General features: G+C 61.8%; 429 protein-coding genes, 3 tRNA genes, 1 pseudogene and 3 riboswitches (2 of these 436 running past the window's edge). Of the genes and pseudogenes, 262 read left to right on the forward strand and 171 right to left on the reverse strand.

All coding sequences use genetic code 11. The features are described 5' to 3' along the window. Positions 1–1343 carry the 3' end of an ExeM/NucH family extracellular endonuclease gene (locus BW967_RS00460; protein ID WP_076483076.1) on the forward strand. The gene continues 6580 nt to the left of window position 1, outside the view, so only the last 1343 of its 7923 coding nucleotides appear in the window; its start codon lies beyond the left edge, outside the window; it ends in the stop codon at positions 1341–1343. 75 nt (positions 1344–1418) lie between these two features. Here BW967_RS00460 and BW967_RS00465 read toward each other — a convergent pair whose 3' ends face one another. From BW967_RS00465 to BW967_RS00475, 3 genes are read right to left on the reverse strand one after another with little or no spacing between them, the layout of a single operon-like run. Then, a complete protein-coding gene (locus BW967_RS00465; protein ID WP_076483077.1) occupies positions 1419–3095 on the reverse strand; it encodes an ABC transporter permease in 1677 nt (558 codons plus the stop codon). Continuing rightward, a complete protein-coding gene (locus BW967_RS00470) occupies positions 3095–4045 on the reverse strand; it encodes an ABC transporter substrate-binding protein (RefSeq protein ID WP_076483078.1) in 951 nt (316 codons plus the stop codon). The genes BW967_RS00465 and BW967_RS00470 overlap by 1 nt, the downstream gene beginning before the upstream one ends. Continuing rightward, positions 4042–5145 (reverse strand): ABC transporter ATP-binding protein, encoded by a 1104-nt coding sequence (locus BW967_RS00475; RefSeq protein ID WP_217696362.1) that lies wholly within the window; start codon positions 5143–5145, stop codon positions 4042–4044. The genes BW967_RS00470 and BW967_RS00475 overlap by 4 nt, the downstream gene beginning before the upstream one ends. 94 nt (positions 5146–5239) lie before the next feature. Between BW967_RS00475 and BW967_RS00480 the strand changes: the two genes are divergently transcribed. Genes BW967_RS00480 through BW967_RS00500 form a run of 5 tightly spaced genes read left to right on the forward strand, consistent with a single transcriptional unit; the run spans position 5240 to position 10676 of the window. Then, positions 5240–6322: an ABC transporter ATP-binding protein gene (locus BW967_RS00480; protein WP_076483080.1), complete on the forward strand. Its 1083-nt coding sequence runs from the start codon at positions 5240–5242 to the stop codon at positions 6320–6322. After that, entirely contained in the window at positions 6319–7398 is a 1080-nt protein-coding gene (locus BW967_RS00485) for an MBL fold metallo-hydrolase (RefSeq protein WP_076483081.1), read from the forward strand. The genes BW967_RS00480 and BW967_RS00485 overlap by 4 nt, the downstream gene beginning before the upstream one ends. Next, positions 7392–7952: a histidine phosphatase family protein gene (locus BW967_RS00490; protein ID WP_076483082.1), complete on the forward strand. Its 561-nt coding sequence runs from the start codon at positions 7392–7394 to the stop codon at positions 7950–7952. The genes BW967_RS00485 and BW967_RS00490 overlap by 7 nt, the downstream gene beginning before the upstream one ends. A gap of 41 nt (positions 7953–7993) precedes the next feature. Continuing rightward, the gene (locus tag BW967_RS00495) at positions 7994–8974 is read left to right on the forward strand and encodes an ABC transporter substrate-binding protein (protein WP_076483083.1); all 981 of its coding nucleotides are present in this window, start codon (positions 7994–7996) and stop codon (positions 8972–8974) included. 40 nt (positions 8975–9014) lie between these two features. Next, entirely contained in the window at positions 9015–10676 is a 1662-nt protein-coding gene (locus tag BW967_RS00500; protein ID WP_076483552.1) for an ABC transporter permease, read from the forward strand. Positions 10677–10848: 172 nt separating this feature from the next. Here BW967_RS00500 and BW967_RS00505 read toward each other — a convergent pair whose 3' ends face one another. The 5 genes from BW967_RS00505 to BW967_RS00525 form a co-directional block, all read right to left on the reverse strand. Next, positions 10849–11676 (reverse strand): sugar phosphate isomerase/epimerase family protein, encoded by an 828-nt coding sequence (locus BW967_RS00505; RefSeq protein WP_076483084.1) that lies wholly within the window; start codon positions 11674–11676, stop codon positions 10849–10851. Positions 11677–11882: 206 nt separating this feature from the next. Further along, the gene (locus BW967_RS00510; protein ID WP_076483085.1) at positions 11883–12449 is read right to left on the reverse strand and encodes a DUF302 domain-containing protein; all 567 of its coding nucleotides are present in this window, start codon (positions 12447–12449) and stop codon (positions 11883–11885) included. Positions 12450–12495: 46 nt separating this feature from the next. Continuing rightward, complete coding sequence (locus BW967_RS00515) at positions 12496–13539, reverse strand: YeeE/YedE family protein (RefSeq protein WP_076483086.1); 1044 nt, start codon at positions 13537–13539, stop codon at positions 12496–12498. Between the two features lie 34 nt (positions 13540–13573). Then, the gene (locus tag BW967_RS00520; RefSeq protein WP_076483087.1) at positions 13574–13954 is read right to left on the reverse strand and encodes an ArsR/SmtB family transcription factor; all 381 of its coding nucleotides are present in this window, start codon (positions 13952–13954) and stop codon (positions 13574–13576) included. Positions 13955–14045: 91 nt separating this feature from the next. Further along, on the reverse strand, positions 14046–14417 hold the full coding sequence (locus BW967_RS00525) for a thioredoxin domain-containing protein (RefSeq protein ID WP_076483088.1): 372 nt from the start codon (positions 14415–14417) through the stop codon (positions 14046–14048). A gap of 123 nt (positions 14418–14540) precedes the next feature. On the opposite strand from BW967_RS00525, the gene BW967_RS00530 reads away from it, so the two are divergent. The 9 genes from BW967_RS00530 (at position 14541) to BW967_RS00570 (ending at position 22072) form a co-directional block, all read left to right on the forward strand. After that, positions 14541–15287, forward strand: coding sequence for a cytochrome c biogenesis CcdA family protein (locus tag BW967_RS00530; RefSeq protein ID WP_076483089.1), 747 nt, complete (start codon positions 14541–14543; stop codon positions 15285–15287). A 1-nt stretch (position 15288) separates the two neighbouring features. After that, positions 15289–15849, forward strand: coding sequence for a SoxW family protein (locus BW967_RS00535; protein WP_076483090.1), 561 nt, complete (start codon positions 15289–15291; stop codon positions 15847–15849). A 119-nt stretch (positions 15850–15968) separates the two neighbouring features. Beyond that, entirely contained in the window at positions 15969–16445 is a 477-nt protein-coding gene (gene soxX / locus BW967_RS00540; protein ID WP_076483553.1) for a sulfur oxidation c-type cytochrome SoxX, read from the forward strand. A 29-nt stretch (positions 16446–16474) separates the two neighbouring features. Further along, positions 16475–16894: a thiosulfate oxidation carrier protein SoxY gene (gene soxY, locus BW967_RS00545; RefSeq protein WP_076483091.1), complete on the forward strand. Its 420-nt coding sequence runs from the start codon at positions 16475–16477 to the stop codon at positions 16892–16894. A gap of 17 nt (positions 16895–16911) precedes the next feature. After that, positions 16912–17241 (forward strand): thiosulfate oxidation carrier complex protein SoxZ, encoded by a 330-nt coding sequence (gene soxZ / locus BW967_RS00550; RefSeq protein ID WP_076483092.1) that lies wholly within the window; start codon positions 16912–16914, stop codon positions 17239–17241. A 26-nt stretch (positions 17242–17267) separates the two neighbouring features. Next, positions 17268–18125, forward strand: a complete 858-nt coding sequence (gene soxA, locus BW967_RS00555) for a sulfur oxidation c-type cytochrome SoxA (RefSeq protein ID WP_076483093.1) — start codon at positions 17268–17270, stop codon at positions 18123–18125. 58 nt (positions 18126–18183) lie between these two features. Beyond that, entirely contained in the window at positions 18184–19878 is a 1695-nt protein-coding gene (soxB, locus tag BW967_RS00560; RefSeq protein ID WP_076483094.1) for a thiosulfohydrolase SoxB, read from the forward strand. A 3-nt stretch (positions 19879–19881) separates the two neighbouring features. Then, the gene (locus BW967_RS00565; RefSeq protein WP_076483095.1) at positions 19882–21144 is read left to right on the forward strand and encodes an NAD(P)/FAD-dependent oxidoreductase; all 1263 of its coding nucleotides are present in this window, start codon (positions 19882–19884) and stop codon (positions 21142–21144) included. 16 nt (positions 21145–21160) lie between these two features. Then, the gene (locus BW967_RS00570) at positions 21161–22072 is read left to right on the forward strand and encodes an MBL fold metallo-hydrolase (RefSeq protein WP_076483096.1); all 912 of its coding nucleotides are present in this window, start codon (positions 21161–21163) and stop codon (positions 22070–22072) included. Here BW967_RS00570 and BW967_RS00575 read toward each other — a convergent pair. Continuing rightward, positions 22069–23112, reverse strand: a complete 1044-nt coding sequence (locus BW967_RS00575) for a YeeE/YedE family protein (protein ID WP_076483097.1) — start codon at positions 23110–23112, stop codon at positions 22069–22071. The two genes, BW967_RS00570 and BW967_RS00575, sit on opposite strands and share 4 nt — an antisense overlap. A gap of 388 nt (positions 23113–23500) precedes the next feature. On the opposite strand from BW967_RS00575, the gene BW967_RS00580 reads away from it, so the two are divergent. From BW967_RS00580 to BW967_RS00610, 7 genes are all read left to right on the forward strand, one after another. After that, positions 23501–25255, forward strand: a complete 1755-nt coding sequence (locus BW967_RS00580) for a hypothetical protein (protein WP_076483098.1) — start codon at positions 23501–23503, stop codon at positions 25253–25255. Between the two features lie 62 nt (positions 25256–25317). Then, positions 25318–26970, forward strand: a complete 1653-nt coding sequence (locus BW967_RS00585; protein ID WP_175610401.1) for an ABC transporter transmembrane domain-containing protein — start codon at positions 25318–25320, stop codon at positions 26968–26970. Next, a complete protein-coding gene (locus tag BW967_RS00590) occupies positions 26967–29183 on the forward strand; it encodes a peptidase domain-containing ABC transporter (protein WP_076483100.1) in 2217 nt (738 codons plus the stop codon). Before BW967_RS00585 ends, BW967_RS00590 begins: the two co-directional genes overlap by 4 nt. Next, a complete protein-coding gene (locus BW967_RS00595) occupies positions 29180–30604 on the forward strand; it encodes an HlyD family type I secretion periplasmic adaptor subunit (protein WP_076483101.1) in 1425 nt (474 codons plus the stop codon). The genes BW967_RS00590 and BW967_RS00595 overlap by 4 nt, the downstream gene beginning before the upstream one ends. A 2-nt stretch (positions 30605–30606) precedes the next feature. After that, on the forward strand, positions 30607–31530 hold the full coding sequence (locus tag BW967_RS00600) for a response regulator (protein WP_083951834.1): 924 nt from the start codon (positions 30607–30609) through the stop codon (positions 31528–31530). 243 nt (positions 31531–31773) lie between these two features. Next, the gene (locus BW967_RS00605; protein WP_175610402.1) at positions 31774–34650 is read left to right on the forward strand and encodes a hybrid sensor histidine kinase/response regulator; all 2877 of its coding nucleotides are present in this window, start codon (positions 31774–31776) and stop codon (positions 34648–34650) included. Between the two features lie 8 nt (positions 34651–34658). Continuing rightward, positions 34659–35561 (forward strand): D-ribose ABC transporter substrate-binding protein, encoded by a 903-nt coding sequence (locus BW967_RS00610; protein WP_076483104.1) that lies wholly within the window; start codon positions 34659–34661, stop codon positions 35559–35561. 31 nt (positions 35562–35592) lie between these two features. Here BW967_RS00610 and BW967_RS00615 read toward each other — a convergent pair whose 3' ends face one another. Continuing rightward, positions 35593–36423, reverse strand: a complete 831-nt coding sequence (locus BW967_RS00615; RefSeq protein ID WP_076483105.1) for a glycosyltransferase family 2 protein — start codon at positions 36421–36423, stop codon at positions 35593–35595. A gap of 123 nt (positions 36424–36546) precedes the next feature. Beyond that, positions 36547–37752, reverse strand: a complete 1206-nt coding sequence (uxuA, locus tag BW967_RS00620; protein ID WP_076483106.1) for a mannonate dehydratase — start codon at positions 37750–37752, stop codon at positions 36547–36549. Positions 37753–37871: 119 nt separating this feature from the next. Between uxuA and BW967_RS00625 the strand changes: the two genes are divergently transcribed. The 7 genes from BW967_RS00625 to BW967_RS00650 all read left to right on the forward strand — a co-directional run bounded on the left by BW967_RS00625 (position 37872) and on the right by BW967_RS00650 (position 44247). After that, positions 37872–38636, forward strand: a complete 765-nt coding sequence (locus BW967_RS00625) for a GntR family transcriptional regulator (RefSeq protein WP_076483107.1) — start codon at positions 37872–37874, stop codon at positions 38634–38636. Next, a complete protein-coding gene (locus tag BW967_RS00630) occupies positions 38633–39610 on the forward strand; it encodes a TRAP transporter substrate-binding protein (protein ID WP_076483108.1) in 978 nt (325 codons plus the stop codon). The genes BW967_RS00625 and BW967_RS00630 overlap by 4 nt, the downstream gene beginning before the upstream one ends. A gap of 69 nt (positions 39611–39679) precedes the next feature. Then, positions 39680–40189, forward strand: coding sequence for a TRAP transporter small permease (locus BW967_RS00635; RefSeq protein ID WP_076483109.1), 510 nt, complete (start codon positions 39680–39682; stop codon positions 40187–40189). Beyond that, complete coding sequence (locus BW967_RS00640; protein ID WP_076483110.1) at positions 40189–41466, forward strand: TRAP transporter large permease; 1278 nt, start codon at positions 40189–40191, stop codon at positions 41464–41466. The genes BW967_RS00635 and BW967_RS00640 overlap by 1 nt, the downstream gene beginning before the upstream one ends. A gap of 9 nt (positions 41467–41475) precedes the next feature. Beyond that, complete coding sequence (locus BW967_RS00645; protein WP_076483111.1) at positions 41476–42540, forward strand: L-idonate 5-dehydrogenase; 1065 nt, start codon at positions 41476–41478, stop codon at positions 42538–42540. Positions 42541–42614: 74 nt separating this feature from the next. Next, complete coding sequence (locus BW967_RS19075; RefSeq protein WP_175610403.1) at positions 42615–42830, forward strand: YjbF family lipoprotein; 216 nt, start codon at positions 42615–42617, stop codon at positions 42828–42830. Positions 42831–42870: 40 nt separating this feature from the next. Continuing rightward, positions 42871–44247: a polysaccharide biosynthesis/export family protein gene (locus tag BW967_RS00650; RefSeq protein ID WP_394329250.1), complete on the forward strand. Its 1377-nt coding sequence runs from the start codon at positions 42871–42873 to the stop codon at positions 44245–44247. A 162-nt stretch (positions 44248–44409) separates the two neighbouring features. Here BW967_RS00650 and BW967_RS00655 read toward each other — a convergent pair whose 3' ends face one another. From BW967_RS00655 to BW967_RS00665, 3 genes are read right to left on the reverse strand one after another with little or no spacing between them, the layout of a single operon-like run. Then, positions 44410–46053, reverse strand: a complete 1644-nt coding sequence (locus BW967_RS00655) for a GMC oxidoreductase (protein ID WP_076483112.1) — start codon at positions 46051–46053, stop codon at positions 44410–44412. Further along, positions 46044–46565: a gluconate 2-dehydrogenase subunit 3 family protein gene (locus BW967_RS00660; RefSeq protein WP_076483113.1), complete on the reverse strand. Its 522-nt coding sequence runs from the start codon at positions 46563–46565 to the stop codon at positions 46044–46046. Before BW967_RS00660 ends, BW967_RS00655 begins: the two co-directional genes overlap by 10 nt. An 18-nt stretch (positions 46566–46583) precedes the next feature. Further along, the gene (locus tag BW967_RS00665) at positions 46584–47000 is read right to left on the reverse strand and encodes a hypothetical protein (protein ID WP_139327774.1); all 417 of its coding nucleotides are present in this window, start codon (positions 46998–47000) and stop codon (positions 46584–46586) included. Between the two features lie 405 nt (positions 47001–47405). On the opposite strand from BW967_RS00665, the gene BW967_RS00670 reads away from it, so the two are divergent. Both BW967_RS00670 and BW967_RS00675 read left to right on the forward strand, forming a co-directional pair. Then, positions 47406–49040: a SulP family inorganic anion transporter gene (locus tag BW967_RS00670; RefSeq protein ID WP_076483115.1), complete on the forward strand. Its 1635-nt coding sequence runs from the start codon at positions 47406–47408 to the stop codon at positions 49038–49040. A 343-nt stretch (positions 49041–49383) separates the two neighbouring features. After that, entirely contained in the window at positions 49384–49590 is a 207-nt protein-coding gene (locus BW967_RS00675; RefSeq protein ID WP_076483116.1) for a TOBE domain-containing protein, read from the forward strand. A 2-nt stretch (positions 49591–49592) separates the two neighbouring features. On the opposite strand, the gene BW967_RS00680 is transcribed toward BW967_RS00675, so the two are convergent. From BW967_RS00680 to modA, 3 genes are read right to left on the reverse strand one after another with little or no spacing between them, the layout of a single operon-like run. After that, positions 49593–50393 carry a TOBE domain-containing protein gene (locus BW967_RS00680; RefSeq protein ID WP_076483117.1) on the reverse strand — a complete coding sequence of 267 codons (801 nt, stop codon included), beginning with the start codon at positions 50391–50393 and terminating at the stop codon, positions 49593–49595. Positions 50394–50402: 9 nt separating this feature from the next. Next, positions 50403–51089 carry a molybdate ABC transporter permease subunit gene (locus tag BW967_RS00685; protein WP_076483118.1) on the reverse strand — a complete coding sequence of 229 codons (687 nt, stop codon included), beginning with the start codon at positions 51087–51089 and terminating at the stop codon, positions 50403–50405. Position 51090: 1 nt separating this feature from the next. Then, positions 51091–51798, reverse strand: a complete 708-nt coding sequence (gene modA, locus BW967_RS00690) for a molybdate ABC transporter substrate-binding protein (RefSeq protein WP_076483119.1) — start codon at positions 51796–51798, stop codon at positions 51091–51093. 84 nt (positions 51799–51882) lie between these two features. Between modA and BW967_RS00695 the strand changes: the two genes are divergently transcribed. The 10 genes from BW967_RS00695 (at position 51883) to BW967_RS00740 (ending at position 61821) form a co-directional block, all read left to right on the forward strand. Beyond that, positions 51883–52647: an ABC transporter ATP-binding protein gene (locus BW967_RS00695; RefSeq protein WP_076483120.1), complete on the forward strand. Its 765-nt coding sequence runs from the start codon at positions 51883–51885 to the stop codon at positions 52645–52647. A 75-nt stretch (positions 52648–52722) separates the two neighbouring features. Continuing rightward, positions 52723–53151 (forward strand): YqaA family protein, encoded by a 429-nt coding sequence (locus tag BW967_RS00700; RefSeq protein ID WP_076483121.1) that lies wholly within the window; start codon positions 52723–52725, stop codon positions 53149–53151. A gap of 214 nt (positions 53152–53365) precedes the next feature. Next, positions 53366–54661 (forward strand): extracellular solute-binding protein, encoded by a 1296-nt coding sequence (locus BW967_RS00705; protein ID WP_076483122.1) that lies wholly within the window; start codon positions 53366–53368, stop codon positions 54659–54661. Between the two features lie 65 nt (positions 54662–54726). Further along, positions 54727–55683: a carbohydrate ABC transporter permease gene (locus tag BW967_RS00710; protein ID WP_083951836.1), complete on the forward strand. Its 957-nt coding sequence runs from the start codon at positions 54727–54729 to the stop codon at positions 55681–55683. Between the two features lie 3 nt (positions 55684–55686). Continuing rightward, on the forward strand, positions 55687–56529 hold the full coding sequence (locus BW967_RS00715; RefSeq protein ID WP_076483123.1) for an ABC transporter permease subunit: 843 nt from the start codon (positions 55687–55689) through the stop codon (positions 56527–56529). After that, on the forward strand, positions 56529–57602 hold the full coding sequence (locus tag BW967_RS00720) for a sn-glycerol-3-phosphate import ATP-binding protein UgpC (protein ID WP_076483124.1): 1074 nt from the start codon (positions 56529–56531) through the stop codon (positions 57600–57602). The genes BW967_RS00715 and BW967_RS00720 overlap by 1 nt, the downstream gene beginning before the upstream one ends. Then, entirely contained in the window at positions 57599–58579 is a 981-nt protein-coding gene (locus BW967_RS00725; RefSeq protein WP_076483125.1) for an endonuclease/exonuclease/phosphatase family protein, read from the forward strand. Before BW967_RS00720 ends, BW967_RS00725 begins: the two co-directional genes overlap by 4 nt. Positions 58580–58920: 341 nt before the next feature. After that, positions 58921–59790, forward strand: coding sequence for a DUF3737 family protein (locus BW967_RS00730; RefSeq protein ID WP_076483126.1), 870 nt, complete (start codon positions 58921–58923; stop codon positions 59788–59790). Between the two features lie 3 nt (positions 59791–59793). After that, positions 59794–60948: a MalY/PatB family protein gene (locus tag BW967_RS00735; RefSeq protein ID WP_076483127.1), complete on the forward strand. Its 1155-nt coding sequence runs from the start codon at positions 59794–59796 to the stop codon at positions 60946–60948. Positions 60949–60975: 27 nt separating this feature from the next. Beyond that, on the forward strand, positions 60976–61821 hold the full coding sequence (locus BW967_RS00740) for an oxidoreductase (protein ID WP_076483128.1): 846 nt from the start codon (positions 60976–60978) through the stop codon (positions 61819–61821). Positions 61822–61920: 99 nt separating this feature from the next. Here BW967_RS00740 and BW967_RS00745 read toward each other — a convergent pair whose 3' ends face one another. The 4 genes from BW967_RS00745 to BW967_RS00760 form a co-directional block, all read right to left on the reverse strand. Continuing rightward, on the reverse strand, positions 61921–62688 hold the full coding sequence (locus tag BW967_RS00745; protein ID WP_076483129.1) for an SDR family NAD(P)-dependent oxidoreductase: 768 nt from the start codon (positions 62686–62688) through the stop codon (positions 61921–61923). Between the two features lie 85 nt (positions 62689–62773). Next, positions 62774–63151: a DUF2255 family protein gene (locus BW967_RS00750; protein WP_076483130.1), complete on the reverse strand. Its 378-nt coding sequence runs from the start codon at positions 63149–63151 to the stop codon at positions 62774–62776. 116 nt (positions 63152–63267) lie between these two features. Further along, on the reverse strand, positions 63268–64629 hold the full coding sequence (locus tag BW967_RS00755) for an MFS transporter (protein ID WP_076483131.1): 1362 nt from the start codon (positions 64627–64629) through the stop codon (positions 63268–63270). 4 nt (positions 64630–64633) lie between these two features. Then, complete coding sequence (locus tag BW967_RS00760; protein WP_076483132.1) at positions 64634–65314, reverse strand: dihydrofolate reductase family protein; 681 nt, start codon at positions 65312–65314, stop codon at positions 64634–64636. Between the two features lie 200 nt (positions 65315–65514). Here BW967_RS00760 and BW967_RS00765 point away from each other — a divergent pair, with 200 nt between their 5' ends. Further along, complete coding sequence (locus BW967_RS00765; RefSeq protein WP_076483133.1) at positions 65515–66489, forward strand: MBL fold metallo-hydrolase; 975 nt, start codon at positions 65515–65517, stop codon at positions 66487–66489. A gap of 30 nt (positions 66490–66519) precedes the next feature. Here the strand turns inward: BW967_RS00765 and BW967_RS00770 are convergent, their stop codons facing one another. Then, positions 66520–68190, reverse strand: a complete 1671-nt coding sequence (locus tag BW967_RS00770; RefSeq protein WP_076483134.1) for a carboxylesterase/lipase family protein — start codon at positions 68188–68190, stop codon at positions 66520–66522. 51 nt (positions 68191–68241) lie between these two features. After that, positions 68242–69789 carry a tannase/feruloyl esterase family alpha/beta hydrolase gene (locus BW967_RS00775; protein WP_076483135.1) on the reverse strand — a complete coding sequence of 516 codons (1548 nt, stop codon included), beginning with the start codon at positions 69787–69789 and terminating at the stop codon, positions 68242–68244. A 159-nt stretch (positions 69790–69948) separates the two neighbouring features. On the opposite strand from BW967_RS00775, the gene BW967_RS00780 reads away from it, so the two are divergent. From BW967_RS00780 to BW967_RS00810, 7 genes are all read left to right on the forward strand, one after another. Next, positions 69949–70587 carry a TetR/AcrR family transcriptional regulator gene (locus BW967_RS00780; RefSeq protein WP_076483136.1) on the forward strand — a complete coding sequence of 213 codons (639 nt, stop codon included), beginning with the start codon at positions 69949–69951 and terminating at the stop codon, positions 70585–70587. Between the two features lie 421 nt (positions 70588–71008). Next, positions 71009–71254 (forward strand): BufA1 family periplasmic bufferin-type metallophore, encoded by a 246-nt coding sequence (locus tag BW967_RS00785; protein WP_245826413.1) that lies wholly within the window; start codon positions 71009–71011, stop codon positions 71252–71254. A gap of 57 nt (positions 71255–71311) precedes the next feature. Continuing rightward, positions 71312–72169, forward strand: a complete 858-nt coding sequence (bufB, locus tag BW967_RS00790; protein WP_076483138.1) for an MNIO family bufferin maturase — start codon at positions 71312–71314, stop codon at positions 72167–72169. Continuing rightward, positions 72156–72896, forward strand: a complete 741-nt coding sequence (locus BW967_RS00795; RefSeq protein WP_076483139.1) for an HvfC/BufC N-terminal domain-containing protein — start codon at positions 72156–72158, stop codon at positions 72894–72896. Before bufB ends, BW967_RS00795 begins: the two co-directional genes overlap by 14 nt. Beyond that, the gene (locus BW967_RS00800) at positions 72893–73345 is read left to right on the forward strand and encodes a DoxX family protein (RefSeq protein WP_076483140.1); all 453 of its coding nucleotides are present in this window, start codon (positions 72893–72895) and stop codon (positions 73343–73345) included. Before BW967_RS00795 ends, BW967_RS00800 begins: the two co-directional genes overlap by 4 nt. A gap of 121 nt (positions 73346–73466) precedes the next feature. Then, positions 73467–74000 carry a sigma factor gene (locus BW967_RS00805; protein WP_076483141.1) on the forward strand — a complete coding sequence of 178 codons (534 nt, stop codon included), beginning with the start codon at positions 73467–73469 and terminating at the stop codon, positions 73998–74000. Positions 74001–74004: 4 nt separating this feature from the next. After that, a complete protein-coding gene (locus BW967_RS00810) occupies positions 74005–74646 on the forward strand; it encodes an NrsF family protein (RefSeq protein ID WP_076483142.1) in 642 nt (213 codons plus the stop codon). Here the strand turns inward: BW967_RS00810 and BW967_RS00815 are convergent. The 3 genes from BW967_RS00815 to BW967_RS00825 form a co-directional block, all read right to left on the reverse strand. Continuing rightward, entirely contained in the window at positions 74632–75453 is an 822-nt protein-coding gene (locus tag BW967_RS00815) for a bestrophin-like domain (protein WP_076483143.1), read from the reverse strand. The two genes, BW967_RS00810 and BW967_RS00815, sit on opposite strands and share 15 nt — an antisense overlap. 195 nt (positions 75454–75648) lie before the next feature. Next, positions 75649–76602, reverse strand: coding sequence for a DMT family transporter (locus BW967_RS00820; RefSeq protein ID WP_076483144.1), 954 nt, complete (start codon positions 76600–76602; stop codon positions 75649–75651). Positions 76603–76821: 219 nt separating this feature from the next. After that, complete coding sequence (locus BW967_RS00825; protein WP_076483145.1) at positions 76822–78639, reverse strand: bifunctional helix-turn-helix transcriptional regulator/alpha/beta hydrolase; 1818 nt, start codon at positions 78637–78639, stop codon at positions 76822–76824. A gap of 261 nt (positions 78640–78900) precedes the next feature. Here BW967_RS00825 and BW967_RS00830 point away from each other — a divergent pair, with 261 nt between their 5' ends. From BW967_RS00830 to BW967_RS00890, 13 genes are all read left to right on the forward strand, one after another. Continuing rightward, positions 78901–79179 carry an SH3 domain-containing protein gene (locus BW967_RS00830; protein WP_076483146.1) on the forward strand — a complete coding sequence of 93 codons (279 nt, stop codon included), beginning with the start codon at positions 78901–78903 and terminating at the stop codon, positions 79177–79179. A 227-nt stretch (positions 79180–79406) separates the two neighbouring features. After that, positions 79407–80474: an ABC transporter ATP-binding protein gene (locus BW967_RS00835; protein ID WP_076483147.1), complete on the forward strand. Its 1068-nt coding sequence runs from the start codon at positions 79407–79409 to the stop codon at positions 80472–80474. Positions 80475–80585: 111 nt separating this feature from the next. Then, positions 80586–81599 (forward strand): Fe(3+) ABC transporter substrate-binding protein, encoded by a 1014-nt coding sequence (locus tag BW967_RS00840; RefSeq protein ID WP_076483148.1) that lies wholly within the window; start codon positions 80586–80588, stop codon positions 81597–81599. Positions 81600–81612: 13 nt separating this feature from the next. Further along, positions 81613–83313 carry an ABC transporter permease gene (locus BW967_RS00845; RefSeq protein WP_076483149.1) on the forward strand — a complete coding sequence of 567 codons (1701 nt, stop codon included), beginning with the start codon at positions 81613–81615 and terminating at the stop codon, positions 83311–83313. Positions 83314–83510: 197 nt separating this feature from the next. After that, on the forward strand, positions 83511–84278 hold the full coding sequence (locus tag BW967_RS00850; protein ID WP_076483556.1) for an SDR family NAD(P)-dependent oxidoreductase: 768 nt from the start codon (positions 83511–83513) through the stop codon (positions 84276–84278). A gap of 57 nt (positions 84279–84335) precedes the next feature. Beyond that, the gene (locus BW967_RS00855) at positions 84336–85115 is read left to right on the forward strand and encodes a crotonase/enoyl-CoA hydratase family protein (protein ID WP_245826402.1); all 780 of its coding nucleotides are present in this window, start codon (positions 84336–84338) and stop codon (positions 85113–85115) included. A 75-nt stretch (positions 85116–85190) separates the two neighbouring features. Then, the gene (locus tag BW967_RS00860) at positions 85191–86240 is read left to right on the forward strand and encodes a TRAP transporter substrate-binding protein (RefSeq protein ID WP_245826404.1); all 1050 of its coding nucleotides are present in this window, start codon (positions 85191–85193) and stop codon (positions 86238–86240) included. After that, on the forward strand, positions 86237–86770 hold the full coding sequence (locus BW967_RS00865) for a TRAP transporter small permease (RefSeq protein WP_076483150.1): 534 nt from the start codon (positions 86237–86239) through the stop codon (positions 86768–86770). The genes BW967_RS00860 and BW967_RS00865 overlap by 4 nt, the downstream gene beginning before the upstream one ends. Then, the gene (locus BW967_RS00870) at positions 86770–88089 is read left to right on the forward strand and encodes a TRAP transporter large permease (RefSeq protein ID WP_076483151.1); all 1320 of its coding nucleotides are present in this window, start codon (positions 86770–86772) and stop codon (positions 88087–88089) included. Before BW967_RS00865 ends, BW967_RS00870 begins: the two co-directional genes overlap by 1 nt. Before the next feature lie 12 nt (positions 88090–88101). Then, positions 88102–88590 carry a MarR family winged helix-turn-helix transcriptional regulator gene (locus tag BW967_RS00875; protein ID WP_076483152.1) on the forward strand — a complete coding sequence of 163 codons (489 nt, stop codon included), beginning with the start codon at positions 88102–88104 and terminating at the stop codon, positions 88588–88590. Beyond that, positions 88587–90416, forward strand: coding sequence for a feruloyl-CoA synthase (locus tag BW967_RS00880; RefSeq protein WP_076483153.1), 1830 nt, complete (start codon positions 88587–88589; stop codon positions 90414–90416). The genes BW967_RS00875 and BW967_RS00880 overlap by 4 nt, the downstream gene beginning before the upstream one ends. Positions 90417–90423: 7 nt before the next feature. Then, positions 90424–91299, forward strand: a complete 876-nt coding sequence (locus BW967_RS00885) for an amidohydrolase family protein (protein ID WP_076483154.1) — start codon at positions 90424–90426, stop codon at positions 91297–91299. After that, on the forward strand, positions 91296–92906 hold the full coding sequence (locus tag BW967_RS00890) for an acyl-CoA dehydrogenase family protein (RefSeq protein ID WP_076483155.1): 1611 nt from the start codon (positions 91296–91298) through the stop codon (positions 92904–92906). Before BW967_RS00885 ends, BW967_RS00890 begins: the two co-directional genes overlap by 4 nt. A gap of 61 nt (positions 92907–92967) precedes the next feature. On the opposite strand, the gene BW967_RS00895 is transcribed toward BW967_RS00890, so the two are convergent. After that, the gene (locus BW967_RS00895) at positions 92968–93402 is read right to left on the reverse strand and encodes a MarR family winged helix-turn-helix transcriptional regulator (protein ID WP_076483156.1); all 435 of its coding nucleotides are present in this window, start codon (positions 93400–93402) and stop codon (positions 92968–92970) included. 149 nt (positions 93403–93551) lie between these two features. Between BW967_RS00895 and BW967_RS00900 the strand changes: the two genes are divergently transcribed. The 9 genes from BW967_RS00900 to BW967_RS00940 all read left to right on the forward strand — a co-directional run bounded on the left by BW967_RS00900 (position 93552) and on the right by BW967_RS00940 (position 101622). Beyond that, positions 93552–94628 carry a cupin domain-containing protein gene (locus BW967_RS00900; protein ID WP_076483157.1) on the forward strand — a complete coding sequence of 359 codons (1077 nt, stop codon included), beginning with the start codon at positions 93552–93554 and terminating at the stop codon, positions 94626–94628. Positions 94629–94630: 2 nt separating this feature from the next. Further along, positions 94631–95197 (forward strand): maleylpyruvate isomerase N-terminal domain-containing protein, encoded by a 567-nt coding sequence (locus tag BW967_RS00905; protein WP_076483158.1) that lies wholly within the window; start codon positions 94631–94633, stop codon positions 95195–95197. A 12-nt stretch (positions 95198–95209) separates the two neighbouring features. Continuing rightward, positions 95210–95905 carry a fumarylacetoacetate hydrolase family protein gene (locus tag BW967_RS00910; RefSeq protein WP_076483159.1) on the forward strand — a complete coding sequence of 232 codons (696 nt, stop codon included), beginning with the start codon at positions 95210–95212 and terminating at the stop codon, positions 95903–95905. Continuing rightward, positions 95902–96549 carry a maleylacetoacetate isomerase gene (gene maiA, locus BW967_RS00915; protein WP_217696363.1) on the forward strand — a complete coding sequence of 216 codons (648 nt, stop codon included), beginning with the start codon at positions 95902–95904 and terminating at the stop codon, positions 96547–96549. Before BW967_RS00910 ends, maiA begins: the two co-directional genes overlap by 4 nt. A gap of 44 nt (positions 96550–96593) precedes the next feature. Continuing rightward, positions 96594–97580 (forward strand): TRAP transporter substrate-binding protein, encoded by a 987-nt coding sequence (locus tag BW967_RS00920; protein ID WP_076483160.1) that lies wholly within the window; start codon positions 96594–96596, stop codon positions 97578–97580. Beyond that, positions 97577–98071 carry a TRAP transporter small permease gene (locus BW967_RS00925; RefSeq protein ID WP_076483161.1) on the forward strand — a complete coding sequence of 165 codons (495 nt, stop codon included), beginning with the start codon at positions 97577–97579 and terminating at the stop codon, positions 98069–98071. The genes BW967_RS00920 and BW967_RS00925 overlap by 4 nt, the downstream gene beginning before the upstream one ends. Next, positions 98068–99330, forward strand: coding sequence for a TRAP transporter large permease (locus tag BW967_RS00930; protein ID WP_076483162.1), 1263 nt, complete (start codon positions 98068–98070; stop codon positions 99328–99330). The genes BW967_RS00925 and BW967_RS00930 overlap by 4 nt, the downstream gene beginning before the upstream one ends. A 75-nt stretch (positions 99331–99405) precedes the next feature. Then, positions 99406–100617 carry a 3-hydroxybenzoate 6-monooxygenase gene (locus BW967_RS00935; RefSeq protein ID WP_076483163.1) on the forward strand — a complete coding sequence of 404 codons (1212 nt, stop codon included), beginning with the start codon at positions 99406–99408 and terminating at the stop codon, positions 100615–100617. Positions 100618–100881: 264 nt separating this feature from the next. Continuing rightward, entirely contained in the window at positions 100882–101622 is a 741-nt protein-coding gene (locus tag BW967_RS00940; protein WP_139327775.1) for a hypothetical protein, read from the forward strand. Positions 101623–101686: 64 nt separating this feature from the next. Here the strand turns inward: BW967_RS00940 and BW967_RS18640 are convergent, their stop codons facing one another. Then, positions 101687–101848, reverse strand: a complete 162-nt coding sequence (locus BW967_RS18640) for a hypothetical protein (protein WP_175610404.1) — start codon at positions 101846–101848, stop codon at positions 101687–101689. A 25-nt stretch (positions 101849–101873) separates the two neighbouring features. Then, a complete protein-coding gene (locus BW967_RS00950; RefSeq protein ID WP_076483166.1) occupies positions 101874–102599 on the reverse strand; it encodes an oligosaccharide flippase family protein in 726 nt (241 codons plus the stop codon). A gap of 498 nt (positions 102600–103097) precedes the next feature. Here BW967_RS00950 and BW967_RS00955 point away from each other — a divergent pair, with 498 nt between their 5' ends. Further along, on the forward strand, positions 103098–103970 hold the full coding sequence (locus tag BW967_RS00955; protein ID WP_076483167.1) for an EamA family transporter: 873 nt from the start codon (positions 103098–103100) through the stop codon (positions 103968–103970). Positions 103971–104062: 92 nt separating this feature from the next. Then, positions 104063–105712: an FMN-binding glutamate synthase family protein gene (locus tag BW967_RS00960; protein WP_076483168.1), complete on the forward strand. Its 1650-nt coding sequence runs from the start codon at positions 104063–104065 to the stop codon at positions 105710–105712. Between the two features lie 20 nt (positions 105713–105732). On the opposite strand, the gene BW967_RS00965 is transcribed toward BW967_RS00960, so the two are convergent. Next, positions 105733–106611, reverse strand: a complete 879-nt coding sequence (locus BW967_RS00965; protein WP_076483169.1) for a LysR family transcriptional regulator — start codon at positions 106609–106611, stop codon at positions 105733–105735. Between the two features lie 103 nt (positions 106612–106714). Between BW967_RS00965 and choX the strand changes: the two genes are divergently transcribed. Together choX and betC are read left to right on the forward strand one after the other, a co-directional pair. Beyond that, on the forward strand, positions 106715–107659 hold the full coding sequence (gene choX, locus BW967_RS00970; protein WP_076483170.1) for a choline ABC transporter substrate-binding protein: 945 nt from the start codon (positions 106715–106717) through the stop codon (positions 107657–107659). A 39-nt stretch (positions 107660–107698) separates the two neighbouring features. Then, positions 107699–109213: a choline-sulfatase gene (gene betC, locus BW967_RS00975; protein ID WP_076483171.1), complete on the forward strand. Its 1515-nt coding sequence runs from the start codon at positions 107699–107701 to the stop codon at positions 109211–109213. Positions 109214–109257: 44 nt separating this feature from the next. Here betC and BW967_RS00980 read toward each other — a convergent pair whose 3' ends face one another. The 4 genes from BW967_RS00980 to BW967_RS00995 all read right to left on the reverse strand — a co-directional run bounded on the left by BW967_RS00980 (position 109258) and on the right by BW967_RS00995 (position 114631). Then, entirely contained in the window at positions 109258–111180 is a 1923-nt protein-coding gene (locus BW967_RS00980; protein WP_076483172.1) for an alpha/beta hydrolase domain-containing protein, read from the reverse strand. A gap of 300 nt (positions 111181–111480) precedes the next feature. Beyond that, positions 111481–111554: transfer RNA gene (locus tag BW967_RS00985), tRNA-Gly, on the reverse strand. Positions 111555–111603: 49 nt separating this feature from the next. Further along, the gene (locus BW967_RS00990) at positions 111604–113628 is read right to left on the reverse strand and encodes an ASKHA domain-containing protein (RefSeq protein ID WP_076483173.1); all 2025 of its coding nucleotides are present in this window, start codon (positions 113626–113628) and stop codon (positions 111604–111606) included. A 160-nt stretch (positions 113629–113788) separates the two neighbouring features. Next, positions 113789–114631 (reverse strand): AAA family ATPase, encoded by an 843-nt coding sequence (locus BW967_RS00995; RefSeq protein ID WP_076483560.1) that lies wholly within the window; start codon positions 114629–114631, stop codon positions 113789–113791. A gap of 238 nt (positions 114632–114869) precedes the next feature. Here BW967_RS00995 and dksA point away from each other — a divergent pair, with 238 nt between their 5' ends. Beyond that, positions 114870–115292: an RNA polymerase-binding protein DksA gene (dksA, locus tag BW967_RS01000; RefSeq protein ID WP_076483174.1), complete on the forward strand. Its 423-nt coding sequence runs from the start codon at positions 114870–114872 to the stop codon at positions 115290–115292. Between the two features lie 136 nt (positions 115293–115428). Further along, entirely contained in the window at positions 115429–116571 is a 1143-nt protein-coding gene (locus tag BW967_RS01005; RefSeq protein WP_076483175.1) for an FAD-dependent monooxygenase, read from the forward strand. Between the two features lie 24 nt (positions 116572–116595). Here BW967_RS01005 and BW967_RS01010 read toward each other — a convergent pair whose 3' ends face one another. Next, the gene (locus BW967_RS01010) at positions 116596–117831 is read right to left on the reverse strand and encodes an Hsp70 family protein (RefSeq protein ID WP_076483176.1); all 1236 of its coding nucleotides are present in this window, start codon (positions 117829–117831) and stop codon (positions 116596–116598) included. A 79-nt stretch (positions 117832–117910) separates the two neighbouring features. Further along, a riboswitch (TPP riboswitch) is annotated at positions 117911–118006 on the forward strand. 52 nt (positions 118007–118058) lie between these two features. Between BW967_RS01010 and thiM the strand changes: the two genes are divergently transcribed. Genes thiM through BW967_RS01040 form a run of 6 tightly spaced genes read left to right on the forward strand, consistent with a single transcriptional unit; the run spans position 118059 to position 122597 of the window. After that, positions 118059–118862, forward strand: coding sequence for a hydroxyethylthiazole kinase (gene thiM, locus BW967_RS01015; protein ID WP_076483177.1), 804 nt, complete (start codon positions 118059–118061; stop codon positions 118860–118862). Next, positions 118859–119467 (forward strand): thiamine phosphate synthase, encoded by a 609-nt coding sequence (gene thiE, locus BW967_RS01020; RefSeq protein WP_076483178.1) that lies wholly within the window; start codon positions 118859–118861, stop codon positions 119465–119467. Before thiM ends, thiE begins: the two co-directional genes overlap by 4 nt. After that, on the forward strand, positions 119467–120264 hold the full coding sequence (gene thiD / locus BW967_RS01025) for a bifunctional hydroxymethylpyrimidine kinase/phosphomethylpyrimidine kinase (protein ID WP_076483561.1): 798 nt from the start codon (positions 119467–119469) through the stop codon (positions 120262–120264). Before thiE ends, thiD begins: the two co-directional genes overlap by 1 nt. Before the next feature lies 1 nt (position 120265). Beyond that, positions 120266–121189, forward strand: a complete 924-nt coding sequence (locus BW967_RS01030) for an ABC transporter substrate-binding protein (protein ID WP_076483179.1) — start codon at positions 120266–120268, stop codon at positions 121187–121189. After that, positions 121186–121884 (forward strand): ABC transporter ATP-binding protein, encoded by a 699-nt coding sequence (locus BW967_RS01035; RefSeq protein ID WP_076483180.1) that lies wholly within the window; start codon positions 121186–121188, stop codon positions 121882–121884. The genes BW967_RS01030 and BW967_RS01035 overlap by 4 nt, the downstream gene beginning before the upstream one ends. Continuing rightward, complete coding sequence (locus BW967_RS01040; protein WP_076483181.1) at positions 121881–122597, forward strand: ABC transporter permease; 717 nt, start codon at positions 121881–121883, stop codon at positions 122595–122597. The genes BW967_RS01035 and BW967_RS01040 overlap by 4 nt, the downstream gene beginning before the upstream one ends. Here BW967_RS01040 and xth read toward each other — a convergent pair whose 3' ends face one another. From xth to BW967_RS01055, 4 genes are all read right to left on the reverse strand, one after another. After that, the gene (gene xth, locus BW967_RS01045; protein ID WP_076483182.1) at positions 122598–123377 is read right to left on the reverse strand and encodes an exodeoxyribonuclease III; all 780 of its coding nucleotides are present in this window, start codon (positions 123375–123377) and stop codon (positions 122598–122600) included. Between the two features lie 60 nt (positions 123378–123437). Beyond that, positions 123438–123674 carry a hypothetical protein gene (locus BW967_RS18455; RefSeq protein WP_139327776.1) on the reverse strand — a complete coding sequence of 79 codons (237 nt, stop codon included), beginning with the start codon at positions 123672–123674 and terminating at the stop codon, positions 123438–123440. Positions 123675–124006: 332 nt separating this feature from the next. After that, positions 124007–124246 (reverse strand): hypothetical protein, encoded by a 240-nt coding sequence (locus BW967_RS01050; RefSeq protein ID WP_076483183.1) that lies wholly within the window; start codon positions 124244–124246, stop codon positions 124007–124009. Between the two features lie 63 nt (positions 124247–124309). Next, positions 124310–124522, reverse strand: coding sequence for a hypothetical protein (locus tag BW967_RS01055; protein WP_076483184.1), 213 nt, complete (start codon positions 124520–124522; stop codon positions 124310–124312). Positions 124523–124701: 179 nt separating this feature from the next. Between BW967_RS01055 and BW967_RS01060 the strand changes: the two genes are divergently transcribed. Beyond that, positions 124702–126297 (forward strand): peptide chain release factor 3, encoded by a 1596-nt coding sequence (locus tag BW967_RS01060; protein ID WP_076483185.1) that lies wholly within the window; start codon positions 124702–124704, stop codon positions 126295–126297. Between the two features lie 232 nt (positions 126298–126529). Then, positions 126530–127063 (forward strand): hypothetical protein, encoded by a 534-nt coding sequence (locus BW967_RS01065; protein WP_139327777.1) that lies wholly within the window; start codon positions 126530–126532, stop codon positions 127061–127063. 40 nt (positions 127064–127103) lie between these two features. Here the strand turns inward: BW967_RS01065 and BW967_RS01070 are convergent, their stop codons facing one another. Continuing rightward, entirely contained in the window at positions 127104–128264 is a 1161-nt protein-coding gene (locus tag BW967_RS01070; protein ID WP_076483187.1) for a deoxyguanosinetriphosphate triphosphohydrolase, read from the reverse strand. 72 nt (positions 128265–128336) lie between these two features. On the opposite strand from BW967_RS01070, the gene BW967_RS01075 reads away from it, so the two are divergent. Together BW967_RS01075 and BW967_RS01085 are read left to right on the forward strand one after the other, a co-directional pair. After that, positions 128337–128678, forward strand: a complete 342-nt coding sequence (locus BW967_RS01075) for a HesB/IscA family protein (protein ID WP_076483188.1) — start codon at positions 128337–128339, stop codon at positions 128676–128678. Positions 128679–128741: 63 nt separating this feature from the next. Next, entirely contained in the window at positions 128742–130349 is a 1608-nt protein-coding gene (locus BW967_RS01085; protein WP_175610406.1) for a hypothetical protein, read from the forward strand. A 332-nt stretch (positions 130350–130681) separates the two neighbouring features. Here BW967_RS01085 and BW967_RS01090 read toward each other — a convergent pair whose 3' ends face one another. Next, a complete protein-coding gene (locus tag BW967_RS01090; protein ID WP_076483190.1) occupies positions 130682–131677 on the reverse strand; it encodes a Hint domain-containing protein in 996 nt (331 codons plus the stop codon). Positions 131678–131825: 148 nt separating this feature from the next. Between BW967_RS01090 and BW967_RS01095 the strand changes: the two genes are divergently transcribed. After that, positions 131826–132605 (forward strand): SDR family oxidoreductase, encoded by a 780-nt coding sequence (locus BW967_RS01095; protein ID WP_076483191.1) that lies wholly within the window; start codon positions 131826–131828, stop codon positions 132603–132605. Between the two features lie 136 nt (positions 132606–132741). Further along, positions 132742–134265, forward strand: a complete 1524-nt coding sequence (locus BW967_RS01100; protein WP_076483192.1) for a hypothetical protein — start codon at positions 132742–132744, stop codon at positions 134263–134265. Positions 134266–134273: 8 nt separating this feature from the next. Here the strand turns inward: BW967_RS01100 and BW967_RS01105 are convergent, their stop codons facing one another. From BW967_RS01105 to ccmI, 3 genes are read right to left on the reverse strand one after another with little or no spacing between them, the layout of a single operon-like run. Further along, positions 134274–134504, reverse strand: coding sequence for a DUF1289 domain-containing protein (locus tag BW967_RS01105; RefSeq protein WP_076483193.1), 231 nt, complete (start codon positions 134502–134504; stop codon positions 134274–134276). Then, complete coding sequence (gene ruvX, locus BW967_RS01110) at positions 134494–134979, reverse strand: Holliday junction resolvase RuvX (protein ID WP_076483194.1); 486 nt, start codon at positions 134977–134979, stop codon at positions 134494–134496. Before ruvX ends, BW967_RS01105 begins: the two co-directional genes overlap by 11 nt. Further along, a complete protein-coding gene (gene ccmI / locus BW967_RS01115; RefSeq protein WP_076483195.1) occupies positions 134976–136520 on the reverse strand; it encodes a c-type cytochrome biogenesis protein CcmI in 1545 nt (514 codons plus the stop codon). The genes ruvX and ccmI overlap by 4 nt, the downstream gene beginning before the upstream one ends. Before the next feature lie 235 nt (positions 136521–136755). On the opposite strand from ccmI, the gene BW967_RS01120 reads away from it, so the two are divergent. From BW967_RS01120 to BW967_RS01150, 7 genes are all read left to right on the forward strand, one after another. After that, positions 136756–138000, forward strand: a complete 1245-nt coding sequence (locus tag BW967_RS01120) for a sarcosine oxidase subunit beta family protein (protein WP_076483196.1) — start codon at positions 136756–136758, stop codon at positions 137998–138000. A 78-nt stretch (positions 138001–138078) separates the two neighbouring features. Beyond that, complete coding sequence (locus BW967_RS01125; protein ID WP_076483197.1) at positions 138079–138402, forward strand: sarcosine oxidase subunit delta; 324 nt, start codon at positions 138079–138081, stop codon at positions 138400–138402. Continuing rightward, complete coding sequence (locus BW967_RS01130) at positions 138399–141353, forward strand: sarcosine oxidase subunit alpha family protein (RefSeq protein WP_076483198.1); 2955 nt, start codon at positions 138399–138401, stop codon at positions 141351–141353. Before BW967_RS01125 ends, BW967_RS01130 begins: the two co-directional genes overlap by 4 nt. Beyond that, positions 141346–141897, forward strand: a complete 552-nt coding sequence (locus BW967_RS01135; protein WP_076483199.1) for a sarcosine oxidase subunit gamma — start codon at positions 141346–141348, stop codon at positions 141895–141897. The genes BW967_RS01130 and BW967_RS01135 overlap by 8 nt, the downstream gene beginning before the upstream one ends. Before the next feature lie 144 nt (positions 141898–142041). Then, on the forward strand, positions 142042–142482 hold the full coding sequence (locus tag BW967_RS01140; RefSeq protein WP_076483200.1) for a hypothetical protein: 441 nt from the start codon (positions 142042–142044) through the stop codon (positions 142480–142482). A 60-nt stretch (positions 142483–142542) separates the two neighbouring features. After that, the gene (locus BW967_RS01145; RefSeq protein ID WP_076483201.1) at positions 142543–142722 is read left to right on the forward strand and encodes a hypothetical protein; all 180 of its coding nucleotides are present in this window, start codon (positions 142543–142545) and stop codon (positions 142720–142722) included. Between the two features lie 111 nt (positions 142723–142833). Then, positions 142834–143433 carry a superoxide dismutase gene (locus BW967_RS01150; RefSeq protein WP_076483202.1) on the forward strand — a complete coding sequence of 200 codons (600 nt, stop codon included), beginning with the start codon at positions 142834–142836 and terminating at the stop codon, positions 143431–143433. 94 nt (positions 143434–143527) lie between these two features. On the opposite strand, the gene BW967_RS01155 is transcribed toward BW967_RS01150, so the two are convergent. Beyond that, positions 143528–144892 (reverse strand): tryptophanase, encoded by a 1365-nt coding sequence (locus BW967_RS01155; protein WP_076483203.1) that lies wholly within the window; start codon positions 144890–144892, stop codon positions 143528–143530. A gap of 210 nt (positions 144893–145102) precedes the next feature. Between BW967_RS01155 and rarD the strand changes: the two genes are divergently transcribed. Then, a complete protein-coding gene (rarD, locus tag BW967_RS01160; protein ID WP_076483204.1) occupies positions 145103–145987 on the forward strand; it encodes an EamA family transporter RarD in 885 nt (294 codons plus the stop codon). A 41-nt stretch (positions 145988–146028) separates the two neighbouring features. Here the strand turns inward: rarD and BW967_RS01165 are convergent, their stop codons facing one another. Continuing rightward, positions 146029–146601 (reverse strand): LOG family protein, encoded by a 573-nt coding sequence (locus BW967_RS01165; RefSeq protein WP_076483205.1) that lies wholly within the window; start codon positions 146599–146601, stop codon positions 146029–146031. 116 nt (positions 146602–146717) lie between these two features. On the opposite strand from BW967_RS01165, the gene BW967_RS18880 reads away from it, so the two are divergent. The 6 genes from BW967_RS18880 (at position 146718) to BW967_RS01195 (ending at position 154992) form a co-directional block, all read left to right on the forward strand. After that, complete coding sequence (locus BW967_RS18880; RefSeq protein ID WP_108188564.1) at positions 146718–148022, forward strand: LysM peptidoglycan-binding domain-containing protein; 1305 nt, start codon at positions 146718–146720, stop codon at positions 148020–148022. A gap of 201 nt (positions 148023–148223) precedes the next feature. Beyond that, complete coding sequence (locus tag BW967_RS01175) at positions 148224–150035, forward strand: ABCB family ABC transporter ATP-binding protein/permease (RefSeq protein WP_076483563.1); 1812 nt, start codon at positions 148224–148226, stop codon at positions 150033–150035. Between the two features lie 112 nt (positions 150036–150147). Then, a complete protein-coding gene (locus tag BW967_RS01180; protein ID WP_076483564.1) occupies positions 150148–150792 on the forward strand; it encodes a tetratricopeptide repeat protein in 645 nt (214 codons plus the stop codon). 83 nt (positions 150793–150875) lie between these two features. Further along, on the forward strand, positions 150876–152156 hold the full coding sequence (locus BW967_RS01185) for an outer membrane protein assembly factor BamB family protein (RefSeq protein WP_083951888.1): 1281 nt from the start codon (positions 150876–150878) through the stop codon (positions 152154–152156). Between the two features lie 61 nt (positions 152157–152217). Beyond that, entirely contained in the window at positions 152218–153723 is a 1506-nt protein-coding gene (gene der / locus BW967_RS01190; protein ID WP_076483208.1) for a ribosome biogenesis GTPase Der, read from the forward strand. Positions 153724–153831: 108 nt separating this feature from the next. Then, positions 153832–154992: an amidohydrolase gene (locus tag BW967_RS01195; protein WP_076483209.1), complete on the forward strand. Its 1161-nt coding sequence runs from the start codon at positions 153832–153834 to the stop codon at positions 154990–154992. Here BW967_RS01195 and BW967_RS01200 read toward each other — a convergent pair. The 3 genes from BW967_RS01200 to BW967_RS01210 form a co-directional block, all read right to left on the reverse strand. Continuing rightward, positions 154989–157061 carry a sensor histidine kinase gene (locus BW967_RS01200; RefSeq protein ID WP_076483210.1) on the reverse strand — a complete coding sequence of 691 codons (2073 nt, stop codon included), beginning with the start codon at positions 157059–157061 and terminating at the stop codon, positions 154989–154991. The two genes, BW967_RS01195 and BW967_RS01200, sit on opposite strands and share 4 nt — an antisense overlap. Before the next feature lie 185 nt (positions 157062–157246). Then, the gene (locus BW967_RS01205) at positions 157247–157966 is read right to left on the reverse strand and encodes a Bax inhibitor-1/YccA family protein (protein ID WP_076483211.1); all 720 of its coding nucleotides are present in this window, start codon (positions 157964–157966) and stop codon (positions 157247–157249) included. 145 nt (positions 157967–158111) lie between these two features. Further along, a complete protein-coding gene (locus BW967_RS01210; RefSeq protein WP_076483212.1) occupies positions 158112–159071 on the reverse strand; it encodes an NADPH:quinone oxidoreductase family protein in 960 nt (319 codons plus the stop codon). Positions 159072–159443: 372 nt separating this feature from the next. Here BW967_RS01210 and BW967_RS01215 point away from each other — a divergent pair, with 372 nt between their 5' ends. The 3 genes from BW967_RS01215 (at position 159444) to BW967_RS01225 (ending at position 162076) form a co-directional block, all read left to right on the forward strand. Further along, positions 159444–159806, forward strand: coding sequence for a helix-turn-helix domain-containing protein (locus tag BW967_RS01215; protein WP_076483213.1), 363 nt, complete (start codon positions 159444–159446; stop codon positions 159804–159806). An 82-nt stretch (positions 159807–159888) separates the two neighbouring features. After that, positions 159889–160710, forward strand: a complete 822-nt coding sequence (locus BW967_RS01220; protein WP_076483214.1) for an inositol monophosphatase family protein — start codon at positions 159889–159891, stop codon at positions 160708–160710. Between the two features lie 28 nt (positions 160711–160738). Continuing rightward, positions 160739–162076, forward strand: coding sequence for an 8-oxoguanine deaminase (locus BW967_RS01225; RefSeq protein ID WP_076483565.1), 1338 nt, complete (start codon positions 160739–160741; stop codon positions 162074–162076). 62 nt (positions 162077–162138) lie between these two features. Here BW967_RS01225 and guaD read toward each other — a convergent pair whose 3' ends face one another. Beyond that, positions 162139–163425 (reverse strand): guanine deaminase, encoded by a 1287-nt coding sequence (gene guaD / locus BW967_RS01230; protein ID WP_076483215.1) that lies wholly within the window; start codon positions 163423–163425, stop codon positions 162139–162141. 128 nt (positions 163426–163553) lie between these two features. On the opposite strand from guaD, the gene mgtE reads away from it, so the two are divergent. The 6 genes from mgtE (at position 163554) to BW967_RS01260 (ending at position 169466) form a co-directional block, all read left to right on the forward strand. Continuing rightward, positions 163554–164933 carry a magnesium transporter gene (gene mgtE / locus BW967_RS01235; protein ID WP_076483216.1) on the forward strand — a complete coding sequence of 460 codons (1380 nt, stop codon included), beginning with the start codon at positions 163554–163556 and terminating at the stop codon, positions 164931–164933. After that, entirely contained in the window at positions 164930–165490 is a 561-nt protein-coding gene (locus BW967_RS01240; protein ID WP_076483217.1) for a 5-formyltetrahydrofolate cyclo-ligase, read from the forward strand. Before mgtE ends, BW967_RS01240 begins: the two co-directional genes overlap by 4 nt. 57 nt (positions 165491–165547) lie before the next feature. After that, positions 165548–166363 (forward strand): TIGR00282 family metallophosphoesterase, encoded by an 816-nt coding sequence (locus BW967_RS01245; protein ID WP_076483218.1) that lies wholly within the window; start codon positions 165548–165550, stop codon positions 166361–166363. A gap of 93 nt (positions 166364–166456) precedes the next feature. Beyond that, a complete protein-coding gene (locus tag BW967_RS01250) occupies positions 166457–168241 on the forward strand; it encodes an SLC13 family permease (protein WP_076483219.1) in 1785 nt (594 codons plus the stop codon). 8 nt (positions 168242–168249) lie between these two features. Continuing rightward, a complete protein-coding gene (locus tag BW967_RS01255; protein WP_076483220.1) occupies positions 168250–168621 on the forward strand; it encodes a hypothetical protein in 372 nt (123 codons plus the stop codon). A 104-nt stretch (positions 168622–168725) separates the two neighbouring features. Further along, entirely contained in the window at positions 168726–169466 is a 741-nt protein-coding gene (locus BW967_RS01260) for a YebC/PmpR family DNA-binding transcriptional regulator (protein WP_076483221.1), read from the forward strand. A gap of 159 nt (positions 169467–169625) precedes the next feature. Here the strand turns inward: BW967_RS01260 and BW967_RS01265 are convergent, their stop codons facing one another. Together BW967_RS01265 and BW967_RS01270 are read right to left on the reverse strand one after the other, a co-directional pair. Beyond that, the gene (locus tag BW967_RS01265; RefSeq protein WP_076483222.1) at positions 169626–171473 is read right to left on the reverse strand and encodes a TRAP transporter large permease; all 1848 of its coding nucleotides are present in this window, start codon (positions 171471–171473) and stop codon (positions 169626–169628) included. Between the two features lies 1 nt (position 171474). Continuing rightward, positions 171475–172047, reverse strand: a complete 573-nt coding sequence (locus BW967_RS01270) for a TRAP transporter small permease subunit (RefSeq protein WP_076483223.1) — start codon at positions 172045–172047, stop codon at positions 171475–171477. 558 nt (positions 172048–172605) lie between these two features. Here BW967_RS01270 and BW967_RS01275 point away from each other — a divergent pair. Beyond that, entirely contained in the window at positions 172606–174351 is a 1746-nt protein-coding gene (locus tag BW967_RS01275; protein ID WP_076483224.1) for an acetolactate synthase 3 large subunit, read from the forward strand. Between the two features lie 79 nt (positions 174352–174430). Continuing rightward, positions 174431–175000, forward strand: coding sequence for an acetolactate synthase small subunit (gene ilvN / locus BW967_RS01280; RefSeq protein WP_076483225.1), 570 nt, complete (start codon positions 174431–174433; stop codon positions 174998–175000). A gap of 47 nt (positions 175001–175047) precedes the next feature. Here ilvN and BW967_RS01285 read toward each other — a convergent pair whose 3' ends face one another. Further along, positions 175048–176334 (reverse strand): DUF3422 family protein, encoded by a 1287-nt coding sequence (locus tag BW967_RS01285; protein ID WP_076483226.1) that lies wholly within the window; start codon positions 176332–176334, stop codon positions 175048–175050. Positions 176335–176534: 200 nt separating this feature from the next. Here BW967_RS01285 and BW967_RS01290 point away from each other — a divergent pair, with 200 nt between their 5' ends. Together BW967_RS01290 and BW967_RS01295 are read left to right on the forward strand one after the other, a co-directional pair. Then, entirely contained in the window at positions 176535–177671 is a 1137-nt protein-coding gene (locus tag BW967_RS01290; RefSeq protein ID WP_076483227.1) for a metallophosphoesterase family protein, read from the forward strand. Further along, on the forward strand, positions 177668–180322 hold the full coding sequence (locus tag BW967_RS01295; protein WP_076483228.1) for an AAA family ATPase: 2655 nt from the start codon (positions 177668–177670) through the stop codon (positions 180320–180322). The genes BW967_RS01290 and BW967_RS01295 overlap by 4 nt, the downstream gene beginning before the upstream one ends. Positions 180323–180364: 42 nt before the next feature. Here the strand turns inward: BW967_RS01295 and fghA are convergent, their stop codons facing one another. The 10 genes from fghA to BW967_RS01345 form a co-directional block, all read right to left on the reverse strand. After that, positions 180365–181195, reverse strand: coding sequence for an S-formylglutathione hydrolase (gene fghA, locus BW967_RS01300; protein ID WP_076483229.1), 831 nt, complete (start codon positions 181193–181195; stop codon positions 180365–180367). Positions 181196–181205: 10 nt separating this feature from the next. Continuing rightward, positions 181206–182315 (reverse strand): S-(hydroxymethyl)glutathione dehydrogenase/class III alcohol dehydrogenase, encoded by a 1110-nt coding sequence (locus BW967_RS01305; RefSeq protein ID WP_076483230.1) that lies wholly within the window; start codon positions 182313–182315, stop codon positions 181206–181208. A gap of 17 nt (positions 182316–182332) precedes the next feature. Continuing rightward, positions 182333–182599, reverse strand: coding sequence for a metal/formaldehyde-sensitive transcriptional repressor (locus BW967_RS01310; protein WP_076483231.1), 267 nt, complete (start codon positions 182597–182599; stop codon positions 182333–182335). A gap of 163 nt (positions 182600–182762) precedes the next feature. Beyond that, a complete protein-coding gene (locus BW967_RS01315; RefSeq protein WP_076483232.1) occupies positions 182763–183761 on the reverse strand; it encodes a hypothetical protein in 999 nt (332 codons plus the stop codon). After that, positions 183758–184438: an ABC transporter ATP-binding protein gene (locus BW967_RS01320; protein WP_076483233.1), complete on the reverse strand. Its 681-nt coding sequence runs from the start codon at positions 184436–184438 to the stop codon at positions 183758–183760. The genes BW967_RS01315 and BW967_RS01320 overlap by 4 nt, the downstream gene beginning before the upstream one ends. Continuing rightward, positions 184435–185571 carry an ABC transporter permease gene (locus BW967_RS01325; RefSeq protein ID WP_076483234.1) on the reverse strand — a complete coding sequence of 379 codons (1137 nt, stop codon included), beginning with the start codon at positions 185569–185571 and terminating at the stop codon, positions 184435–184437. Before BW967_RS01325 ends, BW967_RS01320 begins: the two co-directional genes overlap by 4 nt. After that, on the reverse strand, positions 185568–185915 hold the full coding sequence (locus tag BW967_RS01330) for a hypothetical protein (RefSeq protein ID WP_217696364.1): 348 nt from the start codon (positions 185913–185915) through the stop codon (positions 185568–185570). Before BW967_RS01330 ends, BW967_RS01325 begins: the two co-directional genes overlap by 4 nt. Further along, on the reverse strand, positions 185912–186439 hold the full coding sequence (locus BW967_RS01335; RefSeq protein ID WP_083951844.1) for a nitrous oxide reductase accessory protein NosL: 528 nt from the start codon (positions 186437–186439) through the stop codon (positions 185912–185914). The genes BW967_RS01330 and BW967_RS01335 overlap by 4 nt, the downstream gene beginning before the upstream one ends. A 57-nt stretch (positions 186440–186496) precedes the next feature. Beyond that, a complete protein-coding gene (locus BW967_RS01340; RefSeq protein ID WP_076483568.1) occupies positions 186497–187138 on the reverse strand; it encodes a nitrous oxide reductase accessory protein NosL in 642 nt (213 codons plus the stop codon). A 112-nt stretch (positions 187139–187250) separates the two neighbouring features. Next, positions 187251–187694, reverse strand: a complete 444-nt coding sequence (locus tag BW967_RS01345) for a hypothetical protein (RefSeq protein ID WP_108188562.1) — start codon at positions 187692–187694, stop codon at positions 187251–187253. 207 nt (positions 187695–187901) lie between these two features. Here BW967_RS01345 and BW967_RS01350 point away from each other — a divergent pair, with 207 nt between their 5' ends. Further along, positions 187902–188519 carry a LysE/ArgO family amino acid transporter gene (locus tag BW967_RS01350; protein ID WP_076483236.1) on the forward strand — a complete coding sequence of 206 codons (618 nt, stop codon included), beginning with the start codon at positions 187902–187904 and terminating at the stop codon, positions 188517–188519. A 51-nt stretch (positions 188520–188570) separates the two neighbouring features. After that, complete coding sequence (locus BW967_RS01355; RefSeq protein ID WP_245826406.1) at positions 188571–189506, forward strand: DMT family transporter; 936 nt, start codon at positions 188571–188573, stop codon at positions 189504–189506. A gap of 49 nt (positions 189507–189555) precedes the next feature. Here the strand turns inward: BW967_RS01355 and choV are convergent, their stop codons facing one another. The 3 genes from choV to BW967_RS01370 form a co-directional block, all read right to left on the reverse strand. Beyond that, entirely contained in the window at positions 189556–190596 is a 1041-nt protein-coding gene (choV, locus tag BW967_RS01360; protein ID WP_076483570.1) for a choline ABC transporter ATP-binding protein, read from the reverse strand. Between the two features lie 8 nt (positions 190597–190604). Further along, positions 190605–191441 carry a choline ABC transporter permease subunit gene (gene choW / locus BW967_RS01365; RefSeq protein ID WP_076483237.1) on the reverse strand — a complete coding sequence of 279 codons (837 nt, stop codon included), beginning with the start codon at positions 191439–191441 and terminating at the stop codon, positions 190605–190607. Positions 191442–191509: 68 nt separating this feature from the next. Further along, positions 191510–192436 carry a choline ABC transporter substrate-binding protein gene (locus tag BW967_RS01370; protein ID WP_076483238.1) on the reverse strand — a complete coding sequence of 309 codons (927 nt, stop codon included), beginning with the start codon at positions 192434–192436 and terminating at the stop codon, positions 191510–191512. Positions 192437–192554: 118 nt separating this feature from the next. Between BW967_RS01370 and betI the strand changes: the two genes are divergently transcribed. From betI to BW967_RS01395, 5 genes are all read left to right on the forward strand, one after another. After that, positions 192555–193136 (forward strand): choline-binding transcriptional repressor BetI, encoded by a 582-nt coding sequence (gene betI / locus BW967_RS01375; protein ID WP_076483239.1) that lies wholly within the window; start codon positions 192555–192557, stop codon positions 193134–193136. Continuing rightward, positions 193133–194584: a betaine-aldehyde dehydrogenase gene (gene betB / locus BW967_RS01380; RefSeq protein WP_076483240.1), complete on the forward strand. Its 1452-nt coding sequence runs from the start codon at positions 193133–193135 to the stop codon at positions 194582–194584. Before betI ends, betB begins: the two co-directional genes overlap by 4 nt. Before the next feature lie 65 nt (positions 194585–194649). After that, positions 194650–196305, forward strand: a complete 1656-nt coding sequence (gene betA / locus BW967_RS01385) for a choline dehydrogenase (RefSeq protein WP_076483241.1) — start codon at positions 194650–194652, stop codon at positions 196303–196305. Between the two features lie 77 nt (positions 196306–196382). Then, positions 196383–197033, forward strand: coding sequence for a thermonuclease family protein (locus BW967_RS01390; protein ID WP_076483242.1), 651 nt, complete (start codon positions 196383–196385; stop codon positions 197031–197033). Positions 197034–197134: 101 nt separating this feature from the next. Then, entirely contained in the window at positions 197135–197374 is a 240-nt protein-coding gene (locus tag BW967_RS01395; protein ID WP_076483243.1) for an HP1242/YdcH family protein, read from the forward strand. A gap of 84 nt (positions 197375–197458) precedes the next feature. Here the strand turns inward: BW967_RS01395 and BW967_RS01400 are convergent, their stop codons facing one another. Continuing rightward, complete coding sequence (locus BW967_RS01400; RefSeq protein ID WP_076483571.1) at positions 197459–198856, reverse strand: helix-turn-helix domain-containing protein; 1398 nt, start codon at positions 198854–198856, stop codon at positions 197459–197461. Positions 198857–198911: 55 nt separating this feature from the next. Continuing rightward, positions 198912–200108: a multidrug effflux MFS transporter gene (locus BW967_RS01405; RefSeq protein WP_076483244.1), complete on the reverse strand. Its 1197-nt coding sequence runs from the start codon at positions 200106–200108 to the stop codon at positions 198912–198914. A gap of 268 nt (positions 200109–200376) precedes the next feature. Here BW967_RS01405 and BW967_RS01410 point away from each other — a divergent pair, with 268 nt between their 5' ends. Together BW967_RS01410 and BW967_RS01415 are read left to right on the forward strand one after the other, a co-directional pair. Next, a complete protein-coding gene (locus tag BW967_RS01410) occupies positions 200377–201909 on the forward strand; it encodes an acyl-CoA carboxylase subunit beta (protein ID WP_076483245.1) in 1533 nt (510 codons plus the stop codon). Positions 201910–201919: 10 nt separating this feature from the next. Further along, positions 201920–202345: a DUF6497 family protein gene (locus tag BW967_RS01415; protein WP_108188561.1), complete on the forward strand. Its 426-nt coding sequence runs from the start codon at positions 201920–201922 to the stop codon at positions 202343–202345. Positions 202346–202359: 14 nt separating this feature from the next. Here the strand turns inward: BW967_RS01415 and BW967_RS18650 are convergent, their stop codons facing one another. Then, entirely contained in the window at positions 202360–202536 is a 177-nt protein-coding gene (locus tag BW967_RS18650) for a hypothetical protein (protein WP_175610407.1), read from the reverse strand. Positions 202537–202835: 299 nt separating this feature from the next. On the opposite strand from BW967_RS18650, the gene BW967_RS01420 reads away from it, so the two are divergent. The 4 genes from BW967_RS01420 (at position 202836) to scpA (ending at position 208129) form a co-directional block, all read left to right on the forward strand. Beyond that, positions 202836–203228 carry a hypothetical protein gene (locus tag BW967_RS01420; protein WP_076483246.1) on the forward strand — a complete coding sequence of 131 codons (393 nt, stop codon included), beginning with the start codon at positions 202836–202838 and terminating at the stop codon, positions 203226–203228. A 322-nt stretch (positions 203229–203550) separates the two neighbouring features. Beyond that, on the forward strand, positions 203551–203760 hold the full coding sequence (locus BW967_RS01425) for a lipoprotein (protein WP_076483247.1): 210 nt from the start codon (positions 203551–203553) through the stop codon (positions 203758–203760). Between the two features lie 147 nt (positions 203761–203907). Further along, positions 203908–205914, forward strand: coding sequence for an acetyl-CoA carboxylase biotin carboxylase subunit (locus BW967_RS01430; RefSeq protein WP_076483248.1), 2007 nt, complete (start codon positions 203908–203910; stop codon positions 205912–205914). An 85-nt stretch (positions 205915–205999) separates the two neighbouring features. Further along, positions 206000–208129 (forward strand): methylmalonyl-CoA mutase, encoded by a 2130-nt coding sequence (scpA, locus tag BW967_RS01435; protein ID WP_076483249.1) that lies wholly within the window; start codon positions 206000–206002, stop codon positions 208127–208129. Positions 208130–208216: 87 nt separating this feature from the next. Here the strand turns inward: scpA and nhaA are convergent, their stop codons facing one another. Continuing rightward, positions 208217–209419 carry a Na+/H+ antiporter NhaA gene (gene nhaA, locus BW967_RS01440; protein WP_076483250.1) on the reverse strand — a complete coding sequence of 401 codons (1203 nt, stop codon included), beginning with the start codon at positions 209417–209419 and terminating at the stop codon, positions 208217–208219. Positions 209420–209640: 221 nt separating this feature from the next. Between nhaA and BW967_RS01445 the strand changes: the two genes are divergently transcribed. Genes BW967_RS01445 through BW967_RS01455 form a run of 3 tightly spaced genes read left to right on the forward strand, consistent with a single transcriptional unit; the run spans position 209641 to position 211833 of the window. Further along, positions 209641–210339 carry a TerB family tellurite resistance protein gene (locus tag BW967_RS01445; protein ID WP_076483251.1) on the forward strand — a complete coding sequence of 233 codons (699 nt, stop codon included), beginning with the start codon at positions 209641–209643 and terminating at the stop codon, positions 210337–210339. After that, complete coding sequence (locus tag BW967_RS01450) at positions 210340–211356, forward strand: endonuclease/exonuclease/phosphatase family protein (RefSeq protein ID WP_076483252.1); 1017 nt, start codon at positions 210340–210342, stop codon at positions 211354–211356. Positions 211357–211374: 18 nt separating this feature from the next. Further along, positions 211375–211833 carry a hypothetical protein gene (locus tag BW967_RS01455; RefSeq protein ID WP_076483253.1) on the forward strand — a complete coding sequence of 153 codons (459 nt, stop codon included), beginning with the start codon at positions 211375–211377 and terminating at the stop codon, positions 211831–211833. A 15-nt stretch (positions 211834–211848) separates the two neighbouring features. Here BW967_RS01455 and BW967_RS01460 read toward each other — a convergent pair whose 3' ends face one another. From BW967_RS01460 to cobU, 4 genes are all read right to left on the reverse strand, one after another. Then, positions 211849–214224: a methyl-accepting chemotaxis protein gene (locus BW967_RS01460; RefSeq protein ID WP_108188559.1), complete on the reverse strand. Its 2376-nt coding sequence runs from the start codon at positions 214222–214224 to the stop codon at positions 211849–211851. Between the two features lie 127 nt (positions 214225–214351). Continuing rightward, positions 214352–215137 carry an adenosylcobinamide-GDP ribazoletransferase gene (gene cobS, locus BW967_RS01465; protein WP_076483255.1) on the reverse strand — a complete coding sequence of 262 codons (786 nt, stop codon included), beginning with the start codon at positions 215135–215137 and terminating at the stop codon, positions 214352–214354. Then, positions 215137–216144: a nicotinate-nucleotide--dimethylbenzimidazole phosphoribosyltransferase gene (gene cobT / locus BW967_RS01470; RefSeq protein ID WP_076483256.1), complete on the reverse strand. Its 1008-nt coding sequence runs from the start codon at positions 216142–216144 to the stop codon at positions 215137–215139. The genes cobS and cobT overlap by 1 nt, the downstream gene beginning before the upstream one ends. Positions 216145–216150: 6 nt before the next feature. After that, on the reverse strand, positions 216151–216654 hold the full coding sequence (cobU, locus tag BW967_RS01475) for a bifunctional adenosylcobinamide kinase/adenosylcobinamide-phosphate guanylyltransferase (protein WP_076483257.1): 504 nt from the start codon (positions 216652–216654) through the stop codon (positions 216151–216153). A gap of 74 nt (positions 216655–216728) precedes the next feature. Between cobU and BW967_RS01480 the strand changes: the two genes are divergently transcribed. Genes BW967_RS01480 through bluB form a run of 5 tightly spaced genes read left to right on the forward strand, consistent with a single transcriptional unit; the run spans position 216729 to position 220629 of the window. After that, positions 216729–217307: a histidine phosphatase family protein gene (locus BW967_RS01480; RefSeq protein WP_076483258.1), complete on the forward strand. Its 579-nt coding sequence runs from the start codon at positions 216729–216731 to the stop codon at positions 217305–217307. Next, positions 217304–218101: a hypothetical protein gene (locus tag BW967_RS01485; RefSeq protein WP_076483259.1), complete on the forward strand. Its 798-nt coding sequence runs from the start codon at positions 217304–217306 to the stop codon at positions 218099–218101. Before BW967_RS01480 ends, BW967_RS01485 begins: the two co-directional genes overlap by 4 nt. Continuing rightward, positions 218098–219042 carry an adenosylcobinamide-phosphate synthase CbiB gene (gene cbiB / locus BW967_RS01490; protein ID WP_076483260.1) on the forward strand — a complete coding sequence of 315 codons (945 nt, stop codon included), beginning with the start codon at positions 218098–218100 and terminating at the stop codon, positions 219040–219042. The genes BW967_RS01485 and cbiB overlap by 4 nt, the downstream gene beginning before the upstream one ends. Beyond that, the gene (cobD, locus tag BW967_RS01495) at positions 219039–220016 is read left to right on the forward strand and encodes a threonine-phosphate decarboxylase CobD (protein WP_076483573.1); all 978 of its coding nucleotides are present in this window, start codon (positions 219039–219041) and stop codon (positions 220014–220016) included. Before cbiB ends, cobD begins: the two co-directional genes overlap by 4 nt. Continuing rightward, positions 220006–220629 carry a 5,6-dimethylbenzimidazole synthase gene (gene bluB, locus BW967_RS01500; RefSeq protein ID WP_076483261.1) on the forward strand — a complete coding sequence of 208 codons (624 nt, stop codon included), beginning with the start codon at positions 220006–220008 and terminating at the stop codon, positions 220627–220629. The genes cobD and bluB overlap by 11 nt, the downstream gene beginning before the upstream one ends. A 52-nt stretch (positions 220630–220681) precedes the next feature. On the opposite strand, the gene BW967_RS01505 is transcribed toward bluB, so the two are convergent. After that, positions 220682–222127: a cobyric acid synthase gene (locus tag BW967_RS01505; protein ID WP_076483262.1), complete on the reverse strand. Its 1446-nt coding sequence runs from the start codon at positions 222125–222127 to the stop codon at positions 220682–220684. A gap of 272 nt (positions 222128–222399) precedes the next feature. Beyond that, positions 222400–223041: a cob(I)yrinic acid a,c-diamide adenosyltransferase gene (cobO, locus tag BW967_RS01510; RefSeq protein ID WP_076483263.1), complete on the reverse strand. Its 642-nt coding sequence runs from the start codon at positions 223039–223041 to the stop codon at positions 222400–222402. Positions 223042–223080: 39 nt separating this feature from the next. After that, positions 223081–223301: riboswitch (cobalamin riboswitch) on the forward strand. Positions 223302–223378: 77 nt separating this feature from the next. Here cobO and BW967_RS01515 point away from each other — a divergent pair. The 6 genes from BW967_RS01515 to cobJ are packed head-to-tail and all read left to right on the forward strand — an operon-like array spanning position 223379 to position 230164. After that, entirely contained in the window at positions 223379–223747 is a 369-nt protein-coding gene (locus tag BW967_RS01515) for a DUF1636 family protein (RefSeq protein WP_076483264.1), read from the forward strand. A gap of 3 nt (positions 223748–223750) precedes the next feature. After that, positions 223751–224797, forward strand: a complete 1047-nt coding sequence (cobW, locus tag BW967_RS01520; RefSeq protein WP_076483265.1) for a cobalamin biosynthesis protein CobW — start codon at positions 223751–223753, stop codon at positions 224795–224797. Then, positions 224797–228033: a cobaltochelatase subunit CobN gene (gene cobN, locus BW967_RS01525; protein WP_076483266.1), complete on the forward strand. Its 3237-nt coding sequence runs from the start codon at positions 224797–224799 to the stop codon at positions 228031–228033. Before cobW ends, cobN begins: the two co-directional genes overlap by 1 nt. Positions 228034–228060: 27 nt before the next feature. Beyond that, entirely contained in the window at positions 228061–228690 is a 630-nt protein-coding gene (locus BW967_RS01530) for a precorrin-8X methylmutase (protein WP_076483267.1), read from the forward strand. A 2-nt stretch (positions 228691–228692) separates the two neighbouring features. Next, positions 228693–229430, forward strand: coding sequence for a precorrin-2 C(20)-methyltransferase (locus tag BW967_RS01535; RefSeq protein WP_175610408.1), 738 nt, complete (start codon positions 228693–228695; stop codon positions 229428–229430). Continuing rightward, positions 229427–230164 carry a precorrin-3B C(17)-methyltransferase gene (gene cobJ / locus BW967_RS01540; protein ID WP_076483268.1) on the forward strand — a complete coding sequence of 246 codons (738 nt, stop codon included), beginning with the start codon at positions 229427–229429 and terminating at the stop codon, positions 230162–230164. The genes BW967_RS01535 and cobJ overlap by 4 nt, the downstream gene beginning before the upstream one ends. On the opposite strand, the gene BW967_RS01545 is transcribed toward cobJ, so the two are convergent. Beyond that, positions 230137–230892 (reverse strand): cobalt-precorrin-6A reductase, encoded by a 756-nt coding sequence (locus tag BW967_RS01545; RefSeq protein ID WP_076483269.1) that lies wholly within the window; start codon positions 230890–230892, stop codon positions 230137–230139. The two genes, cobJ and BW967_RS01545, sit on opposite strands and share 28 nt — an antisense overlap. Between BW967_RS01545 and cbiE the strand changes: the two genes are divergently transcribed. The 11 genes from cbiE (at position 230891) to BW967_RS01605 (ending at position 241367) form a co-directional block, all read left to right on the forward strand. Continuing rightward, positions 230891–232081: a precorrin-6y C5,15-methyltransferase (decarboxylating) subunit CbiE gene (gene cbiE, locus BW967_RS01550; RefSeq protein WP_076483270.1), complete on the forward strand. Its 1191-nt coding sequence runs from the start codon at positions 230891–230893 to the stop codon at positions 232079–232081. The genes BW967_RS01545 and cbiE overlap by 2 nt on opposite strands. Further along, positions 232078–232404, forward strand: a complete 327-nt coding sequence (locus BW967_RS01555; RefSeq protein WP_097081562.1) for a cobalamin biosynthesis protein — start codon at positions 232078–232080, stop codon at positions 232402–232404. The genes cbiE and BW967_RS01555 overlap by 4 nt, the downstream gene beginning before the upstream one ends. Continuing rightward, entirely contained in the window at positions 232401–233186 is a 786-nt protein-coding gene (cobM, locus tag BW967_RS01560; RefSeq protein ID WP_076483272.1) for a precorrin-4 C(11)-methyltransferase, read from the forward strand. The genes BW967_RS01555 and cobM overlap by 4 nt, the downstream gene beginning before the upstream one ends. Next, complete coding sequence (cobA, locus tag BW967_RS01565; protein ID WP_076483273.1) at positions 233183–233908, forward strand: uroporphyrinogen-III C-methyltransferase; 726 nt, start codon at positions 233183–233185, stop codon at positions 233906–233908. Before cobM ends, cobA begins: the two co-directional genes overlap by 4 nt. Before the next feature lies 1 nt (position 233909). Then, positions 233910–234668: a precorrin-6A synthase (deacetylating) gene (gene cobF, locus BW967_RS01570; protein WP_076483274.1), complete on the forward strand. Its 759-nt coding sequence runs from the start codon at positions 233910–233912 to the stop codon at positions 234666–234668. A gap of 33 nt (positions 234669–234701) precedes the next feature. After that, a riboswitch (cobalamin riboswitch) is annotated at positions 234702–234920 on the forward strand. A gap of 68 nt (positions 234921–234988) precedes the next feature. Continuing rightward, positions 234989–235657, forward strand: a complete 669-nt coding sequence (locus BW967_RS01575) for an energy-coupling factor ABC transporter permease (protein ID WP_076483275.1) — start codon at positions 234989–234991, stop codon at positions 235655–235657. Then, positions 235657–235965, forward strand: coding sequence for an energy-coupling factor ABC transporter substrate-binding protein (locus BW967_RS01580; RefSeq protein WP_076483276.1), 309 nt, complete (start codon positions 235657–235659; stop codon positions 235963–235965). Before BW967_RS01575 ends, BW967_RS01580 begins: the two co-directional genes overlap by 1 nt. Positions 235966–235983: 18 nt before the next feature. After that, complete coding sequence (gene cbiQ / locus BW967_RS01585) at positions 235984–236718, forward strand: cobalt ECF transporter T component CbiQ (RefSeq protein ID WP_076483277.1); 735 nt, start codon at positions 235984–235986, stop codon at positions 236716–236718. Further along, the gene (locus tag BW967_RS01590) at positions 236715–237557 is read left to right on the forward strand and encodes an energy-coupling factor ABC transporter ATP-binding protein (protein WP_076483278.1); all 843 of its coding nucleotides are present in this window, start codon (positions 236715–236717) and stop codon (positions 237555–237557) included. The genes cbiQ and BW967_RS01590 overlap by 4 nt, the downstream gene beginning before the upstream one ends. Positions 237558–237611: 54 nt before the next feature. Further along, entirely contained in the window at positions 237612–240044 is a 2433-nt protein-coding gene (gene tcuA, locus BW967_RS18360; RefSeq protein WP_083951846.1) for an FAD-dependent tricarballylate dehydrogenase TcuA, read from the forward strand. A 6-nt stretch (positions 240045–240050) separates the two neighbouring features. Continuing rightward, complete coding sequence (locus BW967_RS01605) at positions 240051–241367, forward strand: cobyrinic acid a,c-diamide synthase CobB (protein WP_076483279.1); 1317 nt, start codon at positions 240051–240053, stop codon at positions 241365–241367. 31 nt (positions 241368–241398) lie between these two features. Here the strand turns inward: BW967_RS01605 and BW967_RS01610 are convergent, their stop codons facing one another. Beyond that, entirely contained in the window at positions 241399–242637 is a 1239-nt protein-coding gene (locus BW967_RS01610; RefSeq protein ID WP_076483280.1) for a urate hydroxylase PuuD, read from the reverse strand. Between the two features lie 159 nt (positions 242638–242796). On the opposite strand from BW967_RS01610, the gene BW967_RS01615 reads away from it, so the two are divergent. Beyond that, a complete protein-coding gene (locus BW967_RS01615; protein ID WP_076483281.1) occupies positions 242797–243288 on the forward strand; it encodes an ureidoglycolate lyase in 492 nt (163 codons plus the stop codon). A gap of 43 nt (positions 243289–243331) precedes the next feature. Here BW967_RS01615 and feoB read toward each other — a convergent pair whose 3' ends face one another. The 10 genes from feoB to BW967_RS01665 form a co-directional block, all read right to left on the reverse strand. After that, complete coding sequence (gene feoB, locus BW967_RS01620; protein WP_076483282.1) at positions 243332–245218, reverse strand: ferrous iron transporter B; 1887 nt, start codon at positions 245216–245218, stop codon at positions 243332–243334. Positions 245219–245223: 5 nt separating this feature from the next. Beyond that, entirely contained in the window at positions 245224–245523 is a 300-nt protein-coding gene (locus BW967_RS01625; protein WP_097081353.1) for a FeoA family protein, read from the reverse strand. A 301-nt stretch (positions 245524–245824) separates the two neighbouring features. Then, positions 245825–247261 carry a mannitol dehydrogenase family protein gene (locus BW967_RS01630; RefSeq protein ID WP_175610412.1) on the reverse strand — a complete coding sequence of 479 codons (1437 nt, stop codon included), beginning with the start codon at positions 247259–247261 and terminating at the stop codon, positions 245825–245827. Positions 247262–247294: 33 nt separating this feature from the next. Beyond that, entirely contained in the window at positions 247295–248056 is a 762-nt protein-coding gene (locus BW967_RS01635; protein ID WP_076483284.1) for an L-iditol 2-dehydrogenase, read from the reverse strand. Beyond that, positions 248053–249051: an ABC transporter ATP-binding protein gene (locus tag BW967_RS01640; protein ID WP_076483285.1), complete on the reverse strand. Its 999-nt coding sequence runs from the start codon at positions 249049–249051 to the stop codon at positions 248053–248055. The genes BW967_RS01635 and BW967_RS01640 overlap by 4 nt, the downstream gene beginning before the upstream one ends. 11 nt (positions 249052–249062) lie before the next feature. Continuing rightward, positions 249063–249893, reverse strand: coding sequence for a carbohydrate ABC transporter permease (locus BW967_RS01645; RefSeq protein WP_076483286.1), 831 nt, complete (start codon positions 249891–249893; stop codon positions 249063–249065). A gap of 3 nt (positions 249894–249896) precedes the next feature. After that, positions 249897–250769 carry a carbohydrate ABC transporter permease gene (locus BW967_RS01650; RefSeq protein WP_076483287.1) on the reverse strand — a complete coding sequence of 291 codons (873 nt, stop codon included), beginning with the start codon at positions 250767–250769 and terminating at the stop codon, positions 249897–249899. A gap of 197 nt (positions 250770–250966) precedes the next feature. Further along, the gene (locus tag BW967_RS01655) at positions 250967–252280 is read right to left on the reverse strand and encodes an ABC transporter substrate-binding protein (RefSeq protein WP_076483288.1); all 1314 of its coding nucleotides are present in this window, start codon (positions 252278–252280) and stop codon (positions 250967–250969) included. Between the two features lie 202 nt (positions 252281–252482). Then, on the reverse strand, positions 252483–253427 hold the full coding sequence (locus BW967_RS01660) for a sugar-binding transcriptional regulator (protein WP_108188558.1): 945 nt from the start codon (positions 253425–253427) through the stop codon (positions 252483–252485). Between the two features lie 17 nt (positions 253428–253444). Beyond that, entirely contained in the window at positions 253445–254101 is a 657-nt protein-coding gene (locus tag BW967_RS01665; RefSeq protein ID WP_076483290.1) for an HAD family hydrolase, read from the reverse strand. Positions 254102–254280: 179 nt separating this feature from the next. Here BW967_RS01665 and BW967_RS01670 point away from each other — a divergent pair, with 179 nt between their 5' ends. The 10 genes from BW967_RS01670 to rplI all read left to right on the forward strand — a co-directional run bounded on the left by BW967_RS01670 (position 254281) and on the right by rplI (position 263148). Further along, positions 254281–255294 carry a sugar ABC transporter substrate-binding protein gene (locus BW967_RS01670; protein ID WP_076483577.1) on the forward strand — a complete coding sequence of 338 codons (1014 nt, stop codon included), beginning with the start codon at positions 254281–254283 and terminating at the stop codon, positions 255292–255294. 74 nt (positions 255295–255368) lie between these two features. Then, positions 255369–256445: an ABC transporter permease gene (locus tag BW967_RS01675; protein ID WP_076483291.1), complete on the forward strand. Its 1077-nt coding sequence runs from the start codon at positions 255369–255371 to the stop codon at positions 256443–256445. After that, entirely contained in the window at positions 256442–257221 is a 780-nt protein-coding gene (locus tag BW967_RS01680) for an ATP-binding cassette domain-containing protein (protein ID WP_076483292.1), read from the forward strand. Before BW967_RS01675 ends, BW967_RS01680 begins: the two co-directional genes overlap by 4 nt. A gap of 141 nt (positions 257222–257362) precedes the next feature. Then, the gene (locus BW967_RS01685; protein ID WP_076483293.1) at positions 257363–258205 is read left to right on the forward strand and encodes a fumarylacetoacetate hydrolase family protein; all 843 of its coding nucleotides are present in this window, start codon (positions 257363–257365) and stop codon (positions 258203–258205) included. Beyond that, the gene (locus BW967_RS01690; RefSeq protein WP_076483294.1) at positions 258202–259596 is read left to right on the forward strand and encodes an aldehyde dehydrogenase family protein; all 1395 of its coding nucleotides are present in this window, start codon (positions 258202–258204) and stop codon (positions 259594–259596) included. The genes BW967_RS01685 and BW967_RS01690 overlap by 4 nt, the downstream gene beginning before the upstream one ends. A gap of 77 nt (positions 259597–259673) precedes the next feature. Beyond that, positions 259674–260765, forward strand: coding sequence for a Hint domain-containing protein (locus tag BW967_RS01695; protein WP_076483295.1), 1092 nt, complete (start codon positions 259674–259676; stop codon positions 260763–260765). 116 nt (positions 260766–260881) lie between these two features. Continuing rightward, a complete protein-coding gene (locus BW967_RS01700; protein ID WP_076483296.1) occupies positions 260882–261799 on the forward strand; it encodes a DMT family transporter in 918 nt (305 codons plus the stop codon). 135 nt (positions 261800–261934) lie between these two features. Further along, on the forward strand, positions 261935–262315 hold the full coding sequence (rpsF, locus tag BW967_RS01705) for a 30S ribosomal protein S6 (protein WP_076483297.1): 381 nt from the start codon (positions 261935–261937) through the stop codon (positions 262313–262315). Between the two features lie 17 nt (positions 262316–262332). After that, positions 262333–262560, forward strand: coding sequence for a 30S ribosomal protein S18 (gene rpsR / locus BW967_RS01710; protein WP_076483298.1), 228 nt, complete (start codon positions 262333–262335; stop codon positions 262558–262560). A 12-nt stretch (positions 262561–262572) separates the two neighbouring features. Further along, positions 262573–263148, forward strand: coding sequence for a 50S ribosomal protein L9 (gene rplI, locus BW967_RS01715; RefSeq protein WP_076483299.1), 576 nt, complete (start codon positions 262573–262575; stop codon positions 263146–263148). Positions 263149–263388: 240 nt separating this feature from the next. Here the strand turns inward: rplI and BW967_RS01720 are convergent, their stop codons facing one another. The 7 genes from BW967_RS01720 to BW967_RS01750 form a co-directional block, all read right to left on the reverse strand. Continuing rightward, the gene (locus tag BW967_RS01720) at positions 263389–264942 is read right to left on the reverse strand and encodes a Ppx/GppA family phosphatase (RefSeq protein ID WP_076483300.1); all 1554 of its coding nucleotides are present in this window, start codon (positions 264940–264942) and stop codon (positions 263389–263391) included. Positions 264943–264978: 36 nt separating this feature from the next. After that, the gene (locus BW967_RS01725) at positions 264979–267153 is read right to left on the reverse strand and encodes an RNA degradosome polyphosphate kinase (protein ID WP_076483301.1); all 2175 of its coding nucleotides are present in this window, start codon (positions 267151–267153) and stop codon (positions 264979–264981) included. Positions 267154–267204: 51 nt separating this feature from the next. Next, positions 267205–267879 (reverse strand): P-loop NTPase family protein, encoded by a 675-nt coding sequence (locus tag BW967_RS01730; RefSeq protein WP_076483302.1) that lies wholly within the window; start codon positions 267877–267879, stop codon positions 267205–267207. 1 nt (position 267880) lies between these two features. Then, a complete protein-coding gene (locus tag BW967_RS01735) occupies positions 267881–268996 on the reverse strand; it encodes an AI-2E family transporter (protein WP_076483303.1) in 1116 nt (371 codons plus the stop codon). A gap of 136 nt (positions 268997–269132) precedes the next feature. Beyond that, on the reverse strand, positions 269133–269429 hold the full coding sequence (locus BW967_RS01740) for a hypothetical protein (protein ID WP_139327779.1): 297 nt from the start codon (positions 269427–269429) through the stop codon (positions 269133–269135). Between the two features lie 130 nt (positions 269430–269559). After that, entirely contained in the window at positions 269560–269961 is a 402-nt protein-coding gene (locus BW967_RS01745; protein ID WP_076483305.1) for a hypothetical protein, read from the reverse strand. 224 nt (positions 269962–270185) lie between these two features. Continuing rightward, positions 270186–270677 (reverse strand): NYN domain-containing protein, encoded by a 492-nt coding sequence (locus BW967_RS01750; protein ID WP_076483306.1) that lies wholly within the window; start codon positions 270675–270677, stop codon positions 270186–270188. Between the two features lie 176 nt (positions 270678–270853). Between BW967_RS01750 and proS the strand changes: the two genes are divergently transcribed. The 4 genes from proS (at position 270854) to BW967_RS01770 (ending at position 275730) form a co-directional block, all read left to right on the forward strand. After that, entirely contained in the window at positions 270854–272191 is a 1338-nt protein-coding gene (gene proS, locus BW967_RS01755) for a proline--tRNA ligase (protein WP_076483307.1), read from the forward strand. Positions 272192–272378: 187 nt separating this feature from the next. Beyond that, a complete protein-coding gene (locus tag BW967_RS01760; RefSeq protein WP_076483308.1) occupies positions 272379–273014 on the forward strand; it encodes an outer membrane protein in 636 nt (211 codons plus the stop codon). A gap of 207 nt (positions 273015–273221) precedes the next feature. After that, the gene (gene thrS / locus BW967_RS01765; protein WP_076483309.1) at positions 273222–275168 is read left to right on the forward strand and encodes a threonine--tRNA ligase; all 1947 of its coding nucleotides are present in this window, start codon (positions 273222–273224) and stop codon (positions 275166–275168) included. A gap of 355 nt (positions 275169–275523) precedes the next feature. After that, positions 275524–275730: a cold-shock protein gene (locus BW967_RS01770; protein WP_076483310.1), complete on the forward strand. Its 207-nt coding sequence runs from the start codon at positions 275524–275526 to the stop codon at positions 275728–275730. 107 nt (positions 275731–275837) lie between these two features. Here BW967_RS01770 and BW967_RS01775 read toward each other — a convergent pair whose 3' ends face one another. The 5 genes from BW967_RS01775 to purU all read right to left on the reverse strand — a co-directional run bounded on the left by BW967_RS01775 (position 275838) and on the right by purU (position 279750). Then, positions 275838–276113, reverse strand: coding sequence for a helix-turn-helix domain-containing protein (locus BW967_RS01775; RefSeq protein ID WP_076483311.1), 276 nt, complete (start codon positions 276111–276113; stop codon positions 275838–275840). Between the two features lie 157 nt (positions 276114–276270). Then, the gene (locus BW967_RS01780; RefSeq protein ID WP_076483312.1) at positions 276271–276597 is read right to left on the reverse strand and encodes an arsenate reductase family protein; all 327 of its coding nucleotides are present in this window, start codon (positions 276595–276597) and stop codon (positions 276271–276273) included. After that, on the reverse strand, positions 276594–277277 hold the full coding sequence (locus BW967_RS01785; protein ID WP_076483313.1) for an ABC transporter ATP-binding protein: 684 nt from the start codon (positions 277275–277277) through the stop codon (positions 276594–276596). The genes BW967_RS01780 and BW967_RS01785 overlap by 4 nt, the downstream gene beginning before the upstream one ends. Further along, a complete protein-coding gene (locus BW967_RS01790; RefSeq protein ID WP_076483314.1) occupies positions 277270–278562 on the reverse strand; it encodes a lipoprotein-releasing ABC transporter permease subunit in 1293 nt (430 codons plus the stop codon). Before BW967_RS01790 ends, BW967_RS01785 begins: the two co-directional genes overlap by 8 nt. Before the next feature lie 303 nt (positions 278563–278865). Next, positions 278866–279750: a formyltetrahydrofolate deformylase gene (gene purU, locus BW967_RS01795; protein ID WP_076483315.1), complete on the reverse strand. Its 885-nt coding sequence runs from the start codon at positions 279748–279750 to the stop codon at positions 278866–278868. A gap of 256 nt (positions 279751–280006) precedes the next feature. Here purU and BW967_RS01800 point away from each other — a divergent pair, with 256 nt between their 5' ends. Together BW967_RS01800 and BW967_RS01805 are read left to right on the forward strand one after the other, a co-directional pair. Then, positions 280007–280675, forward strand: a complete 669-nt coding sequence (locus BW967_RS01800) for an SGNH/GDSL hydrolase family protein (protein WP_076483578.1) — start codon at positions 280007–280009, stop codon at positions 280673–280675. Further along, positions 280672–281304 (forward strand): hypothetical protein, encoded by a 633-nt coding sequence (locus tag BW967_RS01805; protein ID WP_076483316.1) that lies wholly within the window; start codon positions 280672–280674, stop codon positions 281302–281304. Before BW967_RS01800 ends, BW967_RS01805 begins: the two co-directional genes overlap by 4 nt. A 21-nt stretch (positions 281305–281325) precedes the next feature. Here the strand turns inward: BW967_RS01805 and BW967_RS01810 are convergent, their stop codons facing one another. Then, positions 281326–282276 (reverse strand): class I SAM-dependent methyltransferase, encoded by a 951-nt coding sequence (locus BW967_RS01810; protein WP_076483317.1) that lies wholly within the window; start codon positions 282274–282276, stop codon positions 281326–281328. A gap of 385 nt (positions 282277–282661) precedes the next feature. Between BW967_RS01810 and BW967_RS01815 the strand changes: the two genes are divergently transcribed. Then, the gene (locus tag BW967_RS01815; protein ID WP_076483318.1) at positions 282662–282892 is read left to right on the forward strand and encodes a hypothetical protein; all 231 of its coding nucleotides are present in this window, start codon (positions 282662–282664) and stop codon (positions 282890–282892) included. An 81-nt stretch (positions 282893–282973) separates the two neighbouring features. On the opposite strand, the gene tig is transcribed toward BW967_RS01815, so the two are convergent. After that, positions 282974–284308 (reverse strand): trigger factor, encoded by a 1335-nt coding sequence (tig, locus tag BW967_RS01820; RefSeq protein ID WP_076483319.1) that lies wholly within the window; start codon positions 284306–284308, stop codon positions 282974–282976. Between the two features lie 202 nt (positions 284309–284510). On the opposite strand from tig, the gene BW967_RS01825 reads away from it, so the two are divergent. Beyond that, on the forward strand, positions 284511–284876 hold the full coding sequence (locus BW967_RS01825; RefSeq protein WP_076483320.1) for a hypothetical protein: 366 nt from the start codon (positions 284511–284513) through the stop codon (positions 284874–284876). A 98-nt stretch (positions 284877–284974) separates the two neighbouring features. Here BW967_RS01825 and BW967_RS01830 read toward each other — a convergent pair. Continuing rightward, positions 284975–285058, reverse strand: a tRNA-Leu gene (locus BW967_RS01830). Between the two features lie 176 nt (positions 285059–285234). Here BW967_RS01830 and BW967_RS01835 point away from each other — a divergent pair. Further along, complete coding sequence (locus BW967_RS01835) at positions 285235–285516, forward strand: hypothetical protein (protein WP_076483321.1); 282 nt, start codon at positions 285235–285237, stop codon at positions 285514–285516. A gap of 125 nt (positions 285517–285641) precedes the next feature. Continuing rightward, positions 285642–286169: a Hint domain-containing protein gene (locus BW967_RS01840; protein WP_083951852.1), complete on the forward strand. Its 528-nt coding sequence runs from the start codon at positions 285642–285644 to the stop codon at positions 286167–286169. On the opposite strand, the gene BW967_RS19055 is transcribed toward BW967_RS01840, so the two are convergent. Both BW967_RS19055 and BW967_RS19060 read right to left on the reverse strand, forming a co-directional pair. Continuing rightward, positions 286166–287020: an NAD(P)H-hydrate dehydratase gene (locus BW967_RS19055; RefSeq protein WP_308811416.1), complete on the reverse strand. Its 855-nt coding sequence runs from the start codon at positions 287018–287020 to the stop codon at positions 286166–286168. The genes BW967_RS01840 and BW967_RS19055 overlap by 4 nt on opposite strands. 69 nt (positions 287021–287089) lie before the next feature. Then, positions 287090–287737: an NAD(P)H-hydrate epimerase gene (locus tag BW967_RS19060; RefSeq protein ID WP_308811415.1), complete on the reverse strand. Its 648-nt coding sequence runs from the start codon at positions 287735–287737 to the stop codon at positions 287090–287092. A gap of 160 nt (positions 287738–287897) precedes the next feature. On the opposite strand from BW967_RS19060, the gene BW967_RS01850 reads away from it, so the two are divergent. The 28 genes and pseudogenes from BW967_RS01850 to cysE all read left to right on the forward strand — a co-directional run bounded on the left by BW967_RS01850 (position 287898) and on the right by cysE (position 311108). After that, positions 287898–288236: a P-II family nitrogen regulator gene (locus tag BW967_RS01850; protein ID WP_076483322.1), complete on the forward strand. Its 339-nt coding sequence runs from the start codon at positions 287898–287900 to the stop codon at positions 288234–288236. A 61-nt stretch (positions 288237–288297) separates the two neighbouring features. Then, the gene (gene glnA, locus BW967_RS01855) at positions 288298–289707 is read left to right on the forward strand and encodes a type I glutamate--ammonia ligase (protein ID WP_076483323.1); all 1410 of its coding nucleotides are present in this window, start codon (positions 288298–288300) and stop codon (positions 289705–289707) included. Between the two features lie 134 nt (positions 289708–289841). Continuing rightward, a complete protein-coding gene (gene fabD / locus BW967_RS01860) occupies positions 289842–290771 on the forward strand; it encodes an ACP S-malonyltransferase (protein WP_076483324.1) in 930 nt (309 codons plus the stop codon). 81 nt (positions 290772–290852) lie between these two features. Beyond that, positions 290853–291590 carry a 3-oxoacyl-[acyl-carrier-protein] reductase gene (gene fabG, locus BW967_RS01865; RefSeq protein WP_076483325.1) on the forward strand — a complete coding sequence of 246 codons (738 nt, stop codon included), beginning with the start codon at positions 290853–290855 and terminating at the stop codon, positions 291588–291590. 192 nt (positions 291591–291782) lie between these two features. Then, positions 291783–292016 (forward strand): acyl carrier protein, encoded by a 234-nt coding sequence (locus tag BW967_RS01870; protein WP_013067402.1) that lies wholly within the window; start codon positions 291783–291785, stop codon positions 292014–292016. Positions 292017–292118: 102 nt separating this feature from the next. After that, positions 292119–292658, forward strand: a complete 540-nt coding sequence (dps, locus tag BW967_RS01875) for a DNA starvation/stationary phase protection protein Dps (RefSeq protein ID WP_245826407.1) — start codon at positions 292119–292121, stop codon at positions 292656–292658. An 83-nt stretch (positions 292659–292741) separates the two neighbouring features. Next, entirely contained in the window at positions 292742–293287 is a 546-nt protein-coding gene (thpR, locus tag BW967_RS01880; protein WP_076483326.1) for an RNA 2',3'-cyclic phosphodiesterase, read from the forward strand. A gap of 119 nt (positions 293288–293406) precedes the next feature. Continuing rightward, positions 293407–294669, forward strand: coding sequence for a beta-ketoacyl-ACP synthase II (gene fabF, locus BW967_RS01885; protein ID WP_076483327.1), 1263 nt, complete (start codon positions 293407–293409; stop codon positions 294667–294669). Between the two features lie 2 nt (positions 294670–294671). Continuing rightward, the gene (mltG, locus tag BW967_RS01890; RefSeq protein ID WP_083951890.1) at positions 294672–295820 is read left to right on the forward strand and encodes an endolytic transglycosylase MltG; all 1149 of its coding nucleotides are present in this window, start codon (positions 294672–294674) and stop codon (positions 295818–295820) included. A 195-nt stretch (positions 295821–296015) separates the two neighbouring features. Continuing rightward, a complete protein-coding gene (locus BW967_RS01895; RefSeq protein ID WP_245826408.1) occupies positions 296016–296372 on the forward strand; it encodes a hypothetical protein in 357 nt (118 codons plus the stop codon). Next, positions 296323–297669, forward strand: coding sequence for a DNA-packaging protein (locus tag BW967_RS01900; protein WP_076483330.1), 1347 nt, complete (start codon positions 296323–296325; stop codon positions 297667–297669). Before BW967_RS01895 ends, BW967_RS01900 begins: the two co-directional genes overlap by 50 nt. Before the next feature lie 142 nt (positions 297670–297811). Next, a complete protein-coding gene (locus BW967_RS01905) occupies positions 297812–298990 on the forward strand; it encodes a phage portal protein (RefSeq protein WP_076483581.1) in 1179 nt (392 codons plus the stop codon). 3 nt (positions 298991–298993) lie between these two features. Next, positions 298994–299227, forward strand: coding sequence for a GTA head formation protein, RCAP_rcc01685 family (locus BW967_RS01910; RefSeq protein ID WP_076483331.1), 234 nt, complete (start codon positions 298994–298996; stop codon positions 299225–299227). A gap of 10 nt (positions 299228–299237) precedes the next feature. Continuing rightward, the gene (locus BW967_RS01915; RefSeq protein WP_076483332.1) at positions 299238–299798 is read left to right on the forward strand and encodes an HK97 family phage prohead protease; all 561 of its coding nucleotides are present in this window, start codon (positions 299238–299240) and stop codon (positions 299796–299798) included. 27 nt (positions 299799–299825) lie between these two features. After that, positions 299826–301016, forward strand: coding sequence for a phage major capsid protein (locus BW967_RS01920; protein ID WP_076483582.1), 1191 nt, complete (start codon positions 299826–299828; stop codon positions 301014–301016). A 62-nt stretch (positions 301017–301078) separates the two neighbouring features. After that, positions 301079–301675 (forward strand): head-tail connector protein, encoded by a 597-nt coding sequence (locus BW967_RS01925; protein WP_076483333.1) that lies wholly within the window; start codon positions 301079–301081, stop codon positions 301673–301675. Next, the gene (locus BW967_RS01930; protein ID WP_076483334.1) at positions 301672–302010 is read left to right on the forward strand and encodes a head-tail adaptor protein; all 339 of its coding nucleotides are present in this window, start codon (positions 301672–301674) and stop codon (positions 302008–302010) included. The genes BW967_RS01925 and BW967_RS01930 overlap by 4 nt, the downstream gene beginning before the upstream one ends. After that, complete coding sequence (locus BW967_RS01935) at positions 302007–302414, forward strand: DUF3168 domain-containing protein (protein WP_076483335.1); 408 nt, start codon at positions 302007–302009, stop codon at positions 302412–302414. Before BW967_RS01930 ends, BW967_RS01935 begins: the two co-directional genes overlap by 4 nt. A 27-nt stretch (positions 302415–302441) precedes the next feature. Beyond that, positions 302442–302855: a phage major tail protein, TP901-1 family gene (locus BW967_RS01940; RefSeq protein ID WP_076483336.1), complete on the forward strand. Its 414-nt coding sequence runs from the start codon at positions 302442–302444 to the stop codon at positions 302853–302855. A 1-nt stretch (position 302856) separates the two neighbouring features. Then, positions 302857–303180, forward strand: coding sequence for a gene transfer agent family protein (locus BW967_RS01945; protein WP_076483337.1), 324 nt, complete (start codon positions 302857–302859; stop codon positions 303178–303180). A gap of 14 nt (positions 303181–303194) precedes the next feature. Further along, complete coding sequence (locus tag BW967_RS18460; protein ID WP_076483338.1) at positions 303195–303410, forward strand: phage tail assembly chaperone; 216 nt, start codon at positions 303195–303197, stop codon at positions 303408–303410. 42 nt (positions 303411–303452) lie between these two features. Continuing rightward, positions 303453–304034, forward strand: a complete 582-nt coding sequence (locus BW967_RS01955) for a phage tail tape measure protein (RefSeq protein WP_076483339.1) — start codon at positions 303453–303455, stop codon at positions 304032–304034. A gap of 9 nt (positions 304035–304043) precedes the next feature. Then, complete coding sequence (locus BW967_RS01960) at positions 304044–304676, forward strand: DUF2460 domain-containing protein (RefSeq protein WP_076483340.1); 633 nt, start codon at positions 304044–304046, stop codon at positions 304674–304676. Next, positions 304676–305563 carry a DUF2163 domain-containing protein gene (locus tag BW967_RS01965; RefSeq protein WP_076483341.1) on the forward strand — a complete coding sequence of 296 codons (888 nt, stop codon included), beginning with the start codon at positions 304676–304678 and terminating at the stop codon, positions 305561–305563. The genes BW967_RS01960 and BW967_RS01965 overlap by 1 nt, the downstream gene beginning before the upstream one ends. Then, positions 305560–306006 (forward strand): C40 family peptidase, encoded by a 447-nt coding sequence (locus BW967_RS01970; RefSeq protein ID WP_076483342.1) that lies wholly within the window; start codon positions 305560–305562, stop codon positions 306004–306006. The genes BW967_RS01965 and BW967_RS01970 overlap by 4 nt, the downstream gene beginning before the upstream one ends. 3 nt (positions 306007–306009) lie before the next feature. Continuing rightward, positions 306010–309933 (forward strand): baseplate multidomain protein megatron, encoded by a 3924-nt coding sequence (locus BW967_RS01975; protein WP_076483343.1) that lies wholly within the window; start codon positions 306010–306012, stop codon positions 309931–309933. After that, positions 309933–310178: pseudogene (locus tag BW967_RS19130) on the forward strand (DUF7742 family protein); the annotation flags it as partial. The gene BW967_RS01975 and the pseudogene BW967_RS19130, both read left to right, overlap by 1 nt. 111 nt (positions 310179–310289) lie before the next feature. After that, positions 310290–311108: a serine O-acetyltransferase gene (gene cysE, locus BW967_RS01980; RefSeq protein WP_076483583.1), complete on the forward strand. Its 819-nt coding sequence runs from the start codon at positions 310290–310292 to the stop codon at positions 311106–311108. Positions 311109–311170: 62 nt separating this feature from the next. Here the strand turns inward: cysE and BW967_RS01985 are convergent, their stop codons facing one another. From BW967_RS01985 to speB (BW967_RS02010), 6 genes are all read right to left on the reverse strand, one after another. Continuing rightward, positions 311171–311506, reverse strand: a complete 336-nt coding sequence (locus tag BW967_RS01985; protein WP_076483344.1) for a carboxymuconolactone decarboxylase family protein — start codon at positions 311504–311506, stop codon at positions 311171–311173. 137 nt (positions 311507–311643) lie between these two features. Further along, the gene (locus BW967_RS01990; protein WP_076483345.1) at positions 311644–312951 is read right to left on the reverse strand and encodes a pyruvate dehydrogenase complex dihydrolipoamide acetyltransferase; all 1308 of its coding nucleotides are present in this window, start codon (positions 312949–312951) and stop codon (positions 311644–311646) included. A gap of 11 nt (positions 312952–312962) precedes the next feature. Further along, complete coding sequence (locus tag BW967_RS01995) at positions 312963–314336, reverse strand: pyruvate dehydrogenase complex E1 component subunit beta (RefSeq protein WP_076483346.1); 1374 nt, start codon at positions 314334–314336, stop codon at positions 312963–312965. A 10-nt stretch (positions 314337–314346) separates the two neighbouring features. Further along, complete coding sequence (gene pdhA / locus BW967_RS02000; RefSeq protein WP_076483347.1) at positions 314347–315351, reverse strand: pyruvate dehydrogenase (acetyl-transferring) E1 component subunit alpha; 1005 nt, start codon at positions 315349–315351, stop codon at positions 314347–314349. Between the two features lie 131 nt (positions 315352–315482). Next, a complete protein-coding gene (locus BW967_RS02005; protein ID WP_076483348.1) occupies positions 315483–315779 on the reverse strand; it encodes an FtsB family cell division protein in 297 nt (98 codons plus the stop codon). Between the two features lie 198 nt (positions 315780–315977). Beyond that, positions 315978–316943 (reverse strand): agmatinase, encoded by a 966-nt coding sequence (gene speB, locus BW967_RS02010; protein ID WP_076483349.1) that lies wholly within the window; start codon positions 316941–316943, stop codon positions 315978–315980. A gap of 94 nt (positions 316944–317037) precedes the next feature. Here speB (BW967_RS02010) and BW967_RS02015 point away from each other — a divergent pair, with 94 nt between their 5' ends. Both BW967_RS02015 and guaB read left to right on the forward strand, forming a co-directional pair. Next, positions 317038–318018 (forward strand): TDT family transporter, encoded by a 981-nt coding sequence (locus BW967_RS02015; protein WP_076483350.1) that lies wholly within the window; start codon positions 317038–317040, stop codon positions 318016–318018. Positions 318019–318086: 68 nt separating this feature from the next. Next, positions 318087–319535, forward strand: coding sequence for an IMP dehydrogenase (gene guaB, locus BW967_RS02020; protein ID WP_076483584.1), 1449 nt, complete (start codon positions 318087–318089; stop codon positions 319533–319535). A gap of 60 nt (positions 319536–319595) precedes the next feature. On the opposite strand, the gene BW967_RS02025 is transcribed toward guaB, so the two are convergent. The 9 genes from BW967_RS02025 to BW967_RS02065 form a co-directional block, all read right to left on the reverse strand. Next, positions 319596–320153 carry a nuclear transport factor 2 family protein gene (locus BW967_RS02025; RefSeq protein ID WP_076483351.1) on the reverse strand — a complete coding sequence of 186 codons (558 nt, stop codon included), beginning with the start codon at positions 320151–320153 and terminating at the stop codon, positions 319596–319598. Positions 320154–320518: 365 nt separating this feature from the next. Next, the gene (locus tag BW967_RS02030; protein ID WP_076483352.1) at positions 320519–321595 is read right to left on the reverse strand and encodes a 2'-deoxycytidine 5'-triphosphate deaminase; all 1077 of its coding nucleotides are present in this window, start codon (positions 321593–321595) and stop codon (positions 320519–320521) included. 71 nt (positions 321596–321666) lie between these two features. Then, positions 321667–321744, reverse strand: a tRNA-Pro gene (locus BW967_RS02035). A gap of 91 nt (positions 321745–321835) precedes the next feature. Continuing rightward, positions 321836–325216, reverse strand: a complete 3381-nt coding sequence (locus tag BW967_RS18885) for a MerR family transcriptional regulator (protein WP_076483353.1) — start codon at positions 325214–325216, stop codon at positions 321836–321838. A 74-nt stretch (positions 325217–325290) separates the two neighbouring features. After that, entirely contained in the window at positions 325291–325593 is a 303-nt protein-coding gene (gene ihfA / locus BW967_RS02045; protein ID WP_076483354.1) for an integration host factor subunit alpha, read from the reverse strand. A 159-nt stretch (positions 325594–325752) separates the two neighbouring features. Beyond that, positions 325753–326727 carry a beta-ketoacyl-ACP synthase III gene (locus tag BW967_RS02050; RefSeq protein ID WP_076483355.1) on the reverse strand — a complete coding sequence of 325 codons (975 nt, stop codon included), beginning with the start codon at positions 326725–326727 and terminating at the stop codon, positions 325753–325755. Further along, entirely contained in the window at positions 326724–327917 is a 1194-nt protein-coding gene (gene plsX / locus BW967_RS02055; RefSeq protein ID WP_258223547.1) for a phosphate acyltransferase PlsX, read from the reverse strand. The genes BW967_RS02050 and plsX overlap by 4 nt, the downstream gene beginning before the upstream one ends. A 14-nt stretch (positions 327918–327931) precedes the next feature. After that, complete coding sequence (rpmF, locus tag BW967_RS02060) at positions 327932–328138, reverse strand: 50S ribosomal protein L32 (RefSeq protein WP_076483356.1); 207 nt, start codon at positions 328136–328138, stop codon at positions 327932–327934. Positions 328139–328325: 187 nt separating this feature from the next. Beyond that, positions 328326–328904: a YceD family protein gene (locus BW967_RS02065; protein WP_076483357.1), complete on the reverse strand. Its 579-nt coding sequence runs from the start codon at positions 328902–328904 to the stop codon at positions 328326–328328. 143 nt (positions 328905–329047) lie between these two features. Here BW967_RS02065 and BW967_RS02070 point away from each other — a divergent pair, with 143 nt between their 5' ends. The 3 genes from BW967_RS02070 (at position 329048) to BW967_RS02080 (ending at position 332291) form a co-directional block, all read left to right on the forward strand. Next, positions 329048–329524 (forward strand): outer membrane protein assembly factor BamE, encoded by a 477-nt coding sequence (locus BW967_RS02070; RefSeq protein ID WP_245826409.1) that lies wholly within the window; start codon positions 329048–329050, stop codon positions 329522–329524. Positions 329525–329637: 113 nt separating this feature from the next. Next, positions 329638–330411 (forward strand): GNAT family N-acetyltransferase, encoded by a 774-nt coding sequence (locus BW967_RS02075; protein WP_076483359.1) that lies wholly within the window; start codon positions 329638–329640, stop codon positions 330409–330411. Between the two features lie 59 nt (positions 330412–330470). Next, entirely contained in the window at positions 330471–332291 is a 1821-nt protein-coding gene (locus tag BW967_RS02080; protein ID WP_076483360.1) for an ABC-F family ATP-binding cassette domain-containing protein, read from the forward strand. A 107-nt stretch (positions 332292–332398) separates the two neighbouring features. Here the strand turns inward: BW967_RS02080 and BW967_RS02085 are convergent, their stop codons facing one another. The 5 genes from BW967_RS02085 to BW967_RS02105 all read right to left on the reverse strand — a co-directional run bounded on the left by BW967_RS02085 (position 332399) and on the right by BW967_RS02105 (position 337193). Beyond that, positions 332399–332800: a hypothetical protein gene (locus BW967_RS02085; RefSeq protein ID WP_076483361.1), complete on the reverse strand. Its 402-nt coding sequence runs from the start codon at positions 332798–332800 to the stop codon at positions 332399–332401. Between the two features lie 185 nt (positions 332801–332985). Then, entirely contained in the window at positions 332986–334344 is a 1359-nt protein-coding gene (locus BW967_RS02090) for an alanine/glycine:cation symporter family protein (protein ID WP_076483362.1), read from the reverse strand. Between the two features lie 278 nt (positions 334345–334622). Continuing rightward, entirely contained in the window at positions 334623–335150 is a 528-nt protein-coding gene (locus tag BW967_RS02095; RefSeq protein ID WP_076483363.1) for a bactofilin family protein, read from the reverse strand. Next, entirely contained in the window at positions 335140–336456 is a 1317-nt protein-coding gene (locus BW967_RS02100; protein ID WP_083951854.1) for a M23 family metallopeptidase, read from the reverse strand. The genes BW967_RS02095 and BW967_RS02100 overlap by 11 nt, the downstream gene beginning before the upstream one ends. A 260-nt stretch (positions 336457–336716) precedes the next feature. Further along, positions 336717–337193: a peroxiredoxin gene (locus BW967_RS02105; RefSeq protein ID WP_076483365.1), complete on the reverse strand. Its 477-nt coding sequence runs from the start codon at positions 337191–337193 to the stop codon at positions 336717–336719. A 90-nt stretch (positions 337194–337283) separates the two neighbouring features. Here BW967_RS02105 and BW967_RS02110 point away from each other — a divergent pair, with 90 nt between their 5' ends. The 6 genes from BW967_RS02110 to BW967_RS02135 all read left to right on the forward strand — a co-directional run bounded on the left by BW967_RS02110 (position 337284) and on the right by BW967_RS02135 (position 346364). After that, positions 337284–340613, forward strand: coding sequence for an AsmA-like C-terminal region-containing protein (locus BW967_RS02110; protein WP_083951856.1), 3330 nt, complete (start codon positions 337284–337286; stop codon positions 340611–340613). Between the two features lie 5 nt (positions 340614–340618). Next, positions 340619–341686, forward strand: coding sequence for a tRNA preQ1(34) S-adenosylmethionine ribosyltransferase-isomerase QueA (queA, locus tag BW967_RS02115; protein WP_076483366.1), 1068 nt, complete (start codon positions 340619–340621; stop codon positions 341684–341686). Positions 341687–341747: 61 nt separating this feature from the next. Next, on the forward strand, positions 341748–343067 hold the full coding sequence (locus tag BW967_RS02120) for an MFS transporter (protein WP_076483367.1): 1320 nt from the start codon (positions 341748–341750) through the stop codon (positions 343065–343067). Positions 343068–343253: 186 nt separating this feature from the next. Continuing rightward, complete coding sequence (locus tag BW967_RS02125; protein WP_076483368.1) at positions 343254–343820, forward strand: DUF924 family protein; 567 nt, start codon at positions 343254–343256, stop codon at positions 343818–343820. A gap of 118 nt (positions 343821–343938) precedes the next feature. After that, a complete protein-coding gene (gene lpdA / locus BW967_RS02130; protein WP_076483587.1) occupies positions 343939–345333 on the forward strand; it encodes a dihydrolipoyl dehydrogenase in 1395 nt (464 codons plus the stop codon). A 302-nt stretch (positions 345334–345635) separates the two neighbouring features. Then, the gene (locus tag BW967_RS02135) at positions 345636–346364 is read left to right on the forward strand and encodes a Hint domain-containing protein (protein WP_083951858.1); all 729 of its coding nucleotides are present in this window, start codon (positions 345636–345638) and stop codon (positions 346362–346364) included. Between the two features lie 97 nt (positions 346365–346461). Here the strand turns inward: BW967_RS02135 and BW967_RS02140 are convergent, their stop codons facing one another. After that, positions 346462–346836, reverse strand: a complete 375-nt coding sequence (locus BW967_RS02140) for a rhodanese-like domain-containing protein (RefSeq protein ID WP_076483588.1) — start codon at positions 346834–346836, stop codon at positions 346462–346464. A gap of 256 nt (positions 346837–347092) precedes the next feature. On the opposite strand from BW967_RS02140, the gene uvrA reads away from it, so the two are divergent. Continuing rightward, positions 347093–349966: an excinuclease ABC subunit UvrA gene (gene uvrA / locus BW967_RS02145; protein ID WP_076483370.1), complete on the forward strand. Its 2874-nt coding sequence runs from the start codon at positions 347093–347095 to the stop codon at positions 349964–349966. Positions 349967–350093: 127 nt separating this feature from the next. Here the strand turns inward: uvrA and BW967_RS02150 are convergent, their stop codons facing one another. The 8 genes from BW967_RS02150 to BW967_RS02185 all read right to left on the reverse strand — a co-directional run bounded on the left by BW967_RS02150 (position 350094) and on the right by BW967_RS02185 (position 356904). Continuing rightward, positions 350094–350402, reverse strand: coding sequence for a hypothetical protein (locus BW967_RS02150; protein WP_139327780.1), 309 nt, complete (start codon positions 350400–350402; stop codon positions 350094–350096). 199 nt (positions 350403–350601) lie between these two features. Then, a complete protein-coding gene (locus BW967_RS02155) occupies positions 350602–350793 on the reverse strand; it encodes a YgaP family membrane protein (protein ID WP_076483372.1) in 192 nt (63 codons plus the stop codon). A gap of 149 nt (positions 350794–350942) precedes the next feature. Next, a complete protein-coding gene (locus BW967_RS02160; protein ID WP_076483373.1) occupies positions 350943–351605 on the reverse strand; it encodes a Crp/Fnr family transcriptional regulator in 663 nt (220 codons plus the stop codon). A 68-nt stretch (positions 351606–351673) separates the two neighbouring features. Further along, on the reverse strand, positions 351674–352012 hold the full coding sequence (locus tag BW967_RS02165) for a hypothetical protein (protein WP_076483374.1): 339 nt from the start codon (positions 352010–352012) through the stop codon (positions 351674–351676). Positions 352013–352097: 85 nt separating this feature from the next. Next, positions 352098–352970 (reverse strand): 3-hydroxyisobutyrate dehydrogenase, encoded by an 873-nt coding sequence (gene mmsB / locus BW967_RS02170; protein ID WP_076483375.1) that lies wholly within the window; start codon positions 352968–352970, stop codon positions 352098–352100. Positions 352971–353001: 31 nt separating this feature from the next. Then, complete coding sequence (locus BW967_RS02175) at positions 353002–354045, reverse strand: enoyl-CoA hydratase/isomerase family protein (protein WP_076483376.1); 1044 nt, start codon at positions 354043–354045, stop codon at positions 353002–353004. After that, positions 354045–355190: an acyl-CoA dehydrogenase family protein gene (locus BW967_RS02180; RefSeq protein ID WP_076483377.1), complete on the reverse strand. Its 1146-nt coding sequence runs from the start codon at positions 355188–355190 to the stop codon at positions 354045–354047. The genes BW967_RS02175 and BW967_RS02180 overlap by 1 nt, the downstream gene beginning before the upstream one ends. A 214-nt stretch (positions 355191–355404) precedes the next feature. After that, a complete protein-coding gene (locus BW967_RS02185; RefSeq protein WP_076483378.1) occupies positions 355405–356904 on the reverse strand; it encodes a CoA-acylating methylmalonate-semialdehyde dehydrogenase in 1500 nt (499 codons plus the stop codon). Positions 356905–357053: 149 nt separating this feature from the next. Between BW967_RS02185 and BW967_RS02190 the strand changes: the two genes are divergently transcribed. Next, positions 357054–357998, forward strand: a complete 945-nt coding sequence (locus BW967_RS02190; protein ID WP_076483379.1) for a LysR family transcriptional regulator — start codon at positions 357054–357056, stop codon at positions 357996–357998. 111 nt (positions 357999–358109) lie between these two features. After that, on the forward strand, positions 358110–358604 hold the full coding sequence (gene coaD, locus BW967_RS02195) for a pantetheine-phosphate adenylyltransferase (RefSeq protein ID WP_076483380.1): 495 nt from the start codon (positions 358110–358112) through the stop codon (positions 358602–358604). Between the two features lie 125 nt (positions 358605–358729). On the opposite strand, the gene BW967_RS02200 is transcribed toward coaD, so the two are convergent. Beyond that, positions 358730–359806 carry an Mrp/NBP35 family ATP-binding protein gene (locus BW967_RS02200; protein ID WP_076483381.1) on the reverse strand — a complete coding sequence of 359 codons (1077 nt, stop codon included), beginning with the start codon at positions 359804–359806 and terminating at the stop codon, positions 358730–358732. A 304-nt stretch (positions 359807–360110) separates the two neighbouring features. On the opposite strand from BW967_RS02200, the gene BW967_RS02205 reads away from it, so the two are divergent. Continuing rightward, a complete protein-coding gene (locus BW967_RS02205; RefSeq protein WP_076483382.1) occupies positions 360111–360314 on the forward strand; it encodes a DUF1127 domain-containing protein in 204 nt (67 codons plus the stop codon). Positions 360315–360783: 469 nt separating this feature from the next. After that, positions 360784–361584, forward strand: coding sequence for a 23S rRNA (adenine(2030)-N(6))-methyltransferase RlmJ (locus BW967_RS02210; RefSeq protein WP_076483383.1), 801 nt, complete (start codon positions 360784–360786; stop codon positions 361582–361584). 96 nt (positions 361585–361680) lie between these two features. Here BW967_RS02210 and BW967_RS02215 read toward each other — a convergent pair whose 3' ends face one another. Continuing rightward, entirely contained in the window at positions 361681–362727 is a 1047-nt protein-coding gene (locus BW967_RS02215; protein WP_076483384.1) for a cytochrome-c peroxidase, read from the reverse strand. 169 nt (positions 362728–362896) lie between these two features. On the opposite strand from BW967_RS02215, the gene speB (BW967_RS02220) reads away from it, so the two are divergent. Continuing rightward, positions 362897–363862 (forward strand): agmatinase, encoded by a 966-nt coding sequence (speB, locus tag BW967_RS02220; RefSeq protein ID WP_076483589.1) that lies wholly within the window; start codon positions 362897–362899, stop codon positions 363860–363862. A 135-nt stretch (positions 363863–363997) separates the two neighbouring features. Continuing rightward, a complete protein-coding gene (locus BW967_RS02225) occupies positions 363998–365041 on the forward strand; it encodes a DUF475 domain-containing protein (RefSeq protein WP_076483385.1) in 1044 nt (347 codons plus the stop codon). A 73-nt stretch (positions 365042–365114) separates the two neighbouring features. On the opposite strand, the gene BW967_RS02230 is transcribed toward BW967_RS02225, so the two are convergent. From BW967_RS02230 to ubiT, 7 genes are all read right to left on the reverse strand, one after another. Then, complete coding sequence (locus BW967_RS02230) at positions 365115–367181, reverse strand: methyl-accepting chemotaxis protein (RefSeq protein ID WP_076483386.1); 2067 nt, start codon at positions 367179–367181, stop codon at positions 365115–365117. A 97-nt stretch (positions 367182–367278) separates the two neighbouring features. After that, entirely contained in the window at positions 367279–368274 is a 996-nt protein-coding gene (locus tag BW967_RS02235; protein ID WP_076483387.1) for a dihydroorotate dehydrogenase-like protein, read from the reverse strand. 12 nt (positions 368275–368286) lie between these two features. Beyond that, on the reverse strand, positions 368287–371919 hold the full coding sequence (nifJ, locus tag BW967_RS02240) for a pyruvate:ferredoxin (flavodoxin) oxidoreductase (protein WP_076483388.1): 3633 nt from the start codon (positions 371917–371919) through the stop codon (positions 368287–368289). After that, positions 371912–373552 carry an NAD(P)-binding protein gene (locus BW967_RS02245; RefSeq protein WP_076483389.1) on the reverse strand — a complete coding sequence of 547 codons (1641 nt, stop codon included), beginning with the start codon at positions 373550–373552 and terminating at the stop codon, positions 371912–371914. Before BW967_RS02245 ends, nifJ begins: the two co-directional genes overlap by 8 nt. 157 nt (positions 373553–373709) lie before the next feature. After that, on the reverse strand, positions 373710–374612 hold the full coding sequence (gene ubiV, locus BW967_RS02250; RefSeq protein ID WP_076483590.1) for a ubiquinone anaerobic biosynthesis protein UbiV: 903 nt from the start codon (positions 374610–374612) through the stop codon (positions 373710–373712). 2 nt (positions 374613–374614) lie between these two features. Beyond that, on the reverse strand, positions 374615–375592 hold the full coding sequence (ubiU, locus tag BW967_RS02255; protein WP_076483390.1) for a ubiquinone anaerobic biosynthesis protein UbiU: 978 nt from the start codon (positions 375590–375592) through the stop codon (positions 374615–374617). Next, entirely contained in the window at positions 375592–376137 is a 546-nt protein-coding gene (gene ubiT, locus BW967_RS02260) for a ubiquinone anaerobic biosynthesis accessory factor UbiT (protein ID WP_076483391.1), read from the reverse strand. The genes ubiU and ubiT overlap by 1 nt, the downstream gene beginning before the upstream one ends. Positions 376138–376272: 135 nt before the next feature. Here ubiT and BW967_RS02265 point away from each other — a divergent pair, with 135 nt between their 5' ends. After that, a complete protein-coding gene (locus tag BW967_RS02265) occupies positions 376273–377784 on the forward strand; it encodes a UbiD family decarboxylase (RefSeq protein WP_076483392.1) in 1512 nt (503 codons plus the stop codon). Next, a complete protein-coding gene (locus tag BW967_RS02270; protein WP_076483393.1) occupies positions 377781–378344 on the forward strand; it encodes a UbiX family flavin prenyltransferase in 564 nt (187 codons plus the stop codon). The genes BW967_RS02265 and BW967_RS02270 overlap by 4 nt, the downstream gene beginning before the upstream one ends. On the opposite strand, the gene BW967_RS02275 is transcribed toward BW967_RS02270, so the two are convergent. Both BW967_RS02275 and BW967_RS02280 read right to left on the reverse strand, forming a co-directional pair. After that, positions 378341–379603, reverse strand: a complete 1263-nt coding sequence (locus BW967_RS02275) for an NnrS family protein (RefSeq protein WP_076483394.1) — start codon at positions 379601–379603, stop codon at positions 378341–378343. The genes BW967_RS02270 and BW967_RS02275 overlap by 4 nt on opposite strands. Positions 379604–379700: 97 nt before the next feature. Further along, positions 379701–380621, reverse strand: coding sequence for a hydrogen peroxide-inducible genes activator (locus BW967_RS02280; RefSeq protein ID WP_076483395.1), 921 nt, complete (start codon positions 380619–380621; stop codon positions 379701–379703). A gap of 117 nt (positions 380622–380738) precedes the next feature. Between BW967_RS02280 and katG the strand changes: the two genes are divergently transcribed. Further along, positions 380739–382910 (forward strand): catalase/peroxidase HPI, encoded by a 2172-nt coding sequence (gene katG / locus BW967_RS02285; protein WP_076483396.1) that lies wholly within the window; start codon positions 380739–380741, stop codon positions 382908–382910. Between the two features lie 241 nt (positions 382911–383151). On the opposite strand, the gene BW967_RS02290 is transcribed toward katG, so the two are convergent. Genes BW967_RS02290 through rsxA form a run of 8 tightly spaced genes read right to left on the reverse strand, consistent with a single transcriptional unit; the run spans position 383152 to position 389633 of the window. After that, positions 383152–384156 carry an FAD-dependent oxidoreductase gene (locus tag BW967_RS02290; RefSeq protein ID WP_108188556.1) on the reverse strand — a complete coding sequence of 335 codons (1005 nt, stop codon included), beginning with the start codon at positions 384154–384156 and terminating at the stop codon, positions 383152–383154. Positions 384157–384170: 14 nt separating this feature from the next. Then, entirely contained in the window at positions 384171–384428 is a 258-nt protein-coding gene (locus tag BW967_RS02295) for an RnfH family protein (RefSeq protein ID WP_076483398.1), read from the reverse strand. Further along, a complete protein-coding gene (locus BW967_RS02300) occupies positions 384425–385156 on the reverse strand; it encodes an electron transport complex subunit E (protein ID WP_076483591.1) in 732 nt (243 codons plus the stop codon). Before BW967_RS02300 ends, BW967_RS02295 begins: the two co-directional genes overlap by 4 nt. Next, on the reverse strand, positions 385156–385815 hold the full coding sequence (rsxG, locus tag BW967_RS02305; RefSeq protein ID WP_076483399.1) for an electron transport complex subunit RsxG: 660 nt from the start codon (positions 385813–385815) through the stop codon (positions 385156–385158). Before rsxG ends, BW967_RS02300 begins: the two co-directional genes overlap by 1 nt. Continuing rightward, positions 385812–386912, reverse strand: coding sequence for an RnfABCDGE type electron transport complex subunit D (locus BW967_RS02310; protein ID WP_076483400.1), 1101 nt, complete (start codon positions 386910–386912; stop codon positions 385812–385814). Before BW967_RS02310 ends, rsxG begins: the two co-directional genes overlap by 4 nt. Then, positions 386909–388471: an electron transport complex subunit RsxC gene (gene rsxC, locus BW967_RS02315; RefSeq protein WP_076483401.1), complete on the reverse strand. Its 1563-nt coding sequence runs from the start codon at positions 388469–388471 to the stop codon at positions 386909–386911. The genes BW967_RS02310 and rsxC overlap by 4 nt, the downstream gene beginning before the upstream one ends. Further along, a complete protein-coding gene (locus tag BW967_RS02320; protein WP_076483402.1) occupies positions 388468–389031 on the reverse strand; it encodes an RnfABCDGE type electron transport complex subunit B in 564 nt (187 codons plus the stop codon). The genes rsxC and BW967_RS02320 overlap by 4 nt, the downstream gene beginning before the upstream one ends. A 20-nt stretch (positions 389032–389051) precedes the next feature. Next, positions 389052–389633, reverse strand: coding sequence for an electron transport complex subunit RsxA (rsxA, locus tag BW967_RS02325; RefSeq protein ID WP_076483403.1), 582 nt, complete (start codon positions 389631–389633; stop codon positions 389052–389054). Positions 389634–390025: 392 nt separating this feature from the next. Between rsxA and BW967_RS02330 the strand changes: the two genes are divergently transcribed. The 12 genes from BW967_RS02330 to proB all read left to right on the forward strand — a co-directional run bounded on the left by BW967_RS02330 (position 390026) and on the right by proB (position 398559). After that, the gene (locus tag BW967_RS02330) at positions 390026–391330 is read left to right on the forward strand and encodes an FprA family A-type flavoprotein (RefSeq protein ID WP_083951860.1); all 1305 of its coding nucleotides are present in this window, start codon (positions 390026–390028) and stop codon (positions 391328–391330) included. Between the two features lie 26 nt (positions 391331–391356). Beyond that, positions 391357–391644, forward strand: coding sequence for a ferredoxin FdxC (gene fdxC, locus BW967_RS02335; protein WP_076483404.1), 288 nt, complete (start codon positions 391357–391359; stop codon positions 391642–391644). Between the two features lie 63 nt (positions 391645–391707). Continuing rightward, positions 391708–391905 (forward strand): DUF362 domain-containing protein, encoded by a 198-nt coding sequence (locus tag BW967_RS02340; protein ID WP_076483405.1) that lies wholly within the window; start codon positions 391708–391710, stop codon positions 391903–391905. A 1-nt stretch (position 391906) separates the two neighbouring features. Next, entirely contained in the window at positions 391907–392401 is a 495-nt protein-coding gene (locus tag BW967_RS02345; RefSeq protein ID WP_076483406.1) for a SoxR reducing system RseC family protein, read from the forward strand. Beyond that, positions 392398–393486, forward strand: a complete 1089-nt coding sequence (locus BW967_RS02350) for an FAD:protein FMN transferase (RefSeq protein WP_076483407.1) — start codon at positions 392398–392400, stop codon at positions 393484–393486. Before BW967_RS02345 ends, BW967_RS02350 begins: the two co-directional genes overlap by 4 nt. Before the next feature lie 66 nt (positions 393487–393552). Continuing rightward, on the forward strand, positions 393553–393924 hold the full coding sequence (fdxD, locus tag BW967_RS02355; RefSeq protein ID WP_076483408.1) for a ferredoxin FdxD: 372 nt from the start codon (positions 393553–393555) through the stop codon (positions 393922–393924). Positions 393925–393981: 57 nt separating this feature from the next. Beyond that, positions 393982–394521 carry a peroxiredoxin gene (locus BW967_RS02360; RefSeq protein ID WP_076483409.1) on the forward strand — a complete coding sequence of 180 codons (540 nt, stop codon included), beginning with the start codon at positions 393982–393984 and terminating at the stop codon, positions 394519–394521. 297 nt (positions 394522–394818) lie between these two features. Continuing rightward, on the forward strand, positions 394819–395268 hold the full coding sequence (gene rplU / locus BW967_RS02365) for a 50S ribosomal protein L21 (RefSeq protein WP_076483410.1): 450 nt from the start codon (positions 394819–394821) through the stop codon (positions 395266–395268). 6 nt (positions 395269–395274) lie between these two features. Beyond that, on the forward strand, positions 395275–395544 hold the full coding sequence (gene rpmA / locus BW967_RS02370) for a 50S ribosomal protein L27 (protein WP_076483411.1): 270 nt from the start codon (positions 395275–395277) through the stop codon (positions 395542–395544). A gap of 189 nt (positions 395545–395733) precedes the next feature. Next, positions 395734–396273: a GNAT family N-acetyltransferase gene (locus tag BW967_RS02375; RefSeq protein ID WP_076483412.1), complete on the forward strand. Its 540-nt coding sequence runs from the start codon at positions 395734–395736 to the stop codon at positions 396271–396273. A 157-nt stretch (positions 396274–396430) separates the two neighbouring features. Then, positions 396431–397456, forward strand: coding sequence for a GTPase ObgE (gene obgE, locus BW967_RS02380; RefSeq protein WP_076483593.1), 1026 nt, complete (start codon positions 396431–396433; stop codon positions 397454–397456). Then, positions 397456–398559 carry a glutamate 5-kinase gene (gene proB, locus BW967_RS02385; protein ID WP_108188555.1) on the forward strand — a complete coding sequence of 368 codons (1104 nt, stop codon included), beginning with the start codon at positions 397456–397458 and terminating at the stop codon, positions 398557–398559. Before obgE ends, proB begins: the two co-directional genes overlap by 1 nt. Positions 398560–398750: 191 nt before the next feature. Here the strand turns inward: proB and BW967_RS02390 are convergent, their stop codons facing one another. After that, positions 398751–400127, reverse strand: coding sequence for a M20/M25/M40 family metallo-hydrolase (locus BW967_RS02390; protein WP_076483414.1), 1377 nt, complete (start codon positions 400125–400127; stop codon positions 398751–398753). Positions 400128–400362: 235 nt separating this feature from the next. Here BW967_RS02390 and hemA point away from each other — a divergent pair, with 235 nt between their 5' ends. The 4 genes from hemA to BW967_RS18465 all read left to right on the forward strand — a co-directional run bounded on the left by hemA (position 400363) and on the right by BW967_RS18465 (position 405048). Further along, positions 400363–401592, forward strand: coding sequence for a 5-aminolevulinate synthase (gene hemA, locus BW967_RS02395; protein WP_076483594.1), 1230 nt, complete (start codon positions 400363–400365; stop codon positions 401590–401592). Positions 401593–401697: 105 nt separating this feature from the next. Continuing rightward, positions 401698–402894, forward strand: a complete 1197-nt coding sequence (locus BW967_RS02400; protein WP_076483415.1) for a helix-turn-helix domain-containing protein — start codon at positions 401698–401700, stop codon at positions 402892–402894. 115 nt (positions 402895–403009) lie between these two features. Continuing rightward, positions 403010–404131 carry a flavodoxin-dependent (E)-4-hydroxy-3-methylbut-2-enyl-diphosphate synthase gene (gene ispG, locus BW967_RS02405; protein ID WP_076483416.1) on the forward strand — a complete coding sequence of 374 codons (1122 nt, stop codon included), beginning with the start codon at positions 403010–403012 and terminating at the stop codon, positions 404129–404131. A 344-nt stretch (positions 404132–404475) separates the two neighbouring features. Further along, positions 404476–405048, forward strand: a complete 573-nt coding sequence (locus BW967_RS18465; protein ID WP_139327781.1) for a hypothetical protein — start codon at positions 404476–404478, stop codon at positions 405046–405048. 244 nt (positions 405049–405292) lie between these two features. On the opposite strand, the gene BW967_RS02410 is transcribed toward BW967_RS18465, so the two are convergent. Then, a complete protein-coding gene (locus tag BW967_RS02410; RefSeq protein ID WP_076483417.1) occupies positions 405293–406039 on the reverse strand; it encodes a DsbA family protein in 747 nt (248 codons plus the stop codon). A gap of 189 nt (positions 406040–406228) precedes the next feature. Between BW967_RS02410 and BW967_RS02415 the strand changes: the two genes are divergently transcribed. The 4 genes from BW967_RS02415 to BW967_RS02430 all read left to right on the forward strand — a co-directional run bounded on the left by BW967_RS02415 (position 406229) and on the right by BW967_RS02430 (position 412366). Continuing rightward, positions 406229–407368 (forward strand): pyridoxal phosphate-dependent aminotransferase, encoded by a 1140-nt coding sequence (locus BW967_RS02415; RefSeq protein WP_076483595.1) that lies wholly within the window; start codon positions 406229–406231, stop codon positions 407366–407368. Between the two features lie 78 nt (positions 407369–407446). Further along, entirely contained in the window at positions 407447–408676 is a 1230-nt protein-coding gene (locus tag BW967_RS02420; protein WP_076483418.1) for an N-acetylmuramoyl-L-alanine amidase, read from the forward strand. 4 nt (positions 408677–408680) lie between these two features. Continuing rightward, positions 408681–409850 carry an RsmB/NOP family class I SAM-dependent RNA methyltransferase gene (locus tag BW967_RS02425; protein WP_076483596.1) on the forward strand — a complete coding sequence of 390 codons (1170 nt, stop codon included), beginning with the start codon at positions 408681–408683 and terminating at the stop codon, positions 409848–409850. Positions 409851–410092: 242 nt separating this feature from the next. Next, the gene (locus tag BW967_RS02430; RefSeq protein WP_245826415.1) at positions 410093–412366 is read left to right on the forward strand and encodes an ATP-binding response regulator; all 2274 of its coding nucleotides are present in this window, start codon (positions 410093–410095) and stop codon (positions 412364–412366) included. On the opposite strand, the gene BW967_RS02435 is transcribed toward BW967_RS02430, so the two are convergent. Further along, complete coding sequence (locus BW967_RS02435) at positions 412348–412932, reverse strand: sulfotransferase family protein (protein ID WP_076483419.1); 585 nt, start codon at positions 412930–412932, stop codon at positions 412348–412350. The two genes, BW967_RS02430 and BW967_RS02435, sit on opposite strands and share 19 nt — an antisense overlap. A gap of 224 nt (positions 412933–413156) precedes the next feature. Here BW967_RS02435 and recA point away from each other — a divergent pair, with 224 nt between their 5' ends. The 10 genes from recA (at position 413157) to BW967_RS02485 (ending at position 427174) form a co-directional block, all read left to right on the forward strand. Beyond that, complete coding sequence (gene recA, locus BW967_RS02440; protein ID WP_076483420.1) at positions 413157–414224, forward strand: recombinase RecA; 1068 nt, start codon at positions 413157–413159, stop codon at positions 414222–414224. A gap of 140 nt (positions 414225–414364) precedes the next feature. Beyond that, on the forward strand, positions 414365–417022 hold the full coding sequence (alaS, locus tag BW967_RS02445; protein WP_076483421.1) for an alanine--tRNA ligase: 2658 nt from the start codon (positions 414365–414367) through the stop codon (positions 417020–417022). Further along, the gene (locus tag BW967_RS02450) at positions 417022–417312 is read left to right on the forward strand and encodes a DUF1330 domain-containing protein (RefSeq protein ID WP_076483422.1); all 291 of its coding nucleotides are present in this window, start codon (positions 417022–417024) and stop codon (positions 417310–417312) included. Before alaS ends, BW967_RS02450 begins: the two co-directional genes overlap by 1 nt. An 87-nt stretch (positions 417313–417399) precedes the next feature. Further along, positions 417400–418200, forward strand: a complete 801-nt coding sequence (locus BW967_RS02455) for a class II glutamine amidotransferase (RefSeq protein WP_076483423.1) — start codon at positions 417400–417402, stop codon at positions 418198–418200. Positions 418201–418365: 165 nt separating this feature from the next. Next, positions 418366–419769, forward strand: coding sequence for a cysteine--tRNA ligase (gene cysS, locus BW967_RS02460; protein WP_076483424.1), 1404 nt, complete (start codon positions 418366–418368; stop codon positions 419767–419769). A gap of 139 nt (positions 419770–419908) precedes the next feature. Beyond that, complete coding sequence (gene cimA / locus BW967_RS02465) at positions 419909–421531, forward strand: citramalate synthase (protein ID WP_076483425.1); 1623 nt, start codon at positions 419909–419911, stop codon at positions 421529–421531. Beyond that, positions 421528–422289, forward strand: a complete 762-nt coding sequence (locus BW967_RS02470) for a squalene/phytoene synthase family protein (protein ID WP_076483426.1) — start codon at positions 421528–421530, stop codon at positions 422287–422289. The genes cimA and BW967_RS02470 overlap by 4 nt, the downstream gene beginning before the upstream one ends. A gap of 113 nt (positions 422290–422402) precedes the next feature. Continuing rightward, on the forward strand, positions 422403–425525 hold the full coding sequence (locus BW967_RS02475; protein ID WP_076483427.1) for a methyl-accepting chemotaxis protein: 3123 nt from the start codon (positions 422403–422405) through the stop codon (positions 425523–425525). A gap of 49 nt (positions 425526–425574) precedes the next feature. Further along, positions 425575–426645 carry a protein-glutamate methylesterase/protein-glutamine glutaminase gene (locus BW967_RS02480; protein ID WP_076483428.1) on the forward strand — a complete coding sequence of 357 codons (1071 nt, stop codon included), beginning with the start codon at positions 425575–425577 and terminating at the stop codon, positions 426643–426645. Positions 426646–426649: 4 nt separating this feature from the next. After that, complete coding sequence (locus tag BW967_RS02485) at positions 426650–427174, forward strand: chemotaxis protein CheD (RefSeq protein WP_076483429.1); 525 nt, start codon at positions 426650–426652, stop codon at positions 427172–427174. Between the two features lie 213 nt (positions 427175–427387). Here the strand turns inward: BW967_RS02485 and BW967_RS02490 are convergent, their stop codons facing one another. From BW967_RS02490 to BW967_RS02535, 10 genes are all read right to left on the reverse strand, one after another. Next, positions 427388–427783: a hypothetical protein gene (locus tag BW967_RS02490; RefSeq protein ID WP_076483430.1), complete on the reverse strand. Its 396-nt coding sequence runs from the start codon at positions 427781–427783 to the stop codon at positions 427388–427390. Further along, entirely contained in the window at positions 427780–428166 is a 387-nt protein-coding gene (locus BW967_RS02495; RefSeq protein WP_076483431.1) for a response regulator, read from the reverse strand. The genes BW967_RS02490 and BW967_RS02495 overlap by 4 nt, the downstream gene beginning before the upstream one ends. Beyond that, complete coding sequence (locus tag BW967_RS02500; RefSeq protein ID WP_083951898.1) at positions 428157–429026, reverse strand: CheR family methyltransferase; 870 nt, start codon at positions 429024–429026, stop codon at positions 428157–428159. The genes BW967_RS02495 and BW967_RS02500 overlap by 10 nt, the downstream gene beginning before the upstream one ends. 5 nt (positions 429027–429031) lie before the next feature. Further along, the gene (locus BW967_RS02505; RefSeq protein WP_076483433.1) at positions 429032–429499 is read right to left on the reverse strand and encodes a chemotaxis protein CheW; all 468 of its coding nucleotides are present in this window, start codon (positions 429497–429499) and stop codon (positions 429032–429034) included. A gap of 5 nt (positions 429500–429504) precedes the next feature. Then, entirely contained in the window at positions 429505–431811 is a 2307-nt protein-coding gene (locus BW967_RS02510) for a chemotaxis protein CheA (protein WP_076483434.1), read from the reverse strand. Positions 431812–431822: 11 nt separating this feature from the next. Continuing rightward, positions 431823–432188: a response regulator gene (locus tag BW967_RS02515; RefSeq protein ID WP_076483435.1), complete on the reverse strand. Its 366-nt coding sequence runs from the start codon at positions 432186–432188 to the stop codon at positions 431823–431825. Continuing rightward, on the reverse strand, positions 432185–432460 hold the full coding sequence (locus BW967_RS02520; protein WP_076483436.1) for an STAS domain-containing protein: 276 nt from the start codon (positions 432458–432460) through the stop codon (positions 432185–432187). Before BW967_RS02520 ends, BW967_RS02515 begins: the two co-directional genes overlap by 4 nt. Positions 432461–432640: 180 nt before the next feature. Beyond that, complete coding sequence (locus BW967_RS02525) at positions 432641–433618, reverse strand: glucokinase (RefSeq protein ID WP_108188554.1); 978 nt, start codon at positions 433616–433618, stop codon at positions 432641–432643. A gap of 1 nt (position 433619) precedes the next feature. Beyond that, on the reverse strand, positions 433620–434948 hold the full coding sequence (locus BW967_RS02530) for a GH1 family beta-glucosidase (protein ID WP_076483437.1): 1329 nt from the start codon (positions 434946–434948) through the stop codon (positions 433620–433622). Then, positions 434945–436024 carry a LacI family DNA-binding transcriptional regulator gene (locus BW967_RS02535; protein ID WP_076483598.1) on the reverse strand — a complete coding sequence of 360 codons (1080 nt, stop codon included), beginning with the start codon at positions 436022–436024 and terminating at the stop codon, positions 434945–434947. Before BW967_RS02535 ends, BW967_RS02530 begins: the two co-directional genes overlap by 4 nt. Positions 436025–436303: 279 nt before the next feature. On the opposite strand from BW967_RS02535, the gene BW967_RS02540 reads away from it, so the two are divergent. From BW967_RS02540 to BW967_RS02565, 6 genes are all read left to right on the forward strand, one after another. Then, positions 436304–437656: an ABC transporter substrate-binding protein gene (locus BW967_RS02540; protein WP_076483438.1), complete on the forward strand. Its 1353-nt coding sequence runs from the start codon at positions 436304–436306 to the stop codon at positions 437654–437656. A 58-nt stretch (positions 437657–437714) separates the two neighbouring features. Next, entirely contained in the window at positions 437715–438710 is a 996-nt protein-coding gene (locus BW967_RS02545) for a carbohydrate ABC transporter permease (protein ID WP_076483439.1), read from the forward strand. Beyond that, on the forward strand, positions 438710–439843 hold the full coding sequence (locus BW967_RS02550; RefSeq protein WP_076483440.1) for a carbohydrate ABC transporter permease: 1134 nt from the start codon (positions 438710–438712) through the stop codon (positions 439841–439843). Before BW967_RS02545 ends, BW967_RS02550 begins: the two co-directional genes overlap by 1 nt. Positions 439844–439846: 3 nt before the next feature. Continuing rightward, positions 439847–441493 (forward strand): alpha-glucosidase, encoded by a 1647-nt coding sequence (locus BW967_RS02555; RefSeq protein ID WP_076483441.1) that lies wholly within the window; start codon positions 439847–439849, stop codon positions 441491–441493. After that, positions 441486–442571: an ABC transporter ATP-binding protein gene (locus BW967_RS02560; RefSeq protein WP_076483442.1), complete on the forward strand. Its 1086-nt coding sequence runs from the start codon at positions 441486–441488 to the stop codon at positions 442569–442571. The genes BW967_RS02555 and BW967_RS02560 overlap by 8 nt, the downstream gene beginning before the upstream one ends. Positions 442572–442652: 81 nt before the next feature. Further along, positions 442653–444215 (forward strand): trimethylamine methyltransferase family protein, encoded by a 1563-nt coding sequence (locus BW967_RS02565; protein WP_076483443.1) that lies wholly within the window; start codon positions 442653–442655, stop codon positions 444213–444215. Between the two features lie 72 nt (positions 444216–444287). Here the strand turns inward: BW967_RS02565 and BW967_RS02570 are convergent, their stop codons facing one another. The 5 genes from BW967_RS02570 to BW967_RS18655 all read right to left on the reverse strand — a co-directional run bounded on the left by BW967_RS02570 (position 444288) and on the right by BW967_RS18655 (position 448996). Then, positions 444288–444821: a hypothetical protein gene (locus tag BW967_RS02570; protein WP_076483444.1), complete on the reverse strand. Its 534-nt coding sequence runs from the start codon at positions 444819–444821 to the stop codon at positions 444288–444290. Positions 444822–444897: 76 nt separating this feature from the next. Then, entirely contained in the window at positions 444898–446217 is a 1320-nt protein-coding gene (locus tag BW967_RS02575; protein ID WP_108188553.1) for an HlyC/CorC family transporter, read from the reverse strand. Between the two features lie 34 nt (positions 446218–446251). Next, positions 446252–447193 (reverse strand): site-specific tyrosine recombinase XerD, encoded by a 942-nt coding sequence (locus BW967_RS02580; RefSeq protein WP_076483445.1) that lies wholly within the window; start codon positions 447191–447193, stop codon positions 446252–446254. Further along, entirely contained in the window at positions 447190–448692 is a 1503-nt protein-coding gene (locus tag BW967_RS02585; protein ID WP_175610409.1) for a tetratricopeptide repeat protein, read from the reverse strand. Before BW967_RS02585 ends, BW967_RS02580 begins: the two co-directional genes overlap by 4 nt. A gap of 64 nt (positions 448693–448756) precedes the next feature. Then, the gene (locus BW967_RS18655; protein WP_076483447.1) at positions 448757–448996 is read right to left on the reverse strand and encodes a hypothetical protein; all 240 of its coding nucleotides are present in this window, start codon (positions 448994–448996) and stop codon (positions 448757–448759) included. Between the two features lie 223 nt (positions 448997–449219). On the opposite strand from BW967_RS18655, the gene BW967_RS02595 reads away from it, so the two are divergent. Beyond that, positions 449220–449765 (forward strand): shikimate kinase, encoded by a 546-nt coding sequence (locus tag BW967_RS02595; RefSeq protein WP_076483600.1) that lies wholly within the window; start codon positions 449220–449222, stop codon positions 449763–449765. Continuing rightward, on the forward strand, positions 449762–450337 hold the 5' portion of the coding sequence (aroB, locus tag BW967_RS02600) for a 3-dehydroquinate synthase (RefSeq protein ID WP_076483448.1). The gene runs 531 nt beyond the window's last position; only the first 576 of its 1107 coding nucleotides appear in the window; the start codon lies at positions 449762–449764; the stop codon falls past the right edge of the window. Before BW967_RS02595 ends, aroB begins: the two co-directional genes overlap by 4 nt.

Consider the following 450337-nt stretch of genomic DNA (forward strand, 5'->3'; position numbering starts at 1 on the left):
CGCTCAACTTCATGGTTGAGGGCGGCGACGGCTATCCGCTCAATGCGCTTGCCGATGCGCAACGGGTGAACCTTTACGATCTTGATGGCGACACGATTGCCGATGGCACGCGCGATGGCGCAGCGACTTTCGCCGATACCGGCACCGAGCAAGATGCCTTCGCCGAATATTTGGCCGCCCATCACGGAACGGCGGAAACCGCCTATGATGTTGCCGATGTCGGGCGGAACAGCGATCTGGGGATCACCAATCTGGCTTATGCGCGCCAAGATGTGCGGTTTGATACGGCAGACAGAGATTGGGCGCAGATCACCCGCACCTATGACGGCAATGATGTGTTGCGCGAAGAGGTGCGGGACTATGACAATGGGGATCTGTCGACCCGGATCTTTGATGAAACGGGCACCCTGAGCGTCACCCGCCGCGTGTATAACGATCCGGCCAGCCCGCTGGCGTCTTCGGTCAATACCTACAATGCGGAGGGGGAACGCGACAGTCGCACGATCAGCTATGAGAGCGGCGTTGAGGTGGTGACCACCTATGTCGATGGTGTTCGGGTCGCCCAGACGAACACCGACACGCTGAATACGCAAAGCTACGATCGGGTCGAGACCACCTATGATGCGGAGGGCCGCGTTGCTTGGCAGTTGGCGGTCTATGACAATGGGGTCGAGGTCGAGACGCAGTATATCGACGGGGTGCGGGCCTCTCGGACGACCACCGACACGCTAAATACGCAAAGCTACGACCGGATCGAGATCAGCTATGACGACGAGGGCCGCATTGCCTCGCAGGTGACAATCTACGACACCGGGGTAGAGGTGGAGGCGCTCTATGTTGATGGGGTGATCAGCACGAAATCGACCGTCGATGTGTTGGATACGCAAAGCTACGCGCGGATCAATTACAGCTATGACACGATGGGCACGCCCACCCAGACACGCATCCTTTATGATGACGGCCGGGTTACCGAGAAGGTCTTCATCGACGGGCAACTTGATCAGACCCAGACCATCGCCACCAATGGGTCGATGACCGTGCGGGGCAGCGCTTTGGATAACGTGATCACGGGCGATGTGGGCAATGATACGCTGAGCGGCGGGGCAGGGGCGGATAGCTTTGTCTTCTCGGGCAGCTTTGGGCATGATCGGATCAACGATTTCAATGCGGGCGAAGGCGATCTTCTCGATATGTCCGGCCTTGGGATCGGAAGCTTGGCCGCGCTTCAGGCTGCGGCGACGCTCAACGAACTGGGCGCTCACCTTGAGATTGATTTCGGGGCCGATACGATCTTGATGCGGAACTTCGGCTTGGCCGATCTGGACGACACTGTCTTCGTCTAAACTCACACGCCTAAACGCATCGCAGTGAAAAGCCCGCCGAAAGGCGGGCTTTTTATCTCTGCGGCTGGCGCTGGGCTAACCGATGTCTTCGGTGCGTCTTGCGGCAATCAACACGACCAGCGGCAAAAGCGTTGTCAGGCAGATCGTGACAAAGGCCATCGCCATGCCAAGCCCGACCGAACCTTGGTCGAATTGACGCCAGATAAACGTGGCAATGGTCTGATGCCCGACCGGCAGAATGAGCAAAGATGCCACCAATTCGCGCGCGGCAACCACGAAGACGAGCAGCATTGCGACCAGCAGATGCGGCCCGATCAGCGGTAGCAGGATGCGCCGCGCCATGGTCAGTTCTGACGCGCCCGAGACCCGTGCCGCCGCGTCCAGCGAGGGGGCAATCTGTTGCAATGCGGCGGTGGTGTATCGCACCGGTTGGGGCAGCAGCAACAACACATAGGCCAGCACCAGAATGGAAAGCGTATTGTAAGGGGTGATGGGCCACCACGGTTGGTTCCAAAGCAAAATCATCCCAAGCGCCACCACAACGCCGGGTGCGGCATTGGGCAGGGCGGCCAGCAAATCCACATAGAACCGCCCGCGCGCGCGGGTGCGCAGCACTACAAAAGCGGCAAAGGCACCAAGCAATCCGGTGAGGAGCGCCGCCACCAGCCCAAGACCAAGGCTCGTGAGCAGCGCACTGCGCGCCGTGGTGCTGGTGGCCAAAACGGCGGTGAAGTTTTGCAGCCCTAAGTTTTCTGGCGCGAGCCCGCCAGAAATGGTTTTTGCCAGTGCGGTGGCCAAAACCGCCAGCAAGGGAATGCCGGTGGAAACCAGCGCCACCGCGCCAAAGAGCAAAAGCGCAGGCAGCGTGGCGCGTCCAAGCGGGCGGCGGTCTGCTTGTAGCGGGCGCGATCCGGTGGTTTCAAACCCGCCGCGCGCAAGCAAGCGCCGCTGCGCCAGATAGGCTGCGGTCGCCATTGCCACCAGCACCAGCGCCAAGGTCGAGGCGCCGGGCAGATCGACCGGCCAATCCCCGATTGCCTCGTCAATCCCCGTCACCAAAACGCGAAAGCCGATCCGGGTGCCAAGCACGGCGGGCGTGCCGTATTCCTCAATCGCCATGGCGAAAACGAGGATCAAACTGGCCGCCAAACCCGGCAGAGCCAGCGGTAGGGTAACGCGTAAGAAGGCCCGCAAAGGGCCTGCGCCAAAGACCCGGCTGACATCTGCAAAGCGCCCGCCAATCGCGGCAAAACTGCGTGACAGCGCGAAGTAAACGACAGGAAAACAATGCAAAGCCAAAATGATGACGATGCCCGGCACCGAGAATAAGAGCCCGGCAATGTTTTGCCCCGTGAGTTGTTCAAGATACCCGCGCGGTTGCCCCGTCATCACCCAGCTCAGCGTGGCGATATAGGGCGGGATCATGAAGGGCACGAGAAAGATCACATCCCAAAGCGCCGCGCCGGGCAGCCGATAAAGCGCGCGGATTGCAGCCAGAGGAACCGCGATCAGCGCCGAGACAATCACAGTCCCCACGCCCATGATCAGCGTGTTAAGCGTGGCGCGCGGGAGCCGCCCCGCGCTCAGCACATCTGCCATGGCACTGAAAGGGGCGGCCAGTGAGCCCGCCCCGATCTTTGGAAAAATCGCCTGTAGCGCGATGAAGAGAAAGGGGGCGGCCACGATCACGGTGAGCAAAACTGCGGCCAGCGCGGTCAAAAGCCCCTGTGGCGCGCCTCCCTGTCTGCGCATCAGTTGCCGAAGCTCTTGGCAAAAGCGTCAAGCGTTTCGGCGCGTGCGCCATAAGCAGCTTCGGCATCAAAATCGAGCAGCGTAAGCTCGTTGATGCGCGGGCGTTTCGCCTCGATATCGGTGCGGGCAGGCATCAGGAAGGTGGCCGCGACCATCGCTTGGCCCTCTTCCGAGAGCATGTAATCAATGAATTGCTTGGCTTCTTCGGGCTGAGCCGAGCTTTGCAAGATCATCGCTGGGCGCGGCGCAACCACCGCGCCCGAGGTCGGGAAGATCACTTCAACGGTTTCGCCCTTCGCGGCGGCCGCCATCGAGATGTAATCGACCGCGCCGAAAACCGCGCCTTTGGCCCCTTGCAGCACCGGGTTGAGCGCATCGGCATTGGCCCCGGCCACAATCGCGCCATTGGCCGCCAACGCGTCAAAGATTTGCGCGCCAATCACGCCATCGAGCGCCGAAACCAGCTCAAACATCGAGCCCGATTTCGTGGGATCGGGCAGGGTCACCATGTCTTTGTATTCCGCCGTGGTCAAATCCGCCCAATCGGTGGGTTTAGGCAGGCCCGAGGTCGGATTCCATGCAATCGCCAGCGCCGAAATGCCCTGCGCCACGGCGTAGTCGGTTTTGAGGAAGTCGGGCACCATCTCGGCATTGGGGCTGGTGTAGGCCAGCAATTTGCCATCCGCCGCCATCGAGGTGGCAGTGCCCCAACTGGCGGAAATCACCACATCTGCGACCGGGTTGGCTGCTTCAGCCTCTAGCCGCGCCATCACCTTGCCGGTGGTGGCTTGGAACACATCGACCTTGATCCCGGTTTCTGCGGTGAACCCGGTCGAGAGCTTTTCGATCAGGCTCGCGGGGCCTGCCGAATAAACGGTGATATCGGCGAAGGCCGCTTGGGCGCAAAGGCCCGTGCTCAGCGCCACGGTGGCAAGCAGCAATTTCTTCATGGGGACGTCCTTTTTGACGGGGAAGAGGGGAACCAGCGCAGGCTCCCGTGCGAGATCTGCAAGCCGAGCACCGCGCCCGGTGCGGGGCGGTGCGGCAGCAGGAGTTGAATGTCATGCCCGCCGTCGAGCGCGAGTGTGGCCCAATGCCCGTCACCGCGAAAAAGCGTGCGGGTGACTGTGGCTGTCAGCATGCCCGCGCGGGGCTCGGTCACGCTTAGCGCGCGGCTGGGCAGTAGGACGGTATCGGTCTTTTCCGGCGCGGCCTCTGGCGGAGCCAAAAACGCGCCGCCGCGCAAATACCAGCCCTGCGCCCCGCGCTGCACGGGCAACAAGGCGCCAAGGCGTAAGAACCGTGCAATCGAGACAGAGGCAGGGTCGGCGACCAGATCCTCGGGCGCCGCGATTTGTGCGATCTGGCCCGCTTCCATCACCGCCACCTCATGGGCGAGCGAAAACGCCTCGGAATGGTCATGGGTGACGTAAAGCGCGGTCAGGCCCAATTCCTCGACCAGCCCAGCAATCTCGCCCACCATGGTTTCGCGCAATTCGCGATCAAGGTTGGAGAGCGGCTCGTCAAACAGCACAAGCGCGGGTTCGGCCACAATCGCGCGGGCAATCGCCACGCGCTGCTGCTGACCGCCTGAAAGCTCTGAGGGGCGGCGCTCGGCAAAGGCGGCAAGGCCGACCCGATCCAGCGCCCGTGCGACCCGTTTGGCGCGTTCGGGCGCAGGCATGCGGCGCATCTCTAACGGAAATCCGACATTGCCTGCCACGTTCATATGCGGCCACAGGGCGTAATCTTGAAACACCATGCCAAGCCCGCGCGCTTCGGGCGGCAGCGCGTGGCCCGCCGCGGCGACAAGTTTGCCCGCAAGGTGGATGGTGCCCGCATCGGGGACCAAAAGACCTGCCACAAGGCGCAAGAGCGTGGTTTTGCCGGAGCCCGAAGGCCCCAAAAGCGCCAAAACCCGCCCGGGAGCAAGTTTAAGGTCGATGTCCCGCAAAATCGGGGTGCCGCCCAACCGCAACGAAAGACCCGCCATCTCGAGAGCGGCGGGGGTGTCGACAACGGCGGTCGAAAGCGGGGGTTGCGGGGTCAAATCCATCACTGCAAAAAGTTAACGCCGCGCCATGACAGTTCCGTGACGGCGCATTGTCACAAAAGCTTCGCGGGGCAAAACTATCAGCAGCCCCATGGCTGCCCTATCGTTTCAAAACCTAAGCCGAAGCTTCGGCGATATTCGTGCCCTTGATGGCGTCAGCGCCGACATTCCAGAGGGCAGCTTTCTGGCTTTGCTTGGCCCCTCTGGCTGCGGCAAGACCACGCTTTTGCGCTTGATCGCGGGGCTTGATCGACCCGATGGCGGCAGTTTGCACATCGGGGAAACTTTGGTGGCGGGGCCAGAGCAGTTTATTGGGCCGGAAGCGCGTGGGCTTGGGATGGTGTTTCAATCCTATGCGCTTTGGCCGCATATGACGGTTGCGGGCAATGTGGCTTTTGGGTTGAATCGGCTTGGGCGCGCGGATCGTGCCACGCGGGTGGAGCGCGCGCTGCACACGGTTGGGCTGTCCGACATGGCGGGGCGGCGTCCGCATGAGCTTTCGGGCGGGCAGCGGCAGCGTGTGGCCTTGGCGCGGGCTTTGGCGGCGCGCCCGCGCGTTTTGTTGCTTGATGAGCCACTTGCCAATCTAGATGCTCATTTGCGCCAGCAAATGCTGGCGGAGTTTCGCCGTATTCATGCCGAGACGGGCTGCACGATGGTGTTTGTCACCCATGACCAGAACGAGGCGATGGCGGTGGCCGATCTGATCGGGGTAATGGATCGCGGGCAATTGATGCAGCTTGGCTCGCCGCAAGACCTGTTCCAGCGCCCCGCGAATGAAATGGTTGCCCGGTTTGTGGGCCATGGACGCACGCTGCCGGTGACGGTGGTGTTGCGCGGCACGCGGCGGTGTCGCTTCATGATCGGGGGATGTACCTTCACCTTACCCGGAATTGCGCCGCCCGGCCCGGCGTGGCTTTGCCTGCATCCGTCCGATTTGACGCTCAGCACCAATAAATCCGGGCTTGTGGCGCGAGTTACCGATTTGCGATTTGAAGACGGGTATCAGGTCGCGCATCTTTGGCTTGAGGATTTGCCCGAGGCCGCGCCTTTGGTCTTGCGGCTTGACCATCCCCTTGTGCTTGGGGCCGAAGTGCGGGTTACGGTGCGCGGCGGTTGGGTTTTACCGCGCGCGGCGGTCTCTACGCCTTCGTTTCAAACGGTGCCCGCATGAACCGATTAACGGCACTCGGTGGGTTTGATGCCAAGGGCCCGGCCTGCTTTCTGTTGGAAATGGGTGGGGCGCGGTTGCTTTTGGATCTTGGCATTGGCCCCGATCATGATGCGCGCCCCGCGATCCCGCTTGAAGGCTTAGGGCGCGTAGATGCCGTGCTGATCTCGCATGGCCATGCCGATCATGTCGGCTCGCTCGATTGGTTGGGTCGGCTTGGCGATCCCCCCGTTTATGCCACCGCACCTGTGCGCGCGCTGACGCGTGATCCGGTGTTGGCCGGGGCCAATCCGTTGCGCGCAGAGCAAAACATTGCAGGTCTTGCGGTTGAAACCGGTCCCGCAGGCCATGCCCCCGGTGCGGTCTGGATGCGGATCGGCGGGGCAGGGGGGCTGCTTTACAGCGGTGATCTTTGTGCCGAGGGCGGGCTTTTTGCGGCCGCCCCGCTGCCGCGCGCGCGGGCGGCAGTGTTTGATTGTTCCTATGGTGCGGAACCCGCGCAGCTTGCAGACCAACGCGCTGCAGTTTTGTCGGCCATCGCGGCGGGGCCATGTCTTTTGCCCGCGCCAACCGCTGGACGAGGGCTCGAGATCGCGCTTGCTTGCCTTGAAGCCGGGCATGCGGTGGCTTTGTGCCCCGAGACATGGCGGGTGGCAGACCTTATGGCGCAAAACCCCGACTGGCTCGCCCGCAATGGGGCCAATGCTCTGAACCGGCTTTTGCAACAGGCGCGGCGTTTAGAAGCCGCAGCCCCGCTGCATGGGGTGATGGTGGCGGGAGGGCCTAATTGCAACGCGGGTCTTGCGGCAACACTTGGCCCGCGCGCGTTGCAAGAAGGCGTTGCGGTGATCTTTACCGGCCATCTCGCGCAGGGGGCACCGGCTGCGGCTTGGGTGGCAGAGGGGCGCGCGCAACGGTTGCGCTGGAACGTGCATCCAAACCTTGCCACGTTGCGCAAGATGCTGGCTGAGGTGATGCCCGAAACGGTATTGCCCGCCTTTGCCCCCGCTTCTTTGCGCGCAGATTTGGCCGCCGCGCTGCCGGCCCCGTGGGCGCAGACCGGAAGCCTGACATGGTAGCCCTGCCGCCCGGCGCCTTTTGGCTGATGCGCCACGGCGAAACCGCGGCCAATGCGCAAGATATCATTTGCGGTCAGACCGATTTGCCGCTGAGCGCGCGCGGGCGCGCGCAAGCCGATCAGGCGGCAGCCTTTTTGGCGGATTTGCCAATGGCCCGCATCGTCACCACGCCGCTGCTGCGTGCGCGTCAAACCGCACAGGCTTTGGCGGCGCGCTGTGGGCTGGTGCCTGAGGTTGTCGAAGATTTGGCGGAGCGCAATTGGGGCGCGCTTGAGGGGCAACCACGCAGCGCCTTGCGGCGCGAGGAAACCCCGCCGGGCGGCGAAGCTCCCGCGGCGTTTCGCGCCCGCATTCGTGCAGGGTTTGCCCAGATCGACCGTTCCAAGCCGGTGCTGATCGTTGCGCATTCGGGCACGGCGCGCGAAATTCATGCGCTTTTATCTCAGGCCCCGCATCGACGCCTTTGGAATGCCGAAACAGTCCTTTGGCAGCCAGATAGAGAAGTTTTGCCAAATACTTGGCACTGTCACGATTGTTTTAAACCGGCGGGCTAGGAGGGAGTAAATTCTCCCCTCTCCAAGAATAGGAGCCTTCCATGTCCCATCTTCGCAACGCCACGATCGCGCTGTTTGCGCTCGCCACTCAGGCGCTGGCGCAGCCTTCGGGCGAGATCACGGTCTATACCTCGCAGCCGCAAGAGCAGATGGCGACAGTGGTGGCCGAATTCAACAAAGACTACCCCGATGTGACGGTGGAGATTTTCCGCACCGGCACCACCGAACTGATGACCAAACTGCAAGCCGAATTCGCGGCGGGCGCCACCCCCGCCGACGTGCTTTTGATTGCCGATGCTGTGGCGATGACGCAGCTTAAAAATGAGGGCCATCTGCTTGCCTATCAAGATGCGCCGCTCGCGGGCATCCCGGCGGATGTGGTTGACCCCGATCACACCTTCTTCGGCACCAAGCTGATCACCACTGGCATTGTGTATAACACCGATTTGGTCGCGACCGCGCCCACCAGCTGGGACGATCTGCGGGCCCCGGAAGTGGCGGCCCAAACCATCATGCCGAGCCCGCTTTATTCCGGCGCTGCGGTGATCCATGTCGGCACACTGACACAACAGCCGAACCTTGGCTGGGGCTATTATGAAGAATTGGCGCAAAACGGCGCTGTCGCGGGCCAAGGCAATGGCACGGTGATCGAGGCTGTCGCGCGCGGCGAAAAGGCTTATGGCATCATCATCGAATACATGGCGATGAACGCCAAAGCCAAAGGCTCGCCGGTTGATTTCATCTGGCCCGCGCAAGGCGTCAGCGCGATCACCCAGCCTGTGGCCATTGTGAACACCACCGACAATGCCGAAGCCGCGAAAGCTTTTGTCGATTGGCAGCTTTCCAAAACCGCGCAGGAACAATCTGTGGCGCAGGGGTATTTCCCGATCATCGAAGGCGTGGCGCCGCCCGCGGGTTACCCGGATCTGACCAGCCTCACGATTTTCCCGCTGGATGCCGACAAGCTCATGGCCGAGGGCGAGGCGAACAAAGAACATTTCGCTGATCTCTTCGGTGGCTGATTTTCGCACAAAGCAGATCCGGTTGGGCGGCCTCCATTGGATGGCCGCCCTTCTGGCCTTTTACCTTGCCGTGACCGCGCTTTATCCGCTGGCGCGGCTTTTTGCTTTGGCCTTGGGGCCGGGGGCGGATGGAGCGCCCTTTGGGCTGTTGCGCGAGACCTTTGCGAGCTTTGGCTTTCGCCGTGCATTGTGGAACACGCTTTGGTCTTCTGCTGGTTCGGTGGTTGTCTCGGTCTTGCTGGGGCTCGCCTTGGCGCTTGCCACCGGGTTGATGCGTTTGCCGGGGCGGGCCTTGGCGTCTTTCTTGGCCCTGTCCCCGGTGCTTATCCCGTCGCAGATCATGGCGCTTGGCTGGATTGAACTGACGGGGCCGGGCTCGCCCGTGCTTTCTCCGCTGGGCCTCGCGCCGCCCGCTGGTCGACCTAATCCGCTGTATTCCGGCGGCGGCGTTGTGTGGCTGATGGGGATCGAGCATATGCCGCTGGTCTTCATCGCCGTGCGCGCCGCGCTGCAAGCGATCCCGGCAGATTTGGTCGAGGCGGCGCGGATTGGCGGTGCGGGCACCGGGCGGATCATTGCGCGGGTGCTTTTGCCGCTCACCTTGCCTGCTTTGGTCGCGGGCGCGATGCTTTCTTTCGCGGCGGCGGTTGGGAATTTTGGTGTGCCCGCATTGCTCGGTATTCCGGGCCGGTTTTCGGTGCTGACAACGCTTATCTACCAACGGCTCAATGGCTTTGGCCCAGCGGTGATCGGCAAAGTCGCGGCGATTGCTGCTGTGCTGGTGGCGCTGGCCCTGGCCGCATTGGTGCTGCGCCACATCTTGCAAAAGCGCTGGTCGGTGCCAATGGCCTCTGGCGTGGGGTTTGCGGGGTTTGCGCCGGGGCGCGCGGGCTGGCCGCTTTCCATCGCACTTTGGGCGGGGTTGGGGGTGCTATGTCTCGCGCCGCTTTTGGCGCTTTTGGCCACGGCTTTGGTGCCCGCGCTGGGCGTGGGACTGAGCCTCGAAACCGCAACATTTGAGAATTTTGCCAATGTGCTGGCGAACTCAGCGGTGCGCCGCGCCTTTCTCAATTCTGTTTCAATCTCCCTCGCCGCCGCAGCGCTGAGCGGGGGGATTGCCATCTTGCTCGGCTGGCTCGGCGGGGTGGGGCGCAGCCGCGTGGGGCGCGTGCTTGGCTGGGCGGCAGATGCGGGCTTTGTGGTGCCGGGCACGGTGCTGGGCCTTGCGATGATCTTGGTCTATCTGCGCCCGTTGCCGCTTGTTGGCCTCTCGCTCTACGGCACAGCCGCGATTTTGCTGCTGGCCTATCTGGGGCGCTTTTTGCCGCTTGTTCTACGCCCGGTCGAGGCCGAAATTGCGAGCGCGGACCCTGCACTCGATGAGGCGGCGCGGATTGCGGGTGTGGGCGTGGCCCGCCGCATTGCCTTTATTGCCGCGCCCACGCTCGCCCCAACCGCCATCGCCGGGGCGCTCCTGATCTTTATGACGGCATTGAATGAACTGACCGTCTCGGCGCTTTTATGGTCTGCCGGGCATGAGACGATCGGCGTGCAAATCTTCTCGATGCAATATGAAGGCAACTCCACCTCTGCCGCTGCGATCTCGGTGCTGGCGCTCGGTTTGGTCGGCGTGCTTGTGCTGGTGGTGGATCGTTTCGGGCGTAACCTGCCGCGTGCCACCTTGCCGTGGCGCACGCCCTAACCGACCTGCGCGCAGACCACGCGGCCAGTTTGTGGGGCCGTCATAAACGTTGCTTGATAGGAAAAGAGCGAGAGCCACAGATTGGGCGCTCCGCATAGAAAACGCCGCGATGCCGCGAGGTGGTTGTGGTATTTTACCTTAAACGAACAAAGCCTTGCAGGGTGAAGTTGATCTAGCGCGCCAAGCCCAAGGCTTCGAGCCGCGCGACGGTTTGCGGCAGCCGCGTCCGATCCTCGCGGACTTCCAAAATCAAGCGCGGCGGTGTTTCCAACTTGGCCAATGCCTCGAACACCGGGCGCCACGGAATGCGGCCATCGCCGGGGTGCCAATGGCGGTCGGCGTAACCATCGGCATCTTGCAAATGCACATGGCCCAGCGTTGCCCCTGCTGCGGCAATGTAATCGACCACGGGGGGCGCGCCATAGCGGCCATGCGCCAATTCGGCATGGCCGGTATCAATCGAAACGCGTAGGTTCGGTTGGTTGATCTGCTGCACCAGTCGCACCCGCGCGGTGGGGTCGGTGTCATCGAGATTTTCCAGCATCACAGTGCAGCCCACATCGGCCGCCCGCGCCAGCACCGGGGCCAAGCAATCGGCCATCGCGTCGAACATCGCGGGCTCGATGAAAGGGTAATTGGCGCGGTTGAGCAGGTGCCAATAGGTGAAGGGGGAATGCACCACCATATGTGTGGCGTTGAGCGCCTCGGCCACGTTCACCCCCCACAACAGCCGTTTTGTGACCAGCGCACGGATTTCCTTGTCTGCGGTGGAAAGGTCGAGCCCCAAAAACGGCCCATGGATGCCGCGCGGCCCGGTGTGCGCGGGCAGCAGTTTTTGCCATTGCGCGATGAGTTCTGCGGTCTCCGCCTCGCTCATATTGGGGGTGACGAAGTCTTGGATTTCAATCGCGCGGCCCGCCTCGCAAATCCAATCGCGCAGCGGGGCGAAATGGTCGATCAACAGCGCGGTGCCAAGCAGGGGGAGGGGCGTCGCAGTCATGGGGGCCGTCCTTTGATTTCAACTTGATAGGAGCGCGCAGGACGCTTTGCACAAACTGGCGCTGAATGCACAGGAAGGCAATCAGTAGCGGCGCAGGCATCATCCGCTTGGCCGCGTTTCGACCAAATTGGTGATGGCGCGCGGCCAGAGGAAATTCTTCCAATGCACCGTAAGCATTTGCCACGCTTTGAAACGTAAGGCTGTGCTTAAAAATCCCCCACGGCGGCCTTGTCCATCAGTGATAGGATCGAATTGCGCACGGTCTCGGCCTCGGCGGCCACCGCATCGGGCAGCGGGCGGCCCCCGTGCAGCATGTAATCCATATTGAGCGTATAGAGCCAAAGCGCCCCGGTCTCATCCTCGACAAGGCTCACCCGGCAGGGCAACCAGGCGGCAAAAGCGGTGGAATAATCGACCATCGCCGCCGCTGTAAGCGGGTTGCAATAAAGGTAGACCTTCATCTTGCGCCAGTCTTCCCCCTTCATCGAGGAGACCTGATCGCCCAAGGGCAGGGCGCCCACATCGCGGATATTGAGATCCATCGCCAGCGAGCGGATCGATTCATCGACCTCTTCATAGCTAAGATCTTCTGCGACTTTGCGCTTCCAGACCATAGCCTCGGCAGGGTTGCCGTTTTTCGCAAGGTCTTGCACGAGGCCGAGGTAAAGCCCGCCCGCCGCCGGGTCAAAGCCCCGGAAGGTGAAGGCCGCCCAGCCAAGGCTGCAAAGTGCGACGACTCCCAAGAGGGCAAGGATATTGCGCAGGAAACTCATCTCTCTCCCTTTCACTCATACACCTCGGGCTCCCGCTCCGAGGTTTTCAGCCAAGCCGGAACCCGGTCATTAATTGCCGCAGGCCGATCAGTGCACCCAAGGTGATGGCGGCGAGCGTCACCGGGCCGGACCATGCAAGCGTGGCAAAGGCGGTGATGCCTTGCCCGACGGAACAGCCCATGGCGATCACCCCGCCCACGCCCATCAAGACAGCCCCGCCTACAAGGCGGCCCAATTCGCGGGGGTCTTCGCAGGCCTCCCAACGGAAAAGCCCGCGCAGGGCTGACCCTGCGACGGCACCGATCAAAACGCCCAAGACCGAGCCAACCGAGAAGGTCAGCCCGCCCCCGGTCGAGGTCATCAAGTAAATCAAGGTGCGGCCCACGGGGGCAGTGAACGATGGCCCTTCAATCGCCACCGCGCCAAGGCTGTCTTGCGCGAGCCATGTGGTACCGATGAAGCTGCCCGCCACGGCAAGCCCCGCCGCAACACCCCAAAAAACCATGCGCGGGACTTGCCTTAGCGGCTTGTGAAACAGCGCAACGGCGAGCGGCACGAGCCCCAAAACCATCACCACAACCCAGCCGGGCACGCCCCGCGTAGCAAGGTCGGCTACGATACCTTGCGGGGCAGGTGCGGCGATCTGCGGGAAGAGCTTTTGCCGCACTGGGCCGAGGGGCCCTGACAGGGTCATGAAGCCAGCAATCCCCATTACGATCACTACGATCATCGCGCGCAGATCGCCCCCGCCGAACCGTACCAAGGCCGAAAACCCGCAATTGCCCGCAAGCGCCATGCCATAGCCAAAGATCACTCCGCCCAAGATCGAAGCGAGCGGGTTCCACGCAATGCTGTGATAGGCGCTTGCATCGAGATCAGCCCAACCGAGCGCCGCAGCCCCTTGGGTGGCGAGAATGGCGGTGCCCAGCACCACCCCCCAAAGCCGCAGCCGCTTTTGGTCCCGGCCATAGGCGGCGCTTTCCAATGCGCCCAAGGTGCAGAAATCCCCCAGCCGGGCCGCAAGGCCCAGAACGATCCCGGCTGCCAGCCCAATCAAGGCCGCCAGCCCGCCGTAAGGCAGGTCCTCCATCACTCCTCCCTCGCTCCCCGCCTCCCCGCGGGGGTCAGCCCTCGGCCCGGTCTTGTGCCGGTACGCCGTAAAGCTTGCTCAGCAATCCGATCATCTCTGCGACCTTTGGGTCAAGCAGGGAATAGATGATCGTCTGTCCTTCGCGGCGTGCGCTAACCAACCCTTCAAGGCGCAACCGCGCCAGTTGTTGGCTCACGACGGCCTGCCGGGCAGCAAGGAGGTTTTCGAGTTCGGTCACGCTGCGCGGGCCGCGCAGCAGATGGCACAGGATGAGAAGGCGACCATCATGCCCCAGCGCTTTGAGGAAATTCGTGGCGGGTTCCGCCGCGCCGATCAGCCCGTCCAGCCCCTCGGGAAGGGGCCATGGTGGAGGGACTTCATCCTCAAATTGTCTGCGGGGTTCCGCCACGTTCATCCTACCGTCCTCTTGCTCCTTCCTGCCGCAGCGCGGCATGTTTCGCAACGGAAAACCGTTACCTACAACCTATCTTTGCGTTGCGTCATATCTACTCGCCTATATCTTCTGCGCCGGGGCTTTGCGCTTGTGCGATCAGCGCGCTGAGCATGGGCCAAAAGAAATCTTCCCCCGGATAGCCTTCGATCCGCCCGGTTTCGGTGCCGTCGTCGAGCAAGATGAAGGTGGGCGTGAAACTGGCCGGGCGTGCCGTGGTCAGCCCCTCTGGCAGGGGCGCGCGCAATTGCACGCGTGTGATCGGCGCCGCTTGCCCTTCAGCCGTAAGTGCATATTTGGGGCCGATCTCTTCTTCCCAACGCGCGCAATAAGCGCAGCCCGGTTGTTCGACCATCAGCAAGCGCAATTCCCCTGCACTGACGGCCAAGGGGGCAAGGAAGAACGCAACCGCAAGGCGAACGAGCATGTTGACAGCCTCATTAGAACATAGAAATATGCTAATAAATCCCCGCCACTTCGGCAAGGCGCGCTTTCAGGGAGGAGAGCGTTTCTCAAGGGGCTTTCAGAGCATGGTTTTTGGGAGGAGACGGTGCTCGATATCACCTTTGGAGGGGCAGCCCTAGCGGGACTGCTGTCGTTTCTGTCACCCTGCATTTTGCCGATGGTGCCGTTTTACCTGTCTTACATGACGGGCCTTTCGGTGGGGGAATTGCGGTCTGGGGGCGCTGTCGCTCCGGGGGCGCAGGGGCGCATCTTGATCCAAGCGCTGGCCTTCGCACTGGGGGTGACCACGATCTTCGTGTTTCTTGGGGTTGGGGCTAGCTTTCTGGGGCAGGCTTTTGGGGCCTTTAAAGAGGTGCTGAGCTGGGCGGCGGCCGCGATCTTGGCGCTGTTCGGGCTGCATTTTCTGGGTATTTTGCGGATCGGGCTGCTGTATCGCGAGGCGCGTGTGCAATCCGATATGAAGCCTACCACCTTGATTGGCGCCTATGTGATGGGGCTGGCCTTCGGCTTTGGCTGGACCCCCTGCGCAGGCCCGCCGCTTGCCGCGATTTTGTTTGTGGCGTCGGGCATGGGCGATCCGCTGCGTGGCGGGCTTTTGCTGCTGATCTATGGGCTCGCCATGACGCTTCCCTTTGTTGTGGCATCGCTTTTTGCCGGGCCGTTTCTGGGCTGGTTTGCCCGCCACCGCGCGGTGATGGGTTATGTCGAAAAAGCGATGGGGGTGATGCTTTTGGTCTTTGCGCTGCTGATCGCCACCAATTCCGTCAGCCTGATTTCGGATTGGCTTTTGAAGACGTTTGACTGGAGTGCCACGCTCGAAGGGGAGCTTTGAGATGAACCACTGGACCACGCTTGCCGCCGCCTTCGCCTTGGTTGCGATGCCCGCTTTTGCCTCCGATTTGGGCGATGATGGGCTGCATAAACCCGATTGGCTGCGCGAAACCTTCAAAGACCTGCGCGAAGACTTGGCCGAGGCCAATGCAGAGGGCAAACGGCTGATGCTGATCTATGAGCAGCGCGGCTGTATCTACTGCACCAAGATGCATGAAGAAGTGTTTCCGGTCCCCGCCATCGACGCGCTGATCCGCGAGCATTACTTCGTCGTGCAGCTCAACCTGTTTGGCGATGTGGAGGTGACAGATTTTGACGGCACCACTGCGAGCGAAAAAGACATGGCGCTGCGCTGGGGGGTGATGTTCACCCCGACACTGATCTTTTTGCCCGAAGAGGTGCCCGAGGGCGAAAGCGCCGCACAAGCCGCCGTTGCAATGATGCCCGGTGCCTTTGGCAAGGGCACGACCGAGGCGCTGCTGACATGGGTGAAAGACCACGGCTATGAGAGCGGCGAGAATTTCCAAAAATATGTCGCAAGCCGCATGACGGTGCAGGAATAGGCTGCAAGCCTTTGAAACTGTAGGGTATATATGAATATTCGCGAAGGCTAATATTTTTATTGCTCCAGTTGTGAAACCTTGGTTATCGTAACCTTAGGGAGAATTCAGGGAGGATGAAAATGACACGTCAGCTTGCGCTGGCGGTCGCAGTGGCTTTGGCTGCTGCGTCCCCAGCTATGTCTGAAACCTCACCCAATGATGTGCAATTTGACGGGGGCGCGGTGGCGCAATCGCTGACCGGTGTGCCGGGCGATCCGACCGCGGGCGTCAAGGTGATGACCACGCGTGCCCTTGGCAATTGCGTGGCTTGCCATCTTGTTTCGGCGCTGCCCGATGTGCCCTTTCCGGGCGATATTGGCCCCGCGCTGGATGGTGCGGCGAGCCGCTATTCCGAGGCGCAACTGCGCGGCATCATCACCAATTCCAAACATACGTTTGAGGGCAGCTTCATGCCCGCCTTCTACAAGACCGAAGGCTATATCCGCCCCGGCGATGCCTATACCGGCAAGGGGGCGGCTGAGCCGCTGCCACCGATCCTGAGCGCGCAGCAAATCGAGGATGTGCTGGCCTATGTGATGACGCTCACCGACGAGTGACGCGGCGCCCAAGCAACAGGGAGAGACCCATGAAACTGACACGACGCGACACGCTTTGGCTCGGACTGGGTGGTTTGGCGACAGCCGCGCTGCCGGGCGCGGGGCTGGCTGCCACGGTGGAAGAACTGACTGCGGGCTTCGCGGGCGGTGCCACACCGGGCACGGGCGGGATTACGTTGACCGCGCCCGAGATTGCTGAAAATGGCAACACCGTCCCGATCGAGGTGTCCGCACCGGGGGCGGTGGCGATCATGTTGATCGCGCCGGGCAACCCAGAACCTTCGGTGGCCACGTTCACCTTTGGCCCTGCGGCAGGCAGCCAGCGCGCCGCCACGCGGATCCGGCTGGCCAAAACGCAAGATGTCTTGGCGCTGGCGAAAATGGCCGATGGCTCGGTCGTGCAGGCGCAATCGACCGTCAAGGTCACCATCGGCGGCTGCGGCGGCTGAGGCAGGGAGGAAACACCATGGCAGACAATGCAAAACCGCGTGTGAAAGTGCCCAAATCCGCCGCGGCGGGTGAGGTGGTCACGGTCAAAGCGCTGATCAGTCACGCGATGGAATCTGGCCAACGCAAAGACAGTTCTGGCAACCCGATCCCGCGGTCGATCATTCACCGCTTCACCTGTGATCTGAACGGGCAAAACGTCATTGATGTGGCGATCAACCCATCGGTCTCCACCAACCCCTATTTCGAATTTGACGCGCGCGTCGATGCGGCGGGGGAATTTGTCTTCACGTGGTACGACGACGACGGCTCGGTCTACACCGAGACGAAGCCGATCGCACTGGCCTGAGCGGCATGGCGTAGGGAGGAAAGCCAATGCATCGCACAAGCATAATGGCCGCCGTTCTGGCGGTTGGGGTCGCGTTTCCAGCACTTGCGACCCCGGTCGAAGATACGCTGGTGATCGAAAGCGACGACGGGCCGGTTGAGATCGTTACCCAAACCACAGCGCCCGCGCATCTTCAGGGCGCGTTGGAAACGATCTATTCGGGCTGGCTGTTTCGCAATGACGAGACGCGCGATTTGGAGCGGGATGATTTCGACAATCCCGGCATGGTCTTTGTTGATCGCGGGCGCGACACATGGAACGCCGAGATCGGGGCCAAGGGGGAAAGTTGCGCCTCTTGCCATGGCGGGCCGGAAAGCCTGAAAGGGCTGCGCGCCGTGCTGCCGCGTGTCGACGAAAAGACCGGCGCGTTGATGACGATGGAAAACTACATCGACACCTGCTTGACCGAGCGGATGGGGCTGGAAAGCTGGGGATGGACCTCGACCAATATGAGCGACATGCTCGCGCTGATTTCGATGCAGTCGCGGGGCATGCCGGTCAATGTGGCGATTGATGGGGCCGCCGCACCCTATTGGGAGCAGGGCAAAGAAATCTACTACACCCGCTTTGGTCAGCTTGAGATGGCCTGCGCCAACTGCCACGAGCAATATTACGGCCATATGATCCGCGCAGATCATCTCAGCCAAGGGCAGATCAACGGCTTCCCGGTCTATCGGCTCAAGGACTCGGCGCTGTTGTCGGCGCAAAAGCGTTTTGTTGGCTGCGTGCGCGACACCCGCGCCGAGACCTTCAAACCCAATTCGCCAGAGTTCAAAGCCTTGGAGCTTTACGTTGCCTCGCGTGGCAATGGGCTTTCGGTCGAGGGCGTGTCGGTGCGCCATTGACCCTTGCGCGGCCGTTTGTCCCGAAGGCGGCCGCGCTTTCATCTGTGGGGAGAACCGGATGATTACCCGGCGCGAATTTCTTCAAGCCTCGCTGGCCACCTCAATGCTGTGGGGGGCTTCGGGCATCGGTAACTGGTCGCGGCTCGCCGCACAGCAGGCGCTGAGCCAAGACAAGCTTCTGGAATTTGACGATTTTGGCAATGTGACGCTGATCCATATCACCGATATCCATGCGCAGATGCGCCCGATTTGGTTTCGGGAGCCGGAATGGAACATCGGTGTGGGCGCGGCGCAGGGCCAGCCACCGCATGTGGTCGGCAAAGAGTTCTTGCAGATGTTCCAGATCGCGCCGCAAAGCCCCGAGGCCTATGCGCTGACCTATGAGGATTTTTCGGCGCTTGGTCGGGAATATGGCAAAATGGGCGGGCTGGATCGGGTGGCGACCGTGGTGGCGGCCATTCGCGCCGCACGGCCAGAGGCGCTTTTGCTTGATGGCGGCGACACGTGGCACGGATCGATGACCTCTTTCCTGACCAAGGGCCAGGATATGGTCAACGCCATGAACCTGCTTGGCGTTGAGGCCATGACCTCGCATTGGGAATGGACCTATGGCGCAGATCGGGTGCGCGAAATCGTGGAAAACGATCTGCAATTTCCGTTCCTTGGCGCGAATATCTTTGATGCGGAATGGGATGAACCCGCTTTTGAGCCCTATCAGATGTTTGAGCGTGGTGGTGTGCAGGTGGCGGTGATCGGGCAGGCCTTCCCCTATATGCCGATTGCCAATCCGCGCTGGATGTTCCCCGAATACAGCTTTGGCATCCGCGAAGAACGGATGCAGGAAATGGTCGATGAAGTGCGCGCCAAGGGCGCCGATCTTGTCGTCTGCCTAAGCCACAATGGCTTTGACGTGGACCGCAAGATGGTCAGCCGCGTGCAGGGCATTGATGTGATCTTGACCGGCCACACCCATGACGCGGTGCCCGAACCTGTGGTGATTGGCGAGACGATCTTGATCGCCTCTGGCTCCAACGGGAAATTCGTCTCGCGCGTTGATCTCGATGTCCGTGATGGGCGGATGATGGGTTTCCGCCACAAGCTGATCCCGATCTTTGCCGATGTCATTACGCCCGACCCCGAGATGGCGGCGCTGATCGAGGCGGAACGCGCCCCCTTCAAGGCGCAGTTGGAAGAAGAGATCGGCACCACCGAGAGCCTGCTTTATCGGCGGGGCAATTTCCAAGGCACGTGGGATGATCTGATCTGCGATGCGATCCGCTCCGAACGGGATGCGCAGATCGCGCTGTCTCCGGGGGTGCGCTGGGGGCCTTCGCTTTTGCCCGGCGATGCGATCACCCGCGAAGACATTCATAACGTCACCTCGATGACTTATGGCCAGTGCTACCGCACCGAAATGACGGGTGAGGTGATCAAAACGATCCTTGAGGACGTGGCCGACAACATCTTCAACACAGATCCTTATTACCAGCAGGGTGGTGACATGGTGCGAGTGGGCGGCATCGGCTTTACCTGCGACGTGGCCAAACCGATCGGAAGCCGCATCTCTGAGATGGTGCTGACCGATACGGGGGCGACGGTCGATGCCGCCAGTTCTTATACGGTCGCCGGCTGGGCCTCGGTCAACGAGGGCACCGAGGGGCCGCAAATTTGGGATGTGATCGAGGCGCATGTGAAAAAGCTCGGCACCGTGCGGGTCGCGCCGTCTGATACTGTCCGTGTTACGGGGCTATAGCCGATGCGCGGGGGCCTGACACGCCGCCGCATTTTGGCTGCGGGCGCGGGGCTTGCGGTCGGCTTGGTCGCGCCGGCTGTTCGCGGGCAGGGCCTGCCACGGGTGCTTGTTATCGGTGGGGGAGCGGGCGGCGCGTCATGTGCGCGTACCCTTGCCGAAGCGGGGGGCGTGGCCGTGACGCTGCTAGAACGCGCTCCCCGCTACACGACCTGCTTTTTCTCAAACCATGTGATTGGCGGGCTGCGTCCGCTTGAAAGCCTGCAATTTGGCTATGAGGGTCTGGCGCGCGCCGGGGTGCATGTTGTGATTGGCGAAGCGGTGGCGGCGGAGCGTTCGGCTCGGTTGGTGCGGCTCGCTACGGGTGAGGGGCTCACCTATGATCGGTTGGTTGTCTCGCCGGGGATTGATTTTGTCCCGGATGCGGTGCCCGGCTGGTCTGAAGACGTGGCCGAGATCATGCCGCATGCGTGGAAGGCGGGGCCGCAGACGCTTTTGCTCAAACGCCAGATCGAGGCGATGCCCGAAGGCGGCACTTTCGCCTTGATCGCGCCGCCAGCGCCCTATCGGTGCCCGCCCGCCCCCTATGAACGGGTGAGCATGATCGCGCATCGGCTCAACCAGGTGAACCCCACGGCAAAGATCCTGATCTTTGATCCCAAGGATCATTTCTCCAAACAGACGCTCTTTGAAAACGGCTGGGGCAAATACACCAATGGCATGGTGACATGGTTCGGCCCCGAATTTGGCGCAGCGGATATTGAGGTGCGCCCCGAGACGATGGAGGTTTTGGTTGAGGGGGAGGCTGAGAAGGTCGACGTCTGCAATGTGATCCCGGCGCAGCAGGCGGGAAAACTTACCCATCTTGCCGGGCTCACCGATGCGACGGGTTGGGCTCCGGTGGACCCGTTCACGATGCGCTCTTTGGCCGATCCCAACATCTGGGTTTTGGGCGATGCCAGCGCGCAGGGCGCGATGCCCAAAGGCGCTTTCGCCGCGCATTCGCAGGCGCAGATGGCCGCAGCCGCAATCCGGCGCGACCTTTTCGGGGCAGGGGATCTGCCTGATCATTACAGCAATATCTGTTGGTCCGTGCTTGCCCCGGGGGATGCGGTGAAGCTTGGTGGGATTTATGTGCCGCGCGCCGACGGTATCACCCAGACCGAAAGCGTTATTTCGGCGGCGGGCGAGGATGCTGCCACCCGCCAAGCCACCTATGAAGAGGCGCAAACATGGTATGGCGCCTTCACGCAAGACATCTTTGGTTGAGCCGGAAAGGAGCGCCATGATCGCCCGTCGCCGCTTTTTAATGACTGCCGCCGCAGTGCTTGCCGCGCCGCCGCGGCTTTGGGCCAATACCAGCCTAGAGCAAGGTGCTGTGCGCATTGATACGCTCTCGGACGGGTCTTTGATGCTTTCGCCCGGCTTTTTGTTTGGCGCGATGCCGCAGGCGGAATTGCATGAAATCCTCGCACGTTATGGCGCGCCGCTTGATCGCTTTGATCCGCCGTGTAATGTGACGCTCTACCGCGATGGCATGCATACGGTGCTGTTCGATGTGGGGGCTGGCCCCGATTTTCAGCCGACAGCAGGCAAATTGACCGAGGCGCTTTCGGTCTTGGGGCTTGCGCCTGAAGACATTACCCATGTGCTTTTTACCCATGGGCACCCAGACCATCTGTGGGGCGTTTTGGATGAGTTCGATGAGCCCGTTTTCCCCAATGCGCTGCATATGATGGGGCGGATCGAACATGATTTCTGGGCCGACCCCGAGATAGTGAACCGTATCGACGCACCGCGCCAAGGCTATGCGGTGGGGGCGCTGCGGCGGTTGCAGACGCTTGGCGAGATCCGCTTGCTGGAAGCGGGGGAGGAGGCTCTGCCCGGTATAAGCGCGCAGCTCACCCCCGGCCATACGCCGGGGCATATGGCGTTTCGTATCGAAGGGCCAAAGCCTGCGCTGGTGCTGGGCGATTGTCTCTCGAACCACCATGTCGCCTTTGAGCGGCCCGAATGGCTGACCGGCTCGGACCATGATCGGGAAACCGCCGCCGCAACGCGGGTCGCGCTGTTGGCGGAACTGGCCAGCGAAGAGATCGCCTTGATTGGCTACCATTTGCCCGGCGGGGGGATTGGTCGGGTGGAGCGGGCCAATGGCTCCATCGGGCAGGGCTATCGGTTTGCTTTGGACTTTTAGCGCTGATCCACCAGCCGGTCGGTCGCCATCGCGCCGATCCACATGCACAAAAGCGCAAGCCATGCCGTTGCTGTTCCAATGGAGGTGCCAGTGACCCCCGCGCCAATCGCGCAGCCGCCTGCCAGCATCGCCCCAAACCCCATCAAAACCGAACCGAACATGGAGCGCCGCATCTGGCTTTCGCGCTCGAAGCCTTGAAATTTTAACTCCCGCGTCAGCGCGGCGGCGAAAAACGCCCCAAGAAACACGCCGGGCACCAGCCCAACATCGAAATCGAGCTTCGGGGTGGGCTCGAGGAAAAACATCAAGGTGCTGGCCGAAGGCCCGGAAAACGTGGCCGAGGTGACGGAAACCGGCTCAAAGGCCACTTGCGACAGCGCGAAGGTCAATACCCAGCCCAAGGCCACGGCAAAGCCGACACCCGAGGCAAAGGTGAGCGTGGAAAAGCCGATCTGATTGCGCCGCGCCAGCCAAAGTGCCAGCGCTGCGCAACCGGCCCCGAGCCCCAAAGCGCTGCCTTTTGGTAACGAAAGGGCCGCGAAAAGCTCAAGATTATGTCCGCCCGGTGTGACCCAAAGCCCGGCCAGCCATTGCCGCAAAGGTGCGAGCCAGCCATGCAGTGCCATCTGCGCCGTGACGGCGAAAATCAGCCCCGAAACCACGGCGCGCAAATTGCCGGTGGCCGCCAGCACCAAAAGCCGCCCCGAGCAGCCACGCGCCAGCACCATGCCGACCCCAAACATCAGCCCGCCGATCACCGCCCCGGACCAGCTGCCCGCAACCGCCATCATCCGCGCATCTTCGGCGCGAAACAGCCCAAGCATTTGCGCCGATTGCACCCAGATCAGCGCGGTTGAAAAGGTGAGCAGCCAGACCGCGACCGGTCGGCCTAGGTTGCCGCGGGCAAAGTCGATCGTTGCCGCGCGCAGGCAAAAAGAAGACCGCTGTGCCGCAACGCCGAAAACCGCCCCTGTCAGCACCCCAAACAGGGCGGACAGGATCGGTTCTTCGATCCAGTCAAGCAGCGGCGTGATCTCCATGCGTCCTCCCCGACGCGGGTCTCCCTAAGTGGGCATGGTGGCGCAAAATGGCGGAAATGTCATCTCTGTGTACCGCGCAGCCAAAGGCGCGGCGGCGATGCGTGATCGACCACATTCGATTGTGCGCAAATGACGTTAAGCACGCTGCAAATAGGTGGTGGGTGCTTCATTTCACATGAGGTCAGGCGCGGTTTGCGTTGGAGCTTTTTGTAGTGCCTTCTTTTTAAATGTAAAATTTTGGCGTGTGCGTCGTGCGGGTGAAATGCGCTGTCGTGATCGCGGCTCTCTCTGCGGGTGGGGTTGGGACGCTATCGTTACGTCAATTTACGTTTTGACAACACTTCGGGCACACCCTTGAAGCGTAAGTACGAGTGATCGGGAGGGTGAAATGGCCAAAGTTGCCTATACCGAGGGCCTGAATGCCAAGCGGTATGACGCCGATGAAGCCGATATTGGCGATGGCGTGACTGCGGGCGCTGTTCAAGGGGATCGTCCCGCATTGATGGGCACCTCTGCCGCAGGTCCAAACGGCGGACATGCTGCGGAGGTGTCCGTGATGCGTGCCGCCGCGCTTGCCTCCGAAAGCAAAACCAGTTTTGTCAGTGAACCCGTAGCCCCCCTTTCCGTTTTGGAAACGGATATGCCGGGGCGGAGCTTTGCCTCCGCCGATATGGGGCCCGCGAATGCGTCTATTCGGCCGCTGAATGCACCGCCCATTGGCAATGCGCCGACCGCGCGCCTTGCGGATGGCCAGTCGGTGACGATGGATGAGGGCGGTTTCGTCACGCTGGATCCGGGGCCGCCTGTCTCTCCGCCTGCGATTGATCCTGAAACGGATGACCTTCCCTCGCAGCCCCAGCCGCCGTCGGACCCCGTTGTGGACGATACGAGCGATGACCCGACGCCTGCGGATGATCCTGTGCCGCCAGTGGTCGATGATGGGTCCACCCCGGTGATGCCGGACACCGATCCGGGGGAAGATGATCTTCCGCCCGGTGACACGGATGGCCCGGTCGATGATGGTGTCGACCCTGAGCCAGATACGGATGACCTTCCTCCGCAGCCCGAGCCGCCGTCAGACCCCGTTGTGGACGATACGAGCGATGACCCGACGCCTGCGGATGACCCTGTGCCGCCAGAGGTCGATGATGGGTCCACCCCGGTGATGCCGGACACAGATCCGGGGGAAGACGGTCTTCCGTCCGGTGACACAGATGGCCCGGTCGATGATGGTGTCGACCCCGTGCCAGATACGGATGACCTTCCTCCGCAGCCCGAGCCGCCGTCAGACCCCGTTGTGGACGATACGAGCGATGACCCGACGCCTGCGGATGACCCTGTGCCCCCAGAGGTCGATGATGGGTCCACCCCGGTGATGCCGGACACAGATCCGGGGGAAGACGGTCTTCCGCCCGGTGACACAGATGGCCCGGTCGATGATGGTGTCGACTCCGTGCCAGATACGGATGACCTTCCTCCGCAGCCCGAGCTGCCGTCAGACCCCGTTGTGGATGACACGAGCGATGACCCGACGCCTGCGGATGACCCAGTGCCTGATACGGATTCCGATGGAACTGGCGATGATCCCACCGCCGATCCGCCTGTCGATGATCATTCTCCGGAGGACGAGCCGGGGGATGGGGACACCGATCCCACCCCCAATGACAGTACTGGCGACCCAGAGGATGATGCCGGGTCTGATCCGGACAAAGGAAACGGTCAGGGCAAGGACGGGGACAAGAAAACCTATGTTGACCCGAACAGTGGCCGTGATGGTGCGGAGCCCGGCCCCGCCGATGTTTACAAGGTGATCACCGATGAGGATGGGGTGACCACGGTCACCTCGCCCACTGACAAGCGGGGCGGTGGCAAGACTAGCGATGATGGTGGTCTTGATCCCGACATTGATGTGGATGGGTTGTTTGGGGACTTCACCAATCTGGAGAAGGACGGGGCACCCGGGAACGGCAATGGCCGGGGGAATGAAAAATCGGCGGAGCTAGACGACCTGTCCATACCTTTCGCTGCGGATGGGGGCGAAGACAACGTCTTCATGGGCGACGATATGGACGGCTTCGATTCCGATGTCGGCTCGGCCTTGGATATGGCGCATGACCATGGACCGCATGTGAATTTTTTCTGAAGCCCGACCTTTCGGTTGGCGTGTGAGAGTGACGAGTGCAAAGGGTAGGTTTGAAGTGGGATGTGGTCCCGTTGGTCGTCGCGACGCTTCTGATCGTCGCGCTGGAACTGGTGATCCCGGTCACGGTGCGCCAGGTCTATGACACGTTCATTCCACACCAATCGCTCGACTCCCTGAATGTGCTGATGACCGCTGCCGTCGGCTTTTTGCTCGTGGATGCGTTTTTGCGCTGGGCGCGGGCAAATCTTCAGGCATGGCAGGGCGCCCGGCGGGCGCATGCCGCGGGCACCCGGATGATTGACGCGCTGCTGCAAGGGAATGTGGCGCCGAGCCGGAACAACATCGGCGGAAAGCTTGCGCTGATCAATCTGGTGCGCGGATATCATGCCGGGGGCGGGGGCAGTTTAGCCGTGACGCTTGCCGAATTGACGATGATCCCGCTGATGCTGGTGCTGATTGCGCTGATCGCGGGCAAGCTGGCGCTGGTGTCGCTTACGCTGATTGCCGTTTTCTGTGTGGTCATGGTGGTCGCGGGTCGGTTCTTGCGCGATGCCCGCGATGCGCGCCGGGCAGAGGATGCTGTCCGGCTTGATATGATGGTGGAGACGCTGGGGGCGGCGCAGTCGATCAAGGCGCTTTCGGCGGAGCGGGTCATGGCTGCGCGGCATGCGGGGCTAAAATACACCTCGGCGCGTTGGCAGTTTGAGGTGGGCCGTTTCCAAACGCTTGTTTTCGATATCACGCAAATCTTCGGCACGGTGATGATCTTGGCCGTGGTCTTTGTGGGCGCGGGGATGGTGCTTGATAAAGACCTGACGGTCGGTGCGCTTTTGGCGGCGATCATTCTTTCCGGTCGCTCGGTCGTGCCGATGCAAAAGGCGCTGGGCGCGCTGCATCGCAGCCAAGCGCAACGTAGCGAGCGCAAGCAGGTCGAGGCGCTGCTCGCCACCCCTGCCAGCGCTGCAGTGACGACCGTTTCTGCGGCCTTGCCCGAAAACGAGGGCAAGCTGGCGCTGCACGGCGTGCGGATCATGGAGGCCGAGGGGGAAGCGCCGCTTCTCGACACAGTCGATTTTGCCTTTCCTGCCCGTCAATTCAGCCTGCTGGATGGTTTGGATCATGCGCAGGCGATGACGGTGTTCAAAACGCTGTCCGGTTTGCAGCGGCCAGAACAGGGGGCGGTGCAGCTGAATGGCGCCGATCTGCTGCAACTGCCCGAAGCCTGCCGGGCGCAGCAGATTGCCTATCTGCAAGCTGAAACGGTGCTCTATCGTGGTACGATCTTGGAAAATTTGACCCGCTTCGGACAGGTGAAAATGTCCGATGCGCAATTCGTGATGCGGCAATTGCGGTTGGATGAAGATCTGAACGTGCTGCCGCGGGGCTTGCAAACCGTATTGCGGGGCGATGGCGGCGATCCGGTGCCGCCGGGGTTGCGCGAACGTATTGCGCTGGCGCGCAGCTTGGCGCCTCGGCCGCGGGTGATCCTGTTCAATCATGCGGACAGCGGTTTGGACCGACGCAGTTATACCGCGCTTTACGAATTGCTGGCCAAACTGCGTGGTCACGCAACGATTATCATGGCCAGCGATGATGAAACGCTGCGCTCGCTTGCGCAGCATTGCTTTGTTTGTGAGGGCGGCGGGTTGCGTGCGAACGAAGGGGTCTGCCCGCCGAGCCGACCGCAGACGCGCTATCGTGAGTTGCGGCTATGAGAGATTTGCCGCTCGATATGCTGGCGCAATTGCGCCATGGGGCGCCAAGCGAACCAAAGCTTGGGCATGCTGAAAGTGCGGCGCAATTGTTTTATGCGCGGTTGAAGGGGGCCGATTGGCACGTGACGCCAGACGCCGAGCCCTTGGCGCTTTGTTTTTGCATGCTGGTCTTGCGGCTCAAACCAACCCTGCATCCGCGCAGCTTGGCGGCAATCATCAATGCGTCCGCAGATCACGGGTTTGACCGCATGGCCTTGGTCAACACGATGGCCGCGCTGGGTTACCGCTATGATCGCGTGCGGTTGATGCTGACGGATCTGGATATTCGGGTGCTGCCGGCGCTGATTGTGGGGCGCGATGGGCAGGCCTTGGTCTATTATCGCGATGGCGATGATATCGCACTTTTTGATGGTGCGACGCGCCAGCTCGTCGATCCTACGCAATATCGGCAAGAGGTTGAGGTTTATCTGTTTTCGCGTCTGAACCCAGACGATTTAGCGACCTCTCAAACGCGCCGTGAGGCCACGCAGCAGGCATGGTTCCTGTCTTTGTTCAGCCGGTTCTGGCCGCATCTGCGCAGCGTGGTTTTGATGGGCATCAGCCTCAATCTGCTGGCGCTTTTGGTGCCAGCGCTGATCTTGGCCGTTTATGCCTTTGTGATCGACAGCGGCCAGATCGCGCCTTTGCAATATTTGGCGGCGGGCGCGGCGTTGCTTTTGGGCTTTGAGTTCACGCTGCGGCGGCTGCGCTCTCGGGTGCTGACATGGATGATGGCGCGGCTCGATTATCTTGTGGGCGTCAGCAGCTATGACAAGCTTCTGGGCCTTTCCGCCGAGGCGTTGAATACGGCGGGCGTGTCGTCTCAAATCGCGCGGATCAAGACCTTTGAGGCGGTGCGCGATTTTCTGTGCGGGCCCTTGATCCTCTCGGCGATAGAGCTGCCGGTCACGGTTTTGGCGCTGGTCGCCTTGTTCTGGATTGGAGGTACGCTCGCGGTGCCGATCCTTGTCGCCATTATCGTGCTTGTGGCGATTACGCTTATTGCACGGCGCGGCATTGCGGTGCGCATTCGCCAAAGCGCGGTCGAAGGCTCGAAGATGCAGCAGTTCATCTTGGATACCTTCACGCGACTTGAAAGCATTCGTCTTGATGGGCTGGCGGGGATCTGGATGGACCGGTTTTTGCATCTGTCGGGGCGTGAGCAATTTGCCATGCTGCGGATGAGCCGGCTTGCCGCCACGGCGGAGATTTTGGCGCATCTGACGGTGGGGCTTGCGACGCTTGGGCTGCTTTTCATTGGCACGAAGCAGATTTGGGCCGGGGAGCTTGCTGCTGGAGCCTTGATCGCGGCGATGATGTTGCAATTGCGGGCCTTGGCGCCCTTGCATGCGATTGTTGGGATGCTGCCGCGCATCGAACAACTCCGCAATGCCATTGAGCAGATCGACCGGCTGATGGATATGTCGGAAGAAATTGACCTCAATGACCATGAAGAGGTGAATGCGGCGGCGCTGAACGGACAGATCCGCATTCGCAATGTTTCGCTGCGCTATGGTCCCAAGGTGCCTGCGGTGCTCTCGGGCTTTTCTATTGATATTGCCGAGGGGGAGGTGATCGGGATCACCGGCGGCAATGGCAGTGGCAAAAGCACCCTGCTCAAACTGCCGCTGGGGCTGAGCACGCCGCAGCTTGGGGCGGTGCAATTGGGCGGGTTTGATATTCGCCAGTTCAATGCGGCAGAGCTGCGCGAGCGGGTCGCCTATTTTCCGCAGACGGTGGATTTGTTCAGCGGCACGCTGGCCGACAATTTGCGGATTGCGATGCCGATTGCCCGCAATGCCGATTTGGAGGCCGCGCTCGAAGAAGCTGGTGCCTTGAACCAGTTACGCAGCTTGCCCGATGGGCTGCAAACGGTGGTGGACCCGGCACGGCTTTCGGCCAGCCAACCTTTGTTGCGCGAGCGGATTGGCCTTGCGCGCGCGCTGTTGCGCCCGGCGCAGGTGCTGTTGATTGATGAGCGGCCCGCGATGGCACTTTTGGCCGGGTTGGATCGGGATATCGAACGGGTTTTGAAACAAAGCCGGGGTCATAAAACCACGCTTTTTGTCAGTTCGCGCACCGATTTTCTGCGCCTTGCGGATCGGGTGATTGCGATGACCGGCGACGGGCGCGCGCAGGTGGGCCCACTCGATAAGATTATGAGGACAGCATGAGCTATTCGGATCAAACTGCGCTGGCTGTTTCGGCCTCGGCTGGGGGGCTTCAACCTGCGGGCGGTGTGTCTTTGGGGGCCGCGAAAAGTGGCCGTCGCCGCAAGCGCAATATCCAGTTGCGCCATTTGGCCGAAAGCATTCGCCTTGAAGAGCGCACCGATGGGATTGGATTGCAGGCGGCGATTTGGCTTTGTGCGGCCATGTTGGTCGCCATCACCCTTTGGGCGGGGCGGGCAGAATTGCCGATTGTCGTGCAGGCTCCGGGGCAGATCATGCCCGCCAGCTTTGAACGTGAATTGGTGCATCGTGAAGCTGGGCGGTTGGTTGAATTGGCGGTGCGTCCCGGTGAAAAGGTGGCGCAGGGGCAATTGATCGCGCGGCTTGATGACGACGATCTGGTGGCGGATTTGCAGTTGCAGGCGCGCCAGCGGCTTTCGTTTTTGTTGCGGATTGAGCGCCTGACAGCCTTTGTAGAGGCGCGCGACCCCGATTTTCGCACGGGCGACCCGTCTGCGCCTTTTGCGGCAGAAGAGCTTGTTTCCGCGCGCAATGCATGGGCGGCGATGAAAACCGCGCTGCACGATCAGACCACAATCGTCTCGGAACAGCTGGCGAAGGCTGTGCGCGAGCAAGGCATCGTTACCAGCCGGATCGCCGCGCAAAAGGACCTGTTGGCGTCTATGGAAGACCTGCTTGGGCGTAAGGAGGTTCTGTTTGCCAAAGAATTGGTCGCTTATCCGGTGATTATCGAGGCGCGGCAGGCGGTGATTTCGGCCAAGGCCGAGCTGGAGGTTCTGGAGCGTCAGTTTGAGCGTAGCGTGAATTCGATCCGGGAGTTGGACGCTCGGCTTTTGGCGGTGACAAGCGAGCGGCAAGCCTCTGCGCGGCAAGACCTTGAGGTGGCGCGGGCCGGGCTTGCGGAAACCGATGTGCGGATTGCGACGCTCTCCTCTGCCATCGAGATGCGCCGCATTCGCGCGCCGATTGACGGCACGGTCAAGCTGCCAGAGCGGCTGGCTGTGGGCGATTATATCGGGGCAGGGCGCCCGATTGGCCATATTGTCCCGACGACGGATCGGCTTGTCGCGCGGGTTAGAATTCCGGCGGAAGATATTGCAAATATCGCGCCGGGGATGTCGGTCGAACTTAAAATAACCGCGCTAGATTACACGCGATTTGGGACGATCTCTGGTATTTTAGAGACTTTATCGCCTGCGGCCATGTTGGCCGAAAATGGGGCAGTCTACTTTACGGCGGAGGTTTCGCCTAATGTTGAATATATTGATTATCAAGGGCGAGAATTAAAATTGATTCCGGGAATGACTGTGGAGGCTGGTCTTATTAATGGGTCGCGAACCATTCTGGAATACCTTTTTAATCCAATAAATCAAGCGGTGTATGGTGCGTTTCACGAGGGTTGAATATGTTGGAAGCAGGATCAGAGAGCTTTAAGGTCGCCTCCACCATTATGGCGGTGGATGATGATCCTGTGGCATTGTTGATGATTTCCGAGCTTCTCAAGAAGCTTGGCTATCAAACGCTTACGGCCACCAGCGGTTCGGCGGCGCTTGAGATGATGGAGCAGGGCTCTGTGCCGCAAGTTTTGTTGCTGGATCGACAAATGCCCGGCTTGAGCGGCATGGATGTCGTCCATCACCTGAAAGAAAAGAAGCAGTTCGCTCGGATTCCCGTGATTATGGTGACGGGTTCAGATGATCCGAAAGAAATCCGCGAAGGCATTGATGCGGGGGTCTTTTACTACTTGCACAAGCCGGCGCATGTGGGCGTTTTGTCTTCGGTTCTGGCGGCAGCTTTGCGGCAGGCAAGCGAAAGCACCGCCCTCGTGCATGAAACTGTGCCGCAAGTTGGCTTTGACCTGTGCGAAGCCGCGAAATGGACGTTTCGCACCCCGCGCGAAGCCACGGCCTTGGCCGCCACCATCGCGAATTATTTTCCGGATCCTGATCGCAGTGTCGATGGCATTGGGGCGCTTTTGCTCAATGCGGTAGAGCATGGGATTTGCGCGATCGGTTTTGAGGAAAAGGGGCGGTTGCTTGAGGAAGGGCAGCTTTCGCAGAGCATCAAGGAACGGCTGATCCAGAACCCCGATACCCGCGCAACCGCCGCGATTTCGCGCCGGGACGATGGGATGATGCTGATCGTCGATGACCCGGGCGCGGGCTTCAATTGGAGCGAATTTACGACGCTGGACCTGTCGCGTTCAAGTGCATCGCATGGTCGGGGCATCGCGCGAGCAAAAGCCATGGCTTTCGATGATTTAAAATTCAACGAGGCCGGGAACCGCGCCATCGCTTTCATGCGGTATAATGCGACTTTTGAGTGGTGAGGCGGTTCGATGCCCTTTTCTGAAGGCCTTGCTGGCGCTGCGACAAATAAAGGAAAATACGCCGATACATGGTGGTTGCGTTGGTCCTTGGTCGCCGTATTGGGTGTGTTGACGATTGTTGGCTTGAATGTCTACTTTTTACGAGCCGATTACGAGGAATATGTAGCAGGTCAGAACGTTCATATTTCAGAAGAAATATCGAAGCAGCTTGAAGACCCTTTTCAAAAATCATCCGGGCGGGTTTTGGCCCTGCGTTCCCTCATTATGTCGTCGCATGAGGTGACCTTAGAAGAGTTTGAGGCGTTTTCTGCCGTAGCTGTCGCGCATGGGACCGATTTTGCGCATGGCTATGGTTGGCTGCCCAGTGCGGGGAGCGGGCCGATCATGATGGTTGGCAATATGCCGAACGCGCCAACATTCGAAATGAAAGACTTAAGCCCCCAAGTTCGGAAGCTATTGGAAGATGTTGAGGCCGGGCGCGGCCTTCAGCGTGATGTGCTTGTGGGCGGCGTTTTGGCCGAGCAAAGCGCGAATACCGATCTGGTCACGCTTTTGCGCCAAGTCTCCACCAGCTCCCATAACGGCGACGAAAAGGGGATTGTCTTTGCCACCTTCAGCATTCGGCGGTTCTTGCTGTTTGCCTCGCTGCCGCTGGAAAGCTGGATCACGCGTGTGGCACTGGTTGAAGAGAGTGGAGAGACAACGCTTTTCCGGCATGCACGGATGCCCGGTTTCAGCGCAGAAGAACCGCTGACCCTCACCGAAGGCCCGATGACGTTTTCGCTTGCGGTGCAATATGAAAACACGCCGTTTGGGACCTTTTTCGTCGAAGAGAAGCTCGCGAACCAATTGGTTTTTATCGCCATGATGGTGCTTTTGTCGGCCTCGGCTTATCTGACGCTGCGCCAAATCCGGTTGAGCCGCAAAGCGGCGCAAATCTCGGCCGAGGCGAATTATCAAAAGACCCGTTTTTTGGCGACGATGAGCCACGAGATGCGCACGCCGCTCAACGGGATCATCGGCATGTCGGATTTGTTGCTTGATACCAAGTTGGATGACGAGCAACGCAGGAATGTGCAAACGCTAAACCATTCGGCCGAGAACCTGCTGGCGCTGATCAACCAGATCCTCGACTTTTCCAAGATTGAGGCCCGCGAAGTGGTGTTGGACCCGCAGATCATGGATCTGGGGGAATTGGTTTCGAATGTGATCAATGCCGTTGGCGTGTTGGCCTCAGATAAACAGATCGAATTGGTGGCAATTATGCCGTTGGACGCCTGTATCTCGGTGCAGGTGGACGATATGAAGCTGCGCCAAATCCTGACCAATCTGATGTCAAACGCGATCAAATTCACCAATGAGGGCAGCGTCACGCTGCGGGTGGATGTGATCGAGAAAGACAGCAATGAGCGTGCGGTGTTCCGGTTCACCGTGGAAGATACCGGTGTTGGTATTCCGGCTGAGCGGCTGGAGACGATCTTCAAACCCTTTGAGCAGGCCGATAGTTCGACCACGCGCAATTATGGGGGCACCGGGCTTGGGCTTGCGATCACGCGCGAAATGCTTCTGGCAATGGACAGCGACATTCGTGTGCGTTCGGAAGTTGGAAAAGGGTCGGCCTTTGGGTTTGAACTGCGGCTTGAGGCCGACACCCACACCCCGGTATTGCGTAAGGAGCGCTGCATTCTGGGGCTGCAAAACATGCTGGTGGTGATGCCCGATACGCCGCGCAGGTTGGCAGCGATCATCGAGCTTGAAACAGTGGGCGCACAGCCGATCAGCGCGTTCACGGTCGATGCGGCGCGGCATGTTTTGGAGGGCGCGTTGGAACGGAACGAGCCCATCGGTCTTGTTTTGGCGGGCGATGCGCCAACCGCCGCTGCGATCCGCGCTTACTGCGCCGGGCGTGAAGAATTCTCCAAGATTAAAATCGCGATCGTCCGCTCTTCGGTGCGGAACACGCAACCCTTGAGCAAAGAAGAACAAGCGGCGGCGGATTTCTTTGTGGCCTCGCCGCATACGGCGGTGACCCTGACACAAAATATCGCCTCTGCCTTCCAGCATTGGTTCTTTAGTTCTGGCCCCGACACGGCGATGACCCAGCCGATCCAACCGCCGAAAGTGCGGTATGACGGGCTCCGGGTGCTGCTGGTGGATGACGACAAGGTCAACCAGATGTATGGCACCTCGCTTTTGGGCAAAATGGGCTGCGAGGTTGGTACGGCATGGAATGGGCAAGAGGCGATTGAGACTTTTGGCTCTGGGGCCGACTGGGATGTAATTTTGCTCGATTGTCAGATGCCGATCATGGATGGCTATGAGACGGCGCGAAAACTGCGCGAGGCAATGCAGGAGCGGCGGGTGAAGCGCCGTCCGATCATTGCGCTCACCGCCAATGCACAAAAAGGCGACCGTGAAAAATGCCTCGCCGCGGGAATGGATTCTTTCCTCTCCAAGCCTGTGCGCCAAGGCGATGTGGAAGCCAAATTCAAAGAGCTTTTGCGCGGCTGGAGAGCGAAATCCCCTGCAAAACCTGAAGCTCAAGAACCGGAAGCCCCGCCGCCACAGCCCCCGATGCTTGTGGAACCCATCGACGCGCAGAAGGTGCTGATCGACGATGACGACATACCGCCTGCGGTGCCCGTGGCGGAGCCGCCCCCCGCGCTGACAGGGTTAGAAACCCTCGATGAATTGGAGGGCAACGCCGTGCAAGCTGCGCCCGAAGCGACGAAGGAAGAGACACTCCCCGAATATCGCCCGCGCGCCGAGATCGTTGCCACTGCGGTGATGCTTGAAACGAAAGAGATGTTGGGAGAGGCTTTCGTGCAGCTTTTGCAGACATTCCTAGATGGTGTACCGGGGCAGTTGGGCGCGATCGACTTCGACATTGACGCCCGCAATTATGACAATGTCCGGCTCGTCGCGCACACGTTGAAAAGCTCTTCAAAAATGGTTGGGGCGATGGCGATGGCGGAAGTGGCCGAGTTGCTCGAAGCGGAGGCGCGCGCCGCAGAGCCATCGCGGATCATGGCCTTGTCTTATGCCGATGCCTTGCGGCGCAGTTTCGGCAATTTTGTACGGGTGCTTGATACCGCCCAAAACCTTGCAAAATCGGCCTAGGGGGGACCATGCGGCAGTTTTTCTTTGCTTCGGTGCTGGCCTGTGCAGCGGTTTTTGCCGCCCCGGTGAGGGCCGTTGAAATCTCGATCATCGTCAATGAACCCTCGAACGAGTTCTGGTTCGAAGAGGGGGAATTGGCAAAACGCTACGCGCGGAAACTGGGCTATGACGTGCGTGTTTTTGCGCATTCGGGTGATTTGACCACGGAAACGGCCTTGCTTCAGCGTGCAGTCGAAAGCGGCAGTGCCGCGATTTTACTGGACCCTGCGCATCTGGAAAATTCGGCCCGCGCAGTGGACGAGGTGGTCGCGCGCGGTGTCCCGGTTTTTGTGCTCAATGCCAAGCTGAACTCTGCCAGCGTTACGGCGCAATTTCTGTCAGACAACGAGGCTTGCGGGCGGTTGGCTGCGCAGCAATTCGTGACCGAAATGCAGGGGGCGGGCACATTCGTGCAGTTGGATGGCCCCGATAGCGATCTGAATTCACAACTGCGCCGCCAAGGGTTTGAATCGGTTTTGCCGGAATACCCCAAATTGCAGCGGTTGAAAGCGATGAGCGCGGGCTGGGACAGACAGACCGCGTTTCGGAAAGTCTCTGCATTGCTTGAAACCGGGGCGCATTTTGATGGCGTGCTCTCGGCCAATGATACGATGGCGCTTGGCGCAATTGATGCGCTTGCGAATTATGATCGGGCGCAATTCGTGATCATTGGCGGCTTTGATGGCACTTTCGAGGCCCAAGAGCGCATCACCCGGGGGGACATGAGCTACACGATTGCCCAACCCTTGGAGCAGATCACGCAAAATGCCGTGGATATGATGGACCGGCTCTTGAAGGGCGAAGAACTGCCCAAGGTCGAGGCCCCGTTCCTGTTTCCCTGCCATGTCATCGGTGGTGGGACAACGGGCTAAAACGCCGGAGATCAGCGGGGACTGTTCAGCTTTAAAGGGTTCCCCAAAGCGCCACGGCTGTGATTGCGGTGGCGCCTAGAGCCAGCCCGAGTGCCTGTAGCTTGGCCCGTCTTCGCAGTTGTTTCCTCAGCGCGGTAGTCTCGGCGGTGTGCTGCTGTGTTTGCGCTTTCAATTCAAAGACAAGGCGCTCCAGATTGGCGAGCGATCGCGAAATGGCGGCCTGACCGGTTGGTGTGAAGCCTTCACCAAAATCGAAGGAACTGCCGGTGGAGTTCTGCCCATGCGTGCCAAAATGCTGAACCTGAGATTTTGCGGCGCAGTAGATTTTCCGCCTTCCGCGCATGTAGGTACAGATGTCCCAATCATAACAGGTTGATTGGGGAACATGGCGCAGAACCTCGGCAACCACCTCTTGCGACCAAACGGTTCCTGCAAAGCCAATACTGTGTTTGACAACCATGTCGGTGGCATCCGTTGAGGCGTAGGCTGGATGGGCCGAGGCGTTGAGCAAAGACAGAATGCCCTCGGTTTGGGAAAAATGCGCGTCCACAAAGGTAAGCGCAGAAGAGGAAACGATCAGATCGCTGTCGCACAGAAACAGGCGCTGGTAGCCGCTCTGTGCGAAATGATTGAAAATCGCATGAACCGCGAAATCCGCACGACCGCTGTTGGTGGGCGAAGAGACGATCTGTGCCTGCGGGGCGAATTCTTGCGTAAGGTCGCTATGGCTGTAATCTGTGCTGCCATCATTGAAAATCACCACATCCGCATGGGTGAGACCGTCGAGTTCAAACACCGTGCTCATCGTGTCGCGCAGGCGATCAAGCCTGTTGAACGCCGGAACCGCGATCAAGGTTTTCATAAACGGTATCCTTCCCCAGCGCAGAGCGAGGCTAGGGGAGAGTAGGGGCCTTGCCAATATCCACAAAGCCGCGGCAGCGCAGGGTCTATGGCGCCCGCTGCCGCGCTTGAAGGATCGGCCTTCTTAGGCGCTCGCGCGCGTGAAGGCGTGGTAGAGGCCGCGCAGTTCTGCGAGGCCTTTCAGGCGACCAATCGCGGGGTAACCGGGCTGCGCTTCGCGGCCAATGTCATCGAGAATGTCTTGCCCGTGGTCGGGCCGCATCGGGATCGACCAATCTGTCCGCCCAGCGTCGCGCCGCCGCGCTTCCTCCGCCACCACGGCGCGCATCATTGCCACCATGTCGGTGTGCCCGCTCAGATGCTCATCCTCAAAGAAGGAGTTCATCACCGCCGTGCCCTCGATCCGGACATTGCGCAGATGCAAGAAATGCACCCGGTCCGCCAAAGCCTCAAAGATCTTCACCGGGTCATTGTCAGGCCGCGCGCCGAGTGAGCCGGTGCACAGCGTGACCCCGTTTGCGGGCAGATCGACAGCCTCTAGAATGGTGCGGTAATGCGCCTCGCTCGACATGATCCGGGGCAGGCCCAGAAGCGGGAAGGGCGGATCATCGGGGTGGCAGCACAACCGCATGCACAGTTCTTGCGCAAGCGGCGCGACCTCAGAGAGGAAGTCGATCATGTGGCGCTGCAATTGCGGCTCTGAAATCGCATCATATTCGGCCAGATGCGCACGCACATCTTCCAGCGTGAATCGCTCTGCCGCGCCCGGCAGACCAAAGACGACATTCCCCGCGATCAAGGTTTTCTCGGCTTCGGTCATCTCTGCAAAACGTTTTTGCGCCGCTTCAACCACTTCGGGCGGGAAGCTTTCGGCAGCGCCTTTGCGCGCGAGGATATGAATATCGAACGCGGCGAAGTCGATCAGATCAAAGCGCATGCAACGCGCGCCGTTGGGGCGCTCCCACGCCAGATTGGTGCGTGTCCAATCCAAGACCGGCATGAAATTATAGCAGATCACCTCGATCCCGGCGGCGTGCAGGTTCTGCATCGAGGTTTTCCACGCGGCGATATGGGCTTTCCAATCGCCTTGCTGTTTTTTGATGTCTTCCGACACGGGCAGGGATTCGACCACTTCCCAGTTCAGTCCGGAGGGGCGGCCATCGCGCCGGGTGGCAATTTCAGCTTGGCGGCGGGCAATTTCTTCGGGGGTCCAGACCGTTCCAGTCGGCACATGATGGAGCGCCGAAACCACGCCTTCGACCCCGGCTTGCATCATATCATCAATGCTCACACGGTCTTGCGGCCCAAACCAACGCCAGGTCTGACGCATGTCTTCTCCTCCCCTATGTCACCGCCCGGATGGGGCGTTCCTCGCGCTTTTCCTAGCACGCTGGGGAATGTGTTGACTAGTATGGAAGTATGGCGCATGGTCTGCCTCAGGAGGAGAGAATGACCAAGACGCGCCCCGACCCGGCACGCCTAGACCCGACTGCGCCTGTAGGGCCGCAGTTGGCGCGGCTGATCCGCTGGTCTATCGTTTCCAATGCTTTAGAGCCCGGTATGCGGCTTTCTGAATCCGAAATCGGCTTGCGCTACGGTGTGAGCCGCCAGCCTGTGCGGGAAGTGTTCATCAAACTCGCCGAAGAGGGTTTGGTGGAGGTGCGCCCGCAGCGCGGCACCTTCGTGCGCAAGATCAATATCGCCAACGTGCTGGATTCCCGTTTCGTCCGGGAAGCGATTGAGGCGGATATCGTCAAAGCCTGTGCCCGTGCGCCGGCCCCCGGTTTGGTCGAAGAATTGCGCAGCCAGCTCGAAGCGCAAAAACGCGCGCGCGGTGATGATCCGGCGGTTTTCGTCACGCTCGACGATCTGTTCCACCGCACCTTGGCCGAAGGGGCAGGGCGCCCCAGCGCTTGGGGCGTGATTGATGGGGTGAAGTCGCAGCTTGACCGTGTGCGCCAGTTGACCACCGCGCGGATGCCCGTCGATCACCTTGTGACCCAGCATACCGCCGTGGTGGAGGCGATTGACGCACGCGACCCGAACGCCGCCGAAGGCGCCATCCGCCACCACTTGCAAATGATCCTGTCGGACCTGCCCGCGATCCGCGAAGCCTGCCCGCAGTTTTTCGAACCTCAGGACAATAACCCTGACCTGAGCCAAAACCGGCCACTCCGGCCAGACCCCGAAGCGACCCAAGGGAGGAAACCATGACCGTCGCCAAATCGCTTAAGACCCTGCTGGCAGCCAGCCTTGCCACTGCAGCCCTTTCGGCTGCGGCCTTTGCGCAAGATGTCACGCTCAAGCTGGGTCACCCGGCGAACGAGCAAAACACCTGGCACCTCGCCTCGGTGAAATTTGCCGAAGAAGTCGCTGCGCGCACCGAAGGCCGTGTGGCTGTGGAAGTGTATCCGAACGAAACGCTCGGCAAAGAGATGGACGTCATCAACGGCATGCAGCTTGGCACGGCCGATATGACGATCACCGGGGAATCGCTGCAAAACTGGGCGCCGATGGCCGCGCTGCTCGCCGTGCCCTATGCCTATGGCTCGCTTGAAGAAATGGATGCCATCGCCTCGGGTGAACTCGGCGACCGGATCGAAGCGCAGATCGTTGAAAACGTCGGCATCCGCCCGATTGCCTACTTCGCCCGTGGGCCGCGCGATCTGACCTCGAACCGTCCGATCACCTCGCCCGCCGAGCTTGATGGGCTGAAAATGCGCGTGCCGAACGTGCCGCTGTTCCTCAACGTTTGGAAAGCGCTTGGCGCGAACCCGACGCCGATGGCCTTCTCGGAAGTCTTCACCTCGCTTCAAAACGGCACCATCGAGGCGCAAGAGAACCCGCTCGCGCTGATCAAATCGGCCAACTTCAACGAAGTTCAGAAATACATCAACAAGACCGAGCATGTGCGTTCGTGGATCTATCTGACGATTTCGGAACTTTCGTGGGAAAAACTCTCGGCCGAAGATCAAGCCGCCGTCATGGATGCGGCCGCCGCGGCGCAAGCCTATGAGCGCGAGCTTTTCACCGCGCAAGAAGCCCAACTCGTGGGGGAACTCGAAGCGCTTGGCGTGACCTTCGTCGATGTGGATGGCCCGGCCTTCGCCGCCGCCGCCAAAGATGCGGTTCTGTCCTCGGTTTCCGATGAGATCCGCCCCGAGGTTGAGAAACTCTTCGACAAGTAAGCCGATCCGGCATCATGAGCGGGGGGCGCATCGCGTCCCCCGTTTTTCGGACCGGGCAGGAGAACCCCGATGCAACGCCTCATAAAAACACTGAGCCTTGGCCTTACATGGGTGGCGCGTATCGCCACCGGGCTCGCTTTTCTTGTCATCATCATCGCTGTGGTGATCCAGCTTTTGGGGCGCTCGGGCGTGATCGACTCGGTGATCTGGTCCGAAGAACTGACCCGCTTTGCGCTTTTGTGGCTTGTGGCCTTTGGCGCCGGGCTCGGGCTGCGCTCTGGCGCGCTCGTCAATGTTGATATTTTCTGCGAGGCGCTGCCGGAGCCTTGGCCGTGGCGGCTGCGGCTTTTCTCGGCTGCGCTAACGGCGGTCTTCGCCTTTTCGCTACTGCCCTCTGCGGCCTTCTTCATGCGCATTGGCGCGCGCCAAACCGCGCCTGCCCTTGGCATTCACATGAACTGGATCCACGCCTCCGCGCTGGTGACGCTGGCGGTGCTTGGCACGGTCGCCACCTTGCGCGTGATCGGCATGCTCGCCGGGACGGAAAAGGGCCGCCCCGACAATCTGGAGGATATCTGATGGGCCTTGCACTTCTACTGGGCGTTTTCGTGCTCGGCCTGATTTTGGGCGTGCCGGTTGCGGTGACGCTTGGGGTGGCCTCGGTCGCCTATCTGCTTGAGGCGGGCATCCCGCTCGTGACGATCCCGCAAAAAATGTATGCGGGGATCGACACCTTTGTTTTGCTGTGCATTCCGGGCTTTATCCTTGCGGGGAACCTGATGAATGAAGGCGGCATCACCACCCGCATCGTGCGGCTGGCGCAAGCCATGGTGGGCTGGATGCGCGGCGGTTTGGGGCTGACCAACGTCGCCGCTTCGATGCTTTTTGGCGGTGTCTCGGGCACCGCTGCCGCCGATGCGGCGTCAATCGGGGGGATGATGATCCCCGGCATGAAGAAAGCGGGCTATCCGGTTGAATTTTCAGCGGCAATCACCGCCGCCTCTTCAACCGTGGGGCCGATCATTCCACCCTCGGTGCCGATGATCATTGTCGGCACGCTCTCGGGCATTTCGGTGGGCAAGATGTTCATCGCCGGTGCGCTTCCGGGCGTTTTGATGGGCGTTGCCATGATGATCACGGCTTGGATCATCGCACAGCGCCGCAATTTCCCGCGCCAGCCGTGGCAAGGCTTTGGCGAGTTGGGCAAAGCTTTCCTTGGCGCGTTTTGGGCCGTGTCGATGACGCTTCTGATCATTGGCGGCATGCTTTCCGGCTTTGCGACGCCCACGGAAACCGCCGTTGTGGCCTCGATCTACGCCTTCGTCGTCGGGGCCTTCATCTACCGTGGTCTGAAACTGAGCGCCGTGCCGCGCATCTTGATCGACAGCGCCGTCTCTGCCGCTTCGATCTTGCTCTTGGTGGGGCTCGCCAATGTGTTTGGCTGGATCTTGGTTTCTGAGCGCATCCCGCAGATGATCGCAGAAACGGTGCTGTCGATCACGACGAACAAATATGTGGTGATCTTGCTGATCAACCTCGTGCTGTTGTTCATGGGCATGTTCATGGAAACGATCGCGGCGCTGATCATTTTGTTCGTGCCGCTACTCGCGCTGGCGCAAGGTGTCGGCATTGACCCGATCCATTTCGCGACCTTCGCCGTGCTAAACCTGATGATTGGCCTCACCACCCCGCCGGTGGGGGTGTGCCTGTTCATCTGTGCAGGCATTGGGCGAATTTCGCTAGCGCAAATCACCAAGGCGATTTGGCCGTTCCTGCTTACCAACCTCATCGTGCTGATGCTCGTGTCTTACGTGCCCTTCTTCAGCACGTGGCTCCCCAATCTTCTCTCCAACTAGGCTTTCCTGATGACCCAAGCGCTCAACCGCATCGTCCGGCTGCATGGACAAAACGACCTGCGCCTTGAAACCGAACCCATGCCCACGCCCGGCCCGGGCATGGTGATGGTCGCTATTGGCGCCGTAGGGTTTTGCGGCTCCGATCTGCATTACCATTCCGAAGGCGGCATCGGCACAATCCGCGTGCGCGAGCCGATCATTTTGGGCCATGAGGCGGCGGGGACCATCGTCGCGCTTGGCGAGGGAGTGCCGGGCTTGGCCGAGGGCGATGTGGTCGCGCTGAACCCCTCGCACCCCTGCGGGGAATGTGAGTTCTGCGCCAAAGGCCAGCATCAGCATTGCTTGAACATGCGCTTTAAAGGCTCGGCCATGTTCTTGCCGCACGAACAGGGCTTCATGCGCGACCGCGTGGTGATTGGCGCGGCCCAATGCCACAAAATCGCGCAAGGCGTGCCAGTGACCGAAGCGGCGCTTGCCGAGCCTTTGGCCGTGTGCCGCCGCGCGATCACCCGCGCTTTGGAGGTCGCGGGCGATCTGACCGACAAACGCGTGCTGGTGACCGGCGCCGGGCCGATTGGAGTGCTCTGCGTTGCACTCGCGCGTCATTTCGGGGCGCGCGAGATCGTTGTCACCGACCTGCATGATGCCACGCTGGAGGTTGCGCGTCAGGTCGGCGCGACGCAGGTGATCAATGTCGCGCGCGAGGCCGAGGCTTTGGCGCCTTGGGGCGAAAACAAAGGGCAGTTTGATCTCGCCTTTGAATGCTCCGCCGCGCAACCCGCGCTGCGCAGTGCGATTGCCAGCGTGCGCCCGCTTGGCACCATTGTGCAGGTGGGGGTGATGGGCGACACGCCGGTGCCTTTCAACATGCTGGTGGCGAAAGAGCTTAACGTCATCGGCACGCACCGCTTTGATGCCGAGTTTGCGCAAGCGGTGGAACTGATCAACAGCCGCGCGCTCAACCTCGCCCCGGTGGTGACGCAGGTCTTCGACGGGGCCGAGGCGCTCGAGGCGATCAAGGTCGCCGCAGATCGCAGCTGTGCTGTGAAGGTTCAACTCGTCTTCACGCCCTGAACCTCCCTCTGCGAGAAGACATCGCGCCGCTCCTTCGGGGGCGGCGTTTTTGATTCATTAGGCGAAGGTGGCAAGTGGCTATCAATCCCGGCGGGACAGATCGCGTGGTGGTTGGCGACACGCCGGTCTCAACGCGGATGATAACCGCGCAGTGCCGCGGCGGATTGGTCGCTTTCTTTAACTATTATTGGGTTGTGCCGCATCGCGGCGAGATCGTACAATCAAGCCGATGGGCAAGCCCGCTGTTAGGCAAGATATCCTTGCGTAAGGTTCCCTGCGTCCGTAATTGAAGACTGGTCCCGCCCGAGCGTTTTGCGATTGGAGTTACACTTGCGATTGATCATGACCGCCCTGCTTTCGGGCACCGTTCTTGTTGGCCCCTTGTCGGGCTGCGGCGTCGTCTATCACAGTTCCTCCGTCTCGCCCGGGGTCTCGGCCGAGGGTAAGGTGCGGGTGTTGCCCCTCACCGCTGAATCGGTGATGGTGGCGAATGCGGCTCCCTACCAACCGCGCGAATTGCCAAGCTATTTTCGGCAAACGGCAGGGTTGAGCGGCTCGATGTCGGCGCCAATCGCGGCCCCTGACGCTGCGTTTGACCGTGTGACCCGCCCGGGTCGGCTCGACACCCGGTTGCCGCCGCCCGCGACCACGCCCAACTACCGGATCGGCATTGGCGACGTGGTGCTTCTGGCCACGCCGCAAGCGGGGTCGACGGTGGAACAACTGACCGGCATTCTTGCCGCACAAACCGCCCGGCAAGGCTATACGGTGCAAGATGATGGCTCGATCTCCGTGCCCACCGTGGGGCGCGTGCAAATTGCGGGCCAAACCGTGGATGACGCGGAAGCAACGCTGTTCCAACGCTTCCTCGACAAGCAAATTGATCCGACCTTCTCGCTTGAAATCACCGAGTTCAATTCGAAGAAAGTTGCGATCGGCGGCGATGTCTCCAATCCGGGGATCGTGCCCGTCACGCTGCAACCGCTGCATCTTGATGAAGCGCTCGCGGCCGTGGGCGGCGTGAAATCAGCAGATCTCGATACGGCGGTGGTGCGGATTTACCGCTCCGGCAAGCTTTACCAAGTGCCGCTCAAATCGGTCTACGAGAAGCCCGAAATCGGCCGGATGTCGCTTCTGGCGGGGGATAGTCTCTTTGTCGATACGGCCTATGAGCTTGATAAAGCGGCGGCCTATTTCGAAGAGCAGATCAAATTGGCCGAGTTCAAGCAGGCCGAACGGCAATCGCGCCTGCAAGCCCTTCAGACCGAGATCGGCCTGCGCCGCAGCGAATTGCAGGAGCGTCGCGATACCTTCGCGACACGGCTCGAACTGGGCGCTGAGGCGCGTGACTACGCGTACATCACCGGCGAAATCAGCAAACAGACCCGCTATGCATTGCCCTATGACCGCAAGGCGACACTGGCCGATGCGATCTATGATGCAGGCGGCGGGCTTGATGTCGCGCGCTCAAACCTGAAGGAAATCTACGTTCTGCGTGGCTCGAGCGATCCGATGGAATACGAGTCCATCACCGCTTGGCACCTTGATGCCCGCAATGCGGCGGCAATGCTTCTGGCCACCCGGTTCGAACTGCACGCCAACGATGTGATTTTCGTCGCGACCCAGCCCGTGCGCCATTGGGGCAATGTGGTGAATGCGATCACGCCTTCGCTGATCGTCTCCTCGGTGAATGCAGCTTCGAACTGAGTTTGGCAGGATCTGTTGTTGATGATCTGGACTGCCCATGGGGCAGTCCAACGTTTTTTCGCATGCCAATCATCCACATCCGAGATGTTGGTTTGCGCGTGTGATCGGGCCGGGATGGCGGATGAAGAACGAGCGCTAAAGGTTGGGGGGGCTTTGGCAGTTCTATGCCGCAGCAGCTTCCGCGGAGCGTAGGGCAAGGGCCATGATGGTCAGGGAGGGCGACTCCCCAAAGCCCGAAGACGGGAAAACAGAGGCATCTGTGATCCAAAGATTTTCGTGGTCATGCGCGCGACAGAGGGGGGTGACCACAGAGGTTTCGGCCTCGCGTCCCATACGTGCCGTGCCAAAAACATGCGTTGCAGAGAAAGTGTCTCGGCTGCTTGCTTCCTCAACAAGCGTGGTGTCGGCGGCGGCCAGAACGGCGCGCGCTGCCGTGCGCATGGCGCGCAGGCGGGCGATAGATTGCGCCGTCAGCACTGAGGAGATCCGCGCGATCGGTTGGCCGAACGCGTCGCGTAGTTGCGGATCAAGCTGAATATGCGAGCGCGCATCGGGAACCACTTGGCCGATGGCCCCAACCGCGATGGCCGCCCCAAAATTCTGCCGCATCGCCGCTTTTAGGTCGTTTCCAAAGCCCGGCAACAGGCGGTTTGCATAGGCGATCGGGCCATTGAGCCCCGTTTCGGAGGTGGTGTGGTTCAGCCGAAACCCGGCTCGCGCCCCCGGTCCCCACCAAATTGCATCGGCGGGAAGGCCAAACTGGCTGCGGATGGGCGCTTTTGCCAAGCCGACACTGCGCAGCGACAGGGTCTCCATGAAATTGCGCCCGAGTTGCCCAGAGCCGTTCGCAAGACCCTCTGCATGATCCCTATTTGCCGAAGCCAGCAAAAGCCGTGGCGTTTGGACGGCACCGGCTGCAAGAAACACCATCGGTGTTTCCACATCCTGTGCGACGTCCCCCACGATCACCGTTGCCCGTTCGATGCGCCCCCCCGGCCCGGGATGAAGTTGGGTCACCGTTGCATTGGGGATCAGCGTCAGGCGCCCGGTTGCATGCGCTCTTCGCAGCAAAGAGACATCGGTTGATCCTTTGTCGCCCAAGGGGCAGCCGCGCGCGCACTGGCCGCAATAATTGCACGGGGGGCGATCATCATAGGGTTCGGAAAGCGTGAAATGCGGATTGACCTGCCAGCCTTGGCCAATCTTTTTGCCCGCTTCCAACAGGACTTGGGCGCCGGGGCTTAGCGGATGCGCGGGAAGGGGGTAGGGCTGGCTGCGCCACCGACCGCCGTCTTCAGGCGTGCCGGCGACGCCAATCATCTGTTCGACGCGCGTGTAATAGGGTTCCAGATCGGCATAGCCGATCGGCCAATCTGCGCCGTCTCCGGTCAGGCTCCCCGCCCGAAACGCATCGGGGTGAAAGCGGTGCGCTTCGCCAACAAAATGCAAAGTGCTGCCGCCCACGCCCATTACATGGAAATAGCCTTCGTTCAAAGGCGGGCGGGCGCTGCCAGCGGGTAGGCGCCAAGGAAACCCCGCCTGAGACCAATCCGCCAGATCTTCGTCTTCTGGCGCGAGGGTTCCAAGATCGCCCCATGAAACCTGCGCCCGGCTACCGGATTTGACCGGAAACGGGCGGCGCTCCCAGCCCGGCGTATCAAGCGGATAGTCCACCACAGGGTCAAAGGCCGGTCCCGCTTCCAGCAAAAGCACGCGCAACCCAAGCGCACACAATTGCCACGCCGCCGCAGCGCCCCCCGCACCGGAGCCGATGACCACAGCATCGTGTGAACCGTTTAGCGCCATGGGGGGAGGTATCCCTCGGGTTGCGGGCTTGGGTTCAGCCCCAATCCCGCAAGGGACTCGGGCGTCGCATAGTAAAACTCCACCGCGAGCGCGCGCGCGATATGATAAAAACGGCCCGGGATCTGATTGTAATCCGCCGCCGACATATAGGTCAGAATCTCGGTTCTTTCGGCGAAGGAAAGCTGCCAGAACGGAACCTGCGCCAAGCCATCCATCCAGTTCAGCGCGATGATGAACAATTGTTCAAGTTGGCCATTTGCGGACAGAAAGGCCCGCAAGTCAGTGGCAACCCCGACCGCTGTCGCAGCGGGAGACAGGTCATCTTCGGGCAAGAACGTATCAAGCAACGCCCCAAGAGAGGCGAAAGCCGCCTCATCCGAGGTGTTTTGCGCCCGCGCCGTGGAGGGCACACCGATCAAAGCAGACAGGCCCGCCGAAAGCGCAAGTGCTAGCGCTTCGCGGCGGGTCGTCTTGTTTTGCGAAAACGGCGTATGAACCGTTTTGGGCGTCATCGGGCAGGCCGAGGGTTTTTAACGGTTCTGATCCGTGTTCATGTAGCTTGTTGTCGTGGTCGTGGTCGGCGATTTGGTGGCGCCAAGACCCATCTGGAAGCCGCGCTTGCAGATGTCATAGCTCGAGGTGATCGTCGCGCCAGAGGTGTTATAGGCCACCCCAATGTCACAGCCGAACGTGCCATCGAAGTTGTAGGTCACACCGCCCGTCAACGCGCCGCTATCACGCTTGTTGGTCGAGAGCGCTTTCAGGGTAATGCCCGGCGTGCCCGGAGCGCCGCCGCTGCCAAAAGTCCAAGACATCCCCAAAAACAGCGAGGGGTCATTATTGGTGGTCGTGACCGTCGTCGGGATACTCCCCCCGGCAGAGGCGATCGAAGCAACAAAGACAAACGGCGCCGCAAGCAGCAGCGCTTTAACATGGGAACCAGTCATGAGTGCCATCTAGATATTCCTTTGCGCCAATCGTGTTTGGGCTGGATGCCAAGGCGTCACGCTTTGCCCATAATTTGCGGTGCAACCCCATCCCCCAAGGCTTATGCGTAGGCTTTCCGTTTATTTGCGTCAAGTTTTGCCGATTGGGGCCTTTGTAAATGGGCGTTTCTGCCTATCGAGCGGGCACCCTTTGGGGCCAATTCTCTTCGGTGTCAGTTTGCCCTGCGCGCCGTGTTTCCGCTTCACGCGGGCGCTTTGTGCCCTATTGTCAAAACAGGGGCAGCAACCAGCGGCGCGCAAAATGAAAACCGATAGAAAACAAGTCTTTGATCGCCAAACGCTATATTTGCGGACCAAAAACAGCGCCAAAACTGGTGTGAAACGGTGCGTTCTTAGGATCAAGACATGAGCATGAGGCTCTTTGCATCGCTGCGCGGGGCAAGCCTGCGCCATGATCTGATCGCCGCGCTGACCTTGGCTGCGCTTGCTCTGCCCGAACAATTGGCAACTGCGCGTCTGGCGGGCTTGCCCGCGGCGCAGGGGATCGCAGTCTTCGCGGTCGCATCGCTGGTGATGGTTCTGGTCTCGCGGGACAAAGTTCTCTCGGTCGGTGCGGATTCGAGCATTTCGCCGATCATCGCCTCTGCGCTGATTGCGGCGACCGTGCCGGGGGCGGCGCCGTTGATCGCGGCGCTGGTCGGGGTGATCTTGTGCATCGTTGCTCTTTTGCGTCTTGAGGGGATTGCCCGCCTTTTGTCCATGCCTGTCGCGACGGGAATGATGGCGGGGATTGCGCTGCATATTCTTGTGGGCCGTCTGCCCATCGCGCTTGGGATAGAGATCCCTGCGCGAAGCCCCGTTGCGACGCTTGAAGCACTATGGCAGGCCAGCGATGCAATCCGCTTTGAACCACTCGCGTTGACGATGCTCGTCACGGGGCTGTGCGTTCTTGGCCGGGCGTGGAGCGCGCGCTTCCCCGCAGCGCTTGTTGCCCTGGCGGCCGCTGTGGCGATTGCCGCCTTTGCAGATCCAGACGCAACACTCTGGCCACGTGTGGAAACCTTTGGCGGCAGTTGGGGGCTGACGCCGCTCACGGTCTCGCCCGATGCGATCCTTTCTTTGCTGCCGGTGGCACTGGTGATCGCCTTCCTGTGTCTTTTCCAGACCACGGCGGTGCTGCGCGAGGGACGCGCGGATCAGCCCAAAGACCGCCGCAATGCGCTTGGCGCGCTCGGCCTGTCGAATTTGGCTGCCGCCGCGATTGGTGGCTTTGCGGTGAATGCCAGCCCGCCACGCACTGCCATCTTGCGCGACGCCGGTGCGACGAGCCAGTTTGCGGGGGTCATTGCCGCGCTGGTCGCGCTTGCGGTCATGGTTTTGGCCCCGGATCTCTTGCAACGGGTGCCCGCCGCCGCGCTTGCCGGGATTTTGGTCTTTGTTGCACTCCACATCTTTCCGCTGCGTAGCTTTGTTACGCTTTTGCGCCACAGCCGGATCGAGGCCGGTATTGCTCTCACGACCACGGCGCTGGTGACGGTGCTGCCTTTGCAAAGCGGGCTGCCACTTGCGATTTTGCTTTCTTTCTTGCACGCGACACTGCCACTTTTCGCAACGCAGGTCGTGCGCCTGTCGCAGGTTCCGGGCACGACAATTTGGTGGCACCGTCCCGAGGCCGATGCCGCCGGTCGTGTGCCCGATCTGCTGGTGCTTGGCATCACCGCGCCGATGAATTTCGTGACCGCAGAGGGGATCGTCGCGGAAATTCGCGCCTTCCTTGCCTGCAAGCCAAAGCCGCCGTCGCGGTTGGTTTTGGAATGTGCGGGCCTTTTGTCGCTCGATTTGACCGGGGCAGGGGCCTTGATCGCGTTGATCGAGGAATGCCATCGCAATGGCACGGCGGTGGCTTTGGCAAGGGTGGAGTCCGACCGCGCCTATGCGCAACTTGCCCAAGGCGGTGTGCTGGAGGTGCTGGGCAAGGACCGTGTCTTCGACAGCGTAGCGGAAGCCGTTCATGCGCTGGGGCCGCATGCGACTTTGTGAAGAGAACGCGCTAAGACATTGGGCTTGGCGGAGGGGGGCAGTGGCCCTTTTGTGGCCCTTATCACGCAGAAGCGAAATCCAGAGAAACTCGGTGTGCGCGCAAAAAAAACGCGATCGGGAGGTCAATGTGCCGCGTAGCATCATGGCCAGTTCGGGAAAGCGGGCTACGGCTATCTTCGAATTTGCGCCATCCAATCCCCTAGGCCGTCGCCTTACATGCTCCCGGAGACTACCCGGCGTTATGTAAATCCATCCTATATTGTCAAAGGTTTGCCGTGGGCGGAAAACGGATATGGGGCGATTGCGCCTCTGATGATTTGATGAAGTAAGAAAGGTTTTTTCGATGAAACTCAGCGCACGCAATATCCTTGATGGCACGATCACCGCGGTCGAGGTGGGTCAGGTAACGACGCATGTCAAACTCGACATCGGCGGCGCGACGATCACCGCTTCAATCACCAATGAAGCCGCAGCCGATCTGGGGCTGAAGGTCGGTGAAAAAGCCTGCGCGGTGATCAAATCGAGCGATGTGATCATCGGTATCGCCTAATCTTAGGGTCGGGCCAAGATCACATGGCTCGCCTTGAACAGCGCCGTGGCGGGAACGCCCGGCGCAAGCCCCAAAGCCTCGGCGCTGGAGTGGGTGATGACAGCGGTGATGGATTTGCAGGCGCCAAGGTCGATCACGATCTCACTGTTCACCGGGCCATCGGTGCGGGCCGCCACAAGCCCCGTGAGCCGGTTGCTTGCAGAGACGCGCCCCGGGTCGCCCCCCGCCGTCAGCATCACGAAACTTGCCTTGATCAAAGCAAACACCGTAACGCCGGGTGCAAGCCGCATCTCTGCCGCTGAGCGTTCGGTGATGACGGCGGTCAGGTGATGCCCGTCGGTGAGCGCCAATTCCACCTCGGCGTTGACGGGCCCCATCGTCACCCGTGTGACCGTGCAGCGGAAGGTGTTTCGGGTGGAGGTGTGCATTGTCATGCTCCAGAGTTTCTCCAAGACCTGCTCGGGGGCGGTGCAGACCCCGCCCTCCAGCGTTGTCAGCGCCTGCGCCAATGTGGTTTCCAGCTGCTCAAAACCCGCAATCAAGGCCCGTCCAGCCTCCGTCACCCGTGCATTGCCGCCCGTTCGGCCTCCCGGCGCAGCTTCGACCAAGGGCCGGTCAAACAGGTTATTGAGCGTGCCCACCGCATCCCAAGCCGTTTTGTAAGACAGGCCCAGTTCGCGCGCGGCCCCGGCGATGGTGCCCAAGCGCTCAATCGCGGCCAGAAGGCGGATCCGGTCTTGCCCGATCCGGGCCTCTCCGGGGCGATGCAAACTGAGCGAGGCGGTCAGCGGTCGTTCGTTCATGGCAAATCCTCAAACAAGCGGGGCTGGCTTCCGGCGCAGCACCAAAAGCACCGCAACAGAGACAAGGCCCAAAGCGGCAGACAGGACCAAGGCCCGGTGGAAATCGCCCACCGTGACGGCGTTATAGATTTCAAGTGAAACGGTGTTGGTGCGGCCAAGAATATTGCCGCCGAGCATCAGCGTGACGCCGACTTCGCCAAGCGCGCGTGCGGTCGCCATCAGCAGCCCCGCCGCCACCGCCCCCGCAATATTGGGCAAGATCACGCAAACGAAAATCGAGGCCTCGCCATGGCCCAAAGTGCGCGCGGCCTCAGCAAGGTTGGTGGGCAGCGCTGCGATCGCGGCTTGCACCGGTTTTACGATCATCGGTAGCCCGACGATCACCGAGGCAAGCAAGACGCCCGCTTCGGTGAAGACAAAGCCTTGGCCCAGATGCGCCTCGATCCACGTGCCAAAGCCGCGCCGCCCCAAGAGCAACAAAAGCCCAAACCCCAAGACGATGGGGGGGAAGACCATCGGCAAGGTCACCAGCACATCAAGCGCCCCACGCCCCCACCAACCGCGCCGCGCAAGCGCCCAGCCAAGGGCTACGCCAAGGCTTGCATGCACCAAAAGCGTGCCGAGCATGATCCGCAGGCTGAGCCCCAAGGGAAAGGCCAGCGCCGGATCGCCCAAAACCTCGGCGAACCCGGCCATATCACAGCCCGTTCGCGGCCATGATCGCCTTGGCCGTTGGGGTTTCGAGGAAGGCGGCAAACCCTGCGGCTTCATCGCTCAAGAGCCCGCAGGCAATTTCAATCGGGCTATAAAGCGCTGGGTCTACAGGCACATAGCCGCCGATGGCCGCGCCCGCGCCAATCGCATCGGTGATATTGAGAAATCCAGCCTCGACCTCGCCGGTGGTGAGATAGGCGGTCACCTGCGGCACCGTCTGGACCGAGATCAGCTTCGCGCCCACCTGATCGCCCAAGCCGGAAGCGGCCAGATATTCGCGCCCCGCTTTGCCATAAATCGCCGCCTTGGCATCGGGAATGCCGATCCGGGTGACGCTTGCTTGCGCAATGTCTTCCGCCGCGCGCAGGCTTTGCCCTTTGGCATAGGCCACCACCAGCTTGCCCGCGCCAAGCGGCACGAACCGGGTGAACGTGAGCCCCTCGGCCTTCGCCAAGACCTTGCGGTCGCCGCAGACCATCGCGATTTGCCCGCTTTCACGCGCCTGCCCAAGCACTTGGCCCATATTTCCATAGACTTGGCCGATGCTTTCGCCGCCTTGAGCTTCGTAGGCGGCAAAGACCTGCGCCATCGGGCGGCGGTAGCCCGCGCCAGAGGCCACAGTAAGCCCTTCGGCCCAAGCAGAGGTGGCACAGACCGTCAAAAGGGCGAAGATGGCAAGCTTCTTGCGCATGGATTTCTCCTGTCAGAACGTGGGGGTGGACTCGGGGAGTGTTTCGCTATGTAGTCAGGCTATACAGCGAAACGGAGCCTGCCCATGCCAAACTTCGTGCCAAGTCCGCGCCCCCTTCACGCCACCCTGCGACAGGGGCTTTCTGGCTCCCAGGGGCGGTTTTTACTCGATGTGGATCTGCGCATTGCACCGGGGGAATTCGTGGTGCTGACCGGGCCGTCGGGGGCGGGAAAGACCACATTGATGCGATTAATCGCCGGGTTGATGCGGCCCGAAAGCGGCCATGTCACGATGGGCGGCGAGACATGGTGCGACACGAAAGCGGGGGTGATGCGCCCGGTGCGAGATCGGTCCTTGGGTTTCGTGTTTCAAGATTACGCACTTTTCCCGAACATGAGCGCGGCGCGGCAAATAGCCTATGCGCTGCCCGGTATGGCCCGGGCGGAGCGCGCAGAGCGGGTGGATGAAATGCTGGCGCTCGCAGGGCTTTTGGGGCTTGCGAAGGCACGGCCTGCGCAGCTTTCAGGCGGGCAAAAGCAACGGCTCGCCTTGGTCCGCGCGCTTGCTAGGCGACCGAAACTGCTGTTGCTGGATGAGCCGCTTTCGGCGCTGGATCCCGAGACGCGGGCACGGCTGCAAGATGATCTGCGCACCTTGCATGCCCATTTTGGCGCCACCACGCTGATGACAAGCCACGATCCGGCTGAGGCGGCGCGCCTTGCCGACCGAGTATTACGGCTGGAAGCGGGACGATTGGTGCCGCTGCGCCCTCCGAAATTGGCGATCTTTCCCCGACCAAAGCAAACCGAGGATATTGGTTCGCACAAAGCGGCCTGTATCGGGGTATAAGCCGCGCAGCTTGATCCAATTGCCTTTGGCAGCCTGCCTGTGGTGAACGCGGTCACAATCACCACAGGACCCTAAATGCTTGCACTGATCGGATTGTTTTTCGCCGCGCTTTTGGCCGCGACCTTAGTGCCCGCGCAATCGGAAACGGTGCTGGTTGGGCTGATCCTTGCGGGGGCGCATCCGCTTTGGGGGCTGCTGGTGGTGGCGACAGCGGGGAATGTGCTGGGCGCGCTGATCAATTGGGGGCTCGGCCGCTTTTTGGGCCATCACGCTGGCGCGCGCTGGTTTCCGGTTTCGCCCAAAGCTTTAGAACGTGCGCGCAATGCCTATGCGCGTTGGGGGCATTGGAGCCTTTGGGGGGCTTGGTTGCCCATTGTCGGCGACCCGCTCACCTTTGCAGCGGGGCTGTTGCGCGAGCCGATGTGGCGGTTTTTGGCCGTGGTGACTTTGGCAAAAGGCGGCCGCTATCTCGTGCTCGCTTGGGCGACGGTTCAGCTTTCGTGACCTGATGGCAACGTGATCCAAACCGCCAGCCCAGCCTCGGCGCGATTGGCGATCTTGAGCGGTCAAAACCGGTGCCGATACAGCGGGATAGACCCGCAGCAGATCTGTCGCCGCCGTTGCACTTGGGTGGATTTCATCGAACCGTTACGCAAAGGTTAACATTCTGTCACTGCCTCGGGGCAGGGTCCGCGCGAACTGAACCTCGGAGAGACCCATGCTCAAAACCGTTTCCCTCGCAACGCTTGTTGCCGCCTTGACCACCACCTCGGCGCTGGCCCAAACCGAAATCAGCTGGTGGCACGGCATGGGGGGCCGAAATGGCGAAGTGATCAACGAAATCTCGATGAAATTCAACGAGGCGCAGCAGGCTTGTCATCTGACGCCGCTTTCGAAAGGCACCTATGAAGAGGCGCTGGCCTCGGGCATCGCCGCGTTCCGTTCGGGCGAACAGCCCAACATCTTGCAAGTGTTCGACGCGGGTGCCGCCACGATCATGGCTGCCAAAGGCGCGACGATTGCCGCTGAAGATCTGATCGTGCAAGCGGGCAAACCCTTCAACCGCGAAGACTTCATTGCGGGCGTGCGCAACTTCTACGCCGATGCCGATGGCAAATTCGTCGGCATGCCGTTCAACTCGTCGGCGCCGATCATGTATATCAACACCGAGGCGCTGGAAGCTGCGGGCGTTGAAGCGCCGACCACTTGGGAAGAGTTTGAAGCGGTTGCGCCGAAGCTGAAAGAAGCGGGCTATATTCCGCTGACCGCTTCGCAGTTGACCTGGATGTTCATGGAGAACTTCAAGTCCCGCAATAACCAGCAATTCGCGACCAATAACAACGGCTATGACGGGATCGAAGGCACCGAGATCATCGTCAATGACGACAACACCGTGATGATGTTCGACAAGCTCAAAGAATGGGCTGATGCGGATCTCTTTGGCTTCTATGGCGCGGGTTGGGCTGACAACCAAAAACCGTTCGAAGAGGGCAAAGTGGCGTTCTGGATCGGCTCGTCGGGCAGCTTCGGTGGCCTGCAAAAAACCGCCACCATGCCGTTCTCGGCAGAGTTCCTGCCCTATTGGGCCTCGCTTGGCGAAGGCACTCAATCCTTCATCGGGGGCGCGGCGCTTTTCGCGATGGCGGGCAAACCCGCGGAAGAAAATGCCTGCACGGCGGAGTTTTTCAGCTTCCTGACCTCGCCGGAAATCCAAGTCTACTGGCATGAAAACACCGGCTATGTGCCGATCACCACGGCCGCTTACGAAATGGCGAAAGCCGAGGGCTGGTATGACGAAAAGCCGGTCGCTGAAGTCGGCATCCAACAGCTGATGTTGCCGGGTGGCGAATGGACCAAGGGCTATCGTCTGGGCTTCTTCCCGCAAATCCGTTCCATCGAAGAGCGTGAATTCAACCGCATCTTCTCGGGCGAAGTAAGCCCGAAAGACGCGCTCGACACGATCCAAGTGGAAGCGAATGCGCTCTTGGCGAAATTCGCCAAAACCGCGAACTGAGCCCCATTCAACTGACTTTGGCTCCGGAGGGACACCTCCGGAGCTTTCCCCATTGAAAGACGCCGATGACCGCTTCGCCTGTTGTCCCTTCTCCGTTTTTGCGGCTGCGCCAGTGGTGGACGCGCCCCTCCGCGCATCCCGCCAAAGTCGCGCAGTTTGACCGCCCGCTGGCGCCTTGGCTGTTTGTGGCGCCGCAGCTTTTGATTGTGGCGATCTTCTTTTACTGGCCCTCGGTGCAGGCGGTGACCTCTTCGTTTTACCTAGAGGACCCATTTGGTTTTGGCGCGGCTTTCGTTGGGCTGGACAATTACCGCGAGGCGCTCTCCTCAACCGAATATCGCAATATCGCCGGGTTCACTGCGCTTTTCGCGGCCACGGTCACGGCGCTCTCGCTCGGTCTTGGGCTTTTGCTTGCGGTGAAGGCCGATGCGGTGATGCGCGGGGCAGGGGCCTATAAAACCGCGCTCATCTCCGTTTATGCCATCGCGCCGCCGGTTGTGGGGCTGATTGGTATGATGATGTTTGACATGCATATCGGCCCTTTCACCAAAGCCGCCGCGCTTTTTGGTTGGGAGATGCGGGTGGGGATTGATTACCGTGATACCGCCGTGGCGTTGATCACCGTCGCGGTGTGGAAGCAAATCCCCTACAACTTCATCTTCTTCCTGTCGGGCCTTCAGGCCGTGCCTTCAAGCGTGCGCGAAGCCGCGTTGATTGATGCGCGCTCGGGCTGGCGGCGGTTTCGCGATGTGACCTTGCCGCTTTTGGCCCCCACCGGCTTTTTCTTGCTGGTGATCAACATCACCTATGCGCTCTTTGATACCTTCGGGATCATCGACGTGATGGTGAAAGACAAACCCGCCAACAACCCGATCACACTGGTCTACAAAGTCTATCTTGATGGCTTCAAAGGCAATGATATCGGCGGTTCCTCGGCGCAATCGGTCATTTTGATGGTGGTCGTCGCCGCGCTCACTGTGGCGCAATTCCGGCTGATTGAGCGCCGGGTTCATTACGGATAAGCCATGCAACGTTTCAGACCTTTCGACCACCTGATCTTGCTTTTGGGCGCGGCCTTTCTGGTGACGCCCGTGGTCATGGCCTTCATGTCCTCGACCCATGCTGCAACCGAAATCCATATGAACGGGCTTTTCCTCTCCCCCGGCGGAGAGGGGATGGCCACCTATGAAAAGGTGCTGACGCAAAAAGGCGGCTTTACCGGCACCGTGACCGGCGCGCGGATGGTGATGAACTCCACCATCCTTGGCCTTGGCTTTGCGCTTGGTAAGGTGGTGGTGTCGATGTTGGCGGCTTACGGGCTGGTTTACTTCCGGTTCCGGTTCGCCACACCGATCTTTTGGATGATCTTCACCACGCTTTTGCTGCCGCTCGAAGTGCGGATCATGCCCTCCTATCAGGTGATGAGCCAGCTTCATGCGCTCAACACCTATTGGGGGCTGATCATCCCGCTTTTGGCCTCGGCCACTGGCACGTTCTACTTCCGGCAGTTCTTTAAATCGGTCCCCGATGAGCTGCTGGAAGCCGCGCGGATTGATGGCGCCGGGCCGGTGCGGTTCTTCCTAGGCGTGCTGGTGCCGCTTTCCCGCCCGATGATGGCGGCGATCTTCATCATCATGTTCGTCTATGGCTGGAACCAATACCTCTGGCCGATGCTGATGACGACGGATGAGCGGTTCTTCACCCTGATGCGCGGCATCAAGACGATCCTGCAAGTCTGGATCGGCAGCCAAATCCCCGATTACAACGAAGCCTTCGCCCTTGCGGTGCTGGCGATGCTGCCGCCTCTGGGCGTCGTGCTCGCGTTCCAGCGCCTCTTCATCAAGGGCCTGACGGAAAGCGATAAGTGATGGCCGAAATCCTTCTTGAACATGTGGGCAAAACCTATCCGGGTGGCACGCAAGCGGTCAGCGATGTGTCGCTTTCTGTGGCCGATGGCGAGTTTATCGTGCTGGTTGGCCCTTCGGGCTGCGGGAAATCCACGCTTTTGCGCATGGTGGCGGGGCTGGAAGACATTTCCGCAGGCACGGTGACCATTGGTGGGCGTGTTGTGAACCGGCTTGAACCCGCCGAGCGCGACATTGCGATGGTGTTTCAAAACTACGCGCTCTACCCGCATATGACGGTGCGGGAGAATATGTCTTGGGGGCTCAAGAACCGCCGCATCCCCAAAGATGAGATCGCCGCGCGGGTCGAAGAAGCGGCGCGGATGCTGGAGTTGCACCCTTACCTTGACCGCAAGCCTCGTGCCCTTTCGGGCGGGCAGCGTCAACGGGTGGCGATGGGCCGGGCGATTGTGCGTCAGCCCGCCGCGTTTTTGTTCGATGAGCCGCTGTCGAACCTTGATGCGAAACTGCGCGTCACCATGCGCGGCGAGATCCTTAAGCTGCAAAAGCGGCTCGGCACCACCGCGCTTTATGTGACGCATGACCAGCTCGAGGCGATGACCTTGGCGGATCGTTTGGTCGTGCTCAATGGCGGGCAGATCGAGCAGGTGGGCCGCCCGCTTGAGGTCTATCACCGCCCCGCCTCCACCTTTGTGGCCGCCTTCATTGGCGCGCCAGCGATGAACCTGCTTGATGCGCGGATTGAGGCCGGGCATCTGCGGCTTGCGGGCGTTGATCTGGGCCGGGTCGAGGGCGAGGCGCGGGCCGTCACGCTTGGCATTCGGGCCGAGGATTTGCAGCTTTTGCAATCGGGCGGGCTGCCGTTCCGCATTGATGTGATTGAGGAATTGGGCGCAGGCCGTGTGGTGCATGGCTTTGTCGAAGACCAACCCCTGTGCGTGAGCCTGCCCTCGGGGGCGGAACTGCCCGCGCAACTGCATCTGGGGGTGGCTCCCGAAGCGTTGCATTTGTTCGATGCGATCACCGGCAAGCGTTTGCCGCAATCGGTGCATCGCAGCGCAAAGGTGCGTGCATGATTTTTGAAAAGACTTCGGCGCTTGATGTCCCCACGCAGGCGCTCCGGGCAGAGTTTGTCACCGCTGCGCGCGCGGGCACAGCCCATGATGACCTCGCCCGCCAAGTGCCCGCCTTCACGCAAGTGGAGGTGGGCGGCACCGCCCCCAACGCGCCGCTCGGGCTGCCGCTTCGTGTCGCGGCGTGGAACCTTGAACGCTGCCTGTTCCCCGAGCCTTCGGCGCAAGCCTTAGCGGGGGCGGATGTGCTGCTTTTGTCCGAGATGGATTGTGGCATGGCCCGCACCGCGCAGCGCCACACCACAGCCGATATCGGCCAAGCGCTTGGCATGGCCTACGCCTATGGGCTTGAATTCCTTGAGCTAGGCTTGGGCTCTGAAATTGAGCACAGCTTTTGCACCGACACGTTCAACACGCATGGCTTTCATGGCAACGCGCTTTTGGCGCGCGCACCGCTGAACCATGCTTTCGTCTTGCGCTTGCCGGGGCAGGGGCATTGGTATGGCGATGCGGGCCAACCGCGTTTGGGGGGGCGCATTGCGGTTGGGGCTGAAATCGCCACGACGGCGGGGCCGATCGTATTTGTTTCCACCCATCTTGAAAGCGCATGCGATGCTGCGCATCGTGCCGCGCAAGTGGCCGCAATCATCGCGGCGCTTGATACCCATTTCCCCGATCGACCCGTTTTGATGGGGGGCGATTTGAACACCGGCAACCACATCGGCGGCGATTGGCGCGATGAAACGCTGTTCGATTTGGCCCGCGCCGCCGGGTTTGAGGTGCACGGCGGTCCGGAAACTCAGCCGACAACACGCCCGAGCCTGATCACCCGCTTTCCCGAACGCGCGATGAAGCTTGATTGGTTTTTCTCGCGCGGGCTGCGGTTAGGGGAAACACTGATCCACTCAAGCCTCGATGCCAATGGTAGACCGCTTTCGGACCACGACCGGGTGGAAACCACAATCGAGGCGCTGCTCTGAGGGGTTGGGATTGCGGGCCTAAGGCGCGGTTCAGATATGGCTGGGTAGGGCTGTGGAAATTCCACGGCCCAGCTTCCCCGCCTATTTCAACCGTCCTGTTCCTTGCCTGCGTCGCGTAACACGTTTTAAGCCGCGCCCGAACGCCCTCGCGAGCGGGCGCGGCTTTGGCCCTGATTTTTCACACCGATTGATGAGTGGTTTTCATGAACGCTTGTCTTGGCGGCCCTCTAATCGTCGTGGGGCATGGGCGCTATCTGTCAGACATCTTCAAAGGCGCGCCCTGCTGAAAAGGGCAGGCCCGCTCGGGTCATAGTCGCCGCATCTGAACAGAAAGCCACGCCATGACCGCGCAAGCCGCCTTTCCCGCCACGATCACGGACCAATATTTTGAAGGGGAGCGCCCGCTTTATGCGCTTCACGACACGGTGCTGGAGGGGCTGCGCATTGGCGTTGGGGAATCTGCGCTCAAGCATGGGCAGAGCCTTTTGGTGCGCAATAGCGAGTTTGCGGGCAAATATCCGTTTTGGCATTGCGATGGGGTGACGGTGGAGCACAGCCTGTTCCGCCCCGGTGCCCGCGCCGCGATTTGGTATTCCGAAAACATGCTGATGCGGGGCTGCACGGTGGAAGCGCCGAAGATGTTTCGCCGGATGCGGGGCCTGACGGTGGAAAACTGCCGCTTCCCCGATGCAGCGGAAACGCTTTGGAACTGCGAACAGGTAAAGCTGCGCAACGTCGTGCTGGATGGGGCCGATTATGTGCTGATGAACGGCATCGACCTTGAGGTGGAGGGGATGACGCTTCAGGGCAATTACTCCTTCCAAGATGCGCGCAATGTCACCGTGCGCAATTCGCATCTGGCCTCGAAAGACGCGTTCTGGGGGGCGGAAAATGTCACCGTCACCGATTGTGTGCTCGATGGCGAATTCCTTGGCTGGCATTCGAAAAATCTGCGGCTGGTAAACTGCACGATCCGGGGCACGCAGCCGCTTTGCTATGCGACCGACCTTGTGATGGAAAACTGCCGGATGGACGAAAACGCCGATCTCGCGTTTGAATATTCGACGCTGCAGGCAGAGATCACCACGCCCGTCACATCGGTCAAGAACCCGGCGGGGGGCCATATTCGCGCGCCGCGTATTGGCGAGGTGATCTTGGATGAAAATTGCCGCAACCCCGGTGCGTGCAAAATCGAAACCGCAGCGCACTAAGCCATGACCTTCGATTTTGACGAACTGGTAGAGCGGCGTGGCTCTGGTGCCGCCAAATGGGATGATACTCCCGCCGATGTGCTGCCGATGTGGGTGGCGGATATGGATTTCCGCACTGCGCCTGCCGTTGTGGAGGCGCTGCACGCCCGCGTTGCGCATGGGGTCTTTGGCTATGCGCATCTGCCCGGGGCTTATTATGACGCGGTCGCGGGCTGGCAAGCGCGCCGCCACGGCCACCAGTTTGCGCGCGAAGACATGCTCGTGACCTCGGGCGTCGTGCCTGCGGTGACGGCGATTTTGCGCGCGCTCACCCGCCCCGGCGACCGGGTCATTTTGCAGCCGCCCGTCTATAACTGCTTCTTTTCTTCGATCCGCAACATGGGCTGCGGGGTCGAGGAAAACGCGCTGATCCTGCGCGACGGCCGCTATGAGATGGATTTCGCCGATCTGGAGCGCCGCGCCGCGCACCCCGATTGCCGCGCACTTTTGCTGTGCAACCCGCATAACCCGGTCGGCCGGGTGTGGAGTGCTGAGGAACTGCGCCGCTTGCATGAGATTTGCGCGCGTCACGGCGTGACCGTGATCAGTGATGAGATCCACGCCGATTTGACGATGCCGGGGCATCGCCATCAATGTTATGCGGCGCTTGGGCCGGAGGTGGCGGCCAATTCCGTCACCTGTTTGGCGGCGAGCAAGGCGTTCAACTTGGCCGGGCTGCAAATTGCCACCATCGTCGCGCCCGATCCCGATCTGCGCGGGCATATCGACAAGGCGTTGAATGTCCATGAGGTTTGCGATGTGAACCCCTTTGGCATTGCTGCGACCATTGCGGCTTATACAGAAGGGGCCGCGTGGCATGCGGCGCTTGTGGACTATTTGGCCGAGAATAGCCGCTTTGTGGCGGAGTATCTGGCTACCCACCTGCCCAAATTGCACTACACCCCGCCGCAGGCCACCTATCTCGCTTGGCTCGATGCCCGCGCCTATGGCCAAAGCGCCGATGCGCTGGCCGCGCAGGTGCAAGAAAAAGGCCGGCTTCGGCTTACCGCTGGCACTGCCTATGGCGCGGCGGGCGAAGGCTTTTTGCGGCTCAATATGGCTTGCCCACGGGCGCGCTTGGAAGACGGGCTCACCCGGCTTGCCAAGGCACTCGGCTAACGATCCCCTCAACGGAAAGGACATATCATGACGGACACTCCCGTTTGGTTCATCACCGGCTGCTCGACCGGCTTCGGGCGCGAAATCGCTAAATTGGTGCTGGCAAAAGGCTGGCCCGTGGTGATGACGGCCCGGCGCACCGAAACGCTGGCCGAATTGGTCGAAGGGCATGAAGAGCACGCCCTTGCCGTGTCTTTGGATGTGACCGATGCGGCGCAAATTGCGGCGGCTGTGGAACAGGCCGAGGCGCGCTTTGGGCGCATTGATGTGCTCGTGAACAACGCGGGCTACGGCTATTTCTCGGCCATCGAAGAAGGCGAAGATGCCGAAATCCGCCGTCAGTTTGAGACCAATGTCTTTGGGCTCAATGCGCTGACGCAAAAGGTGCTGCCCGGCATGCGGGCGCGCCGCAAAGGCCATATCATCAACTTCTCTTCGATTGGCGGGCTGATTTCTTACCCGGCGCTTGGCTATTATTGCGCCACGAAATTCGCGGTCGAGGCGCTTTCGGAAGCGCTGGCGCAAGAGGTGGCCCCGCTTGGCTTGAAGGTCACGATCATCGAGCCGGGTGGCTTCCGCACCGATTGGGCGGGCCGTTCGGTGATTGAATCGCAAACCCGGATTGACGATTACGAGGCGACCTCGGGTGCCCTGCGCGATGGCCTGCGCGCGGCGTCGGGCCACCAAGATGGCGATCCGCAAAAGCTTGCCGAAGCAGTGCTGATGGTTGCCGCGGCGGAAAACCCGCCGCTGCGCTTGCTGCTGAGCAAACAAGCCTATGATCGGGCGCTTGAGCGCGTGGAAGAGATGCGCAAAAGCGCCGAGGCGTGGAAAGAGGTCACGCTCGGCGCGGACTTCCCGCCCGGCGCATAAAGTGGCGCGGGGCCATTGGCCCCGTATCCTCCAGAACCCAGACATAAAGAAGGGGCGCAGAGTGATCTCTGCGCCCCTTTGCTTTGGCTTGTGGCCCGATCAGAGGAACTGACCGTTATCCACTTGGATCACTTGGCCCGTGACCGCGCGGCCCATTTCCGATGCCAGATAAAGCGCGGCATAGGCCTGATCGCGCGGGTCGGTCGAGGGCACGGTGGTGTTGGTGTATTTGTCCGAAAACTCAAGCATCTCGCCGCCGCCCTCTTGCTCGCCCGCGGCCCAAGCGCGCGCGGCATCGGTATCGGTCACGCCCGGTGCAATCGCATTGACGCGGATTTTCGTGCCCGAGAGGCGAATGGCGATGTTCTTCGTCATCGTGTTGATCGCGCCTTTGGTCGAGGTATAGGCAACCCCGCAAATCGGCAAAATGCCGTTCACCGAAGAGATGTTGATGATCCGTCCTTCGCCGCGCGGCATCATGTGGTTCACCGCTTCGCGGCAATAGCGGAACGGGCCGACGAGGTTGATCCCCATGATCTTTTCAAAATGATCATCGGTGGTTTTTTCCACCGCATACATCTCACCGACACCGGCGTTATTGACCATGATGTCGACCTGACCAAAAGTCTCGATTGCGGCTTTGAAAACGCGGGCCGGGGCCTCTGGGTCGGCGGAGTCCGCCACAAGGCCAATCGCCGAACCGCCTGCGGCCTTGATGGCCGCGACAGCCTCGTTCACGCCTTTTTCGTGGCGTGCGGTGATCACGACATTCGCGCCTTCTTCGGCGAAAAGCGTGGCGATGGCATTGCCGATCCCCCGGCTGGCCCCGGTGACGACGGCGGTTTTTCCTTCAAGCATCTTTTGCATGATCTGTCCTTTCTTGGATATGCGCAGCCATCCGCGCCAAAGGGCGCGCTGGTGCTGTTTGAATGGGGGAGGCGTTCTGGCCCGCTTAGGCGCGGGGCAGCACTTCCAATGTGGCCGCTTGGGCGCGTGCCGAAATCATCGGCGCAAGGTAGCGGCTGGTGGTGTATTTCGCGCGATAGGCGGCGTCGATCGGATCGGTGAGCGCGAGGTCAACCGTCGCAAAGGTCACATCGACCGCCTTGCCATCAAGCACAATCTGCCCCGCGCCTTGCGCGCGCCCAGCTTGAAACCAGCTTGAACTTTCGCCCGAATAGGCGCGCACGAAGAGCCGCCCTTCCACTTGCACGAACCAAATATAGGTCGGCGTGCCGGGGGTCTTTCCATCCGCGCGGTAAGGCGCGATGCGGAAGGAGTCTGTCGCGGCGATCTGCGCTTGTTCCTCCGTGCTCCAAAGCTTACTCATGATATCCTCTTGTTTTTCAATGGCGTGGGGTCTTCGCCCGCCGCGTCTGAAACAGATTTAGGGCAATGGGCCGCACGGATTAGCGTGGCGTTCGTAACGGCGGCTATGAATGGGGCTCATGAAACCGGATGCGCTTTGCCGCGTAGGGCCGCGAGCGCGAGCACGCCCAGAAGGCTCAGCCCGGCGCTGGCCAAAACCGCCACATGCCAGCCCGCAAAGAAATCCGCCCCGTCGCGCCCCGCGATCAGCACCGAAACAAGCGCGATCCCGAGCGCGGAGCCCAAATAACGCGCGGTGTTATTGGCGGCAGAGCCCATCGCGGCACGTTCGGGCGGCACGGTGGCCACCGCCGCATGGCCAAGCGCGGTGTTCAGAAGCCCGTTCGATACCCCGGCCACAAAAAGCCCCGGCAGCACAGCAGCCCAACTGGCCCCGGGAGCCGCGCGCAGCATCAAAAGCTGGCCCAAGGTGCAGCCCAAAATCGCGCCAATCGCGCGTTGGCGGGCGGTGAGCCCTTTCGGCAAATAGCCCGTTCCAAGGGCGGCAAAAACCGTCACCGCCGACCAAGCAAGCAAGATCAAGGCCGCTTCAAAGGGCGTTTCGCCAAAGCCGCGCACCAGCACCGTGGGGACAAGCGACATCAGCGCCAGCACGCCCGCGCCTGACGCAAAGGCGGCGAGCGTCGCGCCCAGAAAATCCACACGCCCAAACAGATCGACCCGCAAGATCGGGTTCGGCACGCGCCGTTCGATGACCACGAAAATCGTCATCAGCACCACACCCGCAGCGGCGATTATCCCAACCGTTGGGGTCGCGCCCAGCCGCGCCTCGGTCAGTGCGTAAAGCAGCGCACCGAGCCCCAGCATCAAAACAAGGCTCCCCGCCAGATCGACCTTGGCGCCCGTGCGCGCGCTTTCTGGAAGCCGCGCGGCGGCAGCCAGCGCCAAACTGGCCGACACCAAAGCGAGCAGCCAATGCATCGCGGGCCAGCCGCCAAGGCGAAGCAAAAGCGAGGCAAGGATCGGCCCCAGCGCTACGCCAGCGCCCAGACCCGCCGCCCAAATCGCGGCAGCGCGTTGCCGGGCCGCCCCGTGATAGACCTGCCCCAAAAGACCCAGCCCGCAGGCCATGATGCCCGCGCTGCCCAAGCCTTGCAAAATGCGCATCGCAATCAGCATCGGCCCATTGACCGAAACCGCCGCCAAGACCGAGGCCATGGCGGTGAGCCATAGCCCGCCCAAAAAGGTGCGACGGCGCCCGGTCGTATCGCCCAAAGCGCCGGCGGTCAGCAGCCCACAGGCCGCGCCCAAGGGCATGGCGCTCATCACCCAAGCCTGTTCGGCCGCGCCAAGAGAAAGCGCCTGTGTCATCGCCTCGAGTGTGGTGAGGGGTTGGGTGAAGACAATGAGCGAAAGACAGGTGGCTGCCGCCACAATCACAAGCGGCAAAACGGGCGGGGCTTCAGCGTGAGGGGTCATCGGCTTAGCCCTGCTTCACACGGTGGCGCAGCCACACAATGCCATCGGTCAGCGTTTCGACTGAGATCAACTCCAAAGCCTGCGCGGGCAAAGGAGCGCGGTGGTCATAAATCGCCGCTTCCCCCGCAAGCCCGTCGATGATCGGGTAAAGGAGCGTGCTTGTTTCATCAATCATACCCGCCGCCCAAAAGGCGCCCTTGATCTCGCCTCCGCCTTCAAGCAACAGCCGCGTTACCCCAAAGGCGGTGCCAATCCGCGTTAGCGCTCCGGCGATATCCTCGCCATCGGGGCCGGAGGAAATGACCGAAACCCCGCGCGCCGCCAGATCATCTACATGCGCTTGGCTCACCCGGTCTGAGACCACCAGCACCAAATGCTCGCCATCCAGATCGCCGCTTTCGGGGCGCAGCCGCCCGGTGCGGTCAAAGGCGATCCCAAGTCGGCGGCCTGCACTGTCCGCGATGTGGTCTGCGCGCGGCTGCGGCGCGTCTTGCAGCTGCGGTTCCCCATGCGGCAGGTAATGCTCCATCGTGCGGCGCCCGGCGATCCAGCCCTCGGCTTCCAGCTTGGCGGCGACGGGGTCATAGACGGCCAGCAACTCCGCGACCGTATAGGGCCAGCGGTCGGGTTCGAGCCGACCATCCAAAGTGGTGAGCATGTGACAAATAATTTCGGGGCGGGACATGAGGGCCTTCCTGCGCCACCGCTTTGGGTGGCTTTGTTGATCGTAACGTCTTTGCGCTAGAGCTAGGCCGCTGGCCGGGAGAGGGGAATGCGCGAAAGCGGCTAGCTTCTATGAGCCCTACTCATCAATAAACCCGGCCTGTCCCGTTGCTGCGGTTTGCCAGCCGGCCTATCTCTGCCCCAACAACAAACAGGACGCCCATGCCCCGCAACCCCTACCATTCCGGCCCGATCACCGATCATTTTGATGGCCTTCGGTTTCATTCGCCGGGGCAACCCTCGCCGGATCGTTCGCTTTTGGACATTTGGCGCTGGAACCGGGCGGGCGAGCGCGCGCAATGGCCAAAACAGGTTGCCATTACCCCCGCTGTTCCGCCCGCGCGCAGCGAGGCGCCGCGGATCACGATGGTGGGCCATGCTTCTGTGCTGATCCAAGTGGCGGGTATGAACATTCTGACGGATCCGGTCTGGTCGCGCCGGGCTGGGCCTTTCGGGATCACCGGGCCCAAACGCACCACCGCGCCGGGGATCGCCTTTGACGATTTGCCCAAGATCGATGCGGTGCTGTTGAGCCACAATCACTATGACCACCTTGACCTTGCCACTTTGCGCAAGCTGCATCGCCGCGATGCCCCGCATATGGTGATGCCGCTGGGCACCGATGCCACGGCGCGCAAGGCGGGCAAGGCGCTGCGCATCACCACGGCAGATTGGCATGAAACGGTTGCGCTTTCGGGCGGTGTTTCGGTCACGCTCACGCGGGCCAACCATTGGTCCTCGCGCGGGCTGCGGGACCGACGCATGGCGCTTTGGGCCGGGTTTTGGATCAATACTCCCGCCGGGCAGATTTGGTTTGCGGGCGATACCGGCTATGGCGATGGTGCGATTTTCCGCGAGATCCGCGCGCGCCACGGCAGCCCCGATATCGCGCTCATTCCGATTGGCGCCTATGCGCCGCGCTGGTTCATGGAGCCCCAACATGTCGGCCCCGATGAAGCGGTGAAGATCTTTGAAGATGTCGGCGCAGGCCAAGCCTATGGCATCCATTGGGGCACGTTTCAGCTCACCGATGAGCCGCGCGAAGAACCGCGTGATTTGCTGGTGGAGCATGTCAAAGCGGCCGGGATTGACCCCGCCCGCTTCATCGCGCTCGATCCCGGGGCAAGCTACGGGTAACCGCGCGTGCACCCTGGGATGGCGTTGGGATCAGTTCAGCCCGGCGCGGGCCCAGAGCATTTGCCGGAACAGCGCCACCGCCTTGGCATCAATATAGGGGGCAACTTTCGCTGCCCGGTCGAGATGCATCGCCGCGCGGGTGGTGGTGTCATATTGCGGCCAGTTCGGTAGGCCGGGCGCGGCGGGCGTGCCGGTTTTCGCAAATTGCACCCACGCCTCTGACACGGTTTTGGCAAGCGCTTCGGCCTCGGTGCCGCCGCCCGTCATCACCTGCCCCGCTTCGGTCGCGACATTGTCGAAGACGAAGGGGATTTCCATCGTATGCGGCGAGAACAGCTTGCCCCCGGCAATCGGGGTCATCCATTCAAACCGATAGGCGTAGACCGGCGCAGTGCCTGAGGTGGCGCGCTGATCCAAGATCTCATTCGACAAAGCGCCCATCGCGAAATCGGAAAAGAGCCGGAACCAAAGCGCTGCCGGGGGAAGCGCCGGGAAATCGCGCTGGTAGCTTTGCAACAGCCAAGCCGCATTTTCGGGGCCGAACATTTGGTTTGCGCGCGCGGCGAGCCCCTCTGCATCCAGCGTGTAAGCGGCTTCGTCTTGCAGCATGAAAAGCGTGAATTCGGTGCCCGTTTGCCCCACCATCAGCGGCACATCGCGCGCGCTTTCGGCGGTGTCCGGGTCATAGATATGGCGCGTGATGAAGCGCCCATCAATCACCGGCCAAAAGCCCGAGGGGAAACCCGGCGCGGCGAAAGACATTGGCGTCTCTGCCATCACTTTACGCTCTGCCGCGAGCACGTCTTCCATCGTGACGGTGTTCAGCGCCTCTGGTGCGGTTTCTGAAATGCCAAGCGCGGCCAAAACCTTACGGGCGATCTCATCCGCGGCCTCAGCGGTGTGGAAGCGCGTCAGCGGGCCGCTTTCGACAATGGCGCGGTGAAACAGCCCCTTGGCCGAGGGCACGCCCAAAAGCGTGTTCACTTTCCAGCCGCCGCCAGATTCGCCAAAGATCGTGACCGTGTTCGGGTCGCCACCAAAGCCTGCGATATTGGCCTGCACCCATTCGAGCGCGGCGACCATATCTTTGACGGATAGGTTCGCGCTCTCGGCCCAAGCCCCACCCAAAATGCGCGAGAAATCGGTGAGCCCATGTGCGCCAAGGCGATGGTTCAGCGTTACCACCACCACATCGCCGCGCGAAGCGAGCCGCGTGCCGTCATAAATCGCGCAAGAGCCGGAGCCGCTTTGCCAGCCGCCGCCATGCAGCCAAACCATCACCGGCAGGTCTTTCGCGCCCTCAGGTGCCCAGATGTTGAGCGCGAGGCAATCTTCCCCGGCTTTGACGTAATCGGGCGGGGCAAAGGCAGGGGTGACGGGCGTGCCCGAGACAGGCTCCGGCCCTTGCGGGGCGGTATCGGCATGGCGGTCGGCAACAAAAACGCCTGACCACGGTGCCACCGGTTGCGGCGGCAAAAAGCGGTTCGCGCCGGAAATCGGTTGCGCATAGCGCAGACCCAAAAACCGCGAAACGCCCTTTTCCGTCACGCCTTGGACGAGGCCTTGACGGGTTGCAACGATTGGCGCTGCTTCGGTTTGCGCATTGGCGAAACGGGGGAGGCCTGCCGCCAAAATGGCGGCGCAGCTGCCTTGCAAAACGGTGCGCCGCGGAAGGTTTGTGTTTTGAAATGAAGGGGACATGAGGGGCTCCAGATAGAAAGCCGCCGCCCCGAAGGGCGGCGGTTGAGGGTGTTAGGGCTGGGTGCAGGTGTAGCTTTCAAGCGCGTTCACATCCCCGCCGGTGTAAGCGGCATAGGCAGGATAGGCGCAGATCGGCATTTCCCGTTCTGGCATCGAGGGGGCCTTGGCGGGCATCACCTCGGGCGCGGTGCCAGTTTCTTCCCAGTTTTCCAAAAGCGTCAGCGGGTCAAAGTCTTCAAAGGCCGGGCCGCCGCCGCAATGGGTCATGCCGGGCACCACGAAGAGCTGCGCGAAATCGGCCCCAGTATCGGCGCGCGATTGCTCCACCCAGCGGGTGATATCGGTGGCCGAAAAGACCGGGTCCGCCGCGCCTTGGAAGATCACCATCTTGCCCCCGCGGGCGACAAAGCTGCTCAGATAGGTGTCATCGGCATCAAAATACCCGCCCACATCGGCCACGGCCTCGGCCAGCGCGCCAAAGTCTTGGGTGTCGGGCACCGTTTGCGGCGGGGTCATGAAGACCGCCCCGGTCGAGGGCAGGGTGAGCGTTTCATGCAGGCCGGGGTGATCGGCGCTGCCAAGTTTCCACGCGCGCCAGCCCGCCGAGGCAATGCCCGGATCCCACGGCCAGCCGGTGTAAACGGCGTTTCCATTTAGATCTTTGGCCCCGCCCATGACCGCAACCAGCGCATCAAGCTTATTGTCGGGCAGTTGGCCGCGCAGCGCCTCGGCGTTGAAATCGCATTGGCCGTAAGCAGCCACGATGCCATCTTCCAGACCATCCAGCGCATCGCATTGCTTCAGGATTTCTGCCGAGACGGTGTCCAGTTCATCTTGCGTCAAAGCGGCATGAAGCTGGCCTTCGGGCGCGACCGGCAGCAGGTGCTGCACATCCCAAACGCCCCCCAAAGCCGCGCGCGACAGATGGAAGCCGGGGTTGCCAGCAACCACACCGGCAAATTCGAGCGGGAAACGCTCTGCCGCCATCATCGCCTCGCGCCCACCGTTCGAGCAGCCCATGAAGAACGACTTTTCAGGGAGTTGCGTATAATAGGCGCGGATCAACGTTTTGGCGGCACTGTTCACTTTCCCAATCGCCGCATAGGCCAGATCAATCCGCGCTTGTTGATCGGCGGTAAAATCAAGCCCAAGCCCGTTGTGGCCGCTGTCCATGCTGACGACGGCATAACCGCGTTGCAGCGCAGGCACCGCCGTCGACCCGGTCGAGGGCACCGCCCCCGTGGCCGGGGCAATAAACCCATCGGTGCCGCCACCGCCTTGGAACAGGAAGCGCCCGTTCCAGTCTTCGGGCAGGCGCAGTTGGAAGGTGATCCCATAGCGCCCGTTCACACCCTCGCGGTCTTCGATCTTGCCTTCGACAAGGCAATGCGCGCCCACCGCCACCGGGCGCGGCGAGCCGCCCGTCATCGCGCTCATCGGATCAGGGGGCAGGGTGCCCGCCGATTGTGCTTCGGCATTGGTGATTTGCACGCCATAAAGGTCAAGCCCGGCCAGCGCCGCGCAGCTATCGGCCAGCGCCGGGGCCGCGCAAAGCGCGCTCGTCATCAAGAGGGCACTCGTGAAAAGGGGGGGCTTCATGTCTCTCGTCCGTTTCGGTTTCATCTGTCAAAAGGGCCAAAGACCACCAAAGGCTGGTGTTTCGTGGCGGCCCCGCCTATAATTGACTTGCGGTCAGATAAATAGTGACCGCCGGTCATTTATCAAGCCCTAAAAGGATTCTTTGGGAGGAAATCCGCTATGACGCTGCCGCAAAACAAAAAAAGGGCCCGCTCTGACAGTGAGAAAGAGGCGCGGCGCACAGCGATTTTGGGCGCAACCCGGCGCAAGATCGACTCAGATGGTTTCGATAAGGTGACGATGAATGCGATTGCGCATGAGGCGGGCGTCTCCAAGGGCACGCTTTATCTTTACGCGCAAAGCAAGGAAGAGCTGTTCCTCGCGCTCTTTGTTGAAACGATGGAAGAGGTGGTGACCCGGATCGAGGACACCGCCACCGAAGACACCTTGGCCGAGGTGCTGACCCATGCGCCCGCCGAGGTGCCGTTGTTCCTCGCGCTGCTCGCGCGGCTTTTTGCAGTGATTGAGCCCAATGTCTCGGATGAGGCGCTGTTTGAAGAAAAACGCCGGATGCGGGAGATGGGGTTGCGTGTGGCCAATGTGATCGCACGGCTCACCGGCGCGCCCGAAGAGCAAGCGCGCGGGGCGAGTATGGTCTTGATGCTGACGATGCAAGGCGCGGCTCAATTTGACATTGCCACCCAGCGCGACCCCGAAACCGTGCCCGATGACCTGAAACAAGCCTTTGCGGTGCAGGCGTTCACGAAATCCTATTCGGTGGCAGTGCGGCTGATCCTTTGGGGGCTTACGCAGCCGTGAGGGGTGACCTTTGCTGGCGAGCGTCTTAGTTTGGCTGGCTAGGTATGCGCGGGGTGATGTCCACGCCCTCCGGTCACCGCGAAACCGGCGCGTTGGTCGCGCGTCCACCCGCAAGGCCATCGCAACCGGTTAAACTCTGGCGTTGTTGGCTCCGATAAAGCCAGCCCAGAGCCGCTCCGATTGTGGGGGCGCTCATGGTATTGAAATAATATCGTATTTTTGCTCCCGGGCCGTGCCGTTATCCCTCCGGTGATCACGGGTGCGTGAGCGCTGTAACGAATGCATGCCCCGCTACGAACTGTTCTTTGAAGGGCAAGGGAGCCTTTCTTCAGCAACAGGGAGATAGATCATGACCGCATCCACCTCGCATCGCCGCACGCAACTTGCTTTGGGGGCCACGCTGGTTTGCGCGCTTGGCGCGATGGCGGCCTTGCCTGCACAGGCCGAGGACATGGAAAAATGCTATGGCGTCGCGCTTGCCGGGCAAAACGATTGCGCCGCGGGCCCCGGCACGACTTGCGCGGGCACCTCGAAGGTCGATTATCAGGGCAATGCGTGGAAGCTCGTTCCGGCGGGCACCTGCATGACGATGGACCTGCCCGCCGATGCCGATGGTATGGCGCGCCATGGTGGGCTGATGCCGCTTGATCGCGACATGGCCTCTTAAACCTGCGCATAGGAGGCGCGGGACCCTCTGCGCCTCCCTTCCCTCGGAGGTATTTCCATGACCCATCTGCCCACCAAACTGCCCGCGACGGCGGGGCTTGGTTTCAAACCAGAGCATTTTGACCAGATCCGTGCAGATCGCCGCCGGGTTGGCTTTTTTGAAATTCATGCCGAGAACTATTTGGGCGCAGGCGGGCTGCCGCATGCGCAACTCGCCGCTTTGCGAGCCGATTACGCGCTTTCGGTGCATGGGGTGGGCCTGTCGATTGGCGCAGCGCGTCCGCTTGATCGGGACCATCTCGCCCGCGTGAAAGCCCTATGTGACCGTTACGCGCCAGAAAGCTTTTCGGAGCATCTTGCGTGGTCGAGCCACGACAGCGGTTATCTGAACGATCTGCTGCCGCTGCCCTATACCGAAGAAACGCTCGCCACCGTCTGCGCCCATATTGATCAGGTTCAGGACGCCCTTGGGCGCCAGATATTGCTTGAAAACCCAGCGACTTACGTATTGTTTGCCAGCTCAACCATCCCCGAGGCGGATTTTTTGCGTCGCATCGCTGCGCGCACCGGATGCGGGCTTTTGCTGGATGTGAACAACCTCTTCGTGTCGTGCACCAATCATCGCCGCGATCCGTGGCAGATGCTGGCCGACTTCCCCCTTGATGCGGTGGGTGAAATCCATCTCGGCGGTCATGCGGTGGAAGACCTGCCCTCTGGCCCGCTATTGATCGATGCGCATGGCAGTGCGGTCGCTGACCCGGTTTGGGCGCTTTATGCAGAAACGATCCGCAGGGCTGGCCCGCTGCCGACGCTGGTAGAATGGGATAATGACGTGCCCGCTTGGCCCGTGCTGGCGGCAGAAGCCGAACGCGCCACGAAAATTTTGCAACGCGAGGCCGTCCATGAGCCCGCATGAAATGGCCCTTGTTCGGTTTGGGGCGGCTTTGGCGGGGGGCGCGCTGCCGCAAGGGGTGACGGCCGATCCGCCAGAAGAGGCGGAGCGCCGCTTCAATGTCTATCGCAACAATGTCGCCGTCGGCCTTGGCGCCGCGCTCGTACAACGCTTTGCCGTTATCGCGCGTCTGGTGGGGGAGGCGTTTTTTGCCGCGATGGCGCACGAATATATTGCCAAGCATCCGCCGCAAAGCCCGGTTTTGCACGAATGGGGTGAGAGCTTTCCCGCATTTTTGGAGCATTTTCCCCCGCTCGCAGCCTATCCTTATATGGGCGACGTGGCGCGGATCGAATGGGCGCGGGGGCAGGCCTTTCATGCGGCTGACGCGCTGCCAATCGCGCCCGCGCAATTGATAGGCGCAGACCCAGAGCGGCTCCAACTGGCGCTGCATCTCTCAGTTCTCGTGCTGCATCTTGCAACGCCTGCTGTGTCGATCTGGCAGCGTAACCAGCCGGGCGGGGAAGGGGAACCCATTGGCCAGTCAGCGGAAATCGCATTGATCCTGCGCGATCGCGCCTTTCAGGTGCCCGTGCGCGCCATCTCTGCGCCCGAGGCTGCCTTGATTGCCGGGCTGAAGCGAGGTGAGACCTTGGCGCAAGCTGTGGCCCAGATGGATGATTTTGACCCAACCGCGCTTTTGCTCGAATTGATGCAAGCGGGCGCTTTATGTGAAAGGGCAGAGCCATGACCTTCGTTGCACGTCTTACCCAAGGGCTCGCCCGGTCTGCCGGGAAAGTGCCGCTGGATATTGTCGCGCTCGGGTTGCGGCTCTTTCCGGCGTTTGTGTTCCTGCAATCAGGCCGCACCAAGGTGGAGGGGGTCACCATAAAACCCGCCACCTATTTCCTGTTTGAGCATGAATATGCGCTGCCACTGATCCCGCCCGACATCGCGGCGGTGATGGCCACCACGGCGGAGCATTTGCTGCCACTGCTGATGATCTTGGGGCTTTTGACCCGGTTTTCGGCGCTGGGGCTGATGGGCATGACGGCGGTGATCCAGATATTTGTTTATCCGCAGGCTTGGATCACCCACGGGCTCTGGGCATCGGCGCTTTTTGCTTTGGTGGTGCTTGGCCCGGGGCGGTTTTCACTGGACCGCTTGTTTGGGTTTGAGCCCGCCTCCGGAGGGCGGTGAGATGGCGCTAGCGCTTGCCATGCCCCTCGCCACGACGCCTGTCGCCCCTGCGCTGCGTTGCCGGGAGCCACGCCCATCGGTTAGGTTTGAACAACGCGGCACCGCGCGGCCGGAGGACAGCATGGTCGAGCACGATGATTGGGAGACGCTTTTGCGTCGCGCGAATGCAGGCGACGGCGCCGCATTGGCGCAATTCCTGCGCGCGGTCTGCCCGTCGATCCGCACCATCTTGCGCGCGCGGGGGGCCGGATTGCCCACCGACCAGCAAGAAGACGTGCTGCAAGAGGTGCTTTTGGCGATCCATCTCAAACGCCATACGTGGCAGCCAGATGCGCCTGTGCGGCCTTGGGTGCATGCGATTGCACGCTATAAGCTGATTGATGCCTGCCGTCGGCGCGGTGCGGCGATCCATGTGCCGATCGACCCATTCGCGGAAACATTGGCAGACCCGCACCAGCGCGTGCCGCTTGCGGGGCGCGATGCCGAACAGCTATTGGCCCAAATCGACCCGCGTTCGGCGGCGCTTGTGCGGGCGGTGGCGATTGAAGGCGAAAGTGCCGAAGCGGCGGGCGCACCGCTTGGCCTAACCGGGGGCGCGGCGCGGGTGGCGCTGCATCGTGCGCTCAAGCGCCTGCGCCAGATCGTTAAAGGATGATGCGATGACCACGCCTGATCAGACCGATGCCTTTATCGCGCAACTGGCGGCGCAGCCGACCCCCGCACCCTTGCGCCCGGCGCGTGCTGTTGCGCTGACCCTTGCGGGGCTGCTGGCGGGTCTTTGCGTGCTTTACGCGATCCTTGGGCTCCGGGCCGATCTTGTCTTTGCGCTCGTGCATCCCTTGATCGCGGCCAAAACGCTCTTGCCGCTCATACTTGGTGTGTTGGCGCTTGGGGCGGTTTTTGCGAGCACGCGCCCTGCGCAGCGTGTTACGCTATGGCCGCTTGCATTGCCGCTGGTGGTCGCACTGGGTCTGTTTGTGGCCCGCGTGCTTGTTACGCCCGCCGATCAATGGAAGACGGAATTTTTAGGCCAGACCGTGGGGGCTTGCCTGCTCTCGATCTCGCTTCTCTCGCTCTTGCCGCTGGGGCTTGGGTTTTTCGCGCTGCGCCGCGGGGCGGCTACCAAGCCAACCCTGACCGGCGCATTGGCGGGATTGGCTGTGGGGGCCTTTGCCGTCGTTGGCTATTCGCTGCACTGCATCGAAGATTCCCCAATGTTCTACGTGCCTTGGTACGGGGTGGGCATCGCGCTTAGCACGGTTCTTGGGGCCGCGGCAGGGCGAAGGCTATTGCGTTGGTGATGCTGTGGCTTCGATCTGGTCTAACGCTTTGGACATACCTCCGTCCAAGATCGTTTGAAACGCGGCCGGTGCCACATAGCCTGGGCTGATATAGGGGTTTGACAGTGCCAAAACGAAGAAGGTGATCAGCCCAGTGTAGGCGGCGAAAGCGCTGATCAGCAGCAAATTGAGCCGGTTTGGCGGAAAATGGAAATAGGTGGTGGCCATCATCACAAGCCCAACCACCGCCGCAATAAAAAACATGGAATCCAGCTTTTCGCGCACGGCGGCCTCGCGTTGTTGGCGCAGTGTCGAGATTTCGCGCACATGCGACAGCAAAATCGGCTTCAGAGAGCGTTGCACCTCGGTCTTAGGATCAAGCGCGAGCACCGCTTCGTAACTGCGCTCCCAATCGTGCCACGCTTCAAGCGATAAGGTTTTGTCTTGTGCGAGCGTGGCCCATTCTTCGGTGACGACGCGGTGCGCATATTGTGCCAGCCGTTGCCGCAAAGCTTGTGTCGCCTCCGCATCGTAGCGGCGCAGATCATAATATACATCCGAGACCATCGCCGCCTCGCGCTCGGTCGCCGCATAGGTCTTTTGGATGTTGTTGAGTTCGGTGGCAAAAACGATGGCGAGCATCATCCCGTGCAAGGCAGCGATCCGGAACGTGACGGAATTGGCAAGGTCCCGGTGATCCAGATCGAGATTGCGCCCCAAAAGGAACCGCGTCACGCCATAACAGGCCAGCGCCAAAATCACGGTTGCAAGAACAAACACGGGGCCCGCCATCAAGCCAAACCCCGCCAAGAAGAAATCAAACCCCAAACCCGTCACTCCTTACACGCGCCAAAATTTGCGCTGCAGCCCGCGCAACCCGGGCCCGATTGCAGCGCCACAGGACGCATGCGGAGAAATCATCTGTTAGAAAGGGGCGGTCTGACAAGCGTGCCTTTTGGGGAAGCAGAGACTTTCCCGAATGGCTGGTCGTGACGCATGGCGCACAAGGGATGCCTCGGATCGTCAGCGCCGTAGCTGCACGGCGAACAGGCTGGCAAATATCAGGCATGCGCCGGTCATTTGCTGGGCGCTCAGGCTTTCTCCCAAAGCAATCATTGCGAAGGCTACGGAGAAGAGGGGAACAAGGTTCGAGAACATGCCAGCCCCCTCCGGCCCCGTGCGCCTTGCGCCGAAATGCCAGCAAGAATAGGCAAGGGCAGAAGCGATCGCCCCCAAGTAAAACAGGTGCAGAAGTGTCGTGCCATCCAGCGTTTGAACATTGGGCTGTTCGGCGAAAAGAACGACGACGGGCAGTTCGATCGTCAATGCCACAAGGATCTGCGCCATCAAAATGCTGATCGGTGCCGCACGAATTTCGAATTTCAGGCAAACGACGTTATACGCTGCCCAGCACAAAGTCGCTGCAAACATCGCGCTTAGGTGCCATGGATCGGCCCGCATCCCTCCTGCCAGCCCGCGCAAATCCCCCCCGCTTAACACCAATGCCACGCCTGCAAGGGATGCGAGGGCAGCCAACACCACAGAGGGCGCAGGCAATCGTCTGTATATGAGAGCAAGGATCATCAAAATCAAAACGGGCGACGTCGCGTAGCCAATGGCGGTGACCGAGGCGGGCACCGTTTGTAGGGATACCATCACCAAAGTGTTCGAACCGATGATGCCCAAAAGCGCCATCAAAAGAAGTGGGCCTGCCGCTTGGCGCAAGGTGCGCCAATCCCGTACCATCGGCCCGAGGGCCACGGGCAAAAGGCAAACCGCAGCGATCAGCCAACGCAAGAAGTTTAGCCATAACGGGCTGATATCCGTCACGGCTTGTTTGGCGACGACGAAATTGCCCCCCCAAATCGCGGCGGCGGACGCCAAGGCCAATGCGGCACCGATCCGACCGGGGGCCAACTTTATGCGCAGTCTGGTTTCGGGCTGGCCAAAAACGGTTTCGACGTCGAGCAGGCTCATACGCCTTGGTCCCTGTCGCAGCTGGCCGGGATTTCCCTTGGCGACCAAATGGCCGCCAGAATTGCATGAAACTCGACGGAAATAAAAACACTCATCCGCGCCTCTCAAATCGTACACTCGGATAGGCTACGTCGAGAGGCGGATCACGGTCATACCGCAAATGGGGGAAAGTGGTCTTGAGAGGCGCGGTTCCAGCCGTTGCGCCAATCGCTCTTACACTTAAGCGCGGGTGAGGTCGTCAAGGACCTCCAGCGCGTCTTGCCAATGCCGGAATAGGATCAGTTGCCCCGCATCGGGATAAACGCGGAAGTCGATCTGGGGATGGTTTCGGAGCATTTGTTCGACGGCTGCAGGAGGCACTTGGGGATCTTGCAAGCCGTTGAAAAAGATGACGGGGATCCGCGCAGTCACCGGGGCGATGAGCGCGCTCCAATCTTTCAACATCCCGCCGATCATCGACCTGACATAGGCGTCATGCGCTGAAATCCCTTCCGATAGGCCGACTTCGGAGCCAATGAGCAATGCCTCAAGAACGTCGGGGTCGCTATAGGTTTCCTTGTCGGCCTCAGAGCCGCTGTAAATGGCGTTGAGAAACCCTATTTTTCCGATCCGCCGGGTCAAAGCAAAACCTGTTTTCACCATGAAAGACAGAAGATGCGGCGTGTATTTGGCCCCACCGACGATGAACCGATGCCATTTGCCCATACCGTCGTAGGTCGTGTGGTCCAGATCGGGTAACATGCCCCCGCCACACAAAATGCCCGAGATCAATTCGGGGTTTTCATGGGCGAACGGGAACGCAAAATACGACCCGCCCGCAACGCCGACATAGGGGCAGCGCGTGACGTTTTCGGCCAATAACACGCGCCGCGCGTCACTGAGGAGCACCGCATCGTAGTCCGATTTGCGCGGCGCCGGGGTCGTGTGTCCATAACCTGGATAGATCGGGACGATGATCCGCAGCCCACGGCGGTGCGCAAATGCCTCTGCGGATGCGGGCCAGCGCGGCATCGCGAGCGCCATATGGGAATAGAGGATCGGTCGCCCCATTGGGTCGCCCAGTACAAAATAGTCTATGCGCCTCCCCTCAGGGGTGGTCAGGGTCTTGGAGGCGAACGAGGTCAGCTTTTTGACGCTGCGTCCCTTGCTTTCGGGCGCGGCATTCGGCGGAGAGACCTGCGAGATTTCCACAACCGACAGGGCCAGCCGCACAAGTTCTACCTGCGACCGGGTCTCCGTCTTGGACATGATCGTTTTTATTTGCGAACGGATCGTATCAAGCGAGCGCCCACGCTTTGTTGCGATCTCTGTCAGAGACCCGCAATCGACCAAGGCGTGCAAGACCTCTGCTTCGGCCTGCGTCAACGCAAAGGCATCGCGCAAGACGGCTTGGCCTTGCGCGGGAAATTTGAGGTCGTTTGCGGCCACAACAACAATCGGGGATTGGTCTGCCATAAGGAAACGTTGCAGCCGCAGGATCAGAAACCGACCGTCTTCCCCCGTGCGCACGCGCATGATTGCCGCGGTGTGATCTTGTTCTGCCGCTAGTCCGGCAACGGCATTGCGGATCGAGGCGATTTCGGTGCCGAGTATAGGAAGGTCCGTCAATATGCCGCCGTCGACCGCACCCAATTGCACGCGTGCGACGGTATTCACCGCGCGTATCCGCATGCGCCCATCAATCGCAAAGGCGGGGACGCGCCCGAAGGGACGCAGGATTCTCGTGATTTCTTCTTCAATATTTTCCGGCATCACCCGATCAAGCACCTCGCCTGCGCGGCGAAAATGCTCGGCGATTTCGGGGTCGTTTAGTAAAGTCGTGTTGAAAGCATCCGCACGTTTGCGCATTGGGCCAACGGCATCTTCCCAGACGTCGATGAGGGTCTCATAGTGCAAGGGATCAAGCGCCACATCATACAGTCGACCAAGCGCAGCATGCCATGTGTCATCAGGAAGGGAGCGAGCGATTTGCGGGATAGACCCCTCGCGCGCGGCTTCCGACTCAACGGGCCGATTTTCTTTTTGATCGAAATGCATGGGGTATTGTGCCAGTGGCACTCTACCCTGCAAAGGCAGGAATACCTTACTTGCAAATACTTATTTTAGGGCATGAGGAAGTCGTTAAAACATGAGGCATATTAACGCAAGGGCCGAAAAATATACGCCGCGCGGCTTGGAAAGCTTATCTGGGAGGCGGCCCCTTTTGAAGGAGACCGACGATTACGCCAGCCTCGTCAGTGCCCGTTGTCATTTGGCGTGATGGTGTCGTAAGGATGCTCAAACACTTCAGGACTGACAATGCGAACCCATTTTGCTGCCCTTCTCGTCCTCTTGATCGCGACCGGATGCACAGCCGGTTCTGGCGCCGTTGTCAAAGGTGCCGGACCAAATGATCTTCTGAAGCTGCGCGAAGGGCCGGGCCTTGAGCATGAAATCATCATCGGCTTGCCCGACGGGACGCGTCTCACCCGTCAGAACTGCGTCACAACTGATGGCAAAGTCTGGTGCCGGGTGTTCCTGACAGATAAACCGAGCGTCTCGGGATATGTCTCGGCGGATTATCTGGCGCATCGCTGAACCCGGTCGCCCCCGCGGCGCACGCTGGTCGCTGCGCCGCCCATCGGCGACTTAGCCTTGGCCTCTGTGCCGCATCGCGAAAATCTGGCACGGGCCACGGTGGCGGGGCTTAAAATGCCTGCGAAGGCTGATGATCTGGACTGACCCGCGCCCGAGGTGTTCGGTCATGCCAAGAAAAACCGTCAGGAAAGACTGGATTTCATGCGCCGAATGTTTAGCTTTGGCGCATGACAGAACGAGCCGCCCCCCCGCCGCCTCCTTGGCTTTCGATTGAAGGCGTCAGCCGCCGTTTCGATGGTGTTGCCGCGCTGAAGGATATTTCTTTCGCGCTCGGGGCCGGAGAAATTCTGTGCCTTCTGGGCGCATCGGGCTGCGGAAAGTCTACCTTGTTGCGCCTGATCGCGGGCGTGGAACGGCCAGAGACAGGCGCAATCACCTTGGCAGGGCAGGTTCTTTCTGGGTCGGGAGCGTTCGTGGAGCCCGAAGCGCGCGGCATCGGCTTCATGTTTCAAGATTACGCGCTGTTTCCGCATCTGAATGTGGCGGATAACGTGGCCTTCGGGTTGAAAGGCCGCCCGCGCGCCGAAGTGCAGGCGCGGGTGAACGAGGTGCTTACTGTCGCGGGTGTGGCGCATTTGGCGGATCGCTTTCCGCATATGCTGTCGGGGGGCGAAAGCCAGCGCGTGGCCTTGGCACGCGCGCTCGCCCCGCGCCCGCGGCTTTTGCTGATGGATGAGCCGTTTTCCAACCTCGACCAAGGCTTGCGCGAAACGGTCCGGGCCGAGACGTTGGCGCTCTTGCGGCAGATGCAGGTGGGGGCGATCATCGTCACCCATGACCCGAGCGAGGCCCTCGCCGTGGCAGATCGGCTGGCGGTGATGCATGCGGGGCAGATCGAAGCGCTGGACGGGCCGCGCCAGCTTTATCATGTTCCCCCAACACTTTATGTGGCGCAGTTCCTTGGCGCGGGCAATGTGGTGCCGGGCGTGGCGGAAAGGGGACAGATTGCAACGCCCTTGGGGGTGTTTCCGGCGCCCGACCTCGCGCAGGGGCAACCCGCACTTGCCTTCTTTCGCCCGCAAGCCCTGACGCTGTGCGACCTTGCCGAGGGGGCGGCGGCGCGCGTGCTGCGGCATGATTTTCTGGGGGCGCAGGAACGGGTCTTTCTGACGCTGGAAGAGGGGGGCGCGCCGCTACAGCTAGATCTGCCCGCGACCGCGCAGTTTCGCCTGCACGAGCGGGTGGGCTTGCGGCTCGATCCGGCGGCGGTCCGCGTCTTTGCGGCAGAGGGATAAAAATACGAGTATTAAAGTCAGAAATAATTCTTGATTGAATTAGTTGGTCATGGCATCGAGGGGGAGCCCGTTCCCGGGCGACACGACCTTTCCAGCCTTGGAGGCCTTGCCATGACCCTTTCCTCGCGTGCCACATTGCTGGCGACTGTGCTGTGCCTGCCCGCAGCCCTGAGCGCTGCAGAACTCAATCTCTACACCTCGCGCGAGCCAAAATTGGTTGAACCACTGCTGGAGGCCTTCACCGCCGAGACCGGAATTGCGGTGAACACAGTGTTTTTGAAGGATGGTCTGGCAGAACGGGTGGCGGCCGAGGGTGGCTCTTCCCCGGCGGATGTTCTGATGGCGGTCGATGTCGGCAATATGGCCGATTTCGTTGAAAAAGGGCTGACGCAGGCCATTACGTCAGAAGCCGTTCTCGCCGCCGTGCCCTCGACCCTGCGCGATCCGCAAAACCAATGGGTGGCGCTGTCGATGCGCGCCCGTGTGGTTTATGCGGCCAAAGAGTTGGACCTTGACGCAATCACCTATGAGGATCTGGCCGATCCGAAATGGGCGGGCAAAATTTGCATTCGCTCGGGCCAGCACCCTTATAACACCGGGCTCTTTGCCGCCTATCTGGCTCATCATGGTGCCGAGGCCACCGAAGCTTGGTTGAGCGGGATCAAGGCGAACCTTGCGCGCACGCCGGGGGGCGGTGACCGCGATGGCGCAAAGGATATTCTGGGCGGCATTTGCGATATTGCGGTGGCCAATTCCTATTATGTCGGGCTGATGCGCACGAATGAAAAGGACCCCGAGCAAAAAGCTTGGGGTGCGGCGATCAAGGTCTTGCTGCCCACTTTCGAAAACGGCGGCACGCATGTGAACATCTCGGGCGCGGCGCTTGCCAAACATGCGCCGAACAAAGCCGAGGCGGTGAAACTGCTGGAATTCCTCACCTCCGACGCGGCGCAAAAAATCTATGCCGAGGCGAATTTCGAATACCCCGTGAATGCGGGGGCAGAAGTGTCGCCGGTCGTGGCGTCCTTTGGCCCGCTTGCGATCGACCCGCTGCCGCTGACCGAAGTGGTGGCCAACCGCAAGGCGGCCAGTGCCCTTGTGGAACGGGTCGGCTTCGATAACTGAGGCCGTTCAGATCATGGCCGCGACCGATCTGATGCAAAGCCTGCTCCCGCGCAGGACATCCCGCCCCGCACTGGGGGGCGGGCGCCATTGGGTCTGGGGCAGCGGGTTCGTCGCGGCTTTGGTTCTGGCCCCTGTTCTGGCGCTTATCTGGCAAGCGCTTCAGGGTTCTGACGGGCTTTGGGCGCATCTTTGGGCCTATGTTCTGCGGCCCGCGCTTGGGCAGACCACGGTCTTATTGCTCGGTGTCGGCCTGATTGTCATCGTGCTGGGCACGGCATTGGCATGGCTGGTTGCGGCGCATGACTTTCCGGGCCGCAAGGTGCTGGATTGGGCGCTTTTGCTGCCGCTTGCCGTGCCCAGTTACATCATCGCTTTTGTCTATCTCGAACTGCTGCATCCGCTTGGCCCGGTGCAAGAGCTGCTGCGCGCGATTCTTGGTTATGATAACCCGCGCGACTTTCGCCTGCCCGATATCCGCTCCATGTCCGGGGCCATCTTGCTGCTGGGGTTGGTGCTTTATCCTTACGTCTATCTGCCGGTGCGGGCGATGTTTGCGATGCAAGCGGCGGGGCTTCTGGAGGCGGGGCGGATGCTGGGCTGCACGCGCACGCACCTGTTTGCGCGCCTTGCCTTGCCGCTGGCGCGCCCGGCCATCGCGGTGGGCGCCAGCCTTGCGCTGATGGAAGCGCTCAATGACATCGGCGCCTCTGAATTTCTGGGCGTGCGCACGCTCACCGTCTCGATCTACACCACATGGGTGACGCGGTCAGACCTGCCGGGGGCGGCACAGATCGCGCTGGTGATGCTGGTCGTGGTAGCCGCTTTGGTGGCGCTCGAACGCTTCGCGCGGCGCAAACAGCGCTTTGCGGGGGGCGCGCAGCGGATACGCCCGCTGTTGCCGGAACGGCTGACGGGTCTGCGCGGTTGGGCGGCGCTGGCGCTTGGCGCACTGCCCGTGGTTTTAGGCTTTGGCGCCCCGCTTTTTTGGCTGTTGTCAGAAGCGGTTGGGCGCATCGGGGAGGCGGGCATTTCCCCACAGCTTTGGGCCGAGATGCGCGCGACGCTTGGCTTGGCTGCGGCGGCGACGGCGGCGGTTTTGGCGGGCGGCATGGTCGTGGCCTTTGCCGCGCGGCTATGGCCGGGGGGCACCACCGCGACATTGGGCCGGTTGGCGAGCCTTGGCTATGCGATGCCGGGGACCGTGGTGGCCTTGGGCGTTTTGGTGCCTGTTGCGGGGCTGGATCGGATGATTGATCAGGGCGCGCAGATGCTTTTGGGCTTTGGCACCGGGCTTGTGCTGATCGGCTCCGGCGCGGCCTTGGTCTATGCGTATGTCGTGCGGTTTCTGGCCATGTCCGTGGGCGGGATCGACAGTGGGTTTGCGCAAATCCCCCGCGCGCTGGACCATGCCGCGCGCAGCCTTGGCGATGGGCCCGGAGCCAGCCTGAGGCATGTGCATTTGCCGCTCTTGCGCCCCGCGCTTGTGGCTGCCGCCCTTTTGGTCTTTGTCGATACGATGAAGGAGCTTCCCGCGACGCTGCTGTTGCGCCCGCTGGGGGTTGAGACGCTGGCCACCCATCTTTACAGCGAGGCCGCGCGCGGCACCTATGAAGATGGCGCGATCGCCGCGCTCGCCATTGTCGCTGCCGGGATTTTGCCGGTGATCGCACTGGCGCGCATCGGCCGCCGCAATGGTGCGGGGCGCAGGCCGTAGGCGTGCGGCCTCGGGCCCTCTACCAGTGCTGCCGGCGGGAAGTTCGATCCACAGCATCCATGCCTTTTGAGCCGTGCTGAGACGACATCCCTTTCCCTGATTGCCGCAAAACACCGCGCGAAAGCTTTTCCCAAAGTGTCTTGACATAAAGAGATGCATACTTATTGTTATTAACTGTAACAGTTTTGGTGGTGACGATGTTTGCAGGTTTCGAAGCAGCACTGGTCACGGGCGGAGGCAGCGGCCTTGGGCGTGCGACGGCGCAACGGCTTGCCGCCTCAGGGTGCCGGGTCGCGGTTTTGGACCGATCCGAAGAACAAGCCGCTGCCGTGGCCGCCGAGATTGGCGGCGTTGGGCTGACGGCAGATGTGTCATCCTCGTCGAGTGTTGCGGACGCCTTCGCCGAAGTGACAAAGGCGTTTGGAGCTGCCCCTAGGATCGTTGTGAATTGCGCTGGGATCGGCACGGCTGCGCGGATTTTGCCGCGAGACGGCGCTTTGCCGATCGCGCTTTTTGAGCGCACGCTGAAGGTCAATTTGCTTGGCACCTATATCGTCATGAGCCATGCGGCGCAGGCGATGGCCCCGCTTGATCCCGTTGGGGGCGATGGCGCGCGCGGGGTGATCATCACGACCGCCTCTGTTGCTTGGCAAGATGGCCAGATCGGTCAAGCGGCCTATGCCGCGTCCAAAGGGGGGGTGGCATCGCTGACCTTGCCCGCCGCACGAGAATTGGCCAGGCTTGGCATTCGCGTCATGTCCATCGCGCCGGGGCTTTTTGAAACCGCGATGACCGCAGGCCTGCCAGATGAGGCGCGCGCGGCGATCTCTGAATCCATCCCGTTTCCGCAACGCCTTGGCGCGCCAGAGGAATTTGCGCGCCTGGTCACGCAGATCGTTGAAAATCCGTTTCTCAATGGCGAGGTGATCCGGCTTGATGGCGCAGTGCGCCTTGCCGCGCGCTGAATGCCGTTTGCGACCGTTTTCCGGCCGCAGCCTCAACACCCATAAGAAGGACAGACCATGAACCGCCCCATGACCCGCCCACTTCTGGACATCGCCCTTGAGGGGCCAATCGCCACGTTGACGATGAACCGCCCGGGCAAACGCAACGCGATGTGCGACGGGCTTTTGGCCGAGATTGAGGCGTTTTTTGCGACCCCGCCGAAGGGCTTACGCGCGATCATCTTGACCGGAACCGAGGGCCATTTTTGTTCCGGGCTGGACCTTTCAGAGCATGTTCAGCGCGACGCCGAGGGAACGATGCGCCATTCGCGCAACTGGCATCGCGTCATGGATATGGTGCAGTTCTCGGGTGTGCCGGTGGTTTCTGCACTGTTTGGCGCGGTGATCGGCGGCGGGCTTGAACTGGCGACCGCGACCCATGTGCGGGTGGCGGAACCCTCGACCCGCTTTCAGCTGCCCGAGGGGCGGCGGGGCATCTTTGTCGGCGGTGGTGCCACGGTTCGGGTAGGCCGGATTTTGGGGGCCGACCGGATGTGCGAAATGATGCTGACGGGGCGCAGCTATAGCGCCGAAGAGGGGCTGCGGCTTGGTCTTGCGCATTATCTGGTTGGTGAGGGAGAGGCTTTGGCCGAAGCGCGCCGCTTGGCCGAACGCATTGCCGAAAACGCCCAGCTTTCGAATTTCATGATGATCCAAGCGCTCTCGCGGATCGACGATATGCCGCGCCAAGACGGGCTTTTTGCCGAAAGTCTTTGCGCTGCGGTCTCGCAGACAAGCCTTGATGCAGAAGAGGGGTTGCGCGCCTTTCTCGAAAAACGGTCGCCGAAGTTTAGGTAGGTCCGGCCTCGGGGAGGGGCACGGCTACCGACCGCTCGGCTTGGGAGGGCCGGGCGTCATTGAAGGGAGGACAACATGACCACGGGAATGACCCGTCGCGGGATGCTCGCGACGTTTGGCGCGGCATTGGCCACGCCCGCCTTTCTCCGCCGCGCGGCCGCTGCGGAGGTGACGCTGCGGCTCCACCATTTCATGCCCGCGATGACCTCGACCCAGACCCAAGTGTTTGAACCTTGGGCGAAAGAGCTGGCCGAGGCCTCGGACGGGCGGATCGAGGTGCAGATTTTTCCCTCGATGCAGCTTGGCGGCAAGCCGCCGCAATTGGTCGATCAGGTCCGGGGCGGCACCTGCGACATGGCTTGGACGCTGACCGTCTATACGCCCGACCGCTATCTGGTGGCCGAGACCCTGTCTTTGCCCTTCATGGCCACGAGCGCCAAACAAACCTCTGCGGCGATGCAGAGTTTGATGAGCGAATTTGGTCAAAACGAATATCGGGGCGTGAAGCCGCTGGCTTTCCATACCCATGCTGCGGGCAAGTTTCACATGTCGAAAGCGGCAGTTATGGGGGCGTCGGATATGAAGGGCTTGCGGGTGCGCAGCCCCAATAAGACGACGGGCGATCTCTTGGCGCGCCTTGGGGCGGAGCCCGTGTTCTTTCCGGTGACCGAAATGGTCGTGGGGCTTTCAAACGGGGTGATTGACGGCTGCTGTCTCCCCTATGAGGCTGTTCCCGCACTCAAACTGCATGAGCTGACGCATGAACATTCGGCGGCCGCTTCCGGGGCGCGGGGGCTTTATACCAACACCTTTGCGCTGGTGATGAATGAGCGGGTCTATGAACGCCTGCCCGATGATCTGCGCGGCGTGATTGATGCCGCCTCGGGGCCGGTGTTGTCGGACCGGATGGGCAGCAATTTCGACACCTCCGAGGAGGTTGGGCGGCAAGCGGTGCTCACGGCGGGCAATGCTATCCACGAGATCCCCGCAGAAGAGATTGCTCGCTGGCGCGAGGCTGCCGCGCCGATCCATGAAAACTGGACCCGCAAGCTTGAACAAGCCGGGCTGGATGGTCCCGCCATCATGGCGCGTGCCAATGCGCTTTTGGACGGGTCCACGTCATGACGCAGGCAGACACAATGTATGAAGTGCAGGCGCCGCCCTTGCGGCGCTCTCTTTGGCAGCTTTGCACCCTATCGGCGGGACTGGGTGGGGCGGCAATTTTTGCCGTTTCGCTCGGCGTCACGACTTCGGTCGTGATGCGCAATCTGGGGCTTGGCGGTTTGCGCGGCGATTTCGAGATGACAGAGATCGCCAGCGCGGCCTGCGCCAGCCTGTTTTTGCCTTTGTGCCAGTTGCGGCGCGGGCATGTGATGGTTGATCTGTTCACAGGCTGGTTGCCTCGCCGCGCGCGTTTGTCGCTGGATGGCGTTTGGACGCTGCTCTTTGCGCTGTTTTGGGCGGTTGTGGCCTGGCGGCTCTGCCTCGGGCTTGAGGACATGCGCGCCTATGGCGATCGCACCATGCTTTTGGGCGTGCCGGTCTGGTGGGTTTATTGTCCCGCCATCTTTGGCACCGGGCTGTCGGCGCTTGTGGCTTTTGATAGCGCGCTTTGCCTGCTGCGCGGGCGCGAGCCGCAAACGGAGTGCGCGTGATGGATCAGACCCTGATCGCGCTGGTGATGATTGCCGCGATGCTGACAGCCGTCTTCTTGCGTGCGCCGGTGGCGCTTGCGATGGGTGGAATTGGCGCGGCTGGCTATATGGCGCTCTCTAGCGCGCCCGCGCTTTTGAGTTATCTTTCATCGGCTTGGCCGGACAAGTTCATGTCCTATGAGCTCGCCATCGTGCCGCTTTTCATCCTGATGGGGAATATCGCCACGCGCACGGGCATTTCGGCACGTATCTTTGCCGCCTCAAACGCTTGGATTGGGCATTATCGCGGCGGGCTGGCCATGGCTTCGGTCGCGGGCTGTGCGATGTTCGGTTCGATCTCGGGTTCCTCGCTGGCGACAGCTTCAACCATGGCACGGGTGGCTTTGCCCGAAATGAGCCGCAGCGGCTATTCGGGGGCGCTGGCGGCCGGTTCGCTTGCCGCAGGGGGCACGCTTGGCATTCTGATCCCACCTTCGGTGGTGTTGATCATCTATGCGATGCTGACCCAGCAAAACATCGTCAAACTGTTTTTGGCCGCGACGATCCCGGGCACATTGGCGGTGATCGGCTTCACGCTGGCGATCATGGTCTGGGTGCGACTTTTCCCCGAGGAAGGCCCGCGCCACGCGCGTGCCTCGTTCAAGACCCGGCTGCGGGCCTTGGCGGGCGTGTGGTATGTGGTGGCAATTTTCGGCGGTGTGCTGGGTGGTATCTATGGCGGGCTTTTTACCCCTGCCGAGGGCGCTTCGGTCGGGGTGGTGGTGATCGCTTTGGCCGGCGTTCTGACACGCTCGCTTGGCCCCAAGGTGCTGCTCGACTGCCTGATCGACACGGCTGTTTCTTCCGCGATGATCTTCGCCATCGTCTTTGGCGCCGATCTGTTCAACGTCGCGCTGACCTTGTCGCGCATGCCGGTGGCGCTTGCAGATTGGGTGGGGGCGATGGGGCTCGGTGCGATGACCGTGCTTATGCTGATGATCGTCTTTTATCTTGTGATGGGCTGCGTGATGGACAGCCTGTCGATGATTTTGCTCACGGTGCCGGTCTTCTTTCCGACCGTGATGTCGCTCGATTTTGGGCTGACGCCCGAGGCGCAGGCGATCTGGTTCGGTATTCTGACGCTCGTGGTGGTGGAATTGGGCATGATCACGCCCCCTGTTGGCATGAACCTTTTCGTCATTCGCGCCATGTCGCGCGAGATTTCTTTGGGCCAGATCTTCCGCGGAACCACCCCCTTCATCGTGTCAGAGTTCAGCCGGATTGCCCTTTTGGTGGCTTTCCCGGGGCTGAGCTACTGGCTCGTGCAGATTATGAACTGAAAGGACCGCTGAATGAAACGCATCAAAACAAGCCCCGCCTCGGCCCCCGCGCTGAAGGATGCGAACCTGCGCAGGTTCATGGGCTACAATATGAAGCGCGCCTATCTAACCATCGATGCCGGGCTGCGCCCTGTGCTGGAGGGGCTGGGCCTGCGCCCAGCCACCTTTTCTGCCTTGGCGGTGATTGTCGATAACCCGGACATCACCCAGACCATGCTGGGCCAAGCGCTGCATATCGAGCGCTCGGGCGTGGTGCTGATCGTTGATGATCTGGAAGCCGCCGATCTGATCACCCGCAACAAGGTGGAAGGCGATCGCCGCTCTTACGCTTTGCGACTGACCTTGAAGGGCCGCAAGCTTTGGGCGCGTGCGCGCCAAATGGTCGAAGACCATGACAATCTCATTCTCGCGGGCCTGAGCCCGCAAGAGCGGACTTTGCTCAAAGACCTGCTCAACCGCATCGAGACCGCCCCCCTCGCAGAACCCGGAGAAACGACATGAATATCGTCACTCAGAACTGCACGCTCTCTGACGCCCATCTGCCACATAGTGTCCGGCTCGAGTACCGCGACGATGGCGCGATGATCTTGCGTTCCGCGCATCCGCTGGACCCGTCGGTGGCCTCAACCGGGGATTGGCTGCACCGCTGGGCCGCCGTGACGCCGGACCGGGTGTTTTTGTCGGAACGCGCGGGCGCGGGATGGCGCGAACTGACCTATGCGCAGGTCTTGGCGCATGTCCGGGCGATTGGTGCGGCGCTCTTGGCGCGTGGGCTTGATGCGAAAACCCCGATCGTGATCCTATCCGGCAATGGCATCGACCACGCGCTGATCGCCTTTGGGGCGCAATATGTGGGCGTGCCGGTTGTGCCGGTGGCCGAGCAATATTCCCTGATCCCCGAGGCCCATTCGCGGCTGAGCTATGTCTTGCGCAAGGTGCGCCCGGCGATGGCCTTTGTGGAAAATGCAAAAACCTTCGCCGCGGCCTTGGCGCTGCCCGATCTGGATGGGGTTGAGATCGTCGCCTCCCAAACCGAAGGCGCGGGGCGGGCCGTCACCCCCTTTGCCGATCTACTGTCGGCGGAGCCGGATATTGGCCTTGATATCGCCCATTCAAAGGTTGGACCGGACACGGTGGCCAAGATCCTTTTTACCTCGGGGTCGTCTTCCGATCCGAAGGGGGTTTTGACCACACAGCGGATGATGTGCGCCAATCAGGCCCAGATTGCCTCGGTCTTGCCGTTCTTGAAGACCCGCCCGCCGCGCATTCTGGATTGGCTGCCGTGGAACCATGTTTTTGGCGGATCGCACAATCTCAACATGATGCTGGCCAATGGCGGCACGCTTTGCATTGATCACGGCAAACCCACCTCTGCTGGCTTGCCGACCACGCTTGCCAATATCCGCGAGCGGATGGGCACGATGTCCTTCAATGTGCCGGTTGGCTATTCCATGCTGGTGCATGAGATGGAGCAAGACAAAGCCCTGCGTGAGGCGTTTTTCCAAGACCTTGATCTGATTTTCTACGCGGGCGCGTCGTTGCGGCAAGAAGTCTGGACCCGGTTGGAAGACTTCGCACGCGAGGTGAGCGGGCGTGTGCCGTTGATGATTTCAAGCTGGGGCCTGACCGAAACCGCCCCCGCTTGCGTCATGCTGCATGAGCCGGTCACGCGCTCGGGCCTGATTGGTGTGCCCTTGCCAGGGGTCGAGGTGAAGCTCTTGCCCGACCCGGATCTGCGCTGCGAGATTCGCGTGCGGGGCCCCAATATCATGCCCGGCTATTTCGAAGATGCCGAACGCTCTGCCGCCGCTTTCGATGATGAAGGGTTCTTTGTCACCGGCGATGCGGTGCGCTTTGTCGATCCACAGCACCCCGAGCGCGGGCTCGTCTTCGATGGACGCGTGTCAGAAGATTTCAAACTGACCACGGGCACGTGGGTGCAAGCGGGGCGGCTGCGGATGGAGGCGCTCGAACAGCTGCGCGACCTTGTGCAGGATGTCGTGATTTGCGGCCATGACCGGGGTGAGATCGGGCTCTTTATCTTCCCCAAGCCCGATCATGTTCATGGCGACAACACCTCGGAAGGGGCGGTCATCGACCCGGTTTTGCAAATCGAGATCGAGGCCGTGATGCGCGAAATGGCCCGAAAGGCGACGGGGTCGGCCAAGCGCATTTCACGCGCCCTGATCTTGGCCGAGCCGCCCTCGCTCAAGGATGGTGAGGTGACCGACAAGGGCTCGCTCAATGTGCGCAAGATCATCACCCGCCGCGCCGATCTGCTGGAGCGGCTTTATGACAACGAAGATCCCGGTCTGATCCGGGTGTGAGGCTGACATGCTCGATTTTACCAATATCCGCGCGATCGACTTTCATACCCATGCCGAAGAGCCCTGTGGCTGCCACGATGATGATGGCTATGACGATCTGCAATCTTCGATGGCGCAATACTTTGGTGCGCCTTGGAACCACCCGCCCACGATCCCGCAAACCGCCACGCATTATCGTGCGCAAAACATCGCTGCGGTGATCTTCCCCGTCGATGCCGAACGCGAGACCGGCTATCGGCGATATTGCAATGAAGAGGTGGCCGAACTGGCGGCAGAGCATTCTGACGTGCTGATCCCCTTTGCCTCGATTGACCCGCATAAGGGCAAGCTTGGGGCGCGCGAAGCCCGTCGGCTGGTGGAAGAGTTCGGCGTGCAGGGTTTCAAATTCCATCCAACGATGCAGGGCTTCTTTCCCAATGATCGCTTGGCCTATCCGCTTTACGAGGCGATTGCCGAAACCGGCAAGCCCGCGCTGTTCCATACTGGGCAGACCGGCGTTGGCTCTGGGATGCGCGGCGGCAATGGGATGCGGCTGAAATACTCCAACCCGATGTATATCGACGATGTGGCGGTCGATTTCCCTGATATGCCGATCATCTTGGCGCATCCCTCTTTCCCGTGGCAGGAAGAGGCGCTTTCGGTGGCAACCCATAAGCCCAATGTTTGGATTGATCTTTCCGGTTGGTCGCCGAAGTATTTCCCGGAAATCCTTGTGCGTTATGCTAACACGCTTTTGAAGGATCGGATGCTTTTTGGCTCTGACTGGCCGATGATCGCGCCCGAAAAATGGCTTGATGCTTTTGAAAAGGCGGGCTTTCGCGATGATGTCCGGCCCCGCATCCTCAAGGATAATGCGCTCAAACTGCTGGGGGCCGCGCCATGACCTCGTTTTCAGCTCCGGTGGAAGATATTCTTTTCGCGCTAGAGGTGGCGGGCGCGCCGCAATTGCCCGAGTGGGATGGCGATCTTGCGCAAGCTGTGCTCGATCATTTCGCCGCTTTTGCGCAAGGCGAGATCGCGCCGCTCGATGCGCTCGGCGATGCGCAAGGGTGCCGCCTGGAGGCGGGGCAGGTGCGCATGCCCGATGGCTTTGGCCATGTCTACGCCAATTACGTGGACCAAGGCTGGCACGCTCTGTCTTTGCCAGAGGCGCTGGGCGGGCAGGCGGCGCCCGCGCCCCTCAGCGGCGCTGTGTCAGAGATTTTTGCGGGGGCCTGTCATGCGCTCGAAATGGTGACGGGCCTTGTGCCGGGGGCCGCGCGCGTGTTGCTGCGTTTCGGATCAGAGGCGCAGCAGGCCAAGCATCTGCCCGATCTCGCTTCAGGTGCAGCGCTGGCGACGATGTGCCTGACCGAACCCGGCGCAGGATCAGACCTTTCGGCCATCCGCACCCGCGCCAAGCGGGAGGGGGAGGGCTGGCGGATCACTGGGGAGAAGATTTTCATCTCGGGCGGGGGGCAGGATATGTCTGAGAGCATCCTGCATCTGATCTTGGCCCGTACGGGTTCGGCCGAGGCGGGGGTGAAGGGATTATCGCTGTTTCTTGCGCGCTCTGGCGGGGCCTTTGGGGCGAATGGGATCGCGGTGGCCCGGCTTGAGGAAAAGCTTGGCCTGCATGCCTCTCCGACCTGCCATATGGTGTTTGACAAAACGGAAGCGGAATTGATTGGGGAAGAGGGGGCGGGGCTTACCTCCATGTTTACGCTGATGAACCATGCGCGGTTGGACGTGGCCTTGCAGGGCGTGGCCCATGCGGCGCGGGCGCATCGGATCGCCATGGCACATGCGTTGGAACGCCAGCAGGGCCGCTGCCCCGATGGCAGCCCCGCGCGGCTGGTAGATCATGCCGATGTGCGCCGCATGTTGGACCGACAACGGGCGCTTGAACTGTCCAGCCGGGCCATGTGCCAGTTGGCGCTGGTCGAAATGGCGCGTGGCACCCGACCCGAATTGCTTGAGTTCTTGACGCCGCTTGTCAAAATTGCCGCGACCGAGGCTGGGATCGAGGCGGCCGATCTCGGCATCCAGATCCTCGGGGGCTATGGCTATCTGACCGAATATCGCGTGTCGCAAACGTGGCGTGATGCCCGCATCACCTCGATTTACGAGGGCGCGAATGGCGTCCATGCCGGTGCCTTGGCGGGGCGGTTGTTGCGATGGAAGGGTGGGGCTGCGGCCACCGCTTTCGCAGAACTGGTGCGTGACTTGGCGCCAGAGGTTCCTGAGGTCATGCAAAAGCTCGCGCAGTGGCGGGAGATGCGATCCGAATTGCTGATTGCGTCAGATCCTGGGGCACAGGCGTGGGAATTTGCCCAGCTCTCTGCGCGGCTGCTCCAAACAGCCTTGTGGCATCGCATGGCGATGATGGCCGATCACGCCCACGATCCTGCGGAAATCCGCCGTCTGGCGGCGCAGCATCTGCCCACGTCTTCAAAAGGCGGGCGAGGTGTCGCGGTGGAACGTGCCCCAGAAACGGTCATGCTTTCCTGACCCCATGCGACACGGGCGGTTTGGCCTGTGATCCTTTGACAAAACCGCGACGGTGCCGATCTTACGAGGCGTCGTCGCGGTGGATTGCTTTGGTTAAAAGCGCGATCAGTTGCGTGCGCTCCGCCGCATCAAGATTGTCGAGCATCTGATCTTGTGCCCGCCGTACTGCGGGCCAAACCGTGCGCAAAAGCGCTGCCCCGCGGTCGGTGAGCTGTAGGTTGCGGGCGCGTCGGTCGGTTTTTGACACGCTGCGTTCAACCAGCCCGCGCGCTTCGAGCCGCGCAACCACGCCGCCGATCGTCACCCTGTCATAGGCAATTGCGGCCGCCAAGGTGGCCTGCTCGATCCCCGGTTTGCGCTCAAGTGTGGCCAGCGCCGCAAATTGCACCGGTGTCAGGTCGAACCCCGCTGCCTGCGTTTCTGCCGTAAAGGTCGCCACCGCCTGCTGTTGCATGCGGCGGATCAGGTGGCCGGGCAGGGTTTTGATCGTTTCCATCTTTTCCTTTTACGGCATGGGGTTGTGCGGCTCAAGCACGGGCTGATGCGAGACAAATACGATGACTGAGATTCATCATTATTGACACGTATACTTATAATTAGCATACTTACAAATATCGAATCGTCTTGGTTTAGGGAGGACCGACGATGCAAAACGCCATGCAGCCGGCGGAAAGTCCGGCGCTGCGTCAGCTTTATTCTGATTTCAAAACACAGCATCTGAACCCGCTTTGGACCCAGCTTGGGGATCTGATGCCGCGCCATCCACGCCCAAAAGCGCAGGCCCATCTGTGGAAATGGGCCGATCTTTATCCGCTCGCACAGGCTTCGGGAGAGCTTGTGCCGGTGGGCCGGGGCGGGGAGCGGCGCGCCATTGGGCTCGCCAATCCGGGGCTGGGCGGGGAAGCCTATATTTCGCCAACCCTCTGGTGCGCGATCCAATATCTTGGCCCGAAAGAGACCGCGCCGGAACATCGCCATTCGCAAAATGCGTTCCGCTTCGTGGTGGAGGGCGAGGGGGTCTGGACGGTGGTCAATGGTGATCCGGTGCGGATGTCGCGCGGCGATTTTCTGCTCACTCCGGGGTGGAACTTCCACGGCCATCACAATGAGACCGATCAGCCGATGGCTTGGATCGACGGGCTCGATATTCCGTTTTCATTCCAAAATGATGTGGGGTTCTTCGAATTTGGCTCGGATCGGGTGACCGATTATGCCACGCCGCAATATTCACGGGGCGAGCGGCTTTGGTGTCATCCGGGGCTGCGCCCGCTTTCGCAGCTTGCCAATACGGTCTCGTCGCCGATTGGGGCCTACCGTTGGGACTATACCGATGCCGCGCTGAGCCAGCAGTTGCTTTTGGAAGAAGAGGGGCATCCGGCGACGGTGGAGCAAGGCCATGCGGCGGTGCGATATGTGAACCCGACCACCGGCGGTGATGTGATGCCAACGATCCGGGCCGAGTTCCATCGCCTGCGTCCGGGCATCGAAACGCCGACCCGGCGCGATGTGGGCTCGACGGTGTTCCAAGTCTTTGAAGGGCGTGGTGCGGTCGCTATGGGCGGGGTAACGCATCAGCTTGAAAAGGGCGATATTTTCGTGATCCCCTCTTGGATCGCATGGTCGCTTCAGGCCGAGACGATGCTGGATCTCTTTCGCTTCTCGGATGCGCCGATCATGGAGCGGTTGAATTTTGACCGCAGCTTGATTGAAGAAACCACTTGATCATGGCGGGCGATTTGGACATGGCCCGCGCCGCGTTGATCGCGCGGCAAGGGACAGGTGCGCGTTATCAGGCGGCCACGGCTCCCGCGCGCGCCTTGGAACTGGCCCGGCTTGGCACGGCCTATTTCGCGCGGCGGCTCAATGGTCTCGAAGATGGGGCATTGGGGCAAGCCTCAGCGCGCGCGGGCTGGAGCCGGGCGCGGGTGGTGGCTTCGGTGGCGCTACAGGCGCGCGAGATTGCACAACTGCTTGAGGCCGCCAGCGGGCAGAGACCCGAGGATTGGGCCGAGACCGATCTCGCCGCGCTAGAACTGGCCGAAACCTTGCCGCCGCGTGCTCTGCGCCATCTCTTTGCCCATGCCGCGGTGCATCTGGAAGTGGTGTGGCGCGATCTGCCTGCGGATGCTTGGGCCGAAACGGTCCAGCTTTCCACCGGGGCGGTCGGGATCGCGCAAACACCGAAATTGCGCGCCGAGGTGCTTTGGCTTGGGGCGCTTGATCTCGCCAATGGCGCAAGGCTGCGCGACCTGCCCAAGGATCTTCAGGCCCAAGGCCTGCCCGAGCATTGAAAGGATACCACGATGACCAACCTGTTCCCGTCTCCCGAATGGCCCACTGTGCCGGTTTTGGGTGAAGGCGCCGCCTATCCGGTGCATCGGATCTTCTGTGTGGGGCGCAATTATGCCGCCCATGCCGCCGAGATGGGCGTGGCGGTGGACCGCGAGGCCCCGTTTTACTTCACCAAATCCGCGCTCACCACCACGGCTTCGGGGGCAACCATCCCCTATCCGCCGGGGACCGAGAATTTCCATTATGAAATGGAACTGGTGATCGCCATCGGGGCGCCCCTTTTCAAAGGCGACAAAGCCGCCGCAGCGGGTGCGATTTATGGCTATGCCTGCGGGCTCGATATGACGCGGCGTGATTTGCAGCTTGAGGCACGGGCGAAACAGCGGCCGTGGGATTTGGGCAAAGATGTCGAACAATCGGCCGTTTTCGCCCCAATCACAAAGGCCGCCGCCGTCGGGCCGATTGGTGGCCAACGGATTCATCTCACCGTCAATGACGAAATCCGGCAAGATGCGAAGCTCGACGATCTGATCTGGAAGGTCGAAGAGATCGTCTCCCATTTGTCCCACTACTATCACCTTGCGCCGGGCGATTTGATTATGACCGGCACACCAGCAGGCGTGGGTGCCGTTGTCGCGGGCGATGAAATCAAGGGCGGTATCGACGGGCTTACCCCCGTGGAACTGGTGATCGGAGCGGCAACATGATCAAGGTTCATGGCTATTTCCGCTCATCAAGTGCCTATCGGTTGCGGATCGCCTTGAACCTGAAGGGCGTGAAAACGGACTTCACTTCGGTGCATCTGCGCAAAGACGGCGGGCAGCAGAAAACTCCGGCGTTTCGGGCCCTGAATCCGCAGGCTTTGGTGCCGGTGGTGCAAGAGGGGGATTTCCGGCTGACGCAATCGCTCGCCATCATCGAATGGCTTGATGAAACGCAGCCCGGCCCGAAGCTTATGCCCGAGGATCCGAACCTGCGCGCACAGGTCCGTGCCTTTGCACAGGTGATCGCTTGCGATGTGCATCCGCTACAAAATCTGCGCGTGCTGGACTATCTCAAAGCCAATTTTGAGGCCGATCAGGCCGCGCTCGATGCTTGGTGTGGGCGTTGGATTCGCGATGGATTGGCCGCATGTGAGGCGCTTTTAGAGCAAGGCCCCGAGCACCCGTTTTGCTTTGGCGATCACCCGAGCCTTGCCGATATCTGCCTTGTGCCACAGGTCTTTTCTGCGGCGCGCTTTGGTGTCGATATCGCCGATTTGCAGCGCATCAACCGTATTTCCAGCGCCTGCGAAGCGCTGCCGGCCTTTGCACAGGCCCATCCAAAAAATCAGCCGGACCGAGAGGATTAGGGAGAGCCCCTCGCTCCGCAGGCCGTCATACAGGGAGGAGAGCTATGACATTTGCCAAAGCAAGCCGCGCCACAATTTTGGCCGCGTTGATGAGCACGGTCGCGCTTGGCGCGCAGGCGCGTGAATTGCGCATGGGGGTGATCACGCCGCCAAGCCATGTCTGGACCAAGGTGGCCAATCGCATTGCGGAAAAACTGCCCGAAGCGACCGAGGGCGGTCTGACGCTCGCTGTCTTTCCTGCCGGGCAGCTTGGCTCGGAACAGGAGATGTTTCAGCAAATGTCAGCGGGGCTTTTGGATGCTGGTCTGATGACCGCCGCCATCACGAGCCTGCGTGCCCCGTCGATGCAGGGCTGGTTCACACCCTATCTTTTCGCCGATGTGGGCGAAGCGGTGCAGGCGTCAAGCCTTCCCGCCGCGCAAGCCATGCTTGATGAGCTTCAAGCCGCGAGCCTGCATGGCATGGGCTATACGTTTGCCGGGATGCGCCAAATCCTGATGAAGGACGCCGCAGCCCAGTCGGTTGCGGATCTGAGCGGTCAGAAAATTCGCATCGTGCCCTTTCCGGCGATGAAAGTTTGGTGGGGGGCAATTGATGCGGTGCCGACACCTGTTAACCTGACCGAAGTCTATCAAGCCTTGCAAACTGGGCTGTTGGATGGGATCGACATCGACCTTGATGCGCTTGTTGGGCTGAAATTTGACGAGGTGGCAAAGGGGCTGACGGTTACCAATCACATGGCCTTCCCATCGGTGATGATGGTCTCAAACCCGACTTGGATGAGCCTCTCGCCCGAAGAGCAGGCGGCTTTCACCGCAGTGGTGGACGAAGCGCTTGCTTGGGGCGCGGATCAGCAGGTGGAGGCCGAAAAGGCCAATTTGGCAGCCCTCGAAGGCAAGCTTGAGATCGTGCATCTGGCCGACGGTGCCGCGGTTTTTGCCGCAGCCAACGACGCCGTGGGGCAAAGCTTCGCGCAATATCCGCTGATCGCGCAGTTTCAGGCCGAAGTTGCCGCGGAGCAAGGCAAGTGAGCCTCTTTGGCACGCTTTCTGACGTGCTGGTCCAGTTAGAACGCTGGGCCAGCCGCGGGCTTGTGGTGCTGTTCGTGGGGCTTATCGCCGTGAATGTGGCGATGCGCTATCTCGCGGGGCGGCCCCTTGTCTTTGCCGAAGAATTGGCGGCGATTTTGCTTGTTTGGCTGACCCTTGTCGCGGTGTCGATTTCGATCCGCGACAAGGCCCAGATTGGCGTCACGCTTTTGCTCAATATGCTGCCGCGTCGGGTGCAAATGTGGGTCGATCTGCAGATCTGGGCGCTGATCGCGATCATGCTGGCGCTGTTGCTGCAAGCGGGGCTTGGCTGGGTCACCTCGCCCTCGGTGGGGTTTGAGCAGGTGATCACCACAGGCTGGGCGAAGGCTCCTTTCTTTTGGATCTTTCCGATCTTCTGCCTGACGGCGCTGGTGCATGTTTTGGCGCATCTGAGCACGGCAGTCGCGGTCTTGCGGGGGGCATCCGCATGACCGGGGCTGTTTTTCTGGCACTTATGCTCACCGGAATGCCCATTGCTTTCGTGCTGATTGGGGCGACGCTGGCTTTCGTGGCTTTTACAGGCAACACACCGATCTTGAACGCGATCCCGCAGATCGCCTTTGGCTCGGTGGAAAATTTCGATCTGCTCGCGATCCCGCTTTTCGTTTTGTTGGGCGAGATCATGAATGAAAGTGGCCTGACCCGGAGGATTATCTTGGCGGTGCGGGTCTGGCTGACGCGCTTGCCGCATAACCTTGTGATCGTGAACCTGATCTCCAACCTTGCACTGGCGGCAATCATGGGCTCTGCGACGGCACAGATGGCAGTGATGAGCCGCGTCGTGGTGCCGGAAATGGAGCGTGATGGTTACGATCGCGGCTATGCGGCGGCGCTCACGGCCTCGGCCGGGCTTTTGGGGCCGATCATCCCGCCCTCGATGGTGTTCATCATCTATGGGGTGATCGCGCAGGTTTCGATTGCCGATATGTTCACTGCGGGGATCGTGCCGGGGATCACCCTTTTCGTTCTGATGATCGGCATCGCGTTGTGGCAGGCGGGGCGCAACCATGTGCCGCCGCCCGCAGAGGCGGGGCAGGTGCCTGTGTCGCGCTGGAAGGCCACCTTGCCGGGGCTCGTAACGATGCTGATCCCGCTCAGCATCGTGGGCGGCATCACCGCTGGCGTCTTTACCCCCACCGAAAGTGCGGCAGCGGCGATTGTTTTGGCGCTTGTCTTTGGCGCGCTCGTGTTTCGGGAATTGCCGCTGCGCGCGATCCCGAAAATTCTTGATCGCACCGTGTCCAACTCGGCCATCGTGTTGTTTTTGATCATGACCGCCAAGGTCTTTGGCTGGGTTCTGACCTATAATCAGGTGCCCCAAGCGGTGGCGGCCTTTATCACGGGGCAGTCCGATGATCCGACGATCTTCATGCTGTTGATCATGCTGGCGCTGACCGCTGTCGGGATGTTCCTCGACGGGATCGCGGCGCTGATCATCCTCACGCCGATCCTTTTGCCGGTTGCCGTTGGTCAATATGGGATCGACCCGATCCAGTTTGGCGTGATGATCTCGCTCACCTTGGTGCTGGGGCTGCTGACTCCGCCTGTCGGTACGGGGCTTTATATCGCGGCCGCGCTTTCCAAGGTCACGATCATGCGGCTTTCGCGCTTGGTGCTGCCCTATGTCGGCGCGGCGGTCTTTGTGATCCTTGCGACGATCTTTTTGCCTTGGATGGTCCACCCGTTTTAAGGCGGGCCATCCTCGCACCACCCATCCCATCATCATCAGGGCCCGACCCGTCGCGGCCACAGGAGGAGACTTGCCATGACCAAAGACCTTCCCATTTTGATCGCCGGGGGCGGCATTGGCGGCTTGGCCGCCGCCATTGGCCTTGCGCAAAAGGGCATTGCCACGCTGGTGCTGGAAAAGGCGCATCAGCTTGGCGAAATTGGTGCGGGCATTCAGCTTGGCCCAAATGCCTTTCACGCGTTTGATTATCTGGGCGTGGGCGATGCGGCCCGGTCGCTTGCCGTCTATATTGATAATCTACGGCTGATGGATGCGATTTCGGGCAGCGAGATCACCCGCATCCCGCTCGATGAAGCGTTTCGCACCCGCTTTCGCAACCCCTATGCGGTGATCCACCGGAGCGATTTGCACGCCGCCTTTCTGCACGCTTGCGAGGCGCATCCACTGGTGACTTTGCGCACCGCAGCGGAGGTGGTGGATTACGACCAAGATACCACAAGCGTCACGGCAACGCTGGCCTCTGGCGAGCGGCTGCGCGGTGCGGCTCTGATCGGGGCAGATGGGCTTTGGTCCAAGGTGCGCCAAAAGCTGGTGGGCGATGGCGCGCCGCGCGTTTCGGGCCACACCACCTATCGTTCGGTGATCCCGACCGATGACATGCCCGAAGATCTGCGCTGGAACGCAGCGACGCTTTGGGCCGGGCCAAAGTGCCATATCGTGCATTATCCGCTCAAGGGCTGGAAGATGTTCAACCTTGTCGTCACTTATCACAATGATGCGCCAAGCCCAGAGGCCGCCGTGCCGGTGGACCATGACGAGGTGCGCACTGGTTTTGCCCATGTCGCGCCCGTGGCACGCCAGATCATCGACCGCGGCCAGAATTGGAAGCGCTGGGTGCTGTGCGACCGTGACCCGGTGACAAACTGGATCGACGGGCGGGTGGTGCTTTTGGGCGATGCTGCGCATCCGATGCTGCAATATTTCGCGCAAGGGGCCTGTATGGCGATGGAAGATGCCGTGGCGCTGGCGCATTGCCTAGATCATCACGCCGGGTTGGATGCGGCCTTCGCCGAATACCAACGCCTGCGCGCCTTGCGCACCGCACGGGTGCAACTCCAGTCGCGCGAAATTGGCCAGCATGTCTACCACCCCGCGGGGGCCCACGCGGCGCTGCGCAACGCAGTCATGAGTTCGAAAACGCCTGAAAACTGGTATGACATCGTCGATTGGCTCTATGGCTCAACCGGGCTTGAAGGCGCGGTTTCCGCCGAAAGTCACGCCGCTTGAGCCGATGAAATCGGTCCGTCTCGACAGTGGATTGAGAACAGGATTCACCCTGGCTGTGGTGAGAGTCAGGGTGATGATGCGCCTTACTGATTGAGGCATAACCGCTCATTCTGTGTTCTTTGTTGTTCTCAAGGGGCTTCGCGCGTAGGTTGAATGCCGTTGGTGTTGCAAAGAACTTGCACCACAGACTTTCCCTGCTTTGCCGCAGCTATCGCGGTCGTGCTGGAAGATTTTCCAATGACCTCAAGCATAAGGGCGCGAATGATGAGCGTTGATTTCATGGACCAAAAAGAGGCCGCCTTGGCGCTGGCCGAAACCGTGCGTGTCGACTTGGTCGGGGCGCTGACGGAAACGGCCTTGGCCCGTTTCGCGGATTTCGACCTAAGTGATGATGCAGCAAAAGCTGCGGCACAAGCCATGGCGAGTGCCGAGCTTTCGCTGGCACTGGGGGGCGGCGTTGCCGAGGCGCTTGTGGCGCCTGAGGATTTGGGGGCCGCTGAGGCTTGGAATGCTGAAATCGGGGCACAAATTGCCGCCTATGCCGCCGAGGAAGGCTTGGGCGAGGCCGCGCTTGAGAGTTTGGTGGTCGACGCGCTCGAAACCGGGCTGTTGGCGATTGGGGATGTGCCTGAGGGCGATGTTCCGTTTTGGCCGGGGCCAAGCGAAACTTGGCAAAATCTCGCCCGCCCGGTGGGCGACACAGACCCGCCCGGCGGCACTGGGATCAAGCCGGTATATGACGAGGCCGCCCACCCGGTGATTGGCGACACCAGCCTCGTTCTTGATGCGATGGCCGAGGATTTCTTCGTCTTTTTCGAAACCAGTCTGGCCGAAAGCGGGGTTGAGAGCGACTTTGTGGACTTTGAAGGGCTTAGGTCTGTCGCGGATCATTGGGCGCAAACCGTCTGGGTCGCATGTGCGGAAGAGGGCGCGATTTCGGAAACCTTCTGGGCGGATCTAATTGAGTCGTTCTCAAGCGTCGTTTCCGGGGCACTTGAGGGGTAGTGTGCGGTCGAAAGTTGGTCTGGCGCCGCCGGCGACGAACAGTCTTCACTGCCTCGGTGCGTGTTCAGCACGCGGCTTTTGGGACCGCATCGCCGGAGGTTTCCAGGTCGATATTGAGGACATCGCGGATCGCGGTCACCGCATCGACCGCGTTTTCGCGCATGTAAAGCTCCACCTCATAGAGCTTGGTATCGACAAGATACCGATACCAAAACCCCTGAAGCACGTGGAACGCGGTCCCGGCGCGACCATCAAGGAAGCCATTCGCGATTATGGATTTCCTCACCGGTATTGATGCGCGCAGGCAGGTTGCGCCGCATCAGTGCAAAGCTCATCAAGATGGCAGCTAAGGTCGCGCTCAGTTGTAGCCCAAGAACCCCCAGCGCGCCGTAAGGCCAGACCCATGCACCGAGCGTGATCACCAAAAATACCATCAGTGTCGGTCGGAACAATTGCTCGCCGAGCCCGCCCAATACGACCTTTTGATGCCCTGATAGGATGCCACGCTGCACCTGCTGCCAACTGAGCGCAGGGACCAGCAAAATAACCAAGGCGACAACGATACTTTCCTTTGGGTCCCAAGGCCAAAGACCGGTTTTTCGCCCAAGCCACCACGCTGCCGCCGCCAAAAGAGCCAAGGTGAGGCTCACCAAGCCCATCAAACGATACCCCCACTGGGTCAGGCCAGCGCTTACGGTGGGTGTATTTTTTGCCTCCGCAATGGCGATCTCGCGCATCAATAAGGTAGGAAGGCCACCTGTAAGCGGGAGCGCCAAGAGCGTGGCGACACTGATCGCAAAAGCGAAAATCCCGAATTCCGTGACACCGAGCCCGCGCGAAAGAAGCGCTGTTACGATCAGGCCCATCCCGACCGAGGCAAAGCGAAGTGCGGTCAATCCCACCGCCCCGCGCAGGTATTTCCCGCCGCGTCCCAGCAGGCCAATCGTATTATGTACCGTTGCTGGCGTTTGAAACATTCATATCCTGTGCGTCTGATCGATTGATCTGCGTCCTAGGCTACACAGGCTCGCACCCAAGCCAAGGCATAGAACCGCATCTCCGAAACATCTATTTGGATGGAATCGCGCACCACCTTTGCGCTTCAATAGCTTAGATAAGTTCGCCTTCAGGTTGAATTTGAATTTATACCGATTTTCGACGATTTGTCACTAGAGCGCGGGGCCGAGAGGCTGGGCTGATCCACGGTTATTCCCGCGCGAATTGACGCATCATCCCCTTTGGGAGTGGCTTGCGGGGTCCGCATTCTGAGAATGAAGTTGCCCTCATCGGCTCTTCCCGCATAGGCTCCGCTTATCGACTGAGTGGCAACTAGGGTTCCGGGCACAGTGCCGCTGGACCGAGCGTTGCAGAGACCGGGGTGTTCCCGGCTGCACCCAAGGGACAAAAGCCCAGGGGAGGAGACGTCGAGATCAACCGCGCCATCGCCGCAAGGGCGGGCGCAAAAGGGGGTCTCTATGACGCTTGCCTCATTGCTGTTGGTTGTTCTGGCCTCGTTTCTCCATGCCAGTTGGAACTTGCTTGCCAAACGCGCGGCCTCGGCGGGGCCGGTTTTTGTGCTGGCCTTTAGTTTGATTGCTTGGGTGATCTATACGCCCTGGGTGGTTTGGCTGATTTGGCACGGTGGCTTCGCGCTCAGTTGGATGGGGGCGGGCGTTTTGCTCGCCAGTTCGGTGCTGCATCTGGGCTATAACCTGTGCTTACAGCGCGGCTATCAGCGGGCCGATCTTTCTGTCGTGTATCCCGTGGCGCGCGGCACCGGGCCGATGCTGTCCACCCTTGCCGCCTTTGTGGTCTTTCGCGAGCCCCCAACCAGCGCGGGTGTGGCGGGGCTGATCGCTGTGGTGGGCGGCATTGTCCTGATTGCCACGCAAGGCAACATCGCCGCCTTTCGCCGCCCCGAGGGGCAAGCGGGCGTGCGCTGGGGCCTGGCGACGGGCGGCTTTATCGCCAGCTACACGGTGACAGATGCTATGGCGGTGAAGATGCTGGGCATTGCGCCTGTTGTGCTCGATTGGGTGTCGAACCTGCTGCGGGTTCTCATGCTGTTGCCAATGGTGCTTGCGAACCCCGCGCGGGCGCGCGCTGCGATGCGTGGGCATTGGATCACGGCGCTGGGCGTGGGGATTTTGTCGCCGCTGTCTTACATTTTGGTGCTGACTGCGCTCACCCAAGGCGCGCCGCTGAGCCTTGTGGCGCCAATGCGCGAAATGTCGATGATGGTGGGCGCTTTGATGGGGATGCTGATCTTGCGCGAAACCGTGGGGCGCTGGCGGCTGATTGGTTGCGCGGTGTTGATTGGCGGGGTGATCTTGCTCTCTCAAGGCTGATCTTGCCACGCTCTGTGCTTGTTTCGAACCCAAAGCCGTGGTTCCAATGGGGTGAGCCGTTTCAACCGCTAAACGGGAGCCGCGCGCCTACCATGACCAACCTGCGCCTCAACGCCCGCTATATTCCCTTTGCCGCTGCGCTTTTGCTGACCCTGCTCTCTGCGGTGACCTTGCTGTTCACTGGGTCGGCTTGGGTGCTTTTGGTGTTTTTGCTCGCGGCTGGCTTCAGCGCGCTTGGGGTCTATGACCTGCGCCAGCCGCGCCATGCGATTTTGCGCAACTACCCGATCATCGGCCATTTGCGCTACATGATCGAAAGCGTCGGGCCGGAGTTTCGGCAGTATTTCTTTGAATCCGACCGCGACGAGGTGCCGTTCAGCCGGGAAATTCGCGGCCTAGTCTATCAGCGCGCGAAGGGGGTGGAAGATAAACGCCCCTTTGGGACGGTGGAATCCGTCTATGCCTCTGGTTTCAACTGGCTCACCCATTCGATCGTGCCGAAAACGATCAAGGATAGCAATTTCCGGGTGACGATTGGTGGGCCGGATTGCACGCAGCCCTATGAAGCCTCGATCTACAACATCTCGGCCATGAGCTTTGGGGCGCTGTCGGCCAATGCGATTTCCGCACTCAATCGCGGGGCGAAGGCGGGCGGTTTTGCCCATGACACGGGCGAGGGGGGCATTAGCCGCTATCACCGCGAAGGCGGCGGCGATCTGATCTATCAAATCGCCTCGGGCTATTTTGGGTGCCGCAATGAGGATGGCAGCTTTTCAGCCGAGAAATTCGCCGCCCAAGCGCGCGATCCGCAGATCAAAATGATCGAGGTGAAACTGAGCCAAGGCGCAAAGCCCGGCCATGGCGGGATGCTGCCAGCCTCAAAAATCAGCCCCGAAATTGCCGAGGCGCGCGGCATTCCGATGGACCGAGATTGTGTCTCGCCCGCCGCGCATTCGGCCTTTTCCAGCCCCCGCGAATTTATGGGCTTTATCGCGCAATTGCGCGAACTCTCTGGCGGTAAACCGGTGGGGTTCAAGCTGTGCATTGGCCATCGGCGGGAGTTTATGTGTTTGGTCAAAGCCATGCTGGCGACCGATATCGCGCCCGATTTCATTGTGGTCGATGGCAAAGAAGGCGGCACCGGGGCGGCGCCGCTTGAGTTTGTGAACCGGGTCGGCATGCCGATGCTGGAGGGGTTGCATTTCGTCCATAACACCCTGCGCGGGGCGGGGCTGCGGCGGCGCATCCGCATTGGGGCAGCGGGCAAGATCGTCTCGGCCTATGATATTGCGCGCGCCATGGCCTTGGGCGCGGATTGGTGCAATTCCGCGCGCGGCTATATGTTTGCGATTGGCTGCATTCAGGCGCAGTCGTGCCATACCAACCGCTGCCCGGCGGGCATTGCGACGCAAGACCCCAAGCGGATGTTGGCGCTGGATGTGGGTGATAAAACCGCCCGTGTGACGCGGTTTCACAAAAATACGTTGCATGCTTTGGGCGAATTGGTGGGGGCGGCAGGGCTGTCGCATCCGTCGCAATTCCTGCCTTATCATTTCATGTTCCGTAGCAAGAACAATGAGTTCCTAGACGGCAATGAAGTCTTTGAAGACCTGCCGGAGGGGTTCTTGGTCGATGGCTCAGATCATCCCGATTTGCAGGTCTGGTTGGATCGCTGGACCCGCGCCAGCCCCGAGACCTTTGTGGCGGAGCGGATGCCGAAAAACCGCTATGCCCTCTCATAAAGGGTCTTGATCGGGGCGATTTAACGGGCGCTTTCCTCAAGCAAAAACGTTCGCAAATGTGCTGCGGCAGGGTCATGCGGGCCGTGCTGCACCAGCAGATAGCCTTGATCGGCATTGGTGAGCGAGGCTCCGGCTTCCACCAGCATCTTGCGGCTTAGCATCGAGTCGATCAGCCCGCGCCAACCCAAGGCCACACCTTGGCCCGCGAGCGTTGCCTCGATCACCAGCGAATAGGTGTTGAAATGAAGCCCGCGTTCTTGCGCATCTGGCCGCGTTTTGCCCGTTTCCGACAGATAGCGCGTCCAGTCGAACCATTTGGCCGGGGCGAGGGTGCTATCAAGATGGATCAATGGGGCACGCTCAAGCGCCGTGCCATGGGCCTCGGCAAAGGCAGGTGTGCAGACAGGGACCACGCATTCGCTCAGCAACAATTCACACGGGCCTTCGATTTGGGCGAGCGCGCCAAAAATAACCGCCGTATCGCCGGGGCCAAGATCACGCAGTGCGGTGTGCTGGGTGGCAATGACCTGCAATTCCAGATCGGGGAACCGTTCTCGAAACCGATGCATCCGGGGAATGAGCCAGAGCGCAGAAAAGGCGAAATCGGTGTAAAGCCGCAGCACCCGCTTGGCCGGATTTTGACGCAACTCCCGCGCCAGCATATCGACCTGTGCCACCGCCGGGGTGAGAATTTCGGCCAAGCGGCGCCCCGCCTCGGTCAGTTCTGTGCCGCGATGTACCCGGCGCAAAAGCGGCACGCCTAACTCTTCCTCGGCGCGGCGCATTTGGTAGCTGACAGCCGGTTGCGTGAGGCTAAGCTGCCGCGCCGCCTCCGATAGGCTTCCGCGCGCCGCCACCTCGACAAAAACCCGTATCCATCCAACGTCAACTGGCCGCATGATCTATAAAAGCCCTTTATGGCAGGCATGAAGAAAACCATGCTTCACAAGGTCGCACATCCTCCATTTTCTTAACGTCATAAATAGCCAACAGGGAACCCCAATGACCATGAAATTCCATGCGCACGGCCTTGCGGCCGCCTCTGTGCTGTGTGCGCTTACCGGCCTTGCCCATGCCGATGAACTCTCTTGCGCGGCGATCCGGCTCTCTGATCCGGGTTGGACCGACATCACTGCCACCAACGGCGTGGCCAGCGTGGTGACTGAGTCGCTGGGCTATGCGCCCGAGGTGCGCACGCTTTCGGTGCCAATCGGCTATGAGGCGATGAAAACCGGCGATCTTGATGTGTTCTTGGGCAACTGGATGCCTGCGCAGCAGCATTTCATTGATGATCTGACGGCAGCAGACGCGATCGAGGTTCTGGGCCAAAACCTTGCCGGGGCCAAATTCACCCTTGCTGTTCCAAGCTATATGGCCGCGCAAGGTGTTGCGGATTTCGCCGATCTGGCCGCGCATGGGGATGCGTTTGATCACAAGATTTACGGCATCGAATCCGGGGCGCCGGCCAATGCCAGCATCCAGAAGATGATCGACACCAATGACTTCGGGCTTTCGGGCTGGTCTTTGGTGGAATCGGGCGAACAGGCGATGCTGGCGCAGGTGGAGCGTGCCGAAAAAGCAGGCGAGGGCATCGTTTTCCTTGCGTGGGCACCGCATCCGATGAACACCGCGCATGAATTGACCTATCTTTCGGGCGGGGATGCCTATTTCGGCCCCGATTACGGCGGGGCACAGGTCTATACGCTGGCCCGCAAAGGTTGGTCTGAGGCCTGCCCGAATGCAGCGAAGCTCTTTACGCAGATGCAGTTCGAACTTGAGATGGAAAACGCGCTGATGGGCGAAATCCTTGACGGGACGGATTCTAAAGTGGCGGCAACCGCGTGGTTGAAGGCGCATCCGGAAGCGATGGACCCTTGGCTTGAGGGTGTCACCACGCTTGAGGGCGCGCCCGGTGCGGATGCGGTGAAAGTGGCTTTGGGTCTTTGACCTCAGCAAATGCAAATCAGAAAACAGGCCAGACCAGATATGACCCAGCCGAATATTCTCATCTTGATGGTGGATCAGTGCAACGGAACGCTGTTTCCCGATGGTCCGGCCCAGTTTCTGCATGCCCCTAATCTGAGCGCGCTTGCCGCGCGCTCAGTGCGCTTTGCCAATACCTATACCGCGAGCCCGCTTTGCGCGCCGGGGCGCGCCTCCTTCATGTCTGGCCAACTGCCGTCGCGCACGCGGGTCTATGATAATGCTGCCGAATTCGCGTCTGACATCCCGACCTATGCGCATCATCTGCGCCGGGCGGGCTATCATACTGCGCTTTCTGGCAAGATGCATTTCGTCGGCCCGGATCAGCTACACGGCTTTGAAGAACGGCTCACCACCGATATCTATCCCGCCGATTTTGGCTGGACGCCCGACTACACCAAACCCGGCGAGCGGATTGATTGGTGGTATCACAACCTCGGTTCGGTCACCGGGGCAGGGGTGGCCGAGATCTCCAACCAAATGGAATATGATGACGAGGTCGCCTATAATGCCACGCGCAAGCTTTATGACCTGTCGCGGCGGCTTGATGATCGGCCTTGGTGCCTGACCGTCAGCTTTACCCATCCGCATGACCCCTATGTGGCGCGGCGCAAGTTTTGGGATCTTTACGATGATTGCCCGGAGCGCGACCCCGAACTGCCACCGATCCCGTTTGAAGACATGGATCCGCATTCGCGCCGCCTGATGGAAGCCAGCGATTTCCGCGCTTTTGAGATTACGCCCGAACATGTGCGCCGCGCGCGCCAAGGTTATTTTGCGAACATCTCTTACATTGATGAGAAGATTGGCGAAATTCTCGATGTCCTGAAGCGCGGGCGGATGGAGGAAAACACCATCATTCTGTTCGTCTCTGACCACGGCGATATGCTGGGCGAGCGCGGCTTGTGGTTCAAAATGAACTTCTATGAGGGCTCGGCGCGCGTGCCGATGATGATCGCGGCACCGGGTTGGGCGCCCGCGCGGATTGAGGCGCCTGTTTCGACGCTGGATGTTGTGCCAACTCTTGCCGGGCTTGCGGGGCTCGATATTGCCGCGCTCGCGCGCTGGACCGATGGCGAAGATCTTGCGCCGCTTGTTGCAGGCACGGGTACACGCGGTCCGGTGCCAATGGAATATGCCGCGGAAGGCTCGATTGCGCCGCTGGTCGCTTTGCGCGATGGGCGTTGGAAGCTGACGCTGTGTGACGCAGACCCACCGATGCTGCATGATCTGGACAGAGATCCGCAGGAGCGCACCAACCTTGCCATGGATACCGATTACGCCCCCGAGCTTGATCGTTTGACGCGACTGGCAAAAGCGCGCTGGGATCTGGCCGCTTTCGATACGGCTGTGCGTGAAAGCCAAGCCCGGCGCTGGGTGGTCTATGAGGCGTTGCGCAATGGGGCCTATTTCCCGTGGGACTACCAGCCGCTGCAACGCGCATCAGAGCGTTACATGCGCAACCATATGGATCTGAACGTCTTGGAAGAAAACCAGCGTTACCCGCGCGGGGAATAAGCAATCTGCGCGCGCCAAGTGGATGGCGCGCGCAGCTTTTGGGCTTAGTTGCCCGGATAGGCCGGAGCGGCGGAGATCACCATCTCCCGGTCGGCTTCCAGCAGAAGGCCCTGTGCAATCAACGCATCTGCGGCTTCTTCCAGTTGCGCGTGATAGGAGGCCGCATCAGCATAACGCGCGCTCACCGGCGCACGGCTATCAGCGTTCGAACCGGTTTCGGGGAAGGCCAGATAGCTGCCCGTCGTGCCGCAAAGTTCGCCCCCGGCAAAGCCTTCTTTGCGCAGGTTCCACCCCAGATAGCTGCCGAGCGGCACCGCCATCGGCAGTTCATGCACGCCGCCAATCGGCATGCCATCGGCATCGACTTTCGGCACCAGCACCTCATAGGTGCCACCGGCTTTCGGCGGTTGCACGCTGTAGTCACGCACTTCCAAACCATTGACCGGCGGCTGCGGGCGGGTGCCGTTGATCATCGGCATTTCCGCGGCATCGGCGGCCACCAATTGATCGCGACCGGCCGGATAGACCGAGGCGGGAGGTTCTTTTCCCTCCAAGACCCAGTCCTTCATCGCCACCGTCAAAGCGCGCATCGTCGGCTCTGCGCTCAGCGGGTTAGTCGGATAGGTGCAAGTCGCGGACTCTTTCGAAGCGGCCCCCCAAACGCTGAAATGCGGCGCGCCAGAGATCAAGAACAGCCGCACATTTTCCGGCATGGTCAGCGCCGTGCCATCGGGGGCGGTTGAAACGAGCGAGCCCCGCGCCTGCCAAAACTCGGTCGACGTGTCCGATTGGATCACTTTCGGGCAGGTGTTGGTCTCGGAGCAGGCCGTCAAGATGCTGCCGGTTTGCCCGCTCACCGGGTCGATCATATCGACATAGGTGAAGGGAAACTGATCACCCGGCATGTCATGGTCTTCATGCTGGCGCGAATAGCGCCCCGGCTGCGCGAAGGAATAGTTCACGAAGGTTTTGCGCGCGCCCGCGATATGCGCCATCACGCCATCAAAGACTTGCTTGCCATTCGCATCGGCGTTGAAGCCCTGATAGACGAAATCGCGCGAGAACCGCCCCGACTGCGAGATCCCCATATCAATCGTGTGCTCGATCGGCCCAACAGGCACCTCGATCCCCTCAGGCCCATTGCCGCGCAGGAAAGAGACGAGATCGGCCACCGCAACGAAGCCAAGCCCGTTGGGCAAGGAGTCTTTTGCGGGGTAAATGAACTCGTAGATCGCGCCCGCATCATAGCCCGCCGGACGGGTGATTTCGATCGTGTTCTCATCGACATAGCGGAACGTAAGCCCCTCGGGCGTGGTGCGTTCATCGCCCGCTTTGGCGCGCACGGTCAGCGTGGCTTTGGCCGGGTCCAGATCGGCGGCCGGATAGCTTAGCTTGCCGGTGCTGACAGCCTCATCCTTGTCAAAGATATATTCCTCACGCGAGGGGGCGGTGAAATCGGAAATCACCGGCGCGCTCATATGGGCGAGGTTATCGGGAAGCCCCGCCTGCCAGCCGCTCCAGACCACGGTGAAGCCTTGCTGCATCAAGAACCCGTCACCCGGATCGTCGATGGTGAAATCTTTGCCGATCTTTTGCACCGAGTTCAAAAGCCCGAACGACAGGTTCCGGCCACGGTTCGCGACCTCATAAAAGATCGTTTTAGCGCCTTTGTCGGCGTCAACGGGGGCAAGGATCGTCACGGTAGACGAAAATTCTACCAGACCATCGGCATTCACCGGCGCTTTGTCGAGATCGACGATCTTCGCACCACGTTCCGACTTCGGGTCCAAGGTGAAATGGGCGATCGCATCGATACGCTCATAAGCACCCACATCACCAAACACTCGGCCATCATAAGCCGGCGCGCGGCTGAGGATGTCGAGGCTGCTCACCTCGGCCAATGCCGGGAGCGGCAAAACCGTTGAGGCGAGCGCAAGCCCTCCGAGAACTCGGGTTCGATACAGCATAGCTGTCTGTCCTACTATTATTTTGAGGGGAGACATGCCAAACCCTGAATTCGGGAATGTATTTTTATTTATCAGGGTATTAGGCGGCATGGTGCGACATTGCTACGCCTCGTTGCGACGCGAGCACCAGTCCGTTTTGCGACAAAAACGCCGCCCGGACATTATGTCGCAATCGGGCGAGGGGGTCGTTTTCTGCATGGCAATTTGGGGCGGGGCCCGCCGGACAAGCGCAGGCCTGCACGCTCAAAGCGCCATAAAAAGCCAAAGCCGAAGGGGGTTTTCTATTATCATCGGATGGGATGGAGCGGGTGAAGGGAATCGAACCCTCGTCTTCAGCTTGGGAAGCTGCGGCTCTACCATTGAGCTACACCCGCATGAGCGCCCAGATATGCCAAGCATCCGGGCGCGTCAAGCATTGTTGCGCTATCCGCGACGCCGTCTGCGGCCACCGCCTTCGGGCGCGCCGCCTGCGTTAAAGCCGACATCGGGCAGGGTGACGACTTTGGCCAGTTCTTCAAACGGTGCGGTGGCGTGCGGGATCGCATTGGCGGCCACAAAATGCTCTTGGAAGCGCGGCTCAATCGCGGTTTCAATCTTCACGATGCGCTGCACCTGCGCCTCAATCGCGCGGCGTGATTTGCGCGAGCACAAAGCCATCCGCGCGCCTGTGCCAGCCGCATTGCCCGCCGAGGTGACGGCCTCAAGCGGCACATCGGGTATCATGCCCAGCACCATCGCATGTTTGGGGCTGATATGTGCGCCAAAGGCCCCGGCCAGAACGACCCGGTCCACCTTATCAACGCCCATTTCATCCATCAGCAGCCGCGCGCCCGCGTAAAGCGCAGATTTGGCGAGCTGAATCGCGCGGATATCGCCTTGGGTGACGGTAATGCGCGGCCCGTCTGGGCTGGCGTCATGGATCACATATTCATGCGTGCGCCCGGTCGCGCAGCAGCGCGCCGTACCCACCTGTTCGGCCGAGCCGATCAGACCCGAGGGGTCCAAAATCCCGGCAATGCGCATTTCGGCCACGGCTTCGATGATGCCAGAGCCGCAAATGCCGGTGATGGTGGGCGTGCCAAAAGCCGGATCATCGGACCAGAAGTCATTGCCGATGATGCGGAAGCGCGGTTCCTTCGTTGTAGGGTCAATCTCAATACGCTCAATCGCGCCCGGTGCTGCACGCTGACCCGAGGAGATTTGCGCCCCTTCAAAGGCAGGCCCGGTGGGCGAAGAACAGGCTAGCACGCGCTCTTTATTGCCAAGCAGAATTTCGGCATTGGTGCCCACATCGACGATCAGCGACAGATCCTCGCGCGCCTCGGGCGCTTCGCACAAAGCCACGGCTGCGCAATCGGCCCCCACATGGCCCGCGATCAGCGGCAAAATGTAAGCGCGCGCGCCGGGGGCGAGGGGGGCAAGCCCAATATCTGCGGCGTGTAGGTCCAGCGCCTCATTGGTAGCCAGCGCAAAGGGCGCTTGGCCAAGCTCGACCGGATCAATGCCCAAGAGCAAATGGTGCATGACCGGGTTGCAAACCACGACCGCTTCCACAATATCGCCACGCTCCACGCCCGCTTCGGTGGCGAGTGTCTCGGCTAGGCTACCCATCGCCTCTTGCACGGCACGGGTCATTTCTTCCGCGCCGCCTTCGTTCATCATCGCATAGGAAACGCGGCTCATCAGGTCTTCGCCGAAGCGGATTTGCGGGTTCATTAGCCCCGAAGAGGCGAGCACCCGCCCATCATCCAGCGCCACCAAATGCCCCGCGATCGTGGTGGAGCCCAAATCAATCGCCAGCCCGTAAAGCGCCGCCTCGCGCAGGCCCGGATAAACCGCGACAAGCCGCGGCGGGGTGCCATTGCCGGCCTCGTTCACTGCCGCGCTGATTTGCCAATGACCCTTGCGCAGCACCTTTTGCAGTTGTGCCAAAACCGGCAGACCGGCTTGCAAGCCCGTCAGACCAAATTGCGCCGCAAGTGCCTCAGAAAGCCGCTCAAAATCGCCCTTCGGTTCATGCATCGAGGGTTCGGGCACTTCGATGAACAGGGTGCGCGTGGCCGGGTCCATCTCCATCACCCGTTCCGAGGCGCTTTTGCGGATCACCTGACGGTGCACTTGGCTCTCGGGGGGGACGTCAATCACTATATCGCCTTGGATGCAGGCCTGGCAGCCGAGCCGCCGCCCTTCTTTCAAGCCGCGAATACGGTCATAGCGCGCCTCGACGGCGTTGATCGGGCTCAGCGCATCTTCGCCCACATGCAGCCCGTGTTTGGGGAACTCGCCATAGCCCGGCGCGACTTGGCATTTCGAGCAAATACCGCGCCCGCCGCAGACGGAATCAAGGTCTACCCCCAAAGCGCGCGCTGCCGCCAAAACCGGCGTGCCTTTCGCCACGCGACCGCGCTTGCCCGAAGGCGTGAAAATCACCAATGCATCGTCCGACATCGCCGCACTCCCCGTTTGCCCCCTCGTTCTAGGGCAGGGCGCGGCGAAGGCAAAGCCCCGCTGCGACAGCGTGCCGCGGCTTTGCGGCATCTTTGCATGTGAAGCGCAGCGTTTGGGGAGGCTGCGCGCCCAAAATCGTTCGCCGAGCCCTGTGCTTGGCTTAGCGTCCTTGGCGGCGGGCCATGAAGGCGAGCCGTTCAAAAAGCTGCACGTCTTGTTCGTTTTTCAAAAGCGCGCCATGCAGCTTGGGCAGCATATTGGCCGGATCAGCTTTGAGATCTTCGGGCCCCAAATCCTCGGCCAAAAGCAGTTTCAGCCAATCCAAAACTTCTGAGGTGGAGGGCTTTTTCTTTAGTCCCGGCGTCTCGCGGATTTCGTAAAACTGGGTCAGCGCCGCGCTCAACAGCGCCTCTTTGATGCCGGGGAAATGCACACCCACAATCGCGCGCAGGGTCTCGGCATCCGGGAAGCGGATGTAGTGAAAAAAACAGCGCCGCAAAAACGCGTCTGGCAGTTCTTTTTCGTTGTTTGAGGTGATGATCACGATCGGGCGATGCACCGCGCGGATGGTTTCACCGGTCTCGTAGACGTGGAATTCCATCTTATCGAGTTCTTGCAAAAGATCGTTCGGAAATTCGATATCGGCCTTGTCGATCTCGTCGATCAATAGCACCACTTTGCCATTTGCTTCAAAGGCTTGCCACAGCTTTCCCTTGCGGATGTAGTTCTTTACATCATTGACGCGCGCATCGCCCAACTGACTGTCGCGCAGCCGCGAGACGGCATCATATTCGTAAAGCCCTTGCTGCGCTTTGGTGGTGGATTTGATCGCCCATTCGAGCATTGGCAGACCGAGCGCTTGTGCCACTTGCCGCGCCAGTTCCGTCTTGCCGGTGCCCGGTTCGCCCTTGACCAAAAGTGGCCGTTCCAGCGCCACGGCCGCATTCACCGCTACCACCAGATCGGGGGGCGCAACATAGCTGTCGGTCGAGGAAAATTGCACGGAACCGGTCTGCACGGGCGCCTCCTGAAGAATGAGCGCAAAGCCTAGCCGCGCCTTGAAAATGGCGCAAGCGTTCGGCGTCTGCTCGCTTTCTGGGCAATGCAGAAATCATGCCGCGCTTGCACAACTGACGGCAATGGGGGCGTGACAACCCGCCTCGTCTGGGGTATGGGAGCGGCCAAGCGGCGCCGGGGGGGTGACGCCCCCTACGACCGAGGGCAAAAAATTGAGTGAAGCGATGAAAGCCGAAACATTCCTTCCCGACGATTACCGGCCGGCGGAAGACGAGCCGTTTATGAACGACCGCCAGCTTGAGTATTTCCGCCGCAAGTTGCAGGCGTGGAAAGCCGAGCTTCTGGAGCAATCACAAGAAACGCTGGATGGCTTGGCCGAGTCGGCGCGCAACGTGCCTGATCTGGCCGATCGCGCCTCGGAAGAGACCGACCGGGCGCTTGAATTGCGCACCCGCGACCGCCAACGTAAGTTGGTCACAAAGATCGACGCGGCATTGCGCCGCATCGATAATGGCGAATATGGCTATTGCGAAATGACCGGAGAGCCTATCTCTCTGAGACGTCTCGATGCTCGGCCGATCGCCACGATGACGCTCGAAGCACAAGAAAAGCACGAGCGCCGCGAGCGCGTGCATCGCGACGACTGAAGCCGGACCAACGGGCCCGGGTGAGGGCCTGATACGGCAACACGAATTGCAGACAGGTCTCACCGGTGCCCGCAAGGTGCCGGTGTTTGCATTTGGGAGGGCGCGGGCGGTGCTGATCGGACGACGCGTAACAGTGATGGGGGCGGGGATCGCCGGGCTCGCCGTGGCGCGGGCCTTGGCTTTGCGCGGCGCGCAAGTCACCGTTTTGGAACAAGCCGATGCGATCCGCGAAGTGGGCGCCGGCATTCAGGTTTCCCCTAATGGCGCCAAAGTGCTGCGCGCTTTGGGGCTTGGCGATGCGCTGGAAACCACCGGGCCGCGCTGCGAAGCGGTGGAACTGCTGGATGGCGAAACCGGCAGCCGGGTGATCCGCATGGATCTGGCGAAGCTGCGGCCGGGGGCGGAATATCGCTTCGTGCACCGTGCGCGATTGATTGAAATTTTGGCTCAGGGCGCGCGCGAAGCGGGCGTAGAGATCAAACTTGGCTGCAAGATCGAAGATGTCGATCTGGCCTCGGGCAAGCCGAAACTGCTGACCGCACGCGGCGAAACGCTAGAACCCGATCTGCTGATTGGCGCGGATGGGCTGCATTCGCGGGTGCGCCGCGCGCTCAATGGCGAGTCGCGCCCGTTCTTCACGCATCAGGTGGCGTGGCGCGCTTTGGTGCCCAGCACGGATGATGAACCCAGAACCGCGCAAGTGTTCTTGGGGGCGGGCAAGCACCTTGTGACCTATCCGCTTGGGCGTGGTTTGCGCAACATCGTGGCGGTGGAAGAGCGCTGGCGCTGGGTCGAAGAAAGCTGGAACATGCGCGACGACCCGCTGACGATGCTTGCGGCGTTCGAGGAATTCTGCCCGCAGGTGCAAGACTGGCTTGAGGCGATCAAAGAGCCGTGGCTTTGGGGGCTGTTCCGTCACCCGGTCGCGCGGGTCTGGCAAGGCCGGGGCGCGGTGATTTTGGGCGATGCGGCGCACCCAACGCTGCCGTTCCTCGCGCAAGGCGCGGTGATGGCGCTGGAAGATGCTTGGGTTTTGGCGCAGGCGCTTTCAAAGCATGACAGCGATGAGGTGGCCTTGGGCGTTTATCAATCCATGCGCGCGGCGCGCTGCAAGGCGATTGTCGAAGCCGCAAATCAAAACGCGCGCAATTATCACCTTTCGGGCTTCCAGCGCACTTTGGGCCATGCGGCCTTGCGCGCGGCTTCGCTGATTGCGCCGGGCCAAGTGCTCAACCGCTACGACTGGGTGCATGGCTACGACGTGACGACCGAGATCTAAGTCGGTTTGGGGGCCGCTTGGCCCTCAACCTTCCGCAATCGCGCGCGCAAGCCCATCAATCACTGCCGTAAAGGCGGCCCCACTCTCAAGTGTGGCGGCGGGGCAGAGCGCTTGCGCTTCTTCCCCCACCAGCCCCATCAGGCTTGAGCCGCCGACGAGGATGACCGCGCCGACTTGATCAGGCGTCACCCCGCCAAGGGTGAGCGTTTCGCGCAAAGCCTCGGCCAGTTGCGCGCGTGGGCGCGAAAGCGCTTCGGCCATCGAAGCGGCGCTGATATCGGCATATAGCCCGCGCTCAATTTTGCCCATGCGGATCATCGCGCCGTGCTTGCCCGCATTCGCCTCGATCTTGCCGCGCTCCACCGCAAAGGCCAGATCATGGCCCAACTCATCTTCCAACACGGTCGCAAGCCGCCCCACGGCGCGGGCATCCACGGCAAGCTTCACCATTTTCGCCACGGCGCTGCGCGTTTCGCGGGTGTATAGGAACGGGATCTTTGCCCAAGTCGCCAGATCGACAAAAATATCCGCGGGCATCGGCAGAAGCTCAGGGCCAAATTCGCGCCGCAATTGGCCGCCTTGACCAAGATGCACCATCGCATGGTCGAGCGAGATCGCCCGGTCAAAATCGGTGCCGCCGAGCCGGATGCCGTGGCTGGCCACAATTTCTACGCCTTCGGGCGCAGAGCGAAACAGCGAAAAGTCAGAGGTCCCACCGCCGATATCGACGATCAGCCCCAGTTGACCTTCGGGCAGGGCGGGATTGGCGAGCGCTGCGGCCTCGGGCTCAAAGCGAAAGCGCACCTCTTCAAAACCCGCCGCAAGGTAACAGGCGCGCAGATCTTCCTCGGCTTGCGCATCGCGGGCGGGGTCGGCGTGAAAATGCACCGGGCGACCAGAAAGCGCGCGGGTGAAAGAGCGCCCTGTTTCCGCCTCGGCGCGTTTTTTCAGCGCGATCAGAAATTCGGTCACCACCTGCGCCAGCGTGCGCCGCTTGCCGCCCACAAGCCGCGATTCATGAAAAAGCCGCGTGCCGAGCACCGATTTCAGCGCCCGCATATAACGGCCCTCTTCGCCCTCAATCAGCGCGGTCGCGGCGGCAGAACCAATTTGCATCGCGCCCTTGTCATCGGGAAAGAACACCGCCGTGGGCAGAACATCGCCGCCCGGTTCCAGCGCGATGCGGCGCACCGCGCCCGCCTCCCAGACCGCAACGGCAGAGTTTGACGTGCCAAAGTCGATGGCGAGCGTGTGGTCCATGAAAGCCTCCCGAGCAAGAAGCCCCGGCGCGTAGCGCGTTTTCTGCCGCTGGACAAGCCTTGCGCGCCGTGCATAGTGGGCACCGCGACAGGGGCGTCCGGGCGACCGGGCTGAGAAGCACCCTTTGAACCTGAACCAGATCATGCTGGCGTAGGGAGTCCGCAAACCGGCTTGCGGCCTTTTGCGCTGCGCTGCCGGTTCGGTCTCCTGCGTCTGTGGAGACCAAAATGGCACAAAGCGAACATCACGATTGGGGGCAGCACCTTGCCCAAATGCGGGCCACGGCACCGCTTGTTCATAACATCACCAATTTCGTGGCGATGAATGTGATGGCGAATGTGCAATTGGCGATTGGGGCCTCGCCCGCGATGGTGCATGCGCTCGAAGAGGTGGAAGAGTTCGCTGCGCTCGCCCCGGTGCTTACGGTCAATATCGGCACGGCTGATGGCGCTTGGGCGGCCGGAATGTTGCGCGCGGCCAAACTGATGGCGCTGCACACGCGGCCTTGGGTGCTGGACCCGGTGGGGGTTGGGGCCACCGCGTTCCGGCAAGAGCTGTGCGCGGGGTTGCTCGCGCTCAAGCCCACGGTGATCCGGGGAAATGCGTCGGAAATTTTGGCGCTGGCCGGGCAGGGCGGGCAGGCGCGCGGGGTGGATGCGGGCGATGGCGTCGCTGCGGCGGAGGCGGCGGCGCGGGACCTCGCGACCCGCACCGGCGGCGTGGTTGCGGTCTCTGGCCCGGTTGACTTTGTGACCTCGCCCACGCGGGCGGCGCGGGTGGCAAACGGCCATGCGCTGATGCCCCGTGTCACCGCTTTGGGGTGCTCGCTCAACGGGGTGATTGGCGCGTTTTTGGCCGGCCAGCCCGCGTTTGAGGCGACGGTGGCAGCGCTTGCTTATTACGGGCTTGCCGGGGAGCAGGCGGGCGCCAAGGCGCAGGGGCCGGGCAGCTTCCAACCCGCATTTCTTGATGCGCTTGCCGCACTCACACCGGAGCGGCTTACCACGGGCGCAAAGGTGCAAATCCTATGAGCGGGCCGATTTACGTGATCACCGACCCCGGCGCGCCCTTAGATCTGGCCACCCAAGCCCGCGCCGCCGCACTTGGTGGGGCCGCTTGGGTGCAGTTGCGCGACAAGACCGCGTCGGATGCAGATCTGCTTGCGCTCGCCCGCCAGCTTTTGCCCGAGATGCGCGCTTTGGGGGCGAGGCTTGTGATCAATGACCGGGTCGAGGTCGCCATTGCCGCCGGGGCAGAAGGGCTGCACATCGGGCAGGGCGATGGCGATGTGCAAGCGATCCGTGCGCAAATCGGCCCGGATATGATCTTGGGCCTGTCGATTGAAACGCTGGATCAGGCGCGCGCGCTGCCGCCGGGGGTGGATTACATCGGCGCCGGGCCTTTGCGCGCCACTGCCACCAAGCCCGATGCCGCCGCGCCAATCGGCTTTGATGGGCTGGCGCAGATCACCCGCGCCGTTTCGGTGCCTTGCTACGCAATCGGCGGGCTGGGGCTGGCAGATATCCCCGCGCTTAAAGCCGCAGGCGTGGCGGGGATGGCGGTGGTTTCTGCCGTCACCCGCGCGCCCGACCCGCAAGCCGCGACCCAAGCCCTTTTGCAAGAATGGAGGCTGTGATGATCCCCAATATTCTTTCCATCGCCGGCTCGGACCCCTCGGGCGGTGCGGGCATTCAGGCCGATATTAAGGCGATTTCGGCCAATGGCGGCTACGCGATGGCCGTGCTGACGGCACTCACCGCGCAAAATACCCAAGGCGTGCGCGCGGTGGATTTGGTGCGCCCCGAAATGGTCGCGGCGCAAATCGCTGCGATCCGCGAAGATATCCGCATTGATGCGGTGAAAATCGGCATGCTCGGCACGGCAGAGCTGATCACCGCCGTGGCCGAGGCGATCAATGGGCTCAGCGTTCCCGTTGTACTGGACCCGGTGATGGTGGCGAAAGGCGGGGACAGGCTCTTGGCGGCAGAGGCCGTGACCGCGCTGCGCGAAGTGATGTTACCGCGCGCCACGGTGATCACGCCGAACCTGCCCGAGGCAGCGGATCTTTTGGGCTGTGCGGTCGCGCAGAGCCGGTCTGAGATGCGCGATCAGGCGCGCGGGCTGCGGGTGATGGGGGCGCGGGCGGTCTACCTCAAGGGCGGGCATTTGGGCGGGGAGGCGAGCCCCGATTTGCTGCTTGATGGCTCTGGCGAGACATGGATCGAGGGGCTGCGCCTGCCCACCGCCAACACCCACGGCACGGGCTGCACGCTGTCTTCAGCGCTCGCCACCCAGCTTGTGCGCGCGCCCACGCTGATCACCGCCGCCCGCGCCGCGCGCGCCTATACCCACCGCGCGATTTGTGCGGCTGATGGGCTCTCAGTGGGCCACGGCCATGGCCCGCTAGATCATTTCTTTGCTGCAAGAGGCTGATATGAAAAACGTTTTAATCTTTGCGCTGGCCCTGTGTGCGGCGCTTCCGGCACGAGCGAATGAGCCGCTGACCGTGATGCTAGATTGGTTCGTGAACCCCGATCATGGGCCGATCATCGTGGCGAACGCGCGGGGGTATTTTGCGCACGCTGGGCTGGATGTGACGATTATCCCGCCCGCCGACCCGGCCGACCCGCCGAAAATGGCCGCCGCCGGGCAGGTGGATATCGCGGTGAGCTACCAGCCGCAGCTTTATCTGGCCCATGATGCGGGGCTTGGGCTCAAACGCGTCGGCACGCTGATCAATAGCCCGCTTTATTGCGTCATGGTCGATGCGGCGGGGCCGGTGCAAAACATGGCCGATTTGAAGGGCCGCAGCATTGGCTTTTCGCTTGCTGGCATTGAAGAGGCTTTGCTGCATCGGATGTTGCGGTTCAATGGTGTCGACCCGGCGCAGACCACGCAGATCAACGTCAATTTCGCGCTGACGCCGGCGCTCGTCGCGGGGCAGGTCGAGGCCGTTTCGGGCGCGTTTCGCAATTTCGAACTGCATCAGATGGCGGCCGCCGGGCATGAAGGGCGCTGCTTCTTGCCAGAGGAAAACGGCGTGCCGCCCTATGATGAGTTGATCTATGTCGCGCGCGCTGATCTGGCGGGGGATGCGCGCATCAGCCGGTTCTTGGCCGCCACCGCGCGCGCCGCGCAAGAGATTGCCGCCGATCCAGCGCAGGGCTGGGCGGATTTCAAAACCCACGCGCCTGAACTTGACGACCCGCTGAATGCCAAAGCCTGGGAAGATAGCTGGCCGCATTTTGCGCGCGATCCCGTGGCGCTCGATGCTGAACGCTATGCTGCGTTTGGGGCCTTTCTGGCCGAAAGCGGTTTGATTGCGGCGGCCCCTGCGGTGGAGGCGATCGCGCAATGAGCCTTGCGGGGCTGCAAGGCCGGGTGACGCTGGGGGACCGGGTTTTGGTCGAGGCGCTTGACCTGCGCCTTTACCGGGGCTGGACCTGCCTCCTTGGGGCCTCTGGTGCGGGAAAATCGACGCTCTTGCGGCTTTTGGCGGGCCTGCCCACAGCGGCGCAGCTTGAGGGCACCCGCCACGCGCCCGCGCGGATTGGCTGGATGGCGCAAAGCGATCTGTTGCAGCCGAGGCTTAGTGTCCTTGGCAATCTGCGGCTGATGGCGCGGTTGCGCGGCGAAAGCCTGCCCCCCGCGCGGGCGAAGGCACTTTTGGCCGAGGTGGGGCTTGCGGGGCGCGGGGCGGCTTACCCGGCGGACCTTTCGGGCGGCGAGCGGCAACGGCTTGCGCTTGCCCGCACGCTGGCCGAAGACGCGCCGCTGGTGGCGCTCGATGAGCCCTTCTCCGCGCTCGATGTTCCCACCCGCGCGATGATGCATGACCTCGCCCATGCGCGGCTGGCGGGCCGCGCCGTGGTGATGGTGACGCATGACCCGCAAGAGGCTTTGCGGCTTGGGGACCGGATTTTGCTGTTGCGAGCGGGGCGGCTCGAGGAATTGCCTGTGCTTACTGGCCCGCATCCGGTGGATTTGGGTGACCCGGCGCTTGCCCGCGCGGCGGCGGCTTTGGTGGGGCAGATGCGGGGGGCGGTAGCGTGAGGCGGGTGTGGCCCGTTTTGCTGCCGCTGATCGCGTGGCAGGCGCTCACCAGCCTTGGCCTTGTTGCGCCCTTTATTCTGCCCGCGCCGCTGGCTGTCGTTCGCACCCTTTGGTCCGAGGTTGCGCTCATTGCGCCCCATGCATTGGTCTCGCTGAGCGAGGTCTTGGCGGGCTTGGTGCTGGGCCTTGCCCTTGGTGTCAGCCTTGCGCTGGCTATGGCGCTTTCGGATTTTCTTTCAAAGCTTTGCGGGCCGCTTCTCAGTGCCAGTCAAGCACTGCCGGTCTTTGTGCTCGCGCCGATTTTGACGCTTTGGCTGGGCTACGGCGCGGGGCCAAAGGTGGCGATGGTGGTGCTGTTGGTGGTCTTCCCGGTTGCCTCGGGCCTTTATGACGGGCTCTGCGCCACGCCCGAACCGGTGCGCGATTTGGCCCGCATCACCAAGGCGCATCCGCTGCGTGCGCTGTGGTGGCTGCGGCTGCCGCACGCGCTGCCGCAGCTTGGGGCGGGGCTGCGCATTGCGGTGACCTATGCCCCCACTGGCGCGGTGATTGGCGAATGGGTCGGCGCCTCCAAGGGCCTTGGCTATCTGATGCTGATGGCCAATGCCCGGATGCGCACCGAATTGATGTTTGCGGCCCTTCTTGCGATTGTCGCGATGACGCTGGTTTTGAACCTTGCCACCAGCCGCATCTTGCGCCGTTTTGGGATGTGATCAGGCGTTCAGATCGATCCAGATCGGCACATGGTCAGAGGGTTTCTCGCCCCCGCGCACTTCTTTATCAATGCCGACTTCGCGCAGAAGGTCCGCCGCTTGCGGGCTCAGCAGCAGATGGTCGATGCGGATGCCGTTGTTGCGCTGCCATGCGCCCGCTTGGTAATCCCAAAAAGTGAAATGCCCCGGCCCGGCCACACGGGCGCGAAACGCATCGGTCAGCCCCAGATGCAAGAGCCGCCGAAAGGCTGCACGGGTCTGCGGCAAGGCCAGCGCATCTTCGCGCCACGCTTCGGGCTTAGCGGCATCTTCATCTTGCGGAATGACGTTGTAATCGCCCAAGAACACAAGCGGCTCTTCGGTGGCGAGCAGGGTTTGCACCCGCGCGTGCATCCGCGCCATCCACGCCAGCTTATAGTCATATTTCGGCCCCGGCGCGGGGTTGCCATTGGGCAGGTAAAGCCCGCAAATCCGCACCGCGCGGTCGCCCACAACGGTGGCCTCAATCCAGCGGGCTTGGACATCCTCATCGTCACCGGGCAGGCCACAGACCACATCTTCAAGCGGGAAGCGGCTCAGAAGGGCGACGCCGTTGAAGCCCTTTTGCCCATGGGTGACGATTTGATAGCCCAGCCCATCCAGCACCTCATGCGGAAAAGCCTCATCGGTGGATTTGATCTCTTGGAGCGCCACCACATCGGGCTCGGCCGCTTTTAGCCACGCCGGAAGGGCCTCAGCGCGCGCTTTGATACCGTTGATGTTGAAACTGGCAATCTTCATGCGGGCCTCCCTTTGCCCCTTGATAGGGGGCGGGGCCGCAGAAGGGAAGTGCGCGGCGGCTTAGAAGGCGCGGCGCGGGGTCGAACGGCGGGTGGGAGTGCTGGTGCGGCAGCAGCGATCATGCGGATCGGTCAGATCAGCGCAATCCCAGCTGCGGTTCTCCAAACAGCAGGCGCGGCTGTCGAGATGATCGGCACGGTCTCGGGCGGAGAATAAGGGAACCCCGCAATAGGGGCATAATACGGTTTCACGGGCCGCAGTGGCGGCAGTGACAGTGGTCGTCTGAGCCCTTCCCATGGCGCACTCCTTTCACGGATGCGTGAGCATGCGCCCCGCATCCAAACGCCACAACGTGTTCCTCCAAGCACGCAGGGCTAACCTGTCTCAGTTTGAGCCATAAGTGTGAATAAATCTATGATCGGGATCAATAGGCCTTTTTCGCACGCGTCAATCCCGCGCGCGACATTCGCGCCCGGGGGCAAAAATACAATCATCGCGAAGGTTTAAAGGGGGCCGTCGCGCAAGGCAACGCCCCGTGCCGCGCACAACGCGCGCACAAAGACCGATTCGCACTCCCTCAATGCCTCGCAAATTGCGGGGCGCGTGTCAGAGGCGGTGGCTTTGCCGAGCTAGGCGCGCTCGTGGTCGTGGCGGGGCTCGAACGCCTCGTCATCCGCACCCGGCCCATCAAACCCACGCGGATAGGGGTAGGGCCAAGGGTCTTTCCCCTCGGCCTGATGGCAACAGACTTTCAAGGTGAGATGGTCGCGGAAATCCTTGCGGTAAATCAGCGGGGCCCCGCAATAGGGGCAGGTGTGTTCCTCAAACTTGCCAAAAGGCAATTCGCGGTCAGGCGAACGGCTTGTCATGGTCTCCTCCCTCAAACGGGGCGCATCCCGTCTGCCAGGATGCGCCCAATCTCGCGCAGCGGCTCAATCGCCGCGATAGCCTTTCTTATAGGCGGCCTTTTCTTCTGGGCTCATGTGGCCATAGCCGTCATCGCTTGGCATGCCGCCCTTGCCGTTTTGATAGCCCTCCCGGCGTTCACGGCCCTTACGTTCGGCATCTTTGACGTTTTGGCGCTTGGCGGTATCCTCCTGCATCACGCCCAGCCCACCGTATTCGCGATAGTCGTCGTCTTGCATGGCTTTGCCTCCTCCTGAAGCGCTGCCTGCGGAGCACTGCCCCTTAGGCAGCATCTTTCAATCTTAGCGCGAGTCGTTTCCCGCACTATGACGCGGATCAAAGCAAAGGCCCAATTGTGACAGCTTTTGCGAGAATCGGCCCCATTGCCCCGCGCGCGGCCTTGCGGTAAAGGCGCGCCATGAGCAACGCACCCGTCCTCCCGCCCGAAATCGCCCGCCGTCGGACCTTCGCGATCATCTCGCACCCCGACGCAGGCAAGACCACGCTGACCGAAAAGTTCCTGCTTTTCGGGGGCGCGATCCAAATGGCGGGTCAGGTGCGGGCCAAAGGCGAGGCGCGGCGCACGCGTTCGGACTTTATGAAGCTCGAACAAGACCGGGGCATCTCGGTTTCCGCCTCGGCGATGAGCTTTGAGTTCCGCAACTATCGCTTCAACCTTGTCGACACCCCCGGCCACAGCGACTTTTCCGAAGACACTTATCGCACGCTCACAGCCGTTGATGCCGCGATCATGGTGATTGACGGGGCGAAAGGGGTGGAAAGCCAGACGCGGAAGCTGTTTGAGGTCTGCCGTCTGCGCGATCTGCCGATCTTGACCTTCTGTAACAAGATGGACCGCGAAAGCCGCGACACGTTCGAGATCATCGACGAGATCCAAGAAAACCTCGCCATTGATGTGGCGCCCGCCAGCTGGCCGATCGGGCAGGGGCGCGACTTTCTGGGCTGCTATGACATTTTGCACGACCGTCTTGAATTGATGGACCGGGCGGACCGCAACAAGGTCGCCGAAAGCATCAAGATCGAGGGGTTGGATGACCCGAAACTGGCCGAGCATGTGCCCGCCGAACAACTCGCGCAATTGCGCGAAGAGTTGGAAATGGCGCGTGAGCTTTTGCCCAAATTCGACCGGCAAAGCTTTCTTGAAGGGCATCTGACGCCGATCTGGTTTGGTTCGGCGATCAACAGCTTTGGCGTGAAAGAATTGATGGACGGCATGGGGGAATATGGTCCCGAGCCGCAGCCGCAACGCGCCGCCGAACGCCAGATTTCGGCGGAGGAGAAAAAGGTCACCGGTTTCGTCTTTAAAGTGCAGGCGAATATGGACCCTAAGCACCGCGACCGGGTGGCTTTTGTGCGCCTTGCTTCGGGCCATTTTACCCGTGGCATGAAGGTGATGCATGTGCGCACCGGCAAACCAATGGCCGTTTCCAACCCGGTTCTGTTTTTGGCGGCGGACCGCGAATTGGCCGAAGAGGCATGGGCCGGCGATATCATCGGCATCCCGAACCACGGCCAGTTGCGCATCGGCGACGCGCTGACTGAGGGCGAGAAGCTGCGCTTCACCGGCATCCCGTCCTTTGCGCCGGAACTGTTGCAATCGGTCCGCTCGACCGACCCGATGAAGGGCAAGCATCTTGAAAAGGCGCTGATGCAATTCGCCGAAGAAGGCGCGGCCAAGGTGTTCAAGCCCGCCATCGGCTCGGGCTTCATTGTTGGTGTGGTGGGCGCTTTGCAATTTGACGTGCTCGCCAGCCGGATCGAGATCGAATACGGCATCCCCGTGCGCTTTGAGCCCTCGCAATTCACCTCGGCGCGCTGGGTGCAGGGGCCAAAGGATCTGGTCGAAAAGCTCGTCAACGTGAACAAGCAGCACATCGCCCATGACCATGATGGCGACATTGTCTTCTTGACCCGCCTGCAATGGGACATCGACCGCGTGACCCGCGACTATGAAGGCGTGAAGCTGAGCGCGACGAAGGAAATGATGCAGTAGGGCAGGGCGTCACGGAATTTTTTCCTGACTGCCTTATTTTCTATATTTAGACCGTGCAAGAGTGGGGCCAATTAAAGGGGCGTCATATCGCCTTATTTTATTCATGGCGCTTCTGTGTATTGGTGCACGCGACGCGGTCCTGTTTTAGGGTGACAGATTTATGCTTAAGGCGTTACGGGATTTGGTTCAGGCCTGTTTGTTGAGCGAAAGTATTCGGCGAGCGGATGTTGATGTGATGTTGTGTCTTGCGGAATCCGATCCAGAAGCATTGCCGCCGCGCGTTTTGGCACTTTTGCATGAATTTGAGACACAGTTTGATCGCAATCCGGCGGAGCGGAGTGAATACCTCCTGCGATTGTCGCGGATGCTGGAAACGGCGCATGCGCTTTTGCGCCGCCACAGTGCGCTTTATCTGACGCCGCGCTTTTCCATGGTTGAACAGGTGCAAGCGCGCGCAAAAGACCTTTGTGAACAGTTGCGCTTGCATGTTCAGCAGTTGCCGTGGCTGGATCAGCGCCATCGTCGTCGCTTGCTCGACCGGATCGCCGCTTGCGAGTTGGAGGTGATGCGCGACCTAGGCGTTCTGGATGTGATCCGGGGCGGCAGCGCCGATCTTGACGAGGTTTTCACCGCCCTGCATTGCGAAGATGCGCAACTGCGTGCCTTGATGAGCGAACTGGAAAGACTTGCGCGCGACGCGACCTTTGAGGTTGCGGTGCTGGACCCTGTCACGCTGCCGCCGCAAGACTTGCCATCCCTGGCTTGAGAAAGGCGCGGTTTTCGGACGCGCCTTTCGCTGGCGGGATTTAGGCGCTTTCCACCAGCCGCGTGTATTCCTGAATCGCGAACCGATCCGTCATGCCCGCAACGTAATCCAGCACCACGCGGGCAATCTCGGTCCGGCCTTCTTCATTGCCTTTCGCAAGCGCCTTTGCCACATCGTCTTGCCAATCATCTGGCAACAGCTCGGGGCGCTCCAAAAACAGCGGGAAGAGCGCATTGACCATCCCCGTCACCCGTTTGCGTTCCACCACGACGGTCGGCGCGCGATACATGCGGGTGAAAAGGAAGCTCTTGATCGCTTTGATGTTTTGATAAAGCGGTTTGGAGAAGCGAATGATCGGCCCTTGCATATTGCGGATGTCATCAACCGATTGCGGCTGCAACGCCTCCAGCCGGTTGCGCGCCACCGCGATCACATCTTCCACCATCACCCCAAAGACGCGCCGCAGGGCCTCGTGCCGCCGCCGCATCGGGTCCAGCCCGGGGTAAAGCTTATCCACCGTGGCGAAGCACTCCCCCAGCACCGGCAGTTCGCACAGATCGGCTTCGGTAAAGAGCCCCGCACGCAGGCCATCATGCAGGTCGTGGTGGTTGTAGGCGCAATCATCGGCCACCGCCGCCACCTGCGCTTCAGCCGAAGCATTGGTGCCAAGCTCCAAATCCCACATCCCGTTCACGCCCGCCAAAGCATAGTTCCACGGCGGCTCCACCGGGCCATTGTGCTTGGCGATGCCCTCAAGCGTTTCCCATGTCAGGTTCAGCCCGTCAAAATCGGCGTAATGGCGCTCCAGCTTTGTCACAATGCGTAAAGCTTGGGCATTGTGATCAAAACCGCCATAGGGCTCCATCAAAAGCGCCAAAGCATCTTCGCCGGTATGCCCAAAGGGCGGATGGCCCAAATCATGCGCCAAAGCCACCGCCTCGGCCAGATCGGTGTTGAGCCCCAACGCCCCCGCAATCGTGCGCGCCACCTGTGCGACCTCAATCGTATGGGTCAGCCGGGTGCGGTAATAATCGCCCTCATGTTCCACAAAAACTTGGGTTTTATGCTTGAGCCGACGAAACGCCGAGGAATGGATGATCCGGTCCCGGTCGCGCTGAAACGGGGTGCGAAAGGTCGAATAGCTTTCCTCATGAAGCCGCCCCCGGCTTGCTTGCGGTTGGCACGCATAGGGTTGCAGCATCCTTCACCTCGCCTTGTCGTGGGCCCATGTCCTTCCTATACTTATAGTCAGCCCAACGACAGGTTCCAGCCCATGCTTTTGCCCCCCAAAGTGACCCCCCGCGCCTTTGAACGCCTTGCCGCCATCAATGCCAAAGAGCCCGCGCCCAAAGCTTTGCGCGTGGCGGTGGAGGGCGGCGGCTGCTCTGGCTTTCAATATGATCTGAAACTGGAGGCGACAGCGGCCGAGGATGATATCGTGATCGCGGGCGAGGGCGATTTGGCCGCGCAAAAAGTGCTGATCGACCCGGTCAGCCTGCCGTTTTTGCAAGATGCGGTGATTGATTACACGCAAGAACTGATCGGCGCGCGGTTTGTGGTGCAAAACCCGAATGCGACAAGTTCTTGCGGCTGTGGCATTTCGTTCTCCATGTAACGCCCCGCTTGCCCCAAAGCCCAACCCCCGCCAAACTTGACCCAAGCGGCAAGGGGCGGGCGGATGGTTCGGGCGAGTGAAATACGGGACGAAAAAACGCTGATAGCGTGGCTGGGCGCGCAGCCAAGGAAAACGCGGCAGCGCGAGGCTGTGGCGCTTGCCCATCGCGCGGCGATGCGGGTTTTACCGCTGCTCGTGTCAAGCTTGGGGGAGTATTGGGCGCGCAAACGTGATGTGACAGCCCTACCAGTTTTGCGCTGTGCTTTGATCTCCGGCGCCTATATGGGGCACCCGGCCCCGGATATCAAAAAGGCCGCCGCCGCCGCCGACTCCGCCGCCGCCGCCGACTCCGTCGCCGACTCCGCCGTCGACTCCTCCGTCGCCGACTCCGCCGCCGCCGCCGTCTACTCCGCCGACTCCGCCTCCGCCGCCTACTCCTCCGCCGCCTACTCCTCCGTCGCCGCCTCCGCCGCCGCCGCCGCCTACTCCGCTGACTCCGCCGCCTACTCCGCCGCCGCCGCCTACTCCTCCGCCGCCGCGGCATGGAAGGCGCTGCGGCAGGATGCCGCTGCGATCGAGGCGGGGGACTTGCCGCTCTCCGCCCCTCTTTGGGCCGATCAAGCACCAGATTGGTTTCAGAAGGCATGGCAAGCTGCCCAAGGCTGGTTTGCTACAAACCCCGGTCATGATTTCTGGCTCCGCTGGTATGAAGCCGCGCTTGCGGGCCGCCCGCTAACCGGGGATTGGGAAAGCCACGCGCAGCTTTTGACCGATATTGCGCTGATTGCGGATGAGGACTGGAAAAAGGGTGCGGAGCATGTCGCGGGGCTGATTGCGGAGATTGAGGCGCGGTATCAGCCCTCTGATTATAGTGGCAATCAGCCTTCGGAGGCGCAGCGTCTCTCTGATGCGCTTCCGTTAGAAGAACAGATCGAAGTCAATCCGGAGACTGGTTTGTACCGTTCTGTTCTGCGCCCGGTTGAGAACCCGGTCTTGATCAGTACGCTGCTAGATCGCTTGGGGGACACCCTTGAAGATGCACTAGGTGAGCGGAACTGCATCACGCGTGACTCACGCGAAGCTCGGGTGATCACGCGTGCGTTGGAGCGGTACCGAGACAATCCTCAGCGTCTCGAATCTGACTTCGCTGATTTGGTCGCGAATATGCGGAGGCAATTCGAGAAGGATGGTTTTCCTGATTATGGGGATTGCCGCGCACTCTTGAATGCGTTGGAAGAAATCGTTTTGGCGCTGCGAGCCAACCATCCCGGAGTTGCAGCCAACCGCCAAGCAATTGCCGCGCAAAAGATCGCTGAACTCGAAAAAGAAGATCGTGAGCTTATCAAAGCTGCTGAGCCGATACTGGCCGAGATAAGCGAACTCGAGTTGGCCGATGAATTTAGAGAAGATATTGCGGAGATTCTCGCCCCACGGCTGCCTGGGGTGTCGCGCATTGAGCCAGGGGGCAAAATGCCTCCTTTGCCAGGGGAAGTCAGGGTGTTTTCGCGTGTGGCGAAAATTTCTTTGGCTGGGCGGTTTGAAGAAGTGTGTTTGAAAATTGATTCCGATCCCAAATACAAAGGCGTTCGAATTGCGACGACTGCGGCTTCTGCAGCGGAGATCATTTATCGCGTCATCGCATTGGGGCTAAAGCTTTTCGGCGTGCTCTAACCCCTTGGCGCGGGCGACCAGCCCGGGCCGCGCCCGACCCCGTGGGGCTTCGACCGTTCGGTGCTGAAAACGCTCCACTGGAGCGTTTTCCGGGCGCACCTCACCCCACATGGGCGGGCGCATTGCAGCGTTTCAAACAGAACTGACGGCCCAGTTGTTGGCCCCATAAAGTGCCCAGCACATCTGTTCCAAAGCGCTCCCCCCGGATCAGGGGCGGCCCGCACCGCACACCCCAAGCCTTCCCCATTCACCTTGGCACAAATATCTGCGGGGTGAATTGGGCGCAGCCCAAGAGGGGGCGGCGAGCCCCCTGCGCGGCCTCCCAAGCGCCTTCAGTCTTTTTTGCGAAACAGCGCTTCGCGGCCCACCATATCCAGCAGGTCTTTGCCCGCCTCGGTGCCGAAATGGGGCGTGTGGGTCAGATCGGGCAGGCGGGCGCGGATTTCGGCGGTAAGCTCCTCGGGCATCAGGCTCAGCGTCGCCTCGCTCACCTGCAGGCTTTCGACGGGCACGCCTTCGGCATAGACGATCTCGTGATGGTCAAAGACCAGCGCATAGTAATCGACATAGCCGCCCTCGCGCCGCCAGACATGCTCGCCATCGACAAGGTGCTTTGCCTGCACCAAAATCTCGGCGGTGTCGCCCAGCCGCCGCTCGCCGCGCCGATAGAGAAACACCCGGTGATGCGGCGCGACGACCAGATCGCTTTCATTGCCCAAAGTGCCCGCCGAAATCACCACCGGCGCAAAGCTGCCCAAAGCGCGGAGCGTGGTTTTGGCCACAAGCCGCACCGGTTGCGGGCCGTTGTCGCGGGTCAGCACGCGCTCGCCGGGGGTGAGCGTCTCAATCGGCCGCTGCGCGCCGCCCGCCATGGTGATCAGCGTGCCGGTGGTAAAGGCAATGCAGACAAGGTCAGACAGCCGCACATCGCCCGGATCGTCGGTCGCTTCCAAGAGCGTGTAATCCACCCGCGGGATGATCGGCGAAAGCGGCAGTGCATAGAACTGATGCGCCTCTTCGTGGTGGATCAGCAAAATATCGACCGTATCGCCCTCGGGCGTGATCATCACATGCCGCGCCACAAGGCGGATTTGCTCGCCCGCTTGGCCCACCTCTGAGCCCGGGCAAATGATCTGCCCGGCGTCTGGGTCGGCAGAGAGCAGCAGCCGCAGCGGTTTGGCATCGCGGTCGAGTTGATAAACGTCGCCCGGTTCGCTGAGTGCCGCAAGGTCCAGCGCATCGCCATGATTGGCGCCCGAGGTGACCCAGATCAGGTCCGCCTCATAAACATGGACAACCTGCGGCGGCAGGTGGGGCGAGGAAGTCATGGCTGCTCCAACACGTCAGGCACGGTGCCTTTGGCGGTGTTTCGTCTGTTTCGGTTAATCAGCGCCTGCCCATAGGTCAAGATAAACCGGCTTTCGGGGTGGACGCGGGGGCGCGGCGGCTTAGTTGGGGCGCAAACAGGAGGGATCAATGGATCTGGGATTGAGCGGAAAACGCGCGCTTGTCTGTGCGGGCTCCAAGGGGCTGGGGCGCGGCTGCGCGGAGGCTTTGGCGGCAGCGGGTGTTGAAATTGTGCTCAATGCGCGTGGGGCAGAGGCGCTGGAGAAAACCGCGGCTGAAATCGCGGCAACCTATGGCGTGCCGGTTACGCCCGTGGCGGCCGATATCACCACGCCCGAGGGCCGCGCCAAGGTGCTTGAGGTCGCAGGCGCTGTGGACATTTTGGTCAATAACGCTGGTGGCCCGCCTGCCGGGGTCTGGACAGACTGGGATCACGCCGATTTTCTGGCCGCGATCGAGGCGAATATGCTCTCCCCCATCGCGCTGATGCAGGCGCTTGTGCCCGGTATGCAGGCGCGCGGCTGGGGGCGGGTGGTCAACATCACCTCGGCGGCGGTGAAAGCGCCGATTGCACAGCTTGGCCTTTCCAATACCGCGCGCACCGGGCTCACGGGGTTTGTTGCGGGGATGGCGCGGCAGGTGGCGGGCTCGGGCGTGACGGTGAACAACCTGTTGCCCGGCATTCACGCGACCGACCGGATGGTGACGCTCGATGGTCCGGTGGCGAAAGCCGAAGGGATCAGCCTCGAGGAAGCCGCCGCCAAACGCGCCGCTGCGATCCCGGCGGGGCGCTATGGATCGCCGGCGGATTTCGGCGCGGTCTGTGCCTTCCTGTGTTCCGCGCAGGCCAGCTTCATCGTCGGGCAAAACATCTTGGTCGATGGCGGGGCTGCAAATCAAACGATTTGAGACAGTTTGGGGCGGCAAAACCGCCCCTATGCCTTTCGTTTAACGCCGTCTTGGGGTTTCCTATGGGGCGCGTCTCGCTGAAATATCCATAATCCGTCGCCCTATGCGCCTCAGTCCGGTTTCAAAAGATTTGGCAATGAAAACGTCTCGGCTTCTCTTCGTTGGCGCGTTTGGTGCGCTTCTGTCGCTCGCGCTGAGCATTGCCTATTTGCGCCTTGGATTTGCGCAGGTTGACGGGCGCTTTTTGCCCGATGACACCTATTATACGCTTTCCATCGCGCGGAACCTGTTTGAAGGCCGGGGCCTTAGCACGGATGGAATTATTCAGACCTCCGGCTTGCAGCCGCTGATCGTGTTGTTTGAACTGCCGCTGTTTTTGCTGTTTTCGGACCCGAAAACGCTGGTGCTCGGGGCGGTGGTTGTCTCGGCGGGCTTTGGTGCGCTGACGGCGGCCTTGGCGGGGATGCTGGCCACACGCGAAAGCCGCACGCTTTGGCCGGGTCTCGTAACGGCGGCACTGGTTGCGGTGTCGCCCGGGCTTTCTGGCAACGCACTCAATGGGCTGGAAACCTCGCTCGCGGCTGCGCTTCTGCTCTGGGTGCTTTGGCTGGTGCAGGGGACGGACGGGCAGGGGTCTTTTGCGCGTGCCGCAATCATTGGTGGCGTTGCGGGCGCGGCACTTTTGGCGCGGATTGACAGTGTGCTTTTCCTGCTGCCAGCCGGGCTTTGGGGGCTTTCCCGGCTTGGGGTCTTGCGCACCGCAGTCGTGGCCTTTGTGGCGGCGGTCGTTGTGCTGCCTTGGGTGCTTTACTGCCTGCGCTTCGGCGCACCAGTGCCCGAAAGTGGCGCCGCAGTGCGCCAAATTGTGGAGTTTCATCACACGATTGAAAAACTTGGCCCGATGATGGGGCTCAACCGAATTGGGATCGCCCTTGATACGCTGCTTTCAGATCGTGTTTTGGGGATTGGTGCCATCATCGTTCTGGGCAGCTTGTTGGCGGGGCTGGCGCAGCTTTGGCGCGCACGGGCCATGAATCTCGGTGGCGTCCTTGCGCTTTCGGGGTTGCTTTATCTGGGGTTCTATCTGTTCTATTTGCCCGCCTTTTGGTTCTTTGATCGCTATTTGAACCCGGTTTTGCTGTTTTCGACGATCTTGCTGGTCCTCACCTTTGCCGCGCAGGTGGAGGCGCGCGCAGGGCGGGTCGTTGGTGCGCTTGCGCTTGGGGGTGTTTTGATCGCGATCAGTGCCTCAACCCATCTGCGCGTGCTTTCCAACCCGATGATGCTGCGCACAGATCGGGGGTACACGCGGCAGGTGGAAGGGATTTTGGACCAGCTTCCCGCAGACGCGGTCTTGGCGGCGATGCAATCCGGAGCCTTGGGATGGTGGGCGGAAAGTGCGCCCTATGCGGAAAAGCACATCCGGGTCATCAATCTTGATGGCGTTGTGAACCGTGCCGCGAAAGAGGCGATTGGGGCGCATCGGTTGGGCGATTATCTCGCGCAGATTGAGGCGACCCATTTTGCCGATTGGCCCACAAACGTTTTGATGCTGAACACCTATCTGGGGGCCGCGCCAAAGGTGCGTCTGGGCGATAAGGTCTTCTCAGGTCATCTCGGCGATAGCTTCGATCTGTATATGGTGGTTCCGGGCGCGTAAGCGCCCCCTTACTCGCTCTGCCGGGCTGCGCGCCCACCGCGGCGTTTGGCAAGGCGTGGCGCGCGGGCTGGCAGCTCTGCCATAATCGCGCGGCGTTCTTCGGGCGAAAGCACCGACCATTGGCCGATTTCGTCCAAACTGCGGTAGCATCCGATGCAAATCCGTTCCTCGCGGTGGATTTGACACAGCTTCACGCAGGGGCTTTGAATCTCGTCACGTTTCCAGACGTCATCCGTCATTGGCCTGTCTCCGAAGGTGCCCGAGCCGGTCGAGCGCGCCTTGCAAGATAAAGCCCGCAGCCACATGGTCCACCAATTCGGCGCGACGTTTTCGAGATAAATCCGCCTCAAGCATCGCGCGTTCGGCCGCGACGGTCGACAAACGCTCATCCCAAAAGGCAATCGGCAGGGGGGTGAGCTTTTCAAGGTTACGCGCAAAGGCGCGGGTGGATTGCGCGCGCGGGCCCTCGGAGCCATCCATATTCATTGGCAGACCGAGCACCAGCCCGACAATTTCGCGCTCCTCCACGATCTTCAAAAGCTCCGCCGCATCGAGCGTGAACTTTTGCCGCCGGATGGTGCGCAAGGGCGTGGAGATTGAGCGCAACCCGTCAGAGATAGAGACCCCAAGTGTCTTGGTGCCAAGGTCAAGCCCCGCCAAACCGCCAATGCGGGGCAGGGCGGTGGCAAACTCTTCGATGCTAGCACAGATCATTCGCTTACCCCGGCGGATTTGGCAGCGGCCTCAAGCGCGGCAAGGGCTTGCGCATCCTCGGCCAAGGCGGCACGGGCTTTGGCGAGCATCTCTTTCGCCTCATCCGTTTTGCCGATGGTGGAGAGCGCGCCAATCGCGCGAGTCCATTCCTCCACGCTGCCGCCTTCTTCGTTAAGGCGGGTCACGAGGCGCTCGACCATGCCTTCGATCATCGCTTGTCGATCCTCGGCGCTCATTTCGCCTGCGGCTTGCACCTGCTCGGCGCTTGGGCCGGGCATCATCGGCGCGGCGGGGGCGGGGTCTTCCACTTTTTCGCCCAAAGGTGTGGCGGCAGCGGCCTCGATCCGCGCAAGATCTTCGGCGCGGTTGGCGAATTTCTCGCGTGCCTCGCCAGCGATGGCCCCGGCACGCTCCGCCTCGCCAATGATCCGCAAAGACGAGATCAGTTTTTCCCAATCGTCGATCGTGCCGCCTTCATTGGCCATCCGCGCATTGAGCGCCTCGACCATGCCGCGCACCATTTGCGCGCGCTCTGCCGGAGGCATATCTTGCGCGGCGGCCAAATCTTCGGCGGTCGGGCCGCGCGGCACCGGCATCGGTGCGGTGTAATCATCCTCGCCCGCCAGCCATGCAAGCGCGTCGATATTTTGCATGATCAGCGGCACCCAAGGATCTTCGGGGGCCGAGACGCGCAAAGCTGCATCCCACAGCCGAAACGCACGGTCTGGGCGCTGGTTTTGCCCCATCATCAGACCAAGGTAGAAAAGCGCGCGCGCATTGGTGCGGTCTTTGTCGAGCGCGGTGGCAAAGGCGGCTTCGGTCTCGGGGGTAATGATGCCTTGGCCTGCCGCGATGAACATGAACTCGCCCAGACGCGCGTAATCTTCTGCGGTGGCGCTGTCGCCTTTGAGCGCGATCAGCCGCCGTTGTGCCTCCCATCCGGCATGATAATTGCCGACCTGCATCTCGTTCACGGCGAGAAGGTCAAGCCCGCGAATATCGTTGGGGCGATCTTGCACGGCTTTGCGCAGGCGCTCCATAAGTTCTTGGAACTCTTGCGGAACCTCCGGCGTCGGGCCGCGCTCGGCCAAGGCGACCTTTTCCGCCTCTTCTTGCGAGGGGCGGCTTGTGTAGCTGTCATTGGCCGCCGCAATGCGCTTCGCCATCGGCTCATCGGGCATGCCATTTGCCCCCAGCCAATCATAAAGGAAGAAGGTGCCCGCAAGGGCGGCAACCACAATCCCAGCCATCGCAACGGTCAACCCGCGCGGCGCTTGCCCGCCCGCTTGCACCATTGCGGCTTGCGCGGCGCGATCTGCTTCGAGCAGGCGGCGCGAGATTTCGATTTTCAGCCGATCCGCCTCTTCTGGCGCCAGCACGCCGCGCGCGCGGTCTTTTTCCACCTCGGCCAATTGCGTGCGATACACCTGCATATCTTGCACGGCAGCGGGCACCTCGGCCCCGCGCGGGCGCAACAGCGTGATCGCAAGGGCAAAGGCGATGGCAGCCACCAAAGTGGCGCAGATGATCCAGAACAGCATCGGGTCTCCTCTTCTCCGCTTTCCCCTTAGCGGTTTCGAACCGTTCCAGAAAGAGCCAAGCGCGCGGGGCGCTCCTCACAGCCCCGTTCCTCACAGCCTCGTGTTCATGCTGCACGTGCAATGTCGCTTTTTTCTCTCGGATGCCGCTTGAGGGGGGCTTTCGGGGGGCAGGGAGGTTCATCTAAGAAAAAACATGCGACAGAGTCGCCACTGCTTCCCAACCCAGAGAGGGCCGATGAGACGTTATTCGATCTTCGCCGTTGCGCGCGAGGCGCTGCGCTACCATTCCGGATGGGAAAAGGCCTGGGCATCGCCTGAACCGAAAAAACGCTATGACGTGATCATCGTCGGCGCGGGTGGCCACGGGCTGGCCACGGCTTACTACCTTGGCAAGGTGCATGGCATCACCAATGTGGCCATCATCGAAAAGGGCTGGCTTGGCGGCGGTAACACGGGCCGCAATACCACGATCATCCGCTCGAACTATCTGCAAGATCCGTCGGCGGCGATCTATGAAAAGGCGCGTTCGCTTTACGAAGAGCTGAGCGCTGACCTGAACTACAACGTAATGTTCAGCCCGCGCGGCCTTTTGATGCTGGCGCAGTCCGAACATGAGATGCGCGGCTACAAGCGCACCGTCTATGCCAACAACCTGCAAGGCGTCGAAACCCGCTGGATCGAACGCGATGAGGTCAAAAGCCTCGTGCCGATCCTGAACATCGACGGGCCGCGCTACCCGGTTCTGGGCGCGCTTTATCAAGAACGCGGTGGCACCGCGCGCCACGATGCGGTGGCTTGGGGCTATGCCCGCAAATGCTCGGCAATGGGCATGGATATCATCCAAAACTGCGAAGTGACCGGCGTGCGCACCGCGCGCGGCAAGGTTGTGGGCGTGAACACCACCAAAGGTGAGATCGATTGCAACAAGCTCGCCATGGTCGTTGCCGGCCATTCGAGCGTTCTGGCCGAAATGGCGGGCTTCCGTCTGCCGATCGAATCCGCCGCGCTGCAAGCTTGGGTGTCTGAGCCGATCAAACCGACCATTGACGTGGTGGTGATGGCGAACCTCGTGCACGGCTACATGTCGCAATCCGACAAGGGCGAATTGGTCATTGGCGGCGGCACCGACGGGTTCAACAACTACACCCAACGCGGCTCGTGGCACCATGTCGAGCAAACGACCCGTGCCTTGGTGGAAACCTTCCCGGTGATCTCGCGGCTCAAGATGCTGCGCCAATGGGGTGGCATTGTGGACATGACCGGCGACCGCTCGCCGATCCTGTCGAAAACCCCGGTCGAGGGCATCTATGTCAACTGCGGCTGGGGCACCGGCGGCTTCAAGGCGATCCCGGGTTCGGGCTATGCGATGGCGGAACTTGTCGCCAAAGAATATTCGCCCTTGGCCGCCGATTTCAGCCTCAAACGCTTCAAAGAAGGCCAGTTCATCGACGAGAGCGTTGCCGCCGGGGTGGCGCACTGATGCTGTGCTGCAACCCGACTTCTTTCCACTTTGCCGGGGCGCAAAACCCGGCGCGCGTCATCAAGAAGGCCCGCTGACATGCTGACACTCACCTGCCCCTGTTGCGGCGTGACCGTCGAGGAGACCGAATTGGCCCCCGGCGGCGAGGCGCATCTGAAACGCTTTGGCCCCGGCTCGTCGGACGAAGAGTTTGAAACCTATATGTTCGCCCGCAAAAACCCCAAAGGCGTGCATTTTGAGCGCTGGCGCCATGCCTATGGCTGCGGCAAGTGGTTTTTGACCGCGCGCTGCACTGCCACGCTTGAGGTTTTTGGCTCCTATCCGGCGCAAACGACCGAACCCCCCGCCGAGCTGATTGCCAAAATCAAAGAAAAACGCCCCGGTTGGGAGGGCTACAAATGAGCCAACGTCTGAAAACGGGCGGCCGTCTGATTGACCGCTCGAAGGAACTGACCTTCACCTTCAACCATTCCCGCTACAAAGGCTATGAGGGCGACACGCTTGCCTCGGCGCTGCTCGGGGCTGGCAAATCGCTGTTGGGCCGCTCGTTCAAATATCACCGCGCGCGTGGGCTTGTGGCCTCGGGCGTGGAAGAGCCGAACGTGCTGTTGAACCTCGGCAAAGGCGACCGGCTGGAGCCCGATCAGCGCGCCACCACCACCGAGCTGTTCAACGGTGCTGTGGCTTCGAGCCAAAACCACTGGCCGACGCTCGCTTTCGATGTGGGCGCGATCAACGACTACGCCTATCGGATGCTGCCCGCGGGCTTTTACTACAAGACCTTCATGGTCTCCACTTGGGCGTGGCACAAACTCTTTGAGCCGATCGTACGGCAAGCGGCGGGCCTTGGCGCTGCGCCGACCAAAGCCGACGCGGACCGCTATGAACAAGCCTATGCCTATTGCGACGTGCTGGTTGCGGGCGGCGGTGTTGCAGGCCTGATGGCGGCGCTGAAAGCGGCGGCAGAGGGCAAACGCGTTCTCGTAGCCGAGCAAACCGCGCATTGGGGCGGGCGTGCGCCTGTCGATGGCGGTGAGATCGACGGCATGGACCCCGAGGCTTGGGTGAAGAAAACCCTCGAAGCCCTTGGCAAGATGGACAATGTCCGTCTGATGACCCGTACGATGGTGGCGGGGCTTCATGACCACGGCTATGCGATCCTTTACGAACGTGTGGCTGACCACACCCCGGGTGATGGCCGTCCGCGCCACCGGTTGTGGCGTGTCCGCGCGGGCCTGACCAAAGTGGCTTCGGGCGCGATTGAACGCCCGCTGGCGTTTGCGGGCAACGATGTGCCGGGCGTCATGCTCGCCTCTGCCGTGCGCGATTATATCGTCAACTGGGCGGTTTCTCCGGGCAAGGAAATCGTGGTTGTGACCAACAACGACGATGCCTATCGCACCGCGCTTTGTGCGCTCGATGCCGGGCAAAAAGTCGTTGCCGTGATCGACGCGCGCGAAATGGCCAATGGCCCGCTCGTGCAGGCGGTCAAAGAGCGTGGCGTGAAAGTGCTTGAAGGCCATGCGATCTCCAAAGTGCGCGGCAAGTCGGGCGTTGTGGCGGTGGAAATCTGCCGTCAAAACGGCACCGGCAGCGTTGAAGATGTGCTGGGCTGCGATTGTGTGGCGATGTCGGGCGGTTGGTCGCCGGTCGTGCACCTTTATTCGCATTCGGGCGGCAAGGTGATGTGGGATGAAGCGGGCGCGATGTTCCGCCCCGATCCGGCCCGTCCGCCGGTGGGCGACAAAGGCCAGCCGATTGCCGAAGTGGTCGGTTCCGCCAATGGCGCGCTGACGCTTACCGCGCTTTGCGCCGAGGCTGGCATTGCAGGTGGTGCGGAAGAAGAACACCCGATCACCCCGGTTTGGATCATGCCCGCCAAGGCTGGCAATGATCTCAAATTCAAATCCTTCCTCGACTTCCAAAACGACGTGAAGGTTTCGGACGTGCAATTGGCCGCCCGCGAAGGCTATGCCTCGGTTGAGCATACCAAGCGCTATACCACGCTTGGGATGGCCACCGATCAAGGTAAGCTCAGCAATATCAACGGTCTGGCCGTGCTTTCTGATGCGCTTGGCCAAGCCATTCCGCAAACCGGCACCACCACCTTCCGCCCGCCCTACACGCCGATCTCCTTCGGCGCGGTCACCGGCGAAGCGCGCGGCGAAATTTTCCAACCGCTGCGCAAAACGCCGATGCATGGCTGGCACGAAGCGCATGGCGTGCATTGGGAGCCGGTGGGCCTGTGGCGCCGCCCCTATACCTACCCGCGTGCGGGCGAGGGGCATCGCGACAGTGTCAACCGCGAGATCGTCAACACCCGCACCAATGTGGGCCTGCTTGACGCTTCGACGCTCGGCAAAATCGTCGTCAAAGGGCCCGATGCCGGCAAATTCCTCGACATGATGTATACCAACATGATGTCGACCCTGCCGGTCGGTAAATGCCGCTATGGTCTGATGTGCTCGGACAACGGCTTCCTGATCGACGATGGTGTTGTCGTGCGTCTGGCCGAAGACACTTGGCTGTGCCACACCACCTCGGGTGGGGCGGATCACATCCACGGCCATATGGAAGATTGGCTGCAATGCGAATGGTGGGATTGGAAGGTCTATACCGCCAACCTGACCGAGCAATATGCGCAAATCGCCGTGGTCGGCCCGAAAGCGCGCAAGCTGCTTGAGAAACTCGGCGGGATGGATGTCTCGAAAGAGGCGCTGCCCTTCATGACCTTCAAAGAAGGCGAGCTTGGTGGCTTCCCGGTGCGGATCTACCGGATTTCGTTCTCGGGCGAGTTGTCCTATGAAATCGCGGTCCCCGCGAATATGGGCCTCGCGCTTTGGGAAAAACTGAACGAGGCCGGGGCCGAGTTCAGCGCCATGCCTTACGGTACCGAAGCTCTGCACGTGATGCGCGCCGAAAAAGGCTTCATCATGATCGGTGACGAAACCGATGGCACGGTGATCCCGCAAGACCTCAACCTTGGCTGGGCGATTTCCAAGAAGAAGGAAGACTTCCTTGGCAAGCGCGCGCAACTGCGCACCCATATGGCCGACCCGGATCGGTGGCGGCTTGTGGGGCTTGAAACGCTTGATGGCACGGTGCTGCCCGATGGCGTTTATGCCGTGGATCAAGGCGTGAACGAGAACAACCAGCGCAACGTGCAAGGCCGCGTGACCTCCACCTATTATTCGCCGATGCTGAAAAAAGGCATCGCGATGGGTCTGGTGAAACACGGGCCGGAGCGGATGGGCGAAGTGCTTGATTTCCCCGCCGACAATGGCGTGGTGCTCCAAGCGCGGATCGTCGATCCGGTGTTCTACGACAAAGCAGGGGAGAAAGCCGATGTCTAAGGCCGTTTCTGCACTGAACGGGCAATCCCACACCGGCTTTGCCACTGTCACCGAGGCGGGTCTGAAGGGCATGGTCACCCTGCGCGCTGATTTGGACTCCAAGGCACTTGCCAAAGGGCTCAAGGCGCTGGGGCTTAAAGTCCCGGCACAACGCGCCATCGTGACCGAAGGCGCCCGCTCGGTCGCTTGGATGAGCCCGGATGAGCTTTTGGTTCTGTGCGGCTATGAAGAAGCCGCACAAGTCACCGCTGATCTGGAACAGGCTTTGGCCAAGGAACATGCGCTTGTGACCAATGTGTCGGATGCCCGCGCGATGTTCACCGTTTCAGGCGCCAAAGGCGATGAAGTGCTGATGAAGCTCTGCCCCATCGACTTTGAAACCCTTGAAGCGGGCGAGATGCGCCGCTCGCGTGCCGCCCAAGTGGCCGCCGCCGTCTGGCGCTCGGGCCCCGAAGAACTCAGCGTGATCTGCTTCCGTTCGGTGGCCGGTTACATGATGGGCCTTTTGGAGGTTTCGTCGCGCAAAGGTGGCGAGATCTACTAAGCCGGGCAGGGGGCTTCCCCCTGTTTTCAAACGAGTGTCGGGTGAAAATCACTCGGGCAAGGATTGGGGGGCTTTGCCCCCCTTTTTGCTTGCGCGTCCCAAAGGCGGGTGGAACAAAGGCCGCGCACTTTGTTGGAGTATTCGATGTTTAAGCCCATTTTCGCGTGTGTTGCTGTGCTTGCCTGCCTTGCGTCACCTGCATTTTCCAAATCACCGCGCCCGAGCTTCAAAGCACCGCCCGGCGGCAAGCTGATCAGTTGTACGATGACCCAGCGCCCGCGCGGGAACTGGATTCAGCCTGAGATTTTTGTGGTGGTCGATAAGTCTGGCAAGACCGTGGCCTATGATCCCGTCATTGCGCATGTGCATGGGCAACCTGTCACCGCACGCATCACCGTCGATAACGCCCGTCGGACAACCTATGCTTGGACCGTCAAGGGGGCGCGTGACAGCGGCAGCCAATATGCGCCCTACCTCGATTACAAACTCACCATCGTCAAAGTGACGAACCGCGCTAGCCTGTCGATGATCCCCCGCGGCTTTTCCAATACCTTCCGCGGCGAAGGGGCCTGCCGCGAAGAATAAGGCTGCGACATTGCAACTCCCCCCGTTTCACGCGACACTATGTGAAACGGGAGACCACTCATGGACTATTCAAAATCAGGCGGCGTGAAGCCGGGCCAAAACGCGCCGCGTCACGCCGAGCACAATGCCAAAGGCTCGGCCAAGAACCCCTTTGGCAAGGGCGCGGACAAGGCGGATCTGCTGGCCCGGATGAAGGCGGCAGCCGAGGCGCGCAAGACCACAGAAGACGACATCGGCTAATGTGCACCTAGGGCCCGAGGGCTGTGCAGAATTTATCCGCTGCTTGCCCTTGACCTTGGCGCTTTCGGTGCTTCATTTAGTCGCAACAGAACCGAAAAAAGGATCAATCCAATGGCTTTTGAACTTCCCGATCTTCCCTATGCCCATGATGCGCTTGCTGGTCTGGGCATGTCGGCGGAAACGCTCGAATACCACCACGACCTGCACCACAAAGCCTATGTCGATAACGGCAATAAGCTGATCGCGGGCACAGAATGGGAAGGCAAATCGGTCGAAGAGATCGTCAAAGGCACCTATGCCGCGGGCGCCGTGGCGCAATCGGGCATTTTCAACAACGCGTCGCAGCATTGGAACCACGCCCAGTTTTGGGAAATGATGGGGCCGGGCGGCAAAGTGATGCCGGGCGAGCTGGAAAAAGCGCTGGTCGAAAGCTTCGGCTCGGTTGAGAAATTCAAAGAAGACTTCGCCGCTGCGGGCGCCGCGCAATTCGGCTCGGGCTGGGCGTGGCTGGTGAAAGACACCGATGGCGCGCTGAAAGTCACCAAGACCGAAAACGGCGTGAACCCGCTGTGCTTTGGCCAAACCGCTTTGCTTGGCTGCGACGTGTGGGAGCACAGCTATTACATCGACTTCCGCAACAAGCGCCCGGCCTACCTCACCAACTTCCTCGACAAGCTGGTGAACTGGGAAAACGTCGCCTCGCGTCTCTGAGGCACCGAAATAACCTCCGGAAAGACGAAACCGGCCCCTTTGGGGGCCGGTTTTATTTTGTGTCGCTCCGTAAGCCTTGGCCCGGTTCCCGCCCTTAAAGCTTTTCGAACCGGCAGGTGAAGTGGCGCATCAGCTTCGGCTCTTTCACGATCTTATAGCCGCGCAGGCTGTCTTTCGCGGCTACCACCTCTTCAAAGGCCTCGACGATGTAATCGGCATGGCTTTGCGTATAGGTGCGGCGCGGGAAGGCAAGGCGCACCAAATCCATCGCGGCGGGCTTTTCAGACCCATCGGGCTGGCGGCCAAACATCGCGGTGCCAATCTCACAAGAGCGGATGCCCGCAATTTCATAAAGCGCCACGGCCAAAGCCTGACCGGGGTATTGCAGCGGCGGAATATGGTCGAGCCACGCGCGCGCATCAATAAAGACCGCATGCCCGCCCGCCGGTTTCACCACCGGAATGCCCATCGCATCGAGCCGTTCCACGATGTATTCATTGGTGCGGATGCGGTAGCGCAGATAATCTTCTTCCACGATCTCGCTCAGACCTTGTGCCAGCGCATCCAAATCGCGCCCCGCAAGTCCGCCATAGGTCACAAATCCCTCGGTGCGGATCAGGTGCCCGCGCGCTTGCTCGGCCAGATCATCATCATTGAGCGCGAGCCAGCCACCAATATTGCCAAACGCGTCTTTCTTGGCCGACATCGTCATGCCATCGGCCACGGCAAAGCAATCGCGCACGATCTCGGGGATGGTGCGATCGGCTTGCCCCTCTTCGCGGCATTTGATGAACCACGCGTTTTCGGCAAAGCGGCAGCCATCAATGATGAAGGGCTTGCCAAAGCGATGCGCAAGCGCGGCCACACCGCGAATGTTTTCAAGGCTGACCGGCTGGCCGCCGCCCGCATTGTTGGTGATGGTCAGCATCACCACCGGCACGGCATCACCATGCTCTTGCAGGTAAGCTTCGAGCTTGTCCAGATCCATATTGCCTTTAAACGGATGCAGGCTTTGCGGGTCTTTGCCCTCGGCAATCACAAGGTCATCGCCTTGCGCGCCCGAAGCCTCGATATTGCCGCGCGTGGTGTCAAAATGGGTGTTCGACGGGATGCATTTGCCCGCGCCCCCAAAGATCGAAAACAAGATCGCTTCCGCCGCACGGCCTTGGTGGGTGGGGATCACATGTTTGAACGGCATCAGGTTCTTCACCGCCGCTTCAAAGCGGGTGAAGCTGGGCGAGCCGGCATAGCTTTCATCGCCGCGCATCACCGCCGCCCATTGGTGCGAAGACATCGCGCCAGTGCCGGAATCGGTGAGAAGGTCAATCAGCACATCGTCGGAATGCAGACCAAACAGGTTATAGCCAACCTCCGCCAGCATCCGCTCACGCTCGGGGCGCGAGGTCAGGCGGATCGGCTCAACCGATTTGATGCGAAAGGGTTCGATGATTGTTTTCATCACGGGGCTCCTGAAATCGACCCCGTCAGACTCGTGGCAACCATTGCACGATGGGGCCGAAGCGCCGCGGTTGCCCGGATATAGCCGGACCGCGCTCAGCGCCCAAAGGGGTTGCGGGGTGAAAAATGCCACCCGGCGCAGCTTTGGTCAAGTCGCGCTTGACGGCGCCGCAAGGGCGGGCTCTTAAGCGTTTTGACGCAGGAGAAAGCGATGCAAGAGACCACCAAAGGCTTTTGGGCGATTGTTGCGGCCTGCGTGGTTTGGGGGCTGTCGGGCATCTATTATAAGGCGCTCTCTGAGGTGCCCCCGACCGAGGTCTTGGCGCATCGCACAATCTGGTCGGCGGTCTTTTTGGGGGCGGTGGTCGCGGCGCAGGGCCGGGGCGCGGTGCTTTGGGCGGCGCTACGAAGCCGCGCTTTGCGGGTGCTGCTGGTTGCCGCCGTGGTTATTTCAATCAACTGGTTTGGTTTTATTTGGTCGGTGCAAAACGGACATGCGGTCGAAGCTTCGCTCGGCTACTACATCTTCCCGTTGGTCGCCGTGGCTTTGGGTATGGCAGTCTTTGGCGAAAAGATGGGGCGCGCCCAAGGGATGGCTGTGGCCATTGCCGCCGTCGCGGTGGGTTACCTGACTTGGGCCTTGGGCGCGGCACCTTGGATTGCGCTTCTGCTCGCGGGCACTTTTGGCCTTTATGGGCTGATCAAAAAGCGCATCGAAGTGCCGCCTGTGATCTCGGTTTTGGCCGAGGTGGTGATTTTGGTGCCGCTTGCGGTGGGGCTACTGGCGGCGAAGCACTTTGGCTGGTTTGGTCTGCCGCCCCATTCTGGGGCCTTTGGGCAAAGCCTCAGCCATTCGGTGATGCTGGCTTTTTCCGGCATTTTGACCGGCGGGCCTTTGATGCTCTTTTCCTATGCGGCGCGGCGGGTGCGCATGGCCACTTTGGGGCTGGTGCAATACCTTAACCCCACGCTGCAATTCCTTGTGGCGGTTGTGGTTTTTGCCGAACCCTTCACCGCGGCCCATGCGGTCGCCTTCCCGCTGATTTGGGGCGCTTTGGCACTCTATTCCGCCGCCAGCCTGCGCCGCAAAGGCTGAGCTTGCGGGGGTAGCGCCCCAGCACCCTTTGCGAGAGGCGTTTAGCTAAAAGCGGTGTCGAGCGCGGTCTCCAGCGCTTCGACCGTGTCGATCACTTGCACCATGTCCAAAAGGCTTGCGCTGGCAAACCCCTCCGCCACCACATGGTCATTGAGCGCCAAGAGCGGGTTCCAATAGCCCTCGGTATTGAGCAGATAGATCGGCTTTTCATGCAGCCCGATCTGGCGCCATGTGAGCACCTCGTAAAACTCATCCAAACTGCCCGCGCCGCCGGGCAGCACCACCACCGCATCCGAGTTCATATGCATGACCTTTTTGCGCTCATGCATGTTTTCGGTGACGATGAAAGTGTTCAGATCGCGCTTGCCGACCTCAAGGCGAAACAGATGTTCGGGGATCACGCCAAAGGTCTCGGCCCCGGCCTCTTGTGCGGCGCGCGCGACCTCGCCCATCAGCCCCACATCGCCCGCCCCATAAACCAACCGCCAGCCGCGCCGCGCCAGCATTTGCCCGGTGGCTTGGGCATCATTGGTATAGGCGGCGCGGGTGCCGTGGCGCGAGCCGCAGAACACACAGACCGAACGGGCGGGTTTGACGGGGGAGGAAGCACTCATCTGACGGTCCTTATGGGAAAATTCGACTTTGGCGGGAGTTGCTTTCCTTCGTGATACCGGGTCAGATGAGCGCACTCAAGCGGCGGGTGGCTGCCAAGACGAAGAAGGATCGCGCGATGTCCGAAGGTGGAATTCGGGGCGGGGCTTGGCTCGGCGGGGCGAGCGCGCTGGTGCTGGCGCTCGCGGGCTATGGTTGGTGGAGTTTCTCCGGGCGCGATCTGACGCCCGCGCCCGCACCGGAACCCAAGCTGGCCATGCCGGAGGCGGTCACAGAACCCGCCGTTGCGCCCGCGCTCGCGGTGGAGCCTGCGCCAGAAATCGTGCCAGAGCCTGTGCTTGCACAGGAAACATCGCCCGAAGTTGTGGCCCCGGAGCCCGAGCCTGCGCCCGTTTTGGCGGAAGATGTGCAGCCGGACCCAGAGCCCGCCCCCGTGGCCCGCTATGATGCTTTGCGCGTGACGCCTGAAGGGGCACTAACTTTGGCGGGCACCGTGGCGCCCGGTGCGCAGGTGGAATTGCTGCTTGAAGGCGCGGTGATTGAGACGGTGACCCCCAACGCCACCGGAGCCTTTGCCGCACTCGTGGATATTGACCCTTCTGCCGAACCGCGTGCGCTGCAGCTCCGGGTGACCGGGGAAGATGGCGTCGCGCAAGTGGCGGGCGAAAGCCTGACCGTCGCGCCAAGCCCGCTTGCCCTTGCGCAGGCGGCGACCGAGGCAGGTGCGGCCCCTGACGCCGTGGCCGAACAGGTGGAGGCGGCGCAGGTTTTGGCCGAAAAGCCGCTGGTCACCGATGCTGAGACCGGCACCACTCGCGTGCTGGCGGGCGCGGCCGTCGATTTGGTGATCGACACGCTGGCTTTCGCGCCCGATGACACGATCACGCTGTCGGGCCGGGGCGCGCCCGAGGCGGCGCTTTTGCGCGCCTATATCGACAATGCCGAGGTCGGGCTTGTGCAAGCGGGCAGCACGGGGGATTGGTCGATGCGCTTGCCTGCCGCCGCTGCCGGGCCGCATAGCCTGCGCGTCGATGCGCTGGATGCGGCGGGCAAAGTGCTCGCACGTGCCGAACAAGCCTTTGAAGGCGTGGCACCGCCAGTTTTGGAGGCGGCCCTTGCCCCAATGCCCGATCTGCCGCAGGCCAGTGCCATGCTCACCACCGCGCCGCCGCAACCCGAGACGGTTGCAACCGCCGCGCCGCAGCCTGAGCCAGCAAAGGCCTCTGCGCCTCAATCGGCACCCGCCTCCGGGCCGCCGCGCACCCGTGCTGTGACGATCGCGGCGGGCAACACGCTTTGGGCGATTGCCGGGGCGACCTATGGCGACCCCTATCTTTACGTGCAGATATTTGAGGCGAACCGCGACCAAATCCGTGACCCCGACCGGATCTACCCCGGGCAGGTCTTTACGCTGCCCGAATAGGCGCGGCCTATGCGCGTTGGTTTTGCCTTGGGCAAACCGCGTGCCGTTGCGGGCTGTGGGCCGAGGCCGCGCCCACTTGGCACTGGACAATCCCGCCACGGCTTTTAGGTTGCCCCCCGCAGGGGCCTGACCCCGACTCCCTTAAAGATGTTTTGGAAGGAGGGGCTAATGCCGCCCTCTCAGATTACGCAAGCTGGCAAGATGGACAAATCCGAGCGCGCGCGCGGTTGGCGCACAATTCGCTCGGTCGCGCCGTATCTGTGGCCCGCCGATCACCCTTGGGTGAAGAAGCGCGTGATGATTGCGATGGCGTTTTTGATCACGGCCAAGATTGTCGCGGTCTGCACGCCCTTCCTTTACAAAGCTGCCGTTGATGTGCTGGCGGGCGAGGGCCGCTCGGAAGCCTGGCTCTTGCCGCTGGGCGCGATTGCGCTCACCGTAGCCTATGGCGTGGCGCGTCTGATGTCGGTTGGCTTTGGCGAATTGCGTGACGCGGTCTTTGTGCGCGTGGCACAACGCGCGCTTCGCCAATTGGCGCTTGAGACCTTCCAACACATCCACGCGCTTTCTTTGCGCTATCACATCACCCGCAAAACCGGCGGGCTGTCGCGCATCGTTGAGCGTGGGGTGAAGGGCGTCGACTTCCTTTTGCGCTTCATGCTGTTCTCGGTCGGCCCGCTGATTTTGGAGCTGACGCTGGTCACGCTGATCTTCGCGTTTCTGTTTGACTGGCGCTATGCGCTGGTCGTCGTTGGCACGATCTGGACCTATGTCACCTATACGTTCCGCATCACCGAATGGCGCGTTTCGATCCGCAAAAAGATGAACGAGGCCGATAGCGACGCGAACCAAAAAGCGATCGACAGCCTGCTGAACTTTGAAACGGTGAAGTATTTCGGCGCCGAAAAGCGCGAGGCAAAGCGCTATGACGCCTCGATGCACCATTATGAACAAGCGGCGGTGAAAACTGGGCAAAGCCTTGCCGCGCTCAACGCCGGCCAAGCGCTGATCATCACCACCGGTCTTGTGGCGGTAATGGTGATGGCGGGGCTCGAGGTGCAAGCGGGCACGCTCACCGTGGGCGATTTCGTCATGGTGCAGGCCTATATGATCCAAATCACCATGCCGCTTGGCTTCTTGGGCACGGTGTATCGCGAAATTCGTCAAGCGCTTGTCGATATGGGCGAGATGTTCGATCTGCTGCATCAACCCGCCGAAATCCAAGACGCGCCGGATGCCAAGCCGATCAAGGTCACGGGCGGGGAAATCCGTTTTGAAAACGTCGATTTCGCCTATTACCCGGATCGTCCGATCCTCAAAGGGGTGACGCTTCCGGTGGGCGCGGGGCAGAAGGTGGCGCTGGTTGGCCCCTCTGGCTCGGGCAAATCCACCATTGGGCGGCTCTTGTTCCGCTTCTATGAGGTGACGGGCGGCGCAATCACGATTGACGGGCAAGACCTGCGCGCGGTCACGCAAGAAAGCCTGCATGAGGCGATTGGCGTGGTGCCGCAAGACACGGTGCTTTTCAACGACACGATCCGCTATAACATCGCCTATGGGAAGGCCGAGGCCACGCAAGAAGAGATCGAGGCCGCGGCGAAAAAGGCCAAGATCCATGACTTCGTGATGAGCTTGCCCGAAGGCTATGAGACCCAAGTGGGCGAGCGCGGCCTGAAGCTTTCGGGTGGGGAGAAGCAACGCGTCGGCATTGCGCGCACGCTGCTCAAAGACCCGCCGATCTTACTCTTGGATGAAGCGACCTCGGCGCTTGATACCCAGACCGAACGCGACATCCAAGAAAGCCTTGATGCGATGGAACGGGGCCGCACGGTGATTGTGATCGCGCACCGGCTTTCCACCATTGTTGATGCGGACCGAATTGTGGTGCTCGAACAGGGTGTGATCACCGAAGAAGGCACGCATGAAGAGTTGCTCGCACGCGGGGGCCGCTATGCGGGCATGTGGGCGGTGCAAAAGGCCGAAGAAGAGGCCGAGGCGGAAGCCGCCGAATAAGCGAAAGCGTGTCGGGGCAGCGCCCCCGCTTGCGGCGGTTCAGGGCATTTCCTGCCCTTGGCATTGGTGCGCCCTTGCGTATAGATAGGGCAAAGATCAGGGAGCCTTGAGCGTGCACGACAGCGACAGTTTCATCGACGAAGTCACCGAAGAAGTGCGGCGCGACCGGTTGTGGACGCTGTTTCGCAAATATGGCTGGATCGGCGTTGTCGCGATTTTGGCGCTGGTGGGCGGTTCGGCCTATGTCGAATGGCAAAAGGCTACCGCCAAGGCCGAGGCTGAAAGCTTTGGCGATGCGGTTTTGGCCGCGATGCAGACCGAAAACCCCGGCGAGGCTTTGGCCGGGATTTTGGCCGTTGGTCCTCAAGAGGCTTTGGTGAAATTGCTCACGGCTGCGCAGGCCGCTGAAGATGGCAAGCCCGAAGCCGCGCTTGCGGATTTGCGCGCCGTTGGTGCCGATACAAGCTTGCCCGACAGCCTGCGCCAATTGGCGCGTCTGAAGGCGGTGCTGGTGGCTGGGGATCTGATGAGCGCTGATGAGCGTGCGGCAGAGCTTGAGCTTTTGGCCAATCCCGGTGCGCCGTTCCGCCTCTTGGCGATGGAACAACAAGCGCTGGCGGCGGTGGCGGCGGGTGATACCGATGCCGCGCTGGCCAAGTCACGCGAAATTCTGGCCGAGGATGGCGTCACCTCGGGCTTGCAACAACGCGCGACAGAGTTGATTGTGGCGCTGGGCGGTGACCCGGCGGCGGCCTAAGGCCAAACGTGCGGGCAGGCAGGAACAAGAGCGGGGAGAGTGCCGTGAAGCGGATTGCGGGAATTGCCATTCTGGGCGCGGCCATGGCGCTTACGGCCTGTGAGCGTGAGGTGCATCTGGAAGGCGAGCGGCTTGATCCGCGCGCGGTGCTGGGGGATGGCGGCGGGGCAGAGCCCGCAAGCGCGCTTGAGGCGGCCCGTCCGATTTCACTTCCCGCAGTCGTTGCCAATGCCGATTGGCCGCAACGTGGGGGCAGTGCATCGCATGGGCTGATGAATGCTGCCATCGGGCAGGGGCTGACGCATGTCTGGTCCGCGCCGATCGGGCAGGGGCAATCGCGCCGCTACCGCATTGCCGCCGCGCCTGTGGCGGCGGGTGGCAAGGTCTTCACGCTTGATAGCCGCGCGCAACTGACCGCGACCGCAACCTCGGGCGCCACGGTCTGGGCGACCGATATCGCCGCGCCGGGCGACCGCGATGATGATGCAACCGGTTCGGGTCTCGCCTATGCCGATGGCCGGATTTACGCGACCACGGGCTTTGCCGAACTCGTCGCCGTGGATGCGGCCAGCGGGGCGGTGGTCTGGCGGCAAAAGTTTGATGCGGGCATTGGCGGTGCGCCCACCGTGGCCGATGGCTCTGTTTATGTTCTGGCGCGCGATGGCTCGGCTTGGGCGATAGATGCGGCTGATGGCAAGGTGCAATGGCAAATGGGCGGCGTGCCGGGCAAAGCGGGCATGTCGGGCGTTTCGGCCCCGGCGATTGCTGGCAAAACGGTGATTTTCCCGTTTGCGACGGGCGAGATGGTCGCGGTGGAACGCGCCTCCGGCATGGGCGTTTGGCGCGCGCGGGTCGTGGGCGGGCGCACCGGGCGCGGCTATACGATTGTCTCTGACCTGACCGGCGATCCGGTCGTGGTTGGCAATACCGTCTATGCGGGCTCTTCTGCGGGGAAACTCGGTGCCTTTGATGCCACGAGCGGTATGCGGCTTTGGGGCGCCGATGAAGGCGCTGTGAGCCCGGTGCAAGTTGCTGGCGGCTCAATCTTCCTGATCTCGGACGAAGGCAAGCTGATGCGGCTGGACGCGTCGACGGGCGAAACGATCTGGTCCGAAGACTTGCCCTATTTCGTCAAAGACAAGATCAAGCGCCAAAACGAGATCCATGTGAACCTTGGCCCGGTATTGGCGGGGGGAAAGCTGTTTGTTGTTTCCTCTGACGGGCTGTTGCGCAGCTTCGATCCGGCCAATGGCGCGCTCATTGGGCAGGCCGAAATCCCCGGCGGGGCGGCGACCGATGCGATCGTTGCGGGCTCTACCCTTTATGTCGTTTCGCGCACGGGGCAATTGCACGCTTTCCGTTGAGGGAAAATCCGTGTAAGCGGGCGGCTTCACGCGCGGCTTTTGGCCGCGACAGGAGCATGACATGAGCTTTACCCTTGCCATCGTAGGCCGCCCTAACGTTGGGAAATCGACCCTTTTCAATAGGTTGGTCGGCAAGCGGCTGGCGCTTGTCGATGATACGCCCGGTGTGACCCGCGATTTGCGCGAGGGCGATGCGCGGCTTGGCGATCTGCGTTTTGTGGTGATCGATTCGGCGGGGCTGGAGCTTGCCGAGGATGACAGCCTGCAAGGTCGGATGCGGCGGCTTACCGAGCGCGCGGTGGAGGAAGCGGATATCTGCCTCTTTCTCGTCGATGCGCGGGTGGGCGTGACCCCGGCCGATGAGATTTTTGCCGATATCCTGCGCAAGAAAAACGCCCATGTGATTTTGGCCGCGAACAAGGCCGAAGGCGCGGCGGGCGATGCGGGCGCTTTGGAGGCTTGGGGCCTTGGCCTTGGCGAGCCCATCCGTATTTCTGCAGAACATGGAGAGGGGCTGGACGATCTTTACGACGTGCTGCGCCCCTTGGCCGATGACTTTGCCGAGAGAAACGTCGCGCATATGCCCGAAGTGGATGTGACGCTTTCTGAGGAAGAAGCCGAGGAAGACGAAAGCGCGGTGCCGATGCCGACCGAGGCGCGTCCGCTTCAGCTTGCCGTGATTGGCCGCCCGAATGCGGGCAAATCGACCCTGATCAACAAGATCATCGGTGAAGATCGTTTGCTCACCGGGCCAGAGGCGGGCATCACCCGCGACGCGATTTCAGTCTCGACGAAGTTCATGGGCACGCCGATGCGGATCTGGGACACCGCTGGCATGCGCAAAAAGGCCAAGGTCTCGGGCAAGCTCGAGAAACTCTCGGTCGCCGATGGCCTGCGCGCGGTGCGCTTTGCCGAAGTGGTCGTGGTGCTTTTGGATGTGAACATTCCCTTTGAGGTGCAAGACCTGCGGATCGCCGATTTCGCCGAGACCGAGGGGCGTGCCGTGGTTGTGGCCGCGAACAAATGGGATCTTGAGGAAGACAAACCCGAGAAGCTCAAAGAGCTGCGCGAGAATTTTGAACGCCTGCTGCCGCAGTTGCGTGGCGCGCCTTTGGTCACCGTTTCGGCGAAAACCGGCAAGGGGCTTGATCGGCTGCACAATGCGATCTTGAAGGCCTATGAGGTGTGGAACCGCCGCGTCTCCACCGCAAAGCTGAACCAATGGCTGATCGCGATGACCGAGGCGCACCCGCCGCCCGCGCCGGGCGGGCGCCGCATCAAACTGCGCTATATCACCCAAGCGAAAACCCGCCCGCCGGGGTTTGTGATCAAGGCGACCCATACCGATCAGATCCCGGAAAGCTATGGGCGCTATCTGGTCAATGGGTTGCGCGCCGATTTTGACATGCCCGGCACGCCGATCCGGATTTACTTCCGCGACCAAGGCAGCGCGAACCCCTATAAGGATCGCAAAAAGTCGATCCCTTCGCGGCTGACCAAGCACGTGGAGAAGAAAAAGCACACCGCGCGCAAAGAAAAGGGCCTGCCCTCCAAGCCGAAAGGCTAAACGGGGCGCCCTTGGCGTGATTTGAAAAGCGCAAATCTGTCTCCTTCTCCGCCCCTTGCCGGGGCGGATGGGGCTGGTATCGTGGCACGGTCCAGACCGGAGACCCGAATGCGCGCCGACATCCTTGATCCGCAAGCCCTTGAGGCATTGACCGCATGGCGGCGCGCGCGGCATGCCGCGCCCGAGTTGTCTGGCCATGAGGTGGAGACCGCGCGGCAGGTTTGCGCGGCCTTGCAAGAAACCCGCCCCGATACGTTGCTGTCTGGGCTTGGGGGCAATGGGGTGGCGGCGGTTTATGAAGGCGCGGTACCGGGGCCGAGTGTGATGATCCGCTGCGAGTTGGACGGTTTGCCGATTGCAGAAATTGGTACGCATCCGCACCGCTCAACCGTGCCGGGGCAGGGGCATCTGTGCGGGCATGATGGCCATATGGCGATTGTGCTTGGCGTGGCCCGCTGGCTGGGCATGCATCGGCCCGCGCGGGGGCGCGCTATCTTGCTTTTTCAGCCCGCCGAAGAAGATGGCTCCGGCGCTGCGGCGGTGTTGGCCGATCCGAAATTTGCGCCGTTGCGCCCCGATCTGGCTTTGGCATTGCACAATTATCCGGGGCTGCCCTTGGGCGCTGCGGTGGTGCGCGATGGGGTGGCCCATTGCGCCTCGCGCGGCATGAAGATCGTTCTTGAGGGGCGCACCGCGCACGCCGCGCAGCCCGATTTGGGGCTCTCGCCGGGGCCGGTTTTGGCGCGGCTGATCGAGCGGCTGCCGGGGCTCAGTCAGGGGCACAGCCCGGAGGAAGAGGTTTTCGCATTGGTCACGGTCACCCATGCAAGCCTTGGCGCGCCAAGTTTTGGCATCGCGCCGGGGCGGGCGGAGCTTTGGGTGACTTTGCGCACCCGCACAGATGCGGGGATGCAGCAACTGACCGAAGCGGTCGAAGAATTGATCGCGGCAGAAGTCACCGCCGCGGGGCTGCGCGCCCAACACGAATGGCATGACGTGTTTCGCCATTGCGAAAACGCGCCCGAGGCGGTGGCGGTCTTCACCCGGGCGATGCAGGCGGCGGGCATCCCCGCCACCGATCTGGATCTGCCGATGCGCGCCTCCGAAGATTTTGGCCGGTTTTCGGACCTTTGCCCGGCGGCTATGTTGCTTTTGGGCGCGGGGGAGGAATGCGCGCCGCTGCATGCGCCCGATTACGACTTTCCCGATGCACTGATCGAGCCGGGGGTGGCGCTGTTCACCGCTGCCTTGCGCGCGCAGCTTTTTTAGGCGCGCGGCACGCGCAGGGTGAAGGTGGTGCCTGCGCCCGGCGCGCTTTCAAAGCTCAGCCCGCAGCCGCTCATTTCGGCAAAGCGGCGCGCCAAGGCAAGCCCGACGCCCGCGCCGTCAATGGTGCTGTTTTCATGGCCAAGCCGCTGGAACGCCTCAAAAACCGTTTCATGGTCTTCGGGGGCAATACCGATCCCACTATCGGTGACGCGGATCGCCAGATCGTTGCTGCTCTCTTGATCGAACGAGACCACGACCGCCCCGCCCTCAATATTGTATTTCACCGCATTTGAGATCAGTTGGTCGAGGATGCGGACCAACACTTCGCTGTCGCAGCGCACTTGGGGCAGGGTGTCGGGCGCTTCAATGCGCATCGTAAGCCCCATTCGCGCCGCTTCGGGGGCCATCACCTGCAAGGCGGTTTCGACAAGCGGCAGCACGTCAATCGGTTCGGCTTTCAACTGTATGTCTTGGCGTTCAAGCCGGCTGAGATCGAGCACCATCTCCACCAGCCGCACCAGCGTCCAGCCCGCTTTGGAGATCGCTTTCACCTGTGCGAGCCGCGCCCCGTCAAGCCGCTGCCCGGCAGAGCCTTCCAGCAGATCGGCATAGCCAATGATCGCGGTCAGCGGCGTGCGCAACTCATGGCTCATCGCCGATAGGAAGTCCGATTTCGCCCGGTTCACCGCATCAAGTTTATCGCCCATTTTGACCAGATGCTCGGCCACGCGCTGCAATTCAGTGATTTCCGATTGCCCCGGATCATCAAGCGTGCCGCCTTGGGCAATCACCGCCATCCGGCCTTCAAACGCATTGAGCGGTTCGGCAACGCGGTCGCTCATCTTCTTGGAGCGGCGCCAGAGCACGGCAAAAAAGATCGCGTAGAAGATCACCAAAATGCCGACCATCGTTTGGCTCACGAAGGACAATTGACTGCGCAAAGACGTGGATTCCGTCAAGATGCGGTCCTCATGGGTCAGCACCAAAAGCTGCCAATTCGGCCCGGCAACGGTCGACCACGCCGCAAACATCGGTTCATCAAGCGTGATGCGGCGCAGCCCCTCGGCCTCGGCGCGCATTTCTTTGGCAAGCCCGGAAAGCATGTGCTTGGTGAAGATGTTGAACTCTGCCGGTTTGAACGTATCGGCCAAGATCGCTTCTTCATATTTGTGGCCAACCAATTCGGTCAGCCCAAGGTCGCTTTCGCCCTCGGGCGGCAGGGCAAGGATCGTCCCGTCGCGCCCCACCAAAACCGCATAGCCATCGCCGGGCAGCGCGATATTCAGCACGCGCTCAACAATCGTGCTAATGGTGACGTCAATCCCGACCACGGCTTCGAGCTTGTCTGGGCCATAGACCGGCGCGATGGACGACACCATCCAGCCACCGCCTGCCGGGTCGACATAGGCATCGGTCCAGACCGGTTTGCGCTCCGGGTTATGGGCGGCATCAGCCTCATAATAGAAGTTGTAGCTTGGGATATCCATTTTCGGCGCATAGACGCCGCGCACGTCAAACCATGGATAGATCCGGTTATAGCTGTCCCATGTGTTGAGATAGATCTGCGCGATCAGCGGATCGGCCTGCTGGATCGAGCGCATCAGCGGGTCAAGCGGCACTGTGCGCCAGACCTTCTCTTTCTCGGCAGGGCCTACGGGCACAAAGCCAGAATAAAAGACTGCCGAGCCGCCATTATCTGCGGTGGTGACAAAGGCGCCCTCTGCGGTCATCGCGTGGCGACCCTTTTCGGCGGCGCTGACGGTCGCGGGCGTGGCAAGCGCGCGCCCGGTTTCTTCGGCATAGACTTTGGTCAGCGCCGAAATCGCATCAAGCCGATGGGCGATGATATTCGCCTCGCGCGTGGCAGCGTCGCGCAGCCCGTCTGACGAAATTTGCGTGATGGCGGCGGCGGAGCGTTCATAGACCACCTGATTGGTGGCCCAGTAGATCGAGAGAAACCCGAGTTCGATCAGCAAAAGCGGGACAAGTGCCGCGCGCACATAGGCGCGCCACAACCATGTCTTCAGAGGCACCGGCGCCGGTGCCCTTGCCTTGCCAAACAGTCTCACGCGCACCCCCCTGCGCCCCCAAGCCCTACCTAGTCCTCTTGGGGCTAGCACGAAAGAGTCGCTAAAGTATGGAAAGGGCTGCGGGCCAATCTGTCGCAATTAAAACAATTCAAAAGGCTTCTGCCCAAAGAAAAAGCCCCGTGCGGACACGGGGCTTTCCGGAGGTGCTGCGGGGAGGCGCGTTGTTATTCGCGGTTGCCCAGGAACTGCAGCAAGAACATGAAGAGGTTCAGGAAGTCGAGGTAGAGCTGCAAAGCGCCCAAGATCGCCGCCTTGCCAAGGAAGTCGGAATCGCTGTGCGCGAGTTGCAGATAGGTGTTTTTGATGTTTTGCGTGTCGTAAGCGGTCAGACCGGCAAAGATCAGCACACCCAGCACCGAGATTGCAAATTGCAGCGCGCTCGAGGCGATGAAGATGTTCAGGATCGAGGCGATCACCAGACCGACAACGCCCATCATCAGGAACGAGCCAAACGCGCTCAGGTTGCGCTTCGTGGTGTAGCCGTAAAGCGAGAGCGAGGCGAAGGCGATCGCTGTCACCAAGAAGGTCTGGGCGATCGAAATGCCGGTATAGGCTTTGAAGATGAAGCTGATCGACAGGCCCATCAGCGCCGAATAGCCAATGAAGACCATTTGAGCGGTTTGCGTCGACATTTTGTGGATCATCGCGCCGAAGGCAAAGACAACGGCCAGCGGCGCCAGCATCACCACCCATTTGATCGGGGTGCCGAAGATCGCAGCAATCAGTTGGTCGTTGGTACCCACGCCAAAGGCGACCGCACCGGTGATCAACATCGCCAGCGACATCAGCCCATAGACTTTGTTCATGTGGGCGCGCAGCCCCTCGTCGATGCGGGCCGCATTGCCCGCGACCGATCGGGCGCGCATGGTATTGAAATCAGCCATCGAGTGCCTCCTTGAAGATCATGGCGGCGCTTGTTCGGCACCGCTTCAGGGTGTCATTTGGGAAAGGCGGGGGCAGGTTTCAAGAAGTTTCCGCCGGATTTTGGCGCCAATTTTCCCGTCTTTTGCCCCGACCTTGCGGCAGTCGTCACCGCATCGTGACGACAATCTTTCCGGTGGAGCGGCGCGTGCGCAGCATCTCCAACGCCTCTTCCACCTGATCGAGCGGGAAGGTGGCGGAAATATGGGGCTTTAAGCTGCCATCTGCGGCCAAAGCGAACAACTCTTGCATCGAGCGGCGCAGTGCCGCGGGGTCCAGTTTCAGATAACCGCCCCAATAAAGGCCGTGGACTTCAAGGTTCTTCACGAGCGCGTGATTGAGCTTTAGCTCGGGCTGTTCGCCACCCGCGAAGCCAATCACCAAGAACCGTCCGCCGGGTCTCAGCGCGCCAAAGCCCGCCGTGCCCAAAGCGCCGCCCACCGCGTCATAGACCACATCCGCACCGCCAAGGTCTTTCAGCGCGGCCTTCAGATCGGGCGTTTCGGCATCCAGCACCTCCGCCGCGCCTGCGGCTTTGGCGACGGCGAGCTTTTCCAGCCCGCGCGCCACCGCAATCACCCGCGCGCCCATCCGCGCGCCAATTTCCACCGCCGTCAGCCCCACGCCGCCTGCCGCGCCCAGAACCACAAGCGTTTCCCCCGGTGCCAGCCGCGCGCGCTGGGTGAGTGCGAGATGCGATGTGCCATAAGCGATTTGAAAAGCGGCTGCCGTTTCAAAGCTGATCGTTTCGGGCAGCACGGTGCAGCGCGCCTCCGCAAACACGCCCGCCTCGGCCAGCCCGCCTTGCCCGGCATAAATCGCAACCCGCGTTCCGGGGGCAAGCGTTGTGCACGGCCCGGCAGCGGTGACCGTGCCTGCCGCCTCAAGCCCCAGCACGAAGGGCAGGGGGGGCGTATCTTGATACTTGCCCGCACACATCAAGAGATCGGCAAAGTTCAGCCCGCAAGCGGCGATCTCTACCGCCACTTCGCCCGGTCCGGGGGCGGGCAGGGGGCGGTCTGTCAGCCGCGGCGGGGCGTCATGGGCGGTCACTTCATAGGCGCGCATTGGGTCCGGTTCCTTGCTCTTATGGTGACGATAACGGTGCAAAGGCGTTCCGACCAGCCCCGATGGACTGCACTGTCTGGTTCAGGGTGAGGCGACTGCGGGGGGTGTCCGAATCAACCTGTGCGAGAATGCAAAAGTGACGCAAGGGTAGTTGCAGCTTGCATTGCAACTTGCAAAACATCTTGCGGATGAAAGGCTTTTCGGCGGTGCGCCTTTGGGCTGTTTACGATGTTTGATTGACAAACTGGGTCAATCGGCGCCAACTTTTGGTCTAGTAACTATCTTTTTTGCTAGGTTTTTGTGTTTGAGGCCGAACTCTCTTTTTTCGTCGTGTTATTCTGAGGACCGAAGTGATTTTCCGGGGAAGTGGGAATGAAGCATCCAGTTGATGTCCATGTGGGCAAACGTATCCGTCATCGCCGCTGGATGGTGGGGGTAACGCAACAACAGCTGGCCGATAAGGTTGGCATCAAGTTTCAGCAGATCCAAAAGTATGAAACCGGGATGAACCGCGTTTCAGCTTCGCGGCTGTGGGATATCGCCGATGCGCTTGACGTGCCGGTGTCGTTCTTCTTCGAAGGGCTTGCGGGCGAAGAGCCCGAGGCCAGTAGCAGAGAAGGCGATCTTTTCTCCGACAAAGAAGCCTTGGCACTGGTGCGGTCGTATTACGCGATCCCGGAAGAACAGCGTCGTCGGCTCTTTGAACTCGCGAAGGTGCTTTCGAACGTGGCTTGATCCGCTGCGGCCGAAAGGTTTTAAGAACGGGGAGCGGAAACGCTCCCCTTTCTTTTTGCCCACTCGCTTTCGGAGTTATCTCATGCCGCATGCGTTCTCTTTGGCTGAACAGGCCGATCTCCTCTCCACCGCAGAGGCATTGGCCGAGGCGGCGCGGGGGGCGACGCTGGCGCATTTCCGCCCGCAAGGCGGGATTGGGGCGGAAAACAAGCTCACAAGCGGCTTTGACCCTGTCACCGTGGCCGACCGTGCCGCCGAAGCGGCGATGCGCGAGATTTTGGCCACCCGGCGCCCGAAAGACGGAATCTGGGGCGAGGAATATGGCGTCACCAAAGGAACCTCCGGCTTCACTTGGGTGCTTGATCCGATTGATGGCACGCGGGGCTATTTGTCGGGCACGCCCACTTGGGGGGTGCTGATCGGGCTGTCCGAGGAAGGGGAAAGCAAACCGGGCGCGCCGCTGATGGGGGTGATTGATCAGCCCTATATTGGCGAGCGTTTTCTGGGCGGCTTTGGCACGGCGCGGGTCACTGGCCCGATGGGGCAGGCCGAGTTGCGCGCGCGGGCGGGCGGCGATCTTGCGCAAGCGGTGCTGTTTTCCACCTTCCCCGAGGTCGGCACGGCTGAGGAAGGCGCGGCTTTCGCGCGGCTCGCCAAACAGGTGAAACTCACCCGCTATGGCACGGATTGCTATGCCTATGCGCTTTTGGCGGCAGGGCAGATTGATCTTGTGGTGGAAGCGGGGCTGCAACCCTATGACGTGGCCGCGCCGATTGCAGTGATTGAGGCCGCAGGCGGCCTTGTCACCGATTGGGCGGGTGGCCCTGCTTACGAAGGCGGCCGGGTGCTCGCCGCCGCCAATGCCGAAATTCACGCCGCCGCAATGGCAGTTTTGCAGGGCTGAACCGCCCGCCGAGATCAAGGAGACCACGATGCGTGAGGTTTTGATCCAAGCCGCCGAGGTCGTGGTGACGATGGATGGCACCCGGCGCGAGTTGAAAGGCGCCGATGTGCTGATCCGGGGCGGGGTGATTGCCGCCGTGGGCGAGGGGCTCACCAGCGAGGGGCAGGTCGTCTCGGCCAAGGGCTGCGTGGTCACGCCCGGTTTGATCAACACCCACCACCATCTTTATCAAACGCTCACCCGCGCGGTGCCGGGCGGGCAAGATGCGTTGCTCTTTGGCTGGCTCAAAACGCTTTACCCGATCTGGGCGCAGATGGGGCCGGAAGAGATACATGTCTCGGCGCTCACCGGCTTGGCCGAGCTTGCGTTGTCGGGCTGCACGCTCAGCTCCGATCATCTCTATCTCTACCCCAATGGCGCGCGGCTCGATGATACGATCGCGGCGGCCGATGACATTGGCCTGCGTTTTCACCCCACACGCGGCGCGATGAGCATTGGCGAAAGCGCCGGTGGTCTGCCGCCCGACAGTCTGGTGGAGCGTGAAGCGGCCATTTTGGAGGATTGCATCCGGGTGATTGACGCCCACCACGACCCGCGCGCGGGCGCGATGGTGCGGGTGGGGGTGGCGCCCTGTTCGCCGTTTTCGGTCAGCCGCGAGTTGATGCGCGATGCGGCTTTGCTCGCGCGCGACAAAGGCGTGATGCTGCACACCCATCTGGCGGAAAATGACGAAGACATCGCCTATAGCTTGCATCACTTCGGCTGTCGCCCCGGCCAATATGCCGAGGATTTGGGTTGGACGGGGGCCGATGTCTGGCACGCGCATTGCGTGAAACTTTCTAGCGAGGAAATCGGGCTTTTTGCCCGCTCGCTCACCGGGGTGGCGCATTGCCCCTGTTCGAACTGTCGCCTTGGTTCGGGCATCGCACCGGTGCGGGCGATGCGCGACGCGGGGGTTAAGGTGGCGCTCGGTGTTGATGGTTCTGCCAGCAACGACGCGGGCAATCTGATCGGAGAGGCACGCCAAGCGATGCTGTTGCAGCGCGTGCAAAATGGGGCCGATGCCATGTCGGTGCGCGAGGCGCTGGAAATCGCCACTTTGGGCGGCGCGCAGGTCTTGGGGCGGTCTGATCTGGGCAGCCTAGAGCCCGGCAAACGCGCCGATCTGGCGATTTGGGATGTGTCGGGCCTAGAGGCCGCAGGGGCGTGGGATCCGGTCGCCGCGCTATTGCTCTCTGGCCCCACACGCGTGAAGCATCTCTTTGTCGAGGGGCGGCAAGTGGTGGCGGAGGGCCAAATCACCACGCTTGATCTGCCCCGCGTGATTGAACGCCACAACGCTTTGGCACGCAAACTCGCCCGTTGACCGCCCCTTTCTTCTTGGCCGAAATACCTCGGGGGTCCGGGGGCAGCGCCCCCGGCTTGCGCTCAAACCTGCCGCTGGCCCGCCACCCAGACGGCAGAAATCGCCCGGTCATCGCCCATCATGATGGTGGGGAAGAGGCTTTCCCAAAAGTCCTCCGCCCGCGCCACGCGCTGCGCGATGACAGGGGTGGAGGCGAGATCAAGCGCGATCAGATCGGCCTCCATGCCGGGCGCAAGGTTGCCCACACGCTCCTCGATCCGCAACAGCCGCGCCGCGCCTGTGGTGGCCAAATACCAAAGCTGTGCGGGATGCAGCGCCACGCCGCGCAGTTGCGCCACCTCATAGGCCGCCGCCATCGTGCGCAGCATCGAGAAGTTGGAGCCGCCGCCGGTATCGGTGGCAAGCCCCACGCGTAGCCCCGCGCCCGCCAGCCCCGCCGCATCAAAAAGCCCCGAGCCGATGAAGGTGTTGGAGGTCGGGCAATGCGCCAGCCCCGCGCCCACCTCGCGCAGCCGGGCCACCTCGCGCGGCTCAAGGTGGATCGCATGGCCGTAAACGCCATTTTCTCCAAGCAGACCAAAGGTTTCATAGGTGTCTAGGTAGTCCCGCGCCTGCGGGTAGAGGCTTTTCACCCAAGCGATTTCATCGACCTGCTCGCTCAGATGCGTTTGCATCAAGCAATCGGGATGCTCGGCCCACAGGCTGCCCAAGGCCAAAAGTTGATCGGGGGTCGAGGTGGGCGAAAACCGGGGCGTGATGACGTAAGACAGCCTGTCGCGCCCGTGCCAATGCTCCAAAAGCGCCTTGCTTTCATCATAGGCCGCTTGCGCGGTATCGCGCAGGCCCTCGGGCGCGGTGTCGCGGTCCATGCAGGTGCGGCCCGCAAGCGCGCGCAGTCCGCGCGCCTGCGCCTCGGCAAAGAACGCCTCGACCGAGGCCGGGTGGATCGTGGCATAGCTGCACATGGAGGTCGTGCCATGCGCGAGCGCCAAATCGAAATAGGTGCTTGCCACCGCCGCCGCATAGGCCGGGTCCGCAAAGCGCATTTCTTCGGGGAAGGTGTAGGTGTTGAGCCAATCAATCAACCGCTTGCCCCAACTCGCGATGATCGCGGTTTGCGGGTAGTGGACATGGGTATCAATGAACCCCGCCGAGAGAAGCTTGTCGCCCATATCGGTCATGGTGGCCTGCGGGTAGCGCGCGCGCAGATCGTCTGCGGTGCCCACATCCGCAATGCGCCCCTCTTCAATGGCCACAGCCCCGCGCCGTTCATGCCGCGCGGCGCTTGCGCCTTCCGCCATCGGATCCGCGGCAAACCACAGCACCTGCCCGAAGATCAGCTCGACCATCTTATGCTCCTTATTCTTCGCCCCATGCTAGGGTGCGCTCAAGACTTTGCCAATCTCGCCTTTTGTGTTGCGAATGGCTCGTTTAAGGTGCCCCCAAGCCGAGACAAGCCATTTCAAGCGGGGGCGGAATGACGGAAGAGCGGACAGAAGACGATTTTGAAGAAGACTATGCGCTGTCTGGAGACTTGGTTGAACAGGTTCTGGCGGCGACGGAGGCACAAGACGCCCCCCTTCTGACAGAGCTTCTGGAACCGCTGCACCCTGCTGACATTGCCGACCTTCTGGAACAGGTGGGCTCGCATGATCGGCGTGAACTGCTTCGGCTTTATGGCCCCGAGATGGACGGGGAAATCCTCACCGAGATCGACGAATCGATCCGCGAAGAGGTGATCGAACAACTGCCCGCTGAAGTGCTGGCCGAGGCGGTTCGCGAACTTGATTCCGATGACGTGGTCGACCTGATCGAAGATCTGGAAGAGCCGCAGCAGGAAGCCATCCTTGAGGCGCTCGATGAAAGCGATCGGGCGGCGGTGGAGCAATCGCTCACATGGCCGGAATATTCGGCGGGTCGCTTGATGCAACGCGAGGTGGTGACCGCGCCTGCGCATTGGACCGTGGGCGAAGCGATTGATTTTCTGCGTGCCGAGGAATGGTTGCCCGATCAGTTTTACCATGTGGTGCTGGTTGACCCCGGTCATCATCCGGTGGGCTATGTCACCTTGGGTAAGGTCTTGGCCTCAAAGCGCGATGTGGCGCTGGCTTCGATCACCGAAGACAGTTTCCGCACCATCTGGGCGCGTCAAGAAGAGGCCGATGTCGCCTATGCGTTCAATCAATATCACCTGATTTCTGCCCCCGTTGTGGATGATGACGACCGCCTTGTCGGCGTGATTACCATCGACGATGCGATGAACGTGCTTGATGAAGAGCACGAAGAAGACATTCTCCGCCTTGCCGGTGTGGGCGATGAAAGCTCGATCTCGGACAGTGTGGCCGAGACCGTGCGCCAGCGCCTGCCGTGGCTGATGGTGAACCTTCTCACTGCGATCATCGCTTCGGGGGTGATTGCGCTCTTTGAGGGCACGATTGAGCGGCTCGTTGCTTTGGCGGTGCTGATGCCGATTGTGGCTTCGATGGGCGGCAATGCGGGCACGCAAACGCTGACCGTGGCGGTGCGGGCACTTGCCACCAAAAGCCTGACCGAAAGCAACGTATGGCGGGTGATCCGACGCGAGGCGGTGGTGGGCTTTGCCAATGGCGCGGTCTTCGCCGCTGTGATGGGGGCTGTGGCTTGGGTCTGGTTTGGGGCGCCCGAATTGGGCGTTGTGATCGGCGTGGCGATGGTGATCAATCTTTTCGTCGCAGCACTTGCGGGCATTGCTGTGCCCTTGGCGCTGGAGCGCTTGGGGGCAGACCCCGCGCTCGCCTCGGGCACCTTTGTTACAACGGTCACCGATGTGGTGGGTTTCTTTGCCTTCTTGGGGCTGGCGGGGCTGGTGCTGCTATGAGCGATTTGATCGAATTAAAAGCGGCCGCCCGTAAGCAAGCTTTCGCCCGCCGCAAGGAAGCCTTTGCTGCGGGGCAGGGCTGGGCGTGCCAGCATCTGACCGCGGCGCTGATGCGCTTTGGCCCTGCGCCTTTGGCGGGTTATATGCCGATCCGCACCGAGATCGACCCGCGCCGGGTGATGGAGGGGCATTCCGGCCCGGTGGGCGTGCCGGTGATTTTGGGGCCGGGACGGGGGCTTATTTTCCGCAAATGGACTGCCCAGACCCCACTCATTGAAGGCGAATATGGCGCGGCGATCCCGCAAGACGGGCCAGAGATCACGCCGCGTGTGTTGATTGTGCCGCTTGTCGCGTTTGATCGGCGCGGCTATCGGCTTGGCTATGGCGGCGGTTTTTATGATCGCACACTTGAGGCGCTGCGCTCCAAAGGTCCAACCACGGCGATTGGCTATGCCTTTAGCGCGCAAGAAATCGACGAAGTGCCGATTGAGCCGACCGATCAACCGCTGGATCTGATTGTCACGGAAAACGGCCCGATCTGGCCGCGCGGGGCCTGACCTCCTGCGCTGCCAATACCCTTGCTTTTGGGCCGCCCTTGGGCCTATGGAAAATTCATGAAAATACTTTTTCTTGGCGATGTGATGGGGCGCGCTGGGCGCGCGGCGGTGGTCGAGCAGCTTCCTCGGCTGCGCGAGGAATGGCGGCTCGATTTTGTGGTCGTCAATGGCGAGAATGCCTCGGGTGGCATGGGGCTCACGGGCGATCATGCGCGGGTGCTTTTGGCGGCGGGTGCCGATGTGGTGACGCTCGGCGATCATGCCTTTGACCAAAAAGACATGCTGCGCTTTATCGAAAGCGAGCCGCGGGTGATCCGTCCGCTCAATTTTGCCAAGGAAGCGCCGGGCAAGGGCGCGCGGCTCTTTGAAGATCGGCGCGGGCGCAAGGTGCTGGTCACCCAAGTGCTGGGCCAAGTTTTCATGAAACGCGCCTTTGACGACCCGTTCTCGGCGATGGATGCCGTATTGCGCGCGCATCCCTTGGGCGGGCAGGCGCAGGCGATCTTGGTCGATGTGCATTGCGAGGCGACCTCGGAAAAGATGGCGATGGGCCATTTTTGCAATGGGCGCGCAAGCCTTGTGGTTGGCACCCATACCCATGTGCCCACCGGCGATGCGATGATCCTCTCTGATGGCACCGGCTATCTGACCGATGCAGGCATGTGCGGCGATTATGATTCCGTCATCGGCATGGAAAAGGCCGAACCGATGCGCCGGTTCATCACCGGGATGATGCGCGAAAAGTTCAGCCCCGCGCGGGGCTCGGTGACGCTTTCGGGGGTCTACATCGAGACCGATGACAAGACCGGGCGTGCAACCCGCATTGTTCCGGTGCGCCAAGGCGGCCATCTGCAGCAATCTGCGCCAGTTTGAGCTTTGATCTGTTTTTACGTGACGGCTGTGACGATGCGGGCTTGCCGGGCGCATTGGCGCTTGTAGTATCGCCCCGATGAACAGAGGTGCGCGATGATCGACCTTGGACTGAGCCAGACCATGGAAGCCTGGCTGACCCTTGCGCTTGTCGTGGGGATGCTTGTTCTTTTCATGCGCGAGACATTTGCCACCGAAGTGACCGCGATTGGCGGCGCGGCGGTGCTGTTGATGCTCGGCATTGTGCCCTACAAAGAGGCGACGGCGGTGCTGTCAAACTCGGCCCCATGGACCATCGTGATGATGTTCCTGCTCATGGGGGGGCTTGTGCGCACCGGCGCGCTGGATTGGCTGACACGGCTTGCCGAAAAGCATGTCGATGACCGCCCCGTTATTGCCGTGATGGCGATTTTTGCTGCGATTGCGGCCGCTTCGGCGTTTTTGAACAACACCCCCGTGGTGGTGTTGATGATGCCGGTGATGATGGCTTTGGCGCGCCGCATTGGGGTTGCGCCCTCCAAATTCCTGATCCCGCTCTCTTATGCGGCGATCTTGGGCGGCACCGTCACCTTGATTGGCACCTCGACCAACCTGCTTGTCGATGGCGTCGCACGGCAAAAGGGGATGGAGCCTTTCACCATGTTCGAAATCTCGGGCATGGGGCTGGTGCATGTGCTGGTGGGCGGCGCTTACATGCTGCTCATCGGGCGGCACCTGCTGCCTGATCGCACCTCGATGGGCGCGCTCTTGGGCGATAAGCGCAAGATGAAATTCTTCACCGAGGTGGCTTTGCCCGAAGGCTCTGGCCTCATCGGCCAGCCGGTTCTGGAGGCGGAACTTTTCAAGCGCGAAGGCATGCGGGTGATCGACGTTTTGCGCGGCGATGCCTCCTTGCGGCGCGATCTTGCGGGCGCGGTCTTGGCCGCTGGTGACCGTGTGGTTTTGCGCACCGAAATGGCCGAATTGATGAGCCTGCAGCAAAACACCGATCTGCGCATGGTGGATAAGCTGTCGTCGGTGCAGACCGAAACGGTCGAGGTGCTGATCTCGCCCGGTTGCCGGATGATTGGCCGCTCGCTTGGCGATCTGCGCCTGCGCCGCCGCTACGGTGTTTATGTGCTTGCCGCGCATCGGCGGAACCAAAACATTGGCCGCAAGCTGGATGATCTGGTGGTGGTTGTCGGTGATACGCTGCTGCTTGAGGGCGCCCCCGAAGATATTGCGCGCTTGGCGGCGGACATGGATTTGGTCGATGTCACAAAGCCCACGATCCGCGCGTTTCGGCGCACCAAGGCCCCCATCGCCGTGGGGGCGATGGCCGCCGTGGTGGCGCTTGCTGCTTTTGACGTGGCGCCGATTTTGCTTTTGGCCACGCTGGCGGTGGCGGTGATCTTGCTTACCCGCGCGATTGACCCCGATGAGGCGTTTTCCTTTATCGAAGGGCGGTTGATGGCGCTCATCTTCGCCATGTTGGTCGTGGGGGTGGGGCTGGAACGCTCGGGCGCGGTGCTGTTGCTCGTTGATGCGGTCGCGCCCTATCTGCAGGGGCTTTCGCCGCATCTGACGCTTTTTGCCGTGTTCTTGCTTGGCTCGGTGCTGACCGAGTCCGTCTCCAACAATGCCGTTGCGGTTATTTTGACGCCAATCGCGATCCAACTTGGCCAGTCCTTGGGGCTTGATCCGCGCCCGCTGGTGGTGGCGGTGATGTTCTCTGCTTCGGCCTCTTTTGCCACGCCGATTGGCTATCAGACGAACACGCTTGTCTATGGCCCCGGCGGCTATCACTTCTCCGACTATCTAAAGGTCGGCGTGCCGCTGAACCTGCTCTTGGCCATTGTCGGCACATTCGTCATTCCGTTGATCTGGCCGCTTGTGCCTTGAGGTATCCTATGCGCTCCTTCCTTCTTCTGCCCGCCGTTGCTTTGCTGTCTGCCTGTGCGCTGCCGGGCGCCTCACCGCTTGCGCGCCCTGATCATGTGAGCTTGCTGGAAAACCAACTGACCGTGGTTTTGACCGATGGCAGCCGCTGTGGTGCGAACAGTGCGGCGATGCCATCGGGCACGCTAGAGGGCTGTTCAACTGCCTATGATTATGCCGTTGAGATGAAACGCCCGGTTTGGGTGCAGGGGGCGGAGGCTTTCCTTGAACCCTATGCGATGATCACGCTCACCCGCCAAGAAGATGGGCGGCGGTTTGTGTTTGAAACGCCGAAAGCTGGCGAAGATAAGCCCGTGCCAAATTACGGCACGACGTCGCAATAAGCGCACCTGCGGGGCCAATCTGCGGGGGCGGCGCTGCGCCGCTTGCGATGCCCGGCTGCACTGGCTATAGAAGCCGCCAAACCGATAGTGCGACGGAGACGGGCATGGCAGGCCATTCCAAATGGGCGAACATCCAGCACCGCAAGGGCAAGCAGGATGCAATCCGCTCGAAAATGTTCTCGAAGCTGGCGAAGGAAATTACCGTCGCCGCGAAAATGGGCGATCCCGACCCGGATAAAAACCCGCGTCTGCGGCTTGCGGTGAAGGCGGCCAAGGCGCAGTCGATGCCGAAAGACGTCATCGACCGGGCGATCAAAAAATCGCAAATGGGCGATGCGGCGGATTACACCGAAATCCGGTATGAGGGTTACGGCCCGAACGGGATTGCGATCATCGTCGAGGCGCTGACTGACAACCTCAACCGCACCGCCTCCAACGTGCGCAGCTACTTCACCAAATCGGGCGGCAATATGGGCCAAACTGGTTCGGTGAGCCACGGCTTCGACCGCGTGGGTGAGATTTCCTATCCGGCCTCGGCGGGCGATGCGGACACGGTGATGATGGCGGCGCTTGAAGCCGGTGCCGATGACGTGGAAAGCGACGAAGAAGGCCACTGGATCTATTGCGCGGTGGAGAACCTTTCGGAGGTGTCCGAGGCGCTTGAGGCGGCTTTGGGCGAGTCGACCGAATCCAAGCTGATCTGGAAACCGCAGGTTTCGACCGAGGTGGATCTGGAAACCGCGCAAAAGCTGATGAAGCTGATTGATGCGCTGGAAGAAGATGATGACGTGCAAACGGTGACGCATAACTTTGACGTCCCCGAAGACGTGGCCGCGCAGCTTTAAGCGCCGCCCATCTGCACCACTGTTTAAGGCGCCCCTTGGGGCGCCTTTTGCTTTTGGGGGCGGTGGCGTCGCAACACACTTCAACTGCGGGAAAAGATCTTCCGCGAGCATCGGCACCAAGCGAAATGAAAACGGCGGCCCGAGGGCCGCCGCTTTGCTTTAGTTTCCGATTGGGGCGCCGCCCAAGCCCATGGGGGCGGGGATGCCGAGGCTTGCGCCACCGCCTTGCGGCGGCTGTTGCGGGTTGCCTGTCGGTGCGCCCAGACCCGGCGGCGGACCACCGAGCGAGGGGGCCCCAAGGCTCAGCCCACCGCCCGGCGCGGCCGGTTGCCCACCAATCGGCGGCAGCCCCATGCCCCCCGGTGCGCCCAGACCACCACCAAGGCCGGGCATCCCGGGCAGGGTGATCTCGACATTGCTCACATCGACGGGCTTGCCTTTGTAGTGCATCACCATCTGCGGGAAGGCGATCACCACCGCGATCATCACGATCTGGATGAACACAAACGGCACAGCGCCCCAATAGATTTGCGAGGTCTTCACCGGATCGGTCAGCTGCCCTGTCACCTTATCCACATAAGGATTTTTCGGCGCGACAGAGCGCAAGAAGAACAGGGCAAAGCCAAACGGCGGGTGCATGAACGAGGTTTGCATGTTCACGCCCAAGATCACCCCGAACCAGATCAGGTCGATGCCCAGCTTCTCGGCTGCGGGGGCCAGAAGCGGCACGATGATGAAGGCCAGCTCGAAGAAGTCGAGGAAGAAGGCGAGGAAGAAGACGAGCAGGGAGACCACGATCAAGAAGCCCATCTCACCGCCCGGCAGCGACACCAGCAGGTGTTCCACCCAAAGGTGACCGTTCACCCCGTAGAAGGTGAGCGAGAACACCCGCGCGCCCAAAAGTATGAACATCACAAAGGCCGAAAGCCGGGTGGTGGCCGCCAGCGCCTCGCGCACCACATGCATGCTGAGCCGCTTTTTGACACCCGAGAGGATCAGCGCCCCCACCGCGCCCATTGCGCCACCTTCGGTCGGCGTGGCCACGCCCAAGAAGATGGTGCCAAGCACAAGGAAGATCAGCGCCAGCGGCGGGATCAGCACGATCACCACTTGCTGCGCAAGGCGGCTCATGCGGTTGAGATGCGTACCTTTGTCGATCAGGGCGATGACATAAATCACCACCACGGCCAAAGCGGCCGCTAGAATATCGGCGTTTGAATCGCGCGCATCGGGCACATGCAGCCAGTTATAGGTGGCAAAGAAAGTGGCAATGCCAATCGCCAGCACGACGAACAGCGAGGTGACGCCAGAGCCCAGCGTGCGCGCCTCTTTCGGCAGGGCCGGCATGGCGGCAGGGCGCACAATCGACATCACCGCCACATAGCCAAGGTAGATGCCCGTCAGCACAAGGCCGGGGATCAGCGCACCTTTATACATATCGCCCACCGAGCGGCCAAGCTGGTCGGCCAGAACGATCAAAACGAGCGAGGGCGGGATGATCTGTGCCAGCGTGCCAGAGGCGGCAATCACCCCCGAGGCGATGCGCCGATCATAACCGTAACGCAGCATGATCGGCAGCGAGATCAGCCCCATCGCAATCACCGAGGCCGCGACAACGCCGGTGGTCGCCGCCAAAAGCGCGCCCACAATAATCACCGCATAGGCAAGCCCGCCGCGCACCGGGCCGAAAAGCTGGCCGATGGTATCCAGCAGGTCTTCCGCCATGCCGGATTTTTCCAGCACGATCCCCATGAAGGTGAAGAAGGGAATGGCTAGGAGTGTCTCGTTACTTAAGACGCCCCAGAACCGTTCTGGCATCGCGTTGAGCAAAGGCCAGCTGAGGTTGATCGAGCCGCCCGAAAGCGGGGCCAGTTCAACACCAATGATGAAGAAGACAAGACCGTTCGCCGCGAGCGAAAATGCCACCGGATAGCCCAGCAGCAAAAACACGATAAGCGAGACGAACATGATCGGTGCCATGTTCGTGGCAATGAGTTCCAAAAGCATCTCAGAGCCCCTCTTCTTCGACCAGCGCCTCGGCAGTGCCGTGGTGGCCGGTATAGGTGTGGGGATCTGCAATCAGCCCACGCATGATCGCGATTTTCTTGATGATCTCAGAGATGGCTTGCAAGAAAAGCAGCCCAAAGCCGATCAGCAAGAGTGACTTTGCCGGCCACAAGATCAGCCCGCCCGCGTTCGTGGACATTTCCCCAGATGTGAAGGAGCGCAGCACGAAGGGCGTCAGCATGTAAAGCATCAAGCAGATGAAGGGCAGCAGGAAGAAGACATGGCCAAAAAGGTCAATCCAGTGCTGCACCCGGCGCGAGAAGGCGCCATAGACGATGTCGATCCGGATATGCTCGTTTTGCTTGAGCGTATAGGCCGCTGCCAGCAAGAAAGCCGCGCCATACAAATACCATTGTGCCTCAAGCCATGCGTTCGATGAGGTGTTGAACACCTTGCGCACGATGGCGTTGGTGGCCGAAACCAGCACCGCCACCAGAATGAGCCAAGCGACTGACTTTCCGATGACTTCGTTGATGCGGTCGACGGCCCGTGACAGAGCCAGCAAAGCGCCCATCGTCTCCTCCCCTTCCAATGCCCTTTATCCCCATAAGGGGCTGGGCTGTTCCTGCCGGGTGCGCGCAGGAAAAGCAAGGAATTCGGCCCTCGGCGGTTCGATTTCCTGACCAATCTTGCAGAATTTTCGCCTCTAAGTGGTGTCGGGGCACGGCACCGGCCAAAATGGCAGCATCTTCCCTAAGGGCAAAGGGGGCGCAGGCGCGACTCGTTTGTAAACCATAGGTGGGAAAGGGCCGAATCGGGCCTGTTTGCTTGTGGGTGACTTGCGAAAATGTCACCGATTTGCCGATCTGCGCAATTTTTGGAACGCTTTACCCTTTGGCGCGACATTATATTCAGTGTTTTGCCGTTGACGCCCCCAAGGGCACCCCCTAATGTCCGCCCCAATAGAGGCGAAAGGATCAGCGATGTTCGCGCTTGTGGTCGTAGTAGGGAATTGGCGCATGGGCCGGTAACGGTTGACCATTTTGGTTCCCATGCGCCCTCGCCGATCACGCGGGGGCTTTTTGTTGGCGAAGGCACGGGGTGAAACGGACCCCGGAAAGGACGGATAAAGATGTCGCGGCAGATGACCGGCGCGGAAATGGTGGTGCAAGCGCTCAAGGATCAGGGGGTCGATACGATCTTCGGTTATCCCGGTGGTGCGGTATTGCCGATCTATGACGCGATCTTTCAGCAAAACGACATCAAGCACATCCTTGTGCGCCACGAACAAGCTGCCGTGCATATGGCCGAGGGTTACGCCCGCTCGACCGGCAAGCCAGGCTGTGTGCTGGTGACCTCTGGCCCCGGCGCGACGAATGCCGTGACCGGCCTCACCGATGCGCTGATGGACAGCATTCCTTTGGTGGTCTTTTCGGGGCAGGTGCCGACCTTCATGATCGGCACCGATGGCTTCCAAGAAGCCGATACGATTGGCATCACGCGGGCCTGCACCAAGCATAACTGGCTGGTGAAAGACCCGGCGAAGCTTTCGGAAACGATCCACCAAGCCTTCCATGTCGCGACCTCTGGCCGCCCCGGTCCGGTGCTGGTGGATCTGCCGAAAGACGTGCAATTCGCTTCGGCTGAATATACCGGGCCGAAAACCGCGCGCACCGAGCATTATCAGCCCAAGGTCAAAGGCGATCTGGACGCGATCACCAAGCTTGTCGAGCTGATGGAAAAGGCCGAACGCCCGATCTTTTACACCGGCGGCGGCGTGATCAACTCGGGCACCGGTGCAAGCCAACTTCTGCGTGAAGTGGTGGATGCAACGGGCTTCCCGATCACCTCGACGTTGATGGGCCTTGGCGCTTACCCGGCCTCCGGCAAGAACTGGCTTGGGATGCTGGGCATGCATGGTCTTTATGAGGCCAACCTCGCCATGCATGACTGCGATCTGATGATCAACCTCGGCGCGCGGTTTGATGACCGCATCACCGGGCGCGTGGCCGATTTCAGCCCGCATTCGATCAAGGCGCATGTCGATATTGATGCCTCGTCGATCAACAAGATCATTCAGGTCGATCTGCCGATCTTGGGCGACATTGGCCATGTGCTCGAAGACCTGCTCAAGGTCTGGAAAGCGCGTGGGCGCAAGACTAACAAAGAGGGCCTTGGCAAGTGGTGGCAAAAGATCGACGAATGGAAGAAGGTGCGCTGCCTGAGCTACACCAATTCCGACACGATCATTAAGCCGCAATATGCGCTGCAACGGCTTGAGGAACTTACCAAGGGCCGCGACCGCTACATCACCACCGAAGTCGGCCAGCACCAAATGTGGGCGGCGCAGTTCTTGGGCTTTGACGCGCCGAACCGCTGGATGACCTCGGGCGGCTTGGGCACGATGGGCTATGGCTTCCCGGCCTCGATCGGGGTGCAAATCGCCCATCCCGAAAGCCTTGTGATCAACATCGCGGGCGAAGCCTCGTGGCTGATGAACATGCAAGAAATGGGCACCTGCACCCAGTTCCGCACCCCGGTGAAACAGTTCATCTTGAACAATGAACGCCTTGGCATGGTGCGGCAATGGCAAGACCTGCTGCATGGCGGGCGCTATTCGCAAAGCTGGTCGGAAAGCCTGCCGGACTTTGTGAAATTGGCCGAAGCCTTTGGCTGGAAGGGCATTGTGGTCAGCGACCCGAAAGAGCTTGATGACGCGATCATGGAGATGATCGAATACGATGGCCCGGTGCTGTTTGATTGCCTCGTTGAGAAGCATGAAAACTGCTTCCCGATGATCCCGTCCGGCAAGCCGCATAATGACATGCTGCTTTCGGCCGATGCCGAGGCCTTCCGCGGCGGCGCCGCGCTGGTGTGACAGAGCCGGGGGGTGCTGCCCCCCGGACCCCCCGGGATATTTCCGGCAAGATGAAAGATATTCGGAAGGGAGAGGGCACATGGCCGCTCTGAACATCAAAAAAGGCTCCACCAGCCATTCCGCTTATGACCTGCGCGACACCCACTCGGATGTGGAACGCAGCCATACGCTGGCGGTGATTGTGGAAAACGAACCGGGCGTGCTGGCGCGCGTGATCGGGCTGTTTTCGGGCCGGGGCTATAACATCGACAGCCTGACCGTGGCCGAGATCGACCATAAGGGCCACCGCTCGCGCATCACCATCGTGACTCGCGGCACCGAGGCGGTGATTGAGCAAATCCGCGCGCAACTGGGCCGGATCGTGCCGGTGCATGAGGTGCATGACCTCACCACCGAAGCCTCGGCAGTGGAACGCGAATTGGCGCTCTTTAAGGTCGCCGCCACGGGCGAAAAGCGCGTTGAATCGTTGCGTTTGGCCGATATTTTCCGCGCCAATGTGGTCGATAGCACGCTTGAAAGCTTTGTTTTTGAGATCACCGGCACGTCAGAAAAGATCGACGCTTTTGCGGAGTTGATGCGCCCCTTGGGGCTGGTCGATGTCGCCCGCACCGGGGTCGCGGCGCTCGCGCGTGGCGTTGGCAACCTTTAAGCGCCAAGGCTCACTAGGATGAGAGAAGGGGGCCGCTGGCCCCCTTTTTAATGCCCGACGCTATTGCGGATCCGCCGCAGCGCCAGCCAGACAATCGCCACCACAAAGGGCGTGAGCCCCGCGACGGCCATTTCTTTGGAAATGCCCACTTCCTTGGCGATCGGGTAAACGGCATAGGCGGCAAGGCTCACCGCATAATAGCTGATCGCCACAACCGAGAGCCCCTCGACCGTGCGTTGCAGACGCAATTGCAGATCGGACCGGCGGTCCATGCTTTCGAGGAGTTTTTGGTTTTGCGCTTGGCGCGCCACATCGACCCGCGTGCGCAGCAATTCCCCCGCCCGCGCGGCGCGTTCGACCATTGCGTTCAATCGCACCTCAGCCGATTTCACCGTCCGCATCGCCGGGTCATAGCGGCGCATCATGAACTCTTCGAACTTCTGGCGGCCATTGAATCGGCTTTCGCGCAGCACCTGCACGCGGTCATGCACAATCGCCTCATAGGCATTGGTGGCCGAAAACCGGAATGTGTGGGTCACGGCGAGGCTTTCGAGTTCGGTTGAAACCTCCAAAAGCCGATGCAGCGTATCCTCTGCCGGATGAGCATCGTCTTTCATACTATCGACAAGCGCGCTCAGCTCCGGCTCCAGCGCATTGAGCTTGGTGGTGAGTTGGCGCGCGCGACCAAGGCCCAGCATCGAAACGGCGCGATAGGTTTCTATCTCGCACAGTCGCTGCACAATCCGCCCGATGCGGCCTTGCCCGGTGCCGGGTTTGGCAAAAAGCGCAAAGCGCATCAGCCCCGCCGGGTCGATCCGAAAATCGGTCGCGACAACGGCGGTTTCATCCAAAACCCATGCGCAAACAAGGCTTTCTGGCACGAACCAGCTTTCCACCGCGGGCAAGATCTTCATCGGATCTTCGGGCAGTTCCTCAATCCGGATCGAGACCGCCGCAATCCGCCGTCCCGGCGCGGCTTTCATCCACGCGGGCGGAAAGACCTCGGCCTCTGCCGGGTCAAATGGGCGCTCTGACACGCCGGGCGCATGCGCCAGATAGGTGGTGAATTCGGTATGGCTTTCCCATTTGAGCACATGGCGGCCAATTTCGCCGGTGTAATGCGTCGCGCCTTCGGGCGGCACAGCCCCGCCCGCGCGGGTCAACAGGTCAACGAGATGGTCATGGTCTTTGCTGCGGTCGCGGTTGGCCGCATCTTTGGGTTCTTTGAACGCCAGATAGATCACATGCGCGGGCGCACCCACCGCCGGAAACGGGCGGGCGTGCAATTCGTTCACCAGCGCATAGCGCAGCGGGTGGTCATCATTGGGGGTCAACGCGGGCCTCCGGTCCGATGCGGGTCAAGTTTCACCTAGCCTAGCATGCGCAGGGGACAAGCAAAAAACGTGTGAGGCTTGGGGCTTGCGGCATAGGGGCGCATGAGACGCGGCGAGAATGGCGCAAATTGCAGGCGTGGTGTTGACCCTTCGGGCGGCTTCGTGCAGCGATGGGGCTCTTGGCTTTGACAGGATTTCCCATGGCGTTCAGTTTCCTACATGCATCCGATTTGCATTTGGGCAAACCCTTTGGCGGCTACCCCGAGGCGATCCGCAACCGCCTGCGCGAGGCGCGCCACGGCGCGATTGCGGCGCTTGCGACGGCGGCAAGGTCTGGGCGGGCGCGCCATGTGCTGCTTGCGGGCGATACCTTCGATGCAGAAACTCCTGCGCCAGAGACCCTGCGCCAAGCGCTTTCGGCGATGGCGGAGGAATCTGACATTGCTTGGACCCTTCTGCCCGGCAACCATGACAGCTTGGCCGCGACGGAACTTTGGCGGCGCATTGCGACGGAAGCGCCCGAGAACCTGCGCGTGCTCACCACGCCCGACCCCATCGCCCTTTCGGGTGGCGTTTATGTGCTGCCCGCGCCGTGTACCCAGCGCCGACCGGGGCGCGATTTGACCGAGGCAATGTCGGCCCCGACGCCAGAGGGCGCTGTGCGCATCGGGCTCGGCCACGGCGCGATCACCGATTTTTCCGGCGGTGAAAGCTTGGCCGAAGAGGGCGGCGCCGGGATCATTCCGCCCGATCGTGCCACGCGCTCGGGGCTTGATTACCTTGCCCTTGGCGATTGGCACGGGCAGATGCAGGTCGGGCCGCGCACATGGTACTCGGGCACGCCCGAGCCGGATGGCTTCAAGCATGATCTGGCGGGTGGCGCGCTCTTGGTGAGCCTTGATCGCCCCGGTGATCCGCCCGATGTGACGCCGATGGAAACCGGGCATCTGCGCTGGCATGGGCTGTCTTTAGAGATGCTGCCGGGCGAAGACACGACAGCACTGTTGGATCTGATGCTACCAGGGTCGCGGCGGCGAAACCATTTGGTGAAGCTGGTGATATCTGGCCGGCTCCCCTTGGCCGAGCGCGCCGCTTTGGAGGCGGAACTCGCCCGGCTTGCGCCCGAATTTGGCTGGTGGGCGGCGGATCTTTCGCGCCTTGGGGTGGAGGCTTTGCCCGAAGACCTGGACCAGATCGACCGCGCCGGGGCTTTGCGCCAAGCGGCCGAGGTGCTTTTGGCGGAAAGCGGGGATTTGGCGCTGTCGCAAGCGGATCGTGATGTGGCGGCGCGCGCGCTTGCCCGGCTTTATGCGCTCTCGCAAGAGGTGCAGGCATGAAACTGCGCGCGATTGAACTCTCCAACATCCGCCGCTTTGCGGGGCAACGCGCGCGGCTCTCTGGGCTGGGCGATGGGCTCACGGTGCTCTCTGAGCCCAATGAATTTGGCAAATCCACCTTTTTCGATGCGCTGCATGCGGTGTTTTTTGAACGTCATCGGGCCTCTGGCGCGGGGGTGAAAAGCCTGCGCCCGCATGCGGGGGGGGCGCCAGAAGCGAGCGTTGAGGTGGAACTTACCAAGGGGCATTACACGATCTTCAAGCGCTGGCTTTCGCGTCCGCAAGCGCGCATCACCGAGGCGGGCGGGCGGATCATCGCGCAAGATGATGAGGCCGAGGCATGGATTGAGGCGCTGATGCAAGATGGCGCCGGGGCTGGCGGGCTCGCCGGGCCTTCGGGTCTTGTCTGGGTGCGCCAAGGGCTGTTGGGGCTTGAACCCGAGGGCACGAGTGCAGACGAGAAACGCATCCGCGAACGCGGGCTCAACACCCGGCGCGATTTGCTCTCGTCCGTCGCGGGCGAGATTGAGGCGATGACCGGCGGGCGGCGCATGGATGCCGTCGTGGCGCGGGTGGTTGAAGACCTCGCCCCCTTGGTTACTGCGACCGGCAAGCCGAAATCTGGCGGCGCTTGGGCGACAGCCTTGGCGGAGGTGGAGAGTTTGGCCAAAGAAATCGCCGAGTTGCGCCCCAAAGCCGAGCGTCTTTCCGGCGATTTGGCGCGGCGTGGTGAGGTGCAACGGCAGATCGCTCGGCTCACCGACCCGGCGGAAGCGGAGGCCCGCACGGAAGCGGTGAAGGCTGCGAAAGCCGCCTATGAGGCCGCGCAGGCCCATGCGGCGCAACTGGCCCAAAGTGAGACCGCCCTGCGCCTTGCGCAAAACGAGGAAGCGGCGGCAAACGGAGAGATTTCGCGTCTGACCCAGCTTCAAGCGCGGCTCAAAGATTTGGCGCAAGCGCGCGACGCGGCAGAGACAAAGGCCGAAGCGGCGCGCCAAAGGGCCGAAGACCTTGCGGGGCGCGAAGGGGCCGCGCGGCAAAAGGCGGAGACCACCGGACAAGCCTTGCGGGATTTGCGCGCGCGTCTTGGTGCCGCGCAAAAGGCGCAGCTTGCCCGCGCGGCCGCGGCGCGCGCCGAGGCGCTGTCAAGCCAAGTCAAACGTGCCGAGAGCCTGCAACAAGAGGCCGAGCAGATCACCGCGAAATTGGGGTTGATGCGCATTTCGCCCAAAGCGCTGCAAGCGGCGGAAGAGGCGCAAGCGGCGCTGGATCGGTTGACGGTGCAGGCCGAATTGCAAGCGGTGCAAATTACCGCCCACCCCACGGGCGGGGGCCAAGCGCTGCTGGAGGGCGTGCCTTTGGGGCCGGGGCCGCATCCGGTGCTTGCGGCCTGCGAGATCACCTTGCCGGGCTTTGGCAGCCTGCATCTGGACCCCGGCGCCAAGCGCGGCGCGGAAACCGCGCAAAGGTTGGATCAGGCGCGGGGCGCACGCGATGCGGCGCTGGCCGCTTGTGGGGCAGAAAGCCTGTCCGACGCGCGCCACTTGCTGAACGAGGCGCAGCGGCTGCGCGAGGCGCTCAAGCAAATCACGGCCAGTTTGGCCGATGTCGCGCCCAAAGGGGCGGAATCTTTGCGCGCCGATCTGGCCCGCGCACAGGCGGAGGCCACGCAGGCACCGCAACAGGGGGCGGAGGAAGATATTCCCGGGCTGGAAGTGGCCCTTGCCCAAGCCGACGAAGCGGCGAGCACGGCGCAAGCCGAGGCCCGCACGGCGCAAGACCTCGCCAGCACCGCGCGCGAGGCGCGGGCCGGGGCGGAGGCCGCGCGGCTGGCCCAAAAGCAAGCGCATGAGGCGGCGCAACAAGAGGCGGGCGATCCGCAAGCTCTGGCCGAACGGCTTGCGGTTCTGCGGGCGGAGCTGCCGAAACGCGCGCAAGCCACAGCGGAAAAGGCGCAAGCGCATCAGCTCCTTACCGCCGCCGCCCCCGATCTTGCGACCGCCGAGGCACGGCTTGCCCGTGCCACCAGCGCGGCCGAACAAGCGCGCCACGAGATTGAGGAAGGCCGCCGCCATCTGGCCGAACTCGACACCCGCATCAGCGTTTTGGCTGAAGAAGGGATTGAGGAGCGCTTGGCCGATCTGGAAGGCCGTCACCAAGAGGCCGAGGCCCGCGCGGGGCGTTACGAGGGCGAGGTGAAAGCGCTGACCCGGCTGCGCGTGGCGCTTGAGGCTGCCCGCAGTGCCGCGCGGGAGGCCTATTTTGAGCCGGTGATGCGCGAGTTGAAGCCGCTTCTGTCGATCCTGCATCCGGGGGCAGAGATCGAGATTGATGATCAAACGCTGCTGCCCGCGATTTTGACCCGCGAGGGGGAGGCGGAATCGCTCGGCATTCTCTCAGGTGGCACGCGCGAGCAATTGGCGATCCTGACCCGGCTCGCTTTCGCGCGGCTTTTTGCGCAGGCGGGGCACCCCGTGCCGGTGATTTTGGACGATGCTTTGGTGATGAGCGATGATGACCGGATCGAGGCGATGTTCACCGCGCTGCACCGGGTGGCGCGCGATCAGCAGATCATCGTCTTTACCTGCCGCCAACGCGCCTTTGCCCAATTGGGCGGGGCGAAAGCGCAAGTGACGGTTGAGGCGCTTTGAAAAAGGCGCGGCCCGAGGGTTCCCCCCCCCGGGCCGACCTGTTTAGCCTTTCAACGCGGCCGCATGATGGGCGATGTGATCGCCGATGAAGCTTGCGATGAAATAATAGCTGTGGTCATAGCCCGGCTGGCGGCGCAGCGTCAGCGGATGGCCCAGACGCTCGGCCTCGGCAGCAAAGATCTCGGGCTTAAGCTGATTTTCCAAGAACGGGTCCGCCTCGCCTTGGTCAATCAGCACCGGAAGCCGCTCGGAAGCGCCCGCCAAAAGCGCGGTCGCATCCCATTCGGCCCACGTGGCGCGATCTTCGCCCAAATAGGCGGTGAAGGCTTTTTCGCCCCACGGCACCTGAGTGGGCGCCAAAATCGGCGAAAAGGCCGAGACGGCGGCATAACGACCGGGGTTTTTCAGCGCGATCGTGAGCGCGCCGTGGCCCCCCATCGAATGCCCCATGATCGAGCGTTTGTCCGAGGCCGGGAACTCCGCCTCGATCAGTTTGGGCAGTTCCTTGGTGATGTAATCATACATCTTGAAGTGCTGCGCCCAGGGGCCTTGCGTGGCGTTGAGGTAGAACCCCGCGCCTTGGCCCAGATCATAAGCCTCATCATCGGCCACATCCGCGCCACGGGGCGAGGTATCGGGTGCCACCAAAATCACCCCATGCTGGGCGGCAAATTGTTGCGCGCCCGCTTTGGTGATGAAGTTTTGCTCGTTACAGGTCAGCCCCGACAGCCAATAGATCACCGGCAGCCGCTCCCCCGCCGCATGGGCGGGGGTAAAAACGGCAAAGCTCATCTCACAGCCCAGCACCTCGGATGCGTGCTTCCAGACCGTTTGCGCGCCGCCAAAACAGGCGTGCGATTCAAGCCGTTCCATCTGCGCAGCCTCAGAACTTGATGACCGAACGGATCGACTTGCCTTCATGCATCAGATCGAAGGCGGTGTTGATCTCGTCAAGCGGCATGGTGTGGGTGACGAAGGGGGCCAGTTCAATCTCGCCCTTCATCGCATCTTCGACCATGCCCGGTAGTTGCGTGCGGCCCTTCACCCCGCCAAAGGCGGTGCCCATCCATTTGCGGCCCGTGACCAGTTGGAACGGACGGGTGGAGATTTCTTGCCCCGCCCCGGCCACGCCGATGATCACCGATTGGCCCCAGCCGCGATGCGCACATTCGAGCGCCGCGCGCATCACGTTCACATTGCCGATGCATTCAAAGCTGTGGTCCACGCCCCAGCCGGTCATTTCCACAATCACTTGCTGGATCGGCTTGTCATAGTCTTTCGGGTTTACGCAATCGGTGGCGCCGAATTGCTTGGCCAGTTCGAACTTCTCGGGGTTGGTGTCGATGGCGATGATCCGGCCCGCTTTCGCTTGGCGCGCGCCTTGGATCACGGCCAGACCAATGCCGCCCAAGCCAAAGACGGCGACGCTGTCGCCCGCTTCCACTTTGGCGGTGTTGTGGACCGCGCCAATCCCCGTGGTCACGCCGCAGCCCAACAGGCAGACATGTTCGTGGTTGGCGTGTTCGTTGATTTTGGCCAAGGAGACCTCGGCCACAACGGTGTATTCCGAGAAGGTCGAGCAGCCCATGTAGTGGTAGATCGGCTCGCCATTGTAGGAAAAGCGGGTGGTGCCATCGGGCATCAGGCCCTTGCCTTGGGTGGCGCGCACGGCGACGCAGAGGTTGGTTTTGCCCGATTTGCAGAATTCGCATTCGCCGCATTCGGCGGTGTAAAGCGGAATGACGTGATCGCCGGGTTTCACCGAGGTGACACCTTCGCCGACCTCAACCACGACGCCCGCGCCTTCATGGCCCAAAACGGCGGGGAAGACACCTTCCGGGTCATCGCCAGAGAGGGTGAAGGCATCGGTGTGGCACACGCCCGTGTCGGTGATGCGGATCAGCACTTCACCCTTTTGCGGCGGGGCAACGTCGATTTCGACGATTTCAAGCGGTTTGCCGGGGGCAAAGGCAACGGCGGCACGAGATTTCATGAGGGGCTCCCTTCGGGTTACTTGAGATAGCTGCGCACAAGCGCCAGCAGTTCCTTGGTTTTCGCGCCCCCATCTCCCTCGGGGGCGCCGAATTCATCGCGGATATGGGCTTCCAGCACTTCGGCCATCAGCCCATTCATCGCGCCACGGGTGGCGGCGATTTGCTGCAAAATCGGCGCGCAGGGGGCGCCGCTTTCCAACGCACGTTCCAGCGCCTCACATTGGCCTTTGATCCGGCGCACCCGCGCAAGAATGCGTTTCTTGTCGTCCGGATTGTTGGGCATGAGGGGCTCCCGTGTCGTATACTCGGGTATAGTATATTTTCAAGCGGTCAGCGCAACCGGAAAATACCGAAAGCCTAGCAGAGGCGGAGAAGGGCGCCGCACCCCAGAGGGTGAGGGATGCGGTTCTTTTGCGTTTGTGAAGGCGGCACAAGGGGGGGCGGGCTCAGCCAAGCAAGATCAGATGCGAGCGCAAGATCGCGTAAATCGTCACCGCGCCAAAGGCGGCAAAGCCTGCCATCGCCCAAAGTGTGAGCCGCTTCAGTACCGGGGGCAGGGGGGCGCGCAGGCTGTCACGGCGCTTGAACGGGGCCACCGCGCCCAGCCCAAGCGCGAGCGCAGTTGCGCCAAAAAGCGGGATGTAGAACGCGTAGCCAATATAGCCGTATTCGCGCTGCAAGATGCAAAACGGGCAATGGTGGTTGGGGTTTTCATAGATGTAGAGCGAAATCACCGAGATGATCGCGGTCATCGCCACGGCAAAGAAACCCGCCCCCGCAAGCGCAAAGGCGCCATGCCCGCGCCCGGTTTGGACGGCATAGGCGCCTAGGCCCAGAACCAAAGCCTCGGCCCCCGCCAAAGCCCAAAGCGCAAGCGCCGGATCAACGGCGGCCATCTCATCGGAGAGCCCCGCATTCGCCGGGGTGAACAGCTTCGAGCAGCACGAGGTGATCACATCGGTCTTGAGGCCAAGGTAATAGGTCAGCTCCAGCCCGCCCGCCAAAAGCACCAAGGGCGCAATCGCCAACACCAGCGCGTATTTGGCGCGCGTCAGCGGATAGTCGCGGCCAAGCCGGTCCACATGGTCGATCACCAGCCAAACGGCGGCGGCAAAGAAGACGCTGATCTTGGCGTAAAGCGCGGGGAAGCCATAGGCGTTGACGTTGAGCGTGCCCACCGCGCACATCGCGCCAACGAACAGGGCCGCCATCCGGTCTGCGTTGAAGACAAACAGAAACAGCGCCACTGCCTCGGCCAGCATCACCATGGCAAACAGGGTCGAGATGAGTTCGGTGCGCCGCTCCATCACCAATTGTGCGCGGCTGCCAGAGGCCAGATCCCACTGCCGCAACACGCGTTGCCCAAACCACGCCGCGCCCAAGGCCACCAAAATGGCAAGGGCAGAGACCAAGAGCAGCGTCAGGATGGGCGTGCGGAAGATCATCCCCGCACCTCGACCACTTTGCCATCGCGCATTTCAACGACCGCGGTCACGGCACTGGCGGCGATGATCCGCGGGTCATGGCTTGTCAGGATCACGGTTTTGCCCTCATCCCGCAGCCCAGCGACAATATCCAAAAACCGATGCGTGAGCGCGGTATCAAGGTTGGCGGTTGGCTCATCGGCAATCAGCACCGGGGCATCGTTGACCAAGGCGCGCGCAATCGCGGCGCGCTGCGTTTCGCCGCCCGACAGCACCTCAACCGGCATCAAGGCTTTCTCGGCCAGCCCCAAAGCCTCAAGCCGCATCATCGCGCGGGCTTGCACGGTTTTTGGCTCTTCGCCCAAGGGGGCGGCGGGCAGCATCACATTATCCAACACGCTCAAGCCGCGAATGAGGTTGAAGCGCTGGAACACAAACCCAAATTTCACGCGTCGCAACTCGGTCAAGAACCGCTCGGGCAGGCCCGAGACCGGCTCCCCATCAAGCGTGATCCGCCCGGTGGTGGGGCGTGCCATGCAGCCCACAAGGCTCAACAGCGTGGTCTTGCCCGAGCCTGAAGGGCCCATGAACACCGTCACCCCCTCGCGCGCGATATCAAGCGTGACGCTGCGCAGCGCGGCCACCTCATTCGGGCGGCCCTCGTTATAGGTTTTGGAGACATCGGAGAGAGAGATCATCGCATCACCGCATCGGGGTCGGCACTCGCCGCGCGCCACACCGGCACCACGGTCGCGGCGGCATAGGGAAGCACGGTCAAAAGGAAAAGCGTCACCAATTGCGAGCCGTCAATCACCGGGGCAAGCGCAAAGTCCGGGTAGATCACCGCCCAGCCCTTCAGCACCGGGGCAAAAAGCGGCGCGCCAAACCAAAACACATGCGCATAGGCGGCCACCGCGCCCAACAAAAACGCGCCGACCGAGACAAGCCCGCCTTCCCAAAGCTTCATCGCAATCACATCGCGCGTATCCCAGCCGATGGCTTTCAAAATGCCAATCTCGCGCGCTTCTTCGGCCGAGAGTCCCGAGGCTTTATCGGCGGCAAAAATCGCAAAAGCGAGCATCGCCATCGCGCCAAGGGCGACCATAAGCCCCTCGCGCCAATCAAACAGCTTCATATAGGTGCGGGCAATATCATCGCGGCTGACAAAGCGTTCATCGGGCATCAGGCTCGTGGCTTTGTCGATGATCGTGGCAAGCTCATTGGCGTTGCGCACCCGCGCGGCGATATCGGTATAAACCCCTTCGGGGACCGAGAAGAAGGCGCGGAAATCAGCCTCGTTCATCAACAAGAGATCGGCGGTCAAAAGCGCGGAATCGCTGCTGTAGATCTGTGCAATATCAAAGCGGTTCAGATCGCCCTGCTTGCGGCTTAGGAACAGCGGCGCCCCCTCCCAATCGAGCCCGCGCGCGCGGGGAATACCCTCGCCCACAATCACCTGACCAGGCGCAGGCATCTGCCCGCCATCGGGCACCATCACCGTGTAATTCGCGCCGCTAACCCGATCATAATAATAGCCCCAAAGTCGCCCACGCACCTTGGAGACACCGCGAATGCTTTCGAGCTCCGCAATCCGGTCTTCAGAGATCATCCCCTGACGGCCAAGGCTAAGGTGCTGCACAATCAAATCGGGCACACCTTCCAAAGCCGCGCTCGCCTCATGCCGCAGCGCCGAAGCGAAGAACATGGCTGAGGCAAGCAAAAACACCACAAGCGAGAACACGCCCACAAGGGCAAGGTTCTTCACCTTGCGCCGCGCCAAAGCGGCGAGCGTGTAATCGGCCAGCGCGCGCTGGCGGCGCAGCGCTTTCATTGCGTGACCTCCTGCGGCGCAAATCCAAGTTTGGCCGTGCCCCAAGGGCCGGCGGGCGGCACAAAAGAGCCTGAGGGGAAATGCTCAAAACTGCCCGGCGCATCTTGGAAGGCCGAGGCATTATCGGCCAGCGCCGGGTGGCGGGTGTAGCGCGCCTCGGTGAAAAGCGCCAAATCGCTAAGGCCCAAATCGCGCACAAGCGCGCGGTTGGCGGCGATCCGGGCCGCTTCGCGTGGCGCGGTGGCCAGCGCATGCACCGCCTGCGCGGCTCCCAAGGCGAGCAAAAGGCCAAGCGCCGTGAAGACCGGGGTCAAGGGGCGGCGGTAAGGGCGCGGTTGGCTCACTCGAATGCGCCTTCATCGAGCTTGAAGGGCAGATCGGGCGTGACCTCGTCAAAACTCAAAAGCCGCTGGCCCTTATGGTCGGCCATGAAATCCGTGGCATCCGCCTCCGAAGCAAGCGGCACAAATTCATGCCCCATGGGCCCGAGCACATCTGAGCCCACGGCATAAACCGCTTCGCGCGCATCGACGAGGGCAACCTCGTAATAATCGCTCACCCCCATGCCGGTGATTTGGTCGCGCGTGCGGCCCGTGGCGTATTTGCCGGGGTCATGCAGGAATTTGAAGAAATCCTTCGCGCCATCAAAATGGACCGCTTCGCCATCGGCAAATTGGATCGTGGCCACCCAATCGGGGTAGCGCGCCACAAACATCCCGCAAACGGGGCAGGTGTCGCGCGGGCCGGGCGGCGGCAGGTCGATCGCGGTGGCTTTGGCGCGCGCGGCACGCGGCGCAAGGGGCAGGGCGGATGCACCCAAAAGCAGCGCCAAAGTGGTGCGGCGGTTCGGGCGAGAGATGGTGCACATACGCGTTCCTCCTGAACCGGCCACGCCCTCGCAGGCGCGGCCAGCCATGTGATGGTGTTAGTTGCCCGAGGGCATTTCCATGCCCATCTGCTTGCGTTTTTCGCCGCGCCGCTTGCGGATGGCGAGCGTGTCTTTCGCCATATCCAAATAGGCCAAAGTCAGCGCTTCTTCAAAAGTGGCGGTCTTCGCGCCTTTGCTCGCCGCCTCCTCGGCCTTGGCCGCATCGGCATAGGCCCATTTGGAGACCGCCGTCATCGTGCCGGGTTTGGCCGGGTCGATCACATAGGTCATGGCGGCGGTATCGGCGAGCGGTTTCACCTCGCCCTCGGCCCCGGCATCGCCCGCATAAATCGCCTTCGGCCCGGCATCCATATTGAGCGAAAGCGAGATCGCCGCGCAATGCAGCGAGCAGGTGCCATCCACCGTGTCATTGCCATAAACGATCAGGTGGCGGCTGTGCGAATACATCTGCCGCATCATCCCGCAATAGGGGCAGCGCGGGTATTTTGCGAATTCGTCGTTCAGCGGATCGGTGTCGTGTTTCAAAAACCGGGTGAGCCCGTTTTCATCGGTCCATTGCATCGGGCTGACGGGCTTTTCGCCGGGGCTCATCGCCATTTCGGCATGCGCGGCGGCGGCCCCGAGGCTCGCAAAGGCGGCACCGGTGGTGGTGGTCAAAAGAAAATCGCGACGGTTCATGGAAATCTCCAAAATTTGGCTGAAAAGCGCCCAAGGGCGCAGGGTCTGGCTGAGACAAGAAAGCCTTTGCTGCACCGGCATCGCGGGACGCTGCGCACCGGTGCAAAGGGCCTTACGCGGCCGGTGGTGCGCGGATCAGGCCAGAGCGGCGCGGTGCCGCGATAATGTCGAAGGGTATAAAAAGTACAGGTTCTGCAACGGCTTGCAGCGTGAAATTGGGTGTGGGGGCGGTGGCGCCCGTAGGGGCATCAAAGCTGCACACTCCCGCGCTGGAACAAACCGCGCAATCGCCGTGGCTGGTTGGGCTGGGCAGGCTTTGGCCCGGTGCGGTGACCATCTTGCCGGTGGCGGGGTCGTAAAGCGCGATCCCTTCGCCGGTGCAGATTTGCAAGAACCCCAGCCGTTCGCCGGGCGTGACCGAGCCCATCGCATGAACCGCAGAGGCGCCCAGATGTTCGGCAAAGAACACCACCTGCACCAGCATCGCCAAAACCGCGAGCGCGCGCAGCACAGGGCTGCGAGACGGGCGCGAGGGGGCAGGGCGGGCAGATCTCAAAGGGGCGGTCTTTCCGGGTGGCACGGTTTCGCGGCAGGTTCACCGCAGTTGGTTAAAAAAGCAACACCCTTCGCGGGACTTGCGGCGCGAAGCTGCGACATTTTCACCGCGCTAGCCGCTGCGTCCGCGCCTTTCCTTGACCGAAATCAAATCCGCCCCTCTGGCATGCGGGCGCGGCGCAGGCTAGAGCAGGGGCAGGAGACCCCCATGACACCCAGTTCCACCGCCGCATTTGCTGGTTTTCGTCTTGGCCTTGGCCTGATTTTGGCAATTGGCGCGCAAAACGCCTTTGTGCTGCGCCAAGGGCTGCGGCGCGAGCATGTCTTTGCGGTGGCGCTGTTTTGTGCCGCCTCGGACGCGCTTTTGATCGCGCTCGGCGTTTCTGGCATGGGGACGCTGTCGAACCTCGCGCCTTGGGTGGCGGAGGCTTTGCGCTGGGGCGGCGTGGCCTTTCTCACTTGGTACGGGATGCGCGCAGCACTGGCCGCATGGCGCGGTGGGGAACGACTTGAGGCAGGCGCGGGCGCGGCGCCCACGTTGCGCAGCGTGATGGTAACGGTCGCCGCACTCACTTGGGCGAACCCGCATGTTTGGCTTGATACGGTGGTGCTTTTGGGCGCGGTTTCGGCGCAGTTTCCGGGGCAGGGCTTGGCCTTTGGCGCGGGGGCGGTTTGCGCCTCTTTCATCTTCTTTTTTGCGCTCGCTTATGGGGCGCGGTTGCTCGCCCCGCTCTTTGCCAAACCTATCGCTTGGCGGGTGCTTGATGCGCTTGTCGCGCTTATCATGTTTTCGGTGGCGCTGAAGCTCGCGCTTTCGCCGCTGTAACGGGCACAATCGCGCACTTGCCAAGTGCCGGGCCGCGCCGCAGAAAGAGCCATGACTTCTGCCCCTGCCGCCCCCGAAAAAAACGCCATGAAACCCGCAGCCAAACCTGCCCAAGACCGCCCGCTTGCCGGGCTTTTGTGGATGCTGGGCACCACGCTCAGCTTCACGGCTGTCAATGTGATCGTGCATTACCTCGGCTCCAACCTGCCCGCGACGCAAACCTCTTTTGTACGGTTCGCTTGGGGCTGGGTCTTTGTGGCCCCGGCGCTTTGGCATATTTTGCACATGAAGCTCTCGCCCAAGGTCTGGGGGCTCTTTGGCCTGCGCGGCCTGTTGCAGGCGATTGCGGTTTTGATGTGGTTTTACGCGATGGCGCGCATTCCGATCGCAGATGTTACGGCGATTGGCTATCTCAACCCGATTGTGGTGAGCCTTGGCGGCGCGTTGTTGCTCGGCGAGGGCTTTGCCTGGCGGCGTGGCGTGGCTGTGGTGGTGGCGCTCATCGGGGCGCTGGTGATCTTGCGACCCGGCATGCGCGCGATTGAGCCGGGCCATGTGGCGCAGCTTGGCGCGGCCTTCTTCTTTGGCCTCTCCTATCTGATGATGAAGCGGCTTTCGGGCCTAGCCCCCGCTACGGTGGTGGTGGCGCTGATGACGGTGGTGGTCACGCTCTGCCTCGCGCCGCTCGCCGTGCTCAATTGGCAGCCGATGACATGGTCGGAAAACCTTTGGCTCGGCGCGACCGCGCTCTTTGCGACGCTTGGGCATTATTGCATGACCCGCGCCTTTGCTTGCGCGCCGGTCACGGTCACGCAGCCAGTGGTGTTCTTGCAACTCGTTTGGGCCTCAAGCGCGGGCTATGTGCTCTTTGGCGAGGCGCTTGATCCGTTCGTTTTCTTGGGCGCAGCGATGATCGTGGGCGCGGTGAGCTATATGGCGTGGCGCGAAGCGGTGATGAAGCGGCGTAAGGCCGCCCAGCAAAGCTAAAGAAAAGGCCCCTCGCAAGGGGCCTTTGTTTTTTGCTCTTGGGTTTGGCTTATTCCGCCGCCTGTGCGCCGCGCGGATCAATCAGCCGCCCAATCACCCCCTCGCGGGTGATTTTGCGGCCATCGCTCAGCGCCACGGCGGGCACATGGCGCAACAATTCCATGATCTCGATCACCGGCAGCGACGGGTCGACCGGCGCGCCCTCCGCGGTGCCGGGCTCGGCCACATCGCCCGCAGTCAGCACACCGAGCGGGTTCATATGCGCCACGAAATCCTCGACATAATCATTGACCGGATTGGCGATGATGTCGCGCGCGGTGCCGCATTGCACGATCCGCCCGCCCTCCATCAAAGCGATCCGGTTGCCGATCTTGAAGGCCTCATCAAGGTCGTGAGACACAAAAACGATGGTGCGTTTGAGCGTGGATTGCAGCTCCAAGAGTTCATCTTGCAGCTTTGCGCGAATGAGCGGATCAAGCGCCGAGAAGGGTTCATCCATCAACAAAATCGGTGCTTCGGTCGCAAAGGCGCGGGCCAAGCCTACCCGCTGCTGCATCCCGCCCGAAAGCTCGCCCACTTTGCGGTCTGCCCAGTCTTCCAAATGGACAAGCTGCAATTGCGCATCCACCCGGTCGCGCCGCTCGGCCTTGGACATGCCGCCAAGCTCAAGCCCAAGGCCCACGTTTTCACGCACGGTGCGCCACGGCAGCAGGCCAAATTGCTGAAACACCATCGCCACACGGCTCAGCCGGATGCGGCGCAGAGTTTGCGCATCGGCATGTGTGACCTCAACCAGCCCATTGCCGTCACACACCTCCACCTTGCCACGGCAGACCGGGTTGAGCCCGTTCACCGCGCGCAAAAGCGTGGATTTGCCCGAGCCCGAAAGCCCCATCAGCACCAAAATCTCGCCCTCGGCCACATCAAGCGAGCAGTTATGCACGCCCAAGACTTGGCCGGTTTGCGTTTGGATTTCGCCGCGCGACTGGCCCGCATCCATCAAGGGCAAAGCCCGCGCGGGATGATCGCCAAAAACGATCGAGACATTGTCAAACCGCACCGCAACGCCTGCGGTTTTGGCGGGGGTCATTTCCATGTTCATTTCTTGCCCCCCATGCGCAGCATCCGGTCAAGGATGATGGCCACCACGACGATGATCATCCCCGCTTCAAAGCCAAGCGCGGTATTGACCGAGTTGAGCGCGCGCACCACCGGCACCCCAAGCCCGTTCGCACCCACAAGTGCGGCAATCACCACCATCGACAGCGACAGCATGATCGTTTGGTTGAGCCCCGCCATGATCTGCGGCAGCGCATAGGGAAGCTCGACCTTCCACAACACTTGGCGCGGCGTGGCACCAAAAGCGCGCGCAGCCTCCAAAAGCGCTTGCGGCGTGGTGGAGACACCAAGATGCGTAAGCCGGATCGGTGCAGGCAGCACAAAGATCACGGTCGAGATCAGCCCCGGCACCATGCCGATGCCAAAAAACACAATGGCAGGAATAAGATAGACGAAGGTGGGCAGGGTTTGCATCAGGTCCAGCACCGGCTGCATCGCCATGTAAAGGCGCGGGCGATGCGCTGCCGCAATCCCAATCGGCACGCCAACAGCCATGCACACCACACAGGCGGAAAGCACGAGCGTGAGGCTTTCCATCGTGGGCTTCCAATAGCCTTGGTTGAGGATGTAGAGGAACCCGGCCAGAACCAACAAAACCATTTGCCACTTGCGCTGGGTGACCCATGTCAGCGCGCAAAACAGCGCGACGATCACCAGCGGTGGCGGCGTTTGAAGCAGCCACAAGATCCCGTCGATCAGGGCCTGCATCAGTGCGGAAAGCATATCGAAGAAGCCCGAGGCATTCTCCTTGAACCAGTCGAAGACGTGTTTTGCCGTCTTGCCGACCGGAAGTTTGTGGTCCGTCAGCCACTCCATGTGGGGGGAGCTCCTTGCTCTGGTGCCGTTCCCCGGGGGCTTCGGGGAACGGCTTTGTCTCTTGGCGCTTAGTTCAGCGCTTCGGTCACGGCGGCCAGCGCATCGCCACCATCTTTGGTGGTCACGCCGTCAAGCCACGGGCCCAGCACATCCGGGTGCGCCGACAGCCACGCTTTGGCGGCCTCATTCGGGTCTTCGCCATCATTGAGGATCGCGCCCATGATTTCATTTTCCATCGCGAGCGAAAACTCAAGGTTTTCCAAAAGTTTGCCAACATTCGGGCATTCGGCCACATAGCCCGCGCGCACGTTGGTCGCGACTTCGGCCCCGCCAAAGTTCGGGCCAAAGAAATCATCCCCGCCCGCCAGATAGGTCATGTCGAAATTGGCGTTCATCGGATGCGGTTCCCAGCCAAGGAAGATCACCGGCTTGCCCGCTTTATCGGCGCGCTCGACCTGCGCGAGCATCCCTTGTTCGGAGCTTTCCACCACTTCAAAGCCCTCAAGGCCAAAAGCATTGGCGGTGATCATATCCATGATCAGACGGTTGCCATCGTTGCCGGGCTCAATGCCGTAAATCTGGCCATCCAGATCGTCTTTATGCGCGGCGATATCGGCAAAATCCTTGATCCCGAGCGCGGCGCCAGCGGCATTGGTGGCCAGCGTATACTTCGCGCCAACAAGGTTGGTGCGCACTGTTTCAACGCTGCCATCTTCGCGATAGGGGGCAATATCGGCCTCCATCGTCGGCATCCAGTTGCCCAAGAACACATCCACATCGCCACCCGAAAGCGCGGTGTAGGTGACCGGCACCGAGAGCAGTTTCACATCGGTTTCATAGCCAAGCGCATCAAGCACGGTGACGGTGGCGGCGGTGGTCGCGGTGATGTCGGTCCAGCCCACATCCGAAAATACGACCTTGCCGCAATCGGCAGAGGCGGGCAGCGCGAGCGTCAGGCTTGCCGCACCAGCAAGAAGGACAGAGCGAAGTGTCATCAGAGTCTCCCATGTGTTGCCCGGTTCCGGGTCAGACGTTTTTTGTTGATTGACGAGTCAATAAACTTTCAGGTAGCTCCAGAATGCAAGAGATTTCTTTGACGGAGTCGCAAAACACATGCCGAAGCTTGGGGCAGAGCCTATTCGACGGGCAGCCTTGGTGAAAGCCACGATTGAAACCGTGGGGGAGGCCGGGTCGCTGGAGGTGACGGTCGCGCAAATCGCGCGGCGCGCGGGCATGTCTTCGGCCTTGGCGCATCATTACTTCGGCTCAAAAGAGCAAATCTTTCTGGCAGCCATGCGCGCGATTCTGACCCTTTACGGGGCCGAGGTGCGCGGCGCATTGGCCACCGCCGACACGCCCGAAAGCCGCTTACGCGCGATTGTGGCGGGTTCTTTTGCGCAGGGCAGCTTTCGGCGCGAAACGATCTCGGCTTGGCTCAACTTCTATGTGCTCGCGCAAACCAACCCGCAGGCGCATCGGCTCTTGCGGATCTATCAGCGCCGGCTGCGCTCGAACCTGCGGCACGAATTGCGCCCGTTGGTGGGTGCGCGTGCGCAAGCCGTGGCGCGTGGCTTGGGGGCTATGATCGACGGCGTCTATATTCGTGCAGCGCTGGCTGACGATGCGCCAGACCGAGACTACGCCCTTGATATCGTGAATGAATATATCGACCGTGAACTGGAGGGGACGCCATGAAGGCCCAACCGAAAGCCAGCCATTTCATTGATGGCAAATGGCATGAAGACAGCGCAGGCGAGGTGATCGAGGTCACCTATCCCGGCACGGGCGAGGTGATTGCGCGGCTGCATGCGGCCACGCCCGCCGTGGTGGATGCGGCGATCGCTTCGGCAGAACGTGCGCAAAAAGACTGGGCGCGGATGCAGCCGGTGGAACGGGGCCGCATTTTGCGCCGCGCGGTGGACATCATCCGCGACCGGGGGGCGGAGCTTGCGCATCTTGAAACGCTCGACACTGGCAAGCCGATCCAAGAGACCGAAGTGGCCGATTGGCCTTCGGGTGCCGATGCGTTGGAATATTTCGCCGGGCTTGCGCCGACGCTAACGGGCGAGACCATCCCCTTGGGCGGCGATTTTGCCTATACGATCCGCGAGCCTTTGGGGGTTTGCGTGGGCATTGGCGCGTGGAACTACCCTAGCCAAATTGCCTGCTGGAAGGCGGCGCCTGCGCTTTCGACCGGCAATGCGATGGTGTTCAAACCCTCCGAAATCACGCCCTTGGGGGCGCTGAAACTGGCCGAGATTTTCATTGAGGCGGGCATGCCTGCGGGCGTGTTCAACGTGGTGCAGGGGCGCGGGGCCGTGGGCGCGGCGCTTTCAACTGATCCGCGCGTCGCCAAGGTTTCGCTCACCGGCTCTGTGCCGACAGGCGAAAAGGTCTATGCCGCCGCCGCTGCGGGCATGAAGCATGTGACGATGGAATTGGGCGGCAAGTCGCCGCTGATCATTTTCGACGATGCGGATCTCGAAAGTGCGATTGGCGCGGCGATGCTGGCGAACTTCTATTCCTCGGGCCAAATCTGTTCGAACGGCACCCGCGTCTTTGTGCAAAAGGGCATCAAAGAGCGGTTCCTCGCGCGGTTGGCAGAGCGCACCGGCACGATTATCGCGGGCGACCCGCTCGATCCGGCCACGCAATTTGGCCCACTGATCACCGCGGACCAGCATGTGAAGGTGATGTCTTACATCGCCAAGGGCAAGGAAGAGGGCGCACGGCTTATTTGCGGCGGCGCGACAGGCAATGAAGGCGCGCTGTTTGTGCAGCCCACGGTCTTTGCGGATGTTACGGATAGCATGACCATCGCGCGCGAAGAGATTTTTGGCCCGGTGATGGCGGTGCTTGATTTTGAGACCGAGGAAGAGGCGATCGCGCGCGCCAATGACACGCAATTTGGCCTCGCCGCCGGGGTCTTCACCGCAGACCTCGCACGCGGGCATCGGGTGATTGGCCAATTGGAGGCGGGCACCTGCTGGATCAACACCTATAACCTGACCCCGGTCGAAATGCCCTTTGGCGCGGTCAAAGCTTCGGGCCTTGGGCGCGAAAACTCGAAAGCCGCGATCGAGCACTACACGCAGGTGAAGTCGGTCTATGTCGGCATGGGCCCGGTCGATAGCCCCTATTGAGCCAACCGCCGGGGGCTTTGCCCCCGGACCCCCAGGATATTTGTCGCAAGATGAAAGAGCACGATATGGAAGCGGATTATGTGATCGTTGGGGCGGGCTCGGGCGGCTCGGCGCTGGCCTATCGGCTCTCGGAAGCGGGCAAGAAAGTGGTGATCATCGAACATGGCGGCTCTGACTGGGGGCCGTTCATCCAGATGCCTGCGGCTTTGTCTTATCCGATGAATATGGGGCTTTATGATTGGGGCATGTCCACCGAGCCTGAGCCGCATCTGGGTAACCGCCGCTTGGTCACGCCGCGCGGCAAGGTGATTGGCGGCTCCTCTTCGATCAATGGCATGGTCTATGTGCGCGGCCATGCGCGCGACTTTGACCATTGGGCGGAGCAGGGCGCAAGCGGCTGGTCCTATGCCGATGTGCTGCCCTATTTCAAACGGCAAGAAAACTGGCATGGCGAGGATGATGGCGCCGATGCGGCGTGGCGCGGTCATCAAGGCCCGCTGCATGTGACCCGTGGGCCCCGTGAAAACGTGCTCTTTGAGCATTTCATCCAAGCGGGCGCGGCAGCGGGCTACCCGGTGACGATGGATTATAACGGCGCGCAGCAAGAAGGCTTCGGCCCGATGGAGGCCACCATCTGGCAAGGGCGGCGCTGGTCCACCGCCAATGCCTATCTGCGCCCCGCGCGCAAAAACGGCAACCTGAAGATCGTGCGTGGTCTTGCGCGCAAAGTGGTGATTGAAAATGGCCGCGCTGTCGGCGTGGAATATGAGCGCAAGGGCGAGGTGAAGGTCTTGCGCGCGCGGGCCGAGGTGGTGCTGGCAGCCTCGTCGCTCAATACGCCCAAGCTTTTGATGCTTTCGGGCATTGGTGATGCAGAGCATCTCAAAGCGCACGGGATCGAGGTTTTGGCGCATCGCCCCGGCGTTGGGGCGAACCTACAAGACCACCTTGAAATCTATATGCAATTTGCCGCGCAAGAGCCAGTGACCTTGTTCAAATACTGGAACCTGTGGGGCAAGATCACCGTCGGGGCGCGGTGGCTTTTCACCAAAAACGGGCTTGGCGCGTCGAACCAGTTTGAAGCTTGCGGGTTCATTCGGTCGGACAAGGGCGTTGAATATCCCGATATTCAATATCACTTCCTGCCGCTTGCGGTGCGTTATGATGGCAAGGTCGCCGCAGAGGGGCATGGCTTCCAAGTGCACACCGGGCCGATGCGGTCGAAATCGCGCGGCAAGGTGACCCTGCGCAGCGCCAACCCGGCAGACAATCCGGTCATTCGCTTCAACTATATGTCTCACCCCGATGATTGGGCCGAGTTCCGCAAAGTGGTGCGGCTCACGCGCGAGATTTTTGCCCAAGCGCCGATGCAACCGCATGTGAAGCACGAAATCCAGCCCGGCACGGATCTGCAAACGGATGAGCAGATCGACAGTTTCATTCGCGACCATGCCGAAAGCGCCTATCACCCCTGTGGCACGGCGCGGATGGGCCGGGCCGATGATCCGATGGCGGTGGTGGACCCGGAGGGCCGCGTGATTGGGGTGGAGGGGTTGCGCGTCGCTGATAGCTCGATCTTCCCGCGCATCACCAATGGAAACCTCAATGGCCCCTCGATCATGGTGGGGGAAAAGGTCGCCGACCATATTCTGGGCCGTCGTTTGCCGGCGGAAAACGTCGAACCGTGGATCAACCCGAACTGGCAAACCGCGCAGCGTTAACGCTACATCTTGCGGTTGTGTTGAGTTTGGCCACAGAATTGGCTTGCGCTGGCGCGTGGGCGCGCTAGCGTCGCGCCATGGTGAAGTGGGTTTTGATAGCACTGCTGATGGCGCAGCCCGTCGCGGCTGAGGTCGTGCAAGGGCGCGCGCGGGTGATTGATGGTGACACGCTCGCCATTGGCGCGGTGCGGGTGCGGTTGCATGGCATTGACGCGCCGGAAAAGGACCAAACCTGCCAAGATCCGGCAGGGCGCGATTGGCGCTGCGGAGCGGCGGCGACGGCGGCTTTGGAGCGGATGACCGCGCGCGGCGACACCCGCTGCGAGGGGGAAGACTATGACCGCTATGATCGGCTGATTGCCGTGTGCCGTGCGGGTGGGCGCAATCTCAATGCCGCGCTGGTGGCGGAGGGCTATGCCGAGGCCTACCGTAAATATGCGCAAGATTATGTGGGTGAAGAACAGGCCGCACGCGCCGCGCAAAAGGGCATTTGGTCCGGCGCGCATCTGAACCCTGAAGCCGCGCGGCGGCAGGCGCGGAAGGGGGCAGCACAACAGCCTCCCGGCGCGTGTTTGATCAAAGGCAATATCTCGCGGTCGGGGCGGATTTTTCACACCACCGCCTCGCGCGATTATGCTGCGACGCGGATTGATCCGTCTAAAGGCGAGCGCTGGTTTTGCACCGAGGCAGAGGCTTTGGCGGCGGGCTGGCGTCCTGTGCATCGTTAAAAATGTTCGCGCTAAACCCTGGGGTGATTTGACACGGGTCAAAGTGCGCGGCGCGGGCTGCCCCTAGGCTTTCCTCATAAACACAAGGGAAGGGGAGCCCAATGTCCAACACGCCGCATACGCTTGGCGAAGATTTTCCGTATGAAATTGATAAGGTCCACAGTTTGAAAGTGGTCAACATCCACTTTGCAAAACTGCTGGAAGACTATGACCAGGTGAACGACAAAGTGCATCGGGCGGAAACGAATGTGGAACCGCTGGAGCATTTTGCCGAAGTCCATCTACGCAAACAGCGCGCGCATATCAAGGACGAAATCGCCTATATGCTGCATCATTCCTGAGCCTGTGAAACCGCCTGAAGCCCCGGTTTCCCGGGGCTTTTTTTGTTTTAGGCCCGAAGCCCCGGTGCTTCGGGGCGTCTTCTCTCAGGCGATATCATAGGGCAGCAGGCCGCGCCGGTTTGGGTCCACCCGTAGGCGGCGTTCCAGCGGCGGGACAGAGCGTTGATGGCAATCGCGCCGCTCGCAAATCCGGCACGAAATCCCAATCGGCTGATAGGCGCGCGGGTTCGTCAGCTCCATATCATCGGCATAAACCAGCCCGCGCGCGTGGCTCACCTCGCAACCCAAGCAAATCGCGTAGCGGCGCACCGGGGCGGTGAAACTGCCCCCGGTTTTAGAGACATCGCGCGCAAGGCACAGATAGCGCACGCCATCGGGCGTTTCGGCCAATTGGCGCAAGAACTTGGTTGGCGTTTCAAAGGCTTGGTGCACGTTCCACAGCGGGCAGGCGCCGCCAAAACGGGCAAATTGCAACCGCGTGGCGGAGTGGCGCTTGGTGATCGTGCCCGCCTGATCTACCCGGACGAAAAAGAACGGAATCCCCTTTGCACCGGGGCGCTGCAGGGTGGAAAGGCGGTGCGCCACCTGTTCGATGCTCGCGCCAAACATATCGGCGAGCCGCTCCAGATCGTGCCGGGTTTCCTGCGCGGCCTCAAGGAAGGCGCGATAGGGCAAGAGCGCCGCGCCCGCGAAATAATTGGCAAGCCCGATCTTGGCGATCTGGCGCGAGGTCTCGGATTGGAAGCGCGCCAAATCAAGCGTCGCCTCCAGCAGTTCGTTTTGCGTCATCAGCGCGACTTGGTGCAAAAGCTGAAACGCCTGCGTCGCGCGATTGGCATGGGCGGACAGAATGATCTTGTCGCCCGCGCGGGTGCGCAACTCAGAGATCGAGGCAAATTCCACCTCGATCCCGCGTGCGGCAAGCGCCGCAATCGCGCGGGCAATCGGGTCGCTGCGGCTGCCATTGGGGCAGGCAAAATGCTCTGCCGCGCGGTCCACCGCATCAATGTAGTTGTCGCAGTAGTGAAAGAAGTCACGCACTTCTTCCCAAGGGCTAACAACGGTTTGCGCGCCCTCGCGCCCCAAAGCTTCATCCAAAGAGGCAAGCCGCTCATGGGCTTGGCGATAGGAGCGGTGCAGTTCCAAAAAGGCTCGCGCAAGTGCAGGCGCGTTGGAGGCCGCCAGCCGCAAATCGGCCAAGGGCGGTGCGCCACCATCGGCAAAGACCGGATCGGCCAAAGCCTCGCGCATATCGCTGACCAACCGCTCGGCATCGCCTGCGGACAGTTCGGTCACATCAAGGCCAAACTCGCCCGCAAGGCCCAGCACCACCGCCGCCGAAACCGGGCGGTGGTTGTTTTCCATCTGATTGAGATAGGGCAGCGACACGCCCAGCCGGTCGGCAAAGGCCTTTTGCGTCAGCCCCAGGCGCGCGCGCGTTTCGCGCAGCTTTACGCCCGCGTAAAGTTTTTGAGTTGCCATCCGCGCCTCCCCCGCGCTTTTGCAAAGCAATTCTACGCTTTGCAAAGCCGGGGCGTCAAATGCCGAGCGCGCGACGGCGGTGCAAAACCCACAGCATCATCAGCACCGAAACGAGCGAGGAGGCGAACATGATCGCCACCAGCCGTAGGACGGACACCTCAAGCCCGACGAAATGCGCCGTCAGGCTTGAAAGCGCCGCGCCGCAGCCAATCGACAGTGTTGCCCCAAGGCCCGAGGCGGTGCCTGCAAGTTCGGGGCGCACCGACATCATCCCGGCATTGGCCGAGGGCAGAGCGAGCCCGTTGCCGATCCCGGTGATGGCGACGGTGGTGAAGAAGAAAAGCGGCCCAAGCCCATCGGACAGTGCAGCAATCAGCGCGAGCGCCAGCGCTGCGGTGGCAAGGGCGGTGCCCGCCAGCACCATTTTATCCATGCCCAGCCGCGTCGCAAACCGGCCCGAGACCCAATTGCCGATCAGATAGCCGACTGAGGGCAGGGCGAAGTAATAGCCAATCTCAACGGGGCTCAGGCCAAAGGCTTTCTCGCCCACCAAAGGCGCGCCGCCAAGATAGGCATAAAAGAGCCCCGCAGCGGAGGCCGCCGAAAGCGCATAGCCCCAAAACCGTTGCGAGCGAAACAGCACCGGATAGGCCCGCAGTTGCGCCCGAAAGCCCAGCCCGCCGCCCGCAACCGTTTCCCCCATATCGCCCCAAACGAGCCAAAACAGCCCCACGCCAGAAGCGGCAAGCACGATCATGTTGGCTTGCCAGCCAAAGGCAGCATCCAACACGCCGCCCACCACCGGGCCGATCATCGGCACCAAAGACATGCCCATTGTGACATAGCCAATGCGCGAGGCGGCTTCTGGCCCCGGAAACATATCCCGCACCGCTGCGCGCGAAATCACGAAGGTGGTGGCGACCACGGCTTGCACGAAGCGTGCGGCCAAGAAGGTCTGGGCGGTGGGGGCAAAAAGCGCCGCGACCGAGGCAAGCGTGAAGATTGCCACCACCACCAGCGTCACCGGGCGGCGGCCATAGCGGTCTGAAATCGGGCCAATCAAGAACTGCGCCAGCGCTGACATCGCCAAATAGGCCGAGATCGTCAGCTGCATCACCCCGTAGTCCACCCCGAAATGCCGCGCCATGCCGGGCAGCGAGGGCAGAAAGATGTTGAGACTAAGCGCCGCAATCCCCGTGGACAGCACGAGGGTGACGATATGCGGGGGCGTGGAGCGGTTGAAAAAAGCCATGAGAATGCCGCTAGGGCGTGCGCGGCAATTTGTCCATTGCGGAAATGTATGCGTCACAAGATTGCCGGGCAGGGGCGCTAAAGCTGTGATATGCCCTTAAAAATGGGGATATGGGCCGCTTTTGCGGGCAAGGCGCTGGCGGACGGGGCTTTGCAGTGTTGCAATTCGCAATCGCCGGCTTGAGAATAATTTGCAAATTTTCGGAAATCCTCTTGGTAATAATGTTGCGCTCGATTAGGTTGCAGTGAAATTCTCGGAGGGGACCGAAATGAAAGATATTTTGAGCGAGCTGGAAGCCCGCCGCGCGGACGCGCGCCTTGGAGGGGGTGAGCGTCGGATTGAAGCGCAGCACAAGAAGGGCAAGCTGACCGCGCGCGAGCGTATTGAACTGCTGCTCGACGAGGGCTCTTTCGAAGAATTCGACATGTTCAAGGCGCATCGCTGCACTGAATTTGGCATGGAGAAAGAGCATATTCCGGGCGATGGCGTGGTGACCGGCTGGGGCACCGTCAATGGCCGCATGGTCTATGTGTTTTCTCAAGACTTCACCGTCTTTGGTGGCTCGCTGTCGGAAACCCATGCCGAAAAGATCTGCAAGATCATGGATATGGCGATGCAAAACGGCGCGCCGGTGATTGGCATGAACGACTCGGGCGGCGCGCGCATCCAAGAAGGTGTGGCTTCGCTCGCGGGCTATGCCGATGTGTTCCAGCGCAACATCATGGCCTCGGGCGTGGTGCCGCAAATCTCGCTGATCATGGGGCCTTGCGCGGGCGGCGCGGTCTATAGCCCCGCGATGACCGATTTTATCTTCATGGTGCAAGACAGCTCTTACATGTTCGTCACTGGCCCCGATGTGGTGAAAACGGTGACCAATGAGATCGTCACTGCCGAACAGCTGGGCGGCGCAAGCACCCATACCAAGAAAAGCTCGGTCGCCGATGGCGCCTATGAAAACGATGTGGTGGCGATTGCCGAGACCCGCCGCCTGATCGATTTCCTGCCGCTCTCGAACCGCGAAAAAGCGCCGGTGCGGCCCTTCTTCGATTCGGTGGATCGGGTTGAGGAAAGCTTGGATACGCTGATCCCGGCGAACCCGAACATGCCCTATGACATGAAAGAGCTGATCACGAAGATCGCCGATGAGGGCGATTTCTTTGAGATCCAGCGCGATTATGCGGGCAATATCATCACCGGCTTCATCCGGATTGAGGGCCAAACCGTGGGCGTGGTGGCGAACCAGCCGATGGTTCTGGCGGGGTGCTTGGATATCGATTCCAGCCGTAAAGCCGCGCGGTTCGTGCGCTTCTGTGATGCGTTTGAAATTCCGATCCTGACGTTGGTGGACGTGCCGGGCTTCTTGCCGGGGACGGGCCAAGAATACGGCGGCGTGATCAAACACGGCGCGAAACTGCTCTTTGCCTATGGCGAAGCGACGGTGCCGAAAGTCACGGTCATCACCCGTAAAGCCTATGGCGGCGCTTATGACGTTATGGCCTCGAAACACCTGCGCGGGGATTTCAACTACGCTTGGCCGACCGCCGAAATCGCGGTGATGGGGGCCAAAGGCGCGACCGAGATCCTTTATCGCTCGGAACTGGGCGATGTGGAAAAGATCGCCGCGCGCACGAAAGATTATGAAGACCGTTTCGCCAACCCCTTCGTGGCGGCGGAGCGTGGCTTCATCGATGAGGTGATCAAACCTTCGTCGACGCGGCGTCGGGTGGCGCGTGCTTTTGCGAGCTTGCGCTCGAAAAAGCTCACCAACCCGTGGAAGAAACACGACAACATTCCGCTCTGAGGGGCGCGGAATGGGGCGTGGGGCCGGGTATCTCGTCAAAGCCTTGCATGGCGCGGCGTTTGTCGCGCTTGCCTTGGCGGCTGCCCGGCCCGTTTTTGCACAAGAGCCGATCGCGGTGCCTTCGGGCGTGGCGGTGCAGTGGTTCGAGACCTTGCGCGACACGCAAGGGCCGAATGGGCTGACAATCCGGTTTCGCTTCATCGCGCCCGATGTCGCTGGCCCGGATTATGACCCGGATCAGGCAGGCGCGGACCTTGAGGCTTTGTGTAACGGCTATGTGATCCCGCGGTTGCCCGAGATGGGCCCGCAACCCGCCGAGATCGTGCTCGATCTCGCAGACCGCGAAGTGCCGTTTGGCGAACCAAACGAGGACGCGGTGCAATTCTTTGAGGCCTATTCCGTGCAAGACGGGGCCTGTGTTTGGGAGTTTTACTGATGTACGCGCGCGCGTCACAAGGGCAGGGAGGCAGGCAAGGTGCCATGCGCCGGGCCATGGCGCTTTACGCCTTTGGCGCGCCCGAAGCTGGCCGATGCCCGCCTATTGCGCGCAACACCTTGGAAAATCCCCTCTTCTGCGGCGCCGCAAGCCGCGATACGCTGCTGCATGGCAGGAATCATTTCTGCCATCACGCCATCTCGGGGGAGGCGCAGGGGAAGACCTTTGCGCATGGCCTTCGCCCGATCAGGAGAGACACATGTCGAAAAAAGCTATCCTCGCCGTTGCGCTCGTTGCTTTCGTCGCCGCTTGCGCGCCGAAGCCGGAACCGGTTGAGCCGGTCACCATCGAGCCGGTTCAAAGCGGCAAATATTGATCTGCATCGGGGGCAAGGTTCGCGCCTTGCCCCCGGCGTTGCGGGGGTGAATCGCCCCTGCGCCTTGTCGAAGGCGGCGCTGATGTGCCATGCCCCCCGCAAAGGAGGCACATCATGCTGAAACACCGTGGTTTTCCGTCCCGTCTTCCGGGCACCGACTTCCAATTTACGATCCGGCGCGCCAATAAACAGGGCGCCACCAAGATCATTCGCCGCGAACGCTACAAAGACCGCAATGCCGCCGACCGGCGCGCAGATGCGGGGTTTGTGGCTGCGCTTTGGAACCATTTCGGCGAAGACCCCTTTGAACGTGGCAATCTGGATGCCGGGCGTTTGAGCTGGCTGATTGGCCGCGAAGTGGTCTGGGCGGAAGAGCCCGCCGATCCCTCTTCCTATGATCAACTCCTGCGGTTGGACCGTAAGCGCGCCGAAGCCGCCTTTCCTGAGGTGTTTGCGGCGCCTGAGTCCTTCCAATGGGAAGATGATGACGACGAGGATTGGGACTGATGCAGGCTGCGGCGCGTGATTTTGAGCAAGATTTTGCCGATTGCGGCAAAAAAGTGCATTCGCGCTTTTGCAATCGCGCCGCGCCTTCCCAAATGAAGGAAAGAGCGGTGCGTTTCGAAGCCGCGCCGCTTTCAAAAGCCCATGCTCTTGGTCTGCGGCCTGACGTGTTGGTCGGGCCGCAGCCTTCCAAAGCCTTGGCCGATGCGCAAGGGTTCGCCTATAGCGCGATTTTTGCCACGACATGTTGCGAAAATCATTTGAGTGAGTCGCGTTCCGCGCTAGATTTGGGGCAGAATACAACCCCGAACGGAGGCAGACACTCATGCGCAAATCCCCCTTCTTCTTCGCCCTTCTTGCCGCGACCGCTTTGGCCGGCTGCATGGAAACGCAAGGCGACCGCGCCATTGCGGGCGCCGCGGCTGGTGCCGTGCTCGCTGACGCGACCGACAACAACGTGCTCGCTGGCGCGGCCATTGGTGCGCTCGCTGGTGGCGCGACCTGCAACGCCGGCATCGGCGCGCCCTGCTACTAATCTTTTTACCGCCGCGCTTTGCGCGGATCGGCCTGTTACGCGTGCCACCGGGGCGAACTGCCCCGGTGGCCGTTTTATTTTCACCAATGACACTGCCATGACCAAGGGGGGCGCGGGGAGAGACGCGCCTGGAGGAAGGGACTGACCATGTTCAAGAAAATCCTGATCGCCAACCGCGGCGAGATCGCCTGCCGCGTGATCAAATCGGCGCGCAAAATGGGCATCCAGACGGTCGCCGTCTATTCCGATGCCGATGCGCAGGCGCTGCATGTGAAGATGGCCGATGAGGCGGTGCATATCGGTCCGCCCCCCGCGAACCAATCTTATATCGTGATCGACAAGATCATGGACGCGATCCGCCAAACCGGTGCGGAAGCGGTGCACCCGGGCTATGGCTTCCTGTCCGAGCGGATGGATTTCGCCGCCGCGCTGGAAAAAGAAGGCGTGGTTTTTGTGGGCCCGCCGAGCCCCGCGATTGAGGCGATGGGCGACAAGATCACCTCGAAAAAACTCGCCCAAGAAGCGGGTGTGAACACCGTGCCGGGCTATATGGGCCTGATTGCCGATGCCGATGAGGCGGTGAAAATCTCCGATCAGATCGGCTATCCGGTGATGATCAAAGCCTCGGCGGGTGGCGGCGGCAAAGGCATGCGGATTGCGTGGAACGCGCAAGAAGCTCGCGAAGGGTTTGAAAGCTCGAAAAACGAAGCCGCAAACAGCTTTGGCGATGACCGGATTTTCATTGAGAAATTCGTCACCCAACCGCGTCACATCGAAATTCAGGTGCTTGCCGACAAACACGGCAACTGCGTCTATCTGCATGAGCGGGAATGCTCGATCCAGCGCCGCAACCAAAAGGTTATCGAAGAGGCGCCCTCGCCCTTCCTTGACCCGGAAACCCGCAAAGCTATGGGCGAGCAAGCCTGTGCGCTGGCCAAAGCCGTGGGCTATACCTCGGCGGGGACGGTGGAATTCATCGTCGATGGCGATCGCAACTTCTACTTCCTTGAGATGAACACCCGCCTTCAGGTGGAACACCCGGTGACCGAACTCATCACCGGCATCGACCTTGTGGAGCAAATGATCCGCGTCGCCGCAGGCGAGCCGCTGCCGTTCACGCAAGAGGACATCACCATCAACGGCTGGGCGATGGAAAGCCGCCTTTACGCCGAAGATCCCTATCGCAACTTCCTGCCCTCGATTGGCCGGTTGACGAAATACAAACCCCCGGTCGAAGGGCCGACGGCGGGCGAGGGGCTCGTGCGCAACGATACCGGCGTCTATGAGGGCGGCGAGATTTCGATGTTCTATGACCCGATGATCGCCAAGCTCTGCACTTGGGGCGAAACCCGCGAAGCCGCGATTGAAGAGATGCGGCTCGCGCTCGATACGTTCGAAGTGGAAGGCATTGGCCACAACCTGCCGTTCTGCGCGGCGGTGATGGACCACCCGCGCTTCGTTTCGGGCAATATCACCACCGCCTTCATCGCCGAAGAATACCCCGAGGGGTTCCACGGTGTGACCTTGGGCATCAGCATGCTGCGCCGCGTGGCCGCCGCCACCGCCGCGATGCACCGCGTCGCCGAAATTCGCCGCACCAAAATCTCGGGCACGTTGGGCAACCATGAACGCCGCGTGGGCGACAAATGGATGGTCTGCTTGCAAGGCGAATGCTTCCCGGTCACCGTCGCGGCGGACAAAAACGGCTCCTCGGTCACCTTTGACGATGATGGCGCTTGCCTGCGCGTGGAAAGCGACTGGACGCCGGGGCAATCGCTCGCCAAGCTTTCCGTGGATGGCACGCCCTTGGTGCTTAAGGTCGGCAAAATCCCGATGGGCTTCCGCATCCGCGTGCGCGGCGCCGATCTGAAGGTCTGGCTGCAAACCCCGCGTCAGCACGAATTGGCGCAATTGATGCCCGAGAAACTGCCGCCCGATACTTCGAAAATGCTGCTCTGCCCGATGCCGGGGCTGGTGGTGAAGATCGCCGTCGAAGAGGGCGACGAGGTGCAAGAGGGGCAAGCGCTCGCCACCGTCGAAGCGATGAAGATGGAAAACATCCTGCGCGCCGAGCGTAAGGGCGTGGTGAGCAAGATCAACTGCGCCGCGGGCGACTCGCTCAAGGTCGATGATGTGATCATGGAATTTGAATAAGGGCGGGGGGAGTTTTCCCCCTGCAAGACTGTCCAATCCCGGGCGGCGGGGTCCAACCCCCGCCCAGCCCGAAGCGAGGTTCGAGATGACCGACAAGATCGAAAACTGGCGCGCACTGGCCGAAAAAGAGCTGAAGGGCCGCAGCCCCGATAGCCTGAACTGGGAAACCCTCGAGGGGATCACGGTCAAACCGCTTTATACCGAGGCCGATACGGCAGAGCTGTCGCATATGGGCACGCTGCCGGGGATTGCGCCCTTTACCCGTGGGCCGCGCGCCACGATGTATGCGGGGCGCCCGTGGACGATCCGCCAATATGCGGGCTTTTCCACCGCCGAAGAGTCAAACGCCTTCTACCGCAAGGCGCTTGCGGCGGGCCAACAGGGCGTTTCGGTGGCCTTCGACCTTGCCACCCACCGCGGCTATGACAGCGACCACCCGCGCGTGGTGGGCGATGTCGGCAAAGCCGGTGTGGCGATTGACAGCGTTGAGGATATGAAAATCCTCTTCGATGGCATTCCGCTGGAAAAGATCAGCGTTTCCATGACGATGAACGGCGCGGTGATCCCGGTGCTGGCAAACTTCATCGTGACGGGCGAGGAACAGGGCGTGGACCGCAGCCTTTTGTCGGGCACGATTCAAAACGACATCCTCAAAGAATTCATGGTGCGCAACACCTACATCTATCCGCCTGAACCGAGCATGCGGATCATCGCCGATATCATCGAATACACTTCGAAAGAGATGCCGAAGTTCAACTCGATCTCGATTTCGGGCTACCACATGCAAGAGGCGGGCGCGAACCTCGTGCAGGAGCTTGCCTATACGCTCGCCGATGGCCGCGAATATGTGCGTGCCGCCCTTGCGCGGGGCATGGATGTCGATGCGTTTGCGGGGCGCTTGAGCTTCTTCTTCGCCATCGGCATGAACTTCTTCATGGAAGCCGCCAAGCTGCGCGCCGCGCGGCTGCTGTGGCACCGCATCATGTCCGAGTTCAACCCGAAGAAACCGGGCTCTCTGATGCTGCGCACGCACTGCCAAACCTCGGGCGTGAGCTTGCAAGAGCAAGACCCCTATAACAACGTGGTCCGCACCGCCTATGAGGCGATGGCGGCAGCGCTCGGCGGCACGCAGTCTTTGCACACCAACGCGCTGGATGAAGCGATTGCGCTGCCGACCGAGTTTAGCGCCCGGATCGCGCGGAACACGCAGCTGATCTTGCAAGAAGAAACCGGCATCACCAATGTCGTCGATCCGCTGGCGGGCAGCTATTACGTTGAAAGCCTGACCGCTGAATTGGCCGAAAAAGCTTGGGCGCTGATCGAAGAGGTCGAGGCGATGGGCGGCATGACCAAGGCTGTGGCCTCGGGCATGCCGAAACTGCGGATCGAGGAATCGGCGGCCAAGCGCCAAGCGATGATCGACCGTGGCGAAGAAGTCATTGTTGGGGTGAACAAGTATCGTCTCGCCAAAGAAGAGCCGATCGACATTCTCGATATCGACAACGTTGCCGTGCGCGAGGCGCAGGTGGCGCGGCTTACGAAAATGCGCAAGACCCGTGACGAGTTGAAATGTCAGGCGGCGCTCGCCGAACTGACGCGGCGTGCGCAGGAAGGGGGCAACCTTCTGGAAGCGGCCGTTGAAGCTGCCCGCGCACGGGCCTCGGTTGGGGAGATCTCGATAGCGATGGAAGAAATCTTTGGCCGGCACCGCGCCGAGGTGAAAACGCTCGCAGGCGTCTATGGCGCGGCCTATGAGGGCGATGCGGGCTTTGCCCAGATCCAAGCCGATGTCGATGCGTTTGCCGAGGCCGAAGGCCGCCGCCCGCGGATGCTGGTGGTGAAAATGGGCCAAGACGGGCATGACCGGGGCGCCAAAGTGATTGCCACCGCGTTCGCCGATATCGGCTTTGACGTTGATGTGGGGCCGCTCTTCCAAACGCCGGAAGAAGCCGCGCAAGACGCGATTGATAACGACGTCCATGTGGTGGGCATTTCGAGCCAAGCGGCGGGCCATAAAACGCTTGCGCCGAAGCTGATCGAAGCGCTGAAGGAAAAAGGCGCCGAGGATATCTTGGTGATCTGCGGTGGGGTGATCCCGCAGCAAGACTATGACTTCCTGAAAAAAGCGGGTGTGAAGGCGATCTTCGGGCCGGGCACCAATATTCCCGCCGCTGCGCGTGAAATTCTTGATCTGATCCGCGCCGCGCGCGCCTGATCTGGTCTCAGCCAAAAAACAAAGGGCGCTCCGAATGGGGCGCCCTTTTTCTGCGTAAGGCCCTTGGGGCAGGGGGCAGCCCCCGCCTTATTGCGCCGGTTGCGCTTGCGCCTCGGCGATCTCTTCTTTGGCTTCTTTTGTCAGCGGCGCAAAGCGCAGCACAAAGAAGCCAATCAGCGCCGAGATGAGCGAGCCTGCTAACACTCCAAGCCGCACCGCATTCATTTGCGCATCTTCTTCAAAGTTCAGCGAACCGATGAAAAGCGACATGGTGAAGCCGATCCCGGCAAGCGAGGCGATGCCGTAAAGCTGCAGCCATGTGGTGGCGGCAGGCAGCCGCGCAACGCCGGCTTTCACCAAAGCATAGCTTGCCCCAAAGACACCAAGCTGCTTGCCGATCACCAGACCGGCGGCAATGCCCAGCGGCAAGGGGGCCAGCAAATCACCAAGCCCGATGCCCTGAAGGCTCACGCCCGCATTCGCCAGCGCGAAAAGCGGCACGATCATAAACATCACATAGGGGTTGAGCGCATGTTCCAGAGAATGCAGCGGCGACTTCCCATAGCGGTCTTTGAGCGGGATGAAGAAGGCGGTGATCACCCCCGCCAGCGTCGCATGGACACCCGATTTCAGCACCAAGACCCAGAGCACCGCGCCCAAGATCAGCGTGGGCGCCACCCGATGTGCGCCAGTGAACAGCCGCAGCGCCATCAGCGCCATCGGAATGAGCGCAAGCGCGAGGTAGATCGGTTTCAGTTCCGCCGTGTAGAAAAGCGCAATCACGATAATCGCGCCAAGGTCATCCAAAATCGCGAGCGTCAGCAGGAACAGTTTCAGCGCGGGCGGCACCCGTTTCCCCAAAAGCGCCACGACCCCAATCGCAAAGGCAATGTCGGTCGCGGTCGGGATCGCCCAGCCAGAAACATGCTCCGGGTCGGACCAGTTGAGCGCCAAATAGATCAACGCAGGCACCGCCATACCGCCCAAAGCGGCAACGCCCGGCAGCGCCACATTAGAGGGGGTGCGCAATGCGCCTTGGCGGATTTCATGCTTGAGTTCCAAGCCAACGAGCAGGAAGAAAATCGCCATCAAACCATCGTTGATCCATAAGATCAGCGGTTTGGAAAGCCCGGTATCCCCTAGCGCGATGGTGAACTTGAGGTGCAAAACCTGTGTGTAGAGATCGGCGTAAGAGGAATTGGCCAGCCCCAGCGCCAGTGCTGTCGCGATCATCAAAACGATGCCGCCCGCCGCTTCATGTTGGAATAATTTCTCGATGCGGCTGAGCACGCGCTTGTCCCTCCTGTTGTCTTTGTCTCGTTGAAAAATGGGGGGGAACGCCCGCGTTTCAAGGCAAAATCGACCAAAACGCTTCGGATTGGGGGCGATTTTGCTGCATGTGCAAAGGGGCGTTTCCCCGCAGGCAGCGCGCCTGCAACAGGCAAGAATTTCCTTTATTTTTGACCTGTTCCGCAGATGCAAAAGCCGTTGCGCGGCGCTAAAGTGGCGTTATGGAGCGCAAGCCATCATTATGGGCCCGCATTGGTGAGGCCGTTTCCTCGCTCACCCGCGCCGAAGGGTTGGCGGGCATTTTTGAGCGCACGCCGCCCGAACGCTCGGTGGCCTTCACCATCGCGATCATTGCGCTTGGGGCGAAACTCTCGAAAGCCGATGGGCAAGTGACCCGTGATGAGGTCTCGGCCTTTCGCAACATTTTCCAAATCCCGCCGGGGGAAGAGGCGAATGCCGCGCGCGTCTTTGATATGGCGCGCACCGATGTGGCCGGGTTTGATGCCTATGCCCGCAAGATCGCCGATATGTTCGGGCGCGGCGATCCGATGCTGCAAGACCTGCTGGAGGGGCTTTTTGCCATTGCGATGGCCGATGGCGAATATCACGAAAACGAAGATGCCTTCCTGTCCGAGGTCGCGCGTATCTTTGGCATTGAAGATCTGCATTTCCGCTCGGTCCGGGCCGCCTTTGTGCCCGGTGCGCCGCTCGACCCGTGGTCGGTTTTGGAATTGCCGCCCGGCACCGATATCGACACGGTGAAAGCGCGCTGGAAGACGCTGGTGCGCGAGGCCCATCCCGATCGGGCGATGGCACGCGGCCTGCCGCCCGAAGCGGTGAAACTGGCCGAAGAACGCGTTGTTGCGCTCAACGAGGCTTGGGCGCAGATCGAAAGCGCCGCCAAGCAATCGGCGCTGTGAATGCGGATTGCCACTTATAACGTGGAATGGTTCACCGCGCTCTTTGATCGGCGCGGGCGGATGCTTGACGATGGCGAGCGCTCCTCGCGCTACGGCGTGACGCGGGCCGAACAATTGGGCGCGCTGGGGATTGTGTTCACTGCGCTCGATGCCGATTGCGTGCTGATTGTTGAAGCCCCCGATAACAACACGCGGCGCAAAACCGTGCCGATGCTGGAGTCATTTGCCGCCAAATTCGGGCTGCGCCAGCGCCGTGCCTTGATTGGTTTTGAAAACGACACCCAGCAAGAAATCGCACTGCTTTATGACCCGGACGCGGTGCAAATCTACCATGACCCCAACCCCGGCACGCCGCTGGCGCCGCGCTTTGATGACAAGCTGGAGATCGACCTCGATATCGACGACACGCTCGATACGGTGACCTTTTCCAAGCCCCCCTTGGAGGCCGTGATTGAGACTCGCACGGGCGGTTCGCTGCGGCTTATTGGCGTGCATATCAAATCCAAGGCGCCGCATGGGGCGCATGATCTGGATACCCAAGTCCGCATCGCAATCGAGAACCGCCGCAAGCAATTGGCGCAATGTCTGTGGCTGCGCCGCCGGGTGGATACGCTTTTGGATGCAGGAGAAAGCCTGATGGTGCTGGGCGATTTCAACGATGGTCCGGGGCTGGATGAATATGAAAAGCTCTTTGGCCGCTCGGGGCTAGAAATCGTTTTGGGCGAAGGGCTTGCGCGCAACCGCCAGCTTTTTGACCCGCATGCGCGGCTTGGCAAAGGCCAGACCGAGGCGCAGCCTGCCTCTGCGCGGTTTTTCATTCCTGACCCGCCGCCGGGCAAGTATTTCTCGGCGATGCTGGATTACATTTTGCTCTCGCCCGATCTGCGGCAGCGCGGCCCGAAATGGCGGATTTGGCATCCGTTTGACGACCCGGCCTGCTACAGCGTGCCCGAATTGCGCGAAGCTTTGCTGCAAGCCTCAGATCATTTTCCGGTCTCGGTAGATATTGCGCTGTAACGCGCTTATATTGGCGCCATGAAACAGCGCATTCTTCTTGCAGGTGTTGCCGCTGCGGCCCTTGGGCTGGGGGGCTGGTTTGCCTTTGCCCAAGATAGCGGACCGCAAATTTTGGAACCTCCGGGCGAAGAACTAGATCTGCCCGAACCCTCTGGCCGTGATGATATGGCGGCGGGGAAGTCGCTCGTCGAGCGGGGCGCGGAATTGTTCTTGCGCGGGCTTTTGGATGAGGTCTCTCCGCATCTTGATGAGATGCAGCAAGGCTTGGGCGAAGCGGCAGAGGCTTTGGGGCCAAAGTTGAAGCAGGTTTTGGCGCTGATCGACGATATTCGCTATTACAACGCACCGGAACGGTTGCCGAATGGCGATATTATCATGCGCCGAGTGCCCGGTGCGCCTGAACCGCCGCCGCTTTTGGCGCCCGATGACCGCGCAAAACCGAAAACCGGTTTGCGCGCGCCGATCACCGATCTTTAAGCCACGCCCGGTGACTTAGGCGCGGCGGCGCGAAACAAACACCGTTTCATTGGCGGCACCTTGATGCGCGTGATGCGCGATGGTGTTGGAAACCGCAGGCTGCGGCGCGGGGGCTTGCATCCCTTGTGCGCTCAGCCGGAAAGCCGAAACCGATTGCGCCAGCGCGGTGGCCTCCCCTTGCAGCGTGCGCACGGCGGCATTCGTTTGCTCGAAGACAGCGGCGTTTTGTTGCGTGGTGCGGTCAAGTTCCGTGGTGGCGTTCGAAATCTCGCCAATGCCCGCGGCCGTTTCGCGCGAGGCGGTGACGATCTCGGCAATCTTTTGCGCGACATCCTCCACACCCGCCACGATATCGCGCAGGGCAGCCCCAGAATCGCGCACCAGTTCCACGCCGCGCCCGACCGATTGACCCGAGCTTTCAATCAGCCCGGCAATATCGCGCGCTGCTTCCGAGGACCGCTGCGCCAGCGCGCGCACCTCGGAGGCAACAACGGCAAAGCCGCGCCCGGCCTCGCCCGCGCGGGCGGCCTCGACCCCGGCGTTCAGCGCCAGCAGGTTGGTTTGGAAGGCGATGTCGTCGATCACCTGCAAGATTTTGGCGATCGCATCGGAGGAGGTCTTGATCTCATCCATCGCGGCCTCGGCGCGCGTCACAACCTCGCGGCCATTGCCTGCTTTGGCGGAAATCTGATCCACCGCGCCACGCGCCACTTCGGCAGAGCTTGCCGCCGATTTCACCGTGGCGGACATTTGTTCAAGCGCCGAGGCGGTTTGTTCGAGCGTTGCTGCATTGCGCTCGGTGCGCCGCGCAAGGTCATCGGTCGCGCCCGAAATTTCGTTCGAGGTCACATCGACCGAGGTGGCCGAGACGGTGATATTGGTCAGCGTATCGCTCAGGCTGTCGGTCGAATGGTTCATCACCTGCGCGATTTCGGCAAAAATGCCTTGGAAGCTTGTGGGCATGCGGTAGGTAAGATCGCCCTCGGCCAGATGTTCGAGCGCGGTTTGCACCGCAGCCAGCCCATCGGCAGCGGCCTCGCCGATCCGGTTCACGCCATGGCATAGTTCGGCGAAGACACCCTCTTTGTCATCGGTGCGCAGCCGTTGCGAGAAATCCCCCTCGGCGCAGGCGGTGACAACAGCGGCAATCTCTTGCGCGGCGGCATGTTCGCGGGCTTGGCGCGCAGCGGCATCGCGGCGCTCGGCCTCGGCGGCTTCCGCCTTGGCGCGGGCTTCGGCGGCTTCGCGGTCGGCTTGGGCTTGGCGCTCGGCGGCAGCCCGCTCGGCCTCGGCGGCTTGTTCGGCCTCAAGGCGTCGGCGTTCCAGCATCGCGTCGCGGAAGGTGGTCAAAGCGGCCCCGATGGATTGCACCTCGGTCACGCGCGATTGCGGCACAGAAATCTCGGTCGTGCCCGCGGCCAAAGTGCTGACTGCCTCAGAGACAGAGCGCAGCGGCAGGGCGGTGGCGCGGTAAAGCCGCACGGCAGAAATGGTGAGCAGCAAAAGCCCCCAAAGCCCCGCTGCGGCAATGGCCCCGCCTGCGATCATTTTTTGCTTGGCAGAAATCGCGGCGATTTCCGCGCCATCGGTGGTGATCCGGCCACGCAGTTGCGCCAACGCGGGCAGAACCGTGTGATAGGCGGTATCGCTTGCCTCGCCCATCGCGCGCAGTTTCAACGTGAGATCGGCAAATTGATGGAAGCTGGCTTGATAAGCTTCAATCTTTTTCACCGCGCGGGCGCGGTGCTGGGCCGAAGGATATTTGCTTTCGGGATAGTCGAGGAAGGTTGCCACCTCGGCATCGACCTTGCCGATGTATTTCTGATCCTGCCGCATGATGAAGTCTTTTTCATGCCGACGCAGCATCAAGAGCGTGATCTGAACCTGCGGAACCCCAAGCGTGTTCACAATCTTTTCGGCATCATGGACGGCGGCGCGCAATTCGCCCTCAAGCCCGGTTTCGGCGGTCAGACCCAGCGTGCGGCGGGCCTCGGCCAGCGCGGTGAAGCTTTGGCCATAGTCGCCAAGCGGGGCTTTGACCGCGCGTGCATCCTTGGCAATATCGTCATGGCCCAAGCGTTCGGCTTGACCGGCAATGCGGTCAAGCGCGGTGCCAATTTCGACCAGCAATTCTTGTTGCTGCCCAATCAACTCTTCTTGGCGCAATTCGCGAAACCGCGCCTCGGCATCACGCGCCGCCGCGATATTGCGTTCAACCGCGCCAAGATCATCCTTGAGCCGCGCCACCGCAGCGGCTTGGTCTTGGCCGCGCATATCGACGTAAACCATCGCGCCAAGGGCCCCGGCGACGATGATCGCACACAGGACCACGGTCAGACCCATACGGATCAGGAAAGATGAGAAGGTTCTGGTCTTGCCTGTAGTCGACATACGCACGCTCCGAAAAACTGCGGTGATCGTGCGAAAAACTCGTTAAGACCCGGTGAAGCTAGGTAAGCCTTTTTGTGCGGCAAAACCGCTTTGACGATAAAATGCGGGCTTTTTCGAAGAGATCGGCTTAACCAAGCAGGGCACAGATCGCGCACCAGCCCAGGATTTCAGCGCATTGCTGCGCCGCGCCGAGCACATCGCCGGTTTGTCCGCCCAAGCGCTGCATGGCGAGACGTGCCACGGCGAGCGCGGCGAGGGTTTCCGCCAGCACGATGGCAAAGAGCGGTAGCCCCAAGAAGAGTGGCCCGGCGATCCCAAGCGCCATCGCCCCCGCAAGCACCATCGGCGTTACCCCCGTGGCGCGGTGGCCCATGCCATTGTCGCGCGCGGTCGGCATGGTGGCCATCAGCGCGACCGAGGTCACGCGGGTGCTCATCGCCAAGCCAATCAGCGCGGCGCTCGCAATCCCGGGGCCAAATCCGGAAAGGAAAGCAAGGGCTTGCCAGCGTAGCCCAAGGCTAAAGACGAGTGCCGCCACACCATAGGTGCCAATGCGGCTGTCGCGCATGATCTCAAGTCGCCGCTCGCGGGTAAAGCCGCCCCAAAAACCATCCGCGCAATCGGCAAGGCCGTCTTCATGCAGTGCGCCGGTCATCATCACCTGCGCGCCAAGCGCAAGCCCCGCCGCGACGCTCGGCGGCACCCCAAAAGCGAGCGCAAGGGCCAGAACGGCTGAGGCCAAAACCCCCAGCACCAGCCCGGCCAGCGGGAAGGCCCAAGCGGCCTCCCCCAATCTTGGGGCCGGGTCGGGCAGGCGCGGCGCAGGCAGGCGCGTGAGCAACACCACCGCCAAAAGCGCCTCGGTCGCGCGGGCGCGCAGCCAGCCCGGTTTTGCCTGCCCTTGCCCGGTCATCAGCCTTCGCTCACGCCAGCTTCGGCAAAGGTCGCCATGCCGTTGTGGCATTCAAGCGCCGCACGCACGACCCCAAGCGCGAGCGCCGCGCCAGTGCCTTCGCCTAGGCGCATATCCATTTGCATCAGCGCGCGTTTGCCCATCGCTTCCAGCATCAGGCGGTGGCCCGGTTCGGCCGAGGAATGGCCCACAACGCAGTGGTCCAGCAGGCGCGGGTCCACCTTGTAAAGCGTGCCCGCCGCCGAGGTGCAGATGAAGCCATCCAAAATCACCGGGATACGCGCCGCGCGCGCGCCCAAAATGGCCCCGCACATCGCGGCCTGTTCACGGCCCCCCAGCGCGGCCAGCGTTTCCATGCCGCCAAGGCCCGAATGCAGCGCCAAGCCTTTGTCCACGACGGCGATTTTGCGTTTGATCCCTTCGGCGTCCGAGCCGGTGCCGGGGCCAACCCAATCCACCGCCGGGCCACCAAAGACCGCTGCTGCGAGGGCTGCCGCAATGGTCGAGTTGCCCACGCCCATTTCGCCAATGATCAGTGCATCGGCATCGGTATCAACCGAGGCGAAGCCCACATTGAGCGCGGCAATCGTTTCCGCCTCGGTCATCGCCGGGGCGGTGGTGAAATCTTGGGTCGGGCGGTCAAGGTCAAGCTTGACCACTTTGAGCTCTGCACCCGCCGCGCGGCACAGTTGGTTGATGCCCGCGCCACCGGCCTCAAAGTTGGCGACCATTTGCACGGTCACTTCTTGCGGGAAGGGGGCCACACCATGCACACAGATGCCGTGGTTGCCGGCAAACACAATGCCTTGCGCTTTTTTGATCTCGGGGCGCACGGTGCCGCGCCACGCCGCCCAATGCAGCGCCAGTTCTTCCAGACGGCCCAGCGAGCCTTGCGGTTTGGTCAGGCTGTCTTGGCGGGCCTGCGCTTCGGCCCGGATGGCCTCATCGGCGGCGGGCAGACGGTCGGCCAGCGTGGCAAATTCAGCAAAAGATTCAAACGGCTGCATCGTGGCTCACTTCACTTTCATTGGCAGGCCCGCAACGGTTAAGATGACCTCATCCGCCGCTGCTGCGACCCATTGGTTAAGATATCCCGCCGCATCGCGGAAGTCTCTGGCAAGGCGGTTGTCGGGCACGATGCCCAGCCCCACCTCATTGGTTACAAACACGACCGGAGACGCCAGATCGGGCAGCGTTGCAACGAGTGCCTTTGCCGCAGTTTCCCAATCTTTCTCGCCCAGCATCAAATTGGTGAGCCACAGCGTCAGGCAATCCACCAAGCGCGGGGCGGTGTCCGTTTCTCGCAAAACTTTCACAAGATCGAGAGGTTCGGCATGGGTGACCCATTCCGGGCCGCGCCGGGCCTGATGCGCGGCAATCCGGGCTTCCATTTCGTCATCCCATGCCTGCGCGGTGGCGATGTAATGCGCGGGCGTTCCCAGTTCGAGTGTGCGCGCCTCGGCATAAGTGCTTTTGCCCGAGCGCGCGCCGCCGGTCACCAGAAGGATGCGTGCCATGGGAAGCCTTGCCTCTTGTTCCTTGCGCGGCAACAAAGCAGAAAGGGCGGCGAGTTTGAAGGAGAAATGCGACCATGGGGGCGAACGCTGCGACGGAGCTTTTGCTGATCCGCCATGCGCCTGCGGCCAATGGCGGCTGTTTGGCTGGGCGGCGCGATGTGCCCGCCGATTTGCCAGAGGAAGCCGTGATCGCGGCCACCCGCGCGGCGCTCGGCGAGGAGGTGCAATTGGTGGCGAGCCCCGCGCTGCGGTGCCAGCAAACCGCGGCGGCGCTTTTTCCAAATACCACCCCCAGCTTTGACGAGCGGTTGTGGGAGCAAGATTTTGGCGCTTGGGAAGGTGTACCGTTCAAAGACCTGCCCGATATTGGCCAAATGACGCGGGAGGCTTTGGCCCATCACCGCCCGCCGGGGGGCGAAAGTTTTGCCGATCAATGCGCCCGCGTGCATCCGGCGCTGACCGATCTGGCGGGGCAGGGCGGGCGGATTGCCGTTGTCGCCCATGCGGGGGTGGTGCGCGCCGCGCTTTCACTGGCGATGGGGCATCTCGCCTCTGGCCTTGCCTTTGATATTTCGCCGTTTTCCGTCACCAAACTGCTGGCTTTGCCGAACGGGCATTGGGTCATTTCCAACGTCAACCGGACCTTTGGATGAGACCGGCCCTGCACCTTCCGGGCCATTTTGGCGAATGGCTGCAAGGGCGGCTTGGTCCCGATGGGCCGGTGGTGCTGGTCACGGTCGCCGCGCCCGAACTGGGGCTAGAGGCGTTTTACCGCCCCCGGCGCGGGCTTTCGGTGCAAGGCGCAGGGCTCAGCCCAGAACGCGCGCGACGGTTTCTGGCGCGGTTGGGGCTCAGGTTGCAAGGCCAAGTCGTTTTGCGGCCCTGCGTGGCGCCGGGCCTTGGCACGGGGGTTTCCACCGCCTCGCTTGTTGCCCTTGCGCATCTGGCCGGATGGGAAGGTCCGCCCGAGGTTTTGGCGCAGGCTTGTATCGCGGCGGAGGGGGCAAGCGATCCGACCATGTTTGCCGCGCCAGATCGGCTGCTGTGGGCCTCGCGGCAGGGGCAGGGGCTTGGCACGCTGCCCAGACTGCCGCGCTATGAGATTTTGGGCGGGTTTTGCGGTGGCCCCGCGCGGACGGTGGCGGCGGATACCCGCTTTGCCGATATTGCCGACCTTGTTGCGCGCTGGCAAAGGGCCGAAGATTTGCCCAGTTTTGCCGCGCTTGCGTCCGAAAGTGCCGCGCGCTGCACGGCGTTGCGCGGGCCTGCGGACGAAGATGTCTCCGCGCTGGTCGCAAAGCTCGGCGCGCTTGGCTGGATGCGCGCGCATACCGGCGCGGCGCGGGGGCTGATTTTCGCGCCGGGCACCGTGCCCGCAGGGGCCGAGGCGGTGCTGCGCGGCGCAGGCTGGCGCGGGGTCTTGCGCCTGCAGGGGGGAGAGAGATGAACTTTGCCGCAATGATGCTTGTCGCCATCGCGCTCGACCTCGCGCTTGGCTGGCCTGCGGTGCTTTACACCCGCATCGGCCATCCGGTCACTTGGATCGGCGCGCTGATCACGCGGCTTGATAAGGCGTGGAACACGGGCGCGCAGCGCAAGGCCAAAGGCGTGGCGGCGGCGGCGGCGGTGATTCTGCTCGCTTGGGCGATTGCACATATTTGTCAAAGCCTTCTGCCGCAAAGTTGGGTTGGCATTGTGATCGGTGGTGTGCTGGCTTGGCCGCTGGTTGCGGTGCGTTCCATGCATGATCATGTGGCCGCTGTCGCCAAACCGCTTTTGGTGGGCGATCTCGCGGGCGCGCGCCACGCGGTTTCGATGATCGTGGGGCGCGACCCCGCGCAGTTGGATGAGGCGGGGGTGGCGCGTGCTGCCCTTGAAAGCTTGGCCGAGAACAGCTCGGACGGGATCATCGCGCCCTTGTTTTGGGGCTGCGTGGCAGGGCTGCCGGGCATTGCCGCTTATAAGGCGATCAACACGCTCGATTCGATGATCGGCCATCGCACGCCGCGCCATGAAGACTTTGGTTGGGCCTCTGCCAATATCGACGACGTGGTGAACCTGATCCCGGCGCGGCTGACCGGGGTTTTGTTTGGCGTCGCTTCGGGCAAGCGCGCGGCACAAGCGCTCGATATCATGCAGCGCGATGCCCGCGCGCATCGTTCTCCCAATGCAGGCTGGCCCGAAGCGGCCATGGCCGGGGCGCTCGACATTCGCCTGTCTGGCCCGCGCATTTATGGGGACCGCGTGACCGAGGAGCCGTGGCTTAATGGCGCGGCCCCCGACCCCATCCCCGAAACGCTGGCGCGGGGTCTTGCACTTTATATCCGCGCCATGGCAGGGGCGGGGGCATTAATTGCCCTCGCGGCACTGCTTTGGAGGTTTGCGTGAGCCAAAATCAGGCGCGCGATCATGGCGGCAATATCGATGCCGCCAAGGCCCGCTTTGGCGGGGCGGATTGGATCGACTTGTCCACCGGCATCAACCGCGTGCCCTATCCGCTGTGCGATTTGCCCGGCGAGGTCTGGACGGGTCTGCCCACCGCCACGCAAAAAGCCGCGCTGATCACCGCCGCGCAACGGGCCTTTGATACCTCGGCCCCCGGCGTGGCGCTTGCAGGCGCGCAACAGGCGATTCAACTGGTGCCGCGCCTCACCGCGCCGGGCCATGCCAAGGTTTTGGCCCCCACCTATAACGAACATGCGGGCGCCTTGCGCGGCGCGGGCTGGAAGGTGACAGAAGTCCCCCGGTTTGAAGATCTGGCGGGCGCCGACCTTGCCGTGGTCGTCAATCCCAACAACCCTGATGGCCGGGTGAGCGCGCCTGAGGCCTTGCAGGCACTTTCGCCAAAAGTGGGGCGGCTTATCGTCGATGAAAGCTTTGCCGATGCGACGCCCGATATCTCGCTCGCCGATCAAGCGGGCGGCAATCTGATCGTGCTGCGCTCGTTTGGCAAATTCTATGGGCTCGCCGGGTTACGGCTTGGCTTTGCCTTTGGCGCGGCCGAGACCATTGCGCAACTGTCCGATATGGCGGGGCCGTGGCCCGTTTCGGGTCCTGCGCTCGAAATTGGCGCGCGCGCGCTGAGCGATACGGTTTGGGCCGAGGCCACCACCGCACGGCTCACCGGCGAGGTTATGCAAATTGATGCGCTTGCCAAAGCGGTGGGTTGGGCGCTGATCGGCGGCACGGCGCTGTTTCGCACCTATGCCACGCTCGATGCGGTGGCCGCGCAAGAAAAGCTTGCCCGCGCGCAAATCTGGAGCCGCATCTTCCCCTATTCGCAACACTGGCTGCGGCTGGGCTTGCCCGGCTCCGCCGCCGAATGGACCCGACTGGAAAAGGTTTTAACCGATGGACTTTGACCAACCCCACCGCGACGCCCTTCAAGAGGTTTTGCGCTGGCGCCGCGATGTGCGCCATTTCCGCCCCGATCCGATCTCCGAAGAGGTGATCGACCGATTGCGCGCCACGATGGATATGGCGCCGTCTGTGGGCAATGCGCGCCCGTGGCGGGTGTTGCGCATCGACAGCCCCGAGATCCGCGCCAAGGTGCTGGCCAATTTCAATGCTGCGCGCGACGCCGCGGGCGGTGCCTATGAAGGCGATCAGGCGGAGGCTTACGCGAAACTGAAGCTGCAAGGCATCGACCAAGCGCCGCTGCAACTCGCCGTCTTCACCCACCGCGACCCGCAAGCGGGCCACGGGCTGGGCCGCGCCTCGATGCCGGTAACCTTGCAACAATCCACCGCAATGGCGATCCATACGCTGTGGCTGGCGGCACGTGCGGAAAACCTTGGCCTTGGCATGGTTTCGGTGCTCGACCCGAAAGCGGTGGAAGAACTGCTTGAAACCCCGCCCGAATGGGAATTCACCGCCTGGCTGTGCATCGGCACGCCCGAGTTCACCGATGACACGCCGCTTCTGCACCGCGCGGGCTGGCAAGAAAACCTGCCCACCGATTGGGAAGTGCGCTAAGGCGCAAAGGGCCGCGCCTGAGTGAAAGGGCGCGGCTTTCGTTTGTGGCGGGTTACCGCGCCAAGGCCAAGAGCCCCTCTACATCCAGATGCGCTTCCATATGCTCGGCGAGCGCTTCCAACGTGGCCTCCACCCCCGCTGCATGGCTTTGGCCAGAAGCGGCAATGCCAAGGCCCTGCAAGAACGCGGCGCGGAAGGCATCGGCGGAAAACATCCCGTGCAAATAGCTGCCTGTCACCCGGCCATTGGCCGAGATCGCGCCCTCCGGCTGGCCGTCAATCCGCGCAAAGGGGCGGGCGCGGTCCGCGCCCTCGGTCTTGCCGATGTGAATCTCATAGCCCTCAACGTCAAGCCCGGTGGGCGCATGGGTGGCGCGGGTGCGGGTCAGGCGCTTGTCCGGGGTCATCACCGTCTCCACGTCCAAAAGCCCCAGCCCCGGCGTGGTGCCCGGCGCGCCTTCAATGCCATCGGGGTCGGCGACCGAGCGGCCCAGCATCTGATAGCCGCCACAAATGCCCAGCACATGACCGCCGCGCCGCACATGCGCTTGCAGGTCAATGTCCCAGCCCTGATCGCGTAAAAACGACAGATCGCCGCGCGTGGATTTGGAGCCGGGGACTATCACCAGCTTCGCCTCGCAAGGGATCGGCTGGCCCGGCGTGACCATCACCAAATCCACCCCCGGCTCGGCGGCAAGCGGGTCAAGGTCATCAAAATTCGCAATCCGCGAGAGCGCGAGGCAGGCGATCACCGTGCCCCCCGATGTGCGCCCCGAGCCAAGATCCAGCGCATCTTCGGCAGGCAGCAAATGCGCTTGGCGAAACCACGGCAAGGTACCAAAGCCGCGCCAGCCGGTGCGGGCTTCAATGAGCCGATAGCCATCGTCAAAAAGCGACACATCGCCCCGGAACTTATTGATCAGAAAACCAGAAATCATCGCAGCATCGTCCGGGTCCAGCACCGCTTGCGTGCCGATGATCTGCGCAATCACGCCGCCCCGGTCAATATCGCCCGCCAGCACCACCGGCACATTGGCCGCGCGCGCAAAGCCCATATTGGCGATGTCGCCCGCGCGCAGATTGACCTCCGCCGGGCTGCCCGCGCCTTCGACAATCACCAGATCATGGCTGGCTTTCAGCCGCTCAAAACTTTCCAGCACAGCGCCCATCAGCTGCGGTTTGAGCGCCGCATAATCGCGCGCCTTGGTGGTGGTGAGCCGCTTGCCTTGCACCACGACCTGCGCGCCGACATCGGTCTCGGGCTTGAGCAAGATCGGGTTCATATCGACCATCGGTTCGAGCCCGCAAGCGAGCGCCTGAAGCGCCTGCGCACGGCCAATCTCGCCCCCATCCGCCGTCACGGCGGCATTGTTGGACATATTTTGCGGCTTGAACGGCGCAACCTTCAGCCCCCGCCGCTTTGCCGCGCGGCACAACCCCGCCACCAGCATCGACTTGCCGACGTTTGAGCCAGCGCCTTGGATCATCAGGGATTTCATGCCCGGCCTCCGGTTGTGTTGTACGTTTGGGAGCCTCCGGCGGAGGTATTTTGTGCCAAGAAGAAAGGGGCGCGGCAAATATTATAGCGGCGCTGCGCCTTGGGCCGCCGCAGCGGGGAAGACGCAGCGCTTTCTCCTTGGGCGGTCATCGGGACCTCTCCCTGTACCGCAGTCAAAGCCTCACAAAGCAAGGTTAACGACTCCTTAACGTGCCCGTTTCTTCTTGGCCGAAATACCTCGGGGGTCTGGGGGCCGCGCCCCCAGCCTTTGCCTTAAAACTCCACGCCCGCTTGCCCTTTGATGCCCGAGCGGAACGGGTGTTTGATCTGCCCCATCTCGGTCACCAGATCGGCCAGCTCTATCAACTCGGGCGCGGCATTGCGGCCCGTTAGCACGACATGGGTCATTTCGGGTTTTTCGTCGCGCAAGAAGGCAAGTACCTCGTCGCGGTCAAGATAGTCATAGCGCAGCGCGATATTGATCTCGTCCAAAAGTACCATGCGGATCTCGGGGTTGCGGATCAGCTCTTTCGCCTTTTCCCACCCCGCTTTTGCCGCCGCCACATCGCGTTCGCGGTCTTGGGTTTCCCAAGTGAAACCCTCGCCCATCGCGTAGAACTGGCACAGATCGCCAAAATGGGTGGTCAGCAAGCGCCGCTCGCCCGTGTCCCACGCGCCCTTGATGAATTGCACCACCGCGCAGGGCATTTCATGCGCGATGCAGCGCAGAATCATCCCAAAGCCAGAGGAGCTTTTCCCCTTGCCAGAGCCGGTATGGACGATGATCAGCCCCTTTTCGCCGGACTTGCCCGCCATGATCTTATCGCGCGCGGCCTTTTTCTTCGCCATCTTCGTGGCATGCCGGGCCAGGTCGTCGGGTTTCTCTTCCGGGGCGCTGTCGTTTTCAGACGTCATCGGGGCGGTCCTCGCGCTTGACAATGGCAGGCGTCTCGCCCACTCAGGGGCGGCGCTGGTTTCTGTCCTATGACAGGCGAAGAGGGAATGCGACAGGGTTTGCGACTGAAACAGTCAAAAACGCGAAACGCAGCCGCCCCCGCGACCGTGACCGGAGAGGGCGCCCCACACCACTGGCAAAAGCCGGGAAGGGGGGGCGACCGTGGGGTTTAGGCCTCGCATCCGCAAGCCGGGAGACCTGCCAGCGTATGTGTTTCGGGCGGACGGGGTGTGCCGCGACCGGGAGGGGCTTCATGCCCGTCTTCGGCCCCGCCCCCAAACCCATTAAGGAGGGGTGATGGCCACCACGCTGCACGTTTGCACCACTTGCCGCCGCGCAGGTGTTGAGCCCGAAGGCGAGGCCCGCCCCGGCGCGCTTTTGCATGAGGCGTTGGCCGATCTGCCCTGCCCCGAGGGGGTTACGGTGGTGCCGGTTGAATGCCTATCGGCCTGCACTCAGGGCTGTTCGGTGGCGCTTTCGGCACCCGGTAAATGGTCCTACGTCTATGGTCGTATGGGCCCCGAAGATGCCGCGACCATTTTGGAAGGCGCAGCGCTTTACGCGCAAAGCGCCGATGGCCTTGTGCCGTGGCGCACGCGGCCCGAAATTTTCCGCAAGCAAAGCCTTGCCCGTATTCCCCCGCAAGATCTGCCCGTTCAGGAGTAAGCCATGTCGGACCTCGTCAAAATCCCCGTCACTGTGATCACCGGCTTTCTGGGCGCGGGCAAAACCACGCTGATCCGCCATCTGATGGCGAACCCGCAGGGCCGCACGCTTGCGGTGTTGGTCAATGAATTTGGCACCGTGGGGGTGGATGGGGACATTCTGCGCCAATGCGCCGATGAAAACTGCCCCGATGAGAACATTGTCGAACTGGCCAATGGCTGCATCTGCTGCACCGTGGCCGATGATTTCATCCCGACGATCGAAGCGCTGATGGCGCGGCCCAATCGCCCCGATCATATCTTGATCGAAACCTCGGGCCTTGCGCTGCCCAAGCCGCTTTTGAAAGCTTTTGATTGGCCCGCGATCCGCTCGAAAATTACCGTGGATGGTGTGATTGCCGTGGCGGATGCCGAGGCCGTGGCGGCGGGCCGTTTTGCGCCCGATGAGGCGGCGGTGGAGGCGCAGCGCCAAGCCGATGACAGCATCGACCATGAAACGCCGCTTTCGGAAGTGTTTGAAGATCAGATCGCTTGTGCGGATTTGGTGCTTTTGTCGAAAGCCGATCTCGCGGGCGAGGCAGGCTTGGCCGCCGCACGCGCGGTGATTGAGGCGGAGGCCCCGCGTAAGCTGCCGATCCTGCCGATGGTCGAGGGCACGATTGACCCCGCGGTGGTCTTGGGCCTCGGCGCGGCGGCGGAAGATGATCTGGCCGCGCGGCCAAGCCACCATGATGGGGCCGATGATCATGAGCATGATGATTTTGAAACTGTGGTGATTGAGCTGCCCGAAATCACCGACCCGGCGGCGCTGGTGGCGGCGATTGAACGCTTGGCAACTGAGCAAAACATTTTGCGCGTCAAAGGCCATGTCGCGGTGGCGGGCAAGCCGATGCGTTTGCTCGTTCAGGCGGTGGGCGCGCGGGTGCGCCACCAATATGACCAGCCTTGGGGCGACCGCGCCCGCCGCTCCGCGCTTGTGGTCATTGCCGAGCATGATGATGTGAATGAAGCCGCGATCCGCGACGTGCTGCTTTCCGGGGTGTCTGCCTGATGCATGTCGTCTTCCGCGAAAGCCACGGGCTTGAGGAAACCGAGGTGCCGACCGATCTTGGTCAGCGCCCGGCGGACCTTGTGGCGCTGTCCTTTTCGGACAGCGACCTTGGCGCTTTCGCGGCGGGCTGGAAACGGGCGGGCGGCAAGCTGCCGACGCTGCGGCTGGCAAACCTTGTGGCTCTGCGCCATCCGGTTTCGGTCGATACCTATGTGGAAAACACGCTTTCGGGCGCGAAAGGCATTTTGATCCGCCTGATCGGCGGGGAGGCGTATTGGCCCTATGGGCTGGCCTCGGTGCAAGACCTGTGCCGGCGCAAGGGCATTGCTTTGGCGGTGCTGCCCGCCGATGGCCGGGACGATGAACGGCTTGATGCGCTGTCGACCCTGCCGGTTTCGACCCTGCGGCGGCTGAAGGAACTTTGCGATGCGGGCGGCGCGGTGGCGGCGCAAGCGGCGCTGTCGCAACTTGCGCTGGCCTCGGGCCTTTATGCGCCCCCGGTGCCGGGCGATAAGCGGCTCCCCGATTGGGGGTTTTATGACCCGGCCAAAGGCGTGATCGCCGCGCCTGAGGGCGAGGGGCCTTTGGTGCTGGTCTCCTTTTACCGCTCCTATCTGACCTCGGCCGATACCGCGCCCGTGGATGCGCTGATCGAAGGGCTGCGCGCGCGCGGCTTTGCGGCTTACGGGCTTTTTGCGGCGTCGTTGAAGGCCGAGGGCTTGGGCGATGCTGTGCAAGCCCGGCTTGATGGGCGCGCCCCGGCGCTGATTGTCAATGCCACCGCTTTTTCGGCGCAGGGCACAGATGGCACCACGCCCTTTGACCGCTATGGCGTGCCAGTCTTCCAAGTCGCCCTTTCGACCGCGCGCAAACGCGATTGGGCGGAGGCTGAGCGCGGCCTGTCTCCTGCGGATTTGGCGATGCATGTGGTGCTGCCCGAGGTGGATGGGCGGCTCTTCGCGGGCGTTGTCTCGTTCAAAGCGCCTGAGCCGCGCGACCCAGATTTGGAATATGCGCGCTTTGCCCACCGCGCCGATGCAGGCCGCATCACCGCGGCGCTCGACCGGATCACGGGCTGGTATGAACTGGCCCAAACCCCGGTGGCGCAGCGCCGCTTGGCGGTGGTGCTCTCGACCTATCCGGGCCGGGATTGGCAGATGGCCCATGCGGTGGGGCTGGATGCTTTGGCCTCGACCGAAGGCTTGCTGACCCAATTGGCCGATGAAGGTTATGGGGTCAGCGCGGGCGCTCCGGTGGAAAGCCTGACCACCGCACGCCAGGCTTGGCCTTTGGCGGAGTATTTGGCGGCGCTTGAAACCCTACCCGAGGTGCTCCGCCAAGATCTGGCCGAGGCTTGGGGCACGCCGGAAGACGACCCCGCATTCCAAGATGGGGCTTTCCATTTTGCTGCGTTGCAGCGGGGTGCCGCATGGGTGGCGCTGCAGCCCGAGCGTGGTGCGGTCACCACCCGCGATGACGATTATCACGACCTGAGCCGCACCCCGCGCCACGCCTATGTGGCGTTTTATCTGTGGCTGCGCGCGCAGGGCGTGCAGGCGCTGTGTCATATGGGTGCGCATGGCACGCTGGAATGGTTGCCGGGCAAAGCGGTGGCTTTGTCAGAAACCTGCTGGCCCGAGGCGCTTTGGACCCGGCCCGTCATTTATCCGTTCATCGTCAATGACCCGGGTGAGGCGGCGCAGGCCAAGCGCCGTTTGGGCGCGGTGACGCTGGGCCACCTTCCGCCGCCGCTTGCCCAAGCCGCCGTGCCCGAGGGGATGACGCGGCTCGAACGGCTCTTGGATGAATATTCCACCGCCGACGGGCTCGACCCCGCGCGCCGCGACCGGCTGATTGCCGATATTCGTGATGAGGCGCGGGCTTCCGGGGTAGAGGACGATCTGGGCATCCCAGCGGAGGCATCGGCGGCAGAAGCGATCACCCGGATCGACCGTTTCGTCTGCGACATCAAAGAGAGCCAGTTTGGCGATGGGTTGCACGTGCTGGGGCAGGGCGCTTGCGGGGCGGAGGAACGCGCGGGCCTGACGGCGGCGCTTTCGGGCGCGCGCGTCGCCCCCGGCCCCTCGGGCAGCCCCGCGCGGGGGCGCGCCGATGTGCTGCCCACCGGGCGCAATCTTTTTGCGGTGGATCCGCGCGCCGTGCCCTCGCGCGCCGCTCATGCCCAAGGGGTGAAACTGGCCGAGGAATTGCTGCGCAAGCACCTGCAAGATCAAGGCGATTGGCCCAAAGGGCTGGTGATTGACCTTTGGGGCAGCGCCACCATGCGCACTGCAGGCGAGGAATTCGCAATGGCGCTGCATCTCGCGGGGCTGAAGCCCGTGTGGGACGAGGGCGCGGCCCGTGTTTCAGGTGTTGAGGTCATTCCGCTCGCGCTTTTGGGGCGACCGCGCATTGATGTGACGCTACGCGTCTCCGGCCTTTTCCGCGATATCTTTCCGGGTTTGGCCCAGCTTTTTGAAACCGGGGCCGAGGCTTTGGCTTTGCGCGAAGAAAGCCTAGACGATAACCCCTATGCCCGCCCCGCGCCGCGTGTTTTTGGGCCGCGCCCCGGCCAATATGGGCTCGGCATGGGCGAAGCGCTTGACCATTTCACGCCCGAAGCCCGCGCTGCAGCGGGTGAGGCATGGCTCAATGCATCCTCCTATACGATTGATAAAAAAGGTGAAATTCGCGCTGACCGGGCGGGGCTGGAAGCCCGCCTGATGGGCGCAGATAGCTTTGTGCATGCGCAAGACCTGCCAGAGTCAGACGTGCTTTTGGCCGCCGATTACGCCGCGCATGAGGCGGGCTTTGCCGCGGCCCTTGCCCGCCTTGGGGCCGAGGCGCCTGCGCTTTACCACCTCGACGCCACGGACCCCGCGCGCCCACGGGCCCGCACTTTGCCCGAAGAAATTGCCCGCGTCGTGCGCGCCCGCGCCACCAACCCGGCTTGGGTCTCTGGCATGATGCGGCACGGCTTTCGCGGCGGGGCAGAGATTGCGGCAACGCTTGATCACATGGCCGCTTTTGCGCATCTGGCCCAAGTTGTGCCCGCGCATCTCTTTGACCTTTATCATGAGGCCACTTTGGGCGACGAGGCCGTGGTCGATTTTCTTGAAACCGCCAACCCGCAGGCGCTCGCCGCGATGCGCGACCTTTTCCGCCGTTTGGCCGAGGCCGGGCTGTGGCAGACCCGGCGCAATTCCATTGCCGCAAGCCTTGAAGAACGGCTATGAGCGCACAACCCTTTTCGGAGACCCGCAATGCCCTATGAGTATGAGAAGGACGGCGCGAAGATTTACGTGCAATCCTTCGCCACGATCCGCGCAGAGGCCGATCTGGCCCGTTTCACCCCCGAAGAAGAGGTGGTCGCGGTGCGGATGATCCATGCGGCGGGCATGGTGGGGCTGGAAAAGCACGTCCAATTCGCGCCGGGCATGGCGATTGCGGCGCGGGCTGCGCTTGAGGCGGGCGCGCCGATCCTATGCGATGCGCGCATGGTGAGCGAGGGGATCACCCGCGCGCGTCTGCCCGCAAACAACGAAGTGATCTGCACGCTGCAAGACCCGCGCGTGCCGGAGATGGCGAAAGAGATGGGCAACACCCGCTCTGCCGCCGCTTTGGAATTGTGGCGCCCCAAGCTGGCTGGCGCGGTGGTGGCAATTGGCAATGCGCCGACGGCTTTGTTCCACCTGCTCAACATGCTTGAAGACCCCGATTGCCCGCGTCCGGCCGCGATCATCGGCTGTCCGGTGGGCTTTATTGGCGCGGCGGAATCGAAAGCCGCGCTGGCTGAGGCGAACCCGGTGCCATGGGTCGTGGTGGAGGGGCGCTTGGGCGGCTCTGCCATTACCGTAGCGGCGGTCAATGCGCTTGCCTGTCGGAAGGAATAATCATGGGGCGGATCATCTGCGCAGGGCTTGGCCCGGGCGACCCAGACCTCATTTCGGTCAAATCGGACCGCGCCATTCGCGGCGCCAGTGATATTGCCTATTTCCGCAAAGCCGGTCGCGCGGGCCAAGCGCGGCGCATTGTCGAAGGCATGCTTTCCCCACAAGTCACTGAACACGCGATGGAATATCCGGTCACGACCGAGCTTCCCTTTGACAGCCCCGGCTATATTACCGCGCTGGCAGACTTCTACGATGACTGGGCGTCGCGGCTTCTTGAACTTACGAAAACCCGCGACATCGTAGTGTTGTGCGAAGGCGACCCCTTCTTCTATGGCTCGTTCATGCACCTTTACACCCGCCTCTTGGGCAGGGTGGAGGTTGAGGTAATCCCCGGTATTCCGGGCATGGTCGGCTGTTGGACGGCAACGGGCGAACCGATCACATGGGGCGATGATGTGCTGACCGTTTTGGCTGGCACTTTGCCCGAGGAAGAACTGGCCCGCCACATGGCCGCGACAGATGCGCTGGTGGTCATGAAAACCGGGCGCAACCTGCCCAAAATCAAGCGCGCGCTGGCGGCTGTGGGCAAGCTAGAGGCCGCATGGCTTGTTGAACGCGGCACCATGCCCGATCAGCGCCTCGCGCAGCTAACCGAGGTGGAAGAAAACGACTGCCCCTATTTTGCGATCGTGCTGGTGCACGGGCAGGGGCGGCGGCCTGAGAAAGGAACCCCGGAATGAGCGGTTGGGTTGTGGTCGCGGGGCTTGGCCCCGGCAAAGAGACACTGGTCACGCCCGAGGTGACGGCGGCGGTCGATCAGGCCACCGATATTGTGGGCTATATTCCCTATGTGGCGCGCATCGCCCCGCGCGAGGGGCTGACGCTGCATGCCTCGGACAACCGGGTTGAACTTGATCGTGCCTGCCATGCCCTTGAAATGGCGGCGGAAGGTCGGCGGGTGGTGATTGTTTCGTCTGGCGATCCGGGCGTCTTTGCGATGGCGTCTGCATTGTTTGAGGCTTACGAGGCGCATCCCGAATTTGCCGAGATCGAGATCCGCATCTTGCCCGGTATTACGGCCATGCTGGCAGCGGCAGCGGCGGCGGGCGCGCCCTTGGGGCATGATTTCTGTGCCATCAATCTGAGCGATAACCTCAAGCCGTTTGAACTGGTCGAACACCGCCTGCGCCATGCCGCGCGCGGCGATTTTGCGATGGCGTTTTACAACCCCCGCTCGAAATCGCGCCCGCATCAATTTACCCGCGTGCTTGAGGTGCTGCGCGAGGAATGTGAGCCCGAGCGGCTGATTTTGTTTGCCCGCGCGGTCTCCACGCCCGAACAGCGGATCAACACCGTTACTTTGGCCGAGGCCACGCCGGAAATGGCTGATATGCGCACCGTGGTGCTGGTGGGCAATTCCACCACCCGCCGCGTGGGCCCGTGGGTCTATACTCCGCGTGGCGTCGCGCCGTGATCTGCGAGCCAGTGCAGCACCCCGTCGAGCGTGTCGCGGATGCTGCGCTGCGGCACATGCGGCCGATCAATCAAAATCACCGGAATCTGCAGCGCGCGGGCGGCGATCAGTTTCGCCTCCGCCCCTGCGCCCCCGGCGTTTTTAGCCACGATATGGGTGATACTTTCGCTGCGCAGCAATTCTGTATCCCCTTGAACATCAAAGGGGCCGCGCGCCACCACTGCCCGCGCATTTTGCAAGGGCAGCATTTCGCCCGGCGGGTCCACCAAGCGCAGCAAATAGAAATGCTGCGGCGCGGCGTTAAACGCGGCGAGGTTCTGCTTTCCTATCGCCAAGAACACCCGCGCGGGATCATGCGGCAGTGCAGCAATCGCGCCCTCAAGGTCGGGGACATGGGTCCAAGCATCGGCGGGTTGGGCGGTCCAAGGCGCGCGTTCAAAGGCGCAAAGCGGCACCCCGGTTTGGGCGCAAGCGGCCACGGCATTGGTGCTCATTTGCGCGGCGAACGGGTGCGTGGCGTCAATCACATGGGTGATGTTTTCAGCTTTCAGAAAAGCGCAAAGGCCATCTACCCCGCCAAAACCGCCCACCCGCGTGGGCAGGGGTTGCGGCACGGGTTTGTCGGTGCGCCCGGCATAGGAAAACACCGCGTCAAACCCTTGGTCTGCAAGGGTTTTGGCCAATCGGCTGGCTTCCGTGGTGCCGCCCAGCAAAAGGAGGCGTGTCATGTCTGATCCTTGGCTTTCGATCATTGGTTTGGGCGAAGATGGCCTTGATGGGCTGCCCTTGGCAAGCCGAGAAGCGCTTGATCGGGCGCAACTGATCTTTGGCGGGCCGCGGCATTTGGCGCTGGTGGGCGCGGGGGATCGCGGGCGGCCTTGGCCAGTGCCCTTTGATATTGCGCCGGTGCTTGCCGCGCGCGGCACGCCTGCGGTGGTGCTGGCCTCTGGCGATCCGTTTTGGTGCGGCGCGGGGGCGAGCCTCGCGGCAAAGCTCGCGCCCGATGAGTGGCGCGCGATCCCGGCGCCCGGTGTCGTGTCGCTTCTGTGTTCGCGGCTTGGCTGGCGGGGCGAAACCGTCTCGGCGATGGGCCTTCATGCCGCGCCCTTCACTCGGTTGCGCCCCGAATTGGCGCGCGGCGCGCAGATCATTGTGACGATGCGCGATGGCGCGGCGGTGGGAGAACTTGCCGCTTGGCTCACGGCGCATGGCTATGGCGCAGTGCGGATGGTGGTGGCGGAAAACTTGGGCGGCCCGCAAGAGCGGCTGCGCAGCATCGCCGCGCAAGACTATGACCTTAAAGAGGTTTCCGCTTTGGTGGCGGTTGCGCTTGATGGCGCGGGCCTTGCCCCAGAGGTGGGGCTTTCGCGCGTTCCGGGGCGGCCAGAGAGTGCGTTCCAACATGATGGCCAAATCACCAAATCCCCGTTTCGCGCGCTGACGCTTGCAGCGCTTGCGCCCCGCAAGGGGGAGCTTTTGTGGGATATTGGTGGCGGTTCGGGCTCGGTCTCGGTGGAATGGTGCTTGGCCGGGGGGCGGGCGCTGACCATCGAGCCGCGCGCGGACCGGATTGGAAACATCAAAGCCAATATCGCGGGCTTTGGCCTTGGCGCGCAGATGCGGGCCATTCATGGCGCAGCCCCCGAGGCGCTCGACGGTTTGGCGCTGCCGGATGCCGTTTTCATCGGTGGCGGCGGGTCAGAGGCGCTTTACACCCGGCTGTGGGAGCTTTTGCCCGAAGGCACCCGGCTTGTGGCGAATGGGGTGACGCTGGAAACCGAAAGCCTGCTCGCCAGCCTGCACGCGCGCCACGGCGGTAGCCTGATGCGGGTCGACATTGCCCAAGCCGAGCCTTTGGGGCGGATGCGCGGTTGGTCTGCCGCGCGCCCGCAGGTGCAATGGAGTGTGGTGCGGTGAGGGTCGCGGGCCTTGGCTTTCGCAAGGGCACGGTGGATTTCACGGCGGCGCTTTTGGCCGCCGGTCCGGTGGATGCCCTTGCAACCGCCGCGGAAAAGGCCCAAGAGCTTGCCGCCGCCCTGCCGGGGCAGCGCGTGATCGGGGTTGAGGTGCGCGGGGTCGAAACGCCCACGCAATCGCCCCGCGTTCTGGCGCTGATGGGCACAGGATCGGTGGCCGAAGCGGCGGCACTGCGGGCCGCAGGGCGCGGCGCGCGGCTGGAAGGGCCAAGACAGGTGATCGGCGGGGTAACGCTTGCCGTGGCTGAAGGAGAGGGCGAATGACGGTGCATTTCATCGGCGCGGGGCCGGGCGCAGCAGATTTGATCACTTTGCGCGGGCGCGATCTGATCGCCTCTTGCCCGGTGTGCCTTTATGCGGGCAGCCTTGTGCCGCTTGCGCTTTTGAGCCACTGCCCGGATGGCGCGAAAATCATCAACACCGCGCCGCTCAGCCTTGATGAGATCATCGCCGAAATTCAGGCCGCGCATGAGGCGGGCCAAGATGTCGCCCGGCTCCATTCGGGCGATTTGTCGGTCTGGTCGGCGATGGGCGAGCAGCTGCGCCGATTGCGCGCGCTTGGTATTCCTTATGATGTGACGCCGGGCGTGCCCTCGTTTGCGGCGGCGGCAGCGACGTTGGGTGCGGAACTCACCCTGCCGGGCGTGGCGCAATCTGTTATTCTGACCCGCACCTCTGGCCGCGCTTCGGCCATGCCCGAGGGGGAAACGCTGGAGAACTTCGCCCGCACCGGCGCGGTTCTGGCCATTCACCTCTCGGTCCATGTCCTTGAAGATGTGGTGGAAAAGCTCACCCCCTATTACGGGGCGGATTGCCCGGTGGCGGTGGTGTGGCGCGCAAGCTGGCCCGATCAGCGGGTGGTGCGCGCAACCCTTGGCAGCCTGCAAACGGCGGTGGGGGCCGAGATGGAGCGCACCGCTCTGATCATGGTGGGCCGCTCGCTCGATACCGAAGAGTTTGACGAAAGCCGCCTTTACGCGGGCGATTACGACCGCCGCTACCGCCCGGTTGGCACCGAGCCGCGCTTCCCGGAGGGCACGGAATGAGCGGTTACGTCTCTTTTGTGTCCTCTGGCCCCGGTGATCCGGAACTGCTGACGTTGAAGGCGGCAGACCGGCTTGCCAAGGCGGATGTGGTGCTTTTCGATGACCTCTCGGCCGGGCCGATCTTGGGCCATGCGCGCGAAGGCGCGGAACTGATTGCTGTTGGCAAACGCGCGGGGCGGCCCTCGCCCAAGCAAGACCATGTGAGCCGTTTGCTCGTCGATCATGCGCTGACCGGGCAAAAGGTTGTGCGGCTAAAATCGGGTGACTCTGGCCTTTTTGGGCGTCTGGAAGAGGAATTGGTCGCGCTGCAAGAGGCGGGCATTGACTATGAAATCATCCCCGGTGTGCCCTCGGCCTGTGCGGCGGCGGCGGCGGCGGGGATGCCGCTCACGCGCCGGCTCACCGCGCGGCGGGTGCAATTTGTGACCGGGGCCGATGTGACGGGCGATCTGCCCGAAACGCTCAATTGGGCGGCTTTGGCCGATCCGGCGGCGACCACGGTTGTCTTTATGGGCAAGCGCACCTTCCCGAAGCTTGCGGCAGATCTGATCGCGCATGGGCTTTCGCCGGACACGCCCACGCTTTTGGCCGAAGCCGTGGGGCACCCCGAACAAAGCCTGCACCGCTCCACCATCGCCAAGCTTGCGGCAGAGCTGGCTGAGGCACGGTCAAACCACCCCGCGCTTATTTTCTACGGCCCGCTTTACGACCCGGAGGGGTAAGATGATCGAGCTCACGCTGATTGGCATCGGCACCGGCAATCCGGCCCATGTCACGCTGCAAGCGATTGGCGCGATGAATGCCGCCGATCTGATCTTGATCCCGCTCAAAGGGGCCGACAAATCCGACCTTGCGGGCCTGCGCCGCGCAATTTGTGCCACCCATATCACCAATCCCGCCACCAAAGTGGTGGAGTTCGACCTGCCCGTGCGCGATGCGGCGAACCCGTCTTACCGCAAGGGCGTGGATGATTGGCACGATGCGATCGCCGAGGCATGGCTTGCACAAATCACCGCGCAATGCCCTGATCTAAATGGCAAAGTCGCGCTTTTGGTTTGGGGGGACCCGGCGCTTTATGACAGCACATTGCGCATTGCCGCGCGGCTGGAAAAGCGCATCGCGCTCACCACCAAGGTCATTCCCGGCATCACCGCGATTCAAGCGCTTTGTGCGGCCCATGCGATCCCGCTCAATGACATTGGCGCGCCCTTTGTCATCACCACCGGGCGGCAAATCCGCGACCACGGCTGGCCCGCTGCCGCCAATACGGTTGTGGTGATGCTCGATGGCGAATGTTCGTTCCAAAGCCTTGACCCACAGGGCATTTCGATCTGGTGGGGCGGCTGTGTCGCGATGCCCGAAGAGGTGCTGGTGGCGGGGCCTTTGGCCGAGGTGACAGAACAAATTCTGGCCACCCGCGCGGCCCTTCGTGCAACCCACGGTTGGGTCATGGATATTTACCTGATGCGCCGCAGCCTTTGACGCAGGCGCAAGGGTTGACAGTTTGGTGACAGGGGGGATACTTCCCCCGATGGTTCCCAACGGGATGGGATTAATAGGGAACACGGTGAGGATTACCCATCAGGGGCCAAATCCGTGACTGCCCCCGCAACTGTGAGCGGCGAGACCCGGTCGTATGCCACTGACTGCCCTCTCCACGGGGTGAAACAGTCGGGAAGGTGACCGGTTCCGTGACCCGCAAGTCAGGAGACCTGCCATCGCTCGAGCGTCGCAAGCCTTCCCGGGGCGGGGTGCCCCCGGCCTTCGAAAAGCGGCGCGTCTGAAGTGGAAGGACGTTTTACATGCATATTATGGAGGGGTATCTCCCCGCTTCCCATGCCATTGGATGGTATGCGGTTTCCGCCCCGTTTTTTGTCGCGGGGGCGTTGAAAATTCGCAAAATCGTGGCCGAGCGGCCTGAAGCGCGGATGACGCTGGCCGCTTCTGGCGCTTTTGCCTTTGTGCTCTCGGCGTTGAAAATCCCCTCGGTGACGGGCTCGTGCTCGCACCCAACCGGCACCGGGCTTGGCGCGATTATCTTTGGCCCCTCGGTGATGGCGGTTTTGGGTGTGATTGTGCTGTTGTTCCAAGCGCTTCTTTTGGCGCATGGCGGGCTGACCACGCTGGGCGCCAATGCGTTTTCGATGGCGATTGTCGGCCCTTGGGTCGCTTGGGGGATTTGGAAATTGGGCCGGGGCGTGGGCCTTTCGGTCGCTTTCAGCGTCTTCTTTGCGGCGATGCTGGGCGATTTGGCCACTTATGTCACCACCGCGCTGCAACTCGCGTTGGCCTATCCGGACCCAGCCTCTGGCTTCATCGGCGCCGCCGTGAAATTCGGCTCGATCTTTGCCTTCACGCAAGTGCCGCTCGCCATTGTCGAAGGGTTGCTGACCGTGATCGTGATGGACGCGCTGGCGGGCAAAGTGCCTGATGACCAAAAGCTGCGCATCTTGGCCGGGGAGGCACGCTGATGGGCAAGAACCGGACCTTGTGGCTGTTGCTGGCCGTTGTCGTTTTGGCGGTTGTGCCGCTGTTGATGGGCGGCGAATTTGGTGGGGCTGATGGGGCTGCTGCTGAATTGATTGAGGCAGAAAACCCCGGTTTCGTGCCTTGGGCGAACCCGCTTTGGGAACCGCCCAGCGGTGAGATCGAAAGCCTGCTTTTCGCCCTGCAAGCGGCGATTGGCGCGTTTGTCATTGGCTATGTCGTTGGCCGTCGGCATGAACGCTCCAAAACCACGCAAAAGCCGGAAGGGCGCGCCGTCAGCGACGCCGCGTGAAGAACGGAAACAGTCTGAATGTCGATTGCCTCTCTTGACCGGATCGCCTCTACGGGGCGCTGGCGCAACCGCCCCCTGGCAGAGAAGGCACTGATTGGCCTTGGCTTTTTGATCTTGGCGGTGACCTTGCCCCCTTGGCCGGGCGCCGTTTTCGTGACGGCGGCGATGCTCGCCGTCACCTTTGGGCTGGCACGGGTGTCGGTTAAGCTTTGGCTCGCCATCGCCGCGCTGCCCTTGGGCTTTTTGATCCCCGGTTCGCTCGTTTTGTTGGTGCAACTTGGCCCCGAGGGCATTGGCCTTGCGCCGGGTGGCGCACAGGAGGCCGCGCTTTTGGTGCTGCGCGCGCTGGCCGCCACCACCTGCTTGATTTTTCTGGCCACCACCACGCCCGCCGCCGATCTTGTCGCCGGGTTGCGCCGGTTTGGCCTGCCGTCTGAAATCGTTGAAATTGCGCTTTTGATGTATCGCTTCGTCTTCATTCTGGCCGAAGAGGCCACCGCCATGACCGTGGCGCAACGTGCCCGCCTGGGTCATTCCACCCGCGCGCGCTGGTTGCGCTCCACCGGCCAAGTGATCGCCGCGCTTTTGCCGCGCGCCATGGCACGGGCGCGACGGCTTGAGGTTGGGCTTGCCGCGCGTGGCTGGCAAGGGGAGATGCGGGTGCTGAGCGACCGGGCGCGCGCCTCTTGGTTGAGCTTGGGCGCGATCTTGGCCGCGCAAGCCGCTGTTGCCATTTTGGGGATGCTGCTGTGACCGCCATCCTGTCTGCCGAGGCTTTGCGCTATGCCTTTCCGGGCGATGTGACCGCGCTGGATGGGCTAAGCCTCTCTGTCGCCGCAGGCGAAAGCCTCGCGATTTTGGGCCCGAATGGCGCGGGCAAATCCACGCTGTTGCTGCACCTTAACGGCAGTTTGCGCCCGCAAGGGGGGCAGGTGCTGTTGGGGGGCGCTCCGGTCGGCTATTCCCGCAAGGCGCTCACCGCATGGCGCCGCCGAGTCGCGCTGGTGTTGCAAGATGCCGATGATCAGCTTTTCGCCGCGACGGTGTTTGAAGATGTCTCCTTCGGCCCGCTGAACCTTGGGCTGAGCGCGGCGGAGGCCCGCGCGCGGGTTGAAGAAGCGCTTGAAATGCTGTCGATCTCTGATCTGCGCGACCGACCCACGCATATGCTCTCGGGCGGGCAAAAACGGCGCGTGGCGATTGCGGGCGCGGTGGCGATGCGCCCCGAAGTGCTTTTGCTGGATGAACCCACGGCGGGGCTTGATGAGGCGGGCTCGGCACAACTGATCGCGCTGTTGCAAGGGCTGATGGCGCGCGGCATGACGCTTGTGTTTTCCACCCATGACGTGGAGCTGGCCTGTGCTTTGGCGAGCCGGGTCGCGCTTTTCCGTGCGGGCCAAGTGGTGGGGCAGGGCGCGGCCAGTGATATCTTGAGCGACCGCGCAGCACTGACCCAAGTGGGGCTTGCCCCGCCGCTTTTGTATGACCTCGCCCTGCGCGCGCGGGATTTGGGGCTGCTTGATCCAACCGCCGCGCTGCCCCGCACCCGCGCGGCGTTTGAGGCGCTGTTGCAGGGCTGGGCAAAGCGGTGAGCCCCGCGCGACCACGCTTGCCCGCCCCGTTCCTTGCGCTACTCTAGCCCGGCCATGACCCAATCGCCCGCGCCCGCCGATTTGCCCTCCCATACCTCTGTGCTGGTGATCGGCGCGGGGCTTGCGGGGCTGTGCGCGGCGATAGAAGCGCGTCAGGCCGGGGCCGCGGTGCTGGTGGTCGATGCCGCGCCGCCGGAACGGTTGGGCGGCAATGCCCGGCATGGCCGCAACATCCGCGTCGCGAATGACGTTGAAACACCCTTCCAGCGCGATGCTTACCCCGCCGCCGAATATGCTGCCGATCTGGCCCGCATCGGCTGCCCCGATCCCGCGCTTGCCACCGCCTTGGCCGAGGGCTCCACGGACCTTGCGCCTTGGCTGCAAGCCCAAGGCGTGCGGCTCGAGCCTTGGGCCGAGGGGCACTTGCCCTATTCGCGCCGCACCGTGTTTTTGCGCGGTGGGGGGCAGGCTTTGGTCAATGCGCTTTTGCGCCGTGCGGCGGGGCTGGGTGTGCTGATCTGCCCGCTATGTGAGGTCACCACGCTTGACCCCACGCTGTTGGACCTTGCTGCCAAGGGGCCGTTTTCGCTTGAAATCCGCACCGCCACGGGGCCGCATCGCCTCACCGCAGACACGGTCATTTTGGCGAGCGGCGGCACCGGGGCGGATCTTGTAGACCCCGCCGCTAACAGGGGCACGCCCGAGCAATTGGGCGCGCCGCTCCGCTGGGCGCTCGCGCATGGTGCCAAAGACGCCGGCGCGCCCGGAGATGGTCATGTGGTGGCGGTGGATGCCCGCGCCGCACGCCATGATGCGGGGATTGTCAGCCGTGTGGATGGCATGCATCTGGGCATTGTCGTCGGAGCCGATGGGAAGCGCTTTTATGACGAGGCGCGGGTCACAACCCCTGCGCGCCATTCGGTGATGGCCCGCGCGATGGTCGCCCGCCCCGATCCGCGCGCGTGGATCATCTTGGGCGACGCGGCGCTTTCGGATTTGCCGCCGGTTTTGCTGCCCCCGCTCAAAGCCGAAACGCCCGATGCTTTGGCGCAGCGTTGTGGCCTTGATCCGCAGGCCCTTGCCGTCACGCTGAGCGCCCCGAATGAGCCGCCGCGTTCGGCTCCGGTGACGCTCGCGCCGCCTTATCATGCGATCCCGGTGGTGCCGGGGATCGGTTTTACCCGCTACGGGCTGGCGATCGACCCGCAGGGCCGGGTGATCTGCGCCAATGGCACGCCCGCACCGCGCTTCTTTGCCGTGGGAACAATTTCTTGCGGGGCGGTGTTGGGGGCGGGCTATCTTTCTGGGGCGGGGCTCTCGCTCGCTGCTGTTTTTGGGCGCTTGGCCGGGCAAGCGGCGGCGGCTTTGGTCCTGCCTGCGCCCGCCGCGCCGCAACTCTTGCCCAAACTGCCGCCCCCTGCCGCGCGTGTGGCTTTGCAGGCGCGGGGGGAGGCGCAACGCGCGCTCAACATTTGTAACACTTGCGGTTTTTGTACCGGGCTTTGCGCGGTCTTTCCCGCCTCGCAGCGCCGCCCCGCCCTTGCGCCCGGCGATCTGCGCCATTTGGCGCATCTGTGCCATGATTGCCGCTCCTGCGCCTATGATTGCCAATATGCCCCCCCGCATGATCTGGCGGTAAACCTCCCCTCCACTTTGGCCGCCGCGCGGCGGGTGGAATACAAAGGTGAGGGACGCGGGGCCGAGGCTCTGTTCTGGGCGTTGACCCTTGGCCTGCCGCTCTTGGCGCTGATCTTTTTGCCGTGGGCAGCGCTTTTTGGCACGCATCAAGGCGAATTCTACACGGTGTTGCCGCATCGGCTGATTGCGGGGGGCGCGGGGGCGGTGTTTGGCTGGGCGAGCCTCGCATTGCTCGCGCGTTTTGCGCTTTATTGGCGCGCGATCCGGGGGCCGGGGGCGCCCGTTACTTGGGCGGCTTTGAAGACCGGGCTGCGCGACGCGCTCTCCTTGCGCAATCTGGGCGATTGTGAAACCCGCAAAGGTTCGGCAGGGCAGGGGCGGCGCGTGGCGCATCACCTGCTGGCGGGGGGCTTTTTGCTCACCTTCCTAGCCACGGTGGCGGGGTATTTTCTGCATTTAGCAGGCCATCCCGCGCCCTATCCGCTGGTGAGTATGCCGGTCATTTTGGGGGCGACGGGCGGGGTCGCCATGCTCGCAGGCCTTGGTCATTTGCACGCCATGCGCCGCAGGCTTGACCCGGTGCCCACAAACGCTGCGATGGCGCGGGCCGATGGGTTTGCGCGCGCGCAACTCGCCACGTTGGCTGCCACCGGGCTTTTGCTTCTGGCGCTACGCGACACGCCGCTGATGGGGCTTTTGCTCGCGCTGCATCTGGGCGCGGTGGCGGGCTTTGCGTTGCTTTTGCCCTTTGGCAAATTGGCGCATGGCGGCTTTCGCACGCTCTCGCTGATCCGCCATGCGGCGGAGGAATCGGTGCAGCTTGACAAAAGCCGCCGCCCCAAGCGATGACGCGCCATGTCTGAGCTTTCCCATGGGCCGAAGGGCCTTGCCATCGCCGCCCCCGCCTCTGGCTCGGGCAAAACCACGCTCACGCTGGGCCTTTTGGGGGCGCTTCGGGCGCGCGGGCGCGTGGTGCAGCCATTCAAAAACGGCCCCGATTATATCGACCCCGCCTTTCACGCCGTGGCGGCGGGGCGGGCGAGTTTCAACCTTGATGGTTGGGCGATGGGCACGGGCCTTTTGGGCGCGATTGCGGCGCAGGCCGCCGGGGCTGATCTTGTTATTTTTGAAGGGGCGATGGGCCTTTACGATGGCCCGCCCGATCCGGGCCGCAATGGCCGCGGCTCAAGCGCCGAACTTGCCAAACGCTTTGGTTGGCCGGTGGTGCTGGTGCTTGATGCCAAGGGGCAGGGGCAATCGGCAGCGGCGACCGCGCTTGGCTTTGCCCGCCACCCCGATGCGCCGCCCTTCGCGGGCGTGATCGTGAACAATGTGGCGAGCCCCCGGCATGAAGGCATGATCCGGGCCGAGATGGCGCGGCTTGGCCTGCCGGTTTTGGGCGCGCTGCCCCGCAACCCGGAGATGGTTCTGCCCGAGCGGCACCTTGGCCTCGTTCAAGCGGGCGAGCAGGCAGAATTGGCGCAGGTGCTTGAAAAACTCGCCACCTTTGTGGCTGCCAATGTGGATTTGGACGCGCTGGAAGCGGCGGCCAGCGCCGCGCCGCCGCCCGCGCCCGGTGCTTGGCCCAAACCCCCCGCGCAGCGCATTGCGCTCGCCCGGGATGTCGCCTTTTCCTTTGCCTATCCGCATATGTTGGAGGGCTGGAGCCGCGCCGGGGTGGAGCTGCTTCCCTTCTCCCCGCTCGCTGATGAAGCTCCCGACCCGAGCGCCGATCTGGTCTGGCTACCCGGCGGTTACCCCGAACTTCATGCGGGCAAGCTTGCGGCGGCAAACACCTTTCTGACCGGCCTGCGGAATTTCGCAGCGCAAAAGCCGGTGCATGGCGAATGCGGCGGCTACATGGTGCTGGGCGATGCGCTCGTGGATAAAGAGGGTGTGCGCCACCCAATGGCGGGGCTTTTGGGGCTGGTCACCAGCTATGCCAAACGCCGCCTGCATCTGGGTTATCGCGCCGCCACGCTGGCCGCCCCAATGCCGGGCTACGCCGCTGGCACGGCGCTTTGGGGGCATGAGTTCCATTACTCAACGATTTTGGAGCAGCCCGATGCCCCCTTGGCCGAGGTCCGCGATGCGGCGGGGAATGTCGTGCCCGAAACCGGTTCGGTGCGCGGTAAGGTGAGCGGCAGCTTCTTCCACCTGATCGCGGATTAAGGGCTGGTGCGGTGACCAGTCGGGCCGCGCCTTAGTTCTGCGCAAAGCGCCCTTCTTCTGCCGCGTGGAACCAGTCGCGGATCGCGGCGCGGTCTGCGGGCTCCATGAAATTGGCACTGCCCGGCGGCATCGCATCGGTCAGGCCCGCAAATATATAAATCTCTTCGGCGTGGTTCGCGACCGCCTCGGGTGTATCGAGCAAAAGCCCGCGGGGCGCAGTGGCAAAGCCCTCCCAAGCCGGTTCGGCGGTGTGGCACATCGAGCAATGCGCGCTGACAAGATCCGCCGCCTCTTCAAAGCCCTCCGCCATCGCATAACGCTCCCCCCGCGTGGTCAGCGCGGCGGTCTCTTCCGCGACCACATCGCGCTGGGTTGAGAGCCAGACACAGGCGGCAAACAGCACCAGCGTTGCCGGAATGGTCCAATAGGGGCTGCCCTTGCCCGCATGGCGGCTATTGAACCAATGCCGGATCGTGATCCCCATCAAGAACACCAAAGTGGCAATCACCCAGTTCCATTCCCCCGAGAAGGCGAGCGGGTAATGGTTTGACAGCATGAAGAAAATCACCGGCAGCGTGAGGTAGTTGTTATGGGTGGAGCGCAGTTTCGCAATCCGGCCAAATTCCGGGTCGGGGGTGCGGCCTGCCTTGAGGTCGGCCACCACGATCTTTTGGTTCGGGATGATCACGAAAAACACATTCGCGGTCATGATCGTGGCGGTATAGGCACCCAGATGCAGGAAGGTGGCGCGGTCGGTGAAGACGTGGTTGTAGCCCCATGCCATTGCGGTCAGCGCAAGCAGCAAGAGCGCCATGAAAGCGGCGGGGTAATGGCCGAGTTTCGACTTGCAGGCCCGGTCATAGATCAGCCAGCCGATGGTGAGCGAGGCGGCAGAAATTGCCATCGCCTGCCACGGCGCAAGGTCCAATTTCAGCGGATCAATCAAGAAAATATCGGCGCGATACCAATAGACCATCATCAGCATCGCCGCGCCGGAAAGCCATGTCGCGTAGCTTTCCCATTTGAACCAGATCAGATGCTCGGGCATCCGCTCAGGCGCGACCAGATATTTCTGGATGTGGTAAAAGCCCCCGCCATGCACCTGCCATTCTTCGCCTGCTGCACCGGGCGGCAGATCGGGCGCCTTGCGCAGGCCCAGATCAAGCGCGATGAAGTAAAACGACGAGCCGATCCAGGCGATGACAGTGATGATGTGGAACCAACGCATCGCGAAGGATGCCCAGTCCCACAAAAGGGCGGTGTCGAGCATTCTTTTTCTCCTTTTGCGGTAACGCTAGCGGGGCTCTCGCGCGGCCTCCAGCACAAAATCCGGGCAACTGCCACTTGGGGTTGCATCTGCCTGTTTTTGCGTCTTTTCTGTGCGCGAAATGCCGCGGAATGGATCGCGGCAGGAAGAAGGAAGACCGAGATGCAAACGCTGCAAATTGAAGAGCTCACCGCCGAGGCATTTGCGCCTTATGGCGATGTGATCGAAGTGGCGGGGCCGCCCACCAAGCTGATCAATGGCGGTATGTGTGGGCGCCATGATGATATGGCGCGGCTTGATTTTGACCCGAGCGAAGGCGGGCGTGGCGGTATTTCGGTCTTTGACGCCAAAGCCCGCGCGCTGCCGCATGTAGTGGATTTGGTCGAGCGCCATCCGTTGGGTTCGCAAGCCTTCTTGCCGCTTGATGGGGTGCCGTTTTTGGTTTGCGTGGCCGAGGATGAAGACGGCAAGCCGGTGCGGTTGCGCGCGTTCATGACCCAGCCGGGGCAGGGGGTGAACCTGTTGCGCAATGTTTGGCATGGGGTGCTGGCGCCGATGGGGGCGCCGGGCCGCTATGCGGTGGTGGACCGGATCGGCCCCGGCGTGAACCTAGAGGAATATCCGCTTGATCCGCCGTTTGTGGTGGAAGGGTAAGCTTTCGACCCTGTGGCCCTGCACTCCGCCGGGCCCTTACACCTCAGCCCCAGCCGATCCAAACGGCGAGGTGATAGGTGATAAAGGCCGCCACCCAAGCCAGCCCGAACATATAGGCGAGTGACACCCAGACCCATTTGCCCGAGCCCGTTTCGCGCCGGATCACGGCCAAGGTGGAGAGGCACTGCGGCGCAAAGATAAACCACACCAAGAAGGCGAGCGCCGTGGCCAAGCTCCATTGGCTGGCCAAAAGTGTGGCCAATGCCGCCTCACCGCCCTCAGCCCCACCGGCCACCGAATAGACGGTGGCGAGGCCTGCCACGGCAATTTCACGCGCCGCCATCGCCGGGATCAGTGCGACCGAGATTTGCCAGTTAAACCCGATGGGCGACAGAACCGGCTCAATGAATTGGCCGATTTTCGCGGCGAAGCTGTATAGGATTGCAGGTTCGGTGGCCCCTTCCGGCGCTTGCGGGAAGGTCGCCAAGACCCAGATCAGCACCGTCATCGCAAAGATCGTCGTGCCCGCGCGCTTGAGGAAAGACGAGGCGCGCACCCAAAGCGCAAAGCCCACCGAACGCGGCCGCGGGATTTTGTAATCGGGCAGATCCAGCATGAAGGGCGGAGAGGCTTCGCGGCGCGCAAACAGGAACTTTGCGACCGCCGAAACGGCCAGCGCCGAAACAATGCCTGCCGCATAAAGGCCAAACATCACAAGCCCTTGCAGGTTGATGATGCCTGCCACCTGCTTGGCCGGAATGAAGGCCGAAACAATCAGCGTATAAACCGGAATGCGGGCCGAACAGGTCATCAGCGGCGCGACAAGGATCGTGGTGATCCGGTCGCGCGGATTGTCGATCACCCGCGTCGCCATAATGCCGGGAATGGCGCATGCGAAGGAGGACAAAAGCGGAATGAAGGCCCGCCCATGCAGCCCCGCGCCGCCCATGATCCGATCCATCAAGAAGGCCGCGCGGGCCATATAGCCCAAATCTTCCAAGAGCAGGATGAAGAAGAACAAGATCACGATCTGCGGCAAGAAGATCAAAACGCCCCCCACGCCGCCGATGACGGCATCGGTGAGGAAGCTTTGCACCAGCCCCTCGGGGATGTGGCCCGTGATGAACTCTGCCGCCGCGCCAAAGCCGCCGTCGATCATATCCATGAACGGCGCGGCGCCCGCAAAGACTGCCTGAAACATCACGAACAACAGCACGAGCAAGAAGCCCAAGCCCATCACCGGGTGCAACAGCAGCCGGTCAATGCGGTGGGTCAGCGTGTCATGTTCGGGCGGGTGGCTCACCGCATGGTCAATCAGCCGGTCGGCGGCGCGATGGCTCAGCCGCAAATCCGCCGCATCAGGCGGCGCCCACATATTCGGCCCCGGTTCGGGGATGCCTTGGGCAAGCGTGCTGTCTAGCTGCGTAAGCAGCGCCTCCAGCCCGCCCTTGCGCACGGCGGTGGAGGTGGTGACGGGCACGCCCAACTCTTCAGAGAGCGTGGCGGTATCAATCTCGATCTTCCGGTGCCGGGCGATGTCGATCATGTTCAAAACCACGATCATCGGCAGGCCGGTGGCGACCAGTTCCATCGCCAGCCGCAGCCCGGCGCGCGGCGCGACCGAATCCACCACCACCAGCATCAGTTCCGGCGCGGGTTCCTCGGGGTGATGGTTCAACACCACATCCCGGGTGACAATCTCATCGGGTGAGCGCGCGCGCAGGCTATAGGTGCCCGGCAAATCGGTCAGCGCGATGGTGTTCCCGCCCGGGGTGGTGAAATTCCCCACCTTCCGCTCGACCGTCACGCCCGCATAATTGCCAACCTTTTGGCGCGAGCCGGTGAGCGCGTTGAAAAGCGCCGTCTTGCCACAGTTGGGCGGGCCGACAAGTGCCAGACGGAAGGGGGCGGAACGGGGCGGCTCGGACATGCGGATCAGGAAACGAGGATCGCCATGGCCTCGCGGCGGCGCAATGCAACTGTGGTGCCATTGACGCGCACGGCAATCGGGTCGCGCCCAAAGAGCCCCTCGTGCAAGATCGTCACTTTCGCGCCTTCAACAAAGCCGAGTTCAATCAGGCGGCGTTCCATTTCATCGGCGGGCAGGCAGGCGGAATGTTCAGTGGCCAGAATGTGGAACACATGGCCTGAAAAGCCGCGATGCAGCGTACCCAAAGGTTGATGCTCGGCCAACGGTGCCTGCGTGGCATGGGGCAGATCGGGCGAAAGCATCATTGGTGTCGCTCCTTCGCGGGCGAGTCGGACCAATTCCGGCTCGGCATGGGCTCATACTGTCAATTCCGACTGGAATGGTCAAGTTAGGCGCCCCCCGCTTGGCCTTAATCTTGCGCGACCTGTCGCCGCAAGTAAATGCCCCGCAGGCAAAGCTTTTCGTTGTGCGACCATTGGGCCTTCTGCGGTGCAGCATTTTTAGGCAGCCCCGCAACGCCCTGCGCAAACACGGAAGGAATGAACAGCAAACGGCCCCGCGCAAAGCACGGGGCCGTAGGGGCCGGGGTCTGAGGATGGAGGAAGATCAGAGCCCCAGATATTCCCCCATCACCACGCGCGACCCGCGCGCCCAGATGCTGTTCAGCGCTTTGGTGAAGCTTTCCACCACCGCCGGGTTGCTGCCCAAAGCGCCATAGATGTCTTCCATCTCGAGCCAAGCGGCGGGGCGCTCTTTCGCTTCATGGCTCACGGTAACCAAACGGTCCCAATTCGGGTCATTGGGGGCGATCACCGCACCGCTTTCCGATGTGCCGAAGCAATAGCGGCACCACAGCGCGGAGAGCAGAATAAGCCCCTCCGCCGGTGCGCCCGCCGCGACGCGATCCGCGATCGAGGGGATGATGAACTTCGGCTGCCGGTTCGAGCCATCCAAGCAAAGTCGGCGTACCGTATCGGCCACCTCGGGGTTTGAGAACCGCTCGACGATCAGCGCTTTATAATCGCCCAAATCTTGCCCCGGCACCGGCGGCACAATCGGCAGAACCTCGGCGCTGAGCACACGATTGAGGAAGGCGCGGATCAGATCATCTTCCATCGCCTCATGCACGAAGTGGATATCCGCAAGGCCCCCCGGATAGGCGATGATCGCATGCCCGCCATTGAGAATGCGGATCTTCATCGTCTCGAATTTATCGACATGCGGGGTGAAGGTGACGCCCACCTTTTCCAAAGCGGGGCGGCCTGCGGGGAAATTGTCTTCCACCACCCATTGGCGGAACGGCTCGCAAGTGACGGGGGCTTTGTCGTTCAGCCCCATCTCCGCGGCCATCGCAATTTCGCGCGCGCCGGTGGCGGGGGTGATGCGGTCCACCATCGAATTGGGGAAGGCCACGGTCGCGGCGATCCAATCGGCCAATTCCGGGTCAGACAGGCGGCAAAGCCCCACCACCGCATCGCGGGTGACATGGCCGTTATGGGGAACGTTGTCGCAACACATCACGGTGAAGGGGGCAACGCCTGCCGCTCGGCGCGCTTTCAGCGCGGCAATGATCGCGCCAAAGGCGGTATTGGGCGCGGCGGGATTTTCCGCATCGGCGCGAATATCGGGATGCTCGGGGCTGAAAGTGCCGGTCTTCGGGTCGATGTAATAGCCGCCCTCGGTCACGGTCAGGCTCACAATCCGGATATTGGGCTGGCGCATCGCCTCGATCAGCGCGGCATTGCCCGCCTGCACCTCGATAAAGCCGATCATAGCGCCAATGACGCGCGCCTTATGCGCGCCCGGTGCCAGTTCGATGACGGACGACAGGCAATCTTGCGCCAAAAGCGTGTCGCGCATCGCCACATCTGGCGCGCGCACGCCCGCGCCCAAAATCGCCCAATCATGGCCTTCGCCAAGGGCAAAAAGGTCATCAAGATACACCGCCTGATGCGCGCGGTGGAAATTGCCCAGCCCAATATGAACAATGCCGGGCGTGAGCTTGGACCGGTCATAGCCCGGTGCAGCAATGGTTTTGGGCAGCGATGCGAGAGTAGCGTTTGAAAGGGTCATGTCTCAGCTCATCCAGTTTCCGCCATCGACATTGTAAGTCTGGGCGACGATGTAATCGGCCTCGGTGCTGGCAAGGAAAATCGCCATGCCGGTGAGGTCTTGCGCAGTGCCCATACGGCCAAAGGGGACGGCGGCGCCGACTTCCCGTTTCTTCTGACCGGGGGCCTTCATTTCGTATTTCGCGAAGAAGGCATCGACGCCGTCCCAATGTTCGCCATCGACCACGCCGGGGGCGATGGCATTGACGTTGATGCCATGCGAAATCAGGTTCAGCCCCGCCGATTGCGTGAGGCTGATGACAGCGGCTTTGGAGGCGCAATAGACCGCGACCAAGCTTTCGCCGCGCCGCCCGGCTTGAGACGCCATATTGATGATCTTGCCGCCGCGCCCTTGGGCGATCATTTCGCGCGCCGCCGCTTGCAAGGTGAACAGCGTGCCCGAGACGTTGATCGCGAAGACGCGGTCATAATCGGCGCGGGTGATTTCGTCGACGGGGGCTGCGGTGAAGATCGCGGCATTGTTGATCAGGATATCAATCCCGCCGCCTGCGCGCATAAAGGCCATCGCGGCCTCAATGCTGGCTTGGTCGGTGACATCCAATGCCACCGCCTCACAGCCAAGCTCCACCGCCGTGGCGCGGGCGCCTGCGATGTTGATATCGCCAATCACCACCTCGGCCCCCTCGCGCAGGTAGGCCTCTGCGAAGGCGCGGCCAATGCCGCGTGCGGCCCCGGTGATCAGCGCACGTTTGCCCGCGAGCCTCATGTCAGCGCCCACCCCTGTTGGTCAAAGCGGTGCAGTTGCGCCATGTCGGGGCTGAGGAACACCGTGTCACCGTGGTGCAGATCGACCTCGCCGCCCGCGCGGACGTTCAACACCCCATATTCGGTGGTGACATGCAGGAAGGTGTCCGAGCCAAGATGTTCAGACACGCCCACCGTGCCTTGCCATGCGCCTTCGCTGGTCGACACTTTGATATGTTCGGGGCGGATGCCAATCGCATGAGCGCCATGTTTCGCGGCCTCGGCCCCTTCGATGAAGTTCATCTTGGGTGAGCCTATGAAGCCTGCCACAAAGCGGTTGCGCGGAGTGCGGTAAAGCTCCAGCGGGCTGCCCACTTGCTCGATCCGGCCCGCTTGCAACACCACAATCTTGTCGGCCATGGTCATGGCTTCAACTTGGTCATGGGTCACATAGATCATCGTCGTTTTCAGCGATTGATGCAGTTCGGAGATCTCAAGCCGCATGTTCACGCGCAAAGCCGCATCGAGGTTGGACAGCGGCTCATCGAACAAGAACGCCTCGGGGTTGCGCACGATGGCGCGGCCAATAGCAACCCGCTGGCGCTGCCCGCCCGACAATTGCCCCGGACGCCGGTCCAGATAATTGGCGAGGTTCAGCACCTTGGCAGCGGCTTGCACCTTGGCCTCAATTTCCTCAGGCGGGAGCTTGGCCATTTTCAGCGGGAAGGCGATGTTCTTCTTCACCGTCATATGCGGGTAAAGCGCATAGGACTGAAACACCATCGCCAAGCCACGCTCGGCGGGCGCAGCTTCGGTCGCATTGCGGCCATCAATTTCGACCACCCCGCCCGAGACATCTTCAAGCCCGGCAATCAGCCGCAGCAGCGTGGATTTTCCGCAGCCCGAGGGGCCCACAAAAACGACAAACTCGCCGTCGTTGATATGCAGGTCGATGGGCGGAATAACCTCGACCTCGCCAAAGCGTTTGGTCACGCCCTTGAGAATGATTTCACCCATGTGGGGGCTCCTTACTTGACGGCGCCGAAGGTCAGGCCACGCACCAACTGCTTTTGGCTAAACCAGCCAAGGATCAGAATGGGGGCGATGGCGAGCGTCGAGGCGGCAGAGAGTTTCGCGTAGAACAGCCCCTCGGGGCTGGAATAGCTGGCGATAAAGGCGGTGAGCGGCGCGGCTTTGGCGGCGGTGAGGTTTAGCGTCCAAAACGCCTCGTTCCACGCCAAGATGATGTTCAAAAGCAGCGTCGAGGCAATGCCGGGCACGGCCATTGGGGTGAGCACATGAATGAGCTCATCTTTTAGCGTCGCCCCATCCATCCGCGCGGCTTCCAGAATTTCGCCCGGAATTTCGCGGAAATAGGTGTAGAGCATCCACACCACAATCGGCAGGTTCATCAGCATCAAGACCACAACCAGCCCGGTGCGGGTGTCCAACAGCCCCAGATCGCGGAAGATCAGGTAGATCGGCACCAGTACGCCCACGGCGGGCATCATCTTGGTCGAAAGCATCCACATCAACAGGTCTTTGGTGCGGCGCCCCGGCACGAAGGCCATTGCCCAAGCGGCGGGGATGGCGATCACGAGGGCCAAGAGCGTGGAGCCGAGCGAGATCACCACCGAGTTCCAGAAATGCCCAAAGTAGTTGGAGCGTTCCTGCACGGTTTCATAGCTTTCGAGCGTGAAAGGCGTGGTGAGCACGGTCAGCGGGCTTGCAATCGCATTGCCCTCAGATTTGAAGCTCAAGATCGCGGTCCACAGGATCGGGAAGAAGATCGCGAGCCCAATTGTCCACGCAATCACGGTGACAAGGGCCTTGCGGCGGGAAGATACGGCGCGGGCCATCGGTTACGCCTCCAAGTTCTTGCCGATCATCCGCATCAGGAAGATCGCAACGATATTGGCCAAGATCACGGCAATGATGCCGCCCGCCGCGCCGGTGCCCACGTCATATTGTAAGAGCGACTGGATATAGACGAGGTAGGTGAGCGTGGTGGAAGCCGTGCCGGGGCCGCCATTGGTGGTGACCAAAATCTCCGCAAAGGTGGAAAGCAGGAAGATCGTCTGGATCAGCACCACCACGGTGATCGCGCGCGCCAAATGCGGCAACATCACATGGACAAAGCGCGAGATCGGGCCTGCGCCATCCATTTCGGCGGCTTCCAACTGTTCGCTGTCCAGCGATTGCAGCGCGGTGAGCAAGATCAGCGTCGCAAAGGGCAGCCATTGCCAAGAAACGATCAAGACGATCGAGGCGAGCGGCGATTGTGACAGGAAATCATAAGGTTGCAGGCCAACGCTTTTGGCCAGATGGGCAAAGACGCCGTTCACTGGGTTCATGAACATGTTCTTCCACACCAAGGCCGAAACCGTGGGCATGACGAAGAAGGGCGCAATCACCAACACCCGCACCACGCCTTGGCCCCAAAACGGTTGGTCCAAAAGCAGGGCAAGCAACAGCCCCCCCACGGTGGTGATCGTCAGCACACCCAGCACAAGGGCGAGTGTGTTGAAGATCGCCGCGCCAAAGGCGGGGTCGGTCAGGAAGTAGGTGTAGTTGTCAAAGCCGGTGAAGCTTTCCATCCCCGGCATCAAAAGGTTGTAGCGCTGTAACGAGAACCACAGCGTCATGCCCAGCGGGATGATCATCCAGCCCAGCAGCAATAAAACAGCAGGCGAGATCATCAGGCGGGCAGCGGTGCGCGAGGCTTGGGTCGACATTGTCGGGCTCCGGCTGGCGGGGGCGCAGGCGCACAAAAAGCGCGGGCGCCTTGATCGGAAATAGGGGGCGGCGGATGCGCCGCAATCGGTCGAAAGGGGACGGCCCGCAGGCCGCCCAAGTGGCCTTCATGCGGCAGGTCGGGAGCCTGCCTGCATGTGAGCGACGGGGGACCGGGAGGCCCCCCTGGGAAGTGCCATTACTTGATGTAACCGGCCTTTTTCATCTCGCGCGTGGTCAGCGCTTGCGCGGCGGCAAGGGCATCATCGGCGGAGGTGGTGCCTGCAAGGGCGGCCGAGAATTGCTGGCCAACGGCGGTGCCGATGCCTTGGAATTCCGGGATCGCCACGAATTGCACGCCGACATAAGGCACCGGGTCAACCGTCGGGTTGGTCGGGTCCGCCGCATTGATCGAGTTCAGCGTCATCGCCGCGAACGGCACTTTTTGATACTCGGGGTTTTCATAAAGCGAGGTGCGGGTGCCCGGCGGTACGTTCGCCCAACCCTCATGTTCGGCCACAAGCGCGGTGTAGTCTTTCGAGGTTGCCCATTCGACAAAGGTCTTCGCGGCTTCGGCTTTTTGCGTGCCTGCCGGGATCGCAAGGTTCCACGCCCATAGCCAGTTGCCGTGTTTGGCAATGCCCGCCTTGTTCGGCGCCAGCGCAAAGCCCACACGGTCCGCAACGGTGCTGTCATTGGGGTTGGTCACGAAAGACGCGGCCACGGTCGCATCAATCCACATGCCGCAATGGCCTTGTTGGAACAGCGCAAGGTTCTCGTTGAAACCATTGTTCGACGCGCCGGGCGGGCCGTAATTGGTCATCATGTCGAGATAGTCGGTGAGCGTTTCTTTCCACGCCGCGCCGTCAAACTGCGGGTTCCACTCCATGTCGAACCATTTCGCGCCGTAGCTGTTGGCCATCGCGCTCAGGAACGCCATGTTTTCGCCCCAGCCCGCTTTGCCACGTAGGCAGATGCCGTAAATCTCGTTGTCGCGGTCGGTCATCGCCGCAGCAGCGGCTTTGACATCGTCCCACGTGGGCTCGGCCGGCATGGTCAGCCCCGCCGCTTCCATCAGATCGGTGCGATACATGATCATCGAGCTTTCACCGTAGAACGGCGCGGCATAAAGCTTGCCATCCACGGTCAGACCGCCGCGGATCGCGGGCAGCAGGTCGTCTACATCGTAGGCGGCATCAAATTCGAGCGGCAGGAGCCAGCCTTGTTTGCCCCAGATCGGCGCTTCATAGGTGCCGATCGTCATCACGTCATATTGCCCGCCCTTGGTGGCAATATCGGTCGTAACCTTTTGGCGTAGAACGTTTTCTTCCAGCGTGACCCAGTCAACTTTGATGTCGGGGTGCTTGGCGTAAAAATCATCCATCAGGCCCTGCATGCGGACCATATCGCCATTGTTGACGGTGGCAACGGTGATCGTGGTTTCGGCCAGCGCGGCAGTCGCCAACGCCGACAGAGCACAGGCGCCCATCAGCGCCCGGATCTTGGTGTTCATGGTTCTCCTCCCAGAGTTTGAGCAAATGCCCAACCAGTGAGTAAATGTTCACTTACGGGCGGCATTCTGTCAATCGTGAAAATTCAGGCTAGGCGAAAGAAGGTTTACGATCTGTTAACATTCATAAATGACGTGTGAACGACGCCGCTTTCGCGGCACCGAGCAGGCGCAGCATTTGTGAGGTGGGGCGTTTGGGCGGGGTCTAGTCCAGCAGCGCGCGGGCGGTCGATTCGTCGGTCACCAGCCCGTTGATCAGCCGCCCCTTGAGCGCGGCTTGCATCGCTTGCAGTTTGGATTTGCCCGCCGCAATGCCGATCACCGGCTTTTCGCGCCCCGCTGGAATGCGGAACGATCCAATCAGCCTAGTCGTTTCGGTGTCGATATAGCGTCCCTCAGCATCAATCACGCCGCCGACAATCTCACCCGCTGCCCCTGCAGCCAGCAGGTCATCGAGCTGTGCGCGGGTGATGAACCCATCTTTGAAAAGTGGCGCTTCCTCGTTGATTTGACCAATGCCGACAAAGGTTACATCGGCTTGTTCGGCCAATTGCATCACCGCTTGCACCGGGCGCAACGCATTGAACAGCGCGCGTTCGGCGGCGGTGTCGGTGATCACCGGCACCAGCATCGGGTAATGGGGCAATTGCAGCTTATCGGCCATGCGCATAATCACGTCATAAAAGCTGGCCGAGCCATCGGGCGCGATGTTGGAAATGAGCGAAACGATCCGGTGCTGGGCATGGGGCGTGCGCATCACCTCGGAGGCCATCGCCGAAAGCGCGCGCCCGGTGCCAAAGGCAATGATCAGCGGCTCCGCCTCGGCCAAATAGCGTTCGAGCAATTGCGCAGCGGCGGGCGCGGTGGCATGCGCGGTGTCCACGCCTTCGGGCAGGGCAGGGACCACGCGCGCCAGTTGCAGATCAAACCGCCTCACAAGCGCGGCCTCTAGGTCCAGACAGGCAGAGATCTTATGCTCAAGCCGCACATGTACCAGCCCGTCCGCCATGGCTTTTGCCACCAGCCGTTGCGCGCGTTGGCGCGACACGCCCAGCTCAGCGGCGACTTGGTCTTGGGTCAAACCGCCAACGTAATAGAGCCAGCCTGCGCGGGCGGCCTCATCTTGCGGGGTGGGGTCGGGCTCTGCCATCACTGCCATCCTTGCGCCTAGCGCCCCGCCAGCAGGGTCTCGAATTGGCTGAAATCATCGAAGCTGAGCGCGGGGCGCGCATCTTCGGGCGGGATCAGGTCTTGGCCCGCCAAATGGCTGCCGCCGGTGAAGCGCCAAACCTCCATCCCCGCCGCCAGCCCCGCGCGAATGCCATTGAGGCTGTCTTCAATCACCAAACAGCGCGCAGGATCGGCCCCCATCTCTTGCGCGGCAAGAAAGAACAGATCCGGCGCGGGCTTGCCGTTTTGCACTTGGCTGGCGGTGTAAAGCCTTGGCCCAACGCGCCCGGTCAGCCCCGCAATTTCCAGCGAGCGTTCGGCGCGCGGGCGGGAGGACGATGTCGCCACGCACCACGGCAGGCTAATCCGGTCCAACAGCGCCACCACGCCGGGCATCACCTGCATGTCGCGTTCAAAGGCGGCCAGCAGCCGCTCACGGTAGCGCGCTTCAAATTCCTCGGGCAGATCAAGGCCGAACTCGAGCCGCACCTGTTTGAGCACAGTAGGATAAGATCGACCCAGAAAATGGCGCGCCACATAATCGAGATCGATCTCGACGCCATTCAGCGCGAGTTCCGCGATCAGCATCTGTGCCGAGATGATCTCACTATCGATCAAAACCCCGTCACAATCAAAAATCACCAGATCGAACATGGCGGCCTCCTTCAAGCACCCTAACCTCAAGCGCTACGCCAGAAAAGAGGGTGGGTGATTGCGCTAGCAGATAATAAATCAACTAGATTTATATATTGACCCTGCCTGCGACTCGCGCCACTCTCACCGCGACCCCTTGAGGAGGGGGTCATGTGATAACGGGAGGAGATACCGTGATGATGCGCAAAGCAGCCCTTTTGGGCGCTTCGGTTCTGGCGTTTACGGCCCTTGCGGGCGCGGCTTCGGCTGAGGTGAGCGCCTGCTTGATCACCAAGACCGACACCAACCCCTTCTTCGTGAAGATGAAGGAAGGCGCGACGGCCAAGGCCGAGGAAATGGGCATCCAGCTCTCGACCTATGCAGGCAAAATTGATGGCGACGTCGAAACACAGATCGCGGCGGTGGAAAGCTGCATCGCGGGTGGCGCCAAGGGCATTTTGATCACGCCCTCCGACAGCCGCGCTTTGGCGCCGGTGGTGGGCCAAGCGCGTGATGCGGGGCTTTTGGTGATTGCGCTCGACACCCCCTTTGAGCCCGCCGACACGGCCGACGCGACCTTTGCCACCGACAACTTCTTGGCGGGGGAGCTGATCGGCAAATGGGCGGCAGCGAAAATGGGCGATACTTCGGGGGCGAAGATCGCGCTTTTGGACCTCAACCCCTCTGAAGTTTCGGTTGATTACCTGCGCGACCAAGGCTTCCTGACGGGCTTTGGCGTCGATGTGAAAGACCCCAAAGACATTGGTGATGAAGACGATCCGCGCATCGTTGGCAATGATGTCACGAACGGCAACGAAGAAGGTGGCCGGACCGCGATGGAAAACCTGCTGCAAAAAGACAGCGGTGTGAATGTCGTCTACACGATCAACGAACCCGCTGCGGCGGGCGCTTATGAGGCGCTCAAGGCCGTGGGGCTGGAAAGCCAAGCGATGATCGTTTCGGTCGATGGCGGCTGCCCGGGCGTGCAAAACGTGGCCGATGGGGTGATCGGCGCGACCTCAATGCAATTCCCGCTTCTGATGGCCTCCAAAGGGGTTGAGGCGATTGCCGCCTTTGCCGCCGATGGCACCAAGCCGCAAAACTCCGAAGGGCTCGACTTCTTCAACACCGGTGTGACGCTGGTGACCGATGAGCCGGTTGAGGGCGTGCCCTCGATCACCTCGGAAGAAGCGCTGCATCAGTGCTGGGGCTGATCTAGCCCAAAATGGAACGAGAGAGGCGGTTTCCGCCTCTCTTTTCGCATCAGCAGGCACGGGAGGGGTGGCGCATGAGCGAGACGGGGAGCCCAAAGGGGCAAGAGTTCGAGCATATGCTCGGCCAAAGCGACAAGCGCGTCGCGCAGTTTGATGATCGACCGAAGGGCTTGGTCGAAAAGCTGCAACATATGCTGCATGGCAATCCAACGCTGGTGCCGGTGATCGTACTGGTTGCGGCAATTGTGGTCTTTGGCCTTGTCGCGGGGGATCGGTTCTTTTCGCCCTTCAACCTGTCGCTGATCTTGCAGCAGGTCTCGATCATCGGGATTTTGGCCGCCGCGCAATCGCTTATTGTGCTCACTGCCGGGATCGACCTTTCCGTCGCGGCGATCATGGTGCTGATGTCGGTGATCGCGGGCAATCTTGCCGTTTATATGGGCGTGCCGCCGGTTTTGGCGCTGGCCGTGGCCTTTGCGGGGGGCACGGGCGCGGGGCTGATGAACGGCTTCCTTGTGACCAAAGTGAAACTGCCGCCCTTCATCACCACGCTCGGCACATGGTCGATTTTCTATGCGCTGAACCTCTGGCTTTCGGGCGCGCAATCCATCCGCAGCCAAGACATCGACAAAAACGCACCGCTTCTGAAATTCTGGGGGGAAGGGTTCGCCTTCTTTGGCGCCAAGGTCACCTATGGCTCCCTTTTGATGATCGCGGTCTTCTTGGGCCTTTGGTACATGCTCAACAAAACCGCTTGGGGCCGCCATGTCTATGCCGTGGGCGATGACAAGGAAGCGGCCGAACTGGCGGGCATTCAGGCTGACCGGGTTTTGCTGTCGGTCTATGGGATGGCGGGGCTTGTCTGCGCCATTGCCGCTTGGGCCGCGATTGGCCGCGTTGGCTCGATCTCGCCGCAATCCTTTTATGAGGGCAATCTGCAATCCATCACTGCCGTTGTGGTGGGGGGGATTTCGCTTTTCGGCGGGCGCGGCTCCATTCTCGGGGCGCTCTTTGGGGCGCTCATTGTGGGCGTGTTTCAATCGGGCCTGCGGCTCGCCAATGTGGATGTGCTGTGGCAGGTCTTCGCGATTGGCTGGCTGATCATCATCGCCGTCGCGATTGACCAATGGATCCGGAAGGTGTCGAAATGAGCATCCAACCCATTCTCTCCGCCCGTGGCCTTGTGAAACGCTATGGCAAAGTGACCGCGCTCGACCATGCCGATTTTGAGCTTTATCCGGGCGAAATTCTGGCCGTAATTGGCGATAATGGCGCGGGCAAATCCACCTTGATCAAGGCGCTTTGCGGCGCGGTGCAGCCCGATGCGGGTGAGATTTTCCTTGATGGAAAGCCCGTTCATTTTGCCTCCCCGATGCAGGCGCAAGAGGCAGGGATTGCCACGGTCTATCAAACCCTGGCCCTGTCGCCCGCGCTGTCGATTGTGGACAATATGTTCATGGGGCGGGAAATCCGCAAACCCGGTATTGCGGGCTCGGTTTTCCGCGCGCTCGATCATGGCGCGATGCGCGACTTCGCGCGCGAGAAGCTGAGTGAACTTGGCCTGATGACCATCCAAAACATCGACCAAACGGTGGAAACGCTTTCGGGCGGGCAGCGTCAAGGCGTGGCGGTGGCGCGCGCGGCGGCTTTTGGCTCCAAGGTGATCATTCTGGATGAGCCCACCGCCGCGCTCGGCGTCAAAGAAAGCCGCCGGGTGTTGGAGTTGATCTTGGATGTGAAGGCGCGCGGCATTCCGATCATCCTGATCTCGCACAATATGCCCCATGTGTTTGAAGTGGCCGACCGCATCCATGTGCACCGCCTTGGGCGCCGCCTGTGTGTGATCGACCCGAAGACGCATTCGATGTCCGATGCGGTGGCCTACATGACCGGGGCGAAAGCGCCCGAGGGCATGGAAGCCGCCTAAACGATCAAACCCGGCGCGCCCCACTCACGGAACTTGCGCAAAGGGTGAGGCCCGGGGTCGCCCCCGGGCCTTTGGTCTTGCCCGAAGCCTGCCTTCCGGTCCAATCTTGCGCCAAAGAACTGCAGGAGGCAGGGGGGAAGAATGAAACTGGTTCGTTATGGCGACAAAGGCTTTGAAAAGCCGGGGCTTTTGCACACCGATGGCACGTTGCGTGACCTCAGCCGGGTGGTGCGCGATATTGATGGCGCGGCGCTTTCCGATGCGGGGCTGTCGCGGCTGGAATGGGTCGATGCTGCGATGCTGCCGATTGTGCCCGAAGGCGTGCGTTTGGGGGCCCCCGTCGCCAATGTTGGCAAGCTGATTGCGGTCGGTCTGAACTATGCCGATCACGCCGCCGAGTCTGGCATGGATGTGCCACCCGAGCCGGTGTTGTTCATGAAAGCGACCTCGGCGATTTCCGGCCCCGATGACCCGATCGAATTGCCGCGCGGCTCCACCAAGCTGGATTGGGAGGTGGAACTGGCCTTTGTGATCGGCACCCGCGCCAAATACGTCCCCCTCGAGAGTGCGATGGATCATGTGGCGGGCTATATGATCTGCAATGATGTGTCGGAGCGCAGCTTCCAAATTGAACATGCGGGCCAATGGGTCAAAGGCAAAAGCCATGACAGCTTTGCCCCCCTCGGCCCGTGGTTGGTGACGAAGGAAGAGGTGCCCGATCCGCAAAACCTGTCGCTTTGGCTGGATGTGAACGGCTCCCGTCGCCAAAACGGCTCGACCGCGACAATGGTCTATGGCGTCGCTTATCTGGTGCATTACATCAGCCAGTTCATGACGCTGGAGCCGGGCGATATCATCACCACCGGCACGCCGCCCGGTGTGGGGATGGGCATGGATCCGCCGCAATTCCTGTGGGAAGGCGATACGGTCGATCTGGGGGTTGAGGGGCTGGGCCAACAGCATCAGCGCGTGGTGCTGGTGTGACCCCGGCCGAGGTCTACACCCAACTCGCTGCAGGCGATGCGGCGCGGCGCACGGGCTTTACGCTTGCGAAGCGCCGCGCAGTTTTGGCGAAACTGGCCGCCGAATTGCGCGCGCGCGAAAGCGAGATCATGGCCGCTTTGGCCGCCGATCTTGGTAAGCCGCCGGTTGAGGTGCGGATCTCGGAAATCATTCCCATCCTGTCGGAAATCCGGCACACGACCAAACATCTGAAGCGCTGGGCCAAGCCACGCCGGGTTTGGCCCACGCTTTCCATGCTGGGCACACGCGGTACGATCCGGCCCGAGCCCAAGGGCACGGTGCTGATCATCGCGCCGTGGAACTATCCGCTGTGCCTCGCGCTTGGCTCGTTGGTCTCGGCGATTGCGGCGGGCAATGCGGCGGTGATCAAACCCTCGGAACTCGCGCCCGCCACCTCGGCGCTGATCGCCCAAATCGCCGCGGCTGCACTGCCCGCTGATCTTGTGGCGGTGGTGGAAGGGGGCGTGGAGGTTTCGACCGAGCTTCTTGCCCAGCCCTTTGACCACATCTTCTTTACCGGCTCGCCCGCTGTGGGGCGCGTGGTGATGGCGGCGGCGGCGAAAACGCTGGCCTCTGTGACGCTGGAATTGGGCGGGAAATCTCCGGTTATTCTTGGCCCCGGCGCAAATCTGCAAAAAGCCGCGCGGATGGTGGCTTGGGGCAAGTTTCAAAACGCGGGCCAAACCTGCATCGCGCCCGATCATGTCTATGTGCCGCGCGCCGATCAGGCCGCCTTCACCCAAGCCCTGCGCGCCGAGATTGCTAAGATGTATGGCGCCACGCCCGAAACCTCGCGCAGCTTCGCGCGGCTGATTGGGGCGCGCCATTTCTCCCGGCTCAAGGGCTTGCTGGATGAGGCGCTGGCCAAAGGCGCGACCCTTATCACTGGGGGGGAGGCGGAAGAGGCCGCGCGCTATCTCGCCCCCACGGTGTTGACCGATGTGCCGGGCGAGGCCGCGCTTATGCGCGAAGAGATTTTCGGCCCGGTGCTTCCGGTGATCGCCTATGACGCTCTTGAGACGGTGCTGGCCGAAATTGAGGCGGGGGAAAAGCCGCTCGCGCTTTACCTCTTCACCAAGGACCGCGCCTTGATCAACCGTATCAGCGCCGCCACCACTTCGGGCGGGGTGGGGGTGAATGTGACGCTTGCGCATTTCCTGCACCTCAACCTGCCCTTTGGTGGGGTGGGCAATTCGGGCCTAGGGGCTGCGCATGGCCGCTGGGGCTTTGCCGCTTTCAGCCATGAAAAGCCGATCTTGGAAAACCGCTTTGCGGTGCTGGACCCGTTGATGCCGCCCTATACAAAAATGAGCGCGCGGTTCGCCAAAGCGGTGCAAAAGCTGGTGGGCTAAGCCTTAGGGTAAAGGCGCGAAAGGGTTTGTTTACCAAGCGCGATTAGGGTTTGGGAAACAGCCTCCCCAAGCCCTAAATGACCCTCACCATTTACGCCATCGACAATCAGTTTGCGGCTGCCACGGGCTCCAACATCGGCTCGGGGGCGGGCACCTCTACGTTTGACTATCCGCCGAACTCGTCGAAGGATCTGGTGATCCAATCGCAACCCGGCGATCCCTCTCCCTATATCTTCTCGCCGGGGGATACTTACACGATCACCTTCGGAGGCAATGGCGGCGACACGATTGCGAATGCCACGATCATCCGGTCCGATTTCATCGACCTCAATGGCGACAGTGGCTATGCGGTGGTGTTTGAGGGGCTTGATAGCCATGGCGATCTGATCCAACTCGTTTGGACCCCGGATTTTGATTTGGAAACATGGTATTGGGATAATTTTGACTCTGGCAACCCGCCGGGCTTCTATACCACGGACCAATCCCCAACCACCTATCAGATGCCCTGTTTTGATGCCCGCACGCGGGTGCAAACGCCTGAAGGTGAGCGCGCCATCGCCTGCCTGCGCCCCGGTGATGTGGTGGACACGCGCGACAACGGCCCGCAAGCTTTACGCTGGATCGGGCGGTTTGATGTGGCGGGCGTTGGGCGGTCGATGCCGGTCTGGTTTGAAACGGGCGTTTTGGGCAATACCCGGCCTTTGCTGCTCAGCCGCCAGCATCGGGTGCTGCTTACCGACCCGCAGGGGGAAGAGGTGCTGGTGCCCGCCGCCGCGCTGCTCAACGGCGCCACGGTGCGGCTGCAACCGCTCGACCGGATCGCCTATGTGCATCTGCTGTTTGAGCGCCATGAGATCATTTTGGCCGAGGGTTGTGCCTGCGAAACGCTGCTGCTCAAGCGTACCACGGCGGGGTATTTGGCCGATCAGCATATTCCCGGCCTGCCGCAAGCGATGGGCGGGCTGGCGCAAACCCCGGCGCGGCCCATTTTGACGACGCGGGCTGGCGAACAGCTTTGGGCGCGGATACAAAAAGCCACGGGGCGCAAGCGGGCAATGTTTGGCAAGCGGGGCCGTTCGCAAGCCGCGATCTTCACCTTTGTGCCCTGCACCACAGGCGCGCACGCCAATTGCCGCGCGGTAGAGGCCGAAGACCCCGCGCCGGTCTGAGTGCTGACCCACGATGCCCTGATGGCACGCCCTTAACCTCGCGTCCCTGCGCGCTGCTGCCCCCTTGCTCCCGCGCACATTTCGGCTCACACCGGGGCAAAAGCGGGGAGGCGGGGATGAGTGAGGCAAAGGCATCAGGTGGCTGGAAGCTTTGGGCAGTGCTGGCGCTGCCGCCGCTGTTCTGGGCGGGCAATTTCATCGTGGCGCGCTATTCGCGCGGCGAATGGCCCCCCGTCAGCCTTGCCTATGGCCGCTGGGTGATCGCGCTGATCGCGCTTTTGCCCTTTGCTTGGCCACATCTCAAACGCGATTGGCCGCTTTATAAACGCTACTTCTGGCGCATCGTCGGGCTTTCTGTGCCCGGCGTTGTGGCCTTTAACACGCTGATTTATTGGGGCTTGCAGACAACGCCTGCCACCAATGGGATGCTGCTCAATTCCTCGATCCCGCTGTTGATCTTGCTCATCGGCGCGCTTTTCTGGGGGCAGCGCTTGGGGCTGTGGCAGGTCTTGGGCCTGATTGTCTCCACGCTGGGCGTGGCGGTGGTGATCTTGCAAGGTTCGCTCGCCCGCGCGCTGGCGCTTGATTTCGCGCAGGGCGACTTGATCATTTTCACCGCGATGATCGCTTGGGCCTTTTACACGATGGGGCTGAAGCTCTTCCCGCCAGAGGTGAACCGGATCGGCCTCTTGGCGGTGCAGATCATCCTTGCACTGCCGATGCTTGCGCCGTTCTTGGCGCTGGAGCTTTGGCTCGGCTATCGGCCGATCTTCACCCCGGCTTCGATTGCCTCGCTCGCCTATATCGGCATTGTGCCCTCGGTTCTGGCCTATCTTTTTTATACGCGCGCCGTGGTGCTGGCGGGGCCTGCGCGGGCGGGGCAGTTCATTCACCTGATCCCGGTTTACGGCGCGATCTTGTCGGCGGCCTTCCTGCATGAGCCGCTGCATCTTTACCACGCGGCGGGCTTTGGGCTGATTTTGGGGGGCATTTTGCTCGCCGCCCAAGGCAATCGCGCCGCTGCCAAAGGGTGATTTTGCTTGCACGCGGCGCGCTTTCCCCTATAAGGCCCCATCTTCCGCGCTGATATGAACCGGCGCAGCCTCTCGTGGTGGGTGGCGGAAGGTTACATCCACCGTTGAAGCCGCCTAGTGAAAACAGGAGCCTACATGCCGCTTTACGAGCATGTCCTCATTGCGCGTCAGGATCTGTCCAACGCGCAGGCCGAAGGTCTTTTGGAACATTTTTCCGCCGTGATCGGTGACAACGGGGGCAAAGTCCTCGGCACCGAATACTGGGGCGTGAAAACCATGGCCTACAAGATCAACAAAAACCGCAAAGGCCACTATGGCTTCATGCGGACCGAATCGCCCTCGGGCGCCGTGCAGGAAATGGAGCGTCTCGCCCGTCTGCACGACGACGTGATGCGTGTTCTGACCGTGAAGGTCGACGCCCATGACGAAGGCCCCTCGGTGCAGATGCAAAAACGTGACGAGCGCGAAGAACGCGGCCCCCGTGGCGACCGCGGCCCGCGTCCCGAACGTCGTTGATCGCAGGAGTTTGACCCATGGCTAGCAAACCGTTTTTCCGTCGCCGCAAGGTCTGCCCGTTCTCGGGCGAGAACGCGCCGAAGATCGACTACAAAGACACCCGTCTTCTGCAGCGCTACATCTCGGAGCGTGGCAAGATCGTCCCCGCCCGCATCACCGCCGTTTCGGCCAAGAAACAGCGCGAGCTTGCGCGTGCCATCAAGCGCGCCCGTTTCCTCGCCCTGCTTCCCTATGCCGTGAAGTAAGGAGACAGAGCAATGCAAGTCATCCTTCTGGAACGCGTGGCCAAACTTGGCCAAATGGGCGATGTCGTGAAAGTGCGCGACGGGTATGCTCGCAACTTCCTGCTGCCCCAAGGCAAAGCGCTGCGCGCCAACGAAGCCAACATCAAAAGCTTCGAAGAGCGTAAAGCCCAGCTTGAGGCCCGCAACCTTGAGACCAAAGCCGAAGCGCAAGCTCTGGCCGAGAAACTCGACGGTCAGCAGTTCATCGTGATCCGCTCGGCGTCCGACGCCGGTGCGCTTTACGGTTCGGTCACCACCCGTGACGCCGCCGAAGCGGCCACCACGGGCGGCTTCTCGATCGACAAGCGCCAAGTGGTGCTGAAAGCCCCGATCAAAGACCTCGGCCTGCATGACGTGCACGTTGTGCTGCACCCGGAAGTCGAAGCGACCATCGTCATCAACGTGGCGCGCTCGATGGAAGAAGCCGAAATCCAAGCTTCGGGCAAATCGATCCAAGAACTCGCCGCAGAAGCCGAAGCGGCTGCCGAGTTCGAGATTGCCGAACTGTTCGACGAAGTGGGCGCTGCGGCGGCCGACGACGACGAATAAGAAATCTATCTCCGATCTCGGAGGTTACGAGCCGCGCCCTTCGGGGCGCGGTTTTGTTTGGGGATGGTGCCCCTTTGCCCGGAATCGCCGCTTTAGCGGCCCGGGCAGCGCCCGACCGCCCCCTCGGGCGGGCGCTTGCAACGTTTGGATAAAGAACGCGGGCTGAAGATCTGACACGATAAAACGCCCCGCACATCCGGCAGGCGCCCACCCGGCGGTCATGCGCCGCCCTGTGTCGTCTTACGTCGGCAAAATCGCCATCGGCGTGGCCTTCATCGCGCTTGCGAGCGAGGCAAAGCGTGCCTCGGCCACTTCGCCAAACAGCCCCGCGCCGCGCTTGGTCAGATGCAGCTCGATGGTGTTGGTCTTTTCGTTATAGCTCAACTCGCCCGCATCGCCCGGATCATGGATTGCGAACATCGCGCCAAAGCGCATCGCCTTGCCCAAGATCTCGGCCTCGCGCAATTGCTCGGGTGGCAGCAGATCAAAGAGCGGCGTGAACCGGCTGCCGGAGCGCGAGTTCTTGTAGCGGTGCAACAGCGCCACCCCCAAAAATACCCGTTCGGGGTGGCTCAGTGCCGCCATATTGGCGCGGGTAACATTGTCAAAACACGCCTCGGCCCGGTAATCGGGATGGGTGCGCCAAGTTGTGTCATGCAGCAAACATGCCGCGCGCATCAGCCGGTAGCGCGCGGGGGAGACCTCGCCAAAAAGTGGCTCGATGAAGGCATGCAGCTTTTTGCCAAAGCCCGGCAGCCGCGATTGCCCACGTTCGGCATGGCGGCAGGCCTCTATCAGCGGGTCGCGCGCGCGCAGTTTGTCGGGCATCTGCTCATACAAAAGCCCTTCGCGGATACCGTAAGAGGAAACGTCAATTTCCTTCGGCTGGAAGGTCTCGATCAATTCGCGCAGCACGAGGGATGCCAGCGGCACCAATTCCATCCGCGCCTGCGAGGTGCCGGTTTTCGCCCGCAGATCCGCCAAGTCTTGCTTGCCGATCCAATCGAGCGTTTTGAGAACGCTGTCGGGCTCCATCCGGTATTCATGCAGCACCAAAAGCGGGTATTTGTTGCGCTCCATATCAAGCCGCGCAATCGCCCGCCACGAGCCGCCCACCAGATAAAGCCGGTCGTGATCGGTGCCGAGCTTTTTCGCCAGCCGCTCCACATGGGCGCGGATATGGGCGAGTTGCTCTTTTTTGCCGCCCTCGATCTGTTGCAGCCGGAACGGCCCCAAAGGCGAGGTGTCGCGCTTGCCCACTTTGCGCCCGCCTAAAACGGCGAGTTCCATCGAGTTGCCGCCGATGTCGGAAATTAGGCCCTGCGCCTCGGGCCAGCCCAACAGCACGCCTTGCGCCGAAAGCCGCGCCTCTTCGGTGCCGTCAATCACATGCAGCCGCAGCCCGGTTTCGCGCTCCACTTGGCGCTGAAACTCGGGGCCGTCTTTGGCATCACGCACCGCCGCCGTGGCGACGCAGGTGAGCGGGCCAATATCCATCCCCTTGGCCAGCAATGAAAACCGCTTGAGTGCGATCAGCGCGCGTTCGCGGCCCTTGGGGTTCAGCATCCCGGTTTCGGCAAGCTCTTTGCCCAGCCCCGCCATCACCTTTTCATTGAAGAAATAGGCCGGGCTGCGGGCGGCGCCGTCAAACACCACCATCCGAACCGAGTTGGAGCCAACATCAACCACCCCCACCCGCGACACGGCGCGGGCCGAAGGGTCATCGAACAAAGGCTTTCCAAATGGGTCCCAATCCTCGGCGTCCTCATGCAGGGGAGTGGTCTTTGGGTTCATCGGGCAGCCTTCCGAGTCGATCCGTCCTAAGCGTGATCACGGTATCCTGTGTTCGGGTCCATGGGCAAGCACCGGCACATCTTTTGCGCCCGCCGTGCCACGCCCCGAAAGCGAGGGGTTTTCCATGAAGAACTTGTGGCAGGAGAAAAGTTCCTTGCCCTCGGGCAGGGCGCGGATAAAGCGGCCATCGGGACCAAGCACCCAGCTTTGCGCGGTATCGGCCATGTTCGCCGCCATGATCTGGCCGACGATCTGCGCTTTCACCGTGTCGTTTTTCGCCTCAATCAGCGTTTCCACGCGCCGCGTCAGGTTGCGGCCCATCCAGTCGGCAGAGGAGAAAAACACCCGTGCGCCTTCTGAGGGCAGGCCATGGCCATTGCCAAAACAGACAATCCGCGAATGTTCCAAGAACCGCCCGACAATGGATTTGACGCGGATGTTTTCGCTCAGCCCTTTGATGCCCGGGCGCACGCCGCAGATGCCGCGCACCACGAGCGAGATTTCTACCCCCGCTTGGCTTGCCGCATAAAGCGCATCAATCACATCGGCATCAATCAGTGAGTTGACCTTGGCCCAAATCTCCGCAGGCCGCCCGGCTTTGGCATGCTCTGCCTCGGCGGCGATCATTTCCAAAAGCTTGGGTTTGAGCGAGGTGGGCGAGATCGACAAATTCTCCAACCCCTCGGGCTGCACATAGCCCGACAGATAGTTGAAGACCTTGGTGGCATCGCGCCCCAAGCTCGCATCGCAAGTGAAGAAGCTCAAATCGGTGTAAATCCGCGCCGTGATCGGGTGATAGTTGCCGGTCCCATAGTGGGTGTAGGTGACAAGGTTATCGCCCTCGCGCCGCACCACGGTCGAGATTTTTGCATGCGTTTTCAGATGCATGAAGCCGTAAACGACATGCGCGCCCGCCCGTTCCAGCCGCCGCGATTGGCGGATGTTGGCGGCCTCGTCAAAGCGGGCCTTGAGTTCGACAAGGGCCGTGACCGATTTGCCGTTTTCCGCCGCCTCGCAAAGCGCATCCACGACGGGGCTGTCTTTCGAGGTGCGGTAAAGCGTTTGCTTGATCGCCAGCACATTCGGGTCGTTCGCGGCCTGCGTCAGGAAGCGAATGACCATGTCAAAGGTTTCATAGGGGTGGTGCAGCAGCATGTCCTTATGCCGAATGGCCGAGAACATATCACCGTCATGGTCTTGCACCCGTTCGGGCACGCGCGGCACAAACGGCGGCCAAAGCAGATCGGGGCGGTTATCCAGCACCAGTTCTTTCAGATCGGCGACCCCCAAGAGCCCCTTCACCTCGACCACCTCATCGGGGGCGACGTGCAATTCTTCCATGATCAGGCGGCGCAGCGCGCTTGGCGCGCCGGTGGTGATTTTGAGCCGGATCACTTGGCCGCGACGGCGCCGCTTCAGCGCGGTTTCAAACTCGCGCACAAGGTCTTCGGCTTCGTCTTCGACCTCAAGGTCGCTGTCGCGCAGCACTCTAAACGCGCAATGCCCGGTTTCGGTGTAGCGCGGAAACAGCATATCGAGGTGCAACAGCAGTAATTCTTCCAGCGGCAGGAAGCGTGCCTCGCCGGGCAGGCGGATGAACCGGTCGATCTGCTGCGGGATCGGCAAAAGCGCCTGCATCCGCCGTTTGTCGGCGGTGCGCTCCAACTCCAGCGCCAAGCAAAAGCCGGTGTTGGGGATGAAGGGGAAGGGGTGCGCCGGGTCAATGGCGAGCGGCGACAGCACCGGGAACACTTTCGACAGGAAGTATTCCGCCAAGAAGCTGCGATCTTCGGCGGTGATCGAGGAGCGCGACAACAGATGGATGCCGGTTTCTTCCATCTCGCGGCGCAGCGTGTTCCACGTGGATTGCTGCGTTTCCATCAGCGCGCGGGCATCGGCGTTGATCAGCGTCAACTGTTCAGCAGGGGTCAGCCCATCATCCGAGGGCACGGCATTGCGTTCGCGCACAAGCTCCATCAGGCCGGCCACACGCACGGTGTAAAACTCGTCGAGGTTGGTGGCCGAGATAGAGAGAAACCGCAGCCGCTCCAAAAGCGGCACGCGCTGGTTCGCCGCCTCTTCCAGCACCCGCCAGTTGAAGGCGAGCCAGCTCAGCTCTCGGTTGAAGAAGCGCTTCGGCCCAGCCAGATCCTCCTCCGGAAGTTCATGCGGGACGGGGAAGGGGGCGGTGAGGAAATCTGCCTGAGTCATGGAGCGCTTATGCTTCTGTTATGTGATGGAATTGTGACAGTTTAGGTGCGCTCAACGTAACGTGTCTAGCACTTCGGCAGCCATGGTCCGGGAGATCGGCTTGCGCTCGGCCAAAGCGCGCGCATCGAGCGCCGCCACCAAGGCCCGCGCCGTGCCCAAAGAGCGTTCCATACGCGGCACAAGCCAACTCACCAAAGTGGGTGGCACGATCAATTGCCGGTCGGAGAAAAGCTTGCCCAGAACCGCGCCCAAAAGCACATCATCGGGCGGCGCGATATGCACTGCCGTGGTGGCCTCAAGGCGGCTTTTGAGGTCGGGCAGACGCAGGTGCCAATCGCGCGGCGGGCAATCGGCGGTGAAGAGCACCAAGCCCCCCTCGGCGGCGATCAGGTTCACCAGATGAAACGCCGCTTCTTCGGCGGCCGGGTCGCCGCCCATATGCTGGGCATCTTCCACCACCACAGCGCGCAGCGCGGCCAGCCGTTCCGCCCCGGCATCGGTCAATGCGCGCGCATCTATGATTTCGGCCTTGTGATCCTCGGCCCAGATCGCGCCCAGATGGGTCTTGCCTGCGCCTTCAGGGCCCACCAAGAGCATCCGGCCTGCGGGCCAATGCTCGGGCGTATCAAGGGCTGCCAGTGCCAGCGCATTGGCGCCTGCCACGAAGAAATCTTCGCGTCCCCGGGCTTGCCGCACCGGTAGGTCGAATGCCATTTGCCGCCCCATCTTAGGCCTCATCCTCGGGGGTTTCGGTTGCATCGGAAAGGGTACTGGGGGTGTCTTCGTCTTGCCATTCAAGGCCGCGGTAAAGCCGCCCCTCGCGGTAATGATCCAGCGCAAAGCGGACCAGAACCCCGATCATCGCGGCAAGCGGAACCGCCACCAGCATGCCCACAAAGCCAAACAGCGTGCCAAAGGCCGACAGCGCAAAGATCAGCCACAGCGGGTGCAGCCCGACCGAACTGCCGACCAGCCGCGGGGTGATGATATTGCCCTCGAGGAATTGGCCAACGGCAAAAATGCCCGCGACAATCCCGATCGAGAACCACTCCCCCCAAAACTGATAAAGCGCGAGCCCAATGGCGAGCACGCCGCCCACCAGCGCGCCGACATAGGGGATAAAGGTCAGCATGCCCGCGACCGCCCCGGCCAGCAGGCCAAAGGTCAATCCCGCCGCCATCAGCGCCACACCATAGAAGGTGGCCAAGATCAAACAAACCGAGATTTGCCCGCGCACAAAGCCCGAAAGCACCTTGTCGATTTGGCGGGCCAGTTCGCGGATCGTGGGCGCATGATCGCGCGGCAACAGCGCATCGACCTTGGCGACCATATTGTCCCAATCCAACAGCATGTAAAATGCCACGACCGGCACGACGACAATGAAGACCAGCGCATTGACGACGCTCATCGCCGAGGAAAGCAGCGTTTGCGCCAGTTCCGCCCCGCGCGCCTTGATCGCATTGCCAACGCCCGCCAAGGCCTCGTTCGTGGCCGAGCCCGGCTCCATCAGCGAGGGGAAATGCGTGGTCAGAAAGGCTTGCAACCGCGCGGCAATTTCGGGCGCGGTTTCCACAAGCCCGGTCAACTGGCGCACCAGCGTGGGCAAAATGGCGAGCCCAATCACGACAAAGGCAGAGGTGGCGATAAAGGCAATGGTGGCCGTCGCCACCGCCCGGCTTGCGCCTGCGCGCTCTAGCCGGTCGGCCAGCGGATCAAGGAAGTAGGCAATGGCGCCGCCCACCAAGAAGGGCAGGATCACATCGCCCAACCCCCAAAGCACCACCACAAGCGCGCCCATGGCGACGCCCCAATAGGTAACCTGTTGCCGCACCGGCAAAGCCATGAACTTCTCCCCACAATCCTTTGGACAAGATCGCGTTTTTGGCTTGCGGTTTCAAGTTTTTCTGCGTGCGCAGCAAAATTGTAACGCGTGTGTGACGCGCGTCATTGGGTGGCGTTGGGGCCCCTAAAGCCGTGGATTATTCCACGATTTCCGGGGCGATGGTCATTTCCGCTTGCTTCGGCCCCGGGTAACGGAACACGATGCGTTTGAGCGGGGGCGGCGACATCCGTTCCAGCAAGCGGAACTTCACGGCGAATCCCTCTGCCTCCAGATAGGCCATCACTTCGGCCCCATCTTCGGGGGTGCCGCCGATCTGGCGCAACTCCACAATCCGCACACCGCGCAGATGGTGGCGCATCGCGTTGTAATCTGCCTCGGTCAGAAAGGTGCCGGGCATCGGAAGGGCAAATGCATCGCTCATACCTATAAGCATGATCAGCCTCGCCGCGAGCGCAAGCGCGAAAATGCGCGCATGGTTTCACAATGCGCGGCGGCTTGCTCAAATCGGGGGCGACAGGCGCCCCCTTGCCGATTGAAGCCGCGTTTCATCGTCGCGCCCACCATTATTCGGCCGGTTCGGGCACGCGCACCTGCGTCAGTTTGCCCTGAAACCGTGCATCGCCAACATGAAACGCGCCGCTGCCATTCCAATTGGCATCGACGGTGAATTCGCCAAAGAAAGGCGCAAGATAGGCGCGGTCGCGCGGCCCGCGCGCGGTAACAACGACCTGACCTTGAAGCCCCCCCAGCAGCCCCAAGGCGCCACGCTCGGGCGAAAGCTCCATCACCCCTTTGGCGTGGCCATTGAATTCTTGCGGCGTATTGACCCGTGTGCGCATCAGCCCATGCAGGCTGGCATCTAGCAGGCGTGTTTCAGGATTGACGGCCAGTTCGATGGAAAGCGTAGCTGCCCCGGCGCGGGCAGTTTCGAAATCCAACCGGACGATATAGAGACCTTGGGGCATTGGGGGTGACCTTTCTTGGCGCGGTATGTGCGTGACTCGGAAAAAGGCGCGGACCGAGCGGCCGGTCCAACGCGGGCTCTCGCACGTTGGGCCGATGGATGCGCAGGAAGGCCGGAGCCGCACACCCGGTGGCAGGGCGGCAGCGAGGACGCAGGCAAGCGGCGAAACGTCGCACAACTATAAGCTGAGTCGCGCAAATCGCCTAGCGGTTTTGCGCAGGCCGCTCAGTCGAGATCGAGCCAAAGCGCGCCATTTCGGTACCCGCCACGGATCACTTTGCCCGGTGACAGCTGATCGGGAAACGCCTCGGTCCAATCTCGAAACCGATCATTGCTGACGATCCGGGCGCCCATATCTTGGGCTGCCGCGAGCAGGGTCGGGTCTGCGGGCTGGCCTTTGGGCACCACCAGCACCTGCGCCGTGGGCAGGCCGATCCGGCGTGCAAGCACAGCATCATCTTGGTAGCGGCCGCCGAGCTTGTAGCCCGCATTGGCATCAAACACGACGCCGGCGCGGAACCCGGCGGCTTGCAACCGCGCCACGAGCTCGACCACCGGCTCCAGCGCGGGGGTGTTATCGCGCCAATGCATCACGTTCGAGCCGTCAATCAAGATCGTGGGGCGCTTTCGGTCGCGCCGCCAGCGCCGCAACTCCAAGAATGAATAGACAAAGGCCAGACCAATCAGGAACGGCAAGCTTTCAAAAAAGAGATCCATAGGGTTCCTTGATCAGACTTCGGCAAATACAGTCCGCAGAATGTCAGGTTTGCCGGGGAGGGGGGAAGGCGGCTGATCGCCCGGCCTCTGGTCTTTCGCCCCATCTTGCCCCGCGCCCCGGTTTCCGCTAGCCCCATTGCCAAAGAACTCACCGAAACTCTGCCAGAGGCCCGCCCATGCGCCTGTCCCGCTACTTCCTCCCCGTTCTCAAGGAAAACCCCGCCGAGGCGCAGATTGTCAGCCACCGGCTGATGCTGCGCGCTGGTATGATCAAGCAGCAGGCGGCGGGGATCTATTCTTGGCTGCCCTTGGGCTTCAAAGTGCTCAAACGCATTGAGCAGATCGTGCATGAAGAGCAAATCCGCGCCGGTCACATTCCGCTGCTGATGCCGACGCTGCAACCGGCTGATCTGTGGCGCGAGTCGGGCCGCTATGATGATTACGGCCAAGAGATGCTGCGCATCAAAGACCGCCATGATCGCGATATGCTTTACGGGCCCACCAACGAAGAGATGATCACCGACATCTTCCGCGCCCATGTCAGTTCTTACAAAGAACTGCCGCTGACGCTTTACCACATCCAGTGGAAATTCCGCGACGAGGTGCGCCCGCGCTTTGGCGTGATGCGGGGCCGCGAGTTCTATATGAAAGATGGCTACAGCTTCGACCTTACCCGCGAAGATGCGCTGCATGCCTACAACCGCCATATGGTCAGCTACCTGCGCACCTATGAGCGGATGGGCCTGACCGCGATCCCGATGCGCGCAGCCTCGGGCCCGATTGGCGGCGACAACACCCATGAATTCTTGGTGCTCGCGCAAACCGGCGAAAGCGAAGTCTTCTACGATGCGAAAGTGCCGGAACTGAAACTGGGCGACCGCGAAGTGGATTACGACGACCGCGATGCAGTGGCGGCGATCTGCGACGAGTTCACCACGCTCTACGCCCGCACCGATGAAACCCATGACGAGGCGGTCTTCAACGAGATCCCGGAAGAGCGTCGTTGCGTGGGCCGTGGCATTGAAGTTGGCCAAATCTTCTACTTCGGCACCAAATATTCCGAAGCGATGGGCGCGACCGTTTCCACCCCCGATGGCACCCGCGTGCCGGTGGAAATGGGCTCGCACGGGATTGGCGTGTCGCGTCTGCTTGGCGCGCTGATCGAAGCGAACCATGACGACAAAGGCATCATTTGGCCCGAGGGCGTGACGCCGTTCCATTGCGGCATCGTCAACCTCAAACAAGGCGATGCGGCGACCGACAGTGCCTGTAATGCGCTTTACAAAGCCCTGACCGAAAAAGGTCTTGAGCCGCTTTATGACGACCGTGAAGAACGCGCAGGTGCGAAATTCGCCACCATGGATCTGATCGGCTTGCCGTGGCGCATCACTGTGGGGCCGCGTGGCCTTGGCAATGGCGTGGTCGAGCTGACCTCGCGCCGCAGCGGTGAAAGTGAAGAGATGTCGCTGGAAGCGGCGGTGGCGCGCGTGGCCGAGATTTACGCAAATCACTAAGGTTTTCGCCCTTTCGGGCGGGTGTTTGGGGCGCGTGCGGGCAACCGTGCGCGCCTTTTTCGTTCACGTTCAGGCACGATTAGTTGACTGGGTTTGAGCCATTTTTCCCGTTTTGGAACATTGATTTAGCGCGCGTGCAGTCAATCTTTCACGGGCAGACAAACACTCTGTCTGAAGGAAGACTGATATGAAAAAACTCGCTCTTGTGGCCGCTGCGGCGGCTGGTTTTGCTGCACCTGCTTTTGCGGGTGGTTTGAATACGCCCGTGGTTGAAGCGGCTCCCACCGCGCCCGCGCCCTTTGTGGCCTCGACCGGGAAATGGGATGGCTTTTATGGCGGGGTTACCGCTGGGGCGGTGACCGGTGGCCGCGCGACCTATAAAAACGCTACTGCGCCCGATACCTCCGATAGCCTTGGCAGCGGCAGCTATGGGGTCTTTGGGGGCTACAACCTGCAACGCGGGTCGCTGGTTTATGGCGGCGAACTGTCGCTGCAAGCGGCGGATGTCGACACCGACAACGGCCCTGCGCATTTCAACAACCTGCTTGATGTGAAGGCACGCCTTGGCTGGGCCTATGGCGATGCGCTGCCCTATGCCTTTGTGGGCTATTCGCGCGGGCAGTGGAACAACGGTGACGGCCAAACCAATGACGACGCCGATGGCGTGAACTACGGGCTTGGCGTGGATTATGCGGTGAACGATCAGTGGCAGGTCGGGGCCGAATTTATCCGCCGCGAATTGGATACCGATTTCAACGGCACCGCGAACAGCGTGGAGCAAAACTTCAACGCGGTTCAACTGCGTGCGGCTTACCGCTTCTGATTGGCGTCCTCCTGAACACACGCCCTCATGCGCCCCCGCTGGTCTGCCCGGCGGGGGCGTTTGCACTTGCGATCCTGCGCTATTTGGGGCCTTGCGCCTTTGCCACAGGCGCAGTTCTTGACAGTTTCACTCTATCGGCGCATAGCAGCCAAGATACATAACCCGCAACCGGGCGTTCCGTGGGCGCCAAACTGACGAGGAGGACATATGTCCCAGGTCACTCTTTCTTTCCCCGATGGCAATAAACGCGACTATCCGGCTGGTGTGACAGCGGCGGAAGTGGCGGCGTCCATTTCCAATTCGCTCGCCAAGGCGGCGATCTCGGCGCAGATTGATGATGCGCATTGGGATTTGCAGTGGCCGATCACCAAAGACGCGCGCATCTCCATCAATACGATGAAAGACCCGGTGCCGGCGCTCGAACTCATTCGCCATGACCTGGCCCATATCATGGCGCGCGCGGTTCAAGAGATTTGGCCCGATGTGAAAGTGACCATTGGCCCGGTGCGCGATGCGGGCTGGTTTTACGACTTCGACCGCGAAGAGCCCTTTACCCCCGAAGATCTGGGCGAGATCGAAGCGCGGATGAAGAAGATCATCAATGCGCGCGAGCCGGTGAAAACCGAAGTGTGGTCGCGCGAGGCGGCGCTCAAGCATTACGAAGAAACGAACGAGCCTTATAAGGTCGAACTCGTCAACCGCATCCCCGAAGACCAAGACCTGCGCATGTATTGGCACGGGCCTTGGCAAGACCTGTGCCGCGGCCCGCACCTGCAACATACCGGGCAAGTGCCTGCGGATGCGTTCAAGCTGACCCATGTGGCGGGCGCTTACTGGCTGGGCGATAGCGCGCGCCCGATGCTGCAACGCATCTATGGCATTGCCTTCCGCTCGCGTGATGACCTCAAAGCGCATATGATGATGCTGGAAGAGGCCGCGAAACGCGACCACCGCAAGCTCGGCAAAGAGATGGACCTCTTCCATATGCAAGAAGAGGCGCCGGGGCAGGTGTTCTGGCACCCGAATGGCTGGACCATCTACACCCAGCTGCAAGATTATATGCGCCGTCGTCAGCGCGCCGATGGCTATGTTGAGGTGAACACGCCGCAAGTGGTGAACCGCAAGCTGTGGGAAGCCTCGGGCCACTGGGATAACTACCGCGAAAACATGTTCATCGTTGAGGTGGACGAGGATGGCGCGCGTGAAAAGGTCATCAACGCGCTCAAGCCGATGAACTGCCCCTGCCACGTGCAAATCTTCAACCACGGGCTCAAGTCCTACCGCGATCTGCCGCTGCGGATGGCGGAATTTGGCTCCTGTGCGCGGTATGAACCCTCGGGCGCGCTGCATGGCATCATGCGGGTACGCGGCTTCACCCAAGATGACGCGCATATCTTCTGCACCGAAGAGCAGATCGAAGCCGAAACGAAGAAGTTCATCGACTTCCTTGCCGCGATTTATTCCGATCTTGGCTTTGACAAATGGCGCATCAAACTTTCGACCCGCCCCGATAAGCGGATCGGCTCGGAAGAAAGCTGGGATCATGCCGAGGCGGCGTTGGCCAATGCGGTGACCGCTGCGGGCTATGAGTATGAAATCTTCCCGGGCGAGGGGGCCTTCTATGGTCCGAAGCTTGAATTCGTGCTGACCGATGCGATTGGTCGGGATTGGCAATGCGGGACGCTGCAAGTGGACCCGAACCTGCCCGAACGGCTGGATGCGCATTACATCGGGGCCGATGGGGCCAAGCATCGCCCGATCATGCTACACCGCGCTTGCCTCGGCTCGTTCGAGCGGTTCATCGGCATGTTGATCGAGAACTTCGCAGGCAAGATGCCGCTGTGGTTGGCGCCGCGGCAGGTGGTGGTCGCCTCGATCGTTTCGGAAGCCGATGATTATGTGGAAGAAGTGGCGGCCAAGTTGATCGAAGCGGGGATTCGCGCGGAATGCGATACCCGCAATGAAAAGATCAACTACAAGGTGCGCGAGCATAGCCTTGGCAAAGTGCCCTATATCTTTGCGATCGGCATGAAAGAGGTGGAAAACCGGACCGTCTCGGTGCGCCGTTTGGGCGATAACCGCACCGAAACCGTGGCGCTGGACGAGATCATCGCGACCCTGACCACCGAGGCAACGCCGCCTGATTTGCGCTGAAAAAGGGCAATGAATTTTTTTCTGGCAGCGGGGGGCACATGTCCCCCGCTACTTTTTTGAACGCTTGATCTTTTTGGGGCAGGAACTCGCCCCTTGGTTGCGCAAATGTTGTGCAATTAACCGCCTCCTCGCGCTGAACCTCCTGTGAAACAAGGCAAATTGGACAAATTGACGCAAGGTCTTGAACCCCGGCCTGCGGCGCTTTGACCGTTGCTTTTTGGGGCACGTGTGGCAGGCTTCCCCTCGCGTGGGCAAACTCTTTCTACCGCTCCCTCCTGGGGCAGCCGGGGAATTGAAAGTCAGGGCTGCACGTCTTGCGGCAATGAAGCCGCGGGATCACTACGAGGAGAGAAATATGGCTACCGGAACCGTGAAATGGTTCAACACCACCAAGGGCTACGGCTTTATCGCCCCCGATGGCGGCGGCAAGGACGTTTTCGTTCATATCTCGGCGGTTGAACGCGCCGGGCTGAAGTCGCTTAGCGATAACCAGAAGATCAGCTTCGAACTGATCTCGGGCCGCGATGGCCGCTCGTCGGCCGGTGAGCTCAAACTGCTCTGAACGACGGGTAGTGTCGTCGAAGGCCCGCGGCGCCCACGCGGGCTCTTCTTTTAGCTATTCGTTTGTTCCTTTGGAGGCTTGACCGGGCCCTGCCGGTCGGCCTCACCTCAATCTTCCAAATCACCCGGGCTCAGCCCAAGCGCGGTTGCCAGCGTGGCCATTTGCGCAGGCGAAAGCGCCTGTTGGCGCGCTTCGGCGGCGGTGATGGTTTGCGCCGAAATCCCAGAAATCTCTGCCAGATCTTGCACACTAAAGCGCGCAGCGCGGCGCCATGCCATGAGCGGAGAGGCCCCGGCATTCAGCCAAGCCACCTGCGTCCAGTAATCCGGTTCGGCACCGGTGCGGGCTGCCGTATTGCTCAGGCGCTCTTTCAAAGCGGTCATCGTGCCTCCTGCACGTCCCCGACTTGGCGCAGGGATCATGGCTCTATCATGCTCTCACTCAGCCTATGATAGAGTTAAGACCGTCTCGAAATTTGTTGGAATCACGGCATTTTCAAGGTTAACGAAGCCTTGCCGTGATGCCGATATTGGGGCCGTTTTAGCCGCCCAGTTGTGCGGCTTGGGAGTCTTTGGTCCAGCCCAGCGTGAGCCCATTGCCGCGAATGACCGGGCGTTTCATCAAGGTGGGATGGGCGGCAATCAGCGCGGCCACGGGCTGCGCGCGCTCATCATCGGACAGCTTGCGCCATGTCATGGAGGCGCGGTTCACCAGCTTCTCGCCAAAGGCGGCCTCAAACTCGGCAATTTCGTCGGGGCTGAGCGGTTCGGCGCGCACATCGCGCAGCACGGGTGCTTTGCCTGCCTCGGTCAGCGCGGCCAGCGCCTTTTGCACCGTGCCGCAGGTCTTGATGCCATAAACGATCATGTCGCCTCCACCAATTTTCCGTCTTCAAGCCGCAACACACGGTCCATCCGCGCGGCAAGCTCTAGGTTATGCGTCGCAATCAGCGCCGAAAGCCCGGTGGCGCGCACCAGTTCCATCAGCGCGTCAAAGACCGTGTCCGAGGTCGCCGGGTCAAGGTTGCCCGTCGGCTCGTCCGCTAGCATTAGGGCAGGGGCATTGGCCAGCGCCCGGCAAAAGGCCACCCGCTGCTGCTCACCACCTGACATTTCGGAGGGCCGATGGCTTGCCCGTTCGGCGAGCCCCACGCGGGCTAGCAAATCGCGCGCGCGTGCCTCCGCCGCTTTGCGCGGGCTGGCATTGGCCAGTTGCGGCAGCACGATGTTTTCCAGCGCGGTGAATTCGGGGAGCAGGTGGTGGAATTGATAGACAAAGCCAAGCGCTTGCCGCCGCGCCGCAGTGCGCGCGCCATCTTTTGCCCCGGTCATGTCTTGGCCATTCACGATCACCCGGCCCGCATCGGGCGTGTCGAGCAAACCAGCAATATGCAAAAGCGTGGATTTCCCGGCACCAGAGGGGGCCACAAGTGCCACCACCTGTCCGCGCGGGATCGTGAGGTTCGCGCCACGCAGAACCATGATCTCATTTGGCTTGCCGCGATTATAGCCCTTTTCCAGCCCTTCGAGCCGCAACACCTCATTCATAGCGCAACGCCTCCACCGGGTTCAGCCTTGCAGCGCGGCGCGCCGGGAAGATGGTCACAATGAAGCTCAGTCCCAAAGCCAGCCCCACGGCGCGGCCCACATCATAGGCTTGCAGCTTCGCGGGCAGTTCATAAATACCGCGAATGGACGGATCCCACGCGCCGCCACCGCTGATCCAGTTCACCGCCGACATGATGCCATCAATATTGAGCGCCAAAAGCACCCCCAGCCCCACGCCAAGTGCTGTGCCGATCACCCCCGTAAACGCACCACAAAGGAAGAAAACGCGCATCACCGCGCCCTCGGTCAGCCCCATCGTGCGCAAAATGCCAATGTCGCGGCCCTTGTTTTTGACCAGCATGATCAAGCCCGAGGTGATGTTCATTGTCGCGATCAAGACCAGCACGGACAAGATCACGAACATCACATTGTCTTCCATCGTCAGCGCGCGCAGGAAACTGCTCGAGGCATCGCGCCAACTCCATAGCATCGTGCCTGCGCCGCCCGCTTGCAGCAGTTGCAGCGTGTAGTCATCCACCTCTTCGGGGTCGGTGACCATCACCTCAATCTCATCCGCCCCGCCTTCACGGTTGAAATAGCTCTGCGCCTCGGCGAAGGGCATGTAAATCCGCGTGCGGTCAATGTCCCAGCGCCCGGCGGTAAAGATATAGACGATCTGATAGGCATTAACGCGGGGGCTGGTGCCAAAGGGCGTTTTCACCCCATTGGGAGAAATGAGCTTGACCGTATCGCCTACCGTCACGCCCAATTCGCGCGCAAGCTCCGAGCCCATGGCAATGCCTTGCCCGAAACTTTCAATATCGCCCTCGGCCTCAGCCGAATGTGCAACGCGGGGGATGGTTTCAAGATTTTCGCGTGTGATCCCATAGACTTCGGCCACATTGGCGCGCTCGCCCCAGGTTGCCATCACTTGGCCGCGAATAAGTGGTGCTGCGCGGGTCACGCCGGGAATGGCGGCAATCCTTTCGGCACGCGCGGCATAATCCGACATCAGATTGGAATAGATGCCGGTGCCGGGTTCGACCTCCATCTGCGCGGAATAAACCGTCACATGGGCGTTTGAGCCCAAGATCGTATCGACAAATTCGGCGCGAAAGCCCGCGCGCACGGCCAGCGTGATGATCAGCGCCGCAACGCCGAGCATGATCCCGATGAGGGAAATCCATGTCATCACGGACACCCCGCCTTCGGCGCGGCGGGCGCGCAAATAGCGCCAAGCGATCAGGAATTCAAAGCCGGAAAACGGCGCGGTGCTCTTGGCCATGCAGGGCGCTCCCTAAGGTCGGCGCAAGGTGGCGGCGGGCGGCGCAAAGGTCAAGGGCGGTGGTGGCGCGGGCCGATAAAACCGGCGCGAGTAGGGCAGGGGATGTAGAGCCATCGCATGCCGCGACCCGGCGCGTGAAAGCGCGCTTGCAGGCGGATCAGGATTTCATGAATGCGGAGCAGACCAAGCTTTTGGGCTTCGACTTTGTTGAAATATCCCGGGGGGAGGCTGCAACGCAGACGGGGGGCAGAGCCCCCCGCGCGGTTGATCTTTGCGCTTGCGCGCCGAGCGTTCGAGCGCCTCTTACCCCATGCGTTCCGAGGTGTAGCCGCCGGGCGAGGCCGGGAAGACGACCGTCTTGTTGCCGTTGATGAAGGTGCGGTGTTGCACGTGGGCGTGGATCGCGCGGGCCAGCACCAGCGCCTCAACATCGCGGCCAAGGCTCACGTAATCTTCGGGGCTTTGTGCATGGGTGATGCGGACGGTCTCTTGCTCGATGATCGGGCCTTCATCAAGGTCGGCCGTCACATAGTGCGAGGTCGCGCCAATCAGCTTCACGCCGCGCTCATAGGCTTGCTTGTAGGGGTTCGCGCCTTTGAACGAGGGCAGGAACGAATGGTGGATGTTGATGATCTTGCCCGACATCTTCTGGCACAGCTGATCCGACAGGATCTGCATATAGCGCGCCAGCACCACGAGTTCCGCGCCCGATTCCTCGACCACTTCCATCAGCCGGGCCTCGGCTTCCGGTTTGTTGGCCTTGGTCACTTTGATGTGGTGGAAGGGGATGTCATTGTTCACCACGACCTTTTGATAGGTCATGTGGTTCGACACCACGCCCACGATCTCGATCGGTAGCGCGCCAATGCGCCAGCGATAGAGCAGGTCGTTCAGGCAGTGCCCGAAGTTCGACACCATCAAGAGAACCTTCATCTTGTCGGTGGCGTCGCGCATGCCCCAGTCCATTTTGAACTCGGCCGCAACCGGCTCAAAGCCTTTTTGCAGCGTTGCCAGATCGGAGCCGGTTTCCGAGTTGAAGCTCACGCGCATGAAGAACTGACCGGTCGCCAGATCGTCGAACTGGCTCGAATCGGTGATATTGCAGCCGTTGTCGGCAAGGTAGTTGGCGATTGTGGCCACGATCCCGCGGGTCGTGGGGCAGTTCACCGTCAGCACGTAGTCGGTCATTGAGGCTCCCTTTCGTCGCCCCCCGGGCTGCGGGGGCGTTGCAAGCATATTCACCGCAGATTGCGAAACCTCCAGCCGGGATGCGACGACGCGCAAGCAAAAAACGTCAGGCACAATGTCGCAATTGCGATCGGTGTTTCCGATCGTGGACCTCGCGCATGGTTGGCTGCGGGAAAGCCGCGGGATCGCGTTCTGTGTCACGACATTGCCGCTTGTGCATGATAAAGAGCGCCACAAAGCGAAGACTGGGGAGAGCATGAGCAAAAGGGCGCTGCGGTTGCTGGTGATGCTGTGCGCGCTTGGCACTGGGGTGCCCGCGCAGGCGGATATTTTGGTGATGGGCGATTCGCTTTTGGCGGTGAACGGGTTGCAGGGCAAATCCGTCGCCAAGGAATTGCGCCGCCTTTTGCCCGGTGAACATGTGCGCGACCGCTCCAAAATGGGGGCCAGCTACCTTTACCCGCTGCCCGTCACGGGCGCGATGGGGATGAGCATTCCCAAACAATACCGGCAGGGCAATTGGGATTGGGTCGTTTTGAACGGGGGCGGCAATGATGTGCTGTGGAATTGCGGCTGCGGCCCTTGCACGCGGTTTTTGGACAAGCTGATCACCCGCGATGGCATGGCGGGCGCGATTGCCGATCAGGTGCGCGCTTTGCGGGCCAGCGGCGCGCGGGTGGTCTTTGTGGGCTATTTGCGCTCGAACGGGTTTGACAGCCCGGTCGATAAATGCGGCCCCACCGGCGATGAGATGGACCGCCGGATTGGGCGGCTTGCCAAAGCCGATCCGGGGGTGGAGTTTGTGCCGCTCGCCGATTTGGTGCCCGAGGGCGACACCAGTTTTTATGCGCCCGACCGCATCCATCCCTCGCCCAAAGGCTCTGCGGCAATTGCCGCGCGGATTGCGAAAGTGATTGCGCCGTGAGGCTTGCCAAAGCTGCCGTCGCGCTTTTGGCTCTTTGCGGGCTGGTGCAGCCTGTAAAGGCCGATCAGGCCAGTTTGGCGGCAGAAATCGCGGCATTGGGCACACGGGAGGTTTCAAGCCCCGAGGGGCCGAAACGGGATTGGTTAGAGACGGAGGTCTCCGACTGCACGCTGCATTGGCGCAAATATGTCCAAGAGCCGGGGCAAGAGAAATATCTGCTCAGCGCCGATGCGATCCCGCTTGAAGGGGTGCTGTTTCGCAAGGTGCGCAATTTCAACGAGATGACCAAACCCGACGCGGCCACCAAGGCGCCAAATGACGGCGCGCCCGCGCTTGCTGCGGTGGAACCCGTGCCTTCCGCCCCCGAGACCACGCCCCCCGAACAGGTGCTGCTCTATCTGGATTACACAATGACCTCGGGTTGGGTGGTGGAGCGTTTGGTTCCTGTTGAGAAAGATCCGCGCGCGCCGTTCCGCTCCGGCCCGGTGATTGCCGGGCGGGCCTATGTGATTGCCGAGCGCAATCGGGGCGGGGTGTTTTTTCAAGGCTTGCAGGATCTTGACCTGCCCAACCGCTACCTGCACGCGATTGAGACGTATCGCGATTCCTATTGCCGTTTGCTGGGCTGACGCGGCGGTATGCGCGGCTGATTAAGGTGTTTTGCCACGCAGGCGCCGCCCCAATGCGCGGAGTTTACGGGTGATCTTTCTCAGCAGCGGCATTTTGCGTTCGGGCAGCTTTTCGGAATATTCCATGACCATCCGCCGCAACAGAGTGTTGCGCCGTTCGATATGCTCTTGAGGGCTGAGTTGGCGCGGCGCGATCGGGCGGCGCAGCCGCACATAGAATTCCACGCCCGTCGTGTCTGACACCTCCTCAACTTCAAGGGAGATCAGGCCAAGATACTGCGCATCCAGCAGCATCAATTCCAATGATGCCGGGGTGAACACCGAGCAATGTGTGTCGATATATTCGGAAAGCGCGGTGCCCTTCTTCCAATCGTCGTAAAGAGCGCGCAGATCGGTTTCGCAGCCAAGGCGCGCGGGCGAAATGCCCATCTGGAACGCATAGGGATCAGACGGGGTATCTTGGCGCCGCGCATGAACCGACTGCGCCCGAAACACCTGCGCCGGGCTCGGTTTTTGCGGATCAGACAGCGAGGCTTCGATCCAATCCGCCAAAGTGCTGCGTGAGCGGAAAACGTCAAAACAACCGCGATGGTCGGGCACGGCAATCGACAAGACGCCGCCGGGGCGCAGAACTTGCGCACAGCCGTTGAGAAATTTGATCGGATTGGGCAGGTGCTCAAAGTTGTGCGAACTGACGATGTAGTCATACCGACCATGGTCGGTCTCTGGCACCAGTGCGGCAATCTCGGTCGCGCTACCAACAAAATCCACCTCTTCGATGGCGGTGCAATCGCGTGCGCTTTGATTTGGGTCTGCGGCACCACGGGCGCGCAGCGTTTCGGTGTCGAACACGTCAAGGATGCGGATGTTGTAGCCGGCAGCGCGCGGTGCAATCGCCGCGAGCCAAGGGGCGACTTCAATACCGAGATCCGTCTTCGATATGCCTTTAAGGATAATGTCTCTGCGCTCCAAACTCGTCTCCAAACCCTGTTTATATCCCTAAAGTTTACCGTAAGGGTTGTGCCGGGGTTCGCCAAGAGAAGGTTAAGGGTTGAGCGTCACCTGTTGCGCCGATGCCGTATAATCCTTGGTGATACGTGTTTGGAGGGCGCGAGCGCGCGTTCTGGGCGCGAATGGTCCAATTTTACCCAAACTGTTTCCAATTCTCGCCCCATTTCGCCGCCAGATTGAAGCTGTTCGGGAAACAAAGCTCGAATGTGTATTGGCAGTAGTGAGTCATTGATATGGTAGGTAACGACGAAATGCGTTTTCGACGAAGGCCGGATCGGGCCGGAGCGTGGCAGCGCTTGAAACGACCCTCTCCCCCCTCTGACAGCATCAGCAAGGAGTGCCTGAAATGGAGTTCAGGATCATTGCCGTCGTGCTGAGCTTTCTGGGGTTGATGTGTTTGCAATTGGCAGATTCAGGCACATTCGGCACCGGTTCGCTCGCACGATCCTTTGACAGACCCGCCTTTGTCGATCTCTCCGGACATCAGGTCGGTCGCTCCAACTTCAGCCCATTGGCGCTTCCCCGCCCAAGCCGCCTCGACTTCGACGCGGGGAAGAAATTTTTCGGCTTGGACTGACCCCGCCGATGCAATGGTGCCAAAAGAAAAGGCCGCCCCGAGGGGCGGCCTTTTTGTCACTGTCCGGTGACGATGGCTGGATCAGAGTTCGTCCAGCGCTTCGATCGCTTTTTGCAGATCTTCTTTGCTGACTTCTTTGTCGGTCACTTTCGCGCCCGAAACGATGAAGTCGATCACTTTGTCTTCGAAGATCGGCGCGCGCAGTTGTTGTTGCATTTGCGCGTTGCTCTTCACGAATTCAAAGAAGGCACGTTCTTGACCCGGGTATTGACGGGCAGCGTTCATCACCGCTTGCGTCATTTCCGCGTCGGTCACTTCGATTTTCTCGACGCGGCCCATTTCGGCGAGCACGAGGCCAAGGCGGACGCGGCGGGTCGCCAGCGCTTTATGTTCCTCGGTCGGCTCGATGTTGCCGTGGTCATGGCCGTGGTGATCGGGGTTTTCCTCATGCCACAGCTGGTGCGCGATTTGGTTGGCTTCGGCTTCCACCAGCGAGGGCGGCAGTTCGAAGTCCATTTTGCCATCCAGCGCGTCCAGCAGGCCACGCTTCAGCACAGCGCGCGCCGCGCCGACATATTCGGCTTCAAGGCGTTCGGTGACTTGGGCTTTGAGCGCGGCCAGATCTTCGGAGCCGAATTTCTTTGCCAGTTCGTCATCGACTTCGGCCGCTTTCGGGGCTTTCACCGCATGGACGTGGCATTTGAAGGTGGCTTCTTGGCCCGCCAGATGCGCGGCACCATATTCCGCCGGGAAGGTCACTTTCACTTCCACATCTTCACCGGCTTTCGCGCCAACGAGTTGGTCTTCGAAGCCCGGGATGAAGGAGTTGGAGCCCAGCACCAGCGGATATTCTTCGCCTTTGCCGCCTTCAAACGGCTCGTCGCCAAGGAAGCCTTCGAAATCGATCACGACTTGGTCGCCGTCTTTCGCTTTCGAGCCTTTGCGGCGGTCTTCGAAGCTTTGCGCCGATTTGGCGAGGTTTTCGAGCGCTTCGGTCACGGCAGCTTCGTCGGCTTTCACGACAAGGCGTTCCAGTTCCAGCTCGCCACGGTCGAAGCTCGGAATTTCCGGCAGCGCTTCATAAGAGACGGTGAAAGTGGCATCCGAACCCGGTTTCCAGGCTTCGCCGTTTTCCATCTCGATTTTCGGCTCCAGCGCCGGGCGGTCGCCCGAGGTGGAGAGAATTTCTTTCACCGCGGCATCAACGCCTTCATTGAGCACGTCGCCCAGCAGACGATCACCGAATTGCTTGCGCAGGATCGGCATCGGCACTTTGCCCTTGCGGAAGCCCTTGATCTCGACTTCGGGCTGGGCCTCGGCGAGTTTCGCGGTGACTTTGGCCTCGAGCTCCTCACCGGTCAGGGTGAAGCTGTAGCCGCGCTTGAGGCCTTCGTTGAGGGTCTGGGTGACCTGCATGGGGTTTCCTCTGGTTCCGGCGCGCCGCGCGCGCATGGGGCAAAAATTTCAGAGGCCCTTCTAGGCACTCGTCGCTTGGCTGGCAAGGCGAAACGCGGCGCAAAAACGGCGTGTAGGGGCGAATCTTTCTGCTTTTCGGCCATTCTTGCGCCATCTTCGATCGGCAAAACCGGGCTGTTTATGATTGGTGAGGAGTGTTCCATTGAACAAAGGCATTTTCATGATTGTCGCCGCCTTGGGAATGATTGTCGCGGGCGTGGTTTTGGGGGGACAGGATTGGACCCCGAAAGAGATCGATTTTTCCGACATGCCGAAAGAGCCCAATGCGGTCGAATGTAAGCAGATTTCTTCGGCATATAGCCGGGAAATGGATGCGATTACGCGCGCGGCCGCCGAGGCATTGCAAGCCGCCCCCGCGCCGACCGCGCAGGCGCGCTTCGTTGGGGCGGGAGATGGCTTTGGCAATGTGTCAAAGGCCGGTGGCTCTGGGCTTGGTGGCCTGCGGATGCAGCTCAAAAAGCTTGAGCGCGTCGAGAAATATCTCACCCGCGAATGTGGGGGCAAATAGCGGAACCTAATCCCGCGCATCGCGTTTAACCCAAGCGCGACACCGAAAACGCTCGTGCAGGCCGACACCGCCGCGCGGGCGTTTGCTTTTGGAGATGATGGTGCGGGTGAAGGGACTCGAACCCCCACGCCAAAGGCGCCAGAACCTAAATCTGGTGCGTCTACCAGTTCCGCCACACCCGCATAGGCGGCCTTTTAGCAATCTCGTTGGGCAATGAACAGGGGGCGGTTTGCGAATTCGAAAGATTGTCGTGGCAGAAACAATGGATGAAAGAACCGCGCAATGTTCACAATCTCGCCCCTTTTGCATGGTCTGATCAAGGCATGGCAAAGGATCGGGGCAGAGGATCGGGGCCGTTATGAAACGTCGTCATGCAATTGGATGGGTCGCTTTGCTGGGGTTGGGGGTAAGCCTCGCCACGCCAGCGGTGCCGTTTCAAGGCGATGAAGACAGCGATCCGGTCGTGACATTGCTGGATGGGCGGCAGGTGCGCAGCGCTGCGCTCGATTGTTTTGATTTGCAAATCCACACCCAGATCGAGGCGGAGCGGCTCAAAGCCACCAATCTGCGCGCTTCCTCGGATGTCACCTCCGAAGCTCCTGTTTTCGCACCTCTTTATGCGGCACGCTGCAACAAGTGATGCGTTCTTGCCAAGGGCTGCGCGAATTTCACGGCAGTTAACCTTTTCGCTCGCCAGCCTGTCCCCAATCGCCTAGTCTTTTTGCCAGAGCCGCAAAGGCCACGAGCAAAGAGCAGGATCACCCGATGGACAGGCAGGCCACGGGGCGCAGCAGCGGGGGGCAGCCCCCGGTGAACCTATCGCCCATATTCACACTCGACACCCATCTTGAAGCAGGGCCGGGGCAAGGCCGCGCGGGCTGTGCGCTTGGGGCGCAAGTGGCAACGATGGAAGGGCTTTTGCCGGTAGAATACCTTAGCCTTGGCGATCGGATCATCACCCGGTCCGGCGCGCGGGTGCTGCGGGGCATTTCCTCGGTGCCTTTGATTTCCAACCTTGTGCGGGTCGCGCCGGGCGCGCTTGGCCATGATCGGCCCGGCAAGGCGCTGGTGTTGGGCGCGGGGACAGAGGTGCTGGTGCGCGATTGGCGCGCGCAGGTGCTGTTTGGTGCGGATCAAGCTTTGGTGCCGGTGGCGCGGCTGGTGGATGGGCAGTTCATCACCCGCGTCACGGGGCAAAAGACCCGGCTTTTCACCCTGCATTTTGACGCGTCCGAGGTGATTTATGCCGATGGCGTCGAAATTGGCTGCAAGCCTCTGGCGGTGAAAGTTTAAACGTCGATTTCGCGCAACACGGCCGGCAGTGCTTCGGGCAGGTCTTCGGCAATCAGGCCGGGGCCGAATTGGCGCGCGCAGGCGGCGTGCAACCATGTGCCGGTGCAGGCGGCTTCATAGGCACTAAAGCCGCGCGCCATCAGCCCGGCAATCAGCCCCGCCAAAACATCGCCCGCGCCCGCAGTGGCGAGCCACGGCGCGGCCAGTTCCCCGCACGCGTCATGCAGGGCGGCCATTCCGTTTTGATCGGCGATGGTGGTTTGCGCGCCCTTCAAGAGCACGGTGCAGCCCGCGCGGGCGGCGGCTTGGCGGGTTGCGTCAATCTTTTCTATCTCGCCCGCTTCCAGTGCTTCAGCCAGATCGGGGAAGAGGCGGCGAAATTCGCCCAAATGCGGGGTGAGCACCACGTTTTCATGCGTGGCGTTGAACAGCAATTCTGGTTCGCGCTCAAAAGCGGAAAGCGCATCGGCATCGAGCACCGTGGCGCGCTTGCCCCAAAGGGCTGCAGGCACCATTTCTTGGGCGCGTGGCAGGCCGAGCCCCGGCCCAAGGCAAAGCGCAGTCAGGCGCGTGTCTGAAAACAGGCCGCGCAGGGCGTAAGCATCGGGCAGGGCGCTCAGCATCACCGCGTTCAGATGCGCGGCATTTTCCGCCAAAGAGACCTGCGGGCAAGCGAGCGTCACCAGCCCCGCGCCGACCCGCAGCCCCGCGCGGGCCGCAAGCCGTGCCGCCCCGCCGCGCCCAAGCCCACCGGCCAGCACCAGCAAATGGCCGTGGCTATATTTATGCCCTGCAACCCCTTTGGAAAGCGCCGCGCGGCGCGTCTCGGTTAGGGTGATGTGCTCGGTCATAGCGGGCTCCGGTCGAAATTTTGCTTAGCTTGGCAGGTTTTACCCCAAAGGCCATGATGAAAAGATGAACTAAAGCCCGAGCGGCGCCACAATCACCGGCACGCCGCGCGCGCGCAGATGCGCATGGGCGGGTTTGAGCGCGTGAAACGTGACCACCAGCGAGGTGGGTGCGGTGGGCCAATCCATCGTGTCGGGGCGGGCATCGGCATCGCGGCCCGAGGGCAGATCGACCGACAGCACCGGGGCTTGGGTGCGGCTGATGGCGGCAAAGATCGTGTCAAACCCGGTCAGCGGGCGCGAAAGCCCAATCCCAAACAGCGCATCGACAATCAGATCGGGCGTGCCGAAATCGGGCTTGGCGGGCAGGGGATTGACCCGCCCGATTTTGCACCACCGGTCGTGGTTGGCGCGCGCGTCGGGGGGCAGACGCTCGGCCCCGCCGTAAAGATAAAGCGCCACCCGCCAGCCGCGTTTGCGCAGCTGGCGCGCAACAACGAAGCCGTCGCCGCCATTATTGCCCGGCCCGCACAAAATGACGGCACGCGGCGCGGTGCCGGGGCGTGCAAGCTCCGGCCAAGCGGCGAGGATGGCGGTGACAAGGCCGGTTCCGGCGCGCTCCATCAACTCCAAACCGGTGACAGAGCCCGTCCCGATTGCCGTTGCTTCCATGGCGCGCATTTGGGCGCTTGTGATGATTTGCGGCTGTTTCTCATTCATCCCGTTTACAAACTGCCTGAAAAATGCGCTAAACGCTTAAACCCTGACCGCGTTTTCGGGAATCCCCGAGCGCACTGCCCTAGGCGAAAGCTAGCCGATTGCGGGGCGGCGTGGAAAGTGGTCAGAGAGGTGCGGCAAGAACGAAAGGGGGAGTCGGCGCATGAAAAAGGTCGAAGCGATCATCAAGCCGTTCAAGCTCGATGAAGTGAAAGAAGCGCTTCAGGAAGCGGGTATCCAAGGGCTTAGCGTGATCGAGGTGAAAGGCTTCGGGCGGCAAAAAGGCCATACCGAGCTTTACCGTGGCGCCGAATATGTCGTCGATTTCCTGCCCAAGGTGAAAATCGAGATGGTGTTGCCTGATGAGATGGTCGACACCGCCATCGAAGCCATTGTCGGCGCCGCGCGCACCGAAAAAATCGGCGACGGTAAGATTTTCGTCTCCCCCGTGGAACAGGCGATCCGTATCCGCACCGGCGAGACCGGCGAAGACGCGGTTTAACGCTTTGTAAGAATTCGGACTTTTGGTCCGGAAACCCATGCTCAACGAAAGGGTAGTCAATATGAGCGCAGTCAATAAGGCTCTCGAACTGATGAAGGCCGAGGAAGTCGAATATGTCGACGTCCGCTTCACCGACCCGCGCGGCAAACTCCAGCACGTGACGCTGGTGGCCGATCTGGTCGATGAAGACTTCTTCGAAGAAGGCTTCATGTTCGACGGTTCGTCGATTGCTGGCTGGAAGTCGATCGACCAGTCGGACATGAAACTGATCCCGGATGCGGGCTCGGTCTACATCGACCCGTTCTACGCTGAAAAAACCATGTGCGTGCACTGCAACGTGGTTGAGCCCGACACCGGCGAAGCCTACTCGCGCGACCCGCGCGGCACCGCTGCGAAAGCCGAAGCTTACCTGAAAGCCTCGGGCATCGGCGATGCGGCCTACTTCGGCCCGGAAGCTGAATTCTTCATCTTCGACGACGTGCGCTACTCGGTCACGCCGCAAAAAGTGGCTTACTCGGTTGATGCCGAAGCCGCCGCTTGGAACACCGATGCGGAAATCGAGATGGGCAACCTCGCCCACCGCGCTGGCCACAAAGGCGGCTACTTCCCGGTCAACCCGACCGACGAAGCCCAAGACCTGCGCTCGGAAATGCTTTCGACCATGAAACGCATGGGCATGAAAGTTGACAAGCACCACCACGAAGTGGCGACCTGCCAACACGAGCTGGGCATGATCTTCGGTGGTCTCGTCGAGCAAGCCGACAACATCCAGAAATACAAATACGTGATCCACAACGTGGCCCACGCCTACGGCAAAACCGTGACCTTCATGCCGAAGCCGATCAAAGGCGACAACGGCTCGGGGATGCACGTGAACATGTCGATCTGGAAAGACGGCAAGCCGCTCTTCGCTGGCGACAAATATGCTGACCTGTCGCAAGAAGCGCTCTACTTCATCGGTGGCGTGCTGAAACATGCGAAAGCGCTGAACGCGCTGACCAACCCGTCGACCAACTCGTACAAACGTCTGATCCCGGGCTTCGAAGCCCCGGTTCTGCGTGCCTTCTCGGCGCGTAACCGTTCGGGCTGCGTGCGTATTCCGTGGACCGAATCGCCGAAAGCGAAACGTGTGGAAGCCCGCTTCCCCGATCCGTCGGCGAACCCGTATCTGTGCTTCTCGGCCCTGCTGATGGCTGGCCTCGACGGCATCAAAAACAAAATCGACCCGGGCCCGGCGTCGGACAAAGACCTCTACGATCTGCCGGCCGAAGAACTGGCCGCGATCCCGACCGTCTGTGGTTCGCTGCGTGAAGCTCTGGAAGCGCTCGAAGCCGATCACGAGTTCCTGCTCGCCGGCGACGTGTTCACCAAAGACCAACTCGAAGGCTACATGGCCCTCAAGTGGGAAGAAGTGTACGCCTACGAGCACACCCCCCACCCGGTCGAATACCAACTCTACTACTCCTGCTAATCTTAGCCGGAGCGGTTACGGAAGGGCGCCCTTTGGGGCGCCCTTTTGCTTTGGCGCTTTATGCCGCTGAGCGCGGCTGTTGAACCGAACGCTACGTCAGGCTAGGAAAGCGCAGGTTTACCAAGGAGACAGGCATGAGCGTGGCATGGGTGTTCCCCGGTCAGGGGGCGCAAACGATCGGGATGGGCAAGGCATTGGCCGAGGCATACCCGGCAGCGAAAGCGGTCTTTGATGAGGTTGATGCGGCACTGGGCGAAAAGCTGAGCGCGCTCATTTGGGAGGGCGATATTGCCGATCTGACGCTGACCGCCAATGCCCAGCCCGCGCTGATGGCGACCTCGCTTGCCGCCGTGAAGGCGCTGGAAGCCGAGGGCTTCAAGATCACCGACGCGGCTTATGTGGCGGGCCATTCGCTTGGCGAATATTCCGCGCTTTGTGCGGCGGGGGCGTTGAGCCTTTCGGATACCGCGAAGCTTTTGCGCATCCGGGGCGAGGCGATGCAATCGGCGGTGCCGGTGGGCGTGGGTGCGATGGCCGCGCTTTTGGGCCTCGATTTCGCGACCGCGACCGAAGTGGCGCAAGAGGCCGCCGAGGGCGAGATTTGCCAAGCCGCGAATGACAATGATCCGGGGCAGGTGGTTGTTTCGGGCCACAAAGCCGCCGTGGAACGCGCGGTGGAGATCGCCAAGGGCAAAGGCGCAAAACGTGCGGTGATGCTGCCGGTCTCCGCCCCCTTCCACTGCGCGCTGATGCAACCCGCCGCCGACCGCATGGCCGAGGCGCTGGCCGGGGTGGCGATTTCGGCCCCCGTGGTGCCTGTGGTGGCGAATGTGCGCGCCGAGGCGGTCAGTAGCCCCGATCTGATCCGCGATCTGCTGGTACAGCAGGTCACGGGGTCGGTGCGCTGGCGCGAGTCGGTGGAATGGATGGTGGCGCAAGGTGTCACCGAGGCATGGGAAATCGGTGCGGGCAAGGCGCTCTCGGGCATGATCAAGCGCATCGCCAAAGAAACCGCGCTCAAAAATGTGGGCACGCCTGAAGATCTGGCGAAGCTCAAGGGCTGATCTGGGGGCGCCGGGGGCCCCGCCTCCGGCCCCTCCATAGGTATTTACGCCGGTAAGAATTGGCGAAGGAAAGGCTTGCAGATGTTTGATCTGACTGGGAAATGCGCGCTGGTGACCGGCGCTTCGGGTGGCATTGGCGGCGAGATTGCCAAAGCCCTTCATGCGGCGGGCGCGAAAGTGGCGCTGTCGGGCACGCGGGTCGAACCGCTTGAGGCTTTGGCCGCTGAGTTGGGCGAGGGCGCGTTTGTTTGCCCCGCGAACCTGTCGGACCCGGATTCGGTTGAAGCGCTGCCGAAAGCTGCTGCGGCGGCGATGGGCTCGGTCGATATTTTGGTCAACAATGCGGGCATCACCCGCGACAACCTTTTCATGCGCATGTCGGATGACGAATGGCAGGCGGTGATGGATGTGAACCTCACCTCCTCGTTCCGTCTGATGCGCGGCGTGCTGCGCGGCATGATGAAGGCGCGCTGGGGCCGGATTGTGACCATCACCTCGGTCGTCGGCCAAACCGGCAACCCGGGGCAGGGCAACTATGCCGCCGCCAAAGCGGGGCTCGTCGGCATGTCGAAATCGCTCGCTTACGAAGTGGCAAGCCGTGGCATCACCGTGAACTGTGTCGCGCCGGGCTTCATTGCCACCGCGATGACCGACAAGCTCAATGATGAGCAGAAGGGCAAGATTTTGTCGCAGATCCCCTCGGGCCGGATGGGCGCGCCCGAGGAAATCGCGGCGGCGGTGCTGTATTTGTCCAGCCCCGAAGCAGGTTACGTCACCGGCGCCACGCTCAGCGTGAACGGCGGCATGGCGATGGTGTGACGCATTGCCCCTGCCGTTGGGGCAAGCGCGGTCTTTTAACGACTTGCCTTGCGTGGGGACTGTGCTATAGGCGGCGAAGACGGGACGGGGGTGTGCCCCCGTTTCGCGGCGGCCCTGCGTGACGGGGCGAAGAAGCCGCTCGCACGAGCACGGAAGGGATGGGCCAACGCGCCCCCGAACTGAGGAAAAGACATGAGCGACATCGCGGATCGCGTGAAAAAGATCGTCGTGGAACATCTGGGTGTGGAAGAAGACAAGGTCACCGAGACCGCGTCCTTCATCGACGATCTGGGCGCCGACAGCCTTGACACCGTTGAACTGGTGATGGCTTTCGAAGAAGAATTCGGCATCGAGATCCCGGATGATGCGGCCGAAACCATCCAAACCTTCGGCGACGCGGTGAAGTTCATCACCGAAGCCGCCTAATAGGTTTTTTTGAGAATTCATGGAACGGCGCCCCCTCGGGCGCCGTTTTCCTTTGCACAAGCGGCCTACGGGCCATGACTTGAAACTGCGAAGGAGATGACGATGACCGTCGATATTCAGGGCCTTGAAGACCTCAGCAAGAAAATGGACTTTGCCGGCGAGGTGGAAAATTCCATCGGCTTGATGGGGCTTGAGGGGAATGCACGCAAAGTTTCGGTCGAGGTGCTTAACGCCTGCCTTGTCGATGAGATCGCTTTGGGTCTGGCGCTGAAACAGGCGCATTGGAATGTGAAGGGGCCGAATTTCATCGCCGTGCATGAGCTGCTCGACAATGTTCACGCCCGGGTGCAAGAGCAGGTCGATACGATCGCCGAGCGGGTGCAGATTTTGGATGGCACGGCGGTTGGCACGCTCGAAGCCGTGCAAAAGTTCACCGAGCTTGAACCCTATCCGATTGGCCTGACCGGGATTGAGGCGCATCTGGCAGAACTTTGCGCGCGGATGCTGAAGCTTGGCGCGAAGCTGCGCAAAGGCATTGAAGAGACCGAGGGCGCGGGCGATGCCGATACCGCCGATGTGCTCACCGCTGCCTCGCGGCAGATGGACAAGGATGTTTGGTTCCTGCACTCTCACCTTGAATGAGGGAGCACCTCGCGTGATCGAGGTCTAGCTTAGCGACTAAGCTACGGCACCCTGCGGGGTGCCGTTTGCGTTTTGGGGGGAAGATGCGGGTCTTTGTGGGGGTGATGCTGGCGGAGGCGCTTTGGGAGCCGGTGGCGCAGTTGCAAAGCGCGCTTGGCTGTGGCCGCGCAGTGGCGGAAGAGAACCTGCATTTGACGCTCGCCTTTCTGGGCGACGTGGACCTGCCCGAGCTCGAAGCCGTGCATGAAGAACTGGCCGCTTTGCCTGTGACGCCCTTCACCGTGGACCTGGCCGGGCTTGACCCGATGGGCGGCGCGGATCGGGTGGAAACCTTGGTCTTGAACGCGCGGCCGAACCCGGCGCTGGAGGCGCTGCACTCTAAGGTCGCGCAAGCGGCACGACGCGCGGGCGTGGTGCTGGAGCGGCGCCGCTTTCGCCCGCATGTGACGATTGCGCGGTTTGGCAAAGGCTTTGGCCCCGGCGCGGTGGCCAAGCTTGGTGCGCTGTTGCAAGCGCGCGGCGATGTGGTTTTGCCCGAATGGCGGGTGACAGGCTTTGCGCTGATCCGCTCGCATCTGGGGCGCGAGGGGGCGAGCTACGAGGTGCTGGCGGAGTATCCCGAGGCGTGAAGGCGCGCGTTCCCAGCCTTTTGCGTGGCGCGAATGCCCGCCTGCGGCGGCGCTGGACGTTGCACGGCCCAAAGTGCGCGTGTAGAAGGCCTTAACGAAATTTTGCAAAGGGGGCGCGCATGCGTCGGGTTGTCGTCACGGGTCTTGGTATGGTCACGCCGCTGGCTTGCGGGGTTGAGGAAACCTGGTCGCGTCTCTTGGCCGGGCAATCGGGGGCGGGGCTGATCACCCGGTTTGACGCCTCGGCTGTGACGACGAAATACGCTTGTGAAGTGCCGCGCGGCGATGGCTCGGATGGCACCTTCAACCCCAATGACTGGATGGAGCCGAAAGAGGCCCGTAAGGTCGATGAGTTCATCCTTTACGGGTTGGCGGCTGCCGACCAAGCCGTGCGGGACTCGGGCTGGATGCCCGAAGACGATGAGAGCCGTGAACGCACTGGCGTGATGATTGGTTCGGGCATTGGCGGGCTGCAAACGATCGCCGAAAACGCGGTGCTAATTAAAGAAAAGGGCCCGCGTCGGGTGAGCCCGTTCTTTATTCCGGCGGCGCTGATCAACCTTGTGTCTGGCCAGGTGTCGATCCGCTTTGGTTTCAAAGGGCCGAACCACGCGGTGGTGACGGCCTGTGCGACCGGTGCCCATGCGATTGGCGATGCGGCGCGGCTGATCATGCTCGGCGATGCCGATGTGATGGTGGCGGGCGGAGCCGAAAACCCGATTTCCGAGATCGGTATTGCGGGCTTCAACGCCTGTAAGGCGCTCTCGACCAAGCGCGCGGATGACCCGCAAGCGGCGAGCCGCCCGTGGGATGAAGACCGTGATGGCTTTGTCATGGGCGAAGGCGCGGGCTGTGTGGTGCTGGAAGAATACGAACACGCCAAAGCGCGCGGCGCGAAGATTTACGCCGAAGTGCTGGGCTACGGCCTTTCGGGCGATGCGTACCACATCACCGCGCCCTCGGAAGATGGCGATGGCGGCTTCCGCGCGATGAAAGCGGCGCTGAAGAACGCGGGACTGACGCCTGCAGATATTGATTACATCAACGCGCATGGCACCTCGACCATGGCCGATACGATTGAGCTTGGCGCGGTGGAGCGGCTGCTCGGCGATGCGGCGGCCAACGCCACCATGTCTTCGACCAAATCGGCGACGGGCCACCTTTTGGGGGCTGCTGGCGCGATTGAAGCGATCTTCTGCATTTTGGCGATCCGCGATCAGGTCGCGCCGCCGACGCTGAACCTTGATAACCCCGCGGGCAATCCGGTGATTGACCTTGCGCCGAAGGAGGCCCGAAAGCGCAAGATTGATATCGCCATGTCTAACAGCTTTGGCTTTGGTGGCACCAATGCCAGCGTGATCGTGGGCAAGGTGCGCGACTGATGATCTGGCGGCATATCGTCTCCAATTTCCTGACGCTGGCCATCGTGATCATGGTGGTGCTGGGCGGGCTCGTGACATGGGCGAAGACCCAATATGAGGAGCCCGGCCCCCTGACCGAGGGGATTTGTCTGCGCGTCGAATCGGGGGCGAAATTCCGCGATATTTCCGAGACATTGGCCGCACAAGGGGCGGTGTCTTCGGCGTATATTTTGCGCGCGGGCGCCGATTATTCGGACAAGGACGGCAAGCTGAAGATCGGCTCTTACCTGATTGAGCCCCATAGCTCGATGGCGGGGATTGTCGATCAGATCACCGCGGGCGGGCCCTCTACCTGTGGGACGGAGCTGAATTTCCGCATTGGTGTGAACGGGCAGCAGATGATCTTGCGCACGCTCGACCCGGCGACGGGGCGCTATGTGGAAACGGCGAAGTTTGACCCGAAGGCCGAGGATGTGCCCGAGGGTTTCTCGGAGGAGGCGCAAAAGGCCGACACCCGGCTGCGCGTAACCTTGGCCGAGGGTGTGACCAGTTGGCAGGTGGTTGAGGCGCTTAAAGCCGCCGATTTCCTCAGCGGCGATGTGGCCGAGGTTCCGGCCGAAGGCACGCTTTCGCCCGACAGCTATGAAGTGACGCGCGGCGCGAACCGGGCCGATCTTTTGGCGCAAATGAAAGCGCGGCAGGAAACGGCTTTGGCTTTGGCGTGGGAGACCCGTTCGGAGGGGCTTCCCTATGCGAGCCCGGAAGAGGCTTTGGTAATGGCCTCGATCGTCGAAAAGGAAACCGGGGTTGCCTCGGAACGTGCGCAGGTGGCGAGTGTTTTCGTCAACCGGCTTGAGCGCGGGATGAAGCTGCAAACGGACCCGACGGTGATTTACGGCGTGACCAAAGGGCAGGGCGCGCTGGGGCGGGGCTTGCGCCAAAGCGAGTTGCGTCGCGAGACGCCCTACAACACCTATGTGATCGATGGGCTGCCGCCGACGCCGATTTGTAACCCGGGCACCGCAGCGATTGACGCCGCGCTGCATCCGGCGGACACGCCCTATATCTACTTTGTGGCCGATGGCACGGGCGGGCATGCTTTTGCGCAAACGCTTGATGAGCATAACGCCAATGTGGCGCGCTGGCGGGCGATCGAGGCGCAGCAGGAATAGGCTGCAAGGTACTGAAAAGATGCAAGAAACCCCGGCATTGCCCGGGGTTTCTTAATGTAGCGCACGCTACCGCTTAGGCGTTAAAGCTTGACTCGGCGCACGCCTTAAGGTAGAAATTTTGCATGCTAGGAGAAGTGGGCAAGCGCCGCGGGGACCCCCGTTGGCGCTTTTTCATTTTGCCCTGCCGGGGGGCGGGTGCGGGCAGCATGGGGGCAGGCGAACGATCAGATGAATGGTGAGGTCACAGGTGGGACCGATCCGCCGGCAGATTTGCTGGCGGAAACGGAGGAGTTGTATCGCGCGGTTGCGGGGGAGTTGGCCGTGGTGATGCGGGGGCTGCGTCAGGGCGAAAAGGCCGATGTGAAGGCGGCTGTGCAGTCAGTCAAAGATCTGCGCGCAGCGTTGCAGATGGTGATGGAGGAACGGGGTCGTGTCGAAAAATTGCGCAAGCAAGTGGCCGCAGCCGTGCCAGCAAACGGGCTTGACCTTGCGGCGGCCCGAGATGAGATCGGGCGCCGCTTGGCTTGCCTGCGCGACGCCGCGCGACGTTGATGCGTTTTTGGGCGGGCTGGGCGAAAACGCACTTTTGGCGCTGCCGTGGCTGTTTGAGTTTTGGGCGCTGCCGCATCAACTGCCGCCAGTGGGCAGCTGGAAAAGCTGGGTGATCATGGGCGGACGAGGTGCGGGCAAGACCCGTGCCGGGGCGGAATGGGTGCGTGCGCAGGTGGAAGGCGCGGGGCCGAAGGATGCCGGGCAGGCGCGGCGTGTGGCGCTCGTTGGGGAGACCTTTGATCAAGTCCGCGAGGTGATGATCTTTGGCGAGAGCGGGATCTTGGCCTGTTCGCCGCCCGACCGCCGCCCGGTGTGGGAGGCCACGCGGCGGCGTTTGGTGTGGGAAAATGGTGCGACCGCGCAGGCCTTTTCGGCGCAAGAGCCAGAGGCGTTGCGCGGGCCGCAATTTGATGCCGCTTGGGTGGATGAACTCGCCAAATGGAAGAAGGCCGAAGAGGTTTGGGACATGCTGCAATTTGCGCTGCGGCTGGGGGCGCATCCGCAGCAAGTAATCACCACGACGCCGCGCAACTTGGGGGTGCTGAGGGCGATTTTGGAGAACCCCTCGACCGTGGTGACCCATGCGCCGACCGAGGCGAACCGGGCCTATTTGGCGCAAAGCTTCTTGGACGAGGTGCAGGCGCGTTATGCGGGCACGCGGCTGGGGCGGCAGGAGTTAGAGGGCGTGTTGCTGGACGATGTCGAGGGCGCGCTTTGGACCACGGCCATGCTGGAGGCGGCGCGGGTTGCGCGGGTGCCGGAATTGGACCGCGTTGTTGTGGCGCTGGACCCGGCGGTGACGGGCGGTGCGAGCGCGGATGAATGCGGGATTGTGGTGGCGGGCGCGGTGACGCGCGGTCCGGTCTCTGACTGGCGGGCCTATGTTTTGGAGGATGCGAGCGTGCGCGGGCGGCCCACGGATTGGGCACGCGCGGCGATTGCGGCGATGGAGCGTTGGGGCGCTGAAAAGCTGGTGGCCGAGGTCAACCAAGGCGGTGATCTGATTGAAAGCGTGCTCCGCCAAATCGACCCTTTGGTGCCGTTCAAAGCGTTGCGCGCGGCGCGGGGCAAGGCGGCGCGGGCGGAGCCTGTCGCGGCGCTTTACGAACAGGGCCGGGTGAAACATTGCCGTGCGGGCGCGCTTGGCACGCTTGAGGACCAGATGTGCCGCATGACGGTGCAAGGTTACACCGGGCCGGGCTCGCCCGATCGGGTGGATGCGCTGGTGTGGGCGATGACCGAGCTCATTTTGACCCCCGCCGCGCATTGGCGCCGCCCGCAGGTGCGCGGGCTTTAGGCGCGTTGTCTTTCATCTTGCCGCAAATATCCCACGGGGGCGCGGGGGTGTGAAACCCCCGCAGCCTTGGCGGAAATGCGGAAATTCATCTGAAAGGCCGGGGTTTGCCCGGCCTTTTTCATGCTGGCCTAAGGGGATGCTGATGGCGTTCAATCTTTTCCAAAAACCGCGCGTGGCAGCGCCGCCGGAGCGCAAAGCCTCTGTCACCGGGCGGATTGTGGCGCTGGCGGCGGGGGCGGGGCGGCCTGTCTGGGGGCCGCGCGATAGCGCCAGCCTGACGCGCGCGGGGTTCACCGCCAATCCGGTGGGGTTTCGCGCGGTGAAGCTGATTGCGGAGGCGGGCGCGGCGGTGCCGCTGATCTGTGCCGATGCGACGCGCCGCTATGAGGTGCATCCGCTGTTGGATTTGATCGCGCGGCCCAACCCGGGCCAAGGGCGGGCGGAATTGTTTGAGGCGCTGCTAGGGCAGATTTTGCTTTCCGGCAATGGCTATGTGGAGGCGGTGGCGCAAGAGCCCGGCCTACCGCGCGAATTGCATGTGCTCCGCGCGGATCGGATGCAAGTGGTGCCGGGGCCGGATGGTTGGCCCGTGGCCTATGATTACGCGGTGGGTGGGCGCAAACATCGCTTTGAGATGACCGGCGCGCCCGATCCGATTTGTCATATCAAAAGCTTCCACCCTTCTGATGACCATTATGGTCTTTCGCCGATGCAGGCGGCGGCGGTGGCGGTTGAGGTGCATAACGCGGCCAGCGGTTGGTCCAAGGCGCTGTTGGACAATGCCGCGCGGCCCTCGGGGGCGATTGTCTATACGGGCGCGGATGGGCAAGGCACGCTCAGCCCCGATCAATATGAGCGGCTGGTGGTGGAGATGGAGACCCATCACCAAGGCGCGCGCAATGCAGGCCGCCCGCTGCTCTTGGAGGGTGGGCTTGATTGGAAGCCGATGGGGTTTAGCCCCTCGGATATGGAATTTCACGAAACCAAGCTTGCGGCGGCGCGCGAGATTGCCGTGGCCTTTGGTGTGCCGCCGATGCTGTTGGGCATTCCGGGCGAGGCGACCTATGCGAATTATGCCGAGGCGCATCGGGCGTTTTATCGGCTCACGGTCTTGCCGCTCATTACCCGCGTGGCGGCGGCGCTTTCGTGGTGGCTCTCGGGCTATTTGGGAGTGCGGGTCACCTTGCGGCCAGATCTGGATCAGATCCCAGCGCTTGCGGGGGAGCGCGATCAGCTTTGGGCGCGGATCAGCCAAGCCACGTTTTTGAGCGATGGTGAGAAGCGCCGCCTTTTGGGGTTGCCGCCCGCGCCGGAGGGCTAGGGCATGGCGACCGGAGGCTCGCGTTACCTCAAGGAGCCCTTTGCCGCGCATGAGGAGCGGTTGCAGGCGACCGACCGGATTATGGAGCTGCAATTCGCGCATCTGGAGCGGCGGTTGGAGAAGATCGAGGGGCTGATTGAGCGGCTCGAAAAGCGTTTGTGGGTCAGCGTTTACGGCGTGGTGGCGGTGATCGTGACGCAGGCGGTGCTGGGCATCCTCGACCATGCCCCGAAGTGAGGAAAGCGATATGGATCAGATGGAAAGCGGGCTTTTGGAGACAGGGCTCGAACATAAGTTTTGCCGCGCCGATGGGCCGATGCAGGTGGAGGGCGGCACCCAGATCGAGGGTTATGCCAGCCTTTTTGGCACGCCCGACCAAGGCGGCGATGTGGTGCAGCCCGGCGCTTATGCCCGCGCGTTGGAGCGGCTCGCAGAGCAGGGCGGGCGGGTGAAGATGCTTTGGCAGCATGACCCCGCGCAGCCGATTGGCGTGTGGGACAGCGTCACCGAGGATGCGCGCGGCCTTTACGTCAAGGGGCGGCTTTTGCCCGAGGTGGCGCGGGCGCGCGAGGCGGCGGCGCTGGTTGCGGCGGGGGCGATTGACGGGCTGTCGATCGGCTATCGCACCTTGCGCGCGCATCGCAACGAAAAGGGCGCGCGGCTTTTGGCCGAATTGGAGCTTTGGGAAGTGTCGCTGGTGACCTTTCCGATGTTGCGCGCGGCCAAGGTGGCGGCAAAGACCCGCGCGCCCTTGCAAGAGCTGGCGGCGGCGTTGCGCGTTGCCACGGCAGAACTGGCGGCGCGCTAGGCCCGCCGAACCCAAGGAGAGATGGAAATGAGTGATCAGACATGGGCCGGGGCGGGGCTGCCCCCGGGCCCCGATCCGGCATGGGAAATGCAAGCCGCGCTCGCGGATTTTGTGAAGGAAGTCAAAGGCTTTCACGAGGAACTTCGGGCCAAGGTGCAACAGCAAGAAGAGCGTGTGACGATGCTGCAAACGAAAACTCTCACCGGGCGTCCCGCCCTTGCGCAAGCTGCCAGCGAAGAGGCGCCGCACCTGAAAGCCTTTGGGGCCTATGTGCGCCACGGCGATGATGATGGGCTGCGGGCCTTGGCGCTGGAGGGCAAGGCGCTCAATACCGCTGTTTCCGCCGAGGGGGGCTATTTGGTCGATCCGCAAACGGCGGAGACCATTCGCGGGGTGCTGATGGCGACCGCCTCGATCCGGCAGATTGCGAGCGTGGTGCATGTGGAGGCGAGTTCTTTTGATGTGCTCGTGGATCATTCCGAAATGGGCTCTGGTTGGGCCACGGAAACGGCGAGCCTGACCGAGACGGCGACGCCGCAGATCGACCGGATCACGATCCCGCTGCATGAGCTTTCGGCGCTGCCCAAGGCGAGCCAGCGGCTGCTCGATGACAGCGCCTTTGATATTGAAACTTGGCTGGCGAACCGGATCGCCGACAAATTCGCCCGGGCCGAGGCTTCGGCCTTTATTGCGGGGGATGGGGTCGATAAGCCGACCGGCTTTTTGACCCATCCGAAGGTGGCCAACAGCGGCTGGAGTTGGGGCAGCCTTGGCTACATTGCGACCGGGGCGGATGGCGATTTTGCGGCGGTGAATGCCTCGGATGCGGTGGTCGATCTGGTCTATGCTTTGGGGGCCGAATACCGCGCCCACGCTAGCTTTGTGATGAATTCGAAAACCGCGGGCGCGGTGCGCAAAATGAAAGACGCCGATGGGCGGTTTTTGTGGTCCGACGGTTTGGCGGCGGGCGAGCCGGCGCGGCTGATGGGCTATCCGGTGCTGATTGCCGAGGACATGCCTGATATTGCCTCTGGCACCTATGCGCTGGCCTTTGGCGACTTTGCCAATGGCTACACGATTGCCGAGCGGCCCGAATTGCGGGTGCTGCGCGACCCGTTCTCGGCCAAGCCGCATGTGCTCTTTTACGCCTCCAAACGTGTGGGCGGCGATGTGAGCGATTTTGCGGCGATCAAGCTGTTGAAATTTGCCACCGCCTAAGGGCGGCGCGGGGTCGGGCCTGGCCCGGCCCCAAGGTTTGGGCGTGGTGCGGAGGGTGTTTCATGGTGTTGACCGAAGGGGCGCCGGTGGCCGAGGCGGTGCTGCCGGTGGCGGAATTTCGCGATCATTTGCGGCTGGGGCGCGGCTTTGCCGATGTAGGGGCGGAAGATGCGGCGCTGGTGGGCTATTTGCGCGCGGCTTTGGCGGCAATTGAGGGGCGCACGGCAAAAGCCTTGTTGGCGCGGGCGTTTACGCTGAGCCTGCCGCGCTGGCGCTGGGGGGATATGCAAACATTGCCGATTGCGCCGGTTTCTGCTGTGGCAGAGCTGCGGTTGATTGACAGCGCCGGGGCGGTGAGCGTGGCGGACCGGGCCAGTTGGCGGCTGGTGCAGGATATGGCGCGGCCCCGGCTTGTGGCGGTGGGGGCTTTGCTGCCGCGCATCCCGACAGATGGCCGCGTTGAGGTGGCCTTTACGGCAGGCTTTGGCCCGGCTTGGGCGGATCTGCCGGTGGACCTTGCCCAAGCGGTCTTTTTGCTGGCCGCGCAATATTTTGAGTTTCGCCATGACAGCGCGGGTGACGGCGCGGGAATGCCCTTTGGCGTGAGTGCCTTGATTGAGCGCTGGCGCACGGTGCGGGTATTGGGGGGCGGCGCATGAGCCTGCCCGATTTCAACCATGAATTGGTGCTGGAGGAGGCGGTGCGCCTGCCCGATGGCGCGGGGGGTTATGCGCTTGGCTGGCAGCCCTTGGGCACGCTTTGGGCGGCGCTGCGGGCGGGCACCGGGGCGGCGCGCGGTGGCGAGGCCGTGACGCTGGCCTCGGTGCCCTACAAGGTCGTGGTGCGGGCCGCGCCTGTGGGCAGCCCGCGCCGCCCCAAGCCCGCGCAACGGTTTCGCGATGGCACCCGTGTCTTTGGCATTTTGGCGGTGGCCGATGATGACCCGCAGGGCCGCACGCTGACCTGTTTCGTGCGTGAGGAGGTGGCGGCATGAGCTATGCGATTGCGGCTGCGTTGCAGGCGGCGATTTATGCGCGGCTTACAGAGGATGCGGCGCTGAGCGCGCTGGTGGGCGGGGCGATTTATGATGCGGTGCCCCCCGGCCCGGTGTCGGGGCCTTATGTGAGCCTTGGGCCGGAAAGCGTGCGCGATGCCTCAGACGCGACGGGCGCGGGGGCGGCGCATGATTTCACCCTCTCGGTCATTTCCGATGCGGCGGGCTTCGCAGGCCTCAAAGCTGTGGCGGGTGCGGTGTCTGACGCGCTTTTGGGCAGCGATCTGGTGCTGGCCCAAGGGCATCTGGTTGGGCTGTGGTTTTTGCGCGCCCGCGCGCGGCGGGTCGAGAAAGCGCAGACCCGGCGCATTGATTTGACCTTTCGCGCCCGCGTGGCGGGCTGAGGTCGTTTTCACCCAAAGGAGAGAAAGATGGCGGCGCAAAATGGCAAGGATCTGTTGATTAAGCTCGATCTGAGCGGGGCGGGGCAGTTTGAAACCATTGCGGGGCTGCGCGCGACGCGGATCAGCTTCAATGCGGAAACGGTGGATGTGACCTCGCTTGAAAGCCAAGGCGGTTGGCGGGAGCTGCTGGCGGGGGCGGGGGTGCGCTCGGCCAGCCTATCGGGGGCGGGGGTGTTCAAGGATGCGGGCACCGATGAACGCGCGCGGCAGGTGTTTTTTGACGGTGAGAAGCCCGATTTTCAGGTGATTATCCCCGATTTTGGCGTGGTCGAGGGGCCGTTCATGATCTCCGCGATTGAGTATGCGGGCAGCCATAATGGCGAGGCGCGTTTTGAATTGGCGATGGCCTCGGCGGGCGCGCTGCGGTTCACGGCGCTTTGACATGGCGAACCCTTGGGCTGGTGAGGTGGAGGTGGTTCTGGGCGGCAAGCCGTGGGCGGCGAAGCTGACGCTTGGGGCTTTGGCGGAACTGGAGGCGGAGCTTGGCGAGGCGAGCCTTTTGGATTTGGTCGCGCGGTTTGAAAGCGGGGCATTTTCGGCGCGTGATGTCTTGGCGCTTTTGGTGGCGGGGTTGCGCGGCGGCGGCTGGGAGGGACGGGCCGAGGATTTGCGCAAGGTGGAGATTGCGGGCGGTCCGTTGGTGGCGGCGCGGCTTGCGGCGCAGTTGCTTGCACGCGCCTTCACCCTGCCTGAGCCGCCGAGTTGAGATGGCAGCCTGACATGGCGGAGAAGTTGGATTGGCCCGGAATGCTGCGGGCGGGGTTGCAGGGGTTGCACCTGCGGCCTGCGGAGTTTTGGGCGCTGAGCCCGGCGGAACTGGCCTTGATGCTGGGCGCGACGGGGCAGGGCGGGGCGCTGAGCCGCGCGGGGTTGGCGGCTTTGGCCAAACGCTGGCCCGATACCCCGGCGAAAGGAGAGAAAAATGGTGGAGATTGAGGGCTTTGAGAGCTGGAGCGCGCCTTGGGCGGGGCCGAGGGGATGGCGGTGAGTTTTAGCGGCGAGCTTGCCCGGATGCGCGAGAGCCTGACCTATACTGGGCGCGAGGTGGGCACGCTCTCGCACAGCCTTGGGCGCAGTTTGAAGCGCGCCTTTGATGGTGTGGTTCTTGACGGGGGGACGCTTTCGGATGCTTTGGGGCAGGTGGCCGAGAGCCTGTCGCGCACGGCCTATGCGGTGGCGATGCGCCCGGTGCAAGAGGCTGTGGGCGGGGCGCTGGCCACTGGGTTGAACGGGCTCTTCGGCGGCGTGTTCCCGTTTGAAAAAGGTGGGGCCTTTAGCGCGGGGCAGGTTTTGCCCTTTGCCAAAGGGGGCGTGGTGAGTGCGGCCACGACTTTCCCCTTGCGGGGTGCCACTGGGCTGATGGGCGAGGCGGGGCCGGAGGCGATTTTGCCGCTGGCACGTAGCGCAGACGGGCGGCTTGGGGTGCAAGCCGGGGGCGGGCGCGCGGTCAATGTGGTGATGCATGTTTCCACGCCCGATGCGGCGGGCTTTGCGCGGTCTTCAAGCCAGATCGCGCAGCAAATCAACCGCGCTTTGGCGCGTGGGCAACGCAATGCGTAAGGGGGCGAGATGGCTTTTCACGCGGTGAGATTTCCCGCCAATCTGAGCTTTGGCTCGGTGGGTGGGCCGGAGCGGCGAACCGAAATTGTGACGTTGGCAAGCGGGTTTGAAGAACGCAACAGCCCCTGGGCCCATGCGCGGCGGCGCTATGATGCGGGGGTGGGGCTACGGTCTTTGGATGATGTGGAGCGCTTGATTGCGTTTTTTGAGGCGCGCGGCGGGCAGCTCCACGGCTTTCGCTGGAAGGATTGGGCCGATTACAAAAGCTGTGCGGCCTCGATGCAGCCGGGCTATGAAGACCAGTTTTTGGGCTTGGGCGATGGGGTGAGCCGCCGGTTTCAATTGCGCAAGCTTTATAGCTCGGGCGGTGTGGACTATTGGCGCCCGATCACCAAGCCCGTGGCGGGGACGGTGCTCGCGGGCGTGCAGGGCGACCACCAAGCCGAAGAGGCGCAGTTCACGCTGGAGTTGGAAAGCGGCGGGGTGGTGTTTCACACCGCGCCGGGGGCGGGCGCGCGGATCACGGCGGGGTTTGAGTTTGATGTGCCAGTGCGGTTTGACACTGACCGGATCGCGGTTTCTGTGCAGTCGTTCCAAGCGGGGGATGTGCCGCAGGTGCCGGTGGTGGAGCTGCGGGTCTGATGGCGTTTTCTGCGGAATTTCAGGCGCATCTGGCAAGCGGCAATACCACGGTGGCGCGGGCTTGGGCGGTGGTGCGCCGCGATGGGTTGGTGTTGGGCTTTACCGACCATGACCAAGCCTTGGTCTTTGAAGGGGTTCGCTTTGCGCCTGAGAGTGGCTTGAGCGCGCGGGCCTTGGTGCAGGGCACGGGGCTGTCGATTGATAATAGCGAAAGTTATGGCGCGCTGCGCTCCGAGGCGATCACCGAGGCCGATCTTTTGGCGGGGCGCTATGACGGGGCGGAGGTGCGGATTTGGCTGGTGAATTGGGCCGATATCACGCAGCGCGCTTTGATCTTTCGTGGCCATATCGGGGAGGTCACGCGCGGGGCCGGGGCCTTTGCGGCGGAGTTGCGCGGGCTGACGGAAGCTTTGGGGCAGGAGCAAGGGCGGATCTATCATTCGCGCTGTGCGGCCGTGCTGGGGGATGCGCGCTGCGGCTTTGATGTGGGCACCAATGGCTATGCGCTGAGCGCTGCGCTGGCGCAGGTGAACACAGGCGGGTTCGTGGTGACCGAGGGCGCGGGGTTTGAAGACCGCTGGTTTGAAAAGGGCCTTGTGGTGGTGCAATCGGGCGCGGCTTCGGGGCTGGTGGGTCTTGTGAAGACCGATCGGCTTTTGGCCGATGGCACGCGGCAGGTGGCGCTGTGGCAAGAGTTGGGAGCGCCGCTTGCCGTGGGGGATGTGCTGCAGCTTGCGCCCGGCTGTGACAAGCGGGCCGAGACGTGCCGGCTCAAATTCGACAATTTCGCGAATTTCCGGGGCTTTCCGCACATTCCGGGCGAGGATTGGCTGATGTCCTACCCTGTGCCCTCGGGGGCGAATGACGGGGGGAGCCTGTTCAGATGAACGAGATCGGAGCGCGGGCGGTGGCCGAGGCGCGGCTGTGGCTTGGCACGCCCTATCTGCATCAGGCGAGTGTGCGGGGCGCGGGGGCGGATTGTCTGGGGCTGTTGCGCGGGGTCTGGCGTGCGCTTTACGGGGGCGAGCCGGAGCCCGTGCCAGCCTATAGCGCGGATTGGTCTGAGCCGAGCGGGCAAGAGGCGTTATGGGCGGCGGCGCAAAGGCATTTGCGGCCCTTGCCGGGGCTTTTGGTGCAAGCGCCCGGAGAGGTGCTCTTGTTTCGGATGCGCGCGGGATCTGTGGCGAAACATTTGGGTATCGTCTCGGCAACCGGGGCGCAGGCGCGGTTTGTGCATGCCTATAGCGGGCATGGGGTGGTGGAAAGCCCGCTCGCGGCGCCTTGGGCGCGGCGGATTGTGGCGCGGTTTGCCTTTCCGGAAAGGGCGTGAGCGATGGCGACATTGGTTTTGGGCGCGGCGGGGGCGGCGCTGGGCGCGGGCTTTGGCGGTTCTGTGTTGGGGCTTTCGGGCGCGGTGATTGGGCGTGCGGTGGGGGCGACGCTGGGGCGGGTGATTGACCAGCGCTTGCTGGGGGCGGGTTCGCAAGCGGTCGAGACGGGTCGGGTGGAGCGGTTGCGGCTGACGAGCGCGAGCGAGGGTGCGCCGGTGGGGCGGCTTTGGGGCCGGATGCGGGTGGCGGGGCAGGTGATTTGGGCCACGCGGTTTGCGGAAACCGCGACGGTGCAGAAATCCGGCAAGGGCAGCCCGCGCAGCACCACGACCGGTTACAGCTATTCGGTGAGCCTTGCGCTGGCACTATGCGAGGGGGAGATTTTGCGCGTCGGCCGGATTTGGGCCGATGGCAGCGAGATCGCGCGCGATAGCCTGAACCTACGCATTTACACCGGGGGTGAGGATCAACTGCCCGACCCGAAGATTGCCGCCGTCGAGGGGGCGGAGAAAGCGCCGGCCTATCGCGGCATTGCTTATGTGGTGATCGAGGATCTGGCGCTTGGCCCCTATGGCAATCGGGTGCCGCAATTCACCTTTGAGGTGGTGCGGGCCGCGCAAGGGTCGGCGCTGGGGGATGTGCCCGATTTGACGCGGGGCGTGCAGGCGGTGGCCTTGATCCCCGGCACGGGGGAATATGCGCTGGCGACGGAGCCCGTTTACCTGAGTTCTGGGGCGTCTTTTGTGGATGGTGTGGCACACGAGGTGGCGAACCAAAGCGCGCCGGGGGGCGGGAGTGATTTCGCCCAGTCGTTAGAGCGGCTGGGGGAAGAGCTTCCGGCCTGTCAGGCGGTGTCTTTGGTGGTGAGTTGGTTTGGCTCTGACCTGCGCTGTGGGGCGTGCAGGCTGCGCCCCAAGGTAACGGCGGCGGAGCGTGATGGCACCAATATGCCGTGGCGCGTGGCGGGGGAGACGCGTACGACGGCGGCGTTGGTGCCACGCGATGAGGCGGGCAACTCGGTCTATGGGGGCACGCCTGCCGATGCCTCGGTCTTGCAGGCGATTGCGGCGCTGAAGGCGGCGGGGCAGGCGGTGACGTTTTACCCGTTTATCTTGATGGATCAGTTGGCGGGGAACCGTTTGCCCAACCCCTATACGGGTACGCTTGGCCAGCCTGCTTTGCCGTGGCGCGGGCGGATCACGCTGAACGTGGCCCCCGAACGCGATGGCTCGCCCGATGGCAGCGAAGACGCGACGGCGCAGGTGGCGGCGTTTTTTGGCGCGGCGCGGGCGGGTGATTTTGCGGTAAGTGGCGGGGAGGTGGTTTACACCGGGGCCGAGGATTGGGGCCTGCGCCGCTTTGTGCTGCATTACGCGCATTTATGCGCCTTGGTAGGCGGGGTGGAGGCGTTTTGCATTGGCTCTGAACTGGTTGCGCTGACGCGGGTGCGGGGGGAGGTAAACAGCTTCCCGGCGGTGGAGCAGCTTATTGCGCTGGCCGCTGAGGTACGCGCGGTTTTGGGGCCTGATTGCAAGATCAGCTATGCGGCGGATTGGTCGGAATATGCGGGCTATGCGACGGGCAATGGGGATCGGTTCTTTCAGCTTGATGCGCTTTGGGCCGATGACAACATCGATTTCATCGGGATCGACAATTACCTGCCGCTGTCGGATTGGCGGGATGGTGAAGAGCATGCCGATGCCGATTGGGGGGCGATTTACAATCTGGATTACTTGCGCGCCAATATCGAGGGCGGTGAGCTTTATGATTGGTATTACGCAGGGGAGGCGCATCGCGCGGCGCAGATCCGCACGCCGATTACCGATGGCGCGCAGGAGGAACCGTGGATTTGGCGGGCGAAAGACATCCGCAGCTTTTGGGACAAGGCGCATTATGAGCGGGTGGGGGGTGTAAGGGCTGCGACGCCCACCGCTTGGGTGCCGCGTTCCAAGCCGATTTGGTTCACCGAATTTGGGTGTGCCGCCGTTGATAAGGGCACGAACCAGCCCAATGTGTTTTTGGACCCGAAAAGTTCGGAAAGTGGGGTGCCTTATTTTTCGGATGGGCGGCGGGATGAGTTGATCCAGATGCAATATCTGCGCGCGATCTTGGGCTATTTGGGGGATGCGGCGCGCAACCCGGTGTCAGAGCTTTATGGCGGGCCGATGGTGGATATGGCGCGCGCCCATGTTTGGGCGTGGGATGCGCGGCCTTGGCCGCAGTTTCCGGCGCGCAGTGATTTGTGGGCGGATGGGGAGAACTACGCGCGCGGGCATTGGATTTCGGGGCGGGCCGTTTCTCAGCCTTTGGCGGCGGTGGTGGGGGAGATTTGCGCCACAGCCGGGATCGAGGCCGTAGATGTGGCCAAGCTTTACGGGCTGGTGCGCGGTTTCACGATGGGAGAGGGCGAGACCGGGCGTGCGGGGCTGCAAGCACTGATGCTGGGGTATGGGGTGGAAGCGGTGGAGCGCGATGGGCAGTTGGTGTTTGCGATGCGCGATGGCAAGAGCGTTGCGACATTGACCCCTGATCATTTGGCGCTGGGCGAGAGTGATAGAAGCGTGGAAACCATCCGCGCGGCACAGGCGGAAATCGCGGGGCGGGTACGGCTGGCCTATGTGGAGGCCGATGGCGATTTTGAGGCCCGCGCGGTGGAGGCGATTTTCCCTGATGAAGCGGGCGGCGCGGCCACGGGCTCTGAATTGCCGCTGGCATTGACGCGGGCGGAGGCACAGGGGCTGGCGCAGCGGTGGCTGTCTGAAGCGCGGGTGGCGCGCGATACGGCGCGGTTTGCCTTGCCGCTGTCGCTCGCGCATCTGGGGCCGGGGGATGTGGTGACGCTCGATCTGCCCGAAGGGGCGCGGCGCTATCGGCTCGACCGGGTGGAACGCGCGGGGGCGCTGGAGGTGGAGGCGGTGCGGGTGGAGCCAGGCGTTTACACCCCCGGTGATGAGGCGGAGGAGGGGGCCGTGCTGGCCCCCTTTGCTGCGCCGGTGCCGGTGGGGGCGGTGTTTCTGGACCTGCCTTTGATGCGCGGGGATGAAGACCCGATCGCCCCGCATTTGGCCGTGTCTGCGGTGCCTTGGCCCGGTACTGTGGCGGTCTATGCCGGGCAAGAGGATGCGGGTTATACGCTCAACACCACGCTTTCTGCGCGCGCGGTCTTGGGGCAGAGCCTTTCGCCGCTGCATCGCGCCGCGCCGGGGCTTTTGGATCGGGGCGCGCCTTTGCGGGTGAAGTTGGCGACGGGGGCACTCGAAAATGCTGCGCTGGAAGGCGTGCTCAATGGTGCGAACCTGATGGCGATTGGCGATGGCACGTCTGACAATTGGGAGTTGTTGCAATTTGCCGAGGCCGTGCCGGTGGCCGAAGGCGTGTGGGAGATTTCGCAGCGCTTACGTGGGCAGTTGGGCACCGATGCGCTGATGCCCGAGGTCTGGCCCGAGGGGAGCGTTGTGGTGCTGCTCGATGGCGCACCGGAACAGATTAGCCTTGCGCCCTCGGCCCGGGGTTTGGCGCGGCACTACCGGATTGGATCGGCTGCGCGGCCCTATGATGACCCGTCTTACACCCACCGAGTGGAGGCCTTTACGGGCGCTGGGCTGCGGCCCCTCAGCCCGTGCCATTTGCGTGCTGACGCCGCAGCGGCGGGCTGGGGCTTCACTTGGGTGCGCCGCACCCGTGTCGATGGGGATAGCTGGGCGGGCTATGAGGTGCCCTTGGGCGAGGCGCAGGAGTTGTATTTGCTGCGCGTGGTGCACGATGGGGCGATCAAGCGGGAGGTGACCTTGGGGGAGGCTGCTTGGACCTATCCGAGCGCGCTTCAGGTAGCGGATGGGGTTGCGGGCGCGTTTGCGGTTTCGGTCGCGCAAATTTCGGACAGTTACGGGCCGGGGCTGGCGGCGCAGATCACCGTGGGCGGGTGATGCGCGCGATTTTGATCGATGATCTGATGGCTGCGGCGCGGGCCGTGGTGCTGGTGGCGCCCGCGCGACAAAGCGAGACTTTGGCGTGCTGGTTGGAGCAGGCGCATGCCGCGGATCTCTATCGTAAGCGCTTGGGAAAGCTGCATCCCGCTTGGGGCAATGGTGCGCTGGGCGGGCGGGCGCGATGTGAGCCGCTTTACCATCCGCGCTATTACGACGGGTGGCGGCTTGAAGCGCTTGGTATGGTGCTTGCTGCAATACAGGTATGGCGTCGGCGGGGGTTTAACCTGCCGCGCCCTTCCCCTATCTGGGGCGAGACCTATGTGATAGGATCGTCCGAAGCGAAGGAGCCGCCTATGGCCAAGACCCATGCCAAAGTTGCCGCCGTTGACCCGGTTTGGACGCAGATCTGCGAAGAGGCAGAGGATGCGGTGCGCAATGAGCCGCTATTGGGCGCGCTGATCCATGCCGGGCTGTTGCACCATCCCAGTTTCGAGCGGGCCTTGGCGTTTCGGTTCTCGCTCAAGCTTGCCTCGGGCGAGATGAGCGAGCAGATTTTGCGCGAGATCGCCGATGAGGCCTATAGCTCTGACCCAACGCTGGGGCAGGCGGCGCGGGCGGATTTGGTCGCCGTGTATGACCGTGACCCGGCCTGCCATCGCTTCATCCAGCCGATCTTGTTCTTCAAGGGCTATCAGGCGTTGCAAAGCTACCGGATTGCGCATTGGCTGTGGCGTTCGGGGCGCACGGATATGGCGTTTTTCGTGCAGATGCGTACCTCGGAAATGTTTGGGGTGGATATTCACCCCGCCGCGCGGATTGGGCGGGGCGTGATGATTGACCATGCCCATTCGATTGTGATCGGGGAAACCGCAGTTGTGGGCGATGATGTCTCAATGCTGCATTCGGTGACTTTGGGCGGCACGGGTAAGGAAGACCAAGATCGCCACCCGAAAATTGGCAATGGCGTGCTGATTGGCGCGGGCGCGAAGGTGCTGGGCAATATTCGCGTCGGCGACAATTCGCGGATCGCGGCGGGGTCTGTGGTGCTGGCCGATGTGCCGTGCTGCAAGACCGTGGCGGGCGTGCCTGCGAAGATCGTGGGCGAGGCGGGCTGCGAGCATCCGTCGGTTGAGATGGACCAACGTCTGCGCGGCTGCGATTGCGAAGGATAAGGGCTGTCGCCCCGGCGGGGCCGGGGCGAGGTGCTTAGGGTTTTGAAGGCAGGGAAGGGTGTTTAGCCCTTAAGCTGGTCATAGGCTTCAAGCGCCTTGAGCCCATACATGAGCGACGGGCCGCCGCCCATCAGCACCGAGACATTGACGGTTTCTTCGACCTCTTCGCGGGTGGCACCTGCGGCGATGCAGGCTTGGGCATGCAGCCCGATGCAATATGAGCATTGCCGGGCGATGCCGATGGCGAGCGAGATCAGTTCTTTTTGCTTGGTGGAAAGCGCGCCTTCGGCCAGCGCTTCGTGATGCAAGATGCCAAAGCCCTTTTGCGAGGCGGGTTGCTTGGCGTTGTAATCGGCCATCTCGGCGCGGATGGTGTCGAGCTCGTTATGCCAGTCCATGATCTGTCCTTTGCATGTCAGAACCGGGGTTTTCCCCCGCCTTTGGGCTAGCGCGCGGCACAGGTTTTTGCCTTGACCTGACGCAAAAAGCCCCCGCTTGGGGGGCTTTTCTGATCGTTTTTGGTGGGTTTGTCGGCTTAGGCCAGCATCGCCATCGGGTGTTCGAGATTGCTGACAATCGCGGCCAGAAGTTCGGCCCCAAGCGCGCCATCAATCACCCGGTGATCGACCGAAAGCGTGAGCGACATCATCGTTGCCACTTCGATCTGACCATCTTTGCCAACAACCGGCTTTTTCACGCCCGCACCCACGGCCAAGATCGCGCCATGCGGCGGGTTGATGACGGCGTCGAAATTCTCGATCCCCATCATGCCGAGGTTGGAAATGGCGAAGCTGCCGCCTTGATATTCCTGCGGGGCCAGCTTGCGGTCACGCGCGCGTTTGGCGAGGTCTTTCATCTCGTTGGACAATTGGCTGAGCGGCTTCATCTCGGCGTCTTTGAGCACCGGGGTGAAAAGACCGCCCTCAATTGCCACGGCCACGGCCACATCAGACGCTTTCATCTGCAAGACCCGGTCACCGGCCCAAACGGCATTGGCAGCGGGCACGGTTTGCAGCGCAAGCGCGCAGGCTTTGATGATGAAATCATTGACCGAAAGCTTCACGCCACGGGGGCTGAGTTGGTCGTTGATTTGGCCACGGAAGGCGAGCAGCGCATCCAGTTTCACCTCGCGGCGAAGGTAGAAATGCGGGATCGTTTGCTTGGCCTCGGTGAGCCGTGCGGCGATGGTTTTGCGCATCCCATCGAGCGGGATTTCGGTGAACTCCCGGCCTTCGTATAGCTTTGCCACGGCGCTCGCGGAGACCGGCGCTGGGGCGGGGGCTGCTGCCGGGGCTGCGGGGGCGGCAGCGGTGCTTTGGGCCACCGGGGCGGCGGCTTTGGGCGCAGCGCTGGCGGCCTCGACATCGGCTTTCACGATCCGGCCATGCGGGCCGGAGCCGGTGAGGCTGGCAAGATCCAAGCCTTTGTCGGCGGCAATGCGGCGGGCGAGCGGCGAGGCAAAGATGCGTGCACCGCTGGCGGCTTTGGGGGCTGCCGGGGCCTCTGCCTTGGCGGGCGTGGGCGCATCAAGGAACGCGGGCATCGGTTCGGCTTCTGCCGGAGTGGCGCTGGCAGCGGCGGGCAGTGCATCGGCGCTGTCACCCTCTTCCAAAAGCACAGCGATCGGGGCGTTCACTTTCACGCCCGCCGTGCCCTCGGCCACCAGCAATTTGCCGATTGTGCCTTCATCCACCGCTTCAAATTCCATCGTCGCCTTATCGGTTTCGATTTCGGCGATGATTTGGCCCGAGGTGACCTCGTCACCCTCTTTCACCAGCCATTTGGCGAGCGTGCCTTCCTCCATCGTGGGGGACAGCGCGGGCATTAGGATTTCAATGGCCATTTTGCCCTCCCTTAGCGGTAGCAGACGCGTTTGGCAGCGGCGACAACCTCATCGGAGGTGACGAGCGCCAGTTTTTCGAGGTTTGCCGCATAGGGCATCGGCACGTCTTTCCCGGTGCAGTTGATCACCGGCGCGTCGAGATAATCAAACGCGCGTTCCATGATCACGGCACTGAGGTGGTTGCCGATGCTGGCGACGGGCCAGCCCTCTTCCACGGTGACGCAGCGGTTGGTTTTCATCACCGAAGCAAGGACCGTGTCGTAATCAATCGGGCGCAGGGTGCGCAGGTCGATCACCTCGGCGGAGATGCCTTCCTCGGCCAGTTTGTCGGCGGCGGCGAGCGCATGCGCCATGCCGATGCCGAAGCTGACGAGCGTCACGTCTGTGCCTTCGCGCCAGATCCGGGCTTTGCCGAAGGGGATGGTGAAATCATCGAGCACCGGCACTTCAAATGAGCGGCCATAGAGGATTTCGTTTTCAAGGAAGATGACCGGGTTCGGGTCGCGGATCGCGGTTTTCAACAGACCCTTCGCATCGGCGGCGGAATAGGGCATCACCACCCGCATCCCCGGAATTTGCGCAAACCATGCGGCATAATCTTGGCTGTGCTGGGCGGCAACGCGCGCGGCGGCGCCGTTGGCACCCCGGAACACGATCGGGCAACCCATTTGCCCGCCCGACATGTAAAGCGTTTTCGCGGCGGAGTTAATGATCTGGTCCATCGCCTGCATGGCGAAGTTGAAGGTCATGAACTCGACAATCGGGCGCAGGCCGCCAAAGGCCGCGCCGACGCCAATGCCGGTGAAGCCATGTTCGGTGATCGGCGTATCGAGCACGCGTTTCGCGCCGAATTCATCAAGCAGCCCTTGGCTGACTTTGTAAGCGCCTTGGTATTCGCCCACCTCTTCGCCCATCAAGAAGACGGTCTCATCGGCGCGCATTTCCTCCGCCATCGCTTCGCGGAGCGCCTCGCGGACCGACATGGTTTTCATCTCGGTGCCTTCGGGCCAATCGGCGCTGGCCTTGGAGACGATTTCAACCGGCGCGGCGGCTTGGGCGGGGGCGCTGGCTGGGGCAGGGGTATCGGCTTGCGGGGCGGGCGCAGCTTCGGCTTTGGCGGCGGGCAGCGCATCGGCGCTTTCGCCCTCTTCCACCAGCACCATGATCGGCGTGTTCACCTTCACACCCGAGGCGCCTTCGGCCACGAGCAGTTTGCCCACGGTGCCCTCGTCCACCGCTTCAAATTCCATCGTCGCCTTATCGGTCTCGATCTCGGCGATGATCTGGCCAGAGGTGACGGTGTCGCCCTCTTTCACCAGCCATTTGGCGAGCGTGCCTTCTTCCATCGTCGGCGAAAGGGCGGGCATCAAAACTTCGGTTGCCATAAGTCGTTCCTCACGCGGTGATGTCAGTCCAGAGCTCGTCAAGCGCGGGCTCGGGGCTCGTTTTGGCGAATTCGGCGGAATCGTTCACCACCGCTTTGATCTCCCGGTCGATCGACTTGAGATCATCATCGGTGGCATGACCGCCCGAAAGCAGCAATTCGCGCACGTTTTCAATGGCATCGCGCTCGTCGCGCATTTTTTGCACTTCTTCGCGGCTCCGGTATTTCGCCGGGTCAGACATGGAGTGGCCACGGTAGCGGTAGGTTTTGACCTCGAGGATATAGGGGCCATCGCCCGCGCGGCAGTGCGCCACGGCTTTTTCGCTCGCCGCTTTCACGGCAAGCACATCCATCCCATCGACCACCTCGCCCGGAATGCCGAAAGCGGCGCCACGGGTGTAGATATCCGGCGTGGAGGTAGAGCGTTTTTGCGCCGTGCCCATCGCATATTGGTTGTTTTCGATGACGAAAATCACCGGAAGCTTCCACAAAGCGGCCATGTTGAAGGTTTCATACACCTGGCCTTGGTTTGCCGCGCCATCGCCGAAATAGGCGAAGGTGACATTGTCGTTGCCAAGGTATTTATCGGCAAAAGCCAGACCCGCGCCAAGCGGCACTTGCGCGCCGACAATGCCGTGGCCGCCGTAGAAATGCTTCTCTTTCGAGAACATATGCATCGAGCCGCCCTTGCCTTTGGACAGCCCGCCCTCGCGGCCGGTGAGTTCGGCCATCACGCCTTTGGGGTCCATGCCGCAAGCCAGCATATGGCCATGGTCGCGGTAGGAGGTGATGCGCTTATCGCCCTCTTTCGCGGCGGCTTCGAGGCCGACAACGACCGCTTCTTGCCCGATGTAAAGGTGGCAAAAGCCGCCGATGAGCCCCATGCCATAAAGCTGACCGGCCTTTTCTTCGAACCGGCGGATCAGCAGCATGTCACGGTAATATTGCAGCAATTCTTCCTTCGAGACATTCGGGCGCTTGGGCGCCGGGGTCTCGGGGGTCTTGCGTGTCGCCATCGGACAGCCTCCCGTTTTCGTGATAGTTCAACGTTAAACCATCACATACTCCAAAGCGGACGCAGATGCAATGACGCATGCGACAAAGGCCCGCAGTGCGAGAGTTAGGGCGCGGGAAGCGTTGGGAAAGCTTAGCGGATCACGATCTCATCAGCGCGCAGCGTGCCCAGAATTTCGCGTGCGCGCTCATCAAGCAGATCGAGATCAAGATAATCGTCGGACAGGCGACGGGTCAGATTGGCCATGCGGGCGTGCTCTTCCAGCAGCGCGTCGCGTTCGGCCTCGGCCTTGGTGATATCGGCATCCAACTGCACGCGGCGGAAAATGCCGTTCGGCCCCTGCGTTGCGGCAAAGGCAAAGTTGATCGCCAAGAAGGCGGCCAAAGAATAATAGACGAAAGGGAAAACCTTCGGACCTTTAGGAAACATACTCTGCCTCGTGCGTTCACCTCTGCCGGGTGTTGCGGTGCAGAATGCCACAAACGAATCGCGGTGTGAATCCCCATTAAGGATATGATGCGTTTTTGTGTGCGCGCGAAGCGTCGCGGCGGCGTGTGATTGCCCATCAGGGCAAGAGGGGGGCCGCGCCCCCCACCGGTCCGCTTTGGCTAAGCCGAAGCGCTCCCCTTACCCGGCGCGTTGCTCCCGCGCGTGGAAGATGAAGCCCAAGAAATTCAAAAGCACCTGCGCGGCCAAGATCTGCGTGCCGCCAGAGGGGTCATAATCCGGCGCGACCTCGACCAGATCGATCCCCACCACGTCGTGATTTTGGGCGACGCCTTGCAAGATTTCGAGCACTTCGTAGTAGAGGAACCCGCCATGCGAGGGCGTGCCGGTGCCCGGCGCGATGGAGGGGCAGAAGCCATCAATGTCGATGGTGACGTAAATCCGCGCGCCTTTCGGCAGCCGCTCAAGCACGCCTTCGGTGCCGAGCTTGCGGACCTGCCGCACGCTCAAGATATCATCGCCCATCTCGCGCGCCGCATCATAGCCGTCTTTCGCGGTCGAAGACACGTTGCGGATGCCAAGCGCGGTGATGCCGGTGACATAGCCCTTTTCCGCCGCGCGGCGCATCGGGTTGCCGTGGCCGTGGCGGACGCCGTGGCGCACATCGACAAAATCCAGATGTGCATCAATCTGCAAAATATGGATCGGCTCTTGGTCGTCAAAGGCGCGGATGCAGGGGATGTTGACCGAGTGATCCCCGCCAATCACCACCGGAAGCGCGCCCGCTTTGAGCATGGCGCGCACGCCCGCCTCAATATTCGCATGGCTCGCCTCGGTATCGGTGTGGACGATATCGGCATCGCCAATATCCACAATCCGCACGCTTTCGGGCAGATAGGTCGCATCATCTTCATGGTCATAGGCGCCGGCATGACCGAAGGAAAAGAGCGTTGAGGCTTCGCGCACCGCGCGCGGGCCGAAGCGGGCGCCTGCGCGGAACTGGGTGCCAAAGTCAAAGGGCGCGCCCATCACCGCGACATCGGCCTGGATCTTCGACCAATCTTCAACGTAAGGGCGTTTGCCGAAGGTCGAAATGCCGACAAAGGGCAGGTTGAGCCGCCCCGTTTCATAGCCATGTTTTGTCATTTTTTTGCTCCGTTCCCTGTGGTGGTGGGACGAGCTTTTCCTTTGTTGCGAAATAATGCAAGTTGCTGCGGTGGAGTGAGGAGAAGGAAAGACAATGGCCCCGGTTCCGCCCAATTTGATGCCCCCCAATGCCGCGCCCAAAGGGCTATGGCGGCGCACGCCCCCGGCGATTTTCCCGCCCACTCTGGGGCTTTTGGGGCTCGCGCTGGCATGGCGCAAAGGGGCGGTGGCTTTTGATCTGCCTGCCGCTGTGCCCGATATTTTGATTGGCGCGGTGACGCTTTTTTCTCTTTTTGCTTTGCTGACTTACGGCGCAAAGCTCGCGCAGCGCCCCGGCGCGGCGATGGAGGATTTGAAGATCCTGCCCGGCCGTGCGGGGCTTTCGGCGGCGGTGCTGTGCCTATATCTGCTGGCGGCTGCCACCGCGCCTTATGCGCTGCTCTTTGGGCAGGGGCTGTTTTTCGTGGGCGTGGTGGCGCATCTGGTGCTGACGGTGGCGTTGATCATCACGCTGATCAAAGGCCCGCCAGAGCAGCGCCGGGTGACGCCTGCGTGGCACCTGAGCTTCTCAGGCTGGATCGTGGCGGCCATGGCGGCGGCGGGGTTGGGCTACACCTTGCTCGCCACCGGGCTTTTCTGGCTCGCGTTGGTCATCGCCGTGGTGATTTGGACGATTTCTTTGCAGCAATTCGCGCGCGAAAGCGTGCCCGCGCCTTTGCGCCCGCTTTTGGCCATTCATCTTGCCCCGGCGGCGGTGATTGGCACCACGGCGGCAAGTCTTGGCGGCACAGCGCTGGCGCAGGTGTTTGGGATCATTACGGGGGCGCTGCTCGTTATCTTCCTTGCGCGCGCGCTTTGGCTTTTGAAAGCGGGGTTCTCGCCGTTCTGGGGGGCGCTGACCTTCCCGATGGCGGCCACCGCCAGCCTCTGGCTTAGCCTTGGCGGGCCGTGGCGTTTGGCGGGGGCGGCGATGCTGGTGGCCGCGACGCTGGCGATCTTGCCGATCGCTTACCGCATCTTCCAAATGTGGGCGAAGGGGCAACTTGCGGCGAAAACCGGCGCGTCTGTTGCCTGAGGGGTTGCATCGGGGCGCACTCCATGAAACAGGGACGTGCCAACCGTTCCCTGCCGATGGAGACCCCCATGCAGATTCGCGAGGCCCTCACCTTCGATGACGTGCTTCTTGTTCCGGCCGCTTCCAGCGTGCTGCCTTCGGAGGCTGATGTCTCCACGCAGGTGACCAAGTCGATCCGCCTAAACATTCCGCTTCTGTCCTCTGCGATGGATACGGTGACGGAATCGAGTATGGCGATTGCGCTCGCGCAGGCGGGCGGCATGGGTGTGATTCACCGCAACCTCAATGTTGAACAGCAATCCGACGAAGTGCGCCGGGTGAAGCGGTTTGAATCGGGTATCGTTTACAACCCGATCACGCTCACGCCCGAACAAACGCTGGCCGATGCGATGGCGCTGCGCGAGCGGTTCAAAGTGTCGGGCTTCCCGGTGGTGGATGCGGCGGGCAAGGTGGTGGGCATTGTCACCAACCGTGACATGCGCTTTGCCACCGATGCGGCGACCCCGGTGCATGCAATGATGACGGCGGATAACCTCGCCATGCTGCACGAACCCGCCGACCGCGACGAGGCGATGAGCCTGATGAAAGCGCGCCGGATCGAAAAGCTTTTGGTCGTCAATGCCGAAGGCAAGCTGACGGGGCTTTTGACCCTCAAAGACAGCGAGCAATCGGTGCTGCACCCGCTGGCGTGCAAGGACGAAAAAGGCCGTCTGCGCGTGGCGGCAGCCTCGACCGTGGGGGATGCGGGTTATGAACGCTCCTGTGCGCTGATTGATGCGGGCTGTGATCTGATCGTGATCGACACCGCGCATGGTCACTCCGAAGGCGTGGCGAAAGCGGTGGAGCGGGTCAAAGCCTATAACGCTGCCGTGCAAGTGGTGGCCGGCAACGTCGCCACCGCCGAGGCCACCAAGGCGCTGATCGGCGCGGGCGCGGATGCGGTGAAAGTGGGCATCGGCCCCGGCTCGATCTGCACCACGCGGATCGTGGCGGGCGTGGGTGTGCCGCAGCTGACCGCGATCATGGATGCTTGCTCCGGCGCGGGCGATATTCCGATCATCGCCGATGGCGGGATCAAATATTCGGGCGATTTCGCCAAAGCGATTGCGGCGGGCGCCAGCTGTGCGATGGTCGGCTCCGCCATTGCGGGCACCGATGAAAGCCCGGGCGAGGTGATCCTCTATCAAGGCCGCTCGTATAAATCCTACCGTGGCATGGGCTCGCTTGGCGCAATGGCGCGCGGCTCGGCGGATCGCTATTTCCAAAAAGATGCGGCCTCGGACAAGCTTGTTCCCGAGGGGATCGAGGGGCAGGTGCCCTACAAAGGCCCGGTCGCGGCGGTGCTGCACCAAATGGTCGGCGGTCTGCGCGCGGCGATGGGCTACACCGGGCACGCCACTGTGGCCTCGATGCGCGGCAATTGCGAATTCGTGCGTATCACCGGCGCGGGTCTGAAAGAAAGCCACGTCCATGACGTGCAGATCACCCGCGAAAGCCCGAACTACCGGATCGGCTGATCGGGGTTGAGAGTTGTGAAAAGGCCGGGGTGGTCCCCGGCCTTTTTGTTTGGCGCGTGCTTATTGGCCAAGCCCAATTTGGCGGTAGAATTCGGCATTGTCCCAAAACAGATATTCTTCATCCATCACGCCCGCTTCGGTCCAGTGACCGACCGTCGCCATCGTCAGCTTGTAGGCTTTGCCCGTGGGCTCGATCACGCTGCCATCGGCAAGCTGCATCGGTGCGGAGAAGGTGCCTTCAATCACGCCCACAACGCCCGTCCATTCGCCTTGGCCGATCTTCACCGGGTGCTGTTCAATCCGGGTGTCGGGGGCGAAGGTGAAGAAATATTTCAGGTAGTCGATATGGGGTTCGATGCCTTCGGTCACCGTGCCATCGGGCAGGTGCACTTTGATGTTTGCAGCATGGCTTTCATGCAGGCGGTCCCATTTTTGCCCGGTGAAAACGTCAAAATCGAGCGTGTCGAACGTATCAAGGTTGTGGGCGATCCGCGCATCATCGGCTTGGCGGGCGGCCAGTTCGGCGAAAGCCGCAGTGGCGGCGGCATTGTCTTGCGCAGCGGCGGCTGTGGTGATGAAAGCCGCGGCGGTGGCCGCGAGAATGGCTTTGATTTTCATGGTCTTATCTCCTGTAAGGCGTCTTGCCTTATGTCTGTGCAGCCTCAGATAGCGGGAGATTTTGACGCATAAAATGACGAAGGCCGGGAATGACTTCGCCGAATTTATTCCTAATGAGGGCAAGCCACATTCGCAGCGCAAGAGACCTTAGCCCCTTCGACTTTGTGCAAATATCCTGGGGGGTGAATGGCCCGTCAGGGCAAGAGGGGGGCAAGGCCCCTGGCGCGCTTTGATCTCGGCGAGCGTTCCGCGAAACGCGCATCCGGCGCTCGCAAGTTTGCTCGGGCGCATCCGGCCAGCCCTCGCAGGCGTGCTCGGGCGTTCGCGGCTGACAAGGCTACAACGGAGCCTTGTCCGGGCGCCGCTCACCCATTCCGAAAATGTTTGGCGAGTTTGAGCCCTTGGCCTTGGTAGTTCGAGGCAATGCCTGCACCGTAAAGGCGTTCGGGGCGGTCGGCCATGCGCTCATAGACCAGTCGCCCGACGACTTGGCCGTGTTCCAGCACAAAAGGCGCCTCGTGGCAGCGCACTTCCAGCACGCCGCGCGCGCCTTCGCCGCCTGCTGCGCCGTGGCCAAAGCCGGGGTCAAAGAAGCCGGCGTAATGGACGCGGAACTCGCCGACCATTGCGAGGTAAGGCGCCATTTCCGCGGCGAAATCGGGCGGGATTACTACCGCCTCGCGGCTGACCAAAATGTAGAACGCGCCGGGGTCGAGGATGATCCGCCCATCGCGCGAGCGGATTTCTTCCCAAAAATCCGAGGCCGGGTAATGCGCGATCCGATCCAGATCAATCACCCCGGTGTGGGGCTTGGCGCGGTAGCCCACCAGATCGCCTGTCTCGGGCCGCAGATCGACCGAGAAGCCCAAGCCGTGGTCAATCACCGCTTCGCCACTCACCAATGGCTCGGCGCTATGGAGCGCCTTCAATTCGGCATCTGAAAGCGCGGCTTGGCCCGCGCGGAAGCGGATTTGGTTGAGCCGCATGCCGGGCCGCACCAGCACCGAAAACGATCGCGGACAAATCTCGGCATAAAGCGGGCCGCTATAGCCCTCGGGGATGCGGTCAAACTCGCTGCCGCCATCGGTGATAACGCGCGTGAGCAAATCCAGCCGCCCGGTCGAGCTTTTCGCGTTTGAGACCGCCGTAAGGCCCATCGGCAGGTTCAGACTTTCCATCAGGGGCACCAGATAGACGCAGCCCTTTTCGAGCACAGCGCCGTCTGAAAGCTCCATCCGGTGCATTTCAAAATCTGCCAGCTTTGTCTCGACCCGCTCGCCCTTGCCCGCAAGGAATGAGGCGCGGATGCGGTAAGCCACGCGGCCGAGCCGCAAATCAAGGCTGGCGGGTTGGATCTGTTCGGGGATCACGGGGGTATCGGCGGCAATTTCGCCGCGCTCAATCATCGCGCGCAATGCGCTATCGGGAAGAACACCCTGCATCTCAATACCCCGTAAAATGGACACGGCGGATATGCGAACGCCCACTCCCGAAGGAGTGGGCGTTGTTCGGTTGGTCGGGCCGGAGAGATTCGAACTCTCGACCTTCCGCCCCCCAGACGGACGCGCTAACCAGGCTGCGCCACGGCCCGACGAGGCGCATATAGAGCCATTGGGCCGCCGGGCGCAAGCGCGAAAACGCAACTTTTTGCGCCAAGTTGGGGCGGAGCGCGGCGGCCATGCTTAGCGGCGCGCCGGGGGCGGGCGGGGCGGCTGCGCCAGCCGCGCTTGCAGCGCCATCAGTCGATCATGCGACGACAAGAGCCGCATCCGTTCGATGGGCGACAGCATCGTCGGTGCAAACTGGCCCAGCCCTTCTTTGAGCGCGCCCAAGGGGTTCACGCTTGGGTCGATTTGCCCTGCGGTGGGAATCGCTTGGTTGAGCGGCGCGGTGCCACTCAGAATCAAGCTCACCACACGCTCAAGCGGGTCGGGCGGGGGCGGCAGCACTTCGGCCGGTTCTGGCGGTTCTTGCGCAGGCGTCAGCGCTTCGATGATCGCCGCGAAGGGCTCGACCGGGGGCAGGGGGCTGGGCGCGTCGTCAAACGCGTCGGGTTGCGGCTCTGCACCCATGTCCTCAAGCGGTTCGGGCTGCGCTTCAAGCGGCGCGTCTTCGGGCTCCGGGTCCGGTTCAGGCAGCACCGCAAAGTCACGCGCATCCGCTTCAAGCGCGTCTTCGGGTTCTGGCTCGGGTTCGGGGGCTGGGTCTTCCGCGATAAAGCTTTGATCTGGCTCTGGTTCCAGTTCCTCTTCAATCAGAAGCTCTGGCTCGGGCGGTTCCGGCGGGAAATAGTCAAAGAGGGAAGGCTGATGCCATTCCTGCGTCGCCTTGGGCGCGGCTTGCACTTGCTCGGGTTCGGGCGCTTCCACCGGATGATGGCGCGGGCCACGCGGGGCGACAAAGGAATAGGCGCTGTCATCCAGCGCGGGTTCAGGGTCCTCTGCCTCTGCCTCTGCCTCTGCCTCTGCCTCTGGTTCGGGCGGCAAGTCGGCCACGGGTTCTGGCGCGGCGTCGATAAAGGGCGCGGCGTCTGGTTCCGGTGCGCTTAGCTCTTCAGCGCTGACCTCGGGCTCGGGCGCCGTGAGAGCCTCTTCCTGCGCATCTAGCGCGGCAAGCTCTGCGATTTCGTCTTCCGCTCCAAGTGCTTCGGGGTCTTCAAACGCGTCCAGTTCGGCAATGGGTTCCGAAACAGGCGCGTCTTCCTGCGCGGCGTCATCGGCTGTGGCCGCTTCTTCAACACCCTCCGCAGGTTCTGTCGTTTCCAGCGCGGCGGTCAGCTCGGGCAAAGGCTCCGCCGGGCGCGGACGGCGAAACACGAAATCGGGGACCGGTTCCGGCTCGGGCGCAGGCTCTGGCACCGGAGTGCGCGCGGCGCGCGAAAAGACAAGTGGCGGCGGGGCCTCTTCTTCCTCGGGGGCCGTTTCTTCTGAGACCGGAGCGAGAGGCTCAACGGGTACTTCAGCAGCACAGGCTGCATCCTCCGTCGGTGCTTCCTCTTCCTCGGCAACCGGTTTGGCTTCTGGCGCGGCGTCTTCTTCTGCGACTTCGACCTCCGTCCGTTCCGGCAAAGTGTCGAGCGCGGGCGCGTCGAAGGGCGCGGTACCCGCTTCCGAGGCAAGTCCCTCGTCCGGTGCGGTGCTTGCTTCCCGGGGCGCGATGTCTTCAAGCGGCGGCGCGGTCGCAAAGGCCGCATCGGCCAGCGGCTCCGCTTCTGCGGGCGCTTCTTCTGTGAAAGCGGCTGCTTCCTCGGCCTCCGTCAGCAGCTCCTGCGTCGCAGCGATTTCGACTTCGGTTTCGACTGTGGTTTCGGCGTCGGTCAGCGCGTCCTGCGCGGCTTCATCCTCTTCCGGTGCCGCCTCTTCCGCGACTTCCTCAGCCTCGGCTTCCAGCGCGGGCATGCGGCCAAAGACCAGATCAAAGGCGGTATCTTGCGGCTCGGGGGAGGCGGCTTCTTCCTCGGTTAGCGCGTCTTCCGCAGGCTCGGGATCGAGATCCATGTCCGCAAGAACAGGGGAGGCTTCGCCATCGGGGGCGTTGAAAGCAATTTCTTGCTCTTCGGGCGCCTCAAGGTGCGAATCTTCAAGCGGCTCAGCCGCCAAATCTTCAGAGTCGACCTCATCCAAGATGGGCGCAATCGGCGTGTCTTCTTCGGGGGGCTCCGTGTCCTCGGCCTGCGTCTCGGGCACCGCCAGAGGTTGCTCAAGGCTTGCTTCCAAAAGCGCCTCGGCCACCGCTTCGGCGACAATCTCGGACAGCACCGCCTCAAAGCCGAACGCATCGGGTTTTGGCGCGGGCGCCACCATCTCGGGCGGATCTTCGGTTTCCGCCTCTATAGGCTCGCCAGTGGTTTCCAGCGCCTCCGCCTCGGCCTCGGGATCCTCCGTTCGGCCCAATGCCAGTGTCGGGTCCAGAAGCGGCGGGGGCATTTCTGCGGCGGGGGCGTCTTGTGCGGCGCGGGCGGCGGCGCGGATCGCCTCAGCCTCGGCGCGCAGGCGTTTCAGTTCCGCGCGCACAGCGGCGGCTTCTGCCCGTGCCATCTCCAGCGCTGCCTGTGCCTCGGCAATCGCTTGGGCTTCTTCTGGGCTGAGTTCGGGCGCATCTGCCTCGGGTTCGGAGGCATCTTGCGGCGGAAGGACTTCAGCTTCGTCGGTGGTGACAGGGGGCGTTTGCGCATCGAAGGGCGCTGAGTCTTCGATTTCAGAAACCTCAGAAGCCGCATCTTCTACGTCTTCTTCTGGAAGCGATGGGGCCTCATCCTCGTGTTCTGCCGCAAGGCTTTCCTCGGCTTCAGGCGTCACATCCTGCGGTGCGAAGGGCGATTCTTCGGCCTCGACAAAAAGGTTCTCAACCGGCGCTTCCAGCGTGTCATCCGCGTCAGGTGCCTGCGCGGGTGCGAAGGCTTCCGCCGGGGCTTCAAAGGGGGCAGGGGCATCGAGCACGGCGATATCGGGTTCCGTGGCCGCTTCAGGGATCGTGTCCGCTGCCGCGTCAAAGGCCGCGGCCTCCGCAGTGGTTTCTGCGCCATCATCAAGTGCAAGGCTCTCGGGTGCCGCTTGTAGCTGGTCAAGTTCTTGATCTTCAGGCGTTTCAGGCGCAACCGACGCCGTTTCCTGCGCGGGGGCGGTATTCTCTTCTGGCGAGTTTTCTAGGGTCTCAAGCCCTTCAAACGGCGCTTCTTCTGCACCTTCTTGCAGCGGTGCGGCGACCGCCTCGGCGACCGTTTCAATCGCGGCGGTGTTGTCAGCCGCCGTTTCCGTCACAGTCTCTTCCGGTGCGGCGGCGCCATCGACCAGTTCATGGCCGTGTGCGGTCACCGCTTTCACCCCGCGCTTGCGCAGGGTGGCTTGCGCCTCTTTGATCGCGAGGCCGTCGACTTGTAGCATATGTTTGATGCCCGCGATCAGCGCGACATCATTGGGCCTGTAATAGCGTCGCCCACCAGCGCGCTTGACGGGTTTGATTTGGGAGAATTTGGTTTCCCAAAACCGCAGCACATGGGTGGGCGTGTCTAGAAGTTCGGAAACTTCAGAAATCGTACGGAAGGCCTCGGCAGACTTGGTCATCGGCCGCGTTCATCCCTTTCTGGGGTCCTTGTCGGGGCGGGTTTTTGTTATGCCCCGACCGGGCTCGTGCTCGTTTACCTCGCGTTGCCGTCGGCCACGCGGTCTTTCATCAGATGCGAGGGACGGAACGAAAGCACGCGGCGGGGCGAGATCGGAACCTCTTCGCCGGTTTTCGGGTTGCGCCCCATGCGCGACGCCTTATCGCGCACCGAGAAGGTGCCGAAAGACGAGATTTTCACCGTCTCGCCGCGCACCAGCGCGTCGGACATATGTTGCAGCACGCTTTCCACAAGCTGTGCGGATTCGTTGCGGCTGAGCCCCACTTCACGGAACACAGCTTCACTCAGATCCATGCGCGTAAGAGTCTTTTCCGACATCTCAATCCCCCCGGAGTGATTTTGATCACGATGGGCGCAACCTAATCGCGAGTCAATATCAATGACTTGCGGGACGCTGTTAAGACGGTGTTTTTCTGTGTTCCTAACCTTTTGCACCTGTTGGCGGGTGATTCCCACCAGCCCAGATCGCGCAAATGGTTACCAGCGCAGCGCCACTGCGCCCCAGGCCAGCCCGCCGCCGATCGCTTCGGTCACGATCAGATCGCCGGTTTTGACCTGTCCACGGTCGCGCCCAACAGAAAGCGCAAGCGGGATCGAGGCCGCCGAGGTGTTGCCGTGATCTTGCACCGTGACCACCACGCGCTCCATCGGCACGCCCATGCGTTCGGCGGTGGCCGAGATGATGCGCAGGTTCGCCTGATGCGGCACGATCCAATCCACGTCATCGCCGGTCATATCGAGCTTGGCGAGCGCTTTATGGGCGGTGTCGGAAAGCTTCTGCACGGCATGTTTGAAGACTGCATTGCCCTGCATCCGCAGATGCCCGGCTTTGCCATTGGTGGAAACCCCACCATCGACGTAAAGCAACTCGCGGTGACGGCCATCGGAATGCAGATCGGTCGAGAGAATCCCCCGATCATGCACCGTGCCCGTGCCTTGTGCGGCTTCCAAGATCAGCGCGCCCGCGCCATCGCCAAAAAGCACACAGGTGCCGCGATCTTCCCAATCCATGATCCGCGAAAACGTCTCGGCGCCAATCACCAGCACACGCTGTGCTTGGCCCGACACGATCAGCCCATTGGCATTGGCCAGCGCAAAGACAAAGCCGGCACAAACCGCTTGCACATCATAGGCAAAGGCATTGGTGCAGCCGATGCCCGCCTGCACCATCGTCGCGACAGAGGGGAAGGTGAAATCCGGGGTCGAGGTGGCGACGATGATCGCATCCACATCCTCGGGTTTCATTTCCGCATCAATCAGCGCGGCACGGGCGGCATGGATCGCCAATTGCGAGGTGGTTTCCCCCTCGGCGGCGAAATGGCGCCGCTCGATCCCCGTGCGGGTGCGAATCCAAGCATCCGTGGTCTCAAGGGTGGCTTCAAACTCGGCGTTTTCAACAATGCGTTCGGGCAAATAGTGGCCAACACCCCGGACCACGGCTCTTATCGTCATTTCTTTGTCTCGTCCCCTGCCTCATGCTTGGCGCTATCCTGCCCCGCCGCTGACGCAAGGGCAACCCGCGCCGCCAGCCGATCCACGAAGCCAAGGCCACCAAGACGGGCAGCCAAGTCGATGGCCGCCGCCACGCCGGTGCCATCGGCCCCGCCATGCGATTTGACCACCGTGCCGTTGAGACCAAGGAACACCCCGCCATTGGCCCGGCGCGGATCGATCTTGGCCTTGAGTTTTTTGAGCGCGCGCATCGCAAGGAAGGCGCCCAGTTTCGCCATGATGCCCGAGGTGAATGCCTCGCGCATCAATTCGCCAGCAAATTTCGCGGTGCCTTCGCCGGTCTTCAGCGCGATGTTGCCGGTGAACCCATCGGTCACAATCACATCGACGCGGGTGCCGGGCAGGTCATTGCCTTCGACAAAGCCCACAAAGGTGAAATCGCCATTTTGCGCGGCATCGGTAATCAGCTCATGCGCGGCTTTCAGCTCGGCATTGCCTTTGTGTTCCTCGGTGCCGACATTCAAAAGCCCCACACGCGGACGCGTGAGCCCCAGCGCGTTGCGGGCATAGGAGGCCCCCATCAGCGCATAGGTCAGAAGGTCGACCGCATCGGCGCGGACATCGGCCCCCATATCGAGCATGACATTGTAGCCCGACGGGTTCTTGGACGGCCAGAAAGAGGCGATGGCAGGCCGGTCGACGCCGGGCATCTTGCGCAGCCGCAACATCGACACCGCCATCAGCGCGCCGGTATTGCCGCAAGACACGGCGACTTGGGCTTCCTTGTTGCGGACCGCCTCGATGGTGGACCACATCGACGTGCCTTTGCCCGAGCGCATCACCGCCGAGGGCTTGTCGTGCATTGTGACCACATCTTCGGCATGGCGGATCGTCACGCGATCCTTGAGCTTGCGCGCTTTCACCAAAGGCACAAGCTCTGCCTCGCGGCCATGCACAAGGAAATGAAGGCTCGGGTTACCGCGGGCCGCAAGGGCGACACCGTCAAGCACCGCAGCAGGTCCGCGATCTCCGCCCATCGCATCGACGGAGATCACGATGCCGCCAGAAGAAAAAGCGCCGGAAAAATCCGGCGCTGTGGCCGCGGCGGCGCGGCCTTTTTGCTGGGTGCTAGACGCTTTGTCATCCCGCGCGTTGGCCGCGGTTTGCTCCTGTTCGGGCATATTGGCCATGGCGCGGAAGCGGCTTACGCCGCGTCGTCGTCCAGATCGACCTCGGCGGCTTGTGCCACCACTTCGCGGTCATCGTAGTGGCCGCAAGCGCCACAGACGTGGTGCGGGCGTTTCAGCTCGCCACAGTTCGGGCAAGCGGCCGGGTTGGCGGCGGTAAGGGCATCGTGCGCGCGGCGCATGTTACGACGGGAGCGCGTGACTCGGTTCTGCGGGACAGCCATGTGTCTAACCTCGGTTTTGCGGGGCGCATGGCCCTGATTTTCCTTGGGTTTCGTCACGGTTGCTTGTGGCGGACCGGGGGCGAACCCTCAACTCGAATGAGGCCGGGAACATACTGCGTTTCCGGCGCGTTGCAAGCCCTTTTTACAGGCTTTTTTTGAGCGCCTGACAAGGGTGATAAATCGCCTCTTATTCTGGCGTGTTTTCGTCCGATTTTCCGCCCATCAGCGCGCGGAGATTGGCAAAGGGGCGGGTGTCTTCGTCGCGGATCGGGGCCGCACTCGGAGGCGCGGCTCGCATCTCGGTGCCTTCGGCGCCCTCGGCATGGGGGTAAAGCGGCAGCGCCAGTTCCAACGCTTCGAGCGCGACAGCGCCAAGGTCGATGCGGTCGGGCAGGGGCTCAGAATCGGTGTCTTCGGGCATTTCGACTTCTTCGCCCGTCGGCTCTTCCATATTCGCCACGTAATGGCGGCGCAGGTCTTCGCTGATGTCGGTCACCACCGGGGCCAGCGTTACCACGCAAGGCTGCACCACCTTGGCCGTGAGCCGCGCCTCCAGCAGCCAATCGTTGCGGCCTTGGGGGGTGAGCGTGCCCTTCAGCTGCAACCCCTCGACGGCGGTGATATCGGCCCATGTGGCAATGGCAGCGAGCGTCTCGCCTTCGGCGGTGATGTTGAACCGGGTCGGTTTGCGTCCGGCCAGATCGGCCACGCGCAACGGATGCGTGAAGGGCAGCTCATCAAGCGGCTGGGGCGGGGAATGGGTCATCGCAAGCTCCGATCGTTCGCGGTCTGGGGCAGTCGGCCATTTGGGGCCTCGTTTGCGCCATAAGGTGTTACGGCGCTTGAGGGTCGGGCTGTCCTGTTGTAAGCGGGATAAAAGGCCCGAGAAGATGAGGCAAGGGGGATAGGGTGAGCAGCACGGTTGCACCGCAGCGTATGGCGAAGAAGATAGCCCTGTCTATTGCTCTGGTGGGCATGCTGGCGGCCGCAAGCTGCACGGCGATTTACCGCAATCACGGCTATGTGCCGAATGAAGAAGACCTTGCCCAGATCGAGGTCGGCAAAAGCAACCAGCAAGACGTGGCCTATGTGATTGGCCGCCCGGCCTCCAAAGGGCTGCTGCAAGGCGCAGGGTGGTTCTATGTCGGTTCGCGCTGGAAGCATTACGGCGCGCGCGCGCCGCAGGAAGTGGAACGCGAGGTTGTCGCGGTCAGCTTTGACGACAAGGGCGTTGTCTCCAATATCGAGCGCTTCGGTCTGGAAGATGGCGAGGTTGTTGTGCTGTCGCGGCGCGTGACCAAATCCAGCATCAAAGGCATCAGCGTTGTGCGGGAACTGCTCGGTTCGCTGGGCCGCGTGTCTGCGGGCCAGATCGTCGGCGACTGATCTGACAAGCGCGCTGCCGCGTCGCAGCGCGCTGTCTTTTCGCTGTTAAGGAAGTGCCGTAGAGTATCGACGCTGTGGCCAGATCGGGCCCAGGATTCCCTGCCGGAGCACCCATGTTCTCGCTGTCGAAATTCTCTCTTGCCCGGGGCCGATATGCGGCCCGTTTCGCCGTGACCCCCGAAGATGTTCAGGCCGCGCAGGCTTTGCGCTGGCGGGCGTTCATCGCCAATCGGGGCCGCGACGGGGCGGCGCAGGCGGCGCTTGATGTCGATGCCTTTGATGCCGATTGCCGCCATGTGCTGGTGGAGGAAACCGGCTCGGGCCAATTGGTTTGTTGCTTCCGGTTGATGCCCTTGGAAAACGGCGCAGAGCTTGAGCGCAGCTATTCGGCACAGTTTTATGACCTGACGCCTTTGTCGGAATACCCCGGCAAAATGGTCGAGATGGGCCGCTTCTGCATTGATCCTGCGTGCCGCGACCCGGATATTTTGCGCCTCGCTTGGGGGGCGGTGACGCGCTTTGTCGATGCCGAAGGGATCGAGATGCTGTTTGGCTGCTCGTCGTTTCTGAGCACCGATTTTGACAGCTACACCGATACATTCGCGCTTTTGGCCGAGCGTCACCTTGCGCCGCGGCGTTGGCGGGTGCAGGTGAAGGCCCCCAAGGTGATCCGCTATGCGCGCCAGCTTTTGGGCCGCAAGGGTGACCCGAAACTGGCCATGCTGAAAATGCCGCCGCTGTTGCGCAGCTATTTGGGCATGGGCGGTTGGGTCAGCGACCATGCGGTCGTGGATGAGGATCTGGGCACGCTGCATGTCTTCACCGGGCTTGAGATCGGCGCGATCCCGCCCGCACGCGCCCGCGCGCTGCGGCTGGTGGCGGGCTGATACAACACAAGCGCCCCATCCCCGTTGACCTTTGCGCGCGGCCCGGCTAGCGGAAGCACATGGCACGCGCACCTCTTTTACAGCTTTCGTCGATCTCGCTCACCTTTGGCGGCAACCCTGTCTTTGACGGGCTTGACCTCACAGTGCAGGAGGGGGATCGGGTCGCCCTTGTGGGCCGCAATGGCTCGGGCAAATCCACCCTCATGAAGGTGATGGCGGGGCTGATCGAGGCCGATCACGGTGCGCGCGTGGTGCCTACGGGCACGCGCGTGGGCTACATGGAACAAGAGCCGGATCTGAGCGCCTTTGAGACCTTGGGTGATTTTGCCGCCTCTGGCCTGCCCGAGGGCGAGCGTTACAAGGTCGAGATGGTGGCCGAGGGGTTGAAGTTCCGCCCCGATGCGCCTGTTTCCACGGCCTCTGGCGGTGAGCGGCGGCGCGCGGCTTTGGCGAAATTGCTCGCTGAAGGGCCGGAATTGATGCTGCTCGACGAGCCTACCAACCACCTTGATATTCAGGCCATCGGCTGGCTGGAGGACTATCTGCGCGACACCCGCACCGCCTATGTGCTGATTTCCCACGACCGCGCCTTCTTGCGCCATTTGACCCGTGCCGTTCTGTGGATCGACCGGGGCGAGGTGCGCCGGATGGAAAAGGGCTTTGAGCATTTTGAGGATTGGCGCGAGGAAACTTGGTCTGCGGAAGATGACGCCCGCCACAAGTTAGACCGCAAGATCAAGGCCGAGGCGCGTTGGGCGGTTGAGGGGATTTCGGCGCGGCGCAAGCGCAACATGGGCCGGGTGCGCGCGCTGCAAGCGCTCCGCGCCGAACGGGCGAGCCAAATCCGCCGCCAAGGCACCGCTGCGATGGAACTCGAAAGCGGCCAGCAATCCGGTAAGCGGGTGATCGAGGCGTTGGGCCTTGCCAAAAGCTTTGCCGAGAAGCCGATTGTGAAAAACTTCGATCTGCGGGTTTTGCGCGGTGACCGGGTGGCTTTTGTGGGCCCCAATGGCGTGGGCAAAACCACGCTTTTGAAAATGCTCACGGGCGAGTTGGAGCCTGATGCGGGCACGGTGAAACAGGGCACCAATCTGGAAATGGCGGTCTTTGACCAGACCCGCTCGGCGCTCGATTTTGAAATGACGCTGTGGGATGGGTTGGTCAATGACCCGGAGATGCGCGTCTCGGGCCGCTCTGACCAGGTGATGGTGCGCGGCACGCCAAAGCACGTGGTGGGCTACCTCAAGGACTTTCTCTTTGACGAGGCGCAGGCGCGCGCGCCGATTGGCTCGCTGTCTGGTGGCGAACGCGCGCGGCTCTTGCTCGCCCGGATCATGGCGAAACCGTCGAACCTTTTGGTGCTCGACGAGCCGACGAACGATCTCGATGTGGAAACGCTCGATCTGTTGCAAGACATCTTGGGCGAATATGACGGCACCGTGCTTTTGGTGAGCCACGACCGGGATTTTATCGACCGGGTGGCCTCCACGACCATCGCGATGGAAGGCGATGGCCGCGCCACGGTTTATGCGGGCGGCTGGTCCGATTATCAGGCGCAAAAGGCGCTCACCGCCCCCGCGCCCGAAGCCGCGAAACCCGCGCCGAAAAAGGCGGAGGCGGTGAAAGAGGCCCCGAAGGACACGCCCAAGAAAGCGGGCCTGACCTTTACCGAAAAGCACCGTCTGGAAGAACTGCCCGGCGTGATGGAGAAACTTGAGCGCGAGATTGCCAAGCTGCATGAGCTGCTCTCCGACGCTGATCTGTTCACCCGCGAGCCGGTGAAATTCGCCAAAGCCTCAGAAATGCTGGTCGAACGCGAAGCCGCACTCAGCGCCGCCGAGGAAGAATGGCTGACGCTTGAGGAAAAGGCGGGCAGTTGAGCCGTTCAAAGCCGCAGCGATGAAAGATAAAAGCCGCACTCACCAGAGCGCGGCTTTTGTGTTTGCTCTCAACGTTCAGGGCGTGCCGAACACCCTCCCGATTGGATTTATTCGAGGTTGGTGAGATACAAAGGTACTTCTTGTTCGGTTTGCCCAAGCGCCGCCGCCGGCGGGGCTTTGGTGTTCACGTAGCCACCGCTGACCCCGAAGTTGATGCCGCCGCCATTGCCAAGGCCAAAGCCGATATCGGCGCCGATATAGAGGTCATTGTCGATATAGGCGGCACCGATGCTCGGGCGCCAGCTGCCCGACTGGAACATGTAATCAAGGCCGATGGTGCCGACGGTATCGCCTTCTTCGTCATCCGAGAAAATGCGCGCGCCAATGCCGGTTTGCGGGCCGCCAGAGCCGCCAAAAGCAATTGTCATACCAACACCAATCGTCGGATCCGCAGCAGCGGGGAGCGCAAGCGCCCCAAGGCAGGCGGCCGTCAAGATGATTTTCTTCATGATAATTCCTCGTCTTTCACCGTATCGTTTGAGCCTGTGGCATTCTCAGAAGCCTGTCAATTAAGGTTTTCTATACCACGTTGCGCGGCGCACGGGCTGATTGCGGGGGCTGGATACGGCACAACTCAAAGCAAAAGGGCGGCCCGAAAGCCGCCCCTTGTCTCTCTTCTGGCACAGCGACAAGCTCAGTTCCCGCCTTCGCCGCCCGGGGCGAAATACTCGCGCGTCAACGAAACGATGATCGGCGAGAGCAGCAGCAGCGAGATCAGGTTCGGGATCGCCATCAGCGCGTTGAGCGTATCGGCCACCAGCCAAGCAAAATCGAGGCTCAGCGTCGCGCCAAAGAAGACCGCGATGGTCCACAGCAGCCGGAACGGTTTTTCGCTCACCGTGCCAAGCAGGTATTCCCAGCATTTCTCGGCGTAATAGGCCCAGCCGAGAATGGTGGTGAAGGCGAAGGGCGCAAGGCAGAGCGTCAGCAGATAGTTGCCAAAGCCCGGGATCGCCGCCTCAAAGGCCGAGGCAGAAAGCAGCGCGCCGGTTTCGCCGTTGGTCCAGACGCCGGTGACCATGATCGCAAGGCCCGTCAGCGTGCAGATGATGATCGTGTCGATGAATGTTCCCATCATGCCAACCACGCCCGAAAAGACGGGGTTGGAGGTGGAGCCAGACGCCTGCGCGATACCTGCGGTGCCAAGGCCCGCTTCGTTCGAAAAGATACCGCGCGCCACGCCCTTTTGCATCGCCATGATGATGCTCGAGCCCAAGAACCCGCCAGCGGCTGCCGTGCCGGTAAAGGCATCCGTCACGATGGTGGCAAAGGCCGCCGGAATGTTGCCAGCAAAAGCGATCAAAACGAAGATGACAGAGATCAGATAGACCACCGCCATGAAGGGCACGACCTTTTGCGCCACTGCGCCGATGCGCCGGATCCCGCCCAAAACGACGAGCCCCGTGACGCCGGTCAGAACGATCCCGGTGATCCAAGTTTGCACGCCGAAAGAGTTTTGGATCGCGGCGGCGATGCCATTGGCTTGCACCATATTGCCGATGCCAAAGCCCGCAAGCCCGCCAAAAAGCGCAAAGGCAGTGCCGAGCCAATGCCAATGTTTGCCAAGCCCGTTTTTGATCGCGAACATCGGGCCACCGATATGTTCGCCTTTGTCGTCCACCTCGCGATATTTCACCGCGACAACCACTTCGGCATATTTCGTGGCCATGCCGACAAAGGCGGTGACCCACATCCAAAACAGCGCACCGGGGCCGCCCACGGCAATGGCCGTGGCCACACCCGCGATATTGCCGGTGCCGATGGTGCCCGAAAGCGCCGTCATCAGCGCGGCATAGGGGGTGATTTCCCCTTCCGAGTCCGCGCCGGGGGTGCGGCTCTTCCAGATCATCTTGAAGCCGTAGACAAGCTTGAAGATCGGCATGAAGCCAAGGCGCAGCTGAAGGAAAAAGCCGGTGCCAATGATCAAGACAATCATTGGAACGCCCCAGACAATACCGTTCAGCCAGTTGAAGAAATTAAGTATCAGTTCCAAACGGTTGTCTCCTCTTTCTCCCTCGCAGCGCCGTTTCCACAAAGAACATGGGCGGATATGCGACGCATCTCGCGTAGCAGGGATTTATGCTGTTGTTCATGGCCCTCCCGTACATGCCCTTCTTCGCGAAGTTCAACCCCACGATTCGCCACATCCTCCCAGAATGCATAGCCGCTAAGCGTTTGATCCGGTGAGAAGGTCTTGGCCGCGTAACGCGCCGGGCGAAATGCAAAAAGGCGGCCCGAAGGCCGCCCTTTGTGTTGGGTGTTTGTGGGCGCTTAGGCGCCCGTCGGCGCTTTCGGCGCGGGGGCGAATTCGGGCGCATCAGGAGCCATCAGCTTCGGCGCATTGGCGCCTTGCAGCGGGTCGTCTTGACGCTGCACCGAGCCCTCGAAATGGGCGCCGGATTCGATCGCGATGGTTTTGTGGATAATGTCGCCTTCGACCCGCGCGGTCGAGGTCAGGCGCACTTTGAGGCCGCGCACGCGGCCCACGACGCGGCCATGCACCACCACATCATCGGCGACGATTTCGCCTTTGATCGTGGCGCTTTCTCCCACGGTCAGCAGATGCGCGCGGATATCGCCTTCGACGACGCCTTCCACCTGCACATCGCCGGTGGTTTTGATATTGCCCGTGACCGTGAGGTCTGCCGACAGCACCGAGGCCGCAGGCTTAGCGCGCGGCGTGGAGGAGGGCACGAAATCCCCGAGCGGGCGCGAGGGCGGCATGGTCGCCTCGGACTTCTTCTCGGGATCGGTGGCCGCTTTCGGGCCGGGTTCGTGGATCTTGCTTTTAGAAAACATCCTGAGCCGCCTTGATGAAGGTCATCGGGTTGATGGGGGCGCCACCCACCCGGATTTCATAGTGCAGATGCGGTCCGGTGGACCGTCCGGTATTGCCTGTATCACCGATCACTTCGCCGCGCGACACTTTTTGCCCCACCTTCACGCGGATTTTGGACAGGTGCCCATAGACGGTGGAGACGCCAAATTGGTGGCGCAGTTTGATCACATTGCCATAGCCATTTTCCCAGCCGGCTTCGGTCACCACGCCATCGGCGGGGGCGTGCACATCCATGCCCACCGGGCCCGCCAAATCAATGCCCGCATGCAGCCGCCCCCAACGATAGCCGAAGGGCGAGGTGAAGCGGTAGCCGCCGCGCAGCGGCATTGCGAAGGGCAGCTTGTCGATGGCGATCCGGTACAGGTTCATCTCATCAAGGCGCTGCAATATGCCTTCGGCGCGGGCGGTATCTTCATCGGGGTCGATCATGCCCTTGGTCGAGATCGCCGCCGGGATCAGAGGGCCGCCGGTGCCCGAATAGCCGCGGCGGATTTGGGCGATGATGTCATCGGGGTCCATGCCCGCCTTTTTGAACATGCGATCAAGGGGCTCCATCGAGATTTGCACCGCTCCTTCGAGCGTATCGAAAATCTCGTCGTTGCGCTCTTCGATCAGGCGGCGTTCAAGCACGGCCTGATCGGCTTCTTCGCGCGCGCTTTCGGCATCGCGCGCGGCGCGGTCGCGTTCGGTTGCGGTGCGGGTCAGCGCGACAGAGAGCAGATCGACCGTGCCGCCCATATCGCCGATTTTCGCGCTGAGCGTGGCGGCGCTTTGCGCGCCGGTGCCTTTGGCGGCGGCCAGCTGCGTGCGCGCCTCATCGCGTTCGGACATGGTGCGGCGCAGGGTCGATTGAATGACGTTGATGCCGGTTTCCAATTCGCGGCGGCGTTCTTCGGAGGCGAGCAGTTGCGATTGCATCTGCGAAACTTGCTCCAGCGCCATCTGGAACCGATCTTGCGCGGCCAGTGCCTCTGCCGCGCGCTGGTCGCGCTCGCGCGCCAAAATATCGAGCCGGGTTTCAAACTGCGCCATGGCGATCCGGGCCTGATCGCGCGCCCCGCCCGAGGAAATCCCGTCGATGAACAGAAGCGACGAGGCGATCACCGACCACAGGAACACCATGCCAAGCGCAAACAGCGTCACCGCCTGAGTCAGAGGACGCAGCCGCACGAAACGGGTCGCATCTTCGGATTTCAGAAACAGGCGCTGCTCGGGCAGCCATCTTTCCAGCACCATATTGGCGCGGTCGAGTATCCGTCTGGGCACGGCGGTCTTCCTGTCTTTGGGGCGCAAGAGGAACGCCCGAATTTTGGCCCGGAATGGTTAATATCTCAACAATTCGGGCTTTGCCCGGTTAGCAAGCGGGGCAAGCCCGGTGCAACCACTTTTGCCACAACCATGGGGCGAGTGCTGAAAAACGGGCAGAAAATCGCTCAAAACCAACTGCTTTGGCGGTGTTTTGCCAAGAGCAAAAAAGCCCGGGCAATGCGCCCGGGCCTGCGGAAACGACCGATGTCCAAAGGCGCTTAGCCCATCGCGCGCACCGCCTCCAGCACCGCCTCGGCATGGCCCTTGACCGAGACTTTCGGCCAGACCTGCGCCACCACGCCTTCTGAATCGATCAAGAAAGTGGCGCGCTGAATCCCCATAGAGGTTTTGCCATACATCTTCTTTTCGACCCAAGTGCCATAGGCCTCACAGGTCGCGCCGGTCTCGTCCGAGACCAGCTTCACCCCAAGGCTATGCTTGGCGCAAAATTTCGCGTGGGCCTTTGGGCTGTCTTTCGAAATCCCCACCACAAGCGCGCCTGCGGCATCGAAATCCGCCCCAAGGCGCGTGAAATCCAACGCCTCTGTGGTACAGCCGGGGGTGTCGTCTTTGGGGTAGAAATACAAAACAACCTTGCGCGGGCGCAGCGCCGAAAGCGTCAGTTCGCCGGTTTCTGCCCCGGTTTCGGTGAGCGGCAGGGTGAAATCCGGCGCGTTTTCGCCGATTGCGATCATTTGCGTTCCTCCTTGTCAGATGGCAGGAGTAAGCTAGAGCAGAACGCGGCGCCGTCAAAGGGGCGCAACAGGCAGGCAAACGGCAAACGGATGAACGAGAGCGGCGCGGACCCCGCGAAAACGGTACAGCCTCCGGCGCAGCCCGAGGCGGGCGCGACGATGCGCCCCGCGCGCCGGCGCAAGCGCCGTTTGGTGTCGCTTGTGTTCGGGGTGCCGATCTTGGTGCTGTTGCTCGGCCTTGCTGGTCTGATCGTGACCCATACGCCGGTTCCGGTGCCGCAACTTCTGTTGAGCCGGGTTGAGGCGCAGGTGAACACCGCGCTTGCCGGGCGCTTGGGGGTGCGGATTGGGGCTGCGGCGGTGGTGGTGGCCGAGGGGCTGGTGCCCGAGGTCCGGCTTGACGTTGTGCGGGCCAACCAACCCTCTGGCCTGCCCATTGCGGTTTTGCCCGAACTAGCGGTGCGGTTTGATCTGGGCGCGCTTTTGTCGGGCCGTTTGGCGCCTGAAAGCCTGCGGATCGGTGGGGCGCGTGTCGCGCTTTATCGCCGCCCCGATGGCAGCATTGATCTGGCGCTGCCCGAGGGGGAAGAGGGCGCGCTGGCCGGGCTTGATCTGACCGATCCGACCAAAGTGACCGAGGCGATCGAGACCTTTTTTGCGACGCCACTTTTGGCCAGCGTCGATGAGATCACCGCCGAAGACTTGCACATTCGGCTTGTTGACACGCGGCTTGGCCGGGTTTGGGAAGTGTCGCAAGGCCGGTTTCGGTTGCGCCAGACCAATGAAGATATCTCGCTGACGCTAGGTTTTGATGTGGGGGAACGCGACCGCTTGCCCGCACAGGTGGCGCTGACGGCCTCGACCTCGAAATTCTCGCCGCGCGCCGCTTTTGGCGCGGCGGTGACTGAGGTGCCTGCCGCTGATCTTGCGGTGCAATCGCCCGCTTTGGCGGTGCTGGGTCTGTTGGATGCGCCGATTTCGGGCACGATCCAATCGGGCATCACCGAGACGGGCGAGTTGGAGCGGCTTGACGCGACCTTGCGCATTGGCGCGGGTGCGCTGCGCCCGGTCGAGGGAGCGCAACCCGTCGCTTTTGACAGTGCCGATCTGCGGCTGCGCTATGATCCCGCGGCGCAGCGGGTGCAGATTGACCGGCTTGATCTGCAAAGCCGGGCTTTGCGGCTTGGGGCCTCGGGGCAGGTGCTTTTGCGGGATGTGGTGAATGGCTTGCCGGGCGCGGCGCTTGCGCAGGTGGCGCTGCATGACATTGCCGCCGACCCTGAGGGGCTGTTTGAAAAGCCCGCGCTGATTTCCGAGGGCGCGCTTGATCTGCGGTTACAGCTTGATCCGTTCCGCATTGACGTGGGGCAGGTGCAGCTGGTGGAGGGTGCGCGCCGGGTTGCGGGCCGTGGCAAGGTCGCGGCGGGGCCGGAGGGGTGGAGCGTCGCCTTTGATGCCGAAGTGGGCGAGATCGCCTCGGATGATCTTTTGGCGCTTTGGCCGAAGGCGCTGGTGCCGCCGACGCGTGATTGGATCGAGAAGAACGTTACCACCGGGCAGCTGCGCAATGTGCGCGCGGCGGTGCGCTTGCAGCCGCAAGCTGAGCCACGGCTGGAACTGGGCTATGAATTCCGCGGCGCCGAGGTGAAGGTGCTCAACACTCTGCCGCCGGTGCGCGAGGGGCGCGGCTTTGCGGGCATCACAGAAAACCAGCATACCTTGATGGTGGAAGAGGGGCGGCTAGAGGCGCCCCAAGGCGGCGGCATCGAAGTGGCGGATTCGGTGATGACAGTGCCGGACATTCGCCAAATTCCTGCGGCGGCCGATGTGCGGCTGGTTACCCGCTCGCCGATCCCGGCGGCGCTGTCGCTTTTGGATGAGGAACCGTTCCGCTTCCTCTCCAAAGCTGGGCGCGACACCGATATTGCCGAGGGTTGGGCCGAGGCGCGCACTGATCTGCATTTCCTTTTGGAAAAGAAGATCTTGGCCGAAGATGTTGAGTTTAACGTCATAGCGCGGCTCACCGATGTGCGCTCCACCACCTTGGTTCCCGGCCATGAGATCACCGCGCCGCTTTTTAAGTTGGTGGCGGATCGGGCGGGGATGACGGTTTCGGGCGCGGGGCATTTTGACGTGGTGCCGTTTCAAGGCCGTTGGACACAGCGCTTCGGGCCGGAACATCGCGGCACGTCGCGCGTGGATGGCTTTGTAGAGGTGACACCCGAAGCGCTTGACCATCTGAAGATCGGCCTACCCGAGGGCGCGGTGAAGGGCGAAGGCTGGGGGCATTTGGACATTGCTTTCGCCAAAGACGAAGCGCCGCGCTACAGATTCAAGACCGACCTCAAGGGGCTGCGGCTCTCGATCCCCGAGATCGGCTGGTCAAAAGCGGCCGCGACCGAGGGTCAGTTAGAACTGACTGGCAGTTTGGGCAAAGTGGCGACGGTGGATCGGCTCGTGGCGTCCGCCCCTGGGCTTGCGACGACGGGGAAGGTGGTGCTGACCGCCACTGGGTTTGAGCGCGCGATTTATGACAGTCTCAAGATCGGTCGCTGGTTTGAGGGCGCGGCGGAACTTGTCGCGCGTGGCGCGGGTCGGGCGCCCGATGTGGTGGTGAAATCGGGGCGGTTGGATTTGCGCGCGCTGCCCAATGGTTCGGGCGGTTCGGGCGGCAAAGGCGGCGGGAAGATCACCGCGCAACTTGACCGGGTGACCGTGACCGATGGGATCGCGCTTACGGGCCTTGCGGGCAATTTTACCACGCGGGGCGGCTTTGCTGGCGATTTTACCGCGCGGGTGAATGGCGCGGCTGCGGTGCGCGGGGCGGTCATTCCGCAAGCGGGCCGCGCGGCGATCCGGCTCACGGCACAAGACGGTGGTGCGGTGCTGGATGCGGCGGGGATCTTTTCCAAAGCGCGCGGCGGGGCGATGGATCTGACGCTGCGCCCGGTTGGCGATAAAAGCTATGATGGCGCGTTGAAGATTGCCGATCTGAAGGTGCGCGATGCCCCGGTGCTGGCCTCGATGCTTTCTGCCGCTTCGGTGATTGGGCTGTTGGAGCAACTCAACGGCGACGGGATCACCTTTAATGAAGTGACCGGTGATTTCCGCATTGCGCCGAATGGTGTCACCGTGCGCGCGGGCGAGGCGCTTGGCGCCTCGATGGGGGTGACGATGACGGGCGTCTACTACCCCGAAACCAAAGCTTTCAACATGGAAGGGGTTGTCTCGCCCTTCTATATCGTCAATGCCATCGGCCAGATATTCGCACGCAAGGGCGAGGGGCTGTTTGGCTTTACCTATCGGCTGGGAGGCACCGCCGAGGCACCCAAGATTTCGATCAACCCGCTGTCGATCCTGACACCGGGGATGTTCCGCGAAATCTTCCGCCGCTCGCCGCCCCCCATTGTGACGGAATAACTTCGATGAAACTGGATGACTTCGATTTCGATCTGCCCGAAGGGTTGATCGCCACCCGGCCCGCGCGGCCGCGCACGGCTGCCAAGCTTTTGGTGGCCGAGGGAGAGGGCATCCGCGATCTGACTGTGGCCGATCTGCCCGATCTTTTGGGGCCGGGTGATCGGCTGGTGCTCAACAACACCAAGGTGATCCCGGCGCGGCTGACGGGGAGCCGTGCGCGCGACACGGGGCAGGGCACCGTTGTCGCGAAGATCGAGGTCACACTGCTCGAACCCGCGCCGGGAGGGGCTTGGAGCGCGCTTGCGAAACCCTTGCGCAAGGTGAAAGAGGGCGAAGAGATCACCTTTTCGGATCGGCTTTCGGCCAAGGTTTTGACGATTGCGGAAGGGCAGATGCAGATCGCCTTCAATTGCACCGGGGCCGATTTTGACGCCGCGCTGGCCGAGGCGGGGGCGATGCCCTTGCCACCCTATATCGCCGCTTTGCGCGCGCCCGACGAGGACGACAAGAGCGATTATCAAACCGTCTTCGCGCGCCATTCGGGGGCGGTGGCCGCGCCCACGGCAAGCCTGCACTTCACCCCGGAACTGCTTGAAACGCTTCGTCAAAAGGGTGTCTCGTTCACCGAGGTGACGCTTCACGTCGGCGCGGGGACGTTTTTGCCGGTGAAGGTGGAAGATGTCACCACCCACAAGATGCATGCCGAATGGGGTGAGGTCTCAGCGCAAGCGGCGGCAGAGATCAACGCGACCAAAGCGGCCGGGGGGCGCGTGATCCCGGTGGGGACAACTGCGCTGCGGCTGATTGAAAGTGCCGCCGTGGCCGAGGGCGAGATTGCGCCCTTTTGCGACACGACCGAGATTTTCATCTATCCGGGCTATCGCTTCCGCATTGCCGATGCGCTGATGACCAATTTTCACCTGCCCAAATCCACCCTTTTGATGCTGGTTTCCGCGCTGATGGGGCAGGAACGTATTCGTGAAATTTACGCTCATGCGGTTGCAAAGGGCTATCGGTTCTTTTCTTATGGGGATGCGTCCCTTCTGCTGCCAAAAGCCCGCAACGGGGGGTGACGCTTGTCGCCCCGCGCCCTATCCTGAGCGCAGTCCCTTCTTTTCCGGATAGGTTTGACCAATGCTGACCGTTTTGCGCACCACTTGGCCTTTGCTCTTGGGCATCATGCTGCTGATGGTGGGCAACGGGATGCAGGGCACGCTGCTGGGGATCCGGGGCGCGATTGAGCAAATCGGCACCTATCAGATGTCGATCGTCATGTCGGCCTATTTTGCGGGCTTCTTGCTCGGTTCGCAATTGACCCCGCTGATGATCCGGCGCGTGGGCCATGTGCGGGTCTTTGCGGCGCTCGGCTCGCTGATCTCTGCGCTGCTGATCCTTTATGCGGCCTATCCGAACTGGATCGCTTGGGCCTTGATGCGGGTGCTGATTGGCTTTTGCTTTTCGGGCGTTTATATCACCGCCGAAAGCTGGCTTAACGCCTCCACCGCAAACGAGCAGCGCGGCCAAGCGCTTTCGGCCTATATGATCGTGCAGATGGTCGGCATCATCTCCGGCCAAGCTCTGATGAACGTCGCTGACCCGGCGGGCTATCTGCTTTTCGTCATTCCCTCGGTGCTGGTGTCGCTGGCCTTTACGCCGATTTTGCTTTCGGCCAGCCCCGCGCCGGCCTTTGCCGAGGTGCGACGGCTTACCCTACGTGACCTTTACAAAATCTCGCCTTTGGGGGTGGTCGGCATTTTCTTGATGGGCGGCACCTTTGCGGCTTTGTTCTCGATGGTCTCGGTCTGGGGCACGCAGGTGGGGCTGTCGGTCACGCAAATCTCGATGTTTGTCGCGGCGATCTATTTTGGCGGGCTTGTGGCGCAATATCCGATTGGCTGGGCCTCTGACCGCATGGATCGGCGTCAGTTGATCTTGCAAGTTGCCGTTGTGGGGGCGTTCGCAATGCTGGCGGCCTTTTTGCTGGCGCCGGGGTTTTGGACCCTGCTCGCCCTTTTCGCGGTGATCGGCGGCGTTGCGAACCCGCTTTACGCGCTGCTTCTGGCTTATACGAACGACTATCTTGAAGCGTCAGATATGGCAGCGGCCTCGGCGGGGCTTTTGTTTGTGAACGGGGTCGGGGCGATCACGGGCCCGCCCGTGACCGGTTGGCTGATGGAAAGCCTTGGTCCGGAAGGTTTTTTCCTTTACGTCGGGCTGTTGATGGCGGGCATCGCGCTTTACGCGCTGTGGCGGATTGTGCGTGCGCCCGACCGTCAGGGGGAATTCACCTCGGCCTATGCGGTCGTTTCGCCCGGTGCGACGGCCTTCGCGGTTGAGGCCGTTTTGGAGGCGGGCACTGACAGCGAGGAGCCGGCGAGCGAATCCACCCCAGAGGGCGAGGCCGCGCCTTTGGATGAGCACGCCCCCCCAAAGATGCCGCAACGGCACCCATAGACCCGGGGTCGGAAAACGATCAGGAAGGTTCGGAAAAATAGCCGCGGAACTTTCTGCCTTTGCACAAAGTTTACACAGCATTTGAATTTTCTTGTCACAGCGCGCCGGGAATCCCCCGCAAGACTTGCGCTTTGACTTAACTCGGGCAGGCTGAAGCTGTGCTCAACCCAAAATGGGGGTCCACCTATGGAAGCGATCAAGGATCTGATCGCGTTCTGGCACGACGATGTGGGTGCAGAACGCTGGTACAACTCGACGCCGGAACTGGATGAAGAGATTTTGTCGCGCTACTCGGCTTTGTGGCAAAAGGCGCAAGCTGGAGGATGTGATGATTGGGCGGAAACGCCCGTGGGCGCTTTGGCGCTGGTGATTTTGTTCGATCAACTGCCGCGCAACATGTTCCGCGGCTCGCGCCAAGCCTTTGCGACCGATGCCCAAGCGCTCAAAGTGGCGACGATGGCGGTGGAGAAGGGCTTCGACATGCAGATCGAAGACCCGCTGCGGCAGTTCTTCTATGTGCCCTTCATGCATTCGGAAAAAATCGCCGATCAGGAAAAGGGCGTGCTTTTGGCCGAAGAGCGGATGCCCGACGAACACCTGCAGCATGCTAAGGCGCATCATGCGATCATCGCCCGCTTTGGCCGCTTTCCGTGGCGCAACGAATTGGTGGGCCGCTATTCCTCGGATGAAGAGGCCGCCTTCCTTTGGGCGGGGGGCTATGAGCGGATGCTGGCCTCGGTTGGCGGGCGCTAAGACCCGGTTTTGATCACAAGCGCGCGCCTTTGGGCGCGCGTTTTGCTTTTTGACCTGCGACTTCTTGAAGCGGGCGGCAAAATAGTTTAATGCCAAACCATCTGAGATGGAGGGTTGCATGGCCGCGAAAAGCTTCGACATGATTGTGATCGGTGCCGGTCCGGGCGGTTACGTGGCCGCGATCCGGGGTGCGCAGCTGGGGCTCAATGTGGCCGTGGTGGAGCGTGAGCACCTTGGCGGCATCTGCCTGAACTGGGGCTGTATCCCGACGAAAGCGCTGTTGCGCAGCGCCGAAGTGTTCCACCTGATGCACCGCGCCAAGGAATTTGGGCTCAGTGCCGACAAGATCGGCTTTGACCTTGCTGCCGTGGTGGCGCGTAGCCGCGCGGTTGCCAAGCAGCTTTCGGGCGGCATTGGCCATCTGATGAAGAAAAACAAAATCACCGTGCTGATGGGCGAGGCGAGCGTGCCGCGCAAAGGCGTGGTCTCGGTCAAGACCGACAAGGGCACCGAGGAAATCACCGCCAAGAACATCGTCCTTGCCACCGGGGCCCGCGCGCGGCAATTGCCGGGGCTGGAGGCCGATGGCGATCTGGTTTGGTCCTACAAACATGCGCTGGTCGCCAAACGGATGCCGAAGAAACTGCTCGTCATCGGCTCGGGCGCGATTGGCATTGAATTCGCCAGCTTCTTCAACACGCTCGGCGCCGATACCACGGTGGTGGAGGTGATGGACCGCGTGCTGCCGGTGGAAGATGCCGAAATCTCCGCCTTTGCGAAGAAGCAATTCGTCAAGCAAGGCATCAAGATCCTTGAAAAAACCACGGTCAAACAGCTTGATCGCGGCAACGGCAAAGTCACCGCGCATCTGGAAGATGCCAAGGGCGTGACCACGGCGGAATTTGACACGGTGATCTCGGCTGTGGGGATCGTCGGCAATGTCGAAGGGCTGGGGCTTGAGGCGCTTGGCGTGAAGATCGACCGCACCCATGTGGTGGTGGATGAATTCTGCCGCACGGGCGTGGACGGCCTTTACGCGATTGGCGATATCGCCGGTGCGCCGTGGTTGGCGCACAAAGCCAGCCATGAAGGCGTGATGGTGGCAGAACTGATCGCGGGCAAACATGCCCATCCGATCAAGTCGGGCTCGATTGCGGGCTGCACCTATTGCCACCCGCAGGTGGCGAGCGTTGGCATGACCGAAGCCAAGGCGAAAGAGTCGGGCTATGAGGTGAAGGTGGGCCGCTTCCCCTTCATCGGCAATGGCAAGGCGATCGCTTTGGGTGAGGCGGAGGGGATGGTGAAAACCGTCTTTGACGCGAAAACGGGCGAGCTTTTGGGCGCGCATATGGTGGGCGCGGAAGTGACCGAGATGATCCAAGGCTATGTGATCGGCCGCACTCTGGAGACCACCGAAGAAGATCTGATGAACACCGTCTTCCCGCATCCGACGCTGAGCGAAATGATGCATGAATCGGTGCTCGACGCCTACGGCCGCGCGCTGCACATGTAAGCCGCGAGGCCACGGGCCAAGAATTCCCCCCAGCGGGCGCGACCAAAGCGATGCACGAAAGTGGGCCAACATCGTGAGGGCGCGCGCCTGCCGGGGGGATGCATATAGCGGTTGCAGCTGACCGTGCGCGCCACCGTCTCTGGCGCCACTCGCCACCCCGCTGCCGGGTGTGCACGGGTCAGGATAGAAATTCCATTATCTGCATGTGTTTCCAGCGTTTTTTTGCTGAATGCGCCTGTCAGCATCTTTTGTGAAAGCTTTGTTTACCTCTGGTTGTGTACCGATTGGTGCAGAAGTACGCTATGGGTGTAGAAAGCATGTTAGAGCGATTAACGAGGCATAATAGCTTTTTTGATTTTGTAGGAGTTCGGAAGGCAGATCGCCGAGAAAACAGAAAGATGCGAGAGGCATGTTTGACATGCCGATCAGGTCTTTATAGCGGTGTCGAAATTTTAACACCTAAGGGGGAGGTCGCCGTTGAATTTTTACGCGTGGGCGATTTTGTAAAAACCTTTGATCATGGCTTTCAGCGAATAACGCGGATAAAGCAATACGCGCCCGCAAGCTTGAAGGTCGACTTGCCGGAGAAATTTTGGCCCGTGTGCCTACCGCAAGGTTTCTTTGACAATCGGCACGATGTACTGGTCGCGTCAGATCAATATGTGCAAATCGAATCCAGTGCGGCAGAGATCGCTTACGGCGACCCTCACGTCTCTATCCCTGCGCGGGCCGGGTTGATCTTTCCCGAAATCACGCAGGTTGCACCACCAGAAGACAAACAGTTGTTTCGTATCTTTTGCGAGCGTGATGAATTGCTCGAAACAGGCTATGGCTGGCAATATCTTGCGCGTGGTTCGATTTATTTGGGCAATAGCTTTATCTTCTGCGAAGAAGAAAATAACATGCCGCTTTCCTATACAAAAATGCCTTATCAAGATGCCGTTGATTTGGTGAAAGCAGATGTTGAAATAATGGGTGGGTTAGAGCCGTATCGCGAAGCCCTAACCAGATTATGCGTGGCGCATCATTGACGCCTAAATAATGGCGCCGCTTTTCCAAGTGCGCCGTGAGCTTATGCCCATCTCGCAATAAAAAAGGGGGCCGCGGCCCCCTTTCTTCCATCGCAGCTTAGCGCACCACTTGGCCGCCGCCGTGGTGCCAGTCGTTTAGCCCGCCGAGGTTGAAGACCTTGGTATAGCCCAGCGACACCAGCATCCGCCCCGCGCCTTGGCTGCGCGCACCAGAGGCGCAGTAAAGCACCACGGGTTTGTCGAGCGACAGCTCTTTCAGGCATTCGGGGCTCGACGGGTCGCATTTCATCGACAGCGACATCATCGGCACATGCAGCGCGCCCTTGGCTTTGCCGGTGGCGCGAAGCTCCATCCCGTCGCGCACATCAAGCAAAACCGCTTCGCCTTTGGCAACCATTTGCACCGCGTCTTTCGGCGCGATCCGTTCGACGCGACCTTGCCCTTGGCCAGAAGGGCGCAGGAAGTTGAACATCTCGAATTCCTTCTTTTGCGGCGCCAAAGGGGAGGGGCGCCTGTCGGTTTCATGTGGCAGAACGTTGCGCGGTTTCAAGCGCTTTTGCCTCAGATATGCGAAGAAATGAATAATTGCCATGCTGCGCGGCAGCAACAAGCGGCAGGCCGCGCAAATCTTTGGCGCTTGGCGAAAAAGTTCTCCTTCTGTTCGCATTTTCGCATTGGAGACTCGCCCGCGACCCCCTATCTATTGTGGGCTTTGAACGGAGACGGGTATGGCCGAGCAAAAATTCATCGAGGTGCGGGGCGCGCGCGAGCACAACCTCAAGGGGGTCGATCTCGACATCCCGCGCGATGCGCTCACCGTCATCACCGGGCTGTCGGGCTCGGGCAAATCATCGCTCGCCTTCGATACGATCTATGCCGAGGGGCAGCGGCGCTACGTCGAAAGCCTGTCGGCCTATGCGCGGCAATTCCTTGATATGATGGGCAAACCCGATGTCGATCATATTTCGGGGCTGAGCCCCGCAATCTCGATTGAGCAAAAGACCACGTCAAAAAACCCGCGCTCCACCGTGGGCACGGTGACCGAGATTTATGACTATCTGCGGCTGTTGTTTGCCCGCGCGGGCACGCCCTACAGCCCCGCGACGGGGCTGCCGATTCAGGCGATGCAGGTGCAAGACATGGTCGATCGCGTGATGGCGATGGAGGAGGGCGCGCGGGGCTATTTGCTGGCCCCCGTCATCCGCGACCGCAAGGGCGAGTATCGCAAAGAGTTTGCCGAATGGCGCAAGGTGGGCTTTCAACGGGTGAAGGTGAACGGGGCCTTTTACGACCTTGAAGAACCGCCGACCTTGGACAAAAAATTCCGCCACAATATTGATGTGGTGGTGGATCGGATCGTGGTCCGCGAAGGGTTGGAAACGCGGCTGGCCGACAGTTTCCGCACTGCGCTTGATCTGGCCGATGGGATCGCGCTTTGGGAAGAGGCGCTCTCGAATGATTCAATTGAAGCGGGGCAAGAGCCTGCGCGGGTGACGTTTAGCGAGAAATTCGCCTGCCCGGTCTCTGGTTTCACGATTCCGGAAATTGAGCCGCGTCTGTTTTCGTTCAACGCGCCTTTTGGCGCCTGCCCGGCTTGTGACGGGTTGGGGGTTGAGCTTTTCTTTGATGAACGGCTCGTGGTGCCCGACACTACACTAACGCTGATGGCGGGGGCGCTTGCGCCTTGGGCGAAGTCGAAAAGCCCTTACTTCACGCAAACGATTGACGCGCTCGCCAAGCACTATGGGTTTGATAAGCGCAAACCGTGGAAAGACCTCAAGCCCGAGGTGCAGCGCCTGTTCCTCTATGGCTCGGGCGAGGAGCAGATCAAATTCCGCTTTGACGAGGCCGGGCGGGTCTATGAGGTCAGCCGGACCTTTGAGGGCATCATCCCCAATATGGAACGCCGCTACCGCGAGACGGACAGCGCTTGGTCGCGCGAAGAGATGGAGCGCTATCAAAACAACCGCTCTTGCGGGGCCTGCCACGGCTATCGGCTGAAGCCCGAGGCTTTGGCAGTGAAAATCGCCGGGTTGCACATTGGCCAATTGGTCGAAATGTCGATCCGCGAGGCGCATGACTGGATTGGCACCGTGCCAGAAACGCTCGGCACGCAGCACAATGAAATCGCCCGCCCGATCTTGAAAGAAATCCGCGAGCGGTTGGGGTTCTTGGTCAATGTGGGCCTTGATTACCTGACGCTTTCGCGCGCGGCGGGCACGTTGTCGGGCGGCGAAAGCCAGCGGATCCGGCTGGCCAGCCAGATCGGCTCTGGTCTTACGGGGGTGCTTTACGTGCTCGATGAACCTTCGATCGGGCTGCACCAGCGCGACAATGACCGGCTGCTTGGCACGCTGAAAAACCTGCGCGATCAGGGTAATACGGTGCTGGTGGTGGAGCATGATGAAGATGCGATCCGGCATGCGGATTACGTTTTTGACATTGGCCCCGGCGCGGGCGTGCATGGCGGCCAAGTGGTCGCGCGCGGCACACCTGCCGAGATTGCGGCGGACCCGGCGAGCCTAACGGGGCAATATCTCTCTGGCACCCGCGCGATTGAAGTGCCGCCCAAACGCCGTAAGGGGAATGGCAAGAAGCTCAAGGTCTCAAAGGCGTGCGGCAACAACCTCAAAGATGTGACGGTGGACTTCCCGCTGGGGAAATTTGTCTGCGTCACGGGTGTTTCGGGCGGGGGCAAATCCACCCTGACGATTGAAACGCTTTATAAAAATGCAGCGATGCGATTGAATGGCGCGCGCGAAACCCCCGCGCCTTGTGAAAGCATTCGCGGCTTTGAACACCTTGATAAGGTGATCGATATCGACCAACGCCCGATTGGGCGCACGCCACGGTCGAACCCCGCCACCTATACCGGGGCCTTCACCCCGATCCGCGATTGGTTCGCGGGGCTCCCCGAGGCGCAGGCGCGCGGCTACAAGCCGGGGCGGTTTTCCTTCAACGTCAAAGGTGGGCGCTGCGAGGCCTGCCAAGGCGATGGCGTGATCAAGATCGAGATGCACTTCCTTCCCGATGTCTATGTCGAATGCGAAACCTGTAAGGGCCACCGCTACAACCGCGAGACGTTGGAAATTCAGTTCAAGGGCAAGTCGATTGCCGATGTGCTGGATATGACGGTGGAAGATGCGCAGGAGTTCTTTAAAGCCGTGCCCGCGATCCGCGAAAAGATGGATGCGTTGGTTGAGGTCGGGCTTGGCTATATCAAGGTTGGCCAGCAGGCGACCACGCTTTCGGGCGGGGAAGCGCAGCGGGTGAAACTGTCTAAAGAACTCAGCCGCCGCGCGACGGGCCGCACGCTTTATATCTTGGATGAGCCCACCACGGGGCTGCATTTCGAAGATGTCCGGAAACTTCTGGAAGTTCTGCATTCTCTGGTCGAGCAGGGCAATACGGTGGTGGTGATCGAACACAATCTCGATGTGATCAAAACTGCCGATTGGATCATCGACATTGGGCCAGAGGGTGGCGATGGCGGCGGGCGTATTGTGGCCGAGGGCACACCCGAACAAGTGGCCACGGTGCCCGAAAGCCATACCGGGCGCTATCTTGCGCCAATGTTGGGCTTGCCGGTCGCGGCGGAATAAGGGCAGGGGGGGGCGCTGCCCCCTCTTTTCCTGCGGAAAATTCATCCCCGGGATATTTAAACAAAGTCGAAGGGCAAAGCGTTTCGCTTCAACGTCGCGCCGCGCCAGAAAGGGCAGCGCTGCGCGTTTAGCGGCGGCGCATACGGCCCAGCACCTCGATCACCTTGCCGGTCTCGGCAGAGACTTTGTAGATGATCCGGTGGTGTTCATAATAGCGCCAAGGGCCATCCACCGGGGGCAGATTGTAGCGCCGCAGATCCATCAGCATGGATTGTTCATAGACCGGGAAATCATCGCCCACCGCATAGTCCGGCGCGCGCGCGTTTTCGAGTTTCCAGCGGTGGCCGTATTTGCAAAACCGATCCCCCGTTGCGTCCAAAATCCGACATTCGGAGGGCTGCTCGGCCTGCGGCACTTGGGGGCCAATCGGTGCCACGCTTTCGGCGCGCGCGGGGAGCGCTGCGCAAAGGGCAACTAGCAAAAGGGCAGGGCGGAAGCACATGGGCACAGTGTAAAACCGCCCCCGCCAAATGAAAACCCGCCGAAGGCGCGGGGGGCCGTCGGCGGGTTTGCCCCGTAGCAGAAAATCGGTGGCTCTGGCCAGCCACCGATGCGCGGGGTTAGCTCTTGCCAGGTTAGCTCTTGCAGGTGTTGATGCCCACGATCGTGTAAAGCGGGCAGGAGCCAGCCAGACCGGTGATCAGCGGCACGACGCCGATCAGCCAGAACCACGAGGCTTCGGGCATCAGGAAATAGGCGGCCAGCATGGCGGCGCCGAGAACGATGCGGGCGATTTTATCCATCCCGCCGACGTTGTTCTTGAACATATGCACTCCCTCCAATCGGCCCGCGACAGCGCGGGTTTGTGGTAAAGGAGATAGCACGCGGGCGCTTTAGCGTCGGTGACGTGATCACCAAGGCCGATCACAGGGACGCGAGCGGATGTTTCAGGCGCCCCCCGGTCACGCTCCCTCAGTCACGCGCCTTCAGTCACCGCATCAAGGCGTTTGAGCGCGGCAGCGTCGCATATCTCAACGAGCCCGCGTTCGGTGCGCACCCAACCGCGCCGGGCAAAAGCATCCAAGCGGCGCGAAACCACCTCGCGCGCCGAGCCGATTTGCGCGGCAATCTCGGCATGCGTTGCGGCGACGCGGCTATTTTCCGCCCGCGCCAAAAGCCAGCTGGCCAAGCGGCTTTCCACCGATTGGAACGAGACCCGCTCCATCAGCCGGATCACCTCTTCCATCCGCACCGCCATCGACGAAAACACAAGCGCGCGGAACGAGGGGCTGTCTTCCATTAACCGCAAAAAGGTCGGGCGGGGCACGAGCACGATGCGCGAGGGCGTGGTGGCAATGGCCTCGCCGGTGTAATCTGCCTCCCCCAAAAGGCCGAGTGTGGTTTGCACGCAGGTTTGGCCGGGCTCGACCGCGTAAAGCATCAACTCGCGCCCATTGGCGCCGGTCAAAAACACCTCGACCCGGCCTTGCAGCACCAAAACAAAGCCCTGAACCGCATCGCCGGGGCGAAACAGAACGGCGCCCTTGGGCACATCCATCGGGTTTAGATCTTGCAGCAATGCCCGCTCAGGGGCACCGAGTCGGGCAAGGGCGGGGGAGGTCTCAATCCAGTGCGTCATGATTTGGATTTAGGCGTGCGGGGGCACGAGTTACAAGCCCCCGCAGTGGGTTTTGCCGTCGCGTCGGCTTAGTTGTTCAAAAGCGCCGTCAGCAGCCCTAGCACCGCCATGGTATTGAGCGTCTCGGAATCGATCAGCACCACGCGATTGTCGACCACCCGGTATTCCTGCCCATGGGGGGGCGGCGGCAGGCGGCGCAATTGCGCGCTGCTCGGCGCATGGCCGGGCGCTTGTTTGGCGGCTTGCGGGGCTTGTTTCTTAGCATGGCCGGGGGGCGTGTTGTGGCCGGGGGCAGCACAGCGTGCGCCGGGGGCGCTACAGTCTTGCGGCGGATTTGCCATCGCGGCGGGGGCAAAGCTTGCAATGGCAATGGCGAGGGCAGCAAGCGTCAGGGGGGTCTGTTTCATGGGTTCGATCTCCTTGGTCTGAAGATCAAACGCGCGAGCCGGGCAAATCAGTCGCCCCGCTCGCAGTTTTGTGAGGAAAATCCGCCTATTCGCGGCTGCGGTTTTCAAAGCGCGGCAGCATGGCCGAGAAATCCATCCCCTTGCCGCCCTCTTCTTCGACAAAGCGCGCATAAAGCGCCGCCGCCTGTTGGCCCATCGGCGTATCGGCATCGACCGCTTCTGCGGCCTGCTGGCTCAGTCGCAGGTCTTTGAGCATGAGTTCCGCCGCGAAGCCGGGTTTATAGCCATTGTCGGCGGGGCTTTTCGGGCCAACGCCGGGGGCCGGGCAATAGGCATTCATTGTCCAAGAATAGCCCGAGGAGGTGGAGACCACATCGAACATCTTGGCCCGATCAAGGCCCAGCTTATCGGCCAAGGCAAAGGCTTCGCAGGTCGCGATCATCGTCACGCCCAAGATCATATTGTTGCAAATCTTCGCCGCTTGGCCCGCGCCGGGGGCGCCGCAATGCACAGCCTTTTGCCCCATGATCGCAAAGAGCGGCTCAACCGTGGCAAAGGCTTCTGCCGTGCCGCCGACCATGAAGGTGAGCGTGCCAGCGGTGGCGCCGCCAACCCCACCAGAGACCGGCGCATCCAAAGCGCCAAGCCCGGCTTTTGCGGCTTGTTCGGCGACCGCGCGCGCGCTTTCGACATCCACGGTTGAGCAATCACATAGCACAGCCCCGGGCACCATCGCCGGGATCACCTCTGCCGCCACCGCGCGCAAAATCGCGCCATTGGGCAGCATGGTGATCACCACCTCCGCCCCGGTGGCCGCTTCGCCTGCCGTGGCCGCTTTGGTCACGCCCGCCGGGCAGGGGGCGGCAAGGTCAAACCCCACCACCTCATGGCCCGCCTGCACAAGGTTCGCCGCCATCGGCGCGCCCATATTGCCAAGCCCGATAAATCCGATCTTCATCTGTCCTCCCCCAAATATCAGACGCCTCTCCTCAAGCGTCGAAGTCGATCTCCCACTCCCGCGGCAGAGGGGCCAGGAGTTTCGTCACCAGCGCTTCGGGCAAGGTGTCGAGGCTGTAGGCCCATTGCGGGTTGCGGTCTTTGTCGATGATCTGCGCGCGCACACCTTCCAAAAAGTCGCTGTGCTCCACTGCGCGTAAGGTGAAACGAAACTCGTTTGACAGCGCCTCGCGGATATTGGGCACGGCGCGAGTCATGCGCACCAGTCGCAGCGTGCATTCTTCACTGAGCGCAGAGTTGCGGCGCAAAGTGGCCAGCGTCTCGGCGGCGAATTTCGTGGGCAGGTTTTCGAGCTTTGCCACGATCGTCGCAATATCCTTACCGCCAAAGATCGTTTCAATCTCGGGGCGGCGATCCGCCAGAAAGCCTTTGTACTCGGGCTGGAAGCCGCGCGGGATCACCGAAGCCTCGCCGCTTTCGGCCAGTTGCGCAATCACCTCGGGCCAGCGCGCTTCGGGCAGGTAGATATCGGCAAAGCCCGCATAAAGCGCATCCGCCGCGCCAATCCGGTTGCCGGTGGTGCCCAGATATTCCCCGACCCGCCCCGGTGCACGCGCCAAAATCAGCGTGCCGCCGACATCGGGAATAAGCCCGATCCCGGTTTCGGGCATGGCGATTTGCGTGCTTTCGCCGACCACGCGGTGGCTTGCATGGCCGCCCACGCCCACGCCGCCGCCCATCACGAAGCCCTGCATAAAGGCGATGATGGGTTTCGGGTATTCAGCGATTTTTGCGTTCATCCGATATTCGGCGCGCCAAAACTCGGCCCCGACCTGCGGATAGCCCGCGCGCCCGGCTTTATAAACGGCGGCAATATCGCCGCCTGCGCAAAAGGCCCGGTCGCCCTCGGCATCAATGATCACAAGCTTGACTTCCGGATCATCGCGCCAAGCGTCGAGCGCCTGCTCAATCGTGAAAGCCATGCTTTCATCAAGGGCATTGAGCGCCTTGGGCCGGTTGAAGGTCAGCCGCCCCGCGCGGCCTTCCTTGCGAGCGATCATCCAGTCTTCTTGCATCAGCCGCGCTCCGCCAGCAGGCTGCGGCTAATGATCAGCCGCATGATTTCATTGGTGCCTTCCAAGATCTGATGCACACGCAAATCGCGCACGATCTTTTCGATCCCGTAATCGGCAAGGTAGCCATAGCCACCATGCAATTGCAGGCATTGATTGGCCACCTCAAAAGCGGCGTCGGTGACGTAAAGCTTTGCCATCGCACAGAATTTCGTGGCGTCTGGGGTGCGATTGTCCAATTTCCAAGCGGCTTGGCGCAAGAAGATGCGCGCCGATTGCAGCTTCACTTCCATCTCGGCGAGCCGAAATTGCAGCGCTTGGAATTGGTCAAGCGATTGGCCAAAGGCTTTGCGCTCACCCATGTAGGAAAGCGTGGCCTCAAGCGCCGCCTGCGCGCCGCCCAAAGCACAAGCGGCAATGTTAAGCCGCCCGCCATCAAGCCCCGCCATCGCGTAGCTGAACCCTTTGCCAAGTTCGCCCAGAAGGTTCTCCGCCCCGATCACGCAATCATCAAATTGCACCTGCGCGGTGGGTTGCGCGCGCCAGCCCATCTTATGTTCTTGCGCACCAAAGCTCAGCCCTGGTGTGCCGGCTTCGACGATGACGGTGGAAATCCCTTTTGGCCCCGCGTCTCCGGTGCGCACCATGGTGATATAGGCATCCGAATAGCCGCCGCCCGAGATGAACGCCTTGGTGCCATTGAGCGTGAACTGCCCCGGCGTTTCCTCGGCGCGGGTGCGCAGCGCGGCCGCATCGGAGCCAGAGCCGGGCTCGGTCAGGCAATAGGAAAAGACGCTTTCCATCGAACAAAGCTTCGGCAGATAGCGCGCTTTCAAATCCGGTGCGCCGAATTTGTCGATCATGCCGCCGCACATGTTGTGAATGGACAAGAAGGCCGAAACGGCGGGGCAGGCCATCGCCAAAGCCTCAAAAACGAGCGTCGCATCCAAGCGGCTCAGCCCCGATCCGCCATACTCTTCGGAAACATAAATCCCGCCCAAGCCGAGCGCTGCCACTTTGGGCCACAAATCGCGCGGGATCGTGCCAGCCTCTTCCCAAGCCCGCGCATGGGGCGCGATTTCATCTTGGCCAAAGGCATAGGCCATATCGAAAATGGCCTGTTGCTCCTCACTGAGCGCGAAATCCATGCCTTCCTCCCCAAAGCCTGAATTGAACACCTGTTTATTTTGGAAACCTTGCACCAGTGTTGCAAGGGGCGGGGGCGGGGCGCTGCCCCTCTTGGCCTGCGGCCAATTCACCCCGGGATATTTTGAGCAAGATGAAACAGCCCCCTTTCATCTTGCTGCAAATATCCCCGCCGGAGGCAGACCGCGCCAAAGGCGCGGCCCGCTTGCGGTGAGATCAGTCGAGCGCTTTGAAGTTCAGCGCGACACCGTCTTTGATACCCGAGAACCACCGCGCGGTGACGGTTTTGGTTTTCGTATAGAAGCGCAACGCATCGGGGCCATATTGGTTGAGATCGCCAAAGGCCGATTTCTTCCAGCCGCCGAACGTGTAGTAGGACAGCGGCACCGGGATCGGGAAGTTGATCCCCACCATGCCCACATTCACCCGTGCCGCAAAGTCGCGCGCCGTGTCGCCATCGGCGGTGAAGATCGCGGTGCCGTTGCCGTAATCATTGTCGATGATCAGCTTCAGAGCGTCTTCATAGCTGTCTTGGCGCACCACGCTCAAGACCGGGCCAAAGATCTCTTGTTTGTAGATCTCCATCTCCGGAGTGACTTTGTCAAAAAGGCTCGGGCCGGTGTAGAAGCCGCCTTCATAGCCTTGGATCGTCAGGCCACGGCCATCAATCACCAGCTCCGCGCCCGCTTCCACGCCCGAGGCGATCAGCCCTTCGATCCGCTCTTTCGCTTGCGCGGTGATCACCGGGCCAAAGTCCACATCATTGCCGCCGGTATAGGGGCCGACTTTGAGCTTTTCGATCTTCGGTACCAGCCGTTCGATCAGCGCTTCCGCCGTGCCTTTGCCAACCGGAACGGCGACCGAAATCGCCATGCAGCGCTCGCCCGCCGCGCCATAACCGGCACCGACCAGCGCATCCGCCGCTTTGTCCATATCGGCATCGGGCATGATGATCATATGGTTCTTGGCGCCGCCAAAGCATTGCGCGCGTTTGCCGTTCGAACAGGCACGGCCATAGATATATTGCGCGATCGGGGTCGAGCCGACAAAGCCCACCGCTTGGATCGTGTCATTGTCCAAAATCGCATCCACGGCTTCTTTGTCACCGTTCACGACTTGCAGCACGCCATCGGGCAAGCCCGCTTCTTGCGCGAGTTCTGCCAGCCGCAGCGCGGTCGAGGGGCAGCGCTCCGAGGGTTTGAGGATCATCGCATTGCCCGCCACCAGCGCGGGGCCCATTTTCCACAGCGGGATCATCGCCGGGAAGTTAAAGGGCGTGATGCCCGCAACAACGCCAAGCGGTTGGCGCATCGAATAAAGGTCGATGCCGGGGCCCGCATCGCCGGTGTATTCGCCCTTCATCAGCGCGGGCGCGCCCATGCAAACCTCGATCACCTCAAGGCCGCGCTGCACATCGCCGCGCCCGTCCAGCAGCACTTTACCGTGCTCCATCGAGACGAGTTCCGCCAGCTCATCCATATGCTGGTTGATCAGATCGCCAAATTTCATCATCACCCGCGCGCGGCGCTGCGGGTTGGTGGCGGCCCAGCCCGCTTGGGCTTTTTCTGCCGCGGCCACAGCGGCATCCAGTTCCGCTTTGGTGGCAAGCGCGAGTTTCGCGATCACTTCGCCCGTGGCCGGGTTCAGCACTTCCGCAAACCGCCCCGAGGTGCCGGGGACCATTTTGCCGTCAATCCAGTGTCCGATCTCTTTCATCTTTTCCTCCCTATAGTGCCTGCGCCGTCTGTGGCGTCTCGTGCGTTTGGGTGTTTGTGAGTGGGTTCCGGCGACACTCTAGCCTTGCGAAAATGCGCCATAAAGAGGAAGTCTGGCAAAAGCGTTTTGCAATAATGCAAAGGTGGGGCATGGATTGGGATGATTTGCGGGTGTTTTTGGCCGTGGTGCGGGCTGAAAGCCTTTCCGGCGCGGGGCGGGCGCTGAAATGCGATGCCGCGACCGTGGGGCGGCGTGTTGCACGGCTGGAGGAGGCTTTGGGCAATGCGCTTTTCGTTAAATCCCCGCAAGGCTATGCGCTGACAGAGGCGGGCGGGCGGCTCTTGCCCCATGCCGAAGCGGCGGAGGCCGCCTTTGCGGGTGCGGCCGAGGAACTTTCGGGCACCGGGCGGCAACTTACCGGGCAATTGCGCATCGGCGCGCCGGATGGCTGCGCGAATTACCTGTTGCCGCAGGTCTGCGCCGAGATTTGCGACAGCCATCCGGGGCTCGAGATTCAGATCGTCGCTTTGCCACGGGTCTTTAACCTCTCCAAACGCGAGGCGGATATGGCGATTGCCGTTTCACCGCCCACGGCGGGGCGCCTTACGGTGCAAAAGCTCGTTGATTATCAACTGCATCTGGCCGCGCATGAAAGCTACTTGGCCGCGCATCCACCGATCCTGTCGCGCGCCGATCTGCGCGCGCATCGGATCGTGGGCTATATTGCCGATATGATTTTCGACAAAGAACTCGACTATTTGGCCGAGACGCGGGCGGAGGGCGTGGGGCTCGCATCCAATTCCGTTTCGGTGCAAATGCAGATGCTGCGCGCGGGTGCGGGGCTCGGCATCGTGCATGATTTTGCGCTGCCCTTTACGCCGGGCGTGGTGCGGGTGCTGCCCGAGGAAATTGGGCTGAGCCGCGCGTTTTGGCTCATTCGCCATGCCGATGATCGCCGCTCGGAACGGCTTGAACGGCTTGCCGCCGCTTTGGGGCGCGGCATGCGGCGCGAGGTGGCGCGGCTTGAAACTTTGGCCGCTGTAGGGCAGGGGGTGGGCTCTCCCACCCGCGCGGTGGTCGCGCCGGGGCTTTGAGGGCTTAAGGGGTGTGACGCTGCGCTGCGCAGCGAGTGGGTTGCAAATCGGGTGCGAATGCTGTTGCGTGCGCTCACCCGTTCGTGAATGCGGCGCAGGAGGAGGGCACCCATGCGCATCGGTCTATATCCCGGCACCTTTGACCCGGTGACGCTTGGCCATACCGACATTATTCAGCGCGCGCTGGCGCTGGTGGATCGTTTGGTGATCGGCGTGGCGATCAACCGTGACAAAGGGCCTTTGTTCACGCTCGAAGAGCGTGTGGAAATGCTGCAAGCCGAATGCGCGGGCATCACCGCCAAATGCGGCGGCGAGATTGTGGTGCACCCGTTTGAGAATCTGTTGATTGATTGCGCCCATGATGTGGGGGCGAGTGTGATCATTCGCGGCCTGCGCGCTGTGGCGGATTTTGAATATGAATTCCAGATGGTTGGCATGAACCGCGCGCTGGATGACAGCGTTGAGACGGTGTTCATGATGGCCGATGCCCGGCGTCAGGCGATTGCCTCGAAGCTGGTGAAGGAAATCGCGCGCCTTGGCGGCGATGTGTCCAGATTCGTGCCGCCTGCGGTGGAAGAACGGCTCGTCGCGCGACTGCGGGGCTAAATCGGCCCTCTCCGTGGGGGGCTAAGGCCACGGCCGCTTTTATCTTGCGCGAAATATCCCGGGGGGGGCGGGGGCAGCGCCCCCGCTGGGTCGCTTCGGCAGCGCCGAAGCGAAACCCGCTTTTCTTACGCGACCCCTGCGTCAATCACATGGCGGGCAAGGGCAGCATAGGCCTCTGCTGCCGGGCTGTCGCCCGCTGCAATCGGCGTGCCTTCATCGCCGGCAATGCGCACTTCCAACGCTAAGGGGAGGGCGCCCATGAAGGGCAGGCCGAGCCGCGCGGCCTCGGCTTCCACGCCCCCATGCCCAAAGAGATGCGCCTCATGGCCGCAATTGGGGCAAACATAGGTGGACATGTTTTCAATCAGCCCAACCACCGGCACCTTCAGCTTGGCAAACATATCGAGCGCTTTCTTGGCATCCAAAAGCGCCACATCTTGCGGGGTCGACACGATCACCGCACCATCAAGCGTTGCTTTTTGGCACAGGCTCAATTGCACATCGCCGGTGCCCGGCGGCAGGTCGATCACGAGCACATCCAAATCGCCATAAGCATTCCAGCGCACTTGCCCCAAAAGCTGTTGCATCGCGCCCATCAGCATCGGGCCGCGCCAGATCACCGCCTCATCTTCGCGCAGCATCAGCCCCAAAGACATCAGCACCACGCCATGCGCCATCACCGGCAAGATCGTATCGCCGTTTTCGGAACCGGGGCGCTCGGTCGCGCCCATCATGCGCGGCTGGCTCGGCCCGTAGAGATCGGCATCCAAAAGCCCAACGCGGCGGCCCGCTTTCGCCAAAGCGACAGCAAGGTTCGCCGCCACGGTGGATTTGCCGACGCCGCCTTTGCCCGAGCCCACCGCCAAAATGTGGCGCACGCCGGGGACCGGGGCAGGGCCTGCCTGCGGGGTTGGGTGGCCTCCGATCTTCACGCCTGATTGCGGCTTCTTCGCCCCCATCCCCTTGGGCGGGCCTGCCGGGATCACCACGGAAAGGGAGCTGATCCCTTCAAGACTGCGCACCGCTTGTTCCAAAACCGGGCGGATCGCCACCAGTTCGGCCTCGGGCGCCCCCTCAAGCACGAACCGCACCACACCCGATTCGACCGCCAGCGCATGCACCAGGCCGCGGCTCACGGCATCTCCGCCTTCCAGCGGGGTATTGCGCAAACGTTCGAGCACTGATTCTTTCGTAAGAGCCATGAATTTCTCCTGTCGATTTGCGGGCGACTGTGGCGCTTTTGCCGCGCTTCGCAAGGGGGCAGACCCCCTCCACGCAAGATTCGCCTCTTTTTTGAACTGTTCCAAAGCGAATTAACGCAGTTTTGGGGCGGAAACAGGTCAGAATCCGTTATGCATTTTTCGCAAGGCGGCGTTGCACCCGTCCGCCGTTGTGCAGATGCAGCATTTCCCCCATGTTAGCCCCAACAGCGACGGCGCACCGCAGAGACATCTCGGTCAAGCAGGCGCAGAACAACATACACAGCGATAGCGAAAGAGACGACGAATGGCACTGGCGACCGACATCCGCACTTCCGACGCCGGGCTTTCCCAGGTGCTTGCGACCGTGCGCGAAGCGCTGGCCCGCCGCAAGGTTTATCGTCAGACGCTTTCGGAACTGCGCTCGCTTTCGGAGCGTGAACTGAACGATCTTGGCATGCACCGCTCGATGCTGACCCGCATCGCGCTGGAAGCGGCCTACGGCAAATAAGACTTCCTGAGGCCTCTCCTCCTCCCTGGCCTCGGAGATCGGCGACACCCTCTCTCCTCCTCCCTGAGGGTGTCGCCAAACCCATACCGGCCCTATCTGCCGGAAACCTATCAGGCCCCCTCCTCCTCCCTGGGGCTTGTAAAGAAGGCGGCGGCCTCTCTCCTCCTCCCTGAGGTCGCCGCTCCTTCAACCTGATACCGCGTCCTCTCCTCCTCCCTGGGCGCGGGATATGGTGCTGCTCACCTCCTCCCGAGCAGTACCGGACATACCAAGGCCTCTCTCCTCCTCCCTGAGGCCGCGGTTTTTAACGGCGGTGCCCCTCCTCCTCCCTGGGCGCCGCCGTTTTCCATTTTGGGGCTTTGGCCCCGTCTCCCGGCGACATTTCTGGCAAGATGAATGCAGCCCTTTGCACAGCCCGCTTGCGGGGGCGGGCGGTTGCAGGCAGGAAGGCCGAAAGAGGGATCGACCCATGCTGTCATACCAACACGCCTATCATGCGGGAAATCTGGCCGATGTGCACAAACATGCACTCTTGGCCGCGATGATCGACTACATGACCCGCAAAGACAAACCGCTGAGCTACCTAGAGACCCATTCGGGCCGGGGGCTTTATGCGCTCGATGGGGCGGAGGCCGCGAAAACCGGCGAGGCGGCGGCAGGGATCAGCCGCGCTTTGGCCGAGCGCTGGTTCGACGCCGATCACCCCTATCTACGCGCGCTCAAAACGGTGCGGGACGCGCAGGGCAAAACCGCCTATCCCGGCTCGCCGCTTTTGGCGGCCACGCTCTTGCGCCCGATCGACAGCATTCAACTGTGCGAACTGCATCCGCAGGAATTTGCCGCGCTGAAAGAGGCGATGGCCGAGCATGGCGGGATCTTTCACCAAAAGGATGGGCTGCAAATGGCGCTTGCCATGTGCCCGCCCACGCCGCGCCGGGGGCTCTTGTTGATTGACCCGTCTTGGGAGGTGAAGGCCGATTACGAAACCGTGCCAAAGCTGATGGGGCAGGTGGCGCGCAAATGGAATGTCGGTGTGATTGCGCTTTGGTATCCGGTGCTCGCCGCTCATGTGCCGGTGGCCGAGGCGCAGGCGCGCACGGTGCGTAACCTCAAAGCCGCGCATCCCGAAGGGCTGCTTTCAGAGGTGCGCTTCCCGCCCGCGCGCGCGGGGCACGGCATGGTGGGCTCGGGCATGTTCGTGCTGAACCCGCCTTGGGGGCTGCAAGACGAGGCCGCAAAACTCGCCAAGCTCTTTGCCAAGCTGAAATAGGGCGCCCCATAAGGAAAGGCGCCCCATAAAGAAAGGCGCGAGGGTTTCCCCCCGCGCCAGCCCTTGGGACGCACCCCATGGGACAATCGCTCGATCTTACATCGGCGCCGGTTTCGGCGTGGCCGAGGTGCGCACCGGCAGGGTCGGGTGCACGACTTCGGGTTGTTCGCCGGTCAGCGTGGTCAGGAAGGCGGTGATATCGTCGACCTGTTCATCGCTCAGTTCCGCACCAAGTTGCGAGTTCGCCATGATCGCCACGGCTTGCTTCAGATCCCAAACCTTGCCGGAGTGGAAATAAGGCGCGGTGAGCGCGATGTTGCGCAGCGGCGCGGCGCGGAAGACATATTCGTCATCCGCCGTTTCCGAAACCGCAAACCGGCCTTTGTCGCCTTCGGGCAGCACATCGGCGCCGGGTTTTTCAACCAAACCAAACGGATAGTAGCCGTTGCCGCCGAAGTTGATGCCATTGTGGCAGCTCGCGCAGCCGGTTTCAACAAACAGGCTCAGACCGTTTTTCTCTTGATCGGTCAGCGCGCCGTCTTGGCCCATCAGCCATTGGTCAAACTTCGAGTTCGGGGTTACAAGCGTGGCTTCAAACGCCTCGATCGCGAGCGCGAAATTGTCAAAGGTGATCGGGTCGGATTCGCCCGGGAAAGCGGCATCAAAGGCGCTGACATAGCCATCCATCGATTTCAGCGTCGCCACCACCTGCTCGGGGGTGTTGTTCATTTCCACGCCCGCTTGCACCGGGCCTTTGGCTTGCGCAGCAAGGTCAGGCGCGCGGCCATCCCAGAATTGGGCGATGTTGAAGACCGCGTTCAGCATGGTCGGCGCGTTGCGCGGACCCGCTTGCCAGCCGTGGCCAACAGAGGTTTCCAGCCCGTCAACCCCGCCGATCCCGACGTTGTGGCACGATTGGCACGAGAACAGGCCCGATTTCGACATGCGCGGATCGAAGAACAGCATCGCGCCCAGATCGACCTTATCGCGGGTGACGGCGTTGTTGTTTTCAAGCATCGGCGCTTGCATCGGGATCACTTCGAAGAGCCCTTTGGCCTCTTCGCGTAGCGCGGCATCATCCGCCAAAACGGGCGTGGCAAGGACCGTTGTCAGGGCCAGCCCGAGGGCGATTTTGCGTTTCATGGATGGTTCCTCCGTAGCAAAAGGTAGAATAAATCTAAGTTCACAGGGGCGTGAGAGAGTTGATCCAGATCAAGTTTGGAACGGTTCCAGGTGCGGCAGCCTGACGCAGGTTTTGGTTGACACTTCTACCTGAAAAAGGCCCATACTAACGCCCAAAATGGGGGCGCTGATGGCACTGGAAGACGCGAAAAAACAAGTAGATACGGCATTCACCCGCGCCGAGTTGCGCGGCCTTGCCTATGAAAACGCCTTTGCGGGCGCGCCGTCCTTCTTGCGCCGCCGTTACAGCAAGGATCTGGCTGGCGTCGATCTTGCTTTTACCGGTGTGCCCTTCGACCAAGCGGTGACGAACCGCCCCGGCACCCGCTTTGGCCCGCGCGCGATCCGCGAGGCGGCAACGCTGCAAGCTTTCGATGCGCCCTATGGCTGGGGCTATGATCCGCTTAGTGAAATGAGCATTGTCGATTACGGCGATCTGGCCTTTGACTATGCGCATACGGCGAGCTTTCCCGACCGGGTCACCACCCATATCGCCACCATCTTGGGCGCGGGTGTGGGGGTGATTACGCTTGGCGGGGACCATTTCATCACCCAGCCGATTTTGCGCGCGATGGCGGACCGCCACGGGCCAGTGGCGCTTATTCATTTTGACGCCCATTCCGACACTTGGGCCGATGACGACATGAGCCGGATCGACCACGGCACCTTCTTGTATAAGGCGCTCAAGCTTGGCTACGTTGCGCCCGAAACCACGGTTTCGGTGGGCATCCGCACCGACAACCCCGATACCTGCGGGGTGCATATTCTTGATGCGCCTTTCGTGCATCAAGCGGGCGTGGAAGAAACCGTTGCGCGGATCAAGGCGGTGGTGGGGGAGCGGCCCTGTTACATCAGCTTTGATATCGACTGCCTTGACCCCGCTTTCGCGCCCGGCACCGGCACCCCGGTCTGGGGTGGTTTGGCCAGTTGGCAGGCGGCGGCGCTTTTGCGCGGGCTGGCGGGCATCAATATGGTCGGCGGCGATGTGGTCGAGGTCTCGCCGCCCTATGACCCGACCGGCGTCACCGCGATTGCGGGCGCCCATGTCGCCACCGAACTCGTCGCGCTTTACGGATACACCCGCCGCAAAGGCTGAGCGCCAAGGCTGGGGCGGGTCACATCCGCGCAGGGGCGCTTGCAACGGGGCTGGGGTCTTGCAGCATGGCCCTGCGATGCCTACATCCAGCAAAAGCATTTGCGGCCGGGTCTCGGCCGCCACAGCGGGGACAGAATGCGCAGCGCCTTCCACTACTTCGGCTGGGCCTTCGGCTTCACGGCGATTGGTCTGTTGCTCTCTCTCTGGCTTGGGTTTGTCTACGAACATACGTTCTCGGGGGCGATGTCGTTCTTCTTTGTCGCCTGTGTGCTGGCGGTCTTGGAAATCTCGCTTTCCTTCGACAATGCGATCGTCAATGCCAACAAGCTCAGCCGCATGTCACCGCTTTGGCAGAGGCGGTTTTTGACATGGGGGATCATCATCGCGGTCTTTGGGATGCGGATTATCTTTCCGCTGATCATCGTCGTGGTGGCCGCCCATGTTGGCCCGCTTGAGGCGATACGGCTGGCCGCGACAGAGCCCCAAGAATACGCGAAGATCATAGACGAAGCCCATGTTTCCATTGCAGGATTTGGCGGCGCCTTTCTGATGATGGTTGCGCTGAGCTACTTTGTCGATGAGGGCAAAGAGGTGCATTGGTTTGCTGCGCTTGAGCGGCGGCTAAGCGCTTGCGCCTCGGTCCGGGGGCTGGAGTTGGGCTTTGTTCTGGCACTGGTTTTGGGCGTCACTGCCATTCAACCCGTGCATGAACAGGGCACCTTCTTGGTGGCCGCTTGCACCGGGTTGTTGACCTTCTTGGCGGTGGAGGGCTTGGGGCAGGTGCTCGACCGTGGGGCGTTGGCCTCTGATGTGGCGCGCGGCGGCATTGGCGCATTCCTCTACCTTGAGGTGCTCGATGCCTCCTTCAGCTTTGATGGCGTGATCGGGGCCTTTGCGCTGACGCAAAACCTCTTTCTGATTGCCATCGGCCTTGGCATTGGCGCGTTTTACGTCCGCTCCATGACGGTGATGCTGGTTGAACGCCATGCGCTGTCTGAGTTCCGGTTTTTGGAACATGGGGCGTTTTGGTCGATCTTGGTGCTCTCTGCTGCGATGTTCCTGCAAACACTGTTCCCGGTGCCGGAATGGGCCACGGGTTTGCTGGGCGTGCTCTTCATCGGGCTGAGCTTCATGTCATCGGTGCGTTGGAAACGCGCCAACCCGGAACCCTGCGAATAAGCAAAGCTGCGGTCCAAAGTGAAACGCCGCGCAGGGCACTGCGCGACGCTTCTTCTTTCCGTGGTGGTATGTCTTACGAGGCGGCGCGCAGCGCCAATTCGCTGGTGGCGCTGCCACTATTGCCAATTCGGAACACGCTCGCCTGTGCCGCCAACTGGCCCGCCTGATTGCTCAGCACGGCGACTGCGGCAGAGCTTTCTTCAAACATTGCCGCGTTTTGCTGGGTGACTTGATCAAGCTGGTTCACGGCGGAGTTGATCTCGGCCAAGCCGGTGGATTGTTCCACGGCAGAGCTGGCAATCGCGTGCACCAGCCCGTCGACCTCGCCCACAAGCACGTCAATCTCGCTCAGCGCTTGGCCAGATTCATTGACCAGTTCCACCCCTTGGCGCACCTGCCGCCCAGAGGTTTCAATCAGTTCGGCAATCTCGCGCGCTGCTTCAGAGGACCGCTGCGCGAGCGCCCGCACTTCCGAGGCCACAACCGCAAAGCCACGCCCGGTTTCGCCTGCCCGCGCGGCCTCAACACCGGCATTCAGCGCCAGCAGGTTGGTTTGGAAGGCGATGTCGTCAATCACGCTGGTGATGCGCGAAATCTGATCAGAGCTTTGCGCAATATCGCCCATCGCCGAGATTGTTTGGTCGACCACACGCCGCCCTTCGGTCGAACGGCTGCGCGCCTTACCCACAGCGCCCGCTGCATTGCGCGCGCCGGTGGCCGAGCTTTCCACCGAGGCCGAAAGCTCGTTCAGCGCTGCGGCGGTTTCTTCCAGCGAGGCGGCTTGCGTTTCGGTGCGCCGCCCAAGTTCCGCAGAGGCCCCCGACAGATGCGAGGTTTCAACCCGGATCGATTCAGCGCTGTCCAAGATTGCGCCGACAAGGTCCGAAAGCTGGCCCATCGCCTCGTTGAAATTGTTGCGCAAAGCCTCAAATTCGGGCGGCATCGCGCTGTGAAGCCGATGATCCAATTCGCCCGCACTCAGCGCCGCGACGCCTTTTTCAAAGGCGAAGATCGCGTTTTTCTGGGCGGTGATATTGGTGGCGAATTTGACCACTTTATAGGGGCGCCCTTCGGCATCTAAAATCGGGTTATAGCTCGCTTGAATCCAGACATCCTGGCCGGTTTTCGAAATTCGGCGGAATTCAGAAACCTGCGCCTTGCCTGCGCGCAACTCATCCCAAAAACGGTTGTAAGCGGGGCTTTCGCGCTCGCCGCTCGCTATGAAAACATCGTGTTTTTTGCCGTGCAATTCATCCAGCGTGTAGCCCATGACCGATAAGAAATTCTCGTTAGCAGTCAGGATATTGCCGTGCATATCGAATTCGATCACGGCTTGCGAACGTTGCAGCGCATTGATCTGGCCCGCGCGGTCGAGCGCGAGGCGGAAATCTTCGGTCACGTCTTGGGCAAATTTCACCACGCCCGAGACTTTGCCATCCAGCCCCTTGATCGGGTTATAACTGGCGCGCAAGAATACCTCGCGCCCGCCTTTGGCGACGCGGTGGAATGCGCCCGAGACAAATTCGCCGGTGCGCAACGTATCCCAAAACTGTTTGTAATCGGCTTTTTCCGCCGCGCCCGGCGGCATGAACATGCGGTGATGTTTGCCAATCAGTTCCTCGCGCGAATAGCCCATCGCCGCAAGGAAAGTGTCGTTCATCTCAACGATATTACCGTGCAGGTCGAATTCGATCACCGCTTGCGAGCGATCGAGCGCCGCCATCATCGATTCCCGATGTTTCCGCTCGCGGGTTTTGTCGCTGATATCAGAGGCGAAGTTGAACACCTCGACCACATTGCCCGCCGCATCGCGCACCGGAACGTAGGTGGATTCGAGCCAAACCATTTCGCCCGATTTGCGCACCCGCGTCACCGCCATATGCACCACTTCGCCCGCGCGCAGATCATCCCAAAACTGTCCCGTGCCCACGCTTTTGGCGTAGCTCGGCAGCATGATGATTGCGAGTGATTGGCCCACAAGCTCTTGTTCGGAATAGCCAATAATGTCGCAATAGCACCGGTTGGCACTGAGGATTTTGCCGGTGAGGTCAAAAGAAATCACAGCAAGGGCAGATTCGACCGCAAGGTTCAGCGCATTTTGACGTTGTTCTTGTGGCTTGGGCGGACGGCGAAGGAACATAGCGGCTCCGGACTGGGCAGGAATTCCGCGCCAGCATATGCTCCGCCGATTTATGGGGCGTTAATGTGGATCCGCCTTTTGCAAATAGGCCAATTCCTTAGCCTTTGCCCCAGCTTTGCATGACTTTGATGTAATTGGCGCGCTCATATCCCTCGGGGTCGTCCATCGCCCCATAGGCGAGTTTGCCGCGCAAATCGGCGGGAGTTTCAAGCCCGCGCGCATCAAGCCAATCTTCCACCCCCTTGAGCAGCACGCCGATATGTTCGGGCCCGTGGCGCAAAAGCGCGGAGGTGGTCATCACCACATCGGCCCCCGCCAGCAGATAGCGCACCACATCCTCGGCGCTTTCCACGCCCGTGGTGGCGGCAATCGAACCGCCGAAACGCCCCGCCAAAACGCCGATCCAACGCATCGGTAGCCGCATCTCGTAGCGGCGCGAAAGCTCCAGTTGCGGTTCAACAGTCAGCCGCACCGGGTCGATCTCGGGTTGATAGAAGCGGTTGAAAAGCACCACCCCTTTCGCCCCCGCGGCCACGATCCGTTTCGACATATGCGCGGGAGAAGAGAAATACGGCCCGATTTTCACCGAAACCGGGATCTGCACCGTCTCGCAAACCGCGCTCACCACATCGAGCGTGCGTTGTTCCACCTCCGCGCCCGACATATCCGGGTCGGTGGGCAGGAAATGCACGTTGAGTTCAATCGCGCCCGCGCCCGCTTCGGCAAATTCATAGGCCATATCGGTCCAGCCGGTATCGGTGGTGCCATTGAGCGAGGCAATCACCGGAATGGGCAGCGCGTTGGCCGCCTTTTCCACCACGCTGAGGTGGTTGGAGCTGTCAAAGGCAAAGGCCGATTGCGTCGGGAAATAGCTCAGCGCTTCGCCCGAACTTTCCGAGCCATGCTCGACCAGCTGATCAAGAATGCGCTGCTCATGCCAGATTTGTTCCTCAAAGACCGAGGGCAGCACCACCGCCCCCGCGCCGTGATCGGCCAAGATCTTGAGCACCTCAAGCTTGGCGTTTTGCGGGCTTGCCGAGGCCACAAGCGGGCTTGGCAGATCAAGGCCCAGATAGCGGGTTTTCATCTCCATCTCGGGTCTCCGTTACAGTTTGCCAGCCGCCCCAAGCGCCTGCGCCGGGCCGGGGCCGCCATCCATCGCGGCAAAATCTTCATAGCTGCGGTATTTCTCCAAGATCGCCTGCTGCGCCTCGTCCAACAGGGCGGCGGCATCTTCGGGCCGGGTCGCGGCAAGGGCGGAATAACGCAACTCATTATAGGCGTAGTCCTTAAAGGGCAGCACCGGGCGCGGGCTATCTAGCCGGAACGGCGCCGCGCCGGTGCCCCGCAATTGCGGATCATAGCGCAGGAGCGGCCAATAGCCAGAGGCGACGGCCCGGTCTTGCTGGTTCAGCCCTTTGCGGATGTCAAACCCATGCGCGATGCAATGGCTATAGGCCAAGATAAGGCTTGGCCCGTCATAGGCCTCTGCCTCGCGGAAGGCTTGCAGCGTTTGCTGCGGGTTTGCCCCCATTGCCACCTGCGCCACGTAAACATTGCCGTAAGCCACCGCTTGCAGGGCGAGGTCTTTACGCGCGGTGCGCTTTCCTGCGGCGGCGAATTTCGCAATCGCTCCCAAGGGCGTGGCTTTTGAAGCTTGCCCGCCGGTGTTGGAATAGACCTCTGTGTCCATCACCAGCACATTCACATTGCGCCCCGAGGCCAGCACATGATCGAGCCCGCCATAGCCAATGTCATAGGCCCAGCCATCGCCGCCAACGATCCAGATCGAGCGGCGGACAAGGTGATCCACCACGCTCAGAAGATGCCGCGCTTGCGGGGCCTCGCGATGCGCCAGAAGCCGGGTTTTCAGCGTGGCGACGCGTTCGCGCTGCGCGCGGATCTCGCTTTCGCGGATTTGCGGCGCGCTCAGGATCTCGGCCACCAAATCCTCGCCCACCATCGGCGCCATCTCTTGGGTGAGTGTGCGGGCAAGATCTAGGTGCTTGTCGGCGGCAAGCCGGAAGCCAAGGCCAAATTCGGCATTGTCTTCAAAGAGCGAGTTCGCCCAAGCCGGGCCGCGCCCTTCGGCGTTTTTCGTCCAAGGCGTGACCGGAAGGTTGCCCGAATAGATCGAGGAACAACCCGTGGCATTGGCGACCATCAACCGGTCGCCAAAGAGTTGGCTGAGCAGCTTCACATAGGGCGTTTCCCCACAGCCCGCACAAGCGCCCGAGAACTCAAAGAGCGGTTCAAGGAATTGAACGCCACGCACATTGGCAAAGTCGATCCGCGCGCGGTCATTCACCGGCAGATGTTCAAAGAAAGTCATCGCCTTACGCGCGGTTTCGACAAGCGGTTGCTTCTCTGAAAGGTTGATCGCCTTCACGCCCGGCTCATGGGGCGAAAGCGAGGGGCAAGCCTCGATACACAGCCCGCAGCCGGTGCAATCTTCGACATGGAATTGCAACGAAAACCGCGCGCCGGGGTAGCCACGCGCATTGACCGGCGCGGATTTGAACCCTTCGGGCGCACCTTCCAGCAGGTCTTCGTCAAAGTATTTCGCGCGAATGACGCTGTGCGGACAGACGAACGAACATTGCCCGCATTGAATGCACAAATCCTCGCGCCAAAGCGGCACTTCATCGGCGACATTGCGTTTTTCCCATGCCGCCGTGCCGGTGGGGAAGGTGCCATCGGCGGGCAGCAAGCTCACCGGAATTTCGTCGCCGCGATCTTCCATCATCAGCGCGGTGACGCGGCGCACAAACTCGGGCGCGGTGGCGGGCACGGCGGGCGGGCGCTCGGTCTCTGAACTGGGTGCTTTGGGCACGGTGACCTCATGGAGCCGTTCCAGCGCGCCATCCACCGCCGCCCAGTTTTGCTCGATCACCCGTTTGCCCTTGCGGCCATAGGTTTTCTTGATCGAGGCTTTGATCTGTTCAATCGCCGCCTCGCGCGGCAAAACGCCCGAAAGCGCAAAGAAACAGGTCTGCAAGATCGTATTGGTGCGCCGCCCCAGCCCCACTTCGCGTGCGGCTTTGTTGGCATCAATCACATAGAATTTCAGCCCCTTATCAATGATCGCCGCTTGGGCCGAGCGGGGCAGGCGGTCCCAAACCTTCTCTGGCCCGAAGGGGGCATTCAGCAAGAACGTCGCCCCCGGAGCCGCCACGCGCAACACATCAATCTTTTGCATGAAGTGGAACTGATGGCAGGCCACGAAATTGGCCGAATGGATCAGATAGGGCGCTTTGATCGGGCGCGGGCCGAAACGGAGGTGAGACACCGTCTGCGCGCCGGATTTGTGGCTGTCATAGACAAAATAGCCCTGCGCAAAGCGCCCGGCTTCTTCCGCCAAAATCTTGACCGAGTTTTTATTGGCCCCCACCGTGCCATCGGCCCCAAGGCCATAAAAGACCGCGCGGACAACATCTTGCGGTTCGGTGACAACGCTGGGGTCCGCGGGCAGAGAGGTCAGCCCCACATCATCGGTGATGCCAACGGTAAAGCCCTGTTTCGGCGCATCCCCCGCCAGATCATCATAAATCGCTTTCACCTGCGCCGGGTCAAAGTCTTTGGAGGAAAGCCCATAGCGCCCGCCGGTGATGCGCGGCAGGGTGGCGCGTTTGCCGGTGGCCACGGCTTCGGCCAATGTGGCCACCACATCCAAAAAGAGCGGCTCGCCCGGGGCGCCGGGTTCTTTGCAACGATCGAGCACGGCCAATTTGGTGCACGCAGCAGGCAGCGCCGCCAAGAACGCTTCCGCCGGGAAGGGACGGTAAAGCCGCACCACCACCGCGCCGAGTTTCGCCCCTTGTGCGTTCAGCGCGGCGAGCGCCTCTTCCACCACCTCCGCGCCCGAGCCCATGACCACAATCACCCGCTCGGCCTCTGGGTCGCCGATGTAATCGCACAGCTTGTAAGCGCGCCCGGTGAGCGCGGCGAGTTTTGCCATTTCCTCGGCCACAATGCCGGGCACGGCGGCGTGGAACGGGTTCGCGGCCTCCCGCCCTTGGAAGAACACATCGGGGTTTTGCGCCGTGCCGCGCACCACGGGGTTATCGGGCGAGAGCGCACGGGCGCGATGCGCGCGCACCAGATCATCATCAATCATCGCGCGGATTTGCGCATCGGGGATGAGGCTCAGCGTATTGACCTCGTGGCTCGTGCGGAACCCATCGAAAAAATGCACAAACGGCACGCGGGCGCGCAGCGTCGCGGCTTGGGCAATCAGCGCCATATCATGCGCCTCTTGCACCGAGGCGGAGGCGAGCATCGCAAAGCCCGTCGAGCGCACCGCCATCACATCGGAATGATCACCAAAGATCGAGAGCGCATGGGTCGCCAAAGCGCGCGCCGCCACATGAAAGACCGTCGGCGTCAGCTCCCCGGCGATCTTGAACATATTGGGGATCATCAGCATGAGGCCCTGCGAGGCGGTGAAGGTCGTCGTCATCGCGCCGGCTTGCAAAGCACCATGCACCGCGCCTGCGGCCCCGGCTTCGGACTGCATTTCTTGCACCACGGGGACATTGCCCCAGATGTTGCGTAGATCGCGCGCGGCCCATTCATCGGCCAGTTCCGCCATCGTCGAAGAGGGGGTGATCGGGTAAATCCCGCAAACCTCATTCACGCGGTAAGCGATATGGGCGACGGCCGTGTTGCCATCCATCACCGCTTGCACGGTAGTTACGTCTTTTGCGGAGGCCTCTTGTTGCACAACACTGTCACGCATGGGGGGGCTCCTCCGCAATCATATCAAGCGCGCCGCAGGGGCATTGGTCGTAACAGCTTGAACAGCCTGTGCATTTGGTCAGATCAATGCGGTAGCCGCGGCCCGGCCCGTGCTTCACAATTGCCTCTTCCGGGCAGGCGGCAAAGCAATTGTCGCATTCATAACATTGCCCGCAGGAATAGCACCGCGCCGCCTCATAACGGGCTTCCTTGGTGGTCAGCCCTTTGATGATTTCCTGAAACCCGCCCATGCGCACGGTTTCCGACAAATGCGCCTGCGCGCTTTGCTCGGCATCGGAATAAACGGGCAAATGTAGCGTCGCGAAATCTGCCACCGGCTGGGGTGGGGGCTCGCTGTACGTCTCGCCGCGCAGCCACGCATCTATATGGCGCGCGGCGCGTTTGCCGTGGCCGGTGGAGATGGTGACAGATTGCTGCGCGGGCACCATATCGCCGCCCGCAAAGACGCCCGTGGCCCCGGTCATCATCTCGCCCGAAACCACCACCGCACCATCGGGGGTGAACTCCAGCCCCGGCACGTTTTTCAAAAACCCACTGTCGGTTTGCTGGCCCAAGGCCAGCACCACCGCATCCGCCGAAAGGGTCTCAATCTCGCCGGTGGGTTGGGGGCGGCCCTCGGCATCAATCTCCATCCGCTCGACTTGCAGATCGGAGCCTGAGATTTCCTTGATCGTCGTCAGCCAGCGGATTTTGACGCCTTCTTCGATCGCTTCATCGGCTTCAAAACTATGCGCGGGCATATGCTCGCGGTCGCGGCGGTACACGATGATCGTTTCCGTTGCGCCAAGGCGTTTCGCGGTGCGCGCAGCATCCATTGCCGTGTTGCCGCCGCCATACACCACCACGCGGCGGCCCAAGAGTGGCGGGGTCTCGGACGAGGTTTCATGCAAAAGGTTCACCGCATCCAAAACCTTGGCGGCATCGCGCGCGGGGATTTCAACGCGTTTGCCCAGCCCCGCGCCAATCGCCAGAAACACGGCATCAAACCCGCCCTGTTCCTTTTCGTCCATCAGATCCGTGACCTTGTGGTTGAGTGTGATCCGCACCCCCAAATTCACAATCCGCGCCACATCGGCGGCCAGTTCGGCGCGCGGCATCCGGTAGGCGGGAATGCCGAAATGCATCATGCCGCCCGCAATCGGCCCGGCTTCGCGGATTTCGACCTTATGGCCAAGCCGCGCCAAATGATAAGCGGCCGAAAGCCCCGCAGGCCCGGCCCCCACAATCAACACGCGTTTGTCGGTGTCCGAGCGGAGCTTGTGAAATTCCCAGCCCTCGCGCGTGGCCATATCGCCCAAGAAGCGCTCGACCGCGTGGATTGAGACCGCCTCATCCACCTCGCCCCGATTACAGCCGCTTTCGCAGGGGTGGTAGCACACCCGGCCATGCACGGCGGGCATCGGGTTCTCCTCGGTCAGCTTTTCCCAAGCGGCGCGGTAGCGGCCCTGCATCGCAAGCTCAAGCCACGCGCGAATGTTTTCCCCCGCGGGGCAGGCGGCTGAACAGGGCGGGGTGAGCGTGACGTAGCGCGGATGCTGGCTGCGCACCGGCCCTGTGCCGCGGTTGCCATAGGGGCTGACCGATGGTGTGAAATCCCGAAGCCGCGTGCTCATGCTGTTCCTCCCCAGGCGCAGTGACCGACGGGGCGAGATTAGCGAGGCGGGGAGGGGGCTTGCATGACATAGATCAGCCTAAAGGCGTATTCCTACATCACATTATTGCGCTTGAGGCGGGGCCGGGGGCAGAGCGTTGCCGCCCCCGGCCAAAATCTTAGGCCGGGATCGGATGCGCCCAATCGGAGCCAGAGGGCCCGGTAAAGAAGCCATCGGCGAAGCGGCCACCCGGCGCTTCGGGCAGCAGTTGCGCGACCAGAGCTTCGGGGGTGATATTGCCCGCGATCCGATCAGCATAGGCGGCGCAAAGCCCCATGAAATCACCGGTTTGCGGCGACAGGCGCAGGCTATCAACGCCCGCATCGCGCAAGGCTTCGGTGTAATAGGCCGCGCAGCCGGTGGCGGCGGAAAGCGTTTGCACGCCATTCACCGACAAGAAGGCTTGCCCGTCGAGCGTATCAACCTCGCGCCCATCCCAATCTTCGCCGCAGATGAACTGGCAATTGTCCTTGGCCCGATCATGGAGCCGCGCATGGTAGCAGCGCGCCGAAATGGCAAGCGGCAACCGCCCATGCCCCCAGACCTCGATCTTCACGCCCGCCTCTTTGCCCGCTTTCGCCAAAGTTGCGATCGAGGCCAGCGGCAATTCGGGCGGCAAGCAGATGCGGGTCGCGCCCCGGCGCGCCAGATAGGCCACCGTGCCCTCGTTATAGACGTTCACCAGCGGACCCACCCAGAACGGGGTGTTTTCCGGCAAATGTTTGAGCGCGGTGATATCGTTGATCTCAACCGGAACCCCCATCCCGAAAATATCATCGGTCTGGTTGCGTTCGCGCTTGAGCGTGACAAGCCCGAGGGTTGAGATTGCCACTTCCTTGCCCGCCGCTTGCAGCGTGGCGAGCGCGGTGGGAATTTCGGCTTCCCAAAACGGCAAGCGTTTTGAGCAGACCACTTCGCCCACAACCACCCGCGAGACCGGGGCCTGCGCAAGGTCAGCGTAGAATTTGCGCGTTGCTTCGGCTGTCCAGAAGAACAGGTTCGAGCCTACCGTCAGGTCCATCGTCATCTCCAGGTTTTCGCATAGGCCCCGGCGGTGGCGGATTGGCCTTCTGTCAGCCGGGCAAGCTCTGCCAGCGGCAATTCGCGCCCATCGGCAAGGGCATCGGTGGCGGCGCGGAAGGCGCGGACCACTTCGGCCACATAGGCGCGCGAGCGTTGCCGCCCTTCGATTTTGAGCGCGGTCACGCCCGCTTTGGCGAGCGCCGGAATAAGGTGGCGCGCATCAAGCGAAACCGGGTCTTCAAACACATGGCCGGTTTGTTCCCCAGATGTGAAGCAGCCCTTGCAAAGCGTCGGATAGGGCGCGGGGCGGTCTTTCGGCGTGCGGTGAATGGTGAAGCCGCCAAGTTTCGCCGCCAGATCCGGGCCTTCTTCGGCATAGACCACGTGGGAAGCCGGCGAGCAGACGCCGTTCATATTGGGCGAAAGCCCGGTGGCGTAAGAGGAAAGCGCACAGCGCCCCTCGGCCATCACGCAAAGCCCACCAAAGACGAAAGCTTCGGTTTCCACGTCGATTTCTTTGTTGATCGCGGAAATCTCGGCCACGGTCAGCACGCGCGGCAGCACAACCCGTTTTACATCAAAGGCTTCCGCATAGAAGTTGATCGCATCGGGGTTGGCGGCAGCCGCTTGCACGCTCAGGTGGCGGCGCAGGTTCGGGTGATGCGTCGCGGCATAATCCAAAAGCCCGATATCGGCCAAGATCACCGCATCCACGCCCGCGGCCTCGGCATCGGCCAAACGTTGGTGCCAAAGTTTCTCGCCGCCCGCACGCGGGAAGGTGTTGAGCGCCACCAGCACTTTCGCGCCGCGCTTGTGCGCGCCCGCGACGGCAGGCACCAATTCTTCGGGCGAGAAGTTCAGCCCCGGAAAGTTGCGCGCGTTCGTCTCATCGGAAAACCCGCAATAAACCGCATGTGCGCCCGCCTCCACAGCGGCGCGTAGTGCCGCGGGGGTGCCTGCGGGGCAAACCAGTTCCATCATGTCCAGCCTCCAGCCAGCGTATCGACCCGGTGCAGCACCATGCCGGAGCGTTTTTCCGCCAAGGTGACGGCGGGCTGCACGAAGGGTTTGAGCGGTCCGGCCAATTCGGTCAGTTCCGCTGCAAGATCAAGTTCCGCATCATCAATCGCATTGCGCAGCGCCACCACGGCAGAGGTGTCGCCCTCAACGATCAAATCGCGGGAGAAGAAAAGTGCGTCGCCATCATAGGCGCCGTGCATCATACCAAGGAAACCTGCAATCGGCCCGGCAATGCGCGCCTCGGCCTGAGGCACATTGCGATGCGCGGTCAGCTTCACCTTGCCGCCCCGCAGATCAAGCAAGAGCTTGAAGGGCAGGTCGGTCGCGTCCAGCAAGAAACGCGCTTCGCGATATTGGCCAAGGCGTTGAAACAGGCCCGGATGGCGTTTGGCAATGCGGCGCGCCAAAAGGGTCAGCGTCACCGACAGCGGCGCAAGCGGCAAGGGCCGCATCGCCCGGCCCATCAGCTTGGGCAGGCGGGGGATCTGATCATGGTCGGACATGGCGCTCCTTTCGTCAGGGATTTCTCCCCACTCCTAGATGGGCTGCTTTAACGCGGGTCACAATGCGGCAACTTGATCAATGTCAAACCTTTGATGAACCCTAGATGCTATCGCCACCATGACTTAGGAGGACATATGCGCAGCTTACCCGTTTTTTCCGACCTGCGGTCCTTCCTAGATTGGGCAAAGGGCCGCAATGAGTTACGCGCAATCGCAGAGCCGGTGGGCGTTGAATTGCAAATGTCTGCCGTGCATCGCGCGGTTTTGGAGCAAGGCGGGCCGGTGCTGCGGTTTGACGCGCCGGTGCTGCCCTCGGGCAAACGCTCAAATATCCCGGTGGTGACGAATCTTTTTGGCACCACGTCGCGGGTCGCGGCGGGGCTTGGCTTGCCGCTTGATCAGGTGCCCGCGCTTGGCGAATTTTTGGCTTCTTTGAAAGCGCCCGCGCCCGTTGAGGGGATGCGTGACGCGATTTCGCGCTGGCCGATGCTGAAAGCGGCGCTCTCGACCCGCGTCAATATCTCGAAAAAAGGCCCGGTGCAGGATGTCGTTTTGGAGCCCGGCAAGGGGCTGAACCTCGAAGAACTTCCGGTGCAGCAGTTGTGGCCGGGCGATGGCGGGCGGCTCTTTACGTGGCCCGTCGTCGTGACCCGGCCCTATGGCTCAGATGTTGATGCGGTGATGTCGTATAACCTTGGCATCTACCGCGCGCAGTTGCATGGGCCCGAAAGCATCATCATGCGCTGGCTCGCCCATCGCGGCGGCGCGCAGCATCACCGCACATGGCAAGCGGCGGGCAAGCCGATGCCCGTGGCGATGGTTTTGGGCGCGGACCCGGCGACGCTTCTCTCGGCGGCTTTGCCCTTGCCCGAAAACGTCTCGGAACTCACTTTCTCGGGCGTGTTGCGCGGCCAGCGCTCGCATCTCGTGCCGTGCAAAACCGTGCCGTTGATGGTGCCTGCGGACGCCGAAATGGTGATCGAGGGTTGGATCAACGAGGGCGACACCGCGCCTGAGGGGCCGTTTGGCGACCACACCGGCTATTATAACGCGGTGGAGCCCTTCCCGGTGATGCGGGTCTCTGCGCTGACGCACCGCAAAGACCCGATTTATCTCTCCACCTATACGGGGCGCCCGCCCGATGAGCCCGCGATCATTGGCGAGGTGTTCAACGATCTGGCCCTGCCGGTGATTCGCCAACAAATCCCCGAGGTGAAAGATCTTTGGCTGCCGCCGGCCGCTTGTTCCTACCGGATCGCGGTGGTGCAGATTAAGAAAAGCTACCCCGGCCAAGCGCGGCGCGTGATGATGGCGCTTTGGGGGATGCTGGCGCAGTTCAGCTATACGAAAATGGTGATCGTCGTGGATGACGATATCGACCCGCGCAATTGGGATGATATCGCTTGGGCGATGGCCACGCGGATGGACCCGGGCCGCGATTTGGTGGTGCTCGACCGCACGCCGATGGATTACCTTGATTTCGCCTCCCCGCTCGAAGGTTTGGCGGGCAAACTGGGCATTGATGCGACCACCAAGATCGGCACCGAAACCACGCGTGAATGGGGCACGGTGATGAAAATGCGCCCCGAAGATGAGGCCTTTGCCGAAGCCGTTTTGAAACGGCAATTCCCCGGCGGTGTGAAATGAGCGCGCGGGTGATCTTGGGTGTTTCGGGGGCCTCTGGCGCGCTGTTGTCGCTCGCCGTGGCGGAAGCGCTGAGCGCGCTCAAGGTCGAGATTGATCTGGTGATGTCATCGGCTGCGAAGCTCACCTTCGCGACCGAGGCGGATGAGGGCGCGTTGGAGCGGTTGCTAGCGCTTGCGACCCGCATTCATCCGATTGGTAATGTCGGTGCGGCGATTGCTTCGGGCTCTGCGCCAAGCGCCGGGATGATCGTTGCGCCGTGCTCGATGCGCTCGCTCGCCGCGATTGCCTGCGGGATGGATGATAACCTGCTGGTCCGCGCTGCCTCGGTGCAGCTTAAAGAGCGGCGTCCGCTGATCTTGCTTGCGCGCGAAGCGCCGCTCACGCTTGCGCATCTGCGCAACATGACTTCGGTCACAGAAATGGGTGGCATCATCTTGCCGCCCGTGCCGGCCTTCTATCTGCGCCCGCAAGGGGTGGAAGAGATCGCCCGTCAGATCGGCGCGCGGGCCGTGGATTTGCTCCGTCTCGGCCCGCCGCAAGCGCAAAGCTGGCAGCCTTAATCGTTCAGGCCCTTGATCTGAACGGTGGTGGTCATGCCGTCGCCTTTGCCATGCCCCAAAGGCCGCGCCCCCGGTTCGCCGGGGGTGAGTTTTTTGCCAAAGAGCGCGGGGGCAAGCCCCACCGCCAGCGCCACATAGCCTGCCGCAAAGAAGAGGGCCGAGGCCATCAGCGTGACGGTTTGCTCGCCCGAGACACGCAGCGCGAGCGCCAAGATCAAAGCGATCCCCGCCGCTTTGAGCGGTTTCGTCGCCACGGCGGGGCGTGCCGCGCGGCCAAGGCTCGATTTGATCATCACCGCCATCGACAGGCCCGCCACCGCGCCAATCGCCAGCAAATGGGTCGCGGCGGGGAAGATTTGCATCGAGGTCGCCGCCGACAGCCCCATCGCATATTGGCCAAGGCCAAGGCACATGAAGGCGACATGGAAGCCCGTCAGCAGCGCGTCATTTTTGAACGCCCAGCCCGAGCGCCAGAACATCACGCGGAACAGGTTCGTCGCGCCAGCGAGCACCAGCACCGCACCAAAGGCCCGCACCGGCAAAAACGCGGCGGGCACGCACAGCCCGGTGAAAATCGGCCCCCAACGATCAAGGCTTTTCATCGCATGGGGCAGGGCGGTTTCCCCCGCATGGACCATTGCATTGCGGGTCAGCGCATTGGTAAGTTTGCCGCCAAACGCCGCATTCATCGTGGCACACGCCATCAAACCCGCCATGGCGCCCGTGGCCGCAATACCATCCCAAATGCCCATCCAATCAAGGTGCATGACAAGGTTGGAGATGAAGTGCAGGAAGAAAATCATCACAAAACCAAAGGTTTTGAGCTTGGCGTGAAAGGTCTCGACGGTGATCTTGCCTGCAAAGATCGGCATCGCGACTCGCGCCATCACCACCACGTCAAAGCTGAGATCAATCAGCGCAACCATCGGGGCCGAGAGCGTGGCAGAGGCCGCAACGGCGATCCGCCCCGCGACCCAAAGCGCGGTCAGAAGCGGAAAGAAAAGCCAGCCGGTGAAGCGCGGCGCATTGGCCAAGAAAATCCCCGCCATCACCGCGCCGCCATAGCCAAAAATCAGCTCATGCGCGTGCCAATCAATCGGCATGGCGCGGGTGGGCAAAAGCTCATTGCCGATCCCATGGCCGATCCAATGCCCCCAAAGCCCGGCTGCAAGAGCAGCAAAAAGGGCGGCGGCAAGGTAAAGCGGGCGGTGACCTTCCCGAAGGAAGCGAGGCGGCGCGAAGGTCTGCGCAAAGGACATGGGGCGGCTCCTTGTATTTCTTCTTTCGTGCCCCCAACCGCGCCCCTTGGCAAGCCTGTGACGCGGCGGCAGATAGCTGCACCCAAGCGGGCGTGGCCTAGCCCATCATCGCGCGCGCGGCATCGCGTTGCGCCGCGCCAAGGCGCGCGATCAGCGCGCCAAACGCGCGCAATTGCGCCCCCAAGGGGGAGGAGCGGCGCCACACAAGCCCCACACGGCGCCCCGGCACGGGGGGTGGCAGGCGCACCAAATTGACCTGCGCAGAGCGGGTTTCGACCGGCAGGGCGATCTCTGGCAACAGCGTAACGCCAATGCCCACACCGACCATTTGCACGAGCGTGGACAGCGAAGACCCTTCCATCACCGAGCGGCCCTGCGTGGGACCGGGTTTGCAAAAGGCAAGCGCTTGGTCGCGAAAGCAATGCCCTTCTTCAAGCAGCAACAGCCGCATCGTCGGCAAAGCCTCCGCCGAGGGAACCGGCAGCCCCGCATCCCCCGCCGGGCGCACCAGCACGAAATCTTCCTCAAAAAGCGGCTCTTCAAAAAGCGCGGGTTCAGAAATGGGCAAAGCCATGATCGCCGCATCAAGCCGTGCCTCGATCAGGTCTTCGACGAGCTTCCCCGTCACCGCCTCGCGCGGCAAAAGATCGAGCCCCGCAAAGGTCACCGCGCATTCGCGCACCAGCCCCGGCAAAAGGTAAGGCGCAATCGTCGGGATCACGCCAAGCCGCATTGGCCCGGTGAGCGGCCCCCGCGCACTGCGCGCCAAATGCCCCAACTCATCCACGGCGCGCAAAATCTCGCGCACGCGGGGCGCAAAGGCGGCCCCCAGCGCCGTGAGCCGGATTTGCCGGGCCGAGCGTTCCACCAAAGCGCCACCCACGGCGGCCTCCATCTCGCGGATTTGCACCGAAAGCGCGGGCTGCGAGATCGCGCAATCTTCCGCCGCGCGGCCAAAATGGCCCAAACGGGCGAGCGCATCGAAATAGCGCAACTGCTTCATCGACAGGTTTAACATCAGATTTTCTTATCGAAGCCTTCAGCTATTGCAATTGGAAATTATCGTGCATCGCCCCTAGCTTGTGTGCAGACGGCGGAACACCCCGCAAGACAGGCCTTCAAGGGAGGAACTCTGATGGACGGCAATGATCTCAAAAGCACGGGCAAATGCCCTGTGATGCATGGCGGCGCGACCGCGCTTGGCGCGGATACGATGCGCTGGTGGCCGAATGCGCTCAACCTCGACATTCTGCATCAGCATGATGAAAAGACCAATCCGCTCAAAGGCTTCAACTACCGCGAAGCGGTGCAGGAACTGGATTTTGAGGCGCTGCGGGCCGATTTGCATGCGCTCATGACCGATAGCCAATCTTGGTGGCCAGCGGATTGGGGCCATTACGGCGGGTTGATGATCCGCATGGCGTGGCACGCGGCGGGCAGCTACCGCAGCGCCGATGGGCGCGGCGGCGGCAATACCGGCAACCAACGTTTCGCGCCGCTCAATTCCTGGCCCGATAACGTGAGCCTTGATAAAGCGCGGCGTCTGCTGTGGCCGATCAAAAAGAAATACGGCAGCAAAATCTCATGGGCGGATTTGATCCTTTATGCGGGCACGGTGGCCTATGAATCGATGGGGCTGAAGCCCTATGGCTTTGGCTTTGGCCGCGAAGATATTTGGGCGCCGGAGAAAGACGTTTATTGGGGCGCAGAGACTGAATGGCTTGCGCCGTCCGATGGCCGCTACGGCGATGTTGAAAAGCCCGACACGATGGAAAACCCGCTCGCCGCCGTGCAGATGGGGCTGATCTACGTGAACCCCGAGGGCGTGAACGGCAAACCCGATCCGGCGAAAACTGCGCTGCATGTGCGCGAAACCTTTGCCCGAATGGGGATGAATGACGAAGAAACCGTCGCGCTGACGGCAGGCGGGCACACGGTTGGCAAAACCCACGGCAATGGCGATGCAAGCCAATTAGGCGCGGACCCGGAGGCGGCGGATGTGACCGCGCAGGGCCTTGGCTGGGCGAACCCGACGATGGCGGGCAAAGCGGCCAATGCCATCACCTCTGGCCTTGAAGGGGCGTGGACCACGCATCCGACCAAATGGGACATGGGCTTTTTTGAGATGCTCTTTGGCCATGAATGGGAGTTGCGCAAATCGCCCGCTGGCGCGTGGCAGTGGGAGCCGGTGGAGATTGCGGAAGAAGACCGCCCGCTTGATGCGACGGACCCGAGCAAGCGGCACAATCCGATGATGACCGATGCCGATATGGCGATGAAGGTGGACCCGATTTACAACGCGATCTGCCAGAAATTCATGGCCGATCCGGCGGCCTTCAACGATGCCTTTGCCCGCGCTTGGTTCAAGCTGTTGCACCGCGATATGGGGCCGAAGTCGCGCTACCTTGGCCCTTGGGTGCCGAGCGAAGATCTGGTCTGGCAAGACCCGGTCCCGGTCGGCCCGACGGGCTATGATGTCCCCGCGCTCAAAGCGAAGATTGCCGCTTCTGGCCTGAGTGTGGGGGAATTGGTTGCAACCGCTTGGGACAGCGCGCGGACCTTCCGCCAATCCGATATGCGCGGTGGGGCGAATGGCGCGCGCATCCGCCTTGCGCCGCAAAAAGATTGGGAGGGCAACGAGCCGGCGCGTTTGGCCAAGGTGCTGGGCGTGTTAGAGCCGCTCGCGGCGGAAGCCGGGGCCTCGGTCGCCGATGTGATTGTGCTTGCGGGCAATGTCGGCGTCGAGCAGGCCGCGAAGGCGGCGGGGGTCACCGTCACCGTGCCCTTCACGCCGGGCCGCGGCGACGCGACCGATGCGATGACCGATGCGGAAAGCTTTGACGTGCTGGAACCGATCCATGACGGGTTCCGCAACTGGCTGAAGAAAGACTACGCCGTTGCGCCCGAAGAACTGCTTTTGGATCGTGCACAACTGATGGGGCTGACGGCGGCGGAAATGACCGTGTTGGTCGGCGGGCTGCGGGTGATCGGCGCCAATGCGGGCGGCTCTGCCGACGGGGTGTTCACCGATAAGCCCGGCGCGCTCAGCACCGATTTCTTTGTGAACCTGACCGATATGGGCAACACTTGGGAAAAGGTGCCGGGCGGCTATGAGGTCCGCGACCGGGCGAGTGGGGTGACGAAATGGCCCGCGAGCCGCGTCGATCTGGTCTTTGGCTCCAATTCGATCCTGCGCGCCTATGCCGAGCTTTATGCCCAAGATGATGCGGGCGAGAAGTTCGTGTGCGATTTCGTGTCGGCTTGGGTCAAGGTGATGGAGGCCGACCGCTTCGATCTGCGCGCCTAAGCAATGGCAAAAAAGACGAAAGGCCCCGGCGTGTTCCGGGGCCTTTTTTTATTGTTGGGCTCGATGGGGTCTTTTATGGTCCGGGCGACAAGCCCGGGCCGCGCCTGACCCGCCCCATGGGCGGGCGCATTGCTGCGGCGCGAACAGAACAATCGTCCGAGTTGAGGGCACCATAAAGCGCCCCTCACCAGCGTTTCGACGCGCCCACCCCGGGTCGGGCGCGGCCCTCATCTCTATAAAATCACACCGGAAGCGCTTGCGCCGAGGCCAGCGCGCAGGCCACGGTGCGCGCGGCGGATTTGCGGGCATCGCCCAGAACCACCGCGCCCAGCACCCGCGCCGAGCGGCCTTGGTCGTCACAGGGGCACCAGCCCGAAGCATCGGTGAGACCGGCTTTTTGCGCCAGCACCCCGGCCTGTTGCGGTGCGATGAAGTTCACCACATCGGCACGGATCTCGCCCGCATCGGTCAGCAACAGCCCGCGGTCGGCATCGACCGCCGTCACCCGCGCGCCCTGCGCCGGGGTGAGCCAGGCGACATTGCGCGAAATGCGTTGAAGACCCGCTGCCATCGCAAAGCCCTGACGCAAAGCCGGATCATTGCTCTCATCCAAAACGGTAAGCCGCGCGCCGGGCACCGCCGCCACGGCGCGGGCCAAGGCGAGCGCACGGGTCATTGCCACATGCGGGTGGCTGATCTCAGCGGGCAGGCGCAGCACGACATGGCCGTTTTCCCGCAAAGCGGCGAGTTGCGACGAAAGCCTGCGGGCTTCGCGGGCATTGCCCCAAGCGGCGGGCCAAGCGTGGCGCGCGCGCGCATCCAGCCCGGCGATCTTTTCCACCTTGGGCGCAATGCCGGGGGCCAGAACCAAGCGGTCAAAGGCCATAGCGCGGCCCGAGAACAGCGCCGCGCGGCCCGCGCGCCAATCCACGCCCGTGACCTCGTCAATTTTCACCTGCACGCCTGCAGCGGCGAGCGTGGAGAGCGTTGCGCCCGAGGCGGGACGGTCAAAGGCGGTGGCGGGGGCAGGCTCGCGCGCCATCCGGGTCGGGTCGCGCTCAATCAGCGTGACCGAGGCGCCGGGGTTGGAGGCGGCAAGTTTCGAGGCGGCCAAAGCGCCTGCGGGGCCCGCGCCAATCACCAAGGCGCGCTCGCCCTTGCGAAGCGCGAAGCTGGTGCCCGTGGCCGCCAGCGCGGCGCCGGACAAAAGGCCTAGGGTCAGGCTGCGGCGGCTCATACGGGTCATCACATCGCTCCTTTTCAGCGTTTCTTTTCAAGAAGTTCGGCTTCGGGGTGAATGGGGCGGTAAATCTCCACCCGGTCGCCTTCCTTCAGCACTCGGTCAAGGTTGCAGATTTGGCCAAAGACACCGATCTTGTTTTCTTCCAGATCAATCTCGGGGAATTGCTCCAACAGGCCGGAACGGTCGATGGCCTCTTTCGCGGTCGCCTCTTCGGGCACATCAACATGTCTCCAGACCTGTGCGGTCGGCTTGGCATAGGCAACACCCACGATCATTCGTCATCCTCCTCAACCGGGACGGGGCCAAGGGCGCCAGCGGCGGTAAAGACCTTGGGCGCGCGCAGTTCTTGGATTTCTTCGTCAATGGATTTGCCGCGCGCATCGATCACCGCTTTGAGCGCAAGCAAGAAGCCCGTCACGATGAAGCCGCCGGGCGGCAAGATCAGGATCAAAAAGCCAGGAAAATCGGGAAAGAGCGTCATTTCCATAAAGGCGAAATGGCTACCCAGCAGGATTGAAGCATTGGCAAACAGCGTGCCCGAGCCAAAGACCTCGCGCAACGCGCCAACCAGAACCAGCGCGACGGTAAAGCCGATGCCCATCATCAACCCATCCCAAAGCGACGGGATCACGCCATTGCGCGAGGCAAATGCTTCGGCGCGGCCCAAGATCGCGCAGTTGGTCACGATCAGCGGGATAAAGAGGCCCAAAACCTTATGGAGATCATGCACATAGGCATTAAGCGCCATATCCACCACGGTGACGATGCAGGCGATGATCAGAACAAAGGCCGGGATCCGGATTTCCGGGGCGATCACTTTACGCAGCGCCGAAATGATCCCGTTCGAGGCGATCAGCACGGCGGTGGAAGCCAGCCCCATGCCAAGCCCGTTCGTGGCCGTGCCGGTGATGGCAAGCGCCGGGCAAAGCGCCAAAAGCTGGCCGAAGACGATGTTTTTATCCCAAAAACCGTCGCGGGCGATTTTGCCGAAATTTGTGGCCATCATTCGTCTCCGTTGCGGGGGATGGGGGCGGTGAGCGCAAGGCGGTTGCGTTCATAAAAGGTCAGCCCGCGGGCAATGGTGCCAACCACGGCGCGCGGGGTGATGGTCGCGCCCGAGAATTGGTCAAACACACCGCCATCGCGCTTCACCTTCCAGCCATCGGGGGTGGGGTCGGTCAAAGAACGCCCGGTAAAGCCTTCGATCCAGTCGCCTTTTGCGACTTCGATCTTATCGCCAAGGCCGGGCGTTTCGGTATGGGACAGCACCCGCACGCCCAAAAGCGTGCCATCGGGCGCAATGCCGATCAGCACCCGGATCGCGCCGGAATAGCCAAAGCCTACCAGCTCATAGGCCATGCCGGTGACGCTGTTGCCCTTGGCGGCGATATGCACGCTGACCATGCCCTCGTCGGCATCTTCCACGCTGCGCAGATCGGTGGCCGGATCGTTGTCATAGATCTCGGCGGGCAGCACTTGCGCGAGCGAGGCGGCCAAATCTTCGGCGCTGCGCTGCGCGATCGGGGCTTGGGTGGTTTGGTCGGCCATCGCCAAAAGCCCGGCGGTGACGAGTGAAAACAGCCCCAGCATCAGCCCATGCGCGAAGGGCGAGGATTTCAGCCAGCTTTTGGCTGGTTTCGGCTCTTTGATGTCCTCGCTCATGCCTTGTCTCCGGCGGCTTGTTTGGTGCGTTTCGGTTTGGCAATCGGCAACGGTTTGCCGGTGCGGGTGCGCCCAAAGACACGCGGGCGGACATAGGTCTCAATCAGCGGCGTGCAGGAGTTCATCAAGAGCACCGCAAAGGCCACGCCTTCGGGGAACGACCCCCAAGTGCGGATCACAAAGATCAGCGCGCCGATGCCGATGCCATAGATCACCTTGCCCAAGGCCGAGACCGGAGAGGTCACGTAATCAGTCGCGATGAAGAAGGCGCAGAGCATGGTCGAGCCTGCGGTGAGGTGCAGGATCGGCGGGGCGAAGGTGTCGGGTGCGAGCGTCGAGGCAATGAAGGAAAGCCCCGCGATTGTGCCCAGAACCGAAAGCGGAATGGCGAGCGTGATGATGCGCATGAAGACCAGCGCCAAGCCGCCCGCGAGCAAGAGCAGGGTGGAAGTTTCGCCCATCGAGCCGGGCACAAGGCCAATCAACCGCGCTTTGAGGTCTGCCAGATCGGGCGTGATCGCCCCCATCGAGGCGCCAGCGCCCAACTGGCTTTTGATATGGCTCAGCGTCGAAGCCGATGAAATCGCATCATATTCGCTCGACCCGGCAAAGGTGATGGCGAGCGAATGCACAAAGCCGGGGCCTTCAAACAGACCCACCGGCGGCACCCAAGTGGTCATATGCACGGGCAGGGCAATGAGCAGCATGGCACGCGCAACCATCGCGGGGTTGAAGAGGTTTTGCCCCAGACCGCCGAACATGTGTTTGGCAATCACAATCGCGATGCCCGAGCCAATCACACCCACCCACCACGGCGCATAGGGCGGCAAGGTCATCGCCACAAGCCAGCCGGAGAGCAGCGCAGAGCCATCCCGGGCAAAGGGGCCAATCGGTTTGCCCGCCACCCAAAGCGACAGAATTTCAAACAGATAGGCAGAGGCCACCGTGGTGATAAACAGAAAAATCGCGGGCCAGCCGAATTGATAGAGGCCAAACACGGTGGCGGGCGTCAGCGCCAGCACCACCGCCAGCATCGTGCGGTTCACGGTGAAGACGGTATGGGTATGCGGAGCGGCCAGAAGCGGTTGCGCGGTCACGAGTTGGCCTCCCCTTGGGTTTGTTGCGCCATGGGTTCGGCGGCGGCGGCTTCCGCAGCGGCCTTTTCAGCGGCGGCTTTTTTCTTGGCTTCCATCTCGGCTTTGCGCTTCAGCATCATCTGGCGTTTTGCCTCGGCGATGGCTTCTTCGCGGGCCTTGCGGGCCTCGGCCAAGCGTTTGGTTTCTTCGGCTTGGTGCTTGCGGCTTTGCTTCTCGGCCAGCTTGCCTTTGGCGAAGTGGAAGGTCTGCACAAGCGGGATATTGCCCGGGCAGGTATAGGCGCAGCAGCCGCAGGTCAGGCAATCCATCAGGCCGATTTTCGCGGCCCCATCCAGATCATCGGCTTGGATGCGGGCGTTCATTTCAAAGGGCGTCAGCCCCACCGGGCAAGATTGCACGCAGCGTCCGCAGCGAATGCAGGGCATCACGTCAGAGCCGGGGGTTTCCGCTTTTGACAGCGCCAAAATCCCGTTTGCACCCTTCACAATCGGCACGCGGCGGTTGTGGATCGGTTGGCCCATCATCGGCCCGCCCAGCAGCAGCCGGTCGGGTTCTTCGGCAAAGCCGCCGCAATGGTTGATCACTTCAGACACCGGGGTGCCGATCAGCACTTTGACATTCGCGGGCCGTTTCGCGGCGCGGCCCGAGACCGTCACAATCCGCGAAATCAGCGGCTCGCCGTAGCGCACCGCATTGTGGACGGCATGCGCCGTGGCGACATTATGGACCACTACGCCAAGGTCCGCAGTGAGCGCGCGGGCGGGGGTTTCCTTGCCCGTCAAAATTCGCACCAGATGCTTTTCCGAGCCCATCGGATATTGCGTCGGCACGACCTTCACTTGGAACACATAGTCAAGCGCGCGGTTGTAGCGGCTCATCACATCAATCGCTTGCGGCTTGTTCGATTCAATCGCAACGATGATGTTTTTCACGCCAAGCGCGCGGCCCATGATGCCGATGCCGTCGGCGATTTCCTCGGCGCGTTCGCGCATCAAGCGGTCATCGCAGGTGAGGTAGGGTTCGCATTCTGCGCCATTGATGATGAGCGTGTGCAGATCATATTTGGCGCGCAGATTGAGCTTCACGGCAGAGGGGAAGGTCGCGCCCCCCATCCCGACAATCCCGGCTTCGGCCACTTGGGCGGAAATCTCTTCGGGCGTGGCATCTTCGGGACGCATACGCGGCAGGCGGGGGCCCCATTTGTCTTCGCCATCGGGACGAATGGTGATGGTGGGCACCGGCAGGCCCGACGGGTGCGGGGCGATGAAATGACCGACCGCAATCACCCGGCCCGAGGTGGGCGCGTGGATATTGGCCGACACCGGGCCGCGCGCCTTCGCCACCAACTGGCCTTTGAGCACATAATCATCGCGCGCCACGATCGGTTCGGCCTCGGCCCCGATATGCTGTTGCAAAGGCAGCCGGATCAGGGTCGGCACCGGCATCACCTCGATCTCGCTTTCAGAGCTGAGGTATTTGCGCGGATCGGGGTGCACGCCTTTGAAGCTGAAGAACTGCGACGGGTGCAAAAGCGTGGAAAGAGAGGGCAGAAGGCTCATGCTGCGCGCTCCGTGCTGGCGGCGCCAAGGCGCGGTTCGGGTTTGTCCCAATACCATTGGCGCAGGGATTTCGGTTTGACGCGCTTGACGATCGCCTCGGTCGGGCAAACTTCGATGCAGGCGTCACAGCCGGTGCAGGCATCGGTGATGACGGTGTGAATTTGCCGGTTCGCGCCGATGATCGCGTCGGTCGGGCAGCGCTTGAAGCATTTGGTGCAGCCGGTGCAGTGGTCTTCAAAGATGAAGGCGACCATCGGCTCCACCTCGGCCATGCCCGAAAGCGCGCCATCGCCTTCAATCGTCACGACCTGCGCGAGTTCGAGTGCGAGATCGCGGCCGCCCGGCGTGCAAGCGGTGACGGGCGCTTCACCCGCCGCCATTGCCTCGGCCAGACCGTGGCAACCGGGGTAGCCACAGGCGCCGCAATTGGTGCCCGGCAAGATCGCGTCAATCGCATCCACCACCGGGGGCGCTTCGACATGGAACTTGCGCGCGGCAAAACCGAGCATCAGCCCCAGCCCGGTCCCCAGGGCAGACATCGCGGCGACGGCTTCGATCATCTCGGGTACTCCTTATCGTCTCAATTAGGCACGAGGCCGGCAAAGCCCATGAAGGCCATCGACAGAAGGCCCGCAGATACAAAGGCAATGGAGGCGCCCGCGAAGGGGGCAGGAACGGCCAGCTGCGCCATGCGCTCGCGCATGCCCGCGAAGATCACCAGCACCAGCGTGAAGCCAAGCGCCGAGCCAAAACCGTAAAGCAGGCTAGAGGCGAAGCCGTGGCCTTCTTGGATGTTCAAAAGCGCCACGCCCAGCACCGCACAGTTGGTGGTGATGAGCGGCAGATAAATACCAAGCGAGCGGTGCAGCCCCGGCGAGAGCTTGCGCAGCACGGTTTCGATAAACTGCACGATCGCGGCGATCACCAAGATCAGGCTCAGGATGCGCAGAAAGCCCAAATCGAGCGGCTCCAGCACCAGCACTTCAACAAACCAGCTGGCCGCCGCGGCAAGCGTCAGCACGAAGGTGGTGGCAAGCCCCATGCCGATGGCAGCATCGGTTTTGCGCGACACGCCCATGAAGGGGCACAGGCCCAGAAACTTCACCAGCACCACGTTGTTCACCAGCGCCGTGCTGAGCAGGATCAGGAAAAAGTCGTGCATGCCAGCCTCCGTTCACGGCCCGTCGGGGGAAATGCGAGCCCTTGCGAGAGTTGAAGCAAAGCCTGTGCCAAGTGGCTTTGTCTGGCGGGTGGCGGGGTGCTTTTTGCGCGCGCGGGTCATGCAGGCACGGGGGAACGTCGGCGCGGGGACTGTGGGATGGGGAAACGAGGCTTTGTGCCTGTTTTGCAAGGCTTGTCGCATTCCCTACAAATTGTCGGACCTGCGCCATCACGCATTCGGGAGCAGGGCTCGTGGTGTGAAACCCGACTTTCCCGGCCTTGGGCCAAGCGGGGCAGGGCGGGGCGGCGCTATGGCGGGCTTTGGGGCGCTTGGCATGGTTCTTGCTGCATCTTTTGTGATGCGCATTTTTCGCGCCCAACCGGAGCAAGACCTTGTCCGTCCCGCCTTTTGCCCTGCGCCCGCCCGCGCCCCGCACCACCGGCCCCGAGGGTCCGGTCACGGTCGCCCCCGGTGTGACCTGGATCGGTGCGTTGGACCCCGGTCTGCGCAGCTTCGATGTGATTTTGAAAACCTCCAACGGCACGACCTATAATTCTTACCTCGTGCGCGGCTCGGAAGGCGTGGCGGTGATTGATACCGTCAAAGCCGAATTCACCGGAGCCTTCTTCAAGCGGTTTGAGGAAAGCGCCTCTTACGACGAGATCCGCTACATCGTTTTGAACCACCTTGAGCCTGATCACACCGGCGCCGTGCCCGAATTGGTGCGCCGTGCGCCGCAGGCAGAAATTCTGCTGTCCCCGCGTGGGCTGCCGATGCTGCGCGCGCTTTTGGGGGCCGAGTTTGATAACGCCAAGGTGCGCCCCGTCACCACCGGCCACAGCGCCGATCTGGGCGACCGCAAGCTTGATTTCATCAACACGCCCTATGTCCATTGGCCCGATACGCAATGCACCTGGCTTGCCGATGCGAGGGTGCTGTTTACCTGCGATCTTTTTGGCAGCCATTTCTGCGATGGGCGGCTGTTTGAAGATCAGGTGGATGATTTCCGCCTTGCCTTTGACAATTACTTCGACCGGATCATGCGGCCCTTCCGCAGTTTCGTGACTTCGGCGCTCGATAAGATCGAGCCGCTGGATTTCGCAGTGCTTGCCCCGGCCCATGGCCCGATTTTGCGCTCCGCGCCCCGCGATTGGCTGGCGCGCACACGGCTTTTGGCGACGCCGCGCCGCAAGGCGGACAGCGCCGAGAAAGTGCTGCTGATCTTTTATGTCTCGGCCTATGGCTCGACCGCGCAATTGGCGCAGGCGATCCATGATGGCGCCGAAGAAGAACCCGGTGTGCGGGTCTCGCTCTTTGATCTGGAAGGCTCGGATATCTCTCCGTTCCTTGATCTGATCGAAGAGGCTGACGGGATCGCCCTTGGCACGCCCACCATCAACGGGGATGCGGTGCGCACCGTTTGGGATATGCTTGCGCGCTTGGTAGATATTGAAACCAAGGGGAAATTGGGCGCAGCCTTTGGATCTTATGGTTGGTCGGGTGAGGCGGTGCGCCTTGTTGAGGCGCGGCTGCAAGGGTTGAAAATGCGCCTGCCCGAACCGGGGCTGCGGGTCAAACTGCACCCGTCCCCCGAAGAGTTGGAAGAGGGGCGCGCCTTTGGCCGTCGTTTGGCGCAGCAACTCACCGGCACCGCCGCGCCGCGCGAAATCGACTTTGCAGAACTTGCCGCCCGCTAACCGGATTTAAGAACGAAGGACAAAGCATGGAAAAGGCGACACTGACGTTCACCGATGTCTCGATCACAGTGAACGTTCCCCCCGGAACCCGGATCATTGAGATGTCCGAAAAAGTTGGCTCCGGCATCACTTACGGCTGCCGCGAGGGCGAATGCGGCACCTGCCTGACCCATGTGGTTGAAGGCGCCGAGAACCTCTCGGAACCCTCGGCGCTGGAAATGCGGGTGCTGTCGGAGAATTTGGCAGGCAGCGACGATCGGCTCGCTTGCCAATGCCGTGTCCTTGGCGGGAACGTCAAAGTCCGTCCGGGCTAAAAGTTAAAAGCCTTCCACCGCGAGCTTCGGCTCGCAAAACCCTGACCAGGAAAGGAAATTCCAATGGCCATGCAAATCGACCCGAACCTGTGCACCTCCTGTGGCGATTGCGAACCGCAATGCCCGACCGAGGCGATCTCGCCGAAAAAAGGCGTTTATGCGATCAACGCCGATCTGTGCAACGAATGCGAAGGGGAAGACCTGCCGCATTGCGTCTCGACCTGCATGGAAGACGGCTGCATCACGCCGATCGAGGCGTAAGATGACGGGCTGCACGCCCGATCTTGCCGCCGATCCCGCACCGCGCGCGCTGAGCGAGCGGCTGCGGGTCGTGGCGGTGGGGCCCGAGCGGGTGACGGTTTTGGCCGACCGCGCGGCGGGCTGTGCGGCTTGCGCCTCGCGCAAGGGCTGCGGCACCGGGGCTTTGGCCCAGTTGTCGCGCCCGCAACTGCTTGAGATTGCCCGCCCCGAAGGCTTGGAAATCCGCCCCGGCGATGAGCTTGAGGTGATGATGGGCGGCAATGACTTTTTGGCGGCTGCCGGGCTCGCCTATCTTTTGCCGGCTGCGACCTTGGTGGTGGGGGTGTCCATCGCGGCGGGGCTCGGGGCAGGGGATCTGCTTTCGGGGCTCGTTGGCCTTGGGGCTTTGGCGCTTGGCTTTGTTCCGGTGGCTTTGATGGAGCGACGCGGGCGAAACGTGGCCGAATTGCAAGCGGTCGCCGTGCATCCGCCGCGCGTGGAGAGTTGCCACACATGAAGGCACGGGGCGCGCTTTTTCGGCTCTCTATCGCCGCTGTGACGGTGCTGGCCTTGGCCGGAACAGTCCACGCTTTGCGCCCCGAACCGGATGTGAGCCAATCGCTTTATCTGTTTGGCACGCTGGTCGAGGTGGAAATCCACGGCGTGGACGAGGCCAAGGCAAAGGCTGCGATTGCCCGTGTCGATCAGCATCTACAACATATCCACAAAGATTGGCACGCGTGGCGCCCCGGCACGCTGGAAGGCCTGAATGCGGCCTTTGCGGCGGGCGAAAGCATCTCCGTCGACCCGACCTTGGCGAAGGTTTTGGAACGGGGGCGTGACCTCGCCTGCGCCTCTGATGGGCTTTTTGATCCGGGGATCGGCGCGTTGATCGAGGCGTGGGGCTTTCATGCCGACACGCTGCCCGAGGGTGATCCGCCCTCCGAGGACACCATTGCCGCATTGATTGCGCCGCATCCGACCATGCTGGATGTGACGATTGATGGCACCACGATCCGCGCCGCCAATCCCGCCGTGCAGCTAGACCTTGGCGCCTATGCCAAAGGCGCGGCGCTCGATTTGGCCGAAGATGATCTGCGCGCCGCAGGCATTACCGATGCGGTCCTGAACGCCGGTGGCGGCGTGCAGGTGATGGGCAGCCATGGCGCGCGGCCGTGGCGGGTGGCGATCCGCGACCCCTTCGCTTGGGGGGTGGTGGCGGCGCTCGAACTCGCGCCCGGCGAGGCGCTGCATACCTCTGGCAATTATGAGCGGTATCTTGAGGCCGGGGGCCTTCGTTTTTCTCACATTCTTGACCCGCGCACGGGGCGGCCTGTGACCGATATCGTCTCGGTTTCGGTGCTGGCTGAAAACGGCGCGCTCGCCGATGCCGCCGCCACCGCGCTGAGTGTGGCCGGTGCGCAAGATTGGCCGCGCATCGCCGCGCAGATGGGGGTTGAGAATGTGCTGATGATCACCGGGCAGGGCGAGATTTTCGCCACGCCTTCCATGCGGGCGCGGCTTGATCCGGTGGGGGGCGATTTTCCCGCCCCCGTGACCTTGGTCGATCTGCCCGCCTCACCCCGCCCGCGCTGCAACTAGGCGCTGGCATAGCCCTTGCTGTGCCCCCTTTGGGGGGTGCCCCCACTCGCATAAAAGGAGAGAGCGATGTCCAATATTACCTTTACGTCCCCGATCATGAAGAAAGACAAGACGATTTATGCTGTGGCGGGCAACACCGCGACCATTCTGTCGCTCGCCAAAGAGCATGAAATCCCGATTCCGTTCGAATGCGGCGATGGTGATTGCGGTTCGTGCCTGATCGAAGTAACAGCGCTGGGTGACAAGCCCCTGATGGGGATGTCGCTGACCGAGAAGGAGAAGGCGCGGTTGAAGGAACTTCAGATGATTTCGGCGGAAGAGCTGGAACAAGCCGAAGTGAACGACATCCCGCCGCGGTTCCGGCTGGCGTGCCAGTTCATCCCGCGCGACGAAGACGTGCTGGTGAGCTTCACCGGAACGCCTGGCGGTTCTGCCTGACCATTCTTCGACGCGCCGCCTCCCCGGCGCGTCGGCCAACGACCCAGAGGATTGATCATGAAAACCAACTCCCGACTGCCTGAAGTCACCTTCCACACCCGCGTGCGCGACGAAAGCGTTGGCGGGCCGAACCCGTTCCGCTGGGAGGATGTGACCACCTCCGACTATTTCGCGGGCAAACGCGTGGTGCTGTTCTCGCTGCCGGGCGCGTTCACGCCGACCTGCTCGACCTACCAACTTCCGGGCTTTGAAAAAGGCTTCGCGGATTTTGCGGCCAAGGGCATCGACGAAATCTACTGCTTGTCGGTCAACGACAGCTTCGTGATGAACCAATGGGCCAAGGCGCAAGGGCTGGAAAACGTCAAAGTCATCCCGGATGGCTCGGGCGAATTCACCCGCCGCATGGGCATGTTGGTGCGCAAAGACAACCTCGGCTTCGGTCTGCGCTCGTGGCGCTATGCCTGCATCGTCAATGACGGTGTGATTGAAGCGTGGTTCGAAGAGCCCGGTCTGATGGATAACTGCCCCGAAGACCCCTATGGTGTCTCGAGCCCGGAAAATGTGATGGCTTGGCTCAACCAAGCGGTTGCGGCCTAAGCCCGGCGCAACCCGGCCCCAAGATAGGAAAGCCCCGCCTTGTGCGGGGCTTTTGCTTTTGCATATATAAAAGACAAAGGGCAGGGACGCATGAAACGGTCCAGCCCAGTCCGCGCGTGCCCCGAAATGGCTTGACACATAAGGCCCGCTCACAGATAAGGCGCGGACCCGGCGGCGAGTCTCCTCTCCGCCGGGGTCATGTTTTAACAACGCCCCTATGGGCGCGCTGTCCGAGGCGGGGCAACCCGGTAACACCCATTGGGGGCCACAGGGCGCGGCTGACAAAAGGAAGAACGCATGTTCGCGGTCCTCAAAACGGGCGGCAAGCAATACAAAGTTCAAGCGGGCGACGTGCTCCGCGTGGAACTCATTGCCGCCGCGGCTGGTGAAAAAGTCCAGTTCAACGAAATTCTGATGGTCGGTGGCGAAACGCTCACCGTCGGCGCTCCCACTGTGGAAGGCGCTGCCGTCGTGGCCGAAGTGATCGACACGATCAAAGCGGACAAGGTCATCACCTACCACAAACGCCGCCGGAAACACTCGTCGCAGCGCACCCGTGGCCACCGTCAGCAGCTCACGCTGCTGCGCGTCACCGAAGTGCTGGCCTCGGGCGCCGACAAATCGGGTGTCAAAGAAGCCGTCGGCACCGCCTCGGTGCGTCGCGCGCTGCATGGCGCTGCGGCTCCCGAAGCTGCCCCCGCGAAACCGAAGCGCGCTTCCAAAAAAGCCGCTGAAGCACAGGAGTAATCCCCCATGGCACACAAGAAAGCAGGCGGTTCTTCGCGTAACGGCCGCGACTCTGCGGGTCGTCGCCTCGGCGTGAAACTCTATGGCGGTCAAACGGCTGTTCCGGGCAACATCATCGTGCGTCAGCGCGGCACCAAAGTTTGGGCCGGCGAAGGCGTGATGATGGGCAAGGACCACACCCTGTTCGCCGTTGTCGATGGCAAGATTGCCTATCGCAAGGGCCTCAAGGGCCGCACTTTCGTTTCGGTTCTCCCGGTCGCGGAGGCCGCGGAATAAGCCGAACGAACCCGGTAAAAGAAAATGGGGGGATCGGCTGCAAAGCCGGTCCCCTTTTCGTTTGTTGCGTCTGGGGGAGGCGAGGCAAGCGGTCGCAGTTGAAAACGGTCCCAATCCTGCACAGCTTTGTCACAGGGCCGTTTTGTTTCTTGATTAGGGCCAGAACGGCCAGCGTTTGAGGAGAGCGCGATGTTTCAGACGACCATACCTGCGCAGCCGGTGATTGAGGCCGAGCGGTTTATCCTGCGCCCCTTGCGGCGCTCGGATGCTGGGCTGATTACGATGTACACCGCCGATAAGCGCGTGGCCGAGGGGACGCGTGCTATCCCGCATCCGCTGCCGCCGGGCACTGCCGAGAATTTCATCTTGCGCGCGCTGGCTGAGGGGCGGGCTGAAGATGTCTGGGCGCTTGATGGCTCTGATCATGGTCTGGCCGAGGTGCTGGGGCTCGTCTCGCTCACCCGTCTTGAAGACGATCAATCCGAGATCGGCTTTTGGGTTGGCCCGGGCTTTTGGAATACGGGCTTTGCCTCCGAGGCGGTTGCGGCGCTGATTGCGGCAAACCCGCATCGTGCCCGCACGCTGATGGCCGAGGTCTTTCAAGACAATCCCGGCTCGGCCCGTGTCCTGACCCATAACGGTTTTGAGTATCTGGGCGATGCCGAAAGCTGGTCTTTGGCGCGCAATGCCCGTGTGCCGACCTGGACCTATGTGAAGAAGCTCGACTGAGTTGTGGGGGAGGGGCAACCCTCCCCGACCCGCCCTTGGTGGCCTTTGTTCATCTTGCCCCAAATATCCTTGGGCTTTGGGCGCTCTGCCCCCATGCGCCGCTTGCGAAATGCGCGCCATGCGCGTAAACGGGCGCCTTGCGAAAGGGGCCATGGCGATGAAATTTCTCGACCTTGCAAAAGTCTATATCCGTTCGGGCGGCGGTGGCGCGGGCTGCGTCAGCTTTCGGCGTGAGAAATTCATCGAATTCGGCGGCCCCGATGGCGGCGATGGCGGCAAGGGCGGCTCGGTTTATGCTGAGGCGGTGGACGGGCTCAACACGCTCATCGACTTCCGCTATCAGCAGCACTTCTTCGCGCAAACCGGCCAGCACGGCATGGGCAGCCAGCGCACCGGCAAAGATGGCGATGATATCGTGCTGAAAGTGCCGGTGGGCACCGAGATTATTGATGAAGACGAAGAGACGGTGATTGCCGACCTCGTCGAAGTGGGGCAGCGCGTGTTGCTGGCCAAGGGCGGCAATGGCGGCTGGGGCAACCTGCGGTTCAAATCCTCAACAAACCGCGCACCGCGCAACGCCAACCCCGGCCAAGAAGGGGTGGAGCGCACCTTGTGGCTGCGGCTGAAACTGATTGCGGATGCCGGGCTTCTGGGCCTGCCCAATGCGGGCAAATCGACCTTCCTGTCGGCGGTCTCAAATGCGCGACCCAAAATTGCAGATTACCCCTTCACCACCCTTGTGCCGAACTTGGGCGTGGTGGGCGTGGATGGCAAAGAGTTTGTCATGGCCGATATTCCGGGGCTGATCGAAGGCGCGTCCGAGGGGCGCGGCTTGGGCGATCAGTTCTTGGGCCATGTGGAGCGCTGCTCGGTGCTGTTGCATCTGGTCGATGGCACCTCAAGCACGATTACCAAAGATTACCGGACCATCATTGGCGAACTCGAAGCCTATGCCGAAGAGCTTTATGAAAAGCCGCGTGTCACGGTGCTGAACAAGGCCGATGCGCTTGATAGCAAAACGCTTTCCAGCCGCAAACGCGCGTTGGAAAAAGCCTCTGGCGGGCCGGTGATTGTGATGTCGGGTGTGTCGAAACAGGGTGTGAACGAGGTGCTGCGCGCGCTTTGGGCCGAAATTTCCGAAGATCGCCGCGATGAGGATGAGGTGAAACCGTGGCAACCGTAATGCCGCGCGTCGAGGCTGCGCAGCGGTTGGTGCTGAAGATCGGCTCGGCGCTTTTGGTCGATGCTGCCGGGCTGCGCTCGGATTGGCTTGCGGGGTTGGCCGCCGATGTGGCCGCCGCCCGCAAACGCGGCAGTGATGTGGTGCTGGTCTCCTCAGGCTCAATCGCTTTGGGGCGGCGCGTACTGGGCCTGCCCGCCGGGCCTTTGCCGCTTGAGCAATCGCAAGCCGCTGCGGCAGTGGGGCAAATTCAACTTGCCCGCGCTTATCAAGAGGTGCTCGCGCCGCATGGGGTGACGACCGCGCAGGTTTTGGTGACGCTGGAAGACACCGACAACCGCCGCCGCTACCTCAATTCCCGCGCGACGATGGAAACGCTTTTGTCGATGGGCGTGGTGCCGATCGTCAATGAAAACGACACCGTCGCCACCGATGAAATTCGTTTTGGTGACAACGACCGGCTGGCCGCGCAGATCGCGGTGACGGTGGCCGCGGATCAGTTGATCTTGCTCTCCGATGTCGATGGGCTTTACACCGCCAACCCGAAAGAAGACCCAACCGCGACCCGCTTTGATGTGGTTGAGCACATCACCCCCGAGATCGAGGCGATGGCGGGTGACCCGATCTCGGGCCTGTCCAAAGGCGGGATGAAAACCAAGCTTTTGGCGGCAAAAACCGCCGTGGCAGGCGGCTGCGCGATGGCGATTATGGAAGGCTCGGTGCCGCAGCCGCTTTTGGCGCTGGCGCAAGGCGCCAATTGCACATGGTTCTTGCCTGAGGGCGACCCGCAAGCCGCACGCAAACGCTGGATCGCAGCGATGAAACCGCGCGGCGAGGTGATGGTGGATGCCGGGGCGGTGGGCGCGCTGCGGGCGGGCAAATCGCTTCTGCCTGCGGGCGTGGTGAAGGTGCAAGGCCGCTTTGGGCGCGGCGAACCCGTGACCATTTCCGGCCCCGATGGTGCGGTGCTTGGCAAAGGTCTTGTGCGCTACACCGCCGAAGAGGCGCGCAAAATCGCGCGGCATCGCTCGGGCGAGATCGAAAGCATTTTGGGCTATCCGGGCCGCGCGGTGCTGCTGCATCGCGATGATATGGTGATTGGCTGAATTTGCGCCGGGGCAGGGGGCGCTGCCCCCCTCTTGCCTAAGCCAATTCTCCCCGGGATATTTACACAAAGTCGAAGACCTCAGGTCATTGAAAAGGGCGCCCCAGCGGCGCGCCCTTCTTGCTTTCAACTTGCTCTAAATATCCCGGGGGGCGTCCTGAAAGGACGGGGGGCAGCGCCCCCCAGCGCCAGTTATTGCTGCGACAGCCGGTCGAGGATACGCGCCCAAGAGCGGATGCCCTTGTGGAAGCTTTCGAGGTCGTATTTCTCGTTCGGGGAGTGGATTTGGTCATCATCGCGGCCAAAGCCGATCAGCATCGCATCCATGCCCAGATACTCTTTGAAATAGCCCGCAATCGGGATCGACCCGCCGCAGCCAACGAAGGCCGCCGGGCGCTCCCATTCATCCGACAGCGCCGCGCGCGCCGCATCAAAGGCCGGATCGGTGATCGACATCGTGGAGGCGGGGCTGCCCTCGGGCTCGCTCCAGATCAACTCACAATCGGGCGGCAGTTGCGCTTCGATCCAGGCTTTGAAGGCGGGCAGGATTTTGTCGGGGTCTTGGCCCGAGACGAGCCGGAAGCTGACCTTGGCGCTGGCTTGCGAGGGCAGCACGGTTTTGAAGCCCGCGCCGGTATAGCCACCCCAGATGCCATTGATCTCGGCGGTGGGGCGCGACCAGATTTGCTCCAAAGGCGTGCGATCCACCTCGCCTGCGGGGGTGGTCAGATCCACCCCGCCAAGGAAGGAGGCATGATCAAAGCCAAGCGCTTGCCATTGCGCGGCGACCGCGTCGGGGAGTTCGGCGACATCGTCATAAAAGCCCGGCACCTGCACCCGGCCTTGGTCATCATGCAGCCCGCCCAAGATCCGCGTCAGCACCCGGATCGGGTTGATCGCCACACCGCCAAACATCCCCGAATGCAGGTCTTTGCTGGCCGCGCGGATGGTGAATTCCACTTTGGCAAGGCCGCGCAGCATGGTCACAATGGCGGGAATATGGTCCGAAAACAGCCCGGTGTCGCAAATCAGCGCAAGATCGGCCGAAAGCTCCTCGCGGTTTTCTTGCAAGAACGGGATGAGCGAGGGCGAGCCCGATTCCTCTTCCCCTTCAAAGAAGATCGTCAGATTGCCCGGCAATTCCCCATGCACATCTTTCCACGCCCGGCAGGCTTCCAAAAAGGTCATCAATTGACCTTTGTCATCGGAGGCCCCGCGTGCGCGGATCAGCGGGCCTTTCGGGCCTTGCTGGATCACCGGGTCAAACGGGTCCCGTTCCCAAAGCTCAATCGGGTCAACGGGCTGCACATCGTAATGGCCGTAAAACAAGATGTGGCGGCCTTCGCCTGCATGGCGGCCCACCACCATCGGATGCCCCGGTGTGGGGCGCGCGCTGGCAGAAAAGCCCAATGATTTCAATTCCTGCACCAGCCAAGCGGCGGCTTGGGCGCAATCCCCATTATAGGCGGGATCGGTGGAAATCGAGGCAATGCGCAGCAAGTCCATCAGCCGGTCAGTGGCTTCGGGCAGGGTGTCGTCAATGCGGGAAAGAACGGCGTCAAGCGTCATGAGTGGTCTCCTTCGAGCCAAAACCGTAGCAGCCGTTTTCCGGAAGGGCCAGAGCGGGTGGAAAACAGGCGATGCTTAAAGTTTGAGCCTTAGGGGATAATTATGCACCGAGATGCGACAATTTAATTCTCCCCTTTTTTGACTTTGGGGTTTAACACTACCCGTGCCGGATAGGGCCGATGAGCCGACGCCCGGCGACACACAACCAAGTGCATAGAAGCCAGGGGTGATGAACATGGACTACAATCTCGCGCTCGACAAAGCTCTTCAACGTCTCCATGACGAGGGCCGGTATCGGACTTTCATCAACATCGAACGCGAGAAAGGCGCTTTCCCGAAAGCGCAATGGAACCGCCCCGATGGTGGCAAGCAAGACATCACCGTGTGGTGCGGCAACGACTATCTGGGCATGGGTCAACACCCGGTTGTTCTGGCCGCGATGCATGAAGCGCTGGAAGCCGTTGGCGCTGGTTCGGGCGGCACCCGCAATATTTCGGGCACCACCGCTTACCACAAAGCGCTGGAAGCCGAGATCGCCGATCTGCACCAAAAAGAAGCCGCGCTGGTTTTCTCGTCGGCTTATATTGCGAACGACGCCACGCTTTCGACGCTGCGCATTCTGTTCCCCGGCCTGATCATTTATTCCGACAGCCTGAACCACGCCTCGATGATCGAAGGCATCAAGCGCAACCAAGGCCCGAAGCGGATCTTCCGTCACAATGACGTGGCGCATCTACGCGAACTCTTGGAAGCCGATGATCCGGCCGCGCCGAAGCTGATCGCCTTCGAATCGATCTATTCGATGGATGGCGACTTTGGCCCGATCAAAGAAATCTGCGACTTGGCCGATGAATTCAAAGCACTGACCTATATCGACGAAGTCCATGCCGTGGGCATGTATGGCCCCCGCGGCGCGGGTGTGGCCGAGCGCGATGGCCTGATGGATCGCATCGATATCTTCAACGGCACGCTCGCCAAAGCCTATGGCGTGTTCGGTGGTTATATCGCCACGTCGGCGAAAATGGTCGATGCCGTGCGCTCCTATGCGCCGGGCTTCATCTTCTCGACCTCGCTGCCGCCGGCGATTGCTGCGGGCGCGCGCGCCTCGATCGCCTTCCTCAAAACCGCCGAAGGTCAGAAGCTCCGCGACATGCAACAGCTGCATGCTAAAGAGTTGAAAATGCGCTTTAAATCGCTTGGCATGCCGGTCATCGACCACGGCAGCCACATCGTTCCGGTCGTCATCGGCGACCCCGTCCACACCAAAGCGGTGTCGGATATGCTGCTCAGCGATTACGGCGTTTACGTGCAGCCGATCAACTTCCCGACCGTGCCGCGCGGCACCGAACGTCTGCGGTTTACGCCGTCGCCGGTGCATGATCTGACCCAGATCGATGGGCTCGTGAATGCCATGGATGCGCTCTGGGCGCGCTGTGCGCTGAATCGTGCCGAAGCGGTCGCCTGATCACTTCTACGGGTGCATGCCCGTCCCGGGTATGGTAGTTCTTTGTCAAGGAATTCGCGCTAGCAGGCTCGAATCGGCATAACACCACTGGGGCGGGACAGGCACATGATCAAGTGGAAGGGCAAACCTTCGACGCAAGAAGCTGAAGTTGGGCCCAAGGGCTTTGACGATTTCGAGCTGCGTCTGGGGGATGTTCTGCGCGGGGAACGCGCGACCCTTGCCAAATCATTGCTCGATGTGCAGCGCGAGCTGCGCATCAAAGCCATCCACATTGCGGCGATTGAAAACTGCGATGTTTCGGCATTTGAATCTCCCTCCTTCATCGCTGGTTTTGTCCGCTCCTATGCGCGCTATCTGGGCATTGATCCCGATTGGGCGTTTGAGCGGTTCTGTGCCGAAGCGGGTTTTGAACCGACGCATGGTTTGGCCGCTGCCGCCTCGGGGCCGAAGCCGCAGCGTCGCCCGGCGGATTTGACCGCGTCGCTTGCCAATCCCAATGCGTCTTTCATTCCGAAACAAGCGCCGTTCTGGACCAAGATCGACCCGCGCGCGGTGGGCTCGCTCGCCGTTGTGCTGATGGTTGCGGGTGGGATCGGCTATGGCGGCTGGTCGGTGTTGCAAGAGGTGCAGCGCGTGCAGCTTGCCCCGGTGGATCAGGCCCCCGGCGTTGTGGCCGAGATTGACCCGCTGCAATCGGTGGCGCCGGTGCAAATGGCGGCCAATGATGCGCTGCCGCAAGCGCCCACGACCGAAAGCTTTGATCGGCTCTATCGTCCCGCCGCGCTGGAAACGCCGGTGCTGATCGCGCGCGATGGCCCGATTGCGGCGATTAATCCGCGTGAAGCGGGCCTTCTGGCAGGCCCTGCGCCGGTGTCTCCACCTGCGCCGATGCTGATGACCGAAGCGCGTCCGCAGCCCAACCCGCAAGCGGAGCAAGTGGTGCGCACCTTGGGGGCCGATGCCTCTGAGGTTGTGGTCTTGGCGGTGCGCCCGTCTTGGGTGCGGATCACCTCGGCCGATGGGTCGGTGCTGTTTGAAAAAGTGATGGATGCTGGCGAGCGTTTCGCCGTGCCGAAACTTGCCGAGCCGCCAAAGCTGCGCACCGGGGAATCGGGCGCGATCTATTTTGCCGTCAACGGTGTGCCGCATGGCCCGGTGGGGGAAAAAGGCGCCGTGACCAAGAACATCGTGCTTTCGCCCGAAGCGCTTGGGGAAAGCTATGCGCTGGCCGATCTTTCCGCAGATCGTGATCTGGCGAGCCTTGTGACCGTGGCGGATGCCTCGGCCAGCTTGGGCGACTAAGCGCCTCTATCACAGCCCTGTCATTTTTGCGCCTCATGAGGTGGAAGCGACAACCCGTCCGTTGCCCTAGCGCAGCGGCTGACCTATGTCTTGGGCAACGAATTGGAGGCCTCTCATGTCGCACAACCCCATCCGCCCGTGGCGCAACATCGCGCGCCGCCCCTCGCGTCAGATTTGGGTGGGCAATGTGCCCGTGGGCGGCGATGCGCCGATTGCGGTGCAAACGATGACCAACACCATCACCTCGGATGTGAAGGCGACGCTCGACCAAGTGCTGCGCGCCGCCGATGTGGGCGCCGATATCGTCCGCGTTTCGGCCCCGGATGAAGATGCCACCCGCGCGCTGAAGGAAATCTGCCGCGAAAGCCCGGTGCCAATCATCGCCGACATCCACTTCCACTACAAACGCGCGATTGAGGCGGCAGAGGCGGGCGCGGCCTGCCTGCGCATCAACCCCGGCAATATTGGCGATGCCACCCGCGTGCGCGAGGTGATCAAGGCCGCCAAAGACCACGGCTGCTCGATGCGCATTGGCGTGAATGCGGGCTCGCTGGAAAAGCACCTGCTCGACAAATATGCCGAGCCCTGCCCGGAAGCGATGCTGGAAAGCGGTCTCGACCATATCAAAATCCTCGAAGACAACGATTTCCACGAGTTCAAAATCTCCGTCAAAGCCTCGGATGTGTTCTTGGCCGCCGCCGCTTACCGCGCGCTGGCCGAAGCCACAGATAAACCGCTGCACCTTGGCATCACCGAAGCTGGCGGGCTGATGGCGGGCACGGTGAAATCCGCCGTGGGCTTGGGCAACCTTTTGTGGTCCGGCATTGGCGACACGATCCGGGTGAGCCTCTCTGCCGATCCGGTGGAAGAGGTGAAAGTGGGCTATGAGATCCTCAAATCTTTGGGCCTGCGCACGCGCGGCGTGCAGATCATTTCCTGCCCCTCCTGCGCGCGCCAAGGCTTTGACGTGATCAAAACCGTGGAAACGCTGGAAAAGCGGCTTGAGCACATCAAAACCTCGATGAGCCTATCGATCATCGGCTGCGTGGTGAACGGGCCGGGCGAGGCGCTGATGACCGATATCGGCTTCACCGGCGGCGGCGCGGGCTCGGGCATGATCTATATGGCGGGCAAGCAAAGCCACAAAATGTCCAACGATCAAATGGTCGAGGAGATCGTGCGCTTGGTCGAGGCCCGCGCGGCAGAACTCGAAGCCGCCGAGCAAGCGGCGGAATAAGGGCAGGGGGGCGCTGCCCCCTCTTGGCCTATGGCCAATTCACCCCCGGGATATTTGGACAAAGTCGAAGGAGGGCGCTCGGTCAGGGCGCCCTTTCGTTTTTGGGGGGGGTAGCGATCGTCGCCTCATGGGCGCGCATAAAGTTGGGTGGGAGGAATGACTGGTTTGAGCCCCGAAAGTCCCCATATCAGGTGCAGTCCCTGTGAGTGGTTCTGCGGATATACCGGCGATGTTGCACCGTCTGTTTCTGCAAAGCATTGCACGTTGACGCTCTGAAAAATGCAACCCATTGTGCAACCGTGGGTGCGGCATTTCGTGGCGCATGCAAAGCAAATAGAGGCGACATGGCAGCTTTGCTTTCTGAACGTGGCAAACTCGTTGTTTATACACGCGGCGCTGCTCTCTTGCTTTGCGCATTTACTCCATTCTCAGAAATCTTGCTCAAACCTAATGTCGTACCGTCTGATGAGTATATTGAAAGCACTTGGCCGATCTACTTTTTGGTTATTGTTGGCTTTGGCATGGTAAATTTTCTGGCCATGGACTACTCTGATTTTGCAGCAACGTTCTCTCGAGAAATATCACATTTTGAATACTTTACGTCTCGAGTTGCTCTCATGTTGACTTTTGCCGTTTGCTTTCAGGTATTCTTGCAGAGCAGCGTACCATCTTTGGTTCTGAGGGTATCTGGTGCGAATACTGAGATTGAAATGGAGATAAGTGATCTGAACCCCAATCGGGATAGAAAATACTGTATTCGCGGTGTTTTCCTGAGACATAAGCCTTATTTTGCGGACGATATTTGCAACATCGATCCAAGTGTTTTGAACACTCTAAGTGCCGACGATTTCATTGTCGTTTCTGGAAACGGCAATTGGATGGGGGTCATACCAGAGCATGTTGCCCGTGCTCGTTGAGGTTTCTGCGCGTGCTGTGGGCGAGGTCAGTTTTTGCGCAACGCTACCCTTTTACACACAAGGCGCAATGACCGGCGAGACGTGAAGCAAAATGGTAGCAAAGTCCGCAAACCAGCCCCCATCCGCGCTGCTCCCGTTTGCCCCCCCAACAAAAAAAGGCGCCCGTCCCGGCGCCTTTCGACTTTGCTTGAACATCCCTCAGGGAACTTGCTCAAAGGGCAAAGGGGGCGCTGCGCCCTCCGCTTTACCCGCGTTCTTGGGCGATGATTTGGTGCATCGCTTCGGTCGGCGCATAGCCGCGCAGCAATTGGCCGCCCACGACAAAGGCCGGGGTGCCGGCAATGCCCATCCGCTCGGCCAATTGCGCGTTTGCGCGCAGCACGGCGGTGACCTCTTCGGTGTTCATCTTGGCAATCACCAGATCCGGGTCGATCTTTTGCTCCGAGGCAAGGCGCGACAGGCTTTCAAGCGTCATATCCCCCCGAAACGCCATCAGTTCGTTGTGCACCGCTTCATAAGCCGCGTCGCCCGCGACCTGTTTCACCGCCACGGCAAAGCGCGCGGCCAGCACCGATTGATCCGACAGGATCGGGAATTCCTTGACCACAAAGCGGATGTTGCGGTCCGATTTCAGAACCTCATCGACGACCTCGTAGGCCTTTTTGCAATAGCTGCACTTATAGTCGATGAACTCGACCATGGTGATATCGCCCTCAAGGTTGCCGCCGACCCAATCGCCCGCAAACTCAAAGATATCTTGCGCGTTGGTTTGGACTAAAACGCGGTCATCTTGCGCGGCTTGGGCTTGCTGGCGTTCTTCGAGCTTGTTGATCGCCTCCACCAGAACTTCGGGGTTTTCCATCAGATAGTCGCGCACCGCGCCGCCAAAGGCCTCTTTCTCGGCGGGGCTCATCGCGCTGAGGTCAAAGGCTGCGGCGGGCAGCGCAAGGGCGGTGGTCAGCGCGAAAGCAGCAAGCGAAAGACGGGTCATGAGAACATCCTGAAAAGGGCCACACGTGCCGGGCCGGTCCGGCGCACCTTGGCCAATGGGGGCGGAGGGTGCAAGAAAAAACCCGGCTCTTTTGTTCAGGCTTTTGTCATTGGCCGCCTGTGCGCGCCGCGTCCGATTGACCTTGCCAAATCGCGGGCCTATCCCAAGCGCAAAGGAAAGGAAGCCGCTATGCGTATGTCCAACCGTGGTCAGGTCGATGCCTTCATCGTGATGGATGTGATGGAGGCCGCAAATGCCGCCGAGGCGGCGGGGCGGCACATCATCCACATGGAGGTGGGCCAACCCTCAACGCCCGCGCCCGCCGCTGCCCGCAAGGCGCTTGCCGCGGCGCTGGAGCGCGACAGCTTGGGTTATACGGTGGCGCTTGGTTTGCCGGAATTGCGCCGGGGCATCGCTGATCTTTATGCGCGCTGGTATGGGGTCGATCTTGACCCGGCCCGTGTGGTGGTGACGCCGGGCTCATCGGGCGCGTTTCTTCTGGCCTTCTCTGCGCTTTTTGATGCGGGGGATCGGGTCGCTTTGGGCGCGCCGGGCTACCCCAGCTATCGGCAGATTTTGCGGGCGATGTCAGTCACCCCGGTGGATCTGCTCACCAAGCCAGAAAATCGTTATCAGCCCGTGCCTTCGGAAATTCCCGAAGATGTGCAAGGGCTAATTGTGGCCTCGCCGGGCAACCCGTCGGGCACGATGCTGGGCAAGCCAGAACTCGCGGCGCTGATGGGGGCGGCGGCGGAGCGTGGCTTGGGCTTTGTGTCAGACGAGATCTATCACGGGTTGCAGTATGAGGGCCGCGCCACCACGGCGCTGGAAATCGGCAACGAGGCCTATGTGATCAACTCGTTTTCGAAATACTTCTCGATGACCGGTTGGCGCGTGGGCTGGATGGTTGTGCCCGAGGACCATATTCGCACCGTTGAACGGCTGGCGCAGAATATGTTCATCTGCCCACCCCATGCGAGCCAAGTGGCCGCGCTTGGGGCGCTTGAGGCCACCGATGAGCTAGAGGCGAACTGCGCCGTTTATGCCGCCAACCGCAAGCTGATGTTGGAGGGTCTGCCGAAAGCGGGCTTTGACAAGATCGCCCCGCCCGATGGCGCGTTTTACATCTATGCGGATGTGTCCGAGATTACCCAAGACAGCCGCGCCTTGGCGGCAGAGATTTTGGAAAAGGTGGGTGTGGCGGTGACGCCGGGGCTCGATTTTGACCCGGCGCGGGGGCACACCACTCTGCGCTTTTCCTATGCGCGGGCGACGGCGGATATTGAAGAAGGGCTTGCGCGCCTCACCGCGTTTATGGCGGCGCGCTAAGCCTTTAGGGGGGATTCCCGTCGCGCTCCGGTTGCGCTATAGTCGGGCCAAACGGGCGCTAAGTCCCGCGGAGCAGGCATGAGACATCTTCTTTCCCCCCTTGCGGTGCTGATCGCGCTTGCCGGGTCGGTGGGCGCGCAAGCGCCCGAGCTTTCGGCTTTGGCGCGGCTGGAGGCTGATCGGAGTTTTGTCGCGCAACCCTCTGCCAGTAAAACTGAAATCACGCTGGGGCTGAGCCAGCCGGTGCCGTTTCGGGCGTTTTTGCTGGATGATCCGCCACGCTTGGTGGTGGATTTCCGCGAGGTGGATTTTGCTGGGGCGAAGCCGGAAGACTATGAAAGACGCGGGCTTTTGGGCGATATCCGCTGGGGGCGCTTTCGCGCGGGTTGGTCGCGCTTTGTCGCGGAATTGAATGGCCCGGTGAAGCTTGTTTCCGCCGAAGAGCGGACGGGCACCGAAAGTGGCAGCTTGCCCGAACTGCATATTGTGCTCGAGCGCACCACTGCGACGGAATTTGAAGCCCGCCAAGGCGCCGCGCAATCGGCGCTGTGGGATTTGCCGCAGCCCGCGCCCACGGGGGCATTGCTTACGCGCCAAGATGGCACCCGGCCCTTGCGGGTGATGCTTGACCCCGGTCACGGTGGCATTGACCCCGGTGCCGAGGTGGAGGGTTATTCGGAAGCCGTGCTGGTGCTGACCTTCGCACGGATGCTGAAAGAGGCGATGACCCGCGCGGGCATGGAAGTCGCGATGACTCGCGAAGAAGATATTTTCGTGCCGCTAGAGGAACGCATAACCGCCGCCCATGCCTTTGGCGCGGATCTGATGATCTCGCTTCATGCCGATGCTTTGGCCGAGGGGGAGGCGATGGGCGCAACGCTTTATCTCTTTGACGAGGCGGCATCCGATGAAGCCGCGCGCAAACTGGCCGAGCGTCATGATCGGTCGGACCTCTTGGCGGGCGTCGATCTGGAAGGCCATGATGATGCCGTGGCGGGGGTGCTGATGGACCTTGCCCGCCTTGAAACCCAACCGCGCGTGGTGCGGCTGGGTCAGGTGCTTTCGGGCGCGATTAAAGGGGCGGGGTTGCGCATGCATCGCCACCCGGTGCAAGGGGCGGATTTCGCGGTGCTGCGTTCGCCCGATATTCCCTCAGCTTTGGTGGAGTTGGGATTCATGTCTTCTGAAGTGGACCGGGCGCGTTTGCACGACCCGGAATGGCGCGCCGAAATGGCGGCTGCCTTGGTGGCCGGGGTGCAACGCTGGGCCGAGGCCGATGCCGCCGAAGCGCGACTGTTGCGGCAGTGATCCGATGACGCCCGCCGCCCGCCTTGCCGCCGCCATCGACCTTCTGGATGCCATTTTGGAAGGCGCCCCCGCGGAACGCGCGCTGACCAATTGGGCCCGCGCCAACCGCTATGCAGGCTCGGGCGACCGCGCCGCTGTGCGCGACCATGTGTTTGATGCGTTGCGCTGCCGGGGCAGTTTTGCCGCCCTTGGTGGGGCACTCACGGGGCGCGGGTTGATCTTGGGCCTATGCCGGGCCGAGGGGCGCGATGCAACTGCGCTTTTCACCGGCGAAGGCCATGCGCCTGCGGCTTTGACTGCGGATGAGGCTAAGCATCTGGCCAGCCCCGCGCCGCCGCGCGAAGACCTGTTCACAAGCGATTGGCCGGAGTGGCTTTTGCCGCAATTGCGCGCCGATCTTGGGGCGGATTTCGCGCCCGTTTCCGAGGCGATGCAGGCTCGCGCGCCGGTGTTTTTGCGTGCAAACCTTGCCAAAACCACCCGAGACGGTGCCGCACAGGTTTTGGCTACAGAGGGGATTGAAACTCAACCGCATCCGCTGGCTGACACGGCGTTAGAGGTCACCGCAGGCGCGCGCAAAATTGCGCAAAGCCAAGCCTATGCGCAGGGGTTGGTTGAGCTGCAAGACGCCGCCTCGCAAGCGATGCTACAGCTTGTCGATCTTGCCCCCGGTGCGCGCGTGCTCGACTATTGTGCGGGTGGCGGTGGCAAGGCGCTGGCGCTGGCGGCGGCCTTCCCCAAAGCGCAGATCACCGCGCATGATATTGACGCCGGGCGGATGCGCGATATTGCGCCGCGCGCCAAACGCGCCGGGGCCAAAATCACCTTGGCCGAACCGGGCAAGGTCACAGGGCAATATGATCTGGTGCTGGTCGATGCGCCCTGTTCGGGCGCGGGCACGTGGCGGCGCACGCCAGAGGCGAAATGGCGGCTGACGCCCGCGCGTTTGGCCGAATTGGTTGCCTTGCAAGCCGAGATCCTCTCCCATGCGGCGGGCCTTGTCGCGCCGGGGGGGCGGCTTTGCTACATGACCTGTTCGCTTCTCGATGTTGAGAATGCGGCGCAAATCGCGGCTTTCGCGGCGCGCGGCGGCTGGGAAAGCACGGCGCATCTGCGGTTGACGCCCTGCGATGGGGCGGATGGTTTTTTTGGGGCTGTGCTCTCTCGGATCTAAATAGATCCTGAAGATTTGCACATCTTTAGGTTGCGTTGGGTATTTGTTAACTAGGCTTTAACCGAAATGTCTCGCAATGCGAGGAGGCGATTCTGGAAAGGAAGACATCCGTGGCGCACCCCGACCAAACCTTGCAGCCCATCGGTCGCACGGCCGCGTTAATCGCTCCGGGGGCGATTTATCTTCTGGTGCTGGCCATCTGTGCTGGCGTCGGCGCTTATTTCGTGAAGGATCAGGTGCTGATGACCGTGCTTATCTCGGTGGCGGGCAGCTTCCTTTTGCTGGCGGTGCTGGCAAAGCTTGCGCAACGCCAGATCGCGCAAAGTAAAGACACGATGCAAGATGCGCTTGCGGCGTTCATCGCCCATGACGCGTCGCCCTCTTTCACCACCGATGCCGAAGGCGAGATTGGCGCGCAAAACCGCGCCGCGATTGAGCGGTTTGGCTCACGCAGCGGGCAAACTTTGGCGCGCGCCTTGGGGGAGTTGTTTGCAAATCCGGGGGCGATGCTCGCGCGGCTCCAGTCCAAGGCTGAAGCGCTTGGCGCGGCCCGGGAAGATTTGGTGACCCGGCGCGGCCATGTAAGGCTTTCGGTGCATCGGGTCGATGGCGGCGGATATCTGTGGCGGCTGGAAGACATGGCCGAACGCGCCGTAGGGGGCCGCGGTGGCGAGACCCTGTCTTTGCCGATGCTGACCGTGTCGAAAACGGGCACGATTTTGTTTATGAACGAGGCGCTGCGGCGCTTGGTGGGCGAACGTGTCCGCACGCTCGACCGTATCTTTACCGAATTGCCGATCCGCTCCGGCGAGGAGCAGGAGATCACCACCTCCGAAGGCCCGGTGCGCTGCATGGTGGCGCAGATCGAGGGCGCGGGCGGGCGTGACGAGATTTATCTGATGCCGGTGGCGCCCGGTCGTCCGGCAACGCATGACCCGGCGGCGTTTGAAAGCCTGCCGGTGGCGCTGATGCGGCTCAATGTCGATGGTCGCGTGTTTGAGGTAAACCGCGCCGCGCGTGGGTTGTTGGGCCAAATTTCCCCCGGTTCGCGGTTGTGTGAGCTTTTTGAAGGGCTTGGCCGCCCGGTTGAAGATTGGGTCGCCGATGCTGTTGCGGGCCGTACCGATCGCCGCCCCGAGGTGTTGCGCGCGCATCGCGGTGACCGCGAGGTGTTCTTACAAGTCACGCTGAGCCGGGTGATTGAGGAAGGTCGCGCCGGGCTGATTGCCGTTCTTTCGGATGCGACACAGCTTAAAACGCTCGAAGGGCAGTTTGTGCAAAGCCAGAAGATGCAGGCGATTGGCCAGCTTGCGGGGGGTGTTGCGCATGATTTCAACAACCTTCTGACGGCCATTTCTGGGCATTGCGATTTGCTCATGCTGCGCCATGAAAAGGGCGACCCGGATTACACCGATCTTGACCAGATCAGCCAAAACGCGAACCGTGCCGCCTCGCTTGTGGGGCAGCTTCTGGCCTTTTCGCGCAAGCAAACGCTGAAACCGCGGATCATGGATCTGCGCGATACGCTGTCTGATTTGACCCATCTTTTGAACCGTTTGACCGGCGAAAAGATCATGCTCACCTTGATGCATGATCCGGGCCTTGCGCTGATCCGCGCAGATCGGCGTCAGCTGGAACAGGTGATCATGAACTTGGTGGTCAATGCGCGCGACGCTATGCCCGGCGGCGGTGAAATTCGCATTGAAACTGAGAATATGCGCTTGCTGGAAGACCTGAAGCGCGACCGTGCCGCAGTGCCGAAGGGCGATTATGTTGTCGTGAAAGTGACCGATGAAGGGGTCGGGATCGCGCCCGATAAACTCGGCAAAATCTTTGAACCGTTCTTCACCACCAAAAAGCCGGGGGAAGGCACGGGGCTTGGGCTTTCCACCGCTTACGGGATCGTCAAGCAAACCGGAGGCTATATCTTCTGTGACTCGGTTCTGGGCTCTGGCACCTCTTTCACGCTTTTCCTGCCCGCGCATGGACAGCGGGGTGAGTTGGAACCGGAGCCGACCGTCACGCCGATGGATCTGCCGCAAATTGAAGAAAACCCCACCTCCAAAGTGTTGCTGGTTGAGGATGAGGCGCCGGTGCGGGCTTTTGCGTCGCGGGCGCTCAAATTGCGCGGCTATACCGTTTTTGAAGCCGAAAACGCCGAGGAGGCGCTGCGCATCTTGGAAGATGAAAGCCTGTCTTTCGATGTCTTCGTGACGGATGTGATCATGCCCGGCATGGATGGCCCGACATGGGTGGCCGAGGCACTGAAAGCACGCCCCGATGTGCCGGTGGTCTTCGTTTCGGGCTATGCGGAGGATGTGTTCCGGGAAGGCCGTCCGCCGATGCCGAATTCGGTCTTCTTGCCGAAGCCTTTCTCGCTGAGCGAACTCACCGCGACGGTGCAAAACCAGATCGCGCGGCGGGCGCGTAAACTGGCGGCGCGGGCTGGTGCAGGGGCGGCAGAGCCGGTCGAAAGCCAAGAGGACGAGGCGGAGGCTCAGGCCAAGCTGTCGTAAAGCGCAAAGTCGGCGGCGAGGGCTTCGCGCAGCGCGGCAAGTGTTTCGGGCGAAATCTCGGTATCCGCCGCAGCGGGCACATTCACGCGGGGCAGGGTGATCGCGCAATCTAGCCGATCTTCCAAGAACTGTACAAAAGTGTCGATCTCTTCATAGCGAAAGATTCGATCCACTGCCGGGGTGCCATCGGCCCCGCAGAGATGCGCGGCTTGGCTGCCAATTTCCGCCCGAAGGGTGCTGCGCGTTTCCATATAGGCGCGGGCAAAGGCCTCAAAGCTTTGCGCGGCAACGGCGGGCTCGTGAGCCTCTTCTACCCGGAAGCGATACCACGAGCGCAGCCATTCAACCGGTTCGCGCATCAGCGCAAGGGTGGTGAAAGGCGCCCCCGCTTGCGCTGCAAGCCAAGGCGCCAGCGTGGCTTGAAAATCTTGTGCGGGCATATGTTTGAAGGGCGCGGGGCGCTGGATTGTGACCGAAGCAAGCGAGTCGAGCGCGACCTCGACCGCTGTTGATCCCGTCTTTGGGGTGGCCAAAAAGACCAAGCGCTGATCCCAGAAAATCAACATGATAGACCCTTTTCCGAATGGGTCTTGCATAGGCTTCCGGCGGTCTGGGGTAAAGCCCGCGGTCTTGGTAACCTTTCCTTAACCCTGTTTGTTCAATATTTGTTCTCACAATTTGATTGCAATGTTTCCCTTTTGTGCTCATATGGATGAGAACAAGATGGGAACAAAAAGCGCCCCTGGGCCGATGGACGCCCGGCTTGCGCTGTGGGATAAGGGGACGAGAAATGGCAACGGCAGGCCTTATTGAGATGAACGACAAAAGCAAGGCAGACAAGCATAAGGCGCTGGAATCGGCGCTCGCGCAGATCGAGCGCCAGTTCGGTAAAGGCTCGATAATGAAGCTCGGTGGCGATAACCCGCCGCCTGAGATCGAGGCGACCTCGACCGGCTCGCTTGGCCTTGATATCGCGCTTGGCATTGGCGGTCTGCCCAAGGGCCGGATTGTGGAGATTTACGGGCCGGAAAGCTCGGGCAAAACCACGCTGACGCTGCATTGCATTGCTGAAGAGCAAAAGAAGGGCGGGGTTTGCGCCTTTGTGGATGCCGAACACGCGCTTGACCCCTATTACGCCAAGAAGCTGGGCGTGAACCTGGATGAGCTGCTGATCTCGCAGCCCGACACCGGCGAACAAGCGCTTGAAATCGTCGATACGCTGGTGCGCTCGGGCGCGGTGAGCCTTGTGGTCGTGGACTCGGTCGCGGCGCTGACACCCCGCGCCGAGATTGAGGGCGATATGGGCGATGCCACGGTTGGTGCCCAGGCGCGGCTGATGTCTCAGGCGATGCGCAAGCTCACCGCCTCGATTGGCCGCTCGAATTGCATGGTGATCTTCATCAACCAGATCCGCATGAAGATCGGCGTGATGTTCGGCTCGCCTGAAACCACCTCGGGCGGGAACGCGCTGAAATTCTACGCCTCCGTGCGCCTTGATATCCGCCGCACCGGCGCGATCAAGGATCGTGACGAGGTGATCGGCAACCAGACCCGCGTCAAAGTGGTGAAGAACAAGGTCGCTCCGCCGTTCCGCGAAGTGGAATTTGATATTCTATACGGCGAAGGCATCTCGAAGGTCGGTGAATTGGTTGATCTTGGCGTGAAGGCCGGGATCGTGGCCAAATCGGGTGCTTGGTATTCGTTCGGTGATGAGCGGATCGGGCAGGGGCGTGAAAACGCCAAGCAGTTCCTGCGCGACAACCCCGATATTGCCTATGAGATCGAAGACAAGATCCGCGCCAGCCACGGGCTCGATTTTGACGTGCCGCCGGGCGACGATGATCTGACCGAAGAATAAGCGCCGTCCTGCGGCGCGCAGCTTAGACAGGCGGCACGATGCCGCGTTGAAACGGCCGGGGGCGTCCCGGCCGTTTTGCTTTCTGGACAGGGCCGGGAAGCATCGCTAAACGGGGGGAAATCTGCAAAAAAGGCCCGCCCATGCCCAGCCTCAACGATATTCGCTCCACCTTCCTCGGCTCGTTTGAAAAGAACGGTCACAAGGTGGTGGAAAGCTCGCCGCTCGTGCCGCGCAACGACCCGACGCTGATGTTCACCAACTCCGGGATGGTGCAGTTCAAAAACTGCTTCACCGGGGTGGAAAAACGCGACTATGTCCGCGCCACGACCTCGCAAAAATGCGTCCGTGCCGGTGGCAAGCACAATGACCTTGATAACGTTGGCTATACCGCGCGCCACCACACGTTTTTTGAGATGCTCGGCAACTTCTCTTTTGGCGATTACTTCAAAGAAGGCGCGATCCCCTTTGCTTGGGAATTGCTGACCAAAGACTTTGATATCCCGAAAGAAAAGCTGCTGGTCACCGTCTATCACACCGATGATGAAGCGGCGGAGATCTGGAAAAAAGTTGCCGGTCTGACCGATGACCGGATCATCCGCATCGCCACCAAAGACAACTTCTGGCAAATGGGGCCGACCGGGCCTTGCGGCCCCTGCACCGAGATTTTCTATGATCATGGCGATCATATCTGGGGTGGCCCGCCCGGCTCCGCCGAGGAAGACGGCGATCGCTTCATCGAGATTTGGAACCTCGTTTTCATGCAAAACGAGCAGTTCGAAGATGGCTCGATGCGCGCGCTCGATATGCAGTCGATCGACACGGGCATGGGGCTTGAGCGGATCGGCGCGCTGCTACAAGGCAAGCACGACAACTACGACACCGATTTGATGCGCAGCCTAATCGAGGCCTCGGCCCATGCCACCTCGGCAGACCCCGATGGCCCGGGCAAAGTGCACCACCGCGTGATTGCCGACCATTTGCGTTCGACCGCCTTCTTGATTGCTGATGGCGTCATGCCCTCGAACGATGGCCGGGGCTATGTGCTGCGCCGCATCCTGCGCCGCGCCGCGCGCCACGCGCATATGCTTGGCGCGAAAGATCCGGTGATGCACAAGCTCGTCCCCGCGCTCGTGCGCCAGATGGGCGCGGCCTTCCCGGAACTGAGCCGTGCGCAAGCGCTGATCGAAGAAACCCTGAAGCTCGAGGAAACCCGCTTCAAGGTCACGCTCGATCGCGGTTTGAAGTTGCTGGATGATGAACTTTCCGCGCTGCCTGATGGGGCGGAACTGCCGGGTGCAGCAGCGTTTAAGCTCTATGATACCTATGGCTTCCCGCTTGACCTGACCCAAGATGCTTTGCGCGAAAAGGGCCGCACCGTCGATACCGATGGCTTTGATGCCGCGATGGCCGAGCAAAAAGCCAAAGCCCGCGCGGCTTGGTCCGGCTCGGGTGAGGCGAGCGATGCGCGCATTTGGTTTGAGATTGCCGAAGCCAAAGGCGTGACCGAATTCCTTGGCTACGATACCGAAACCGCCGAGGGCCAAATTCTGACGCTGGTGCAAGACGGCGCGGAAGTGGCCGAGGCCACAGGCACGGTGCAGATCGTGGTGAACCAAACGCCGTTTTACGGCGAGTCGGGCGGTCAGGTCGGCGATAGCGGGATCATCCGCACCGAAACCGCCGAGGTGAAAATCACCGACACCAAGAAAGTGGCGGGGGTGTTCATTCACATCGGCGAGGTGGTTTCGGGCAAGGTGGCCAAAGGCCAACCCGCGAAACTGGAGGTGGACCATGCCCGCCGCAGCGCCATTCGCGCCAACCACTCCGCCACCCACCTGCTGCATGAGGCGCTGCGCCGTGCGCTTGGCGACCATGTCGCGCAAAAAGGCTCGCTCAATGCCGAGGATCGGCTGCGGTTTGACTTTAGCCACGCCAAAGCGATGAGCGCCGAAGAGCTGGAGCAGGTCGAGGCCGAGGTGAACAGCTTCATCCGCCAAAACACCGCCGTGGAAACCCGGATCATGACGCCTGATGATGCGCGCGGTCTGGGCGCGCAGGCGCTCTTCGGGGAGAAATACGGCGATGAGGTGCGCGTCGTCTCGATGGGCGAATTGCTCGGCTCGGGCAAAGGCCAAGACGGCAAGACCTATTCGCTTGAACTCTGCGGCGGCACCCATGTGGCGCGCACGGGCGATATTGGTGCCTTTGTCGCGCTTGGCGACAGTGCCTCCTCGGCCGGTGTGCGCCGGTTTGAAGCGCTGACCGGCCAAGCCGCGCTTGATTACCTCAAAACCCAAAACGCGCGGCTTTCCGAAGTGGCAGGTGTGTTGAAAACCGCCCCCGCCGATGTGGCCGAGCGCGTGAAGGCCTTGGCCGAAGAACGCAAAGCGCTTGCCAATGAAGTGGCGCAACTGCGCCGTGAATTGGCCATGGGCGGCGGCGCGGCGGGTGGCCCGGAAGTTGAAGAAATCAATGGCTTGCGCTTCATTGCTCAGGTGGTTTCGGGCGTGTCGGGCAAAGACCTGCCCGCGCTGGTGGACAGCCTGAAAGAGAAGGTTGGCTCGGGCGCGGTGCTGGTGATTGCTGATACCGGCGCGAAACCGGCCTGTGCGGCAGGTGTCACGGCGGATAAAACCGATACCGTCTCTGCGGTCGATCTGGTCAAAGCGGCGGCGGCTGCCCTTGGCGGCAAAGGGGGCGGGGGCCGCCCCGATATGGCGCAAGCCGGTGGGGCCGATATCGCCAAGGCCGATGAGGCTTTGGCTGCTGTGCGCGCTGTGATTGCGGGGGAAGTGTAATGCCCTCGGCCCTTTGGATCGCCCACGTCGAAGTGCTCGACCCCGAAGCTTATGGCAAATATGCCGTGGCGGCGGGGCCGGCGATTGCCGAACATGGCGGGGTCTTTTTGGCCCGCGCCACGCGCTACGTGCAGCTTGAGGGCAACGACCGCGCCCGCAATGTGGTGGCGCGCTTCCCCAGCCTAGAGGCGGCGGTCGCCTGCTACAATTCAGACGCCTATCAAGCCGCGCTCGCCCATGCCAAGGGCGCTTCGGTGCGCGATTTGGTGGTGGTTGAGGAAAACGACTGACTTTTGTTCCGCCCGGAAAAGCGTTAACGTGACACTCATGTGTCAATGCTAAAACCGGGCGGAGCCAACCGCCTTGAGAGGCAAAAGATGTGCCGTTGGGCCGCCTATATTGGGCAACCGATCTTTCTGGAAGATATCGTCTCGAAACCGGGGCATTCGCTGATCCACCAAAGCCAGTGCGCCACGCAATGCACCACGGCGATCAATGCCGATGGCTTTGGCATCGCTTGGTATGATGCGCGGCCCGAGCCGGGGCTTTACCGCGATGTCATGCCCGCTTGGTCGGACCCGAACCTTAAGTCTTTGACAGCACAGGTGAAATCGCCGCTCTTTTTGGCCCATGTGCGCGCCTCTACCGGCACGGCGACCTCGCGCAACAATTGCCACCCGTTCGTGGTGGGGCGCTGGAGCTTCATGCATAACGGCCAGATCGGCGGCTATGATGCGTTTCGGCGCGCAGGCGAAATGCTGATCCCCGATGATCTTTACCCGCACCGCAAGGGCGCGACCGATAGCGAGGCTTTGTTCCTGCTTGCGCTCGCCGAGGGGCTGGATGAAGACCCCAAGGGCGCGTTGGAACGCGCCACCGCGCGGCTAGAGGCGCTGTCGCGGGAGCGAGGTGCCGCCCCGCATATGCGGCTGGCGGCGGCCTTTTCCGATGGGCAGCGGCTTTACGCGGTGCGCTATGCCTCTGATGAAAATGCGCCCACGCTTTACCACCGCTGGTCGGGCAGCCGTAAGGGCCGCGCCGTGGTGTCTGAGCCGCTCGAAGACGGGCAGGGCAATTGGCAGGCGGTGGACCCGGGCACCTTTTGCATCTTTGAAGGCAAAGAGATGCGCTTTGAGCCCTTCGCCCCGCCGCAATCTGCCGCTGCGGCTGCGGCCTAAGCACCGCTTGACCTTGCGCAAGGCCCGCGCCTAAATAGCGCCATGAAGACCCTGATCACCCGCATTTGCCTGATTTGCCGCTGACCAAAGTCACGCGGGCCGTTCTTCTGTTTTCATGTAGGATCGAATGAGCTAAGCCCGCGGCGAGAGCCCCGTGAGGAAGCCATGACCGAACCCGCGATCCGCCTGCACAATTCGAAAACCCGCCGCAAAGAAGCTTTCACCCCGATTGATGCGGAGAATATCCGCCTCTATCTCTGCGGGCCGACGGTCTATGACCGCGCCCATTTGGGCAATGCGCGCCCGGTGGTGGTGATTGATGTGCTCTATCGGCTGCTGCGCGAGGTCTACGGGCCAGAGTGTGTCACCTATGTGCGCAACTTCACCGATGTGGATGACAAGATCAACGCCTCGGCCCAAGCGCGCAAAGAGGCGGGGGCTATAGAGACGCTCGAAGAGTTGATCCGCCAGCGGACCGAGGAAACGATCGGCTGGTATCATGCCGATATGGATGCTTTGGGCGCGCTGCGCCCGACACATGAGCCCCGCGCGACCGATTTCATTGGGGCGATGATCGCGATGATCGAAGATCTGATCGCCAAGGGCCATGCCTATGAAAAGGAAGGCCATGTGCTCTTCCGCGTGCGGTCTTACAAAGACTATGGCGCGCTCTCGGGCCGTTCGGTCGATGATATGATCGCGGGCGCGCGGGTTGAGGTTGCGCCCTTCAAAGAAGACCCGATGGATTTTGTGCTCTGGAAGCCCTCCGATGCCGATCTGCCGGGCTGGGAGAGCCCCTGGGGCCGGGGCCGTCCGGGCTGGCACATTGAATGCTCGGCCATGTCCTACGAGCTATTGGGCGCAAGCTTTGACATCCACGCGGGGGGCATTGATCTGCAATTCCCGCACCATGAAAACGAGATCGCGCAAAGCTGCTGCGCGCATCCCGAAGGCGGTTTTGCGAATGTCTGGCTGCACAATGAGATGTTGCAGGTGGAGGGGAAGAAAATGTCCAAGTCCTTGGGCAATTTCTTCACCGTGCGCGATTTGCTGGACCAAGGCATTCCGGGCGAGGTGATCCGGTTTGTGTTCTTGCAAACCCATTACGGCAAGCCGATGGACTGGACCGCCGAGAAGGCGCGGCAGGCGGAGGTGACGCTGCGCAAGTGGTATCGCATTGCCGAACAAGGTTTGGATGGCGTCTCCGAACCCTACATTGCAGTCATCTCGGCTTTGTCAGATGACTTGAACACCGCTGAGGCAATTGCTCAGTGCCATCAACTTGCACATGCAGATGACATTTCGACACTGCGCGCGACTCTGCAGTTCCTTGGGTTGATGGGCCGCAGTGTTCCGGAATGGGCCAGCGCGCCTGAGGCGGACCTGTCGGGTTTGGCCACAAAACTCGCCGCACTCCGCACGACAGCGATGGAAACCAAAGATTTCGCGCCCGTCGATGCAATGAAAACCGCGCTTTTGGCGGCGGGCGTTGAGGTACGGATGTCGAAAGCGGGCGTTGAGCTTTTGCCCGGTGCGGGCTTTGATGCTGCAAAGCTGGAGGGGCTGTGATGCGCTTGTTTGGCAGTGAGAAGGGCGGCGCACGACCCGAGGGGGGGCGCAATCGCGCCCGCCCGTGGGGGCGGGGCGGGCGCGGCCCGGCGTGCCGCCGGGCGACACGCAGATCTGAAGCGGGGCAGGGAGGCGCGCAATGACCAAAGAACGCCTCTACCTCTACGACACCACGCTCCGCGACGGGCAGCAAACGCAGGGCGTGCAATTCTCGGTGCCCGAGAAGATCGCCATTGCCGAAGCGCTGGATGAAATCGGCATTGACTATATCGAGGGCGGCTGGCCCGGCGCGAACCCGACCGATAGCGACTTTTTCGCCGCGCGCCCGCAAACCCGCGCCACCTTCACCGCCTTTGGCATGACCAAACGCACCGGCCGCTCTGCCGCGAATGATGAAGTGCTGGCGGGGGTGATGAATGCGGGCACGCCGGCGGTTTGTTTGGTGGGCAAGACGCATGATTACCATGTCACCACCGCGCTTGGCATCACGCTGGAAGAAAACCTCGACAACATCCGCGCCTCGGTTGCGCATATGGTGGCGCAGGGGCGCGAGGCGTTGTTTGACGCCGAGCATTTCTTTGATGGCTACAAAGCCAACCCCGACTATGCCGTGGAATGCTGCCGCGTCGCCTATGATGCGGGCGCGCGTTGGGTGGTGCTCTGTGACACGAACGGCGGTGCGCTGCCGCGCGAGGTGGCCGCTTGCACCGAGGCGGTGATTGCCGCCGGTGTGCCGGGCACCCATTTGGGCATTCACACCCATGATGATACGGGCTGTGCCGTGGCCAATTCGCTCGCCGCGATTGAGGCGGGTGCGCGGCAGGTGCAAGGCACGCTCAACGGGCTTGGCGAGCGCTGCGGCAATGCGAACCTGATCACGCTGATGGCGACGCTTTCGCTGAAAGAACCCTATAAAAGCAAATACGAAACAGGGCTTTGCACGGAAAAGCTAAAGTCGCTCACTCGGCTCTCGCGCAAGCTGGATGACATTTTGAACCGGGTGCCTTTGCGCTCGGCCCCTTACGTTGGGGCCAGTGCTTTTGCGCACAAGGCCGGGCTGCATGCCTCGGCGATTTTGAAAGACCCGACGACTTACGAACATATTGTGCCCGAACGCGTCGGCAACAGCCGCCTTATTCCGATGTCGAACCAAGCCGGGCAGTCGAACCTGCGCGCGCGGTTGAAGGGCATGGGGATCACGGTCGATCCCAAAGACCCGCGCTTGGCCGAGATATTGGACGAGATCAAAGCGCGCGAAGATCGCGGCTATGCTTATGACGGCGCGCAGGCAAGTTTTGAGCTGGTCGCGCGGCGGATTTTGGGGCTGGCGCCGGAGTTCTTTGAGGTGACGCGCTACCGGGTGACGGTGGAGCGGCGCAAGAACCCCGCAGGCCAAATGGTGAGCATGTCCGAAGCCGTGGTGGTGGTGACCATTGGTGGCGAGCGGATGCTCTCGGTTTCGGAAAGTGTGGATGCCGAGGGCCATGACCGGGGCCCGGTGAACGCGCTCTCCAAAGCGCTGGTGAAAGACCTTGGCCCCTATCAGGCGCTGATAGAAGACATCAAACTGGTCGATTTCCGCGTGCGGATCACCCAAGGCGGCACCGAGGCGGTGACGCGGGTCATCATTGACAGCGAAGACGGGCAGGGCAGCCGTTGGTCCACCGTGGGGGTCAGCCCGAACATCGTGGATGCCTCGTTTGAGGCGCTCTTGGATGCGATCCAATGGAAGCTGATCCGCGACGGGGCAAAAGCGGTATGAGCGATGCCGTCACCCTCTGCGCCCAAAGGCTGGAAACCGGCGATCCGGACCGTTTCGCGGCGGTGATGGCGCTGCCGGGGCCGATGCGCCCGGCGGGGTTTGCGCTATATGCGCTGAACTTGGAACTGGCCCATGCGCCTTGGGCCTCGCCCGAGCCGATGGTGGCAGAAATTCGCCTGCAATGGTGGATTGAAGCGCTTGAGGCACAGGGGAAAGAGGGGCGTGAGATCCCCCATGATATTGGCCCCGCGCTTGCCAACATCGCCCCGCAAGCGATTGAATTTATGGTGGAATCCGGTGAGGCGCGGCGCGCCGATTGCTGGTCTGACCCGTTTGAGGATGCCGCCCGGCTTTGGGATTACCTTGATGCCACGGCGGGGGCACCGATGGTGGCTTTGGGGCTGAGCCTTGGGGCCGAGGCAGAGGTGAGCCTGCGCGCCTATGGGGCGGCGGCGGGGCTTGCCAATTGGCTTGTGGCGCAGCCCGAACTCACCGCGCGCGGGCGTCTGGGTCTATCGGGCGCGACGCCGCAAAACTTGGCCGCTTTGGCCAAGGAGGGGCTCGCGCGGCTCACTGCCGCCGAAGCCGCCTTGAAAGCCGCCGATCAACCCGCGCGGCTTGCCGCCTTGGCGGGGTGGCAAGCTCGGGCGATCTTGCAAAAAGCGGCCCGCACCCCCGAAGCGATTGCCAAAGGCACCCTGCGCGGATCGGACTTCAGCCGTCGCTTTGCGCTTTTGAAAGCGCGGCTTGCGGCTTAGGCGTCCAAATTTCGCCATTTAAGTGAATCTTCAAAAGTTCCGTCCATGTTGCGGGCTGTGACCTAGGCACAGCTGCAATGTCGCCCCGTTTCCGGGGGGGATGGAGAACTGGCATGATCTTTCGTAAGCGCCTCTCTTTGGGGTTGAAACTTCCGCTGATGCTTGTGGCCATTGCGATGGTCGCGCTGACGGTGATGGGGGTTTCCTCTTATCGTGAAGCGCGCGCGCTTTTGGAAGAAGAAGCAAGCCAACGCCTTGAACGCACACTAGAATCTCGTGTGCAGGCGCTGGAGCAATGGGCCGGTCAGACGCAGTCGGAACTGACCTCGCAAGCGGCAAACCCCGGGATGCAGCGCTTGGTGCGCGATTTCACCAATGGTTGGAAGATGCTTGGCGAAGAGGCCGCGCAAAGCCTGCGAGCCTCTTGGGTTGAGGGCAATCCGAATCCGCCGCAAGAGCGTTGGAAGCTTGATTTTGCATGCGATATCAATGATTTCGGGATCGTGCATCGGCGTGCCCATCCGGGGCTTGTGACGCTGGCGCAGGAAAAAGACCTGCAAGACCTCTATTTCATCGATGTCACGGGCCATGTGCTTTATTCGCTGCGTAAGGGCGATGAATTTGCAGCCAATTTGAATGATCCGACCCAAGCCACGGGTCCGCTTGCCACCACGGTGGCGCAGGCGATGGCCGATGCCTCTGGCGCGGCGGCGGTGTCGGATTTCGTTCCTTTGTCCGATGGAAGCCGGGGGATCTATCTTGCGCAGGTGATGCACTCTGAACAAGGTGTGGCGCTTGGCGTTTTGGCCTTTGCGGCGCGGTTGGATCGTGTTGGCGCGGTGATGACGATGCCGCGTTCGCTTGGCGACACGGGGCAGGCTTATGTGCTGGATGCGCAGGGGCAGTTGCAAAGCCCGCTGCGGATGCCCGGCGGCCCCGAGGCGGGGACGGTGCTCTCCAATACCGCATCTGCGGCCGTGTTGGGCGGCGAGACCGGGCGCGCAACCTACAAGGGGCTGACCGGCAAAACCGTTGCCGGGGTCTACGCGCCAGCGACGCTTTTTGGCCGTGCGATGGGCGTGGTGGTGGAGCAAGATGCTGCCGAAGTGGTCGCCCCCGCGCGCAAGCTCGCGCGGAAGCAATTGCTCAACGCAACTTGGCTGATTGCTTTGTTGGCGGGGATGTCGGCATGGATGGCGCGCGGCATTGCGCTGCCGATGCATTGTGTGGCGCAATCGGTTGGCCGCATTGCGGGGGGCGATCATAGCATCACCGTGCCCGCAACCGAGCGTGGCGACGAATTGGGCGAGATCGCGAAAGCGGTCGAAGGTTTGCGGGATGATTTGGCGGCCAGCCACGAAACCCGGCGCGCGGCCACAATTCAAGGCACGGCGTTCCAAAACTCCTCTGCCGCGCTGATGGTGGTCGCGCCGGATCTGTCGATCTGCTTTGCCAATGCGGCGCTGAGCAAGCTTGTCTCGCAAAAAATCGAAGACTTTCGGGGGCGTGCTCCGGGGCTTGATCCGGACCTGCTGATGGGTGTCTCGCTTAGCCAGCTCTACCCGATGACGCCAGAAATTGAGGCGCGGCTGGCCGATCCGTCCAAACTGCCGTTCCACCAAGATGTGGCCGTGGGCGAAGGGCGCTTTGGCGTTGATTTTTCTGAAATTCGGGCCGCCGATGGCACCTTGATGGGCTATGTCGTCGAATGGCGCGATGTGACCGAATTGCGGATGACGCGCGCGCTGCTCAATGCGCTCGATTCCACGCAGTTGATGGTCGAGTTTTCGCCCGATGGCCGGGTGACGCGCGGCAATGACAATATCCTGAGCGCGCTTGGCGAAAGCGCCGAGGGGCTGATCGGGCGCGACCATGCCGGGTTGATTGAGGGCGAGGGCGATCTGGCCGGTTTCTGGAGCCGCCTCGAACGTCTTGAGCCGGTGATTGGCCGCTTCGTGCTGCAAGGCGCGAATGGGTGCCGCGTGGTGGCCGAGGGCAGCGTGACCCCAGTGCCGGACCGCGAAGGGGCGATGCTGAAGATCGTGCTCATTGGCAATGACATCACCCAAGCGCAGGCGGCTTTGGCCGAGGCGCAGGCGCGGGCCGAGGCGATGCTGGTGGGCCAGCGCGCCGTGGTGGAAGGGCTGCGCGTGGGGCTGGAGCATCTGGCGCGCGGTGATCTGAAAAGCCGGATCGAGACCAAATTCCCGGAAGAATACGAACAGCTTCGCACCGATTTCAACAATGCGGCCAGCACCTTGGCCGATGCGATGGCGGTGGTGATCGAATGCGCCCATTCGATTGATAGCGAAGTGAGCGAGATCAATAATGCCGCGGCCGATCTGAGCCAGCGCACCGAAAAGCAAGCGGGCACTTTGGCCGAAACGGTGACGGCGCTCGATCAGCTGACCTCTTCGGTCGGCGCCGCAAGTGCGGGGATTTCCGAAGCCGATCAGATGGTGGAACGCGCGCGTGCGGGGGCGGAAAGCTCGGGCCAAGTGGTGCAGCAAGCCGTCACCGCGATGGGCGAAATCTCGCAAAGCTCCGAACAAATCTCGCGCATCATTTCGGTGATCGAAGACATTGCCTTCCAAACGAACCTTTTGGCGTTGAACGCGGGTGTGGAAGCCGCGCGGGCGGGCGAGGCCGGGCGTGGCTTTGCCGTGGTCGCCTCTGAGGTGCGGGCGCTCGCACAGCGCTCGTCGGATGCCGCGCGCGAGATTGATACGCTGATTTCCACCTCGTCTGAAAACGTGCGGCGCGGTGTGGATTTGGTGGGCGAAACCGGCCAAGCGCTGCAAGGTATTTTGGTGTCCGTCAACGAGATTGCGGGCCGGATGTCGGGCATTGCCAGTTCCGCGCGCGAGCAATCGGCGGGCCTGAGCGAGATCAACAATGCGATGATCCAGTTGGATCAGGTGACCCAACAAAACGCTGCGATGTTTGAAGAAACGACGGCGGCTGCGCAGGCGCTCAGCCGTGGGGTGCAATTGCTGACCACGACCACCGCGCGCTTTGATGCCGATGTGCCTTCGGCAGCCAAAATGGCCGAGCCGATGCCGGCTCCGGCGCCCGCGCCGACGCCTGTGAGCAAACCCGTCGCGGTCCCGGCAAAACCGGCGGCAAAAGCCGCGCCGCCCGCCAAACCCAAGCCCGCGCCAGCGGCCGCCCCCGTGCCGCGCAGTGCGGGCGCGCTCGCACTCAAACCCGAGGTGAGCGATTGGGAAGATTTCTGAGAAGGCGCAACCAATTGAAAAATAAAACCAACATAGATCGAGGGAGCCCATGACCCCGAAACGCGTCCTGATTGTGGATGACTCCCCGACCATCCGGGCTCTGCTGCGCAACCATCTTGCGCAGGATCCTCGGCTTGTGGTGGTGGGCGAGGCGTGCGACCCGTTTGATGCGCGCGAAAAGATCAAAGCCCTGCTGCCCGATGTGCTGACGCTGGATGTCGAGATGCCGCGCATGAACGGCCTTGAATTCCTTGAAAAGCTGATGCGGTTACGGCCGATGCCGGTGGTGATGATCTCCACCGAAACGCAAAAGGGCTCGGCCGCCGCGCTGGAGGCTTTGTCGCTGGGCGCGGTGGAATGTATCGGCAAACCGAGTTTTGACCGGCTGTCGGATACGTTCTTCAACCTGCCCGATCTGTTGGTGGCGGCGGCCAATGCGCGGTTGCGCACCGGGCCGCGCGCGCAAATTTCGCCGTCTGCCACGGCGTTCAACTGGAACGGAAAATATGTGCTGATCGGCTCCTCGACAGGAGGCGTGGATGCGCTTGAGACCTTCTTGTCGTCTTACCCGCGCAACTGCCCGCCGACGCTGATCACCCAGCACATGCCGGAGGGGTTCTTGGCCTCTTTCGCGCGGCGCTTGGAAAGCAAGATGCAGCCGCATGTGGCGCTTGCCACAGAGGGCGCGCCGCTCTTGCCGGGCAATGTCTATCTGGCGCCGGGCGGCGAGTATCACCTTGCCGTCGCAGGGGGTGCCGATCGGCCGAAATGCCGCCTGCTCAACACCGAAAAGCGCAATGGGCACCGGCCCTCGGTCGAGGTGCTCTTTGACAGCGCCGTGCCGATGGGCAAGCGCTGCGTTGGCGTGATGTTGACGGGCATGGGGAAAGATGGCGCCGAAGCGATGGTGCGGTTGCGCCAAGCGGGCGCGCGCTGCTTGGCGCAAGATGAAGCAAGCAGTGTTGTTTTTGGTATGCCGCGTGCGGCGCTTGAACTGGGGGCTGCGGAACAAGCGGTTCCCATCGGACAGATGGCGGGAAAGGTACTCGGTTTGTGCAGTGGTAGCGGTAGTGGCAGTGGTAGCAGCGCCATGAAATTCAGTTCGGTCAGGAGGGCCTGAGATCATGGCAGGACATAAACCCCATCATATCGCGCAGGGCGAATACGCAACGGCGCGCGGCCCAGATGCCTCGATCTCGACGATCCTTGGCTCTTGCGTGGCGACCTGTCTTTATGACGAGCAGGCACAGGTTGGTGGCATGAACCACTTCCTGTTGCCCGATGGCGCGGGCGCATCGCTCAATTCGGCGCGCTTTGGTGTGAACGCGATGGAGCTGTTGATCAACGCGCTGATCAAGGAGGGCGCGAACCGGTCGCGGCTGAAGGCCAAGGTGTTTGGCGGCGGGCGGATGATCGCGGGTCTTTCGGATGTGGGTGCGAAGAACGCGAGTTTCGTGCTCGACTTCCTGCGCCGCGAGGCGATTGAATGCACCGGTCAAAGCCTTGGCGGTACGCAGGCGCGTCGGGTCGAGTTCTGGCCGGGCAGCGGGCGCGCGCGGCAACGGCTGTTGGGCGAAACCCAAGTGGTCGAGGCGCCGCCGCCGAAAATGCCGGCCGCACCGGTCGGGGGCGGGCTCGAACTCTTCTGAGCTGCGCTTGCAATCTGATTTGGATGGGTCGCCCTTCGGGGCGGCCTTTTGCATCGGTGGCGCGCCGATCCCGCGCCTGATCGGGCGGGCCGAACCATGCGCCGTGCCAGTTCAGAGTGAAGACCAAAAAAAACCGGGCAGCGCCCGGGGTTATGGAAGACATAAGAAAGCCGCCGTCGGCACAGGGCCAGACGGCGGGTTATTTCGGCGGTGTCAGAACCATTGGATGTCCCCGACCTCTTCCTCGACCGGGGCGGTGTGCCGGGCCTGCTCAGGGTCGAGATTATTGACCAGTTCATGCAGCCGCAGCCGCGACAGAAGCGGCACCGCATGCAGTTTGACATCTTGCGGCATTTCGGTCGAGACCGCTGCCATCAGCCGCCCCAGATCCTCAAGCGCTTGGGTGATCCGGTCGATGCCTTGCAGGCCCCGGATCGCCTCAATATCGGTATGTTCCGCGAAATGGCACATCGACAGCGCGCGTTGCACCTCTGCCGACAGCCGCGCCAGCGTGTCAAGCTCGTCGCCCACACGCGCCGCCAGCGCATCAAGCGGCAGATCTCTGCGCTCGATGGCTTGGGCCATGAGATCGTGGGGCAGATTGATCATATCCGCCCCACCACTTGCTCGATGCAGGCTTTGAGTTCTTGCGGCGTGAAGGGCTTTTTGAGGAAGTTGTTCATCCCCAGACGTTTGCCATTCTCGATGATCTCACGATCGGCGCGACCGGTGATCAGGATGAACCCCAAACCCTTGGTGCGTTGGTTCGTGCGCAAAGCATGCAAGAGCTGCAGCCCGTCCATCCCCGGCATGTTGTAATCCGAAATCACCAGGTGAACCGGCGTCTTTTCAAGGATTTGCAGCGCGCCGGGGCCGTCGGTGGCATAGCCCACCTGACGGATTCCCATCGCATCGAGTGCCTGGGTGATCAGACCGCGCGAGGTGGACATGTCATCCACCACCATGATCCGCAATTGGTCTCTCAGTGCCATTTTGGGCCTCCGTTCAGGCCTGCCGTTTCGGGCAGCCGATAAGTCGTGATGCCGGCGGTGGTAAGCGCCGTATTGCCGTCAAGCGGCACGCGTTCCGAATGGCCGACAAAGAGCCAGCCGCCCGGCGCAAGCTGCGCCTCAAAGCGGCGCCAAAGTTTCAGCTGATCTTCGGGGCTGAAATAGATCACCACGTTGCGGCAGAAGATGATGTCGAACTGCCCTTTCATCGGCCAGTTCTGATGCAGGTTCAGCTCTTTGAAGCTGACCAGTTGGCGCAGCGGCTCAATGACCCGCACCCCGCCCGGTTCGGGTTTCACAAAGCGTTGCATCGCCTGCGGGATCGAGTTCAGCGCGCCCACATCGTAAAGCGATTCCCGCCCCCGCTCGACCATGCGCGGGTCGATATCGGTGGCCAGAATGCGAATATCGAGCTTCGCAAGATCCTGCGCCATATCGGACAGCACCATCGCAATGGTGAAGGCTTCTTGCCCGTTCGAGCAGCCGGCCGACCAGATCCGCACCTTCTTGCCAGCGCGCGCCTTTTCCAAAAGCGGCGGCAGCGTGGTGCTCCGCAGGGTCTCGAAATGGTGGTTCTCGCGGAAGAAGTTGGTGACGTTGGTGGTCAGCGCCGAGATCATCTCGCGCCGTTCTTCCTGCCCCGCATCCGAGGTGACCAGCTTGATATAGCTGGCATAATCTTTCAGCCCAAGGGCACGTAGCCGCTTGCCGAGGCGCGATTGCACCATCGAGGCTTTGCCCGGTGCAAGGACGATCCCGGCGTGTTCATAAAGAACCCGCGCGATCGTGCCGAGCTCGGCCTCGTTTGGCGTGGCCGTGCCGCCAATGGGAAGGGGGCTCATGTTGGTCATGCGGCCTCGACATTGTCGTCCGGCAGGACGGCGGAAAGATCAAGGACACGGATCATGCGACCATCGACGATGGTGAGCGCTTCGATAAAGCTGTGCGCGGCATCCGCAGCCAGTTCCGGCGGCGGTTGCAGTTCGGTGCGCGGCAGCGCCAGAATATCGGACACCGCGTTGACCAGCAGCCCCGCCGTTTGGCTGCCCACCTGCACAACGATGATCACGTTGCGGGCATCCCCTTCGACCGGCTCCATGCCCAGACGCACCGAAAGATCCACCACCGGCAGCACCGTGCCGCGCAGGTTGATCACGCCCCGCACGTGGTAGGGCGCATGCGGCAGCGGCGTCGCGCGGGTCCAACCGCGGATTTCGCGCACCGACATGATGTCGACCGAGTATTCTTCGTCCGCAAGCCGGAACGACAGAAGTTCAAGTTCGGAAGAGTTTTGCGAGCTTTTTTCCAGTTCCATGACGGTTATCCTGCAAGAGCGAAGCTTTGGCTCCGGGTACGACCAGAAGCGTTAGAGACAAGATCGGCGGGGTCGAGGATCAGAGCGATCTGACCATCGCCGAGGATGGTAGCGGCGGCGACGCCGGGGATATGGCCGTAGCTGCGTTGCAGCCCTTTGATGACCACTTGGCGCTGTTCGAGGATCGAATCGACCACCAGTGCCGAGCGGGTGCCATTTTCCTGTGCGGTGAGCAGAACGATGCCGCCCGCATAGCTTTCCATCGGTGCGCGGTAGCCCAGTTCGGCTCCCAGGTCGTAAAGCGGCACAAAGGCGCCCCGGACATGGATCACGTTGGTATTGGGCCCAAGCGCACGGATGTCATCATCGGTGAGCGTGGCGGTCTCAAGGATCGACGAGAGCGGCACGACCAGCGTTTCATTGGCGACATTCACCACCATGCCATCAAGTACGGCGAGGGTGAGCGGCAGCGAGATCGAGAAGCGCGTGCCTTTGCCGGGTTCCGAGTGAATGGTGATCCGGCCACCAAGGCCTTGGATCGCCTGACGCACCACATCCATACCCACGCCACGGCCCGAAAGCGCCGAGACCTGATCGGCGGTCGAGAAGCCGGGGAGGAACAGAAGGTTGTCAATTTCGCTATCGGACAGCTGCGCATCCGGTGCGATCAAACCTTTCTCAATCGCTTTGGCGCGCACTTTCGGGCGGTTGATCCCGGCGCCGTCATCGGTGATTTCAATCACCACGCGGCCCGAGCGGTGTTGCGCCGAAAGGGTGATCACCCCTTCACGCGTTTTGCCCGCAGCTTCGCGTTTGTCCGGCGTTTCCAGACCATGGTCGACCGAGTTCCGAATCATATGGGTCAGCGGATCAGCGAGCCGTTCGATCACCGTTTTATCGACCTCGGTCGTTTCGCCTTCGGTGCGCAAGCGCACGTCTTTGCCCACGGCAGAGGAGGCTTCGCGGACAATCCGGCCCATGCGCTGGAACAGCGGTTTCACAGGCTGCGCGCGGATCATCATCACGCTGTCCTGAATATCGCGGGTCAGCATCATGAAGGCTTCAAGCCCGGTCATCACCGCCGAGTTCGGCGGCAGCCCGGCTTCGGCCACGCTTTGTGCAAGCATCGCTTGGTTGATCACCAGCTCGCCCACAAGGTTTACCAGCCGGTCGATCCGGTCCAGATCCACCCGCACCGTGGCGGACGGCTCGGAACTGTTTTCCTTCGCAGCCGGCGGGTTGCCCGAAGGCACAGAGGCGCCGGGACCCGTGCTCGCTGCCGGAGCGGGCGCAGGGGCGGCCGCGGCAATCGGGGCCTCGGTCGGCGCGGGCGTGGCCGAAAGCTCGTTCAGTGAGGGCGGGTTGTTCATTTCAAGGGCCGAGGGGTTTTGCGGTGGGGCTGCCACCGGGGTCGGCGCGGGCATGCCGGGCAGATCACTCGGCAGTTCCAGCATCGGTTCCGAGCCCGGCGTCCCGGCAAAAGGGTCGGCGCTCAACGGATCGGCGCCCTCCAGCCCATCCAACGGGGGCAGATCGAACCCACCTACAGCGGCATCGGCGCCGCCACTGGTGATCTCCAGTTCGCAGACATCTTCCACGAAATCAAAAACTTCGCGAATATCAAAATCGGTCACGTCCCCGGTGATCTCGACCACCCAAGTGACATAGGCGCCTTCGGGATCAAGCTCTTCAAGGCTCGGCAGATCGTCCGTCTCGCACCGCGTCGTGCAGGTGCCAAGTTTGGCGAGCGCGCGCAGCAGATGCAGCGGCTCATTGCCCGAGGCATAAAGCGCAGCGGTCGGTTTAAACCGCACCGTCCAGACCGGCTGGCTCGGCGTTGTTTCTTCATCGGCGGGGCCGAAATCGAAGCTCAACCCCATCGGTTGGAAGTCGGTGACTTCCTCGACTTCTTCTACAACCGGTGCGCCACCCATCAGCGCTTCCAGCGCGACCAGGCAAGGCTCCGATCCGTCAGGCGGCGGGGCGCCATCGCGCGCAGCCCGAACATGGTCTTGCAAGAAGTCCGCTGCTTGGAAAAACAGCTTCATCGCTTCGGGCGTGATCTCCATACGCCCGCAGCGCACTTCGTCCATGACGGTTTCATAGCGGTGGGCAAAAGCCACAAGGGCATTCAGCCCAAAGGCCCCGGCCCCCCCCTTAATGGAATGGACCGCGCGGAAGACGACGTTGATCGTCTCGTTATCGTGACTGCCTTCGTCCATATCGGACAGGGCATCTTGCAGGCTTTCGAGCAATTCTTCGCATTCTACGAAGAAACTGGCCCGGATTTCTGCCATCGGGTCCGTTGCCATGGGTATTCTCCTTAACCGGCGACCATCTGCAGCGCTTTGACCAGCTTCGGCGGGTCAAACGGTTTTACGATCCATCCCGTCGCGCCAGCGGCACGCGCGCGAGCTTTCAGCTCGGGGGCAGATTCGGTGGTGAGCACCAAGATCGGGGTGCCCCGGTGCTTGTCTTGTTGGCGCACCGCCTCAATGAAGCCAAAGCCATCAAGACGCGGCATGTTGATGTCGGAAATGATCGCATCCGGGGCAATACCCTCGAGCACTTCCAGCCCATGCACGCCGTCTTCGGCAAGGTGCAGAGTGATCCCCGCTTCGCTCAGGGCAAGCTTGAGCATGTCGCGGATGGTGCGGCTGTCATCGACGGCCAGAACAGTCAGGCTCATGCGGCCTCTCCGGTTTGCAGATCCGCGGGGACAAGACCAAACAACTCAAGAGCTTGCTCAAAAGCTTCGGACCGCGGGGTGATGGTGAACGAGGTGCCAGCGGCCTGCGCATCTTTTGCGGCCGAGGCGATGACTTGAAACGCCAGCCCACCCAGATGGGTGACACCGGACGCATCGATAACAAGGTCGGTTCCAGAGGCCTCCCGCAGCGTAGTTGCGAGCGGGCGGACCTGCGAAAGATCGAGCCGGGGGGCGAGGGTAATGGTCTGCATCACGACCCCGCAAAGATATGGTTTTGGAAAAGGATCACGCGTTCCCCTTTCATTCCTGCATGAAAGAGGCTTAGCCGCTGCGGGTTAAGATTGACTTGACGCGAAAGGGAATTTCACACCCCGATGGAAGAGTGTGTGCCGTCCCTTGGTATGGCGGCTAATTTTCGGGCAATAACGCGCTTAAAGTTGGGGGGCGCGGGCGTGAATATAGGCTGCGCAGCCCGATAGCGCGGCGTAATCATCTTCGATCACCCGCACCGGGAAGGCTTCTAGGAACTCTGCAAAGCGGCCTTTGGCGCGTAAAGCCGCGGCAAAACCGAATTCGTCCAACAGCGGCGCAAAAGCGCGCGCCACGCCGCCACACAGATGAATGCCGCCAAAGGGCAGGTGAATCAGTGCCAAATCGCCCACCACTGCGCCCAAAAGCCGAATGAAAATGCGCGCGGTTTCACAGCCGAGCGGCGTGCGCGCGGTAATTTCTTCCATCACTTGCGCGGCAGACAGCGTTTTTTCTTGCCCCGCTTCGCGCGCGACAAAGGCAAAAACCCGTTCCAGCCCGCGCCCCGATAGCACGTCTTCCACCGCCGCAAAGCCGTGCACTTCTTCGACAAAGCGCATCAAGCGAATGTCTTCATCAGTGACGGTTGGCAAAGTAACATGGCCGCATTCAGAGGCCGCCACGATCCGCCCGCCCGGCGCTTCATGCACCGGTGCCGCGTTAAAGCCGGTGCCGACGCCCACCACCAATTGGCTGGAGCCGGGCAGCGCTTCTGCCCCGGCAACCACATCGCGCACAGCCCCCTCAGCAAGGTAGCCAAGCGCATGACCTTGGGCTTGCAAGTCATTGAGAACGGCAACAGTTTCGGCTTTGGTGACCTCGGCGATTGCGCTGCCTTTGATCACCCAAGAGAGGTTCGTCATATGCGCCACGCCATCGCGCACCGGCCCCGCAACAGCGACGCAGGCGCCGGCCAGATCGCGCACGCCCTCGGTGTCCATATAGTCCGCCAAGATCGGTTCCAGCGCCGGGCGGCCCGCATTGGCATAGCGTTTGATCGTTTCGGGCAGCAGCCGTCCATGATCCGCCAGCGCCACGCGCGTGTTCGTTCCACCAATATCGGCCAAAAGCGTGTAGCGGTTGGGGGAGGACGAGATCATGTTAGCGCTCCAAAGCCTGTTTAAAGGCGTGATAAGACGCCTTCGGGGTGCGCTGCAAGCTTTCGAAATCGACATGGATCAATCCGAAGCGCTTCGCATAGCCCAAGGCCCATTCATAATTGTCCATCGCAGACCACGCCATATAGCCTTTGAGCGGCACGCCTGAGGCAATCGCTTTGCGGCAGGCGTCCAGATGGGCGGCATAATAAGCGATGCGATCTTGGTCGTCGCAGGCACCGTTTTCGAGCCGGTCCGGCGCGGCCATGCCGTTTTCGGTGACATAAAGCGGCAGCTTGCCAGTGTAATCGTGCGCAATCCGGGTCAGGAATTCGGTCAGCCCTTCTGGGCGGATTTCCCAACCCATTTCGGTTTTGGGCAGCGGGCCGGGAATTTCTTGCAAGGCGGGCCAAGGGCCATCATCGGGCGCAATACGTTTGCAGGTGTAATAATTCACCCCAAACCAATCGAGCGGTTGCGCGATGGTGGCAAAATCATCCTCCCACCCCTCGGGTAGATAGGGCTCAAGGCCCTCAAGCGCCTCGGCCGGGTAGCGGCCTTTGAACATCGCCTCAATGAAGAAGCGGTTGTAGATCGCGTCGTAACGTGTTGCTGCGGCTTGGGTAAAGGGCGATGGGTCTGCGGGCAGCGCGGTTTCAAAATTGCACACGGCGCCGAGGTTTTTCATCCCCGCGATGCGGAGCACTTTGGTGGCGCGGCCATGCGCTAAAAGCACGTGATGCATGGCGCGGGCGGCGGCACGAATGTCGCGCAGCCCCGGCGCATGATGGCCAAGAAAATGGCTTAGCCAGCTCACGCACCACGGCTCGTTGATCGGCGCGGTGGACCAAATCCGGTCGCCGAGCCGCACCGCGATCACCTGCGCGAAATCGGCAAACCAGCGCGAAATATCGCGGTTGCGCCAGCCGCCTTTGTCGGCCAGCGCCGCGGGCAGTTCCCAATGGTAAAGCGTCATCGCGGGTTTCAGTCCGCGTTCCAGCATCCCATCCACCAGACGGTCGTAAAAATCGAGCCCCTTCATATTCACCGTGCCGCGCCCCTCGGGCAGAACCCGCGCCCAAGAGGTGGAAAAGCGATAAATATCAAAGCCCGCCGCAGCGACCAGATCCAGATCTTGTTCCCACAGGTGGTAATGATCGCAGGCCCGCGCGCCATTTTCTGCCCGGACGACATTGCCCGGTGTGGCGGCGAATGTGTCCCAATGCGTTGGCCCCGCACCGCCCGCGGCATGCCCCTCGATTTGGTAAGAGGAGGTCGCCATGCCGAACTTAAATCCGCGCGGAAAGGTGGAACGGGGGGGCAGGGCAGTCATAGGGGCAATCCTTGAGCGGTCGTCATGGGAGGAACAGAGCGGTCGGGGGCAGGGCCGGTGGAGGCCCCCAGCACCAAAACCGCTTCCATCAATTGGGTGGCCGGAGCCATGTCTGTGGCCATATCTGGTGTGGCGATCATATCGAGCAAGAGGCTGGCACAGCGCCGCCCGGCTTCGCGCACCGAGGCGCGGGTGGCGGTGAAAATCGGCTCTTCGGCACCATTGCGGAAATATCCAAGCTCATCATCATGGGTCAAAATCGAGACATCGCGCCCCATGCGCAACCCCAATTCCCACAAACCCCGCCGCACGCCGACAGCCGACAGCAGCGAGGCGGTGATAAACGCGGTGGGCGGGTCGGCGCGGCGCAGCATGTCGCAAGCCGCATCATGACCCTGCGCCTCTGTCATCTCACCGGCGATCATCAGGCTTGGGTCGGGTTCTAGCCCCCGCGCGGCAAAGGCCCGCGCAAACCCGCGCTGGCGACGCAGGGCGAAATCCATCCCCTCGACCCCATTCAAAAGCGCAATCCGGCGATGGCCAAGGTCGAGCAAAAAATTCGTCGCGCGTTCAAAGGCGCGGGCATTGTTCACATCCACATAGGCATAGGGCAAATCCACGCCAGAGGCGCGGCCATGCACGACAAAGGGCAAGCCAAGCTCGTGCAAAAGCGCAATCCGCCCATCACCCGCGCGCGGCGCATGGACAATCACCCCATCGACATTGCGTTTTGCGCGCAACTCCCGATAGGCCTGCGCGTGATCTTCGACCGGGACCGAAATCAGCACCATGTCATAGCCTTCGCGCGCGTAAACCTCGCCTGCACCGGCGATGAAATCGGCAAAAACCGGGTTCACAATCTCATGCTGGCTGCACAGCGGAATGACATGGCCAATCGCCATCGCGCGGCCTGTGGCGAGCCGCTTGGCCTGTGTGTTGGGGCGGTAATGGTGCAGTTGCGCCGCCTCCTCGACCCGCTTGCGCGTGGCCTCCGCCACCTCGGGAAAGCCGTTGAGCGCCCGGCTCACCGTGGTGGGCGAGAGCCCCAGCAGATCGGCAAGGTCTTTCAGGTTCATGGCATCCGTCCCGGGCGCCGCATTCAAAGCGGTTTGAATTGGATCACGATACGCCGTGGCTACGGGGGCGTCAATGCGCGCTGCGGGCGGGGCCGCCGTGCTGCGCGTGCAGCATTTTTGAGGATTTCCAAGTGTTTTGCCCCCGCGGTGCGGTTGACTTTCGCCCCCCATTGCGGGACGCTCGGCCATCCAAAGCGCTTTGGGGCGAGTCGGATTTTCCCCGTGGATCAAGGCGCCTGTGGGTCAAAAGGGCCTTTGGCTCGGTCTCGGGAGGACTGAATGTCGAAACATTTGTATCTGGGCGTGGCGTTGGCTGCGCTCACTGCTTCTGGCGCTTTGGCGCAAGATCTCAAATTTGCCCCCGGCGCGGATGCGCGGTTCAATTGGGCCTCTTACGAGGCGCTGCAACAGATGGATTTGTCGGGCCAAACGCTGACCGTTTTGGGGCCGTGGCTCGGGCCGGATAAGGATCTGTTTGAAAGCGTGATCGCCTATTTTGAAGCCGCGACCGGGGCAAATGTGGTTTATTCCGGCTCGGACAGTTTCGAGCAACAGATCGTCATTGATGCCGAGGGCGGTAGCCCGCCAGATGTGGCCGTTTTCCCGCAACCCGGTCTGGCGGGCGACTTGGCCAAAAAGGGCCGCCTTGTGCCGCTGGCCGAGGGCACAGGAGACTGGATCAAGGCGAATTACGCCGCGGGTGATAGTTGGGCCGCTTATGGCAACTACATGGGCCCCGATGGCGTGGCGCATCAATACGCTTTCCCGTTCAAGGCGGATGTAAAATCGCTTGTCTGGTATGTGCCTGAAAACTTTGAAGATGCGGGCTATGAAGTACCGCAAACGATGGAAGAGTTGAAAGCGCTCACCGAACAGATCGTGGCCGATGGCGGCACGCCATGGTGCATTGGCTTGGGCTCTGGCGGCGCGACGGGTTGGCCCGCGACCGATTGGGTCGAAGATTTCATGCTGCGGCTCAACACCCCCGCCGATTATGATGCTTGGGTCGCCAACACGCTCAAATTCGACGATCCGAAAGTGATTGCCGCGATTGAAGATTTTGGCTGGTTTGCCCGCAATGATGCCTATGTGGCGGGCGGCGCGGGTGCTGTGGCCACGACCGACTTCCGTGACAGCCCCAAAGGCCTTTTTACCTCGCCGCCGCAATGCTACCTGCACCGTCAGGCCAGCTTCATCCCCTCCTTCTTCCCCGAAGGCGTGGTGGTCGGTGAAGATGCCGATTTCTTCTACTTCCCGGTTTACGCGGAAAAAGACCTCGGCCAGCCGGTTTTGGGCGCGGGGACGATGTTTGCCAAGCTGACCGACAATCCGGCGGGCGATGCGTTCATCACCTTCCTCGAAAGCCCAATCGCGCATGAGGTTTGGATGGCGCAAAAGGGCTTTGTTACGCCCTATAAAGCTGTGAACACCGAGCTCTATGGCGATGAAACACTTGCGAAAATGGGCGCTATCCTGCTGGATGCCACGACCTTCCGCTTTGATGGTTCCGACCTGATGCCGGGAGCAATTGGCGCGGGCGCCTTCTGGACCGGGATGGTCGATTATGCGGGCGGTAAACCCGCCGCAGACGTGGGCGCGCAAATTCAAGCGACATGGGACACGCTGCAATAAGCGGCCCCGCCCGCCCGGGCGCTGGCTTGGGCGGGCGACCACGACCGGGGAGGGGTGAATGGAACAGCTGATGCTGGCAGGCGGCACGATTCTGACCGGGGTCTTTGCCTGCGTGGCGTGGTTTTGGGGCGCGAATTTCGTGCTCGATACGCTCTACCCCCCGCGCGGCCCCAATATTGGCCGCAATATCTTGCGCGCCAATATGATCCGGCCTTGGCTCTTCATCGGCCCGGCAATCTTGTTTTTAGGCGTCTATCTTGTTTATCCGGTCTTCAAATCCACGCTGATGAGCTTTCAAGACAGCGATGCGAAAGCCTTTGTCGGCTTTGCCAATTACAACTGGCTGCTCTCAGACGCGAAATTCCGCGAGTCGATCTTTAACAACCTGATGTGGCTTTTGGTGGTGCCGGCGGCCTCCACCTTCTTTGGGCTGATCGCTGCGCAAATCACCGACCGGATCAAATGGGGTAATTTCGCCAAATCCATGATCTTCATGCCGATGGCCATTTCTTTCGTCGGCGCCGGGGTGATTTGGAAATTTGTCTATGATTACCGCGCAGAAGGCCAAGAGCAGATCGGGCTTTTGAACGCGATCTGGGTGTCTTTGGGCAACAGCCCCGAAACATGGCTGACGGTGCCGTTTTGGAACAATTTCTTCCTGATGATCGTGCTGATCTGGATTCAAACCGGCTTTGCGATGGTGATTTTGTCGGCCGCGCTGCGGGGCATCCCTGAAGAAACGATTGAAGCGGCGATCTTGGATGGGGCGAACCCGTGGCAGTTGTTCTTCCGTATCAAAGTGCCGCAAATCTGGGGCACGATTGCGGTTGTTTGGACCACGATCACGATCACCGTGCTCAAGGTCTTCGACATTGTCTTTGTGATGACCAATGGCGAATGGGGCACGCAGGTGCTCGCCAATATGATGTATAATTGGATGTTCCGCGGCGCGCCCGATTATGGCCGTGGTTCGGCGATCGCACTGGTGATCATGGCGCTCGTTACGCCGATCATGATCTGGAATATTCGCAATGCCCGCAAGGAGATGGCCTGATGGACAACATTGCAGGCACCCGCGCGCGGCTGGTTTGGGCGGTTAATCTGGCGGCGGCCGTCTTGGTGATTTTATGGGTCGTGCCGACGATTGGGCTCTTGGTCTCGTCCTTCCGCGACCGCGATCAAATCACCGCCTCGGGCTGGTGGCGCGCGGCCTTCCCGGCCACGATCTCAAGTTTCGTGCGCGCGGGCACGGCGCAAGATCAGTTCCAAGAAAACGGCCTTTGGGTGATTGAGGGGAACGTGCTGGAACCGGGGCAGGGGTTGGAGCGCTGGGGCACATCTTCCCGCGCGCCAGAGGCTTATGCGCCGGGCGAAACGGTTGATCTAAAAGACGGTGAGGTGATTACCGTCGCCCCCGATGGCGGCTATCGGCTCACCGCCCCGCAAGAATTCACCAATACGCGCGGGATGCGGATTTTCATCACCACCACCACGCCGCCGCGCTTCACCACCGACAATTATGCCCGCGTGATCGGAGCAGAGGGGCTTGGGCGCGCGTTCCTAAACACAATGACCGTCACCATCCCGGCGACTGTGATTCCGATTTTGATCGCCGCCTTTGCCGCCTATGCGCTGGCATGGATGCAGTTTCCGGGCCGCGCGCTTTTGGTGGCGGCTGTGGTGGGGCTTTTGGTCGTGCCGCTGCAACTTTCGCTCATTCCGCTCTTGCGGTTCCACAATGAGATCGGCCTTGGCAAAGGCTATTTGGGCATTTGGCTGGCGCATACGGGCTTTGGCCTGCCGCTCGCCATCTACCTTTTGCGCAACTACATGGTCGGCCTGCCAAAAGAGATTATTGAAAGTGCGCGCGTCGATGGCGCGACCGAATTTCAGATCTTCCGGCGCATCATTCTGCCGCTCTCTTTCCCGGCACTTGCCTCTTTTGCGATCTTTCAGTTCCTTTGGGTGTGGAACGATCTGCTTGTCGCCACCGTTTTTCTAGGCAACCGCCCCGATCAGCTTGTCATGACGGGGGTGTTGCGCGAACTTTTGGGCTCGCGCGGGGGCGATTGGGAAATTCTGGCAGCCTCGGCCTTTGTGTCGATTGCGGTGCCGCTTCTCGTCTTCTTTGCGCTTCAGAAATACCTTGTACGCGGCCTTCTGGCTGGCTCGGTGAAAGGCGGATAATCCATGAACTTGCTCAACAAATCTCCTGACTGGTGGCGCGGCGCGGTGATCTATCAGATCTACCCGCGCTCGTTCCAAGACACGAATGGCGACGGCGTGGGCGATTTGCTGGGGATCGTGCAGCGCCTGCCGCATGTGGCGAGCCTTGGCGCCGATGCGGTCTGGATTTCGCCCTTCTTCACCTCGCCGATGAAAGATTTCGGCTATGACATCGCCGATTATTGCGATGTGGACCCGATGTTTGGCTCTTTGGCGGATTTCGACCAAGTGATCGCCACGGCCCATGCTTTGGGGCTGAAAGTGCTGATTGATTTGGTGCTTTCGCATACCTCAGACCAGCATCCGTGGTTCAAAGAAAGCCGTGATAGCCGCGATAATGCGAAAGCCGATTGGTATGTTTGGGCCGACCCAAAACCCGATGGCACGCCGCCCAACAACTGGCTCTCAATCTTTGGTGGCCCGGCGTGGCAATGGGACTCGCGGCGCGAACAATACTATCTGCACAACTTCTTGGTGGCGCAACCCGACCTCAATTTCCACTGCACCGAGGTGCAGCAGGAATTGCTGAGCGTGGCGAAGTTTTGGCTTGATCGCGGGGTGGATGGCTTCCGCCTCGATACGATCAATTTCTACATGCATGATGAGGAGTTGCGCGATAACCCGGCGCTGCCGCCGGCAGAGCGCAACGATCAAACCGCGCCCAAGGTGAACCCCTACAACCACCAGCGCCACATCTACGACAAGAACCACCCCCGCAATGTGGAGTTTCTGCGCAAGCTGCGCACACTGATGAACGGCTATAACGCGGCGGCTGTGGGCGAGGTGGGCGACAGCCAGCGCGGGCTAGAGATTTTGGGCGAATACACCTCGGGCGAAGACAAGATGCAGATGTCTTACGCGTTCGAGCTGCTTTCGGGCCATGAACCGCTGAAAGCGGGGTTCATCAAAGACACCTTTGAGCATTTGGAGCGCGTCGCGGGCGAAGGCTGGGCCTGTTGGGCCTATTCCAACCACGATGTCGTGCGCCATATCTCGCGTTGGGGGCTTAATCCTGCCTCCTCAAGAGTTTACACGACGCTGTTGATGTGCCTGAAGGGCTCTATCTGCCTCTATCAAGGGGAGGAATTGGGGCTGCCAGAGGCGGATCTCGCCTATGACGATCTGCAAGACCCGTATGGCATCCAGTTCTGGCCCGAGTTCAAAGGCCGCGATGGTTGCCGCACGCCGATGGTCTGGCATAAAGACGCCGCTTATGGCGGGTTTTCTTCGTCCAAACCGTGGCTGCCGGTGCCCTCGGTCCATTACCATCTCGCCCCCGATGCGGTTGAAACCGACCCGGCTGCGCTCATCCACCATTACCGCCGCGCGATCGCCTTCCGCCACCATCACCCGGCGCTGAAGGCGGGCAGCATGACCCATATCTGGGCGCATGGGGATGTGCTGAGTTTCCACCGGATTTGTGATGAAGAAGAAATCTTGTGCTTCTTCAACCTCTCGGATCACCCGGTCGATACCACTGTGCCCGCGGGCGATTGGGTGACGATTGGCGGCGAGTTGGGCTCAATCCGGCCGATGCCCGACCACACTTTGCATTTGGGGCCGTGGCAGCCCTCGCTCCTCAAGCTCAATCAAGGAGGCCGTGATGGCTGACCTAACGCTTACGGGCGTTGCAAAATCTTACGGCGAGGTCGATGTTCTGCGCGACATCAACCTAGAGATCAAAGCGGGCGAGCTGATCGTTTTCGTCGGCCCCTCGGGCTGCGGAAAATCCACGCTGTTGCGGATGATCGCGGGGCTTGAGCGGATCACCGGCGGCGATCTGACGATTGATGGCGTGCGGGTCAACGATATGCCGCCCGCACAGCGCGGCATTGCGATGGTGTTTCAGTCTTACGCGCTTTACCCGCATATGACGGTGCGCCAGAACATGGAATTCGCGCTCAAAATCGCCAAGAAATCGCGCGCAGAGATTGACGCGGCAGTGAATAAGGCCGCCGAAATCTTGCAACTCACGCCCTATCTTGACCGTTTGCCGAAGGCGCTTTCGGGCGGGCAGCGGCAACGGGTCGCGATTGGGCGGGCGATTGTGCGCGACCCGAAGGTCTATCTGTTCGATGAGCCGCTCTCGAACCTTGATGCCGCCTTGCGCGTGGCAACGCGGATTGAGATTGCGCAACTCAAAGAAGCGATGCCTGACCGCACGATGATCTATGTCACCCATGATCAGGTGGAGGCGATGACGCTGGCCTCGCGCATTGTTGTGCTGGCCAATAAAGGCATTGCGCAAGTGGGCACGCCGCTCGAACTCTATGAGCGCCCGCAAAATGAATTTGTCGCGCAATTCATCGGCTCGCCGCAAATGAACCTTTTGCCCGGCAGGGTGGTGGAAACGGGCGATGTGACCACGGTCAAGCTCGCGGATGGTGGCACGGCGCGCTCGACCGTGCCGACCCGGCCTGAGGATATGGGGCTGGTCGTCAATATCGGCGTGCGGCCCGAAGATTTGACCCGCACCGAAGGGCAGGGGCTTTTTACCGGCAAGGTGGAGATTGTGGAAGCTTTGGGGGAGGTGACGCTCCTATATTTCGGGGCGGAACCCGGCGCACCGCATGTGATTGCCAAACTCCCCGGCATTCATGCCGATTTGCGCCGCGCCAAGGTCACGCTGACCGCAGCGCCGGAAAAAGTGCATCTCTTCCACGCGGGACAGTCGCTTCTTTATCGCTGATGTCGCAATCCGCGCACGGGCACAGAGTCGCATCGGATAGAAGATTCCGAAGCCATTCAGGGCCGAGTCGGGGAGAGCGTGATGAATCAGGTCGTCGAACAACCAACCGCAAGCGCCGGGCGTCGGGCCCGTGGGGGCGGCGGTGCCGCGCGTCGTGCCGAGCGCACGGCGGTCAAATTCGAATTTGCGCGCTATATCGAGCGCAACATTCCCAATCTGGAAATCCTGAACGAAGAAGCGTTGGCGATCATCGAAGCCAATGCCGAAACGGTGCTGGAAGAGATCGGCGTCAACTTCGTTGACAACCCGGCTGCGCTCGATCGTTGGCGTGAAGCAGGGGCCGATGTGCAAGGCGAGCGCGTGCGCTTCCCCAAAGGCTTGGCGCGCGAACTGTGCAAAACCGCGCCCTCGAGCTTTGTGCAACACGCCCGCAATCCTGAGCGTAACGTCACCATCGGCGGCAAAAACCTTGTGTTGGCACCGGTTTACGGCCCGCCCTTCGTGCGTGACATTCACGGTGGCCGCCGCTACGCCACCCTGACCGATTTCCGCAACTTCGTGAAACTCGGCCAAATGTCGAAATGGGTGCACCATTCGGGCGGCACCGTTTGCGAACCGACCGATGTGGCGGTGAACAAGCGCCACCTGGATATGCTGTTCTCGCACATGACGCTTTCGGACAAACCCTATATGGGGTCGGTTACCGAGCGTTCGCGTTGCGTCGACTCGGTCGAGATGTCGAAGATCCTCTTTGGCGATGACTTCGTTGATCAGAACACGGTGATGACCTCGCTCGTGAACATCAACTCGCCGCTCACCTTCGACCCGATCATGATGGACGCGCTTGAGGTCTATGCGGCGGCGAACCAAGCCTGCATCATCTCGCCCTTCATCGTGGGCGGCGCGATGGCGCCGGTCTCTGTTGCGGGCACGCTGACCCAAGTTCTGGCCGAGGTGATGGTGGGCGTGGCTTACAGCCAGCTTATCCGCAAAGGCGCGCCGGTGATTTTCGGGGCCTTCGTGACCTCGATCGACATGAACTCGGGCGCGCCCACGTTCGGCACGCCGGAAGCTGCGCAAATCACCCTTGGCGCGGGCCAATTGGCGCGCCGCATGGGGCTGCCCTACCGCTCGGCGGGCTCGTTCAACGGTTCGAAGCTGCCCGATGCGCAAGCCGCTTACGAAACCGCCAACACGCTCAACATCGGTCTGTTGTCGGGCGTGAACTTCATGTTGCACGCTTGCGGCTGGCTTGAAGGCGGTCTGGTGGCGTCTTACGAAAAATACGTCATGGATGCCGACCAGTTGGGCGTGCTGCATCGTTTGGCGGCGGGCGTGGATATGTCTGAAAACGGCCAAGCGATGGATGCGTTGCGCGAGGTTGGTCCGGGTGGCCACTTCTTGGGCTGCGCGCATACCCAGTCGAACTTCAAAGAAGCCTTCTGGAAAACCAACCTGCTCGATTACAAACCGTTCGAGACTTGGGACGAAGAAGGCGGGCGCGACACCATGACGATCGCCGCAAAACGGGTTGAGAAAATGCTGGGCGAATACCAAGCCCCGGCGATTGATCCGGGTATCAATGAAGCCCTGGCCGAATATGTCGCGAAGAAAAAAGCCGCTGAGCCGGATGCGTTCATGTAAGCCAAGGCTGCAAGGCGAATAAAGAAAGGCGCTCCAATAGGGGCGCCTTTTCCTTTTGGGGCACGCGGTTGGTCAGCCCATCTTCAGGCTGGCCAAAATATCGACCGGGAAGTGATCTTTGATCCCGTAAAGAAACATGTCGATTTCAAGCGCAAGCTCGGCCTCAAATTCGTTGAGTTCCGTGCCGCTCCAGCGGTGGTTTTCCAGCCGGTCTTGAAAGGCGCGGCGCTCTTGTTCGGAATGCGGTTCAAGCGGGAACATTTCGGCCGCGCGCAGCAGATCAATGCGCTTGTGCACCTCGCGCATGGCCGAAAACGCCTCCATCATCACCCGCATCAGCCGTGGCTCTTGTTGCCATGTCTGACCGCCAAAGACCTCTTGCACCACTCGGTTGCCTGCACCCAAACAATCATAGGCGATGCAGCCGGGCATGCCCGCCTCATTCAGGCGATCATGGATCGCGCAAAGATGCCCCGACAGGTTCCGGCAGGGCTCGCAGGGGTTCTTGCTAAAGGCGAAGTCATTGCCCTGATCAAAGGCGAGCACAAGGCAGCACAAAGCGGCGCATTGGGAACAATCGGTCTTGAGACAATCGGCTTGGGGCATGGCGTTTGACTTTCCGCGCGGGCTGGGCGGCCTTTCTGGCGCAAAACCGCCCCGGCCTGCAAGAGGGGCGCTTGCCCTATTCCTGCGCCAAAAGCGGGCGGATTTTCAGTTGCGTGATGCGGTTGTCTTTGCGCCCAGCCACCTCAAAACGGAAGCCGTGGAAGGCAAAAACCTGCCCCACCTCGGGGATCGTTTGCGCCTCATGGATCACCAAGCCCGCCACGGTATTCGCCTCGTCATCAGGCAAGGACCAATCGGTTTCGCGGTTGAGATCGCGGATCGTCATCGCGCCTTCGACAAGGTAATCGCCGTTTTCGGTGGGCTTTAGCTGGCGCTCGCCTTTCGGGTCAAACTCGTCCGAAATCTCGCCAACGATCTCTTCGAGAATGTCTTCAAGCGTCAAAAGCCCCTTCAGATCGCCATATTCATCCACCACCAGCGCAAAATGGGTGCGGCGCTTCAAAAACTCGCGCATCTGCTCATCCAGCGGCGTGGTTTCGGGGATGAAATAGGGCTTCATCGCCACTTTCATCAGATCAAGGTCAGAGACGGAATCGAGCTTGCCATCGCCTGAGCGCAAGAAGCGTTCGACCGCGCGCAACAGGTCTTTGGAATGCAAAATACCCACCACATTTTCCCGCTCGCCCTTATACATCGGCAGCCGGGTGTGGGAGGAGGCGAGCACTTGGGCCAGCACCTCATTCGGGTCGTCTTCGGCGTCGATCATTTCCACCTGGCTGCGGTGGCGCATGATTTCCTCAACCGTGCGGTTGCCCAGATCCAGCGCGCCAAGCAACCGGTCGCGGTCGTCTTTATCCACCGCGCCTTCGGAGGCGCCGAGCGCAATGGCCCCTGCAATCTCATCTTGGAAGGTGAACATATGCTGGCTGGCATCGGTGCGCAGACCAAAGATCCACAAGATCCCGCGCACGATCATTCGCACCACGCTGACGATGGGCGCCAAGATTTTGGTCAAAAGCCCCACCGGGCGGGCCACGGCGCTGGCAAAGGTTTCCGCATTGGTGATGGCGTAAGTCTTTGGCAAAACTTCCGAAAAGATCAAAACCAAGGTGGTCATAACGAGCGTTGCCAAAGCCACACCCGATTGGCCAAAGAGCCGGGTCAGAAGTGCTGTGGCGAGCGAGGCCGAAAGGATGTTGACGACGTTGTTGCCCAAAAGCAGCGCGCCGATCAGCCGCTCGTTGTCTTCGGTAATTTCCAGCGCGCGTTCCGCCCCCTTTTCCCCCTTATCCGCGCGGGCGCGCAGTTTGGGCCGCGAGGCAGCGGTCAGCGCGGTTTCAGAGCCGGAGAAAAAGCCCGAAAGCGCCAGCAAAATCACGATGGCGGCGGCAGAGAGCCAGAAGGCGGTGTCGAGAAGGGCGGTGATGTCGCTCATGATCGCAAAAGAATGGGGGTTTGAGGGAAGATCATCAAGCCTTGCGCGCCAGCGGATGGTGCCCCAGCACCAAATCTTTCAGCCGCGCGTCAAGAACATGGGTGTAAATTTCGGTGGTGGACAGATCCGCATGCCCCAAAAGCGTTTGGATCACCCGCAAATCCGCGCCGCGCTCAAGCAGATGCGTGGCAAAGGCATGGCGCAAAACGTGGGGCGTGACGCGGGCGGGCGAAATACCCGCCGCAACAGCGATATCTTTCAAAAGCCCATGAAAGCCCTGCCGGGTCAGATGCCCTTCTTTGGCCGAAGACGGGAACAGGTAGCGCGAGGGCGGCGCGCGTTTGGCAAGGCGGGCTTCTTCTTCCGCCGCATCGCGGGTGGTGAGCCAAACGGCCAAAGCCTCCCGTGCGGGGGGCGAGAGCGGCACCATCCGTTCTTTGCCGCCTTTGCCGCGCACCAAAAGCATCGCCGGGTTTCCGCGCGCGGCGGCCACGGGCAGGGCGACCAATTCGGTGACCCGCATCCCGGTGGCGTAAAGCAGTTCCATCAGGCAGCGGTTGCGAATCTGGTCTTGCACCGTGCGTCCCTGATCGCGCCCTGCCTCCAAAAGCGCCTCCACCTCGCCGATGCTGAGCGTTTTGGGCAGACGTTTGGCCTTGCCGGGGCCAGAGATTTGCATCGCCGGGTTGTCGCTTCGCCAGCCTTCTTCATAGGCGAAGCGGAAGAATTGTTTGACCGCCGAAAGCCGCCGCGCGCGGGTGGATTTGGCCAAGCCCTCGGCCTCAAGCCGCACGATCCACGCCTCGATTTCATCGCGGGTAAGGGTCAGGATGTCGAGCTTTTTTACCTCAACAAAATCGGCGAAGTCCTTGAGATCACGTTCATAAGCCAAGATCGTGTTGCGCGCGGCTCCGGCCTCTGCCGCTTGCGCCTCAAGAAAGACAATGATCCGTTCACGCAAAGACAGGCGGATCATCCGCGCCGCTCCAGCACCATCAATTCAAGCGCGGTGCGCCTAGCCAAGCTTTCCATCCCCGCTTTGCGCAGAAGTTTCAGCCCCGTTTCCACGCGGCGCTGATCGCCCTTAGCGCCCTCGGAAATATCATCAATCGCGGCCAAAAGTGCCGCGCCCAACTGGTCGGGCACCAGTGCGGCATAGGCGGCGGGCACCTCTTCGGGCGGGGCATCAAAAACGCGTTTGAGCATCATGCCAAGCACATCGGGCGCACGCGTGCCATTGGTGTTGCCCCGCGCCAACGCCGCCAAGAAGCGGGTGGTGGTGCCGGTATCAGGCGGCGAAAGCGCGCTCATTTCAAAATCGGGCGTCAGCATCGCCATGCGGAAGGCAAGCGTTGCCGCCTCGCCCGAAAGCTGCAGGCCCGCCAAGCGTGGCACGATCATCGCGGCAAAGGGGGCTTCCAACTCTTGCGCCTGCATCTCTTCCCAAGCCTGCGGCAGCAATTGCTCCACACGGGCGCTGCGGCCATCCGACAGCGCACGGTCGAGTTCTGAAATCAGCGCAACACGCTCCCACACCCCACCCGAAGCAGAGGCGCGCTCTTGCGTGTAAAGCCCCAAAAGCTGGTTCGGGTCGATCACCCCCATGCGCGCCAGCCGTTCGGCGGCATCCAGTTGCGTTTTCCAGCCAGAGTTGGAGCGCAAATCCGCCTGCGCGAAGGCCACCGGCAGCATGGTCGTCGCCATCGGCTGGCCGATCGCCTCCATCAGCCGGAAGGTCAGCGGCGAGGGGCGCGCGGGCGGCGGCAGATCATCGGCCCCATCCGCGGCCTCATCATCCAAGAACAGTTCCAGCAGATCGGTCATTTCCGGGGTGATCTGCCCCAAAGCATGCCCGGTATTGAGGTTCAGCTCCGCATCTTCCCAATTGCCACGCCGCGCGAGGCAAAAAATGCGCGCCGGTGGCGAGGGGGCGACGGCGGGGCTTTTTTCCATGATCTCGCAGGCGCGATCTTCTTGCCCCAAAAGCAGCGCCACATCAAAGCGGCGGCGAAAAATCTCTGCATCATCGGGGTCGGCTTGTTCGAGCAAGGCCATCGCCTGTTCGAGCGCGCCAAGGTCCAACAGCCGGTCAATGCGCGCCAAGAACAGCACATCATGCCCGTTTGGGGCGCGGTTCGTGGGCGGATCAAGCTCTGCCAGCATCAGATCGAGCAAAAAGCCTTGGACCGAGGGCAGGGTATCGAGCCGCTCTTTCCGCAACGAGGTGGCAAGTTCGCGCTCAGGCGTGGTGCCCCAAAGGTTTGCAGGCAGGCCGAGCCGCGCGGCGGGCACCAGCCCCAGCCCATCGGCGCTGGGTTGATCAAGCGAATGCACCGTGACCGTTTCAACCGGCCCGGTGCCGCTGACGGGCGGCTCCCCCGGCACAGGCGGAAGCACCGCAGCGGAAGAGCCCGGCTGCATCGAGATCGGCATTGCCCCCGAAACCGAGGAAGACAGCCAATCAATTGCCGACATTGGCTCTTCTGCGGGCAGCGGTGTGGCCGCGCAGCCGAGCAATAGCGCAAAGGTCAAGCGCCGGTTATTGCCCACTCGCTGCCTCCGCAGGGGTGCTGCTTTCCGGGGCTGCGGAGGGCGCCACGGGAACCAGCGCAGCACCGGGCACAGGTTGTGCGGGCGGCGGTGGCGCAAGGCCGGGCAGGGTGACCGGGGTGCGGGTTTGCACCGGATCTGCTTCCATATCGCCAAAATAGGCATAGCCCAAAACGCCCAATGCGCCGAGCACGACCAGAATGAAAACTGCCTGAAGGATGCGCCCCATTGTCTTTCTTTCTGTTATCTCTCATCGCAATGCGCGCACGAGGCCGCCTGAAAGCCCCGCTGCGGGTGCTTTCGAATGCAGCCGAAACGTCGCGCGTGCAAGATTATATATGGCTTTTCGGGAAACTTCACGCCATTGAGGGGCGCAAAGATCACGATTGCGCAAGCTCCCGCTCAAGGCGCGCGGGACGAGGGAGGGGCGCGTGAAAGGCGAAGGGGACACGATGCCGCGTCTGCAAAAGACGATTGTGCTCGTGGGCATGATGGGCGCGGGCAAGACCGCCGTCGGCACTGCGCTGGCGCGGGCCTTGCATGTGCCGTTCCAAGACAGTGACGAGGAAATCGTCAAAGCCGCGCAGATGTCCGTCGCGGAGATTTTCGAACGCGATGGCGAGGCTTTTTTCCGCGCCCGCGAATCGGAGGTGATTGAACGGCTTTTGACCGGGGCACCGGCTGTTGTGTCTACCGGCGGCGGCGCGTTCATGTTTGAGGCGAACCGGGAGTTGATCTCGCGGCTTGGCGTGTCGTGCTGGCTCAAGGCCGATCTGGATCTGCTGTGGAGCCGGGTGAAGGGCAAAAACACCCGGCCACTTTTGCGCACCGCCGACCCGCGCGCCACGCTTTCTGGGCTGATCGAAAAACGCTACCCGATTTATGGCCGCGCGCAGGTGACGGTGGAATCCGAAGCTGCGCTGAGCATTGAGGCGATGGCGCAAAAGGTGATTGCTGCGCTGAAATCCCAACCGGGCCTGTTTGCGGAGGAACCATGAAAGAAGTGGTGAAGGTCGAGCTGGGCGAACGCGCCTATGAGGTGCGCATTGGCACCGGGCTTATTGCGCAGGCGGGCACCGAAATTGCGCCGCTGTTGCGCCGCCCGCGCGTGGCGGTGGTGGCCGATGAAACGGTGGCTGATCTGCATCTGGAGGCATTGCGCGCGGGGCTTGGTGAGATTGAAATGGTCACCTTGCGCCTGCCGCCCGGCGAAGGCACCAAAAGCTGGCCGCATTTCACCCGCACGGTGGAATGGCTTTTGGAACAAAAGGTTGAGCGCAAAGATATTGTCGTGGCCTTTGGCGGCGGAGTGATCGGCGATCTGGTGGGCTTTGCGGCCTCGGTGTTGCGCCGGGGCGTGCGATTTGTGCAAATCCCGACCTCGTTGCTCGCGCAAGTTGATAGCTCCGTGGGTGGCAAAACCGGCATCAATGCACCGCAGGGCAAGAACCTGATTGGGGCTTTTCACCAGCCAAGCCTCGTGCTGGCCGATATCGACCTCCTGGGCACGCTGACCGAGCGCGATTTTCTGGCGGGCTATGGCGAGGTGGCGAAATACGGCCTTTTGGGC

Source organism: Rhodobacter aestuarii (assembly GCF_900156655.1).
Taxonomy (GTDB): domain Bacteria; phylum Pseudomonadota; class Alphaproteobacteria; order Rhodobacterales; family Rhodobacteraceae; genus Rhodobacter; species Rhodobacter aestuarii.

What these genes read in the sequence shown, in the direction of transcription:
- BW967_RS00465 (WP_076483077.1), bottom strand. Translation starts at nt 3,095, where the DNA reads ATGCGCAGACAGGGAGGCGCGCCACAGGGGCTTTTGACCGCGCTGGCC.
- BW967_RS00470 (WP_076483078.1), bottom strand. Translation starts at nt 4,045, where the DNA reads ATGAAGAAATTGCTGCTTGCCACCGTGGCGCTGAGCACGGGCCTTTGC.
- BW967_RS00480 (WP_076483080.1), top strand. Translation starts at nt 5,240, where the DNA reads ATGGCTGCCCTATCGTTTCAAAACCTAAGCCGAAGCTTCGGCGATATT.
- BW967_RS00485 (WP_076483081.1), top strand. Translation starts at nt 6,319, where the DNA reads ATGAACCGATTAACGGCACTCGGTGGGTTTGATGCCAAGGGCCCGGCC.
- BW967_RS00490 (WP_076483082.1), top strand. Translation starts at nt 7,392, where the DNA reads ATGGTAGCCCTGCCGCCCGGCGCCTTTTGGCTGATGCGCCACGGCGAA.
- BW967_RS00495 (WP_076483083.1), top strand. Translation starts at nt 7,994, where the DNA reads ATGTCCCATCTTCGCAACGCCACGATCGCGCTGTTTGCGCTCGCCACT.
- BW967_RS00500 (WP_076483552.1), top strand. Translation starts at nt 9,015, where the DNA reads ATGGCCGCCCTTCTGGCCTTTTACCTTGCCGTGACCGCGCTTTATCCG.
- BW967_RS00505 (WP_076483084.1), bottom strand. Translation starts at nt 11,676, where the DNA reads ATGACTGCGACGCCCCTCCCCCTGCTTGGCACCGCGCTGTTGATCGAC.
- BW967_RS00510 (WP_076483085.1), bottom strand. Translation starts at nt 12,449, where the DNA reads ATGAGTTTCCTGCGCAATATCCTTGCCCTCTTGGGAGTCGTCGCACTT.
- BW967_RS00515 (WP_076483086.1), bottom strand. Translation starts at nt 13,539, where the DNA reads ATGGAGGACCTGCCTTACGGCGGGCTGGCGGCCTTGATTGGGCTGGCA.
- BW967_RS00520 (WP_076483087.1), bottom strand. Translation starts at nt 13,954, where the DNA reads ATGAACGTGGCGGAACCCCGCAGACAATTTGAGGATGAAGTCCCTCCA.
- BW967_RS00525 (WP_076483088.1), bottom strand. Translation starts at nt 14,417, where the DNA reads ATGCTCGTTCGCCTTGCGGTTGCGTTCTTCCTTGCCCCCTTGGCCGTC.
- BW967_RS00535 (WP_076483090.1), top strand. Translation starts at nt 15,289, where the DNA reads ATGAACCACTGGACCACGCTTGCCGCCGCCTTCGCCTTGGTTGCGATG.
- soxX (WP_076483553.1), top strand. Translation starts at nt 15,969, where the DNA reads ATGACACGTCAGCTTGCGCTGGCGGTCGCAGTGGCTTTGGCTGCTGCG.
- soxY (WP_076483091.1), top strand. Translation starts at nt 16,475, where the DNA reads ATGAAACTGACACGACGCGACACGCTTTGGCTCGGACTGGGTGGTTTG.
- soxZ (WP_076483092.1), top strand. Translation starts at nt 16,912, where the DNA reads ATGGCAGACAATGCAAAACCGCGTGTGAAAGTGCCCAAATCCGCCGCG.
- soxA (WP_076483093.1), top strand. Translation starts at nt 17,268, where the DNA reads ATGCATCGCACAAGCATAATGGCCGCCGTTCTGGCGGTTGGGGTCGCG.
- soxB (WP_076483094.1), top strand. Translation starts at nt 18,184, where the DNA reads ATGATTACCCGGCGCGAATTTCTTCAAGCCTCGCTGGCCACCTCAATG.
- BW967_RS00565 (WP_076483095.1), top strand. Translation starts at nt 19,882, where the DNA reads ATGCGCGGGGGCCTGACACGCCGCCGCATTTTGGCTGCGGGCGCGGGG.
- BW967_RS00570 (WP_076483096.1), top strand. Translation starts at nt 21,161, where the DNA reads ATGATCGCCCGTCGCCGCTTTTTAATGACTGCCGCCGCAGTGCTTGCC.
- BW967_RS00575 (WP_076483097.1), bottom strand. Translation starts at nt 23,112, where the DNA reads ATGGAGATCACGCCGCTGCTTGACTGGATCGAAGAACCGATCCTGTCC.
- BW967_RS00580 (WP_076483098.1), top strand. Translation starts at nt 23,501, where the DNA reads ATGGCCAAAGTTGCCTATACCGAGGGCCTGAATGCCAAGCGGTATGAC.
- BW967_RS00590 (WP_076483100.1), top strand. Translation starts at nt 26,967, where the DNA reads ATGAGAGATTTGCCGCTCGATATGCTGGCGCAATTGCGCCATGGGGCG.
- BW967_RS00595 (WP_076483101.1), top strand. Translation starts at nt 29,180, where the DNA reads ATGAGCTATTCGGATCAAACTGCGCTGGCTGTTTCGGCCTCGGCTGGG.
- BW967_RS00600 (WP_083951834.1), top strand. Translation starts at nt 30,607, where the DNA reads ATGTTGGAAGCAGGATCAGAGAGCTTTAAGGTCGCCTCCACCATTATG.
- BW967_RS00610 (WP_076483104.1), top strand. Translation starts at nt 34,659, where the DNA reads ATGCGGCAGTTTTTCTTTGCTTCGGTGCTGGCCTGTGCAGCGGTTTTT.
- BW967_RS00615 (WP_076483105.1), bottom strand. Translation starts at nt 36,423, where the DNA reads ATGAAAACCTTGATCGCGGTTCCGGCGTTCAACAGGCTTGATCGCCTG.
- uxuA (WP_076483106.1), bottom strand. Translation starts at nt 37,752, where the DNA reads ATGCGTCAGACCTGGCGTTGGTTTGGGCCGCAAGACCGTGTGAGCATT.
- BW967_RS00625 (WP_076483107.1), top strand. Translation starts at nt 37,872, where the DNA reads ATGACCAAGACGCGCCCCGACCCGGCACGCCTAGACCCGACTGCGCCT.
- BW967_RS00630 (WP_076483108.1), top strand. Translation starts at nt 38,633, where the DNA reads ATGACCGTCGCCAAATCGCTTAAGACCCTGCTGGCAGCCAGCCTTGCC.
- BW967_RS00635 (WP_076483109.1), top strand. Translation starts at nt 39,680, where the DNA reads ATGCAACGCCTCATAAAAACACTGAGCCTTGGCCTTACATGGGTGGCG.
- BW967_RS00640 (WP_076483110.1), top strand. Translation starts at nt 40,189, where the DNA reads ATGGGCCTTGCACTTCTACTGGGCGTTTTCGTGCTCGGCCTGATTTTG.
- BW967_RS00645 (WP_076483111.1), top strand. Translation starts at nt 41,476, where the DNA reads ATGACCCAAGCGCTCAACCGCATCGTCCGGCTGCATGGACAAAACGAC.
- BW967_RS00655 (WP_076483112.1), bottom strand. Translation starts at nt 46,053, where the DNA reads ATGGCGCTAAACGGTTCACACGATGCTGTGGTCATCGGCTCCGGTGCG.
- BW967_RS00660 (WP_076483113.1), bottom strand. Translation starts at nt 46,565, where the DNA reads ATGACGCCCAAAACGGTTCATACGCCGTTTTCGCAAAACAAGACGACC.
- BW967_RS00665 (WP_139327774.1), bottom strand. Translation starts at nt 47,000, where the DNA reads ATGACTGGTTCCCATGTTAAAGCGCTGCTGCTTGCGGCGCCGTTTGTC.
- BW967_RS00670 (WP_076483115.1), top strand. Translation starts at nt 47,406, where the DNA reads ATGAGCATGAGGCTCTTTGCATCGCTGCGCGGGGCAAGCCTGCGCCAT.
- BW967_RS00675 (WP_076483116.1), top strand. Translation starts at nt 49,384, where the DNA reads ATGAAACTCAGCGCACGCAATATCCTTGATGGCACGATCACCGCGGTC.
- BW967_RS00680 (WP_076483117.1), bottom strand. Translation starts at nt 50,393, where the DNA reads ATGAACGAACGACCGCTGACCGCCTCGCTCAGTTTGCATCGCCCCGGA.
- BW967_RS00685 (WP_076483118.1), bottom strand. Translation starts at nt 51,089, where the DNA reads ATGGCCGGGTTCGCCGAGGTTTTGGGCGATCCGGCGCTGGCCTTTCCC.
- modA (WP_076483119.1), bottom strand. Translation starts at nt 51,798, where the DNA reads ATGCGCAAGAAGCTTGCCATCTTCGCCCTTTTGACGGTCTGTGCCACC.
- BW967_RS00695 (WP_076483120.1), top strand. Translation starts at nt 51,883, where the DNA reads ATGCCAAACTTCGTGCCAAGTCCGCGCCCCCTTCACGCCACCCTGCGA.
- BW967_RS00700 (WP_076483121.1), top strand. Translation starts at nt 52,723, where the DNA reads ATGCTTGCACTGATCGGATTGTTTTTCGCCGCGCTTTTGGCCGCGACC.
- BW967_RS00705 (WP_076483122.1), top strand. Translation starts at nt 53,366, where the DNA reads ATGCTCAAAACCGTTTCCCTCGCAACGCTTGTTGCCGCCTTGACCACC.
- BW967_RS00710 (WP_083951836.1), top strand. Translation starts at nt 54,727, where the DNA reads ATGACCGCTTCGCCTGTTGTCCCTTCTCCGTTTTTGCGGCTGCGCCAG.
- BW967_RS00715 (WP_076483123.1), top strand. Translation starts at nt 55,687, where the DNA reads ATGCAACGTTTCAGACCTTTCGACCACCTGATCTTGCTTTTGGGCGCG.
- BW967_RS00720 (WP_076483124.1), top strand. Translation starts at nt 56,529, where the DNA reads ATGGCCGAAATCCTTCTTGAACATGTGGGCAAAACCTATCCGGGTGGC.
- BW967_RS00725 (WP_076483125.1), top strand. Translation starts at nt 57,599, where the DNA reads ATGATTTTTGAAAAGACTTCGGCGCTTGATGTCCCCACGCAGGCGCTC.
- BW967_RS00730 (WP_076483126.1), top strand. Translation starts at nt 58,921, where the DNA reads ATGACCGCGCAAGCCGCCTTTCCCGCCACGATCACGGACCAATATTTT.
- BW967_RS00735 (WP_076483127.1), top strand. Translation starts at nt 59,794, where the DNA reads ATGACCTTCGATTTTGACGAACTGGTAGAGCGGCGTGGCTCTGGTGCC.
- BW967_RS00740 (WP_076483128.1), top strand. Translation starts at nt 60,976, where the DNA reads ATGACGGACACTCCCGTTTGGTTCATCACCGGCTGCTCGACCGGCTTC.
- BW967_RS00745 (WP_076483129.1), bottom strand. Translation starts at nt 62,688, where the DNA reads ATGCAAAAGATGCTTGAAGGAAAAACCGCCGTCGTCACCGGGGCCAGC.
- BW967_RS00750 (WP_076483130.1), bottom strand. Translation starts at nt 63,151, where the DNA reads ATGAGTAAGCTTTGGAGCACGGAGGAACAAGCGCAGATCGCCGCGACA.
- BW967_RS00755 (WP_076483131.1), bottom strand. Translation starts at nt 64,629, where the DNA reads ATGACCCCTCACGCTGAAGCCCCGCCCGTTTTGCCGCTTGTGATTGTG.
- BW967_RS00760 (WP_076483132.1), bottom strand. Translation starts at nt 65,314, where the DNA reads ATGTCCCGCCCCGAAATTATTTGTCACATGCTCACCACTTTGGATGGT.
- BW967_RS00765 (WP_076483133.1), top strand. Translation starts at nt 65,515, where the DNA reads ATGCCCCGCAACCCCTACCATTCCGGCCCGATCACCGATCATTTTGAT.
- BW967_RS00770 (WP_076483134.1), bottom strand. Translation starts at nt 68,190, where the DNA reads ATGTCCCCTTCATTTCAAAACACAAACCTTCCGCGGCGCACCGTTTTG.
- BW967_RS00775 (WP_076483135.1), bottom strand. Translation starts at nt 69,789, where the DNA reads ATGAAGCCCCCCCTTTTCACGAGTGCCCTCTTGATGACGAGCGCGCTT.
- BW967_RS00780 (WP_076483136.1), top strand. Translation starts at nt 69,949, where the DNA reads ATGACGCTGCCGCAAAACAAAAAAAGGGCCCGCTCTGACAGTGAGAAA.
- BW967_RS00785 (WP_245826413.1), top strand. Translation starts at nt 71,009, where the DNA reads ATGGCGGCCTTGCCTGCACAGGCCGAGGACATGGAAAAATGCTATGGC.
- bufB (WP_076483138.1), top strand. Translation starts at nt 71,312, where the DNA reads ATGACCCATCTGCCCACCAAACTGCCCGCGACGGCGGGGCTTGGTTTC.
- BW967_RS00795 (WP_076483139.1), top strand. Translation starts at nt 72,156, where the DNA reads ATGAGCCCGCATGAAATGGCCCTTGTTCGGTTTGGGGCGGCTTTGGCG.
- BW967_RS00800 (WP_076483140.1), top strand. Translation starts at nt 72,893, where the DNA reads ATGACCTTCGTTGCACGTCTTACCCAAGGGCTCGCCCGGTCTGCCGGG.
- BW967_RS00805 (WP_076483141.1), top strand. Translation starts at nt 73,467, where the DNA reads ATGGTCGAGCACGATGATTGGGAGACGCTTTTGCGTCGCGCGAATGCA.
- BW967_RS00810 (WP_076483142.1), top strand. Translation starts at nt 74,005, where the DNA reads ATGACCACGCCTGATCAGACCGATGCCTTTATCGCGCAACTGGCGGCG.
- BW967_RS00820 (WP_076483144.1), bottom strand. Translation starts at nt 76,602, where the DNA reads ATGAGCCTGCTCGACGTCGAAACCGTTTTTGGCCAGCCCGAAACCAGA.
- BW967_RS00825 (WP_076483145.1), bottom strand. Translation starts at nt 78,639, where the DNA reads ATGCATTTCGATCAAAAAGAAAATCGGCCCGTTGAGTCGGAAGCCGCG.
- BW967_RS00830 (WP_076483146.1), top strand. Translation starts at nt 78,901, where the DNA reads ATGCGAACCCATTTTGCTGCCCTTCTCGTCCTCTTGATCGCGACCGGA.
- BW967_RS00835 (WP_076483147.1), top strand. Translation starts at nt 79,407, where the DNA reads ATGACAGAACGAGCCGCCCCCCCGCCGCCTCCTTGGCTTTCGATTGAA.
- BW967_RS00840 (WP_076483148.1), top strand. Translation starts at nt 80,586, where the DNA reads ATGACCCTTTCCTCGCGTGCCACATTGCTGGCGACTGTGCTGTGCCTG.
- BW967_RS00845 (WP_076483149.1), top strand. Translation starts at nt 81,613, where the DNA reads ATGGCCGCGACCGATCTGATGCAAAGCCTGCTCCCGCGCAGGACATCC.
- BW967_RS00850 (WP_076483556.1), top strand. Translation starts at nt 83,511, where the DNA reads ATGTTTGCAGGTTTCGAAGCAGCACTGGTCACGGGCGGAGGCAGCGGC.
- BW967_RS00855 (WP_245826402.1), top strand. Translation starts at nt 84,336, where the DNA reads ATGAACCGCCCCATGACCCGCCCACTTCTGGACATCGCCCTTGAGGGG.
- BW967_RS00860 (WP_245826404.1), top strand. Translation starts at nt 85,191, where the DNA reads ATGACCACGGGAATGACCCGTCGCGGGATGCTCGCGACGTTTGGCGCG.
- BW967_RS00865 (WP_076483150.1), top strand. Translation starts at nt 86,237, where the DNA reads ATGACGCAGGCAGACACAATGTATGAAGTGCAGGCGCCGCCCTTGCGG.
- BW967_RS00870 (WP_076483151.1), top strand. Translation starts at nt 86,770, where the DNA reads ATGGATCAGACCCTGATCGCGCTGGTGATGATTGCCGCGATGCTGACA.
- BW967_RS00875 (WP_076483152.1), top strand. Translation starts at nt 88,102, where the DNA reads ATGAAACGCATCAAAACAAGCCCCGCCTCGGCCCCCGCGCTGAAGGAT.
- BW967_RS00880 (WP_076483153.1), top strand. Translation starts at nt 88,587, where the DNA reads ATGAATATCGTCACTCAGAACTGCACGCTCTCTGACGCCCATCTGCCA.
- BW967_RS00885 (WP_076483154.1), top strand. Translation starts at nt 90,424, where the DNA reads ATGCTCGATTTTACCAATATCCGCGCGATCGACTTTCATACCCATGCC.
- BW967_RS00890 (WP_076483155.1), top strand. Translation starts at nt 91,296, where the DNA reads ATGACCTCGTTTTCAGCTCCGGTGGAAGATATTCTTTTCGCGCTAGAG.
- BW967_RS00895 (WP_076483156.1), bottom strand. Translation starts at nt 93,402, where the DNA reads ATGGAAACGATCAAAACCCTGCCCGGCCACCTGATCCGCCGCATGCAA.
- BW967_RS00900 (WP_076483157.1), top strand. Translation starts at nt 93,552, where the DNA reads ATGCAAAACGCCATGCAGCCGGCGGAAAGTCCGGCGCTGCGTCAGCTT.
- BW967_RS00905 (WP_076483158.1), top strand. Translation starts at nt 94,631, where the DNA reads ATGGCGGGCGATTTGGACATGGCCCGCGCCGCGTTGATCGCGCGGCAA.
- BW967_RS00910 (WP_076483159.1), top strand. Translation starts at nt 95,210, where the DNA reads ATGACCAACCTGTTCCCGTCTCCCGAATGGCCCACTGTGCCGGTTTTG.
- maiA (WP_217696363.1), top strand. Translation starts at nt 95,902, where the DNA reads ATGATCAAGGTTCATGGCTATTTCCGCTCATCAAGTGCCTATCGGTTG.
- BW967_RS00920 (WP_076483160.1), top strand. Translation starts at nt 96,594, where the DNA reads ATGACATTTGCCAAAGCAAGCCGCGCCACAATTTTGGCCGCGTTGATG.
- BW967_RS00930 (WP_076483162.1), top strand. Translation starts at nt 98,068, where the DNA reads ATGACCGGGGCTGTTTTTCTGGCACTTATGCTCACCGGAATGCCCATT.
- BW967_RS00935 (WP_076483163.1), top strand. Translation starts at nt 99,406, where the DNA reads ATGACCAAAGACCTTCCCATTTTGATCGCCGGGGGCGGCATTGGCGGC.
- BW967_RS00940 (WP_139327775.1), top strand. Translation starts at nt 100,882, where the DNA reads ATGAGCGTTGATTTCATGGACCAAAAAGAGGCCGCCTTGGCGCTGGCC.
- BW967_RS00950 (WP_076483166.1), bottom strand. Translation starts at nt 102,599, where the DNA reads ATGTTTCAAACGCCAGCAACGGTACATAATACGATTGGCCTGCTGGGA.
- BW967_RS00955 (WP_076483167.1), top strand. Translation starts at nt 103,098, where the DNA reads ATGACGCTTGCCTCATTGCTGTTGGTTGTTCTGGCCTCGTTTCTCCAT.
- BW967_RS00960 (WP_076483168.1), top strand. Translation starts at nt 104,063, where the DNA reads ATGACCAACCTGCGCCTCAACGCCCGCTATATTCCCTTTGCCGCTGCG.
- BW967_RS00965 (WP_076483169.1), bottom strand. Translation starts at nt 106,611, where the DNA reads ATGCGGCCAGTTGACGTTGGATGGATACGGGTTTTTGTCGAGGTGGCG.
- choX (WP_076483170.1), top strand. Translation starts at nt 106,715, where the DNA reads ATGACCATGAAATTCCATGCGCACGGCCTTGCGGCCGCCTCTGTGCTG.
- betC (WP_076483171.1), top strand. Translation starts at nt 107,699, where the DNA reads ATGACCCAGCCGAATATTCTCATCTTGATGGTGGATCAGTGCAACGGA.
- BW967_RS00980 (WP_076483172.1), bottom strand. Translation starts at nt 111,180, where the DNA reads ATGCTGTATCGAACCCGAGTTCTCGGAGGGCTTGCGCTCGCCTCAACG.
- BW967_RS00990 (WP_076483173.1), bottom strand. Translation starts at nt 113,628, where the DNA reads ATGTCGGACGATGCATTGGTGATTTTCACGCCTTCGGGCAAGCGCGGT.
- dksA (WP_076483174.1), top strand. Translation starts at nt 114,870, where the DNA reads ATGAAAGCCGAAACATTCCTTCCCGACGATTACCGGCCGGCGGAAGAC.
- BW967_RS01005 (WP_076483175.1), top strand. Translation starts at nt 115,429, where the DNA reads ATGGGGGCGGGGATCGCCGGGCTCGCCGTGGCGCGGGCCTTGGCTTTG.
- BW967_RS01010 (WP_076483176.1), bottom strand. Translation starts at nt 117,831, where the DNA reads ATGGACCACACGCTCGCCATCGACTTTGGCACGTCAAACTCTGCCGTT.
- thiM (WP_076483177.1), top strand. Translation starts at nt 118,059, where the DNA reads ATGGCACAAAGCGAACATCACGATTGGGGGCAGCACCTTGCCCAAATG.
- thiE (WP_076483178.1), top strand. Translation starts at nt 118,859, where the DNA reads ATGAGCGGGCCGATTTACGTGATCACCGACCCCGGCGCGCCCTTAGAT.
- thiD (WP_076483561.1), top strand. Translation starts at nt 119,467, where the DNA reads ATGATCCCCAATATTCTTTCCATCGCCGGCTCGGACCCCTCGGGCGGT.
- BW967_RS01030 (WP_076483179.1), top strand. Translation starts at nt 120,266, where the DNA reads ATGAAAAACGTTTTAATCTTTGCGCTGGCCCTGTGTGCGGCGCTTCCG.
- BW967_RS01035 (WP_076483180.1), top strand. Translation starts at nt 121,186, where the DNA reads ATGAGCCTTGCGGGGCTGCAAGGCCGGGTGACGCTGGGGGACCGGGTT.
- xth (WP_076483182.1), bottom strand. Translation starts at nt 123,377, where the DNA reads ATGAAGATTGCCAGTTTCAACATCAACGGTATCAAAGCGCGCGCTGAG.
- BW967_RS18455 (WP_139327776.1), bottom strand. Translation starts at nt 123,674, where the DNA reads ATGGGAAGGGCTCAGACGACCACTGTCACTGCCGCCACTGCGGCCCGT.
- BW967_RS01050 (WP_076483183.1), bottom strand. Translation starts at nt 124,246, where the DNA reads ATGACAAGCCGTTCGCCTGACCGCGAATTGCCTTTTGGCAAGTTTGAG.
- BW967_RS01055 (WP_076483184.1), bottom strand. Translation starts at nt 124,522, where the DNA reads ATGCAAGACGACGACTATCGCGAATACGGTGGGCTGGGCGTGATGCAG.
- BW967_RS01060 (WP_076483185.1), top strand. Translation starts at nt 124,702, where the DNA reads ATGAGCAACGCACCCGTCCTCCCGCCCGAAATCGCCCGCCGTCGGACC.
- BW967_RS01070 (WP_076483187.1), bottom strand. Translation starts at nt 128,264, where the DNA reads ATGCTGCAACCCTATGCGTGCCAACCGCAAGCAAGCCGGGGGCGGCTT.
- BW967_RS01075 (WP_076483188.1), top strand. Translation starts at nt 128,337, where the DNA reads ATGCTTTTGCCCCCCAAAGTGACCCCCCGCGCCTTTGAACGCCTTGCC.
- BW967_RS01085 (WP_175610406.1), top strand. Translation starts at nt 128,742, where the DNA reads ATGGTTCGGGCGAGTGAAATACGGGACGAAAAAACGCTGATAGCGTGG.
- BW967_RS01090 (WP_076483190.1), bottom strand. Translation starts at nt 131,677, where the DNA reads ATGACTTCCTCGCCCCACCTGCCGCCGCAGGTTGTCCATGTTTATGAG.
- BW967_RS01095 (WP_076483191.1), top strand. Translation starts at nt 131,826, where the DNA reads ATGGATCTGGGATTGAGCGGAAAACGCGCGCTTGTCTGTGCGGGCTCC.
- BW967_RS01100 (WP_076483192.1), top strand. Translation starts at nt 132,742, where the DNA reads ATGAAAACGTCTCGGCTTCTCTTCGTTGGCGCGTTTGGTGCGCTTCTG.
- BW967_RS01105 (WP_076483193.1), bottom strand. Translation starts at nt 134,504, where the DNA reads ATGACGGATGACGTCTGGAAACGTGACGAGATTCAAAGCCCCTGCGTG.
- ruvX (WP_076483194.1), bottom strand. Translation starts at nt 134,979, where the DNA reads ATGATCTGTGCTAGCATCGAAGAGTTTGCCACCGCCCTGCCCCGCATT.
- ccmI (WP_076483195.1), bottom strand. Translation starts at nt 136,520, where the DNA reads ATGCTGTTCTGGATCATCTGCGCCACTTTGGTGGCTGCCATCGCCTTT.
- BW967_RS01120 (WP_076483196.1), top strand. Translation starts at nt 136,756, where the DNA reads ATGAGACGTTATTCGATCTTCGCCGTTGCGCGCGAGGCGCTGCGCTAC.
- BW967_RS01125 (WP_076483197.1), top strand. Translation starts at nt 138,079, where the DNA reads ATGCTGACACTCACCTGCCCCTGTTGCGGCGTGACCGTCGAGGAGACC.
- BW967_RS01130 (WP_076483198.1), top strand. Translation starts at nt 138,399, where the DNA reads ATGAGCCAACGTCTGAAAACGGGCGGCCGTCTGATTGACCGCTCGAAG.
- BW967_RS01135 (WP_076483199.1), top strand. Translation starts at nt 141,346, where the DNA reads ATGTCTAAGGCCGTTTCTGCACTGAACGGGCAATCCCACACCGGCTTT.
- BW967_RS01140 (WP_076483200.1), top strand. Translation starts at nt 142,042, where the DNA reads ATGTTTAAGCCCATTTTCGCGTGTGTTGCTGTGCTTGCCTGCCTTGCG.
- BW967_RS01145 (WP_076483201.1), top strand. Translation starts at nt 142,543, where the DNA reads ATGGACTATTCAAAATCAGGCGGCGTGAAGCCGGGCCAAAACGCGCCG.
- BW967_RS01150 (WP_076483202.1), top strand. Translation starts at nt 142,834, where the DNA reads ATGGCTTTTGAACTTCCCGATCTTCCCTATGCCCATGATGCGCTTGCT.
- BW967_RS01155 (WP_076483203.1), bottom strand. Translation starts at nt 144,892, where the DNA reads ATGAAAACAATCATCGAACCCTTTCGCATCAAATCGGTTGAGCCGATC.
- rarD (WP_076483204.1), top strand. Translation starts at nt 145,103, where the DNA reads ATGCAAGAGACCACCAAAGGCTTTTGGGCGATTGTTGCGGCCTGCGTG.
- BW967_RS01165 (WP_076483205.1), bottom strand. Translation starts at nt 146,601, where the DNA reads ATGAGTGCTTCCTCCCCCGTCAAACCCGCCCGTTCGGTCTGTGTGTTC.
- BW967_RS18880 (WP_108188564.1), top strand. Translation starts at nt 146,718, where the DNA reads ATGTCCGAAGGTGGAATTCGGGGCGGGGCTTGGCTCGGCGGGGCGAGC.
- BW967_RS01175 (WP_076483563.1), top strand. Translation starts at nt 148,224, where the DNA reads ATGGACAAATCCGAGCGCGCGCGCGGTTGGCGCACAATTCGCTCGGTC.
- BW967_RS01185 (WP_083951888.1), top strand. Translation starts at nt 150,876, where the DNA reads ATGGCGCTTACGGCCTGTGAGCGTGAGGTGCATCTGGAAGGCGAGCGG.
- der (WP_076483208.1), top strand. Translation starts at nt 152,218, where the DNA reads ATGAGCTTTACCCTTGCCATCGTAGGCCGCCCTAACGTTGGGAAATCG.
- BW967_RS01195 (WP_076483209.1), top strand. Translation starts at nt 153,832, where the DNA reads ATGCGCGCCGACATCCTTGATCCGCAAGCCCTTGAGGCATTGACCGCA.
- BW967_RS01205 (WP_076483211.1), bottom strand. Translation starts at nt 157,966, where the DNA reads ATGGCTGATTTCAATACCATGCGCGCCCGATCGGTCGCGGGCAATGCG.
- BW967_RS01210 (WP_076483212.1), bottom strand. Translation starts at nt 159,071, where the DNA reads ATGCGCGCCTATGAAGTGACCGCCCATGACGCCCCGCCGCGGCTGACA.
- BW967_RS01215 (WP_076483213.1), top strand. Translation starts at nt 159,444, where the DNA reads ATGAAGCATCCAGTTGATGTCCATGTGGGCAAACGTATCCGTCATCGC.
- BW967_RS01220 (WP_076483214.1), top strand. Translation starts at nt 159,889, where the DNA reads ATGCCGCATGCGTTCTCTTTGGCTGAACAGGCCGATCTCCTCTCCACC.
- BW967_RS01225 (WP_076483565.1), top strand. Translation starts at nt 160,739, where the DNA reads ATGCGTGAGGTTTTGATCCAAGCCGCCGAGGTCGTGGTGACGATGGAT.
- guaD (WP_076483215.1), bottom strand. Translation starts at nt 163,425, where the DNA reads ATGGTCGAGCTGATCTTCGGGCAGGTGCTGTGGTTTGCCGCGGATCCG.
- mgtE (WP_076483216.1), top strand. Translation starts at nt 163,554, where the DNA reads ATGACGGAAGAGCGGACAGAAGACGATTTTGAAGAAGACTATGCGCTG.
- BW967_RS01240 (WP_076483217.1), top strand. Translation starts at nt 164,930, where the DNA reads ATGAGCGATTTGATCGAATTAAAAGCGGCCGCCCGTAAGCAAGCTTTC.
- BW967_RS01245 (WP_076483218.1), top strand. Translation starts at nt 165,548, where the DNA reads ATGAAAATACTTTTTCTTGGCGATGTGATGGGGCGCGCTGGGCGCGCG.
- BW967_RS01250 (WP_076483219.1), top strand. Translation starts at nt 166,457, where the DNA reads ATGATCGACCTTGGACTGAGCCAGACCATGGAAGCCTGGCTGACCCTT.
- BW967_RS01255 (WP_076483220.1), top strand. Translation starts at nt 168,250, where the DNA reads ATGCGCTCCTTCCTTCTTCTGCCCGCCGTTGCTTTGCTGTCTGCCTGT.
- BW967_RS01260 (WP_076483221.1), top strand. Translation starts at nt 168,726, where the DNA reads ATGGCAGGCCATTCCAAATGGGCGAACATCCAGCACCGCAAGGGCAAG.
- BW967_RS01265 (WP_076483222.1), bottom strand. Translation starts at nt 171,473, where the DNA reads ATGCTTTTGGAACTCATTGCCACGAACATGGCACCGATCATGTTCGTC.
- BW967_RS01270 (WP_076483223.1), bottom strand. Translation starts at nt 172,047, where the DNA reads ATGGGCGCTTTGCTGGCTCTGTCACGGGCCGTCGACCGCATCAACGAA.
- BW967_RS01275 (WP_076483224.1), top strand. Translation starts at nt 172,606, where the DNA reads ATGTCGCGGCAGATGACCGGCGCGGAAATGGTGGTGCAAGCGCTCAAG.
- ilvN (WP_076483225.1), top strand. Translation starts at nt 174,431, where the DNA reads ATGGCCGCTCTGAACATCAAAAAAGGCTCCACCAGCCATTCCGCTTAT.
- BW967_RS01290 (WP_076483227.1), top strand. Translation starts at nt 176,535, where the DNA reads ATGGCGTTCAGTTTCCTACATGCATCCGATTTGCATTTGGGCAAACCC.
- BW967_RS01295 (WP_076483228.1), top strand. Translation starts at nt 177,668, where the DNA reads ATGAAACTGCGCGCGATTGAACTCTCCAACATCCGCCGCTTTGCGGGG.
- fghA (WP_076483229.1), bottom strand. Translation starts at nt 181,195, where the DNA reads ATGGAACGGCTTGAATCGCACGCCTGTTTTGGCGGCGCGCAAACGGTC.
- BW967_RS01305 (WP_076483230.1), bottom strand. Translation starts at nt 182,315, where the DNA reads ATGAAATCTCGTGCCGCCGTTGCCTTTGCCCCCGGCAAACCGCTTGAA.
- BW967_RS01310 (WP_076483231.1), bottom strand. Translation starts at nt 182,599, where the DNA reads ATGCCCAACAATCCGGACGACAAGAAACGCATTCTTGCGCGGGTGCGC.
- BW967_RS01315 (WP_076483232.1), bottom strand. Translation starts at nt 183,761, where the DNA reads ATGATCTTCCGCACGCCCATCCTGACGCTGCTCTTGGTCTCTGCCCTT.
- BW967_RS01320 (WP_076483233.1), bottom strand. Translation starts at nt 184,438, where the DNA reads ATGATCTCTCTCTCCGATGTCTCCAAAACCTATAACGAGGGCCGCCCG.
- BW967_RS01325 (WP_076483234.1), bottom strand. Translation starts at nt 185,571, where the DNA reads ATGAAAGCGCTGCGCCGCCAGCGCGCGCTGGCCGATTACACGCTCGCC.
- BW967_RS01335 (WP_083951844.1), bottom strand. Translation starts at nt 186,439, where the DNA reads ATGTGCACCATCTCTCGCCCGAACCGCCGCACCACTTTGGCGCTGCTT.
- BW967_RS01340 (WP_076483568.1), bottom strand. Translation starts at nt 187,138, where the DNA reads ATGAACCGTCGCGATTTTCTTTTGACCACCACCACCGGTGCCGCCTTT.
- BW967_RS01350 (WP_076483236.1), top strand. Translation starts at nt 187,902, where the DNA reads ATGACACCCAGTTCCACCGCCGCATTTGCTGGTTTTCGTCTTGGCCTT.
- BW967_RS01355 (WP_245826406.1), top strand. Translation starts at nt 188,571, where the DNA reads ATGACTTCTGCCCCTGCCGCCCCCGAAAAAAACGCCATGAAACCCGCA.
- choV (WP_076483570.1), bottom strand. Translation starts at nt 190,596, where the DNA reads ATGACCCCCGCCAAAACCGCAGGCGTTGCGGTGCGGTTTGACAATGTC.
- choW (WP_076483237.1), bottom strand. Translation starts at nt 191,441, where the DNA reads ATGGAGTGGCTGACGGACCACAAACTTCCGGTCGGCAAGACGGCAAAA.
- BW967_RS01370 (WP_076483238.1), bottom strand. Translation starts at nt 192,436, where the DNA reads ATGACACTTCGCTCTGTCCTTCTTGCTGGTGCGGCAAGCCTGACGCTC.
- betI (WP_076483239.1), top strand. Translation starts at nt 192,555, where the DNA reads ATGCCGAAGCTTGGGGCAGAGCCTATTCGACGGGCAGCCTTGGTGAAA.
- betB (WP_076483240.1), top strand. Translation starts at nt 193,133, where the DNA reads ATGAAGGCCCAACCGAAAGCCAGCCATTTCATTGATGGCAAATGGCAT.
- betA (WP_076483241.1), top strand. Translation starts at nt 194,650, where the DNA reads ATGGAAGCGGATTATGTGATCGTTGGGGCGGGCTCGGGCGGCTCGGCG.
- BW967_RS01390 (WP_076483242.1), top strand. Translation starts at nt 196,383, where the DNA reads ATGGTGAAGTGGGTTTTGATAGCACTGCTGATGGCGCAGCCCGTCGCG.
- BW967_RS01395 (WP_076483243.1), top strand. Translation starts at nt 197,135, where the DNA reads ATGTCCAACACGCCGCATACGCTTGGCGAAGATTTTCCGTATGAAATT.
- BW967_RS01400 (WP_076483571.1), bottom strand. Translation starts at nt 198,856, where the DNA reads ATGGCAACTCAAAAACTTTACGCGGGCGTAAAGCTGCGCGAAACGCGC.
- BW967_RS01405 (WP_076483244.1), bottom strand. Translation starts at nt 200,108, where the DNA reads ATGGCTTTTTTCAACCGCTCCACGCCCCCGCATATCGTCACCCTCGTG.
- BW967_RS01410 (WP_076483245.1), top strand. Translation starts at nt 200,377, where the DNA reads ATGAAAGATATTTTGAGCGAGCTGGAAGCCCGCCGCGCGGACGCGCGC.
- BW967_RS01415 (WP_108188561.1), top strand. Translation starts at nt 201,920, where the DNA reads ATGGGGCGTGGGGCCGGGTATCTCGTCAAAGCCTTGCATGGCGCGGCG.
- BW967_RS18650 (WP_175610407.1), bottom strand. Translation starts at nt 202,536, where the DNA reads ATGGCAGAAATGATTCCTGCCATGCAGCAGCGTATCGCGGCTTGCGGC.
- BW967_RS01420 (WP_076483246.1), top strand. Translation starts at nt 202,836, where the DNA reads ATGCTGAAACACCGTGGTTTTCCGTCCCGTCTTCCGGGCACCGACTTC.
- BW967_RS01425 (WP_076483247.1), top strand. Translation starts at nt 203,551, where the DNA reads ATGCGCAAATCCCCCTTCTTCTTCGCCCTTCTTGCCGCGACCGCTTTG.
- BW967_RS01430 (WP_076483248.1), top strand. Translation starts at nt 203,908, where the DNA reads ATGTTCAAGAAAATCCTGATCGCCAACCGCGGCGAGATCGCCTGCCGC.
- scpA (WP_076483249.1), top strand. Translation starts at nt 206,000, where the DNA reads ATGACCGACAAGATCGAAAACTGGCGCGCACTGGCCGAAAAAGAGCTG.
- BW967_RS01445 (WP_076483251.1), top strand. Translation starts at nt 209,641, where the DNA reads ATGGAGCGCAAGCCATCATTATGGGCCCGCATTGGTGAGGCCGTTTCC.
- BW967_RS01450 (WP_076483252.1), top strand. Translation starts at nt 210,340, where the DNA reads ATGCGGATTGCCACTTATAACGTGGAATGGTTCACCGCGCTCTTTGAT.
- BW967_RS01455 (WP_076483253.1), top strand. Translation starts at nt 211,375, where the DNA reads ATGAAACAGCGCATTCTTCTTGCAGGTGTTGCCGCTGCGGCCCTTGGG.
- BW967_RS01460 (WP_108188559.1), bottom strand. Translation starts at nt 214,224, where the DNA reads ATGTCGACTACAGGCAAGACCAGAACCTTCTCATCTTTCCTGATCCGT.
- cobS (WP_076483255.1), bottom strand. Translation starts at nt 215,137, where the DNA reads ATGACCGGGCAAGGGCAGGCAAAACCGGGCTGGCTGCGCGCCCGCGCG.
- cobT (WP_076483256.1), bottom strand. Translation starts at nt 216,144, where the DNA reads ATGCAGCCGTTTGAATCTTTTGCTGAATTTGCCACGCTGGCCGACCGT.
- cobU (WP_076483257.1), bottom strand. Translation starts at nt 216,654, where the DNA reads ATGGCACGCATCCTTCTGGTGACCGGCGGCGCGCGCTCGGGCAAAAGC.
- BW967_RS01480 (WP_076483258.1), top strand. Translation starts at nt 216,729, where the DNA reads ATGGGGGCGAACGCTGCGACGGAGCTTTTGCTGATCCGCCATGCGCCT.
- BW967_RS01485 (WP_076483259.1), top strand. Translation starts at nt 217,304, where the DNA reads ATGAGACCGGCCCTGCACCTTCCGGGCCATTTTGGCGAATGGCTGCAA.
- cbiB (WP_076483260.1), top strand. Translation starts at nt 218,098, where the DNA reads ATGAACTTTGCCGCAATGATGCTTGTCGCCATCGCGCTCGACCTCGCG.
- bluB (WP_076483261.1), top strand. Translation starts at nt 220,006, where the DNA reads ATGGACTTTGACCAACCCCACCGCGACGCCCTTCAAGAGGTTTTGCGC.
- BW967_RS01505 (WP_076483262.1), bottom strand. Translation starts at nt 222,127, where the DNA reads ATGAAATCCCTGATGATCCAAGGCGCTGGCTCAAACGTCGGCAAGTCG.
- cobO (WP_076483263.1), bottom strand. Translation starts at nt 223,041, where the DNA reads ATGACGTCTGAAAACGACAGCGCCCCGGAAGAGAAACCCGACGACCTG.
- BW967_RS01515 (WP_076483264.1), top strand. Translation starts at nt 223,379, where the DNA reads ATGGCCACCACGCTGCACGTTTGCACCACTTGCCGCCGCGCAGGTGTT.
- cobW (WP_076483265.1), top strand. Translation starts at nt 223,751, where the DNA reads ATGTCGGACCTCGTCAAAATCCCCGTCACTGTGATCACCGGCTTTCTG.
- cobN (WP_076483266.1), top strand. Translation starts at nt 224,797, where the DNA reads ATGCATGTCGTCTTCCGCGAAAGCCACGGGCTTGAGGAAACCGAGGTG.
- BW967_RS01530 (WP_076483267.1), top strand. Translation starts at nt 228,061, where the DNA reads ATGCCCTATGAGTATGAGAAGGACGGCGCGAAGATTTACGTGCAATCC.
- BW967_RS01535 (WP_175610408.1), top strand. Translation starts at nt 228,693, where the DNA reads ATGGGGCGGATCATCTGCGCAGGGCTTGGCCCGGGCGACCCAGACCTC.
- cobJ (WP_076483268.1), top strand. Translation starts at nt 229,427, where the DNA reads ATGAGCGGTTGGGTTGTGGTCGCGGGGCTTGGCCCCGGCAAAGAGACA.
- cbiE (WP_076483270.1), top strand. Translation starts at nt 230,891, where the DNA reads ATGTCTGATCCTTGGCTTTCGATCATTGGTTTGGGCGAAGATGGCCTT.
- BW967_RS01545 (WP_076483269.1), bottom strand. Translation starts at nt 230,892, where the DNA reads ATGACACGCCTCCTTTTGCTGGGCGGCACCACGGAAGCCAGCCGATTG.
- cobM (WP_076483272.1), top strand. Translation starts at nt 232,401, where the DNA reads ATGACGGTGCATTTCATCGGCGCGGGGCCGGGCGCAGCAGATTTGATC.
- cobA (WP_076483273.1), top strand. Translation starts at nt 233,183, where the DNA reads ATGAGCGGTTACGTCTCTTTTGTGTCCTCTGGCCCCGGTGATCCGGAA.
- cobF (WP_076483274.1), top strand. Translation starts at nt 233,910, where the DNA reads ATGATCGAGCTCACGCTGATTGGCATCGGCACCGGCAATCCGGCCCAT.
- BW967_RS01575 (WP_076483275.1), top strand. Translation starts at nt 234,989, where the DNA reads ATGCATATTATGGAGGGGTATCTCCCCGCTTCCCATGCCATTGGATGG.
- BW967_RS01580 (WP_076483276.1), top strand. Translation starts at nt 235,657, where the DNA reads ATGGGCAAGAACCGGACCTTGTGGCTGTTGCTGGCCGTTGTCGTTTTG.
- cbiQ (WP_076483277.1), top strand. Translation starts at nt 235,984, where the DNA reads ATGTCGATTGCCTCTCTTGACCGGATCGCCTCTACGGGGCGCTGGCGC.
- tcuA (WP_083951846.1), top strand. Translation starts at nt 237,612, where the DNA reads ATGACCCAATCGCCCGCGCCCGCCGATTTGCCCTCCCATACCTCTGTG.
- BW967_RS01605 (WP_076483279.1), top strand. Translation starts at nt 240,051, where the DNA reads ATGTCTGAGCTTTCCCATGGGCCGAAGGGCCTTGCCATCGCCGCCCCC.
- BW967_RS01610 (WP_076483280.1), bottom strand. Translation starts at nt 242,637, where the DNA reads ATGCTCGACACCGCCCTTTTGTGGGACTGGGCATCCTTCGCGATGCGT.
- BW967_RS01615 (WP_076483281.1), top strand. Translation starts at nt 242,797, where the DNA reads ATGCAAACGCTGCAAATTGAAGAGCTCACCGCCGAGGCATTTGCGCCT.
- feoB (WP_076483282.1), bottom strand. Translation starts at nt 245,218, where the DNA reads ATGTCCGAGCCGCCCCGTTCCGCCCCCTTCCGTCTGGCACTTGTCGGC.
- BW967_RS01625 (WP_097081353.1), bottom strand. Translation starts at nt 245,523, where the DNA reads ATGATGCTTTCGCCCGATCTGCCCCATGCCACGCAGGCACCGTTGGCC.
- BW967_RS01635 (WP_076483284.1), bottom strand. Translation starts at nt 248,056, where the DNA reads ATGAGGCTCGCGGGCAAACGTGCGCTGATCACCGGGGCCGCACGCGGC.
- BW967_RS01640 (WP_076483285.1), bottom strand. Translation starts at nt 249,051, where the DNA reads ATGGGTGAAATCATTCTCAAGGGCGTGACCAAACGCTTTGGCGAGGTC.
- BW967_RS01645 (WP_076483286.1), bottom strand. Translation starts at nt 249,893, where the DNA reads ATGGCCCGCGCCGTATCTTCCCGCCGCAAGGCCCTTGTCACCGTGATT.
- BW967_RS01650 (WP_076483287.1), bottom strand. Translation starts at nt 250,769, where the DNA reads ATGTCGACCCAAGCCTCGCGCACCGCTGCCCGCCTGATGATCTCGCCT.
- BW967_RS01655 (WP_076483288.1), bottom strand. Translation starts at nt 252,280, where the DNA reads ATGAACACCAAGATCCGGGCGCTGATGGGCGCCTGTGCTCTGTCGGCG.
- BW967_RS01660 (WP_108188558.1), bottom strand. Translation starts at nt 253,427, where the DNA reads ATGGCAGAGCCCGACCCCACCCCGCAAGATGAGGCCGCCCGCGCAGGC.
- BW967_RS01665 (WP_076483290.1), bottom strand. Translation starts at nt 254,101, where the DNA reads ATGTTCGATCTGGTGATTTTTGATTGTGACGGGGTTTTGATCGATAGT.
- BW967_RS01670 (WP_076483577.1), top strand. Translation starts at nt 254,281, where the DNA reads ATGCGCAAAGCAGCCCTTTTGGGCGCTTCGGTTCTGGCGTTTACGGCC.
- BW967_RS01675 (WP_076483291.1), top strand. Translation starts at nt 255,369, where the DNA reads ATGAGCGAGACGGGGAGCCCAAAGGGGCAAGAGTTCGAGCATATGCTC.
- BW967_RS01680 (WP_076483292.1), top strand. Translation starts at nt 256,442, where the DNA reads ATGAGCATCCAACCCATTCTCTCCGCCCGTGGCCTTGTGAAACGCTAT.
- BW967_RS01685 (WP_076483293.1), top strand. Translation starts at nt 257,363, where the DNA reads ATGAAACTGGTTCGTTATGGCGACAAAGGCTTTGAAAAGCCGGGGCTT.
- BW967_RS01695 (WP_076483295.1), top strand. Translation starts at nt 259,674, where the DNA reads ATGACCCTCACCATTTACGCCATCGACAATCAGTTTGCGGCTGCCACG.
- BW967_RS01700 (WP_076483296.1), top strand. Translation starts at nt 260,882, where the DNA reads ATGAGTGAGGCAAAGGCATCAGGTGGCTGGAAGCTTTGGGCAGTGCTG.
- rpsF (WP_076483297.1), top strand. Translation starts at nt 261,935, where the DNA reads ATGCCGCTTTACGAGCATGTCCTCATTGCGCGTCAGGATCTGTCCAAC.
- rpsR (WP_076483298.1), top strand. Translation starts at nt 262,333, where the DNA reads ATGGCTAGCAAACCGTTTTTCCGTCGCCGCAAGGTCTGCCCGTTCTCG.
- rplI (WP_076483299.1), top strand. Translation starts at nt 262,573, where the DNA reads ATGCAAGTCATCCTTCTGGAACGCGTGGCCAAACTTGGCCAAATGGGC.
- BW967_RS01720 (WP_076483300.1), bottom strand. Translation starts at nt 264,942, where the DNA reads ATGAACCCAAAGACCACTCCCCTGCATGAGGACGCCGAGGATTGGGAC.
- BW967_RS01725 (WP_076483301.1), bottom strand. Translation starts at nt 267,153, where the DNA reads ATGACTCAGGCAGATTTCCTCACCGCCCCCTTCCCCGTCCCGCATGAA.
- BW967_RS01730 (WP_076483302.1), bottom strand. Translation starts at nt 267,879, where the DNA reads ATGGGGCGGCAAATGGCATTCGACCTACCGGTGCGGCAAGCCCGGGGA.
- BW967_RS01735 (WP_076483303.1), bottom strand. Translation starts at nt 268,996, where the DNA reads ATGGCTTTGCCGGTGCGGCAACAGGTTACCTATTGGGGCGTCGCCATG.
- BW967_RS01740 (WP_139327779.1), bottom strand. Translation starts at nt 269,429, where the DNA reads ATGCTTATAGGTATGAGCGATGCATTTGCCCTTCCGATGCCCGGCACC.
- BW967_RS01745 (WP_076483305.1), bottom strand. Translation starts at nt 269,961, where the DNA reads ATGCCCCAAGGTCTCTATATCGTCCGGTTGGATTTCGAAACTGCCCGC.
- BW967_RS01750 (WP_076483306.1), bottom strand. Translation starts at nt 270,677, where the DNA reads ATGGATCTCTTTTTTGAAAGCTTGCCGTTCCTGATTGGTCTGGCCTTT.
- proS (WP_076483307.1), top strand. Translation starts at nt 270,854, where the DNA reads ATGCGCCTGTCCCGCTACTTCCTCCCCGTTCTCAAGGAAAACCCCGCC.
- BW967_RS01760 (WP_076483308.1), top strand. Translation starts at nt 272,379, where the DNA reads ATGAAAAAACTCGCTCTTGTGGCCGCTGCGGCGGCTGGTTTTGCTGCA.
- thrS (WP_076483309.1), top strand. Translation starts at nt 273,222, where the DNA reads ATGTCCCAGGTCACTCTTTCTTTCCCCGATGGCAATAAACGCGACTAT.
- BW967_RS01770 (WP_076483310.1), top strand. Translation starts at nt 275,524, where the DNA reads ATGGCTACCGGAACCGTGAAATGGTTCAACACCACCAAGGGCTACGGC.
- BW967_RS01775 (WP_076483311.1), bottom strand. Translation starts at nt 276,113, where the DNA reads ATGACCGCTTTGAAAGAGCGCCTGAGCAATACGGCAGCCCGCACCGGT.
- BW967_RS01780 (WP_076483312.1), bottom strand. Translation starts at nt 276,597, where the DNA reads ATGATCGTTTATGGCATCAAGACCTGCGGCACGGTGCAAAAGGCGCTG.
- BW967_RS01785 (WP_076483313.1), bottom strand. Translation starts at nt 277,277, where the DNA reads ATGAATGAGGTGTTGCGGCTCGAAGGGCTGGAAAAGGGCTATAATCGC.
- BW967_RS01790 (WP_076483314.1), bottom strand. Translation starts at nt 278,562, where the DNA reads ATGGCCAAGAGCACCGCGCCGTTTTCCGGCTTTGAATTCCTGATCGCT.
- purU (WP_076483315.1), bottom strand. Translation starts at nt 279,750, where the DNA reads ATGACCGACTACGTGCTGACGGTGAACTGCCCCACGACCCGCGGGATC.
- BW967_RS01800 (WP_076483578.1), top strand. Translation starts at nt 280,007, where the DNA reads ATGAGCAAAAGGGCGCTGCGGTTGCTGGTGATGCTGTGCGCGCTTGGC.
- BW967_RS01815 (WP_076483318.1), top strand. Translation starts at nt 282,662, where the DNA reads ATGGAGTTCAGGATCATTGCCGTCGTGCTGAGCTTTCTGGGGTTGATG.
- tig (WP_076483319.1), bottom strand. Translation starts at nt 284,308, where the DNA reads ATGCAGGTCACCCAGACCCTCAACGAAGGCCTCAAGCGCGGCTACAGC.
- BW967_RS01835 (WP_076483321.1), top strand. Translation starts at nt 285,235, where the DNA reads ATGAAACGTCGTCATGCAATTGGATGGGTCGCTTTGCTGGGGTTGGGG.
- BW967_RS01840 (WP_083951852.1), top strand. Translation starts at nt 285,642, where the DNA reads ATGGACAGGCAGGCCACGGGGCGCAGCAGCGGGGGGCAGCCCCCGGTG.
- BW967_RS19055 (WP_308811416.1), bottom strand. Translation starts at nt 287,020, where the DNA reads ATGACCGAGCACATCACCCTAACCGAGACGCGCCGCGCGGCGCTTTCC.
- BW967_RS19060 (WP_308811415.1), bottom strand. Translation starts at nt 287,737, where the DNA reads ATGAATGAGAAACAGCCGCAAATCATCACAAGCGCCCAAATGCGCGCC.
- BW967_RS01850 (WP_076483322.1), top strand. Translation starts at nt 287,898, where the DNA reads ATGAAAAAGGTCGAAGCGATCATCAAGCCGTTCAAGCTCGATGAAGTG.
- glnA (WP_076483323.1), top strand. Translation starts at nt 288,298, where the DNA reads ATGAGCGCAGTCAATAAGGCTCTCGAACTGATGAAGGCCGAGGAAGTC.
- fabD (WP_076483324.1), top strand. Translation starts at nt 289,842, where the DNA reads ATGAGCGTGGCATGGGTGTTCCCCGGTCAGGGGGCGCAAACGATCGGG.
- fabG (WP_076483325.1), top strand. Translation starts at nt 290,853, where the DNA reads ATGTTTGATCTGACTGGGAAATGCGCGCTGGTGACCGGCGCTTCGGGT.
- BW967_RS01870 (WP_013067402.1), top strand. Translation starts at nt 291,783, where the DNA reads ATGAGCGACATCGCGGATCGCGTGAAAAAGATCGTCGTGGAACATCTG.
- dps (WP_245826407.1), top strand. Translation starts at nt 292,119, where the DNA reads ATGACCGTCGATATTCAGGGCCTTGAAGACCTCAGCAAGAAAATGGAC.
- thpR (WP_076483326.1), top strand. Translation starts at nt 292,742, where the DNA reads ATGCGGGTCTTTGTGGGGGTGATGCTGGCGGAGGCGCTTTGGGAGCCG.
- fabF (WP_076483327.1), top strand. Translation starts at nt 293,407, where the DNA reads ATGCGTCGGGTTGTCGTCACGGGTCTTGGTATGGTCACGCCGCTGGCT.
- BW967_RS01900 (WP_076483330.1), top strand. Translation starts at nt 296,323, where the DNA reads ATGAGATCGGGCGCCGCTTGGCTTGCCTGCGCGACGCCGCGCGACGTT.
- BW967_RS01905 (WP_076483581.1), top strand. Translation starts at nt 297,812, where the DNA reads ATGGCGTTCAATCTTTTCCAAAAACCGCGCGTGGCAGCGCCGCCGGAG.
- BW967_RS01910 (WP_076483331.1), top strand. Translation starts at nt 298,994, where the DNA reads ATGGCGACCGGAGGCTCGCGTTACCTCAAGGAGCCCTTTGCCGCGCAT.
- BW967_RS01915 (WP_076483332.1), top strand. Translation starts at nt 299,238, where the DNA reads ATGGATCAGATGGAAAGCGGGCTTTTGGAGACAGGGCTCGAACATAAG.
- BW967_RS01920 (WP_076483582.1), top strand. Translation starts at nt 299,826, where the DNA reads ATGAGTGATCAGACATGGGCCGGGGCGGGGCTGCCCCCGGGCCCCGAT.
- BW967_RS01925 (WP_076483333.1), top strand. Translation starts at nt 301,079, where the DNA reads ATGGTGTTGACCGAAGGGGCGCCGGTGGCCGAGGCGGTGCTGCCGGTG.
- BW967_RS01930 (WP_076483334.1), top strand. Translation starts at nt 301,672, where the DNA reads ATGAGCCTGCCCGATTTCAACCATGAATTGGTGCTGGAGGAGGCGGTG.
- BW967_RS01935 (WP_076483335.1), top strand. Translation starts at nt 302,007, where the DNA reads ATGAGCTATGCGATTGCGGCTGCGTTGCAGGCGGCGATTTATGCGCGG.
- BW967_RS01940 (WP_076483336.1), top strand. Translation starts at nt 302,442, where the DNA reads ATGGCGGCGCAAAATGGCAAGGATCTGTTGATTAAGCTCGATCTGAGC.
- BW967_RS01945 (WP_076483337.1), top strand. Translation starts at nt 302,857, where the DNA reads ATGGCGAACCCTTGGGCTGGTGAGGTGGAGGTGGTTCTGGGCGGCAAG.
- BW967_RS18460 (WP_076483338.1), top strand. Translation starts at nt 303,195, where the DNA reads ATGGCGGAGAAGTTGGATTGGCCCGGAATGCTGCGGGCGGGGTTGCAG.
- BW967_RS01955 (WP_076483339.1), top strand. Translation starts at nt 303,453, where the DNA reads ATGGCGGTGAGTTTTAGCGGCGAGCTTGCCCGGATGCGCGAGAGCCTG.
- BW967_RS01960 (WP_076483340.1), top strand. Translation starts at nt 304,044, where the DNA reads ATGGCTTTTCACGCGGTGAGATTTCCCGCCAATCTGAGCTTTGGCTCG.
- BW967_RS01965 (WP_076483341.1), top strand. Translation starts at nt 304,676, where the DNA reads ATGGCGTTTTCTGCGGAATTTCAGGCGCATCTGGCAAGCGGCAATACC.
- BW967_RS01970 (WP_076483342.1), top strand. Translation starts at nt 305,560, where the DNA reads ATGAACGAGATCGGAGCGCGGGCGGTGGCCGAGGCGCGGCTGTGGCTT.
- BW967_RS01975 (WP_076483343.1), top strand. Translation starts at nt 306,010, where the DNA reads ATGGCGACATTGGTTTTGGGCGCGGCGGGGGCGGCGCTGGGCGCGGGC.
- cysE (WP_076483583.1), top strand. Translation starts at nt 310,290, where the DNA reads ATGGCCAAGACCCATGCCAAAGTTGCCGCCGTTGACCCGGTTTGGACG.
- BW967_RS01985 (WP_076483344.1), bottom strand. Translation starts at nt 311,506, where the DNA reads ATGGACTGGCATAACGAGCTCGACACCATCCGCGCCGAGATGGCCGAT.
- BW967_RS01990 (WP_076483345.1), bottom strand. Translation starts at nt 312,951, where the DNA reads ATGGCCATTGAAATCCTAATGCCCGCGCTGTCCCCCACGATGGAGGAA.
- BW967_RS01995 (WP_076483346.1), bottom strand. Translation starts at nt 314,336, where the DNA reads ATGGCAACCGAAGTTTTGATGCCCGCCCTTTCGCCGACGATGGAAGAA.
- pdhA (WP_076483347.1), bottom strand. Translation starts at nt 315,351, where the DNA reads ATGGCGACACGCAAGACCCCCGAGACCCCGGCGCCCAAGCGCCCGAAT.
- BW967_RS02005 (WP_076483348.1), bottom strand. Translation starts at nt 315,779, where the DNA reads ATGTTTCCTAAAGGTCCGAAGGTTTTCCCTTTCGTCTATTATTCTTTG.
- speB (WP_076483349.1), bottom strand. Translation starts at nt 316,943, where the DNA reads ATGACAAAACATGGCTATGAAACGGGGCGGCTCAACCTGCCCTTTGTC.
- BW967_RS02015 (WP_076483350.1), top strand. Translation starts at nt 317,038, where the DNA reads ATGGCCCCGGTTCCGCCCAATTTGATGCCCCCCAATGCCGCGCCCAAA.
- guaB (WP_076483584.1), top strand. Translation starts at nt 318,087, where the DNA reads ATGCAGATTCGCGAGGCCCTCACCTTCGATGACGTGCTTCTTGTTCCG.
- BW967_RS02025 (WP_076483351.1), bottom strand. Translation starts at nt 320,153, where the DNA reads ATGAAAATCAAAGCCATTCTCGCGGCCACCGCCGCGGCTTTCATCACC.
- BW967_RS02030 (WP_076483352.1), bottom strand. Translation starts at nt 321,595, where the DNA reads ATGCAGGGTGTTCTTCCCGATAGCGCATTGCGCGCGATGATTGAGCGC.
- BW967_RS18885 (WP_076483353.1), bottom strand. Translation starts at nt 325,216, where the DNA reads ATGACCAAGTCTGCCGAGGCCTTCCGTACGATTTCTGAAGTTTCCGAA.
- ihfA (WP_076483354.1), bottom strand. Translation starts at nt 325,593, where the DNA reads ATGTCGGAAAAGACTCTTACGCGCATGGATCTGAGTGAAGCTGTGTTC.
- BW967_RS02050 (WP_076483355.1), bottom strand. Translation starts at nt 326,727, where the DNA reads ATGACGATAAGAGCCGTGGTCCGGGGTGTTGGCCACTATTTGCCCGAA.
- plsX (WP_258223547.1), bottom strand. Translation starts at nt 327,917, where the DNA reads ATGGCCAATATGCCCGAACAGGAGCAAACCGCGGCCAACGCGCGGGAT.
- rpmF (WP_076483356.1), bottom strand. Translation starts at nt 328,138, where the DNA reads ATGGCTGTCCCGCAGAACCGAGTCACGCGCTCCCGTCGTAACATGCGC.
- BW967_RS02065 (WP_076483357.1), bottom strand. Translation starts at nt 328,904, where the DNA reads ATGACCCATTCCCCGCCCCAGCCGCTTGATGAGCTGCCCTTCACGCAT.
- BW967_RS02075 (WP_076483359.1), top strand. Translation starts at nt 329,638, where the DNA reads ATGTTCTCGCTGTCGAAATTCTCTCTTGCCCGGGGCCGATATGCGGCC.
- BW967_RS02080 (WP_076483360.1), top strand. Translation starts at nt 330,471, where the DNA reads ATGGCACGCGCACCTCTTTTACAGCTTTCGTCGATCTCGCTCACCTTT.
- BW967_RS02085 (WP_076483361.1), bottom strand. Translation starts at nt 332,800, where the DNA reads ATGAAGAAAATCATCTTGACGGCCGCCTGCCTTGGGGCGCTTGCGCTC.
- BW967_RS02095 (WP_076483363.1), bottom strand. Translation starts at nt 335,150, where the DNA reads ATGTTTTCTAAAAGCAAGATCCACGAACCCGGCCCGAAAGCGGCCACC.
- BW967_RS02105 (WP_076483365.1), bottom strand. Translation starts at nt 337,193, where the DNA reads ATGATCGCAATCGGCGAAAACGCGCCGGATTTCACCCTGCCGCTCACC.
- BW967_RS02110 (WP_083951856.1), top strand. Translation starts at nt 337,284, where the DNA reads ATGAACGAGAGCGGCGCGGACCCCGCGAAAACGGTACAGCCTCCGGCG.
- queA (WP_076483366.1), top strand. Translation starts at nt 340,619, where the DNA reads ATGAAACTGGATGACTTCGATTTCGATCTGCCCGAAGGGTTGATCGCC.
- BW967_RS02120 (WP_076483367.1), top strand. Translation starts at nt 341,748, where the DNA reads ATGCTGACCGTTTTGCGCACCACTTGGCCTTTGCTCTTGGGCATCATG.
- BW967_RS02125 (WP_076483368.1), top strand. Translation starts at nt 343,254, where the DNA reads ATGGAAGCGATCAAGGATCTGATCGCGTTCTGGCACGACGATGTGGGT.
- lpdA (WP_076483587.1), top strand. Translation starts at nt 343,939, where the DNA reads ATGGCCGCGAAAAGCTTCGACATGATTGTGATCGGTGCCGGTCCGGGC.
- BW967_RS02135 (WP_083951858.1), top strand. Translation starts at nt 345,636, where the DNA reads ATGGGTGTAGAAAGCATGTTAGAGCGATTAACGAGGCATAATAGCTTT.
- BW967_RS02140 (WP_076483588.1), bottom strand. Translation starts at nt 346,836, where the DNA reads ATGTTCAACTTCCTGCGCCCTTCTGGCCAAGGGCAAGGTCGCGTCGAA.
- uvrA (WP_076483370.1), top strand. Translation starts at nt 347,093, where the DNA reads ATGGCCGAGCAAAAATTCATCGAGGTGCGGGGCGCGCGCGAGCACAAC.
- BW967_RS02155 (WP_076483372.1), bottom strand. Translation starts at nt 350,793, where the DNA reads ATGTTCAAGAACAACGTCGGCGGGATGGATAAAATCGCCCGCATCGTT.
- BW967_RS02160 (WP_076483373.1), bottom strand. Translation starts at nt 351,605, where the DNA reads ATGACGCACTGGATTGAGACCTCCCCCGCCCTTGCCCGACTCGGTGCC.
- BW967_RS02165 (WP_076483374.1), bottom strand. Translation starts at nt 352,012, where the DNA reads ATGAAACAGACCCCCCTGACGCTTGCTGCCCTCGCCATTGCCATTGCA.
- mmsB (WP_076483375.1), bottom strand. Translation starts at nt 352,970, where the DNA reads ATGAAGATCGGATTTATCGGGCTTGGCAATATGGGCGCGCCGATGGCG.
- BW967_RS02175 (WP_076483376.1), bottom strand. Translation starts at nt 354,045, where the DNA reads ATGCAAGAAGACTGGATGATCGCTCGCAAGGAAGGCCGCGCGGGGCGG.
- BW967_RS02180 (WP_076483377.1), bottom strand. Translation starts at nt 355,190, where the DNA reads ATGGATTTCGCGCTCAGTGAGGAGCAACAGGCCATTTTCGATATGGCC.
- BW967_RS02185 (WP_076483378.1), bottom strand. Translation starts at nt 356,904, where the DNA reads ATGAAAGAGATCGGACACTGGATTGACGGCAAAATGGTCCCCGGCACC.
- BW967_RS02190 (WP_076483379.1), top strand. Translation starts at nt 357,054, where the DNA reads ATGGATTGGGATGATTTGCGGGTGTTTTTGGCCGTGGTGCGGGCTGAA.
- coaD (WP_076483380.1), top strand. Translation starts at nt 358,110, where the DNA reads ATGCGCATCGGTCTATATCCCGGCACCTTTGACCCGGTGACGCTTGGC.
- BW967_RS02200 (WP_076483381.1), bottom strand. Translation starts at nt 359,806, where the DNA reads ATGGCTCTTACGAAAGAATCAGTGCTCGAACGTTTGCGCAATACCCCG.
- BW967_RS02205 (WP_076483382.1), top strand. Translation starts at nt 360,111, where the DNA reads ATGGCACTGGCGACCGACATCCGCACTTCCGACGCCGGGCTTTCCCAG.
- BW967_RS02210 (WP_076483383.1), top strand. Translation starts at nt 360,784, where the DNA reads ATGCTGTCATACCAACACGCCTATCATGCGGGAAATCTGGCCGATGTG.
- BW967_RS02215 (WP_076483384.1), bottom strand. Translation starts at nt 362,727, where the DNA reads ATGAAACGCAAAATCGCCCTCGGGCTGGCCCTGACAACGGTCCTTGCC.
- speB (WP_076483589.1), top strand. Translation starts at nt 362,897, where the DNA reads ATGGCACTGGAAGACGCGAAAAAACAAGTAGATACGGCATTCACCCGC.
- BW967_RS02225 (WP_076483385.1), top strand. Translation starts at nt 363,998, where the DNA reads ATGCGCAGCGCCTTCCACTACTTCGGCTGGGCCTTCGGCTTCACGGCG.
- BW967_RS02230 (WP_076483386.1), bottom strand. Translation starts at nt 367,181, where the DNA reads ATGTTCCTTCGCCGTCCGCCCAAGCCACAAGAACAACGTCAAAATGCG.
- BW967_RS02235 (WP_076483387.1), bottom strand. Translation starts at nt 368,274, where the DNA reads ATGGAGATGAAAACCCGCTATCTGGGCCTTGATCTGCCAAGCCCGCTT.
- nifJ (WP_076483388.1), bottom strand. Translation starts at nt 371,919, where the DNA reads ATGCGTGACAGTGTTGTGCAACAAGAGGCCTCCGCAAAAGACGTAACT.
- BW967_RS02245 (WP_076483389.1), bottom strand. Translation starts at nt 373,552, where the DNA reads ATGAGCACGCGGCTTCGGGATTTCACACCATCGGTCAGCCCCTATGGC.
- ubiV (WP_076483590.1), bottom strand. Translation starts at nt 374,612, where the DNA reads ATGGACCTGACGGTAGGCTCGAACCTGTTCTTCTGGACAGCCGAAGCA.
- ubiU (WP_076483390.1), bottom strand. Translation starts at nt 375,592, where the DNA reads ATGGAACTGGTTTGCCCCGCAGGCACCCCCGCGGCACTACGCGCCGCT.
- ubiT (WP_076483391.1), bottom strand. Translation starts at nt 376,137, where the DNA reads ATGTCCGACCATGATCAGATCCCCCGCCTGCCCAAGCTGATGGGCCGG.
- BW967_RS02265 (WP_076483392.1), top strand. Translation starts at nt 376,273, where the DNA reads ATGCGCAGCTTACCCGTTTTTTCCGACCTGCGGTCCTTCCTAGATTGG.
- BW967_RS02270 (WP_076483393.1), top strand. Translation starts at nt 377,781, where the DNA reads ATGAGCGCGCGGGTGATCTTGGGTGTTTCGGGGGCCTCTGGCGCGCTG.
- BW967_RS02275 (WP_076483394.1), bottom strand. Translation starts at nt 379,603, where the DNA reads ATGTCCTTTGCGCAGACCTTCGCGCCGCCTCGCTTCCTTCGGGAAGGT.
- BW967_RS02280 (WP_076483395.1), bottom strand. Translation starts at nt 380,621, where the DNA reads ATGTTAAACCTGTCGATGAAGCAGTTGCGCTATTTCGATGCGCTCGCC.
- katG (WP_076483396.1), top strand. Translation starts at nt 380,739, where the DNA reads ATGGACGGCAATGATCTCAAAAGCACGGGCAAATGCCCTGTGATGCAT.
- BW967_RS02290 (WP_108188556.1), bottom strand. Translation starts at nt 384,156, where the DNA reads ATGACCCGTATGAGCCGCCGCAGCCTGACCCTAGGCCTTTTGTCCGGC.
- BW967_RS02295 (WP_076483398.1), bottom strand. Translation starts at nt 384,428, where the DNA reads ATGATCGTGGGTGTTGCCTATGCCAAGCCGACCGCACAGGTCTGGAGA.
- BW967_RS02300 (WP_076483591.1), bottom strand. Translation starts at nt 385,156, where the DNA reads ATGGCCACAAATTTCGGCAAAATCGCCCGCGACGGTTTTTGGGATAAA.
- rsxG (WP_076483399.1), bottom strand. Translation starts at nt 385,815, where the DNA reads ATGAGCGAGGACATCAAAGAGCCGAAACCAGCCAAAAGCTGGCTGAAA.
- rsxC (WP_076483401.1), bottom strand. Translation starts at nt 388,471, where the DNA reads ATGAGCCTTCTGCCCTCTCTTTCCACGCTTTTGCACCCGTCGCAGTTC.
- BW967_RS02320 (WP_076483402.1), bottom strand. Translation starts at nt 389,031, where the DNA reads ATGATCGAAGCCGTCGCCGCGATGTCTGCCCTGGGGACCGGGCTGGGG.
- rsxA (WP_076483403.1), bottom strand. Translation starts at nt 389,633, where the DNA reads ATGCACGACTTTTTCCTGATCCTGCTCAGCACGGCGCTGGTGAACAAC.
- fdxC (WP_076483404.1), top strand. Translation starts at nt 391,357, where the DNA reads ATGGAAAAGGCGACACTGACGTTCACCGATGTCTCGATCACAGTGAAC.
- BW967_RS02340 (WP_076483405.1), top strand. Translation starts at nt 391,708, where the DNA reads ATGGCCATGCAAATCGACCCGAACCTGTGCACCTCCTGTGGCGATTGC.
- BW967_RS02345 (WP_076483406.1), top strand. Translation starts at nt 391,907, where the DNA reads ATGACGGGCTGCACGCCCGATCTTGCCGCCGATCCCGCACCGCGCGCG.
- BW967_RS02350 (WP_076483407.1), top strand. Translation starts at nt 392,398, where the DNA reads ATGAAGGCACGGGGCGCGCTTTTTCGGCTCTCTATCGCCGCTGTGACG.
- fdxD (WP_076483408.1), top strand. Translation starts at nt 393,553, where the DNA reads ATGTCCAATATTACCTTTACGTCCCCGATCATGAAGAAAGACAAGACG.
- BW967_RS02360 (WP_076483409.1), top strand. Translation starts at nt 393,982, where the DNA reads ATGAAAACCAACTCCCGACTGCCTGAAGTCACCTTCCACACCCGCGTG.
- rplU (WP_076483410.1), top strand. Translation starts at nt 394,819, where the DNA reads ATGTTCGCGGTCCTCAAAACGGGCGGCAAGCAATACAAAGTTCAAGCG.
- rpmA (WP_076483411.1), top strand. Translation starts at nt 395,275, where the DNA reads ATGGCACACAAGAAAGCAGGCGGTTCTTCGCGTAACGGCCGCGACTCT.
- BW967_RS02375 (WP_076483412.1), top strand. Translation starts at nt 395,734, where the DNA reads ATGTTTCAGACGACCATACCTGCGCAGCCGGTGATTGAGGCCGAGCGG.
- obgE (WP_076483593.1), top strand. Translation starts at nt 396,431, where the DNA reads ATGAAATTTCTCGACCTTGCAAAAGTCTATATCCGTTCGGGCGGCGGT.
- proB (WP_108188555.1), top strand. Translation starts at nt 397,456, where the DNA reads ATGCCGCGCGTCGAGGCTGCGCAGCGGTTGGTGCTGAAGATCGGCTCG.
- BW967_RS02390 (WP_076483414.1), bottom strand. Translation starts at nt 400,127, where the DNA reads ATGACGCTTGACGCCGTTCTTTCCCGCATTGACGACACCCTGCCCGAA.
- hemA (WP_076483594.1), top strand. Translation starts at nt 400,363, where the DNA reads ATGGACTACAATCTCGCGCTCGACAAAGCTCTTCAACGTCTCCATGAC.
- BW967_RS02400 (WP_076483415.1), top strand. Translation starts at nt 401,698, where the DNA reads ATGATCAAGTGGAAGGGCAAACCTTCGACGCAAGAAGCTGAAGTTGGG.
- ispG (WP_076483416.1), top strand. Translation starts at nt 403,010, where the DNA reads ATGTCGCACAACCCCATCCGCCCGTGGCGCAACATCGCGCGCCGCCCC.
- BW967_RS18465 (WP_139327781.1), top strand. Translation starts at nt 404,476, where the DNA reads ATGGCAGCTTTGCTTTCTGAACGTGGCAAACTCGTTGTTTATACACGC.
- BW967_RS02410 (WP_076483417.1), bottom strand. Translation starts at nt 406,039, where the DNA reads ATGACCCGTCTTTCGCTTGCTGCTTTCGCGCTGACCACCGCCCTTGCG.
- BW967_RS02415 (WP_076483595.1), top strand. Translation starts at nt 406,229, where the DNA reads ATGCGTATGTCCAACCGTGGTCAGGTCGATGCCTTCATCGTGATGGAT.
- BW967_RS02420 (WP_076483418.1), top strand. Translation starts at nt 407,447, where the DNA reads ATGAGACATCTTCTTTCCCCCCTTGCGGTGCTGATCGCGCTTGCCGGG.
- BW967_RS02425 (WP_076483596.1), top strand. Translation starts at nt 408,681, where the DNA reads ATGACGCCCGCCGCCCGCCTTGCCGCCGCCATCGACCTTCTGGATGCC.
- BW967_RS02430 (WP_245826415.1), top strand. Translation starts at nt 410,093, where the DNA reads ATGACCGTGCTTATCTCGGTGGCGGGCAGCTTCCTTTTGCTGGCGGTG.
- BW967_RS02435 (WP_076483419.1), bottom strand. Translation starts at nt 412,932, where the DNA reads ATGTTGATTTTCTGGGATCAGCGCTTGGTCTTTTTGGCCACCCCAAAG.
- recA (WP_076483420.1), top strand. Translation starts at nt 413,157, where the DNA reads ATGGCAACGGCAGGCCTTATTGAGATGAACGACAAAAGCAAGGCAGAC.
- alaS (WP_076483421.1), top strand. Translation starts at nt 414,365, where the DNA reads ATGCCCAGCCTCAACGATATTCGCTCCACCTTCCTCGGCTCGTTTGAA.
- BW967_RS02450 (WP_076483422.1), top strand. Translation starts at nt 417,022, where the DNA reads ATGCCCTCGGCCCTTTGGATCGCCCACGTCGAAGTGCTCGACCCCGAA.
- BW967_RS02455 (WP_076483423.1), top strand. Translation starts at nt 417,400, where the DNA reads ATGTGCCGTTGGGCCGCCTATATTGGGCAACCGATCTTTCTGGAAGAT.
- cysS (WP_076483424.1), top strand. Translation starts at nt 418,366, where the DNA reads ATGACCGAACCCGCGATCCGCCTGCACAATTCGAAAACCCGCCGCAAA.
- cimA (WP_076483425.1), top strand. Translation starts at nt 419,909, where the DNA reads ATGACCAAAGAACGCCTCTACCTCTACGACACCACGCTCCGCGACGGG.
- BW967_RS02470 (WP_076483426.1), top strand. Translation starts at nt 421,528, where the DNA reads ATGAGCGATGCCGTCACCCTCTGCGCCCAAAGGCTGGAAACCGGCGAT.
- BW967_RS02475 (WP_076483427.1), top strand. Translation starts at nt 422,403, where the DNA reads ATGATCTTTCGTAAGCGCCTCTCTTTGGGGTTGAAACTTCCGCTGATG.
- BW967_RS02480 (WP_076483428.1), top strand. Translation starts at nt 425,575, where the DNA reads ATGACCCCGAAACGCGTCCTGATTGTGGATGACTCCCCGACCATCCGG.
- BW967_RS02485 (WP_076483429.1), top strand. Translation starts at nt 426,650, where the DNA reads ATGGCAGGACATAAACCCCATCATATCGCGCAGGGCGAATACGCAACG.
- BW967_RS02490 (WP_076483430.1), bottom strand. Translation starts at nt 427,783, where the DNA reads ATGATCAATCTGCCCCACGATCTCATGGCCCAAGCCATCGAGCGCAGA.
- BW967_RS02495 (WP_076483431.1), bottom strand. Translation starts at nt 428,166, where the DNA reads ATGGCACTGAGAGACCAATTGCGGATCATGGTGGTGGATGACATGTCC.
- BW967_RS02500 (WP_083951898.1), bottom strand. Translation starts at nt 429,026, where the DNA reads ATGAGCCCCCTTCCCATTGGCGGCACGGCCACGCCAAACGAGGCCGAG.
- BW967_RS02505 (WP_076483433.1), bottom strand. Translation starts at nt 429,499, where the DNA reads ATGGAACTGGAAAAAAGCTCGCAAAACTCTTCCGAACTTGAACTTCTG.
- BW967_RS02510 (WP_076483434.1), bottom strand. Translation starts at nt 431,811, where the DNA reads ATGGCAACGGACCCGATGGCAGAAATCCGGGCCAGTTTCTTCGTAGAA.
- BW967_RS02515 (WP_076483435.1), bottom strand. Translation starts at nt 432,188, where the DNA reads ATGAGCCTGACTGTTCTGGCCGTCGATGACAGCCGCACCATCCGCGAC.
- BW967_RS02520 (WP_076483436.1), bottom strand. Translation starts at nt 432,460, where the DNA reads ATGCAGACCATTACCCTCGCCCCCCGGCTCGATCTTTCGCAGGTCCGC.
- BW967_RS02525 (WP_108188554.1), bottom strand. Translation starts at nt 433,618, where the DNA reads ATGATCTCGTCCTCCCCCAACCGCTACACGCTTTTGGCCGATATTGGT.
- BW967_RS02530 (WP_076483437.1), bottom strand. Translation starts at nt 434,948, where the DNA reads ATGACTGCCCTGCCCCCCCGTTCCACCTTTCCGCGCGGATTTAAGTTC.
- BW967_RS02535 (WP_076483598.1), bottom strand. Translation starts at nt 436,024, where the DNA reads ATGAACCTGAAAGACCTTGCCGATCTGCTGGGGCTCTCGCCCACCACG.
- BW967_RS02540 (WP_076483438.1), top strand. Translation starts at nt 436,304, where the DNA reads ATGTCGAAACATTTGTATCTGGGCGTGGCGTTGGCTGCGCTCACTGCT.
- BW967_RS02545 (WP_076483439.1), top strand. Translation starts at nt 437,715, where the DNA reads ATGGAACAGCTGATGCTGGCAGGCGGCACGATTCTGACCGGGGTCTTT.
- BW967_RS02550 (WP_076483440.1), top strand. Translation starts at nt 438,710, where the DNA reads ATGGACAACATTGCAGGCACCCGCGCGCGGCTGGTTTGGGCGGTTAAT.
- BW967_RS02555 (WP_076483441.1), top strand. Translation starts at nt 439,847, where the DNA reads ATGAACTTGCTCAACAAATCTCCTGACTGGTGGCGCGGCGCGGTGATC.
- BW967_RS02560 (WP_076483442.1), top strand. Translation starts at nt 441,486, where the DNA reads ATGGCTGACCTAACGCTTACGGGCGTTGCAAAATCTTACGGCGAGGTC.
- BW967_RS02565 (WP_076483443.1), top strand. Translation starts at nt 442,653, where the DNA reads ATGAATCAGGTCGTCGAACAACCAACCGCAAGCGCCGGGCGTCGGGCC.
- BW967_RS02570 (WP_076483444.1), bottom strand. Translation starts at nt 444,821, where the DNA reads ATGCCCCAAGCCGATTGTCTCAAGACCGATTGTTCCCAATGCGCCGCT.
- BW967_RS02575 (WP_108188553.1), bottom strand. Translation starts at nt 446,217, where the DNA reads ATGAGCGACATCACCGCCCTTCTCGACACCGCCTTCTGGCTCTCTGCC.
- BW967_RS02580 (WP_076483445.1), bottom strand. Translation starts at nt 447,193, where the DNA reads ATGATCCGCCTGTCTTTGCGTGAACGGATCATTGTCTTTCTTGAGGCG.
- BW967_RS02585 (WP_175610409.1), bottom strand. Translation starts at nt 448,692, where the DNA reads ATGTCGGCAATTGATTGGCTGTCTTCCTCGGTTTCGGGGGCAATGCCG.
- BW967_RS18655 (WP_076483447.1), bottom strand. Translation starts at nt 448,996, where the DNA reads ATGGGGCGCATCCTTCAGGCAGTTTTCATTCTGGTCGTGCTCGGCGCA.
- BW967_RS02595 (WP_076483600.1), top strand. Translation starts at nt 449,220, where the DNA reads ATGCCGCGTCTGCAAAAGACGATTGTGCTCGTGGGCATGATGGGCGCG.